Source organism: Streptomyces sp. NBC_00490, assembly GCF_036013645.1.
Classification (GTDB): Bacteria; Actinomycetota; Actinomycetes; order Streptomycetales; family Streptomycetaceae; genus Streptomyces; species Streptomyces canus_F.
The window spans coordinates 6026822-6478607 of sequence record NZ_CP107869.1; the positions used below are offsets into that span (position 1 = coordinate 6026822).

Annotated in this window: 420 protein-coding genes, 4 tRNA genes, 6 pseudogenes and 2 riboswitches (2 of these 432 cut by a window edge); of the genes and pseudogenes, 267 read left to right on the forward strand and 163 right to left on the reverse strand. The window is 70.4% G+C overall.

Annotated elements, in window-relative coordinates:
• On the reverse strand, window positions 1-202 hold the 5' end (the start) of the coding sequence (locus OG381_RS27495; protein WP_327718755.1) for a winged helix-turn-helix transcriptional regulator. It extends 242 nt beyond the left edge of the window; only the first 202 of its 444 coding nucleotides appear in the window; its start codon is at window positions 200-202; the stop codon falls past the left edge of the window.
• A 165-nt stretch (window positions 203-367) separates the two neighbouring features.
• Between OG381_RS27495 and OG381_RS27500 the strand changes: the two are divergent.
• Window positions 368-1447 (forward strand): annotated as a pseudogene (locus OG381_RS27500) (MFS transporter); the annotation flags it as partial.
• A gap of 80 nt (window positions 1448-1527) precedes the next feature.
• On the opposite strand, the gene rarD reads toward OG381_RS27500, so the two are convergent.
• Together rarD and OG381_RS27510 are read right to left on the reverse strand one after the other, a co-directional pair.
• Window positions 1528-2529 (reverse strand): EamA family transporter RarD, encoded by a 1002-nt coding sequence (gene rarD / locus OG381_RS27505; RefSeq protein WP_327718756.1) that lies wholly within the window; start codon window positions 2527-2529, stop codon window positions 1528-1530.
• Window positions 2530-2657: 128 nt separating this feature from the next.
• Complete coding sequence (locus OG381_RS27510) at window positions 2658-3512, reverse strand: NAD(P)H-binding protein (protein WP_327718757.1); 855 nt, start codon at window positions 3510-3512, stop codon at window positions 2658-2660.
• A gap of 91 nt (window positions 3513-3603) precedes the next feature.
• Between OG381_RS27510 and OG381_RS27515 the strand changes: the two genes are divergently transcribed.
• The 5 genes from OG381_RS27515 (at window position 3604) to OG381_RS27535 (ending at window position 6070) form a co-directional block, all read left to right on the forward strand.
• Window positions 3604-4002 (forward strand): winged helix-turn-helix transcriptional regulator, encoded by a 399-nt coding sequence (locus tag OG381_RS27515; protein WP_327718758.1) that lies wholly within the window; start codon window positions 3604-3606, stop codon window positions 4000-4002.
• A 276-nt stretch (window positions 4003-4278) separates the two neighbouring features.
• Window positions 4279-4800, forward strand: a complete 522-nt coding sequence (locus OG381_RS27520; RefSeq protein ID WP_327718759.1) for a DUF6082 family protein — start codon at window positions 4279-4281, stop codon at window positions 4798-4800.
• A gap of 112 nt (window positions 4801-4912) precedes the next feature.
• Window positions 4913-5143 (forward strand): hypothetical protein, encoded by a 231-nt coding sequence (locus OG381_RS27525; protein ID WP_443062047.1) that lies wholly within the window; start codon window positions 4913-4915, stop codon window positions 5141-5143.
• A 155-nt stretch (window positions 5144-5298) separates the two neighbouring features.
• A complete protein-coding gene (locus OG381_RS27530) occupies window positions 5299-5805 on the forward strand; it encodes a DUF6082 family protein (RefSeq protein ID WP_327718761.1) in 507 nt (168 codons plus the stop codon).
• 13 nt (window positions 5806-5818) lie between these two features.
• Window positions 5819-6070 carry a hypothetical protein gene (locus OG381_RS27535; RefSeq protein ID WP_327718762.1) on the forward strand — a complete coding sequence of 84 codons (252 nt, stop codon included), beginning with the start codon at window positions 5819-5821 and terminating at the stop codon, window positions 6068-6070.
• Window positions 6071-6130: 60 nt separating this feature from the next.
• On the opposite strand, the gene OG381_RS27540 is transcribed toward OG381_RS27535, so the two are convergent.
• The 5 genes from OG381_RS27540 to OG381_RS27560 form a co-directional block, all read right to left on the reverse strand.
• Complete coding sequence (locus OG381_RS27540; RefSeq protein WP_327718763.1) at window positions 6131-7210, reverse strand: 2-oxoacid:ferredoxin oxidoreductase subunit beta; 1080 nt, start codon at window positions 7208-7210, stop codon at window positions 6131-6133.
• Window positions 7203-9131: a 2-oxoacid:acceptor oxidoreductase subunit alpha gene (locus OG381_RS27545; RefSeq protein WP_327718764.1), complete on the reverse strand. Its 1929-nt coding sequence runs from the start codon at window positions 9129-9131 to the stop codon at window positions 7203-7205. Before OG381_RS27545 ends, OG381_RS27540 begins: the two co-directional genes overlap by 8 nt.
• A gap of 255 nt (window positions 9132-9386) precedes the next feature.
• The gene (locus tag OG381_RS27550) at window positions 9387-10046 is read right to left on the reverse strand and encodes a response regulator transcription factor (RefSeq protein ID WP_307037267.1); all 660 of its coding nucleotides are present in this window, start codon (window positions 10044-10046) and stop codon (window positions 9387-9389) included.
• Between the two features lie 331 nt (window positions 10047-10377).
• Entirely contained in the window at window positions 10378-11724 is a 1347-nt protein-coding gene (locus OG381_RS27555) for a sensor histidine kinase (RefSeq protein WP_327718766.1), read from the reverse strand.
• A 127-nt stretch (window positions 11725-11851) separates the two neighbouring features.
• A complete protein-coding gene (locus OG381_RS27560; protein ID WP_327718767.1) occupies window positions 11852-13057 on the reverse strand; it encodes a sensor histidine kinase in 1206 nt (401 codons plus the stop codon).
• Between the two features lie 203 nt (window positions 13058-13260).
• Here OG381_RS27560 and OG381_RS27565 point away from each other — a divergent pair, with 203 nt between their 5' ends.
• The 12 genes from OG381_RS27565 to OG381_RS27620 all read left to right on the forward strand — a co-directional run bounded on the left by OG381_RS27565 (window position 13261) and on the right by OG381_RS27620 (window position 25565).
• On the forward strand, window positions 13261-13668 hold the full coding sequence (locus tag OG381_RS27565) for an NADH-quinone oxidoreductase subunit A (protein ID WP_327718768.1): 408 nt from the start codon (window positions 13261-13263) through the stop codon (window positions 13666-13668).
• Window positions 13659-14417: an NADH-quinone oxidoreductase subunit B gene (locus OG381_RS27570; RefSeq protein ID WP_327718769.1), complete on the forward strand. Its 759-nt coding sequence runs from the start codon at window positions 13659-13661 to the stop codon at window positions 14415-14417. The genes OG381_RS27565 and OG381_RS27570 overlap by 10 nt, the downstream gene beginning before the upstream one ends.
• Entirely contained in the window at window positions 14414-16252 is a 1839-nt protein-coding gene (locus OG381_RS27575; RefSeq protein ID WP_327718770.1) for an NADH-quinone oxidoreductase subunit C, read from the forward strand. The genes OG381_RS27570 and OG381_RS27575 overlap by 4 nt, the downstream gene beginning before the upstream one ends.
• Window positions 16249-17217, forward strand: a complete 969-nt coding sequence (locus OG381_RS27580; RefSeq protein ID WP_327718771.1) for a complex I subunit 1/NuoH family protein — start codon at window positions 16249-16251, stop codon at window positions 17215-17217. The genes OG381_RS27575 and OG381_RS27580 overlap by 4 nt, the downstream gene beginning before the upstream one ends.
• Window positions 17217-17846, forward strand: coding sequence for a NuoI/complex I 23 kDa subunit family protein (locus OG381_RS27585; RefSeq protein WP_327718772.1), 630 nt, complete (start codon window positions 17217-17219; stop codon window positions 17844-17846). Before OG381_RS27580 ends, OG381_RS27585 begins: the two co-directional genes overlap by 1 nt.
• Window positions 17843-18640 (forward strand): NADH-quinone oxidoreductase subunit J family protein, encoded by a 798-nt coding sequence (locus OG381_RS27590; RefSeq protein WP_327718773.1) that lies wholly within the window; start codon window positions 17843-17845, stop codon window positions 18638-18640. The genes OG381_RS27585 and OG381_RS27590 overlap by 4 nt, the downstream gene beginning before the upstream one ends.
• Window positions 18640-19023, forward strand: a complete 384-nt coding sequence (gene nuoK, locus OG381_RS27595) for an NADH-quinone oxidoreductase subunit NuoK (protein ID WP_327718774.1) — start codon at window positions 18640-18642, stop codon at window positions 19021-19023. Before OG381_RS27590 ends, nuoK begins: the two co-directional genes overlap by 1 nt.
• A complete protein-coding gene (locus OG381_RS27600) occupies window positions 19020-21014 on the forward strand; it encodes an NADH-quinone oxidoreductase subunit 5 family protein (protein WP_327718775.1) in 1995 nt (664 codons plus the stop codon). Before nuoK ends, OG381_RS27600 begins: the two co-directional genes overlap by 4 nt.
• Window positions 21015-21020: 6 nt before the next feature.
• Window positions 21021-22595, forward strand: a complete 1575-nt coding sequence (locus tag OG381_RS27605) for a complex I subunit 4 family protein (RefSeq protein ID WP_327718776.1) — start codon at window positions 21021-21023, stop codon at window positions 22593-22595.
• Window positions 22592-24124 carry an NADH-quinone oxidoreductase subunit N gene (locus OG381_RS27610; protein WP_327718777.1) on the forward strand — a complete coding sequence of 511 codons (1533 nt, stop codon included), beginning with the start codon at window positions 22592-22594 and terminating at the stop codon, window positions 24122-24124. The genes OG381_RS27605 and OG381_RS27610 overlap by 4 nt, the downstream gene beginning before the upstream one ends.
• A 185-nt stretch (window positions 24125-24309) precedes the next feature.
• A complete protein-coding gene (htpX, locus tag OG381_RS27615; RefSeq protein ID WP_327718778.1) occupies window positions 24310-25173 on the forward strand; it encodes a zinc metalloprotease HtpX in 864 nt (287 codons plus the stop codon).
• Window positions 25170-25565, forward strand: a complete 396-nt coding sequence (locus tag OG381_RS27620; protein WP_266823342.1) for a YccF domain-containing protein — start codon at window positions 25170-25172, stop codon at window positions 25563-25565. Before htpX ends, OG381_RS27620 begins: the two co-directional genes overlap by 4 nt.
• Window positions 25566-25896: 331 nt before the next feature.
• Here OG381_RS27620 and OG381_RS27625 read toward each other — a convergent pair whose 3' ends face one another.
• Window positions 25897-27147, reverse strand: a complete 1251-nt coding sequence (locus OG381_RS27625; protein ID WP_327718779.1) for an APC family permease — start codon at window positions 27145-27147, stop codon at window positions 25897-25899.
• Window positions 27148-27337: 190 nt separating this feature from the next.
• On the opposite strand from OG381_RS27625, the gene OG381_RS27630 reads away from it, so the two are divergent.
• Entirely contained in the window at window positions 27338-27604 is a 267-nt protein-coding gene (locus OG381_RS27630; RefSeq protein ID WP_046262857.1) for a GlsB/YeaQ/YmgE family stress response membrane protein, read from the forward strand.
• A 113-nt stretch (window positions 27605-27717) separates the two neighbouring features.
• Here OG381_RS27630 and OG381_RS27635 read toward each other — a convergent pair whose 3' ends face one another.
• Entirely contained in the window at window positions 27718-28206 is a 489-nt protein-coding gene (locus OG381_RS27635) for a YajQ family cyclic di-GMP-binding protein (RefSeq protein ID WP_266888997.1), read from the reverse strand.
• 235 nt (window positions 28207-28441) lie between these two features.
• Between OG381_RS27635 and OG381_RS27640 the strand changes: the two genes are divergently transcribed.
• Window positions 28442-28523: transfer RNA gene (locus tag OG381_RS27640), tRNA-Tyr, on the forward strand.
• Between the two features lie 370 nt (window positions 28524-28893).
• On the opposite strand, the gene OG381_RS27645 is transcribed toward OG381_RS27640, so the two are convergent.
• Window positions 28894-29211: a hypothetical protein gene (locus OG381_RS27645; RefSeq protein WP_327722775.1), complete on the reverse strand. Its 318-nt coding sequence runs from the start codon at window positions 29209-29211 to the stop codon at window positions 28894-28896.
• Here OG381_RS27645 and OG381_RS27650 point away from each other — a divergent pair.
• From OG381_RS27650 to OG381_RS27660, 3 genes are all read left to right on the forward strand, one after another.
• Window positions 29210-29443, forward strand: coding sequence for a hypothetical protein (locus tag OG381_RS27650; RefSeq protein WP_327718781.1), 234 nt, complete (start codon window positions 29210-29212; stop codon window positions 29441-29443). The genes OG381_RS27645 and OG381_RS27650 overlap by 2 nt on opposite strands.
• A gap of 44 nt (window positions 29444-29487) precedes the next feature.
• On the forward strand, window positions 29488-29712 hold the full coding sequence (locus OG381_RS27655) for a hypothetical protein (protein ID WP_327718782.1): 225 nt from the start codon (window positions 29488-29490) through the stop codon (window positions 29710-29712).
• 470 nt (window positions 29713-30182) lie between these two features.
• Entirely contained in the window at window positions 30183-30512 is a 330-nt protein-coding gene (locus OG381_RS27660; RefSeq protein WP_327718783.1) for a hypothetical protein, read from the forward strand.
• A gap of 408 nt (window positions 30513-30920) precedes the next feature.
• On the opposite strand, the gene OG381_RS27665 is transcribed toward OG381_RS27660, so the two are convergent.
• Window positions 30921-31298 carry a class I SAM-dependent methyltransferase gene (locus OG381_RS27665; RefSeq protein ID WP_327718784.1) on the reverse strand — a complete coding sequence of 126 codons (378 nt, stop codon included), beginning with the start codon at window positions 31296-31298 and terminating at the stop codon, window positions 30921-30923.
• A 182-nt stretch (window positions 31299-31480) separates the two neighbouring features.
• On the opposite strand from OG381_RS27665, the gene OG381_RS27670 reads away from it, so the two are divergent.
• A complete protein-coding gene (locus OG381_RS27670; RefSeq protein WP_327718785.1) occupies window positions 31481-31693 on the forward strand; it encodes a hypothetical protein in 213 nt (70 codons plus the stop codon).
• A gap of 37 nt (window positions 31694-31730) precedes the next feature.
• Here OG381_RS27670 and OG381_RS27675 read toward each other — a convergent pair whose 3' ends face one another.
• The 3 genes from OG381_RS27675 to OG381_RS27685 all read right to left on the reverse strand — a co-directional run bounded on the left by OG381_RS27675 (window position 31731) and on the right by OG381_RS27685 (window position 34228).
• Window positions 31731-32111 carry a nuclear transport factor 2 family protein gene (locus OG381_RS27675; protein WP_327718786.1) on the reverse strand — a complete coding sequence of 127 codons (381 nt, stop codon included), beginning with the start codon at window positions 32109-32111 and terminating at the stop codon, window positions 31731-31733.
• 2 nt (window positions 32112-32113) lie between these two features.
• Window positions 32114-32770 carry an NAD(P)H-binding protein gene (locus OG381_RS27680; RefSeq protein ID WP_327718787.1) on the reverse strand — a complete coding sequence of 219 codons (657 nt, stop codon included), beginning with the start codon at window positions 32768-32770 and terminating at the stop codon, window positions 32114-32116.
• A 201-nt stretch (window positions 32771-32971) separates the two neighbouring features.
• The gene (locus tag OG381_RS27685) at window positions 32972-34228 is read right to left on the reverse strand and encodes an amidohydrolase family protein (RefSeq protein ID WP_327718788.1); all 1257 of its coding nucleotides are present in this window, start codon (window positions 34226-34228) and stop codon (window positions 32972-32974) included.
• Window positions 34229-34521: 293 nt separating this feature from the next.
• On the opposite strand from OG381_RS27685, the gene OG381_RS27690 reads away from it, so the two are divergent.
• The 9 genes from OG381_RS27690 to OG381_RS27730 all read left to right on the forward strand — a co-directional run bounded on the left by OG381_RS27690 (window position 34522) and on the right by OG381_RS27730 (window position 40868).
• Window positions 34522-34594, forward strand: a tRNA-Thr gene (locus OG381_RS27690).
• Window positions 34595-34640: 46 nt separating this feature from the next.
• Window positions 34641-34713 (forward strand) — tRNA-Met (locus tag OG381_RS27695).
• A gap of 88 nt (window positions 34714-34801) precedes the next feature.
• Window positions 34802-34966, forward strand: coding sequence for a 50S ribosomal protein L33 (rpmG, locus tag OG381_RS27700; RefSeq protein ID WP_003948671.1), 165 nt, complete (start codon window positions 34802-34804; stop codon window positions 34964-34966).
• A gap of 106 nt (window positions 34967-35072) precedes the next feature.
• A complete protein-coding gene (locus OG381_RS27705; RefSeq protein ID WP_046262533.1) occupies window positions 35073-35525 on the forward strand; it encodes a MaoC family dehydratase N-terminal domain-containing protein in 453 nt (150 codons plus the stop codon).
• A 5-nt stretch (window positions 35526-35530) separates the two neighbouring features.
• Window positions 35531-35959, forward strand: a complete 429-nt coding sequence (locus OG381_RS27710; protein WP_171147951.1) for a MaoC family dehydratase — start codon at window positions 35531-35533, stop codon at window positions 35957-35959.
• Between the two features lie 104 nt (window positions 35960-36063).
• Window positions 36064-36633 (forward strand): TetR/AcrR family transcriptional regulator, encoded by a 570-nt coding sequence (locus tag OG381_RS27715; RefSeq protein WP_327718789.1) that lies wholly within the window; start codon window positions 36064-36066, stop codon window positions 36631-36633.
• Window positions 36634-36715: 82 nt separating this feature from the next.
• Window positions 36716-38167, forward strand: coding sequence for a DHA2 family efflux MFS transporter permease subunit (locus tag OG381_RS27720; protein WP_327718790.1), 1452 nt, complete (start codon window positions 36716-36718; stop codon window positions 38165-38167).
• 742 nt (window positions 38168-38909) lie between these two features.
• Window positions 38910-40055, forward strand: coding sequence for a UDP-N-acetylmuramate dehydrogenase (locus OG381_RS27725; RefSeq protein ID WP_327718791.1), 1146 nt, complete (start codon window positions 38910-38912; stop codon window positions 40053-40055).
• A gap of 105 nt (window positions 40056-40160) precedes the next feature.
• The gene (locus OG381_RS27730; RefSeq protein ID WP_327718792.1) at window positions 40161-40868 is read left to right on the forward strand and encodes a hypothetical protein; all 708 of its coding nucleotides are present in this window, start codon (window positions 40161-40163) and stop codon (window positions 40866-40868) included.
• Here the strand turns inward: OG381_RS27730 and OG381_RS27735 are convergent.
• Both OG381_RS27735 and OG381_RS27740 read right to left on the reverse strand, forming a co-directional pair.
• Window positions 40813-41853 (reverse strand): adenosine deaminase, encoded by a 1041-nt coding sequence (locus OG381_RS27735; RefSeq protein ID WP_327718793.1) that lies wholly within the window; start codon window positions 41851-41853, stop codon window positions 40813-40815. The two genes, OG381_RS27730 and OG381_RS27735, sit on opposite strands and share 56 nt — an antisense overlap.
• A gap of 118 nt (window positions 41854-41971) precedes the next feature.
• Window positions 41972-43198 (reverse strand): pyridoxal phosphate-dependent aminotransferase, encoded by a 1227-nt coding sequence (locus OG381_RS27740; protein WP_327718794.1) that lies wholly within the window; start codon window positions 43196-43198, stop codon window positions 41972-41974.
• A gap of 272 nt (window positions 43199-43470) precedes the next feature.
• Between OG381_RS27740 and OG381_RS27745 the strand changes: the two genes are divergently transcribed.
• The 12 genes from OG381_RS27745 (at window position 43471) to OG381_RS27800 (ending at window position 58484) form a co-directional block, all read left to right on the forward strand.
• Window positions 43471-43543 (forward strand) — tRNA-Trp (locus OG381_RS27745).
• A gap of 106 nt (window positions 43544-43649) precedes the next feature.
• Window positions 43650-43934: a preprotein translocase subunit SecE gene (gene secE / locus OG381_RS27750; RefSeq protein ID WP_046262539.1), complete on the forward strand. Its 285-nt coding sequence runs from the start codon at window positions 43650-43652 to the stop codon at window positions 43932-43934.
• A gap of 81 nt (window positions 43935-44015) precedes the next feature.
• On the forward strand, window positions 44016-44885 hold the full coding sequence (nusG, locus tag OG381_RS27755) for a transcription termination/antitermination protein NusG (protein WP_327718795.1): 870 nt from the start codon (window positions 44016-44018) through the stop codon (window positions 44883-44885).
• A 169-nt stretch (window positions 44886-45054) separates the two neighbouring features.
• Entirely contained in the window at window positions 45055-45489 is a 435-nt protein-coding gene (gene rplK / locus OG381_RS27760) for a 50S ribosomal protein L11 (protein ID WP_020132675.1), read from the forward strand.
• A gap of 83 nt (window positions 45490-45572) precedes the next feature.
• Entirely contained in the window at window positions 45573-46298 is a 726-nt protein-coding gene (gene rplA, locus OG381_RS27765) for a 50S ribosomal protein L1 (RefSeq protein WP_046262541.1), read from the forward strand.
• Between the two features lie 143 nt (window positions 46299-46441).
• Window positions 46442-47356 (forward strand): hypothetical protein, encoded by a 915-nt coding sequence (locus OG381_RS27770; RefSeq protein ID WP_327718796.1) that lies wholly within the window; start codon window positions 46442-46444, stop codon window positions 47354-47356.
• Between the two features lie 99 nt (window positions 47357-47455).
• Entirely contained in the window at window positions 47456-48391 is a 936-nt protein-coding gene (locus OG381_RS27775) for a hypothetical protein (RefSeq protein ID WP_443062048.1), read from the forward strand.
• Window positions 48392-48677: 286 nt separating this feature from the next.
• On the forward strand, window positions 48678-49208 hold the full coding sequence (gene rplJ / locus OG381_RS27780; RefSeq protein WP_266888980.1) for a 50S ribosomal protein L10: 531 nt from the start codon (window positions 48678-48680) through the stop codon (window positions 49206-49208).
• Window positions 49209-49318: 110 nt separating this feature from the next.
• Window positions 49319-49702, forward strand: coding sequence for a 50S ribosomal protein L7/L12 (gene rplL, locus OG381_RS27785; RefSeq protein ID WP_266888979.1), 384 nt, complete (start codon window positions 49319-49321; stop codon window positions 49700-49702).
• 624 nt (window positions 49703-50326) lie between these two features.
• A complete protein-coding gene (gene rpoB / locus OG381_RS27790) occupies window positions 50327-53812 on the forward strand; it encodes a DNA-directed RNA polymerase subunit beta (protein WP_327718799.1) in 3486 nt (1161 codons plus the stop codon).
• A 94-nt stretch (window positions 53813-53906) separates the two neighbouring features.
• Complete coding sequence (locus tag OG381_RS27795) at window positions 53907-57806, forward strand: DNA-directed RNA polymerase subunit beta' (RefSeq protein WP_327718800.1); 3900 nt, start codon at window positions 53907-53909, stop codon at window positions 57804-57806.
• Between the two features lie 132 nt (window positions 57807-57938).
• Window positions 57939-58484, forward strand: coding sequence for a DUF1707 and DUF4190 domain-containing protein (locus tag OG381_RS27800; RefSeq protein ID WP_443061940.1), 546 nt, complete (start codon window positions 57939-57941; stop codon window positions 58482-58484).
• Window positions 58485-58518: 34 nt separating this feature from the next.
• Here OG381_RS27800 and OG381_RS27805 read toward each other — a convergent pair whose 3' ends face one another.
• The 6 genes from OG381_RS27805 to OG381_RS27830 all read right to left on the reverse strand — a co-directional run bounded on the left by OG381_RS27805 (window position 58519) and on the right by OG381_RS27830 (window position 66111).
• Window positions 58519-59718 carry a M48 family metalloprotease gene (locus OG381_RS27805; RefSeq protein WP_327718802.1) on the reverse strand — a complete coding sequence of 400 codons (1200 nt, stop codon included), beginning with the start codon at window positions 59716-59718 and terminating at the stop codon, window positions 58519-58521.
• Between the two features lie 40 nt (window positions 59719-59758).
• Window positions 59759-60283 carry a Pycsar system effector family protein gene (locus tag OG381_RS27810; protein ID WP_327718803.1) on the reverse strand — a complete coding sequence of 175 codons (525 nt, stop codon included), beginning with the start codon at window positions 60281-60283 and terminating at the stop codon, window positions 59759-59761.
• Window positions 60280-61962: a hypothetical protein gene (locus tag OG381_RS27815; protein WP_327718804.1), complete on the reverse strand. Its 1683-nt coding sequence runs from the start codon at window positions 61960-61962 to the stop codon at window positions 60280-60282. The genes OG381_RS27810 and OG381_RS27815 overlap by 4 nt, the downstream gene beginning before the upstream one ends.
• 37 nt (window positions 61963-61999) lie before the next feature.
• Window positions 62000-64246: a hypothetical protein gene (locus OG381_RS27820; protein ID WP_327718805.1), complete on the reverse strand. Its 2247-nt coding sequence runs from the start codon at window positions 64244-64246 to the stop codon at window positions 62000-62002.
• Window positions 64243-65091, reverse strand: coding sequence for a hypothetical protein (locus tag OG381_RS27825; protein WP_327718806.1), 849 nt, complete (start codon window positions 65089-65091; stop codon window positions 64243-64245). The genes OG381_RS27820 and OG381_RS27825 overlap by 4 nt, the downstream gene beginning before the upstream one ends.
• Window positions 65092-65355: 264 nt before the next feature.
• Window positions 65356-66111: a Crp/Fnr family transcriptional regulator gene (locus OG381_RS27830; RefSeq protein ID WP_327718807.1), complete on the reverse strand. Its 756-nt coding sequence runs from the start codon at window positions 66109-66111 to the stop codon at window positions 65356-65358.
• 413 nt (window positions 66112-66524) lie between these two features.
• On the opposite strand from OG381_RS27830, the gene rpsL reads away from it, so the two are divergent.
• The 4 genes from rpsL to tuf all read left to right on the forward strand — a co-directional run bounded on the left by rpsL (window position 66525) and on the right by tuf (window position 70878).
• Entirely contained in the window at window positions 66525-66896 is a 372-nt protein-coding gene (gene rpsL, locus OG381_RS27835) for a 30S ribosomal protein S12 (protein WP_003948652.1), read from the forward strand.
• Window positions 66897-66899: 3 nt separating this feature from the next.
• Window positions 66900-67370 (forward strand): 30S ribosomal protein S7, encoded by a 471-nt coding sequence (gene rpsG / locus OG381_RS27840; protein ID WP_003992340.1) that lies wholly within the window; start codon window positions 66900-66902, stop codon window positions 67368-67370.
• 39 nt (window positions 67371-67409) lie between these two features.
• Window positions 67410-69539, forward strand: a complete 2130-nt coding sequence (fusA, locus tag OG381_RS27845; RefSeq protein ID WP_327718809.1) for an elongation factor G — start codon at window positions 67410-67412, stop codon at window positions 69537-69539.
• A gap of 145 nt (window positions 69540-69684) precedes the next feature.
• On the forward strand, window positions 69685-70878 hold the full coding sequence (gene tuf / locus OG381_RS27850) for an elongation factor Tu (protein WP_307027081.1): 1194 nt from the start codon (window positions 69685-69687) through the stop codon (window positions 70876-70878).
• Between the two features lie 86 nt (window positions 70879-70964).
• Here the strand turns inward: tuf and OG381_RS27855 are convergent, their stop codons facing one another.
• Together OG381_RS27855 and OG381_RS27860 are read right to left on the reverse strand one after the other, a co-directional pair.
• The gene (locus OG381_RS27855; protein WP_327718810.1) at window positions 70965-71237 is read right to left on the reverse strand and encodes a hypothetical protein; all 273 of its coding nucleotides are present in this window, start codon (window positions 71235-71237) and stop codon (window positions 70965-70967) included.
• 150 nt (window positions 71238-71387) lie between these two features.
• The gene (locus OG381_RS27860; RefSeq protein ID WP_327718811.1) at window positions 71388-72359 is read right to left on the reverse strand and encodes a hypothetical protein; all 972 of its coding nucleotides are present in this window, start codon (window positions 72357-72359) and stop codon (window positions 71388-71390) included.
• 156 nt (window positions 72360-72515) lie between these two features.
• Between OG381_RS27860 and OG381_RS27865 the strand changes: the two genes are divergently transcribed.
• From OG381_RS27865 to OG381_RS28065, 41 genes are all read left to right on the forward strand, one after another.
• Window positions 72516-72731, forward strand: coding sequence for a hypothetical protein (locus tag OG381_RS27865; RefSeq protein WP_307027075.1), 216 nt, complete (start codon window positions 72516-72518; stop codon window positions 72729-72731).
• Between the two features lie 23 nt (window positions 72732-72754).
• Entirely contained in the window at window positions 72755-73387 is a 633-nt protein-coding gene (locus tag OG381_RS27870; protein WP_327718813.1) for a hypothetical protein, read from the forward strand.
• An 829-nt stretch (window positions 73388-74216) separates the two neighbouring features.
• Window positions 74217-78779, forward strand: a complete 4563-nt coding sequence (locus tag OG381_RS27875; protein WP_327718814.1) for a DUF6531 domain-containing protein — start codon at window positions 74217-74219, stop codon at window positions 78777-78779.
• A gap of 12 nt (window positions 78780-78791) precedes the next feature.
• Entirely contained in the window at window positions 78792-79544 is a 753-nt protein-coding gene (locus OG381_RS27880) for a hypothetical protein (protein ID WP_327718815.1), read from the forward strand.
• Window positions 79537-79920 (forward strand): hypothetical protein, encoded by a 384-nt coding sequence (locus OG381_RS27885; protein WP_327718816.1) that lies wholly within the window; start codon window positions 79537-79539, stop codon window positions 79918-79920. The genes OG381_RS27880 and OG381_RS27885 overlap by 8 nt, the downstream gene beginning before the upstream one ends.
• Before the next feature lie 1040 nt (window positions 79921-80960).
• A complete protein-coding gene (gene rpsJ / locus OG381_RS27890) occupies window positions 80961-81269 on the forward strand; it encodes a 30S ribosomal protein S10 (RefSeq protein ID WP_003948644.1) in 309 nt (102 codons plus the stop codon).
• Between the two features lie 17 nt (window positions 81270-81286).
• A complete protein-coding gene (rplC, locus tag OG381_RS27895; RefSeq protein ID WP_020135811.1) occupies window positions 81287-81931 on the forward strand; it encodes a 50S ribosomal protein L3 in 645 nt (214 codons plus the stop codon).
• Window positions 81932-81938: 7 nt separating this feature from the next.
• The gene (gene rplD / locus OG381_RS27900) at window positions 81939-82595 is read left to right on the forward strand and encodes a 50S ribosomal protein L4 (RefSeq protein ID WP_307027064.1); all 657 of its coding nucleotides are present in this window, start codon (window positions 81939-81941) and stop codon (window positions 82593-82595) included.
• On the forward strand, window positions 82595-83014 hold the full coding sequence (rplW, locus tag OG381_RS27905) for a 50S ribosomal protein L23 (RefSeq protein WP_266823222.1): 420 nt from the start codon (window positions 82595-82597) through the stop codon (window positions 83012-83014). The genes rplD and rplW overlap by 1 nt, the downstream gene beginning before the upstream one ends.
• Before the next feature lie 40 nt (window positions 83015-83054).
• Window positions 83055-83891, forward strand: a complete 837-nt coding sequence (rplB, locus tag OG381_RS27910) for a 50S ribosomal protein L2 (RefSeq protein WP_030046376.1) — start codon at window positions 83055-83057, stop codon at window positions 83889-83891.
• A 12-nt stretch (window positions 83892-83903) separates the two neighbouring features.
• Complete coding sequence (gene rpsS, locus OG381_RS27915; RefSeq protein ID WP_003992359.1) at window positions 83904-84185, forward strand: 30S ribosomal protein S19; 282 nt, start codon at window positions 83904-83906, stop codon at window positions 84183-84185.
• 44 nt (window positions 84186-84229) lie between these two features.
• Window positions 84230-84577 carry a 50S ribosomal protein L22 gene (gene rplV / locus OG381_RS27920; RefSeq protein WP_030619142.1) on the forward strand — a complete coding sequence of 116 codons (348 nt, stop codon included), beginning with the start codon at window positions 84230-84232 and terminating at the stop codon, window positions 84575-84577.
• Complete coding sequence (gene rpsC / locus OG381_RS27925) at window positions 84577-85413, forward strand: 30S ribosomal protein S3 (RefSeq protein WP_171143557.1); 837 nt, start codon at window positions 84577-84579, stop codon at window positions 85411-85413. Before rplV ends, rpsC begins: the two co-directional genes overlap by 1 nt.
• 5 nt (window positions 85414-85418) lie before the next feature.
• Complete coding sequence (gene rplP / locus OG381_RS27930; protein ID WP_006140905.1) at window positions 85419-85838, forward strand: 50S ribosomal protein L16; 420 nt, start codon at window positions 85419-85421, stop codon at window positions 85836-85838.
• Window positions 85838-86062 (forward strand): 50S ribosomal protein L29, encoded by a 225-nt coding sequence (gene rpmC, locus OG381_RS27935; protein WP_005481220.1) that lies wholly within the window; start codon window positions 85838-85840, stop codon window positions 86060-86062. The genes rplP and rpmC overlap by 1 nt, the downstream gene beginning before the upstream one ends.
• Window positions 86062-86349 carry a 30S ribosomal protein S17 gene (rpsQ, locus tag OG381_RS27940; protein ID WP_046263523.1) on the forward strand — a complete coding sequence of 96 codons (288 nt, stop codon included), beginning with the start codon at window positions 86062-86064 and terminating at the stop codon, window positions 86347-86349. Before rpmC ends, rpsQ begins: the two co-directional genes overlap by 1 nt.
• 100 nt (window positions 86350-86449) lie before the next feature.
• On the forward strand, window positions 86450-86818 hold the full coding sequence (gene rplN / locus OG381_RS27945) for a 50S ribosomal protein L14 (RefSeq protein WP_003992364.1): 369 nt from the start codon (window positions 86450-86452) through the stop codon (window positions 86816-86818).
• Window positions 86819-86820: 2 nt separating this feature from the next.
• Window positions 86821-87144 (forward strand): 50S ribosomal protein L24, encoded by a 324-nt coding sequence (rplX, locus tag OG381_RS27950; protein ID WP_046263522.1) that lies wholly within the window; start codon window positions 86821-86823, stop codon window positions 87142-87144.
• Window positions 87144-87701, forward strand: a complete 558-nt coding sequence (gene rplE, locus OG381_RS27955; RefSeq protein ID WP_003974255.1) for a 50S ribosomal protein L5 — start codon at window positions 87144-87146, stop codon at window positions 87699-87701. Before rplX ends, rplE begins: the two co-directional genes overlap by 1 nt.
• 5 nt (window positions 87702-87706) lie before the next feature.
• Window positions 87707-87892 (forward strand): type Z 30S ribosomal protein S14, encoded by a 186-nt coding sequence (locus tag OG381_RS27960; protein WP_003948630.1) that lies wholly within the window; start codon window positions 87707-87709, stop codon window positions 87890-87892.
• Window positions 87893-88105: 213 nt separating this feature from the next.
• A complete protein-coding gene (gene rpsH, locus OG381_RS27965; RefSeq protein WP_013001411.1) occupies window positions 88106-88504 on the forward strand; it encodes a 30S ribosomal protein S8 in 399 nt (132 codons plus the stop codon).
• 21 nt (window positions 88505-88525) lie between these two features.
• Window positions 88526-89065, forward strand: coding sequence for a 50S ribosomal protein L6 (rplF, locus tag OG381_RS27970; RefSeq protein WP_307027057.1), 540 nt, complete (start codon window positions 88526-88528; stop codon window positions 89063-89065).
• A 3-nt stretch (window positions 89066-89068) separates the two neighbouring features.
• Entirely contained in the window at window positions 89069-89452 is a 384-nt protein-coding gene (gene rplR, locus OG381_RS27975; RefSeq protein WP_046263520.1) for a 50S ribosomal protein L18, read from the forward strand.
• Between the two features lie 41 nt (window positions 89453-89493).
• On the forward strand, window positions 89494-90102 hold the full coding sequence (rpsE, locus tag OG381_RS27980; RefSeq protein ID WP_013001409.1) for a 30S ribosomal protein S5: 609 nt from the start codon (window positions 89494-89496) through the stop codon (window positions 90100-90102).
• A complete protein-coding gene (gene rpmD / locus OG381_RS27985; RefSeq protein WP_005481207.1) occupies window positions 90102-90284 on the forward strand; it encodes a 50S ribosomal protein L30 in 183 nt (60 codons plus the stop codon). Before rpsE ends, rpmD begins: the two co-directional genes overlap by 1 nt.
• A 2-nt stretch (window positions 90285-90286) precedes the next feature.
• Window positions 90287-90742, forward strand: a complete 456-nt coding sequence (rplO, locus tag OG381_RS27990) for a 50S ribosomal protein L15 (protein ID WP_020941680.1) — start codon at window positions 90287-90289, stop codon at window positions 90740-90742.
• 244 nt (window positions 90743-90986) lie between these two features.
• Window positions 90987-92300 (forward strand): preprotein translocase subunit SecY, encoded by a 1314-nt coding sequence (secY, locus tag OG381_RS27995; protein ID WP_327718819.1) that lies wholly within the window; start codon window positions 90987-90989, stop codon window positions 92298-92300.
• The gene (locus tag OG381_RS28000) at window positions 92300-92962 is read left to right on the forward strand and encodes an adenylate kinase (RefSeq protein WP_046263517.1); all 663 of its coding nucleotides are present in this window, start codon (window positions 92300-92302) and stop codon (window positions 92960-92962) included. Before secY ends, OG381_RS28000 begins: the two co-directional genes overlap by 1 nt.
• Before the next feature lie 98 nt (window positions 92963-93060).
• The gene (gene map / locus OG381_RS28005; RefSeq protein WP_266888952.1) at window positions 93061-93897 is read left to right on the forward strand and encodes a type I methionyl aminopeptidase; all 837 of its coding nucleotides are present in this window, start codon (window positions 93061-93063) and stop codon (window positions 93895-93897) included.
• A 250-nt stretch (window positions 93898-94147) separates the two neighbouring features.
• Entirely contained in the window at window positions 94148-94369 is a 222-nt protein-coding gene (gene infA, locus OG381_RS28010; RefSeq protein WP_003948620.1) for a translation initiation factor IF-1, read from the forward strand.
• Between the two features lie 57 nt (window positions 94370-94426).
• Window positions 94427-94540 (forward strand): 50S ribosomal protein L36, encoded by a 114-nt coding sequence (gene rpmJ, locus OG381_RS28015; protein ID WP_003998809.1) that lies wholly within the window; start codon window positions 94427-94429, stop codon window positions 94538-94540.
• Between the two features lie 192 nt (window positions 94541-94732).
• Window positions 94733-95113, forward strand: a complete 381-nt coding sequence (rpsM, locus tag OG381_RS28020; RefSeq protein ID WP_046263515.1) for a 30S ribosomal protein S13 — start codon at window positions 94733-94735, stop codon at window positions 95111-95113.
• Between the two features lie 70 nt (window positions 95114-95183).
• Window positions 95184-95588 carry a 30S ribosomal protein S11 gene (rpsK, locus tag OG381_RS28025; RefSeq protein ID WP_003956432.1) on the forward strand — a complete coding sequence of 135 codons (405 nt, stop codon included), beginning with the start codon at window positions 95184-95186 and terminating at the stop codon, window positions 95586-95588.
• 119 nt (window positions 95589-95707) lie between these two features.
• Window positions 95708-96730, forward strand: a complete 1023-nt coding sequence (locus OG381_RS28030) for a DNA-directed RNA polymerase subunit alpha (RefSeq protein ID WP_003966937.1) — start codon at window positions 95708-95710, stop codon at window positions 96728-96730.
• Between the two features lie 82 nt (window positions 96731-96812).
• Complete coding sequence (gene rplQ, locus OG381_RS28035) at window positions 96813-97322, forward strand: 50S ribosomal protein L17 (protein WP_327718820.1); 510 nt, start codon at window positions 96813-96815, stop codon at window positions 97320-97322.
• Window positions 97323-97402: 80 nt separating this feature from the next.
• Window positions 97403-98266 (forward strand): tRNA pseudouridine(38-40) synthase TruA, encoded by an 864-nt coding sequence (gene truA / locus OG381_RS28040; RefSeq protein ID WP_327718821.1) that lies wholly within the window; start codon window positions 97403-97405, stop codon window positions 98264-98266.
• 385 nt (window positions 98267-98651) lie between these two features.
• Complete coding sequence (locus tag OG381_RS28045; RefSeq protein ID WP_327722569.1) at window positions 98652-100067, forward strand: glycosyltransferase family 2 protein; 1416 nt, start codon at window positions 98652-98654, stop codon at window positions 100065-100067.
• Window positions 100067-101080: a glycoside hydrolase family 26 protein gene (locus tag OG381_RS28050; protein WP_327718822.1), complete on the forward strand. Its 1014-nt coding sequence runs from the start codon at window positions 100067-100069 to the stop codon at window positions 101078-101080. Before OG381_RS28045 ends, OG381_RS28050 begins: the two co-directional genes overlap by 1 nt.
• The gene (locus tag OG381_RS28055; RefSeq protein ID WP_327718823.1) at window positions 101080-102897 is read left to right on the forward strand and encodes an ArnT family glycosyltransferase; all 1818 of its coding nucleotides are present in this window, start codon (window positions 101080-101082) and stop codon (window positions 102895-102897) included. The genes OG381_RS28050 and OG381_RS28055 overlap by 1 nt, the downstream gene beginning before the upstream one ends.
• Window positions 102898-102930: 33 nt before the next feature.
• Window positions 102931-104247 (forward strand): UDP-glucose dehydrogenase family protein, encoded by a 1317-nt coding sequence (locus OG381_RS28060; RefSeq protein ID WP_327718824.1) that lies wholly within the window; start codon window positions 102931-102933, stop codon window positions 104245-104247.
• Between the two features lie 18 nt (window positions 104248-104265).
• Entirely contained in the window at window positions 104266-105036 is a 771-nt protein-coding gene (locus OG381_RS28065) for a polyprenol monophosphomannose synthase (RefSeq protein ID WP_327718825.1), read from the forward strand.
• A gap of 54 nt (window positions 105037-105090) precedes the next feature.
• On the opposite strand, the gene OG381_RS28070 is transcribed toward OG381_RS28065, so the two are convergent.
• Window positions 105091-105969: a hypothetical protein gene (locus tag OG381_RS28070; protein WP_327718826.1), complete on the reverse strand. Its 879-nt coding sequence runs from the start codon at window positions 105967-105969 to the stop codon at window positions 105091-105093.
• 261 nt (window positions 105970-106230) lie between these two features.
• On the opposite strand from OG381_RS28070, the gene rplM reads away from it, so the two are divergent.
• The 3 genes from rplM to glmM all read left to right on the forward strand — a co-directional run bounded on the left by rplM (window position 106231) and on the right by glmM (window position 108782).
• Complete coding sequence (gene rplM / locus OG381_RS28075) at window positions 106231-106674, forward strand: 50S ribosomal protein L13 (RefSeq protein ID WP_045559465.1); 444 nt, start codon at window positions 106231-106233, stop codon at window positions 106672-106674.
• 42 nt (window positions 106675-106716) lie between these two features.
• The gene (gene rpsI, locus OG381_RS28080; protein ID WP_327718830.1) at window positions 106717-107244 is read left to right on the forward strand and encodes a 30S ribosomal protein S9; all 528 of its coding nucleotides are present in this window, start codon (window positions 106717-106719) and stop codon (window positions 107242-107244) included.
• A gap of 179 nt (window positions 107245-107423) precedes the next feature.
• The gene (glmM, locus tag OG381_RS28085) at window positions 107424-108782 is read left to right on the forward strand and encodes a phosphoglucosamine mutase (protein WP_327718831.1); all 1359 of its coding nucleotides are present in this window, start codon (window positions 107424-107426) and stop codon (window positions 108780-108782) included.
• Window positions 108783-108863: 81 nt separating this feature from the next.
• On the opposite strand, the gene OG381_RS28090 is transcribed toward glmM, so the two are convergent.
• Together OG381_RS28090 and coaA are read right to left on the reverse strand one after the other, a co-directional pair.
• Window positions 108864-109784 (reverse strand): DUF389 domain-containing protein, encoded by a 921-nt coding sequence (locus OG381_RS28090; RefSeq protein WP_327718832.1) that lies wholly within the window; start codon window positions 109782-109784, stop codon window positions 108864-108866.
• A gap of 37 nt (window positions 109785-109821) precedes the next feature.
• The gene (coaA, locus tag OG381_RS28095) at window positions 109822-110811 is read right to left on the reverse strand and encodes a type I pantothenate kinase (RefSeq protein ID WP_307027030.1); all 990 of its coding nucleotides are present in this window, start codon (window positions 110809-110811) and stop codon (window positions 109822-109824) included.
• A 167-nt stretch (window positions 110812-110978) separates the two neighbouring features.
• On the opposite strand from coaA, the gene glmS reads away from it, so the two are divergent.
• Window positions 110979-112826, forward strand: coding sequence for a glutamine--fructose-6-phosphate transaminase (isomerizing) (gene glmS / locus OG381_RS28100; RefSeq protein ID WP_327718833.1), 1848 nt, complete (start codon window positions 110979-110981; stop codon window positions 112824-112826).
• Between the two features lie 33 nt (window positions 112827-112859).
• A complete protein-coding gene (locus OG381_RS28105) occupies window positions 112860-113231 on the forward strand; it encodes a holo-ACP synthase (protein ID WP_046263375.1) in 372 nt (123 codons plus the stop codon).
• A 30-nt stretch (window positions 113232-113261) separates the two neighbouring features.
• On the opposite strand, the gene OG381_RS28110 is transcribed toward OG381_RS28105, so the two are convergent.
• On the reverse strand, window positions 113262-114407 hold the full coding sequence (locus OG381_RS28110) for a hypothetical protein (protein WP_327718834.1): 1146 nt from the start codon (window positions 114405-114407) through the stop codon (window positions 113262-113264).
• Window positions 114408-114540: 133 nt separating this feature from the next.
• Between OG381_RS28110 and OG381_RS28115 the strand changes: the two genes are divergently transcribed.
• From OG381_RS28115 to tsaE, 5 genes are all read left to right on the forward strand, one after another.
• Window positions 114541-115974, forward strand: a complete 1434-nt coding sequence (locus OG381_RS28115; RefSeq protein WP_327718835.1) for an NAD(P)H-hydrate dehydratase — start codon at window positions 114541-114543, stop codon at window positions 115972-115974.
• A gap of 81 nt (window positions 115975-116055) precedes the next feature.
• Window positions 116056-116937 (forward strand): L,D-transpeptidase family protein, encoded by an 882-nt coding sequence (locus tag OG381_RS28120; protein ID WP_327718836.1) that lies wholly within the window; start codon window positions 116056-116058, stop codon window positions 116935-116937.
• Between the two features lie 45 nt (window positions 116938-116982).
• Window positions 116983-118155 (forward strand): alanine racemase, encoded by a 1173-nt coding sequence (gene alr, locus OG381_RS28125; protein WP_327718837.1) that lies wholly within the window; start codon window positions 116983-116985, stop codon window positions 118153-118155.
• A 51-nt stretch (window positions 118156-118206) separates the two neighbouring features.
• Window positions 118207-119442, forward strand: a complete 1236-nt coding sequence (locus OG381_RS28130; protein WP_327718838.1) for an alpha/beta fold hydrolase — start codon at window positions 118207-118209, stop codon at window positions 119440-119442.
• The gene (tsaE, locus tag OG381_RS28135) at window positions 119408-119920 is read left to right on the forward strand and encodes a tRNA (adenosine(37)-N6)-threonylcarbamoyltransferase complex ATPase subunit type 1 TsaE (RefSeq protein ID WP_327718839.1); all 513 of its coding nucleotides are present in this window, start codon (window positions 119408-119410) and stop codon (window positions 119918-119920) included. The genes OG381_RS28130 and tsaE overlap by 35 nt, the downstream gene beginning before the upstream one ends.
• 403 nt (window positions 119921-120323) lie before the next feature.
• Here tsaE and OG381_RS28140 read toward each other — a convergent pair whose 3' ends face one another.
• Window positions 120324-120878 (reverse strand): hypothetical protein, encoded by a 555-nt coding sequence (locus OG381_RS28140; protein ID WP_327718840.1) that lies wholly within the window; start codon window positions 120876-120878, stop codon window positions 120324-120326.
• A 108-nt stretch (window positions 120879-120986) separates the two neighbouring features.
• Here OG381_RS28140 and tsaB point away from each other — a divergent pair, with 108 nt between their 5' ends.
• The 4 genes from tsaB to OG381_RS28160 are packed head-to-tail and all read left to right on the forward strand — an operon-like array spanning window position 120987 to window position 123490.
• Window positions 120987-121643, forward strand: coding sequence for a tRNA (adenosine(37)-N6)-threonylcarbamoyltransferase complex dimerization subunit type 1 TsaB (gene tsaB, locus OG381_RS28145; RefSeq protein WP_327718841.1), 657 nt, complete (start codon window positions 120987-120989; stop codon window positions 121641-121643).
• Between the two features lie 17 nt (window positions 121644-121660).
• Window positions 121661-122158 carry a ribosomal protein S18-alanine N-acetyltransferase gene (gene rimI, locus OG381_RS28150; RefSeq protein WP_327722570.1) on the forward strand — a complete coding sequence of 166 codons (498 nt, stop codon included), beginning with the start codon at window positions 121661-121663 and terminating at the stop codon, window positions 122156-122158.
• Window positions 122151-123236 (forward strand): tRNA (adenosine(37)-N6)-threonylcarbamoyltransferase complex transferase subunit TsaD, encoded by a 1086-nt coding sequence (gene tsaD, locus OG381_RS28155; protein ID WP_327718842.1) that lies wholly within the window; start codon window positions 122151-122153, stop codon window positions 123234-123236. The genes rimI and tsaD overlap by 8 nt, the downstream gene beginning before the upstream one ends.
• Window positions 123233-123490, forward strand: a complete 258-nt coding sequence (locus OG381_RS28160; protein WP_327718843.1) for a hypothetical protein — start codon at window positions 123233-123235, stop codon at window positions 123488-123490. The genes tsaD and OG381_RS28160 overlap by 4 nt, the downstream gene beginning before the upstream one ends.
• 25 nt (window positions 123491-123515) lie before the next feature.
• On the opposite strand, the gene OG381_RS28165 is transcribed toward OG381_RS28160, so the two are convergent.
• Window positions 123516-124037, reverse strand: a complete 522-nt coding sequence (locus tag OG381_RS28165) for a hypothetical protein (protein ID WP_327718844.1) — start codon at window positions 124035-124037, stop codon at window positions 123516-123518.
• A gap of 26 nt (window positions 124038-124063) precedes the next feature.
• A complete protein-coding gene (locus tag OG381_RS28170; protein WP_327718845.1) occupies window positions 124064-126367 on the reverse strand; it encodes a glycoside hydrolase family 3 N-terminal domain-containing protein in 2304 nt (767 codons plus the stop codon).
• 146 nt (window positions 126368-126513) lie between these two features.
• Here OG381_RS28170 and OG381_RS28175 point away from each other — a divergent pair, with 146 nt between their 5' ends.
• The 6 genes from OG381_RS28175 (at window position 126514) to OG381_RS28200 (ending at window position 133463) form a co-directional block, all read left to right on the forward strand.
• Complete coding sequence (locus OG381_RS28175; RefSeq protein ID WP_327718846.1) at window positions 126514-127584, forward strand: LacI family DNA-binding transcriptional regulator; 1071 nt, start codon at window positions 126514-126516, stop codon at window positions 127582-127584.
• Window positions 127585-127666: 82 nt separating this feature from the next.
• Entirely contained in the window at window positions 127667-129028 is a 1362-nt protein-coding gene (locus OG381_RS28180; RefSeq protein WP_327718847.1) for an endo-1,4-beta-xylanase, read from the forward strand.
• Window positions 129029-129101: 73 nt separating this feature from the next.
• A complete protein-coding gene (locus OG381_RS28185; protein WP_327718848.1) occupies window positions 129102-130145 on the forward strand; it encodes an LCP family protein in 1044 nt (347 codons plus the stop codon).
• 73 nt (window positions 130146-130218) lie between these two features.
• Complete coding sequence (locus OG381_RS28190) at window positions 130219-131613, forward strand: FG-GAP-like repeat-containing protein (RefSeq protein WP_327718849.1); 1395 nt, start codon at window positions 130219-130221, stop codon at window positions 131611-131613.
• A gap of 156 nt (window positions 131614-131769) precedes the next feature.
• On the forward strand, window positions 131770-132126 hold the full coding sequence (locus tag OG381_RS28195) for a YciI family protein (RefSeq protein ID WP_327718850.1): 357 nt from the start codon (window positions 131770-131772) through the stop codon (window positions 132124-132126).
• Between the two features lie 125 nt (window positions 132127-132251).
• Window positions 132252-133463 (forward strand): RNA polymerase sigma factor, encoded by a 1212-nt coding sequence (locus OG381_RS28200; protein WP_327722572.1) that lies wholly within the window; start codon window positions 132252-132254, stop codon window positions 133461-133463.
• Between the two features lie 28 nt (window positions 133464-133491).
• On the opposite strand, the gene OG381_RS28205 is transcribed toward OG381_RS28200, so the two are convergent.
• Window positions 133492-134661, reverse strand: a complete 1170-nt coding sequence (locus OG381_RS28205; protein ID WP_327718852.1) for a class I SAM-dependent methyltransferase — start codon at window positions 134659-134661, stop codon at window positions 133492-133494.
• Window positions 134662-134751: 90 nt separating this feature from the next.
• On the opposite strand from OG381_RS28205, the gene OG381_RS28210 reads away from it, so the two are divergent.
• Entirely contained in the window at window positions 134752-135678 is a 927-nt protein-coding gene (locus OG381_RS28210; RefSeq protein WP_327718853.1) for a polysaccharide deacetylase family protein, read from the forward strand.
• Window positions 135675-136397 (forward strand): polysaccharide deacetylase family protein, encoded by a 723-nt coding sequence (locus OG381_RS28215; protein WP_327718855.1) that lies wholly within the window; start codon window positions 135675-135677, stop codon window positions 136395-136397. Before OG381_RS28210 ends, OG381_RS28215 begins: the two co-directional genes overlap by 4 nt.
• 13 nt (window positions 136398-136410) lie before the next feature.
• Here the strand turns inward: OG381_RS28215 and OG381_RS28220 are convergent, their stop codons facing one another.
• Window positions 136411-136536 carry a hypothetical protein gene (locus OG381_RS28220; RefSeq protein ID WP_327718856.1) on the reverse strand — a complete coding sequence of 42 codons (126 nt, stop codon included), beginning with the start codon at window positions 136534-136536 and terminating at the stop codon, window positions 136411-136413.
• A 345-nt stretch (window positions 136537-136881) separates the two neighbouring features.
• On the opposite strand from OG381_RS28220, the gene groES reads away from it, so the two are divergent.
• Together groES and groL are read left to right on the forward strand one after the other, a co-directional pair.
• A complete protein-coding gene (gene groES, locus OG381_RS28225; protein WP_003998759.1) occupies window positions 136882-137190 on the forward strand; it encodes a co-chaperone GroES in 309 nt (102 codons plus the stop codon).
• Between the two features lie 129 nt (window positions 137191-137319).
• On the forward strand, window positions 137320-138945 hold the full coding sequence (groL, locus tag OG381_RS28230; protein WP_327718857.1) for a chaperonin GroEL: 1626 nt from the start codon (window positions 137320-137322) through the stop codon (window positions 138943-138945).
• Between the two features lie 65 nt (window positions 138946-139010).
• On the opposite strand, the gene OG381_RS28235 is transcribed toward groL, so the two are convergent.
• Window positions 139011-139718 carry an ester cyclase gene (locus OG381_RS28235; protein ID WP_327718859.1) on the reverse strand — a complete coding sequence of 236 codons (708 nt, stop codon included), beginning with the start codon at window positions 139716-139718 and terminating at the stop codon, window positions 139011-139013.
• 65 nt (window positions 139719-139783) lie between these two features.
• On the opposite strand from OG381_RS28235, the gene OG381_RS28240 reads away from it, so the two are divergent.
• Window positions 139784-143155, forward strand: a complete 3372-nt coding sequence (locus OG381_RS28240) for a tetratricopeptide repeat protein (protein WP_327718860.1) — start codon at window positions 139784-139786, stop codon at window positions 143153-143155.
• 6 nt (window positions 143156-143161) lie between these two features.
• Here the strand turns inward: OG381_RS28240 and OG381_RS28245 are convergent, their stop codons facing one another.
• Together OG381_RS28245 and OG381_RS28250 are read right to left on the reverse strand one after the other, a co-directional pair.
• Window positions 143162-143935: an SDR family NAD(P)-dependent oxidoreductase gene (locus OG381_RS28245; RefSeq protein WP_327718861.1), complete on the reverse strand. Its 774-nt coding sequence runs from the start codon at window positions 143933-143935 to the stop codon at window positions 143162-143164.
• Window positions 143936-143985: 50 nt separating this feature from the next.
• The gene (locus OG381_RS28250) at window positions 143986-144654 is read right to left on the reverse strand and encodes an MOSC domain-containing protein (protein WP_327718863.1); all 669 of its coding nucleotides are present in this window, start codon (window positions 144652-144654) and stop codon (window positions 143986-143988) included.
• Window positions 144655-144734: 80 nt separating this feature from the next.
• On the opposite strand from OG381_RS28250, the gene OG381_RS28255 reads away from it, so the two are divergent.
• Window positions 144735-145634: a LysR family transcriptional regulator gene (locus OG381_RS28255; RefSeq protein ID WP_327718865.1), complete on the forward strand. Its 900-nt coding sequence runs from the start codon at window positions 144735-144737 to the stop codon at window positions 145632-145634.
• Between the two features lie 43 nt (window positions 145635-145677).
• On the opposite strand, the gene OG381_RS28260 is transcribed toward OG381_RS28255, so the two are convergent.
• A complete protein-coding gene (locus OG381_RS28260) occupies window positions 145678-146007 on the reverse strand; it encodes a WhiB family transcriptional regulator (protein ID WP_046261616.1) in 330 nt (109 codons plus the stop codon).
• Between the two features lie 382 nt (window positions 146008-146389).
• Here OG381_RS28260 and OG381_RS28265 point away from each other — a divergent pair, with 382 nt between their 5' ends.
• From OG381_RS28265 to OG381_RS28280, 4 genes are all read left to right on the forward strand, one after another.
• Window positions 146390-147001: a response regulator transcription factor gene (locus OG381_RS28265; protein WP_003948568.1), complete on the forward strand. Its 612-nt coding sequence runs from the start codon at window positions 146390-146392 to the stop codon at window positions 146999-147001.
• Between the two features lie 216 nt (window positions 147002-147217).
• Complete coding sequence (locus tag OG381_RS28270) at window positions 147218-147883, forward strand: sigma-70 family RNA polymerase sigma factor (RefSeq protein WP_373463753.1); 666 nt, start codon at window positions 147218-147220, stop codon at window positions 147881-147883.
• A 180-nt stretch (window positions 147884-148063) separates the two neighbouring features.
• Complete coding sequence (guaB, locus tag OG381_RS28275) at window positions 148064-149569, forward strand: IMP dehydrogenase (protein WP_327718867.1); 1506 nt, start codon at window positions 148064-148066, stop codon at window positions 149567-149569.
• Between the two features lie 116 nt (window positions 149570-149685).
• Window positions 149686-150810, forward strand: a complete 1125-nt coding sequence (locus OG381_RS28280; protein ID WP_327718868.1) for a GuaB3 family IMP dehydrogenase-related protein — start codon at window positions 149686-149688, stop codon at window positions 150808-150810.
• A gap of 67 nt (window positions 150811-150877) precedes the next feature.
• Here OG381_RS28280 and OG381_RS28285 read toward each other — a convergent pair whose 3' ends face one another.
• The 3 genes from OG381_RS28285 to OG381_RS28295 all read right to left on the reverse strand — a co-directional run bounded on the left by OG381_RS28285 (window position 150878) and on the right by OG381_RS28295 (window position 152979).
• The gene (locus OG381_RS28285) at window positions 150878-151126 is read right to left on the reverse strand and encodes a hypothetical protein (RefSeq protein WP_327718869.1); all 249 of its coding nucleotides are present in this window, start codon (window positions 151124-151126) and stop codon (window positions 150878-150880) included.
• Between the two features lie 17 nt (window positions 151127-151143).
• A complete protein-coding gene (locus OG381_RS28290) occupies window positions 151144-151632 on the reverse strand; it encodes a hypothetical protein (RefSeq protein ID WP_327718870.1) in 489 nt (162 codons plus the stop codon).
• 135 nt (window positions 151633-151767) lie between these two features.
• Complete coding sequence (locus OG381_RS28295; protein ID WP_327718872.1) at window positions 151768-152979, reverse strand: nucleotide sugar dehydrogenase; 1212 nt, start codon at window positions 152977-152979, stop codon at window positions 151768-151770.
• A 297-nt stretch (window positions 152980-153276) separates the two neighbouring features.
• Here OG381_RS28295 and OG381_RS28300 point away from each other — a divergent pair, with 297 nt between their 5' ends.
• Entirely contained in the window at window positions 153277-154983 is a 1707-nt protein-coding gene (locus OG381_RS28300; protein WP_307026966.1) for a glycerol-3-phosphate dehydrogenase/oxidase, read from the forward strand.
• 84 nt (window positions 154984-155067) lie between these two features.
• Here the strand turns inward: OG381_RS28300 and OG381_RS28305 are convergent, their stop codons facing one another.
• Window positions 155068-156111, reverse strand: coding sequence for a serine hydrolase domain-containing protein (locus OG381_RS28305; protein WP_327718873.1), 1044 nt, complete (start codon window positions 156109-156111; stop codon window positions 155068-155070).
• Window positions 156112-156423: 312 nt separating this feature from the next.
• On the opposite strand from OG381_RS28305, the gene OG381_RS28310 reads away from it, so the two are divergent.
• From OG381_RS28310 to OG381_RS28345, 8 genes are all read left to right on the forward strand, one after another.
• Entirely contained in the window at window positions 156424-158538 is a 2115-nt protein-coding gene (locus OG381_RS28310; protein ID WP_327718875.1) for a serine/threonine-protein kinase, read from the forward strand.
• 163 nt (window positions 158539-158701) lie between these two features.
• The gene (locus OG381_RS28315; RefSeq protein WP_327718876.1) at window positions 158702-161398 is read left to right on the forward strand and encodes a protein kinase; all 2697 of its coding nucleotides are present in this window, start codon (window positions 158702-158704) and stop codon (window positions 161396-161398) included.
• Window positions 161399-161551: 153 nt separating this feature from the next.
• Window positions 161552-163186 carry a serine/threonine-protein kinase gene (locus tag OG381_RS28320; protein ID WP_327718877.1) on the forward strand — a complete coding sequence of 545 codons (1635 nt, stop codon included), beginning with the start codon at window positions 161552-161554 and terminating at the stop codon, window positions 163184-163186.
• Window positions 163187-163243: 57 nt separating this feature from the next.
• On the forward strand, window positions 163244-164335 hold the full coding sequence (locus tag OG381_RS28325; protein WP_327718878.1) for a serine/threonine-protein kinase: 1092 nt from the start codon (window positions 163244-163246) through the stop codon (window positions 164333-164335).
• Window positions 164336-164416: 81 nt separating this feature from the next.
• A complete protein-coding gene (locus OG381_RS28330) occupies window positions 164417-166069 on the forward strand; it encodes a serine/threonine-protein kinase (protein ID WP_327718879.1) in 1653 nt (550 codons plus the stop codon).
• A 42-nt stretch (window positions 166070-166111) separates the two neighbouring features.
• Entirely contained in the window at window positions 166112-167746 is a 1635-nt protein-coding gene (locus tag OG381_RS28335) for a serine/threonine-protein kinase (protein WP_327718880.1), read from the forward strand.
• A gap of 137 nt (window positions 167747-167883) precedes the next feature.
• On the forward strand, window positions 167884-169494 hold the full coding sequence (locus tag OG381_RS28340; protein ID WP_327718882.1) for a succinic semialdehyde dehydrogenase: 1611 nt from the start codon (window positions 167884-167886) through the stop codon (window positions 169492-169494).
• A gap of 54 nt (window positions 169495-169548) precedes the next feature.
• Entirely contained in the window at window positions 169549-171327 is a 1779-nt protein-coding gene (locus OG381_RS28345) for a GMC family oxidoreductase (protein ID WP_327718884.1), read from the forward strand.
• Between the two features lie 94 nt (window positions 171328-171421).
• On the opposite strand, the gene OG381_RS28350 is transcribed toward OG381_RS28345, so the two are convergent.
• Window positions 171422-172456: an LPXTG cell wall anchor domain-containing protein gene (locus tag OG381_RS28350; protein ID WP_327718885.1), complete on the reverse strand. Its 1035-nt coding sequence runs from the start codon at window positions 172454-172456 to the stop codon at window positions 171422-171424.
• Between the two features lie 217 nt (window positions 172457-172673).
• Between OG381_RS28350 and OG381_RS28355 the strand changes: the two genes are divergently transcribed.
• The gene (locus tag OG381_RS28355; RefSeq protein WP_327718886.1) at window positions 172674-173780 is read left to right on the forward strand and encodes a hypothetical protein; all 1107 of its coding nucleotides are present in this window, start codon (window positions 172674-172676) and stop codon (window positions 173778-173780) included.
• A 592-nt stretch (window positions 173781-174372) separates the two neighbouring features.
• On the opposite strand, the gene OG381_RS28360 is transcribed toward OG381_RS28355, so the two are convergent.
• Window positions 174373-174654 (reverse strand): chorismate mutase, encoded by a 282-nt coding sequence (locus tag OG381_RS28360; RefSeq protein ID WP_327718887.1) that lies wholly within the window; start codon window positions 174652-174654, stop codon window positions 174373-174375.
• Between the two features lie 324 nt (window positions 174655-174978).
• Between OG381_RS28360 and guaA the strand changes: the two genes are divergently transcribed.
• Window positions 174979-176556 (forward strand): glutamine-hydrolyzing GMP synthase, encoded by a 1578-nt coding sequence (gene guaA, locus OG381_RS28365; protein WP_307026943.1) that lies wholly within the window; start codon window positions 174979-174981, stop codon window positions 176554-176556.
• A 3-nt stretch (window positions 176557-176559) separates the two neighbouring features.
• Here the strand turns inward: guaA and OG381_RS28370 are convergent, their stop codons facing one another.
• Window positions 176560-177033 carry a pyridoxamine 5'-phosphate oxidase family protein gene (locus OG381_RS28370; protein ID WP_327718888.1) on the reverse strand — a complete coding sequence of 158 codons (474 nt, stop codon included), beginning with the start codon at window positions 177031-177033 and terminating at the stop codon, window positions 176560-176562.
• A gap of 161 nt (window positions 177034-177194) precedes the next feature.
• Between OG381_RS28370 and OG381_RS28375 the strand changes: the two genes are divergently transcribed.
• Window positions 177195-177998: a class II aldolase/adducin family protein gene (locus tag OG381_RS28375; RefSeq protein WP_327718889.1), complete on the forward strand. Its 804-nt coding sequence runs from the start codon at window positions 177195-177197 to the stop codon at window positions 177996-177998.
• A gap of 20 nt (window positions 177999-178018) precedes the next feature.
• Here OG381_RS28375 and OG381_RS28380 read toward each other — a convergent pair whose 3' ends face one another.
• On the reverse strand, window positions 178019-178909 hold the full coding sequence (locus tag OG381_RS28380; RefSeq protein WP_327718891.1) for a DUF4429 domain-containing protein: 891 nt from the start codon (window positions 178907-178909) through the stop codon (window positions 178019-178021).
• A gap of 188 nt (window positions 178910-179097) precedes the next feature.
• Here OG381_RS28380 and OG381_RS28385 point away from each other — a divergent pair, with 188 nt between their 5' ends.
• Window positions 179098-180375 (forward strand): hypothetical protein, encoded by a 1278-nt coding sequence (locus tag OG381_RS28385; protein WP_327718893.1) that lies wholly within the window; start codon window positions 179098-179100, stop codon window positions 180373-180375.
• 175 nt (window positions 180376-180550) lie between these two features.
• Window positions 180551-181081 carry a DoxX family membrane protein gene (locus OG381_RS28390; protein WP_327718895.1) on the forward strand — a complete coding sequence of 177 codons (531 nt, stop codon included), beginning with the start codon at window positions 180551-180553 and terminating at the stop codon, window positions 181079-181081.
• Between the two features lie 48 nt (window positions 181082-181129).
• On the opposite strand, the gene OG381_RS28395 is transcribed toward OG381_RS28390, so the two are convergent.
• The gene (locus tag OG381_RS28395; protein ID WP_327718896.1) at window positions 181130-181375 is read right to left on the reverse strand and encodes a hypothetical protein; all 246 of its coding nucleotides are present in this window, start codon (window positions 181373-181375) and stop codon (window positions 181130-181132) included.
• Entirely contained in the window at window positions 181362-182876 is a 1515-nt protein-coding gene (locus OG381_RS28400) for a PspC domain-containing protein (RefSeq protein WP_327718897.1), read from the reverse strand. Before OG381_RS28400 ends, OG381_RS28395 begins: the two co-directional genes overlap by 14 nt.
• A gap of 189 nt (window positions 182877-183065) precedes the next feature.
• On the opposite strand from OG381_RS28400, the gene OG381_RS28405 reads away from it, so the two are divergent.
• Together OG381_RS28405 and OG381_RS28410 are read left to right on the forward strand one after the other, a co-directional pair.
• The gene (locus OG381_RS28405; protein WP_307026931.1) at window positions 183066-184358 is read left to right on the forward strand and encodes an ATP-binding protein; all 1293 of its coding nucleotides are present in this window, start codon (window positions 183066-183068) and stop codon (window positions 184356-184358) included.
• Window positions 184355-185065, forward strand: a complete 711-nt coding sequence (locus tag OG381_RS28410) for a response regulator transcription factor (protein ID WP_327718898.1) — start codon at window positions 184355-184357, stop codon at window positions 185063-185065. The genes OG381_RS28405 and OG381_RS28410 overlap by 4 nt, the downstream gene beginning before the upstream one ends.
• A gap of 55 nt (window positions 185066-185120) precedes the next feature.
• Here the strand turns inward: OG381_RS28410 and OG381_RS28415 are convergent, their stop codons facing one another.
• Window positions 185121-186170, reverse strand: a complete 1050-nt coding sequence (locus tag OG381_RS28415) for a C40 family peptidase (protein ID WP_327718899.1) — start codon at window positions 186168-186170, stop codon at window positions 185121-185123.
• A 444-nt stretch (window positions 186171-186614) separates the two neighbouring features.
• Between OG381_RS28415 and OG381_RS28420 the strand changes: the two genes are divergently transcribed.
• Window positions 186615-186968, forward strand: coding sequence for a hypothetical protein (locus OG381_RS28420; RefSeq protein WP_307026923.1), 354 nt, complete (start codon window positions 186615-186617; stop codon window positions 186966-186968).
• Here the strand turns inward: OG381_RS28420 and OG381_RS28425 are convergent.
• Window positions 186946-187947, reverse strand: a complete 1002-nt coding sequence (locus OG381_RS28425; protein WP_327718901.1) for a tellurite resistance/C4-dicarboxylate transporter family protein — start codon at window positions 187945-187947, stop codon at window positions 186946-186948. The genes OG381_RS28420 and OG381_RS28425 overlap by 23 nt on opposite strands.
• Window positions 187948-188206: 259 nt before the next feature.
• Between OG381_RS28425 and OG381_RS28430 the strand changes: the two genes are divergently transcribed.
• On the forward strand, window positions 188207-188803 hold the full coding sequence (locus OG381_RS28430) for a hypothetical protein (RefSeq protein ID WP_327718902.1): 597 nt from the start codon (window positions 188207-188209) through the stop codon (window positions 188801-188803).
• Between the two features lie 20 nt (window positions 188804-188823).
• Here the strand turns inward: OG381_RS28430 and OG381_RS28435 are convergent, their stop codons facing one another.
• Window positions 188824-189987: a C40 family peptidase gene (locus OG381_RS28435; RefSeq protein ID WP_327718903.1), complete on the reverse strand. Its 1164-nt coding sequence runs from the start codon at window positions 189985-189987 to the stop codon at window positions 188824-188826.
• An 8-nt stretch (window positions 189988-189995) separates the two neighbouring features.
• A riboswitch (cyclic di-AMP (ydaO/yuaA leader) is annotated at window positions 189996-190163 on the reverse strand.
• 305 nt (window positions 190164-190468) lie between these two features.
• Here OG381_RS28435 and pcrA point away from each other — a divergent pair.
• On the forward strand, window positions 190469-192970 hold the full coding sequence (gene pcrA, locus OG381_RS28440) for a DNA helicase PcrA (protein WP_327718904.1): 2502 nt from the start codon (window positions 190469-190471) through the stop codon (window positions 192968-192970).
• An 81-nt stretch (window positions 192971-193051) separates the two neighbouring features.
• On the opposite strand, the gene OG381_RS28445 is transcribed toward pcrA, so the two are convergent.
• Both OG381_RS28445 and OG381_RS28450 read right to left on the reverse strand, forming a co-directional pair.
• Window positions 193052-194479, reverse strand: a complete 1428-nt coding sequence (locus OG381_RS28445; protein WP_327722573.1) for a M23 family metallopeptidase — start codon at window positions 194477-194479, stop codon at window positions 193052-193054.
• 225 nt (window positions 194480-194704) lie between these two features.
• Window positions 194705-195571, reverse strand: coding sequence for a lipase family alpha/beta hydrolase (locus OG381_RS28450; RefSeq protein ID WP_327718905.1), 867 nt, complete (start codon window positions 195569-195571; stop codon window positions 194705-194707).
• Window positions 195572-196152: 581 nt separating this feature from the next.
• On the opposite strand from OG381_RS28450, the gene OG381_RS28455 reads away from it, so the two are divergent.
• Window positions 196153-196569, forward strand: coding sequence for a cobalamin B12-binding domain-containing protein (locus tag OG381_RS28455; RefSeq protein ID WP_046261573.1), 417 nt, complete (start codon window positions 196153-196155; stop codon window positions 196567-196569).
• Window positions 196570-196616: 47 nt separating this feature from the next.
• On the opposite strand, the gene OG381_RS28460 is transcribed toward OG381_RS28455, so the two are convergent.
• Together OG381_RS28460 and OG381_RS28465 are read right to left on the reverse strand one after the other, a co-directional pair.
• Window positions 196617-198239, reverse strand: coding sequence for a DUF5691 domain-containing protein (locus OG381_RS28460; RefSeq protein WP_327718906.1), 1623 nt, complete (start codon window positions 198237-198239; stop codon window positions 196617-196619).
• A gap of 381 nt (window positions 198240-198620) precedes the next feature.
• Window positions 198621-199970 carry an SWIM zinc finger family protein gene (locus tag OG381_RS28465; RefSeq protein ID WP_327718907.1) on the reverse strand — a complete coding sequence of 450 codons (1350 nt, stop codon included), beginning with the start codon at window positions 199968-199970 and terminating at the stop codon, window positions 198621-198623.
• Window positions 199971-200116: 146 nt separating this feature from the next.
• On the opposite strand from OG381_RS28465, the gene OG381_RS28470 reads away from it, so the two are divergent.
• The 7 genes from OG381_RS28470 to sucD all read left to right on the forward strand — a co-directional run bounded on the left by OG381_RS28470 (window position 200117) and on the right by sucD (window position 211659).
• Window positions 200117-201256, forward strand: coding sequence for an ATP-binding protein (locus OG381_RS28470; RefSeq protein ID WP_327718908.1), 1140 nt, complete (start codon window positions 200117-200119; stop codon window positions 201254-201256).
• A gap of 303 nt (window positions 201257-201559) precedes the next feature.
• The gene (locus OG381_RS28475) at window positions 201560-204043 is read left to right on the forward strand and encodes a DUF5682 family protein (RefSeq protein ID WP_327722574.1); all 2484 of its coding nucleotides are present in this window, start codon (window positions 201560-201562) and stop codon (window positions 204041-204043) included.
• 487 nt (window positions 204044-204530) lie between these two features.
• A complete protein-coding gene (locus OG381_RS28480; RefSeq protein WP_327718909.1) occupies window positions 204531-205697 on the forward strand; it encodes a VWA domain-containing protein in 1167 nt (388 codons plus the stop codon).
• Between the two features lie 259 nt (window positions 205698-205956).
• A complete protein-coding gene (locus tag OG381_RS28485; protein ID WP_327718912.1) occupies window positions 205957-206934 on the forward strand; it encodes a hypothetical protein in 978 nt (325 codons plus the stop codon).
• 258 nt (window positions 206935-207192) lie between these two features.
• Complete coding sequence (locus OG381_RS28490) at window positions 207193-209106, forward strand: hypothetical protein (protein ID WP_327718913.1); 1914 nt, start codon at window positions 207193-207195, stop codon at window positions 209104-209106.
• Window positions 209107-209577: 471 nt separating this feature from the next.
• The gene (gene sucC / locus OG381_RS28495) at window positions 209578-210756 is read left to right on the forward strand and encodes an ADP-forming succinate--CoA ligase subunit beta (RefSeq protein WP_067438131.1); all 1179 of its coding nucleotides are present in this window, start codon (window positions 209578-209580) and stop codon (window positions 210754-210756) included.
• Window positions 210757-210774: 18 nt separating this feature from the next.
• A complete protein-coding gene (gene sucD, locus OG381_RS28500) occupies window positions 210775-211659 on the forward strand; it encodes a succinate--CoA ligase subunit alpha (RefSeq protein WP_067438133.1) in 885 nt (294 codons plus the stop codon).
• 162 nt (window positions 211660-211821) lie between these two features.
• Here the strand turns inward: sucD and OG381_RS28505 are convergent, their stop codons facing one another.
• Entirely contained in the window at window positions 211822-212877 is a 1056-nt protein-coding gene (locus tag OG381_RS28505) for a sigma factor-like helix-turn-helix DNA-binding protein (protein ID WP_327718916.1), read from the reverse strand.
• Between the two features lie 96 nt (window positions 212878-212973).
• On the opposite strand from OG381_RS28505, the gene OG381_RS28510 reads away from it, so the two are divergent.
• On the forward strand, window positions 212974-214923 hold the full coding sequence (locus OG381_RS28510) for a cell division protein PerM (RefSeq protein ID WP_327718917.1): 1950 nt from the start codon (window positions 212974-212976) through the stop codon (window positions 214921-214923).
• 31 nt (window positions 214924-214954) lie between these two features.
• Here OG381_RS28510 and OG381_RS28515 read toward each other — a convergent pair whose 3' ends face one another.
• Window positions 214955-215716: a hypothetical protein gene (locus tag OG381_RS28515; protein ID WP_327718918.1), complete on the reverse strand. Its 762-nt coding sequence runs from the start codon at window positions 215714-215716 to the stop codon at window positions 214955-214957.
• 283 nt (window positions 215717-215999) lie between these two features.
• On the opposite strand from OG381_RS28515, the gene purN reads away from it, so the two are divergent.
• The 3 genes from purN (at window position 216000) to OG381_RS28530 (ending at window position 219013) form a co-directional block, all read left to right on the forward strand.
• Window positions 216000-216629 carry a phosphoribosylglycinamide formyltransferase gene (gene purN / locus OG381_RS28520; RefSeq protein ID WP_327718919.1) on the forward strand — a complete coding sequence of 210 codons (630 nt, stop codon included), beginning with the start codon at window positions 216000-216002 and terminating at the stop codon, window positions 216627-216629.
• Entirely contained in the window at window positions 216626-218191 is a 1566-nt protein-coding gene (gene purH, locus OG381_RS28525) for a bifunctional phosphoribosylaminoimidazolecarboxamide formyltransferase/IMP cyclohydrolase (RefSeq protein WP_307026895.1), read from the forward strand. The genes purN and purH overlap by 4 nt, the downstream gene beginning before the upstream one ends.
• Window positions 218192-218269: 78 nt before the next feature.
• Window positions 218270-219013: an AAA family ATPase gene (locus OG381_RS28530; RefSeq protein ID WP_327718921.1), complete on the forward strand. Its 744-nt coding sequence runs from the start codon at window positions 218270-218272 to the stop codon at window positions 219011-219013.
• Window positions 219014-219053: 40 nt separating this feature from the next.
• Here the strand turns inward: OG381_RS28530 and OG381_RS28535 are convergent, their stop codons facing one another.
• The 5 genes from OG381_RS28535 to OG381_RS28555 form a co-directional block, all read right to left on the reverse strand.
• Window positions 219054-220832: a protein kinase domain-containing protein gene (locus tag OG381_RS28535; protein WP_327718922.1), complete on the reverse strand. Its 1779-nt coding sequence runs from the start codon at window positions 220830-220832 to the stop codon at window positions 219054-219056.
• Window positions 220833-221182: 350 nt separating this feature from the next.
• Entirely contained in the window at window positions 221183-221674 is a 492-nt protein-coding gene (locus tag OG381_RS28540) for a hypothetical protein (RefSeq protein ID WP_327718923.1), read from the reverse strand.
• Between the two features lie 89 nt (window positions 221675-221763).
• Window positions 221764-223263, reverse strand: a complete 1500-nt coding sequence (locus OG381_RS28545) for a protein kinase domain-containing protein (protein WP_327718924.1) — start codon at window positions 223261-223263, stop codon at window positions 221764-221766.
• A complete protein-coding gene (locus tag OG381_RS28550) occupies window positions 223260-224006 on the reverse strand; it encodes an FHA domain-containing protein (RefSeq protein WP_327718926.1) in 747 nt (248 codons plus the stop codon). The genes OG381_RS28545 and OG381_RS28550 overlap by 4 nt, the downstream gene beginning before the upstream one ends.
• Window positions 224007-224165: 159 nt before the next feature.
• Window positions 224166-224807 carry a hypothetical protein gene (locus tag OG381_RS28555; protein ID WP_327718927.1) on the reverse strand — a complete coding sequence of 214 codons (642 nt, stop codon included), beginning with the start codon at window positions 224805-224807 and terminating at the stop codon, window positions 224166-224168.
• A gap of 262 nt (window positions 224808-225069) precedes the next feature.
• On the opposite strand from OG381_RS28555, the gene OG381_RS28560 reads away from it, so the two are divergent.
• The 6 genes from OG381_RS28560 (at window position 225070) to OG381_RS28585 (ending at window position 231028) form a co-directional block, all read left to right on the forward strand.
• Window positions 225070-225924, forward strand: coding sequence for a bifunctional methylenetetrahydrofolate dehydrogenase/methenyltetrahydrofolate cyclohydrolase (locus OG381_RS28560; RefSeq protein WP_327718929.1), 855 nt, complete (start codon window positions 225070-225072; stop codon window positions 225922-225924).
• Window positions 225914-226408 carry a DUF3017 domain-containing protein gene (locus tag OG381_RS28565; RefSeq protein WP_443061941.1) on the forward strand — a complete coding sequence of 165 codons (495 nt, stop codon included), beginning with the start codon at window positions 225914-225916 and terminating at the stop codon, window positions 226406-226408. Before OG381_RS28560 ends, OG381_RS28565 begins: the two co-directional genes overlap by 11 nt.
• A 214-nt stretch (window positions 226409-226622) precedes the next feature.
• Window positions 226623-227096: a helix-turn-helix domain-containing protein gene (locus OG381_RS28570; RefSeq protein WP_327718930.1), complete on the forward strand. Its 474-nt coding sequence runs from the start codon at window positions 226623-226625 to the stop codon at window positions 227094-227096.
• 339 nt (window positions 227097-227435) lie between these two features.
• On the forward strand, window positions 227436-228584 hold the full coding sequence (locus OG381_RS28575; protein WP_327718932.1) for a helix-turn-helix domain-containing protein: 1149 nt from the start codon (window positions 227436-227438) through the stop codon (window positions 228582-228584).
• A gap of 336 nt (window positions 228585-228920) precedes the next feature.
• The gene (locus OG381_RS28580) at window positions 228921-229910 is read left to right on the forward strand and encodes a malate dehydrogenase (RefSeq protein ID WP_327718934.1); all 990 of its coding nucleotides are present in this window, start codon (window positions 228921-228923) and stop codon (window positions 229908-229910) included.
• A gap of 143 nt (window positions 229911-230053) precedes the next feature.
• Window positions 230054-231028, forward strand: a complete 975-nt coding sequence (locus OG381_RS28585) for a hypothetical protein (protein WP_327718936.1) — start codon at window positions 230054-230056, stop codon at window positions 231026-231028.
• Window positions 231029-231033: 5 nt separating this feature from the next.
• Here OG381_RS28585 and OG381_RS28590 read toward each other — a convergent pair whose 3' ends face one another.
• Together OG381_RS28590 and OG381_RS28595 are read right to left on the reverse strand one after the other, a co-directional pair.
• Entirely contained in the window at window positions 231034-231942 is a 909-nt protein-coding gene (locus OG381_RS28590; RefSeq protein ID WP_327718938.1) for a bifunctional helix-turn-helix transcriptional regulator/GNAT family N-acetyltransferase, read from the reverse strand.
• 44 nt (window positions 231943-231986) lie between these two features.
• A complete protein-coding gene (locus OG381_RS28595; RefSeq protein WP_327718939.1) occupies window positions 231987-232736 on the reverse strand; it encodes a hypothetical protein in 750 nt (249 codons plus the stop codon).
• 187 nt (window positions 232737-232923) lie between these two features.
• Here OG381_RS28595 and OG381_RS28600 point away from each other — a divergent pair, with 187 nt between their 5' ends.
• The 6 genes from OG381_RS28600 to OG381_RS28625 all read left to right on the forward strand — a co-directional run bounded on the left by OG381_RS28600 (window position 232924) and on the right by OG381_RS28625 (window position 240425).
• The gene (locus OG381_RS28600; protein ID WP_327718940.1) at window positions 232924-234432 is read left to right on the forward strand and encodes an aldehyde dehydrogenase family protein; all 1509 of its coding nucleotides are present in this window, start codon (window positions 232924-232926) and stop codon (window positions 234430-234432) included.
• A 35-nt stretch (window positions 234433-234467) separates the two neighbouring features.
• Window positions 234468-235991 carry a GMC family oxidoreductase gene (locus OG381_RS28605; protein WP_327718942.1) on the forward strand — a complete coding sequence of 508 codons (1524 nt, stop codon included), beginning with the start codon at window positions 234468-234470 and terminating at the stop codon, window positions 235989-235991.
• Window positions 235991-237070: a quaternary amine ABC transporter ATP-binding protein gene (locus tag OG381_RS28610; protein WP_327718944.1), complete on the forward strand. Its 1080-nt coding sequence runs from the start codon at window positions 235991-235993 to the stop codon at window positions 237068-237070. The genes OG381_RS28605 and OG381_RS28610 overlap by 1 nt, the downstream gene beginning before the upstream one ends.
• Complete coding sequence (locus OG381_RS28615) at window positions 237070-239004, forward strand: ABC transporter permease (RefSeq protein WP_327718946.1); 1935 nt, start codon at window positions 237070-237072, stop codon at window positions 239002-239004. Before OG381_RS28610 ends, OG381_RS28615 begins: the two co-directional genes overlap by 1 nt.
• Window position 239005: 1 nt before the next feature.
• The gene (locus OG381_RS28620; RefSeq protein ID WP_327718947.1) at window positions 239006-239962 is read left to right on the forward strand and encodes an ABC transporter substrate-binding protein; all 957 of its coding nucleotides are present in this window, start codon (window positions 239006-239008) and stop codon (window positions 239960-239962) included.
• A gap of 88 nt (window positions 239963-240050) precedes the next feature.
• Window positions 240051-240425: a hypothetical protein gene (locus OG381_RS28625; RefSeq protein WP_327718948.1), complete on the forward strand. Its 375-nt coding sequence runs from the start codon at window positions 240051-240053 to the stop codon at window positions 240423-240425.
• A 47-nt stretch (window positions 240426-240472) separates the two neighbouring features.
• On the opposite strand, the gene OG381_RS28630 is transcribed toward OG381_RS28625, so the two are convergent.
• From OG381_RS28630 to OG381_RS28640, 3 genes are read right to left on the reverse strand one after another with little or no spacing between them, the layout of a single operon-like run.
• The gene (locus tag OG381_RS28630) at window positions 240473-241189 is read right to left on the reverse strand and encodes an isocitrate lyase/PEP mutase family protein (RefSeq protein ID WP_327718949.1); all 717 of its coding nucleotides are present in this window, start codon (window positions 241187-241189) and stop codon (window positions 240473-240475) included.
• Entirely contained in the window at window positions 241186-241632 is a 447-nt protein-coding gene (locus OG381_RS28635; protein ID WP_327718951.1) for a carboxymuconolactone decarboxylase family protein, read from the reverse strand. The genes OG381_RS28630 and OG381_RS28635 overlap by 4 nt, the downstream gene beginning before the upstream one ends.
• Window positions 241629-242138: a carboxymuconolactone decarboxylase family protein gene (locus OG381_RS28640; RefSeq protein WP_327718953.1), complete on the reverse strand. Its 510-nt coding sequence runs from the start codon at window positions 242136-242138 to the stop codon at window positions 241629-241631. Before OG381_RS28640 ends, OG381_RS28635 begins: the two co-directional genes overlap by 4 nt.
• 47 nt (window positions 242139-242185) lie before the next feature.
• Between OG381_RS28640 and pdxR the strand changes: the two genes are divergently transcribed.
• Window positions 242186-243571 (forward strand): MocR-like pyridoxine biosynthesis transcription factor PdxR, encoded by a 1386-nt coding sequence (gene pdxR, locus OG381_RS28645; protein WP_327718955.1) that lies wholly within the window; start codon window positions 242186-242188, stop codon window positions 243569-243571.
• 126 nt (window positions 243572-243697) lie between these two features.
• Here pdxR and OG381_RS28650 read toward each other — a convergent pair whose 3' ends face one another.
• Window positions 243698-244531: a DMT family transporter gene (locus OG381_RS28650; RefSeq protein WP_327722576.1), complete on the reverse strand. Its 834-nt coding sequence runs from the start codon at window positions 244529-244531 to the stop codon at window positions 243698-243700.
• A 139-nt stretch (window positions 244532-244670) separates the two neighbouring features.
• On the opposite strand from OG381_RS28650, the gene OG381_RS28655 reads away from it, so the two are divergent.
• The 4 genes from OG381_RS28655 (at window position 244671) to OG381_RS28670 (ending at window position 248783) form a co-directional block, all read left to right on the forward strand.
• Complete coding sequence (locus OG381_RS28655; protein WP_327718956.1) at window positions 244671-245033, forward strand: hypothetical protein; 363 nt, start codon at window positions 244671-244673, stop codon at window positions 245031-245033.
• A 31-nt stretch (window positions 245034-245064) separates the two neighbouring features.
• The gene (locus OG381_RS28660; protein WP_327718957.1) at window positions 245065-246249 is read left to right on the forward strand and encodes a glutathionylspermidine synthase family protein; all 1185 of its coding nucleotides are present in this window, start codon (window positions 245065-245067) and stop codon (window positions 246247-246249) included.
• 44 nt (window positions 246250-246293) lie between these two features.
• Window positions 246294-247109, forward strand: coding sequence for a methyltransferase domain-containing protein (locus tag OG381_RS28665; protein ID WP_327718958.1), 816 nt, complete (start codon window positions 246294-246296; stop codon window positions 247107-247109).
• A gap of 91 nt (window positions 247110-247200) precedes the next feature.
• Window positions 247201-247290, forward strand: a riboswitch (ZMP/ZTP riboswitch).
• Window positions 247291-247331: 41 nt separating this feature from the next.
• On the forward strand, window positions 247332-248783 hold the full coding sequence (locus OG381_RS28670) for a glycine hydroxymethyltransferase (RefSeq protein WP_327718959.1): 1452 nt from the start codon (window positions 247332-247334) through the stop codon (window positions 248781-248783).
• Between the two features lie 209 nt (window positions 248784-248992).
• Here OG381_RS28670 and OG381_RS28675 read toward each other — a convergent pair whose 3' ends face one another.
• The 3 genes from OG381_RS28675 to OG381_RS28685 all read right to left on the reverse strand — a co-directional run bounded on the left by OG381_RS28675 (window position 248993) and on the right by OG381_RS28685 (window position 251361).
• Window positions 248993-249739: a hypothetical protein gene (locus tag OG381_RS28675; RefSeq protein ID WP_327718961.1), complete on the reverse strand. Its 747-nt coding sequence runs from the start codon at window positions 249737-249739 to the stop codon at window positions 248993-248995.
• 106 nt (window positions 249740-249845) lie between these two features.
• Window positions 249846-250814, reverse strand: a complete 969-nt coding sequence (locus OG381_RS28680) for a hypothetical protein (protein ID WP_327718962.1) — start codon at window positions 250812-250814, stop codon at window positions 249846-249848.
• On the reverse strand, window positions 250801-251361 hold the full coding sequence (locus OG381_RS28685; RefSeq protein WP_327718963.1) for an RNA polymerase sigma factor: 561 nt from the start codon (window positions 251359-251361) through the stop codon (window positions 250801-250803). Before OG381_RS28685 ends, OG381_RS28680 begins: the two co-directional genes overlap by 14 nt.
• Before the next feature lie 131 nt (window positions 251362-251492).
• On the opposite strand from OG381_RS28685, the gene trpS reads away from it, so the two are divergent.
• Complete coding sequence (gene trpS / locus OG381_RS28690) at window positions 251493-252506, forward strand: tryptophan--tRNA ligase (protein WP_307026832.1); 1014 nt, start codon at window positions 251493-251495, stop codon at window positions 252504-252506.
• A 138-nt stretch (window positions 252507-252644) separates the two neighbouring features.
• The gene (locus tag OG381_RS28695; protein WP_327718964.1) at window positions 252645-253226 is read left to right on the forward strand and encodes a 2'-5' RNA ligase family protein; all 582 of its coding nucleotides are present in this window, start codon (window positions 252645-252647) and stop codon (window positions 253224-253226) included.
• Window positions 253227-253251: 25 nt separating this feature from the next.
• On the opposite strand, the gene OG381_RS28700 is transcribed toward OG381_RS28695, so the two are convergent.
• Window positions 253252-254007 carry a decaprenylphospho-beta-D-erythro-pentofuranosid-2-ulose 2-reductase gene (locus OG381_RS28700; protein WP_327718965.1) on the reverse strand — a complete coding sequence of 252 codons (756 nt, stop codon included), beginning with the start codon at window positions 254005-254007 and terminating at the stop codon, window positions 253252-253254.
• A gap of 50 nt (window positions 254008-254057) precedes the next feature.
• Window positions 254058-255407, reverse strand: a complete 1350-nt coding sequence (locus OG381_RS28705; protein ID WP_327718966.1) for an FAD-binding oxidoreductase — start codon at window positions 255405-255407, stop codon at window positions 254058-254060.
• Between the two features lie 143 nt (window positions 255408-255550).
• Here OG381_RS28705 and OG381_RS28710 point away from each other — a divergent pair, with 143 nt between their 5' ends.
• The 4 genes and pseudogenes from OG381_RS28710 (at window position 255551) to OG381_RS28720 (ending at window position 258066) form a co-directional block, all read left to right on the forward strand.
• The gene (locus tag OG381_RS28710) at window positions 255551-256087 is read left to right on the forward strand and encodes a phosphatase PAP2 family protein (RefSeq protein WP_327718967.1); all 537 of its coding nucleotides are present in this window, start codon (window positions 255551-255553) and stop codon (window positions 256085-256087) included.
• Entirely contained in the window at window positions 256080-257057 is a 978-nt protein-coding gene (locus tag OG381_RS28715) for a decaprenyl-phosphate phosphoribosyltransferase (RefSeq protein ID WP_327718968.1), read from the forward strand. The genes OG381_RS28710 and OG381_RS28715 overlap by 8 nt, the downstream gene beginning before the upstream one ends.
• A 23-nt stretch (window positions 257058-257080) precedes the next feature.
• Window positions 257081-257173 (forward strand): annotated as a pseudogene (locus OG381_RS49675) (GtrA family protein); the annotation flags it as partial.
• Complete coding sequence (locus OG381_RS28720; protein ID WP_327718970.1) at window positions 257161-258066, forward strand: YihY/virulence factor BrkB family protein; 906 nt, start codon at window positions 257161-257163, stop codon at window positions 258064-258066. The pseudogene OG381_RS49675 and the gene OG381_RS28720, both read left to right, overlap by 13 nt.
• On the opposite strand, the gene OG381_RS28725 is transcribed toward OG381_RS28720, so the two are convergent.
• Complete coding sequence (locus OG381_RS28725; protein WP_327718971.1) at window positions 258020-259321, reverse strand: D-alanyl-D-alanine carboxypeptidase family protein; 1302 nt, start codon at window positions 259319-259321, stop codon at window positions 258020-258022. The two genes, OG381_RS28720 and OG381_RS28725, sit on opposite strands and share 47 nt — an antisense overlap.
• Window positions 259322-259412: 91 nt before the next feature.
• Here OG381_RS28725 and OG381_RS28730 point away from each other — a divergent pair, with 91 nt between their 5' ends.
• The 4 genes from OG381_RS28730 (at window position 259413) to OG381_RS28745 (ending at window position 263277) form a co-directional block, all read left to right on the forward strand.
• On the forward strand, window positions 259413-259655 hold the full coding sequence (locus OG381_RS28730) for an SCO4848 family membrane protein (protein WP_266888822.1): 243 nt from the start codon (window positions 259413-259415) through the stop codon (window positions 259653-259655).
• 23 nt (window positions 259656-259678) lie between these two features.
• Window positions 259679-261025 carry a metallophosphoesterase gene (locus OG381_RS28735; RefSeq protein ID WP_327718972.1) on the forward strand — a complete coding sequence of 449 codons (1347 nt, stop codon included), beginning with the start codon at window positions 259679-259681 and terminating at the stop codon, window positions 261023-261025.
• Window positions 261026-261222: 197 nt separating this feature from the next.
• Window positions 261223-262779 carry an ABC transporter substrate-binding protein gene (locus OG381_RS28740; protein WP_327718973.1) on the forward strand — a complete coding sequence of 519 codons (1557 nt, stop codon included), beginning with the start codon at window positions 261223-261225 and terminating at the stop codon, window positions 262777-262779.
• A 96-nt stretch (window positions 262780-262875) separates the two neighbouring features.
• Window positions 262876-263277, forward strand: coding sequence for an ATP-binding protein (locus OG381_RS28745; protein WP_327718974.1), 402 nt, complete (start codon window positions 262876-262878; stop codon window positions 263275-263277).
• On the opposite strand, the gene OG381_RS28750 is transcribed toward OG381_RS28745, so the two are convergent.
• Both OG381_RS28750 and OG381_RS28755 read right to left on the reverse strand, forming a co-directional pair.
• Window positions 263278-264708 (reverse strand): sensor histidine kinase, encoded by a 1431-nt coding sequence (locus OG381_RS28750; RefSeq protein WP_327718975.1) that lies wholly within the window; start codon window positions 264706-264708, stop codon window positions 263278-263280. It abuts the gene before it with no gap.
• Entirely contained in the window at window positions 264705-265394 is a 690-nt protein-coding gene (locus OG381_RS28755; protein ID WP_307026807.1) for a response regulator transcription factor, read from the reverse strand. The genes OG381_RS28750 and OG381_RS28755 overlap by 4 nt, the downstream gene beginning before the upstream one ends.
• 168 nt (window positions 265395-265562) lie before the next feature.
• Here OG381_RS28755 and OG381_RS28760 point away from each other — a divergent pair, with 168 nt between their 5' ends.
• Window positions 265563-267971, forward strand: coding sequence for an MMPL family transporter (locus OG381_RS28760; RefSeq protein WP_327722577.1), 2409 nt, complete (start codon window positions 265563-265565; stop codon window positions 267969-267971).
• Here the strand turns inward: OG381_RS28760 and OG381_RS28765 are convergent.
• Together OG381_RS28765 and OG381_RS28770 are read right to left on the reverse strand one after the other, a co-directional pair.
• A complete protein-coding gene (locus tag OG381_RS28765) occupies window positions 267964-268722 on the reverse strand; it encodes a TetR/AcrR family transcriptional regulator (RefSeq protein WP_443062049.1) in 759 nt (252 codons plus the stop codon). The genes OG381_RS28760 and OG381_RS28765 overlap by 8 nt on opposite strands.
• A 14-nt stretch (window positions 268723-268736) precedes the next feature.
• Window positions 268737-269147, reverse strand: a complete 411-nt coding sequence (locus OG381_RS28770; protein ID WP_327718977.1) for a VOC family protein — start codon at window positions 269145-269147, stop codon at window positions 268737-268739.
• 134 nt (window positions 269148-269281) lie between these two features.
• Here OG381_RS28770 and OG381_RS28775 point away from each other — a divergent pair, with 134 nt between their 5' ends.
• Genes OG381_RS28775 through OG381_RS28785 form a run of 3 tightly spaced genes read left to right on the forward strand, consistent with a single transcriptional unit; the run spans window position 269282 to window position 272624 of the window.
• On the forward strand, window positions 269282-269716 hold the full coding sequence (locus OG381_RS28775) for a hypothetical protein (protein ID WP_327718978.1): 435 nt from the start codon (window positions 269282-269284) through the stop codon (window positions 269714-269716).
• 41 nt (window positions 269717-269757) lie between these two features.
• The gene (locus tag OG381_RS28780; protein WP_327718979.1) at window positions 269758-270150 is read left to right on the forward strand and encodes a hypothetical protein; all 393 of its coding nucleotides are present in this window, start codon (window positions 269758-269760) and stop codon (window positions 270148-270150) included.
• The gene (locus OG381_RS28785; RefSeq protein ID WP_327718980.1) at window positions 270150-272624 is read left to right on the forward strand and encodes a DUF4132 domain-containing protein; all 2475 of its coding nucleotides are present in this window, start codon (window positions 270150-270152) and stop codon (window positions 272622-272624) included. Before OG381_RS28780 ends, OG381_RS28785 begins: the two co-directional genes overlap by 1 nt.
• Window positions 272625-272633: 9 nt before the next feature.
• On the opposite strand, the gene OG381_RS28790 is transcribed toward OG381_RS28785, so the two are convergent.
• Entirely contained in the window at window positions 272634-273005 is a 372-nt protein-coding gene (locus OG381_RS28790; protein ID WP_327718981.1) for a hypothetical protein, read from the reverse strand.
• A gap of 179 nt (window positions 273006-273184) precedes the next feature.
• On the opposite strand from OG381_RS28790, the gene OG381_RS28795 reads away from it, so the two are divergent.
• Complete coding sequence (locus OG381_RS28795; RefSeq protein ID WP_327718982.1) at window positions 273185-274429, forward strand: IS256 family transposase; 1245 nt, start codon at window positions 273185-273187, stop codon at window positions 274427-274429.
• On the opposite strand, the gene OG381_RS28800 is transcribed toward OG381_RS28795, so the two are convergent.
• From OG381_RS28800 to OG381_RS28835, 8 genes are all read right to left on the reverse strand, one after another.
• Window positions 274395-275348, reverse strand: a complete 954-nt coding sequence (locus OG381_RS28800) for a M48 family metallopeptidase (RefSeq protein ID WP_327718983.1) — start codon at window positions 275346-275348, stop codon at window positions 274395-274397. The two genes, OG381_RS28795 and OG381_RS28800, sit on opposite strands and share 35 nt — an antisense overlap.
• 119 nt (window positions 275349-275467) lie before the next feature.
• Window positions 275468-276241 (reverse strand): hypothetical protein, encoded by a 774-nt coding sequence (locus OG381_RS28805; protein WP_327718984.1) that lies wholly within the window; start codon window positions 276239-276241, stop codon window positions 275468-275470.
• A 61-nt stretch (window positions 276242-276302) separates the two neighbouring features.
• Window positions 276303-276902: a Uma2 family endonuclease gene (locus tag OG381_RS28810; protein ID WP_327718985.1), complete on the reverse strand. Its 600-nt coding sequence runs from the start codon at window positions 276900-276902 to the stop codon at window positions 276303-276305.
• 156 nt (window positions 276903-277058) lie between these two features.
• The gene (locus OG381_RS28815; RefSeq protein ID WP_307026789.1) at window positions 277059-277838 is read right to left on the reverse strand and encodes a succinate dehydrogenase iron-sulfur subunit; all 780 of its coding nucleotides are present in this window, start codon (window positions 277836-277838) and stop codon (window positions 277059-277061) included.
• Window positions 277838-279592 (reverse strand): succinate dehydrogenase flavoprotein subunit, encoded by a 1755-nt coding sequence (sdhA, locus tag OG381_RS28820; RefSeq protein WP_307026787.1) that lies wholly within the window; start codon window positions 279590-279592, stop codon window positions 277838-277840. Before sdhA ends, OG381_RS28815 begins: the two co-directional genes overlap by 1 nt.
• A 22-nt stretch (window positions 279593-279614) precedes the next feature.
• On the reverse strand, window positions 279615-280097 hold the full coding sequence (locus tag OG381_RS28825) for a succinate dehydrogenase hydrophobic membrane anchor subunit (RefSeq protein WP_307026785.1): 483 nt from the start codon (window positions 280095-280097) through the stop codon (window positions 279615-279617).
• A 5-nt stretch (window positions 280098-280102) separates the two neighbouring features.
• Window positions 280103-280483 carry a succinate dehydrogenase, cytochrome b556 subunit gene (gene sdhC, locus OG381_RS28830; protein WP_327718986.1) on the reverse strand — a complete coding sequence of 127 codons (381 nt, stop codon included), beginning with the start codon at window positions 280481-280483 and terminating at the stop codon, window positions 280103-280105.
• Between the two features lie 248 nt (window positions 280484-280731).
• A complete protein-coding gene (locus OG381_RS28835; protein WP_327718987.1) occupies window positions 280732-281271 on the reverse strand; it encodes a 2-oxo-4-hydroxy-4-carboxy-5-ureidoimidazoline decarboxylase in 540 nt (179 codons plus the stop codon).
• Window positions 281272-281480: 209 nt separating this feature from the next.
• On the opposite strand from OG381_RS28835, the gene OG381_RS28840 reads away from it, so the two are divergent.
• The 4 genes from OG381_RS28840 (at window position 281481) to OG381_RS28855 (ending at window position 285884) form a co-directional block, all read left to right on the forward strand.
• Window positions 281481-283103, forward strand: coding sequence for a beta-N-acetylhexosaminidase (locus OG381_RS28840; RefSeq protein WP_327718988.1), 1623 nt, complete (start codon window positions 281481-281483; stop codon window positions 283101-283103).
• A 119-nt stretch (window positions 283104-283222) separates the two neighbouring features.
• The gene (locus tag OG381_RS28845) at window positions 283223-283909 is read left to right on the forward strand and encodes a DUF4328 domain-containing protein (RefSeq protein WP_327718989.1); all 687 of its coding nucleotides are present in this window, start codon (window positions 283223-283225) and stop codon (window positions 283907-283909) included.
• An 848-nt stretch (window positions 283910-284757) separates the two neighbouring features.
• A complete protein-coding gene (locus OG381_RS28850; RefSeq protein ID WP_327718990.1) occupies window positions 284758-285261 on the forward strand; it encodes a hypothetical protein in 504 nt (167 codons plus the stop codon).
• Window positions 285262-285335: 74 nt separating this feature from the next.
• The gene (locus tag OG381_RS28855; protein ID WP_327718991.1) at window positions 285336-285884 is read left to right on the forward strand and encodes a hypothetical protein; all 549 of its coding nucleotides are present in this window, start codon (window positions 285336-285338) and stop codon (window positions 285882-285884) included.
• Between the two features lie 76 nt (window positions 285885-285960).
• Here the strand turns inward: OG381_RS28855 and OG381_RS28860 are convergent, their stop codons facing one another.
• Window positions 285961-286446, reverse strand: a complete 486-nt coding sequence (locus OG381_RS28860) for a DUF1877 family protein (protein ID WP_327718992.1) — start codon at window positions 286444-286446, stop codon at window positions 285961-285963.
• Window positions 286447-286640: 194 nt separating this feature from the next.
• Between OG381_RS28860 and OG381_RS28865 the strand changes: the two genes are divergently transcribed.
• On the forward strand, window positions 286641-287018 hold the full coding sequence (locus tag OG381_RS28865; RefSeq protein ID WP_327718993.1) for a hypothetical protein: 378 nt from the start codon (window positions 286641-286643) through the stop codon (window positions 287016-287018).
• Window positions 287019-287096: 78 nt separating this feature from the next.
• Here OG381_RS28865 and OG381_RS28870 read toward each other — a convergent pair whose 3' ends face one another.
• The gene (locus OG381_RS28870; protein ID WP_443062050.1) at window positions 287097-289664 is read right to left on the reverse strand and encodes an N-acetylmuramoyl-L-alanine amidase; all 2568 of its coding nucleotides are present in this window, start codon (window positions 289662-289664) and stop codon (window positions 287097-287099) included.
• Window positions 289665-290015: 351 nt separating this feature from the next.
• Between OG381_RS28870 and OG381_RS28875 the strand changes: the two genes are divergently transcribed.
• The 6 genes from OG381_RS28875 (at window position 290016) to OG381_RS28900 (ending at window position 295237) form a co-directional block, all read left to right on the forward strand.
• Window positions 290016-290450: a hypothetical protein gene (locus tag OG381_RS28875; protein ID WP_307026764.1), complete on the forward strand. Its 435-nt coding sequence runs from the start codon at window positions 290016-290018 to the stop codon at window positions 290448-290450.
• A complete protein-coding gene (locus OG381_RS28880; protein WP_327718995.1) occupies window positions 290447-291667 on the forward strand; it encodes a DUF4241 domain-containing protein in 1221 nt (406 codons plus the stop codon). The genes OG381_RS28875 and OG381_RS28880 overlap by 4 nt, the downstream gene beginning before the upstream one ends.
• A gap of 182 nt (window positions 291668-291849) precedes the next feature.
• Entirely contained in the window at window positions 291850-292470 is a 621-nt protein-coding gene (locus tag OG381_RS28885) for an RNA polymerase sigma factor (protein WP_266822883.1), read from the forward strand.
• 48 nt (window positions 292471-292518) lie between these two features.
• Window positions 292519-293235 (forward strand): hypothetical protein, encoded by a 717-nt coding sequence (locus OG381_RS28890; RefSeq protein WP_327718996.1) that lies wholly within the window; start codon window positions 292519-292521, stop codon window positions 293233-293235.
• A 296-nt stretch (window positions 293236-293531) separates the two neighbouring features.
• Window positions 293532-294194 carry an RNA polymerase sigma factor gene (locus tag OG381_RS28895; RefSeq protein ID WP_327718997.1) on the forward strand — a complete coding sequence of 221 codons (663 nt, stop codon included), beginning with the start codon at window positions 293532-293534 and terminating at the stop codon, window positions 294192-294194.
• Complete coding sequence (locus OG381_RS28900) at window positions 294194-295237, forward strand: hypothetical protein (RefSeq protein ID WP_327718998.1); 1044 nt, start codon at window positions 294194-294196, stop codon at window positions 295235-295237. The genes OG381_RS28895 and OG381_RS28900 overlap by 1 nt, the downstream gene beginning before the upstream one ends.
• Window positions 295238-295426: 189 nt before the next feature.
• Here OG381_RS28900 and OG381_RS28905 read toward each other — a convergent pair whose 3' ends face one another.
• The gene (locus OG381_RS28905) at window positions 295427-296233 is read right to left on the reverse strand and encodes a L,D-transpeptidase family protein (protein ID WP_327718999.1); all 807 of its coding nucleotides are present in this window, start codon (window positions 296231-296233) and stop codon (window positions 295427-295429) included.
• A gap of 139 nt (window positions 296234-296372) precedes the next feature.
• On the opposite strand from OG381_RS28905, the gene OG381_RS28910 reads away from it, so the two are divergent.
• Window positions 296373-297953, forward strand: a complete 1581-nt coding sequence (locus OG381_RS28910) for an acyl-CoA mutase large subunit family protein (protein WP_327719000.1) — start codon at window positions 296373-296375, stop codon at window positions 297951-297953.
• An 18-nt stretch (window positions 297954-297971) separates the two neighbouring features.
• The gene (leuE, locus tag OG381_RS28915; protein ID WP_327719001.1) at window positions 297972-298619 is read left to right on the forward strand and encodes a leucine efflux protein LeuE; all 648 of its coding nucleotides are present in this window, start codon (window positions 297972-297974) and stop codon (window positions 298617-298619) included.
• Here the strand turns inward: leuE and OG381_RS28920 are convergent, their stop codons facing one another.
• Window positions 298620-300029, reverse strand: a complete 1410-nt coding sequence (locus tag OG381_RS28920) for an FAD-dependent oxidoreductase (RefSeq protein WP_327719002.1) — start codon at window positions 300027-300029, stop codon at window positions 298620-298622.
• A 73-nt stretch (window positions 300030-300102) separates the two neighbouring features.
• On the opposite strand from OG381_RS28920, the gene OG381_RS28925 reads away from it, so the two are divergent.
• On the forward strand, window positions 300103-300759 hold the full coding sequence (locus tag OG381_RS28925; RefSeq protein ID WP_327719003.1) for a TetR/AcrR family transcriptional regulator C-terminal domain-containing protein: 657 nt from the start codon (window positions 300103-300105) through the stop codon (window positions 300757-300759).
• 49 nt (window positions 300760-300808) lie between these two features.
• Here OG381_RS28925 and OG381_RS28930 read toward each other — a convergent pair whose 3' ends face one another.
• Window positions 300809-301696, reverse strand: coding sequence for a class I SAM-dependent methyltransferase (locus OG381_RS28930; protein ID WP_327719004.1), 888 nt, complete (start codon window positions 301694-301696; stop codon window positions 300809-300811).
• 64 nt (window positions 301697-301760) lie between these two features.
• The gene (locus OG381_RS28935; protein ID WP_443061942.1) at window positions 301761-302879 is read right to left on the reverse strand and encodes an acyltransferase family protein; all 1119 of its coding nucleotides are present in this window, start codon (window positions 302877-302879) and stop codon (window positions 301761-301763) included.
• Window positions 302880-303098: 219 nt separating this feature from the next.
• On the opposite strand from OG381_RS28935, the gene OG381_RS28940 reads away from it, so the two are divergent.
• On the forward strand, window positions 303099-304562 hold the full coding sequence (locus OG381_RS28940; RefSeq protein WP_327719005.1) for a tetratricopeptide repeat protein: 1464 nt from the start codon (window positions 303099-303101) through the stop codon (window positions 304560-304562).
• The gene (locus OG381_RS28945; RefSeq protein ID WP_327719006.1) at window positions 304559-306880 is read left to right on the forward strand and encodes a glycosyltransferase; all 2322 of its coding nucleotides are present in this window, start codon (window positions 304559-304561) and stop codon (window positions 306878-306880) included. The genes OG381_RS28940 and OG381_RS28945 overlap by 4 nt, the downstream gene beginning before the upstream one ends.
• 37 nt (window positions 306881-306917) lie before the next feature.
• Here the strand turns inward: OG381_RS28945 and OG381_RS28950 are convergent, their stop codons facing one another.
• The 4 genes from OG381_RS28950 to OG381_RS28965 form a co-directional block, all read right to left on the reverse strand.
• Window positions 306918-307232 carry a DUF6193 family natural product biosynthesis protein gene (locus OG381_RS28950; protein ID WP_327719007.1) on the reverse strand — a complete coding sequence of 105 codons (315 nt, stop codon included), beginning with the start codon at window positions 307230-307232 and terminating at the stop codon, window positions 306918-306920.
• 19 nt (window positions 307233-307251) lie between these two features.
• Window positions 307252-308229: a hypothetical protein gene (locus OG381_RS28955; RefSeq protein WP_327719008.1), complete on the reverse strand. Its 978-nt coding sequence runs from the start codon at window positions 308227-308229 to the stop codon at window positions 307252-307254.
• 138 nt (window positions 308230-308367) lie between these two features.
• On the reverse strand, window positions 308368-309711 hold the full coding sequence (locus tag OG381_RS28960) for an alpha-2,8-polysialyltransferase family protein (RefSeq protein ID WP_327719009.1): 1344 nt from the start codon (window positions 309709-309711) through the stop codon (window positions 308368-308370).
• A complete protein-coding gene (locus tag OG381_RS28965; protein WP_327719010.1) occupies window positions 309711-310697 on the reverse strand; it encodes a glycosyltransferase family 2 protein in 987 nt (328 codons plus the stop codon). The genes OG381_RS28960 and OG381_RS28965 overlap by 1 nt, the downstream gene beginning before the upstream one ends.
• Before the next feature lie 198 nt (window positions 310698-310895).
• On the opposite strand from OG381_RS28965, the gene OG381_RS28970 reads away from it, so the two are divergent.
• The 4 genes from OG381_RS28970 to OG381_RS28985 all read left to right on the forward strand — a co-directional run bounded on the left by OG381_RS28970 (window position 310896) and on the right by OG381_RS28985 (window position 315689).
• Window positions 310896-312218: a DUF6716 putative glycosyltransferase gene (locus OG381_RS28970; RefSeq protein WP_327719011.1), complete on the forward strand. Its 1323-nt coding sequence runs from the start codon at window positions 310896-310898 to the stop codon at window positions 312216-312218.
• 140 nt (window positions 312219-312358) lie between these two features.
• Window positions 312359-313603: an acylneuraminate cytidylyltransferase gene (locus OG381_RS28975; RefSeq protein WP_327719012.1), complete on the forward strand. Its 1245-nt coding sequence runs from the start codon at window positions 312359-312361 to the stop codon at window positions 313601-313603.
• Between the two features lie 14 nt (window positions 313604-313617).
• Window positions 313618-314559 carry an N-acetylneuraminate synthase family protein gene (locus OG381_RS28980; protein ID WP_307026730.1) on the forward strand — a complete coding sequence of 314 codons (942 nt, stop codon included), beginning with the start codon at window positions 313618-313620 and terminating at the stop codon, window positions 314557-314559.
• Window positions 314560-314618: 59 nt separating this feature from the next.
• Window positions 314619-315689, forward strand: coding sequence for a hypothetical protein (locus OG381_RS28985; protein ID WP_327719013.1), 1071 nt, complete (start codon window positions 314619-314621; stop codon window positions 315687-315689).
• A gap of 22 nt (window positions 315690-315711) precedes the next feature.
• Here the strand turns inward: OG381_RS28985 and OG381_RS28990 are convergent, their stop codons facing one another.
• Together OG381_RS28990 and OG381_RS28995 are read right to left on the reverse strand one after the other, a co-directional pair.
• Window positions 315712-316389 (reverse strand): class I SAM-dependent methyltransferase, encoded by a 678-nt coding sequence (locus tag OG381_RS28990; protein ID WP_327719014.1) that lies wholly within the window; start codon window positions 316387-316389, stop codon window positions 315712-315714.
• A 10-nt stretch (window positions 316390-316399) separates the two neighbouring features.
• Entirely contained in the window at window positions 316400-316672 is a 273-nt protein-coding gene (locus OG381_RS28995; RefSeq protein ID WP_327719015.1) for a hypothetical protein, read from the reverse strand.
• 403 nt (window positions 316673-317075) lie between these two features.
• Between OG381_RS28995 and OG381_RS29000 the strand changes: the two genes are divergently transcribed.
• From OG381_RS29000 to OG381_RS29035, 8 genes are all read left to right on the forward strand, one after another.
• Window positions 317076-318296, forward strand: a complete 1221-nt coding sequence (locus OG381_RS29000; protein ID WP_327719016.1) for an amidohydrolase — start codon at window positions 317076-317078, stop codon at window positions 318294-318296.
• Between the two features lie 285 nt (window positions 318297-318581).
• Window positions 318582-319622 carry a BMP family lipoprotein gene (locus OG381_RS29005; protein WP_327719017.1) on the forward strand — a complete coding sequence of 347 codons (1041 nt, stop codon included), beginning with the start codon at window positions 318582-318584 and terminating at the stop codon, window positions 319620-319622.
• A 231-nt stretch (window positions 319623-319853) separates the two neighbouring features.
• Entirely contained in the window at window positions 319854-320900 is a 1047-nt protein-coding gene (locus tag OG381_RS29010) for a BMP family lipoprotein (RefSeq protein ID WP_327719018.1), read from the forward strand.
• A gap of 392 nt (window positions 320901-321292) precedes the next feature.
• On the forward strand, window positions 321293-322939 hold the full coding sequence (locus OG381_RS29015) for an ABC transporter ATP-binding protein (protein ID WP_443062051.1): 1647 nt from the start codon (window positions 321293-321295) through the stop codon (window positions 322937-322939).
• Window positions 322936-324054 (forward strand): ABC transporter permease, encoded by a 1119-nt coding sequence (locus OG381_RS29020; protein WP_327719019.1) that lies wholly within the window; start codon window positions 322936-322938, stop codon window positions 324052-324054. The genes OG381_RS29015 and OG381_RS29020 overlap by 4 nt, the downstream gene beginning before the upstream one ends.
• Entirely contained in the window at window positions 324054-325313 is a 1260-nt protein-coding gene (locus OG381_RS29025; RefSeq protein WP_327719020.1) for an ABC transporter permease, read from the forward strand. The genes OG381_RS29020 and OG381_RS29025 overlap by 1 nt, the downstream gene beginning before the upstream one ends.
• The gene (locus OG381_RS29030) at window positions 325310-325708 is read left to right on the forward strand and encodes a cytidine deaminase (RefSeq protein WP_327719021.1); all 399 of its coding nucleotides are present in this window, start codon (window positions 325310-325312) and stop codon (window positions 325706-325708) included. Before OG381_RS29025 ends, OG381_RS29030 begins: the two co-directional genes overlap by 4 nt.
• Window positions 325709-325790: 82 nt before the next feature.
• A complete protein-coding gene (locus OG381_RS29035; protein ID WP_327719022.1) occupies window positions 325791-327074 on the forward strand; it encodes a thymidine phosphorylase in 1284 nt (427 codons plus the stop codon).
• A gap of 61 nt (window positions 327075-327135) precedes the next feature.
• Here the strand turns inward: OG381_RS29035 and OG381_RS29040 are convergent, their stop codons facing one another.
• Window positions 327136-328056, reverse strand: a complete 921-nt coding sequence (locus OG381_RS29040) for an AEC family transporter (protein WP_327719023.1) — start codon at window positions 328054-328056, stop codon at window positions 327136-327138.
• A gap of 185 nt (window positions 328057-328241) precedes the next feature.
• Here OG381_RS29040 and OG381_RS29045 point away from each other — a divergent pair.
• Window positions 328242-328439, forward strand: a pseudogene (locus tag OG381_RS29045) (STAS domain-containing protein); the annotation flags it as partial.
• Window positions 328440-328469: 30 nt separating this feature from the next.
• Here the strand turns inward: OG381_RS29045 and OG381_RS29050 are convergent.
• Both OG381_RS29050 and OG381_RS29055 read right to left on the reverse strand, forming a co-directional pair.
• Complete coding sequence (locus OG381_RS29050; RefSeq protein WP_327719024.1) at window positions 328470-329492, reverse strand: sigma-70 family RNA polymerase sigma factor; 1023 nt, start codon at window positions 329490-329492, stop codon at window positions 328470-328472.
• Between the two features lie 389 nt (window positions 329493-329881).
• Entirely contained in the window at window positions 329882-331147 is a 1266-nt protein-coding gene (locus OG381_RS29055) for an MFS transporter (RefSeq protein ID WP_327719025.1), read from the reverse strand.
• 63 nt (window positions 331148-331210) lie between these two features.
• On the opposite strand from OG381_RS29055, the gene OG381_RS29060 reads away from it, so the two are divergent.
• Window positions 331211-332173: a LysR family transcriptional regulator gene (locus OG381_RS29060; RefSeq protein ID WP_307026703.1), complete on the forward strand. Its 963-nt coding sequence runs from the start codon at window positions 331211-331213 to the stop codon at window positions 332171-332173.
• On the opposite strand, the pseudogene OG381_RS29065 reads toward OG381_RS29060, so the two are convergent.
• Window positions 332127-332427, reverse strand: a pseudogene (locus tag OG381_RS29065) (metal ABC transporter permease). The gene OG381_RS29060 and the pseudogene OG381_RS29065 sit on opposite strands and share 47 nt — an antisense overlap.
• Window positions 332428-332572: 145 nt before the next feature.
• Window positions 332573-333334 (reverse strand): alpha/beta hydrolase, encoded by a 762-nt coding sequence (locus OG381_RS29070; protein WP_327719026.1) that lies wholly within the window; start codon window positions 333332-333334, stop codon window positions 332573-332575.
• A 114-nt stretch (window positions 333335-333448) separates the two neighbouring features.
• On the opposite strand from OG381_RS29070, the gene OG381_RS29075 reads away from it, so the two are divergent.
• Together OG381_RS29075 and OG381_RS29080 are read left to right on the forward strand one after the other, a co-directional pair.
• On the forward strand, window positions 333449-334612 hold the full coding sequence (locus OG381_RS29075; RefSeq protein WP_327719027.1) for an adenosine deaminase: 1164 nt from the start codon (window positions 333449-333451) through the stop codon (window positions 334610-334612).
• 138 nt (window positions 334613-334750) lie between these two features.
• On the forward strand, window positions 334751-335110 hold the full coding sequence (locus tag OG381_RS29080) for an ATP-binding protein (protein ID WP_327719028.1): 360 nt from the start codon (window positions 334751-334753) through the stop codon (window positions 335108-335110).
• Between the two features lie 73 nt (window positions 335111-335183).
• Here OG381_RS29080 and OG381_RS29085 read toward each other — a convergent pair whose 3' ends face one another.
• From OG381_RS29085 to afsQ1, 5 genes are all read right to left on the reverse strand, one after another.
• Complete coding sequence (locus OG381_RS29085; RefSeq protein ID WP_171141918.1) at window positions 335184-335393, reverse strand: PspC domain-containing protein; 210 nt, start codon at window positions 335391-335393, stop codon at window positions 335184-335186.
• A gap of 90 nt (window positions 335394-335483) precedes the next feature.
• On the reverse strand, window positions 335484-336035 hold the full coding sequence (locus tag OG381_RS29090) for a VanZ family protein (protein ID WP_327719029.1): 552 nt from the start codon (window positions 336033-336035) through the stop codon (window positions 335484-335486).
• 71 nt (window positions 336036-336106) lie between these two features.
• On the reverse strand, window positions 336107-336718 hold the full coding sequence (locus OG381_RS29095; protein WP_327719030.1) for a hypothetical protein: 612 nt from the start codon (window positions 336716-336718) through the stop codon (window positions 336107-336109).
• 29 nt (window positions 336719-336747) lie between these two features.
• On the reverse strand, window positions 336748-338298 hold the full coding sequence (locus tag OG381_RS29100) for a HAMP domain-containing sensor histidine kinase (protein WP_327719031.1): 1551 nt from the start codon (window positions 338296-338298) through the stop codon (window positions 336748-336750).
• Complete coding sequence (gene afsQ1, locus OG381_RS29105; RefSeq protein ID WP_046261189.1) at window positions 338295-338972, reverse strand: two-component system response regulator AfsQ1; 678 nt, start codon at window positions 338970-338972, stop codon at window positions 338295-338297. The genes OG381_RS29100 and afsQ1 overlap by 4 nt, the downstream gene beginning before the upstream one ends.
• Before the next feature lie 231 nt (window positions 338973-339203).
• Here afsQ1 and OG381_RS29110 point away from each other — a divergent pair, with 231 nt between their 5' ends.
• Window positions 339204-339947, forward strand: coding sequence for a SigE family RNA polymerase sigma factor (locus OG381_RS29110; protein ID WP_266888751.1), 744 nt, complete (start codon window positions 339204-339206; stop codon window positions 339945-339947).
• 174 nt (window positions 339948-340121) lie between these two features.
• On the opposite strand, the gene OG381_RS29115 is transcribed toward OG381_RS29110, so the two are convergent.
• Both OG381_RS29115 and OG381_RS29120 read right to left on the reverse strand, forming a co-directional pair.
• Complete coding sequence (locus OG381_RS29115) at window positions 340122-340448, reverse strand: DUF6281 family protein (protein WP_327719032.1); 327 nt, start codon at window positions 340446-340448, stop codon at window positions 340122-340124.
• A 31-nt stretch (window positions 340449-340479) separates the two neighbouring features.
• A complete protein-coding gene (locus OG381_RS29120; protein WP_327719033.1) occupies window positions 340480-341118 on the reverse strand; it encodes a uridine kinase family protein in 639 nt (212 codons plus the stop codon).
• Between the two features lie 220 nt (window positions 341119-341338).
• Between OG381_RS29120 and OG381_RS29125 the strand changes: the two genes are divergently transcribed.
• Complete coding sequence (locus tag OG381_RS29125) at window positions 341339-341746, forward strand: hypothetical protein (RefSeq protein ID WP_327719034.1); 408 nt, start codon at window positions 341339-341341, stop codon at window positions 341744-341746.
• Window positions 341747-341812: 66 nt separating this feature from the next.
• Here the strand turns inward: OG381_RS29125 and OG381_RS29130 are convergent, their stop codons facing one another.
• Genes OG381_RS29130 through deoC form a run of 3 tightly spaced genes read right to left on the reverse strand, consistent with a single transcriptional unit; the run spans window position 341813 to window position 345118 of the window.
• Window positions 341813-342724: an aldehyde dehydrogenase family protein gene (locus OG381_RS29130; protein WP_327719035.1), complete on the reverse strand. Its 912-nt coding sequence runs from the start codon at window positions 342722-342724 to the stop codon at window positions 341813-341815.
• Window positions 342717-344153: an aldehyde dehydrogenase family protein gene (locus tag OG381_RS29135; protein WP_327719036.1), complete on the reverse strand. Its 1437-nt coding sequence runs from the start codon at window positions 344151-344153 to the stop codon at window positions 342717-342719. The genes OG381_RS29130 and OG381_RS29135 overlap by 8 nt, the downstream gene beginning before the upstream one ends.
• A gap of 5 nt (window positions 344154-344158) precedes the next feature.
• Entirely contained in the window at window positions 344159-345118 is a 960-nt protein-coding gene (gene deoC, locus OG381_RS29140) for a deoxyribose-phosphate aldolase (protein ID WP_327722580.1), read from the reverse strand.
• A gap of 190 nt (window positions 345119-345308) precedes the next feature.
• Here deoC and OG381_RS29145 point away from each other — a divergent pair, with 190 nt between their 5' ends.
• Window positions 345309-345932, forward strand: coding sequence for a PH domain-containing protein (locus tag OG381_RS29145; RefSeq protein WP_327719037.1), 624 nt, complete (start codon window positions 345309-345311; stop codon window positions 345930-345932).
• A gap of 115 nt (window positions 345933-346047) precedes the next feature.
• Window positions 346048-347709: a hypothetical protein gene (locus OG381_RS29150; protein WP_327719038.1), complete on the forward strand. Its 1662-nt coding sequence runs from the start codon at window positions 346048-346050 to the stop codon at window positions 347707-347709.
• Between the two features lie 28 nt (window positions 347710-347737).
• Here the strand turns inward: OG381_RS29150 and OG381_RS29155 are convergent, their stop codons facing one another.
• The 4 genes from OG381_RS29155 to OG381_RS29170 form a co-directional block, all read right to left on the reverse strand.
• Window positions 347738-348919: a glycosyltransferase family 39 protein gene (locus OG381_RS29155; protein ID WP_327719039.1), complete on the reverse strand. Its 1182-nt coding sequence runs from the start codon at window positions 348917-348919 to the stop codon at window positions 347738-347740.
• A gap of 141 nt (window positions 348920-349060) precedes the next feature.
• Window positions 349061-350692 carry a phospho-sugar mutase gene (locus tag OG381_RS29160; protein WP_327719040.1) on the reverse strand — a complete coding sequence of 544 codons (1632 nt, stop codon included), beginning with the start codon at window positions 350690-350692 and terminating at the stop codon, window positions 349061-349063.
• 263 nt (window positions 350693-350955) lie between these two features.
• A complete protein-coding gene (locus tag OG381_RS29165; RefSeq protein WP_327719041.1) occupies window positions 350956-351780 on the reverse strand; it encodes a purine-nucleoside phosphorylase in 825 nt (274 codons plus the stop codon).
• A 111-nt stretch (window positions 351781-351891) separates the two neighbouring features.
• Window positions 351892-352329 carry a gamma-glutamylcyclotransferase gene (locus OG381_RS29170; protein ID WP_327719042.1) on the reverse strand — a complete coding sequence of 146 codons (438 nt, stop codon included), beginning with the start codon at window positions 352327-352329 and terminating at the stop codon, window positions 351892-351894.
• A gap of 106 nt (window positions 352330-352435) precedes the next feature.
• On the opposite strand from OG381_RS29170, the gene OG381_RS29175 reads away from it, so the two are divergent.
• Window positions 352436-353884, forward strand: a complete 1449-nt coding sequence (locus tag OG381_RS29175) for an NAD(P)H-quinone dehydrogenase (protein ID WP_327719043.1) — start codon at window positions 352436-352438, stop codon at window positions 353882-353884.
• 213 nt (window positions 353885-354097) lie between these two features.
• Window positions 354098-355015 carry a DeoR/GlpR family DNA-binding transcription regulator gene (locus tag OG381_RS29180; RefSeq protein ID WP_443062052.1) on the forward strand — a complete coding sequence of 306 codons (918 nt, stop codon included), beginning with the start codon at window positions 354098-354100 and terminating at the stop codon, window positions 355013-355015.
• 2 nt (window positions 355016-355017) lie between these two features.
• On the opposite strand, the gene OG381_RS29185 is transcribed toward OG381_RS29180, so the two are convergent.
• Window positions 355018-355650: a TetR/AcrR family transcriptional regulator gene (locus OG381_RS29185; RefSeq protein WP_443062053.1), complete on the reverse strand. Its 633-nt coding sequence runs from the start codon at window positions 355648-355650 to the stop codon at window positions 355018-355020.
• A gap of 160 nt (window positions 355651-355810) precedes the next feature.
• Complete coding sequence (locus OG381_RS29190; RefSeq protein ID WP_327719046.1) at window positions 355811-357583, reverse strand: acetyl/propionyl/methylcrotonyl-CoA carboxylase subunit alpha; 1773 nt, start codon at window positions 357581-357583, stop codon at window positions 355811-355813.
• Window positions 357584-357946: 363 nt separating this feature from the next.
• On the opposite strand from OG381_RS29190, the gene OG381_RS29195 reads away from it, so the two are divergent.
• Window positions 357947-358465: a hypothetical protein gene (locus OG381_RS29195; RefSeq protein WP_327719047.1), complete on the forward strand. Its 519-nt coding sequence runs from the start codon at window positions 357947-357949 to the stop codon at window positions 358463-358465.
• Here the strand turns inward: OG381_RS29195 and OG381_RS29200 are convergent.
• A complete protein-coding gene (locus OG381_RS29200; protein WP_327719048.1) occupies window positions 358434-359054 on the reverse strand; it encodes a Maf family protein in 621 nt (206 codons plus the stop codon). The two genes, OG381_RS29195 and OG381_RS29200, sit on opposite strands and share 32 nt — an antisense overlap.
• A gap of 22 nt (window positions 359055-359076) precedes the next feature.
• Window positions 359077-359205 carry a morphogenic membrane protein MmpB gene (gene mmpB, locus OG381_RS29205; RefSeq protein WP_327719049.1) on the reverse strand — a complete coding sequence of 43 codons (129 nt, stop codon included), beginning with the start codon at window positions 359203-359205 and terminating at the stop codon, window positions 359077-359079.
• A gap of 128 nt (window positions 359206-359333) precedes the next feature.
• Here mmpB and OG381_RS29210 point away from each other — a divergent pair, with 128 nt between their 5' ends.
• Window positions 359334-360440: an SGNH/GDSL hydrolase family protein gene (locus OG381_RS29210; RefSeq protein ID WP_327719050.1), complete on the forward strand. Its 1107-nt coding sequence runs from the start codon at window positions 359334-359336 to the stop codon at window positions 360438-360440.
• Here the strand turns inward: OG381_RS29210 and OG381_RS29215 are convergent.
• Together OG381_RS29215 and OG381_RS29220 are read right to left on the reverse strand one after the other, a co-directional pair.
• Window positions 360437-360646 (reverse strand): acyl-CoA carboxylase epsilon subunit, encoded by a 210-nt coding sequence (locus tag OG381_RS29215; protein WP_327719051.1) that lies wholly within the window; start codon window positions 360644-360646, stop codon window positions 360437-360439. The two genes, OG381_RS29210 and OG381_RS29215, sit on opposite strands and share 4 nt — an antisense overlap.
• A 9-nt stretch (window positions 360647-360655) precedes the next feature.
• The gene (locus OG381_RS29220) at window positions 360656-362251 is read right to left on the reverse strand and encodes an acyl-CoA carboxylase subunit beta (RefSeq protein WP_327719052.1); all 1596 of its coding nucleotides are present in this window, start codon (window positions 362249-362251) and stop codon (window positions 360656-360658) included.
• 110 nt (window positions 362252-362361) lie between these two features.
• Between OG381_RS29220 and OG381_RS29225 the strand changes: the two genes are divergently transcribed.
• Both OG381_RS29225 and OG381_RS29230 read left to right on the forward strand, forming a co-directional pair.
• Entirely contained in the window at window positions 362362-363231 is an 870-nt protein-coding gene (locus tag OG381_RS29225) for a biotin--[acetyl-CoA-carboxylase] ligase (RefSeq protein WP_327719053.1), read from the forward strand.
• A gap of 106 nt (window positions 363232-363337) precedes the next feature.
• Complete coding sequence (locus OG381_RS29230; protein WP_327719054.1) at window positions 363338-364453, forward strand: adenylate/guanylate cyclase domain-containing protein; 1116 nt, start codon at window positions 363338-363340, stop codon at window positions 364451-364453.
• Between the two features lie 7 nt (window positions 364454-364460).
• Here the strand turns inward: OG381_RS29230 and OG381_RS29235 are convergent, their stop codons facing one another.
• Window positions 364461-365090, reverse strand: a complete 630-nt coding sequence (locus OG381_RS29235) for a hypothetical protein (protein ID WP_327719055.1) — start codon at window positions 365088-365090, stop codon at window positions 364461-364463.
• A gap of 219 nt (window positions 365091-365309) precedes the next feature.
• Between OG381_RS29235 and OG381_RS29240 the strand changes: the two genes are divergently transcribed.
• The 3 genes from OG381_RS29240 to hutH all read left to right on the forward strand — a co-directional run bounded on the left by OG381_RS29240 (window position 365310) and on the right by hutH (window position 369370).
• Complete coding sequence (locus OG381_RS29240; protein WP_327719056.1) at window positions 365310-366104, forward strand: enoyl-CoA hydratase/isomerase family protein; 795 nt, start codon at window positions 365310-365312, stop codon at window positions 366102-366104.
• 499 nt (window positions 366105-366603) lie between these two features.
• Complete coding sequence (locus OG381_RS29245; RefSeq protein WP_327719057.1) at window positions 366604-367752, forward strand: GGDEF domain-containing protein; 1149 nt, start codon at window positions 366604-366606, stop codon at window positions 367750-367752.
• Window positions 367753-367831: 79 nt separating this feature from the next.
• Window positions 367832-369370 carry a histidine ammonia-lyase gene (gene hutH / locus OG381_RS29250; protein ID WP_327722582.1) on the forward strand — a complete coding sequence of 513 codons (1539 nt, stop codon included), beginning with the start codon at window positions 367832-367834 and terminating at the stop codon, window positions 369368-369370.
• Window positions 369371-369418: 48 nt separating this feature from the next.
• Here hutH and OG381_RS29255 read toward each other — a convergent pair whose 3' ends face one another.
• Together OG381_RS29255 and OG381_RS29260 are read right to left on the reverse strand one after the other, a co-directional pair.
• Window positions 369419-370219, reverse strand: a complete 801-nt coding sequence (locus OG381_RS29255; protein ID WP_327719058.1) for a hypothetical protein — start codon at window positions 370217-370219, stop codon at window positions 369419-369421.
• A gap of 42 nt (window positions 370220-370261) precedes the next feature.
• Complete coding sequence (locus OG381_RS29260) at window positions 370262-370540, reverse strand: LPXTG cell wall anchor domain-containing protein (protein ID WP_307037232.1); 279 nt, start codon at window positions 370538-370540, stop codon at window positions 370262-370264.
• 131 nt (window positions 370541-370671) lie between these two features.
• Between OG381_RS29260 and OG381_RS29265 the strand changes: the two genes are divergently transcribed.
• The 7 genes from OG381_RS29265 to OG381_RS29295 all read left to right on the forward strand — a co-directional run bounded on the left by OG381_RS29265 (window position 370672) and on the right by OG381_RS29295 (window position 379760).
• Entirely contained in the window at window positions 370672-371025 is a 354-nt protein-coding gene (locus tag OG381_RS29265) for a hypothetical protein (RefSeq protein ID WP_327719059.1), read from the forward strand.
• A 206-nt stretch (window positions 371026-371231) separates the two neighbouring features.
• A complete protein-coding gene (locus OG381_RS29270) occupies window positions 371232-372494 on the forward strand; it encodes a L,D-transpeptidase (protein ID WP_327719060.1) in 1263 nt (420 codons plus the stop codon).
• 136 nt (window positions 372495-372630) lie between these two features.
• Entirely contained in the window at window positions 372631-374106 is a 1476-nt protein-coding gene (locus tag OG381_RS29275; protein WP_327719061.1) for an ABC transporter permease, read from the forward strand.
• Between the two features lie 109 nt (window positions 374107-374215).
• Window positions 374216-374899 carry an ABC transporter ATP-binding protein gene (locus OG381_RS29280; RefSeq protein ID WP_327719062.1) on the forward strand — a complete coding sequence of 228 codons (684 nt, stop codon included), beginning with the start codon at window positions 374216-374218 and terminating at the stop codon, window positions 374897-374899.
• 236 nt (window positions 374900-375135) lie between these two features.
• The gene (locus OG381_RS29285; protein WP_327722583.1) at window positions 375136-378384 is read left to right on the forward strand and encodes a S8 family serine peptidase; all 3249 of its coding nucleotides are present in this window, start codon (window positions 375136-375138) and stop codon (window positions 378382-378384) included.
• Window positions 378385-378462: 78 nt separating this feature from the next.
• Window positions 378463-379233: a group II truncated hemoglobin gene (locus tag OG381_RS29290; RefSeq protein WP_327719063.1), complete on the forward strand. Its 771-nt coding sequence runs from the start codon at window positions 378463-378465 to the stop codon at window positions 379231-379233.
• A gap of 14 nt (window positions 379234-379247) precedes the next feature.
• Entirely contained in the window at window positions 379248-379760 is a 513-nt protein-coding gene (locus OG381_RS29295) for a hypothetical protein (protein WP_327719064.1), read from the forward strand.
• Between the two features lie 9 nt (window positions 379761-379769).
• Here OG381_RS29295 and OG381_RS29300 read toward each other — a convergent pair whose 3' ends face one another.
• Entirely contained in the window at window positions 379770-380690 is a 921-nt protein-coding gene (locus OG381_RS29300; protein WP_327719065.1) for a helix-turn-helix domain-containing protein, read from the reverse strand.
• A 169-nt stretch (window positions 380691-380859) separates the two neighbouring features.
• Here OG381_RS29300 and OG381_RS29305 point away from each other — a divergent pair, with 169 nt between their 5' ends.
• Window positions 380860-381903 (forward strand): NAD(P)-dependent alcohol dehydrogenase, encoded by a 1044-nt coding sequence (locus tag OG381_RS29305; protein ID WP_327719066.1) that lies wholly within the window; start codon window positions 380860-380862, stop codon window positions 381901-381903.
• 66 nt (window positions 381904-381969) lie between these two features.
• Here the strand turns inward: OG381_RS29305 and OG381_RS29310 are convergent, their stop codons facing one another.
• From OG381_RS29310 to OG381_RS29320, 3 genes are read right to left on the reverse strand one after another with little or no spacing between them, the layout of a single operon-like run.
• Entirely contained in the window at window positions 381970-382989 is a 1020-nt protein-coding gene (locus OG381_RS29310) for a FecCD family ABC transporter permease (protein WP_327719067.1), read from the reverse strand.
• Window positions 382986-383972, reverse strand: coding sequence for a FecCD family ABC transporter permease (locus OG381_RS29315; RefSeq protein ID WP_327719068.1), 987 nt, complete (start codon window positions 383970-383972; stop codon window positions 382986-382988). Before OG381_RS29315 ends, OG381_RS29310 begins: the two co-directional genes overlap by 4 nt.
• Window positions 383969-385033, reverse strand: coding sequence for an iron-siderophore ABC transporter substrate-binding protein (locus OG381_RS29320; protein ID WP_327719069.1), 1065 nt, complete (start codon window positions 385031-385033; stop codon window positions 383969-383971). Before OG381_RS29320 ends, OG381_RS29315 begins: the two co-directional genes overlap by 4 nt.
• A 186-nt stretch (window positions 385034-385219) precedes the next feature.
• Here OG381_RS29320 and OG381_RS29325 point away from each other — a divergent pair, with 186 nt between their 5' ends.
• Window positions 385220-385990, forward strand: coding sequence for an SDR family oxidoreductase (locus OG381_RS29325; protein ID WP_327719070.1), 771 nt, complete (start codon window positions 385220-385222; stop codon window positions 385988-385990).
• A 1-nt stretch (window position 385991) separates the two neighbouring features.
• Here OG381_RS29325 and OG381_RS29330 read toward each other — a convergent pair whose 3' ends face one another.
• Window positions 385992-386609, reverse strand: coding sequence for a hypothetical protein (locus OG381_RS29330; RefSeq protein WP_327719071.1), 618 nt, complete (start codon window positions 386607-386609; stop codon window positions 385992-385994).
• Between the two features lie 137 nt (window positions 386610-386746).
• Here OG381_RS29330 and OG381_RS29335 point away from each other — a divergent pair, with 137 nt between their 5' ends.
• Complete coding sequence (locus tag OG381_RS29335) at window positions 386747-387436, forward strand: hypothetical protein (RefSeq protein WP_327719072.1); 690 nt, start codon at window positions 386747-386749, stop codon at window positions 387434-387436.
• Window positions 387437-387455: 19 nt separating this feature from the next.
• On the opposite strand, the gene OG381_RS29340 is transcribed toward OG381_RS29335, so the two are convergent.
• On the reverse strand, window positions 387456-388337 hold the full coding sequence (locus OG381_RS29340) for a DUF3152 domain-containing protein (protein ID WP_327719073.1): 882 nt from the start codon (window positions 388335-388337) through the stop codon (window positions 387456-387458).
• Between the two features lie 139 nt (window positions 388338-388476).
• On the opposite strand from OG381_RS29340, the gene OG381_RS29345 reads away from it, so the two are divergent.
• The 3 genes from OG381_RS29345 to OG381_RS29355 all read left to right on the forward strand — a co-directional run bounded on the left by OG381_RS29345 (window position 388477) and on the right by OG381_RS29355 (window position 391285).
• A complete protein-coding gene (locus OG381_RS29345) occupies window positions 388477-389172 on the forward strand; it encodes a response regulator transcription factor (RefSeq protein WP_327719074.1) in 696 nt (231 codons plus the stop codon).
• Window positions 389173-389258: 86 nt separating this feature from the next.
• Window positions 389259-390728 carry a sensor histidine kinase gene (locus tag OG381_RS29350; RefSeq protein WP_327722584.1) on the forward strand — a complete coding sequence of 490 codons (1470 nt, stop codon included), beginning with the start codon at window positions 389259-389261 and terminating at the stop codon, window positions 390726-390728.
• Window positions 390725-391285 (forward strand): hypothetical protein, encoded by a 561-nt coding sequence (locus OG381_RS29355; RefSeq protein WP_327719075.1) that lies wholly within the window; start codon window positions 390725-390727, stop codon window positions 391283-391285. Before OG381_RS29350 ends, OG381_RS29355 begins: the two co-directional genes overlap by 4 nt.
• A gap of 17 nt (window positions 391286-391302) precedes the next feature.
• Here the strand turns inward: OG381_RS29355 and OG381_RS29360 are convergent, their stop codons facing one another.
• Window positions 391303-391896: a DUF4291 domain-containing protein gene (locus OG381_RS29360; protein ID WP_327719076.1), complete on the reverse strand. Its 594-nt coding sequence runs from the start codon at window positions 391894-391896 to the stop codon at window positions 391303-391305.
• A 213-nt stretch (window positions 391897-392109) separates the two neighbouring features.
• On the opposite strand from OG381_RS29360, the gene msrA (OG381_RS29365) reads away from it, so the two are divergent.
• Window positions 392110-392622, forward strand: a complete 513-nt coding sequence (msrA, locus tag OG381_RS29365; protein WP_327719077.1) for a peptide-methionine (S)-S-oxide reductase MsrA — start codon at window positions 392110-392112, stop codon at window positions 392620-392622.
• A 64-nt stretch (window positions 392623-392686) separates the two neighbouring features.
• Here the strand turns inward: msrA (OG381_RS29365) and OG381_RS29370 are convergent, their stop codons facing one another.
• From OG381_RS29370 to OG381_RS29415, 10 genes and pseudogenes are all read right to left on the reverse strand, one after another.
• Window positions 392687-393685, reverse strand: coding sequence for a HEAT repeat domain-containing protein (locus OG381_RS29370; RefSeq protein WP_327719078.1), 999 nt, complete (start codon window positions 393683-393685; stop codon window positions 392687-392689).
• Between the two features lie 3 nt (window positions 393686-393688).
• On the reverse strand, window positions 393689-394360 hold the full coding sequence (locus tag OG381_RS29375) for a HEAT repeat domain-containing protein (RefSeq protein WP_327719079.1): 672 nt from the start codon (window positions 394358-394360) through the stop codon (window positions 393689-393691).
• Between the two features lie 69 nt (window positions 394361-394429).
• Window positions 394430-395551, reverse strand: coding sequence for an AI-2E family transporter (locus OG381_RS29380; RefSeq protein ID WP_327719080.1), 1122 nt, complete (start codon window positions 395549-395551; stop codon window positions 394430-394432).
• Between the two features lie 222 nt (window positions 395552-395773).
• A pseudogene (locus tag OG381_RS29385) lies at window positions 395774-396017 on the reverse strand (DUF4291 family protein); the annotation flags it as partial.
• A 689-nt stretch (window positions 396018-396706) separates the two neighbouring features.
• Window positions 396707-397345 carry a hypothetical protein gene (locus tag OG381_RS29390; RefSeq protein ID WP_327719081.1) on the reverse strand — a complete coding sequence of 213 codons (639 nt, stop codon included), beginning with the start codon at window positions 397343-397345 and terminating at the stop codon, window positions 396707-396709.
• A 443-nt stretch (window positions 397346-397788) separates the two neighbouring features.
• A complete protein-coding gene (locus tag OG381_RS29395) occupies window positions 397789-398235 on the reverse strand; it encodes a hypothetical protein (RefSeq protein WP_327719082.1) in 447 nt (148 codons plus the stop codon).
• A gap of 40 nt (window positions 398236-398275) precedes the next feature.
• Window positions 398276-398953 carry a Crp/Fnr family transcriptional regulator gene (locus OG381_RS29400; protein ID WP_327719083.1) on the reverse strand — a complete coding sequence of 226 codons (678 nt, stop codon included), beginning with the start codon at window positions 398951-398953 and terminating at the stop codon, window positions 398276-398278.
• A 642-nt stretch (window positions 398954-399595) separates the two neighbouring features.
• A complete protein-coding gene (locus OG381_RS29405; protein ID WP_327719084.1) occupies window positions 399596-400111 on the reverse strand; it encodes a hypothetical protein in 516 nt (171 codons plus the stop codon).
• A gap of 50 nt (window positions 400112-400161) precedes the next feature.
• Window positions 400162-400863 carry a peptide-methionine (S)-S-oxide reductase MsrA gene (msrA, locus tag OG381_RS29410; protein ID WP_327719085.1) on the reverse strand — a complete coding sequence of 234 codons (702 nt, stop codon included), beginning with the start codon at window positions 400861-400863 and terminating at the stop codon, window positions 400162-400164.
• A gap of 125 nt (window positions 400864-400988) precedes the next feature.
• Window positions 400989-402107 carry a hypothetical protein gene (locus OG381_RS29415; RefSeq protein ID WP_327719086.1) on the reverse strand — a complete coding sequence of 373 codons (1119 nt, stop codon included), beginning with the start codon at window positions 402105-402107 and terminating at the stop codon, window positions 400989-400991.
• A 182-nt stretch (window positions 402108-402289) separates the two neighbouring features.
• Between OG381_RS29415 and OG381_RS29420 the strand changes: the two genes are divergently transcribed.
• Window positions 402290-403444, forward strand: coding sequence for a cystathionine gamma-synthase (locus OG381_RS29420; RefSeq protein ID WP_327719087.1), 1155 nt, complete (start codon window positions 402290-402292; stop codon window positions 403442-403444).
• A gap of 37 nt (window positions 403445-403481) precedes the next feature.
• Here OG381_RS29420 and OG381_RS29425 read toward each other — a convergent pair whose 3' ends face one another.
• From OG381_RS29425 to OG381_RS29435, 3 genes are all read right to left on the reverse strand, one after another.
• Entirely contained in the window at window positions 403482-403730 is a 249-nt protein-coding gene (locus OG381_RS29425; RefSeq protein ID WP_307026556.1) for a hypothetical protein, read from the reverse strand.
• Window positions 403731-403761: 31 nt separating this feature from the next.
• Entirely contained in the window at window positions 403762-404265 is a 504-nt protein-coding gene (locus OG381_RS29430; protein WP_327719088.1) for a sigma factor-like helix-turn-helix DNA-binding protein, read from the reverse strand.
• A 191-nt stretch (window positions 404266-404456) separates the two neighbouring features.
• Window positions 404457-404963: a MarR family winged helix-turn-helix transcriptional regulator gene (locus OG381_RS29435; RefSeq protein WP_327722585.1), complete on the reverse strand. Its 507-nt coding sequence runs from the start codon at window positions 404961-404963 to the stop codon at window positions 404457-404459.
• A 163-nt stretch (window positions 404964-405126) separates the two neighbouring features.
• Here OG381_RS29435 and ilvA point away from each other — a divergent pair, with 163 nt between their 5' ends.
• The 5 genes and pseudogenes from ilvA to OG381_RS29465 form a co-directional block, all read left to right on the forward strand.
• Window positions 405127-406365: a threonine ammonia-lyase gene (gene ilvA / locus OG381_RS29440; RefSeq protein ID WP_327719089.1), complete on the forward strand. Its 1239-nt coding sequence runs from the start codon at window positions 405127-405129 to the stop codon at window positions 406363-406365.
• 194 nt (window positions 406366-406559) lie between these two features.
• Complete coding sequence (locus OG381_RS29445) at window positions 406560-407588, forward strand: ATP-binding cassette domain-containing protein (protein ID WP_327719090.1); 1029 nt, start codon at window positions 406560-406562, stop codon at window positions 407586-407588.
• Between the two features lie 46 nt (window positions 407589-407634).
• Window positions 407635-408441: an ABC transporter permease gene (locus tag OG381_RS29450; protein ID WP_327719091.1), complete on the forward strand. Its 807-nt coding sequence runs from the start codon at window positions 407635-407637 to the stop codon at window positions 408439-408441.
• Window positions 408442-409769: 1328 nt separating this feature from the next.
• Entirely contained in the window at window positions 409770-411713 is a 1944-nt protein-coding gene (locus tag OG381_RS29460; RefSeq protein ID WP_327722586.1) for a recombinase family protein, read from the forward strand.
• Window positions 411689-412321 (forward strand): annotated as a pseudogene (locus OG381_RS29465) (ABC transporter permease); the annotation flags it as partial. The gene OG381_RS29460 and the pseudogene OG381_RS29465, both read left to right, overlap by 25 nt.
• Before the next feature lie 80 nt (window positions 412322-412401).
• Here OG381_RS29465 and greA read toward each other — a convergent pair.
• Window positions 412402-412902, reverse strand: coding sequence for a transcription elongation factor GreA (gene greA, locus OG381_RS29470; RefSeq protein WP_046260823.1), 501 nt, complete (start codon window positions 412900-412902; stop codon window positions 412402-412404).
• 168 nt (window positions 412903-413070) lie between these two features.
• Window positions 413071-413469, reverse strand: a complete 399-nt coding sequence (locus tag OG381_RS29475; protein WP_046260824.1) for a DUF4307 domain-containing protein — start codon at window positions 413467-413469, stop codon at window positions 413071-413073.
• Window positions 413470-413596: 127 nt separating this feature from the next.
• On the opposite strand from OG381_RS29475, the gene mca reads away from it, so the two are divergent.
• Together mca and OG381_RS29485 are read left to right on the forward strand one after the other, a co-directional pair.
• Window positions 413597-414457 (forward strand): mycothiol conjugate amidase Mca, encoded by an 861-nt coding sequence (gene mca / locus OG381_RS29480; RefSeq protein WP_327722587.1) that lies wholly within the window; start codon window positions 413597-413599, stop codon window positions 414455-414457.
• Window positions 414450-414698 carry a hypothetical protein gene (locus OG381_RS29485; protein ID WP_327719092.1) on the forward strand — a complete coding sequence of 83 codons (249 nt, stop codon included), beginning with the start codon at window positions 414450-414452 and terminating at the stop codon, window positions 414696-414698. The genes mca and OG381_RS29485 overlap by 8 nt, the downstream gene beginning before the upstream one ends.
• A gap of 28 nt (window positions 414699-414726) precedes the next feature.
• On the opposite strand, the gene OG381_RS29490 is transcribed toward OG381_RS29485, so the two are convergent.
• Window positions 414727-417927, reverse strand: a complete 3201-nt coding sequence (locus OG381_RS29490) for a tetratricopeptide repeat protein (protein WP_327719093.1) — start codon at window positions 417925-417927, stop codon at window positions 414727-414729.
• A 32-nt stretch (window positions 417928-417959) separates the two neighbouring features.
• Window positions 417960-418541, reverse strand: a complete 582-nt coding sequence (locus tag OG381_RS29495; protein WP_327719094.1) for a hypothetical protein — start codon at window positions 418539-418541, stop codon at window positions 417960-417962.
• Window positions 418542-418562: 21 nt separating this feature from the next.
• On the opposite strand from OG381_RS29495, the gene OG381_RS29500 reads away from it, so the two are divergent.
• The 6 genes from OG381_RS29500 (at window position 418563) to OG381_RS29525 (ending at window position 427504) form a co-directional block, all read left to right on the forward strand.
• Window positions 418563-418868 (forward strand): hypothetical protein, encoded by a 306-nt coding sequence (locus tag OG381_RS29500; RefSeq protein WP_327719095.1) that lies wholly within the window; start codon window positions 418563-418565, stop codon window positions 418866-418868.
• Entirely contained in the window at window positions 418849-420879 is a 2031-nt protein-coding gene (locus OG381_RS29505) for a thioredoxin domain-containing protein (RefSeq protein WP_327719096.1), read from the forward strand. The genes OG381_RS29500 and OG381_RS29505 overlap by 20 nt, the downstream gene beginning before the upstream one ends.
• A 184-nt stretch (window positions 420880-421063) precedes the next feature.
• Window positions 421064-422332 carry a glycosyltransferase gene (locus OG381_RS29510; protein ID WP_327719097.1) on the forward strand — a complete coding sequence of 423 codons (1269 nt, stop codon included), beginning with the start codon at window positions 421064-421066 and terminating at the stop codon, window positions 422330-422332.
• Complete coding sequence (locus tag OG381_RS29515; protein WP_327719098.1) at window positions 422329-423948, forward strand: phospholipid carrier-dependent glycosyltransferase; 1620 nt, start codon at window positions 422329-422331, stop codon at window positions 423946-423948. Before OG381_RS29510 ends, OG381_RS29515 begins: the two co-directional genes overlap by 4 nt.
• Window positions 423945-425108, forward strand: coding sequence for a glycosyltransferase family 2 protein (locus tag OG381_RS29520; protein WP_327719099.1), 1164 nt, complete (start codon window positions 423945-423947; stop codon window positions 425106-425108). The genes OG381_RS29515 and OG381_RS29520 overlap by 4 nt, the downstream gene beginning before the upstream one ends.
• Window positions 425105-427504 (forward strand): galactose oxidase-like domain-containing protein, encoded by a 2400-nt coding sequence (locus OG381_RS29525; RefSeq protein ID WP_327719100.1) that lies wholly within the window; start codon window positions 425105-425107, stop codon window positions 427502-427504. Before OG381_RS29520 ends, OG381_RS29525 begins: the two co-directional genes overlap by 4 nt.
• Here the strand turns inward: OG381_RS29525 and OG381_RS29530 are convergent.
• The 4 genes from OG381_RS29530 to trhA form a co-directional block, all read right to left on the reverse strand.
• Complete coding sequence (locus OG381_RS29530; RefSeq protein ID WP_327719101.1) at window positions 427491-428222, reverse strand: Mut7-C RNAse domain-containing protein; 732 nt, start codon at window positions 428220-428222, stop codon at window positions 427491-427493. The genes OG381_RS29525 and OG381_RS29530 overlap by 14 nt on opposite strands.
• 55 nt (window positions 428223-428277) lie before the next feature.
• The gene (locus OG381_RS29535; RefSeq protein WP_443061943.1) at window positions 428278-428907 is read right to left on the reverse strand and encodes a TetR/AcrR family transcriptional regulator; all 630 of its coding nucleotides are present in this window, start codon (window positions 428905-428907) and stop codon (window positions 428278-428280) included.
• Between the two features lie 5 nt (window positions 428908-428912).
• Window positions 428913-430457, reverse strand: a complete 1545-nt coding sequence (locus tag OG381_RS29540; protein WP_327719103.1) for a DHA2 family efflux MFS transporter permease subunit — start codon at window positions 430455-430457, stop codon at window positions 428913-428915.
• Window positions 430458-430572: 115 nt separating this feature from the next.
• Complete coding sequence (gene trhA / locus OG381_RS29545; RefSeq protein ID WP_327719104.1) at window positions 430573-431286, reverse strand: PAQR family membrane homeostasis protein TrhA; 714 nt, start codon at window positions 431284-431286, stop codon at window positions 430573-430575.
• A gap of 330 nt (window positions 431287-431616) precedes the next feature.
• Between trhA and OG381_RS29550 the strand changes: the two genes are divergently transcribed.
• The 7 genes from OG381_RS29550 to OG381_RS29580 all read left to right on the forward strand — a co-directional run bounded on the left by OG381_RS29550 (window position 431617) and on the right by OG381_RS29580 (window position 438941).
• A complete protein-coding gene (locus OG381_RS29550; RefSeq protein ID WP_327719105.1) occupies window positions 431617-433458 on the forward strand; it encodes a phosphoenolpyruvate carboxykinase (GTP) in 1842 nt (613 codons plus the stop codon).
• A gap of 253 nt (window positions 433459-433711) precedes the next feature.
• Entirely contained in the window at window positions 433712-434698 is a 987-nt protein-coding gene (locus tag OG381_RS29555) for a serine/threonine-protein kinase (protein WP_327719106.1), read from the forward strand.
• Window positions 434699-434783: 85 nt separating this feature from the next.
• Window positions 434784-435140 (forward strand): hypothetical protein, encoded by a 357-nt coding sequence (locus OG381_RS29560; protein WP_307026517.1) that lies wholly within the window; start codon window positions 434784-434786, stop codon window positions 435138-435140.
• Window positions 435141-435232: 92 nt separating this feature from the next.
• A complete protein-coding gene (locus OG381_RS29565; protein ID WP_327719107.1) occupies window positions 435233-436183 on the forward strand; it encodes a hypothetical protein in 951 nt (316 codons plus the stop codon).
• Between the two features lie 26 nt (window positions 436184-436209).
• Window positions 436210-436971, forward strand: a complete 762-nt coding sequence (locus OG381_RS29570; protein ID WP_307026513.1) for a vWA domain-containing protein — start codon at window positions 436210-436212, stop codon at window positions 436969-436971.
• A 3-nt stretch (window positions 436972-436974) separates the two neighbouring features.
• Window positions 436975-437766, forward strand: coding sequence for a PP2C family serine/threonine-protein phosphatase (locus OG381_RS29575; RefSeq protein ID WP_327719108.1), 792 nt, complete (start codon window positions 436975-436977; stop codon window positions 437764-437766).
• A complete protein-coding gene (locus tag OG381_RS29580; RefSeq protein WP_327719109.1) occupies window positions 437763-438941 on the forward strand; it encodes a hypothetical protein in 1179 nt (392 codons plus the stop codon). The genes OG381_RS29575 and OG381_RS29580 overlap by 4 nt, the downstream gene beginning before the upstream one ends.
• Here OG381_RS29580 and OG381_RS29585 read toward each other — a convergent pair.
• The 6 genes from OG381_RS29585 to OG381_RS29610 all read right to left on the reverse strand — a co-directional run bounded on the left by OG381_RS29585 (window position 438938) and on the right by OG381_RS29610 (window position 445270).
• Entirely contained in the window at window positions 438938-439531 is a 594-nt protein-coding gene (locus OG381_RS29585) for a hypothetical protein (protein ID WP_327719110.1), read from the reverse strand. The genes OG381_RS29580 and OG381_RS29585 overlap by 4 nt on opposite strands.
• A complete protein-coding gene (locus OG381_RS29590) occupies window positions 439518-441041 on the reverse strand; it encodes a substrate-binding and vWA domain-containing protein (RefSeq protein WP_327719111.1) in 1524 nt (507 codons plus the stop codon). The genes OG381_RS29585 and OG381_RS29590 overlap by 14 nt, the downstream gene beginning before the upstream one ends.
• Window positions 441038-442252 carry a toxic anion resistance protein gene (locus OG381_RS29595; RefSeq protein ID WP_327719112.1) on the reverse strand — a complete coding sequence of 405 codons (1215 nt, stop codon included), beginning with the start codon at window positions 442250-442252 and terminating at the stop codon, window positions 441038-441040. Before OG381_RS29595 ends, OG381_RS29590 begins: the two co-directional genes overlap by 4 nt.
• 13 nt (window positions 442253-442265) lie before the next feature.
• Window positions 442266-443330: a hypothetical protein gene (locus OG381_RS29600; protein WP_327719113.1), complete on the reverse strand. Its 1065-nt coding sequence runs from the start codon at window positions 443328-443330 to the stop codon at window positions 442266-442268.
• 232 nt (window positions 443331-443562) lie between these two features.
• On the reverse strand, window positions 443563-443982 hold the full coding sequence (locus tag OG381_RS29605; protein ID WP_327719114.1) for an SCO4983 family protein: 420 nt from the start codon (window positions 443980-443982) through the stop codon (window positions 443563-443565).
• 76 nt (window positions 443983-444058) lie between these two features.
• Window positions 444059-445270 carry a pyridoxal phosphate-dependent aminotransferase gene (locus tag OG381_RS29610; protein WP_327719115.1) on the reverse strand — a complete coding sequence of 404 codons (1212 nt, stop codon included), beginning with the start codon at window positions 445268-445270 and terminating at the stop codon, window positions 444059-444061.
• Between the two features lie 126 nt (window positions 445271-445396).
• Here OG381_RS29610 and OG381_RS29615 point away from each other — a divergent pair, with 126 nt between their 5' ends.
• On the forward strand, window positions 445397-446062 hold the full coding sequence (locus OG381_RS29615; protein WP_327719116.1) for a hypothetical protein: 666 nt from the start codon (window positions 445397-445399) through the stop codon (window positions 446060-446062).
• 178 nt (window positions 446063-446240) lie between these two features.
• The gene (locus OG381_RS29620; protein ID WP_327719117.1) at window positions 446241-447173 is read left to right on the forward strand and encodes a S1 family peptidase; all 933 of its coding nucleotides are present in this window, start codon (window positions 446241-446243) and stop codon (window positions 447171-447173) included.
• A 29-nt stretch (window positions 447174-447202) separates the two neighbouring features.
• Here OG381_RS29620 and OG381_RS29625 read toward each other — a convergent pair whose 3' ends face one another.
• Both OG381_RS29625 and OG381_RS29630 read right to left on the reverse strand, forming a co-directional pair.
• Window positions 447203-448828: an N-acyl-D-amino-acid deacylase family protein gene (locus tag OG381_RS29625; protein WP_327719118.1), complete on the reverse strand. Its 1626-nt coding sequence runs from the start codon at window positions 448826-448828 to the stop codon at window positions 447203-447205.
• A 38-nt stretch (window positions 448829-448866) separates the two neighbouring features.
• Window positions 448867-450144, reverse strand: a complete 1278-nt coding sequence (locus tag OG381_RS29630; protein ID WP_327719119.1) for an amino acid deaminase — start codon at window positions 450142-450144, stop codon at window positions 448867-448869.
• 102 nt (window positions 450145-450246) lie between these two features.
• Between OG381_RS29630 and OG381_RS29635 the strand changes: the two genes are divergently transcribed.
• Together OG381_RS29635 and OG381_RS29640 are read left to right on the forward strand one after the other, a co-directional pair.
• Window positions 450247-451605, forward strand: coding sequence for a PfkB family carbohydrate kinase (locus OG381_RS29635; protein ID WP_327719120.1), 1359 nt, complete (start codon window positions 450247-450249; stop codon window positions 451603-451605).
• Window positions 451602-451786: the 5' end (the start) of an IclR family transcriptional regulator gene (locus OG381_RS29640; protein WP_327719121.1), read on the forward strand. Its footprint extends 580 nt past the window's final position; the window shows 185 of its 765 coding nt (coding positions 1-185); the start codon lies at window positions 451602-451604; its stop codon lies beyond the right edge, outside the window. Before OG381_RS29635 ends, OG381_RS29640 begins: the two co-directional genes overlap by 4 nt.

Consider the following 451786-nt stretch of genomic DNA (forward strand, 5'->3'; position numbering starts at 1 on the left):
CGATCTCCCGGCTCAGTTCGGTGAAGCGGAGCCGGCGGTTCTCCAGCAGGGCGATGACAAGAAGCGACCACTTGTCGGCGACCCGATCGAGGATCTGCCTTACCTGACAGTCCTCCCGGGTGTCCCATTGGAAGGGGTCGGCGTCGCCGTAGTCCACGGTGCTCTCGCAGTAACCAGGTGACTTCGAAGTGCCTTCTTCCATGTCTGTCGATGCTGCCGGAGGCTGGGGGTGGTTACAAGAGGGAACCGACCCTCATTCGGGTAACCGTCCCCCTATCTACGGAGCATTGCCATGGGCACGCGCGCGTGGGCGCTGTTACTCGTTCTCTGCGGAACGGTCTTCCTGGAGGGCGCCGACATCGCGATGATGGCGATCGCGATCCCGTCGATCAGGTCCGACCTCGGGCTCGCGACGGACACCGCGGCGTGGGTGATGAGCGCCTATGTCCTCGGCTACGCCGGCTTCACCCTGCTCGGCGGCCGCGCCGCCGACCTGCTCGGCCGCCGCCGGATGTTCCTGCTCTGGCTGGCGGTCTTCCTCGCCTTCTCCGGCCTCGGCGGGTTCGCGACCGAGGGCTGGATGCTGATCGTCGCCCGTTTCGTCACCGGGGTGGCCTCCGCGTTCATGACGCCGGCCGCACTGTCCCTGATCACCACCTCGTACCCGGCGGGCCCCCAGCGCGACAAGGCCCTCCTCGTCTACGCCGGTACCGGCGCCGGCGGCTTCTCGCTGGGCCTGGTGATCGGCGGCCTGCTCACCTCGCTCGACTGGCGCTGGGTGTTCTTCGCCCCGGTGCTGATGGCGGCCGCGCTGCTGGTGGCGGCGGTGCGGGTGATTCCGCACCAGGAGGCCCCGCGGGCCGGGCGCGGGAGCTTCGACCTGCCCGGCACGATCATCGTCGCCGGCGCCATGCTGCTGGCCGCCTACACCGTCGTACGACTGGAACACGGCCTGCACGGCTGGCCGCTGACGGCGGCGTCGGCCCTCGCGGCGCTCCTGCTCGCCGTGCTCTTCGTGGCCGTCGAACGCCGTTGCGCCAACCCCCTGGTGCGGCTCGGCCTGCTGCGCGAGGGGCCGGTGGCCCGCGCCAACGTCGGCATGATGCTCTTCGTCGGGGCCTTCTTCGGCTTCCAGTTCGTCGTGACGCTGTACCTGCAGGAACTGCGCGGCTGGTCGGCGCTCCAGACCGCGATCGCCCTGGTGATCATGGGATGCGACGCCGTGCTGGCACCCACGCTCACCCCGCGGCTGGTCGCACGGTTCGGGCACGCGCGCGTGATCGTCGTCGGCTTCGTGCTGGCGGTGGTGGCGTACGGGCTGTTCCTGCCGGTCGGCATGGACTGGCCGTACTTGGCGATGCTGCCGACGCTGTTCGTCGCGGGCACCGCTTTCGCGCTGGCGTACGGGCCGCTGACGATCGCGGCGACCGAAGGGGTGAACGACGCCGAGCAGGGGCTGGCCGGCGGGCTGCTGACCACCGCCGGCCAGTTCGGCTCGGCGGTCGGGATCTCGGCGGTGACGGCCGTCTACGGCTTGGCTTCCACCGGGTCGGGGGCCGAGGCGACGCTCTCCGCGTTCCGTACGGCGCTCGTGGTGCCCGTCGCGATGGTGGTGCTCGGCCTGCTGGTCTCCGCCCTGAGCCTGCGCGCCGTGCGCAGCGCGTCCCAGGTGAGCAGCGACAGCGCCAGCCAGACCAGCGAGAAGCCGGCCCAGCGCTCCGGCGGCATGGCCTCGTGGAAGTAGGTGATGCCGAGCAGGAACTGGAAGACCGGCGCCAGGTACTGGAGGAGACCGAGGGTGGAGAGGGGCACGCGGATGGCCGCCGCGCCGAAGCAGATCAGGGGGAGCGCGGTGACCAGGCCGGTCCCGGCGAGCAGGGCGGCGTGCCCCGGGCCCTCGGTGAGGATCGTGGCGTCGCCGTGGGCGGTCAGCCACACCAGATAGCCCAGCGCGGGCAGGAACTGGATCGCGGTCTCGGCGGCCAGCGATTCGAGCCCGCTGAGGTTGACCTTCTTCTTCACCAGGCCGTACGTGGCGAAGGAGAAGGCGAGCACGAGTGAGATCCACGGCGGACGCCCGTACCCGACGGTGAGCACGACCACGGCACCCGCACCGACGGCGACCGCCGCCCACTGCACGGGCCGCAGCCGCTCCTTCAGGAGCAGCACGCCCATCGCGATGGTGACCAGGGGGTTGATGAAGTAGCCGAGGGAGGCCTCGACGACCCGCTCGTTGTTCACGGCCCAGATGTAGACGCCCCAGTTCACGGCGATCGTGGCCGCGGCGACGGAGATGAGCGCGAGCTTGCGCGGCTGCCGCAGCAGCTCACCGGCCCACTTCCAGCGTCGTAGGACGACCAGCGTCAGGGTGACGAAGAGGAAGGACCAGGCCATCCGGTGGGCGAGCACCTCGGCCGAGCCGGCGGGCTTCAGCAGGGGGAAGTAGAGCGGGAACAGCCCCCACATCCCGTACGCGGCGAAGCCGTTCAGCAGTCCTATGTGCCGCTCGCCCCTTGGCTTCCCGCTCACGGGCCCTCCCTCTCACGTCGACCTCGCCTGCACGAAGGTAACGCCGAGCACCCCCGCCTGTCATGCCCGTATCGCTATACGGTCATGACAGGCGGGGGTCGGAGGCTCAAGGACCTTGAGGGGAGTGATCAGCCCTTGAGCGCGACGGCGACCGCCTCGGACAGCGGGGTGGTCGGACGGCCGGCGAGCCGGGAGAGGTCGCCGGAGGAGACGACGAGCTCGCCCTTGGCTATGGAGGCGTCCACGCCGGCGAGGGTGGCGGCCAGCGGCGCGGGCAGCCCGGCGCCGGCCAGGATGCCGGTGTACTCCTCGACCGAGACGGCGTTGTAGGCGATCTCCTTGCCGGTCTGGCTGCTGAGCTCGGCCGCGTACTCGGCGAAGCTCCAGGCCTCGTCGCCGCCCAGCTCGTACGTCTGGTTCTCGTGGCCCTCGCCGGTCAGTACGGCGACCGCGGCGGCCGCGTAGTCGGCGCGCGAGGCGGAGGAGACCCGGCCCTCGCCGGCGGCCTGGGTGACGGCGCCGTACTGGAGGACGGGGGCGAGGTTCTCGGTGTAGTTCTCGTGGTACCAGCCGTTGCGCAGCAGCGTGTACGGCAGGCCGGAGGCGAGGAGCGCCTCCTCGGTGCCGCGGTGGTCGTCGGCGAGCGCGGCGGTGAGGGAGCCCGGGGCGCTGGTGTACGCGAGCAGGGCCACGCCGGCGGCCTTGGCGGCGGCGATGACGACCTTGTGCTGGTTGACCCGGCCCTTGTCGAACTCGTTGCCGGAGATCAGCAGCACCTTGTCGCCGGAGGCGAAGAGGCTGCCGAAGGTCTCGGGAGCGTTGTAGTCCGCGATCGCGATCCTCACACCCTTCGCGGCGAGGTCGGCGCCCTTCTCGGCGCTGCGGACGACGGCGGTGACCTGGTCGGCGGGCACCTTCTCCAGCAGCTGCTCGATGACGAGGCGGCCCAGGTGTCCGGTGGCTCCGGTGACGACGATGCTCATGATGTGCGATCTCCTTGTGGGGTGCGGTGACGCTAACCCTAGGTGGTGCGCTAACTCTTGGAAAGTACCCACTTTGAAGTAAGGTACTGGCATGGCAGTAAGTAGCGTGGAGACGAACGCCGAGGCGATGTGCCCGCACCGTCTGGTCCTGGAGCACGTCACCAGCCGCTGGGGCGTCCTGGTCCTGATCGCCCTCCTGGACCGCTCGTACCGCTTCAGCGAGCTCCGCCGCGAGATCGGGGGCTTCGGCCGCGGCGTCAGCGAGAAGATGCTCACGCAGACCCTCCAGACACTGGAGCGGGACGGCTTCGTGCACCGGGACGCCAAGCCGGTGATCCCGCCCCGCGTCGACTACTCCCTCACCGACCTGGGCCGCGAGGCGGCGGAACAGGTACGGGGGCTCGCCGCGTGGACGGAGACGCGGATGGGGGCGGTGCAGGAGGCGCGGGAGGGGTACGACGCGCGGAAACGGGCCTCTGAGCAGGAATGACGCATTCGCTCGGGCCTACCGAACGTATGCCGACGGCGCTCGCCGGGCACATACATGACAGGGCGTTGGTCGACACGAGCGGTACGTCCTTCCATGCGCCCCCTTTCCGCCTCCCACGCGGGCTTGAGCCGCCCGGCATGCTGGGGGCGGGCGTTGTGCCCACCCGCACGCCGGTCCTCGTGCCGCCCACGAGATCACCGACCGGCAGCCGGACGCCTGACTCGGGGGTTCGCATTGGCCACACAGAATCCGGATGAGCGCAGGATCGATTCTGCAATGAGGGCGCGGGCCGGCCGGGTGCGCACCCCCTTTCCACGCCGGGCCTGGCGTCGCCGCCGAGAGGAGTTGGCTCTGGACCTCCTTCGCGAGGTCACCCGACTCACCGAGGAGATCCGCAACTCCAACTTGATCCAGCATCACCGCATCGTCGCGGCCCAGGTGGACCACGCCATGGCGGACCCCACGCTGGCATCAGCGATGAGCACGCTGGACAGCCTCTCGGACGCCAAGCGGCGGCAGTTGCTGTTCGTCAACCGGGAGTACGTCGCGGTGCTGCTGGGACACCGCATCGGCGCCTACGGCTGGAACGAACTGATCGGCCACTTACGCATTCTGGCCCGCAATCAGGTGTTCAAGGAGTACTGGGAGATGACGGTCGAACACCGTCGGAGTCTTCCGGAGGAGTCCCTGGAGGGAAAGGCGGGAAAAGCGGTCGACGTGATCGTTGAGGAACTCGGCGAGGATCCGGACGAATGGTGGGTTGTCGGGCCGGGAGACGAGGGTGACCCGTCCGGTTGAGTGGGTTGGCGTGCCTTGGGGTACCGTAATTCGTTTTGGCGCTGAGAGGCCCAGAGTTGGGGCCTGCCAGGAAGAGGTCACAGTGCCAAGCAAAGAGTTCCGGTCTGTCCACATCACTCGCCGACTCGGGGCCACGCCTCGCCAACGAGGATCCGTGACGGGCGAGTCGTGCCCGGATCTCTTCGAGTTGAGCGACGGTGACTTCGCGGTGATCGGAACCGACCGGACCGAAGAGCTGGACGCGTTGCTACCGGCGGACGCCGCCCGGGCCGACTACGAACGCATCGTGGTCATCACCCGCGACACCTTGCTGCGTGCCAAGAGAGACATCCCTGACGCGTGACGAAGGGGGGTCTGGGTGCCGAGCGTGAGGCGCACGGTGCCCAGGCCCCCGCCCCGCGGCGGGTGCGTCGGTCGATGCGCCCCTTTCCGCTTCCCGCTCCGGCTTGCACGCTGGAGGCGGGATGCGTTGTCCGCTCAACGGATCGGGGGTGGGGCATGACCGTGCCGAATCAGGAAGAGCCGGTGCAGGAGCTGCTTGGGCAGCTTGTCCAGCAGCTCGGCCGCATGGCCGACGGGTACGACCGGATCGCGAGGGAGCTGCATCGGGCGAACCTGATCCAACTACAGGGCTTCTTCCTGGGACGCCTCGACCGGGCGACCGACGATCCGGTGCTCGCCGACGCGCTGAACACCTTCACGGATCTGTCCGGTGACAAGCGCCGCCAGATGTTCACCGCCAACGCGCAGTACGCGCTCATCCTGCTGTCACACCGGATCGGCGCCATCGACCGCACCGAACTCCTCGGGTATCTGAAGGTGCTGCGCCGCAGTCCCGTCTTCACCGAGTACTGGGAGCGGTCGGCCCACGGGCGAGCAGGGCTGCCGCCGGAGTCCTTCGAGGCTCGGGTGGGCAGGGCTGTCGACGCCATCATGGAGGAACGGTTGGACGACCTCGAAGAGTGGTGGGTCGTCGGCCCGGACTCCGAGCCCCCGTCCCCTTGAGGAGTCGGTTCCCATGGAGAGCTCGCCCCACCGCATCGTTCGTCGTCTGGGAGACTCCCCGCGCCTGCGGGGAAGTAGCTCGGGTGCCAACTGTCCCGACATCTTCGAACTCAGCGACGGCGATTTCGCCGTGATCGGCACCGAGGCGACCGCTGCGCTGGCGTCGCTCCTCCCAGCGGACGCGGCCCTGGCCGATGACGAGCGCATCGTCGTGATCACGCGCGAGACGCTTCTCCGGGCCAAGCGGGACATCCCCGAGACCTGACAAAGGCAGGGCCTGGACGCCGTACGACATCCAGGCCCTCCGTGATCGTCGAAGTGTCCGTCAGCCGACGACCGTCCAGGTGTCCCCACCCGCCAGCAGCGCCGCCAGGTCGCCCTTCCCGTTCTGTTCGATCGCCGCGTCCAGCTGGTCGGCCATCTGCGTGTCGTAGACGGGGCGTTGGACGGAGCGGAGGACGCCGATCGGGGTGTGGTGGAGGGTGTCCGGGTCGGCGAGGCGGGAGAGGGCGAAGGCGGTGGTCGGGGATGCGGAGTGGGCGTCGTGGACCAGGACCTGGGACTCGTTCTCCGGCGTGACCGTGACGACCTTCAGGTCACCCGTCGCCACGTCCCGGACCACGCCGCGCGAGCCGTCGGCGCCGAAGCGGATGGGCTGCCCGTGTTCGAGGCGGATGACCGCTTCCTCGGCCTGCTGCCTGTCCTTGAGGACTTCGAAGGCGCCGTCGTTGAAGATGTTGCAGTTCTGGTAGATCTCGACGAGGGCGGTGCCGGGGTGGGCGGCGGCCTGGCGCAGAACCTCGGTGAGGTGTTTGCGGTCGGAGTCGACCGTGCGTGCCACGAACGACGCCTCCGCGCCGATGGCCAGCGACACCGGATTGAAGGGGGCGTCGAGGGAACCCATCGGCGTTGACTTCGTGATCTTCCCGACCTCCGACGTCGGGCTGTACTGGCCCTTCGTCAGGCCGTAGATCCGGTTGTTGAACAGCAGGATCTTGAGGTTGACGTTGCGGCGCAGGGCGTGGATGAGGTGGTTGCCGCCGATGGACAGGGCGTCGCCGTCGCCGGTCACCACCCACACGCTCAGGTCCCGCCTGGAGGTGGCGAGTCCGGTCGCGATCGCGGGTGCGCGGCCGTGGATGGAGTGCATGCCGTACGTGTCCATGTAGTACGGGAAGCGGGAGGAGCAGCCGATGCCGGAGACGAAGACGATATTCTCTTTGGCCAGGCCCAGTTCCGGCATGAAGCCCTGGACCGCGGCGAGGATCGCGTAGTCACCGCAGCCGGGGCACCAGCGCACTTCCTGATCGGACTTGAAGTCCTTCATGGACTGCTTGGCCTCGGCCTTGGGGACGAGGGAGAGTGCCTCGATCGTGCCCGTGCCTTCCGTGGACGTCTCAGCCATCGATGGCCTCCTTGAGAGCCGTGGCGAGCTGCTCGGCCTTGAACGGCATGCCGTTCACCTGGTTGTACGAGTGGGCGTCGACCAGGTACTTCGCCCGGATCAGCGTGGCGAGCTGCCCGAGGTTCATCTCGGGGATCACCACCTTGTCGTAACGCTTCACCACCGTGCCGAGGTTCCGCGGGAAGGGGTTGAGGTGGCGTAGGTGCGCCTGCGCGATGGACTCCCCGGCCGCTCGTAGCCGTCGTACGGCTGCGGTGATGGGGCCGTAGGTGGAGCCCCAGCCCAGGACGAGGGTGCGTGCCTCGTGCGGGTCGTCGACCTCGACATCGGGGACGTCGATGCCGTCGATCTTGGCCTGGCGGGTGCGGACCATGAAGTCGTGGTTGGCGGGGTCGTAGGAGATGTTGCCGGTGCCGTCCTGCTTCTCGATGCCGCCGATGCGGTGTTCCAGGCCGGGTGTGCCGGGGATCGCCCAGGGGCGGGCCAGGGTCTGCGGGTCGCGTTTGTAGGGCCAGAAGACCTCGGTGCCGTCGTCCAGGGTGTGGTTCGGCCCCTGGGTGAACTGCACGGTCAGGTCGGGGAGTTCGTCGACGTCCGGGATCCGCCAGGGCTCGCTGCCGTTGGCCAGGTAGCCGTCCGACAGCAGCATCACCGGCGTGCGGTACGTCAGTGCGATGCGGGCCGCCTCCAGGGCGGCGTCGAAGCAGTCCGCTGGCGTCTTCGGCGCGATGACCGGGACGGGGGCTTCGCCGTTGCGGCCGAACATGGCCTGGAGCAGGTCTGCTTGTTCGGTCTTGGTGGGCAGGCCGGTGGAGGGCCCGCCGCGCTGGATGTCGATCACCAGCAGCGGCAGCTCCAGCGACACCGCCAGACCGATCGTCTCCGACTTCAGGGCGACACCCGGGCCGGAGGTGGTGGTCACGGCCAGGCTGCCGCCGAAGGCTGCGCCCAGGGCGGCGCCGATGCCGGCGATCTCGTCCTCGGCCTGGAAGGTGCGGACACCGAAGTTCTTGTGGCGGCTCAGCTCGTGCAGGATGTCGGAGGCGGGGGTGATCGGGTAGGAGCCCAGGAACAGGGGCAGGTCCGCCTGGCGGGATGCGGTGATCAGTCCGTAGGACAGGGCCAGGTTGCCGGAGATGTTGCGGTAGGTGCCGGTGGGGAACGCGGTGGCGGCGGGGGCGACTTCGTAGGAGACGGCGAAGTCCTCGGTGGTCTCGCCGAAGTTCCAGCCGGCGGTGAAGGCGGCCAGGTTCGCCTTCATGATCTCGGGTTTCTTGGCGAACTTGGTCTTCAGGAAGCGTTCGGTGCCGGCGGTGGGCCGGTGGTACATCCAGGACAGCAGGCCGAGCGCGAACATGTTCTTGCTGCGTTCGGCTTCTTTGCGGCTGAGGTCGAATTCCTTGAGGGCTTCGACGGTCAGCGTGGTCAGGGGGACGGGGTGGAGGCTGTAGCCGTCCAGGGAGCCGTCTTCCAGCGGTGAGGTGGCGTAGCCGACCTTCTGCAGGGCTCGTTTGGTGAACTCGTCGGTGTTGACGATGATCTCGGCGCCGCGTGGCAGGTCGGCGATGTTGGCTTTGAGGGCGGCCGGGTTCATCGCGACCAGGACGTTCGGTGCGTCGCCGGGGGTCAGGATGTCGTGGTCGGCGAAGTGCAGCTGGAAGCTGGAGACACCGGGCAGGGTTCCGGCGGGTGCCCGGATCTCGGCGGGAAAGTTCGGCAGGGTGGACAGATCGTTGCCGAAGGTCGCTGTCTCGGAGGTGAAACGGTCACCCGTGAGCTGCATACCGTCACCCGAATCGCCCGCGAAGCGGATGATCACCCGGTCCAGCCGGCGGACGTCCTTGGTCCCTGCCGGTTTGCGCTGCTCTCCCACGACGGCTTCGTCGGCCTGCTCCGCTGGGCTACTGACCTGGCTGGTCACTGAACTGGACCTCCTTCGAGGCAGCTGTCCGGGACAGGCGCTCCCGCAGGCCCGCCCTGGATCAACCCTACGTCCGTAAGGGTCGCCTTCCTGTGGCCAATCGCATGATGGACACGATTTTGAGACGGTTCGCCGCCCCGACTTGTCATGATTTACTCGCCCCCCGGCGCTTCCCTACAAGACGCTCCCCGTTGACGTTCGGTTCTGGACCCGCTGATCGGGTGTCACCCATATGGCTGACACGGTGTCAGAGCGTCAGGAGTTCAGATAGGTGAGGACCGCAAGAACCCGACGGTGATCCCCGTCACTCGGGGAGAGGCCCAGCTTCAGAAAGATGTTGCTGACGTGCTTCTCGACGGCGCCGTCGCTCACCACGAGCTGGCGTGCGATCGCCGAGTTCGTCCGGCCCTCGGCCATCAGCCCCAGCACCTCCCGCTCCCGCGGGGTGAGTCCCGCGAGCACGTCCTGCTTGCGGCTGCGGCCCAGCAGCTGCGCGACGACCTCGGGGTCCAGCGCCGTACCACCCCCGGCGACCCGTACCACCGCATCCACGAACTCACGAACCTCGGCTACCCGGTCCTTGAGGAGATAGCCGACGCCGGTACTGGAACCGGCGAGCAGTTCCGTCGCGTACCGCTCCTCCACGTACTGCGACAGCACCAGGACCCCGAGTCCGGGATGAGCCTTCCGCAGCTGTACGGCGGCCCGCACCCCTTCGTCGGTGTGCGTCGGCGGCATCCGCACATCGGCGACGACGACGTCGGGCAGCTCCCCCTGTGCGTCCAGCTCGGTAATGGTCTTGACCAGTGCTTCACCGTCGCCGACGCCGGCGACGACGTCGTGCCCACGGTCGGTCAACAGCCGGGTCAGCCCTTCCCTGAGCAGAACCGAATCCTCGGCGATGACCACCCGCACCCTGTCCTCCACGATCCCTCGTCCCCCCACAGCCCGCCTCCGTGCCCGACTCCCCGACGGACGAAGTCCAGCATTCCAGCATTCGCACCCTGGTGCGCCGGGGCGGCGGGAATCCATGGGAATACGTGCACGGCACGGCGGGTTTCGGCCTCCGGTCAGGCCTGTTGTCGATCATCCGGTGCCGATCATCCGGTGCCGATGTCGACGGGGTCCGTGTCTTTCAGTCCGTCTGGGGCTGCCCTCTCTGGGGGAGTGGCGGCAGCTCCTGGGGACGGGAACGGGTGAGGGCGGCGGGGGCGAAAACCCCCACCGCCCTCACCCGGGCGCCCGCTCAGCCCAACGCCCGCTCCCCCCGCCAAGGCAGCTCAGCCGTGACCCGGGTAGGCCCGCCCACCGGCGAATCCACCACCAGGATCCCGTCCACCGCACCCAGCCGCTCCGCCAGCCCACCGAGCCCGGAACCGGCGGCCGTGTCGGCGCCCCCCACCCCGTTGTCCACGACCTGGAGCATCAACCGGTTCTCCACCCGCCACACATCCACGGCCGCCCACGTCGCCCGCGAATGCTTGCTGATGTTCTGCAGCAGCTCCGAGACCGTGAAGTACGCGATCCCCTCGATCGCCGGCGCCGGCCGCGCCGGAAGATCCACCTCCACCTGCACCGGCACCGTGCACCGGGAAGCCACCGAGGACAACGCCGCGTCCAGCCCGCGATCCGTCAGTACCGCCGGATGAATCCCGCGCGCCAGATCCCGCAGCTCCTGCAGGGCCGTCTTCACCTCACCGTGCGCCTCGTCCACCATCCGCGCCGCGGCCTGCGGATCCTCCGTGAGCTTCTCCTTCGCCAGCCCCAGATCCATCGCCAGCGCGACCAGCCGCGCCTGCGCCCCGTCGTGCAGATCGCGCTCGATCCGCCGCAGATCCGCCGCCGCCGTATCCACCACGACCCCCCGGTCGGACTCCAGCTCCACCACCCGCGTGGCCAGCCGGGACGGCCCGAGCAGCCCGTGCACCATCACCCGGTCCACCATCGTCAGCGCCCGCACGATCCACGGCGTGGCCAGCGTGAACAACAGCCCCACCAGCGCGGTCACCGCGATCTCGAACGGGTTGTCGAGATAGATGTGGTGGGTCTGGTCGCCGTACAGCTGAAGCCCGTCCTGGCCGCCGTACACCGGAAAGAGCCAGAACCACAGCGGATACGTCAGCAACGCCCACCCGTACGCCCAGAAGTTCACGGCGACGACGAACGAGAACACCGCCCACGGCAGATGGATCACCGAGTACAGCAGCGTCCGCCAGGACGTGCCGCTCTTCAGCACGGCCCCCATCCACGCTAGAAACCCGTTCCCCCGCATCCTGAGCGGCTCCGGATCGGCGACATCGAGCTCCAGCAGCCCCCGCGCCCGGACCCGCTCCAGCGCCCCGAACCCCCGGCACCCGGCCAGCCCCGCCGCCAGGACCGGAATCCCGAGGAACGTCACCAGCAGCCCGGCGCCGATGGCGACCATCGTGACGGCGTACGTGAACAGCACGATGCTGATCGGCAGGCCCAGCAGCACATATCCGAACTCCCGCCAGGTCCGCCCCTCGAACGGCGCCCGCAGCCCCGTCGGCAGCCGGCGCCGCCGCGTCTGCTCGTCGAGGAACCCGTAGCTCTGTCCGTAGTCCGTGGCCATCGGCGTCGTCCTTCTCTCGTCCCCCGCCCGGGGTGTCTGGAGTGGTCTCGCTGTCCTACCTCCACCCTGCTTGGCCGCAGGTCGGCGGACCATGGAGTCCGTCGGCGTCTTGGAAGGGGGGTTTTCCCTACCTACGGCCCGTGTCGAACGACCGGTCCCGCCACGGCAGCTCCGCCGTCACCGTCGTAGGACCGCCCGGCGGGGAGTCGATGACGAACAGGCCGTCGACGGCGTCGAGACGTTCCGCGAGGCCCTGCATGCCGGTGCCGCCGTCGAGGCGGGCGCCGCCGCGGCCGTCGTCCCACACCTGGATGAGCAGCCGGTCCTTCGTGCGCCACACGTCCACGGACGCGGTCCGCGCCCCGCTGTGCTTGCTGACGTTCTGCAGCAGCTCGGACACCGTGAAGTAGGCGATGCCCTCGATGGCCGCGGCCGGTCTGGCGTTCAGATCGGCCGTCACCTTCACCGGCACCGTGCAGCGCGAGGCCACGGAGGACAGGGCGGCATCGAGCCCGCGGTCGGTGAGTACGGCGGGATGGATGCCCCGCGCCAGATCCCGCAGCTCCTGCAGCGCGAGCTTCACCTCACCGTGCGCCTCCGAGACCATCGCCGCCGCGTACTCGGGGTCCTCCAGCAGCTTCTCCTTCGCCAGACCGAGCCCCATCGCCAGATTGACCAGCCGGGCCTGCGCCCCGTCGTGCAGATCGCGCTCGATGCGCCGCAGATCGGACGCGGCCGCATCCACCACGACCCCCCGGCCCGACTCCAGTTCGGCGATCCGCCGCTCCAACTCGTCGGAGGGCGACAGCAGTCCGCGCACCATCGCCCGGTCGGCGTTGGTGAGGCCACGCGCGATGAACGGCAGCACCGGCCACAGCACGAACAGCGAGGTCAGCGTGATGGTGAAGGTGAGGATGCCCCAGGGCAGCCGGATGAAGTCGTACAGGATCGTGCGCCAGCCCACCGGGTCCTTCAGCATCATCCACAGCCGCTGGAAGAACCCCGAGTCGCTGCTCCTCAACGGCAGCGGACTCGGCTCGTCGATCCGCACCCCGAGCAGCTTCCGGGCCCGGGCCCGTTCCATCGCGCCCAGCTTCCGCGCGCCCATCAGCCCCAACGCGAGCACAGGGAACCCGATCACGGTCACCGTCAGCATGAAGCCGGTGAACAGCACTGTCGTCACATAGACGAACCCGATCAACGCCACCGGAAAGTTGACGAGGAGATGCGTGATCTCCTTCCAGGTGTGCGCGTCGTAGGCGAACCGGACCGGCGGAAGAGGCGCGGTGGCCTCGGCTTTCCGTTCGGGTGAGTATCTGGGGCGTTCGGTCATATGGGCTAGCGTGCCGCGCGACGCGCCGCGGCGCCATGAGGCGAGCCGCCGCGATCCCCTGGGGAAAACCCCACCCCGGCGGGTTCAGCCGTGACGGGCTGCTTACGGTCTCTTTAGCAGGCCCTAGACTCCCGTGCGTACAGATCGTCGAACAGCGGGTGTCCAGCATCTTCGGTGTGTTCACAGGGAGCGAGGGGTCGGACGTGCCGGCACAGACCGTCGGGTCGACCGTCGTCGTTGCGGCGGACTACTTCCAGTCGTACTCGGTCGTCGGACTGCTCGCCGTCGTCGGCGTGCTGTTCGTCGCCGTGGCCTTCGGCGCGGCCCGCCTGCTGCGCCCCGTCGTCCCGACCCCCGAGAAGCTCCTGACGTACGAGTGCGGCGTCGACCCCGTCGGCGAGGGCTGGGCACACACCCAGGTCCGCTACTACGTCTACGCCTTCCTCTACGTCATCTTCGCCGTCGACTCGATCTTCCTGTTCCCGTGGGCCACGGTCTTCGCCGCCCCCGGCTATGGCGCGGCCACACTCGTAGAGATGTTCATCTTCCTCGGCTTCCTGGCCGTGGGTCTGCTGTACGCATACAAGAAGGGCGTCCTGACATGGACGTGACCCCCTCGGAACCGGTGCTGCTCCCCGAGCCGAAACGGCTGGGCGCCCTGGCCCGCCTCGCTCCCGAGCCGATGAAGGTGGTCCTCAACTGGGGCCGCCGCTACTCGCTCTGGGTCTTCAACTTCGGCCTCGCCTGCTGCGCGATCGAGTTCATCGCCGCGTCGATGGCCCGCCACGACTTCATCCGCCTCGGCGTGATCCCCTTCGCACCGGGCCCCCGCCAGGCCGACCTCATGGTCGTCTCCGGCACGGTCACCGACAAGATGGCCCCCGCCGTCAAGCGCCTCTACGAGCAGATGCCCGAGCCCAAGTACGTCATCTCCTTCGGCGCCTGCTCCAACTGCGGCGGTCCCTACTGGGACTCGTACTCCGTGACGAAGGGCGTCGACCAGATCATCCCGGTCGACGTCTACGTCCCCGGCTGCCCACCCCGCCCCGAAGCCCTCCTCCAGGGCATCCTCAAACTCCAGGAGAAGATCGCCCGAGAGTCGCTGGGCGAGCGGTACGGGGTGACCGGCGGGCGGGCGTCGACGGCCGCGCTGCAGAGCGGGTTGGTACGGGGTCCGGGGGCGGTTTCGGAAGAGGCTTCGGGCTCGGCGGCCGGGTCGCCTCCGAGCGGGGGTTCGGAGTCGGCTCCAGGCCCTGCATCCGGTACGGCTTCTGACTCCGCCTCGGGCCCGACGTCCGGCCCCGCCTCGGGCCCGGCTACCGGTTCGTCCGACGGCCCGGCGTCCCGGGAGGAACGATGACCGCGGTCGGCTGGCTGCCTGCCCCCGCCGAGGAACTCTTCGGCGCGGAGGCCACGGCCGAGGAGTCGTACGAGGTCCTGACGGTGGACGTGCCGCCGGCGTCCTGGATCACGGCGCTGGAGACGGCACGCGACGAACTGGGCTGCACCTACTTCGACTGGCTGAGCGCGGTCGATGAACCGGGCACGGGCTTCCGCGTCGCCGTACACCTCGCGGCCCTCTCACCGGTACGCCGACTGCTGCTGCGCACCACCGTCCCGCACGAGTCCCCGACCCTGCCCAGCGCCGTGGACGTGTTCGCGGGCGCGGCCTGGCACGAACGCGAGACGCACGAAATGTTCGGTGTCGTCTTCGAGGGCCACCCCGCCCTGGACCACCTCCTCCTCCCCGAGAACTTCGAGGGCCACCCCCTGCGCAAGGACTTCGTCCTGGCAGCCCGGGTCGCCAAGGCCTGGCCCGGCGCCAAGGAACCGGGCGAGTCCGACCACGGCGGCCCCAAACGCCGCCAGATGCTCCCCCCAGGCGTCCCCGACCCGAACGAATGGGGCCCCCTCAAAGGCCAGCTCCCCCCAGCCCCGACCCGCCCCGCCCGAGCCGCCGGAGCCCGAGCGACAGCAACCGGGGCAGCGGGAGAACGCCCGGCCCGAGCTGCCGGCGAACGCCCGGTACGTCGCGCTCGCACCGCGGCTGCGGGTTCGGCGAGTCAGGCGGAGGAGGCCGCGACTCCGGCTGCCGCGCCGCGCCGTGCCCGCACCGCGGCGGAGGGCTCAGCCAGCCAGACGGAGACGCCCTCGTCCCCGGGCACGCCGACGACTGGGCCACGTGGCGCCGGTACGCCGGCCGAGGACTCGGCGGATCGGGCCGGGGCAACGGCGGCTGAAGGCTCGGCAAGGCAGTCGGAGACGCCCGCCCCTTCGGGTACGGCGGCCGGCCCGCGTCGCGCCCGTACTGCCGCGGAGGGACCCGCCGACCGAACCGCCGCGGCCCCCGAGCCTCCGACCCCGGGCACCGACGACGCTCCGTCGGGCACCGGCACGCCGACCGGACCGCGTCGTGCGCGAAGCGCGGGCGAGGGCTCGGCATCCCAGCGCCCCGGACCGGACACCACCCCCTCCGGCCCACGCCGATCCCGCAGCGCCTCGGACGGCTCCGCGACCCAACGGACCACACCCGACGCCCCGTCGTCGCCCGCCCCGACCGAGGACACCCCGAGCGCCGAGGCCACACCCCCGAAGCCCGCCACGGCCCCCCGCAGCCCCGACGCCCCGTGGCACCACGCCCGCCCGGCCTTCGACGAGCCGGCAACCGACCAAAAGCCCGAGGCCAAACCCCTCCCGGAGCCCGACACCCGACCCGAGCCCGGAACCCAGCCCCAGCGGGAGACCGAACCGCGCACGGGGCCCGAACCGTCCACTGGGCCCGAACCCTCCACTGGGCCGGAACCGCGCACGGAGCCGCAGCCTCGACCAGAGGCCGAACCGCGCCCACAGGTCGGGCTGCACCAGGAGTCCGAGCCAGTGACCCAGCAGCGGCCGACGCCCGAGTCGGAGCCGGAGCCGGAGGCCGAGGCGGATTCTGAGCCGGGGCCGGAGCCCTCTGAACCGGGGCCGGTGGCCAAGCCGCACCCGGAGTCGAAGGCTGAGCCGGAGACCCCGCCCACCGTGGCCTCCACCCCCGCGCCTGCCCCGACCCCGATCCCCGAGGCGGACTCCACCCCCACCCCCGAAGAACCCCCGGGAACCTCCGTAGAGCCCGAAGTCCCTGAAGCGCCCGAAGACCCCGCAACTCGCGAAAACCCCGCAACTCCCGAGAACCCCGCAGGAGGCCCGCAGTGAACGACGCTCTCGACGTCGCCCTGCGACTCCTGATCGTCTTCGTCGTCTTCCTCACCTTCCCCCTGATCGTCGGCCAGACCGAACACAAGGTCATGGCTCACATGCAGGGTCGCCTCGGCCCCATGTACGCCGGCGGCTTCCACGGCTGGGCCCAACTCGTCGCGGACGGCGTCAAGTTCGTGCAGAAGGAAGACGTCGTACCCGCGGGCGCGGACCGCCGTGTCTTCCAACTCGCCCCCGCGGTCGCCCTCCTGCCCTACCTCCTGATCCTCCTCGCCATCCCCATCGGCCCCGGCGAGGGCGCGGTCGGCGAGGTCGTCGACGCCGGCGTCTTCTTCGTCCTGGCCGTCATGGGCGTAGGTGTCCTCGGCTCACTCATGGCCGGCTGGGCCAGCGCCAACAAGTTCTCCCTCCTCGGCGGTCTCCGCACCGCCGCCCAACTCCTCGCCTACGAACTCCCGATGCTCCTGACCGCCGCCTCCGTCGCCATGGCGGCCGGCACGGTCTCCCTCCCCGGCATCCTCGACGCCTTCGAGTGGTGGTGGCTGCCCTGGCAGATCGTCGGCGCGATCGTCTTCTTCGTCGCCGGCCTCGCCGAACTCCAGCGCCCGCCCTTCGACATGCCGGTCGCCGACTCGGAGATCATCTTCGGTGCCTACACCGAGTACACCGGCCTCCGCTTCGCTCTGTTCCTCCTCGCCGAGTACGCCGGGATCGTCGTCCTCTGCGGCCTGACCACCGTCCTCTTCCTGGGCGGCTGGCACGGCCCGTGGGGCGCCGACGGCCTGGGCTGGGTCTGGACCCTGCTGAAGGCCGCGATCCTCGCCTTCCTCGTCATCTGGCTGCGTGTGACCTATCCCCGCCTGCGCGAGGACCAGCTCCAGAAGCTCGCCTGGACCCTCCTCGTCCCCCTTTCCCTCGCTCAGATCGCCCTCACCGGCATCGTCAAGGTGGTGATCTCCTGATGGCCGAGTCGCTTCCGCCCACCCGGTCCCGGTTTCCCGGCGCCGGTCTCGCCAAGGGCCTGGCCGTCACCCTCCGGACGATGACGAAGAAGACCGTCACCGAGCAGTACCCCGACGTCCAGCCCGACCTCCCGCCCCGCACCCGCGGTGTCATCGGCCTGTTCGAGGAGAACTGCACGGTCTGCATGCTCTGCGCCCGGGAGTGCCCGGACTGGTGCATCTACATCGACTCCCACAAGGAGACGGTCCCGGCTGCCGCCCCCGGCGGCCGGGAGCGCAGCCGCAACGTCCTCGACCGCTTCGCCATCGACTTCTCCCTGTGCATGTACTGCGGTATCTGCATCGAGGTCTGTCCTTTCGACGCCCTGTTCTGGTCACCGGAGTTCGAGTACGCCGAGACCGACATCCGCGAACTCACCCATGAACGCGACAAGCTCCGTGAGTGGATGTGGACCGTCCCGGCCCCGCCGGCCCTCGACCCCGCGGCCGAGGAGCCGAAGGAGATCGCGGCCGCCCGCAAGACCGCCGAGAAACTGGCAGCGGCCCAGGCCGAACCGACCGAGCCCCGGTCCGGGCCGTCGACCGGACCGTCGACCGGGCCGACCGCACCCGAGGGGGGTGCGTCATGACCCTCGCCGCAGCCATCGCCACGGCCACCACGGCGCACGGCACGCCGGGCAAGGCTCACGCCGGTGTCATCGCCGCCGCCGAAACCCACGGGTTCCTCTCGCCGACCGGCGTCGAGATCGCCTTCCTCCTCGTCGGCCTGGTCACCTTCGGGGCCGCCCTCGTCACCGTCACCACCCGGCAGCTGGTGCACGCCGCCCTGTGGCTGGTGGTGACCCTCGGCGGTCTCGCCGTCGAATACCTCCTGCTCACCGCGGAGTTCATCGCCTGGGTGCAGGTCCTCATCTATGTGGGTTCCGTCGTCGTACTCCTCCTCTTCGGTCTGATGCTCACCAAGGCGCCCATCGGCCGCTCCCCGGACGCCGACTCCGGCAACCGCTGGGCGGCCCTCACGGTCGCCGTCGCCTCGGCCGCCGCCCTGGTGTGGGTCGTCGTCGATGCGTTCCGCGCGACCTGGATCGACCTGGACGGCCCCGCCGCCGGCTCCACCGAGGCCACCGGAGCGAGCCTCTTCCAGAACTGGGTCCTCCCCTTCGAGGCCCTCTCCGTCCTCCTCCTCGCCGCACTGGTCGGCGCGATCGTCCTGTCCCGCAAGGCGAAGGCGGAGTCGAGCTCTCCCCCTGTGAACTCCCGGCCCGCGACCGGTAGTTCCCCATCCGCACCGAATTCCCGTAATCACCCGATCGGGCGAAACAGGCCGGTCGAGCGAACCGAACCGCCCGAGCCCAGCGCCCACGCCGAGCGCACCACTCCGGCCGAGCCCGGCACCCCGGCCGAGCAGGAAGGCGCCCGCTGATGCACCTCGCCTATCCCGCCGTACTCTCCGCCCTCCTGTTCTGCACCGGCCTGTACGGCGTCCTCGCGCGCCGCAACGCGATCCTGGTCCTGATGTCGGTCGAGCTGATGCTCAACGCCGTCAACCTCAACCTGGTCGCCTTCGACGTCTGGCTCAGCAGGACCGCCGAGGAGACCCTCCACTCCGGCCAGGCCCTGACCCTGTTCACCATCGCCATCGCCGCCGCCGAGATCGGCATCGGCCTGGCGATCGTCCTCGCCGTGTACCGCAACCGCGGCACCTCGGACATCGACAGACTCCGCGACACCGCCGAGGGCCACGAGCCCGACCACGCCGACGACTCCGACGCCCCCGCGGCCGAGAAGGCTGAGGCCACCGCGTGACCACCACCACCCTCGCCGTCCTCGTCCCCCTCCTTCCCTTCCTGGGCGCGGCCGCCGGCCTGCTCCTGGGCCGCACGGCACCCGGCTTCGTCCGTCCGCTCGCCGTCCTGCCGGCGCTCGCCTCCCTCGTGCTGGCCGCCGTGGTCGCCGTACGCCAGGGCGGCGACGAGGCCGTGAACGCCGCCACCGAGCTCACGCCCACCGGCTCGATCCCCATCGAACTCGCCCTGCACATCGACGGCTTCGCCGCCCTGGTCGCCGTACTCGTCGGCCTCGTCGCCACCTGCGTGCAGATCTACTCGACGGGCTACCTGCGCGACGACCCGCGCTACCCCTCCTACGCCGCCCTCGTCTCCCTCTTCACCGCCGCGATGCTCCTCGTCGTCTACTCGGGCGAGCTGATGGTGCTGCTGGTGGGCTGGGAGATCATGGGCATCTGCTCGTACTTCCTGGTCGGTCACTACTGGGAGACCCCGGAGGCCCGCGCCGCCTCCATCAAGGCCTTCCTGGTCACCAAGCTGGGCGATGTCCCGTTCCTGATCGGCCTGTTCGCGCTCGCCACCGACGCCGGCTCCTTCCGCATCACGAAGGTCCTCGGCGCCGTCGCGCACGGCGGGCTCGACAACCCGACCCTGATCGCCCTGCTGCTCCTGGCGGGCGTGGCCGGAAAGTCGGCGCAGTTCCCGCTGCACACCTGGCTCCCGGACGCGATGGCGGGCCCGACGCCCGTCTCCGCGCTCATCCACGCCGCGACCATGGTCGCCGCCGGTGTCTACTTCATCGCCCGTCTCCTCCCGGTCTTCGAGGCCTCGCGGGCCGCGATGACGGTCCTCGCCGTGATGGCCGCCGTCACGATGGTCGGCTCGGCGCTCGCCGCACTCGCCCAGGACGACATCAAGCGCGTCCTCGCCTACTCGACGATCGGCCAGCTCGGCTACATGACCGGCGCCCTCGCCGTCGGCGACCGCGGTGCCGCCGTCTTCCACCTCCTGTCGCACGGCGCCTTCAAGGCGCTGCTGTTCCTCGCGGCCGGCGTGATCATCCACGCCGCCGGCACCAACTCGCTGGCCGCCATGTCCCGCATGGGCCACCTCCGCGACCGCGTGCCGGACGCCTTCTGGACGATGACCGTGGCCCTCCTCGCGCTCGCCGCGATCCCGCCCTTCAGCGGCTTCTTCTCCAAGGAGTCCGTCCTCGGAGCCGCCGAGCACGTCGTCACCGGCCACACCGAGTACGTCCCCGGCGCCGCGGGCTGGCTCGTCCTCGTCGCCGGTCTGCTCACGGCCCTGCTCACCGCGGCGTACGCGACGCGTCTGTGGCTGCTGGCCTTCCACGGCCGGGGTGCGGAGGCCCCCGACCACGGCCGCCAGCCGCTCACCATGACCACGGTCCTGTGGGTTCTCGCGATCCCGTCCCTCGCCGTCGGCGCGTTCGCCTACCGCGTGCTCCCGGACTGGTTCGACGGCAACGACCTCGCCCCGACCCTCACCACGTCCGTCGTCGGCACCGGCATCGCCCTGGTCGGCGGCATCGTGACCTACGCCGCCTGGCGGCACACCACCGTGCTCGCCGACCGCGTCCCGCTGGGTGCGGTCGCCGCCCACCCGGACGGTGACGCCGGACTCGTCGAGGCCGAGGCCATCGCCAGCCACGAGCCCGCGTACGGAGACGTGGCCTACGCACCCGACCCCTCGGACCCGGGCCGCCTCCTGCTCGGCCCGCTGCACCGGCACGCGGCGGTCGGCTTCCACCTCGACGCCGTGTACTCGGCCCTCTTCGTCCGCCCGGTGCAGGCCGGCGCCACCCTCGTCCGGTTCCTCGACCGCGAGGTCGTCGAGACCTACGTACGAGGCGCGGGCGCTCTACCCCGACTGCTGGGCACGGCCGTACGGCGTGCCCAGACCGGAAATGTGCAGACCTATGTGAGCGCGCTGCTCGCCGGCACCGTCGTCCTGGTGGTCGCCGCCGTCCTCGTCGCCACGGGAGCGTGAGCAGGCGTGATCGATATCAACGAGTCCGTGATGCAGTTCCTTCTGGCGTTCCTCGTCGTCGGCCCGCTCCTCGGCGCGGTCGCCGCTCTCCTGCCGGCCCCGCCGGGACTGAAGGGGAAGTCGCCCGAGCAGGCGGTACTGCGGCACGGCGTGACCGCGACCGGCGTGGTTCTCATCGCAGCGATCGTCCTCGCGCTCGGCTTCGACCACGACCACCCGTCGAAGATGCAGGCCACGACCGACATCAGCTGGATCCCCGCACTCGACGTGCGCATCCACCTCGGCATCGACGGCATCTCCCTCCCCCTTCTGGTCCTGACCGCGCTGCTGACCTTCCTCTGCGCGCTCTACTCGTACTTCAAGATGCCCGCGGGCCCGACCCCGAAGGCATTCGTCGCGCTGCTGCTCGTCCTCGAGTCCGGCACGCTCGCGACCTTCGCCGTCCTCGATCTGCTGCTGTTCTTCCTCGCGTTCGAGATGGTGCTCATCCCGATGTACTTCCTCATCGCCCGCTGGGGCGGAGCGGGCCGGACCCAGGCCGCCTGGCGGTTCATCCTCTACACGCTGCTCGGTTCGGTCGTCATGCTGCTCGGCCTGCTCCTGATCGGGATCAAGGCGGGCACATTCGACATGGTGGCACTCGCCACTGACAACGGCCGGTCCCTCACCTCATCCGTGCAGGTCATCGCGGTTCTGGCGATCGGGATCGGGCTCGCGGTGAAGACCCCGATGTGGCCGCTGCACAGCTGGCTGCCGGACGCCCACACCGCCGCGCCGACCGTCGGCTCGGTCCTGCTGGCAGGCGTCATGCTGAAGATGGGTACATACGGGTTCGTCCGGATTCTCCTCCCCATCGCGCCGGACGGTTTCCGTGACTTCGCGCCCTACCTCGCGGCCTTCGCCGTCGTCGGCATCATCTACGGATCCCTGGCCTGCCTCGCCCTCGCCAAGCAGGGCGCGAAGGGTGACCTCAAGCGCCTCATCGCCTACTCGTCCGTCGGCCACATGGGCTTCGTCCTGCTCGGCATCGCCACGATGACCCCGACCGGCGTGAACGGCGCCCTGTTCGCCAACATCGCCCACGGCCTCATCACCGGCCTCCTGTTCTTCCTGGTCGGCGCGCTGAAGGACCGTACGGGCAGCACCGACCTCGACGCCCTCGCCGAGCAGACCGGCGCCGCGCTGTACGGGAAGGCCCCGCGCCTCGGCGGCCTGCTCGCGTTCGCCGCGGTCGCCTCCCTCGGACTGCCGGGCCTCGCCGGGTTCTGGGGCGAGATGCTGGCGCTGTTCGGCGCGTTCGATCCCGCAGAGGGCCTCAGCCGCCCGGCGTTCCTCACGTTCATGGCGATCGCGGCCTTCGGCACCCTCCTCACGGCCGCGTACCTCCTCGTCGTGGTCCGCCGCGTCTGCATGGGCGCCGTACCGCAGGACGCCCCGAAACTCGCCGACGTCCACACGTACGAGTTCGCGGCCTGGACGCCGCTCGTCGCCCTCACCGTCGTGGCAGGCCTGTGGCCGAAGGCCCTCCTCGGTCTGACCGACCCGGCCGTACAGCAGCTGCTCGCAGGAGGCACCCGATGAGCTCCCTGGCCTCCATGGCCCAGCCGATGGCCGCCAACCTCGTCCAGTCCGTCGACTGGCTCGCCATCGCACCGCCCACCATCGCGGCGGTCGTCGGCCTCGTCGCCCTCGTCGCGGACCTCTTCATCGGCGACCACAAGAAGGCGCTGCTCGGCTGGCTGTCCGTCGCGGGTCTCGCCGCCTCCACGGCGATGCTGCTGCCCCTCCTGGACGGCGACCGCGCCACCTTCTGCCTGACCGGCGCTCCCGACGTCTGCAGTTACACCGCGGACCGCTTCACCCTCGTCCTGCAGCTCCTGGTGCTCGGGGGAGCGTTGCTGACAGCGCTCCTGTCCGTCACCGCCCTCAAGGACGCCGACAAGGGACTCCCCGAAGGGGAGTACTGGTTCCTGCTGCTCTCCTCCGCCGCCGGCGCCGCCCTCCTGCCCGCCTCGCGCGACCTGGCGACCCTGATCGTCGCCTTGGAGGTCGCCTCCCTGCCGGCCTTCGCCCTCGTCGGCCTGCGCCACGGCGACCGCAAGTCCTCCGAAGCGGCCCTGAAGTTCTTCCTGTCCTCGGTCACCGCGACCGCGGTCAGCCTCATGGGCATCAGCTTCGTGTACGCCTCCACCGGCACCCTCTACCTGACCCAGATCGCCGACCGCATCCAGAACGTCGACGGCCAGCTCCACACCCTTGCCCAGACCGGCGTCGTCCTCACCCTCGTCGGCTTCGCCTTCAAGACGGCCGCCGTCCCCTTCCACTTCTGGGTCCCGGACACCTACGTAGGGGCGCCGCTCCCCATCGCCGCCTACTTGTCGGTCGTCGGCAAGGCGGTCGGCTTCTCAGGCCTGATCCTCGTCACGGTCGTCGCCCTCCCGTCGTACGCCGACGTCTGGGGCCCGGCGCTCGCGGCCCTGGCCGCCCTCACCATGACCGTCGGCAACGTCGGCGCCCTCCGACAGCAGACCACGCGCGCGTACAGCGCCGTACGGCTGCTCGCCTGGTCCTCCGTCGGCCAGGCCGGCTACCTCCTCGTGCCGATCGCCGCCGCCGCGTACTCCGACGACGCCGAGCGCTCCGTCGGCTCCACCGTCGCCTACGCCCTCATGTACGCCGCCGTGAACCTCGGTGCCTTCGCGGTGGCCGCCCTGGTCGGCCGTACGAGAGCCCTCAACCGCCTCACCGACTACCGCGGCCTGTACGCCTCGAACCCCCTGGCCGCCCTCCTCCTGGCCTTCTTCCTGCTCTGCCTCGCCGGACTGCCGCCGGGTATCATCGGCCTCTTCGCGAAGGTCACCGTCTTCTCGGCGGCCGTCGACGCGGGCCTCGGCTGGCTCGCCGTGGTCATGGCCGCCAACGTCGTGATCGCGCTGTTCTACTACCTCCAGTGGACGGCCCTGCTGTTCCGCGCCCCGGAAGGCGAACCCGCACGGCACCGGATCCCGGCCCCGCTCACCGCGGCCATCGCCCTCACCGGCGTCCTCGGAATCGCCCTGTCGGGCGCGCCCCAGCTGATCCTGCGCTTCACCGACACCGGCCTCTTCTGAGCCCACGGCCGGACAACTCCCGAGCCCTCACCCGGATGGCTCACGTCCGCCTCCGTACGCACAAGGGAACTAGCTGCTCTCGCCTGGCGTTGACAAGAACAGGAGGGTCCACTGGTGGTGACACCAGAAGGACCGCAGATCAGCACGCAAAGGGTTCCCCTGCTGCACGATTTGGAGGGCGTACCGTGCACCGCCGGCACAACGGGCTCAGGACCGCAGTACTCCTCGGGGGACTGTCCGCACTCATCATCGTCATCGGCAGTTTCTTCGGCCGTATGGGGCTCGTGGTCGCTGTCCTGATCGCCCTGGGGACCAACGCGTACGCGTACTGGAACAGCGACAAGCTGGCGCTACGCGCGATGCGCGCCCGCCCGGTCAGCGAGTTCGAGGCCCCCGCGCTCTACCGCATGGTCCGCGAACTCTCCACCCAGGCCCGCCAACCCATGCCGCGCCTGTACATCTCCCCGACGGAAGCCCCGAACGCGTTCGCGACGGGCCGCAACCCGCGCAATGCCGCCGTCTGTTGCACGGACGGCATCCTGCGCATCCTCGACGAGCGCGAACTGCGCGGTGTCATCGGCCACGAGCTCAGCCATGTCTACAACCGCGACATCCTGATCTCTTCCGTGGCCGGAGCCCTCGCCTCCGTGATCATGTTCCTGGTCAACTTCGCCTGGCTGATCCCCATCGGCCGCTCCAGCGACGACGACGGCCCCGGCATCCTCGGCATGCTGCTCATCATGATCCTGGGCCCGCTCGCCGCGAGCGTCATCCAACTGGCCATCAGCCGCTCGCGGGAGTACGAGGCCGACGCGTCCGGCGCCCAGCTGACCGGCGACCCCCTGGCCCTGGCCAGCGCGCTGCGCAAGCTCGAGATGGGCACCAAGCAGCTTCCGTTGCCCCCGGAGCCGCGAATCGAGACCGCGAGCCACATGATGATCGCGAACCCCTTCCGTCCGGGCCAGGGATTCTCGAAGATGTTCTCCACGCACCCGCCGATGGCGGACCGCATTGCCCGCCTTGAGAAGATGGCAGGTCGCCACCAGTGAAAACCATCCTGAACGTCATTTGGCTCGTGCTGAGCGGCTTCTGGCTGTTCCTCGGCTATCTGCTCGCCGGTGTGCTGCTGTGCATCACGATCATCGGCATCCCCTTCGGCATCGCCGCTTTCCGCATCGGCGTCTACGCCCTGTGGCCCTTCGGGTACACGACGGTCGAACGCCGTGACGCCGGCGCCCCCTCCTGCGTCGGAAACGTCCTGTGGCTGGTCCTCGCGGGCTGGTGGCTGGCTCTGGCCCACATCGTCACGGGCATCGCCCTGTGCGTCACGATCATCGGTATCCCGTTCGGCATCGCCAACTTCAAGCTGATCCCGGTCTCGCTGCTTCCGCTGGGCCGCGAGATCGTGTCGACCGACCAGCCGTTCTCCTCACGCTGGTAGGCGGGTACGGGCACGGCACAGGGTTTTCCACAGCCCGACGGTTGTCCACAGGGCCGCCCGAATGTCAGTGGCGGCCCGCATCATGAACCCATGACCGCGAACGAGCAGTTGCGGGCAGGGGAATGCCGGGATGCGTAACGCCCGCCCGTGGGCCCGCACTTCCCCCGAGTCTCATGACCACACCGGCCCTCGCCGTGCGTACATAGCCGTCCAGCAGCACGCTGAGCTGCCCGCCATCCATATACACGCGGCCTGACGGGCACTTGGCGTACGCGGGCGCCAAGTACGGTGCCGGCACGGCCGGTCGCCCCATCCGTCGGCGTACGTCACTTCACCGCGCCGCCAGCCACCGCCGTACGCCGTACGCCACCACACCCACCACCAGCACACCCGCGCCCACGGCCACCGACACCCCCGGCAGCGCGAACGCCAGCACCACGCACCCGAGGAGCCCCACCGCCGGCACCACCCGTGCCGTCGGAGCGGAACCGAGCGTCCAGGCCGAGGCGTTGGCCACCGCGTAGTACGCCAGCACACCGAAGGAGGAGAACCCGATCGCGCCCCGCACATCCACCGTGGCGGCAAGAACCGCGACCACCGCGCCCACGGCCAGCTCCGCCCGGTGCGGCACCTGGAACCGCGGATGCACCTCCGCCAGCGCGCCGGGCAGATGACGGTCACGAGCCATGGCCAACGTCGTCCGAGAGACACCCAGGATCAGCGCGAGCAACGAGCCCAGCGCAGCCACGGCGGCACCCACCCGCACAACCGGCACCAGCCCCGGCACGCCTGCGGCACGGACCGCGTCGGCCAGCGGTGCGCCCGCCTGCCCCAGTTCCTCCGCTCCCAGCACAGAAAGGACAGCCACCGCCACACACGCGTACACGCCCAACGCGATGCCCAGAGCCAGCGGGATCGCACGCGGGATGGTGCGCGCGGGATCCCGTACCTCTTCCCCCAGAGTCGCGATCCGGGCGTACCCGGCGAACGCGAAGAACAACAGACCAGCGGCCTGCAGCACCCCGCCCAGGCCACCCGATGCCCCGCTGTCCAGCCGCCCGGCCTCGGACGCCCCGGAGCCCAGACACACGACCACCACGGAAGCGAGGACAGCCAGCACGACTGCCACGATTCCCCGCGTCAGCCACGCGGACTTCTGTACCCCGCCGTAGTTCACCGCGGTCAGCGCCACCACGGCCGCGACCGCCACGGCGTGCGCCTGCTCCGGCCAGACGTACGCGCCCACGGTGAGCGCCATCGCCGCACAGGAGGCCGTCTTCCCGACCACGAACGACCAGCCCGCGAGATAACCCCAGAACGGACCGAGCCGCTCGCGCCCGTAGACATACGTGCCGCCGGAGGCGGGATAGAGGGCGGCCAGCCGTGCCGACGACGTGGCGTTGCAGTAGGCGACCACGGCGGCGACCGCGAGCCCGAGCAGCAGCCCGGACCCGGCCGCGCCGGCCGCGGGTGCCAGAGCGGCGAAGATGCCGGCCCCGACCATGGAGCCGAGCCCGATGACCACGGCGTCCCCCACACCCAGGGTGCGTCGCAGCTCGGAAGGGGAACTGGAGGGTGTCATGGGCCGCACCCTACTGATCAGCGCAACCGCCCGGTGCATCCATGACGTCCTGTTCGGTAACACGGTACGAACAAGTGCCGTCGCCAGGCGACGAACGCACCACGCACACCCTGTGAGCGCACAGCCGGACGGGACCAGAATCACAGCGCCGGGACAGTGCGGGCACAGCACGGAAGGGCAGGTTCAGGGCATGAGCATCATCGGTTGGATCATCCTGGGACTTCTGGCCGGGGCCATCGCCAAGTTCCTGCTGCCGGGCCGCGACCCGGGCGGCTTCATCGGAACGACCCTCATCGGCATCACGGGCGCGTTCATCGGCGGCTGGATATCGGCCCGCTGGCTGGACCACCCGGTCACCAAGAACTTCTACGACGGCACCACCTGGGCGGCCGCGATCGGAGGCTCACTCGTCCTCCTGATCGGCTACCGCATCCTGTTCGGCAACTCGCGCAACTGAGCACCCCTGAACCGCAGCCAGCAGGCGAGAAGGGTGGGCACCGGCCAGGTGCCCACCCTTTCTCGTGGTTCCACGCGCTTCCTTGCTCGACGCGCGACCGAATCAGGCGTCGCTCACCGGTAGTTCACGAACTGGACGGCGAAGTCGAGGTCCTTGCCCTTCAGCAGGGAGATGATGGTCTGCAGGTCGTCACGGCTCTTCGAGCTGACACGCAGCTCGTCGCCCTGGACCTGGGCCTTCACACCCTTCGGACCCTCGTCACGGATGATCTTCGCCACCTTCTTCGCGTTCTCCTGGGAGATGCCCTCCTCGATCGACGCGAAGATCTTGTACTCCTTGCCGGACAGCTGCGGCTCACCGGCGTCCAGCGCCTTCAGCGAGATCCCGCGCTTGATCAGCTTGGACTGGAAGACGTCGAGGACAGCGTTCACCCGGTCCTCGGAGTTCGCCTCCATGAGGATCTTTTCGCCGGACCACGAGATCGAGGCGCCCACGCCCTTGAAGTCGTAGCGCTGGGAGATCTCCTTGGCGGTCTGGTTGAGGGCGTTGTCGACCTCCTGCCGCTCGACCTTCGAGACGATGTCGAAACTGGAGTCGGCCATGTCCTGTGGCTCCTTGTATCAGGGGGCGTATCGGGGTGCGTGTCGGGTGCGCATCGGCGTAGTAGGGCAGCCGCCGAGCCCGGTACAGTCCCGGGCCGCACCCGGACAAGCCTAGCCACCCCACGCCCCCGGAGCGCTGATCAATCGGGTGGCGAAGCACCCCTCCACATCGGGTATTGTTTACGTCGTTGCCACGGAGCACCGCCGAAAGACGGTTCGAAGGGCAGCAAACCCCGGCGGTGTGCCCGAGCGGCCAAAGGGAGCAGACTGTAAATCTGCCGGCTCAGCCTTCCCAGGTTCGAATCCTGGCGCCGCCACATGAAGGTAGACCCCCTCCGAACTGCGGAAACGCGGTTCGGAGGGGGTCTCTTCGTGTTCCGGGGTGATCGTTTGAGTCGAATCGAAACAGGGTGACTTGTCTCACGCTGTGACGCGTGGATCTCGGGGTTGATCAGAGGTTCCGGGCCGCATATGGGTCACGCCGGACTGCGTCAACGTCGTCGTGCTCGATGCGGGGATGGTCGCTGAGCTATGAGCGGTTCAAAGGTGCCGCCGCCGGAGCGCCACCTCTTCCAGGTCGCCTTGTAGCCCCACGAACCGTACTGCTGATGGCCGTACTTGCTTCTGTTGATGTCGTGAGAGTGCGTGTGTCCGGTGGCGACGGTTGCGCTCCCCGCGACCTTGACGCTAATGGTGGTCTTTGCCTTCGCGAGGATTGCCCCGGCCTACCACTCGCCCGCTGCCCGAGACTTCGAGGGAACTGGTGCCGCTCTTGGCCACGGACACGTCCACCTTGGCTTCACCGCGGTAGGCCCCAGTCATCCGGTTGACCGTCCGGCCGGGAACGCAGGCGCCCTGTTGGCCGTGGCCGGCGAGCAGGGCCAGCGGCAGTGCCGGCGATCCTCGGCACCGCACGCTCAGGCGCATCGCCGAGCCGCCGCCGAGCCACCGAATGCGATCCTCTTGCTGGCCCAATAAATCGAACACATGATTGAATTCGGTCATGCGACCGTTCCCAGACGACCTCGTCCAGGCCCAGCAGGAGTGGAGTGCCACCTATCGACAGCTCGCCGAGCGGCCCGGCCGCACCGAGCTCCGCCGCAGCCTGTACCGGTTGTCGACTCAGCTGTTCTTCCATCGCTACTGGCAGCATCGACGTCAAGGCCCCGCGGGTTGGTGCGAGTTGCGTGAACTGGGACGGTTGGACGGGGACGTGAAGGGGCGGCCTCATCAATGACGTCCTGGAATGCGGGCCCGCGGGGCTCGGATGATCCTGAAGGTATGTCCGGACCGATTCGCGTGATTGTGCATCCGCCCTCACTCACCGGCGGCCGGCGCGTGCGCGTGGACGGCGAGATCCTCGGGTTGGCCCACAACGTGGTCGACATCGCGGAGTTCCTCCGCCGAGCGGGGTTGGAGATCGACCCGGCAGAGGTGGCCGAGTCACCATGGATCGACTGGCGGGGAGCAGGGCCCGAGCGCTGGGGCCCGGAGTCGGGCAGCTGACACGCCGAAGGCAACACACCTCAAAGAGAAGGGCGATTCAAGGGGAGAGGAGCCGAACCTCCGCCGAGTGGGAGTCACCTACCGCTTCTGCGTCCGGTACCGCTTCATCAGCGCGGTGATCCGCGCGTGGTCCGACTGGCCGTTGAGCTCGGCCACGAGATCGTCAGAGCACAACTCGTAGACGCCTCCTGCTCACGGTCCCTCAGTCTCCGGCACAACCCCGTGCCGTCTTCAGCGAGTCCCTCCCGACGCGCGACCATACGCGGGCCGCGGCCAGCAGGCGAGGCAGTATGCAGCGACTGACCCACACGCATTCCCAGCGTGTTCACCTGGGTTCATGGGTGGCCACCCCTGAGGCGAAATCGGCGCGCGGCCCTCGATGAGCGACCGTGAACGGGGCTGCATGAGACGGAAACTGAGACGCCCGGGCGGGCAAGGCTGGCTAGCATTCTCGGAGTCGAGGAGGAGCCATGGCGCTGGGCCGCAAGGGATCGCGACGCATCGTCGTCGACGGTACGGCTTACCGCTGGCGGTTGCGACGCAGGCCGACCTACTTCCAGGCACTTGCCTGGACACCCTGCACCTTCGCAGTCGAGCACGCAGACATTCCCGGGGCAACGCTCGTGGTCACCACCGACCAGCCGCACCCGAGCAACTGGTTCGGGCGCGAAGCCAAGCCCGTACTGCCGTCCGACGTTGCCCAGACCATCCAGCGTGCTCTTCGCGAGGGCTGGACCCCCACGGCTCCGGGCTCCCCGTTCCACCTGAACCTCTCCACCGGCTTCACGCCCTCACCCTGAGCTCGGCAGCTCGGCAGCTCGGCAGCTCGGCAGCTCGGCAGCTCGGCAGCTCGGCAGCTCGGCAGCTCGGCAGCTCGGCAGCCGCTTCAGCCGGGTGCTGATTGCCTCCATCGCCTCGACGACACTGTGCACGTCACCGTCGAGGTAGGCGGTCGTCACCCCGACTCCCGGGCGGAGAAGTCCCATTGCCCGATCAACGAGGTCTTGCCGACCCCCGCCTGCCCATCACATGAAAGAGGTAGCGGAAGGCAGCGCGGCGCGTGGGCTCCGTCGCCCCCACTCGACTGTGCCTCGTAGCCCGGATTGCAGGCCAAGTTCGCGCAGGGCGGCTCCAGTTCACCGCGCCGCCCGACTGCCCCGGCCGCCCCGCCTCACACCGCACACTCGACGTACAACGCATGAAGAATCTCAAGGTAGTTGGCCCAGTGCTGCCCCTCGCCGTGCACCGCGACCCCTCGGCCGAGTCCCGCGACCACACTCAGCCGACGCTGCCGAATCGAAGCGGCCGTCCAGCTCGGGATCGCCCACGGCGGGCGGGACCGTGGCCGCACGCGCCAGGTACGTGATGTCGAGTCCCGCGGCTGCCGCGCGGCGCCGGGCGAAGTCGAGCACGCCCTCGGCGCTGTCGATCCCGGCCACGGCCGAGGCGCCGAGCTCGCGCAGCCGGCGCGTGTAGAGGCCACTGCCACTGCCCAGGTCCAGGACGGCCCTGCCCTCGACATCGTCCAGCAGCCCGAACAAGGTGTGGGCCTCGACGTACTCGCGCAGCGGCAAAGTCGTGGCCATACGTTCGTACGCCTCGGCGAGTCCGTCGAATCCGTGCCGTCGTCCTCGTCCATGGAGTCTCCGTGAGTCGTGTCAGGTGGCCCGAGGGCGGCCGGATCGACGTCCTCGCCCTCGCGGCGCCGCCCCCGGCTGCCACCCGTCCGGCATGCACGACACCGCCTCGCGCGGGGCACACTGATCACATGTCCAGCCGCCGTAGGAACTGCCCCGAATGCCGCCGCGAGATCGCCGTCGTCGCCGGTCGCTTCGCGCGACACGACCCGCCCGGCGCCCGCGAGAACGGCGCGCTCACGTCCTGCCCGGGCTCCCGCCGCCAGGCCCAACTGGGCGCGGCCCAACCGTCGTTGGACGGTTACCTGGTCCCCGACATGCCGGGGCAGATGCCCCTGTTCTGATGGCTGGCTGGTTCCTACGACTGTCGGCGGACGATTCTCACGACCCGGCTCGCACATCCGTACGAGCCACCAGCCCGTCCCCGTCGAACCGGTACACGTGCTCGACCGTCCCGTCCGCCCAGTGATCCCCGGCCGCGTCCCGCATCCCCTGGCGGACGCTCGCCACCACCGACGCACCGTCCCCGTCGAGCCGTAGCCCTTCCAGCCGTACGAGGGGATGCCCGGTCGCGAACTGCCGCGCCCAGTACGCCTGTACCGCCGCTCGCCCGTGCAACCGGACCCCGTCCAGGACGTTCGGCCAGTCCACGTCCGGGGCCAGGCAGTGCGGTACGAAGGCGTCCCGCTCGTCGGTCGAGAAGACCTCGTACATCCGCCGCAGCAGTTCCTCCTGCGCGGTCGGCACCCCCTCCGCGGCCACCCTCAGTTCCCGGCCACGGCCTTCACCGCCACCGACACCGGCGTCGACCCGGCGACCAGCTCCAGGGTCAGACCGGCCGTCGCCGGGGTTTCCAGCAACTCCGCCACCACGGCGGCCACATCGTCCCGCGTGACGGGACCGCGACCCGTGCGTGCCTCGAGCCGTACGAGGCCCGTACCGGCGTCGTTCGTCAGCGCGCCGGGGCGCAGGATCGTCCAGTCCAGGGCGTCGAGCCCGCGGACGTGGTCGTCGGCCTCGCCCTTGGCGCGCTGGTAGACGTCGAAGACGTCGTCGCCCTGGTGGTTCGCATCGGCGCCCATCGACGACACGACCACATGACGCCGTACGCCGGCCAGGACCGCCGCGTCCGCGAACAGCACCGCCGCACCCTTGTCCACCGTGTCCTTGCGGGTCGCGCCGCTGCCAGGGCCCGCGCCCGCCGCGAAGACCGCCGCGTCCGCGCCCCGCAGCTGGGCCGCGACCTCCTCGACCGAGGCCGACTCCAGATCCAGGAGCACCGGTTCGGCACCGGCCTCCCGCAGGTCGTCGCCCTGCTCGGCCTTGCGGATGATTCCCGCGACCTCGTTCCCGCGCGCGGCGAGCAGCCGCTCCAGCCGCAGCGCGATCTGACCATGACCACCAGCGATGACAATGCGCATGCGTCGACCGTACGCCGGAACGGATGTGATTGCCGAGTTCGGTTGTCGGGTGAGTGCGCCGCAGTCATGGCTGGTCGCGCGGGTCGTCGCCGGCATCGGGGGCGCGGGGAACCGCGCGGGACGCCCACCCCCACCCGATCCGCACTCAACCCGCACCCAACCCGCACTCGCCCAAGCCGCACTCGCCCGACCTGTACCCGCCTACGGCGACTCCCCCCGCCCCTGCCGCGGCAGCCCCAACTCCACCGCCACCGCCGAGTCGCAGAACTCCCGCACCGCGCTCGTCCGCGCCACCACGCGCCCCCGGTGCACGACGATCCGGCTGTACGCCAGCGACAGCGCCCCCGCGAGCCGATCGCCGCGCACCGCCAGCAACTCGGCCGGAAATCCCGCCTCCACGCGCACCTCGGGCAGCCCTAGGACGGCCCGGGCGGAGGTGCTCACCGCGTCGTAGGCGTCCTCGGGGCGCAGGCCGTACCGCGAGGCCAGCAGATAGGCCGCCTCCAGCGGATCCCCGCGGCCCACCGGGTTCGACACGTCCCGCAGTGCGCCGCTGCCGGCCGCCACCCGTACCCCGGCCGCACGCAGCAGCCGTACCGGAGCCGTACCGCGCCGCTCCACGCCCCCGCAGCCGCCCTGCGGCAGGCACACCACGGTCACCCCGGCCGCGGCGAGTTGGTCGGCGGTGCGGGAGGCGATCTCGGAGGGCAGCCGGCCCAGGAAGCCGCACGGGCCGATGGTCACCCCGGGACGCAGTCCGCCGGCCATCGCCGCGAGGCGGGAGAGGCGGGCCGGGTCGGTGCCGTCGGTGTGCAGATCGACGGGGCAGCCCTGCTCGGCGGCGACATCCAGCACCGCCTGCACATACCCCGTCGGATCGGGGTCGAGGTCCGGGCAGCCGCCCACCACCGAGGCGCCCATCTTCACCGCGTCCCGCAGTACCGCGAGCCCCTCCGCCCCGGCCACCCCGGTCAGCACCCGCGGCATCGCCACCGTGGTCAGCTCGGTGAGCCCGCGCAGCGAACGCCGCGCCCGCAGTACGGCGGCCAGCGCGCCCAGCCCCTGGACGTCGCCCACACGCACGTGTGCCCGCAGCGCGGTCGCCCCGTGCCCGAGTTGCAGCAGGGCCGCCTCGGTGGCCCTGCGCTGGACGTCCTGGGGGTCGTAGGAGACCGGGCCGCCCTCGTCGGCCGACAGGGCCGTGTCGCCGTGGATGTGCGGCTCGACCGGCGCCGGGAGCAGCAGATAGCCACTGAGGTCCACCCGCGAGCCGCACGCGCGCGTGCCGTCCGCCGCCAGGCTGCCCGCCGTGCCGACCGCCTCGATGCGTCCGTCGCCCAGCCGTACGTCCACGGTCCGGCCGTCGGTCAGCCGCGCCCCGCACAGCAGGAGTGACGTGGCGTCGGCCGGGCCCGGCGAGGACGAGGAGGGGGGCGGCTGCGGCTGGCTGTCGGGCATCGCGCTCCAGGGGCTCAAGGCTCGTGGCTCGGGGCTGCGGACGGGGACGCAAGATCACGCAGAGTGAGTCGAGCCTAGGGCGGTGATCCGCTCGCGGCGGGGAGGAGCGCAATAGTCGTACCGGCTGTGGTTCGTCGTACGGGAGGGGCCTCAGAGGCTGGTGGGAGGTCCCTGGAGGAGCCGCCCGACAAGCGTCCGGACGGCCCTTCGGACGGGCCGCGGACGGGCCATGGACGAGGGCTCGAAACGGATTTGGGTGAACGGCGGCCGAGCGTGTAATGTCTTCATCGCTCGCCCCAATAGCTCAGTCGGTAGAGCGTCTCCATGGTAAGGAGAAGGTCTACGGTTCGATTCCGTATTGGGGCTCTGGTGTGAAAGGTTCCCGCCGCAAGGTGGGAACCGATCGCATCACAGCGGTGTAGCTCAGTCGGTAGAGCAAGCGGCTCATAATCGCTGTGTCACCGGTTCAAGTCCGGTCACCGCTACTGACAGTAGCCGATTGCGGGGTCGGTCCTTCGATCGGCTACTCTTTCATGCGTTAATCGTCCCATCCGTTCGTCAAGGAGCACTCCTGTGGCTGCCACCGACGTCCGCCCGAAGATCACGCTGGCCTGCGTGGAGTGCAAGGAGCGGAACTACATCACCAAGAAGAACCGGCGTAACAACCCGGACCGACTGGAGATGAAGAAGCACTGCCCGCGTTGCAACGCGCACACCGCGCACCGCGAAACGCGATAAATCAGGCTCGTACACGAGGCCGTCCCCTGTACTCCAGGGGGCGGCCTCGCGTCGTTTCTCTCACTTCAGCGAACGTTCGTTATCGACACCAGGAGGTGCCGAGCCCATGGCGCTCGACCAGTCCTTCGTGGGGCGGAGCTACCCGCCCACCGACCCCTATGAGGTGGGCCGGGAGAAGATCCGCGAGTTCGCGGAGGCCGTGGGGGACGCCAACCCGGCGTACACCGACCCGGATGCCGCCAAGGCGCTCGGTCACCCCGATGTGATCGCCCCGCCGACCTTTGTGTTCGCTATCACGTTCAAGGCCGCCGGACAGGTCGTGGCGGACCCGCAGCTGGGTCTGGACTACAGCCGTGTCGTGCACGGCGACCAGAAGTTCGCCTACACCCGCCCGGTCCGCGCCGGTGACCGTCTCTCGGTCACCTCGACCATCGAGGCGATCAAGTCCATGGCGGGCAACGACATCGTGGACATCCGTGGTGAGGTTCACGACGAGGCCGGCGAGCACGTCGTGACGGCCTGGACCAAGCTGGTCGCGCGCGCGGCAGAGGGGGCGTGACGAAGATGACGGCGAAGATCGCCTACGACGACGTCGAGGTCGGCACCGAACTGCCCGCTCAGACCTTTCCCGTGAGCCGCGCCACTCTCGTCCAGTACGCGGGCGCCTCCGGTGACTTCAATCCGATCCACTGGAACGAGAAGTTCGCCAAGGAGGTCGGGCTGCCGGACGTCATCGCGCACGGCATGTTCACCATGGCCGAGGCGATCCGCGTGGTGACGGACTGGGTCGGCGACCCGGCCGCCGTCGCAGAGTACGGCGTCCGCTTCACCAAGCCCGTCGTCGTCCCCAACGACGACCAGGGCGCCGTCATCGAGGTCAGCGCCAAGGTCGCGGCCAAGCTCGACGACAACACGGTCCGCGTGGACCTCACGGCGACCAGCGCCGGACAGAAGGTGCTGGGGATGTCCCGGGCGGTCGTACGACTGGCCTGACCTGCGGGTGAAGTAAGGGGCGCCCTCCATGGCGGGGCGCCCCTTACTTGTTCTCCGACGCAGCCTCTTGACGTGGTTAGTGATTGAGTACTAACTTACTGGACATGGTCAGGATGAGCGCAGAGGAAAGGCGCGAGAGCGTGATCCGCGCGGCGACGATCGAGTTCGCCCGCGGTGGTTACCACGGCACGTCGACCGAGGTGATCGCCAAGCGGGTCGGGGTCTCGCAGCCGTATCTCTTCCGGCTCTTCCCCGGCAAGAAGGCGATCTTCCTGGCGGCCGCCCAGCGGTGCATGGAGGACACGATCCAGACGTTCGCGGAGGCCGCCGAGGGACTGGAGGGCGAAGAGGCCCTGCATTCCATGGCGAACGCGTACACCAAGGTCATCGCGGAGCGGCCGGAGCGGCTGATGATGCAGATGCAGACGTACGTCGCGGTGGCGGCCGCCGAGCAGGAGGGTGACCACGAGTTCGGCACGGTGGTGCGCGACGGCTGGATGCGGCTGTGGGACACGGTCCACCCGCCGCTGGGTGCCGACATCGACGACACGACGACCTTCCTGGCGTACGGCATGCTCGTCAACTGCCTGGTCGCCATGGGCTTTCCGCCCGGGCACCGGGTGTGGGAAGGGCTGTATCCGTCGGCGCGGATCAAGGGCCGGCTGGAGCACTGAGCGTTAAAGGCGTCATCGGCGCCTTTTTTCTTGAGCGCGAAAGTTAGTAATCAATAACTATCCAGAAAGCTCTGGGGGAGCGATGTCACAGTCAGCCGCACGGAAGTCACCACGTGGGGGAGCCGTCTGGGCTCTCGTCATCACCAGCGTCGCCGGATTCATGGCGGCCCTCGACAACCTCGTCGTCACCACCGCCCTGCCCTCCATCCGCGAGGACCTCGGCGGCGGACTGCACGACCTGGAGTGGACGGTGAGTGCCTACACCCTCACCTTCGCCGTCCTGCTGATGTTCGGCGCGGCCCTGGGCGACCGCTTCGGCCGCCGCCGGCTCTTCCTCGCCGGACTGGCCGTCTTCACCGGGGCGTCCGCCGCGGCGGCGCTGGCCCCCGGCATCGACAGCCTCATCGTGGCCCGCGCGGTCCAGGGCGTGGGCGCGGCCGTCATGATGCCGCTGACCCTCACCCTCCTGACGGCGGCCGTGCCGGCGGCCAAGCGCGGGATGGCGTACGGCATCTGGGGCGCCGTCAACGGACTGGCGGTGGCCTCCGGGCCCCTCATCGGCGGCAGCCTGACCGAACACATCTCCTGGCAGTGGATCTTCTGGCTGAACGTCCCGCTGGGCATCGCCCTCCTCCCCCTGGCCCGTCTGCGCCTCGCGGAGTCCTACGGCACCGGCGCGCCCCTCGACATCCCCGGCACCCTCCTCGCCAGCGGCGGCCTCTTCGGCATCGTCTACGGCCTCGTGCGCGGCCCCGCCGACGGCTGGACGGACAACCTCGTCCTGGCCTCCCTCTTCGCCGGTACGGCGCTCCTCGCCGGCTTCGTCCTCTACAGCGCCCGTGCCAAGAACCCCATGCTGCCCATGCGGCTGTTCCGCTCCCGGGCCTTCGCCGGCATCAACGCGGCCAGCCTTCTGATGTTCCTCGGCATGTTCGGGTCGATCTTCCTGCTCAGCCAGTACATGCAGGGTGTTCTCGGGTACTCGCCCACCGAGGCGGGGCTGCGGATGCTGCCGTGGACCGGTATGCCGATGCTGGTCGCGCCGATCGCGGGCATCCTCTCCGACCGCATCGGCGGCCGGCCGGTCGTCGCCACCGGCCTCTTCCTCCAGGCGGCAGGCCTCGGCTACCTGGCCTACGTCATCACGGCGGACGCCTCCTACTCGATCCAGCTGCCCGGCCTGATCATCAGCGGCATCGGCATGGCCCTCTTCTTCGCTCCCGCCTCCAACCTGGTCATGTCCAGCGTGCGGGGGTCCGAGCAGGGTGTGGCGTCCGGTGCGAACAACGCTCTGCGGGAGGTCGGTGGTGCCCTCGGTATCGCGATCATGGGGTCGATCTTCTCCGCCCAGGGTGGTTACGAGACGGGTCAGACCTTCGTGGACGGTCTGCGGCCCGCGCTGGTGACGGGGGCGGCGGTGGTGGGGCTCGCGGGTGTCGCGGCTCTGCTGATCCCGTCGAGGCGGTCCGTGCGGGTTGCGGTGGGCACGGTGACGGAGGAGCGGGCGCCGGTCCTGGAGAGCGTCGCCGGCTGACCTCACACCACGAGACGGCTCTGCCCTGCGGGGCGGGGCCGTCTCGCGCGGCGTGCCTCGGACGTTTTTCGCCCCCGCCGCCCTTACCCGTTCCCATCCCCAGGGGCTGCCGCCCCTTCGACCCCGCCCCTTCGACCCCGCCCCTTCGACCCCGCCCCAGGGGGCTCCGCCCCCTGGACCCCCATCGGCCCTGAAGGGGCCTCGTCCTCAAACGCCGGACGGGCTGAAATACCTGGACCGGCGTCGAGGGGCGCAGCTGCCTACGGGTGGGTGGGGACCGGGACGGCAGACCCTCGTCCTCAGGCGCCGGACGGGCTGAAAGACACGGGTGGGCGGGGGATTGGGATGGCGGGCCCTGGTCCTCGAACGCCGGGCTGGTTGAAATGCCTGGACCGGCGTCGAGAGGTGCAGCCGCCTGCGGGTGGGTGGGGGACCGGGATGGCGAGCCCCCGTCCCGGGGAAGCCGGGCCGGTCGGCCCGCGCCGCGCGGACCACCGTAGAGCCGTCTCCTGCGCCCCGGCGGGGCACCACCCGCACTTGCGCGCCGTCCTCAGGCGGAAACGCGCCCCACCGCCCCCAGGCGGGACGGGCCCGCGCCTGCGCAACGGCGAGCAGGGGACGTACCGGGGGGTGTCCGCCCGCAGCGTCGGGCGACCAACCAAGAGCACATCCCCAACCCACAGCACCGCCCGACCGAGGACGGACACCCCCCGGTGCGGCACCGACCCCCAACCGGACCGGCATGCGCGACGCACGCCCCCACCGAAGCCGCCACAGGCCGCCGCAGGCATCCACCCACTCGCCGTCAGACGCGTCTCGTACTCTTGAGCCCGTGCAGGAACGACACCACGCCCCCCTCGCCCCGCTGACCACCTTCCGCCTGGGCGGTCCCGCCGCTCGGCTGATCACGGCGACCACCGACGCCGAGGTGATCGCGGCCGTGCGCGAGGCCGACGACAGCGGGACCCCGCTCCTGCTCATCGGCGGCGGATCGAACCTCGTCATCGGCGACCAGGGCTTCGACGGCACCGCCCTGGTCATCGCGACCAAGGGCTTCGAGCTCACCGGCACCCGTCTCGAGCTCGCCGCGGGCGAGGTCTGGACCGACGCCGTCGCCCGCACCGTGGAGGCGGGACTCGCCGGCATCGAGTGTCTCGCCGGCATCCCCGGCTCCGCGGGCGCGACCCCGATCCAGAACGTCGGTGCGTACGGCCAGGAGGTCTCCGCCACGATCACCGAGGTGGTCGCCTACGACCGCCGGACCCGCGAGGCGGTCACCGTCAGCAACGCCGACTGCGGGTTCTCCTACCGTCACAGCCGCTTCAAGGCCGACCCCGAGCGCTACGTCGTCCTGCGCGTCGCCTTCGAGCTCGAGGACGCCGACGGCCTCTCGGCGCCGATCAAGTACGCCGAGACCGCCCGCGCCCTCGGCGTGGAACCCGGCGACCGCGTCCCCCTCGCCGCCGCCCGCGAGACCGTACTGAAGCTGCGTGCGGGCAAGGGCATGGTGCTGGACCCGGAGGACCACGACACCTGGTCGGCGGGCTCCTTCTTCACCAACCCGATCCTCACCGACGAACAGTTCACCGCGTTCCACGCGCGCGTGAAGGCCCACCTCGGCGACACCGCCGAACCGCCCGCCTACCCGGCGGGGGAGGGCCACACCAAGACCTCCGCGGCCTGGCTCATCGACAAGGCGGGCTTCACCAAGGGCTACGGCACCGGCCCCGCCCGCATCTCCACGAAGCACACCCTCGCCCTCACCAACCGCGGCGAGGCCACCACGGAGGACCTCCTCGCCCTGGCCCGCGAGGTCGTCGCCGGTGTCCACGAGACGTTCGGCATCACGCTGGTCAACGAGCCGGTGACGGTCGGCGTCAGCCTGTAGTCGACCAGACCAGACCAGACCAGACCAGACCCGACCCGCCCGCCGGGAATCTCCGTTGCGAAGCGCCCCGCTCACCCCCGACCCTGGCCCCATGAGGCACCCCGTATGCAGCTGAGGCTGCGCCAGTTCCGGCCCCGGACCGGGCCGCACGAGTACCGAGTCGTCCAGCCCCGCCACCCCCTGCGCCACACCTCTCTCACCGCCCCCGACCCCATCGGCCTGCTGCTCGGCGACCACGACGGGCTCAACCGGCTGGCCGGACTGTTCTCCTTCGCCGCCTACTCCCGCCACACCATCGTTCACGTCCCGCTGCGCGACGGAGTCCCGCCCGACGAGGGCTGGGGCGAGCGAGTCGACCTCGTCCTGGTCCACCACAGTCTCGGCCTGCGTGCCGGCCAGTGGCCCGAGCTGCGCCGGAAGCTCACCCACGCCACCCCGCTGACCGTAGGCACGGACGAGGCCCGCACCGCGCGGGACGCGGAGTCCTGGCGTGCCCGCCACTCACGCGCGGACGCCCGGGACGAGCTGCGGCACGCCACTCACGCCCGGACGTTCTTCCTCTTCGGCAGCAGAGACGTCTTCGCCCAGACGGCCACCGAGTTCGCCTACGCGGCCGGCTGGGGGCCGCGTCAGAAGCATGTCGCCGAGGGGCACATGGCGTTCATGACGGCCCTCACCCTGGCCGAGCCGCCGAACACCGGCGGGCATCCCCTGGAGGTGGACATCTGCTACAAGCCGTATCCGCCCTACGCGCACTTCAAGCAGCCGGGCGAGCGAGCCACTCGTCCACCCCGGCCAGCATGCTCGCCTTGACGCCCTCGGGCGCCGCGGAGGCCCGGATGGACTGCCGGGCCAGCTCCGCCAACTCCTGGTCCGTGAAGCCGTGGTGCTGCCGCGCGATCTCGTACTGGGCGGCCAGCCGCGATCCGAAGAGCAGCGGGTCGTCGGCGCCGAGCGCCATCGGGACGCCCGCCTCGAACATCGTCCGCAGCGGCACGTCCTCGGGCTTCTCGTAGACGCCCAGCGCCACGTTGGAGGCGGGGCAGACCTCGCACGTCACGCCCCGGTCGGCGAGCCGCTTCAGCAGCCGCGGGTCGTCCGCCGCGCGCACCCCGTGCCCGATCCGGTTCGCCTCCAGGTCGTCGAGACAGTCCCGTACCGACGACGGTCCGGCCAGCTCGCCACCGTGCGGCGCCGACAGCAGCCCGCCCTCGCGCGCGATGTTGAAGGCCCGGTCGAAGTCCCGTGCCATGCCCCGGCGTTCGTCGTTCGAGAGGCCGAAGCCGACCACGCCCTTGTCCGCGTAGCGCACCGCCAGCCGGGCCAGCGTGCGGGCGTCCAGCGGATGCTTCATCCGGTTCGCGGCGACCAGCACCCGCATCCCGAGCCCGGTCTCGCGCGAGGTCGTCTCCACCGCGTCCAGGATGATCTCCAGCGCAGGGATCAGCCCGCCGAGCCGTGGCGCGTACGACGTCGGGTCGACCTGGATCTCCAGCCACCTCGAGCCGTCGCGCACATCCTCCTCCGCGGCCTCCCGCACCAGCCGCCGGATGTCGTCGGGCTCGCGCAGACACGAGCGGGCCGCGTCGTACAGCCGCTGGAAACGGAACCAGCCCCGCTCGTCCGTCGCCCGCAGTTGCGGCGGTTCGCCGCTGGTCAGTGCTTCGGTCAGCGTCTCGGGCAGCCGTACTCCGTACTTGTCGGCCAGTTCCAGAACCGTCGCCGGGCGCATCGACCCGGTGAAGTGCAGGTGCAGATGGGCTTTCGGCAGCTCAGAGACATCACGTACACGCTCCATTCGAGGATCCTGCCGTACGTCACGGGTGTCCCGGTACCGCTTTCCCCTTTAGTGGTCTTGCTCGCACAAAAAAGCCACCCCCTCACGTGAGGGGGTGGCTTTGGTTTTCACGGCGGGCTCAGTCCTGCGCCTCCGCCAGCAGCTTCTGGATCCGCGAGACACCCTCGACGAGATCCTCGTCGCCCAGGGCGTACGACAGCCGCAGATAGCCCGGCGTACCGAAGGCCTCACCCGGGACGACCGCGACCTCGGACTCCTCGAGGATCAGCGCGGCCAGTTCGACCGTGTCCTGCGGGCGCTTGCCGCGGATCTCCTTGCCGAGCAGACCCTTGACCGACGGGTAGGCGTAGAAGGCGCCCTCGGGCTCCGGGCAGAGCACACCGTCGATCTCGTTGAGCATCCGCACGATCGTCTTGCGACGGCGGTCGAAGGCCTCCTTCATCTGCTCGACGGCCGACAGGTCGCCGGAGACCGCGGCCAGGGCAGCCACCTGGGCGACGTTGGAGACGTTCGACGTGGCGTGCGACTGGAGGTTCGTCGCGGCCTTGACCACGTCCTTCGGGCCGATGACCCAGCCCACGCGCCAGCCGGTCATCGCGTACGTCTTCGCGACGCCGTTGACCACGATCGTCCGGTCGGCCAGCTCCGGCACGACCACCGGCAGGGAGTGGAACTCCGCGTCGCCGTAGACGAGGTGCTCGTAGATCTCGTCGGTCAGGACCCACAGACCCTTGTCGGCGGCCCAGCGGCCGATCTCCTCGATCTGCGCGCGGGTGTAGACGGCGCCGGTCGGGTTGGAGGGGGAGACGAAGAGCAGGACCTTCGTGTTCTCCGTACGGGCCGCCTCCAGCTGTTCCACGGAGACCCGGTAGCCGGTCGTCTCGTCCGCGACGACCTCGACCGGGACACCGCCCGCGAGGCGGATCGACTCCGGATACGTCGTCCAGTACGGGGCCGGGACGATGACCTCGTCGCCCGGGTCGAGGATCGCGGCGAAGGCTTCGTAGATGGCCTGCTTGCCGCCGTTGGTCACCAGGACCTGGGAGGCGTCGACCTCGTAGCCGGAGTCGCGCAGCGTCTTCGCGGCGATCGCGGCCTTCAGCTCGGGCAGGCCGCCGGCCGGTGTGTAGCGGTGGTACTTCGGGTTCGAGCAGGCCTCGATGGCGGCCTGGACGATGTAGTCCGGGGTCGGGAAGTCGGGCTCACCGGCGCCGAAGCCGATCACCGGACGCCCGGCGGCCTTGAGGGCCTTGGCCTTGGCGTCCACGGCGAGGGTGGCGGACTCGGAGATCGCGCCGACTCGGGCGGAGACCCGGCGCGCGGTGGGAGGGGTTGCAGCGCTCATGGGCCCATCGTTCCAGACCGGAAACGCCAGCGGCACACGGGTTTCACAGACTGAACACGCACTGAACAACCGTCCGGATTCGCGCGATGGCCTGGGTGATCTTCGGCAGCCGTGCTGACGATCTTCCGTCGGCAAAGCCCGTACGGGCGCTTTCTGTTCGACGGGGGACTCCGGAACACGTACACTCTCACCTCGTTGGCCTCACAACGGCCGTACTCATCCGGTGCACACCGAGCACCCGGGCGGATGCGGTACGTTTGGGAGAACCACAAAGGGTCGTAGCTCAATTGGTAGAGCACCGGTCTCCAAAACCGGCGGTTGGGGGTTCAAGTCCCTCCGGCCCTGCTACACACACCGCCAGGATGTGTACGCATGTACGTACAGGTAATGCACCGCCGTGCGGCTCAGACCGGGCGCGGCACGGCCACGACCCGGGAACAGGTGAGGACGAATGGCGGATGCCGTGGGCTCCATCGACACGCCTGATGCCCAGGATGAGGCGTCAGAGTCGAAGAAGACCCGCAAGGGCGGTAAGCGTGCCAAGAAGGGCCCGCTGAAGCGTCTTGCCCTCTTCTACCGGCAGATCGTCGCGGAGCTTCGCAAGGTCGTCTGGCCTTCGCGGAGCCAGCTGACCACCTACACGACCGTGGTGATCGTCTTCGTGATCGTCATGATCGGCCTGGTCACCGTGATTGACTATGGACTCGACCACGCCGCCAAGTACGTTTTCGGCTGAGCAACGTTGCGAAGGGCGCCGCGGTTACCGGCGCCCCTTTCGCATGTTCCACCCCTATGTATCCAGGAAGAAGCAGCCACCGTGTCTGACCAGAACCTGAACGACGCCATCGAGCCGGACGAGTCCGTGGAAGACGAGCTCGACATCATCGAGGGCGCGGACGAGGACCTGGACGAGGTCGAGGCTGCCGACACCGAGGCGGGCGAGCCCGCCGAGGAAGCCGCTCTCCACGTCGAGGACGAGTCCGACGAAGACGCCGAGGCCGAGTCCGGCGGCGACATCGAAGCCGTCGAGGACGAGGAAGAGGACGCCGAGGAGGAGCCGGCCGAGCCGGTGGACCCCGTCGTCGCCCTGCGCGAGGAACTGCGCACCCTCCCCGGCGAGTGGTACGTCATCCACACCTACGCCGGTTACGAGAACCGCGTGAAGACCAACCTGGAACAGCGCGCCGTCTCGCTGAACGTCGAGGACTACATCTTCGCCGCCGAGGTGCCCCAGGAAGAGGTCGTCCAGATCAAGAACGGCGACCGCAAGACGATCCGTCAGAACAAGCTCCCCGGCTACGTGCTGGTGCGCATGGACCTGACGAACGAGTCCTGGGGCGTCGTCCGCAACACCCCCGGCGTCACCGGCTTCGTGGGCAACGCCTACGACCCGTACCCGCTGACCCTGGACGAGATCGTCAAGATGCTCGCCCCGGAGGCCGAGGAGAAGGCCGCCCGCGAGGCCGCCGAGGCCGAGGGCAAGCCCGCTCCGCAGCGCAAGGTCGAGGTCCAGGTGCTGGACTTCGAGGTCGGCGACTCGGTCACCGTCACCGACGGCCCGTTCGCCACGCTGCAGGCCACGATCAACGAGATCAACGCCGACTCGAAGAAGGTCAAGGGCCTCGTCGAGATCTTCGGCCGCGAGACGCCGGTCGAGCTCTCCTTCGACCAGATCCAGAAGAACTAGCTTCGTCTGGAGCACAAGCCTCCGAGCAGGTCAGACAGGCTTTCGCAGCCGGTCTGACCTGCTCGGTTTTTGGCCGCGCACAGATACCCGTTATCGTTGTGCGGTATGCCTCCATCCGGATCATCCGGACCGGACGGCTGAAAACTCTCACTAGGACCCGGAGAGAGCAATGCCTCCCAAGAAGAAGAAGGTCACGGGGCTCATCAAGCTCCAGATCAACGCCGGTGCGGCCAACCCCGCGCCGCCGGTCGGCCCCGCGCTCGGCCAGCACGGCGTCAACATCATGGAGTTCTGCAAGGCCTACAACGCCGCGACCGAGTCGCAGCGTGGCTGGGTGATCCCGGTGGAGATCACGGTCTACGAGGACCGCTCCTTCACCTTCATCACCAAGACGCCGCCGGCCGCGAAGATGATCCTCAAGGCCGCGGGTGTCGAGAAGGGCTCTGGCGAGCCGCACAAGACCAAGGTCGCCAAGATCACCGAGGCGCAGGTCCGCGAGATCGCCACGACCAAGCTTCCCGACCTGAACGCCAACGACCTGGACGCCGCGTCGAAGATCATCGCCGGCACCGCCCGCTCCATGGGCATCACGGTCGAGGGCTGAACCCCAGCCTCGTAGCACCTTCGTAGCACCGTGGCAGGGCCTGCTCGGCCCGTACCACGACTCCTCAAGACACTGGAGCAGTAGTGAGCAAGCGCAGCAAGTCCCTCCGCGCTGCGGACGCCAAGATCGACCGGGAAAAGCTCTACGCCCCGCTCGAGGCCGTCCGTCTCGCCAAGGAGACCTCCACGACCAAGTTCGACGGCACCGTCGAGGTCGCCTTCCGTCTGGGTGTCGACCCGCGTAAGGCCGACCAGATGGTCCGTGGCACCGTGAACCTTCCGCACGGCACCGGTAAGACCGCCCGGGTCCTGGTCTTCGCGACCGGCGACCGTGCCGAGGCCGCGCGTGCCGCGGGCGCCGACATCGTCGGCGCCGACGAGCTCATCGACGAGGTTTCGAAGGGCCGCCTGGACTTCGACGCCGTCGTCGCCACCCCGGACCTCATGGGCAAGGTCGGCCGCCTCGGCCGCGTGCTCGGTCCGCGTGGTCTGATGCCGAACCCGAAGACCGGCACCGTGACCCCGGACGTGACCAAAGCCGTCACCGAGATCAAGGGCGGCAAGATCGAGTTCCGCGTCGACAAGCACTCGAACCTGCACTTCATCATCGGCAAGACGTCGTTCGACGACGAGAAGCTGGTGGAGAACTACGGCGCCGCGCTGGAGGAGATCCTCCGTCTGAAGCCGTCCGCCGCCAAGGGCCGTTACATCAAGAAGGCCGCCGTCTCCACCACCATCGGTCCCGGCATCCCGGTCGACCCGAACCGCACCCGCAACCTCCTCGTCGAGGAGGACCCGGCCGCCGTCTGATCCGACGGCAGTCGCGTCGCGATACGCGTTCTTGAGGCGGGCCCCGCAACCTTTCGAGGTGCGGGGCCCGTCTCATTTCCCGGTACGTGTGTCAGTGCTCCGCGCTAACGTGCGGACACAGCAACCGCATTGGGGTGGGACGAATGAAGAGCACGACCATGCGCCGGACGGCTCTGGCGATCGCGACAGCGACCGCGCTGACCGGCCTGGCTGCCTGTACGTCCTCGGGTGACTCGGGAGGCTCCGGCGACGACAAGGCGTCCGGCAAGGACACGAGCGACCTCAGCCCCGTGGCGGCCCTGCGCTCCGCCGAGAAGTCCACCGAGGCCGCCGACTCCGCCAAGGTCGAGTCCACGACCACGGTGGGCACGATGATGTCCATGACCGCCGACGGGGCCCTCGGCTGGGGCGACGGCATCACCGGCACCATGACCATCGAGTACACCGGCGGCACCATGGCCGACACCATGCGCCAGCTGGGCAGCACGTCGATGGAGGCCCGCTATCTGCCCGACGCCTACTACGCGAAGATGGGCGACCAGTTCGCCGAGCAGGCCGGCGGCAAGCACTGGATCCGCTACGACTACGACGACCTCGCGGACCTCGGCGGCGGCTCCGGCGCCTACCTCCGCGACCAGATGCAGAACACCACGCCCAACCAGTCGGTGAAGCTGCTGCTGGCCTCCGGGGACGTGAAGAAGGTCGGCGCGGAGAAGGTCCGCGGCCAGGAGACCACGCACTACTCGGGCACCGTCGACGTCGCCGATCTCGCCGGCAAGAACTCCAGCCTCAGCGCGAGCCAGCTCGCCGACCTCAAGAAGCAGCTCGAACAGGCGGGCGTGACCACACAGCAGGTCGACATCTGGGTCGACGACCAGGATCTGCTGGTCAAGAAGGTCGAGAAGGGCAAGATGGCCACCGGAGACCTGACCCAGACCGCCTACTACAGCGACTACGGCGTGAAGATCTCCGCCGAGGAGCCCGCGGCCGGCGACACCCAGGACTTCAAGGAGCTGCTGGAGAAGCAGGGCGGCACCGTCGCCGGCACCACGTCCTGACAGGGGCCGGAAACCAGGGGGACGGGGGAGTCCCACGGGGGCTATGGTCCTGGTCGAACTTTCAACAGACATCACTCGGTCCAGGGGGGACTCATGAGCATGTCCATACGCGGCCCGGTACGCCGTAGTGGTGCGGGGGCCGTCGCGGCGGCCATGCTGCTGGCGGGAGCCGTGGCCTGCAGCGGCGGGGGAGAGAAGAACGACGCCACGGGTACGGGCGCGAAGACGGGCAAGAAACGTTCCGTCACGCAGGTCATCACCGCGGCGTACAAGAAGACGGCCGAGGCCAAGTCCGCCCGGGTCAACATGACCATGTCGGTGCCGGGCGCGGACGGCGGCGAGATGACCATGAGCGGGATCATGGGCTGGGACCCGACCCTCATGGACATGACGATGAAGGGCTCCGCTCTCGCCGCGGACGCGGACATGCCCAGGAACGCCCGCATCATCTGGCAGAACGACGTCGTGTACGTCGACGCCGGCGCGGCCGCCGCCAAGGAGATGGACGGCAAGCGCTGGATGAAGCTCGACCTCGGGGCCATGGCCGAGGAGGCCGCGAAGTCCGGGGACGACGAGCTCACCAAGGGGCTGACCGGCGGCCTGGAGGACATGAACCAGGACCCCGCCCAGCAGCTGGCGATGCTCCTGGACTCCCCCTACCTCAAGCACGTGGGCAGCGAGAAGATCGACGGGGCCGACACCGAGCACTACAAGGGCACCCTCACCGTCGAGGAGATGATGGCGACCAACAAGTCGCTGGACGTCCTGGAGCCCAAGGAGCGCAAGGAGCTCCTGGCCGGCATGAAGAAGGCCGGCATCAAGGGCTACGACACCGAGGTCTGGGTCAACGAGGACGACCTCCCGGTCCGCATGGACGTCGGCATCAGCAGCCCGGAGGGCACCGTCGAGATGAGCATGAAGCTCTCCGACTACGGTGCGAAGGCCGAGGTCCAGGTGCCGCCGGCCGCCCAGACCTTCGACCTGATGGAGATGCTCAAGGAGCTCGGAGCGAGCGGCGATCTCAGCGGGAGCTGAGCACCGTAGGTCCCGATTTGCTTGACGGTGACCGGGTCACGTACTCTCCTGAAGAAGCCAAAGACCGCTGGTCGTTGCCGTGCTCTCGCAAGAGGGTTCGGTGGCCGAAGGATCCGCTGAAAATCGCGGACGACCCGCGCAGGTGACTGTGGATGTGCTCCCGGAGTTCGCTGCTCGACAGCGTGCGAGTACCGGTCGAGCTACGCCCCGTGCGCCTGCGCCGGGGCGTTTCGTTTTCTGTAGCCCCTTCTGAGCGGTCCTCATCACCCGGAAGGAGGCCACGCTTATGGCAAGGCCCGACAAGGCTGCCGCGGTAGCCGAGCTCGCGGACCAGTTCCGCAGCTCGAACGCCGCTGTGCTGACCGAGTACCGGGGTCTCACCGTGGCGCAGCTCAAGACGCTGCGCCGTTCGCTCGGTGACGACGCCCAGTACGCCGTGGTGAAGAACACGCTGACCAAGATCGCGGCCAACGAGGCCGGGATCTCCACGCTCGACGACCTGTTCAACGGTCCGACGGCGGTTGCCTTCATCTCCGGTGACCCGGTGACGTCGGCGAAGGGTCTTCGTGACTTCGCCAAGGACAACCCGAACCTCGTCATCAAGGGCGGTGTCCTTGACGGTAAGGCGCTGTCCGCCGACGAGATCAAGAAGCTCGCGGACCTCGAGTCCCGCGAGGTTCTGCTCAGCAAGCTGGCTGGTGCGTTCAAGGGCAAGCAGTCCCAGGCTGCCTCGCTCTTCCAGGCGCTCCCCTCGAAGTTCGTCCGCACCGCGGAGGCGCTTCGTGCCAAGAAGGCCGAGCAGGGCGGTGCCGAGTAATTCGGCTCGCGCATTGACCGCCGCCTGAGGCGACGGTCGCAGCGGGCCGAACGTACGCCCGCCTCACATGTACATCCGGCACCAGCCGAATTAGTGGAAGGATCGCCCACATGGCGACGAAGCTGTCCCAGGAAGAGCTGCTCGAGCAGTTCGAGTCCCTCACCCTCATCGAGCTCTCCGAGTTCGTGAAGGCGTTCGAGGAGAAGTTCGACGTCACCGCCGCCGCCGCGGTTGCCGCCGCCCCCGCCGGCCCGGCCGCTGCCGCCGAGGTCGCTGAGGAGCAGGACGAGTTCGACGTCATCCTCACCGGCGCCGGTGACAAGAAGATCCAGGTCATCAAGGTCGTGCGTGAGCTGACCTCCCTGGGTCTGAAGGAGGCCAAGGACCTCGTGGACGGCGCCCCGAAGCCCGTCGTCGAGAAGGTCGCCAAGGAGGCCGCTGAGAAGGCCGCCGAGGCGCTCAAGGGCGCCGGCGCGTCCGTCGAGGTCAAGTAACACCTCACGGGTCCGCACGGACTCGCGCGAGCTACGGGCCTCGTAAGAGGGCTGTAACGCTGACGCACCGAAGAGCGATCATCCATCCGGGTGGTCGCTCTTCGGCGTTCCCGGGGGCGTCGTGGCGGCTGCCTTGCGACCGTGGTCGTGGGGAGTATGGTGATCTTCGTCGTGCCCCTTGAGCGCCCCTGGTGGCAGGCCAGAGGCAGACCGCAAGTGACGAGCGCAGCACCCGGTTTGGGCAAGACAGGCCTTGACGAACCGCACGCGGCGCGCAATTCTCAGGACGCGTCGCCAGAACGGTCCGAATCCGAGGCATGGATCGGCGACGAAGAGGGCAGTATCAACGTGCGTTGAGGGCGAGCGTGCCGAAGGCGTTGAGGACAACGAGGGTCACAGAAAATCGGGGCTGGACATCAGTGCGCCATGTGGCTACACTGACCCTTTGCGCTGCCTGTTAGCTGCCCCCTGCCCGTCACCAGGGGTCTGCCCTCGCCTCAGCATCGATGATCAGAACTTCTCTGACCTGGCCGAAAAGCCGGATCAAGGGGTCCCTGTCTCTTCGGGTGCAGGAGTGGGACCGGTACGCGCGTAGTGAGTCCGAGCCCTCGGAAGGACCCCCTCTTGGCCGCCTCGCGCACTGCCTCGAACGCGAATACGAACAATGGCGCCAGCACTGCCCCGCTGCGCATCTCTTTTGCAAAGATCAAGGAGCCTCTCGAGGTTCCCAACCTGCTCGCGCTGCAGACCGAGAGCTTTGACTGGCTGCTCGGGAACACCGCCTGGCAGAGTCGGGTCGAGGAGGCTCTGGAGTCAGGTCAGGACGTCCCCACCAAGTCCGGTCTGGAGGAGATCTTCGAGGAGATCTCTCCGATCGAGGACTTCTCCGGGTCGATGTCGCTGACATTCCGCGACCACCGCTTCGAGCCGCCGAAGAACAGCATCGACGAGTGCAAGGACCGCGACTTCACGTACGCGGCCCCGCTCTTCGTGACGGCAGAGTTCACGAACAACGAGACCGGCGAGATCAAGTCCCAGACGGTCTTCATGGGCGATTTCCCGCTCATGACCCACAAGGGCACCTTCGTCATCAACGGCACCGAGCGTGTCGTGGTGTCGCAGCTGGTCCGTTCGCCGGGTGTCTACTTCGACTCCTCCATCGACAAGACGTCCGACAAGGACATCTTCTCGGCCAAGATCATCCCGTCCCGGGGTGCCTGGCTGGAGATGGAGATCGACAAGCGCGACATGGTCGGTGTGCGCATCGACCGCAAGCGCAAGCAGTCCGTGACCGTCCTCCTCAAGGCTCTCGGTTGGACCACCGAGCAGATCCTCGAGGAGTTCGGCGAGTACGAGTCCATGCGCGCCACCCTGGAGAAGGACCACACCCAGGGCCAGGACGACGCGCTGCTCGACATCTACCGCAAGCTGCGTCCGGGCGAGCCGCCCACGCGCGAGGCCGCGCAGACGCTTCTGGAGAACCTCTACTTCAACCCGAAGCGCTACGACCTCGCCAAGGTCGGCCGTTACAAGGTCAACAAGAAGCTGGGCGCGGACGCTCCGCTGGACGCCGGCATCCTGACCGTCGAGGACATCATCTCGACGATCAAGTACCTGGTGAAGCTGCACGCGGGCGAGACCGAGACGGTCGGCGACCGGGGTACGAGCATCGTCGTCGAGACCGACGACATCGACCACTTCGGCAACCGCCGTCTGCGCAGCGTCGGCGAGCTCATCCAGAACCAGGTCCGTACGGGTCTGGCTCGTATGGAGCGCGTCGTGCGTGAGCGCATGACGACCCAGGACGTCGAGGCGATCACGCCGCAGACCCTGATCAACATCCGGCCGGTCGTCGCCTCCATCAAGGAGTTCTTCGGCACCAGCCAGCTGTCGCAGTTCATGGACCAGAACAACCCGCTGTCGGGTCTCACCCACAAGCGCCGTCTGTCGGCTCTTGGCCCGGGTGGTCTCTCCCGTGAGCGGGCCGGCTTCGAGGTCCGTGACGTGCACCCGTCCCACTACGGCCGTATGTGCCCGATCGAGACGCCCGAAGGCCCGAACATCGGTCTGATCGGTTCGCTCGCCTCCTACGGCCGCGTCAACGCGTTCGGTTTCGTGGAGACGCCGTACCGCAGGGTCGACGGCGACGTCGTCACCGACGAGGTCGACTACCTCACGGCCGACGAAGAGGACCGGTTCGTCATCGCGCAGGCCAACGCCTTGCTCGACGACAACATGCGTTTCACCGAGAACCGCGTCCTGGTCCGCCGTCGTGGCGGCGAGGTCGACTACGTCCCCGGTGACGACGTGGACTACATGGACGTCTCGCCGCGCCAGATGGTGTCGGTCGCGACCGCCATGATCCCGTTCCTCGAGCACGACGACGCCAACCGTGCCCTCATGGGCGCGAACATGATGCGTCAGGCCGTTCCGCTCATCAAGAGCGAGGCCCCGCTCGTCGGCACCGGCATGGAGTACCGCTCCGCGGTCGACGCCGGCGACGTGGTCAAGGCCGAGAAGGACGGTGTGGTCCAGGAGGTCTCCGCGGACTACATCACCACCGCCAACGACGACGGCACGTACATCACGTACCGCCTGGCCAAGTTCGCCCGCTCCAACCAGGGCACCTCGGTCAACCAGAAGGTCATCGTCAACGAGGGCGACCGCATCATCACGGGCCAGGTGCTCGCCGATGGTCCGGCCACCGAGAACGGCGAGATGGCCCTGGGCAAGAACCTGCTCGTGGCGTTCATGCCGTGGGAGGGTCACAACTACGAGGACGCGATCATCCTGTCGCAGCGCCTCGTGCAGGACGACGTCCTCTCCTCGATCCACATCGAGGAGCACGAGGTCGACGCCCGTGACACCAAGCTCGGCCCCGAGGAGATCACCCGGGACATCCCGAACGTCTCCGAGGAGGTCCTCGCCGACCTCGACGAGCGCGGCATCATCCGTATCGGTGCCGAGGTCGTCGCCGGCGACATCCTCGTCGGCAAGGTCACGCCCAAGGGTGAGACCGAGCTGACGCCGGAGGAGCGCCTGCTCCGTGCGATCTTCGGTGAGAAGGCCCGTGAGGTCCGTGACACCTCGCTGAAGGTCCCGCACGGCGAGATCGGCAAGGTCATCGGCGTCCGCGTCTTCGACCGCGAGGAGGGCGACGAGCTTCCCCCCGGTGTGAACCAGCTGGTGCGCGTGTACGTGGCGCAGAAGCGCAAGATCACCGACGGTGACAAGCTCGCCGGCCGTCACGGCAACAAGGGTGTTATCTCCAAGATCCTTCCCATCGAGGACATGCCGTTCCTCGAGGACGGAACTCCGGTCGACATCATCCTCAACCCGCTGGGTGTGCCGTCCCGAATGAACCCGGGACAGGTTCTGGAGATCCACCTCGGCTGGCTCGCCAGCCGCGGCTGGGACGTCTCCGGGCTCGGTGAGGACTGGGCGAAGCGCCTGCAGGTCATCGGCGCCGACCGGGTCGACCCGGGCACGAACGTCGCCACCCCCGTCTTCGACGGTGCGCGTGAGGACGAGCTCGCGGGTCTGCTGAACCACACCATCCCGAACCGCGACGGCGAGCGCATGGTGCAGCCGACCGGTAAGGCGAGGATGTTCGACGGCCGCTCCGGCGAGCCGTTCCCGGACCCGATCTCCATCGGGTACATGTACATCCTCAAGCTCCACCACCTGGTCGACGACAAGCTGCACGCCCGGTCGACCGGTCCGTACTCGATGATCACCCAGCAGCCGCTGGGTGGTAAGGCCCAGTTCGGTGGCCAGCGCTTCGGTGAGATGGAGGTGTGGGCGCTGGAGGCTTATGGCGCCGCGTACGCCCTCCAGGAGCTGCTGACCATCAAGTCCGACGACGTCACCGGCCGCGTGAAGGTCTACGAGGCCATCGTCAAGGGCGAGAACATCCCCGAGCCCGGCATCCCCGAGTCCTTCAAGGTGCTCATCAAGGAGATGCAGTCCCTGTGCCTCAACGTGGAGGTGCTGTCCTCGGACGGCATGTCCATCGAGATGCGCGACACCGACGAGGATGTCTTCCGCGCTGCGGAGGAGCTTGGCATCGACCTGTCCCGGCGCGAGCCGAGCAGCGTCGAAGAGGTCTGACGGGAGTTCGGAGGCCTTCACCATGAAGGCCTCCGGCCCCAGGACCCCCGTATCAGACCCCATGACTTACAACCCTGAGAGGGATTGACGCATAGTGCTCGACGTCAACTTCTTCGACGAGCTCCGGATCGGTCTGGCCACCGCTGACGACATCCGTCAGTGGAGCCACGGCGAGGTCAAGAAGCCCGAGACGATCAACTACCGCACGCTCAAGCCCGAAAAGGACGGACTCTTCTGCGAGAAGATCTTCGGTCCGACCCGGGACTGGGAGTGCTACTGCGGCAAGTACAAGCGTGTCCGGTTCAAGGGCATCATCTGTGAGCGCTGCGGCGTCGAGGTGACTCGCGCCAAGGTGCGTCGTGAGCGGATGGGCCACATCGAGCTCGCCGCGCCCGTCACGCACATCTGGTACTTCAAGGGTGTCCCGTCGCGTCTGGGCTACCTGCTCGACCTGGCCCCGAAGGACCTCGAGAAGGTCATCTACTTCGCGGCGTACATGATCACGTACGTCGACGAGGAGCGCCGCACCCGCGACCTGCCCTCCCTGGAGGCGCACGTCTCCGTGGAGCGCCAGCAGGTCGAGAACCGTCGCGACGCCGACCTCGAGGCCCGCGCCAAGAAGCTCGAGACCGACCTGGCCGAGCTCGAGGCCGAGGGTGCCAAGGCCGATGTGCGCCGCAAGGTGCGCGAGGGTGCCGAGCGCGAGATGAAGCAGCTGCGCGACCGTTCGCAGCGCGAGATCGACCGTCTCGACGAGGTGTGGACCCGGTTCAAGAACCTCAAGGTCCAGGACCTCGAGGGCGACGAGCTGCTCTACCGCGAGCTGCGCGACCGCTTCGGCACGTACTTCGACGGTTCGATGGGTGCCGCGGCGCTGCAGAAGCGCCTGGAGACCTTCGACCTCGACGAGGAGGCCGAGCGCCTCCGCGAGATCATCCGTACCGGCAAGGGCCAGAAGAAGACCCGTGCGCTGAAGCGGCTGAAGGTCGTGTCTGCCTTCCTGCAGACCTCCAACAGCCCCAAGGGCATGGTCCTCGACTGCGTCCCGGTCATCCCGCCGGACCTTCGCCCGATGGTGCAGCTGGACGGTGGCCGCTTCGCGACCTCCGACCTGAACGACCTGTACCGCCGTGTGATCAACCGGAACAACCGTCTGAAGCGGCTTCTCGACCTCGGCGCCCCCGAGATCATCGTCAACAACGAGAAGCGCATGCTTCAGGAGGCCGTTGACGCGCTGTTCGACAACGGTCGTCGTGGCCGTCCGGTCACCGGTCCCGGTAACCGCCCGCTGAAGTCCCTCAGCGACATGCTGAAGGGCAAGCAGGGTCGATTCCGTCAGAACCTGCTCGGCAAGCGTGTGGACTACTCCGCGCGTTCCGTGATCGTCGTCGGTCCGCAGCTGAAGCTGCACCAGTGCGGTCTGCCGAAGGCGATGGCGCTGGAGCTCTTCAAGCCGTTCGTGATGAAGCGCCTGGTCGACCTGAACCACGCGCAGAACATCAAGAGCGCCAAGCGCATGGTGGAGCGCGGCCGCACGGTCGTGTACGACGTCCTCGAAGAGGTCATCGCCGAGCACCCGGTTCTGCTGAACCGTGCTCCCACCCTGCACCGCCTCGGCATCCAGGCCTTCGAGCCGCAGCTGGTCGAAGGCAAGGCCATCCAGATCCACCCGCTCGTCTGCACCGCGTTCAACGCGGACTTCGACGGTGACCAGATGGCCGTCCACCTGCCGCTCTCCGCGGAGGCGCAGGCCGAGGCCCGCATCCTGATGCTGTCCTCGAACAACATCCTCAAGCCCGCCGACGGCCGTCCGGTGACGATGCCGACCCAGGACATGGTCCTCGGTCTGTTCTTCCTCACCACCGACGGCGAGCTGCGTGACACCAAGGGCGAGGGCCGGTCCTTCGGCTCCACGGCCGAGGCGATCATGGCGTTCGACGCCGGCGAGCTCGCGCTCCAGTCGCAGGTCGACATCCGCTTCCCGGTGGGCACCATCCCGCCGCGCGGCTGGACCCCGCCGGTGCGCGAGGAGGGTGAGCCGGAGTGGCAGAACGGTGACTCGTTCCGTCTGAACACCACGCTGGGCCGCGCGCTCTTCAACGAGCTGCTGCCCGAGGACTACCCGTTCGTCGACTACTCGGTGGGCAAGAAGCAGCTCTCCGAGATCGTCAACGACCTGGCCGAGCGCTACCCCAAGGTCATCGTGGCGGCGACGCTCGACAACCTGAAGGCGGCCGGCTTCTACTGGGCGACCCGTTCCGGTGTCACCGTGGCCATCTCCGACGTCGTCGTTCCCGAGGCGAAGAAGGAGATCGTCAAGGGTTACGAGGCGCAGGACGAGAAGGTCCAGAAGCAGTACGAGCGCGGTCTGATCACCAAGGAAGAGCGCACGCAGGAGCTCATCGCGATCTGGACCAAGGCGACCAACGAGGTCGCCGAGGCGATGAACGCGAACTTCCCCAAGACGAACCCCATCTTCATGATGGTTGACTCGGGTGCCCGAGGAAACATGATGCAGATGCGGCAGATCGCCGGTATGCGTGGTCTGGTGTCGAACGCCAAGAACGAGACGATTCCCCGTCCCATCAAGGCGTCCTTCCGTGAGGGCCTGTCCGTGCTGGAGTACTTCATCTCCACGCACGGTGCCCGTAAGGGTCTGGCGGACACCGCCCTGCGTACCGCCGACTCGGGTTACCTGACCCGTCGTCTGGTGGACGTCTCGCAGGACGTCATCATCCGCGAGGAGGACTGTGGCACCGAGCGCGGTCTGAAGCTGCGGATCGCCTCGAAGAACGCCGCCGGCGTGCTGATCAAGGCGGACGACGTCGAGACCAGCGTCTACGCCCGCATGCTCGCCGAGGACGTCGTCATCGACGGCAAGGTGATCGCGCCGGCCAACGTGGACCTCGGCGACGTGCTGATCGACCAGCTCGTGCACCACGGTGTCGAGGAGGTCAAGACCCGCTCGATCCTGACGTGCGAGTCCCAGGTCGGCACCTGCGCGATGTGCTACGGCCGCTCGCTGGCCACCGGCAAGCTGGTCGACATCGGTGAGGCGGTCGGCATCATCGCCGCCCAGTCCATCGGTGAGCCCGGTACCCAGCTGACGATGCGTACCTTCCACACCGGTGGTGTGGCCGGTGACGACATCACCCAGGGTCTGCCCCGTGTCGTCGAGCTCTTCGAGGCTCGTACGCCGAAGGGTGTCGCCCCGATCTCCGAGGCCCAGGGCCGCGTGCGGATCGAGGAGACCGAGAAGACCAAGAAGATCGTCGTCACCCCGGACGACGGCAGCGACGAGACGGCGTTCCCGATCTCGAAGCGTGCCCGTCTTCTGGTCAGCGAGGGCGAGCACGTCGAGGTGGGCCAGAAGCTCACCGTGGGTGCCACCAACCCGCACGACGTGCTGCGCATTCTGGGTCAGCGTGCCGTCCAGGTCCACCTGGTCGGCGAGGTCCAGAAGGTCTACAACTCGCAGGGTGTGTCGATCCACGACAAGCACATCGAGATCATCATCCGGCAGATGCTGCGCCGTGTGACGATCATCGAGTCCGGCGACGCCGAGCTGCTGCCCGGCGAGCTGGTCGAGCGCTCGAAGTTCGAGACCGAGAACCGTCGTGTGGTCCAGGAGGGCGGTCACCCGGCCTCCGGTCGTCCGCAGCTGATGGGTATCACCAAGGCCTCGCTGGCGACGGAATCCTGGCTGTCGGCCGCCTCCTTCCAGGAGACGACCCGAGTGCTGACGGACGCGGCGATCAACGCCAAGTCCGACAGCCTCATCGGCCTCAAGGAGAACGTCATCATCGGTAAGCTCATCCCGGCCGGTACGGGTCTGTCCCGCTACCGCAACATCCGGGTGGAGCCGACCGAGGAGGCCAAGGCCGCGATGTACTCGGCCGTCGGTTACGACGACATCGACTACTCGCCGTTCGGCACCGGCTCCGGCCAGGCCGTTCCGCTGGAGGACTACGACTACGGTCCGTACAACCAGTAGGCATCGGTTCTGAAGCACTGAAGGGCGGTCACCCCGTTGCGTACGGGGTGGCCGCCCTTCGGCATGCCCACAATGGTGACGCCGTCTGTCCCGGAATGCCGGTTCGGCGCATCATGGAGTGAGCTCGGGGGGATGGGGAGGTACTCGGTGTCGAATCCTTCGTGGCAGCCCGGGCAGGGCGGCGTCCCACAGCCCTGGCAGCCCTATTCCGTTCCGTCGCCCATGCTCGCCTCCCACGCCGACCGGGAGCGGGCCGTGGACGTGCTCAGAGCGGGGTACGGCGAGGGGCGGCTGGAGAAGGCGGAGTTCGACAAGCGGGTCGCCCGGGCGTACGCGGCCCGGACCGTCGGGGAGCTGGCCATGCTCGTCGGGGATCTGCCGCAGGGGCCCCTGACGCAGCCCATGGCCGTGCCGCGGACGTTCGTGGCCCTGCCCCGGCCCCGGACCAACGGGAAGGCCGTGGGGGCCGCCGTGTGCGGCGTGCTGTGTCTGCCGACCTTCGGGTTCACCGGGGTTCCGGCGGTCGTGCTCGGACAGGCGGCGCGCTCGGAGATCCAGCGGACGGGGGAGGGCGGCGACGGGCTGGCGCTGGTCGGGCTGGTCCTGGGGTGGATGTCGGTCGCGGCCTGGACCGTGATCCTGACGCTGATGCTCGCGGTGGTCATCGGGAGCGGGTGAGCGGTGCGCGGAGGCGTTCCGCGCGCGTCCGGGCTCAGTACGGCTGCTGCGGCTGGAGGTACCGCTGCAGATGGTGCAGCCGGGTGTGGTGGTCCGGGTGCGAGGACAGGAGCCGGCTCAGGGCGCTCTCCTCGACGGGGACACCGCCGTTGCGGGCGGTGACCTCGGCCTGCTCGGACTGCTCCTGCCGGTGCAGTTTGTCGAGGACGGCGGCCAGCATCGGGGCGAAGCCGAGGGCGGCCGCGTGCTCGTCCGCGCGGAGTTCGGAACGGCGGCCGACGGCGGCCAGGGCGTACGGCACACCGAGGATCAGCAGCGGGAGCCCGTACAGGGTACTGATCGTCGCGAAGGCCAGACCGCCGACGAGCAGGACGACGAAGGCCACGCCGAAGCAGCCGAAGGCCTTCGAGACGTGGAAGGCGACCGCGGAGACCACTTTGAGCACACGCCAGGCGACCCGGCCCGGCAGTGCGTACCAGTAGCCGAGGAGACCCGACCACGCGTGGCCGCCGACATGGTGGCCCAGCTCATGGGCCATGACGGCGGCGAGTTCGCCGTTGGGGAGCTGGTTCATGGCGAAGCGGGTGACGCCGACGATGTGGCCGGCGGCGGCGACCGCGTTCAGGCTGTCGCTGTCCTCGACCCACAGTTCGTAGGTACGGCCCTCGACGCCGGCGCGGGCCGTCACCTCGCGCCAGACCGGTTCGAGTTTGGCTCGTTCTTGCGGCGTGGGGTAGCGCAGACGGAGCAGATGGCGCGCGAGGGCGCTCTCGGTGGGGCGGTGGAAGACGAGTGCGCCGCTCGCGATCCAGAGCAGGACCACCACGAGGGCGAAGTCTCCGAAGAACGCGGCGACCAGACCGACGACGAAGAGGCTGCACAGGAAGTTCGGCAGGTGGAGAAGGAGATTGCCGACGGCCGTGGCATCGGTGCGGCGCTGCTGGCTGGAGAGATGGATCCGGCGCGGGTCCGTGCTGATGTGGTGAGGGTGGGCCTGGTCGGCGGGTGCGGGTGCGGGTGGGGTGGGGGGCGGTGTCGCGGCCTGGGTGTACTGCGGGGGTATGGGGGCGTAGGGCTGGGCGTACTGCGGCGGGGCTTGGGGAGGGGTCTGGTGGGGGTACTGCGGTGGGACCTGTTGTCCGGGATACGACGGTGATGGCTGGGGGTACAGGGGCGCCGACTGCGGCTGGGGGTACTGGGGCTGCTGTTCCGGATATTGGGGTGGCTGGGTCATGTCGGGTCCTTCACGGGAGCGGTGGCCGGTCGGCGGGGAGTTAGCCGAGCAGCAGTGAGGCGGGAAGCAGGACCGTGCCGACGCAGAAGGCGATCAGGCCGGTTCGGATCCACTGGTGTTTGCGTACGGCGATGCGGCTCATCTCGGTGAGCGCGAGGGTCAGCGCGGCGACGGGGGCGCGCCGGGTCTCCGTCAGCGCCGACTCCAACTGCCCCTGCCGGACGGCCTCTTGGATGTCGCCGAAGTAGGACAGCGGGCGGCCGGGGGCCCAGTGCGGGGAGCGGTAGCGGGGCAGTACCGCCAGCAGCAGGGCGAAGAGCGACAGGGCCAGCGCGGCCGCTCCCGTCCACCACAGCGCGGTGCCCACGGCGGACAGCGCGGCCGGGGTCCAGTCCCGGCCGACCAGCAGTCCGCTGAGGACACCGGCGGTCATCCCTAGGGCGGCGACCAGCACGGACGCCTTCGTGTCGGCCCGGGCGACCTCCGTGCGCAGGTCGGCGAGGAGGCGCTCGCAGAGGGGGACGAGGGCGTCGGGGGGTGCGGGTGTCGGGTCGAGCGTTGTCATGCGCCGCCTGCCTCCGGGTCGGCGTCGGCTTCGGTGGAGGGGGCGCTGTCCGGTACGGCCGTGGCGGGGTGGGTGGGTGTACGGCCGTAGCCGGGCGGGGGTTGCCAGGGCGGGGTGGCGCCCGGTGCCGGTGCTTGCGGGGGCTGCCAGGGCGGGGGGCCCGGGGTTGCCGGTGGTGAGGGCTGGGGGCTCGGGTAGGGGGTGGGTGCGCCGGGATACGGGGTGTGTGCGCCCGGGGGCGGCCCGTGGGGCGTCGGGGGCTGCCAGGCCGGAGTGCCCTGGGTGCCGTACGGGCTGGGCGGGCTGTAGGGGGCGCCGGGCGGGGGAGTGGGGGCGGGCATGGGTGATCCGGGGTACGGGGATGGCGGTCCGGGCGGGAAGGGGACGGTCGGTGTCATCGGCCCGGGGGCGGGCGCGGGGACCGGCCCTGTCGTGGCCGAGGGTGTACCGGGCTCCGCCGCGGTCCCGGCGTACGGCTGACCCTGCACGCTGCCGGGCCCGGGGTACGGCTGTCCCGGTACCACCTGACCCTCGACAGTTCCCGGCATCCCCGGCCCGGTCTCCGGCGTCCCCGGATAGCCGTCGCCCTCCGGCAGTTCCTGTTGTGCCACGCCCGGCATGCGTTGGTTGAGGATGTCGTGGACCGTGCGCAGGGCGAGTTGTTTGGGGCCCTCCAGTTCCCAGTTCTCCGCGGCCTCGCTGCTGAGGAGTTGTTTCACCAGGTCCATCTGGGCCTGGATCATGCGGAGTTGGTCGTCGCGCATGCTCTGCATGACCAGACGGGAGTCCTCGGGGTGCTGGGCGAGGTGGAGGGCCCAGGCGTGGACGCCGCCCTGCTGGAGGTGCCACTGGTAGAAGGCGATCTTCTCGGCCTCGATCTGCTGGAGTTCCAGCATCTGGCGGCCCTGGAGCAGCGCCTGTTCGTGCTGCCAGCGCTGCTGCTGGAGCAGGAGTTCCTGCTGCCGGCCGCCGTAGGCCATGGCCCGGTCGAGCTGGAGCGCGTCGTGTCGGCGTCCCCGGCGGTCCGCCTCGACGTCGATGTCGATGCCGCGCTGCGCCACCCGGATCTGTTCCTCGGCGGAGTGGTCGATGGCCTGGAGCCGGCGCTGGTGGTCGATGTTCTCCTGGTCGCGGCGGAGCCGGACGGTCCAGGTGACCTGGAGGCCGGCCGGGGCGCCCAGCGGGCCCAGCAGGCTCATCGCGTCCAGCATCTCCCGCTCGGCGGCCGCGCTGTCGGCGATCGCGAAGCGGCGGGTCACCGGACGGGCCGCCTGCTGGAGTTCACCGAGGAGCAGCCCCGGTACGTCCCGGTGGCCGCTGGCCACGAAGCGGGCCGGGTCCAGCACCTGCCAGGACAGATCGACCTGGGCCGTGAACTCGAACGCGTCGTTGTCGCTGGGCAACGGCAGTTCGGCGGTGTGCGGATGCACGCCCATGTCCACCTCGTACACGGCCGTGTACCGGTTGGTGGCTATCTCGCCGCGGGTCGGCCGGCGCGGCGGCAGGTACGCCTCATAGCCGCCCTTCGCCGTGGCGAAGACCAGGGCGTGGTCGATACGGACGTACGACTTGAGGTTGAACTCGAAGCGCGAAAGCTGACGCACGGTCAGGACCGGGTCGATCAGCTCGGTGTGCCGGTCGGCGTTCTGCTGCCACTCGGGCTGGCGGAAGGTGGGCATGCGGTGTGTCTCCTCGGAGGTACCGGTCCGGTGCGGGTCAGCGGTGGGGCAGCGTGGTCAGCAGGCGGGCCGCGACCGGGGGTGGCGGGTCGCCGTCCTCGCCGGACATGGTGCGGAGCAGATGGCTCAGGCGCTGGTGTTCGGTGGGTGTGGTGACGAGGGCGGGGAGGAGGGCGGCGAGCGCCCACTCCGCGGCCGTGGACCGGTCGGCGGTCAGCACCCACTCGCGGAGTACGTCGAGGGCGTCCCGGGTGGTGCGCGGGTCGGCGAGCGCGGTCCGCCACAGGTACGGCACGCCCTGGGCCGCCGCACCGCCCTCGGTGGCGGCGCGGGCGAACCAGCCGAGGACCAGGGGAGTGCCGTGGGGCTCGTCGTCCTCGGTGCGGGCGCAGGCCGACACGAAGCCGCCGAGGGTGAGGTCGCGGACCGCCCGGTCGTCGTCGATGTGGGCGCGCAGTTCGGCGAGGACCTGGTCGCTCGCCGAGGAGAGCAGCAACAGACCGACGGACTGGGCGAGTTCGACGACCAGTTCGTCGTCGGTGCTGTCGGGGGCGTCGGCGTAGAGCCGTCGTACGGCGCCGCGCAGCGCGGCGAGGGCCTGCTCCGGGCGTTCCGGTCCGAGCAGCCCGTACGCGCGGACGGCCACCCAGCGCAGCCGCGGGTCGTCGCCCGAGCACCAGGCGTCGAGGATGCGGGGGATGTTGGGGGTGGCGATGAAGTGGGCGAGGGTGAGCGCGTTGACGGCCACGAGCCGGTGCTTGAACCGCTTGGACATGCCCCAGGGCTGGATGACCAGTGCCATCGCCGAGGGCAGGTCGGTCCGGGCCAGGACGGCGGCGGTGGACGCGGCGCGGGTGCGTACGAGGGGGCGGCCGTCGTCGGCGAGGCGGCGCAGCCAGCGGATCAGTGCGGGGCGGGCGGAGGGGTGGCCCGTCCAGACCTCGCGGAGCAGTACTCCGGAGGCCCGTTCGTCCAGGAACTCGGCCTTCTTCTGTGTCACCGGCCCCCATTCGGTGTGTTCCTCCGCCAAGTAGGCCTTTGCGCGGGCGACTTGGAGACGTTTGCGGATGTGGGTGCCGAAGACGGGGACCTCGGGGGCGCGGGCCGGGTTCTCGGTCTCCTGGAGGAACCGGTAGAGGAGGTCGCTCAGTTCGGCGGTGAGCGGGTAGGGGCCGCCGTCGAACGCGGCGAGGGCGACGAGGAAGGCCTTGTCGCGCAGGTGCAGGGAGGTCTCGTCCTCCGCGAACCACTCCTGCACCTGGTTCTCCAGCGCCACCCCCGAGAAGTCGGCCACCGTCCGCTCGTCCGCCTCTCCGGCCGCGTACCGGGCGAGCAGTTCGGCGAAACGGGCCACCTCGCGGGGCTGGTGGCTGCGGCTCAGGAAGTCGGTGACCTGCGTGCGGGCGAGCAGGCCGGCGGCGGTCTCCGGGTCGGTGCGGGTGCGCAGATGGGCGGCGAGGACGTCGGCCGCCGCCGGGGGCGGCCACTCCTCGGGGGTGACGTCCTCGACGGGCGTGGTGGGTCCGACGGTGACGACGAGATAGGCGTCCTGCGCGGCGAGCCGGTCGCGGACGGCGAGCAGATGGTGCTCGCGCAGCGGGTTGTCGCGGCGGGCGGTGAGGTCGTGGAGGACGTAACCGCAGGCGCGGGGCGGCCCCTCGGCCTTGCCCCCGGCTTCGTCCGCCGCCTTGTCGCCGGGGAACCTGTCGGCCAGTTCGCCCGGTCGCGTGTCGCGGTCCAGTACGCGTACGGGGGAGGCGCCGAGCCGGTGCAGCAGCATCAGGGCCGCCGTGCGCCGGCCGGTGAAGCGGCCGCCGGACAGCACCAGGACCCGGTCCTGCCGTAACCGCTCCGCCAGGCGGGCCATGAGCTCCTCGTCGGCGGCGAAGTGTGTGGCGAGCTCCGCCAGCGTGGCGCCCGGGACCTCTCCCGACGCGGCGGACGCGGGTGAGGCGAAGGACGGGAAGCTGAGCTGGTAGACCTCGGTCCTGCTGCCCAGGTAGACGTCGCCGGAGAAGTTCCCGCCGCTGATGCCGCCGTGCTGGGTACCGCCGTGCAGCCCGCCGCTGAAGGCGGCCCGCGCGCCCACGTTCATGATCCGCGGGCTGTGGTCGACCAGGTCGCGCCGGGCCGACCAGGCGTTCTGCGGCTGGTCCCGCTCCTCCGGCTCGCCCTCCGCCTCGGGCCGTGCGTCGTCCGCGCTCTCGGTGTCGCCGCCGGGTTGCTGCGGTACGGCGTTCGCGGCGCCCGGGCGTTCGGGGGCCGGGGCCTCCGGGGTGCTCACGCGCCCTCACCCCGCTCGGCGCCGCCGAAGGTGACGTTGCCGTGGAAGTTTCCGCCGCTGATGCCGCCGTGCTGGGTGCCGCCGAAGACGCCGCCGTTGAACGTGCCCCCGTGCACGTGCACGGCGGAGCCCGGCGCCGGGGCTCCCCTGTTTCCGTCCGGCGCCGGGCCGTTCTCGTGAGGGCCGCCCTGTTCGGGCACCCGCGGCGCCGGGCGGTCCCCCGATCCGCCCGGCGCCTCCCCCGTCTCACGGTGGTCCTGGCCGGTCGCCGCCGCGGGCACCGGTCCGTGCAGCCACGCCGTCAGCGGGCCGTTCTTGCTGTCCACGGTGACCTCGTGGAAGCCGTCTGCCGGGATTCCCGGGTGGTCGTGCCGTACGACTCCGCCGTACAGCGGGTCCGAGACGCACAGGGCGAAGTCGTCGGCGCGCTCGCGCAGGGCGGTGCGCAGGATGTCGGCGTCCAGCAGGCGGCAGGCGTGGTTCAGGTCGGAGCCGACCCAGCCGTCGTGCTCGTCGACGGCGACGTAGCCGGTGGCGAGGACGGCTCGCAGCCGGATCTGGGCCGAGCGGGAGGCCATCCGGTTGACCGCCCTCAGCTGGGCCGGGACCTCGCTGAGGAGCGCGCGCAGCAGGGCTGTGACCGGGGCGTTCGCGTCGATGAGCTCCATGACCGAGTCCCCGCGGTCGGCTCGTAGCCGGAGGGTCTCGTCGATGCCGGCCCGCTGCAGGGTGCGGTCGGTGATGTCGTAGAGCATGCGCCGCAGATAGGCCTGCTCGACGTCGTCCCGGTCGCTGTACCTCTCGATGTCCACCAGCAGGATCGTCCGGGCCACGGGGTCGCTCATGGTCGCCTCTCGAGGGGGGTGGGGCGGGCAGACGAGAAGCGTGCGGGAGGGAAGGGTGGGACGTGGAGGGCGGATGACGCAGTTGAAATGTGACCGTGTGCACAGTTCGGGAGGGGCCGTGGGGTGCCGCTCGGCGTCTCGCTGCCAGGTGCGGGCGCGTTGTGGCTGGTCGCGCCCCGCGGCGAAGCCGCTATCGACACAGCCCCGCGCCCCTGACAGCGGCTGCGCCGCATCAGGGGCGCGAGTGCGCCCGTGGCCGGGGGGTCAGGCCTCGTGGGGTTGTTGTGGGGACGGGATGCCTGTTGCCGGGCCTGTCGCGGCTATGCGGCGGAGTACGTCCGGGCGCATGATCAGCATGGCGCGTCTGCCCGTGGCGACCACGTTCTTGTCGCGGAGTTCCTTCAGGAGGCGCTGGACCATTTCGCGGGAGGCGCCCACCGAGCCCGCCAGTTCCTGTTTGCTCAGGGGGACGGCGAGTTCGATGCCCTCCGGGGTGCGGCGGCCGTGGGTGCGGGCCAGGTCCAGGAGGAGGACGGCGAAGCGCTCCCGCACGCTCATCGACGCGAACTCCAGCCGGCGTCGGTCGGCCGCGCGGGTGCGGTCCACGGTGAGGCCGAGCAGGGCGAAGGAGGCCTCGGGGGAGCGGTGCAGGAAGCCCCGGAAGCGCTCCCGGTCGACGGCCACCGCCCTGACCTGCTCCAACGCGGTCACCGTCGCTCCGCGCGGCCGGCCCGTCAGTGCCGCCGACTCGCCGACGACGTCACCGGGGCCGCGCAGGGCGAGCAGTGCCTCGTAGCCGCTGGCGGCGGACGCGGTGACCTTGGTCCAGCCGTGGACGAGGAACAGGACGTGCGCGGACGGCTCCTCCTGGCGGAGCAGGACCGTGCGCGGCGGGAAGTCCAGGCTGCGACCGAGCCCCAGCAGCGCCGAGCGGTCCTCGCTCTCCAGCCGCGCCAGGAACGGCACCCGGTCGTCCAGGCCCCCGTCGTCCGGCGAGTACGCCGGCGTCCACGTCGTCATGCCTCATCCCCCGAATCCCCCGGCGAATCCCGTACCGAGTCGGAACCCGCCACGGACCCCGTGCAGCGGACGGGTCAACGTACTGAACGCCCAAGATCGGGTGGGGCGGAAGAGCGCGAATCGGCCACCGACGAGGGACACACCCCTTGACAGTCGAAAGCCCGGCGTGTCGAGGCCCACTCCATTTGTTTTGACCGAAGTCCTTGAGGTAGGTACGCTCAGACCTTGTGCCTGGGGTGTGCCCTGGCTCTCGTGCGTGCCATCAACCGCATCGCGAGCCTCCATCGGCCACCGTGAATCCGCGCCCTTCTCGCCTTCGGGTGGAAGTCTGCGGGATCCGACACACCCGACCGCGTGGGTCGGAGTTGTTCCAGGTTAGCTTCACCATTCGGCACACAGAAACCGGAGAAGTAGTGCCTACGATCCAGCAGCTGGTCCGGAAGGGCCGGCAGGACAAGGTCGAGAAGAACAAGACGCCCGCACTCGAGGGTTCGCCCCAGCGTCGCGGCGTCTGCACGCGTGTGTTCACGACCACCCCGAAGAAGCCGAACTCGGCCCTGCGTAAGGTCGCGCGTGTGCGTCTGACCAGCGGGATCGAGGTCACCGCTTACATTCCGGGTGAGGGACACAACCTGCAGGAGCACTCCATCGTGCTCGTGCGTGGTGGCCGTGTGAAGGACCTGCCGGGTGTTCGCTACAAGATCATCCGCGGTTCCCTTGACACCCAGGGTGTGAAGAACCGCAAGCAGGCCCGCAGCCGCTACGGCGCCAAGAAGGAGAAGTAGAAAATGCCTCGTAAGGGCCCCGCCCCGAAGCGCCCGGTCATCATCGACCCGGTCTACGGTTCTCCTCTTGTCACGTCGCTCATCAACAAGGTGCTGCTGAACGGCAAGCGCTCCACCGCCGAGCGCATCGTCTACGGCGCCATGGAGGGTCTGCGTGAGAAGACGGGCAACGACCCGATCATCACGCTGAAGCGCGCGCTGGAGAACATCAAGCCGACCCTCGAGGTCAAGTCCCGCCGTGTCGGTGGTGCGACGTACCAGGTTCCGATCGAGGTCAAGCCCGGTCGTGCCAACACGCTCGCGCTGCGCTGGCTGGTCGGTTACTCCCGCGCCCGTCGCGAGAAGACCATGACCGAGCGTCTGCTCAACGAGCTTCTCGACGCCTCCAACGGCCTTGGTGCCGCTGTGAAGAAGCGCGAGGACACCCACAAGATGGCCGAGTCCAACAAGGCCTTCGCGCACTACCGCTGGTAGTCGCTACCCACATCGAGACCGAGAGAAGACGAAAGCCTTATGGCTACCACTTCACTTGACCTGGCCAGGGTCCGAAACATCGGGATCATGGCCCACATCGACGCGGGCAAGACGACCACCACCGAGCGGATCCTCTTCTACACCGGCGTCAGCTACAAGATCGGTGAGGTCCACGACGGCGCTGCCACCATGGACTGGATGGAGCAGGAGCAGGAGCGTGGCATCACGATCACCTCTGCTGCCACCACCTGCCACTGGCCGCTCGAGGACAACGACTACACGATCAACATCATCGACACCCCGGGGCACGTCGACTTCACGGTCGAGGTGGAGCGTTCGCTCCGCGTCCTCGACGGTGCCGTCACGGTGTTCGACGGTGTCGCCGGTGTCGAGCCGCAGTCCGAGACGGTGTGGCGTCAGGCCGACCGTTACGGCGTGCCGCGCATCTGCTTCGTGAACAAGCTGGACCGTACCGGCGCCGAGTTCCACCGCTGCGTGGACATGATCAAGGACCGGCTCGGTGCCGTTCCGATCATCATGCAGCTGCCGATCGGTGCCGAGATGGACTTCAAGGGCGTTGTGGACCTGGTCCGCATGAAGGCGCTCGTGTGGTCCGCCGAGGCGGCGAAGGGCGAGATGTACGACGTCGTCGACATCCCCGCCACGCACGCCGAGGCTGCCGAGGAGTACCGCGGCAAGCTGGTCGAGACCGTCGCGGAGAACGACGACGAGATCATGGAGCTGTTCCTGGAGGGCCAGGAGCCCACCGAGGAGCAGCTGTACGCCGCGATCCGTCGTATCACCATCGCCTCCGGCAAGGGTGACGGCGTCACGGTCACCCCGGTGTTCTGTGGCACCGCGTTCAAGAACAAGGGCGTCCAGCCCCTGCTCGACGCGGTCGTGCGCTACCTGCCGACCCCGCTTGACGTCGAGGCCATCGAGGGCCACGACGTAAAGGACCCCGAGGTCGTCGTCAAGCGCAAGCCGTCCGACGACGAGCCGCTGTCCGCCCTCGCGTTCAAGATCATGAGCGACCCGCACCTGGGCAAGCTCACCTTCGTCCGGGTTTACTCGGGCCGCCTGGAGTCCGGCACCGCCGTGCTGAACTCCGTCAAGGGCAAGAAGGAGCGCATCGGCAAGATCTACCGCATGCACGCGAACAAGCGTGAGGAGATCGAGTCGGTGGGCGCCGGCGACATCGTCGCCGTGATGGGCCTGAAGCAGACCACCACCGGTGAGACGCTTTCGGACGACAAGAACCCGGTCATCCTGGAGTCCATGGACTTCCCGGCGCCGGTCATTCAGGTCGCCATCGAGCCCAAGTCCAAGGGTGACCAGGAGAAGCTGGGTGTCGCCATCCAGCGTCTCGCGGAGGAGGACCCCTCCTTCCAGGTTCACTCGGACGAGGAGACCGGCCAGACCATCATCGGTGGTATGGGCGAGCTGCACCTCGAGGTGCTGGTCGACCGTATGCGCCGTGAGTTCAAGGTCGAGGCCAACGTCGGTAAGCCGCAGGTCGCGTACCGTGAGACGATCCGCAAGGTCGTCGAGCGCGTGGACTACACCCACAAGAAGCAGACCGGTGGTACCGGTCAGTTCGCCAAGGTGCAGATCGCGATCGAGCCCATCACCGAGACCGACGGTCCGGCGTACGAGTTCGTGAACAAGGTCACCGGTGGCCGTATCCCGCGGGAGTACATCCCGTCGGTGGACGCCGGTGCGCAGGAGGCCATGCAGTTCGGCATCCTGGCGGGCTACGAGATGACGGGCGTCCGCGTCACGCTTCTCGACGGTGCCTACCACGAGGTCGACTCCTCCGAGCTCGCGTTCAAGATCGCCGGTTCGCAGGCCTTCAAGGAGGCCGCGCGCAAGGCCAGCCCCGTGCTGCTCGAGCCGATGATGGCCGTCGAGGTCACCACGCCCGAGGAGTCGATGGGTGATGTCATCGGCGACCTCAACTCCCGCCGTGGCCAGATCCAGGCCATGGAGGAGCGCAGCGGCGCCCGCGTCGTGAAGGGCCTCGTGCCCCTTTCGGAGATGTTCGGCTACGTCGGAGACCTCCGCAGCAAGACGTCGGGTCGCGCAAGCTACTCGATGCAGTTCGACTCCTACGCCGAGGTTCCGCGGAACGTCGCCGAGGAGATCATCGCGAAGGCCAAGGGCGAGTAACGCACACCGTTTACACGCTTTAGGCTTGACACCGACCGGCGGGGCTCACCCGGCTCAGGGGAAATCCCGACGGGCGGCATCCCAGCAAAGATCACCCTGGCGCCGATGAGTAAGGCGTACCAGAACCACTCCACAGGAGGACCCAGTGGCGAAGGCGAAGTTCGAGCGGACTAAGCCCCACGTCAACATCGGCACCATCGGTCACATCGACCACGGTAAGACGACCCTCACGGCCGCCATTACCAAGGTGCTGCACGACGCGTACCCCGACCTGAACGAGGCCTCGGCCTTCGACCAGATCGACAAGGCTCCTGAGGAGCGCCAGCGCGGTATCACGATCTCCATCGCGCACGTCGAGTACCAGACGGAGACGCGTCACTACGCCCACGTCGACTGCCCCGGTCACGCGGACTACATCAAGAACATGATCACGGGTGCGGCGCAGATGGACGGCGCCATCCTCGTTGTCGCCGCGACGGACGGCCCGATGCCGCAGACCAAGGAGCACGTGCTCCTGGCCCGCCAGGTCGGCGTTCCGTACATCGTCGTCGCCCTGAACAAGGCCGACATGGTGGACGACGAGGAGATCCTGGAGCTCGTCGAGCTCGAGGTCCGTGAGCTCCTCTCCGAGTACGAGTTCCCGGGCGACGACCTGCCGGTCGTCAAGGTCTCGGCGCTCAAGGCGCTCGAGGGCGACAAGGAGTGGGGCCAGACGGTCCTGGACCTGATGGCCGCCGTCGACGAGTCGATCCCGACCCCCGAGCGTGACGTCGACAAGCCGTTCCTCATGCCCGTCGAGGACGTCTTCACGATCACCGGTCGCGGTACGGTCGTCACCGGCCGTATCGAGCGTGGTGTCCTGAAGGTCAACGAGACCGTTGACATCATCGGCATCAAGCAGGAGAAGACCACCACCACGGTCACCGGCATCGAGATGTTCCGCAAGCTGCTCGACGAGGGCCAGGCCGGTGAGAACGTCGGTCTGCTGCTTCGTGGCATCAAGCGCGAGGACGTCGAGCGCGGCCAGGTCATCATCAAGCCCGGTTCGGTCACGCCGCACACCGAGTTCGAGGCCCAGGCCTACATCCTGTCCAAGGACGAGGGTGGCCGCCACACGCCGTTCTTCAACAACTACCGTCCGCAGTTCTACTTCCGTACGACTGACGTGACCGGTGTTGTGACCCTCCCCGAGGGCACGGAGATGGTCATGCCGGGTGACAACACCGAGATGAAGGTGGAGCTCATCCAGCCCGTCGCCATGGAAGAGGGCCTGAAGTTCGCCATCCGTGAGGGTGGCCGGACCGTGGGCGCCGGCCAGGTCACCAAGATCAACAAGTAAGTCTTGTTGGCTTGAACGCCTGGTAGCTCACAGAGCACCTTGAAGGGGCCCGTACGACTTCGGTCGTACGGGCCCTTTCGCGTTTCCTACGCGGGCTCGGGCTGCGGGCCGAGGGCCATGACGGCCAGGGTGACGGCGCGGGTGAGGACCCCGCCGAGCAGGGCGGTCAGGAAACTGTCGACATGCAGGCCGGAGTCCATCAGCCCGCTGAGCCAGGAGACGAGCAGCCATACGAGGGTGTCCTGGACGACGCCGATCGCGGTGAGGATCAGCAGCATGACCGCGGGCGCGCTGCGGATGGCGCTGGGATATGTGTGGATCAGCTGGTTGACGACGAGGAAGACGACGCCGGCCAGCATCGTCTGCCAGAACGGGCCGTCGGCGACCGCGGAGATCCCGGGGTGCAGGGCCGCGGCGAGGCCTACGCCGAGCTAGGTGCCGAGGACGCGTCTTCGCATGTACATGGGCGTGATCTTCGAGGTGCCCCGCGGTCTGAGACAAGGGCCGCGTCACTGGATGTTGCGCAGCGGGGGATGGTCGTACGACATCTCGCAGACGTAGAGCTGCAGGGCGTGGTCCCGGCCGATGTTCAGGTGGGTGGGACGGGCCGAGCCGGTGTCGTCGAGCGGGAACCAGCTGCGGCTGCCGCCGTCGCACTCCCAGCCGTCGATGGTGAGCAGGGGCCGCACCGCCGAGCCGCACTCCTCGCAGGCCATCGGGAAGGGGTCCGTATAGCTCCACGGGGCGTGCCCGCCGACCTTGCAGCCCGGGGCGACGGCGAGGTCGTACTGGTAGACCGTGCCGTGCTCCTCCGCCCACTCCTCGACCCGGTCCGCCAGCTCCTCGGGCAGCTCGTGCGGGGCGGGGTATTCGGTGACGGGCTCCGGGTGCAGGACGCAGGGCTCGGGGAGGAAGCGGTCCTCGCCGATCACCGACGGCCGCGGGGCCGCCCCGTCGTCCAGGGCGTCGACGACGTCGACGGCCGTCCGCCAACGCAGTTCCGGGCGGGGCATCCAGCCCTCGTGGTCGAAGGGGCACCACAGGAGTTGCAGGACGTCGGTGCCGGGCGGGCGGGGGAGTCCGGGGACGTCACGGGCGTAGAGCTGGGCGACGGGGATCAGGGGGACGGGGCCGTCCTGAGATATCCGGCGAGTGGTTGAGGCCCGGTCGACGACGGTGCGTTCCTCCGGGGTGAGGAAGTCTGCGCCCTCGGCACGCGGCCGGCTGTGGGCCTCGGCGAGGATGCGGCGGCGTAGACGGATGTCGTCGGGGGTGTGGCCGAGGTGGGCGGGGCCGTGGTGCTCGGGGCAGGTGGGCCAGGGCTCGTCCGCCGGCCAGAGCAGGGGGCCGCCGATGGAGCTGTCGGTGGTGGCGGGGGCGCCGGCGCGGGGGTGCAGGCGGACGGTCGTACGGGCCAGCGGGATCAGCTCCGGGAAGGCGGCCGTCACGTCGAGGGGGCGGGGCGGGGTGGTGCGGGTCATGGGGCCGAGGTTATGGCCGAACGGCGCCCGGGAGCAGGGGAGTTGTCGGTGGCCGCCGGTCGAGTCGGACCCGAGGCGGGGTGCGTACCGTACAAGTCGCTCATGGCTGTGGATCCGGGCCGGGATGCCCGGAGGGGAGAGGGAAGGACTCGCTCGATGATCCTGACGATCAACGTGGCGGTTCTGCTGGCCGTCGTCATCGTCCTGCGTCTGCGTCGGCGCACCGAGGCCCGGAGCCGGGCCGACGAGAGACTGACCGTGGCCCTTGTGCTGGTGTTCGGGGTGCTCATCGCTCCGACAGCGTTCGGCCGGGGGATCCTGGACGTCGTGGGGCAGGTCGTGGAGGGGGCCTCGGGGGTGGGGGAACCGTGAGCCCGCCTGTCTAGGGTGGCCGCATGAGGCGTGCGCGCTGGATCTTCGGGCCGCTCGGCGGGGTCGTGGTGGCCGGGGCCGTGAACGCCACCGGCACGGGGGAGCTCGCCGACGTCTCGGTGGGGGAGTTCCTGGCGCGGCGGCGAGACGACTTCGAGCGGCTCATGGACGGGATCCGGTTGGTCTGCCGGTTCGACGACGCGGCCATGGGGATCGCCGACGGGATGGGCTGGTTCGGGGAGTACGAGGTCGACGCGGCGCATCTGGCGCTGCACTCCGGGTACCTCGCGGCCACCCCGGAGTTCCTGGACCGGCTCGACCAGCCGGCCGCCGTCCGGCGGATGTGCCGTATGGCGGCGGATCTCCAGCTGACCGAGTTCCTGGGGGCCCTGATCGGCGTCGCCGTCCAGGCGGAGGCGGAGACGGACACGGAGGCCGGGCAGGGCGACGCGGCACGGATCGTCGACGTCCTCGCGATCGCGTGCGACCTCGCGGACCCGACGGGCGGCACCGCCCCGGCGCAGGTCTTCCGGATGTGGCGGGTCGCGCAACTGCCGGGAATCCTCGACCCGCGGTCACACACGCCGCCGTACCTGAAGGCCGGGTTCCGGGCGCACGACGAGGCCCTGGAGACGCTGCTCCTCGGAGGCGCGTGACCGATGGGGGTTCCGTGACGGCCGGACCGACGCCGTGGGGCGCGCCGGCGAGGGTTCGGGCAACTCCGTGTCCGGGTGGGGAGGAATGTTCTTGTCTGTGCGCTGTGGGGCGGTTGTGGCGCCGTAGCGTGAGCCGTCCTTCGGCCGCCCCCGAGGCGGGTTCCCCGACGACGATGAGCAGAGTGCGGATGCGCGGCGCGGACAGCCGACCGACGATTCCGATGCGTACGGCGGTGCGCGGGGTACAGCAGCCGCTCCCGCCGCTCGTCGTGACCGAGGCGCCGCCAGAGACCTGCCCCCCGGGGCCCGGAAACGTCCCGACCGCCGCCTCCACGCCATGGACGGTCTCCGCCTCGTCGCCGCCCTGATGGTGGTCGTGCTTCTTCACCGTGTTCCTGCTGGTGATGGTCGCGATCGCGCTCGCGGCGGCTGATCCGGTGCGGGGGAAGCTGGTGACGGCGGGGGCGGTGACGTATCCGCTCTATCTCATGCACTGAGTCGCCGGACGACGGTGATCAATCGGCTCCAGGATGCCGTGGACGCCCGGGTGCTGGTCGTGGTGGTGATCGGCGGGTTTGTGCTGCTCAGTTGGGTGGTCCATCGGTTGGTGGAGCGGCTGGTGGCGAGGGTGTCGAAGCGGGGGTTGGACACGTCGTTCACGCGGTTGTCGGAATGCGTGGCAGGCGGGCTGAGTCCGTTCACAGGCTGGGTTTTTTCTCGAACGGCCGTACCAGGTAAGTTCACGTGTGCATACGGTTGTTGACGGTGCGCGTGCGACGGGGGTTGCGGTATGGCGGGGCATCGGCCGGCGGATTGGCACGTCCTCGACTTGGACAAGGATCCGACGCCGGGGGATCCGGACCGGGTCCGGAGTCTGGCCAGGACGCTGCATGACTTCGCCGACGACGTCTCCGACGCGCTCCGCCTCGTGAAGGGCATGTCGGACGAGGACACCCTGCTGCAGTGGGCCGGCAAGTCGGCGGAGGTCTTCAAGGACGAGTTCGGCGGGGTTCCGAAGAACCTGAAGAAGCTGAAGAAGTCCTACGAGTTGTGCGGGAACGCGCTCGCGGATTTCTGGCCGAAGCTGGAGCGTGCCCAGGCCCTTGCTGACAAGGCGCTCGCCAAGGCGCGTGAGGCGCAGGCGAATCTGTCCTCGGCCAAATCCCGTCTTTCCTCGGCCGATTCGTGGGTGACCCGGGCGAGCAAGGAAGCCGACAAGTACAAGGACGATCCCACCGGCAGCAAGTCCGATGCGGACAAGCCCGACGAGTCCAAGGTCAGGGCCGCCACCCGGGATGCCCAGCACGCCAAGTCCGCGCAGAGCAGCGCCCAGTCGGACGTCGACAGTGCGCAGGATGCCCTGGACGCGGCGAAGAAGATGGCCGCCGACGCCCGCAAGATGCGTGAGGACGCCGCCCGCGAGGCCAAGACGAAGATCGACGAGGCTTCCGACGCCGGGATCCAGAACCGGTCCTGGTGGGAAGAGGTCGGGGACTGGTTCACCGACAACTGGGACAACATCGTCACCGTCTGCAAGGTCGTCGTCGCGGTCGTCGGTATCGTCGCGATGATCATCGGTGGTCCGATCCTCGGCGCGATCCTGCTGATCGCGGCGCTCGTGGTGCTCGCGGACACGCTCTACAAATACTCCAAGGGCCAAGCCGGCTTGATGGACGTCGCCTTCGCCGCGCTGGACTGCATACCCGGCGGCAAGGGCATCACCACACTCGGTGGGCTCGCCAAGGGCGCGAAGTCGCTGGGCAAAGCCGGGCTCAAGGGTATGGCCAAGGGGCTCAGGAACGGACTGCGTCGGGAGGCCGACGACGCTCTGTCCAAGAGCAAGCCCATGGAGGGCCGTTGCAAGAACGGCGATCCCATCGACATGGTCTCCGGCGAGATGCTCATGGAGCACACCGATGTCGAGCTGCCCGGCCTGCTTCCGTTGATTCTGCGGCGTACCCATGTGTCGACCTATGCCTCGGGACAATGGTTCGGCCCCTCTTGGGCGTCGACGTTGGACGAACGCCTGGAACTCGACGGTGAGGGGGTTCTCTTCGCCGCGGAGGACGGGATGGTGCTCGTCTACTCCGTCCCGGCACCGGGTACCTCGGTCCTGCCTCTCGAGGGGCCGCGCCGCCCCCTCGACTGGGACGGCGGGCCGGGCGCTCCGCTGCGGATCACGGATCCCCTCACGGGGTGGACGCGACACTTCGCGGCACCGCAGGAGCAGCCCGTCGGCGCGGAGGCCTTCACGCTGCCTCTCGTTGCTCTGTCCGACCGCAACGGCCATCACATCGTGATCGACCGGGATGCGCACGGCACCCCCACCGGCGTACGTCACTCCGGCGGATATCACCTACACGTCGACACCGAAGGCGAGCGCATCACGCGACTGCGCCTGCGTGATCCCGATGCCGGCCCCGAGGGCGTCACTCTCGTCCGCTTCGGCTACAGCCCCGACGGCAATCTCTCGGAGATCTACAACTCGAGCGGTCTGCCGTACCGGCTGACCTACGACGACCGGGAACGCATCACCTCGTGGACGGACCGCAACGGGTCCTGGTACCGCTACGCCTACGACGAGCACGACCGTTGCGTACGAGGCGAAGGAGCCGACGGCTTCCTCAGCTGCACCATCAGGTACGACACGGACGCTCGCGAGACGCGGTACACCAACTCGCTCGGTCACAGCACGCTCCACCGTTACAACGACCTGCTCCAGCGAACGGAATTCATCGACGCGCTGGGCCGCACGATCCGGACCGAATGGAATCGGTACAACCAACTGGTCTGCCGCACCGACGCGTTGGGCCGCACCACCACGTTCGAGTACGACGCACGTGGCAACCTCGTCACCATCGTCCGTCCCGACGGACACCGGACCACCGCGGAGTACGACGAACTTGATCTGCCGACCCGGGTGGTCGAGGCCGATGGAGCCGTCTGGCAGCAGACGTTCGACGAACGGGGCAACCGCCTGAGGATCGTCGACCCGGCGGGTAACCCACGCCACTACAGCTACGACGAGCAGGGGCGCCCCACAGCGGTGACCGACGCACTCGGCCACGTGATCCGTACCGAGTGCAACGCGGCGGGGCTCTCGGTCGGGGAGACCGACGCCCTCGGTCACACGACCACAGCCGAACGCGATGCGTTCGGCCGCATCATCAGGGTCGTCAACGCGGCGGGCGGCGTGGAGCACATGGGCTGGACCGTCGAGGGAGCGCCGGCGTGGCGTATCGCCGCCGACGGCAGCCGGGAGAGCTGGGAGTGGGACGGGGAGGGCAACCCCGTCGCGCACGTCGACAGGACCGGCAGCCGATCCGCCGTCACGACGGGACACTTCCACCAGCCCAGCAGCCGCGTCGACCGCTCCGGCATCGAGTACCGCTTCACCTACGACACCGAGGTGAACCTCACCCGAGTGACAAACCCGCAGGGCCGGAGCTGGGAGTACGTCTACGACGCGACCAACCGCCTGTGCTCCGAAACGGACTTCGAGGGACGCACGCTCACCTACAGCTATGACGAGGCGGGCCGCCTGATCGCCCGCACCAATGGCTCGGGCGAGGAGATCGTCTTCGTCCGGGACGTGCTGGGCCGAGCGGTCGAACAGCGCACAGGCGATCACGAGACGCGCTTCACCTACGACCCCGCGGGACGTCTGCTGCGGGCCGTGAGCCCCGAGAGCACGCTGGAGAGCTCCTACAACGCCGCCGGGCGCCTGGTGCGGGAGGTCCTCGACGGCGCCGAGACGACCTACGCCTACGACGTCCTCGGGCGCCGTACCGAGCGCCGCACCCCCAGCGGGACGGTCTCGACCTGGACGTACGACGCCGCAGGGCGCCCGGCGTCGCTGGATGCGGCAGGGCACACGGTGACCTTCGCCTACGACGCCCTGGGGAGGGAGCTGTCCCGGGCGTTCGGAGCCTTCGCGACGCTCACCCAGGCATGGGACGCCATGGGCCGCCTGACCGGACAGCAGGTACGCGGCACCCACGGGTCCGACGAGACCCTTCTCCAGGAGCGGTCGTACGCCTACCGTCCGGACGGCCTGCTGTCGGAGATCACCGAACTCACCACAGGTCGGCGCACGTTCGACCTCGACCCGGCTGGACGTGTCACGGCGGTCCGCGCCCATAGCTGGACCGAGAGTTATGCGTACGACGTCCTCGGCAACGTCCGTGAGTCGACCGGGCCCTCCGTCGGCGATGGGCCGACGGTGCGTGAATACACAGGTACGAGGCTTGTGCGGTCCGGCCGGACGACGTACGAGTACGACGGGCAGGGGCGCCCCGTCCGGACGGTGAAGCGGCTGCTCAACGGGCAGAAGCGGGTCGCCTCCTTCGCCTGGGACGCACAGGACCGGCTCACGGCGACCGTCACGCCGGAGGGCGACCGGTGGCGGTACCGGTACGACCCCACCGGCCGCCGCTCGGCCAAGGCGCGGCTGGGCCCCGGCGGCGAGGTGATCGAGGAGACCCGGTTCACCTGGGACGGCACCCGGGTCGCCGAACAGGTCACCAAGGATGGTGGGGCGACGGCCTGGGACTACTTCTCCGGCACTCATCGCCCGCTGACACAGATCCACCGGGATGCCGACGGGGTCCGGTTCCACGGGGTCGTGACGGACACGGTGGGAACACCGACCGAACTCGTCGACACCTCGGGAGAGCTGGCCTGGCACCGGCGGACGGAGCTGTGGGGGAGGGAACGGGCGCAGGACTCATCCGCAGGGATGTCGGACACGACGGTGGATTGCCCGCTGCGGTTCCCGGGACAGTACGCCGACGCCGAGACCGGCCTGCACTACAACTACGCGCGCTACTACGACCCGGACAACGCCCGCTACTTCACCCCCGACCCGCTGGGCATCGCTCCGCAGCCGAATCACTACGGGTACGTTCCTCACCCCTTCTCGTTCATCGACCCGCTCGGTCTGGAGCGGATGCGCGGTGCGGGGGGCCGGTGGGTGCGGGATCCGGACGCTCCGGAAACGCGGCACAACCGTTCCTCGGAATACCCGCACGGCTACGACATCGAGACGCACGAGGACATGGTCACGCGCTTCACGGACGAGGGGCGGGCCGCGGGCGGATGGCCGCTCGACGCGAGCGGCAACCGGATTCCCAGGGACCAGCTCACCTGGCGCAACAACGCGGGCGAAATCATTCCCGGGGATTCCGACATCCTCACCTACGACCACAAACCGCGTGTGGTCGAGCACTGGAATGAAACGGGATATAACACCGATTATGCGGAGCGCTCGACTTGGTACAATGACACGACTGATATGGAGCCGATGACCAGGGCCGACAACGGCCGTGATGGCCAGCGTGCTCCGAATTACCGCCAGGACACCGGCCCGAACTATTCGTGCAGAGGCGCTTAAAGGGAGGAAGACATGGATCCGGCTGCCGTCGTGGCGGGTTTTCCGGGGGTTGAGGAGTTTCCAGGAATCTCCGATGCCTGGCACTGGTCGCCCGTCCAGGGGCTGGACTTCGCTGCGGCCCTGAGTGCGGACGGTCGACACCTCTTCCAGGTGAACGCCCGTGACACGTACGACGAAGACCTCGTGCGTGCGCTGCTCGTGACCGCACGTGAGAACAGCTCCCGGCTGCTGGCCGACGGCACGCTGCTCGGCGTGCTGCCCGGATTCAGTCACCCCGGCCGGGATTTTGACGTCGTCGCGGCGGCACGTCCCGGCGTGCATCGGTATCACGAGGTGCAGCAGCCCGAACTTCAGCAGGTCACATGGGCCGTGTTTCCCGGATATGCGTGTGAATTCGCGAGCTCGGACCGTTATTCCCTCGAAGATGCCCGGGAGAGTTTCATCAGGTTCCTCTCCCCGGCCGACCTCGGCCGAAAGTCTGTGCCCTTCCTCAGGCTTTGGTACGACAACACGGTGACCAAGGGCGGGACGAACGGACCGGACGGAATTCTCGCACTACCGAAGACACTGCAGCGGGAGATCAAGCTGCTCGAGGGCGCTCCGGGAAGTTTCGTCCGGTTCGAGAACTTCCGCGGGCAGATCTTCCGGGCCGAATGGGACGCGGAACGAACGTGGACCCTGCTGGAGGAGTCCGAGAGCGCCGCACCGCGTCCGGTCGAACTCGCCGACCTGCTGGCCTTCGCGGAGAAGTCCCTGCATGACTGAGCCACGACTACGTGTCTCGGACGAGGACGGCGAAACCTGGGACGACCCGTCCGAGGACCAGATCCAACGGCTCTACGCAGGGCTCAACCTGCGCCGCCGGTTCCTGGTCCTGGACCGGCTCGACGTACCGGAGGCCGAAGTCGGCCGGCACTACCTGCAGCTCGCGCTCAACGACGACCTCACCATGGTGATCGAGTACCGGCAGGGGAGCGCCGCAACGCACTATCGTGCCGACGTGCCCTTGCCGTCGGACCAGGGAGGCGAGGAGATCGCCCTCCCGGTTCTGCTCGGTTGGGCGTCCGGTCGCCCGGGGTGGAGCGAGGGGCTGTCCTGGGTGCGGTGGGACACGGCACGGGAGTGCCCGTGGGGTGCGTAGGACACCGCCGGGGTCTCCTCGCCGTGTATCGACCGCTGCCGAGCATGACCGAGTTCCGGACCCTCTCCCTGGACGAGTACGCCCCGCCGCGGGCTGATCCGCCGGCTGCGCACCGGGGCGCCGGAAGACCTGCCGGAGCCGTTCGGAGCCGAGTGGGTCCAGGAGCTCCGGTCTTCAGCAGTCGCGTCGCCGGGCTGCTGGCGGATGACCTGTCGGCGTTCGAGGACCGGCGCAGGTCCACGCAGTCGACGACCTTCTCCACGAGGTGGAGGACATACTCGGGCTCGTCTGTCCGAGATGGACACCCGGGACGCCTGCGGTGAGGACCTGACCCGCGCGGTGCTCTCCTTCGCGCGCGAGGATGAGCGGGGAGCTGCTCCAGGAAGGTCGGCCTCTCGTCTCCGTCGAGGGATTCAGCGCACCGGGCCACGCCTTCGACACCGCCGCCGCAACCTGAAGATGCGCTACGACAATCCCCGCATCGGGTGTGGGAGCGCGAACGCGAACCTCCACGCCGCCACGTGAGACCTCCCGGCGTACGGGCCCTGATCAAGACCGCAAAGAGCTGGTCCTGCGGCGAGGGAAGTGCGAAACCGCAGGGAATCGCCCGACCGGGAAGCCGCCCGCGTTTGACCTGCGTCACTCTCGGGGTATTGTCTCCGGCTCGATTGGCCAGTCGCCTGCCCCATATGGCAGACTGTCCGAGTTGCTCGGTCGAGTGTTGATGCTGCGCGCCTCCCGCCGGGAGGACCGGAAGCGAGTCCCACAGTACTCGTCGCCCTAACTGCCTTGTGGCAGCGCTGGGGCGGACGTACGGGAATCTTTCGGGAAGCAAGGTACGGCACAGGCCAGGCACCCGGTGGACCTTTCGTCCTCGGCTTGCGGTTCCGGAAGGGCCGTGCTCCCAGACAAGGAGTGCTCGAACAAGGGGCCTCTGTGTCAGTACGAGCGCGACACACCCGACCGCGTGGGTCGGAGAGCGGAAGACAGGAACACCGGGTTCCAGAGCGTTAAACGAGACAAAGGACTACTGAGTAGCCATGGCGGGACAGAAGATCCGCATCCGGCTCAAGGCCTACGACCACGAGGTCATCGACAGCTCGGCGAAGAAGATCGTCGAGACGGTGACGCGTACTGGTGCGTCGGTCGCGGGCCCGGTGCCGCTGCCCACTGAGAAGAACGTGTACTGCGTCATCAAGTCGCCGCACAAGTACAAGGACTCGCGCGAGCACTTCGAGATGCGCACGCACAAGCGCCTGATCGACATTCTCGACCCGACGCCCAAGACCGTTGACTCTTTGATGCGACTCGACCTCCCGGCCGGTGTCGACATCGAGATCAAGCTCTAGGGATCGGTGATCTGAGAATGGCTAAGCAGATCAAGGGCATCCTGGGCGAGAAGCTCGGCATGACGCAGGTGTGGGACGAGAACAACCGCGTTGTTCCCGTCACCGTCGTCAAGGCCGGCCCCAATGTCGTCACCCAGGTCCGCACGAACGACGTCGACGGCTACGAGTCCGTCCAGATCGCGTTCGGCGAGATCGACCCGCGCAAGGTGAACAAGCCCCTCAAGGGCCACTTCGCCAAGGCCGACGTCACTCCCCGCCGCCACCTCGTCGAGATCCGTACCGCTGACGCCAGCGAGTACACCCTCGGCCAGGAGATCACCGCTGAGGTGTTCGAGGCCGGCATCAAGGTCGACGTGACCGGCAAGAGCAAGGGCAAGGGCTTCGCCGGTGTCATGAAGCGTCACAACTTCAAGGGCCTCGGCGCCGGACACGGCACCCAGCGCAAGCACCGCTCGCCCGGTTCCATCGGTGGCTGCGCCACCCCGGGCCGCGTGTTCAAGGGCCTCCGCATGGCGGGTCGCATGGGCAACGAGCGGGTCACCACCCAGAACCTGACCGTCCACGCCGTTGACGCGGAGAAGGGTCTGCTGCTCATCAAGGGCGCTGTCCCCGGTCCGAACGGCGGCCTCGTCCTGGTCCGCACCGCGGCCAAGGGGGCCTGAGGTACCGATGAGCACTGTTGACATCCTTTCGCCTGCCGGCGAGAAGACCGGAAGCGTCGAACTCCCCGCGGAGATCTTCGGCGTGGAGAAGATCAGCATCCCGCTGATCCACCAGGTCGTCGTTGCGCAGAACGCGGCTGCCCGCCAGGGCACGCACAAGACCAAGCGTCGCGGTGAAGTCCGTGGTGGCGGCAAGAAGCCGTACCGCCAGAAGGGCACCGGCCGCGCCCGTCAGGGCTCGACCCGCGCCCCGCAGTTCGCCGGCGGTGGCGTCGTCCACGGCCCGCAGCCGCGTGACTACTCGCAGCGGACCCCGAAGAAGATGAAGGCCGCGGCCCTGCGCCACGCCCTCACCGACCGGGCCCGCAACAACCGCATCCACGTCGTCACCGGCGTGATCGAGGGCGACTCCCCGTCCACGAAGGCCGCTCGCACGCTGTTCGGCAAGATCTCGGAGCGCAAGAACCTGCTCCTGGTCGTCGACCGCGCCGACGAGGCCGCGTGGCTGTCCGCCCGCAACCTGCCCCAGGTGCACATCCTGGAGCCGGGCCAGCTGAACACGTACGACGTGATCGTCTCGGACGACGTGGTCTTCACCCAGGCCGCTTTCGAGTCCTTCGTCGCCGGCCCGCAGGCCAACGACACCGAAGGGAGCGAGGCCTGATGGCTACGCGTCACCCGAGCATTGCCTCCAAGGCTGCGAAGGCCGCCAAGGCCGCGCGCGTCGCCAAGGCGCGTCGCCACGAGGCCGAGGGCAAGAACACCGTCGTCACCGCGCCCAGCAAGGCGTACACGGACCCCCGTGACGTGCTGCTGAAGCCGGTCGTGTCGGAGAAGAGCTACGCGCTCCTCGACGAGAACAAGTACACGTTCATCGTCGACCCCAACGCCAACAAGACCCAGATCAAGCAGGCCGTCCAGGCGGTCTTCTCGGTCAAGGTCACCGGGGTCAACACGATCAACCGCCAGGGCAAGCGCAAGCGGACCCGCACCGGTTTCGGCCAGCGTGCCGGCACCAAGCGCGCGATCGTGACCCTTGCTGAGGGCGACCGTATCGACATCTTCGGCGGTCCGACCGCCTAAGGGCGGTCTGGATCGTCCGATATCGGACGAGGACTGAGAAATGGGAATCCGCAAGTACAAGCCGACTACGCCGGGCCGTCGCGGCTCCAGCGTCGCCGACTTCGTCGAGGTCACGCGGTCCACGCCGGAGAAGTCGCTGGTTCGCCCCCTGCACAGCAAGGGCGGCCGTAACAATTCCGGTCGTGTGACCGTCCGCCACCAGGGCGGTGGCCACAAGCGCGCCTACCGAGTGATCGACTTCCGTCGTCACGACAAGGACGGCGTGCCGGCGAAGGTCGCGCACATCGAGTACGACCCCAACCGCACCGCGCGCATCGCGCTGCTGCACTACGCGGACGGCGAGAAGCGCTACATCCTCGCCCCCCGCAACCTGCAGCAGGGTGACCGCGTCGAGAACGGTCCCGGGGCCGACATCAAGCCGGGCAACAACCTGGCGCTCCGCAACATCCCAGTCGGTACCACGATCCACGCGATCGAGCTCCGTCCCGGTGGCGGCGCCAAGTTCGCCCGCTCCGCCGGTGCCTCGGTGCAGCTGCTCGCGAAGGAGGGCCAGATGGCCCACCTCCGCATGCCTTCCGGTGAGATCCGCCTGGTCGACGTGCGCTGCCGCGCCACCGTCGGCGAGGTCGGCAACGCCGAGCAGAGCAACATCAACTGGGGCAAGGCCGGCCGTAAGCGCTGGCTGGGCGTTCGCCCGACCGTTCGCGGTGTGGCGATGAACCCGGTTGACCACCCGCACGGTGGTGGTGAGGGCAAGACCTCCGGTGGTCGCCACCCGGTCTCCCCGTGGGGTCAGAAGGAGGGTCGTACTCGTTCGCCGAAGAAGGCTTCGAACAAGTACATCGTCCGCCGCCGCAAGACGAACAAGAAGCGCTAGGAGCGGGTTTAGATGCCGCGGAGTCTCAAGAAGGGGCCCTTCGTCGACGACCACCTGATCAAGAAGGTGGACGCCCAGAACGAAGCTGGCACCAAGAACGTCATCAAGACCTGGTCCCGTCGCTCCATGATCGTGCCGGCCATGCTCGGCCACACGCTCGCGGTGCACAACGGCAAGACCCACATCCCGGTGTTCGTCACCGAGTCGATGGTCGGTCACAAGCTCGGCGAGTTCTCGCCGACTCGTACCTTCCGGGGTCACGTCAAGGACGACCGGAAGTCGAAGCGCCGCTAGTAGCGGATCGCATTCAGACACGTAAGTAACTGAGAGGGACAACCATGGAAGCCAGGGCCCAGGCGCGGTACATCCGCGTTACGCCCATGAAGGCCCGCCGCGTGGTGGACCTTATCCGTGGCATGGATGCCACGGAGGCTCAGGCTGTTCTGCGATTCGCTCCGCAGGCAGCCTCAGTGCCGGTCGGCAAGGTGCTCGACAGCGCCATCGCCAACGCCGCGCACAACTACGACCACACCGACGCCGACAGCCTCGTCATCTCCGAGGCGTACGTCGACGAGGGTCCGACCCTGAAGCGGTTCCGTCCGCGCGCCCAGGGCCGTGCCTACCGGATCCGCAAGCGGACCAGCCACATCACCGTGGTCGTCAGCAGCAAGGAAGGAACCCGGTAATGGGCCAGAAGGTAAACCCGCACGGGTTCCGGCTCGGTGTCACCACGGACTTCAAGTCCCGGTGGTACGCCGACAAGCTGTACAAGGACTACGTCAAGGAAGACGTCGCCATCCGTCGGATGATGACGTCCGGCATGGAGCGCGCCGGCATCTCGAAGGTGGAGATCGAGCGCACCCGTGACCGTGTGCGTGTGGACATCCACACCGCGCGTCCGGGCATCGTCATCGGCCGCCGTGGCGCCGAGGCCGACCGCATCCGCGGTGACCTCGAGAAGCTCACGGGCAAGCAGGTCCAGCTGAACATCCTCGAGGTCAAGAACCCCGAGACGGACGCTCAGCTGGTTGCTCAGGCCGTTGCCGAGCAGCTCTCCTCCCGCGTCTCCTTCCGTCGGGCCATGCGTAAGAGCATGCAGTCCGCCATGAAGGCCGGCGCCAAGGGCATCAAGATCCAGTGCGGCGGCCGCCTCGGTGGCGCCGAGATGTCCCGCTCGGAGTTCTACCGCGAGGGCCGTGTGCCCCTGCACACGCTCCGCGCGAACGTGGACTATGGCTTCTTCGAGGCCAAGACGACCTTCGGCCGCATCGGTGTGAAGGTCTGGATCTACAAGGGCGATGTCAAGAACATCGCCGAGGTCCGCGCCGAGAACGCCGCAGCCCGCGCCGGCAACCGCCCGGCCCGTGGTGGCGGCGGCGCCGACCGCCCGGCCCGTGGTGGCCGTGGTGGCGAGCGTGGCGGTCGCGGTCGTAAGCCGCAGCAGGCTCCCGCTGCCGAGGCCCCCAAGGCCGAGGCTCCGGCGGCTGCCGCTCCGGCTGAGAGCACCGGAACGGAGGCCTGACCGACATGCTGATCCCCCGTAGGGTCAAGCACCGCAAGCAGCACCACCCGAAGCGCCGTGGTCAGGCCAAGGGCGGTACGACGGTCTCGTTCGGCGAGTACGGCATTCAGGCCCTCACGCCGGCGTACGTGACCAACCGCCAGATCGAGGCGGCCCGTATCGCGATGACCCGCCACATCAAGCGTGGTGGCAAGGTCTGGATCAACATCTACCCGGACCGCCCGCTCACGAAGAAGCCTGCCGAGACCCGCATGGGTTCCGGTAAGGGTTCTCCCGAGTGGTGGATCGCGAACGTGCACCCGGGCCGGGTCATGTTCGAACTGTCCTACCCCAACGAGAAGATCGCCCGTGAGGCCCTGACTCGCGCAGCCCACAAGCTGCCGATGAAGTGCCGGATCGTCAAGCGCGAGGCAGGTGAAGCGTGATGTCGGCCGGTACCAAGGCGTCCGAGCTGCGCGAACTGGGTGACGAGGAGCTTCTCAACAAGCTCCGCGAAGCCAAGGAAGAGCTGTTCAACCTCCGCTTCCAGGCGGCGACGGGTCAGCTCGAGAACCACGGTCGGCTGAAGGCCGTCCGTAAGGACATCGCGCGGATCTACACCCTGATGCGTGAGCGCGAGCTGGGCATCGAGACGGTGGAGAGCGCCTGATGAGTGAGAGCAACGTGACTGAGCAGACTGCAGAGGCCCGCGGCTTCCGCAAGACCCGTGAGGGTCTCGTCGTCAGCGACAAGATGGACAAGACCGTCGTCGTCGCCGTCGAGGACCGCGTCAAGCACGCGCTGTACGGCAAGGTCATCCGCCGTACCAACAAGCTCAAGGCGCACGACGAGCAGAACGCTGCCGGCGTCGGCGACCGGGTCCTCCTCGCGGAGACCCGCCCGCTGTCGGCGACCAAGCGCTGGCGCATCGTCGAGATCCTCGAGAAGGCCAAGTAATTTCCTGCGGGGGTAATCCCGCAGGTCAGTTCCGCCAGGCTCGGCAGGGGTTCCGTCACGGAACCCCTGCCGGGAACCGGCAGACAAACAGGAGATAGACGTGATCCAGCAGGAGTCGCGACTGCGTGTCGCCGACAACACTGGTGCGAAGGAAATCCTTTGCATCCGTGTGCTCGGTGGCTCCGGTCGCCGCTACGCGGGCATCGGTGACGTCATCGTCGCCACCGTCAAGGACGCGATCCCCGGCGGCAACGTGAAGAAGGGTGACGTCATCAAGGCGGTCATCGTTCGCACCGTCAAGGAGCGCCGCCGTCCCGACGGCTCGTACATCCGCTTCGACGAGAACGCCGCTGTCATTCTCAAGAACGACGGCGACCCTCGTGGCACCCGTATCTTCGGCCCGGTCGGCCGGGAGCTGCGCGAGAAGAAGTTCATGAAGATCATCTCGCTCGCGCCGGAGGTGCTGTAAGCATGAAGATCAAGAAGGGCGACCTGGTTCAGGTCATCACCGGTAAGGACAAGGGCAAGCAGGGCAAGGTCATTGCCGCTTACCCGAGCGACGAGCGCGTCCTGGTCGAGGGTGTCAACCGGGTCAAGAAGCACACCAAGGCCGGCCCGACCGCCAAGGGTTCGCAGGCCGGTGGCATCGTCACGACCGAGGCGCCGATCCACGTCTCCAACGTCCAGCTGGTCGTTGAGAAGGACGGCAACAAGGTCGTCACGCGTGTCGGTTACCGCTTCGACGACGAGGGCAACAAGGTTCGCGTTGCCAAGCGGACTGGTGAGGACATCTGATGGCTACCACCACGACTCCGCGTCTCAAGACGAAGTACCGCGAGGAGATCGCGGGCAAGCTGCGTGAGGAGTTCTCCTACGAGAACGTCATGCAGATCCCCGGCCTCGTCAAGATCGTGGTCAACATGGGTGTGGGCGACGCCGCCCGCGACTCCAAGCTGATCGAGGGCGCCATCCGCGACCTCACCACGATCACCGGTCAGAAGCCGGCCGTCACCAAGGCCCGCAAGTCCATCGCGCAGTTCAAGCTGCGCGAGGGTCAGCCGATCGGTGCCCACGTCACGCTCCGTGGCGACCGCATGTGGGAGTTCCTGGACCGCACCCTGTCGCTCGCGCTTCCGCGCATCCGCGACTTCCGTGGTCTGTCCCCCAAGCAGTTCGACGGCCGTGGCAACTACACCTTCGGTCTCACGGAGCAGGTCATGTTCCACGAGATCGACCAGGACAAGATCGACCGTACCCGGGGTATGGACATCACCGTGGTGACCACGGCGACCAACGACGCTGAGGGCCGCGCTCTCCTTCGTCACCTCGGCTTCCCCTTCAAGGAGGCGTGAGCGAGATGGCGAAGAAGGCTCTGATTGCCAAGGCTGCTCGCAAGCCCAAGTTCGGTGTTCGTGGCTACACGCGCTGCCAGCGCTGCGGCCGTCCGCACTCCGTGTACCGCAAGTTCGGCCTGTGCCGCGTGTGCCTTCGTGAGATGGCTCACCGTGGCGAGCTGCCGGGCGTGACCAAGAGCTCCTGGTAGTCCCCCCTTTAGGGACTCCAAGGGCTCTCGGTAAGCACTGGGCGTGTCAGGCGCCCTGCTCTCCATGGCTTAGGCTAGGAGGGTTGGGCGCCTGACGGTAGCCCGTACGACTTACTACGCCGTAGGTCCACCGCACCGCACCCGCCTCGTCTCGGATCGAGGAGAGGGATGGCGCACCAGGAAACCCCGGCGAGAGAGGCCGAAGGCCAATTCATGACCATGACTGATCCGATCGCAGACATGCTTACGCGTCTGCGGAACGCGAACTCGGCGTACCACGACTCTGTGACGATGCCGGCGTCCAAGATCAAGTCTCACATCGCGGAGATCCTCCAGCAGGAGGGCTTCATCACGGGCTGGAAGGTCGAGGACGCCGAGGTCGGCAAGAACCTCGTCCTCGAGCTGAAGTTCGGCCCGAACCGTGAGCGCTCCATCGCGGGCATCAAGCGGATCTCCAAGCCCGGTCTCCGGGTTTACGCGAAGTCCACCTCCCTGCCCAAGGTGCTGGGTGGCCTCGGCGTGGCGATCATCTCCACGTCCCACGGGCTCCTCACCGACAAGCAGGCCGGCAAGAAGGGCGTAGGCGGAGAAGTTCTCGCCTACGTCTGGTAGCGGAAGGGAACGGAAGAAGCTATGTCGCGTATTGGCAAGCTCCCCATCACGGTTCCCGCCGGCGTGGACGTCACCATCGACGGCCAGACGGTCTCGGTGAAGGGCCCCAAGGGATCCCTGAGCCACACCGTCGTTTCGCCGATCGAGATCGCCAAGGGTGAGGACGGCGTCCTGAACGTCACCCGCCCCAACGACGAGCGTCAGAGCAAGGCCCTGCACGGCCTGTCCCGCACGCTGGTGGCGAACATGATCACCGGCGTGACCCAGGGTTACGTGAAGAAGCTCGAGATCAGCGGTGTCGGTTACCGCGTTACGGCCAAGGGATCGAACCTCGAGTTCGCTCTGGGCTACAGCCACCCGATCACCGTCGAAGCCCCCGAGGGCATCACCTTCAAGGTTGAGAACCCGACCCGTTTCTCGGTCGAGGGCATCGACAAGCAGAAGGTCGGCGAGGTTGCGGCCAACATCCGCAAGCTGCGCAAGCCCGACCCGTACAAGGCCAAGGGCGTCAAGTACGAGGGCGAAGTCATCCGCCGCAAGGTCGGAAAGGCGGGTAAGTAAGCCATGGCATACGGACAGAAGATCCTTAAGGGCGACGCCTACAAGCGCGCCGCGATCAAGCGCCGTCACATTCGTATCCGCAAGCACATCTCGGGTACGGCTGAGCGGCCGCGTCTCGTTGTGACGCGCTCGAACCGCCACATCGTGGCCCAGGTCATCGACGACATCAAGGGTCACACCCTGGCGTCGGCGTCGACCCTGGACACCTCGATCCGCGGTGCCGAGGGCGACAAGTCCGCGCAGGCGAAGTCGGTCGGCGCCCTGGTCGCCGAGCGCGCCAAGGCTGCGGGCGTCGAGGCTGTCGTATTCGACCGTGGTGGCAACCAGTACGCCGGGCGCATTGCCGCCCTGGCGGACGCCGCCCGCGAAGCCGGGCTCAAGTTCTGAGCCGCTTCCGTAGCTAGCGGAAACAGAGAGAGGTAATTCCAATGGCTGGACCCCAGCGCCGCGGTGGCGGTGCCGGTGGCGGCGAGCGGCGGGACCGGAAGGGCCGTGACGGCGGCGCAGCTGCCGCCGAGAAGACCGCTTACGTTGAGCGCGTTGTCGCGATCAACCGTGTCGCCAAGGTTGTGAAGGGTGGTCGTCGCTTCAGCTTCACTGCGCTCGTCGTAGTGGGCGATGGCGATGGCACCGTCGGTGTCGGTTACGGCAAGGCCAAGGAGGTGCCGGCCGCGATCGCCAAGGGTGTTGAAGAGGCCAAGAAGCACTTCTTCAAGGTCCCCCGTATCCAGGGCACCATCCCGCACCCGATCACGGGCGAGAAGGCCGCGGGCGTCGTCCTGCTCAAGCCTGCTTCCCCCGGTACCGGCGTTATCGCCGGTGGCCCGGTGCGTGCCGTGCTCGAGTGCGCCGGCGTTCACGACATCCTGTCGAAGTCGCTCGGCTCGTCGAACGCGATCAACATCGTGCACGCGACCGTGGAGGCCCTCAAGGGTCTGCAGCGTCCCGAGGAGATCGCGGCTCGCCGTGGTCTGCCCCTCGAGGACGTCGCTCCCGCGGCTCTGCTGCGTGCGCGTGCCGGGGCTGGTGCTGCGTAATGGCACAGCTCAAGATCACGCAGACGAAGTCGTACATCGGCAGCAAGCAGAACCACCGTGACACCCTGCGTTCCCTTGGTCTCAAGGGCATCAACACGCAGGTCGTCAAGGAGGATCGTCCCGAGTTCCGCGGCATGGTGCACACCGTCCGCCACCTCGTGACGGTCGAGGAGGTCGACTGATCATGGCGGAGAACAACCCGCTCAAGATCCACAACCTCCGTCCCGCCCCGGGCGCCAAGACCGCCAAGACCCGTGTGGGTCGTGGTGAGGCGTCGAAGGGTAAGACGGCCGGTCGTGGTACCAAGGGCACGAAGGCCCGTTACCAGGTTCCGGAGCGCTTCGAGGGTGGGCAGATGCCCCTCCACATGCGTCTTCCGAAGCTCAAGGGCTTCAAGAACCCGTTCAAGGTCGAGTTCCAGGTCGTGAACCTCGACAAGCTGGCCGCCCTCTACCCCGAGGGTGGCGAGGTCACCGTCGAGGGTCTGGTGGCCAAGGGGGCCGTTCGCAAGAACAGCCTCGTCAAGGTCCTCGGTCAGGGAGAGATCACCGTGGCGCTGCAGGTGACGGTCGACGCCGTCTCCGGCTCCGCCAAGGAGAAGATCACCGCGGCCGGCGGCACCGTCACCGAGCTCGTCTGAACACCTCAGGCGTCTCGATGACTTGAGCGATCCCGACCGGGGATACCCCACAAATGGGGTATCCCCGGTTGGTCGTTCCTAGGGTGGCAGTCTCGCCGGTAAGGTGGCCTGCACTGCCAACTTTCACAGGGTGCTTCACCTGGGGCACCTTGAGCGGCAGTTGGCCGTTACGTATTCGTCTGTATCCGTCGAACCTCAAGACCGTCACCCTTGACGCAGTAGCGCGGGGGTCGCAGGAGGCACCGTGCTCACCGCGTTCGCCCGGGCGTTCAAGACGCCCGACCTGCGCAAGAAGCTGCTCTTCACGCTGGGCATCATCGTGGTGTACCGAGTGGGTACCCACGTTCCGATCCCCGGCGTCGACTACAAGTCCGTTCAGCAGTGCGTCGACGAGGCGTCCGCGAACCAGGGCCTCTTCGGTCTGGTCAACATGTTCAGCGGCGGAGCGCTGCTGCAGATCACCATCTTCGCGCTCGGGATCATGCCGTACATCACGGCGAGCATCATCCTTCAGCTGCTGACCGTGGTCATCCCGCGCCTGGAAGCCCTCAAGAAGGAGGGTCAGGCAGGTACCGCGAAGATCACGCAGTACACCCGCTACCTGACCGTGGCGCTCGCCATCCTTCAGGGCACGGGCCTCGTCGCCACCGCCCGCAGCGGTGCGCTGTTCTCCGGCTGCACCGCCGCGTCGTCCATCGTCCCGGACCGCTCGATCTTCTCCACGATCGTCATGGTCATCACCATGACCGCCGGTACGGCCGTCGTGATGTGGCTCGGTGAGCTCATCACCGACCGCGGTATCGGCAACGGCATGTCGATCCTGATGTTCATCTCGATCGCCGCCACCTTCCCGTCGGCGCTGTGGGCCATCAAGAAGCAGGGCACCCTGGCCGACGGCTGGATCGAGTTCGGCACCGTCGTCGCGGTCGGCCTGGTCATGGTCGGTCTGGTGGTCTTCGTCGAGCAGGCTCAGCGCCGTATCCCGGTTCAGTACGCGAAGCGGATGATCGGCCGCCGCGCCTACGGCGGGACGTCCACCTACATCCCGCTGAAGGTGAACCAGGCGGGTGTGATTCCCGTCATCTTCGCGTCGTCACTGCTGTACATCCCGGCTCTCATCGCGCAGTTCTCGAGCAGCGACTCCGGCTGGAAGACCTGGGTCACGCAGAATCTGACCAAGGGCGACCACCCGATTTACATCACCATGTACTTCTTGCTGATCGTTTTCTTCGCCTTCTTCTACGTCGCGATCTCCTTCAACCCCGAGGAAGTCGCCGACAACATGAAGAAGTATGGTGGCTTCATCCCGGGCATCCGGGCTGGCCGACCGACCGCTGAGTACCTCTCCTACGTACTCAACCGGATCACCTGGCCGGGTTCGCTGTACTTGGGTCTGATTGCTCTCGTCCCGACGATGGCGTTGGTTGGTTTCGGGGCAAACCAGAACTTCCCGTTCGGCGGGACCAGCATCCTGATCATCGTGGGTGTGGGTCTTGAGACGGTGAAGCAGATCGAGAGCCAGCTCCAGCAGCGCAATTACGAAGGGTTCCTCCGCTGATGCGAATCGTCCTCGTCGGGCCGCCTGGCGCCGGAAAGGGAACGCAGGCCACGCGCCTCGCCGAGAAACTGCGTGTCCCGCACATCTCCACGGGCGACCTGTTCCGCGCCAACATCAGCCAGCAGACGGACCTTGGCAAACTCGCGAAGTCCTACATGGACGCCGGCAATCTCGTCCCCGACGAGGTCACCATCGCGATGGCGAAGGACCGTATGGAACAGCCGGACGCCGTGAACGGCTTCCTGCTGGACGGCTTCCCGCGGAACGTCTCACAGGCCGAGGCGTTGGACGAGCTGCTCACCACCGAGGGCATCAAGCTGGACGCGGTGCTGGATCTGGAGGCCCCCGAGGAGGAGGTCGTCAAGCGGATCGCCGGTCGGCGCATCTGCCGTAACGACTCCTCGCACGTCTTCCACGTGACGTACAAGAAGCCGGCCAAGGAAGGCGTCTGCGACGTCTGCGGCGGCGAGCTGTACCAGCGGGACGACGACTCCGAGGCCACCGTCCGCACGCGGCTCGAGGTCTACCACACGCAGACCGAGCCGATCATCGACTACTACAAGTCGCAGGGCCTGGTCGTGACGATCGAGGCCATGGGTCCGGTGGACGAGGTCACCACTCGTGCGCTGGCCGGACTGAAGCGTGAGGGCGACGACCAGTAGTCGTCGTCCTGGTACGGCCGTGGAGTCCCGAGGGACTGCACGGCCGTACTGTTGTGTAGGTAACCGAACCAGCGAGTGACGGAGAGCGCAGGCCCCCCATGGTGCAGATCAAGACCCCCGAGCAGATCGCCAAGATGCGTGAGGCGGGACTGGTCGTCGCCGCCATCCACGCGGCCACGCGGGAGGCCGCTGTGCCAGGGGCGTCCACGAAGGACCTGGACGAGGTCGCGCGCAAGGTGCTCGCCGAGCACGGGGCGAAGTCGAACTTCCTGGGGTACGGCGGTTTCCCGGCGACGATCTGCACCTCCGTGAACGAGGTCGTGGTCCATGGCATCCCGTCCGAGGACGTGGTCCTGGCGGACGGCGACATCATCTCCATCGACTGCGGCGCGATCGTCGACGGCTGGCACGGAGACGCGGCCTACACGGCCTTCGTGGGGTCCGGTCACGCTCCGGAGCTCCTCGAACTGTCCCGGGTGACGGAAGAGTCCATGTGGGCCGGTATCGCCGCGATGAAGCAGGGCAACCGGCTGGTGGACGTATCGAAGGCCATCGAGACGTACATCCGCCGGCAGCCGAAGGCCGGCGGCGGGCGCTACGGGATCATCGAGGACTACGGCGGCCATGGCATCGGTACCGAGATGCACATGGACCCGCATCTGCTGAACTACGTCGACCGGCGGCGGGGGAAGGGGCCGAAGCTGGTTCCCGGGTTCTGCCTCGCGATCGAGCCGATGGTGTCGCTGGGGACGCCCAGGACCGAGGTCCTCTCCGACGACTGGACCGTCATCACGACCGACGGCACGTGGTCCTCGCACTGGGAGCACTCTGTCGCGTTGACCGTGGACGGTCCGCTGGTGCTCACGGCTCCCGACGGGGGTAAGGCGAAGTTGGCCGAGTACGGGGTTGTCGCCGCTCCGGATCCGCTGGCCTGAGCGCCTAGCGGGGAGGGCGGTTCTGTCGTCGCGCGACTGCGGGTGAGTCGTGGCTGATCGCGCAGTTCCTCGCGCCCCTGACGGGGCGCTCTTGCCCCCGCGTGCTTAAAGATCTCCCCTCCCGGGCATTCTTCCTCGATTCGTCTTTCCGGGTGTGCTGACGTAGACTGACTCGTCGGCTCTCGTGCACCCGCATGTCTGCATGCGCTCGCGCAGAGTCGATCAAGGTAGTCGATTCGAAGGGCGAAGCGTGGCCAAGAAGCAAGGTGCCATCGAGATCGAGGGCACTGTCGTCGAGTCTCTTCCGAACGCCATGTTCAAGGTCGAGCTCCAGAACGGCCACCAGGTCCTGGCTCACATCAGCGGCAAGATGCGTATGCACTACATCCGTATCCTCCCTGACGACCGGGTCGTGGTGGAGTTGTCTCCGTACGACCTGACGCGTGGCCGGATCGTCTACCGCTACAAGTAGATCTTGCCCGCATCCCGTTTCGGCGGGGTGGTGGCACTGACCCGGAGAACCTCACTAATGAAGGTCAAGCCGAGCGTCAAGAAGATCTGCGACAAGTGCAGGGTGATCCGCCGTCACGGTCGGGTCATGGTCATCTGCGAGAACCCGCGCCACAAGCAGCGCCAGGGCTGACGCACGACCTTTCCCTCTGCATCGATATCGCAGAGATTCGCGCGACGCGAGCTGAATTTGTTCATACGCAGAACCCAGGCACTCCGGTGTCTGACACCCCCGGTTCGGAGGCCGGGGACCCAGTTCGTACCTGGTACGGCGGCTGGGAACCGGTTCTGTGGAAGACCTCCGAAGATCACCAGGAGCCATTGAATGGCACGCGTTTCCGGTGTTGACATCCCGCGCGAAAAGCGCGTGGAGGTCGCCCTGACCTACGTGTTCGGTATTGGCCGTACTCTCTCCCAGCTGACGCTGGCCGAGACCGGCGTCGACCCGAACACCCGCGTTCGCGACCTCTCCGAGGAGCAGCTCGTCGCGATTCGTGAGTACGTCGACAACAACATCAAGACCGAGGGTGACCTCCGTCGCGAGGTCCAGGCCGACATTCGCCGCAAGGTGGAGATCGGCTGCTACCAGGGTCTCCGTCACCGTCGTGGTCTGCCCGTTCGCGGTCAGCGCACCAGCACGAACGCTCGTACCCGCAAGGGCCCGCGTCGCGCCATCGCCGGCAAGAAGAAGCCGGGCAAGAAGTAGTCCTCAGCGGACAACGCTTCATCAGCGGTCTTCGCTGTAGGACCGACCACCTCCCCGTAGGAGTTACTAGATGCCCCCCAAGGGTCGTCAGGGCGCTGCCAAGAAGGTGCGCCGCAAGGAAAAGAAGAACGTCGCTCATGGGCACGCCCACATCAAGAGCACGTTCAACAACACGATCGTCTCGATCACGGACCCCTCGGGCAACGTGATCTCCTGGGCCTCCGCCGGCCACGTCGGCTTCAAGGGCTCGCGCAAGTCCACCCCCTTCGCCGCGCAGATGGCCGCCGAGTCGGCCGCCCGCCGCGCGCAGGAGCACGGCATGCGCAAGGTTGACGTGTTCGTCAAGGGTCCCGGCTCCGGCCGTGAGACCGCGATCCGCTCCCTCCAGGCCACCGGCCTCGAGGTCGGCTCGATCCAGGACGTCACGCCGACCCCGCACAACGGCTGCCGTCCGCCCAAGCGCCGCCGCGTCTGACGCACGGCTGCTTGGTCTGAGGTTTTCGGGCGGTATGACTCTTCGGAGTCGTATCGCCCGTACCCTTGTAACAAATCAGGGCGTCAAATAGCGGGCGCCCCTGACAGAAGGAACGCACCATGCTGATCGCTCAGCGTCCCTCGTTGACCGAAGAGGTCGTCGACGAGTTCCGCTCCCGGTTCGTGATCGAGCCGCTGGAGCCGGGCTTCGGCTACACCCTCGGCAACTCCCTCCGCCGTACCCTCCTGTCGTCGATTCCCGGCGCTGCTGTCACCAGCATCCGCATCGACGGTGTCCTGCACGAGTTCACCACCGTGCCGGGCGTCAAGGAGGACGTCACCGACCTGATCCTCAACATCAAGCAGCTGGTCGTCTCCTCGGAGCACGACGAGCCGGTCGTGATGTACCTGCGCAAGCAGGGTCCGGGTCTGGTCACCGCCGCCGACATCGCGCCTCCGGCCGGTGTCGAGGTGCACAACCCCGACCTGGTCCTGGCCACGCTGAACGGCAAGGGCAAGCTGGAGATGGAGCTCACGGTCGAGCGTGGCCGTGGTTATGTCTCCGCCGTGCAGAACAAGCAGGTGGGCCAGGAGATCGGCCGTATTCCGGTCGACTCCATCTACTCGCCGGTTCTGAAGGTGACGTACAAGGTCGAGGCGACTCGTGTCGAGCAGCGGACCGACTTCGACAAGCTGATCGTCGATGTCGAGACCAAGCAGGCGATGCGTCCGCGTGACGCCATGGCCTCTGCCGGTAAGACGCTGGTCGAGCTGTTCGGTCTCGCCCGTGAGCTGAACATCGACGCCGAGGGCATCGACATGGGCCCGTCGCCCACGGACGCCGCCCTGGCCGCTGATCTGGCGCTGCCGATCGAGGAGCTGGAGCTCACCGTTCGGTCGTACAACTGCCTCAAGCGTGAGGGCATCCACTCCGTGGGTGAGCTCGTCGCCCGCTCCGAGGCCGACCTCCTGGACATCCGTAACTTCGGTGCGAAGTCCATCGACGAGGTCAAGGCGAAGCTGGCCGGCATGGGCCTGGCCCTCAAGGACAGCCCGCCCGGATTCGACCCGACCGCCGCCGCCGACGCCTTCGGTGCCGACGACGACGCGGACGCGGGTTTTGTGGAGACCGAGCAGTACTGATCGGTCATTGCCGGTGAGCATCCGCTCACCGGGTTCCTGACCCCGGTACCTGATACGGCCGGGGCAGACCAAGGAGAAAGAAATGCCGAAGCCCACCAAGGGTGCCCGTCTGGGCGGCAGTGCCGCGCACGAGAAGCTGCTTGTCGCGAACCTCGCGAAGGCGCTCTTCGAGCACGGCCGGATCACCACGACCGAGGCGAAGGCGCGCAAGCTGCGTCCCTACGCCGAGCGTCTGATCACCAAGGCGAAGAAGGGTGACCTTCACAACCGCCGCCAGGTGCTCCAGGTGATCACGGACAAGAGCGTCGTCCACACGCTCTTCACCGAGATCGGCCCGCGCTACGAGAACCGTCCGGGTGGCTACACCCGTATCACCAAGATCGGTAACCGCCGTGGCGACAACGCGCCCATGGCTGTCATCGAGCTGGTCGAGGCGCTGACGGTCGCGCAGGCTGCGACGGGTGAGGCCGAGGCTGCCACCAAGCGTGCCGCGAAGGACGCCGAGGCTGCTCCGGCTGCCGAGGAGACCAAGGTCGACACGGCCAAGGCCGACGAGTCCGAGGACGCCGCCGAGGAGTCCAAGGACGCCTGAGGCTCTGCCTCGCGTTGACAAAGCGGGCCCGTTCCTTTTCTGGAGCGGGCCCGCTTTCGTGTTCCTGAGAGGATCTCTGTGTGAGTGACGAAGTAGAGCCCGGGTTCGTGCGGGTGCGGATGGATCTGTCGTACGACGGGAGCGAGTTCTCCGGGTGGGCCAAGCAGGCCGGGGGGCGGCGGACCGTGCAGGGGGAGGTCGAGGACGCGCTGCGTACGGTGACCCGGTCCCAGGAGACGTACGAGCTGACCGTGGCCGGGCGGACCGATGCCGGGGTGCATGCGCGGGGGCAGGTCGTGCACGTCGATCTGCCTAGGGAGGTCTGGGGCGAGCATCACGACAAGTTGCTCAAGCGGCTCGCCGGGCGGCTGTCGAAGGATGTGCGGGTGTGGGCGCTGCGTGAGGCGCCCAGCGGTTTCAACGCCCGGTTCTCCGCTGTCTGGCGGCGGTACGCCTATCGCGTCACCGACAACCCGGGGGGCGTGGACCCGCTGCTGCGGAGTCATGTCCTGTGGCACGACTGGCCGCTCGACGTCGATGCGATGAACGAGGCCGCCGGGCGGCTCCTCGGGGAGCACGACTTCGCCGCCTACTGCAAGAAGCGGGAGGGTGCGACCACCATTCGTACGCTCCAGGAGCTGAGCCTGGTGCGAGGCGAGGACGGGATCATCACCGCCACGGTCCGGGCCGATGCCTTCTGCCACAACATGGTGCGCTCGCTGATCGGGGCGCTGCTGTTCGTGGGGGACGGGCACCGGGGGCCGGAGTGGCCGGGGAAGGTGCTGGCCGCGGGGGTCAGGGACTCCGCCGTGCATGTCGTACGGCCGCACGGGCTGACGCTCGAGGAAGTCGGCTATCCGGCCGACGGGTTGCTGGCCGCGCGGAACAAGGAGGCGCGGAATCGGCGGTCGTTGCCCGGGTCGTCCGGTTGTGAAACCTGTTAGTTACCGCTCATTTGGTCGCAGATAGCGGACATGTCGCATCTTACCCGGCGTAAGCCCCCTTCCGACTCTTACGTCATCTACATAACTTCGGTTAATCTTTCGCAGCTCGGCCATTGGTTCGATTGGGGAGGCCGAGCACGGGTGGGGGTCGACGGGCCGGTGGGGCCCATGGGTGGTTTCTTTTTTCATGAGTTCAGTGGGTCCTGTACGGACCGGGGGGCGTCGTAGCGCGCGCCAGAACAGTGGACGGCGCAGGGCAGGGCGAAGTGGGAGCGCTCCACTGGGGCTGCTGCCGCTGCCGCCGACGGACAAGGAGAAGTACTCCTACGCCCGGCGGAACCTGTGGATTCTGACGATCACTTCGCTGATCAGCTTCTGCTGCCTGGTGGTGAGCCAGTTCGAGCTGGCGAAGTCCACGCCGGTGCTGTGGATCTACACACCGCTGCTGGTCTTCACGGTCATCTACTACCTGATATCGCTCCGGGTGAATGGTTTCACCAGGGACTTCGACATCGCGTACCACAAGCGGCTGGTCCACAACTGGCGGCCCGAGGTCTATCCCACGGTCGATGTGTTCCTGCCGGTGTGCGGTGAGCCCATCGAGGTGCTGCACAACACCTGGCGGCACGTCCGGGACATGGCCGACCACTATCCGGGTGTCTGCGTCCCGTTCGTCCTCGACGACGGCGCCGACCCCCAGCTGGAGGCGATGGCCCGGGACTTCGGGTTCCGCTATGGCACCCGCGAGAACCGCGGCTGGTTCAAGAAGGCCGGCAATCTGCACTTCGGGTTCGGGCAGTCCGACGGCAAGTACATCCTCATCCTGGACGCCGACTTCACCCCGCGTGCCGACCTGCTCCAGGAGCTGCTGCCGTACATGGAGTCCGATCCGGGCATCGGCATCGTCCAGTCCCCGCAGTACTTCCGGGTGCTGGACTCGCAGAACTGGATCGAGCGCGGCGCGGGCGCCGTGCAGGAGCTGTTCTACCGGTCCGTGCAAGTCTCCCGGCAGGGCAGTGACGGCGCGATCTGCGTCGGCTCCTGTGCCGTGTACCGGCGGGCCGCGCTGGAGACCAACGGCGGTACGACGCTGATCGAGCACTCCGAGGACGTGCACACCGGCTTCGACCTGCGGGGCCTGGGCTGGGACCTGCGGTATGTGCCGGTCGCCGTCTCCACCGGGGTGTGCCCGGACACCGCCGGCGCCTTCTTCAACCAGCAGTACCGCTGGTGCTCCGGGTCGATGAGCCTGCTCGGCAGCAGGAAGTTCTGGGAGCGCAAGATCAAGCTCTCCAGCCGGCTGTGCTACATGTCCGGGTTCTTCTACTACATCCACACGGCGCTGTTCACCTTCGCGGCGCCGGTCATCCCCATCGTGCTGCTGGTGATGATGCCGGACAAGCTCCAGGTCGAGCATCTGCTCATGGTGGCGCCCAGCATCATCTACACCACCATCGTCTTCCCGATGTGGCACAAGGCGCCCTACCGGCTGGAGGCCTGGGCCGCCCGCATGATGTACGGCTGGGCGCACGTCTTCGCCATCTGGGACATCCTGCGCAAGAACCGCATGGGCTGGCAGCCCACCGGATCCTCCGGGGCCAAGAAGAACAAGACCCGCCGCTTCTGGATCGGCATGTGGGTCTGGAGCGGCGGCACCGCCCTGATCTGGGTGGTCGGCGCCGTGTACCGGACGTTCACCATGGACGCCCCGAACTTCGCCCTGATCCTGTCCTCCGGACTCTTCTACGCCCTCGTGGTGGCCCGTGTGCTGGTCCAGCCCCGCGAGAAGGAGGCCGTCTGATGCAGCTTCGCACCCGCACGCGCACCGCACTGACCGCCGTCCTGCTCACCGCGCTGGCCCTCAGCGGCTGCTCTGTGCTCGGCGACTCGAACAACGGCTCACCGGCCGGACAGAGCGAGGGGGACGCCGATCGGTCGCAGAGCGCGGAGTCGGACCTTCCCTACGACGTCACCCCGCTGCTGAAGCCGGAGAAGAAGTACTACGGCGCCGCCCTCGACGGCGCTCCCAACTCCATGAAGGCCGTCGACGCCTACACCACGATGACCGGCAAGCAGCCGAACCTCATCGAGTACTACGCCGCCTTCGGGGACGGCTTCGACGCCAGCGGTGTCCGCAAGGCCTGGAAGGAGGGCGCCCTGACACTGATGTCCTGGGAGCCCTTCGACACCGGCATCGCGGACATCGCGGCCGGAAAGTCGGACGCGTACATCAAGAAGTACGCCACGGCCGTGCGCAAGCTGAATCTCCCCGTCGTGATCGACTTCGCCGACGAGTTCAACGGCCACTGGGAGAAGTGGGGCACGAAGAACGCGACCCCCGAGGAGTACGTGGCCGCCTGGCGGCACATCCACGACACGTTCATCGACGCCGGCGCCTCGAACGTGATCTGGGCCTGGTCGCCGAACATCGTCAATCCGGTCAAGAGCGTCAAGCTGAAGCCGTACTACCCGGGAGACGCCTACGTCGACTGGGTCGGGCTGATCGGCTACTGGACGATCGACGACGACAACGCCTTCGACAGCGTCTTCGGTCCCACCATCGACCAGATCCGCACCTTCACCAAGAAGCCGATGCTCCTCCTGGAGACCGCGGCCATGGCGGGTGAGCGGCGACGGGCCGACATCCGCAACCTGTTCGCGGGTGTGGAGGCCGACGACGACATGCTCGGCTTCATCTGGTTCAACCACAAGAAGCGTGCCGACTGGCGGTTGGAGGCGAGCCCGCTGGCCCTCCAGGAGTTCAAGAGGCTGGCCGCGGACGACCGTTTCGGCTTCGACGTACGGAAGCCGTGATGACCTCCCGACACGATCACTACACGCCACAGCCCTACGATCCGTACGCCGACGACGACGGCAGCTGGTTCAACTCCGACGGCCGGCCGCCACAGCAGCAGCCCCCGCAGCAGAACTACGGGTACGACGCCCGGCAGTACCCCCAGCAGCAGCCACAGGAGCAGCAGCCGTACTCGGCCGCCATCCCGGAACAGCCGCGGAGCGGTTACGACGACCAGCCGACGTACGCCCTGCGCACCGTGCAGTACCAGCAGGTGCCGGACGCGGACGAGGAGCCCGACTACCACATCCCCGAAACGCCGGAAGCCGGCTGGGACATGGCCACGAGCCGGCGGCGGGCCTGGGTCAGCCGGGCCGTGCTGCTGTGCATCATGCTCGTCCAGGCGGCGCTGTCGCTGCGGCTGGCCAACACGGCGTTCCAGGACGAGGCGCTGTACCTGGCGGCCGGCCACGCCGAGCTGGACCACCTCCTCAACGGCACCGACCTGCCGCGCGACTACGCCGCGTACTTCTCCGGCTCCCCGCAGCTGTACCCGGTGCTCGCCGCGATGGTCGACGCCAAGTTCGGGCTGGCCGGGGCGCGTTGTCTGAGCCTGTTCTTCATGCTCTGCACCACCGGGTTGCTGTACTCGTTCAGCCGGCGGCTGTTCAACGAACGGGCCGCGTTGGCCGGTACCGCGCTCTACGCGGTGCTCCAGTCGACCGTCGTCATGGGCTACTTCGCCACGTACGACGCGGCCGCGGTGTTCCTGCTGGCCCTGACGACCTGGATCGTCGTGCGCACCGACCGGGCGCCCGTCCTCGCCGTGCTGCTGGCCGCGCCCGTCGCGGTCCTGGCGGTCGGGGTGAAGTACGCGTCCGCGCTGTATCTGCCGACGATCATCGTGCTCGCGCTGCTCACGGCGTGGCCGCACAAGGGCCGCAAGGCGTTCGCGCGGATGGTGCTGCTCGCGGTCGGCATCGGCGGCCTGGTCGCCGTCGGGATGTACACCACCGACCTGATGGACGGTGTGCGGCAGACCACCACCAACCGTGCCCATGGCACCGACACCACCGAGTTCCTGCTGGAGCAGTCCGCCAAGTGGGGCGGGCTGATGTTCCTGGCCGCCGTCGGCGGCGCGATCTCGTATGTGCGGCGCAGCCGGATGAACGAGTCGCCGCTGGCCCTGCGACTGGGCAACCCCGGCTGGCGCTGGCGGGCCCTGCTCGGTCTGCTGCTGTGCGGCACGGCCGTGCTGGCACCGGCGTACCAGGTCCATCTGGGGACCGTGGTCTCGCTGTTCAAGCACGTCGGCTTCGGTCTGCTCTTCGCCGCGCCGATGGCGGGTGTGGGGGTGACCCGGCTGGTGGGTGCGCACTTCCGCTATCCCCAGCTCGGCATCATGCTCTGGACGGCCATGCTGTGCCTGGGCATCCAGCAGGCCGACTGGCGCTTCGACGTCTGGCCCGACTCCTCGAAGATGATCAGTGCGATCGAGTCCCATGTGGACCGCAAGGGCAACTACCTCGCCTCGACGCCCGAGGTGCCCGTCTACTACCTGTACGACAAGTCCGGCCACAACCAGTGGCACAGCCTTTTCGGCATGGAGTACAAGGACGCGAAGGGCAAGTACCACAGCGGCGACGGCGCCTACAAGGCGGCGGTCAAGGACGGCGACTTCGACCTGATCGTCCTGGACGGGCTCACCAATCCGCGGGTGGACGACATCGTCGCCGCCGCGGTCAAGGGCAACTCGCACTACCGGCTGCTGGCCGAGATCCCGTTCCGCAACGCGAACGGCACGAGCGAGTACCGCATCTGGATCAAGACCTCCTGAGCACCTCCGCTCCGAGGTAGAAAGGCCGTACCCATGCGGCTCACTGTCATCGGCACCGGCTACCTCGGTGCCACCCACGCCGCCTGCATGGCGGAGCTCGGTCACGAGGTGCTCGGCGTCGACGTCGATCCGGACAAGATCGCCGCGCTGCGGGCCGGCCAGGTGCCCTTCCACGAGCCCGGGCTGCCCGAGCTGATCCGGAAGCACACGGCGACCGGACGACTGAGGTTCACCACCGACCATGCGGAGGCCGGGGCCTTCGGCGAGGTGCACTTCGTGTGTGTCGGCACCCCGCAGCGCAAGGACTCCGAGGGCGCCGACCTCACCTACGTCGACGCGGCTTTCGCGGCGATCGCCGGGCACGCGGCCGAGGGTTCGCTGCTGGTCGGCAAGTCGACCGTGCCGGTGGGCACGGCGCAGCGGCTCGCCGGGACGCTGGGCGTCGAGGTCGCCTGGAACCCGGAGTTCCTGCGGGAGGGCTTCGCCGTCGAGGACACGCTGCGGCCCGACCGGCTGGTCATCGGTGTCCGATCCGCACATGCGGAAACGATCCTCCGCAAGGTGTACGAGCCCGTCCTGGCGGTCGGCACCCCGCTGGTCACCGCCGACTTCCCGACCGCCGAACTCGTCAAGACGGCCGCCAACGCCTTCCTCGCCACCAAGATCTCCTTCATCAACGCGATGGCCGAGCTCTGCGAGGCGACGGGCGGCGACGTCGGCGTCCTGGCCGAGGCCATCGGCCACGACGACCGGATCGGGAAGAAGTTCCTGCGGGCCGGCGTCGGCTTCGGCGGGGGCTGTCTGCCCAAGGACATCCGCGCCTTCGCGCACCGCGCCGACGAGCTGGGGGTCTCGCTGGCGTTCCTGCGCGAGGTGGACGCGATCAACATGCGCCGCCGCGACAAGGCTGTCGAGCTGGCGCGGGAGCTGTGCGGGGGTTCGGTGCTGGGGGCCCGTATCGCCGTACTGGGCGCGGCGTTCAAACCGGACTCGGACGACATCCGGGACTCGCCCGCGCTCAACGTGGCCGCCCGTCTGCGCCTGGACGGCGCCGACGTCACGGTCTACGACCCCGAGGCGCTGGACAACGCCCGCAAGGCGTTCCCGCTCCTCGGATACGCGCTGTCGGCCGAGGAGGCGCTCAGGGGAGCCGACCTCGTGCTGCATCTGACCGAGTGGCCGCAGTTCCGGGAGATCGACCCGGCACGGGCCGCGTCGCTGGTGGCCCGTCCGCTGATCGTGGACGGCCGGGGGGCGCTCGACGGGGACCGCTGGTCCGCGGCGGGCTGGCACTTCCGCGCGCTGGGCAGGCCCGCGCCGGTTGAGGAGAGGCCCCTTCAGGGCCTCTAGGGGAGGGAACGGAAAGACATGACGGCCAACGACAGACACGTCGGCGTACCGGTCACCATCGTGATGCCGACGTACAACGAGGCGGCGAACCTGCCCAGGATGGCCGAGCTGGTCCTTGGTCTGCCGATCGACGGGCTGCATCTGAAGGTCGTCGACGACTCCAGCCCGGACGGGACGGGGCGGATCGCCGAGGAGCTCGCGGAGAAGTACAACGCGGACCGGGCTCACGGGCGGCGCCGGATGAGCGTGCTGCACCGCACCGAGAAGGACGGCCTCGGGCGCGCGTACGTCGCGGGCATGAGCGCCGCGCTCGCCGAGGGCGCCGAGTACGTCATCCAGATGGACGCCGACGGCAGCCACCCCGTCGAGGCGGTGCCGCGGATGCTCGGCACGGCCGTGGCCTCCGGCGTCGGCCTGGTCGTCGGCAGCCGGTACGTCGAGGGCGGCTCGCTGGACGAGGAGTGGGGCCGACACCGCGTCCTGCTGTCCCGCTTCGCCAACCGCTACGCCCGGACCGTGCTCGGCACGAAGATCCGGGACATCACGGCCGGCTTCAACCTGTGGTCGGCCGCCACGCTGCGTGACGTGGATCTGGCGACCCTGGACAGCGCCGGCTACAGCTTCCAGGTCGAGCTGAAGTTCAAGGCCGTCCGGGCCGGGCACAGCGCCGTGGAGATCCCGATCCGCTTCGAGGAGCGCACCGAGGGGGTCTCCAAGATGAACCTCTCGACGCAGATCGAGTCGGCGCTGGTGCCGCTGCGGCTGCGGCTGCGCAACCGGCGCAGCTGAGCGGGCGGGACCGGGATCCGCCGGCCTGCGGGGGCCGGCGGATCGACGCGCCCGCTACTCGTTCGCCGCCGCCGACGCCTGGGCCTCGCCGCGGCGGCGGATCTGGCGGAAGGTGAACTCGGCCAGGTCGTCGCCGGTGGAGAAGACCCGCGTGCTCTTCTCCGTGACGTTCTTGCCGTTGGTGAACCCGGCGGTCGTGAAGTAGGCGTAGCGGCCGTAGGAGTTGGTCGTCGTACGGCAGATCGCGGAGTCGCAGAAGGACTTCACGCCCTTGCCGGACAGGGACCGCACGACGCTCTTGTCGTCGGACTGGGTCTTGACCTTGGTCGCCTGTGCCTCGGTGTCGAAGACGGCCACGCCGACCGTCACCGCGACGCCGTCCTTGACGTACGTCACCCGCATCAGGCGGGTGCAGTCGTTGGCGTCGAGGATCTTCGGCAGAGTGCCCTGGGCGACCGAGGCGCAGTTCTTGGTGTCGGTCGTCGGGCCCTTCTTGTAGACCGTCTCGCCCATGGTCAGCTGCGTGCCCGGGAAGAGGATGTCCGCGCCGATCGGGGCGGTGTCCTTGGTCTTGCTGGAGACGAACTCCTTCGGGTCCAGCGGCGGCGGGGCGCTGGTCGGCGCGAAGGACGGGGCCGTGGCGGACTGGCTCGGGATGTCCGCGGTCGCGGGCAGCGAGGACGCGGTGGACGCCTCACTGTCCCCGTTCGCCGACACCACGGCCACGGCCACGACGGTGCCTATCGCCACGGTGGCGAGGGCGCCACCGCCGATGAACAGCAGCCTGCGGCGTTTGTTGCGGGTCTCCGACGCCTCGGCGAGCGCGGCCCAGTCCGGGGTCGGGCCGTCACCGCTGCCGGTCCACGGCTGCTGGGAATTCGGTTTCCAGGGATCCCACTGGGACGGGGGTCCCCCCTGCTGCCCAAAGCTCATGGGGCGCATCTTAGACGGGGGGCGGGAGGGGCCGGTGCGCGTACTCGTTTTGACCCGTCCGGGGCAGCGCGAGTACTCTTGCCGATTGTTATGCGTATCGGCTTGGTCGCTCTCAGGCGAGAGGCCCATACGTAGGTTCCCTGGAGCAGTTACCAGTGGGCGGCATACGGGCATCGGACCCGGCACTGTCGTCCCCAGCTGCACGATCGCTTCAGTGATGCCATGTGTCAGCACCCATCCACTGAAGAAGAAGGCTGCGAAGTGCGTACGTACAGCCCCAAGCCCGGCGATGTGACTCGCCAGTGGCACGTCATTGACGCTCAGGACATCGTCCTGGGCCGTCTGGCTACCACTGCCGCGAACCTCCTCCGTGGCAAGCACAAGCCGACCTATGCCCCGCACATGGACATGGGCGACTTCGTCATCATCATCAACGCCGACAAGGTTCACCTGTCCGGCAACAAGAAGACCCAGAAGCTGGCGTACCGCCACTCCGGGTACCCGGGTGGTCTGCGCTCCGTCCGTTACGACGAGCTGCTGGCGAAGAACCCCGAGAAGGCCGTCGAGAAGGCCATCAAGGGCATGATCCCCAAGAACACCCTGGGCCGTCAGATGCTCTCGAAGCTGAAGGTCTACTCGGGCGACCAGCACCCCCACGCTGCCCAGCAGCCGGTGCCGTTCGAGATCACCCAGGTCGCGCAGTAGTTCCGGCCACACCCCTAAACAGAAAAGAATCTGAGGAGAACCGTGGCCGAGACCACCGTTGAGCAGCCGGTCGAAGAGACCGAGACCGAGCTCGTCGACATGGAGAGCTACACCACCGAGTCCGAGGTCCCCGTCGAGGGTGAGTACACCTCGGAGTCGCTCGCCGGCCGCTTCGGCGACCCGCAGCCGGCCGCCGGCCTGGGCCGTCGCAAGAACGCCATCGCGCGCGTTCGCATCGTGCCCGGCACCGGCAAGTGGAAGGTCAACGGGCGCACGCTCGAGGACTACTTCCCGAACAAGGTCCACCAGCAGGAAGTCAACGAGCCCTTCAAGGTGCTCGAGCTCGACGGCCGCTACGACGTCATCGCCCGCATCTCGGGTGGCGGCGTCTCCGGCCAGGCCGGCGCCCTGCGCCTCGGCGTGGCCCGCGCGCTGAACGAGGCCGACGTGGACAACAACCGCGCCGCCCTCAAGAAGGCCGGCTACCTCCGCCGCGACGACCGTGCGGTCGAGCGCAAGAAGGCCGGTCTCAAGAAGGCCCGCAAGGCCCCGCAGTACAGCAAGCGTTAAGCTTCGCTGCCTGCAGCTCGTACTCGCACGTCAGCAGTACGTCCGAACGCCCCGGCGGCACGCCACAGTGCCGCCGGGGCGTTCGTTTATCACAGCCTTAGGCGTATAACGGCACAAGACGTTCTCAGACTTGTGCGATCGGATGATCTCCGAGTGGCAGCGCTCTTTCAGGAGGACAAGTGGGACGACTCTTCGGCACGGACGGCGTGCGCGGCGTCGCCAACGCGGACCTGACGGCCGAGATGGCCCTGGGTCTGTCGGTAGCGGCGGCCCACGTACTGGCCGAGGCGGGTACCTTCGCGGGCCACCGGGCGACGGCGGTGGTCGGACGGGATCCGCGCGCGTCCGGGGAGTTCCTGGAGGCCGCCGTGGTCGCGGGCCTCGCGAGCGCCGGTATCGACGTCCTGCGGGTCGGCGTCCTGCCGACCCCGGCCGTGGCCTACCTCACGGGCGCCCTCGGTGCCGACCTCGGCGTCATGCTGTCCGCCAGCCACAACGCCATGCCCGACAACGGCATCAAGTTCCTCGCCCGCGGCGGGCACAAGCTCGACGACGAGCTGGAGGAGCGGATCGAGGCGGTCTACGAGTCCCACCGGCACGGCGAGCCCTGGGACCGTCCGACGGGTTCCGGCGTGGGGCGCGTCCGTGACTACCTGGAGGGCTTCGACCAGTACGTCGCCCACCTCATCGGCGTCCTCCCGAACCGGCTCGAAGGCCTGAAGATCGTCCTCGACGAGGCGCACGGTGCCGCCGCGCGGGTCTCGCCGGAGGCGTTCACGCGGGCCGGGGCCGAAGTGATCACCATCGGTGCGTCGCCGGACGGACTCAACATCAACGACGGGTGCGGCTCGACCCACCTCGGCCTGCTGAAGGCCGCCGTCGTGGAGCACGGGGCCGACTTCGGCATCGCGCACGACGGGGACGCCGACCGCTGCCTCGCCGTGGACCACACCGGCGAAGAGGTGGACGGCGACCAGATCATGGCCGTCATCGCGCTGGCGATGCGGGAACGCTCCGCGCTGCGGGCCGACACCGTCGTCGCGACCGTCATGTCGAACCTCGGGTTCAAGCTGGCGATGGAGCGGGAGGGGATCCACCTCATCCAGACGGCCGTGGGTGACCGGTATGTGCTGGAGGCGATGAAGGAGCACGGGTACGCGCTCGGTGGCGAGCAGTCCGGGCACGTCATCATCCTGGATCACGCCACGACCGGTGACGGGACGCTGACGGGGCTCATGCTCGCGGCCCGGGTCGCGGCCACCGGGCGGTCGTTGCGGGAGCTCGCGTCGGTGATGCAGCGGCTGCCGCAGGTGCTCATCAACGTGCCGGACGTGGACCGTGCGCGGGTGGGGACCTCGGGTGAGCTGGCGGCGGCGGTTGCCGAGGCCGAGCGGGAACTCGGGTCCACCGGGCGGGTGTTGTTGCGGCCGTCGGGTACGGAGCCGTTGGTCCGGGTGATGGTCGAGGCGGCGGATATCGATCAGGCTCGGTCTGTGGCCGGGCGGTTGGCCGATGCGGTGAAGTCGGCGCTGGGTTAGGACGCCGGGTTCGGGGTGGGGGGTTCTGTGCGTGGCGGGCTTTCGGGTCCGTTGTGGCTGGTCGCGCAGTTCCCCGCGCCCCTAGGCGGGTTTGCGCCAGAGCCACTTCTGGAAGAGCAGGGTGACTGTGCCTGCCAGGACGATGCCCAAGAGGTTCAGCAGCAACTGGTTCGTTGAGCCCACCGTCTGTTTCATGTCTCCGTAGGCCAAGGCCACCGCTGCGTTCGCCGCCGCCGGGACTGTTGTCACCGAGATGGCGACTCCCACCAGGGCGCCCGATTTTGCCGACGTCAGGGAGAGGGTGCCGGCGATGCCGGCCAGGACCGCCACCACGAACGAGAAGGCGTCGGGGGCGTAGACGAAGGCCGTGTTGGGCCGGTCGCCCTCCAGGTCGGACTTGTGGAACAGGCCCGCGGCGTCCATGAGCCAACTGAAGCCCACCGTCAGGGCCATGGCCACCGCGAAGCCCACCAGCAGCGCGATCAGGGAGCGCAGCGCCAGTCTGGGGTGGCGTTGGACGATCGCCGTGCTGAACGCGGCCAGGGGGCCGAACTCCGGGCCCACCGCCATCGCGCCCACGATCAGGATCGCGTTGTCGAGGACCACACCGCAGGCGGCGATCATCGTGGCCAGCGTGATGAAGGCGACGTAGGTGATGGAGAGCGTCGACTCCTCGTGGGTCGCGTCCGTCAGGTGCTCCCACAGGACCGCGTCCGCGCCCTCGCCCGGTGCCTCGTGCTCGGCCTTGTCGGCGCGCTTGGACAGGGACAGGTCGATGTTCTCGACGGCGATGGAGCCGGTCTCGTCGAGGCCCGACTGACGTAGCGCGCCGATGAGTTCGTCGCCGGCCTCGCGGGCGACGTCGCACATCACGACGTCCCCGGCGGGGTTGCGGGCGGCGCCCGGCAGCACGACCAGGTGCGTGGTGCCGACCGTCTTCTCGATCAGCCGGACCACGTCGTCGGTCTTGTCGGCCGGGGTGATCAGGCGCAGATGCAGCATGACGCCTTTTTACAGGCAACAGGCCCGGTACGGGAGTTCACAGCTTGCGCAGGCGCAGGCGTTGGACCTTGTGGTCGGGGCCCTTGCGGACGACGAGGGTGGCGCGGCCGCGGGTGGGGGCGATGTTCTCGATCAGGTTGGGCTTGTTGATGGTGCGCCACTGGGTGCGGGCGTAGTCGAGGGCCTCCTCCTCCGACACCTGCGTCCACTTGCGGAAGTAGGAGTCGGGGTTCTGGAAGGCCGTCTCGCGCAGCTTCTTGAAGCGGTTGAGGTACCAGCGCTCGACGTCCTCGGGGCCGGCGTCGATGTAGACACTGAAGTCGAAGTAGTCGGCGAGGCCGACGCGGGTGCGGCCGTCCTTGCCGGGGAGAGCGGGCTGCAGGACGTTGAGGCCCTCGACGATGAGGATGTCCGGGCGGCGCACGACGAGCTTCTCGCCGGGGACGATGTCGTAGATGAGGTGGGAGTAGACGGGGGCCGTCACCTCGTCCTTGCCCGCCTTGATGTCGGCGACGAAACGGGTCAGGGCCCGCCGGTCGTACGACTCGGGGAAACCCTTCCTCGACATCAGACCGCGGGCCTGCAACTCCTTGGTCGGCAGCAGGAAGCCGTCCGTCGTCACCCGCTCGACGCGGGGGTGCTCGGGCCAGCGGGAGAGCAGGGCCTGGAGGAGTCGGGCGACCGTGGACTTGCCGCCGGCCACCGAGCCCGCGACCCCTATGACGAAGGGGGTGCCGGACTGGGCGCCCTGTTCGCCGAGGAAGGTGTTCAGTGCCCCTCTGAGGCCGTCCGTGGCGCCGATGTAGAGATTGAGGAGCCGTGACAGCGGCAGATAGATGTCGCGCACCTCGTCGAGGTCGATGACATCGCCCAGACCGCGCAGCTTCTCGACCTCCTCGGCGGTGAGCGGCAGCGGCGTCTTGTGGCGCAGCGCGCTCCACTCGGCGCGGGTGAGGTCGACGTAGGGAGTCGCCTCCGGCTTGTGCCGGTGGGCGCTCCGGGGGATCGAGGAGACCGGAGAGATCACAGTCCATTGTTAACGGAGTTTGAACGCGATGGCGGGTGGGGTCCGTCACGCGGTGGCCCCCCGGAGCGCGCCAGAGGGCTCGTACGGCCGTGGGATTTCCGATTTCGGGCAGGCTGCGGCCGGTTCGGGCACTGTTCCGGCGGGGTTTCGCCTTTAGGCTGCGGCGCATGTGCGGAATCGTGGGTTACGTGGGGTCGCAGCCGGCGCTGGAAGTCGTGATGGCCGGACTGAAGCGGCTGGAGTACCGGGGGTACGACTCGGCGGGCGTCGCCGTGCTGGCGGACGGGGGGCTGGCGGCCGCCAAGAAGGCGGGCAAGCTCGTCAACCTGGAGAAGGAACTGGTGGACCGGCCCCTGCCCACCGGCGGGACGGGCATCGGCCACACCCGGTGGGCCACGCACGGCGCCCCGACGGACGCGAACGCGCATCCCCATCTGGACAACGCGGGCCGGGTCTCGGTCGTCCACAACGGGATCATCGAGAACTTCGCCGCGCTGCGGGCCGAGCTGACGGAGCGCGGGCATGTGCTGTCCTCCGAGACGGACACGGAGGTCGTCGCGCATCTGCTGGCGGAGGAGTTCTCCGTGACGGGCGGTCTCGCGGAGGCGATGCGGCTGGTGTGCCGGCGGCTGGACGGAGCGTTCACGCTGGTCGCGGTGCACGCGGACGAGCCGGACGTGGTGGTGGGGGCGCGGCGGAACTCGCCGTTGGTGGTGGGCGTGGGGGAGGGGGAGGCGTTCCTGGCCTCCGATGTCGCCGCGTTCATCGCCCACACCCGGTCGGCGGTCGAGCTGGGCCAGGACCAGGTGGTGGAGCTGCGCCGGGACGGGGTGACGGTGACGGGCTTCGACGGCCGTCCGGCGGAGGTCAGGTCGTACCACGTGGACTGGGACGCGTCCGCCGCGGAGAAGGGCGGCTACGACTACTTCATGCTCAAGGAGATCGCCGAGCAGCCGAAGGCGGTCGCGGACACCCTGCTGGGCCGCATCGACGCGGCCGGTTCCCTCACGCTGGACGAGGTGCGGATCAGCGCGTCCGAGCTGCGCGAGGTGGACAAGGTGGTGATCGTGGCGTGCGGTACGGCCTTCCACGCGGGGCTGATCGCCAAGTACGCCATCGAGCACTGGACCCGGATCCCCTGCGAGGTGGAGCTGGCGAGCGAGTTCCGGTACCGGGACCCGATCCTGGGGGCGCGCTCCCTGGTGATCGCCATCTCCCAGTCCGGGGAGACCATGGACACGCTGATGGCGCTGCGGCACGCGCGGGAGCAGGGCTCGAAGGTGCTGGCGATCTGCAACACCAACGGTTCCACGATCCCTCGTGAGTCGGACGCGGTGCTGTACACGCACGCGGGGCCGGAGGTGGCGGTCGCGTCGACGAAGGCGTTCCTGACGCAGTTGGTGGCCTGCTATCTGGTGGCCCTGTACCTGGGCCAGGTGCGGGGCACCAAGTGGGGCGACGAGATCTGCGCCGTCATCCGGGACCTGTCGCAGATCTCCGGCGAGGTGGAGCGGGTGCTGGAGACCATGGAGCCGGTACGTGCCCTGGCCAGGTCGCTGGCCTCGAAGGACACGGTCCTCTTCCTCGGGCGGCACGTGGGGTATCCGGTGGCGCTGGAGGGGGCGCTGAAGCTGAAGGAGCTCGCCTACATGCACGCCGAGGGCTTCGCGGCGGGCGAGCTGAAGCACGGGCCGATCGCGCTGATCGAGGAGGACCTGCCCGTGGTGGTGGTCGTGCCGTCGCCGCGGGGCCGGTCCGTGCTGCACGACAAGATCGTGTCCAACATCCAGGAGATCAGGGCCCGGGGCGCGCGGACGATCGTGATCGCCGAGGAGGGGGACGAGGCGGTGGTCCCGTACGCGGACCATCTGATCCGCGTCCCGGCCACGCCCACGTTGCTGCAGCCGCTGGTGGCGACCGTGCCCTTGCAGGTCTTCGCGTGCGAGCTGGCCACGGCTCGGGGCAACGAGGTGGACCAGCCCCGGAACCTGGCCAAGTCGGTGACGGTGGAGTAGGGGGCGAGGGGAGCCCCCCTTAAGGTGCTGCGCATGAGCATCATCGGTGTCGGGATCGACGTGGCGGAGATCGAGCGGTTCGCGGCGTCGTTGGAGCGCACACCCGGGATGGCGCGGCGGCTGTTTCTCGACAGTGAGCTGTGGTTGCCCAGCGGGGAGCGGCGGGGGGTCGCCTCGCTCGCCGCCCGGTTCGCGGCCAAGGAGGCTCTGGCGAAGGCGCTCGGGGCGCCTGCCGGGCTGCAGTGGACCGACGCCGAGGTGTACGTCGAGGACAGCGGGCAGCCGAGGCTGCGGGTCACCGGGACGGTGGCGGCGCGGGCCGCGCAGCTCGGGGTGCGGTCCTGGCATGTGTCGCTCAGCCATGACGCGGGGGTGGCCTCCGCGGTGGTGGTGGCGGAGGGATAGGCGGAGCCCACCCCTGGCGGCGGACCGCGGCTAGCAGATGGTCTGCGTGGTGTTGACGCGTGTGATGTTGCGGAACGTCGTGTTCGTGCCGCAGGGGCTCTCGCGGATCGACGAGTTCGTCACCGTGAGGTTCTGGACGGTGATGTTGTCGTTGTTGGGGAACTCCGAGCGGGCCGCGAGGCGCAGTTCGCCGCCGCCGGTGATGGTGCCGCTCTGGGCGGCGAGGCTGACGTTGTAGCAGTTCTCGATCAGGACCGAGTTGTTGCCGGTGTTCGTGAGTGTGACCTTGTCGATGACCGCCCCGCCGCTCTCCGAGACGCAGAAGACGCCCCTGCCGCCGCCCCGCGCGATCACCTCGCCGACGCGGATGTTGGTGGGGTACGAGCTGCCCACCCGGCCGTTGCGGTTGGCCATGCGGAAGGCGGCGTACCCCGTGCCGGTGCCGGCGTTCTCCGCGTCGACCTTGGTGACCGTCGCGTTGATGGTCTGGTTGAGGAGGAGGCCGGACTCACCGACGTTGCGCGCGGTCACGGTGCCGACGGTCAGGCCGTCCACGCCGTAGGTCTCCACCGCGTGGCTCGACGCGCCGGACACGTACACGGTGTCGATGCGGACGTTCCGCGTCCATTGCGAGGTGTCGCCGCGGTTGTCGACGCGGACGCCGAGCCCCGCCGACAGGCGCATGTCGAGCTGGCCGAGGGTCGCGTTCTGGACGTTGCGCAGGAAGACACCGTAGAGCGGGCTGCCGGTGAGGTTGAGGTGCTGGACCTCGATGTCGCGGGTGCCGCGGGAGTAGACGGGGGCCTGGTCGCCGCTGCCCGTGCCGGTGACGTCGATGGTGCCGCAGACGTCGAGGACCGTGTAACTGGGCAGGGAGATGCGGGAACCGGCCGACATCGAGCCCGAGCCGCGTACGACGACCCGTTCCTTCGTCGTGCGGCCCGACGTCAGGCTGTTGATTGCCGCCTGGGCCGCGGCGCGCAGGTCCGTGCCGGTGTAGACGGTCGCGCTGCCGCGCCGGGCCGTCCAGGTGCCGCCGTTCAGGACGGCCTCGGCCTGGTAGGAGCCCTCGCCGCAGGCCGCGGCGGCGGCCTGGGGAGCGGTGGTGGCGGTGATGCCCGCCGTCATGAGGGCGGCGGCTGCGGTGCCGGCGATCAGTGCGGCTCTGCTTCGCATGGGGTCCGTCCTGTGTGTCGAACCAATTCGACTGAATCGATTCATGCCGTGGGGAGGAGGGAGTTTGGCAAAGGCGTGGTAAAGCGTCAACGGCTGCGGCGAGGTTCGTCACGCTCGGGGGAGACTCGGACCCATGCGTACTGCGTACAGCGTGGAAACGGTCAGGGCGGCCGAGCGGGAGCTCATGGCACGGCTGCCGGAGGGAGCGTTGATGCAGCGGGCGGCCGCCGGACTCGCCGCCGCCTGCGCCGACCTGCTGGGGCGGGTCTACGGCAGCCGGATCGTGCTGCTGGTCGGCAGCGGGGACAACGGCGGGGACGCCCTGTACGCCGGGGCCCGGCTCGCACGGCGGGGCGCCGGCGTCACCGCGGTGCTGCTCGCGCCGGAGCGCGCCCATGCCGAAGGGCTCGCGGCGCTGCGGCGGGCGGGAGGCGCGGTGGCGGGCGTCGAGGCGGCCGAGGACCTGATCCCGCGGGCCGACCTCGTCCTCGACGGCATCGTCGGGATCGGCGGGAAGGGCGGGCTGCGGCCCGACGCGGCCCGGCTCGCCCTGCTGGTCGGGGCGTCGCGCGCCGCCGTCGTCGCCGTCGACCTGCCCAGCGGCGTCGACGCCGACTCCGGGGAGGTGCGCGGGACCGCGATCCGCGCCGACCTCACCGTCACCTTCGGTACCCACAAGCCGGGGCTGCTGGTGGACCCGGCCCGGGAGTACGCCGGGTCCGTGCGGCTCGTGGACATCGGGCTGGCGCTGCCCGTCGAGGCGGAGCTGGAGGCGTTGCAGCACGCGGACGTGGCCCGGCTGCTGCCGGTGCCGACGGGGGAGAGCGACAAGTACCGGCGAGGGGTCGTGGGGATCGCCGCCGGTTCCGCCCGCTATCCGGGCGCGGCCGTGCTCGCCGTGGCGGGCGCGTTGCGGGGCGGCGCGGGGGCGGTGCGCTACGTCGGGCCCGCCGGGGACGCCGTCCTCGCCCGCTTTCCCGAGACGCTCGTGTCGGACCAGGGGCCGAAGCGGGCGGGGCGGGTGCAGGCGTGGGTCGTCGGGCCCGGGGCGGGGGACGACGCGGCGAGTGTGGCGGAGGTGCTGGCCGCCGATGTGCCGGTGCTGATCGACGCGGACGGGCTGCGGCTGGCGGACGCCGGTGCCGTGCGGGGGCGCCGCGCGCCGACGCTGATGACGCCGCACGCCGGGGAGGCGGCGGCGCTGCTGGGGGTGGCGCGGGAGTCGGTCGAGGAGGCCCGGCTGGAGTCCGTACGGGAGTTGGCGGGGCGGTACGGGGCGACGGTGCTGCTCAAGGGGTCGACCACGCTGGTCGCGGACTCCGGGGGCGGGGCGGTGCGGGTGAACCCGACGGGGACCGCGTGGCTGGCCACGGCGGGGAGCGGGGACGTGCTGTCGGGCCTGGCGGGCTCGCTGCTCGCGGCCGGGCTCTCCGCGGTGGACGCGGGAAGCGTGGCGGCGTATCTGCACGGGCTCGCGGGACGGTTCGCGGCCGACGGGGCGCCGGTGGGAGCCCATGACGTGGCGGACGGGATCCGGGGGGCCTGGAGGGACGTGCGGGCCGGATGACCGGGGCTGCATGGCGTACGTACGAGTGACCTCCCCGCGTGGTACCCCCTGTCCTCGCGGGGCCCACGTTTCTCTGATCGCATGATCAGCAGACATATCGCCCGCCGGGGCGTCACGGCGCTCCTCGTGGCCGCCATCGTGCTGCCCGCCGGAACCGCCTCCGCCGCGCCCCCGCCCCCAGCCCCCGGCTCCGGCGCCGAGGCCGAACTCGTCCCCGGCGAGTACCAGCCCTGGCAGATCGACAGCCCCGACCAGGCCCTCGCGCCGCAGGTGTACGAGCCCAGCGCCCAGGAGGACGCCGTCGAACCGGCGCAGGCCGCTCCGGGGGCGTACGACCTGGTCGAGTACGTGCCGCTCGCCGACGCCGTCGCCCGGGTCTCGTGCACCACCTCACGCGGGCCCTATCAGCGGCAGGTCGAGCGGTGGCTGAAGCTGAAGGTGGACGGGAAACAGTCCAAGGCCGACTGCAAGGCCATCCGGGCCTTCCAGATCAAGCAGAAGATCAAGCCCGCCATCGGGTTCGCGGGGCCGGTCACCTGGTCCCGGATGCAGTACCTGTCCGCGAAGAAGAACCCCAACGCCGCCAAGAAGTGCCCGGTCCGCACGTACCGCGTCGCCTGTGTCGATCTCGACCGGCAGATCACCTGGGTGCAGAAGGGCGAGAAGGTCGTCTTCGGGCCGGTGCCCATGCGGAGCGGACGGGCCGGGTACAAGACCCGTACGGGCTGGTTCAAGGTCTACTGGAAGCACAAGAACCACGTGTCCACGCTCTACCACCAGCCCATGCCCTACGCGCAGTTCTTCAGCGGCGGCCAGGCCTTCCACGCCGTCTACGGCAGCATCTTCACCACCGTCGGCTCCATGGGCTGCGTCAATCTGCGGCTCGGGGACGCGCGCAAGCTGTGGGGTGTGCTGAAGAAGGGCGACCGGGTCTTTGTCTGGGGGCGGCGACCGGGAGCATAGGCGTCCGCGGGGACTGTCGGACCCCTCTGAGAGACTGGGGGCGCCATGAGTGAGACACCTGCCCCGCGGAGTGCGCCCCTGCGCGCCCGCGCCGAGATCGACCTGGCCGCCCTGCGGGCCAATGTGCGGGTCCTGCGCGCCCTCGCGCCGGGCGCGGCCCTGATGGCCGTGGTCAAGTCCGACGCGTACGGCCACGGGGCGGTGCCGTGTGCCCGCGCGGCCGTCGAGGCGGGGGCGACCTGGCTGGGCACGGCGACGCCCGAGGAAGCCCTCGAGCTGCGGCGCGCGGGCCTGCGTGACGTCCGGATCATGTGCTGGCTCTGGACCCCGGGCGGACCCTGGAGGGAGGCCGTAGAGGCCGACCTCGACGTCTCCGTCAGCGGGATGTGGGCCCTGGAGGAGGTCGTCGCGGCCGCCCGGGAGGCCGGCATCCCCGCGCGCGTGCAGCTCAAGGCCGACACCGGCCTGGGGCGGAACGGGTGCCAGCCGGGGGACGACTGGGCCGAGCTGGTCGCCCACGCCCTGCGGGCCGAGGAAGCGGGCCTCCTGCGCGTCACCGGACTCTGGTCGCACTTCGCCTGCGCCGACGAACCCGGGCACCCCTCCATCGCCGCCCAGCTCACCCTGTTCCGCGAGATGGTGGCGTACGCCGAACAGGCCGGCGTCCGGCCCGAGGTGCGGCACATCGCCAACTCACCGGCCACGCTCACGCTTCCCGAGACCCACTTCGACCTCGTGCGCACCGGCGTCGCCGTCTACGGCATCTCGCCGAGCCCCGAGCTCGGCAGCCCGGCCGACTTCGGACTGCGCCCGGTGATGACGCTGAGCGCGTCGGTGGCGCTGGTCAAGCGGGTCCCGGGCGGCCACGGCGTCAGCTACGGACACCACTACGTCACCCCCGGCGCGACCACCCTCGGCCTGGTGCCCGTCGGCTACGCGGACGGCGTCCCGCGCCACGCCTCCGGCACCGGGCCCGTCCTGGTCGCCGGCAAGTGGCGGACCGTCGCGGGACGGATCGCCATGGACCAGTTCGTCGTCGACCTCGGCGGCGACGAGCCCGAGACCGGCTCCGAGGCGATCCTCTTCGGGCCCGGCGACCGCGGTGAGCCCACCGCCGAGGACTGGGCCCAGGCGGCCGGGACCATCGCGTACGAAATCGTCACCCGGATCGGAAGCCGCGTTCCCCGCGTCTATGTGAATGAGGGACAACCGGGGTAACCGACCCAGCAGCAAGTGGTGGTCCAGCAGTCCGGCGAAGAGGAGCGGTACGTGAGCGAGAGCAGCGCGGAGGCTGTCGTAGCCGTGGTCTCCGCCACGGGGGCGGCCGGGAGCTGGCGCAGGGCGACCGGGATCGCGGGTGCCGCGATAGGCGTGGTCGCGGCGGGAGCGGCGGCCGGTGTCGCCCTCGAGCGGATGACCGTCGGGCGCGGCATGCGGAAGAAGGCGCGGCTCGCGCTCGACTCCGCCGGGCCCTACGGCTCGCTGCGCGGCATGCCCGGCAAGGCGTACGCCGACGACGGCACCGAGCTGTACTACGAGGTCGACGACGTGGAGCCGGAGGGCGGGTCCGCCCCGCGCCGGCGCCGGCTCTTCGGACGCAAGGCCCCGCTGCCCGTCACCGTCGTCTTCAGCCACGGCTACTGCCTCAGCCAGGACTCCTGGCACTTCCAGCGGGCCGCACTGCGCGGGGTCGTGCGGACCGTCCACTGGGACCAGCGCAGCCACGGCCGGTCCGGGCGCGGGGTGCAGCAGGTGCAGGACGACGTGCCGGTCAGCATCGACGAGCTGGGGCGCGATCTGAAGGCCGTCATCGACGCCGCCGCGCCCGAGGGGCCGATCGTGCTCGTGGGGCACTCCATGGGCGGGATGACCGTCATGGCGCTCGCCGACGCGTTTCCCGAACTCATCCGTGAGCGGGTGGTCGCCGTCGCCCTCGTCGGCACGTCGTCGGGGCGGCTCGGCGAGGTCAACTTCGGGCTGCCCGTCGCGGGAGTGAATGCCGTACGACGGGTCCTGCCCGGGGTGCTGAAGGCGCTGGGGCAGCGGGCCGACCTGGTGGAGAAGGGGCGGCAGGCCACCGCCGACCTGTTCGCGGGGATCATCAAGCGGTACTCGTTCGCGAGCCGGGACGTGGACCCGGCCGTCGCCCGGTTCGCCGAGCGGATGATCGAGGGGACGCCGATCGACGTGGTCGCCGAGTTCTATCCGGCGTTCACCGACCACGACAAGACCGAGGCGCTCGCCCACTTCATGGACCTCCCGGTGCTCGTGCTGGCCGGGATCGGGGACCTCGTCACGCCCAGCGAGCACAGCGAGGCCATCGCCGGGCTGCTGCCGGACGCCGAACTGGTGCTCGTGCCGGACGCCGGGCACCTGGTGATGCTGGAACACCCGGAAGTGGTCACCGACCGCATCGCGGACCTCCTCACCCGCGCGGGTGCCGTGCCGGCAGGAGCTACCGTGGGTGGCTATGGAAGCACCAGCAGCACCGCACAACCCGGTTGAGACCGAACTGACCGTCACCTCCCCCGAGCAGATGCGTGAGCTGGGCCTGAAGCTGGCCAAGCTGCTGCGCGCCGGGGATCTCGTGATGCTCAGCGGCGAGCTCGGGGCGGGCAAGACGACGCTGACCCGGGGGCTTGGGGAGGGGCTGGGCGTGCGGGGAGCCGTCACGTCCCCGACCTTCGTGATCGCCCGGGTGCACCCCTCTCTCGGTGGCGGTCCGCCGCTCGTCCACGTCGACGCGTACCGCCTGGGCGGCGGGCTCGACGAGATGGAGGACCTCGATCTCGATGTCTCGCTGTCCGACTCGGTGATCGTCGTGGAGTGGGGCGAGGGCAAGGTCGAGGAGCTCACCGACGACCGGCTCCAGGTGTGGATCCACCGTGCCGTCGGGGACACCACCGACGAGGTGCGGCACGTGACGCTGACCGGGCTCGGGGAGCGCTGGGCGGCCGTCGACCTCGGTGCGCTGACCGCCTGATCCTGCGCGCGCTGCCCCGCTCGAGCATCGGTGGATGAATATTCCGACAAGACGTCGGCAAGTTATTGCATTTGCGGTCGTGTGCGTGGTGACATGGTACCCAGTTCGTAGTTAGGTCTACCTAACTACGTCCGCCCCCGCTGCTCAGGAGGCGTCCATGGCGGCCACGGAACGAGACGAGGCGGCGCCGCGTGTGGTGTCCGCGGTGCGGGTTCCCATGCGGGACTTGCTGGCGGCCTGTGCTGCGGCGCAGGTGATCTCGACGCCGCCGCGGGTGCCTGACCGGGAAGCGGTACGGCCGCGGGCGGCGGAGCAGCGTAAGGCGGCTTGAGGTTCTTCGTTTGTCTGCGGGCCGGTGGGGCTTCTCGCGCCGTTCCCCGCGCCCCTAGAGGGGCGCCGTCGCTCAGCGGATTACTACGACCCGTTGGCCGATCGTTGCGAAGTCCCACATTGCGTTGCCGTCCTTGCGGGACTCGCGGATGCCGCCCGTTTTCGCGGTGGGGTCGTTGTCCGGTGTCGAGCCGTCCACTGCCGCGCTGAAGCCGATCGTGACGTTGTCGACGCTGGTGAAGCGGACCACGTGCTCGATGGGGATGCCGTCGGTGCCGGTGACCGAGTTCGAGCGGGACGTGACGGAGTAGGAGCCCGGGACCGGGTCGACCGTGCCCGGGGTGACCTTGAAGGTGCGCTGGACCCTGTCGTCCTTGCGGACCAGCCAGACCCGGTCGTCGTCCACCGAGTACACGACCCGTTCACCCTTGCCGGAGTCGGCGGGCAGGGCGGTGGGGTGTCCGGTGTCGCGGGGCGCCTTCGAGGCGGCGGCCGCGGGCTCACCGCCGCGGTGCGAGGCGCCGAGTGCGACCGGGACGCTCGCCGAGGCCTGGTAGGCCAGGACACCCACCGTGACCAGGGCCGCCGTGGTGAGCCCGGTCACAATCCCGGCGCTGGTGCTTGACACGGTCGTCCACCTCGTTGTCGTACGGCGTGATCCTCGGCGACGTTAGCAGTCGGGGCGCCCGTGAACGGGGCGGCGATACGCGCGGCGCGGGAGCCGTAGGCTGTTTGCGTGCTCTTGCTCGCTCTGGATACCGCCACCCCCGCCGTGACCGTCGCGCTGCATGACGGTACGGACGTCGTCACCTCTTCGAGTCAGGTGGACGCGCGCCGGCACGGCGAGCTGCTGCTGCCGGCCGTCGACCGTGTCCTCGCCGAGGCCGGGCTGAAACTCGACGCCGTCACCGGCATCGTCGTAGGCATCGGGCCCGGCCCCTACACCGGACTGCGCGTCGGACTGATGACCGCCGACACCTTCGGACTCGCGCTCGGCGTCCCCGTGCACGGTGTGTGCACGCTCGACGGGCTCGCCTACGCCGCCGACATCGACGAGGGCCCCTTCGTCGTGGCGACCGACGCGCGGCGCAAGGAGGTCTACTGGGCGCGCTACGCCGACTCCCGTACGCGGCTGACCGACCCGGCCGTCGACCGGCCCGCCGAGATCGCCGAGCAGGTCGCGGGGTTGCCCGCGGTCGGGGCGGGGGCGCTGCTCTACCCGGACACCTTCCCGATCGCGCGTGAGCCGGAGCACGTCTCCGCCGCCGCGCTCGCCGCGCTCGCGGCCGAGAGACTCGCCGCCGGTGCGGAACTCCCCGCCCCGCGGCCGCTGTATCTGCGCCGGCCCGACGCCCAGGTGCCGAAGAACTACAAGGTGGTCACCCCCAAGTGACCGCCGTGCTGCGCGAGATGCGCTGGTGGGACATCGATCCCGTCCTGGTGCTGGAGAAGGACCTCTTTCCCGAGGACGCCTGGTCGCGGGGCATGTTCTGGTCCGAGCTGGCCCATGCGCGCGGGGCTTCGGCGACCCGGCGCTTCGTCGTCGCCGAGGACGGTGGACGGCTCGTCGGGTACGCCGGGATCGCCGCGTCCGGTGACCTCGCCGACGTGCAGACCATCGCCGTCGCCCGCGACCACTGGGGCACCGGACTCGGCGGGCGGCTGCTGACCGAACTCCTGCGCGCGGCCACCGCCTTCGAGTGCGCCGAAGTGATGCTGGAGTGCCGGATCGACAACGTGCGCGCGCAGAAGCTCTACGAGCGGTACGGCTTCGAGGCGATCGGCTTCCGGCGCGGCTACTACCAGCCCGGCAACGTCGACGCCCTGGTCATGCGACTGACCACGGAATCCAAGGGCGGCTCCGCCGCGGGTTCCACCTCCGAACAAGGAACCGAGAACAATGACTGACGAACCTCTCGTCCTCGGCATCGAGACCTCCTGCGACGAGACCGGCGTCGGCATCGTCCGCGGCACCACCCTGCTCGCGGACGCGATCGCCTCCAGCGTCGACGAGCACGCCCGTTTCGGCGGGGTCGTGCCCGAGGTCGCCTCGCGCGCTCACCTGGAGGCGATGGTGCCGACCATCGAGCGCGCGCTGAAGGAAGCCGGCGTCACGGCGAAGGACCTGGACGGCATCGCGGTGACCGCCGGTCCCGGGCTGGCGGGCGCGCTGCTGGTCGGCGTGTCGGCGGCGAAGGCGTACGCCTACGCGCTCGGCAAGCCGCTGTACGGCGTCAACCACCTCGCCTCCCACATCTGCGTGGACCAGCTGGAGCACGGGGCGCTGCCCGAGCCGACGATGGCGCTGCTGGTGTCCGGGGGCCATTCCTCCCTGCTGCTGTCGAGCGACATCACCTCCGATGTGCGGCCCATGGGCGCGACCATCGACGACGCGGCGGGCGAGGCCTTCGACAAGATCGCGCGCGTGCTGAACCTCGGCTTCCCCGGCGGTCCGGTCATCGACCGGTACGCGAAGGAGGGCGACCCGAGCGCGATCGCCTTCCCGCGCGGGCTGACCGGGCCGCGTGACCCGGCGTACGACTTCTCCTTCTCCGGTCTGAAGACCGCCGTGGCCCGCTGGATCGAGGCCAGGCGGGCCGCCGGTGAGGAGGTGCCGGTGCGGGACGTGGCGGCGTCCTTCCAGGAGGCGGTCGTGGACGTGCTGACCCGCAAGGCCGTCCGTGCCTGCAAGGACGAGGGCGTCGACCATCTGATGATCGGCGGCGGTGTCGCCGCCAACTCCCGGCTGCGGGTGCTGGCCCAGGAGCGGTGCGAGGCGGCCGGGATCCGGCTGCGGGTGCCGCGCCCGAAGCTGTGCACGGACAACGGGGCGATGGTGGCCGCGCTGGGTGCGGAGATGGTCGCCCGGAACCGGCCCGCCTCCAGCTGGGACCTGTCGGCGGACTCCTCGCTGCCGGTGACGGACCCGCATGTCCCCGGCCACGACCATGTGCACGAGGTCAGCAAGGAGAACCTCTACTCGTGACGGTCGCGCTGATGTGGGAGGCCCGGGCGGTCGACGGGCGGGGCGGGGAACTGCTCGCCTGGGCGCGGGCGCAGGAGCTGCCCCGCGCGCCGCTGCGGCGGGAGACCTTCCGGGCACCGCAGGACCGGGTGCTCGTCATCACGTGGTGGGACGCGGGACTCGACGCCGAACTGCCGGAACTTCCCGAGCCGGGCCCGGAGTTGGCGGGCCGGGCCGTGCACCGGTGGCGGTTCGAGTCGGTGGACTCGGACTGACGGACGCCGGTACGGGCAGCGGGTCCTAGGCCGACGCGGTCCCCGCGGGGGCCTCGCGGCGGGATCCGCCGGGGGAGTACGACAGCTTCCACGGTGCGTCGGTGTCGTATCCCCGCCACAGCACCCTGCCGTTCCTGCGCTCCCAGTCGGCGGCCAGCCAGGCCTGGCCCAGCCAGGAGAGGGCCGGCCACAGGGGGAGCAGGGCGATCCACGGTTCCCAGGCGACGGCGAAGACGGGCGTGGAGACCGCCATCACCGTGAAGAGCCACCAGTTGAGGGGGTGGCGGCGCAGGGAGACGACCTCCGCCGGGGCCCCTTCCAGGGGGACCGCGGCCTCGAAGTCCCGTATCTCGCCGAGCCACTTGAGCCGGGTCGCGCCGAGCAGCGTGAACACCACCGTGAACGCGATCATGCCGAGGGCGAACCTTCCCGCCCCGTAGGCCGTCATCGGCGCACCGCGCACGCCGCCCGTCACCGCCAGACTGACGGCGAGAGCGGCCAACGCGGTGTACACGGACCGCAGTTCATGGTGGACGTACCTGTCCATGGCGAGCCTCCCCCAGGCGCGGAGGGTCAGGCCGGTCCCGACACCTCCGTCTCGCAGCGCAGCACACGGTCCGGGCCCAGCACCCGTACCGGCCCCGTGAGGTTCAGCCGGGCCGTGTGCCGTACGTCCGTACTGGATGCCGCCAACCGCAGCTCCAGGATGCCCGGTTCGACGACCCTGCGGAGTGAACGATCTGTGAAGGAGGACAGGTCGGTGTGGAAGCGGAAGGAGACCCGGGCCGCCGCTCCCGGGGCCAGCCGCACGCGCTGGTAGCCGATCAGCCGGACGTCGGGCCGGGTCACCGAGGCCACCGGGTCGTGCAGATACAGCTGGACGACCTCGGAGCCCTCGCGGTCGCCGGTGTTGCGGACGGTCACGGTCATGTCGTAGGTGCCGTCCGTGCCGATCTCCGTGTCGGCGGCATCGGATTCCCAGGCGAACGACGTGTACGACCTGCCGTGCCCGAACGCGTACAGCGGGGTCGGGTCCAGATTGCTGACCTCGCCCGCGAGCCCCAGCGGCGGCTGGAGGTAGGTCCAGGGCTGGCCGCCCGGCACCTGCGGGACGCTCACCGGGAGGCGGCCCGAGGGGTTGACGCGGCCCGACAGCACTCCCGCGACCGCCGGACCGCCCTCCTCGCCGGGGAAGAACGCCTGCACCGCGGCGGCCAGTTGCCCGTTCCAGCGGCCGAGCGCGTACGGCCGGCCGGTCAGCAGCACCAGGACGACGGGCACGCCGGTGGCGACCAGGGTGTCCAGCAGTTCGCTCTGTACGCCGGGCAGCCGGAGGTCCGTCACATCGCAGCCCTCGCCCGATGTGCCCCGGCCGAACAGGCCCGCCCGGTCGCCCAGGACCGCCACGCACACGTCCGCCTCGGACGTCCGCGCCACCGCCTCCGTGAAGCCGGACCGGTCGGGGTCCGAGGTGTCGCAGCCCTCCGCGAACGTCACCTTGGCGTCGGGGAGTTCGGCGCGCAGGGCCTCCAGGACGGTCGGGATCTCGATGCCCATCGGGATGTCCGGGTGCTGGGTCAGGACATGGGACGGGAAGGAGTAGCAGCCGAGCATCGCCAGGGCGTCGGCCGCCCTCGGGCCCACCACCGCGATCCTCGTGTCCGGGGACAGCGGGAGGACACCGTCCGGGTTGTCCAGCAGGACCACCGACTCCTCGGCGAGGCGGCGGGCCAGGGCGCGGTTCGCCGCCGAGTCGAGATTGATCCGGCCGGTCGGCTCGGGGCTCCAGTCCTCGTCCAGGAGGCCCAGCTCGCACTTCTGGAGCAGGACCCGGCGGACCGCCCGGTCGATGAGCTCCTCGGGGACCTCGCCCGCCTGTACGGCGTCCAGGAGCGGTTTTCCGTAGCACTTCAGGGTGGGCAGTTCGACGTCGAGGCCGGCCGCGAGCGCCGCGTGGGCGGCCTCCGCCTCCGAGCCGGCGACCCGGTGCTGGCTCTGGAGAAAGCCGATGCCGAAGTAGTCGGCGACGACCGTGCCGGTGAAGCCCCATTCCTCGCGCAGGAGTCCGGTCAGCAGGCCCGGGTCCGCCGAGGCCGGGACGCCGTCCGTCTCGTTGTACGCCGCCATCACCGAGCGCGCCCCGCCCTCGCGCAGCGCCATCTGGAACGGCGGCAGGGTCACGTCCGCGAGCTCGCGGACGCCGGCCCGTACCGGTGCCTGGTTGCGGGCGCCCGCCGAGGACGCGTACCCGGCGAAGTGCTTGAGGGTGGCGACGATCCCGGCCGACTCCAGACCCCGGACGTAGGCGGCGCCGATCGTGCCGACGAGGTACGGGTCCTCGCCGACGGTCTCCTCGACCCGTCCCCAGCGCGGGTCGCGGACGACGTCCAGGACCGGGGCGAGGCCCTGGTGGACGCCGACCGCGCGCAGGTCCCGGCCGATGCCCCGGGCCATCTCCTCGACGAGCGGCGGGTCGAAGCTCGCACCCCAGGCGAGCGGGACCGGATACGCGGTGGCCTGCCAGGCCGTGAAACCGGCCAGGCACTCCTCGTGGGCGAGTGCCGGGATGCCGAAGCGGCCCGCCGCCGCGATACGGCGCTGGGCGCGGGCCAGTGCCTGCGCGCCCAGCGCCGGGTCCACGGGGGCGGTGCCGAAGGGGCGGGTCAGCTGGCCGAGACCATGGGTGATCAGCTCGTCCCAGTCGTAGTCGGCCGTCATCTCTCGCTGCAGCGGCGCGACTCCCTCGCCGTCCGCGCTGGCGCCCACCCAGACGCCGTACAGCTGGGCGGTCTTCTCCTGAAGGGTCATCCGGGAGAGGAGGTCGTCGACGCGAGCTGCGGCGGGCAGGGCGCGGTCACGCCAGGGGGCGGTGGTCATGAAACTCCTGTCAGGGTGAAGGCCCTCACGAATGTCCCTAATCGAATGCGCCTAACGAATGTTTCGATATGCGTGCCGAATGTTTTGGGAACCTAGGCGGGTCGGAAGGGTTCGTCAAGAGGTCGTGCAGGGATACGATCGCCGCCATGACACCCCCGGAGCCCGCTGAATCCCGGGCGACAGCCCCAGCAACCGGCCGCTCGTCGCAGACCGCGACGCTCGCCGAGATCGCCCGCGAGGCCGGCGTCTCGGCGCCGACTGTTTCGAAGGTGCTGAACGGCCGCGCCGACGTCGCCCCGGCGACCCGCACCCGCGTGGAGGAACTGCTGCGCGCCCACGGCTACCGGCGCCGCCGGGCCGAGGCGAGCCGTTCGCCCCTGATCGACCTGGTCTTCCACGAACTGGAGAGCGCGTGGGCGATGGAGGTCATCCGGGGCGTGGAGAACGTCGCCCGGGACGCCGGGCTGAGCGTGGTGCTCAGCGAGAGCGCGGGGCGGCTCACGCCCGGGCGGACCTGGGCCGACCAGGTCGCCGCCCGGCGCCCGCACGGCGTGATCCTCGTGCTGTCCGGGCTCGACGAGTCCCAGCGCGCCCTGCTCACCAGCCGGGCGATCCCGTTCGTCGTCATGGACCCGGCCGGCGACCCCGGTGCCGACGTGCCCTCCATCGGCGCCACCAACTGGCAGGGCGGGCTCGCCGCCACCCGGCATCTCGTCGACCTCGGGCACACCCGGATCGGCGCGATCAGCGGACCCTCCCGGATGATGTGCAGCCGCGCCCGCATCGACGGCTACCGGGCCGCCCTGGAGACCGCCGGACTGCCGGTCGACCCCGAGCTCATCAAGAACGGTGACTTCCATCACGAGGCCGGCTACCGGCTGGGTCTGGAGCTGCTGCGCCGTCCGGACCGGCCGACCGCCGTCTTCGCCGGGAACGACCTCCAGGCGCTCGGGCTGTACGAGGCCGCGCGCGAGCTGGGACTGAGGATCCCGGAGGACCTGAGCGTGGTCGGCTTCGACGATCTGCCCGTCGCGCCCTGGGTGGGGCCGCCGCTGACGACCGTACGGCAGCCGCTCACCGAGATGGCCGAGGCGGCGGCCAAGCTGGTGCTCGATCTGGCACGTGAGGAGGGGACTCCGGCGGCCACGCGGGTGGAGCTGGCGACGAGTCTGGTGGTGCGCAGCAGCACCGCCGGGCCGCCGTTGGCCGGAAGTTGACGTATTGACGGGTGGGGCCGTCACCCCCACACTCCTCCGAAGTCAATCGGCTGCACGACCGAAACTTTCGGAGGCACCCGCAGTGAGATCCTCCAGAACTTCGCTCCGTGTACGACTCGCCGCTCTGCTGGCCGGAGCGGCCGCCGTCGGCACCCTGGTGACCGCCGGCACGACCACCGCGCACGCCGCCGACACCCCGCTGCGCGACCTCGCGGCCGCCAAGGGAAAGGCCATGGGTACGGCGGTCACCGGCTCCAAGCTGACCGGGACCTACGGCGACCTCGCCGGGGCTCAGTTCAACTGGCTGACCCCCGGCAACGCCATGAAGTGGGGCTCGGTCGAGCCGACCCGGGGGACCTTCAACTGGACCGAGGCGGACCAGATCGTCGCCTTCGCCGAGGCCCACGACCAGGAGGTGCGCGGCCACACCCTGGTCTGGCACAGCCAGAACCCGGACTGGCTGACCAACGGCACCTGGACCCCGGCCCAGCTGAGCACGCTGCTGAACGACCACATCGCCACCGAGGTCGGCCGGTACAAGGGGCGGCTCGCGGCCTGGGACGTCGTCAACGAGCCCTTCAACGAGGACGGCACCTACCGCCAGACCCTCTGGTACAACGGCCTCGGCACCGGCTACATCGCCCAGGCCCTCACCGCCGCCCGCGCCGCCGACCCGGCCGCCAAGCTCTACATCAACGACTACAACGTCGAGGGCGTCAACGCGAAGAGCACCGCCCTCTACAACCTGGTCAAGTCGCTGAAGGAGCAGGGCGTCCCGATCGACGGGGTCGGCCTTCAGGCCCACCTCATCCTCGGCCAGGTGCCGTCCACGCTCCAGCAGAACATCCAGCGCTTCGCCGACCTCGGCGTCGACGTGGCCATCACCGAGCTGGACATCCGGATGACGCTGCCCTCCGACAGCGCCAAGCTCACCCAGCAGGCCGCCGACTACAAGGCCGTCATGAACGCCTGCGTGGCCGTGGCCCGCTGCACCGGCGTCACCGTCTGGGGCTTCACCGACTCCGACTCCTGGATCCCGAGCACCTTCCCGGGACAGGGCGCGGCCACGCCGTACGACGAGAACTACGCGCCGAAACCGGCGTACCACGCCATCGCGGAGGCGCTCGGCGGCACGACCACGCCCCCGACGGGGGCCTGCACCGCGGCCTACAGCGTGGCCAGCCAGTGGAACACCGGGTTCACCGGCCAGGTGCGGATCGCCTGCTCGGGTGCCGCGCTGTCGTCCTGGAAGGTGACGTGGACCTACGGGGCGGGCCAGCAGATCACGCAGGCCTGGAACGCGACCTGCACGCAGTCCGGCGCGGCGGTCAGCTGCGCCAACGCCTCCTACAACGGGACCGTGCCGGACGGCGGCTCGGTGACCTTCGGGTTCAACGGGTCATGGAGCGGGAGCAACCCGGTGCCGACCGTGACGCTGGGCTGAGAAAGGTGAGATTTTCCGAAGAAAGGCGGCCCGGACGCGCTCCTCGTAATAATTCGGACTTACGTTCCTCCCCGTGAGCGGAGACGACGAAGACGGACGAGTGGGCCGGCGGTCGCGTGTGCTGAAGGCCGCCGGCCTCACTCTCGCGGGTGTGCTGGTGCTGGGCGCCGCGACCGGTGGCTGGCTGTACTGGCACCTCAACGGCAACATCAAGAGCGTCGACATCGACAACGCGCTCGGCGACGACCGTCCGGCGAAGGCGGTGACGACCCCTTCGCCGTCGGCGTCCGCTTCCGCCGCCCCGCTGCCCTCCGAGGCCCTGAACATCCTCGTCCTCGGCTCCGACTCGCGCAGCGGCAAGGAGAACCAGGAACTCGGCGGCGGTGACAGCTCAGGGGCCCGGTCCGACACGGCGATGGTCGTGCACATCGACGCCGGCCGCACCGGGGCGACGGTGGTCAGCATCCCGCGCGACACGCTCGTCACCCGCCCGTCGTGCCCCCTGGACGACGGGGGCTCCACGGCGGCGGCCTACAGCGCGATGTTCAACAGCGCGTACTCCGTCGGCGGTCCCGTCTGCGCGGTCAAGACCGTCGAGTCGATCACGGACGTCCGCATGGACCACTACATCGAGATCGACTTCTCGGGCTTCGCGAAGCTGGTGAACGCCCTCGGAGGCGTGACCGTGACGACGGACGAGGACATCGACGACTCCAGCAGCCATCTGACGCTGAAGGCGGGCACCCACCACCTCGACGGCAAGCAGGCCCTCGCGCTCGCCCGCACCCGGCACGGCATAGGCGACGGCAGCGACCTCGGCCGGATAGGCCTCCAGCAGAAGCTGGTGAAGGCGCTCCTGGAGCAGATCTCCTCGACCGACCTGCTCACCAGCCCCACCCAGCTCTACGAGGTCGCCGACGCGGTCACCGGCAGCCTCACCACCGACACCGGGCTCGACTCCCTGAGTGAGCTGATGAGCCTGGGGCAGAGCCTCAAGGGTCTGTCGGCGGACCGGGTGAAGACGGTGACAATGCCGGTCGTGCGGGCCCCGTCGGACGCCAACCGGGTGGTGGCGGACGAGCCCGAGGCGAGCGAGCTGTGGAAGTCGCTGCGCTGAGCGGCGTACAACTTCCCCGCCTGCCGGGGGGTCTTGTGCGGTGACGGTGTCGCCGTGACGAGAGGCTCTCCCTGTGTTCTCCCTGCGTACGTTGCTCCCTCGGGCCGTTCCGGTCGTGGCCGGTGTGCTCGCGCTCGGTGTGCTGCCGTCCGGTCTGACGGACCGCGCCGAGGCCGCCGTTCCCGCCCCCGTCCAGGACGACTTCGACGGCGACGGCTACCAGGACCTCGCCGTCGGCGCTCCGAGAGCCACGGTGGGCGGGCAGGAGCGGGCGGGGTACGTCGTCGTCCTGTACGGCGGCCCGCACGGGCTGACCAAGGACCGGCGGACCGTCATCAGCCGCGCCACGAGCGGGATCCCGGGCGGCCCGGCCAAGGGCGAGCAGTTCGGTGTCCAGCTGTCCAGGGGCGACCTCGACGGCGACGGGCGCACGGACCTGGTCGTCGGACACGCGTCCACGACGAAGGACGCGGTGGTCGTCTGGGGCGGGAAGAGCGGCCTGTCCGGCGGTACGTCCGTCCCCGCGACCAGCGCGCAGGCAGGGGACTTCGACGGCGACGGGCGCACGGACCTGACCCTGTTCAAGGGTGGCCGCGCGCAGGGCGACGACCCCTACGGCACCACCCCCACGGTCTGGACCGGCCCGCTCTCCCGCGCCGGGAAGCCGGCCGCCACGAGGGCCTTCGGCCCCGACGACCTGCGCTACCACGACGTGTGGGACGGCGCGGTCGGGGACGTGAACGGCGACGGCCGCGACGACCTCGCGCTGACCGTCTACACCGGCGACGGCGGCTTCGGTTCGGTCTTCTACCTTGCGAACGCCTCCGGGGCCGCCTTCATCTCCGCCACCGCGCCCGCCGGAAGCGGCGGAACCGGCGGCGTCGCCTTCGGTGACGTCAACGGCGACGGCTACGACGACCTCGTCCGGGGTCTCGCGGAGGAGTCGAGGATCGTCGTGGGCCTCGGCTCGGCCGACGGGGTGGGTAGCGGCACGACGTACAGCCAGGACACGCCCGGAGTACCCGGTGCGTGGGAGGACGTGGACTACTTCGGCGGCGCGGTGTCCGTCGGCGACGTCAACGGCGACGGCTTCGACGACGTGGCCGTCGGCGCGCCCGGCGAGGAACTGGGGTACGACGACGGCGCGGGCACCGTGGACGTCCTGTACGGCAGCGACACCGGCCTGACCGGCAAGGGCGCCCAGGGCTTCACCCAGGACACGGCCGGTGTCCCCGGCGCCGTGGAGGCGGGCGACGGCTTCGGCGGTGCCGTACGCCTGCTCGACACCAACGGCAACGGCTGTGCCGACCTCGCGGCCGCCGCGCCCCACGAGAACTCCGGGGCGGGCTCGGTGTGGTCCCTGCGGGGGCGGCCGACCGGTGTCGTGACCGACGCCGCGTTCGTGTTCGGCGGGCGGACGGTGGGGGCGCCGTACGCGAAGGCGGCCTTCGGGGCGGAGCTCGGCTAGGGCGAACGTCCCGGGAAGTACGCCCGTGACCTGCACAGACGTAGGACGCGAAAAATTCTTCGAAGAAATCTCGCGAGCCTGTCGATCCGGGTGTCTCCCGATCGACGCATGGTTGAGAGGCCGGAAAGATCCGGCCCCCCGAACCGAGGAGCCAACATGCCGCGATACCTGTCGCTCGTGCAGATCGACGAGTCCACCGCCCCCGCAGAGGGCCCCAGCGACGAGCTGATGCAGCGCATGGGGGAGCTGATCGAGGAGATGACCAAGGCCGGGGTGCTGCTGGACACCGCCGGGCTCACGCCCTCGGCGCAGGGCACCCGGGTGCACTGGAGCGGTGGTCAGGCGTCCGTCACCGACGGGCCGTTCACCGAGTCCAAGGAGGTCGTCGGGGGGTACGCCATCGTGCAGTGCAAGGACAAGGCCGAGGCCGTCGAGTGGACCAAGCGGTTCCTCCAGGTGCACGAGCCGCACTGGACGGTGACCTGCGAGGTGCGGGAGATCGCCGAGGGCTGAGGGCAGGGCTGAACCGCGGGCCGAGCGGGTGTCCTTGGCCGTACGCGAGGAGGGGTGTTGCATGGGGGACTGTGAGCCCACAGTCCTCCAGCGACCCCCGCGGCACCGTCGAGACGGTGTTCCGCATGGAGTCCCCCCGCATCATCGCCGGTGTCACCCGTATCGTCCGGGACGTCGGCATCGCCGAGGAACTGGCCCAGGACGCCCTCGTCGCGGCCCTTGAGCAGTGGCCGCGCGACGGTGTCCCCGGCAATCCGGGCGCCTGGCTCATGACCGCCGCCCGGCGCCGCGCCGTCGACCTGGTCCGGCGCCGCGAGAACTACGCCCGCAAGCTCCAGGAGATCGGCCGCTCGCTGGAGACGACGCTCCCGCCCGAGGAGCCGGCCGACCCCGAGGACATCGACGACGACCTGCTCCGCCTGGTCTTCACCACCTGCCACCCGGTGCTCTCCGCCGAGGCCCGTGTCGCCCTGACCCTGCGGCTGCTCGGCGGCCTCACCACGGCCGAGATCGCCCGCGCGTTCCTCGTCCCGGAGCCGACGATCGCCCAGCGCATCGTCCGGGCCAAACGCACCCTCGCGACGAAGAACGTCGCCTTCGAGGTGCCCTACGGCGCCGAGCGCGAGGCCCGCCTGGGAGACGTCCTCGACGTCATCTACCTCGTCTTCAACGAGGGTTACGCCGCCACCGCGGGCGACGACTGGGTACGCCCCGGACTGTGCGAGGACGCCCTGCGCCTGGCCCGCGTCCTGGCCGGGCTGATGCCGAAGGAAGCGGAGGTCCACGCGCTGGTCTCGCTCCTGGAGTTCCAGGCGTCCCGCACCGCCGCCCGCACCGGCCCCTCCGGCGAGCCGGTCCTCCTGGAGGACCAGAACCGCCGCCGCTGGAACCGCATGCTCATCGCCCGCGGCATCAACGCCCTCGCCCGCGCCGACGCCACCCGCACGGGCGCCCCCGGCCCCTACGCCCTCCAGGCCGCGATCGCCGCCTGTCACGCCCACGCCTACACCTACGAGGAGACCGACTGGGCGAGCATCGCGACCCTGTACGGGCTGCTCGCCGTCCGCGCCCCGTCCCCGGTCGTCGAGCTCAACCGCGCGGTCGCCGTGTCGAGGGCCCAGGGCCCGGCACCGGCCCTGGAGATCGTCGACGCCCTCATCGGCGAACCCGCCCTGCGCGACTACCACTTGCTCCCGAGCGTCCGCGGCGACCTGCTGGCCCGCCTCGGGCGTACGGCGGAGGCGAGGACGGAGTTCGAGCGGGCGACGGGCCTGGCGCGCAACGCACGGGAGCGGGAACTGCTGACGGCGCGGCTGAGGGCACTGCCCACACCGTGACCGGGGACAACGGCCTCCCGCCGGCCGGTCACGCCGGGGCGCCGACCAGTATCGTCGGCGCGCCCGCGACCCGGGTCAGGAACACCGTCGCCGACCTGGCCCCGTACGGCTTCGGAAGCACCTTCCTGCGCAGCTCCTCCGGCTCCACGGCCGACCCGCGCTTCTTCACGGTCAGGATCCCGACCTCGCGCTCCCGCAGTAGCGCCTTCAACTTCTTCACGCCGAAGGGGAGTTGGTCGGTGATCTCGTACGCGGTCGCGTACGGGGTCGCACGCAGCTCGTCGGCGGTGATGTAGGCGATGGTCTCGTCGATCAGCCCGCCCTCCAGGTCCTCGGCGACCTCGGCGACCAGGTGGGCGCGGATGACGGCGCCGTCGGGCTCGTACAGATACCGTCCGAGCGGCCGCACCTCGGGGTTCGGGAGCCCCCGCCCGAGGAGGGTGCGCGGACCCGGCAGCAGGGTCGCCCGTACGGCCCCCGGCGCGGTACCGAACCACAACACCGCCTCCTTGACGTCCCCGCCGTCGGAGATCCACTCGGCCTCGGCCTCGGCGGGGACGGTCTCGTGCGGGATGCCGGGAGCGATCTTCAGCGCGCCGTGGGGCGCCTTGAGCGCGGTGTCGATCGCCCAGGACAGGGGCGGAGAGTAGGCCTCGGGGTCGAAGATCCGGCCGCGCCCGGAGGAACGCCGGGCCGGGTCGACGAACACGGCGTCGTACGGGGCGGTGTCGATGTCGGTGACATCCGCCTCCCGCACCTCGATCAGGTGGGCGAGCCCCAGCGCGTCGGCGTTGGCCCGCGCCGCGGCGGCGGTGAGCGGGTCGTGGTCCACGGCGAGCACCCGGATCCCGGCCCGGGCGAGCGCGATCGCGTCACCGCCGATCCCGCTGCACAGGTCGGCGACGGAGGTGACGCCCAACTCCTTCAGCCGCTGGGCGCGATACGTCGCCACGCTCGCCCGCGTCGACTGCTCGACCCCGTTCGGCGTGAAGAACATCCGCCCCGCGTCCTCGGCCCCGAACTTCACCGCCGCCCGCTGCCGCAGCCGGGCCTGGCCGAGCGCGGCCGACACCAGTTCCGCGGGGTGCTCGCGGCGCAGCCGGGTGGCGACGGCGAGTTCGTCGGCGGGGGCGGTGTCGCGCACCGAGTCGAGGAGGGCGCGGCCCTCGGGGGTCAGAAGGGGGGCGAGGTCGTTCACCGGGACATTGTGGGCCAGTCGGTGGACGGTCCGCCTCCGGCGGCGGTGTCGGCCCGGGAGCAGGGCGGTGACCTGCGAGGATCCCGCGCCATGGGATCAGTAGTACAAAATGATAAAAGTCGGTCTCTTCGGGCTTTCCGGGCCCGTACCGGGATCGCCCTGCTCGCCGTCGCCGTCATCGCCTCGGGCTGCGCACAGGCCGAGCGCGCCGAGGTGCGTCCGGTGCGCCCGGCGCCCGGCCAGCAGCCCCTGAAGGGGGCTCCGGCCCGGGCCCTGGACTCGTACGCCACGAAGCTCCGCGCCGCGGCGAGGGTCGCGAAGCGCTGGGGCCTGGCCGGAGTCCCGCTGGCGCCCCCGGCGCCGCCGGTGAACAAGCCGAGGATCACGACCCGCAAGGGTTTCGAGGTGAACGGCCACGAGGAGAAGGGTCTCCCGCCGGTCTTCACCACGATCCCGACCACGGAGAAGATCGTCTTCCTCACGATCGACGACGGCGCCGAGAAGGACCCGGCCTTCCTGCGGATGATGAGCGAACTGAAGATCCCGTACACCGCCTTCCTCAGCAACTACCTGGTCAAGGGCGACTACGGCTACTTCAAGGACATGCAGGACAGGGGGGTCGGGCTGAACAACCACACGCTGCACCACCCCTACCTGCCCGGACTGTCCTACGCCCGCCAGAAGCACGAGATCTGCGGCATGCAGGACATCATCGAGAAGCGCTTCGGCAAGCGTCCCACCCTCTTCCGCCCGCCCTTCGGCAACTACAACGAGGCCACGCTGCGCGCCGCGAAGTCCTGCGGGGTGAAGTACGCGCCGATCTGGAACGAGGAGGTCTTCGTCGACCGCTGGGACTACCGCGAGTGGGACCGGAAGATCCGCCCGGGCGACATCGTGCTGAGTCACTTCCGCGGCCGGGGCGAGTGGAAGGGCACGATGCCCGACATGATCCGGCGGTTCCTGAACAAGGTCACGGCCGAGGGGTACGCGGTGGCCCGCCTCGAGGACTACCTGTGAGTTCGCGTGGCCCGGCCGCGGCGGCCCTGGTGGCGCTCGTCCTGCTCGCCGCCGGTTGCGCCCGGTCGGTCGACCCCGTCGAGCGGTGGGGCAAGGCGGGTTCGTACGGCGCGCGGGCGACCGAGTCCGGGACGGGCCCGCCGGCCGTCGTGAGACGGGTCCCCACCTCCGACAGGACCGTCTTCCTGACCTACGACGACGGCGCCGAGAAGGACCCGCGCTTCGTCGAACTGGTCCGTGAACGGCGGCTGCCCGTCAGCATGTTCCTCACCGACAGCGTCGTCGGCCCCGGGTACGGGCACTTCGCCCGCCTCCAGTCGGTGGGCGCCTCCATCCAGAACCACACCCTCGACCACACCGCCCTGCGCGGTCTGCCGTACGCCGGGCAGCGCGCCGAGATCTGCGGCCAGCAGGACAAACTCAAGTCCCGCTTCGGCATCCGCCCCCGCCTCTTCCGCCCGCCCTACGGCACGTACGACACGACCACCCTGCGCGCCGCCGCCGACTGCGGTGTCGCGGCGGTCGTGCTGTGGCGCGCGTCCATGGGGGACGAGCGGCTGAGCTACCCGACGGGGGAGCGCCGCCTGCTCCCCGGCGACATCGTCTCCGTGGCCTCGATCGGGACGACGGGACTGACCCTGGTGGAGCGCACGCAGCGGCTGCTGGGGGAGATCCGCAGGGCCGGGTTGAGGGTGGGGCGGCTGGAGGACTACCTGTAGGTCCGGTGCGGGGTCAGAGCGTCCAAAGGCTGACCGTGAGGATCAGGAAGAAGACCGCGGCCAGTGCCTGTGCCACGCCCGTGAGCCGGTATCCGTCCCGGAAGAAGAAGACAGCCGCCCCGGAAGTCGCCGACGCCATCCCGGCCGACCACGCCGTCGCGCCCCCCCGGGTGGCCGTTCAGCAGCAGGACCGCGACGAACACGAGGCCGAAGGCGACTTCCACCGGTACGAGGATCGCGAGTACGCAGCCGTCGGCCACGAGAGAGTCGGGGTATCCCGGCGCCCCGGAACCGGCTCGGCACGCGCGGTGAATTAGCAGTCCGCTTGACCGAGTGCTAATCACAGTCATAGTCTCGGGTCTGGCACTCCCCACTGGAGAGTGCCAATAGCGACGGGCAGGTCCGGCACCCGCGACGACGGATCCACCTGGTCGCCACCTCAGACAGTTAACCCCGTGAGATCTCCGAAGGGGGAGGTCGGATCGTGACGACCACCAGCTCCAAGGTTGCCATCAAGCCGCTCGAGGACCGCATTGTGGTCCAGCCGCTCGACGCCGAGCAGACCACCGCCTCTGGCCTGGTCATTCCGGACACTGCCAAGGAGAAGCCCCAGGAGGGCGTCGTCCTGGCCGTGGGCCCGGGCCGCTTCGAGAACGGCGAGCGCCTGCCGCTCGACGTCAAGACCGGCGACATCGTGCTGTACAGCAAGTACGGCGGCACCGAGGTGAAGTACAACGGCGAGGAGTACCTCGTCCTCTCGGCTCGCGACGTGCTCGCGATCATCGAGAAGTAATTCACCCGCTTCCTCACCGAAGCACATTGCATGTGAGCTGCGCCCCTGGCCCCCGCGACCATTAATCAGCCGGGCGTCGGGGGCGCGGTTCGTTTCACCCACGTTTTCCGAGAGGGCTGAACCGCTCCCATGGCGAAGATCCTGAAGTTCGACGAGGACGCCCGTCGCGCCCTCGAGCGCGGCGTCAACAAGCTTGCCGACACGGTCAAGGTGACGATCGGCCCCAAGGGCCGCAACGTCGTCATCGACAAGAAGTTCGGCGCCCCCACCATCACCAACGACGGTGTCACGATCGCCCGCGAGGTCGAGCTCGACGACCCGTACGAGAACCTCGGCGCCCAGCTGGTGAAGGAGGTGGCGACCAAGACCAACGACATCGCGGGTGACGGTACGACCACCGCCACCGTGCTGGCCCAGGCGCTCGTCCGCGAGGGCCTGAAGAACGTCGCCGCGGGTGCCTCCCCGGCGCTGCTCAAGAAGGGCATCGACGCGGCCGTCGCCGCGGTCTCCGAGGAGCTCCTCGCGACCGCCCGCCCGATCGACGACAAGGCGGACATCGCCGCCGTCGCCGCGCTGTCCGCCCAGGACACGCAGGTCGGCGAGCTCATCGCCGAGGCGATGGACAAGGTCGGCAAGGACGGTGTCATCACCGTCGAGGAGTCCAACACCTTCGGTCTGGAGCTGGACTTCACCGAGGGCATGGCCTTCGACAAGGGCTACCTGTCCCCGTACTTCGTGACGGACCAGGAGCGTATGGAGGCCGTCCTCGACGACCCGTACATCCTGATCAACCAGGGCAAGATCTCCTCGATCCAGGACCTGCTGCCGCTCCTCGAGAAGGTCATCCAGGGCGGTTCCTCCAAGCCGCTGCTGATCATCGCCGAGGACGTCGAGGGCGAGGCCCTGTCGACCCTGGTCGTCAACAAGATCCGCGGCACCTTCAACGCGGTCGCGGTCAAGGCCCCCGGCTTCGGCGACCGCCGCAAGGCGATGCTGCAGGACCTCGCGGTCCTCACCGGCGCCACGGTCATCTCCGAGGAGGTCGGCCTCAAGCTCGACCAGGCCGGTCTGGACGTGCTGGGCTCCGCCCGCCGCGTGACGATCACCAAGGACGACACCACGGTCGTCGACGGTGCCGGTGACTCCGCGGACGTCACGGGCCGCGTCGCCCAGATCAAGGCCGAGATCGAGAACACGGACTCCGACTGGGACCGCGAGAAGCTCCAGGAGCGCCTCGCGAAGCTGGCCGGCGGCGTGTGCGTGATCAAGGTCGGCGCCGCCACCGAGGTGGAGCTGAAGGAGAAGAAGCACCGTCTGGAGGACGCCATCTCCGCGACCCGCGCCGCGGTCGAGGAGGGCATCGTCTCCGGTGGTGGCTCCGCTCTGGTCCACGCCGCGAAGGTCCTCGAGGGCGGTCTGGGCAAGACCGGCGACGAGGCCACCGGTGTCGCCGTCGTGCGCCGCGCGGTCGTCGAGCCGCTGCGCTGGATCGCCGAGAACGCCGGCCTGGAGGGTTACGTCATCACCTCCAAGGTCGCCGAGCTCGACAAGGGCCAGGGGTTCAACGCCGCCACCGGCGAGTACGGCGACCTGGTCAAGGCCGGCGTCATCGACCCGGTCAAGGTCACCCGCTCCGCCCTGGAGAACGCCGCCTCCATCGCCTCCCTCCTGCTCACGACCGAGACCCTGGTCGTCGAGAAGAAGGAAGAGGAGGAGCCGGCCGCCGCTGGTCACAGCCACGGCCACTCCCACTGAGCTCAGTAGCTCGTAGCTCTTAGAAGGCCCGGCACCTGGGGTGCCGGGCCTTCGTCTTCGCCGCCCTACTGCTCCAGCGCTTCCAGCGCCCCCAACTGCCCCATCAGCCCGAGCCGGTCGTACTGCCACCACCCCTCGACGATCCGCCCGTCCGGGGCGCACCGGTGAATGGTGGTCCCGGTCATGGTGACCCGCTTCCCGCTGGCCGCGATCCCGAAGAAGTCCCCGACATGCGTCCCGTTCCAGGTCCACCGGGTACACACCCGGTCGCCCTGGGCGATCTGCTCATGGACCGTGAACCCGAAGTCGAAGGCCCCCCGCCACGTCTCGACCTCCTGGCGCATGGCATCGAACCCGACGGCGTCCTGGTCATTGGCGGGATCGTGATCGTGATACTCCTCGGCGACCAGCTCCCCGAGCGCCGACAGCTCCCCGCTCCCGGCCAGCGTCTCGAAGAACCGTCGAGCGGTGTGCGCGTACAGCTGCTCGTCCCGCACCACGTCCAGATCGGTGAAGGTCGGCGTCTCGTCGCACAGAGCGACCATCTCCCGGAAAATCGTGTCGGTCTCCGGCAGCCCGGAGTTCCGCATCGCCTCCTCGTACGACGGGAACTCCACGATCTCGACGAAGTGCGACGCATCCCCCCGGTCCTTCGCGATGGTGGTGTGCGTCGCCGTCCGTCTCCCCTGGGTCTGCTCGACCCACGTGTCCATCAGCCGGTTCATCTCGTCGAACCGGCTGGTCCTGCAGTCGATGAGCTGTACGAAGGTCATGACACCATCGCCTCCGGCCCCCCTGGGTCCGGTTGTACGGCACCATTCTCCTCCTCTTTGGCATCATGAGCGTCATGGAGGCGCGGGGGGAGCGGTCCGTCTCGGCGGGCGGCGACATCGGGGTGGTGGTGACGGGCGACTACAACGTCGTCACACTGGGTCCCTCGGTGCGCTCGGCCTACTGGGAACAGGTGCGCCGCATCGCCCCACCCGAACTGATGGGCCGCGCGGCCGAGTTGGCCGACCTCGCAGCCTTCTGTACGACCGACTCCGGCCCGGCGTATGCCTGGTGGCGCGCGGACGCGTGGGCGGGCAAGACGGCCTTGATGTCGTGGTTCGCGCTGCATCCGCCAGCGGGTGTGCGGATCGTGCCGTTCTTCGTGACGGCTCGGCTGGGGGCACAGAACGATGCGACGGCGTACGTCGATGTCGTACTGGAACAACTCACCGAACTGGCCGGTGAGGGACTGCCCGCCCACCTCACCGAGTCCACCCGCGAGGCCCACCTGCTTCACCTGTACGGCGCGGCCGCCGCCGCGTGCGAGCGCCGCGGGGAACGTCTGGTGCTGCTGGTCGACGGCCTGGACGAGGACCGGGGTGTCACGACCCGCTCCGACGCGCACAGCATTGCGGGTCTGCTTCCGCCCGCCCCGCGCTGCGGGATGCGTGTCTTGGTCGCGGGGCGCCTGAACCCCCCACTGCCGGGTGACGTGGCGGAGGGCCACCCGCTGCGCGAGCCCGGAATCGTGCGCGGTCTGGCGTCATCTCCGTACGCCGAGGCGATCCGCACCGAGGCGGAGCGTGAACTGAAGCAGCTGATCGAAGCCGGCGGCCTGGAGTACGACCTGCTGGCCCTGGTGACCGCGGCGGGCGGCGGCCTCACCGCGCAGGACCTGGCCGAACTGACCGGGGCCGTCCCCTATCGGGTGGCCGACGTGTTGCGGACGCGGGCGGGGCGAACGTTCGGGGTGCGGGGAAACGTCTGTCTGCTAGGACACGAGGAACTGCAGACGCAGGCACAGGAGATGCTGGGCCGCGCCGAACTCGCTCGGTACCAGGAGCAGTTGCATGCCTGGGCCGACGGATGGCAGGCACGGGGCTGGCCCGACGGCACGCCCGAGTACCTGCTTCGCGGCTACTTCCGCCTGCTCACCACGCTCGACGACCACCGACGGATGCTCCCTCTGGCCCTGGACCCGCGGCGGCACGAGCGACTGGCAGAGCTGACCGGCGCGGACGCGGCGGCGCTGGCGGAGACCCGGGTGGCCGCCGAGCACCTGGTGTGGGCGGGCGACCCCGATCTGTGTGGTCTGCTGCGACTCGCCATGTGCCGGACGGAACTGGAAGCCCGCAACCTCGGTATCAGCGCCCAGATGTGCCGGTCTCGCGCGGAGCTGGGACAGGGCGGACGCGCGGAGGCGATGGCCCGCGCCATGCCGACCGGCCTGGACCGGGCGGACGCCCTGGCCGAGGTCGCGGAGGTGCTCTGTGCGCAGGGTGAGCATGAGCGGGCCTTGGACCTCGCGCAGGACGCCCTGGAGCTGCTGGCCGGCAGAACGGTGGACGGCCGCACGGGCTCCTGCGCGGTGCGGATCGTCGGTGTCCTCGCGGCGCTCGGCCTGGACGAGGAGGCGGAGCGTCTCGACCGACTCGTCACTCGTATCCCTTTCGAGCCGGAGAGGGATCCGCTCGTCGGTGAACTCGTCGGCGCGTGGGCGAACGCCGGGCGGTACGAACGAGCCGAGGCGCTGGCGCGGTCACTGGGACCGTGGCACGCACCGGAGGCCTTGGTCCGACTCGCTGAAGCCCTGGCGCGGGCCTGCGAGTCGGACAGGGCCGACGCCCTGTTCGACGAGGCCGAGCGACTGGCCCGGTCGCACGGCCTGGTGCGGACCTTGCACATGCTGCTTGCGGCGGGCGAGCCCGAACGCGCCGGCTCCTTGCTGCGGGCGGCCCTGGCGGACACGTCGACCGTCGGCCGTCCGCGCGCGCATCTGGTTGGACTCCTGGCGCGGACGGGCGAGTTCGAGCGTGCCGCCGACTGGCTGGTCAGCATCGAGGACGGGTGGGATCGTTCCTCGGCGGCAGCGGATCTGACCGAAGCGTTGGCCGCAGCCGGGCGGATCGCCGAGGCCGAGCTCCTCCTGGAGGAGATCGACGAGGATCAGGACGACTACGACTGTGCGCTGGCCGTGATCGTCGAGGCGCTGGTCGCGGCGGGTCTGTTCGACCGATCCTGGACGTCGGCGGCGCGGCTGGGGATCCCCGGGGTCGGGGCCGATGCTCTCGCCCGTGGTGCCGTCTCCCGGGCGGCGGCCGGTTATCCCGTGGAGGCTGCCGCCTTCCTGGCGCGGGTCGAGGCGGCTGTGCGGGCCCGGGTGCCCGACGGCCGGACGGCCGGTGTGCGCGCCACGGTGGCGAAGGACCTGCGGGCCGCGGGACATACGGAGGCCGCTCTGGCAGTGCTGGAAGACGTCGAGTCCCTCATCCCGGGACGCCCGGGGGCGGACGCCGACTTCAGCGATGCCTTTCCTCATGACTCCGCCGTCGCCTGGGCGGCTGAGGAACTCGCCTGCTCAGGGCAGCTGAACAGAGCCGAGGAACTGGCCGCCACGGCAGTCGTGCCGTTTCACGTGCGCGGAGCGTGGAGCGCGATCGTTCGTGCCCTGATCGAGAAAGGGGAATACGCACGGGCCGTGACGCTGGCACACGGCCAGGATCAGGACCTTCGCGAGTTCCTGTACGGCGAGATGGCGCCGGACCTCGCGGCGACCGGCGAGGTGCGACGAGCGGTGGCTCTGGTCGACCGGGTCGAGAAGCCGGAGGTCCTCTCCCTGGCCCTCGCCGCCATGGCCGAAGCCCTGGCGGTGTCGGGGCGGGACGACCGTGCCCGCGCCGTGCTGGACGACTGGGCGCGGCGCGGTGAGGCGGCTCCCGGGACAGCCGGTTGGTGGGGCGGCATGATGACCGCCGCCCACCTCCTTGGTGCATGGCATGCCCTGGGCGAGGACGCCGCGACCCGCCGGGAGATCAACCACGCGATGGAATTCGGGAGCCGGCGCGACATGGTGTGCGAGCCGGTTCTCCGGGCGCTGGTCGCGTCAGGGCACAACGACCATGCCGAGCGGTTCGCGGGTGAGGTCGATGGACCCGGGCGGTGGGGAGAGGCCCACGACGTCCTGGTGGAGGAACTCGTCGCGGCTGGCGAGTACGACCGGGCGGCGCGGCTCGCCGGTCTCGACGACGATCCCTCCCGGCTGAGCCTGCGCTCGGCCGTGGCCCTGGCCCCGCACACGGACACCGGACGCGACCTGGTCGTGCGGGCACTGGACCTGGGCGACTGGGTCGACGTGCTGCCCGCCCTCGTACGGCTGGACCCACGCACCGTGCCGGTGGTCGTCGAGACTCTGCGCGGTGCGGCGGCCCCGGCCCTGTGACCGCCGCTACTGCGGCCCGTACTTCCGCCCCGTCCTGGAGCTGATCCCTCCGAGCATCCCCCGAGGCACCACCTTCACCACGCCCATCAACGCCTTGTACCGGGGATCCGGGATCGACAGCGTCTTGCCCCGCGCGAGGTCGTGCAGCGCGGCCGCCACGAGCTTGTCGGCGTCGAGCCACATCCAGCCGGGGATGTTGTCCGTGCCCATGCCCGCCCGCTCATGGAACTCGGTGCGTACGAAGCCGGGGCACAGGGCCATCAGGCGCACCCCGCTCCCCGCCAGGTCCTTGGCCGCCCCTTGGGTGAACTGCACGACCCACGCCTTGGACGCCCCGTACGTGCCGCGGGGGACGAAGGCCGCCACCGAGGCGACGTTGACCACGCCGCCGCGGCCCCGCTCGCGCATCCCCTCCGTCGCCGCCGACGTCAGACGGAGCACCGCCTCGCAGTGGACCTTGAGCATCTTCAGCTCGTCGGCCATGGAGACGTCGAGGTAGCGGCCCTTGTTGCCGAAGCCCGCGTTGTTCACCAGCAGGTCGACCGGGTTCCGGCGGTCGGAGAGGCGGGCGGCCACGGTCTCGATGCCGGAGTCCTCCGCGAGGTCCGCCGTGAGGACCTCCGCCTCGATGCCGTGGCGGTCGTGGAGTTCGGTGGCCTGTTCGCGCAGCCGCTTGGTGTCGCGGGCCACCAGGACGAGGTTGTGGCCGTCGGCGGCGAGGCGCCGTGCGAACGCGGCACCGATGCCCGCGGTCGATCCCGTAATCAATGCCGTTGTCATGCCGCAAGGTTAGTGACCGGGACGGACAGCGTCCGCTTGCGAGGACGCCGTCAGGCGCCGTGCTTCTCCACATAGTCGAGCGCCCACTGCCGCACTTCCGGATGGAGCGCCTCGCCCGCCGCCAACAGCCGCGGCTGGAGGGGCCGTTCGGTGGTCATCGCCCGGAACGCCAGGGCGACCGTCACCTCGTGGTCCGGCCGGTGCACGATCTCGACCGGGTCCCCGGAACGGATCTCACCGGGCCGGATCACCCGCAGGTACGCCCCGGGCGCGCCCTTCTGCGTGAACCGCTTCACCCACCGCTTCTCCTCCATATGGCCCTGGAAGGTGCCGCACGGGATGCGCGCGCTGGTGACCTCCAGCACCACTTCGGGCCCGATGCGCCAGCGTTCGCCGATCAGCGCGCCGGAGACGTCGATGCCCTGGGTCGTGAGGTTCTCGCCGAACGCGCCGAGGGCCAGGGAACGGCCGAGCTCGCGCTCCCAGTCGTCCAGGTCCTCACGCGCCATCGCGTACACGGCCTGGTCGTCGCCGCCGCGGTGCTGTCTCTTGCACACCGCGTCCCCGGCGAGCCCGCTCCCGCCGATGCCCTTGGGGCCGGGCGCGGCCACCCGTACCGGTGTGTCGACCGGCCGCTTGTCGATACCGGTGACGCCCTCCGGGTTGTCCGTGTACGAAACGGCTTTCTCGCGGCCCAGATTCACCGACAGCAGCTTCATAGCGGCACGGTAGGGCACCCGAACCCAAAGGTGCCACGCAATATTCGCCATTGCGTCAAAGTCTGGCTTATCCTCGGAGGGTGATCGAGGCCCGTCATCTCCGTGTCCTGCGCGCCGTCGCCGCCACCGGCTCCTTCTCCGCCGCCGGGCGCGAACTGGGCTGCACCCAGCCCGCCGTGAGCCAGCAGATGAAGGCCCTGGAGACGTCCGTCGGCACCCCGCTGCTCATCCGCAGCGGCCGCGAGATGCGGCTGACCCAGGCGGGGGAGGCACTCGTGCGGCACGCCGCCGGGATCCTCGCCGGACTGACGGCGGCGGAGGAAGAGGTCGCCGCCATCGCCGGACTGCGGGCCGGGCGCGTGCGGCTCGTCTCCTTTCCCAGCGGCAGCTCCACCCTCGTACCGACCGCGCTCGCGGCGCTGCGTGCCGCGCACCCGGGCACGCGGGTCTCCCTGGAGGAGGCCGAACCCCCGCAGTCCGTCGCGATGCTGAGGGAGGGCGACTGCGATGTCGCCCTCGCCTTCCGGTACGAGGGGGCCGCCCAGGAGGGCGAGTGGGACGACCTCGTCGTACGACCCCTGCTGCGGGACCGTCTCGTCGCCCTCGTACCGGAGCGGCACCGGCTCGCGTCCGCCGGGTCCGTGGCCATCGGGGAGCTGGCGCGGGAGCCCTGGATCGCCGGATGTCCGCGCTGCCGTGGGCAGTTGGTCCAGGTGTGCGAGGGCGCCGGGTTCACACCCCGCATCGACTTCGCGACCGACGATTATCCGGCGGTGGTGGGACTGGTGGGCGCCGGCCTCGGCGTGGCCGTGCTGCCGCAGCTGGCCATCGAGTCCGTACGGCCGCGGGGCGCGCGCACCGTCACGCTGGAACCGGCGGTGCGGCGGGAGATCGTCGCGCTGACCCTGCCCGATCTGGCCCAGGTGCCCGCGGTGGCGGCGACCCTGGACCGGCTCGCTGTCGCGGCGGGCCGGAAGTAGGGAAGGGCACGCGTACGCGTGCCCTTCCGGAAGAAACGTTCCTTCAGTTGTTCGAGACGGCATGTCCACCGACCGACGACGCCGTCACCAGCCGGTTCCGCGCCCGCCCCATGAGCTCCTCGCGCTCGTCCTCGGTCAATCCGCCCCACACGCCGTACGGCTCCCTCACCGCCAACGCGTGCGCCGCGCACTGGGCGCGGACCGGGCATCTCATGCAGACCTCCTTGGCCGAGTTCTCACGAGCGCTCCGGGCCGCTCCTCGCTCGCCCTCCGGATGAAAGAAGAGCGAGCTGTCCACCCCGCGACAGGCGGCCAGGAGCTGCCAGTCCCACAGGTCCGCGTTCGGTCCGGGAAGGCGGGAGAAATCTGCCATTGCGTGACCCCTTGTAGCCGTTCTGTGGCGGATTCGGTGTCTACGACCGTACATCTGCGATCTAAGGAGATGAAAATATGACTCATTGCGAATCTAGCCTCAGACACCAGGAAATGGGAAGAAATGGAGCTAAATGGGGCACTGGTTGTGATGAAACGTTGTGGGTCCGTCGTGCATGTCTGCACCGTGTCCGGCCCCTCACGTAGAGTGCCGAAGATGGCACACGGCCCCGTAACTCTTTCGAGTGACCGTCGTTGAGAGTGCGGAGGCGGTTGAAACACAAAGCGCTCGGGCAAGCGTCCGAGACGGTCGACCGCACAGGTGACGATTTCGTACCAGCCTGGAGGCTCAAGGTGACGTGCATCAGCTGCGGAGGGCGGCCATGACATCCGTCCTCGTCTGCGACGACTCCCCGCTTGCCCGAGAGGCGCTCCGCCGCGCGGTCGCGACCGTGCCCGGCGTCGAGCGCGTGACGACCGCGGCCAACGGCGAGGAAGTCCTCCGCCGCTGGGGCGCCGACCGTTCGGACCTGATTCTGATGGACGTACGCATGCCCGGTCTGGGCGGCGTCGAGACCGTCCGTCGGCTGCTGTCCGCCGACCCGGGTGCGCGCATCATCATGCTCACCGTCGCGGAGGACCTGGACGGGGTCGCGCTCGCGGTCGCCGCGGGCGCGCGGGGCTATCTGCACAAGGACGCCTCGCGCGCGGAGCTGCGGGCGACGGTGACGCAGGCCCTCGCCGACCCGACGTGGCGGCTCGCTCCCCGTCGGCTGCGGTCCGCCGAGATGGGGGCGGCGCCGACGCTCACCGCGCGTGAGATCCAGGTGCTCGAGGGAATGAGCCACGGTCGGTCCAACGCGGAGATCGGGCGGGAGCTGTTCCTGTCCGAGGACACCGTGAAGACGCACGCGCGTCGGCTGTTCAAGAAGCTCGGTGCGTCCGACCGGGCGCATGCGGTCGCGCTCGGGTTCCGCTGGGGTCTGGTTCGCTAGGTAGTCGTACGGGCTGCGGGTCGTTCGTGGCTGGTCGTACCCGCGCGGCGGTAACCGCGTGTTGATGCAGGCCCGCGCCCCTGCGGGGCGCGGAAGCCGGCGTCGGTCAAGTTGCCCTGACGGTGTCCGCTGCTTGTTTCGGCGCCGATGCCGCATCCTTGAGGTGTGGAGTCTCTCGGGGACGAGTCGGTCGAGCGGAAGGGGAGGGCGCAGGGTATGAGTTCCGGCGCACCTGCTCATAACGCTTCGGTGCACAACATCGGACGTGGTGCCGCGGATGAATCGGCCGCAAGGCACCATGGACCGATGCGCGAGGACGAGACGACGGTGATCGGTGGGCTCGTTCACCGCGCCGTCGACGGGGATGAGCAGGCGACACACGACCTGCTCGCCCATGTCCACCCACTGGCGCTGCGCTACTGCCGCACCCGGCTGTCACGGCTGCCCGGCGACGCACGTCACTTCGTGGAGGACCTGGCGCAGGAGGTCTGCGTCGCGGTTCTCCTCGCCCTGCCGCGCTACCGGGACACCGGTCGCCCCTTCGAGGCCTTCGTCTTCGCCATCGCCGCGCACAAGGTGGCCGACCTGCAGCGTGCGGCGATGCGTGGCCCCGGCTCGACGGCGGTCCCGTCCGACGAGATGCCCGAGCGGCCGGACGACTCGCTCGGCCCCGAGGAGCGCGCGCTGCTCAGCAGTGACGCCGAATGGGCCAAGAAGCTGCTGGCCAACCTCCCCGAGAACCAGCGGGAGCTGCTGCTGCTGCGGATCGCGGTGGGGCTGACGGCGGAGGAGACGGGACAGATGTTGGGAATGTCACCCGGGGCGGTGCGGGTGGCTCAGCACCGGGCGTTGAGCCGGCTGCGAGCCCTCGCCGAGCAGTAGTTCCCCGAGGTTGTTGTTCCCCGCGGTCGTCCCTTGTCTTTGTTCCTTCGGTGAACAGGCCGTACCTCAGTTCCGTACGAACATACGAAGCCGGTAGCCGGACGGAACCGTGGAATTCGGGACCCTTCCTTCCCGTTAGCATGGACATCCGCACCGATCAAGGCCATTGGGGAAGGTGTCATGACTGCAAACGTCGACGGAGTGCCTGACAAATTCGCGACACTCGGGCTGACCTACGACGACGTGCTGCTGCTGCCGGGCGCGTCGGACATGGCGCCCGACCAGATCGACACCGCCTCGTACGTCTCCAGGAACGTGCGGGTGAACATCCCGCTGCTCTCCGCCGCCATGGACAAGGTCACCGAGTCGCGCATGGCGATCGCGATGGCCCGTCAGGGCGGCGTCGGTGTTCTGCACCGCAATCTCTCCATCGAGGACCAGGCCAACCAGGTCGACCTGGTGAAGCGCTCCGAGTCCGGCATGGTGGCCGACCCGATCACCGTGCACCCGGACGCCACGCTCGCCGAGGCCGACGCGCTGTGCGCCAAGTTCCGCATCAGCGGCGTCCCGGTCACCGACCCCGGCAAGAAGCTCCTCGGCATCGTCACCAACCGCGACATGGCCTTCGAGAGCGACCGCTCCCGCCGGGTCCGCGAGGTCATGACGCCGATGCCGCTGGTCACCGGCAAGGTCGGCATCTCCGGCGTCGAGGCCATGGAGCTGCTGCGCAAGCACAAGATCGAGAAGCTTCCGCTGGTCGACGACGCGGGCGTCCTCAAGGGCCTCATCACCGTCAAGGACTTCGTCAAGGCGGAGAAGTACCCGAACGCCGCCAAGGACGCCGAGGGCCGGCTGCTCGTCGGTGCCGCGGTCGGTGTCGCCGGTGACGCCTTCGAGCGCGCCCAGGCCCTGATCGAGGTCGGTGTCGACTTCATCGTCGTGGACACCGCGCACGGCCACTCCCGGCTCGTCGGCGACATGGTCGCCAAGATCAAGTCGAACTCCGCGGGCGTCGACGTCATCGGCGGCAACATCGCCACCCGTGAGGGCGCCCAGTCGCTCATCGACGCCGGCGTGGACGGCATCAAGGTCGGCGTCGGTCCCGGCTCCATCTGTACGACCCGTGTCGTCGCCGGCATCGGTGTCCCGCAGGTCACCGCGATCTACGAGGCCGCGCTGGCCGCCAAGGAGGCCGGTATCCCGGTCATCGGCGACGGCGGCCTCCAGTACTCCGGCGACATCGCCAAGGCCCTGGTCGCGGGCGCCGACACCGTGATGCTGGGTTCGCTGCTCGCGGGCTGCGAGGAGTCCCCGGGCGAGCTGATGTTCATCAACGGCAAGCAGTTCAAGTCGTACCGCGGCATGGGCTCGCTCGGCGCCATGCAGACGCGCGGCGAGCGCAAGTCGTTCTCCAAGGACCGCTACTTCCAGGAGGGCGTCGCCTCCGACGAGCAGCTGGTCCCCGAGGGCATCGAGGGCCAGGTGCCCTACCGCGGCCCGCTGCACTCGGTCGTCCACCAGCTGGTCGGCGGACTGCGCCAGTCGATGTTCTACGTCGGCGGCCGCACGGTGCCGGATCTGCAGGCCAACGGCCGCTTCGTACGGATCACCTCGGCGGGTCTGAAGGAGTCGCACCCGCACGACATCCAGATGACGGTCGAGGCGCCGAACTACAGCCGTAAGTGACCTCCACGCGCGCGTGAGTGCCGATCGAGGGCGGCCCCGGGACTCCGGGGCCGCCCTCGGCGTATCCGTCGGGGATACTGGAAGGCGCTGCAACGCATCAGGGAAAGGCCACACACGTGACTGAGATCGAGATCGGGCGCGGCAAGCGCGGCCGCCGGGCGTACGCCTTCGACGACATCGCCGTCGTCCCGAGCCGTCGTACGCGCGACCCGAAGGAGGTCTCGATCGCCTGGCAGATCGACGCCTACCGCTTCGAGCTGCCGTTCCTGGCCGCCCCCATGGACTCGGTCGTCTCCCCGGCCACCGCGATCCGCATCGGCGAGCTCGGCGGCCTCGGCGTGCTGAACCTCGAGGGCCTGTGGACGCGGTACGAGGACCCGCAGCCCTTGCTCGACGAAATCGTCGGCATGGACTCGGAGACGGCGACCCGGCGCCTCCAGGAGATCTACTCCGCCCCCATCAAGGAGGAGCTGATCGGCCAGCGCATCAAGGAGGTGCGCGACTCGGGCGTGGTCACCGCGGCCGCGCTGTCCCCGCAGCGCACGGCGCAGTTCTCCAAGGCCGTCGTCGACGCGGGCGTGGACATCTTCGTCATTCGCGGTACGACGGTGTCGGCCGAGCACGTGTCGGGTTCGCACGAGCCGCTGAACCTGAAGCAGTTCATCTACGAGCTCGACGTCCCGGTGATCGTGGGCGGCTGCGCCACCTACACCGCCGCCCTGCACCTGATGCGCACCGGCGCCGCGGGCGTCCTGGTCGGTTTCGGCGGCGGCGCGGCGCACACCACGCGCAACGTGCTGGGCATCCAGGTCCCGATGGCGACCGCGGTGGCCGATGTCGCCGCCGCCCGCCGGGACTACATGGACGAGTCCGGCGGCCGGTACGCGCACGTGATCGCGGACGGCGGCGTGGGCTGGTCCGGCGACCTCTCCAAGGCGATCGCCTGCGGCGCGGACGCCGTGATGATGGGCTCCCCGCTGGCCCGCGCGACGGACGCGCCGGGCCAGGGCAACCACTGGGGCATGGAGGCCGTCAACGAGGAGCTGCCGCGCGGCAAGAAGGTCGACCTGGGCACGGTCGGCACGATCGAGGAGGTCCTGACGGGCCCGTCGCACATCCCGGACGGCTCGATGAACTTCTTCGGCGCGCTCCGGCGGGCGATGGCCACGACCGGATACAGCGAGCTGAAGGAATTCCAGCGCGTCGAGGTCACGGTCGCGGACTCGCAGCACAAGCGGTAGGTCGTACGACATCGAAGGGCCCGTCCACCGGGGAGGTGGGCGGGCCCTTCGATGTGCCGTCGCGGCTTCAGAGCCAGGCCTTCAGGAAGGCGGCCATCAGCAGGACGAGGCCGCCGGCGAAGATACGGGCGCCTTGTATGCGGAATCGGCGGGCCGTCCACACCGTGTCGAGCGGGCTGAAGTCGCCCGTGGCGGCGGCTCTCAGCTCGGTGTTGATCCTGGCGCGCTCCGCCCAGACATCGGCCGCCCCGAGCACGTTGAACGCCAAGCGGCCGCCCCATCCGGTGGCCGCGAGACCGACCAGCAGAAGAACCACGGGTACGGGCACCACGCTCAGGCCACGGCCTTCTTGGCGCCCGAGAACGCGGCGAAGGCGCCGATGGCGAGGAACAGGAAGCTCATCGCGTCGAACGACTCCTTCCAGATCGTGACGACCAGGTCGGAGTACTCGGTGAGCACGTCGGTGAGGGTGACACTGGCCTCTGTGGCGTCCATGATCAACGCGACCCCGAACAGCTGACCAAGGCAGACCGCGACGAGCGACAGCGCGCCGCTCACGATCGGCAGTACCGGGTTCGCGCCGCCGACCTTGCCCGCGGCGAAGCCGATGGCGAGGCCGACGCCGATCGCGGCGTAGCCGATCTCGCGCTCGGTGGCCTTGAGGACGAAGCCGTAGACGCCCGCGGTGACCAAGGCCACGACGACGGCGGTGACCACGCCGAGAGCGATGTTGTCGCGGGCCGGGGCGGCCGGTGGCAGCGAGGCCGGCTGCTGGGCGAACGGGTTGCCGTCGGTGGGCGGCGGCGGGGTTGGCTGGGTCATGACAGAGATCCCCCCATGGGACTGTCGGACGAGCGGCGTGGGGTGTGCGCACGAGTGTGCGACGGGACTCGTCTGTCAGGCGAGTCGCCGAAGGGTAGCAGGCACTCCGACCCTCGCCACCAGGCAATTTCGTCCTCAGATCCGATGTGCCGCCCCAGTCGGCGTGGCCCCCCGCGTGTCCAGCAGCAGCTGTGCCTTCACCGACAGGCCCTGGAGGTCGTACGTCCGGTGCTGTTGGAGCAGGATTGTCAGGTCCGCGTCAGCGGCGGCCTCGTAGAGCGAGTCCGCGCGGGGGACCGGGCGGTCGAGGACGTTCCAGGAGGGGACGTGGGGGTCGTGGTAGCTCACCGAGGCGCCCAGTTCCATCAGGCGGATCGCGATCTCGCGGGCCGGGGTGCCCTGTTGGTCGGCGAGGTCGGGCTTGTAGGTCACGCCGAGGAGCAGGATGCGGGCGCCCCGGGCCGACTTGCCGTGCTCGTTGAGGAGGGCGGCGGCGCGCTGGACGACGTAACGCGGCATCTGGCTGTTGACCTGCTGGGCCAGTTCGACCATGCGCAGGGCGCGGCCGGTGGGGGCGCCGGTCAGGTCCTGGGGGACCCCGTGGCCGCCGACGCCGGGGCCGGGGCGGAAGGACTGGAAGCCGAAGGGCTTGGTCTCCGCGCACCGGACGACGTCCCACAGGTCGACGCCCAGGTCGTGGCAGAGGACGGCCATCTCGTTGACGAGGGCGATGTTGACATGGCGGTAGTTGGTCTCCAGGAGCTGGACCGTCTCCGCCTCTCGCGGGCCACGCGCGCGTACCACCTTGTCGGTGAGGCGTGAGTAGAAGGCGGCCGCCGACTCGGTGCAGGCGGGGGTCAGGCCGCCGATCACCTTGGGGGTGTTGGCGGGCGTGAAGTCGCGGTTGCCGGGGTCGACGCGGCTGGGGGAGTAGGCGAGGTGGAAGTCGCGGCCCGCGCGGAGGCCGGAGCCCTCTTCCAGGAGGGGGCGCAGGCGGTCCTCGGTGGTGCCCGGGGGGACCGGGGACTCCAGGATGACCGTGGTGTGCGGGCGCAGGTGGGCGGCCAGGGTGCGGGCCGCGGACTCCACCTGCGTGAGGTCGAGCCCGCCGTCCGCCCCGCGCGGGGTGGGCGCGCAGATGACCGCGGTGCGCACCCGGCCGAGCTCGGCGGGGGAGGTGGTCGGCCGGAAGCCCCCCGAGAGCATCCGGCGCAGTTCGGCGGGGCTGAGGGAGCCGGGCTCGGGTCCGGTGCGGTAACCGAGCGTGGGGATGCCGGCGGCGACGGCGGCCTGGGCCAGGGGCAGTCCGTAGGGGCCGAGTCCGATGACGGCGAGATCTGCGGGCATGGCGTTGGACCGTCCTTCCCAGTAGCCGAAGCGGGACAGGTGCGCAAGCCCTGTGGACTGGACGAGCGAGCGCAATGTCAGACTAAGAGTAAATCTGACCGAAATACGAGATTGATTCCTTGTGTCTTCCCGCAGGAGTCCCTGGAGCTTCGGCCCACGTCCTGTGGAAGTTGTCCACAGGCTGGGGGCGACTGGTGGCTGAAGTCGGGCAAGGCGGTCAGAATTTGGGCATGAGGGATACGGACCGGGTCACTCCTCACGGGTGAGACCGGCGTGACCGAACAGCGGGAGGCAGCGGTGAGGACAGCGACACTGGGGCCGGCGCAGCGAGCCGAGGCGCTCGCGGCCATGGCCGAGCGCGAGCTGGACCTACTGGTGGTGGGCGCCGGTGTGGTCGGTGCCGGGACCGCCCTCGACGCGGTGACGCGCGGGCTGTCCGTCGGACTGGTCGAGGCACGTGACTGGGCGTCGGGCACCTCGAGCCGGTCGAGCAAGCTCATCCACGGCGGCCTGCGCTACCTGGAGATGCTCGACTTCGCCCTCGTCCGGGAGGCGTTGAAGGAGCGCGGGCTGTTGCTGGAACGGCTCGCTCCGCACCTCGTGAAGCCGGTGCCGTTCCTGTACCCGCTCCAGCACAAGGGCTGGGAGCGGCTGTACGCCGGCTCCGGCGTCGCGCTCTACGACACCATGTCGATGGCCCGCGGGCACGGGCGAGGCCTGCCGATGCACCGGCATCTGAGCCGTCGTCACGCCCTGCGCATCGCACCCGCCTTGAAGAAGGACGCCCTGGTCGGCGCCCTCCAGTACTACGACGCCCAGATGGACGACGCCCGCTTCGTGGCCACCCTGGTGCGTACGGCGGCGGCGTACGGCGCGCAGGTCGCCAACCGCGCCCGGGTGACCGGCTTCCTCCGCGAGGGCGAACGTGTCGTCGGCGCCCGGGTGCAGGACGTCGAGGCGGGCGGGGAGTACGAGGTCCGCGCCAAGCAGGTCGTCAACGCCACGGGCGTGTGGACCGACGACACGCAGGCCATGGTGGGCGAGCGGGGGCAGTTCCACGTGCGGGCCTCCAAGGGCATCCACCTCGTCGTGCCCAAGGACCGCATCCACGCCACGACCGGGCTGATCCTGCGCACCGAGAAGTCGGTGCTGTTCGTCATTCCGTGGGGCCGGCACTGGATCATCGGCACGACCGACACCGACTGGGACCTCGACAAGGCACATCCCGCCGCCTCCAGCGCGGACATCGACTACCTGCTGGAACACGTGAACTCGGTGCTCGCCGTGCCGCTCACACGGGACGACGTCGAGGGCGTGTACGCGGGTCTGCGGCCGTTGCTGGCCGGGGAGTCGGACGCCACCAGCAAGCTGTCCCGCGAGCACACCGTGGCGCATCCCGTGCCGGGGCTCGTGGTCGTGGCGGGCGGCAAGTACACGACGTACCGGGTCATGGCCAAGGACGCCGTGGACGAGGCCGTGCACGCCCTCGATCTGCGGGTCGCCGAGTGCGTCACCGAGGACGTGCCGCTGCTGGGCGCCGAGGGGTACCGGGCGCTGTGGAACGCGCGAGCGCGGATCGCCGCCCGGACGGGGCTGCACGTGGTGCGGGTGGAGCATCTGCTGAACCGGTTCGGTTCGCTGGCGGAGGAGGTCCTGGACCTCATCGCGGCGGACGCCTCACTCGGGGAGCCGCTGCCGGCGGCCGAGGACTATCTGCGCGCCGAGATCGTGTACGCCGCCTCGCACGAGGGGGCGCGGCACCTGGACGACGTGCTGACCCGGCGGACACGGATCTCCATCGAGACCTTCGACCGGGGCACGCGGAGCGCGCGGGAGGCCGCCGAGCTGATGGCGCCGGTGCTGGGCTGGGACAAGGACCACATCGAGCGGGAGATCCAGCACTACGAGAAGCGGGTGGAGGCGGAGCGGGAGTCGCAGCGGCAGCCCGACGACCTGACGGCCGACGCGGCCCGGCTGGGGGCGCCGGACATCGCGCCGCTGTAGGGCTTCCGCACGGCCCTGGATCCCGGTTCGACATCACTCGAACGAGTGTCGCGAGCCGGGATCTTCGTTCGGAACCCGCTCGTTCTACGAGGTGCGGGGGCAGAACTCGGCGGCGAGCAGGGCCGGTTCGAGGCGGGGGTCTGCGATCGCGGTCGTGTTCACGCGGAAGGTGAGCACGCGACGGCCGTCGACGGTGGCCGCGGTGCGCACATAACTGCCGGAGATCCGGCCGTTGTGCCCCCACACCGTCGTGCCGCACGGCAGCTTCGCCGGGAACAGCCCCATGCCGTACAGGCCGTGTGCGGCGCGGGTGTCGCGCATCTCGCGCAGCCGGTGCGGGGGCAGCAGTTCACCGCCGAGCAGCGCCGCGTAGAAGCGGTCCAGGTCGGCGAGGGTGGTCACCAACTCACCGGCGGCTCCGGCGACCCGCGGATCCAGATCGGTGACGTCCGATCCGTCGGTGTCGTAGGCGCGGCCGTGTGGGGTGGGGAGCGAGGTGCGGGATCCAGGGAAGGAGGTGTCCGCCAGACCCAGCGGAGCGATGATGCGGCGCTCGGCCTCGGTCGCGTAGGGGTGGCCGGTGACCTGGGCGATGACCATGCCGAGCAGGACGTAGTTGGTGTTCGAGTAGGAGTAGCGGCCCGGGTCGGCAGGAGGGTGGGTGAGTGCGATCCGTACGGCTTGAAGAGGAGTGAGGGGGACCAGGCCCTCGGTGTCCGTGGTGAAGTCGTTCAGGCCGCTGGTGTGGGTGAGCAGGGCGCGCAGGGTGATCGTGCGGCCGTCGTTGCCGGCTCCGCGGACCAGGCCGGGCAGATGCCGCTCCACGGTGTCGGACAGGGACAGCCGGTGTTCTTCGGCCAGTTGCAGGACGACCGTCGCGAGGAAGGTCTTCGTGATGCTGCCGGCGCGGAAGTGGTCGGCGCGGGTGATGCCCTGGCCGGCCTCGGCGTAGCGGGTGCCGCTCTCCCCGCGGGCCAGCAGGGCGGCGGCGGGGGCTTTGCCCTCGCTGACCAGCAGCGGGAGGATCGCGTCCGTCGGGGGCGGCGCGGGTGCGGAGGAGGCGGCCGGGGCCAGGGCGAGGAGCGCGAGGGACACAGCTACGGCCAGTACTGTCCGGAGCGGCGGCATCGTGGTCCCTCCTGGTTCCTCGTGCGGCGATCGGGGTCCCGCGGCGGTTGCGGCCGGTTCCTTGTGAGGCGCCCATCATGCAGGGTGGCGGAATTCGGTCTTCCGGCGGTCTTCGGGTGGGGCGGGCTACGTGGTGCGGGGCGTGTGTTCGTCACCCTGGTGTGAGGGTCGGTGGCGCGCCGTGTTCATGGGGGTGCGGGTGTTCGGTCCACATGGCGGGCGGCTGGTCCGCAGAGGCACCCTGGGGCGTCGGGCACTTGTCGGGTGAGGGACAATGGAGGCTCTGTCAGGGCGGGTTGTATGAGGGGACGCATGTCGGAGGCGGAGCGGGCGGGGGCATCCCGTCAGGGCAAGAGCGAACGTCTCCTCGCCGGGCGGTACCGGTTGGGAGCAGTGCTCGGCCGCGGCGGCATGGGCACGGTGTGGCGTGCCGAGGACGAGACCCTGGGTCGGATCGTCGCGGTGAAGGAGCTGAGGTTCCCCTCCAATATCGACGAGGAGGAGAAGCGGCGGCTGATCACGCGGACGTTGCGTGAGGCCAAGGCGATCGCGCGGATCCGGAACAACAGCGCGGTGACCGTCTTCGACGTGGTCGAGGAGGACGACCGGCCGTGGATCGTGATGGAACTCGTCGAGGGCAAGTCGCTCGCCGAGGTCATCCGGGAGGACGGCCTGCTGGAGCCGAAGCGCGCGGCGGAGGTCGGGCTCGCGGTGCTCGACGTCCTGCGTTCGGCGCACCGTCAGGGCATCCTGCACCGGGACGTGAAGCCGTCCAACGTGCTGATCTCCGAGGACGGCCGGGTCGTGCTCACCGACTTCGGCATCGCCCAGGTGGAGGGCGACCCGTCGATCACCTCGACCGGCATGCTGGTCGGCGCCCCCTCCTACATCTCCCCGGAGCGCGCCCGTGGGCACAAGCCGGGTCCGGCCGCTGACCTGTGGTCGCTGGGCGGGCTGTTGTACGCGTCGGTCGAGGGGGTGCCGCCGTACGACAAGGGCTCGGCGATCGCCACTCTGACCGCGGTGATGACCGAGCCGCTGGAGGAGCCGAAGAACGCGGGTCCGCTGAAGGACGTCATCTACGGGCTGCTCACCAAGGATCCCGAGAAGCGGCTCGACGACACCGGTGCGCGCGTGATGCTCAACGCGGTGATCCACGCGCCCGAGCCCAAGGCGGAGCCGGAGCCGGCACCGGACGCGACGAAGGTCGTGCCGTTGCCTCCGCAGCCCGACCGGGGTGAGGGCGGGGAGCGGTTGCGCGGGGCGTTCCGTTCCGTGCGCAAGGCGGCCGTGGCCGCGGGAGCGGCCGGTACGGCGGCTGCGGCTCGGGCCAAGTCCGGGAATGGGACGGGCACTGCGGGATCGTCCGGTACCTCGGGCTCGTCGGGTACGCCCGCTTCGTCGGGCACCTCCGGTTCGTCGGGTGGTGCCGCGGCTTCGGGGCCGGGTGCTGCTGGGGCGGGTGCGCAGGCGAAGCCGACTTCTTCGTCCGGGACGGCTGTCTCGGGGTCCGGCAGCGTGGGTGTCAGCGGTGCCAGTGCCAGTGCCGGTGCCGCTGGTGCTGGTGCTGGTGCCGGCTCGGGAGCCGGGGGCAACGCGACCGGTGGTGGGCGGAGTTCGGGGTGGCCCGTGATGACGCCGCCGGATCTGCCGCCGCGGCCCGTGCCGAGGGCGCCGCTCACCGATGTGGTGCCGAAGCGGACGCTGGTGATCATCGCGGTGGTCCTGGTGCTCGCGGTGGTCGCGGTCGTGCTGGCCGTCGTGCTCAACGGTGACGGCGACTCCTCCAAGAGTTCGGCGGGCGGTGGCGGTGCCAAGACCTCCGCCAGTGCGAGCCCGAGTCCCTCCACCAAGGAGGACGAGAGCGGCGGCGCCCAGACGGACGGCAAGGCGACCGAGTCCGCGGGGTCCGGCGCGGCGGCGGAGAAGACGCCGAGCAGCAGCGCGACCGCGACCGGCGGTAGCGAGGCCGGGGGTTCCGCCGACGGCGACAGCACGGCGAAGACGACGTACAAGGGCGGTCAGGGGTACTCGATCGGGCTGCCCAAGGGGTGGAAGTTCCAGACGTCGGCCTCGGCGGGGGATCGTTTCACCGGGCCTGACGGGCAGAAGCTGTTGGTGGCCTGGACGTCCACGCCGAAGGGTGACCCGGTGGCGGACTGGAAGAGCCAGGAGCGGTACATGGCGCGTTCCCAGTACGACCGGGTCCGCATAGCGAAGGTGAACTACCGGGGCTGGCTCGCGGCCGACTGGGAGTTCACCTATGTCGAGGGCGGAACGAAGTACCGGACGATCGACCGGGGGTTCGTCGTCAACGACCATCTCGGATATGCGCTGATGTACACGGCGAAAGCGGCCAATTGGGGCAGTGAGCTGCGCAAGGACACCTGGCAGACCCTCGCGCAGACATTCGAACCGAAATCGTGAAGTGACCCGACCCGCGTTTGAGGCGTGAGATCTGGCATCCCCTCTTTGCGGGTTGCCTCCGGCACGTATCGTGAAGGCTTGCGGACCGTACGCATCCAACTATGGGCGGAACGGCACGCGGGGCGAACGGAATTGACCGATCCGGAGTGCCGGGGGAGGCAACGTGGACGACTATGCGGGACGGGTACTCGCCGACCGCTACCGCCTGCCGCTGCCGCCCTCCGACGAGTACGAACTGACCGAGACCCGGGCCTTCGACACCTACAGCGGTCAGGAAGTCCTCGTCCGGCAGGTGCCGTTGCCCGAGGTCGTCGAGGCGGAGGTGCTCGACGCGGAGGGGCTGCCCGACGGCTTCACCGCAAGGGACCCCCGGGACAGGGGAGTCCGGCGGTCGCCCTCGGCACGTGCGAGCACCCGGCGCCCCGCCGAACCGGCCGTGCGGCGGGCCGTGGAGGCGGCGCAGGCCGCCGCCTCGATACCCGACCATCCCCGGCTCGACCAGGTCTTCGACGTGTTCGCCGAGGGCGGGTCGCTGTGGATCGTGAGCGAGTTGGTGGCCGCGCGGTCACTGGCGGCGCTGCTGGTGGAGAAGCCGCTGACGCCGTACCGGGCGGCCGAGGTCGCCTCCGACGTCCTCATGGCCCTGCGGGTGCTGCACGCGCACGGCTGGGTGCACCGGAACATCACCGCCCGCACGGTCCTGGTCTGCGACGACGGCCGTGTGATGCTGACCGGCCTCGCGGTCGGGGCGGCCGAGGAGGCACTGTGCGGGTACGACCCGGTGCCGGCCGCTGAGGGCGACCAGGAGTTCGGTGACCGGAGCGGGGCGGGTGCCCCGGGGACTTTCGGTGGACCGGGTGGTGCCGGCGGTCCCGTGAGCGCTGGGGCGACCGGTCTCGGCGGTGCCGCCGCCGAGGCGGGTGCCGTCGACCCGGAGGCCGCGCGCCGGGCCGCCATCGAGGCGCGGGAGGCCGGTGGGCTGCCGGGGCTCGGCGCGGACGCGGTGAACGGAACGGGTGCGCCGTCGGCCGCGATCGAGCGCAGGGCCGTGGAGACCGGCGGGGACGTCCGGGCCGCGCGCGCCGGGGCGATCGCCGCGTATCGCGCGGGTGCCCGGGCCGCCGCCCGGGTCCAGGAGGCCCAGCAGAACGGCCGCACGGCCCTGCCCGGAGCCCGGCCGGCGCCCGAGGGCGACCCCGCGACGACGGCCGGGGGATCGACATCGCCGTACGACACGGGCAGCGGTGGGCTTCAGCCGCCGTACCCCATGGGCAACGGCGTCGAGCTTCCGCCGGGCGCCGAGGGGCAGTCGGCGTACGGGCCTGGCCACGGGGTTTCCTATCCGCCGGGTTCCACTCCCCCCAGCGGTGTGGTGCAGCCCGGCCGGGGCGATCACCTCCGTTCCGGCGGCACGTCCCAGGGGCAGATAGCCGATCCGTACGGTGTGCGTGCCGACTGGCAGGGAGCCGTGCCGCGTGGTGGAGCCGCGGGCACGGCGGTGCCGGCGGCAGGGCATGGGCGTAGCGCCGCCCTTCCGCCCGGCGGGCCCGATCCCGCGCCCAGCCCCAGCCGTTGGGACGAGCTCGCCGCCGCGGCCCCCGCTCCCCGCGGCCCCGCCACCGCGCTCGCCGCCGAGCGGGCACGGCAGGCCAGGATGGCCGTGGTCGGACCGGTGACCGAGCGATGGGCGCCGGAGCAGGCCGGGCCGGTGCACGAGAACTGGCAGTTGGCCGCGCCGATCGGGCCCGCCACCGACCTGTGGGCGCTCGGCGCGCTGCTTTTCAGGGCCGTGCAGGGGCACGCGCCCTACCCGGAGGAGTCGACGGCCGAGCTGGTGCAGATGGTGTGCGCCGAGCCGCCCGCCTTCGCCGAGGAGTGCGGGCCGCTGCGCCCGGTCGTGGAGTCGCTGCTGCGCCAGGACCCCACCGAGCGGCTCGACTTCGAGGAGCTGCGGGGCTGGCTGCGGTCGCTGGTGCGGTCCGCGCCCGAGCCCGAGGCGGGCGCGCATGTCGTCGCCGCGCCGCCCCTGGACGCCACCCGGCTGCCCGTCGTACGACGGCGGGGCGAGCTGGTGCGCCGACGGCGCGCCGGGCTGCCCGCGACCAGTGCGCACGGACGGCACAAGCGGGCCAAGCAGGGCAGACAGGAGGTGGAGCGTTCACCGCGCCGCCTCGGGCGCACGTTGCTTCTGCTGGTGCTGCTGCTGATGGCCGCGGCGATCGCGTACGCCGTGCTGTTCATGCCCAAGGCCGCCGACTCGGCGGGCGGCGCGGGCGACACCGACCGGACCGGTTCGGCGGGCGAGGTCAGCGAGGCGCCCGCCAGCAGTGAGCCGCGGCCCGACCAGAACTCCCCGAAGGCCAGCCCCTCCGAGTCCGTGGAGCCGCAGACCACCAGCCCGGACGTCGCCGACGGCTTCACCCTGCGTACGGACTCCGCCGGCTTCCGTGTCGCGGTGGCGAGCGGCTGGGACCACACGCCCAAGAACGGCCGCGGTCAGGTCGTGTACGCGCACGGCGACTTCGACCTGATCGTCGTACCCGGAAGGGACAGCGCCGACGAGTACGGCGAGGACCCCATGGCGTACCAGCGGGAGGACGAGCGCGAGCTCCAGCCGTACCGCGACTCCAGCTGGGCCAGCGCCAGCGGGCTGAGAACGATCCAGGTGGGCGGGCGGACCATGGCCGAGGGGCAGTTCACCTGGACCGACGACGCGGGGCGCGAGCTGTTCGTGCGCAATCTCGCGATGCTCGTCGACGGGAAGTACCACGTGCTGCAGGTGCGCGGGCCGGAGGCCGAACGGGACGAGGTGACGCGGCTGTTCGAGCAGGCGTCGGCGACATACGAGGTCACCGGCTGAGCGGCGCCCGGTCACGTCGGGTGACGGTTGCTTCCGGTCGTCGAAAGCGACAACTGTCACAACCGCGAAACCTTGGCACCCCCGTGGTTCCGCGCACCCCGCCCGGTCTCTAATCTGACCCTGTCAAGAGCATTGCGGGGCAACGTGAATCAGATGCAGGGCCTGCTTCTCGCGGGTCGTTACCGGCTTGCCGACACCATCGGCAGCGGCGGTATGGGCCGTGTGTGGCGTGCGCACGATGAGGTGCTGCACCGGGCCGTCGCCATCAAAGAGCTGACCGCCGCCCTGTACGTGTCCGAGAGCGACCAGGAGCGGCTGCTGCACCGCACCCGCGCCGAGGCCCGCGCGGCCGCCCGGATCAACCACTCCGCCGTCGTCACCGTGCACGACGTGCTCGATCATGACGCCCGCCCGTGGATCGTGATGGAGCTGATCGAGGGGCGCTCGCTGGCCGACGCGGTCAAGGCGCAGGGGCGTATCGAGCCGGCCGAGACCGCGCGGATCGGACTGTGGGTGCTGCGTGCGCTGCGCGCCGCGCACTCCGCCGGGGTGCTGCACCGCGATGTGAAGCCCGGCAATGTCCTGCTCTCCCATGACGGGCGCGTCCTGCTGACCGACTTCGGTATCGCGCAGATCGAGGGCGACACGACGATCACCCGCACCGGAGAGGTCGTCGGCTCCGTCGACTATCTAGCCCCCGAGCGGGTCCGCGGCCATGATCCGGGCCCGGCCTCCGACCTGTGGGCGCTCGGCGCGACGCTGTACACGGCGGTGGAGGGCCGGTCACCGTTCCGCCGCACCTCGCCGATCGGCACGATGCAGGCCGTCGTCGAGGAGCAGCCCGCCGAGCCGGTCAACGCCGGTGTGCTGGAGCCCGTCCTCGCCGCGCTGCTGCGCAAGGATCCGGCCGAGCGGCCCAGCGCCGAGGAGGCCGAGCGGATGCTCGCCGAGGCGGCGGAGGGGCGGGTGCCGGGTGCGGCGCGGTCCTATGCGCCGACGGGGCAGCCGGGGTACGACACCTCCGGGACGGGGAGCGGCACCGGTACCCGCCCGCAGACGGTCGCCGCCACGCCGTATCCGCCGGTGACGATCGGTCCCGCGTCCGTGCCCGCCCCGCCGAAGCGGCACCGCCTGCGGACGTTCTCCCTGGTCGTCGCGCTCGCGGCGGTCGTCGGCGGGGGTGTGGCGGTCGCGTTGCAGCAGTTCGGCGGGGGGAGCGCCGGCGCCTCTTCCTCGTCGACGCCGAGCGCCGGTGCGAGTGCCAGTCCCAGTCCCACGCCGAGCGGGGAGGGCGGTCAGGGGGAGGTGCCCGCGGGATGGGAGCGGCGCAACGACCCGGTGGGGTTCAGCATCTCCCTGCCCAAGGGGTGGCAGCGGTCCGTCTCCATCGACCAGGACGGCCTCCAGCAGGTCGACTACTCGCCCGACGGCGGCAAGCACCTGATGCGGGTCGCCGTCGACATCGGGCCGGACTACAGCAGCTCGTACGAGCACATGAGCAACCTGAGTGATCGGCTCGCCGAGCGGTTCGCGGACTACCAGCAGTTGAGCCTCAAGCAGGAGCTCTTCCGCGACCAGCCGGGCGCCCGCTGGGAGTACACGTGGACCGCGCAGGCCAAGGACGCGCCGCACTACTTCGCAGGGCCGTATCGCGCGATCGACGTCGGGTACATGGACCGTGACGGAACCGAGTACGCGATCTACGCTTCCTCGCCGGCCGCCGACTGGGCCGCCACGAGTCGTCAGTTCACGTGGATGCTGCGGAGCTTCCAGCCGAAAACCTCCTGACAACTTGGCCGGTCAGCACCCCGGAGGGGATCCGTCCGGCGCGGCATCATGGGGCGCATGGGGACCCCGGGAGACAACTTCCGTGTCATAGCGGGCCGTTATCGCCTGGAGGTCAGGCTCGGGCGGGGCGGCATGGGTGTCGTGTGGCGGGCGACCGATCTGCTGCTCGGGCGGCGGGTGGCGGTCAAGGAGATCTCCCTCGACGAGACGCTGTCCGAGGCCGAGGCCCGATGGCAGCGCGAGCGGACCCTGCGCGAGGCGCGGGCCGTGGCACAGCTGAGGCATCCGCACATCATCGTCGTCCACGACATCGTCGAGCAGGACGAACGGCCCTATCTCGTCATGGAGTTCATCGACGGCGGCTCCCTCGCCGACCGGATCGCCGGGCACGGGCCCGTGGTGCCCGCCGAGGCCGCCCGGATCGGCGTCGATCTGCTCGGCGCGTTGCGTGCGGCGCACGCGGCCGGGGTCCTGCACCGGGACATCAAGCCCGCGAACGTCCTGATGGAGGCGGGCACCGGCCGGGTCGTCCTCACCGACTTCGGCGTCGCGCAGGTCGCGGGCGCCACCACGCTCACCGAGTCCGGGTCCTTCGTCGGCTCGCCCGAGTACACCGCGCCGGAGCGGATGACGGGGATGGGGACCGGGCCCGCGTCGGACCTGTGGTCGGTGGGGGCGCTGCTGTGCACGGCGGTGAGCGGTGAATCGCCGTTCCGGCGCGACTCGTTGAGCGGCGTCCTGCACGCGGTCCTCGCCGCCGACATACGGCCGCCCGCGCAGGCCGCGCCGATCCTGCCCGTCGTACGAGGGCTGCTGGAGCGCGATCCGGCGCGGCGGCTGGACGCGGAGTCGGCCGAGCGGATGCTGCGGGCCTTCCTGGAGACGGGGCGCCTGCCCGTCGCCGAGCGGCGTTCCCTGCGGGGTGTGCTGACGGCCGTGGTGCTGGTCGCCGCGATGGCGGGGGCGGGGGTGTCCGGGGCGGCGCTGATCATGCATCAGGAGGGCGGCGGGGGCGGGCCTTCACCGTCACCCTCGCCCCCGTCCGTCAGCGTCTCCGCCAGCGAGAGTCCCTCGGTGCCGAAACCTTCCTTCTCCCGGACCGGCACCGCGTCCGCGAGCCCAGAGCGAGCTCACATAAAAGGGAGATAAGCGACCTCCTGAGTCACGGGTCTGTGACCGCGGTGCCCTCTGAGTGGATTCGGACGCTGCTGGCGCGATATGAACGGACCCATGAGCAGCAACGGGGGAGCCCCTTACGGGTCCGACGAGCCAACGAGTTTTGGTCTGCAACCGCCGAACCCGCCCGCGGCCGTGCCGCACCCGGACAACCCGTACGCGGCGCCCACCCAGGTCGTACCGCACCAGACGACACCCTCCGCGCCCGAACCGGAACCGGGTACCGGCCGGTTGATCGGTGGTCGTTACCGTCTGCTCGCCAAGCTCGGGCACGGCGGCATGGGCACGGTCTGGCGCGCCAAGGACGAGACGGTGGACCGCGAGGTCGCCGTCAAGGAGCCCCGCGTACCCGACCATCTTCCCGACCGCGAACGCGCCAACGCGTTCGAGCGCATGCGCCGAGAGGCGCGTGCCGCGGCCCGGCTCGACCATCCCGCCGTCGTGAACGTGCACGACGTCGCCGTCGTCGACGGCCAGCCGTGGATCGTCATGGAGCTGGTGCACGGCCGTTCGCTGGGCGACGCGTTGCAGGAGGGCACCCTCGGGGCGAGGGAAGCGGCGAGAATCGGCCTGGAGGTGCTCGGCGCGCTGGAGGCCGCGCACGCGGCGGGCATCCTGCACCGGGACGTCAAGCCGGACAACGTGCTGCTCGGCCGCCACGACCGCGTCGTCCTCACCGACTTCGGCATCGCCCAGATCGAGGGCGAGACCAATCTGACCGACACCGGCGGCTTCGTCGGCTCGCCCGAGTACATCGCGCCGGAGCGGGTGCTGGGGCAGCGGCCGGGACCGGCGTCGGACCTGTGGTCGCTCGGTGTCGTCCTGTACGCGGCCACCGAGGGCGTCTCGCCGTTCCGCCGCAGCAACACGCCGGCCACGCTCCAGTCGGTCCTCAACGCCACGCCCGCCGCTCCGGCCTCCGCCTCCGGTCCGCTGGCCGACGTCATCACCGGCCTCCTCCAGAAGGACCCCGCGCGCCGCCCGAACGCGGCCCAGGTGCGGGCGTTGCTGGAGACGGCCGCCCATCCGCCCGCTCCGGCGCCGACGCAGGTCGTGCAGCTCGCGCAGGGGGCGCCGAAGGGCGGTGTGCGGCTGGGCCGCAAGTCGCTGACGGGGCTCGGTGCCGCGGTCGTCGCGGCCGCGGTGGCGGCGTATCTGGTGATCGCGGACCCGTTCGCCGGGCCGCTGCCGGACGGCTGGACGACGAAGCAGGTGAAGGACGTCGCCGCGACGCTGGCGGTGCCCGCGGAATATCAGAAGGGCCTGCCCGACCGGAAGTCGGACAAGGACCACTGGGTGACGTACACCGACTGGAGCGGCAGCATCTCGATCGGGCTGAGGCTCGACAAGAAGGCCGAGGACTCGGGCAACACCATCGCGGGCTCGGCGGCCGCCGAGATGTACGAGGACGACAAGAAGTTCAAGGAGTACGGCGAGTACGAGATCAGCATGCCGGAGAACCCGAAGACGGACACCGACGACGAGGTCACGTACCAGGGGAAACAGGCCGCCAAGACCACGATCACCTACGACACCGACGACAGCCAGAACTCCCGCCCCCGTGAGATGCAGATCTTCTACTACAAGACCTCCAAGGGCGACATGTACAAGCTCACCGTCAGCTACCCGGGCAAGGGCGACTTCACGAAGCGGGGGCAAGAGGTGGCGAGGACGACGATCGCGAACCTCGACGTGGACGTGCTCTGACCCGCGTCGACAAGCAACCGCCCCACAAGGTACTGATGGGGCATGAGCAACGACCGGGGCGGCACCAGCCCGAAGGGCCGACTGATAGGCGGCCGTTACCGTCTGGCCGAGCGCATCGGGTCGGGCGGCATGGGCACCGTCTGGCGGGCGCACGACGAGCTGGTGGACCGCGAAGTCGCCGTGAAGCAGCCGAGGTTGCCCGGTGACCCGGAGGACGAGGCCCACCAGCGGGCCTCTCACCGGCTCTACCGGGAGGCTCGTGCCGCCGCCCGGGTCGACCATCCCGCCGCCGTGTCCATCCATGACGTGGTCGTCGAGGACGGACTGCCCTGGATCGTCATGGAGTGGGTGCGCGGGGAGTCCCTGCACGAGGTGCTCCGGCGTGGCCCGGTCGCCCCTGCCGAGACCGCCCGGATCGGCCTGGCCGTCCTCGGCGCCCTGCGCGCCGCGCACGCCGTCGGGATCGTGCACCGCGATGTGAAGCCCGCCAACGTCCTGCTCGGCACGCACGGCCGGGTCGTCCTCACCGACTTCGGCATCGCGCATGTCCAGGGCGAGGAATCCCTCACCGTCAGCGGCGAGTTCGTCGGCTCCATCGACTTCATCGCCCCCGAGCGGATGTCCGGTCGGGGCGCCGGTCCGCCCTCCGATCTGTGGTCCCTGGGCGTCCTGCTGTACGCCGCCGTGGAGGGCGAACCACCTTTCCGGCGTACGACGTTGGAGTCCACCCTCGCCGCGATCCTCTCCTTCGACCCGCCCGAGCCCAAGCGGGCCGGTCCGCTGAGCCCCCTGATCAGCGGGCTGCTGGGGAAGGACCCCGAACTGCGGCCGGACGCCGAGGAAGCCGCCAAGATCCTGGAGGCGGCGGCGGAGGGGTGGCCGGTGCCGCCGCTGCACGCCACGTCGTCGCCCCAAGTGCCGGATCGAATAACGGAGTTGGGCGAGGACTCCGGAACCGTACGCCTGCGGGAAGCGCAACCCGAGCCCGTACCGGAGCCGGAGCAGCCGGAGCAGCCGGACACCACCGTCGTACCGACGACGGCGCCACGCAAGCCCCACCTCCTGCGCCGTCCCCTCCCGGCCGCCCTGTTCGGGGTCGCTCTGGCCGGCGGCGCCTGGCTCGGCACGTCCTACTTCCTCGCCGAGCCCGAGCCCGCCGCCGTGACCGAGCCGACGTACACCTCGGCCCCCCTCGCGCCCGCCGCCACCGACATCGCCGACGAGCCCTGGGACAAGCACCCCGAGAAGGCCCTGAAGGCCACGCTCGCCGTCCCGAGCCGGTACGGGGAGAACCACCGGCAGGGCAGCGCCACCGACCAGCCGCGGATGGTGATCTACGGCAAGGGCGGCATCGACCTCCGCCTCAGCATGTGGGACCGGCCCGGCACCTCACCCATGGGCCGGGCGTACCAGCAGAAGCAGGCCTGGGCGACGCACGGGGAGGCCGAGACCCGCCTCACGCAGACCAGCCTCGAGGGCGACGACGCCATCCAGGCCGACACCACCTACGACGACAAGGGCGCCGACCCGGCCCGCGTCATGCAGGTGTTCGTCATGACCGACGACGGCCGTCTCTACGAGCTCCGGGTCGACATGCCGAAGGGGACGGCGGCCGAGAAGGAGGGCATGGCGCTGTTCAAGGCGGCCCGTGACCGGCTCGTGATCGAAAAAGAGTGAGCGGCTGGTGATCGACACCGAACAACGCGCTGATCAGCGGCTTTTGCGCCAGTGATCACTGGCGTCGTGTGAGTACTCCGTGAATCCCGATTACCGACGGGTACCCAAAGCCTCCGCTCCGGCATACCCTGCGCGTCATGACGGACTCGAAGGCTTCGGCTCAGGCCACCAACCCCCTCGCCCCCGCCCCTGAGGGCGCCCGGACCGCCGCCGACGTGGTCACCCCGGAGCTGATCGCCCAGCTCACCAAGGGTGTGGTCGGCTCCGGTCGGACCGCCAACCACACGCCGTTCACCGGCGAGAAGCTGGCCGACCTGCCCGAGTCGACGCCGCAGGACGTCGAGAAGGCCTACGCGGCGGCCCGCAAGGCGCAGGCCGTGTGGGAGCGGACGCCCGTACGACAGCGCGCCGCCGTGCTGCTCCGCTTCCACGACCTGGTGCTCGCCCGCCAGGCCGAGGTCCTCGACCTCATCCAGCTGGAGACCGGCAAGGCCCGGCTGCACGCCCACGAGGAGGTGCAGGCCGTCGCGGTCGCCGCCCGCCACTACGGCCGCAGGGCGCCCTCCTACCTGCGGCCCAAGCGGCACGCGGGCGCCATGCCGACCCTCACCAAGGTCACCGAGCTGCGCCACCCGCGGGGCGTGGTCGGCCAGATCGCCCCCTGGAACTACCCCCTGGAGCTGTCCGTCGGCGACGCGCTCCCCGCCTTCGTCGCGGGCAACGCGGTCGTGATGAAGCCGGACACCGAGACCTGCCTGACCGCCCTGTGGGCGCGTGACCTGCTGATCGAGGCCGGGCTGCCCGCCGACGTCTTCCAGGTCGTCCTCGGCGAGGGCCCCGTCGTCGGCCCCGAGGTCGTCCGGCACGCCGACTACGTCTCCTTCACCGGCTCCACCCGCACCGGCCGCGAGGTCGCCCAGGGCGCCGCCGCCCGCCTCATCGGCGTCTCGCTCGAACTCGGCGGCAAGAACGCGATGTTGGTGCTGGAGGACGCCGACATCGAGAAGGCGGCGGCGGGCGCGGTCCGTGCCTGCTTCTCCTCCGCCGGTCAACTCTGCATCTCCATCGAGCGGTTGTACGTCCACGAGTCGATCGCCGACGCCTTCCTGGAGCGCTTCGCCGCCCGCACCAAGGCCATGCGGCTCGGCACGTCCCTCGCCTACGGCGCCGACATGGGCTCCCTCGTCGGCGAGCGCCAGCTGGAGACCGTCACCCGGCACGTCGAGGAGGCCGTCTCCAAGGGCGCCACGGTCGTCGCCGGCGGTGTCGCCCGCCCGGACATCGGCCCGTACTTCTTCGAGCCCACGATCCTGGACGGCGTGACCGAGCCCATGGCGATCTGCGCGGAGGAGACCTTCGGCCCGGTCGTCTCCATCTACCGCTTCAAGACCGACGACGAGGCCGTCGCACAGGCCAACTCCACGTCGTACGGCCTCAATTCCTCGGTCTGGACGAAGGACGGCAAGCGCGGCCGCGAGGTCGCCGCCCGGCTGCGCACCGGCACGGTCAACGTCAACGAGGGCTACGCGCCCGCCTACGGCAGCGTCCAGTCCCCGATGGGCGGCATGAAGGACTCCGGGCTCGGCCGCCGCCACGGCTCCGAGGGCATCCTCAAGTACACGGAGGCCCAGACGGTGGCCCAGCAGCGGCTGCTCCCGATGGCGCCGTCGCTGGGCATGAGCGACGAGGCGTACGCCCAGTTCATGAGCCGCAGCCTGCGCCTGATGAAGGCGTTCCGCTTCCGCTAGGACCGACCCGCACCACACGCTCGAAGCACTGCACGCTCAAAGGAGAGAACGCACGTGCCCCAGGACGCTTACGACTACGACGTGATCGTCGTCGGATCCGGTTTCGGCGGATCCGTCACCGCCCTCCGCCTCACCGAAAAGGGCTACCGCGTAGGCGTCCTGGAGGCCGGCCGCCGCTTCACCCCGGGCACCCTCCCCAAGAACTCCTGGGACCTCAAGAACTACCTCTGGGCACCCCGGCTCGGCATGTACGGGCTCCAGCGCATCCATCTGCTGGGCAACGTGATGGTGCTCGCGGGCGCGGGCGTCGGCGGTGGTTCCCTGAACTACGCCAACACCCTCTACGTGCCGCCGAAGCCGTTCTTCGAGGACCCGCAGTGGCGTGACATCACGGACTGGGAAGAGGAGTTGAAGCCGTACTACGACCAGGCGCAGCGCATGCTCGGCGTACGGCTCAACCCGACGATGACCCCGTCCGACGTCCATCTGAAGGCGGCGGCCCAGCGGATGGGCGTCGGGGACACCTTCCACATGGCGCCCGTCGGGGTGTTCTTCGGCGACGGCCAGGACGCCGACGGCGCGGTGAAGGCGAAACCCGGCGAGCGGGTCGCGGACCCGTACTTCGGTGGCGCGGGGCCGGACCGCAGGGCGTGCGCCGAGTGCGGTGAGTGCATGACCGGCTGCCGTCACGGTGCGAAGAACACCCTCAACGAGAACTACCTGTACCTCGCCGAGAAGGCGGGCGCGGTGGTGTTCCCCATGACGACGGTCGTCTCGGTCACGGACGACTCCCAGGGCGGGTACGCGATCGCCACCCTGCCGACGGACCAGCAGCGCAAGGCCAAGGGCCGCACCTTCAAGGCCCGCCGTGTCGTCCTCGCCGCCGGCACCTACGGGACCCAGACCCTGCTGCACCGCATGAAGGCGGGCGGCCAGCTGCCGCACCTGTCCGAAAAGCTGGGCGAGCTGACCCGCACCAACTCCGAGGCACTGGTCGGCGCGCAGACCAGCGACCGGCGCTACCGCAAGGCGACCGGCGACAAGCGGGCCGACTTCACCCGGGGCGTGGCCATCACCTCGTCCATCCACCCGGACGCGAACACCCATATCGAGCCGGTCCGCTACGGCAAGGGCTCCAACTCGATGGGCGGCCTGTCCATCCTCCAGGTCCCGTACACCGAGGGCTCCTCGCGGGTCCTGGCCTGGATGACGAACGCGGCCCGGCATCCCCTGCTGGTGCTGCGCTCCCTCTCCAACCGCCGCTGGTCGGAGCGGACCATCATCGGCCTGGTGATGCAGTCGCTGGACAACTCCCTGACGACGTACCTGAAGCCGGACGGCGTGGGCAAGGGCCTGCTCACCGCCCGCCAGGGCCACGGAGCCCCCAACCCCAAGCAGATCAGGGCCGCTTCGGAGGGCGCGTCGGCGATCGCGGCCGAGATCAACGGCTTCGCGGGCTCCAACGTCGGCGAGCTGATGGGCACCCCGCTCACCGCCCACTTCCTCGGCGGCTGCCCCATCGGCGCCACCGCCGAGGACGGGGTGATCGACCCGTACCACCGCCTCTACGGCCACCCCGGCATCTCGGTCGTCGACGGCGCCGCGGTCTCGGCGAACCTCGGAGTGAACCCGTCCCTGACGATCACCGCCCAGGCGGAGCGGGCGATGTCGTTCTGGCCCAACAAGGGCGAGGCGGACCCGCGTCCGGCGCAGGGAGCGGCGTACGAACGTCTGAAGCCGATCGAGCCGCGGACGGCGACGGTACCGGCGGAGGCGTTCGGCGCGCTGCGGCTGCCGTTCCTGGGGATACCGGCGGTGCCGCCGAAGAAGTAGCCCCGCCCTAGCCGCTGCGCACATGAAGAGAAGGACCTGCACCCCCCTCCGAGCGCAGGTCCTTCTCTTTGTCTTGCAGCCTTACGGCCGGGCTCTAGCCCTCCGCGCCGGCCTTGCGGCGACGCATCGCGAAGACGGCGCCGGCACCGGCGACGATCGCGGCACCGCCGACGAGACCGATGGTCGGCAGCGCCGAGCTGGAGCCGGTGTCGGCGAGGTTGCCCGTCGGCAGCTCGGAGACGTCACCCTGCGGCTTCTTCACCGAGTCCTTGCCGTTGTCGCTCGGGTCGGCCGTGCCCGGGTCCGGGTTGGGCGAGCCGGCCTTCAGGACCTCGAAGTCGTACTGGGCCCAGCCCTCGGCGATGCAGTCCTGGCCGTCGACGTTGTCCAGGTAGGCGCCGGAGCCGAAGGAGTAGGCGTCGCCGGCCGGGGCCTTGGAGCCGATGCTGACGCGCAGGTCGACGGACTTGCTCTTGCCGGCCTTCAGCGCGTCGACGTAGAAGAAGTAGTCACCGGCGAAGGTCTCGTCGCCGATGCGGTCCCAGGTGCCGGTCTCGGTGTTCTTGAACTCCAGGTCGACGTACGGGCTGAGCCACTTCGAATCGTCGAGCTCGTAGTTCTCGACCTCGGCGTAGAACGCGACGCCGTCGACCGTGGTGCCGGAGTCGTTGGTGACGACCAGCTTGAAGTTGTGGAAGCCGTCACCGGCGACGATCTTGCCCGGCAGGCCCTTGATGTCCGCGGACACCTTGGCGTCCGCGTAGTCCTTGTCGACGTCCTCGCAGTAGGGGACGTCCGGGTCGGTCGGCTCCTCGCTCGGCTCGGCCGACTCGGAGGGCTCGGGCTCGTCCGACTCGGTCGCCGTGGCCGTGGCCGTCGCGGTGTCGGTCGCCGTGGCGGTGGCGGTCGTCGTCGCCGTGTCGGTCGGGAGCGCGGTGTCGGTGGGCAGCGCGGTGTCCGTCGGGGTCGGCTCGGCCGTGTCGGTCGGCTCGTCCGTCGGCGTGCTGGTGACCGTCTCGGTAGGAGTCGGAGTCGTCTCGTCCGCGAACGCGACAGGCGCGGACAGCAGCGCGAGCGGGGCTATGACAGCCGTCGCGGCCGCTGCGGCCATGGCACGGCGAAGCTTCATCAATGACCTCAGGAAGTCCGGTGTGCTGCGTGTCGCAGCACGTGAGTGGGGCTTGATGGGCCCCGCCTGTGGGGTGCGGGTGTGGCCCGTGGTTCGCCTGGTTTGATTCGCGAAGCCTGTGAATGGTTGCCCCCGCATTCACAGAAACCTTATGTGGCCTGAGTCACATTCGGATTGCGCTTGTGAAAGTGCTTTCTCAGCCCATAGAACTGCCGTCGTGTCTGACAAGCCGTCCGAGGACTCCTCCTCGACCCCCGAAGTCCCCGACGACGTCTGGGAACAGTTCGCGCGCGCCAACGAGCGGGAGGCTCCGAAGGAGCCGTCCGCGCGCGCCCGCATGGTGACCGAGCGCCTGCGGCAGCAGGAGGCCCGCGGCGAGACGCCCGAGAGCTGGCGTCCGGGTCCGCCGCTCCAGGACAAGAGGCGCGGCCGGCGGGTGTGGACGGTCCTCGGTCTGCTCCTCGCCCTCGTCGTGGCCGTCGTGGCGCTGAAGCCGTCGCTGCTGCCGGGCGACCCCTTCGGCAGCGGGACCTCCGACTCCGGGGCACCGCTCCCCGAGGAGACCGCGGCCCCCACCGCCCCACCTTCCGCCGCGGCCCCCGCGACACCCACCCTGGACGATCCGTTCGCCGGCTCCCCGGCCAAGCGCTGGGCCGACGGCAAGGCCGGCATCCTCGCACCGAAGGCGGAAGCGGTCGGCGGACGGTCGAAGGCGGAGGTCGCCCAGGCCCTTCGGCTGACCAGGGAACTGCTGATCTCCTCGAACCTCGACCCGGCGACACTGCGCGGCGAACGCCCCGAGGCGGCGCTGAACATATTGGACCCGAAGCAGAAGGACGTCCTCTCGGGGCTGAGGACCGCCCTGAGCGAGCCGGACGAGAAGCACGACCCGCTGTCGATGTTCACCCGCTTCGACCCGGACGAGGTCCGGCCGGTCGGCGACATCGTGAAGGTGCGCGGCCGGATGACGTTCGAGGCGGGCGAGGGCGCCGCCGTCGCCGTCCACGCCGACTACACCTTCGTCTACCCGGTGGTCCGCGCCGACGGCTCGACCGAGGTGACCCGCATCATCGTCCGCCGCGTCCTCGACCTCGAACTCTCCGACCCGGCCAGGTACGACATCACCCCCGGCAAGCTCACCGTCCTGCGGCACGACCGGGACGCCGGCAACTCGGCCTGCGGCGCCCACGACGGCTGGTTCCACCCGCAGTTCCCCTCGGACGCCCCGACGAGCGCGCCCCCCTCGGGCCCGACGTCGGACCCGTACGACCGCAGCGAGGACATCCGTGAGGGGCAGGACTGCGGGACCGTCTCCCGCGTCTGACGCACGGCGCTCCGAGATGGGCAGGGCCGGGGCGCGGCGAAGGGCCCCGCGGGACGGAGCCGCGGGGCCCTTCTTTCGTCAGCACCGGCGTCAGGGCAGCACCGGTGCCTGGGAGCGGCGCCGGGGGGTTGCGCCGCTTGCCTCGCGTGCCCGGGTCGGCGCCCCGGCGCAGTCGGGGCGCACGGTTGGTCTCGACCTCTGGCAGTGCGGGAGGACAAAGGCGATGTGGTTGTCTGCGAGGGGACTTGGGCTTTGTAGGCATCGTGCTGGAAGGACCCGGACACCGCAACCGTTCGGCCCGGGCTTGTACGTGTTCCCGTACTTTGCCTGTACTCGTCTGTGCACTTTTCCGTCGGCCGGCCCCGGGCGTCCCCGGAGCCGGCCGTTCTTGGGTGACCGGGCTGCTGTCCCCTGCCGTCCGGTCACTTACCTGGGACGAGGTCCCACGACGTACGGCACGATCCGTACGTCTCATCGCCCCAGCGAGCCACGCGTGGTTTTTTCGGGCCCGCCCCTGGCTGGCGCGGACACCCCACCAACGAAGCGGTCCGCGTCCCGGTCACGCGCCGTACGGGTGAGGCGGGGCCCGAACTCAGATGCGACCGCGGCACAGTTCGAGAAGGGTCATCGCGAGGGAGGTGCCCGGCCTGCCCAGCGCCTCGCTGTAGTGGGTGAGGACCTCCATCTCGCGGGAGAGGTTCACGCGCCGGCCGCCGGAGGTGATCCGCGCCTCCTGGATGACGGCGGACACGGCCATCCGTTCCTGGATCAGACCGATGATCCGGTCGTCGAGCGCGTCGATGCGCTCACGGGCGCCGGTGATCACGTCCGCGGCCTCGGAGGTACGGGCGCCGGTCACGTCGATGGCGGTCATAGGGGGCTCCTCGTCTGGAAGGGGTCGAGGTGCCCCGGAGCGGCAGGGTCCGCGGGAAACGACAGGCGCCCCGGACCTTGTCGGCCCGGGGCGCCTGGGAAGTCGCTTGTCAGTAGCTCAAGCAGCACGACCATGGCAGCCGGCGGGCCGGGTGCCATAGGTAAAGAGGAAGGTCGGGTGCGTGAGCATGGGAGCAGTATGCCGCGCCCCGCGGGGGCGTCCAACCCGGTTCGCATCGTGAGACAGGGCTTGCCCCGGGACCGGCCCCGCCGCGCCCGGTAGACTCGGCCCCACACACACCTCGCTCACGCCGGAAGGCAACCCGTGTCATCAGCGACCCCCGCCGCCGCCCCCGACACCGTCCTGGTCGTCGACTTCGGCGCGCAGTACGCCCAGCTCATCGCCCGCCGTGTCCGCGAGGCCCGGGTCTACAGCGAGATCGTGCCGAGCACCATGCCGGTCGCGGAGATGCTCGCCAAGAACCCGGCGGCGATCATCCTCTCCGGCGGCCCCTCCTCGGTCTACGCGGAGGGCGCCCCGCGCCTGGACCGCGAGCTCTTCGAGGCCGGCGTCCCCGTCTTCGGCATGTGCTACGGCTTCCAGCTGATGGCCACCACCCTCGGCGGCACCGTCGACAACACCGGCGCCCGTGAGTACGGCCGTACGCCGCTCCACGTGTCGCGGTCCGGCTCGACGCTCTTCGAGGGCACCCCCGACGAGCAGTCCGTCTGGATGTCCCACGGCGACGCCTGCTCCGCCGCCCCCGAGGGCTTCTCCGTCACGGCCGCCACGGACGTCGTCCCGGTCGCCGCCTTCGAGAACGACGAGAAGAAGCTCTACGGCGTCCAGTACCACCCCGAGGTCATGCACTCCACGCACGGCCAGCAGGTGCTGGAGCACTTCCTGTACCGGGGCGCGGGCCTGACCCCGTCCTGGACCACGGGCAATGTGATCGAGGAGCAGGTCACGGCGATCCGTGAGCAGGTCGGCGACAAGCGCGCCATCTGCGGTCTGTCCGGCGGTGTCGACTCCGCGGTGGCCGCGGCCCTCGTCGCACGCGCCATCGGCGACCAGCTGACCTGCGTGTACGTGGACCACGGTCTGATGCGCAAGGGCGAGACCGAGCAGGTCGAGAAGGACTTCGTGGCCGCGACCGGCGTCAAGCTGGTCGTCGTCGACGCGGAGGAGCGCTTCCTGACCGCGCTCAAGGGCGTCTCGGACCCCGAGGAGAAGCGGAAGATCATCGGCCGGGAGTTCATCCGGGTCTTCGAGCAGGCGCAGGCCGAGATCATCGCGGACGAGGGCCCGGCGGTGGAGTTCCTCGTCCAGGGCACCCTCTACCCCGACGTGGTCGAGTCCGGTGGCGGTACCGGCACCGCCAACATCAAGTCCCACCACAACGTCGGCGGCCTGCCCGAGGACCTCGAGTTCCAGCTGATCGAGCCGCTGCGCAAGCTGTTCAAGGACGAGGTCCGGATGGTCGGCCAGGAGCTGGGCCTGCCGGAGGAGATCGTCCAGCGCCAGCCGTTCCCCGGCCCGGGCCTCGGCATCCGGATCGTCGGTGAGGTCACCAAGGAGCGGCTCGACCTGCTCCGCGACGCGGACGCCATCGCCCGCGAGGAGCTGACCGCGGCCGGCCTCGACCGGGACATCTGGCAGTGCCCGGTGGTGCTGCTCGCGGACGTCCGCAGCGTCGGCGTCCAGGGCGACGGCCGCACCTACGGCCACCCGATCGTGCTGCGCCCGGTGTCCTCCGAGGACGCCATGACCGCCGACTGGTCGCGGCTGCCGTACGAGGTGCTGGCGAAGATCTCGACGCGGATCACGAACGAGGTGGCCGACGTCAACCGCGTGGTTCTCGACGTGACGTCGAAGCCGCCGGGCACCATCGAGTGGGAGTAGGCCCTAGGTGCGCCTGATCGTGCGCACCGGCTCACCGGGCTTCCAGACCTGGACGACCAGGTACTTGTCGTCCTCGACGTAGGTCCGCACGACCTCCGTCAGCTCGGTGCGGAAGAGGTGGAACGGCTCCGGCGGTTCCACCTCTTCGCCGTATCCGGCCTTCGTCCCGGCGTCGACCACCTCGATCGCCCGCCCGCCGATCCGGACGTCCCCGCCGCCCAGGCTCTGTCCCTCACCGGGGTTCGCCTGGAGCGCGAAACGGGCGTCGCGGAGCAGGTCGAGCGCCTTGAGCGAGTCCGGCATCATGCCGAGCCAGAGCTCGCCGTTCAGGAAACGGACCTCCAGGCCGCTGGTGCGCGGGGAGCCGTCCTTGCGGAGCGTCGCGAGGGTGTGGTGGGTGAAGGCGCCGAAGCGTTCCTCGACGCGCTGGGCGAAGTCGGGTTCGGCGGTGGTGAAAGCCGCCCAGTTTGCTGTCATACGGCGAGTCTGGCGCTCATACCCGACATCTGCTGTCCGTATTGCGCGAAGTGGCGTCACCGGATCGATCGCGCACGTCATCTTTTCATAACGGCTCTGTTCTCCTGCACTGACCGGCGGTAACTTCCGCCCCGTAAAGCAACCCCAGTGCTGGAGGACAGATGCACGGGACGTATGGGCCCAACCCGCCACCACCCCTGCCCACGGACAGCCTCCAGTTCGCGATGCCGCCGATGCACGACGCGGTCGAGGACGAGCGCCTCCACCGCAAGGAACGGCTCGCGGGGGCGCTGCGGATCTTCGGGAGGATGGGCTTCGAGGACGGGGTGTCCGGGCACATCACCGCGCGCGACCCGGAGTTCACCGACTGCTTCTGGGTCAACCCCTTCGGGATGCCCTTCCGGCATGTGACGGTGAGCGATCTGGTCCTCGCCAACTCCGAGGGGCAGGTCATCGAGGGCCGCTACCACGTCAACCAGGCCGCGTTCACCGTCCACGCCCAGGTCCACGCCGCCCGACCCGACGTCGTCGCGGTCGCCCACTGCCACTCCGTGCACGGCCGCGCGCTGGCCGCCCTGGGGGAGCTCCTGGACCCGATCACCCAGGAGAGCTGCGCGTTCTACGAGGACCACGCCGTCTACGACGCCTACTCGGGTGTCGCCGTCGACGCCGCCGAGGGCCGGCGGATCGCCGCCGCGCTCGACTGCCGCAAGGGCCTGGTGCTGCGCAACCACGGCCTGCTGACCGTGGGGGACTCGGTGGACGCGGCGGCCTGGTGGTTCCTGTCCATGGAGCGGTCCTCGCAGGTCCAGCTGACGGCCAGGGCGGCCGGCCGCCCGGTCCTCATCGAGCACAAGGCGGCGGTGGCGACGCGGGAGCAACTGGGCGGGGACCTGGTGGCGTGGATCAACTACCAGCCGTTGTGGCAGGACATCAGCCGCAGCGAGCCGGATCTGCTGAGCTGAGCCCCCATGCCGACGGGGGCTCAGAAGCCCCGGAGCACGGCCGCCTTGGTCATCGCGAACTCCTCGTCCGTGAGGACCCCGTCGCGGTGCAGCTCGCCCAGCTCCCGGAGCCTGCGCAGGAGGACGTCGTGATGGTCGGCCTGGGGCGGGACGGCCGCCGGGAGCCGGGCGGGGCGGCCCTCCGCCAGGTCGTTGCCGGTGCGGGTGGAGGGGTGCGGGAGACGGGCGGTGACCGCGGTGGCGACCAGGGCCGTGAGCAGGTCGCGGCGGGCGCTGCCCCACAGGTCGAGGGCGTACGGGTCCTTCTCCGGCGGCAGCTTCGAGAACGCCGTCTCACGGGTCACGAATCGCAGGAAGCCGTCCTCGTACCCGGAGTTGGGCAGCCACTCGACCCCCACGACGTCGTCGATGGCGATGATCCGCGGCCCGGTCGCGCGTTTGACCCGGTCGGAGGTGTCCGACCAGTCGATACGGACCTGGAGACCGTCGAAGGAGACCGTGCCGTCGGAGGAGCGCACCGAGACCGGGACCGGCGGACCGGCCAGCAGATACGTCTTCGTCGGCTCCTTGGGGACCTGGTCGAGCAGCAGCGCCCGGCGGATCTCCTCCGCCATGTACTCGGCGACCCCCGAGCGGTCGATGTCCACCAACAGCCGGTAGGGGTCCGCCGGGTCCGGCAGCCGTCCGCCCGTCGCGTGGAGCAGCGGATCCGCCCCCTCGCGCAGCCGCATCCGCAGCCGCCCGCGCTTGCGTTCGGGTTCGTAGACCACGCCCGAGACAGCCTCCAGGGGTACGGCGATCTCGCCGTACGTCTGCCGGAACAGCGGCACGGAGCGGTGGAGTCCCGGCGTGATCCTGACCGTTGTGCCGTCGAAGGCCCAGGTCCCGTCGCGCTGGATGATCTCGGCCATAGGGAAATTCTCGCAGCCGGGTCAACACGGCGATGCGGTCTTCACCCCGCCCTGACCAGACCTGCCGGACGGGCACCCAGTGGCGTAGGGCACAATTCGCTGTCATCGCACGGGAGTTGCAGAGCGGTCCGCCGAGGCTTCGGCGGGGCCGCAGCGCGTGGGAATCGCGGGGAAGGCAGGCGTCGGACGTGGCGGTGCAGGAGGCGAGACAGAGCGTGGAGGCTGGCGCTCACGGGGGCGGCTGCACCTGCGGGGACTGTCCGCACGGGGCGCGGGCGGGGCATCGGCGGGCGGTCGCCGAATTCGTGCTGAAACGGGACGAGTTCGCCGCCGGGCAGGGGTTGCCGGCCGCGGTGGCCCACTCGGCCTCCGCCTCCCGCCAGTGGGTGTCGGAGGAGCTGACCCAGTCCGCGGAAGTCGTCGCCGAACGCGGCCGCGCCGAGGGCGAGGCCTGGCTGGCCCGGATGTGGAGCCGGACCGCGTGCACGGTGTGGGCCGGTGTGGTCGTCCTGCTGCTGGTCCAGGCGCTGACGGCGATCGGCGCGGGCTGGACCTCGGCCCGGACCGCCGGTCTGCTGGCCGCGCTGCTGACGGCCGGCGCGCTGACCGCCGCGTCCTGGTTCCACCGGGCCCGGGGCGGCGCGCTCGCGCCCGTGATCGGCGAGGACAACCGCCTGTCCACCTCACGCGCGGTGGCCGTGGCCTGGGTGCTGTTCGTGGCGTACGCCGTGCTGGTCCTGGTCGGCCGGCTCGCCGCCGCCTCCGACCCCGCCGAGCGCGACACCCTGATCTCCGGCTTCGACCTCGACCGCGGCGCGGGCGTGGTGACGGTCCTCGCCGTGGTGTGCGCCATCGCGGTCCTGGTGCGGCGCGTGGTCGGCCTGCGCGTCCTGGGACAGCGGCTGCAGAAGGTACGCGCCGACCGCCCGCGCGCCGCCGACCTCCTGACGGACGACGCGGGCCGGGGCACCTTCGCCGACATCCAGTACGTCGTCATCAGCACCGTCGCCCTGCTGTTCGCGGCGGTCCGCCTCGCCCGCCGCCCCGACCAACTCCCCGACCTCCCCTGGGGGCTGGCGGTGGTCGTCCTCATCTCGGCGGCGACCTACGTGGCCGGCAAATACGCCGAGGGCGGCCGCCCGGTCATCCTCTCCGTCGTCCGCGCCCGCGAGGCCGGCGACCTCGACGCGCCGATCCGCACCGGCGACGACATCGAGATCCGCGGCGCCGGTTTCGTCCCCCCGGGCGCGCAGGGCGCCGAGCGCTTGTCCCGTATGACCGTCCGCGTCGGCACCGTCCACGTCCATGTCCCCCTCGTCCCGGTGAACGGAGGCTTCAGCAACCCGACGGACGCGGTCCTGACGGTGCCGGTACCGGCGGATGTGGAACCGGGACGGGTGGAGGTGCAGGTGGTCACCGCGGCCGGGGTGGAGACGAACCGGTACGGGATCGATGTGACGGACTGAGAGATGAGGGCCGGGCGGTGGGCAGCGGCGTGGGTGGTTGTCCCCTGTTGCGACGTCATCACCTCCCGGGCCGAGCCCCGGAAAACGGTCGCGTCAGCATTGAGCGGCTTTTCCCGTTCGTGCGTATCGTCTTCTGAGGGGTCACGGCACGCTGGGTGAGAGGCGGCTCGGAGCGATGACGCACAGCTTCCGTACGGACACGCACACCCCCTACTACGACGGCGGACGGAGCTGGCGGGACACCGCCACCCGTTACGCCCTGCTCCCGCTGCGCCTCTTCCTCGGGGTGACCTTCATCTACGCCGGCCTGGACAAACTCACCGACAGCGCCTTCATGAAGGCCTCCGGGCCCGGCTCCATCGGTGACCAGATGCGCAACGTCCGGGGCTCCGCGGCGATCCCCGACATGATCGACATGGCCTTGAAGAGCCCCGTCGGCTTCGGCTACGCCATCGCCCTCGGCGAACTGGCCGTCGGCATCGGCACCCTCCTCGGCCTCCTCACCCGCCTGGCCGCCCTCGGCGGAGCCCTGATCTCCCTGAGCCTCTGGCTGACGATGAGCTGGGCCTCGGACCCGTACTACTACGGCAACGACCTCGCCTATCTGATGGCCTGGATCCCCCTGGTCCTCGCGGGCGCCCCGAACTTCTCACTCGACGCGGCCTGGCGATCCCGACGACGGGGACGGTCGGCTGCGGCCTACTAGCCGGACGACGGCGCGGGGGGCCGGGGTCCGGCCGCCCCGCACCCTCGGTCAGCCCGCGCCCTCCGACTCGCCCACCGCACCCGCGCTCGCCCCACCCCCCACACGCCGGCGACGGAACGCGCGCGTCGCGAGGCCCGTCGCGGCGGCCAGGCAGAGGCCGCCCGTGACGACGGGGATGACCGCGAACCACGGGGTCTCCCAGGCGCCGCCCGCGTCGCCGGCGTAGAGGATGCCGGCCAGGGTCAGGAAGAGGCCGGCGAGCAGTTTGCCGGGGCGGAACTCATGACGTAGCACGGCTCACCTCCGCTTGGCCGGCCCCGACCTGGAGGTCGAGGTCGAGGGTGCCGGCGGATCTGGTGCCCTTGGGGGGTGTCAGGGTGATCTCCTTGTGCTTGCCCGGTTCCACGTCCACGTCCTGCTGGTCGTCGCCCGGGAGCTGGATGTCGCCCACGCCCACGTCGATGCTGACCTTCACGGTCACGTCCTTCGGTACGACCACCTTCAGCTTGCCCACGCCCACCTCGGCCTGCGCGGTCACCGTCTGTCCCCCGGCGAGGTCCAGTCCCGTCAGGTCCAGCGTGCCGACGCCGGTGCCGAGGTCGTACGCGGGCTGGACGTCCGCGACCGTGGCGGGGCGCCAGGTCCTCTCGATCCAGTGGGTGCCGATGTCCTTGGGCAGCGCGGCCGAACAGGCGAGGAGTCCCGCCGTGATCACCGCCAGGAAGATCGAGCCCGCCCCGGTACGCCCGAGGAAGGAGCTGATCGCGATGCCGAGGCCGATGACGATGAGGGCGCAGGACAGGCCGGTCTGGAGGCTGGTGCCGAGCGGGTGCCCGTCCCATGTCAAGGTGGTGCCGAGACCGCCCGCGAGCAGGGCGAACAGGAAGACCCAGCCGCCGATCCAGCGAGGGCCACGCGGTTTTGGTGGCTGTGAACGGGCGGTGCGGGCGGCGGCGCGCGCCCCGTCGTATCTGCCGAGGCCGATGTTGACGGCCGCCGCGATGTCCCGGTCGCGGGAGTCGCGGGGGCCCCACAGATAGCCGGTGCCGCCTTCGTGCGTGCCGTCCTTGACGATGGGTTCGCGCCACCAGGACGGGTATCCGGGGCCGACCGGCGGTGCCTGGGCCTCCGGCGGGGCGTCGGCGACGGCCTGCGCGGCCAGCGGGTCGGTGTCGGGGGCGCCGCGGTGGCGGGCCCAGTACCCGGCGCCGGCGAGGAGGAGGGAGAGGATGACGGCGAAGGTGAGCACCCCGCCGTTGTTCAGCATCGTCAGGAAGACCCCGCAGCCGACCAGCGCGAACAGCACGGCCGTCAGGGCCTGGCCGTCGACACGGCCGGTCAGCAGCTTGCGGACCTCGTTCTCCTCCTCGTCCTCGTACGGGACGAGGAGCCAGGCGAAGCCGTAGAAGATGAGGCCGATGCCGCCGGTCGCGGAGAGCACGGCGAGCGTGATGCGGAAGATCACCGGGTCCATGTCGCACTGCCGCCCGAGCCCCGCGCACACGCCGGCCAGCACCTTGAACCGCCGGTCGCGCCGGAACCTCGAGGGCGGCGCGGCGGCCTCGGCCTCGCCGGGTGCCTCGGAACCTCCGCCGACCCCTCCTCCGGTGCCTCCGCGGGCCGGGCCGCCGGGCGTGCCGTCGGTCCGGCCCGGCCGGTCGGCGGTGCCCGCTTCCGTCCGCGCACCCGCCCGCACCTGCGCGCGCGAATCCTCACCCGCGGCGGCCGCGGGAGGCGCGGCGGACGAGGCACCCTCGTCGGGCGCCGGGTCCGCGGCGTGCTGGTGATCTGTCATGTGTCCATGGTGACGGGCGAGCCGCCCCGGCGGGAGTCGGAACGACCCTGGCCGGACCCTGATATCGCCCCTGAGCCGGCGCCGGGGAAGCGTTCGACGGCCCGACGTTTCCGCACGTTTCGAAGATCAGGGGCGTCTAGGGGGCCGACCCTGATGCCCCCGCCCGCCCGCCGTGTGAACATCGATGGCATGCCGGAAGCCGCAGCAGCGCCACTCGTCGAACCGCGGCCGCCGCGCAAGCTCTACCGCAGCAGTGACGGACGCTGGCTCGGTGGTGTGGCGCGGGGGCTCGCCGGGCATCTCGGGCTGCCCGTCATCTGGGTGCGGCTCGTCTTCGTGGGCCTGTTCATGGCGGACGGGCTCGGCGCCCTGTTGTACGCGGCGTTCTGGTTCTTCGTGCCGCTCGGCGTGGGTGGGGTCGGCGGGCAGCGGACGCCGTCCCTCGTCTCCACCGAGACCTCGCCGGACGGCCGCCGCAGACTCGTCGCCCGCAGGCCCGACAAGGGCCAGATCGTCGCCCTGCTCCTCATGGTCGTCGTGGCCATGGTCTTCGTGGGCAACGTCAATCTCGGCACCGGCGCCAAGGCCTACCTGTGGCCCGCCGTGCTGGTCGGCGCCGGCGTGGCCCTGGTCTGGCGTCAGGCCGACAACGCCCGCCGGGCCCGCTGGGTCGAGGTCGGCCGCCGCAAGCGTACGCTCAGCCTGCTGCGCGCCGCGGGCGGCGTCCTGCTGGTCACCGCCGGCGTCTCCGGCATCTTCGTCCTCCAGGGCTCCGCGGCCCACCTCGGCTCGGTCCTGCAGGCGGCGCTCGCGGTCCTCGTCGGCATAACGCTCCTCGCCGGCCCCTACCTCGTGCGCATGACGCAGGACCTCTCCGAGGAGCGCCTGATGCGCATCCGCGCCCAGGAGCGCGCCGAGGTCGCCGCCCATGTCCACGACTCCGTGCTGCACACCCTCACCCTGATCCAGCGCAACGCGGAGAACGCGAGCGAGGTGCGGCGCCTCGCCCGCGCCCAGGAGCGCGACCTGCGCACCTGGCTGTACAAACCCGAGGGCACCGGCAAGGACGAGGCCGACGAACCCACGACCCTCGCCGACGCGGTGCGGCGCAATGCCGCCGAGGTCGAGGACAAGCACGGCGTCCCCATAGAGGTCGTCATAGTCGGCGACTGCCCCCTCGACGAGAGGATCGGCCCGCAGATGCAGGCCGCGCGCGAAGCGATGGTGAACGCCGCCAAGTACGGTGGCGAGGGCGGCGCGGTTCAGGTCTTCGCCGAAGTCGAGGGACGGACGGTCTTCGTGTCGGTCCGGGACCGCGGTCCGGGCTTCGACCTCGACTCGATACCCGCCGACCGGATGGGTGTCAGAGAATCGATCATCGGCCGCATGGAGCGCAACGGCGGCACGGCGCGGCTGCGCGCGGTGCCGGACGGCGGCACGGAGGTCGAGCTGGAGATGGAGAGGGCGGAGAAGACGTCATGAGCGACGAGGCGAACGGTACGGCGGAGGCCACCGACAGCGCGGAGGGGCGCAGGGTGCGCGTGGTCCTCGTCGACGACCACCGCATGTTCCGGACGGGCGTACAGGCCGAGATCGGGCGGACCGAGGAGACCGGTGTCGAGGTCGTCGGCGAGGCCGCGGACGTCGACCAGGCGGTCACCGTCATCACCGCGACCCGGCCCGAGGTGGTCCTTCTCGACGTCCACCTCCCGGGCGGCGGCGGTGTCGAAGTCCTGCGCCGTTGCGCCCCGTTGATGGGCGACGCGGAGCAGCCGGTGCGTTTCCTCGCCCTGTCCGTCTCGGACGCGGCGGAGGACGTGATCGGTGTGATCCGGGGCGGCGCGCGCGGGTATGTCACCAAGACGATCACCGGTACGGATCTGGTCGACTCGGTGTTCCGTGTCCAGGACGGCGACGCGGTGTTCTCGCCGAGGCTCGCCGGGTTCGTACTGGACGCCTTCGCGTCCACGGACGCGCCGCCGGTGGACGAGGACCTCGACCGTCTGACGCAGCGGGAGCGGGAGGTGCTGCGGCTGATCGCGCGGGGGTACGCGTACAAGGAGATCGCCAAGCAGCTCTTCATCTCGGTGAAGACGGTCGAGTCCCATGTGTCGGCGGTACTGCGCAAGTTGCAGCTGTCGAACCGGCATGAGCTGACCCGCTGGGCCACGGCACGACGGCTGGTGTGATGCCGGGCGCGTCGCAGGGTCGCGGCCGGCGGGACCGTAGGCGATGGGCAGCCGCTCACACCACCCGCGTGGCCCCCGCGAAGGGCATCTCGTCGATCGGCGCGACGCGCACCGGCGCCGAGGGGTTCGGGGCGTGGATCATCTGGCCGTTGCCGATGTAGATGCCGACGTGGCTGATGGCGGAGTAGAAGAACACCAGGTCGCCCGGGAGGAGTTCGGAGCGGGCGACGCGGCGGCCGGTGTCGATCTGGGCGTACGTCGTGCGCGGGAGGGAGATGCCGGCGGAGCGGTAGGCCGCCTGCATCAGCCCCGAGCAGTCGAAGGCGTCGGGGCCGGTGGCGCCCCAGACGTAGGGGCTGCCGAGCTTCGAGGAGGCGTACGAAACGGCGGCCGCGGCGCGGGAGTTGGGGGCCTGTACGGCGCCCGCCGCGGTCAGGCCGTCGCGGGCACCGGAGCCGGTGGAGCGCGAGGCGCGCTCCACCTCGCCGGTGCGTTCCTCGGTCGGCAGCTGCGCCAGCAGCCGGCGCGCCGCGTCCAGCTTTCCGGTGATCGTCTTCTTGTGCCGCTTCAGCTCCGCCTGCCGCGACCTGAGCGAGGCCAGCTCGACATGGGCGGCACCACGCAACTGCTCGATCTCCCGCAGCTGTCCGCGCACGCTCGCGACGGAGGCCGCCTGCCGGGTGCCCGCGCGCTCGACGAACTCGGCGCCCTCGAGATAGCGGTCGGGGTCGCCGGAGAGCGCCAGTTGCAGCGAGGGGTCCATGCCGCCGTCGCGGTACTGTGCCGCCGCCATCGAACCCAGCGCGTCCCGAGCCGAGTTGAGCTTGTCCGTCTTGCGCGCCGCCTCGTCCCGCAGCGCCCTCAGCCGCTCCTCGGCCCCGTCCGCCTTCTCCTTCGCGCCGTTGTACTTCTCGGTGGCGACCTCCGCCTCCTGGTACAGCTTGTCCACCTTCGCCTTGACCTGCGCCGGTGTCAGATTCGGCTCGGCGTACCCGGTCCCGTCGAAGGCGGTCGCGGTCGCCGCGCCCGCCAGGGCGATCGTCGCCGCCGTACGGACCGTATTGCCGCCGGCCGAGCGCTGCCTGGGCTTGCGGTGCGCTGCCACGTGGACTGCACGTCCTTTCGTACGACCGCCTGGTCCACGGTACGACCGACCGGGACGGGTCACGCGTCCGGCGGCGGCCCGCACAGGGGGAGCGGGCCGCCGCCGGACCTTCTCGGCGGTGGTGTCCGACTGCCGCCCCTGGCCCGGGCGGCGGTGGGGAGCCGGTCACCTGGTGGAGGACGCTAAACCTCGCGGTGTCGTGGGGGTAACGGGTTGCGCGGAACTGGTCTCAGGGGACCGCCAGGTGACCGCATGTGACCGTGATTGCGTTTTCCCGCCGTCGGCTTCACGCAGGGTGATGACCGAACTGCGGATTCCGGAACGGGGGGAGGTGACAGGGTGCTATGGGCCGCATATATGCAAGATCATGTATGTGCGGGATCGTGTCGGAAGGGGCAGGGCGGTGTAGGGCGGCTCAAGTGCCCCTGATTAGGCTCCGGCCTCATGGACGTACTCATCCACCTCTTCGTGGGCCTGCACATCATCGGCATCGCCTCGTTGCTCGGCGGATTCCTCACCCAGATGAAGGCCATGGGTCAGGGCACCGCCCGCTTCGTCCCGGCGATGCTGCACGGCGCGCTCACCATGCTGGTCACCGGCGTGATCCTGGTCGGCCTCAACCAGGCGGACGACCAGTCCGTCAACAACGTCAAGATCGGCATCAAGCTGGCCCTGCTGGTGGTGATCCTCGGCCTCGTCTACGTGAAGCGCGACGACGAGAAGGTGGAGAAGGGGCTGTTCGGACTGGTGGGCGCGCTGACCGTCGCGGACATCTTCATCGCGGTGCTGTGGACCTGAGGGACCTGAAGCCGGCGCGCGCCGACGCGACGGCACCCGCGGCGACGGCGAGCCAGGCCGCCACCGCGACCCACAGCAGCACCTGACCGGGTGTCCTGAGCCAGGACACGTCGAGGGCGGCGGCGACGGACAGCGTCGCCGCCGCTGACATGCCCATCGGGAACACGGTCGACCAGCGGCGCACTTCGTAGCGCGGCCGGGGCTTCAGCGCCTCCGCGACGAGCAGGACGGCGTACCAGGCCAGGTCGAGCACGAGCAGCGCGACCGTCACGGCCCGCAGGACGCCGCTGTCGTCGTCGTTCCACAGGTACAGCGGGCCGTTGTCGGCCGCGACGAGTGTCGACCCGGCGAGTGCCGAGATGGCGAGCGCCCCGCCGGCCACCCAGTGGTCCCCGGCGCCCGCGGTCACCTGCCGCAGGTCGAAGCGGGTCAGGGCGAGGCCGTAGAGCACGAGGCCGAGCCAGAACAGCACGAGCGCCGCGTGGGCGAGCCACGCCGTCGACCCGGCCGCGGCGAGTGTGGCGCCGAGCACCGCGAGACCCTGCGTGGCGACGCAGGCCAGGAACACCGTCCCCGGCATCCGCCGCGTCCAGTGCGTCACGACCAGCGCGATCAGCACCGGCCACAACAGCGCCGCGAGCGCGAGCAGCGCCTCGGCGAGCTGCTGCCGGCCGAGCGCGGAGACACGGGTGCCGAGCACGGCCGTAGCCGCTACGGCGGTGAGCGCGCCCGGCGTCTCGGCCTGCGCCACCCACCCCGCCCGGTCCCGCAGCAGCCGTACGGCGAAGTCGGCGGCCAAGGCGGCCCACGCGACGGCGGCCGGCGCGAGGGCGATCCGCGACAGGGTCTCGTACCCCGCCAGATGCAGTCCCACGGACACGATGCCGGTCGCCATCACGGCAGCCCCGGCGGCGGGCGGCCGTCGGTCCCACCAGGCGCGGAGGGCGGAGCGAGGGGAGCGGGGGGAGGCGCCGGACATGGGGCGATGCTAAGGAGCGCGGCCCGGCTCGGGGGCGGGGCGCGCGAGCGGGCGCGGGCAAATACGCGCGGGCGCAGGCACGGGAGGGGGCGCGGCTCGGTGGGGAGGTGTCGGGAGTGAATGGCAGATGCGTCCCACCCCGGATCGCACCGAAACCCTCCCACCTGGGCGTTTACCGCCCGACGCCGGGACAGATCTGCCGGTCGTCTGAGTAGCTCCGCTCATGACAACCCCCGGCGTCGGGCGGCAGACTCTGGGCATGGCTCTCAGACGATCAGTTGCCCTCGCCCTTGTGGCGGTCGCCCTCACCGCATGCGGGAGTCAAAGAGGTGGGGCGGCCGATGGAGCCGGTGCCGCGGGGGCGGCCACTCCGACCCCCTCCTATCCGCCCCCGCCGAAGTGCGCGCAGTCCACGGCGACGCCCACCGCCCTGCCTTCCTCCCCCTCACCCTCCGCCCCGGACGGAGGGCGGCAGGACGGGCCCGGGGACGCTCCTCCCAACTACGCCGACAACCACGCGTACCGCATGCGGGCGTCCTTGAGCGCCGAGCAGCAGGCCGGCGGGCAGGCGTCGGCCGAGCTGATCCTGGCGGAGCTGGCGAAGGTCCGGAAGGAGGGCGGATCGGGGGAGTTCGGTGTCTTCGACGACGAGCGGGTCGAGGCGGCGCTGCGGCGGGTCGGGTGCGGTGAGAAGCACGGCGTCTCCGTCGGGAACGGGTACTACGCCGTCTACACGGGCGTGGTGTGCGTCTCCGGACGGGTGACGAAGGACGAGCTGACCGGCGAGGTGCACGGCGTCTACGCCGAGCCCCAGCCCGGCGAGGGGCCCTGCGTCGAGAACCGGGGCGGTCACTGACGCCAGGGCCCTGCCGCGGATCAGGCCGGACGTACGACGCTGTGGATCGCCGACTCGCCGTCGTAGTAGATGGACTCCTCGCGCACGTACGCCCCCGGCTTCGGCGCGTGGATCATCTTGCCGTTGCCGATGTAGAGGCCGACGTGGGTGACGTCGTCGTAGAAGAAGACGAGGTCGCCGGGCCGGGCGCCCGCGAGGGTGACCGTGGTGCCGGCGTTCACCTGGTCGTAGGTGGTGCGGGGGAGGGAGATGCCGGCGGCGTTCCAGGCGGCCTGCGTGAGGCCGGAGCAGTCGTAGGAGTCGGGGCCGGTGGCGCCCCAGACGTACGGCTTGCCGACCTGCGAGCGGGCGAAGGCGAGGGCCTTCTCGGCCTTCGTGGCGTACGAGGAGTCCGAGACCTCCGAGGCTTCCGAGGTGGACGACGAGCTGCCCGCCGACTCCTCGGCCGCGGCCGCCTCCTGCGCCGCCTTCTGCTCGGCCGCCTGCTGCTTCGCCAGCTCGGCGGCCTTGCGGGCGGCCTCCTCCTGCTTCTGCTTCTCGATCGCCGCGAGGCGCGCCTTCTCCTCGGCGGTCAGCTGCGACAGCAGCTCGCGCGCGGCGGACAGCTTCCGCTGGACGGTCGCCTTGGCGGTCTTCAGATCGCCCTGCGACTCGGAGAGCGTCTCGAGGCTGTCGGTGGCCTCCTGGCGCTTCTTCAACGTCGCGGACTGCTCGGTGACGTAGTCGTCGACCGCGTCCTTCTGACGGGACGTCATACGGCCCATCAGCTGCGTCTGGTCGAAGTAGTCCTGCGGGGAGTCCGCGAGCAGGAAGGTCGCGGTGTCGGGCGCGGAGGCGCCGGTGCGGTACTGGGCCGCGGCGAAGGTGCCGAGCTCCTCGCGGGCCTCGTTGAGCTTCTGGGTGCGCTGGGCGACGTCGTCGAGGAGGGTGTCGACCTCCTTGCGCTGCTTGGAGGTCTTCTCCTTGGCCGAGTTGTACTTCTCGGTCGCCGACTCCGCCTGGCGGTAGAGGTCGTCGACCTTCTTCTCGACTTCCTCGATGCTCGGCTTGTCATCGGTCGAGGGCGCGGCGGTGGCCGTCTGGGAGAGCAGGGCCACGGAGGTGAGGGCGGCCGTGGCGAGAGCGGGGGTGCGTATGCCGGCTACGCGCGTACCCGGGGGAGGCGGCTTGCGGTGCGACGCCAAGGTCGGCGACTCCTTCCATGCTCCGCCTACCGAGTTAGCTGTCGGGTTCGGGCGGGTGGTTCGGAAGGGTTGCCCTACGGCCCTTCCCGGGAAGGGAGTCGGCCGATTCACCCCAAGTTCGGTGGGTCCCCGGTTCCGGGTGCGCGGCGGCGGTCCGGATTCGGCGGAGGCCGCGCGGCCCGGCGACGTTCGCCGGTGGGGGTCGTACGGCCTTCCGGAACGGTAGCCAACGGGTGTGGCCCCTGTGAAGGTTGATGTCCGATAGGCCCGATACATTTTCGTGACCTTGGATCAGGGCGTTGCTCGCGTTGGTGCATACGGAGTGATCTGCGCCGACTTGTGCGCATTGTGGGCGCAAGGTAAACATCTCCGCCCGTTCCGTCGCGAAGCGTGGCGGGACGGTGATGGAGGGTGACGGGACCGGCCCATGTTCTCGGGGCGGCGGCGGGGTGTCAGTGGGGAGCCCTAGACTCGGAGAGCGATGAGCAGCCTCTTTGACGACAGCTTCCTGGCGGACCTCCAGGCCCCTAAGGGCCGCGAGGAAGAGCCCCCGCCACCGCCCGAGGACGAGCACGTACCGGAACCCGTTCCGGACGACCTGTTCGGCGGCAGGTTCGACGTGCCGCCGGACCGGGACGCGTACTACCGCGACGGTGCCCCGCGCCCCGTCCTGGACGCGGCCGCGCTCATCGAGGGTCTCAACGAGAACCAGCGCGCGGCCGTCGTCCACTCCGACACCCCGCTGCTCATCGTGGCCGGCGCCGGCTCCGGCAAGACGCGGGTGCTCACCCACCGCATCGCCTACCTGCTGGCCGAGCGGAATGTCCACCCGGGCCAGATCCTCGCGATCACCTTCACCAACAAGGCCGCGGGCGAGATGAAGGAGCGCGTCGAGCAGCTCGTCGGCCCGCGCGCGAACGCGATGTGGGTGATGACGTTCCACAGCGCGTGCGTGCGGATCCTGCGGAGGGAATCCAAGAGGCTCGGCTTCACGTCGTCGTTCTCGATCTACGACGCGGCCGACTCCAAGCGTCTGATGGCCCTGGTCTGCCGAGACCTCGACCTCGACCCCAAGCGCTTCCCGCCCAAGTCCTTCAGCGCCAAGATCAGCAACCTCAAGAACGAGCTGATCGACGAGGAGGACTTCGCCGCCCAGGCCACCGACGGCTTCGAGAAGACCCTCGCCCAGGCCTACACCATGTACCAGGCGCGGCTGCGGGAGGCCAACGCGCTCGACTTCGACGACCTGATCATGACCACGGTCAATCTGCTGCGCGCCTTCCCGGACGTCGCCGAGCACTACCACCGCCGCTTCCGGCATGTCCTCGTCGACGAGTACCAGGACACCAACCACGCCCAGTACACGCTGGTCCGCGAGCTCGTGGGGACGAGCGAGCACCCCGTCGACGTCCCCCCGGCCGAGTTCGACATCCCGCCCGCCGAACTGTGTGTCGTGGGCGACGCCGACCAGTCGATCTACGCCTTCCGCGGCGCGACGATCCGCAACATCCTCCAGTTCGAGGAGGACTACCCGAACGCGACGACGATCCTGCTGGAGCAGAACTACCGCTCCACACAGACGATCCTGTCCGCAGCCAACGCGGTCATCGAGCGCAACGAGTCCCGCCGCCCCAAGAACCTGTGGACCAACGCGGGCGCGGGCGCGCGCATCACCGGCTATGTCGCCGACACCGAGCACGACGAGGCGCAGTTCGTCGCCGAGGAGATAGACCGACTGACGGACTCGGGCGACGCGAAGGCCGGCGATGTCGCCGTCTTCTACCGGACCAACGCCCAGTCCCGTGTCTTCGAAGAGATCTTCATCCGCGTCGGCCTGCCCTACAAGGTCGTCGGCGGTGTCCGCTTCTACGAGCGCAAGGAGGTCCGGGACGTCCTGGCCTACCTGCGTGTCCTCGCCAACCCCGAGGACTCGGTGCCGCTGCGCCGCATCCTCAACGTCCCCAAGCGCGGCATCGGTGAGCGCGCCGAGGCGATGATCGACGCCCTGTCCCAGCGCGAGAAGATCAGCTTCCCCCAGGCGCTGAAGCGGGTCGACGAGGCCTACGGCATGGCCGCGCGGTCGACGAACGCCGTGAAGCGGTTCAACGTGCTGATGGAGGAGCTCCGTACGATCGTCGAGTCCGGCGCGGGCCCGGCGACCGTCCTGGAGGCGGTGCTCGAACGCACCGGCTATCTGGCCGAGTTGCAGGCCTCCACCGACCCGCAGGACGAGACCCGGATCGAGAACCTCCAGGAACTCGCCGCCGTGGCCCTGGAGTTCGAGCAGGAGTCCGGGGAAGCCGCGGAAGGCGAGGCGGCGGCCCCGGTCGGTCTCGCCGCGTTCCTCGAGCGGGTCGCGCTCGTCGCCGACTCCGACCAGATCCCCGACGAGGACGAGGACGGCTCCGGCGTCATCACCCTGATGACCCTGCACACCGCCAAGGGACTGGAGTTCCCGGTCGTCTTCCTGACCGGCATGGAGGACGGCGTCTTCCCGCACATGCGCTCCCTCGGCCAGACCAAGGAGCTGGAGGAGGAGCGGCGCCTGGCGTACGTCGGCATCACGCGCGCGCGTGAACGGCTGTATCTGACGCGGTCGGCGCTGCGCAGCGCGTGGGGCCAGCCGTCCTACAACCCGCCCTCGCGCTTCCTGTCGGAGATCCCGGAGCAGCACGTGGACTGGAAGCGGACGGGTGCCACCGCGCCGGTCTCCTCCGGCCCCGCGTCGGGAGTGGCCGCCTCCCTGTCCTCGTCCCGCTCCCGCTCCTCGGCGAGGGGCGCGTCAGGCTTCGCCACGAGCCGCGCCTCCGACAAGCCGGTCGTCTCGCTGGCCGTCGGGGACCGTGTCACGCACGACCAGTTCGGGCTCGGCACGGTGACATCCGTGAAGGGCACCGGCGCGAACACCGAGGCGACGATCGACTTCGGTGACACCAAGCCGAAGCGGCTGCTGCTGCGGTACGCGCCGGTGGAGAAGCTGTAAGGGCGGATCCAGTCGGTTCCATGAGTGAGCCCCCGCTGCTGTGAAGTGCGGGGGCTCTCAGGGAAGTTGTCGCCTTGCGTCCTACGTCGGGTCCAGCCCGTGGCTGCGCAGCCACGGAAGCGGGTCGATCGCCGAGCCGCCGGCCGGGCGGACCTCGAAGTGCAGGTGCGGTCCCGTGGAGTTGCCGGAGTTGCCGGAGTAGGCGATCGGGTCGCCGGCCTTGACGGTCGTACCGGAGGCGACGCGGTAGCTGGAGAGGTGGCAGTACCACGTCTCCGTGCCGTCCATCGCGGTCACGATCATCATGTTGCCGTAGGCGCTGTTCCACTGCGTCCGCACGGTGCCGTCGGTCGCGGCCATCACCGTCGTGCCGTAGGAGACCGGGAAGTCGATGCCGGTGTGCACGGACATCCAGTTGACGCCGGCCTGGCCGTAGTAGGCGCTGAGGCCGTGCCGGGCCACCGGGAGCGCGAACTTGGGGCGCAGCCGCTCCTTGCGGGCCGCCTCCTCCGCCGCCTTCTTCTTCTCGGCCACCTGCTGGGCCTTGAGGTCGATGCGCTCCTGCGTACGGCTGGCCCGGTCGGCGAAGTCGTCGGCACCCGCGGAGAGGCTCGCGAGCTGGGTGTCCAGCTTGTTGTTCGCGGCGGACGGCTTGACGGACTTGGTCGTCACGTCGGACGCGGTCGTCGAGGTGTTCTTGTCGTCGCTCAGTCCACCGACGGAGGCGGCGGCGATCCCGGTGACGCCCATGACGCATGCGGAGGGCACGGCGATCTTCATCAGCGCGGAGCGCTTCTGGGGCGGACGGCGCCGGGAACGGCCCGCGTTACGGGCGGCCATGCGGGAGCCCGGGGCCGGGGCGGCGTCCTCCTGATCGTCCAGGAGGGGGGCGGCGTCGTCCTCGGAGAGGACGGGCAGCTCGCCGGTGGCGCTCAACTCGGCGTCGTGCGCGGCCGGTTCCTCGTACGCGACCTGCTCGAACATCGCGGTCGACCGGTGGTCGACGGACTCCTCGTGGGCCGGCGTGGTGCCGTCGGAGTTCCACTGCGTGGCGTCGTAGGTGCCGGTGTCGAAGGCCTGCGTGCCCCATTCCCAGTGCTGGGTCTGGTCGGCGGTGCCCCCGGACTGGTCGGGCTGGAGCCAGGCGTTCGCGTCCCACTGACCGCTGGCGTCGGGCGCGCCGGCCTGCGGGGGGATCATGGAGAGCTGCTGGTGCTCGCCGGTCCAGGCCGTCGCGTCGTACGCGCCGGTGTCGTAGGCGGCGTGGTGCTGGGCCGCGTACGCGTCGTAGTTCAGGGTCTGATGACTGTCCGTGGCCCACTGACCGGCGTCGTACGACCCGGTGTTCTCACCGGGGAGACTGCCGAACAGGGGGTCGGTGTCGAAGTGTGCGGTGGTGTGGGCGCCCGTGTCGTGACCGTACGTGGCGTGGTCACCGTACTGGGCTTCCTGCGTGCCGTACGACGCGTAGTGCGCCGAGGCGTCGGAAGCGGGGGCCGGGGTGGTCATGGTCCCCGACGGGTACGGATCGTTCACCAACTTCTCTTTCGCCTCGACAACAGGGGCTGCCAGAGCAGTGCGGTGACTGTACCCGCCGGTATGCGGGCGCGACAATCTTCAACTGGTTTCGCGCCTTCAGGAAACGGGCATTCGGCGGTGTTTCGGGGGACTGCGGGCGCGAGTTTGGCCTTGTGTTCGAAGATTGTTCGATGTCGGACGGCTGTCCTGCGGCTGTCACGCCACTGTCAGACCGCCGGCCTCGGCTGCGGACGCGGTTTCTGCCGGTCGGGTGTCGAGGGCCTGCCGTATCCCGGTCGCGACGGCCGGGTGCACCGGAAGGGCGAGATGCCCGACCCCGCTCACCTGGACGTTCTGCGCCAACAGGTCGGGATGGTCGATGCAGGCGGTCTCCAGCGGGTCCATCAGATGGTCGAGGTCGCTCCAGAAGCTCACGAAGTGCGTACGGCAGCCGGGCGCCGGCTGGGTCAGCTCCTCGAGGACGTCCGAGCCGGGGCGCATCTGCCGCACGATCGGGTGCGCGTCCGCCAGCGGCACCACCCGGGTACCGGAATGCGGGGTACCGAGGGTGACCAGGGTGCGTACCCGCAGGTCACCGCCGAGACACTGTACGTAGTACCGCGCTATCAGCCCGCCCAGGCTGTGCCCCACGACATCGACCTGCCCGCTGCCCGTGCGCTCGCAGATCTCCGCTATGTGCCGGCCGAGCAGCTCGGCCGCGGTGCGGATGTCGCATGTCAACGGTGAGTAGTTGAGCGACTCGACCTGGCGGTGGCCGTGCTGGAGGAGGCTGCGGCGCAGCAGCACGAAGACCGAGCGGTTGTCGATGAACCCGTGCAGCAGGACGACCGGCGGTTTGGCCTCCGTCGGCAGCTGGGCGGGGCCGTCCGGGGAAGGGAGCGGGACGGCCGGCGCCCGGCGCTCCTGCAGGACACCGGAGGGGTAGAGCAGGAGGTGTCCGGCGAGGATCGCGATCTCCAGGGCGGTCGCCTTCAGGAGAGCCGCGGACAGGCCCGCGATTCTGCTCGGGAGCAGCCGCTGGCAGAGCGGAAGAAAGGGCGCCACTGCCTTGGTGACCTTCATGGCCGACCTCCTGTCGGCACACGTGAAGACGGCTCTGTCCCCCGTGTGCCCTCGTGGGAGGCCGCGGCGGAGGCGACCGAGGAGGCATGAAAAGCGCGCATGGGGTGAGCTCGGCGAGCGGCGCGCGTGGAGCGTGCTGCGCCGATGACCTGGCGAGGCTCCCTGCCGGTGTGGCGACGAGGCTCCCCGCTGTCGTGCCTTACCTGCCCTGCGTGCCCTTCGTGCCACCGTCGGTACACCGCACCGCCCCGGCGCGCGGCTCGCGGCGCGGTGGCACGGCGACCTCGTTGCGGCTCCCGTTGCGCTTGCTCCCGCTGCGGTACGGGGGCCGCGTACCGCTGCGGCCCGTGTGCCGCAAAGACTCGGAACGGTGCGCGGCGAACGTGTCCCACCGTGTGATTTCCCCCTCGGTCCACACCGCGAAACTGCCGGTTACGGGATGGTGGGGATAACGTTCGTTCACTTCCTCGCACAAGGTGGTGTGAGGACGTCCGTGTCGTACCGGCGCCGTCGCGGTGGCATACATGGCATGTTCGGTACTTGTCGGTACGGATGGATGCAGTCGCTTCATGGAGGCAGTGATGGGTGTGGCAGCCGGTCCGATCCGCGTCGTGGTGGCCAAGCCGGGGCTCGACGGACACGATCGCGGGGCCAAGGTGATCGCGCGGGCGCTGCGCGACGCCGGTATGGAGGTCATCTACACCGGGCTCCACCAGACGCCCGAGCAGATCGTCGACACCGCGATCCAGGAGGACGCCGACGCGATCGGCCTCTCCATTCTCTCCGGCGCCCACAACACGCTGTTCGCCGCCGTCATCGACCTGCTCAAGGAGCGGGACGCGGCGGACATCCTCGTCTTCGGCGGCGGGATCATTCCCGAGGCGGACATCGCCCCGCTGAAGGAGAAGGGGGTCGCCGAGATCTTCACCCCGGGGGCGACCACCCAGGCGATCGTGGACTGGGTCCGGGCCAACGTGCAGCAGCCGGCAGGGGCTTAGGCCGCTCCGGGACGGCGGGCCGGCGTGACCGACGCCGGCCGGCTCCGTCAGGCCGCCCCCAACTCCCGCGCCATCGCCGCCCGCAGCCGCAACGTCGTCACCAGCCGCTGGAACGCCTCCGCCCAGTACCCGCCGGCCCCGGGGCTCGCGTCCTCCGACTCGTCCGGCACCGCCAGCAGCCCGTCGAGCCGCCCCGCCTCGGACGGATCGAGACACCGCTCCGCCAGCCCCATCACTCCACTGAAACTCCATGGGTAACTCCCCGCGTCCCGCGCGATGTTGAGCGCGTCCACCACAGCCCGACCGAGCGGCTCCGCCCACGGCACCGCACACCCCCCGAGCAGCTGAAACGCCTCCGACAGCCCGTGCGCCGCGATGAACCCGGCCACCCAGTCGGCCCGCTCGGCGGAGCCCAGCGTGCCGAGCAGCTTGGCGCGCTCGGCCAGGGACACCGCCCCGGGACCCCCGGCCTCGGGCGCCCCGGGCGCTCCCAGCAGCGCACGCGCCCAGGCCGCGTCCCGCTGCCGTACGGCCGCGCGACACCACGCCGCGTGCAACTCGGACCGCCAGTCGTCCGTCACCGGCAGCGCCACGATCTCCTGCGGCGAACGCCCACCGAGCCGTGCCGCCCACGTCCCCAGCGGCGCCGCTTCCACCAACTGGCCGAACCACCACGACCGTTCACCCCGTCCCGCCGGAGCCTTGAGCACTACACCGTCCCGCTCCATGCTCGCGTCGCACTCGAACGGCGCCTCCACGGTGATCGTCGGCCTCTCCTGGGTACGGTCCAGGGCCACGCACGCCGTCGCCCTGACCGCCATCCGCGCGGCGAGCGCCGAGCCCGGCAGCGCGGAGAGCAACTCGGCGGCGGTCGCCCGGACGTTACGGCTCCGGTCGGCAAGCGCCTGCTCCAGGAACGGCTCGTCGTCGGCACCGAGACCCGTCCGCAGCGAGTCCAGGAACATCAGACGGTCCTCGGCCCGCTCCGTCGCCCACGTCGTCGCCAGCAGCTCGCGCGCGGCGGCGGGCTCGCGGGCCCGTATCGCGGCGAGCAGCGCGACCCGCTCCGCGAACAGGCCCTCCTGCCACAGCTGCCGGACCTGGTCCGTGTCCCGCGGGTGCGGCAGCGCCGGGTCCCCGCCCGGTGCCGCGCGCAGGGCGAACCGCCAGTCCGGGTTCAGCCGGGCCAGCCACACGGCACGCGGCCCCGCGAACGCCAGCGCCGCCGGTCGCAGGTCCGTACGTCCCCGGGCCGCGTCCAGCAGCGCCGGCAGCACCTCGGGGGGTGCCGCGAAGCCGCGGGCGTTCGCCGTCGCCAGCCACTGCGGCAGCAGTTCCATCAGGTCCGGCGCCGTGCCGCGACGGCCACCGCCGCCCGTGCCCGGACGGTCGGCCAGCAGCATCGAGAGCCTGCGGGCCGCGGCGGCGGGCAGGGCGGGGCGGGCATCGTCGGGTGCCGGTTCCGGCCGCGCCGCCGCCGGGGCGGGCCGCAGCCCGGCCCGCCGCCGTACGGTCTGCGTCGCCGCCGCGTCCAGCAGGGCGACCGGTGCCGCCTTGCCGGGCGCCGCGCCCGGCGGGGTGCGTCGGTCCGTCCCGAGCAGGGCGGTGGTGACGAGTTCCTCCCAGACGTCCTGCGCGGGTGAATCCACAGGTGTGGACGTGCTGTTCATGCGGGTCCTTTCCGTGGGACGCCGTGGCGTGTGGGGGAGGTGGGGCGGTGGGTGCGCGTGGTGGTGCGGGAGTGGGATCGGGAGGGGACGCGGGTCCCGGTGACGGTGCCGGTGTGGGCCGTGCGATGGCAGCGGGTGACGTGGGTGTTGTCGTCCGAGTCCGTTTGTGCCGCGCGGCCGGTGCGCGTGGCGTGGACGTTGGTGTCCGTATGTCCTCCGAGGTCGGTGCGGATGGAATCGGCGTCGGCGTGCGCGGGTGTCGCAGTGCCGGTGCCGTTGGTGCTGTGGTGCCGGTGCTCGCGTATATCTGTGGCCTCGCGTCGGCACGGACGCGAGGGACGTAGGCGGCTGTGCGGCAGGACGGCCCGTGCTTCGGCCGGCTCAGTACAGCGCCACTCCTTCGCCCGCCCCCTCGGGCCAGGCCGTCAGCGGGGTGAAGCCGCGGTGGCCGCACTCGCCGAAGACCTTCACCGGGGCGCCGCCCGAGAGGGCGACCAGGCGCCACAGGCCCGGGCGGGAGTGGGCGGTAGGGGTGAGCGGCAGGGCCGTGTCCCCGTCGGCGTCCGCCAGTTGCCACGTGTCGCCGTCCGGGGTCGGGACGACCCGGTCCAGCGTCACCGGGACCGAGTCCAGCCACGGGTCCTCGCGCAGCGCCTCGCCGTAACGGGCCGCCGCCTGGGCCGTGGTCGTCCCCGGCGGGCGTATCTCCGCCGGCGCCGGTGGCGCGAACTGTTCGCCCAGAGCCGCCCGCACCTGCCCGGCACCCGGGTACGCGGACACCTCCGCCTCCAGGACCAGGCCCACCGGCAGGGCCAGTTCGGGGGCGCGGCCGGCGGCGCCGAAGGAGAGGAGCAGGGCCATGCGCCCGGACTCCGCGCCGTGCAGCCAGATCCGGCGCGTCGTCAGCCGGGCGTCCGCCGTGTCGTACTGGGCGAGCACCAGCCAGCGGTCCCGCACCGCGGGTCCGTCCGCCGAGGCGGGCAGCCCGATACGGGAACGGACCGTCGCCGCCAGATCCTCGGGCAGCCGCTCGCGCCGCAGCCAGCCCTGGTCCAGGAGGTGGAGGAGCGCGCACTCCTCCAGCAGCCGCACCGGCCAGCCCGGACCGGACGACGGAATCGCCCCCAACTCCCGTACCCGGGCCGCGAGTCCGGGTGCCTGGGCGTCGACCATGCGGGCCGCGGTCTCCTCCCACATGCCGTACCCCGCCTGCTCCGCGCCGGCGAGCCCGCCGCGCAGCAGATCCGCGAGACGCTGCTCCAGCTCCGTCGCCCCCGCGGTGACCAGCGTGGCCCGGCGCTCCGCCCTGCGCCTGGCCGCCTCCGGATCACCCCCGCCGTCGGCGGACGCCGTCGCGTCCTTCTTCTCCTCCGCCCGCTTCCTTCTCCCCTCCAGCCACTGCTCCGCCCAGTCCGGCGCCGGACCTCGCGGCACCGCGCCGTCCTCGCCCGCCCAGAGCAGCAGCAGCCCGAGGGCGTGTTTGCACGGGAACTTGCGGCTCGGACAACTGCACTTGTACGCGGGCCCGGACACGTCCGCGATGTCGACGACCGTCTGATACGGCTTGCTGCCACTGCCCTTGCACTGCCCCCACACCGTCCCCTCGTCGGAACTCCCCGCCTCGGACCACGGCCCCGCCGCCCCGAGTTTGCTTCCCGCTTTGCGTGATGCGGCGTCAGGCGCCAGTGCCAGCACCTGGTCCGCGCTCCAGCGCACCCCCTGCTGAGTCATGTCATCGAAGGTAGATCCCCCCACTGACAATCGGTCCGGCGAGCGCCCTCGCCAGCAGGTTTCCGCAGGTCAGATCGCGTTGTCAGTGGCGTGGTGCAACGTGGGTGCCAGATCCGAACCGGCCGAGCTGGAGGGGGCTCTCAGCCATGTCTGTGTCCGTGGACGCGATGTCTGTCGAAGCATCCGCATCACCCGAGAACGAGCCGACGCAGGAGTTGCGTCCGCACGCCGAGGACGCCTTCGCCGCCGAACTCACCGCGCTGGCGGCCCAGGACGACCGCCCGCGCCCGGCCCGCTGGAAGTTGTCCCCGTGGGCGGTGGCGACGTACCTGCTCGGCGGCACGCTTCCCGACGGCACCGTCATCACACCGAAGTACGTGGGGCCGCGCCGTCTCGTCGAGGTCGCCGTCACCACACTCGCCACTGACCGCGCCCTGCTGCTGCTCGGTGTGCCCGGCACCGCGAAGACCTGGGTGTCCGAGCACCTGGCCGCGGCGGTCAGCGGCGACTCGACCCTGCTGGTGCAGGGCACCGCCGGCACACCGGAGGAGGCGATCCGGTACGGCTGGAACTACGCGCAGCTGCTCGCCAACGGCCCCAGCCGTGACGCGCTGGTGCCCAGCCCGGTGATGCGGGCCATGGCGCAGGGGATGACGGCACGGGTGGAGGAGCTGACACGCATCCCCGCCGACGTGCAGGACACGCTCATCACGATCCTCTCCGAGAAGACCCTGCCGATACCGGAGTTGGGGCAGGAGGTGCAGGCCGTCCGCGGCTTCAACCTCATCGCCACGGCCAACGATCGCGACCGCGGGGTCAACGACCTCTCCAGCGCCCTGCGCCGCCGTTTCAACACGGTCGTGCTGCCGCTGCCGGACAGTGTCGAGGCCGAGGTCGACATCGTCTCGCGGCGCGTCGACCAGATCGGCCGCTCCCTCGACCTGCCGGCCGTGCCCGAGGGGGTCGAGGAGATCCGCCGGGTGGTGACCGTCTTCCGCGAACTGCGCGACGGGATCACGTCGGACGGCCGTACGAAGGTCAAGTCGCCCAGCGGCACGCTGTCGACGGCGGAGGCGATCTCCGTCGTCACCAACGGGCTTGCCCTCGCCGCCCACTTCGGCGACGGCGTCCTTCGGGCCGGCGACGTCGCCGCGGGCATCCTCGGCGCCGTGGTCCGTGATCCGGCGGCCGACCGTGTCATCTGGCAGGAGTACCTGGAGGCGGTCGTCCGGGAACGCGACGACTGGAAGGACTTCTACCGCGCCTGCCGGGAGGTGAGCGCGTGAACCGGGACGACCTGGGGTGGGGCCGCCCCGGCGGAGGCCAGGGCCCGGGCGGCTCGGGGGGATCGGGAGGCGCGGGCGGGAGCCGGGGGCGCGTGGCTCGGTGTTCGTGAAGTGCGGGGCGTCGGGGGTGTGGTGCGACGGTCAGGGCCTGGTGGTCGGTGATCGGTGGTCGCTGGTTCTGGAGGGGAGGGGGACGGTGTGACAGGAAGTGAGAGGGACGGGAGTGGGGCGGCCGTGAGCGACGGGAGCGAGCCGACAGCGGGCGGTGGGAGCGGGGCGGTCGCGGTTGATGGGGGAGGGACGATCGGCGGCAGGGAGCCGCTGCTGCTCGGCGTGCGGCATCACGGGCCCGGTTCCGCGCGGGCCGTGCGGGCGGCGCTGGAGGCGGCCCGGCCGCGGGTCGTCCTGATCGAGGGGCCGCCCGAGGCCGACGCCCTGATTCCGCTGGCCGCCGAGGAGGACATGCGGCCACCGGTCGCTCTCCTCGCCCACGCCGTCGACGAGCCGGGCCGCTCGGCGTTCTGGCCGCTCGCCGAGTTCTCCCCGGAGTGGGTGGCGATCCGCTGGGCCCTGGAGCACGACGTCCCGGCGAGGTTCATCGACCTGCCGGCGACGCACTCGTTGGCGTGGGAGGAGGGGCGGTTCGACGAGGCAGTGGGGGAGACACCCGACTCTCCCGACTCCGGAACGGCTCCCGGCTCCCGTGCGGAAGCGGGTGTCGGTGCCCCCGATCCGGAGGCCACCCGCACCGGCCTCCGGATCGACCCCCTCGCCGTGCTGGCTGAAACCGCCGGTTACGACGACCCCGAGCGGTGGTGGGAGGACGTCGTCGAGCACCGGGGGACCGGTGCCGGAGATGTGTTCGCGCCGTTCGTCGTGGTCGAGGAGGCCATGGGGGCGCTGCGGGAGGTGTACGGGAGCGGGGGGCATGAGCGGGATCTCGTGCGGGAGGCGTATATGCGGCTCCAAATACGGGCGGCTCAGCGGGAGTTCGGGGGCGGGGTGGCCGTGGTGTGCGGGGCGTGGCATGTGCCCGCGCTGCGGGAGAGGACGGCCGTCGCCGCCGACCGGGCACTGCTCAAGGGGCTGCCCAAGGTCAAGGCGGACATGACGTGGGTGCCGTGGACGTATCGGCGGCTGGCCCGGGTCAGCGGATACGGGGCCGGTATCGACTCGCCGGGTTGGTACGGGCATCTGTTCGGCGCGGCGGACCGTCCGGTGGAGCGGTGGATGACCAAGGTGGCGGGACTGCTGCGGGAGGAGGACCGGATCGTCTCGTCGGCCCATGTCATCGAGGCGGTGCGGCTCGCGCAGACTCTCGCGGCGATGCGAGGCCGTCCGCTGGCGGGGCTGAGCGAGACGACCGACGCGGTGCGGGCGGTGATGTGCGAGGGCTCGGACTTGCCGCTGTCGCTGGTGCACGACCGGCTCGTCGTGGGGGACGTGCTGGGGGAGGTGCCGCGGGGGGCGCCCGCGGTGCCGTTGCAGCGGGATCTCGACCGGACGCAGCGTCGGCTGCGGCTCAAGCCGGAGGCGCTGGAGCGGGAGCTGGAGCTCGACCTGCGCAAGGAGACCGACGCGGGACGCAGCAGGCTGCTGCACCGGCTGCGGCTGCTGGGCATCGGGTGGGGTGAGCCGGTGGCGTCGCGGGGGAGTACGGGGACGTTCCGGGAGACGTGGCGGCTGCGGTGGGAGCCCGAACTGTCCGTGCGGGTCGCGGAGGCCGGCGTGTGGGGGACCACCGTGCTCGCCGCGGCGACCGCCAAGGCGCAGGCGGACGCCGTCACCGCGCAGAGCCTCGCCGATGTCACCGCACTCGCCGAGCGTTGCCTTCTGGCCGAACTGCCCGAAGCGCTCCCGGTGGTGATGCGGGTTCTCGCCGACCGCGCCGCGCTCGACGCCGACGTCGGTCATCTCGCCCAGGCCCTGCCCGCCCTGGTCCGCTCCCTGCGCTACGGCGACGTGCGCGGCACGGACACCCACGCCCTCACGGAGGTCGCCGCGGGTCTCGCCGAACGGGTCTTCGTCGGTCTTCCCCCGGCGTGCGCCGCGCTCGACGCGGACGCGGCCGAGGAGATGCGGGGGCATGTGGACTCGGTGCACGGGGCGGTGGGGTTGCTGGCGGACGTGCTGGCGGCGGATGAAACAGCCGACGGCGACAGCGAGCCCGCACACGCCGCCGGGCCGCCCGTCGAGAACCCCCTGCGCGGCACCCCCGGCTCACCCCACCGTGACCTCCGCCTCCGCTGGCGATCCGTGCTCCGGGTGCTGTCGGGCCGGGACACCGTGCCCGGGGTCGTCCGGGGACGGGCGGTGCGGTTGCTGCTGGACGACGGGGAGTTGGGGCAGGACGAGGCGGCACGGCTCATGGGGCTCGTGCTGTCGCCGGGGACGCCGCCCGCGGACGCGGCCGCGTGGATCGAGGGGTTCGTCGGCGGTGGTGCCGGGGGCGGGCTGCTGCTCGTGCACGACGAGCGGTTGCTCGGGCTGGTCGACGCCTGGCTGACCGGGGTGCCGGCGGAGGCGTTCACGGATGTGCTGCCGTTGCTGCGGCGGACCTTCTCGGCGTACGAGCCGGGGGTGCGGCGGACGCTCGGCGAGCTGGTCCGGCGGGGGCCGGGGGAGCGGGGGAGTGCGGCGGGCGGCGGCGCCGGCATACCCGGTTTCGGGGCCGATCTCGACACCGCGCGTGCGGATGCGGTGCTGCCGGTGGTGCGACTGCTGCTGGGACTGGACGGCGACCCCGTGGGCGCCGACGACAACGACCTTGTGGGGGTGGGGCGATGACGACCGACGGACCGGGCGAGCCGAGGAGGCCCGCGGAGGCGGCGGCCGTCCTCAGCGACGGGCAAGCGGCCCTGGCGACAGATGCCTCGACGGCGACCGTGAGCGTGATGCCGCTCTGGGCACGGCCCGGCACGACGGTGCCCGCGCCGGGCCGGCCTGCGGCTGCGGTGCCGGTGACGGAGAGGGCTGTGGCTGGGCGACCGCCGACTGAGCCGCTTCCAACAGCGCCTCCTTCGGCGGCACGGTCCGCGGCAGGAAAGCCGACGGCGGCGGTTCCTGCCACGGCGCGACCCGCGACCGGGCGACTCGCCGCGACGCCTTGCCCGGCAGCGCGACCCGTGACCGGGCGCGTCGGCACGGCCCCTGCTCCGGCGGCGCAGCCCGCAGCGGCCTCTCCTTCGGCGACGCGGCCCGCGACGGGGCTGCCTTCCGCGACGCGGTCGGCGGCGACGCGTTCGCTGGCCAAGTCTCTCGTGGGGGTGTCCGGATGACGGTCGACGTGGTGGACCCGGCGCAGGAGCGGCTGCGGCGTTGGCGGCTGGTGCTCGGGGGTGATGCCGCCGACGGGACCGGGCGTGCGCTCGGGGGGCGGGACGCGGCGATGGACGGGGCGCTCGCCGCGCTGTACGGGAAGGGGGACAGGCAGGGGCAGTCGGGGCGGGAGCGTGCCGCGGGGCTGGGGGCCTCGGCGCCCTCCGTGGCGCGGTGGCTCGGGGACATCCGGACGTACTTCCCGTCCTCCGTCGTGCAGGTGATGCAGCGTGACGCGATCGAGCGGCTCGGTCTCGCCAGCCTGCTGCTCGAGCCGGAGATGCTGGAGGCGGTGGAGGCCGATGTGCATCTCGTCGGCACGTTGCTCTCGCTCAACAAGGCGATGCCGGAGACGACGAAGGAGACGGCACGGGCCGTGGTCCGCAAGGTCGTCGAGGATCTGGAGAAGAGGCTCGCCACACGCACCCGGGCCACTCTCACCGGCGCCCTCGACCGCAGCGCCCGTATCAGCCGGCCCCGCCACCACGACATCGACTGGAACCGCACGATCGCGGCCAACCTCAAGCACTACCTGCCCGAGTACCGGACGATCGTGCCGGAGCGGCTCATCGGGTACGGGCGGGCGTCGCAGTCGGTGAAGAAGGAGGTCATCCTCTGTATCGACCAGTCGGGGTCGATGGCGGCGTCGGTCGTCTACGCGTCCGTGTTCGGGGCGGTCCTCGCCTCCATGCGGTCCATCAACACCCGGCTCGTCGTCTTCGACACCGCGGTGGTCGACCTCACCGACCAGCTCGACGATCCGGTCGACGTCCTGTTCGGCACCCAGCTCGGCGGCGGTACGGACATCAACCGGGCACTCGCGTACTGCCAGTCGCAGATCACCCGGCCCGCCGACACGGTGGTCGTGCTGATCAGCGACCTGTACGAGGGCGGCATACGGAACGAGATGCTGAAGCGGGTGGCGGCGATGAAGGCGTCGGGGGTGCAGTTCGTGACGCTGCTCGCGCTGTCCGACGAAGGGGCTCCCGCATACGACAGGGAGCACGCGGCCGCGCTCGCCGCGTTGGGCGCACCGGCCTTCGCCTGTACCCCCGACCTGTTCCCGGAGGTGATGGCGGCGGCGATCGAGAAGCGGCCCATCCCCATCCCGGACACGGCATGAGAGGAACAACGGTGAATCGGTGGTGATTTGTCGACCCAGCGACACCCGAATTGAGATAGCAAAACGGACATGAGGCGCATCGGTAACGGGGGGCTTGCGTAACCTCCGCACTCCCGTGCGAGTATCGGTGCCTTGTTCAGCGGTGCGTCGCGCACCGCTCGTCCGTACCGCTCATCCACACCGCTCGTCCGTACCGCGTCGCACCGACTTCGTCGCTCGTCACGCGTGATTCGTTCCGCCGCACGGGAGGACCACCCTCTTGACCTGGCCGGCCGCACTGTCCGGTGCCGCTCTGCGCAGTCTGCGCACGGCGGCCGGGCGGCGTGCGCTGCAAGTGGCGCTGCTGGCGGGCGGATTGTTCGCACTCGGGTTCCTCTGCGGAGGACAGGCGAGCGCGGCGGAGGGCATACCGACGACGACGGTGACATCCGGGACCGCTCCGGCGGACCCGGCGGACGGCGTCCGGTCGTTGACGAGCGGCGCGGTGGAGCGGTTGGCGAAGCCGCCGGCCGAACCCGAGGTCCCTCACACGGCACCCCGGACGGACACCCTCCCGACGTCGGTCGACCCGGCATCGGTCGACGACAAGGTTTTCCGACCGGTGACCGAGCAGGTCGTCGGTGTCGTGGACGGTGTCGTGGACGGCAAGGTCCTCCAGCCGGTCGGCGATCTGGTGAACACGGTGACCGAGCAACTGGGTCAGGCGCAGGCGCAGATGCCGCCGCTGCCGAGCCTGCCTTCTCCGCCCGTGACCGAGCCGCCCGGCCTGCCCACGTTTCCGGAGCTGCCGACCCTGCCGGGCCTGCCCGCGCTCCCGGGTCAGACGCTCCCGGGACAGGCACCGCCGGCGACGACGCCCCAGCCGGCGTCCCCGGTGACCGACTCGCCCCAGGGTGACGTCGTCGGACGGCGCTCCGGCAAGGCAGCGGCCACGGCCGCCTTCTACGGTCCGCTGTCCGTGGCCGGTTCGCCTACGACGGGTGCGGCGGCGAAGACCGGCGGGCAGCGTGTCGTCCAGGGCGCCCATGCCTCCGTGGCGCAGACGCCCGGCGATGACCAGAGCGGTGCGCTGGGCAACCGGCCGACGGCGGACAGCGGTTCGTCGCGGCACGGGGACGCGCACGCCGTGTCCCTGAACCACCGGACTGCGGTGCGGCTCGTGGCCGGAGCCGCTGTGCGTGCCGACGCGTTCGAGACCCGGGACCGGCACCGGGACATTCCGGTTTCTCCGGCATAGGGCAGGACCCGCCGTCCGGACCCCTTTGGGGCCACCGGACAGAAACCGCCGAAGCCGAAGCCGAATCCGACCCCGCAGGACCCCGCCCCCGGGGCATCGCGGCCGGAACCGGCACCGGAAGTGTCCCCAGCCATCCGAAGCACCGGAGCTCCGCCACGGACCTCCTCCTGAAAGGCCGCCCGAGGCGTTCAGGAGCCCGTCCGTCCCAGGCCTCCGGGGAGCTTCGGACCTCCCAGGATCTAAGGATCTGACGCACGTATGAACAAGAACATCCGCCGCTCCATCGTCATAGCCGCCGGCGTCACCGGCGCGTGGGCGCTCGGCTCCTCCGTGGCCAGCGCTGATGAACTGCCCGCTTCCTCGCTGTCCATGTCCGACACGACGACCGATGTCACTGACGCCCTGACCGACACGGTCGACGGCGCCGTCACCGAGGTGCGGGACACCGTCTCCGGCGTGACCTCGACAGCCGAGAACACCGCGGCGACGGCCACGCCCAAGGCGACCGACACGGTCTCCGAGACGGCAGGCACCGCCACCCACCAGGCCCGCCGCTCCGTGGACGCGAAGGTCACCGTCCCGCAGACCACCGCGACCTCGAACAAGGCCTCGAAGATCAAGGGCGCCGCGGCCATCCAGGGCGCGAAGGCCGCCCGTGCCGCGCAGGCGAAGGCCAAGGACACAGCGGACGAGACCGTCACCACCGTCCGGGCCACCGTCTCCGACGCGACGTCCCCGCAGGACGACGTCGACTACCTCTTCGGCCCCCTCGCCGCCTTCGCCCCGGAGCTCGAGCAGGCCCTCGCCGGCGCCCAGACCAAGCTCCAGGGTGTCCAGTCGGCGGCCCGTACCCACGCGCAGGGCGTCGACGGCGTCGTACGGACCAAGGCGCGGCAGACCGTCGCGGGCGCGGGCCGCACCGCCACCGGCGTGACCGGCGCCGCGCAGGCCACGGTCACCGGGGCCGAGGGCCGTGCCGGCGACGCGCTCACCGTCGCCCGGGGCGAGGCCGGAACCGTCACGACGGCCGCCGGGGCGAGCGTCTCCTCCGTCCCGAGCCACATCACGGGCACCGTGGCCGCCGTTCCCGGCACCGTCGCCCCGATCGTCGACGAGACGGTCGCGGTGGCCGTGCCCCCGCTGGCCACCGCCGCCGTGGACGGTGTCGTCCCGGTCGCCGGCCGGACGGTCGCCGGTGTCGTCCCGACCGCCGAGCACGCCGTCGCCGGGGCCGTCCCGGTCGCCACCGGCACGGTGGAAGGCGTGAGTCCGGTCGCCCACGGCGTGGTCGACGGCGTCACCCCGGTCGTCGGCCACACGGTCGGCGAGGTCACCCCGGTCGTCGGCGGCACGGTCGCCGGTGTCGGGTACACCGCCCACCACACCGTCGGCGCCGCGACCGCGCTCGCCCACGGTGTCGTGGCCGACGTCCAGCCGGTCGCCGCCGGTGCCGTCCAGGGCGTGGGGCAGACCGCCGGGACCGCCGTCCACGGCGTCCGGCCCGTCGCGACCGCCACGGTCGGCGACGTCGACCACCTCGCCGGTGCGGCCGTCCACGGCGTCGCCCCCGTCGCCACCGGCGCGGTCGCCGACCTCCACCCAGTCGTGGACGGCGTCGCCACCGACGTACCCGCCTACGCCACCGGCCTCGTCGGTCAGGTCGCCGCCGACGCCACAGCTGCCGTGCTGCCGCCGGTCGCGCATGCCGCCGTGCACGGCGTGGTCCCGGTCGCGGGGCAGGCCGTCGCGGACGCGGACGGGCTGGCGTACGGCGTGGTCGGCGACGTCCGGCCCGTCGTGGGCGGCGTCGCGCCGCTCGCGTACGGCGTGGCCGGGCACACCGCCGATCTGTCGTACGGCGTGACGGCGGAGGTCCACTCCTTCGCGCAGGGCGTCGCGCAGCCCGTCGTCGGTCTGGTCCAGCCCGTCGTGCAGGGCGTCACGGGCGGCGCCGGGAACCTCGCGTACGGCGTCACGGGTGACGTCGCCCCCTTCGCGTACGGCGTCGTCGGGGACGTGGCGCCCGTCGTCGGCGATGTGGCACCTGTCGTCGGTCACACGGTCGACGGGGTGACCCCGCTCGCCGGGAACGCCGTCGCCGGTGTCCAGGGCGTCGCCGAGTCGCTCACGCCGGGATACGCGCAGCAGTACGGCGGCGCGTACAACGCCTGACCGTCCCCCACCTCCGCCGCCCTCGAAGCGGCGGACCGACCGACTCCGTGAGGACACAGGACCCGGACGGCCGAAAGCCGTCGGTCCGTCCGGCCGACACCTCACGGACGGGGCGGAGCGGTCCCCATTGGGGTGGGGATCGACTGCCCCGTGCCCCCTCAAGGGGCTGCTCAAGGGGCCTCACCGGGTCAACCCCAGCCCGGTGAGGCCCTTCCCCATGACCCCCTCGGCCCCTCACATCTGGCACAGCGTGCCAGTGAGGGCGGCATCATGTGACAGGTATCACCGCTCAGGTGTGACCCTCGATTTAGGGGCCCCCTGCAAGCAGCGATAACCTGCGAGACGGACATGCCGCGCGCTCGGACACCGTGTGCGCCTCCCTTGTGACAGACACGGTCGGACGTCACGTTGCCCTCGCGGCACGCCCACGCAGACAACGAACCGCGAGATCACTGATAGGGACGGAAGCGCGTGGACCTGTTCGAGTACCAGGCGAGGGACCTCTTCGCCAAGCACGATGTACCGGTGCTGGCCGGTGAAGTCATCGACACGCCTGAGGCGGCCCGCGCAGCCACCGAGCGCCTCGGTGGCAAGTCCGTCGTCAAGGCTCAGGTGAAGGTCGGTGGCCGCGGCAAGGCCGGCGGCGTGAAGCTGGCGGCGACCGCCGACGAGGCGGTCGAGCACGCGACCAACATCCTCGGCATGGACATCAAGGGCCACACGGTCCACAAGGTGATGATCGCCGAGACGGCCCCGGAGATCCTGGAGGAGTACTACGTCTCCTTCCTCCTGGACCGCGCCAACCGCACCTTCCTCTCCATCGCGTCCGTCGAGGGCGGCATGGAGATCGAGGAGGTGGCGGAGACTCGCCCCGAGGCCGTCGCCAAGACGCCGATCGACGCCAACGTGGGTGTGACCCCCGAGGTCGCCCGCCAGATCGTCGAGGCCGCGAACTTCCCGGCCGAGGTCGCCGACAAGGTCGAGAACGTCCTTGTCACCCTGTGGAAGACCTTCATCGAGGAGGACGCCCTCCTCGTCGAGGTCAACCCGCTGGCCAAGGTTGCCTCCGGTGACGTCATCGCCCTGGACGGCAAGGTCTCCCTCGACGAGAACGCCGAGTTCCGTCAGCCGGGACACGAGGCCCTCCAGGACAAGGACGCGGCCAACCCGCTCGAGGCCGCCGCCAAGGAGAAGAACCTCAACTACGTCAAGCTCGACGGCGAGGTCGGCATCATCGGCAACGGCGCGGGTCTCGTCATGAGCACCCTGGACGTCGTCGCGTACGCCGGTGAGAACCACGGCGGCGTGAAGCCGGCCAACTTCCTCGACATCGGCGGTGGCGCCTCCGCCGCCGTCATGGCGAACGGCCTGGAGATCATCCTCGGCGACCCGGACGTCAAGTCCGTGTTCGTCAACGTCTTCGGTGGCATCACCGCCTGTGACGAGGTCGCCAACGGCATCGTCCAGGCGCTGCAGCTGCTCGCCGACAAGGGCGAGGAAGTCACCAAGCCGCTGGTCGTCCGTCTGGACGGCAACAACGCCGAGCTGGGTCGCAAGATCCTCTCCGACGCCAACCACCCGCTGGTCCAGCGCGTGGACACCATGGACGGCGCGGCCGACAAGGCCGCCGAGCTCGCGGCTGCGAAGTAAGGACGAGGGAAAACAGCCATGGCTATCTTCCTCAACAAGGACAGCAAGGTCATCGTCCAGGGCATGACCGGTGCCACGGGCATGAAGCACACCAAGCTCATGCTGGCCGACGGCACGAACATCGTCGGTGGCGTGAACCCGCGCAAGGCGGGCACGTCCGTCGACATCGACGGCAACGAGATCCCGGTCTTCGGCACGGTCGCCGAGGCGATCGAGAAGACGGGCGCCAACGTGTCCGTCCTCTTCGTACCGCCGGCCTTCGCCAAGGCCGCCGTGGTCGAGGCGATCGACGCCGAGATCCCGCTCGCGGTCGTCATCACCGAGGGCATCGCGGTCCACGACTCGGCCGCGTTCTACGCGTACGCCGTGTCGCAGGGCAACAAGACCCGGATCATCGGCCCGAACTGCCCCGGTCTCATCACCCCGGGCCAGTCGAACGCCGGCATCATCCCGGGCGACATCACCAAGCCGGGCCGCATCGGCCTGGTCTCGAAGTCCGGCACGCTGACGTACCAGATGATGTACGAGCTGCGTGACATCGGCTTCTCGTCCGCCGTCGGCATCGGTGGCGACCCGGTCATCGGCACCACGCACATCGACGCGCTCGCCGCGTTCGAGGCCGACCCCGACACCGACCTGATCGTCATGATCGGTGAGATCGGTGGCGACGCCGAGGAGCGTGCGGCCGCGTTCATCGCGGAGAACGTGAAGAAGCCGGTCGTCGGCTACGTCGCGGGCTTCACCGCGCCCGAGGGCAAGACCATGGGCCACGCCGGCGCCATCGTCTCCGGCTCCTCCGGCACGGCCGCCGCGAAGAAGGAGGCCCTCGAGGCCGCCGGCGTCAAGGTCGGCAAGACGCCGACCGAGACGGCGAAGCTGGCGCGGGAGATCCTCGCCGGCTGAGCGTCTGCCTGGCTGAACGTCCGATGGGCTCGCTCCGAAGGTTGGGGCGGGCCCGTCGACGCGTTACGGGGTGCCGGGTCGGGTGGTGCGGCGGGCGCGGGTGCGTCGTGGCTGTTCGCGCAGTTCCCCGCGCCCCTAAAAGCACCTCCGCCGGCCCGCCGGCTAACGACTCAGCGGCAGTACCCTCTCCGGTCCGCTCGTCATCCCGCCCCGCAGCTTCTCCCGCAGCTCCGCCTCCGCCTCCGACAACGCGCCCTGCGCGACCCGTGGCGGCACGCCCTGGATCTCCGCGCCCGGCGCGATCGGCGGCTCGTAGTGGGTCGGGGCCGTCCGTACGGTCATTGCCGTCGTCCCGATCAGTGCCACCGTGAACGCAATGGCCGCCCGCGTCCAGAACCGCGCCCTGCGCTCACTCCCCGTCCGCACCGTCGGCGGCTTCGCGGCCCGCAGGCGTTCCGTGGAGGCGAGTTCGGCAAGCCGCCGGTGCAGCTCGGTGGGGTCGGCCAGCGCGGGCAACCTCGTGGCGACCGCCTCGCGCGCGTGCAGCAGGCGGTTCGCCGCCGCCGGCGTGCTCGCCTCCGTCTCCGCCGCGGTCTCGGGCAGGTCGAGGCCCACCCCGTCGTACAACAGCAACGTGCGGCGGTAGGGCGGGGGGAGCTTGAGGAGTACGTCCATGAGGGCGCGGTCCGACGCGTCGGCGGGCGGTGGCTCCGGGTGCCGGAATCGCGGGCGGAAGCGGTGCCAGGGGGAGAGGGCGTACTCGTACGCCGTGGCGCGTACCCAGCCCGCGGGGTCGCGGTCGACGGCCACCTCGGGCCAGCGCTGCCAGGCGAGTTGGAAGGCCCGCTCGACCGATTCGCGGGCGAGTTCGCGGCGCCCGGTGAGCAGATAGGACTGCCGTACGAGGGCCGGGGCGCAGAACGCGTACAGCGCGTCGAAGGCCTGAGCGGGGGTCAGGGGGACGGCTGCTTCCTCGGCTTCGGGAGCCGGCTCCTCTTGAGGGGCCGTCACCTCGACCTCCGCCAAGGAGTCCAGCAGCTTCGCGTACGCCTCCCGCTTCCGGCCCCGCGGGTTCGTACGGCCGGACTCCCACGCGCGGACCGTCTCGCGGGTGGCGCCCACCCGTTCGGCGACCTGAGCCTGCGTCAAGGACCCGGCCTCGCGCAGGCGTCGGCGTTCCTCGGGCTCGGGGAGCGGGGTCGCAGGGCTCCGGGTCACAGGGCGCCCCTTCGTACGAAAAAGTACATAGTCGTATATTGAGCGACACTTCGGAGGTTCGCCTGTTACGACGAGAAAGCGCGTGTCGTTGGGAGCATGGCGGGCGTGATCCAGATGACCGTTCGCCGAGCACCCAAGTCGTCCCCGCTCACCCGGTTGCGGGACCGATCGCCCGGACTGGCCGCGAGCCTTCTGGCCGGCCTGCTCGCGGCGGGGCTCGGGCTCGGTTCGCTCGCCGTGCTGGTGATGGTGCTGTGGATCAGTTCGCCGTATCCGGACAGCGGGCCGGGCGGTGCGCTGCATGTCACGGCGGCGCTGTGGCTGCTGGCGCACGGGGCGGAACTGGTGCGTACCGACACGCTGTCCGGGGTCCCGGCACCGGTGGGGGTGACGCCGCTGCTGCTGGTCGTGCTGCCGGTGTGGCTGGTGCACCGCGCGGCGCGGGACGCGGTGGACGACTCCACGGAGGCTTCGGGATGGACGGCGTTCGCGGGGGTGGTCCTCGGCTATCTCGCCGTCGGGACGTGCGTCGCGCTGTACGCGGCGGGCGGTGAGCTGCGGCCTGCGTGGGTGTGGACGGCGGTGTGCGTGCCGGTGGTCGTGACGCTGGCGGCGGGTGCGGGGGTCTGGACGGCGTACGGCCGCCCGCGCGAACCGGTGGACGCCGCGCTGCTGTCGCTTCCCGCGGGGCTACGGCGTCTGCTCCTCGGCCCCGACGCCCGCCGCCGTCTCGGCACGGCGGCGCGGGCCGCGGGCGCGGGGGTGACGGTCCTGGTGGGCGGTGGTGCGTTGCTCCTGGGAACGTCCTTGGTGTGGCACGGCGACGCGACGCGGCTCTCCTTCCTCCAGCTGACGGAGGGCTGGTCGGGCCGGTTCGCGGTGCTGCTGCTGTGCGTGGCGCTGGTGCCGAACGCGGCGGTCTGGTCGGCGTCGTACGCGCTGGGGCCGGGCTTCGTCCTGGGGACGGGGCATGTGGTGGGGCCCCTGTCCTCCGCCCCCGCCCCTCTCCTGCCACCGTTCCCGCTGCTGGCGGCGGTGCCGGGGACGGGGACGTGGGTGAACTGGGCGGCCGCGGGGGTGCCGGTGGTCGCCGGGGTGACGGTGGGGTGGTTCGTGGGGCGGGCGGGGAGCCGGAGAGCGGATGAGGGGAGCGGGGTGTTCCCCACAGGGCGGGGCGCCGCTGGAGCGAGGGCCGGGGCGTCTGTCGTGGCGCCGGGCAAGGGTGTCGGCGCACAGACGAGGGGCGCTGGGCAGACGGGCGAGCGGTCGGGGCAGCGGCCCGCCGCACCCTGGTCACGCGGCCGGACCGCCGGTACCGCCGGGCTCGCGGCCCTGCTGTGCGCGGCGGCCGTCGCGACGCTCGCCGCACTCGCGGGCGGACCGCTCGGGGTCGCCGCGCTCGCCTGGTTCGGTCCGGTGTGGTGGCTGACGGGAGCGGCGGCGCTGGCATGGGCCTCGGTGATGGCGATCCCCACGGCTCTGGGGCTGCGGGCATGGCGGTGCCGGGAGCGGCGGGTGCGGAAGCCGAAGAGCGGGAAGGCGCAGGCGCGCGGGACGGGCACGGGCGTACCCGAGCCGGGGCACGGCGCGGTGCGTCCGGAGGCGGCGGCGCGCTCATCGGAGATCGGTGGGGGGCCCGAATCCGGGGCCGGTGCGCCCCAGGCGTCCGGCGCCCGCGCGCGCGGCTGGTTCCGGCGGAAGAGGGACGCCGGTCAGGTAGTCCCGAAGGTCTCGGCGGCGGACGCGACCCTGGAGCCCCCTGCGGACGACCGGCTCTCCCCGGGTCACGGGACCGGCCCGTCCGCCCCGAAGCCCTCGCCCCGCCGCTGGTTCTCCCGCGGAAAGCCCGCCGGACGACCGACCCCGACCGACGCCACGTCCTACGACACCGGCGACGACGACCCCGCCTTCGAGCCGTACGACTTCCTGCCAGCCGACCCCTACCCGGCGACCCACTCGCCTTGGCACGGCGACGCCTCCCGCGAGAGCCGCTGGGCGGCACTCAAGGAGGCGTCGACACCGCTGGACCCGCCGGAGACCCCGTGATCGCGAGGTGCGCCGGGCGCCGCTCCCCGCGTCAGCCGGGGGCCAGGATGTCCCGGAGCTTCTCCGGTACGAGTTGGCTGCAGGACTGCTTGGCCTCGTTGGTGAGGGCGTCGCTCGTGCAGGTGTAGTAGTCGCTGTAGACCAGGTGCAGGACGAACGTCGCCGTCACCACCGCGATCGCCAGGGACGAGGTGACCAGGCCGCTGATGGCGGCCGTCCGCTGGGGGCGGCCGCCCGCTTCGGACGCCGGGGTGTCCGGGTCGGGGGTGCGCGGCTTGGCGCGCAGCGCGCTGATGCCCCAGTACAGGGCGAGCGCGCCGAGCAGCAGCGCGACGTACGGCCAGCTGAAGAGGGCGAAGAAGAACGCCCACATACCGCTCAGGAGCGAGTAACGCGCACGGCGCTGGCCCGGGTCGGTCGGGTCCCACCGCATGCCCGTGCCGGGACCGGGACCGCCCTGGCCCTCGGGCCCGGGGCCCCCGCCGGGGCGCTCGCCGAAGCCGCCGGAGGAGCGGCCCGGCTGACGGTCGCTCCACTGTCCGCCCCAGGGGGAGCGGGCGCCGTCGTCGTCGGAGGAGGAGTCGTCCGCCGGGCGACGCGGCTCCCACGGCCGGTCCGGGGTGCCCTCCGGCGGCGGGGCGAAGGGGTTGTCCTCCTCCGCCTTCCGGTCCGGCTTGTCGGAGGGCGCGTCGGGCGGAGAGGCGGGGCGCTCCCGCAGCAGCACGCCGCGGTGCTCCCCTCCCTGCACCGACTGCGGGAGGAGCGTGAGCAGTCGCAGGCTGCGGTCCGGCATCAAGTGAGCGTCTTCCCCTAGGTGATACGACGTCTTACGGCGGTGTGGCGTGAGCCTTCACTTCGGAAACGCACCGCACGACGACCACGTTCCCGACTCGGGCCCTCCCAGACGCTACCTTCCGGCCACGCCCCCGTCCCGTGGGGGCCGCCCGGAGTGCCGGTATCGTTGCTGCCGTCCGGCCGCTTCGTAGACTTCCCCGTATCCCGGGGCGCGAAGCATTCGTACGAACGTACATACGGTCGACCGTACGGAAAACGCTCCCCCGAGAAAGGGCCCCACCGTGGCCGCCAAGCCCGTGGCCAAGCGCCTCGTCGTGCTGGTCTCCGGATCCGGCACCAACCTCCAGGCGCTCCTCGACACCATCGGCCAGGCAGGCTCGCAGGCCTACGGCGCCGAGATCGTGGCCGTAGGAGCCGACCGCGACGGCATCGAGGGGCTCGCCCGTGCCGAGCGCGCCGGGATCCCCACCTTCGTGTGCAAGGTCAGGGACCACGGGACCCGCGAGGAGTGGGACGCCGCGCTCGCCGAGGCGACCGCCGCGTACGAGCCCGACCTGGTGGTGTCCGCCGGGTTCATGAAGATCGTGGGCAAGGAGTTCCTCGCGCGCTACGGCGGGCGGTTCGTGAACACCCATCCCGCGCTGCTGCCCAGTTTTCCCGGCGCCCACGGCGTCCGTGACGCGCTCGCGTACGGCGCCCGGGTCACCGGCTGCACCGTCCACTTCGTCGACGACGGCGTCGACACCGGACCGATCATCGCGCAGGGCGTGGTGGAGATCCGGGACGAGGACGACGAGAGCGCTCTGCACGAGCGCATCAAGGAAGTCGAGCGAAGGCTGCTCGTCGATGTCGTGGGGCGGCTAGCCCGCAACGGCTATCGCATTGAGGGACGAAAGGTAGTTATCCAGTGACCGCCGAGAGCAACAAGCGGGCCATCCGACGGGCGCTCGTCAGCGTCTACGACAAGACGGGTCTGGAAGACCTCGCGCGCGGCCTGCACGAGGCGGGCGTGGAGCTCGTCTCCACCGGGTCCACCGCGGGCCGGATCGCCGCCGCCGGCGTCCCCGTCACCAAGGTCGAGGAGCTCACCGGCTTCCCCGAGTGCCTGGACGGCCGCGTCAAGACGCTGCACCCGCGCGTGCACGCCGGCATCCTCGCCGACCTGCGCCTGGAGGACCACCAGCGGCAGCTGGCCGAGCTGGGCGTCGAGCCGTTCGACCTGGTCGTCGTCAACCTCTACCCGTTCCGCGAGACCGTCGCCTCGGGCGCCTCGCCGGACGAGTGCGTGGAGCAGATCGACATCGGCGGTCCGTCGATGGTCCGCGCCGCCGCCAAGAACCACCCCTCGGTGGCCGTGGTCACCAGCCCCGCGCGGTACGCCGACGTCCTGAGCGCCGTCCAGGACGGCGGCTTCGACCTCGCCACCCGCAAGCGGCTCGCGGCCGAGGCGTTCCAGCACACCGCGTCCTACGACGTGGCGGTCGCCTCCTGGTTCGCGTCCTCCTACGCGCCTGTGGACGAGTCGCAGTTCCCCGACTTCCTGGGCGCCACCTGGGAGCGCAACAACACCCTCCGCTACGGCGAGAACCCGCACCAGCCCGCCGCGCTCTACGTCGACGGCAGTGGTGGCGGCCTGGCCGAGGCCGAGCAGCTGCACGGCAAGGAGATGTCGTACAACAACTACACGGACACGGACGCCGCCCGCCGTGCCGCGTACGACCACGACGAGCCCGCCGTCGCGATCATCAAGCACGCCAACCCCTGCGGTATCGCGGTCGGCGCGGACGTCGCCGAGGCGCACCGCAAGGCACACGCGTGTGACCCGCTGTCGGCGTTCGGCGGCGTGATCGCGGTCAACCGGCCGGTGTCCAAGGAGATGGCCGAGCAGGTCGCCGAGATCTTCACCGAGGTCATCGTCGCGCCGGACTACGAGGAGGGGGCCCTGGAGGCCCTCGCCAAGAAGAAGAACATCCGTGTCCTGAAGGCCCCGGCCGCCCCCGCCAACCCGGTCGAGCTCAAGCTCGTCGACGGCGGCGCGCTGCTCCAGGTCACCGACCGTCTCCAGGCGGACGGCGACGACCCGGCGAACTGGACGCTGGCCACGGGCGAGGCGCTGAGCGCGTCCGAGCTCGCCGAGCTGTCCTTCGCCTGGAAGGCCTGCCGCGCGGTGAAGTCCAACGCGATCCTGCTCGCCAAGGACGGCGCCTCGGTCGGCGTCGGCATGGGCCAGGTCAACCGCGTCGACTCCGCGAAGCTGGCCGTGGAGCGGGCGGGCGCCGAGCGCGCGCAGGGCTCCTACGCCGCCTCCGACGCCTTCTTCCCCTTCCCCGACGGTCTGGAGATCCTCGTCGAGGCCGGCGTGAAGGCGGTCGTCCAGCCCGGCGGTTCGGTCCGCGACGAGCTGGTCGTCGAGGCCGCGAAGAAGGCGGGCGTGACGATGTACTTCACGGGGACGCGGCACTTCTTCCACTGAGTCGCGGCTGAGGGCGGCGGCGGGGTCTCGTCCCGTCGCCGCCCTGCCGTTGTCAGTGCCGGGTGAGAGCCTGACGGCATGATCGTGGAACGCGCGTACGCCCATGTCGCCGAGGACGAGCTGGGTCCCGGCGGCGGCCCGGTGTGGCCGTGGTCGGTGCCGTGCGTGCGGCAGTTGCTCGACGACGGACTGCGGTTCACCGCGCCGGTCACCTTCCTGGTCGGGGAGAACGGCTCGGGCAAGTCGACCCTCGTCGAGGCGCTGGCGGAGGCCTTCGGCCTCGACCCCTGGGGCGGGTCGGCGGGCCATCGCTACGCCGGTCCGCGGGAGCCGTCGGTGCTCGGCGGCCGGATGCGGTTCGAAGCGACCGTGGCCGGACGCCGGATGCTGCGGGGCCCCCACACCCGCCGCCGGGGCTTCTTCCTGCGGGCCGAGACCGCGCTCGACGCCCTCGGCCGCGAACGGAACACGGGCCGGCTGTCCGGCACCCCGGAGGAGATGAGCCACGGCGAGGGCTTTCTGATGGCGTTCCGCGAGCGCTTCCTCGACCCCGGCCTGTACGTCCTGGACGAGCCGGAGTCCGCCCTGTCCTTCGCCTCCTGCCTCGAACTGGTGGGCGTGCTCGACGACCTCTCCCGGACGGGCGCCCAGATCATCTGCGCCACCCACTCACCCCTGCTCACCGCACTGCCCGGCGCCGAGATCATCGAGGTCGGCGAGCACGGGATGCGCCCCGTGGAGTGGCACGAACTGGAGCTGGTCGAGCACTGGCGGCGCTATCTCAACGACCCGAAGGCGTATCTGCGCCACATAGTCGGCTAGCCGGCCGCCGGCCCCGGCCGGACGGCGGCCCGGGTGGCCCCTAGCTGGAACTCCGCAGGGCCGCCCACGTCTGGGGACCCACCCTTCCGTCGACCTCCAGCCCCTTCGCGCCCTGGAACTGCTGGACCGCGGCCAGGGTGGCGTTGCCGAACCGGCCGTCCACGCCCGCGTCTCCGATGCCGTAGCCGCGTTTGGTGAGCATGCACTGGACCTGGACGACGCGCTGGCCCTTGTCGCCGTGTTTGGTGAGCTCGGTGCCGGAGTAGTAGGTGCAGTCGGAGATCCAGGCCGGGTCGGTGGGGGCGGTCGCGGTCTCGGTGACGGTGGCGGTCGGGGTGGGGTCGGCGCCGCCCGAGGTGCCGCCGGTACCGCCCTGGGTGGCCGTCGCGGAGGGCGTACCGGCGATGCCGTCACCGGATCCGGAGGAGCCGCCGTCCGGCTCCGTGAGATTCTCGTCCTCCTCCTTCGCCTGCTCCTTCCTCTCCTGCGCTGTGCTAGGGGAAGGGGAGGCGGAGGCGCCGGGCAGGGCCGAGACCCCCTCGGCGTCCGAGGCGGTGCCGGTGCTGGTGCTCGTGGTCGGCGCGTCCGAGGCCGCCTCGTCGTGGGACGGGCGGGTGAGGAAGAACGCGCTCGCGGCCACGGCGACCACGGCGAGGCACGCCACGAGGGCGAGGGCGGGCTTCTTCCGGCTGCGGCGGGCCTCGTTCTCACCGGGGGCGTACTGGCCGGGCGGCGTGGCGGGTCCGAACGCCCCGGGCGGCGTCGCGGGGCCGAGACCGGGCCCGGGGACGGGAGCTGCCGCCGGAGTCACCGGAGTCGCCGGTGCGCGGAGGTGGACGGTCTGCTCGGCCGAGGCCTCTTCCAGTAAGTCGCAGCCTTCCTGGCGGTCGACCAGACGGCCGGCCAGGGGCTCCTGCCAGTCGGGTGCCTCACCCTTCAACGCGGTCGCGGCCGCCGCGATCAGTTGCCGCGGAGTAGGGCGGCCGGCCGGGTCCTTGGCGAGGCAGGCGGTCAGCAGGGTCGCCAACGGGCCGTCCACGGGCCCGAGTTCGGACATCACCTCCGCCTTCGGCTCCTCGAAGGCCACCCGGTGCATGACATCGACCCCGGTCCCGTCGCCGAACGGGGCGTGCCCGGTGGCGGCGTAGATCAGCGTGCCCGCGAGGGAGAAGACGTCGGAGGCACCGTCGCAGCGGCCCTCCCGCAGATACTCGGGGGACATGAACGCGGGCGTGCCGACCCGGCTGCCGGTGCCGGTGATCGCGCTGCTGTCGACGGCCTGCGAGATGCCGAAGTCGATGACGTGCACGCCGCGCGTGGACAGCAGGACGTTGGACGGCTTGAGATCCCGGTGTACGACCCCGGCGTCGGCCAGCGCCGAGAGGGCCTGTCCGAGCTCCGCCACCAGTCGCCACACACCGGTCGGCTCCAGCCTGCCGCCATGGCGCACGGCGTCGGCGAGGTTGATGCCGGGGACGTACTGGGTGGCCATCCAGAGCAGTTCGTGCTCGAACCCGGTGCCGAGCAGCCGCGGCGCGTGCGGGGTGTCGACCCGCCGGTGCACGGTGGCCTCCCGCTCGAACCGCCGCCGGAACTCCGGGTCCTCGGCGTACTCGGGCCGGATCACCTTCACCGCGGCGAGCCCCGCGGTGTCGTCGGCGGGCCGTGCCAGATAGACCCGGCCCATCCCACCGCTGCCGAGCCGCCCGAGCGGCACGTACGGTCCGATCCGGGCGGGGTCGGCGGGCTGCAGTGGATCGGCGCCCGCCTGTATGAGCGCGGCGCGGTACGGCGGCGTGGGGTGCCGCTGGTCCGTCATGTGTCCCCCGAGTGCTGTTCTGCCTCAACGTGCCCAGGCGTCACGCCAGTTGAAGTGAGGCTAGCGTGCCCGGGTCGGGGGGATCGGGCGTATGTGCGAGAAGGCTGCGGCGCGCCAGAGCGGGAGCGCCGCAGCCCGTTCCCGAAGGCTACGTGCAGGTGCGCTTCCCGAGCCGTGGCGGCACGGCGGAAGACGTGCCGTGGCGCCCGGACGTCGAAGGGTGGGCAGGTCGCCCGATTCCATGAGGGCCACCCTCCCCCGGTCCAACGAGGGGGAGGGTGGAGGACGTTCCACGAAGGGTCCGAAGCCTCTCCGTGATACGGCCTGTCAGGCGGAGAGGTCGGGGCGAATCAGCAGGGGCGCAGCGAGTAGATCGGGTCCCAGGTCGCCGTGCCGGCCTGGTACGCCGTCGACGACCAGCGCTCGCTGCCGTCCTTGTTGTAGAACCTGGCGACCGTGCCGGGCGTCTGGTTGTTGGTGAACGGGCCGTCGCCGGTCCAGTTGGAGACGGTCCACGTCTGGCACTTGTAGAAGTCGAACTTGGTGCCCTTGACAACCATGCACAGGTGGCCGTAGCCGCAGGCCAGGTCCTGGGTGCTGAAGACGCCCTTCGGGGCCTTGGTGACGTCGAGGCCGTCGTAGGCGATCTTGTCGGCGGAGGCGGACAGCACCTTCTGTTCCTTGCCGAGCACTTCGTCGGCGGTCTGCTGGAGGCTGGTCACCCGGGTGCCGTCGGGGTGATAGCCGCCGGTCGGTCCGGTCGCGGCGGTGGCCGCGACCGTGGAGCCGGCGAGCAGGGCGGTGGCCGCGACGAGCAGTGCGGCGGGCTTGACGATGTTCATGATGGTTCCCCCATGAATGAACGCGGTCGGTGTTTCCGGGACCACCGTCGCAGGGGGCGTCGCGGGCAGGTACCTCAGAACTCTCAGGGTCACTGCCCGCCGGACGGGGTGTACTCCTTGAGCCAGTGAGCGACGCGGGCGGCGTAGGCACGCTGGTTCGGGGGAACGCCGCCCGCGGCGTTCACCTTTTTGTACGAGGTCCGGTAGGAGGCCGCGAGCAGCACCCGGCGGTCACCGGGCAGCGAGGTCTTCAGACGCGGTTCGATGAAGCAGAGGTAGCGGCTCATCGCCGGGATCGACTGCGCGGGGGTCAGGGGCGGTGCGGGAGTCTCCTTCGCCGGTATGCCATCCGCCCGGATCCACCAGCGCAGGACGCTCGGGGTCCAGCGGGCGATGCCGTACTCGTTGTTGGCGGGATCCGACAGCTCCGGATCGAAGTCGCTCTCCGTCTTGAGCATCGCGGCGAGCAACGCCGGGGTGACCTCCGCCTGTTGGCAGTCATGGGCGGAGTCGACGATGAGACGACGGTAGGCCACGGGAACACCTTTGCCGGTACGCAGCTCGGCGGCGCCGTAGGACGCTGCGTCAGCGGTGTTCTTGGCGTCGGAACCGTCGTCCTGGCCCGCCCAGACGCCGAACCCCAGCGCGACGACAGCGACGGCAGCCAGCACGGCGGCGGTCGTACGACGGGAGCGGCGCCACCGCAGTCGGGGCGAGCGGTCCGCGCCCGCCGCGGCCTCCACCCGCCGTAACAGCGCCTGCGTGCCGATGCGTTCGGCGTGCGTCCGCGCCAGACACTCCCGCACGATCTCCCGCCAGGCGTCCGGCAGTTCGGGCGACAGACGCAGCTCGTCGGTGCCCCGGGCGTACGCGGCTGCCGCGTCCCGGCGGGCCGACGGGGTGCCGCCGGGCAGCGGGAAGGAACCGGTGAGCAGCAGATGGGCCAGGACGCCGAACGCCCAGACGTCGGCGGAGGGCCGGATACGGCGGCCGCGTTCACCGATCTCCGACCACAGCAGCTCCGGCGGTGTGTAGTCCGGCGTGGAGAAGGCGGGCGTGTACGCGTGCGTGCCCTCCAGCTCCGCCGCCATGTTGAAGTCGGCCAGTCGCGCCGAACCGTCCGCCATGAGCAGCACATTGGCCGGTTTCAGGTCCCCGTGCACCCACCCGGCACGGTGCAGCTGGGCCAGGCCCTCGCAGATCTGCGCGAGAAGAGGACCGGGCGCCGGGAGCCGTAGGGCGTTCAGGGAGCCTTCCGCCTTCTCCAGTACTAGGACGGTGGCGCCGTCGAGTTCGGGGCGCTCCGGGTCGTCGACGACGAGCGTCTCGTACATCCGGATCAGCCGCGGCTGCTTCAGCCGGCGGTGCAACTCGACCTCGCGGTCGACGAGTTCGCGCAGATGGGCCAGTTGGCGGGGTGTTCCGGTGCCGGTCGGCAGGAACTTCAGGGCGGCGATGCGCGGGTCGCCGTCGCCGGTGCGGCGGCCCTCGTACACGCTGCCGAAGGCGCCCGTGGCGAGGGGCTCGCGCACCTCCCAGCCACCCACCCGGTACCCCTTCGGCACCGGGACGGCGTAGGGCTCGGTCACCGGGCCACCCGGTCGGACGGCTCCGTCAGGACGACCAGGTCGTCCTCCCGTACGAGATCGAAGCGGAGCGCCAGCGAGACCAGCGACTCCTTCTTGCCGTTGAGGCGCGGGCCGCTGTCGGCCTCGTCCGGGCCGGGCTTGAGGCGCAGCTTCACGGCGAGGTAGTCGATGTTCCACTGCACCGAAGTGCGCGACGCGGCGGGCCAGTTGGGGCGCAGCCGGTCCACGACCTGGTCGACGGTGGGCAGCGGGGCGTGCGGTGCGCCGCGCAGCCGGGGTTCGCACAGGGCGGCGAGGACCGCGAAGTAGCGTTTGGAGGGGTCCAGCGAGAACGCGGCGGCCGTGGTGTCACCGTCCCGCTCGCTCTCGCCGTCCCGGTAGTCGTGGCGAGGCGCCCACACCTCGACGGGCAGCAGATCACCGGCCGCGGGCAGCACGATCCGCGAGAACTCGAAGGGGACGGGGGCGTCCAGACGCCCCGGGCCGACCTTGATGTGCTCGCCGGCGCCCTCCGGGTTCTCGACGACGTACGTCTGTTCCCGGCTGAGGTTGCTGAGGATCCAGAAGGCGCCCTGCGCGGTGATCTCACCGGCTCTGCGGGACACCCCGTCATGGGCGATCCGCAGGTCGTTCTCCCGGGCGGACCGGCCGAAGGTGAGGCGCTCGCCGGGGGCGAGCCTGATCTGGGTGCGGTTTCGCTCGTCCTCCGTGGTCGGCGGAGGTACCACGATGATGCTGTACAAGGTGCGTCTCCCCGTGCCTGACAGCTACCGCATCAGCCTAGGGCGACGCACCAGGGCCGTGTCTCCCCTCGTACGGGTGAGACACGGCCCTTGGACAGGATTGGCGCGAACTGTTCAGTCGCGAACGGGGTGTTCGCCGACGGTTCGGTCACGCACCGTTCAGTAGCGCGGGCGCGCGAACCAGGCGGTGCCGCTCGGCGTGACCGGGGCGGCCGCGATGATGCCGCCGAAGATGAGCCACAGCAGCGGGCCGATGACCGCCGAGGCGAACCCGGAGTCGAGGCCGACGAACAGGCTGACGAGACCGACGATGGCACCGAGCGCGCCGTAGATCACCGTGGTGATCCGGATGCCCTGGCCGCCCCGGCCGAACTTGACGCCCAGGGTGATGGACAGGGTCGCCAGCGCGGCGGCGAGCAGGGCGAAGACGCCGAAGACACCGGCCGCCATGTCGGCGCCGTCACTGCCCGTGCTGAACCCGAGCTCGTCGGCGCCGTCCGACACATCGCTCGCGAACGCGGCGAAGTAGAGGAAGGCCAGCGCGCCGATGATCTGCACCGCCGAGATGATGAACAGGAAGACACGGGCCGTCACCAGGAGGCCCGGCATCGACTGCGGCACCATGTTGTTGCCGCCCGGGTAGCCGGGGTACGCCGGCTGCTGCGGGTAACCGGGGTACGCCTGGTGCTGCGGCGGGATGCCGGGCGGCGGCGGGGCCTGCTGCGGGTAGCCGTAACCGGGAGCGGGCGGCGGCTGCTGGGGCGGGGGCCCGTAAGGGTTGTTCGGATCGCCGAAACTCATGGCGGTGTTCCTCCGTTTTACCGAATGTGCGGGGACGACGAGCGGCACGGTTCGGAGGAATGTTCAACAGATGCGGTTCGTCCCCCCGGTACAGCCCGCGGCACTGTGGCCACAATCGTTCTTCAGTGGCCGGTTCGTTGTCCAGCCGCAATCCACATGTGTTGTGCAAGTGCAACATCGCTGATCATGAGCGGATACGGCGGGACAGTCGCCCGGGGACCCGGATTGGAACCGGGACCCGGTCATCCGCGAGGATGGGGTCATGACCGCCCAGATTCTCGATGGCAAGGCCACCGCAGCCGCGATCAAGTCCGATCTGACCGCCCGCGTGGCGGTGCTGAAGGAGAAGGGCATCACGCCCGGCCTCGGCACGATCCTCGTCGGGACCGATCCCGGCAGCCAGAAGTACGTCGCCGGCAAGCACCGCGACTGCGCCCAGGTCGGTATCGCCTCCATCCAGCGCGAACTGCCGGAGACGGCGACGCAGGAGGAGATCGAGGCGGCGGTGCGGGAGTTGAACGAGGACCCCGCCTGCACCGGCTACATCGTCCAGCTGCCCCTCCCCAAGGGCATCGACGAGAACCGCATCCTGGAGCTGATGGACCCGGACAAGGACGCCGACGGCCTCCACCCGATGAACCTCGGCCGCCTGGTGCTCAACGAGCCGGCCCCGCTGCCCTGCACCCCCAACGGCGTCCTCACCCTGCTCCGTCAGTACGGCGTGGAGATCAAGGGCGCCGAGGTCGTGGTCGTCGGCCGCGGTGTCACCATCGGCCGCCCGATGCCGCTGCTGCTCACCCGCCGCAGCGAGAACGCGACCGTGACCCAGTGCCACACCGGCACCCGCGACCTGTCCTCGCACCTCAAGCGCGCGGACATCATCGTCGCCGCCGCCGGCTCCGCCCATCTGATCCGGCCCGAGGACGTGAAGCCGGGCGCCGCCGTTCTCGACGTCGGCGTCTCGCGCAGCGCCGAGGGCAAGATCGTGGGCGATGTCCACCCCGGCGTCGCCGAGGTGGCCGGCTGGATCTCCCCGAACCCCGGCGGTGTCGGCCCGATGACCCGGGCCCAGCTGCTCGTCAACGTGGTCGAGGCGGCGGAGCGCAGTGCAGGCTGACACGACGCCCCCGGAGGGCCAGGACGCGGCGGAAGGCGCGGACATCGAGGTGCGGGACGCGATCAGCGCCCCCGACGCCGAGGGCCGGCCGCGCCGCACCACCCGCCGTTTCCCGCTGTTCACCAAGGACACCGCACGCCCCGAGGGCGGCGGCCGGGCCGCGCCGAGTGATGCCCCCGCGCCCGCACGGCAGTGGCCGATCCTCCTCGTGCTCGGCGCGGTCGCGGTCGGTCTGCTGATGACCGCGCTCGACGTCTTCCGCTACGGCACGATGCTGATCGGCGCCGCGCTGGTGGCCGGAGCCGTGCTGCGCTGGCTGGTGCGGGACGTCGGCATGCTCGCGGTGCGCTCCCGCTTCACGGACATCGTCACCTACGGCCTGCTGGGCGCGGTGATCGTCCTGCTGTCGATGATGGCCCAGCCGAACCCCTGGCTGGAGATCCCGTTCCTGAAGGACACCCTGCACTTCACGGTCGACAGCTAGGTGCTCCCCGCGAACGACGACGGCGGCCCGTCCTCTCCCCCGAGTAAGGACGGGCCGCTGTCTGCGTCCACCTTCTTGTACGGCGAACACCCCGTTCAACGGCTGTCAGTGCGCTGTGGCACGGAAGTGACCGTTCCGCTACGGTGTCCGGTCCCTGCCACAAGGGGAACCGTTCGCCTCCCTGACGTCGTCCGACACCGTGGAGGTGAGCTGGATGGGTGCCTGGCAGTCACTGCCGGACGATCTGCCGCCGGAGGTGCGGCACTTCGTGGAGCAGCTGCGGCGGCTCAAGGACCGTACGGGCCTCAGCCTGGCCTCGCTCGGTGCGCGCACCGCGTACAGCAAGTCCTCCTGGCACCGCTATCTCAACGCCACGCAGCCGCCGCCCCGGCAGGCGGTGACCGCCCTGTGCCGGATCGTCGGTCTCGCCGACGCCGACGTGGAGCGCGTCAAGGTCCGCTGGGAACTCGCCGTCCAGGCCTGGCCCCGCACGGCGGCCGTCCCGGACCGGCCGGGGGGTGCGGAGCGGGCGCAGGAGTACGAGGACGACCCCACGCTGCCGTGGTGGGACACCCCGCCGGAAGAGAAGGCGGAGAAGCGGGACGACGGCCGGCTGCTGCGGTACGCGGGACTGCTGCTGCTCCTGCTGCTCGTCGTCGCGGTCGGCGGCATCGTGGCTTTTGGGTAAGTTTCGCGCTGAAGCGGCAAGTGTGAAAAAATGTGTGCCCTCTATGTGTCGATGTATTGACAAGTTCGCGGATGTGCGACGAAGTCGTTCAACGCCCGCGTTAGCGTGGCCAATCGGGACGGTCCGGGACGTCCCGCCGCTGGAGGACTGGACCGCGGCGTGGTGGGCGTGCAACGGTGCATGCCCACAGCCCCGACGCACCCGTGCGCCCCCACCCCGGGAACTGAGATCCTTGGCGGGCGCATCCCTGTGGGTAGCCAGAGGGGGACTCGGCAGAGGGCACCACACGCGGGGAAGCGCAGCAACAGCCAGCACGACCGGGGGGAAGAGGGGGAAGCAATGCCTCGTTGGAGGGCCTTGCCCGATGAACTGGATCCGCAGGTCAGGGAGTTCGCCAGCCAGTTGCGGCGGCTCGTGGACCGCAGCGGTCTGAGCGTCGCGGCGCTGGCCGACCGCACGGGCTACAGCAAGACGTCCTGGGAGCGTTATCTCAACGGCCGGCTGCTCGCGCCCAAGGGCGCGATCGTCGCCCTGGCCGAGGTCACCGGCACCAATCCGATCCATCTGACCACGATGTGGGAGCTCGCCGAGCGCGCCTGGAGCCGCTCCGAGATGCGCCACGACATGACCATGGAGGCCATCCGTATCTCCCAGGCGCGTGCCGCGCTCGGCGAGTTCGGGGCGCCCCCGGCGAACGCCAAGGGCAGCAAGACCGCCCGCAAGAGCACCAGCGCCACGGCGACCCCGGGGGTGGCCGGGCCCGCGGGCGTGGTCCCGTCGGTGCCGCAGCAGCCGACGTCGCCCGAGGTCCGGGACTCGACGCCGGACGTCCGGGAAGGCCCGAACTCCTGGGGGATGGCCGGATACAACGGCCCCTCGCCGTCGGGCGGACGCGCCCCGGAGAGCCCGGCCCGCCCGGTGTCGACGCCGTCCCCGAGCCCGTCGTACGGCGAGCCCCCGCAGGGCCCCCGTCCCGCCGCGCACGCCGGTGGCGGTGGCAGGCGGCGGCTGACGATGTTCCTCGCGGGCGTCGTCGGGGTGCTCGTGGTGATCGGCGCCGCGTACTTCGTCACGAACGGCGACGACAAGAAGAAGAACGAGGGCTCGGGCGCCTCGCCCTCCCCGAGTGTCACCGCCTCCGTCGACCTCCCGCCCGGCGTCGAGTGCAGCGGTGACTCCTGCACCGGCAAGGACGCGGAGAGCATGGGGTGCAGCGGGGACCTGGTGACCACCGCCCAGACCGCCACCGTCGGCACGACGGTCGTGGAGGTCCGCTACAGCAAGACCTGCGGTGCCGCGTGGGGCCGTATCACGCAGGCCGCGCAGGGCGACAAGGTCGCGGTGACGGCCGGCAAGGCCGCGCAGAGCGGCTCGATCACTACGGCCGGGGACACCATCGCGTACACGCCGATGGTCGCGGTGAAGGACGCCGGCGACGCCACCGCCTGCGTGACGCTGGCGGCGGGGAAGAAGGGGTGCACCCAGTAGGCGCCGGGTAGCCGGCGAGACCGGGAACAATTTCGGGGCCGCAGGCATGGCCGGACGAATCGTGGGCACGCGAACGGTACCCCCACGGGAGTCCGGCCACGTCGGTACCCCCATACGGCGGCCGCCTTCGTCCCCCCTCTCCCGGACGGGCGGCCGCCTCTTCTTGTCTCCGAAGCCGTTCTGTGGGGTGGGCCACAGGGACCCGGCGGTCCGGGGTCCCGGATGCGCGATAGCCTGACCGGTGGATCTCTTGATACCAAGAGATCGATCATTTGTACGTCCCATCCGGGCCCGGGGCAGTGCCGCCCCACCGCCAGCTGTCATACGGAGAACGCCATGACCCGCACTCCCGTGAACGTCACCGTCACCGGCGCGGCCGGCCAGATCGGTTACGCCCTGCTCTTCCGCATCGCCTCCGGCCAGCTGCTCGGCGCGGACGTGCCGGTCAAGCTGCGCCTCCTGGAGATCACCCCGGCGCTCAAGGCCGCCGAGGGCACGGCCATGGAGCTGGACGACTGCGCGTTCCCGCTGCTCCAGGGCATCGACATCTCGGACGACCCCAACGTCGCGTTCGACGGCGCCAACGTAGCCCTCCTGGTAGGCGCCCGCCCGCGCACCAAGGGCATGGAGCGCGGTGACCTCCTCGAGGCCAACGGCGGCATCTTCAAGCCGCAGGGCAAGGCCATCAACGACAACGCCGCGGACGACATCAAGGTCCTCGTCGTCGGCAACCCGGCCAACACCAACGCCCTGATCGCCCAGGCCGCCGCCCCGGACGTGCCGGCCGAGCGCTTCACCGCGATGACCCGCCTCGACCACAACCGCGCGCTGACCCAGCTCGCGAAGAAGACGGGCACCACGGTCGCCGACATCAAGCGCCTGACCATCTGGGGCAACCACTCCGCCACCCAGTACCCCGACATCTTCCACGCGGAGATCGCCGGCAAGAACGCCGCCGAGGTCGTCAACGACGAGCAGTGGCTGGCCGACACCTTCATCCCGACCGTCGCCAAGCGCGGCGCCGCGATCATCGAGGCCCGTGGCGCGTCCTCCGCCGCGTCGGCCGCCAACGCCGCCATCGACCACGTCCACACCTGGGTCAACGGCACCGCGGACGGCGACTGGACCTCCATGGGCATCCCGTCGGACGGCTCCTACGGCGTCCCGGAGGGTCTGATCTCCTCCTTCCCGGTCACCGCCAAGGACGGCAAGTACGAGATCGTCCAGGGCCTGGACATCAACGAGTTCTCCCGCGCCCGGATCGACGCCTCCGTCGCCGAGCTCGCGGAGGAGCGCGAGGCGGTCCGCGCCCTCGGCCTCATCTGAGCCGAACGTTGCGCGGAGGCCACCCGGCTTCTGTCACGAGCCTGCACGGGCCCTGTTCCGGTTTCTCACGGAGCGGGGCCCGCGCCCGTTTTCACCGCTACTGTCAAGAACGTTACCCGCCAAGGTGATTCGGGGGGTTCGCGATGAGCGGATGGAACGGCTACAGCTCAGGCTCGGACGAGCACGAGCCGAGCGAGGACAGCGGCCAGGCGGCCTGGGGCCCGCGGGAGCAGGGCTCCCCGCCGCCCTGGGCGTCGGCGGAGACACAGACGTCACACACACCACCGCCCTGGGCCTCGGCGGAGACACGGTCGCCGACGACCCCACCGACGTGGGCCCCGCCCCCGCCGCAGACCGGTGGAACGCGGTACCCGCCGCCCCCGGCGTATGTGCCGCCGCCGCAGCCTCCTCCTCTTTCGCCCGGTCCCAGCCGACTGCTGGTGATCCTCACCGCGATGGCCGTGCTGGGCGCGGGCATCGGCGCGGGCGCCTGGTTCCTGACCCGTGACGGCTCGACGAGCCCCGGGGCCACCCCGGGCACGAGCATCGCCGTCACTACCTCGCTCCCCGCGACCTCGCCCCCCGCGGCCACACCCGCGCAGACGATCGCCCCGCAGACCACGCCTCCGGTCTCGCCCCTGGCCTCCCCGGCGCCGACGCCCGCTCCCGGCTACCGCAACGTCGAGGACCCCGTCGGCTACACCCTCTTCGTCCCGCAGGACTGGATCCGCAGACAGAAGGAGGGCGAGAAGGCCACGGTGGTCTACTACGACGCCCCCGCCGACGGCCGTCAGCTCCAGATCTTCCGGCTCTCGGAGGACAGCCCCGCCGACTCCCTGCGCCTGGCCGAGAACGACCCCGGCTACGGCTTCGCCCGCCAGCCCGGCTACCAGGCCCTCGAACGCGACGAGGGCGCGACCTGGTCCGAGCTGACCTACCGCTACGACGACGAGGACAAGGGCGCGCGCCAGGTCGTCGACCACCGCTTCGAGGCGGCCGACGGGGAGTTCTACGCGATCCGGGCGAGCGGCCCCGAGACCACCTCCGTGGCACAGATCCGCGAACCGCTGACGGCGGCCCTGAGCTCGTTCTGCCCGACGACGGGCACGTGCCTGTAAGCGCGTCAGGGGGCGGCGGGCAGGCGTTTCTCGAACCAGTGGCTGGCATAGACGTGATCGACGTACGCCGGGATCTCCGCGTATCCGCACGCCCGGTACATTGCCTGCGCCTCGGTGAGCGTGGCATGCGTGTCGAGGCGTACGACGGTCAACCCCCGTTCCGACGCGGCCTGTTCGAGCGCCGCGAGGATACGTCGGGCGAGTCCGAGCCGCCGGGCCTCCGGGTGCACCCAGACATGGCGGACCTCCCCGACACCGGGCTCCAGGCGGCGCAGCGCCCCGCAGCCGACCGGCCGCCCCTCCTCGTGGGCGACGAAGAACGCCCCGGTGTCCCCGGAGACCTCCTCCGGTCGTACGAGGTCGGACGGGTCGAAGCCCTCCGGGAAGCGTGCGTCGATCTCGGCGGCGTAGGCGTCGAGGCAGGCGCGGGCGTCCGGGGCGTGGCCGTCGACGAGGTCGACCGTGATGGCGGCGAGGCGCAGCAGGCGGCGGGTGGTGGCCAGGGCGTCGGTCAGGTCGGCGCGCTGGTCGGTGGTGAGGCCGGACAGCAGGCCCGCCGCGAGGGCGTCGGCCCGGCGGTTCTGCTCCTTGACCTCGGTGCGGCCGGCGGGGGTCGGTTCGATCCTGCGCAGCCGGTTGTCCTCGGGGTGCACGCTGATCCGGACCATGCCCTGGGTCTCCAGGGTCTTCGCCATCCGGCTCAGATACCCGGCGTCCAGCCCGAGGCGGCTCCTGAGCTCGCGCAGGGACGCGCCCTCGCCGATCTCGAACAGCAGCCGTGCCGCGCCGAGCGGGCGGTCCTGGCCGAGGTAGTGGTCGTCGAGTGCTCCGATGCGGCGCGTGAAGTAGCGGTTGAACCGGCGGAGGGCGGCCACGTCGTCCGTCGACACGGGCTCGGGGTGTCCTGGGTCCATGGTCTTTGACTGTAGTCAAAGGTTCCGGTCGGGTCCATGGGTTCTCAGGTCTTCTGGAGTTCCTCCTGCAACTTGCCCACGTCGACCGACTCGTCCGCCGAGGGGGTCGCGGTCGGCACCGGCTTGTCGTAGTCCGTGAAGGTCAGCGTCGTGTTGGTGCCGTCACCGCGCTGGACCGCCCTGACCAGCTGGTGCGGGGAGTCCGAGGTGACGTAGAGGATCGCCTTCTTGCCGTCCTCCGTGCCCGTCAGCGGGATCACCTTCGTACTGTCGACGGTGGTCTCCTCGCCCTTCTTCAACGGCGTCCTCTCGGAACCGTCGTCGCCCTCGACGTCCTGCTGGAAGGAGGTCAGGTCGCAGGTGTCGGCCAGGCCCTTGAGCATGGCGTCCTTCGTGGAGCCGTGGATGTAGCGGTCCTCGAAGAGCTCGGCCACCGCCTCGCCCTGGCCGCCGGGCACCTGGGCCTTCCAGAAGGTCCGGTCCGGTTTCATCCACACCTCGTCGCCCTGTTTGACGAGCTCGACACTGCCGCCGCCCGAGCCCATCCGCATCGACCCCACGCAGTTGCCGTCCTGGTCGAGGCTGAGCTCCATCGACGTCGGCTGCGTTTTGCTGGTCGTCGCGCTCGCACCGCGGTCCGTCAGCCTCAGGCGGACGGACTCGGCGTCGAGGAGATTGTCCTTCGCCTGGTCGGCCAGTTGCCGGGCGGTCAGATCGTCGCCGTCGTCCGCGGCGATCAGGACCGGTGAGAGCAGCAGCGCCGCCGTCGCGCAGATCAACGCTTTCCCTGCCATGCGTCACCTCCGTGGACCATTACTCAGCGTACGATTCACCCCTATTTGTCCGCATGTTCAGTGATGCGGCGCACTTTCAGGCATCGATTGCGCATGCAATGCGAGGGCGAGGGCAGGCGGTGACGGTCCCCGTGAGTGACACCCGTGTGACTCAGGGGAACTGAACAGGAACGGAGCGACAGCGATCATGGCCGGACAGCACGCGCGACAGGCGCGGCAGACGATCCACGCGGGCGGCGAGTGGCGCGAAGCCGCCTCCGGGGCGACCCGCGACATCCTCGACCCCGCGGACGCGCAGCCGTTCACCGTCGTCGCCGAGGGTGACGAGAAGGACACCGACGTGGCCGTCGCCGCCGCACGGCAGGCCTTCGACCACGGCGACTGGCCGCGTACCCCCGTCTCCGAGCGTGCCGCGCTGCTGTACCGCGTCGCCGATCTGCTGGTTCGCGATCGCGAGCGGCTGGGTCTGCTGGAGAGCCGGGACGCGGGCAAGACGCTCGAAGAGGGCCGCGTCGACATCGACTGTGTCGCCGACGCCTTCCGCTACTTCGCCGGCCTCGTCGCCGCCGAGTCCTCCGGCCGGGTCGTCGACGCGGGCTCGCCCGACATCCACAGTGTCGTGGTGCACGAGCCGGTCGGCGTCTGCGCGCTGATCACGCCCTGGAACTACCCCCTGCTCCAGGCCAGTTGGAAGATCGCCCCCGCGCTCGCGGCCGGCAACACCTTCGTCGTCAAGCCGAGCGAGATCACCCCGCTGACGACGATCGCGCTGATCGAGCTGCTCGTCGAGGCGGGTCTCCCGGCCGGCGTCGCCAACATCGTCACCGGGCCCGGCCACTCGGTCGGCGCCCGGCTCGCCGAGCACCCCGACGTCGACCTCGTCTCCTTCACCGGCGGCCTGGCCAGCGGCGCCAAGGTGGCACAGGCCGCGGCCCCTTCGGTCAAGAAGGTCGCCCTCGAACTCGGCGGCAAGAACCCCAACGTGGTCTTCGCCGACGCCTGCGCCACCGAGGAGGGCTTCGACACCGCCGTCGACCAGGCCCTGAACGCCGCGTTCATCCACAGCGGCCAGGTCTGCTCGGCGGGCGGCCGGCTCATCATCGAGGAGTCCGTCCGCGAGCGCTTCGTCGCCGAACTCGCCCAGCGGGCCGGGCGGATCCGGCTCGGGCGCGGCACGGACGACGGGGTCGAGTGCGGGCCGCTCGTCTCCGAGCAGCAGCGCGCCAAGGTCGACGGGTATGTGGCCTCGGCGCTGGCGGAGGGCGCCGTCCTGCGGACCGGCGGAAAGCGGCCGGAGGGCCTGGGCGACGGCTACTTCTACGAGCCGACCGTCCTGGACGCCTGCCACCGCGAGATGACGGTCGTCCGCGAAGAGGTCTTCGGTCCGGTCCTCACCGTCGAGACCTTCCGCACCGAGGACGAGGCGGTCGCGCTCGCCAACGACACCGAGTACGGCCTCGCGGGCGCCGTGTGGACCAGCGACGCCGGACGCGCCCGCAGGGTCGCGGGCCGTCTGCGCCACGGCACCGTCTGGATCAACGACTTCCACCCCTACCTTCCCCAGGCGGAGTGGGGCGGCTTCGGCAAGAGCGGCACCGGCCGCGAGCTGGGCCCGGCCGGACTCGCCGAGTACCGCGAGACCAAGCACATCTACCAGAACCTCGCGCCGCGGCCCGTCCGCTGGTTCGCCGGCTGAAGCAACCGCTCACCGCACGTCCCTGGAGTACCCCCATGCACCAACATGAATACGACTATGTGATCGTCGGCGGTGGTACCGCCGGTTCCGTCATAGCCTCCCGCCTCACCGAGAACCCCGATGTCACCGTCGCCGTCATCGAGGGCGGCCCCAGCGACGTGGGCCGCGACGACGTCCTCACCCTGCGCCGCTGGATGGGCCTGCTCGGCGGTGACCTGGACTACGACTACCCGACAGTGGAGCAGCCACGCGGCAATTCCCACATCCGGCACAGCCGGGCCCGCGTCCTCGGCGGCTGCTCCTCCCACAACACGCTGATCGCCTTCAAGCCGCTGCCGTCCGACTTCGACGAGTGGGAGGCGAACGGCGCCAAGGGCTGGGGCGCGGTACCCATGGAGGCGTACTACGCGCGCCTCCTCAACAACATCGTCCCGGTCGACGAGAAGGACCGGAACGCCATCGCCCGCGACTTCGTCGACGCGGCCCAGGCCGCGACCGGTGTCCCGCGCGTCGAGGGCTTCAACCGCAAGCCCTTCGACGACGGCGTCGGCTTCTTCGACCTCGCCTACCACCCCGAGAACAACAAGCGGTCCTCGGCGTCCGTGGCGTATCTGCACCCGGTGATGGACGAGCGCCCCAACCTGACGATCCTTCTGGAGACCTGGGCGTACAAGCTCGACCTGGACGGCACACGCGCACAGGGCGTCCACGTGCGGGCCGCGGACGGCGAGGAGTTCGTCGTCCGGGCCCGTCGCGAGGTCGTGCTGTGCGCGGGCGCCGTCGACTCGCCGCGCCTGCTGCTGCACTCCGGCATCGGCCCCCGCGAGGACCTCGAGGCGCTCGGCATCCCCGTCGTCCAGGACCTGCCCGGCGTCGGCGAGAACCTCCTCGACCACCCCGAGTCGGTGATCGTCTGGGAGACCCACGGGCCCATCCCGGAGAACTCCGCGATGGACTCCGACGCGGGCCTGTTCGTCCGCCGCGACCCCGACCACGCGGGCCCGGACCTGATGTTCCACTTCTACCAGGTCCCCTTCACCGACAACCCGGAACGTCTGGGCTACGAACGGCCCGCGTACGGCGTCTCGATGACCCCGAACATCCCCAAGCCCAAGAGCCGCGGACGCCTGTACCTGACCAGCGCCGACCCGTCCGAGAAGCCCGCCCTCGACTTCCGGTACTTCACCGACGAGGACGACTACGACGGCCGCACGCTGGTCGACGGCATCCGCATCGCCCGTGAGATCGCGAAGACCGAGCCGCTGGCGGGCTGGCTCAAGCGTGAGGTGTGCCCCGGGCCGGCCGTCGTCGGCGACGAGGAGCTCAGCGAGTACGCCCGCAAGGTCGCCCACACCGTGTACCACCCGGCGGGAACGTGCCGTATGGGCGCCGCCGACGACGAACTGGCCGTAGTGGACCCGGAGTTGCGGATCCGCGGCCTGGACGGCATCCGCATCGCGGATGCCTCGGTCTTCCCGACGATGACCGCAGTGAACCCGATGATCGGAGTGCTGATGGTCGGCGAGAGGGCCGTGGACCTGATCGGAGGCGGTGCGTGATGAGTACGGCTACGAGTACGACGCAGACTTCGAGCACGACGGCCGAGAACCCGGTGTTCTCCGTCGACGGCCTGTGGAAGGTCTTCGGCCCGAAGGCGGACCGGATCCCCGAGGACCCGGAGCTCAGGGGGCTGGCCCCCGCCGAGCTCCGCGCCCGCACCGGCTGCACGGCCGCCGTCCAGGACGTCTCCTTCGACGTCCGCAAGGGCGAGGTCTTCGTGGTGATGGGGCTCTCGGGTTCTGGCAAGTCCACGCTGGTCCGCTGTCTGACCCGCCTCATCGAACCGACGGCCGGCACCATCGCCATCGACGGCGAGGACGTCCGCGCCATGGACAAGTCCCGCCTGCGCGAACTGCGCCGCCACCGCGCCGCGATGGTCTTCCAGCACTTCGGCCTGCTCCCGCACCGCACGGTCCTCGACAACGTGGCGTACGGCCTGGAGATCCAGGGCGTCGGCAAGGCGGAGCGCCGGGCGCGAGCGGCGGACGTCGTGGCCAAGGTCGGCCTGGAGGGAATGGAACAGCGCCGGCCGAGCCAGCTCTCGGGCGGTCAACAGCAGCGCGTCGGGCTGGCCCGCGCGCTCGCCGCCGACCCCCAGGTCCTGCTGTTCGACGAGCCGTTCAGCGCCCTCGACCCCCTGATCCGCCGGGACATGCAGGAGGAGGTCGTCCGCCTCCACCGTGAGGAGGGCCGCACGATGGTCTTCATCACGCACGACCTGAACGAGGCGCTGAAACTGGGCGACCGCATCGCGCTGATGCGCGACGGCCGCGTCGTCCAGCTCGGCACCCCGGAGGAGATCGTGGGGTCACCGGCCGACGACTACGTCCGCGAGTTCGTCCGGGACGTGCCGCGCGAGCAGGTGATGACGGTCCGTACGGCGATGCGGACCGCGTCGGCCGCGGAGCAGGGCAACGGCCCGGCCGTCGCGCCGGACGCCACGGTCTCGGAGGCCATCGAGGCGGTCGCGCGGGCAGGGGCTCCGGCCCGGGTCGTCGACAAGGGCCGGTGTGTCGGGGTGGTGGACTCGGACGCACTGCTCGGGGTGGTGGCCGGGACCGCCAAGGAGGCGGTCTGATGGCTACGATCACCGCTGCCGTCCCCCGTACGGTCCCCGCCGTCCTGCGGCACCGCGCGGTCCACAAACTCGTGCTGCTCGCCGCGGTCGCCGCGATCCTCGTCCCGCTGGCGAACGCCCGCTGGGCGAGCGGCACCTGGCCCGACGCCCTCACCGTCGACTTCACCGGCCCGCTGACCACGGCCAGCGACTGGATCGTCGACAACCGGGACAGCCACCCGCTGTTCCTCTACTTCTTCGGCCACGTCAGCAACGCGGTCGTCCTCGGCGTCCGTGCCGTCTACCTGGTGCTGCTGGGAGTGGGCTGGGCCGGCGTCACGGCGATCGGCGCCCTCGTCGCCTGGCGGGTCGCCGGCATCAGGCTCGCCCTCGGCACCGCCGCCGCGTTCCTCGCCTGCGGTCTGCTCGGCATGTGGGTGCCGACGATGCAGACCCTCGCCCTGATGGTCGTGGCCGTCCTCGCCTCGGTCGTCGTGGGCGCCTTCCTCGGACTCGCCGCGGGCCTCTCCGACCGCATGGACCGCGCCCTGCGCCCGGTCCTGGACACCATGCAGGTGCTCCCGGCGTACGCCTACCTCCTCCCCGTCGTCATGATCTTCGGCATGGGCGTCCCCGCGGCCGTCCTCGCCACCGTCGTCTACGCCGCCCCGCCCATGGCCCGGCTCACCGCCCTCGGCCTGCGCGGCGCCGACAAGGAGGTCCTGGAAGCGGTCGACTCGCTCGGCGCCACCGCACGGCAGCGCCTGCTGACAGCCCGTATCCCGCTGGCCCGCAAGGAGCTCCTCCTCGGCCTCAACCAGACGATCATGATGGCCCTGTCGATGGCGGTCATCGCGTCGGTCATCGGCGCCGGCGGCCTCGGTGACCGCGTCTACCAGGCGCTCGCGTCGGTCGACGTCGGTGCGGCGCTCGCGGCGGGCATCCCGATCGTGCTGCTCGCCGTCGTACTGGACCGGGTGACGGCGGCCGCCGGAGACGGCACCGAGGGCTCCGGCCGCAGGGGCTGGGCATACGCCTTCGCCGCCGCGCTCGCCGTGGCCGTGGCCGGACGTCTCATGGGCCGCCTCGACTGGCCCGACGCGTGGGTCGTCCAGATCGCCCAGCCCGTCAACCGTGCCGTCGACTGGATGACCGCCCACCTCTACTCCGGTGTCCCCGTCGTCGGCGGCACCGCCGACTGGGCCGCCCACTTCACCACCTGGGTCCTGAACCCGCTCCGGGAGGGCCTGCAGTGGCTGCCCTGGTGGTCGGTGCTGCTCGTGGTCGCCACCCTGGCCTGGCTGATCGGCACCTGGCGCACCGCGCTCACCGCGGTCCTCGCCATGGCCGCGATCGGCGTGCTCGGCGTGTGGGAGCCGTCCCTGGACACGCTCTCCCAGGTCCTCGCCGCCGTCGCCGTCACGCTCGTCATCGGCTTCGCGACCGGCATCGCGGCCGCCCGCAGCGACCGTGTCGAACGGCTGCTCCGGCCCGTCCTGGACGTCTTCCAGACGATGCCGCAGTTCGTGTACCTGATCCCGGTGGTGGCCCTCTTCGGCGTGGGCCGCGCACCCGCGGTCGCCGCGGCCGTCGTCTACGCGCTGCCCGCCGTCGTCCGCATCACCACCCAGGGGCTGCGGCAGGTCGACCCGGCCGCGCTGGAGTCCTCGAGCTCGCTCGGCGCCACCCCCTGGCAGCAACTCCGTCAGGTCCAGCTCCCGCTCGCCCGCCCGGCGTTGCTGCTCGCCGTCAACCAGGGCGTGGTCCTGGTCCTCGCCGTCGTCATCATCGGCGGCCTGGTCGGTGGCGGTGCGCTCGGCTACGACGCCGTCTTCGGCCTCGCCCAGGGCGATCTGGCGACCGGCCTGGTGGCCGGCGCGGCCATCGTCTGCCTCGGCCTGATGCTCGACCGGGTGACCCAGCCGACGGAACGCCGCGCGAAGAAGGGAGCGTGACATGCGCGTACGTACGACTGCCGTAGTGGCCGGTGCCGCTTCCCTGCTGTTGCTGACCGGCTGCGGTGCCGCCGACATGACCCAGCAGGCCTCGCCCTTCGCCAACGCGCAGGGTGCCAAGACCGTGACCCTGTCCGTGCAGTCCTGGGTGGGCGCGCAGGCCAACGTGGCCGTCGCGCAGTACCTGCTGGAGCACGAACTCGGCTACCGCGTGGACACCGTGCAGGTCGACGAGGTCCCCGCCTGGGACGCGCTCAGTCAGGGCCGCGTCGACGCGATCATGGAGGACTGGGGCCACCCCGAGCAGGAACAGCGCTACGTCAAGGACAAGAAGACGATCGTCAACGGCGGCGGTCTCGGGGTCACCGGGCACATCGGCTGGTACGTCCCGACGTACTTCGCCAAGGCGCACCCGGACGTCACCGACTGGAAGAACCTGAACAAGTACGCCGCACAGATGCGCACCGCGGAGAGCGGCGGCAAGGGCCAGCTGATGGACGGCTCGCCCTCCTACGTCACCAACGACAAGGCGCTGGTGACCAACCTGAAGCTGGACTACCAGGTCGTGTTCGCCGGTTCCGAGGCCGCGCAGATCACCCAGATCAAGCAGTTCGCCAAGGAGAAGAAGCCCTTCCTCACCTACTGGTACTCACCGCAGTGGCTCTTCAAGAAGGTCCCCATGACCGAGGTGAAGCTGCCCGCCTACAAGGAGGGCTGTGACGCCGACCCGGAGAAGGTCGCCTGCGCCTATCCGCACACCCCGCTGCAGAAGTACCTCAACGCCGACTTCGCCCGGAGCAGCGGCAAGGCGGCGGCCTTCCTGAAGAAGTTCAAGTGGACGACCGAGGACCAGAACGAGGTCTCCCTGATGATCGCCGAACAGAAGCTGACACCCGAGGAGGCGGCGAAGAAGTGGGTGGCCGGCCATGAGTCCACCTGGCAGGCATGGATCGCGTAAGAAGATCCACTGGGAATGGTGGTGAACCGCCACCTTACGGGCGAAAGCGATTTTGTCGCTTCCCGTGCCGTCTGGTGGGCTGAGGCGCATGAAGAAGATCACGCATCTCACCCTGGCGGCGCTCACCACCCTCTCCCTCGTCGGACTGGCCGCGCCGTCCGCGGATGCCGCCACCAAGTGGACGTGCAGCGGCAGGCTGACGGCGCGGTGCATCACCAAGTCGGGCACCAAGGCCAAGGTCAAGTTCTCGAACACGACCTCCAGGTCTGCCAAGGGCACGTTCGGCATCACCTGCTACGGCCCCGACGGCCAGAGCGCCAAGGTCTACAAGGACGGCACGATCCCCGGCTACGACACCTTCACCACGGCGTGGCGCCAGTGCCCGAGGGGGCTGCGCACCGGCGCCTTCGGCTGGCAGATGAGCAACGGCAAGGTCTACTACACGGCGTCGCTCACCTTCTAGCCGCCGGGCGCGCCGGGGCATGCCCCTGCCCGGTCACCTCTGCCCGGTCACCTCATCTCCGCGGCCAGCTCCGCGAGGATCTCGGACGAGCGCCGCTGCAGGCCCGGCCCGAACGTGACCCGGGTGGCGCCCCGTTCGCCGAGTTCGGCGGGGGAGGGGCCGTTGCCGACCCGCGCGATCACGTTGATCGGCCCGTGGATCCCGGCTCGCAGCAACGGCAGCACCTTCGGCGGGGCGCCGATCGGATACACGCAGTCGGCCCCCGCCGCGGTGTACAACGCCGCCCGCTCGATGGTCGGTTCGGGATCCTCGACCCCGCGCACGAACGTATCGATGCGGGCGTTGACGAACAGCGCGTCCCCGGCCGCGTACCGCACCTCGGCGAGCCACTCGGCGTGCTGGTGCGGGTCCTTGAGGACACCCCCGTTGGAGTCCTCAAGGTTGCAGCCCACGGCACCCGCCTCCAGCAGCCGCTCCACCAGCTCCTTCGGAGCCATCCCGTACCCGCCCTCGACGTCCGCGGACACCGGAACGTCCACGGCCCGGGCGATCCGCGCCACCGCCGCGAACATCTCGTCGGCCGGCGTCGCCCCGTCCTCGTATCCGAGGGCGGCGGCGACCCCCGCGCTGGGTGTCGCGAGCGCCGGATGACCGGCTTCGGCGAAGACGCGGGCGCTGGCCGCGTCCCAGGGACCCGGCAGGACGAGCGGATCGTCCTGGGCCGGGCGGCGGTGCAGCCTGCGGAAGATCTCGACCTTGCTCATGCTGTGTGGCCCCCCGGCGGGATACGGCGGCTCACCATCACCCGGTTCCAGTTGTTGATGGCGACGATCAGACCCATGAGATGGGCGAGCCCGCTGTCGTCGAAGTGCTTGGCGGCCCGCTCGTACACCTCGTCCGGAACGAACCCGTCCGTCAGGACGGTCACCGCCTCCGTCAGCGCCAGCGCGGCCCGCTCCCGCTCGTCGTAGACGTCCTCCGCCTCCTCCCACGCCGCCAGCAGGTCCAACTTGCGCTCGCTCACCCCGTGTTCACGGGCGATCCGCAGATGCATGTCGAGACAGAACGCGCAGTGGTTGAGCTGCGAGGCCCGGATCACCACCAGTTCGGCCAGCGCGGGGTCCCCGAGCCCCTTCTTCGCGGCGGCGCTGAGCGCGGACATGGCCTGCCCCACGCCCGGGTCCAACAGCCGCGTACGCCCCGTCACTTGTTCCCCGGCTGGTAGTGCCCCGGCACCAGCCGGCAGGTCACCCCGAAACGGTTCCACGCGTTGATGACGGCGATCGCCGCGATCAACTGCGCCAGCTCGGCCTCCGTGAAATGTTCGGCGGCCCGCTCGTACACCTCGTCCGGAACGAACCCGTCCGTCAGGACGGTCACCGCCTCCGTCAGCGCCAGCGCGGCGAGCTCCTGCCCGGTGTAGAAGTGCTCCGACTCCTCCCACGCGCTCAGCTGGACGATCCGCTCGACGCTCTCGCCCGCCGCGAACGCCTCCTTGCTGTGCATGTCGACACAGAGCGCGCAGTGGTTGATCTGGGAGGCGCGGACCTTCACCAGCTCCAGCAGCTTCGGGTCCAGACCCTTCCGGGCGGCGGCGTCGAGGCGGACCATCGCCTTGAAGACCTCGGGAGCCTGCTCGGCCCAGTTCAGCCGGGGAGCGTGTTCAGGGGCGTACTCCACGGTCGTCGGACGGTCATCGGTGTGCGTCGTCATAACGGCGACACTATGCGTGAGGCTGCCCACGGGTATGGTCCATTTCCATGCCGAAAACCTGGGCCACTCTGGGCGTCGACCTCCACCTGGAACCCACCGGCCCCGGCCTGCGCCGAGGCCTGACCGACGCCCTGCGCGAGGCCGTCCGCACCGGCCGTCTCGCCCCGGGCACCCGGCTGCCCTCCTCCCGCTCCCTCGCCGCCGACCTCGGCATCGCCCGCAACACGGTCGCCGACGCCTACACCGACCTGGTCGCCGAAGGCTGGCTCACCTCGAAACAGGGCTCCGGCACCCGGGTGGCGGACCGCGCGGTGATCCCGCCGTCGGGCACCGGACCCGGCCGCCGCGCATCGCACCGCCCCGCCCACGACTTCCGCCCCGGCACCCCCGACCTCACCGCCTTCCCCCGCGGCGAGTGGCTCAAGGCCGCCCGCCGCGCCCTCCTCGCCGCCCCCCACTACACCCTCGGCTACGGCGACCCGCGCGGCAGCGTCGAACTGCGCACCGCCCTCGCCGGCTACCTCGCCCGCGTGCGAGGCGTCCGCACGGACCCTGACCGCATCATCGTCACCGCCGGCTGCGCCCACGGCCTCCGCATCCTCGGCACGGTCCTGCGGGCACGCGGCGTCCGGTCGGTCGCGGTGGAGTCCTACGGCCTGGACGTGCACTGGAACCAGCTGACGGCCGCGGACCTGCGCGCCGAGGCGCTGCCCTACGACGAACTGGGCACGGACCCGGGCGGGTCGGCCGGGGCCGGGGCCGTCCTCCTCACCCCCGCCCACCAGTTCCCGATGGGCCTGCCCCTGCACCGGGACCGGCGGACCGCGGTCGTCGACTGGGCGCGACGCACCGGAGGCCTGGTCCTGGAGGACGACTACGACGGGGAGTTCCGCTACGACCGCCAGCCGGTCGGCGCGCTCCAGGGCCTCGACCCGGACCACGTCGTCTACCTCGGCACGGCCAGCAAGTCCCTGGCCCCCGGCCTCCGACTGGCCTGGATGGTCCTCCCACCGGCACTGGCGGAGGCGGCCGCGGAGGCGAAGGGCAAGGTCGACACCTGCGGAGTGCTGGACCAGCTGACCCTGGCCGAGTTCATCGTCTCCGGCTCCTACGACCGCCACGTCCGCGCCTCCCGCCTGCGCTACCGGCGCCGCCGGGACGCCCTGGTCGCGGCCCTGGCCCTGCACGCCCCCGACGTCCACGTCACCGGCATCGCGGCCGGCCTCCACGCCGTCCTCCGCCTCCCGCCCGGCACCGAACAGTCCGTCGTCCAGTCCGCCGCCTGGCAGGGCGTCGCCCTCCACGGCCTGTCCTACTTCCGCCACCCGAAGGCGGTGACAGAGCCACTGGACGCCCTGGTGGTGGGGTACGGGGCACCGTCGGACCGAGCGTGGCCGGGTGCGCTGGAGGCGCTGTGCAGGGTGATGCCATAGCCGTGAGCTCCACCCCTCGGTCTTCGGCCCCTCGTTCTTCGGCTCCGTCGGCAGCAGCTCCTGGGGACGGGAACGGGTAAGGGCGGCGGGGGCGGAAATCCGGGCCACCGCAACCACAACGACCCGTCACACGCCGACCGACTCCCCCTCCACCGGCGCCTCCCCGAACCGCGCCAGCCCCAACGCCCCCACCACCGCGACCAGGAACCCCAGCACCGCCAGCCACCCCAGCCCTTCCCGCGTACGGTCCCCCAGCCACACCACCCCCACCAGCGCGGGCCACACCGTCTCCCCGATCACCATCGCGGCGGTCGCCGCCGTCACCGACCCCCGCTGCAGCGCCGACGTCAGACACAGGAACGCCGCGCCCCCACCCAGCAGCAGGGCGTACGTCGCCGGATTCACGAGCAGCTCCGACGGCGCGAGCGAGTCGATCAACCGCACCGCCACCTCGACCACCCCGAACCCGAACCCGGCCCCCAGCCCGAGCAGCGACCCCCGCCCCCGCTCCGGCAGCCGCCCGCCAACGAGCCCGAGCAGCAGCACACCCACGGCGACAGCGAGCATCACGTACTTCAACGCCTCCGGCCCCTCCAGATCCCCCTCCGTCCCCGACGCGACCCCCAGCATCGCGAGCCCGGCACACACCACCCCCACCGCACCCCACTCCGCCCGGCTCAACCGCACCCGCAGCAACCGCGCCGCGACCACCGCGGTCACGGCGAGACTCGACGCCAACGCCGCCCCGACCGCATAGATCGGCACCGACCGCAGCGCCGCGATCTGCAACAGGAACCCCACCCCGTCCAGCCCCAGCCCCGCCAGATACCGCCACTGCCGCACCGCCCGCAGCAGCAGCGCCGCCTCCCCACCGCCCCCGCTGCCCGCCGCCCGCGCGGCAACCGCCTGCAACACCGTCGCGGTACCGAAACAGACCGCCGCACCAAGCGCACACACCATCCCAAAGAGCACAAAGCGACTGTAGGGGAGGGGGTGCGACAGGCGGGGTGCCTGCGTGACGCTTATTACCGATCTCTAGGCTGACCGCCGGACAACCCAGAGCCGAACCACCGGCGACGAACAACGGGGAGACGCGAAAATGGCGGAGACACGGCGGCGGCTGCGCTCGAGCACGGTCGTGCTCGGCGGCATGGGAGTCGTCGCGGCGGCACTCACGTCCTGCGGCTCGGAACCCGACCGCCGCTGCGTCGACCGCGACAGCTACACCTACGAGGGCTACAAGGTCGTCGCCGACAAGAACTGCGACTCCGGCAGCTCCAGTTCCTCCTCGTACGGCAAGAACGGCAAGAAGAAGACCGGCAGGACCGGCACCGTCGACGCCGCCTGGTACTACGACGCCGACGTCAGCTCCGGCCACGCCGACTACGGCACCTTCAGCAAGAGCGAGGCCGTGGACCGCGGCGGCTTCGGCTGCTCCAGCGGCGGCAGCGGCGGCGGCTGAGCGGCCGCCGGACGACGAGCGGACGCAGACCATGGAACGCCGCACCACCGAACCCCGCCCCGGCTGGCAGCGGACCGTCGAGGAACAGGGGCTCATCTATCCCCTCACCCGCTACCCCGACGACTCGCTGCGCCCCTACTGGGACGAGAGCGCGTACTACGTCTTCTCCCTCGACGAGGTCGAGGCGCTGGAGGAGGTCGTCGAGGAACTCCACCTCATGTGCCTGCGGGCGGCGGACCACATCGTCACGACCGGCCGCTTCGCCGATCTCGGTATCACCGACCCGCGCGTCGCGGGCGCGGTCGCCGAGGCCTGGCGCCGCCGCGCCGAACTCCCTTCCGTCTACGGCCGCTTCGACCTCCGCTACGACGGCACCGGCCCGGCCAAGCTCCTGGAGTACAACGCCGACACCCCCACCTCCCTCGTCGAGGCCGCCTCCCCCCAGTGGTTCTGGATGGAGGAGCGCTTCCCCGGCGCCGACCAGTGGAACTCCCTCCACGAGCGCCTCATCGCCGCGTGGAAGAAACAGGCCACGCTGCTCCCGCCCGGCAGCCCCCTGTACTTCGCGTACTCCTCGGCCGACGAACTCGGCGAGGACCTCATGACGGTCGCCTATCTCCAGGAGACCGCCGAGCAGGCCGGCCTGGACACCGCCTGGATCTCCATGGAGGAGATCGGCTGGGACCCCCTGTCCAGCCGCTTCGTCGACAAGCAACTCCGGTTCATCCGCAGCTGCTTCAAGCTCTACCCCTGGGAGTGGCTGACCACCGACCGCTTCGCCGACCACGTCCTCGACACCCTCGACAACGGCGGCGGCACGGGCAGCACCCTGTGGATCGAGCCCGCCTGGAAGATGCTGCTGAGCAACAAGGCGCTCCTGGCGATCCTCTGGGAGCTGTACCCGGGCCACCCCAACCTCCTCCCCGCATACCTGGACGGGCCACGGGAGTTGGCCGATTCCCAGGGGTACGTCGCCAAGCCCCTGCTGGGCCGCGAGGGCGCCGGCGTGACGATCCACGAACCCGGCGCCGTGCCCGTTGAGCGCGAAGAACCCTGCTGCTACCAGGAGTTGTCCCTCCTGCCGGACTTCGACGGCAACCGTGTCGTCCTCGGCGCCTGGGTCGTCGAGAACGAGTCCGCGGGCCTCGGCATCCGCGAGTCGTCCGGACCGGTGACTGACGCATACGCGCGCTTCCTGCCCCACGTGATCCTCTGACGCGACAGAATGATCGACCCGTGACGAACGGAGAGGGGCGATCGGTGAGCGACACGGCCACGGTGGAGAACGGATACGTCTTCGACCCGTCCTGGGAGCGCGAGCACAGCCGGCTCAGCGCGCTGGAGGAGATCTACGACAGCCAGAGCCGGCACCGGCTCACCGAGCTGGGAGTCGCCGAGGGCTGGCGATGTCTGGAGGTGGGCTGCGGCGCCGGCAGCATCGCCCGCTGGCTGGCCCGGCAGGTCGGCGCCGCGGGGCGGGTGCTCGCCGTCGACCTCGACACACGCTTCGCCGCGGCCCACACCTTGTCCAACCTGGAGGTGCGCCGGCACGACATCCTCGCGGACCGGCTCCCCGACGCCCCCTTCGACCTCGTGCACGCACGGGCCGTGGTGGAACACCTCTCCGACCGTGACGAGGCGCTGCGGCGCATGGTCGCCGCGACCCGGCCCGGAGGCTGGGTGGTCGTGGAGGACTTCGACATCGACGGGCCGATGTACCCGGCCGCCGCCCGCTACTACCCGCCTCAGTACATGGAGGTGGCCGAACGCCTCGGACGCGCGCTGCGGGCCGCCTTCGGCGCCGCGGGGGTGGACCCCGGCACCGGCCGACGCCTGCCGCAGGCCCTGACGGACGCCGGGCTGACCGAGGTCGGGGCGGAGGTCTACGCGCCCGTCCTGACCGGCGGCTCCGCGGCCTTCTTCCCTCTCACCCTGCGATCCCTGCGGCCACGGCTCCTGGAGACGGGCGAGGTGAGCGACGCGGACATCGAGGAGGTGATCACCCTGACGAAGCTCCAGGGAAGCACCTACATCCCCAACTTCATGGTCCTCGCCTGGGGCCGCAAGCCGTCCTGACCCGGCCTGCCGCAGGGGCCCGGAGCAGGGTGATTCCTCGCTCGCATGGTGGACGCGGGCCCTCCCGCGTCCGGGCCGGCCGGTAGGGTGGCCGACGGGCCGTGACTGGCGCGCTGGGATGGGACGGACCATCGGGGAGCGGCCCGTGTGTGACCGAGTGCCGTGCGCCTGGGCCGAACCGTGAATCGTGACCGCAACCGCCACGCCATCCGGAGGCCGCACATGTCGGACCAGCAGCCCCTCTCCACCGAGTCCACCGCCTTCCGCGCCGCCCTCGACGTGATCCGTGCCGTCGAGCCGCGCGTCGCCGACGCCATCGGCCAGGAGGTCCACGATCAGCGCGAGATGCTCAAGCTGATCGCCTCCGAGAACTACGCCTCCCCGGCCACCCTCCTCGCGATGGGCAACTGGTTCAGCGACAAGTACGCCGAGGGCACCATCGGCCGCCGCTTCTACGCCGGCTGCCGCAACGTCGACACCGTGGAGTCGCTCGCCGCCGAGCACGCCAGGGAGCTCTTCGGCGCCCGCCACGCCTACGTCCAGCCGCACTCCGGCATCGACGCCAACCTCGTCGCCTTCTGGTCCGTCCTCGCCGACCGCGTCGAGGTCCCCTTCCTGGCGAAGGCGGGCGCCCGCCAGGTCAACGACCTCACCGACGCCGACTGGGCCGAACTCCGTCAGGCCTTCGGCAACCAGCGCATGCTCGGCATGTCCCTGGACGCCGGCGGCCACCTCACCCACGGCTTCCGCCCCAACATCTCCGGCAAGATGTTCGACCAGCGCTCCTACGGCACGGACCCGGCCACCGGGCTGATCGACTACGAGGCGCTGCGGGTGTCCGCCCGTGAGTTCAAGCCGCTCATCATCGTCGCCGGCTACTCCGCCTACCCCCGGCTGGTGAACTTCCGCATCATGCGCGAGATCGCCGACGAGGTCGGGGCGACCCTGATGGTGGACATGGCGCACTTCGCCGGCCTGGTGGCGGGCAAGGTGCTGACCGGCGACTTCGACCCGGTCCCGCACGCCCAGATCGTCACCACCACCACCCACAAGTCGCTGCGCGGCCCGCGCGGCGGCATGGTCCTGTGCGACGACTCCCTCAAGGACCAGGTCGACCGCGGCTGCCCGATGGTCCTCGGCGGCCCGCTCCCGCACGTCATGGCCGCGAAGGCGGTGGCGCTGGCCGAGGCCCGCCAGCCCTCCTTCCAGGACTACGCCCAGCGCATCGTCGACAACTCCCGCGCCCTCGCCGAGGGTCTGATGCGACGCGGCGCCACCCTCGTCACCGGCGGCACCGACAACCACCTCAACCTGATCGACGTCGCCTCCTCCTACGGCCTCACCGGCCGCCAGGCCGAGGCCGCCCTCCTCGACTCCGGCATCGTCACCAATCGCAACGCGATCCCGGCCGACCCCAACGGCGCCTGGTACACCTCCGGCATCCGCATCGGCACCCCCGCCCTCACCACCCGTGGTCTGGGCACCGCCGAGATGGACGAGGTCGCCGGCCTCATCGACCGTGTCCTGACCACCACCGAGCCGGGCACCACCAAGTCGGGCGCCCCCTCCAAGGCGGCCCACATCCTCGACGCCAAGGTCGCGGAGGAGATCTCCCACCGCGCCACCGACCTCGTGGCCGGCTTCCCGCTCTACCCCGAGATCGACCTGGGCTGACCAACGCTCTTTTGAGTTGTCAAAGACCGGCGACTCTCACGGATCGGTCGGATCAGTCAGATCGATCAGCTCGACGAGTTCCTGACGTGGCTCCTCCCGCGGCGGTCCGGCTCCCTGCCGGCCCGCCGCGCGGCGTTTCAGCGGCCCCCGTCGACCCCGGTCGCGACCCCGACGACCGGCCCCACCCCCGGGACCCCGGAAGCAAGCCCTCACACATCCCGCAGTTCCTGCCGAGGCCCCGGCTCCCGCACCCTCCGCCGTCGCAGCGCCGGCACCTCCGGCAGCCGCGTGGCGAAAGGCCGCAGCACCAGCGCCAGCACCGCCCCGGCCGCGAGGCCCGGCAGCGCCCACCACCAGTCGGCGCCGTCTCCCGATCCGGGCCGCTGGGCCGGGGCCGCCGCGGGCGCCGACTCGGTGGCCTTGGTCGGCTCCGTGCCGTACATGTCCCAGGGCGGTGGGTAATCCACCGAGTAGTCACCGTCGGCGGCCTCGCCCATCACGCCCAGCTTCTCGAGGAGCCCGCGGAGGACGGCCGGCTGTTCGGCGCGGTGCCAGGTGCCGTTCGTCGACGCGTCCAGATTCGCCGCCGTGTGTATCCAGACCGCCGCGGAGTCCACCGCCGGATGGACCCGGTCGACCCGCCACGGCGTCACGTCGTGCAGCATCCAGGTGACATTGATCTGTGGGCTGGCGGCCAGGTCGGCCTCGGGCGGCTTGTCCGCCGTGCCCGCGCCCGGTTCGCCGAGAAGCCGCTGCAACTCGCCGTACTTCGTGTCGGAGTGGTAGAGCGAGGCCGTCTCCGTACTCTCCGGCGAGACGATCAGCACGCTCGTCGGCCCACCGGCCGAAGCGGGCCCGGCGCCCCACAGGGCCAGTCCGAGCGCGGCCGCCACCGCCCCTGCCAGCGCCCCGAGTCGACGCCGCCCACCCCTCCAACCGCTCGTCCGCCTGTGCATCAGAACCCCCTACCAGCCGCTGCGGTACGGCCCGCCCCCGTCTCTGCGAGCCGTGTGTCACTTCTGGTACACCGCCCGGCCCGCCGGGGTTCCCACCCCGACCGCACTATTTCGGGGACTTCTCCAGCGACTTCGCGATCTCCACCGCCCGCGTCCGTGACGCCACGCCCTCCAGCCGCAGCGTCACGTCCTCGGTGCCCGTCCCATGGCTCCACAACAGGGTCGGCCCGGCGGTCCGCTCGGTGCGGGTGTATCGCTCCCCGCCCGCGTCCACCAGCCAGAAGCTCAGCAGGTGGGGGCGCGGAAACCACAGAGCCGTGTCGTTCGCCCCGCCGAAATCCTCGGGGTCGGCGCCCAGGGAGATCCACTCCGGCTGCTCGCGCACGGTCTTGGTGAAGGCGATGTCCAGTCCGGCCGCGAACTGGTCCAGCCGGATCGTCCTCCCCCGCTCACGCCAGCACAGGGCGACCACGGTCCGCCCCCGCGGCTCCGCGGTCACCGTCACCGCGTCCGGGCTGCCGAGCGTGTCCGGAACCAGCGGCGCGAACCCGGCCCGCCGCTCGGCCTGCGCGAGGGACACCGAGCGGCCGCAGCCGGGCACCTCGGCGCCGGGCGAGGGCGTCGCCGACGGGTCGTACCGCACCTCGACCCCGGCGAAGCCGAACCAGTCGTAGACCGCGGCCCGCACCGGCGGGGTGAGCACGAGCACCGTCAGCAGGCCGCACAGCGCCGCGCTCAGGGAGCGCCACCGCATCCGCGTCCAGCGCCGGACCGCGGTGAGCCGCTCACGGACGGGTGGCGGCTCGGCCACCGGGACCGGCACCTGCTCGGCGAGTATCTGCCCGAGCACCCGCTCGACCATGGTCTCGGAGCCGACGGGTCCGCCGCCCTCGTCGCCCCCGGGCGCGTCCAGTGACCTGCCCAGCGCCCGCAGCTCCTCCGGCAGCCGGGAATCACCGCCCCGCGACGCCCGCCCACGGCCACGTCCCCACGGACCCGGACCCCGGCCACCGGCGCCCTCGGGCCCGCGGCCGCCCTCACCGCCGTACGGCTCTCGCCTCTCACTCACGCTCATCACCCCCTTCCCGAGGCTTGAAATCCGGCAGCAGCCGACTCAGTTTCCGCAGCGCGCGGTTCAGCCGGGACTTCACCGTGCCCCGGGGCCAGCCCAGCGCCTGGGCGGTCTCGGACTCGTCCATCTCCAGCAGATAGCGGTAGGTGACGACCAGGCGATGCTCCTCGCTCAGCTTCTCCAGGGCGGACAGCAGGGCCGCGCGGCGCTCCGTCTCCAGGGTCGCCACCGCCGGGTCCGCCGCTTCCGGTATCAGCGGCTCGGCCTCCACGAACGCCGCCTCGCGGCCGGCGAGCGTGCGCTGGCGGGCCGCCGTACGCACTGTGTTCCTCGTCTCATTGGTCACGATCGACAGCAGCCACGGCCTGAACGACGCGCCGTCCTTGAACCGGCCCAGCGCGCAGTACGCCTTGACGAAGGCCTGCTGCACCACGTCCTCCGCGTCCGCACCCGCCCCCAGTGCCGCGGCCGCCCGCAGCGCGATGCCCGTGTGGGCGCGCACCAGCTCCGCGTACGCCTCCGGCTCCCCGGCGCGTACCCGTGCGATCACCGCGGCCTCATCGACGATGCGGCCCCCCTCCCGCGTTCTCACACCCTTGTTACACCGCAGGAGACGGATCGGTTCCCATCTGTTTCCGACCGGTCCCGGATCGGGGGCCGACACCTGAGAGAATGGTGAGCATGGCCTCTGATCGTCCCCGCGTGCTCTCCGGAATCCAGCCCACCGCAGGCTCGTTCCACCTCGGCAACTACCTCGGCGCCGTCCGCCAGTGGGTGGCCCTGCAGGAGTCCCACGACGCGTTCTACATGGTCGTCGACCTGCACGCGATCACGATTCCGCAGGACCCGGCGGAGCTGCGGGCGAACACCCGCCTGGCCGCCGCCCAGCTGCTGGCCGCCGGCCTCGACCCCGAGCGCTGCACGCTGTTCGTCCAGAGCCATGTCCCCGAGCACGCCCAGCTCGCCTGGGTCATGAACTGCTTCACCGGCTTCGGTGAGGCCTCCCGTATGACCCAGTTCAAGGACAAGTCCGCCAAGCAGGGCGCGGAGCGGGCCTCCGTCGGCCTCTTCACCTACCCGATCCTCCAGGTCGCGGACATCCTGCTCTACCAGGCCAACGAGGTCCCGGTCGGCGAGGACCAGCGCCAGCACATCGAGCTCACCCGCGACCTCGCCACGCGCTTCAACGGCCGTTTCGGCGAGACCTTCACGCTTCCGAAGCCGTACATCCTCAAGGAGACGGCGAAGATCTACGACCTTCAGGACCCGTCGATCAAGATGAGCAAGTCGGCGTCCACGCCGAAGGGCCTGATCAACCTCCTCGACGAGCCGAAGACCACCGCCAAGAAGGTCAAGAGCGCGGTCACCGACACCGACACCGTCATCCGCTTCGACGCCGAGAACAAGCCCGGTGTCAGCAACCTGCTCGGCATCTACTCGACCCTGACGGGTACGGGAATCGCGGAACTGGAGCAGAAGTACGAGGGCAAGGGCTACGGTGCGCTCAAGACGGACCTCGCCGAGGTCATGGTCGAGTTCGTGACGCCGTTCCGGGAGCGCACCCAGCAGTATCTGGACGACCCGGAGACGCTGGACTCGATCCTGGCCAAGGGTGCCGAGAAGGCGCGCGCGGTGGCCGCGGAGACGCTGGCACAGGCCTATGACCGGGTCGGCTTTCTGCCCGCCAAGCACTGAGGCGTAGGCCCGCACACACGTACCACTGGACAGAGCGCTGCACATCACTACGGTTGCGCCTGCCCACAACACAGCCGTGGCCGTACAGTCGATAGCCGTACGGCCGGGACGAACCCGACAGGAAGACAGGGAGACGACGTGGGGACCGTAACGATCGGCGTGTCGATCGCGGTCCCGGAGCCTCACGGCAGCCTGCTCCAACAGCTGCGCGCGGGCTTCGGTGACGCCGCGGCTCACGGTATCCCCACGCATGTCACGCTGGTGCCGCCGACCGAGGTCGAGGACACCGCGCTCCCGGCCATCGAGGCGCATCTGACCGAGGTCGCCGCGGCGGGCCGGCCGTTCCCGATGAAGCTGTCCGGCACGGGTACCTTCCGGCCCGTGTCGCCGGTGGTGTTCGTCCAGGTCGCGGAGGGCGCCGAGGCCTGCACCTGGCTGCAGAAGCAGGTGCGTGACGCGTCCGGGCCGGTGGCGCGTGAGCTGCAGTTCCCGTACCACCCGCATGTGACCGTCGCCCACGGCATCGACGACGAGGCGATGGACCGGGCCTACGAAGAGCTCGGTGACTTCACCGCCGAGTGGCCCTGCACGGGCTTCGCTCTGTATGAGCAGGGCGCCGACGGAGTGTGGCGCAAGCTGCGCACGTACGCCTTCGGGGGAGCCGTCGTGCCGCCGCAGGGCTCGGCGCCCGCGGAGTCGCGCAGTTTCCCGCGCCCCTGAAGGGGCGCGTCCACCGCGCCGGGGCTCAGATCGGCAGCCTTCGGAACAGCTCTCGCGGTACGTGCCGCAGGGCCGACATCACCACGCGCAGCACCCCCGGCACCCACACCGTCTCCGAGCGGCGCCGCAGACCCAGTTCGATCGCCGTCGCCACCGCCTCCGGTGTCGTCGCCAGTGGTGCCTCCGGCAGGCCCGCCGTCATCTTCGACCGCACGAACCCGGGGCGTACGACCATGACGTGCACGCCGGTGCCGTGCAGCGCGTCGCCCAGGCCCTGGGTGAAGGCGTCGAGGCCGGCCTTGCTGGAGCCGTAGATGAAGTTCGAGCGACGGGCGCGTTCGCCGGCGACCGAGGAGAGGACCACCAGGGAGCCGTGGCCCTGGGCCTGCAACGCGCGCGCGGAGACCAGCGCGGCCGACACCCCGCCCGTGTAGTTGGTCTGCGCGACCCGCACCGCGCTCGACGGCTCGCGCTCGTCGTGCGCCTGGTCGCCGAGGATCCCGAAGGCGAGCAGCACCATGTCGATGTCGCCCTCCGCGAAGACCTTGCCGAGGACCGTCTCGTGGGACTCGGGGGCGAGCGCGTCGAAGGCGACGGTGTGTACGTCGGCCCCCAGTGCGCGCAGCTCGGCCGCGGACCGTTCCAGCGCGGGGGAGGGGCGGCCCGCCAGCCACACCGTGCGGCAGCGGCGGGCGACGAGGCGGCGCGCGGTGGCCAGCGCGATCTCGGACGTGCCGCCGAGGACGAGCAGGGACTGGGGGATGCCGAAGGCGTCCTTCACGACAGCAGCTCCTAGAGGTTGCCTGGGGTGAGCGGAAGTTGCCGGGATGGCTAGAGGGAGAGACGGCGCGACAGGTCCGAGACGAACACCGCGCGCGGGTCCAGCTCGGCGCGCAGCGCCCGGAAGTCGTCGAGGCGCGGGTACATCGCCGCGAGCAGCTCGGGCCGCAGCCGGGAGTCTTTGGCGAGGTAGACGCGGCCCCCGGCGGCGGCCACCTCCTCGTCCAGTTCGTCCAGGAGGGTGCCGAGGCCCGGCAGGCCCGCCGGGATGTCGAGGGCGAGCGTCCAGCCGGGCACCGGGAAGGAGAGCCAGCCCGGGTCGGCGTCGCCGAAGCGCTTGAGGACGGCCAGGAAGGAGGGGCAGCGGCGCTCCGAGACGCGGCGCACGATCCGGCGCAGGGTCTCCTCCTGGCCGTACCCGACGACGAACTGGTACTGCACGAGGCCGCCGCGGCCGTAGACGCGGTTCCAGTGGGGCACGCCGTCCAGGGGGTGGAAGAAGGCGGAGATGCTCTGGAGCTGCCCGGTACGCGCGCGTGGCGCCTTGCGGTACCAGAGCTCGTTGAACAGGCCCACGGTCGTCCGGGTGAGCAGGCCCTCCGGGAGGTGGGCGGGCATCGCCGGGAGCCGGGAGGTGCGGAGGGCCAACGGCTCTCTGCGCGCGCGGGTGCCGAGCGCCTCCAAGGGCGCGTGGTTGCCGCGGGTCAGCACCGCGCGCCCCGTCGCCGCACCGCGCGCGAGCAGGTCGATCCAGGCGACCGAGTAGCGGTACCGGTCGTCGGAGGCCGACAGACGGGCCATCAGGTCGTCCAGATCCCGGGCCCGTTCGGTGTCCACCGACATCAGCGCCGTCTCGACCGGCTGGAGCTGGACCGTCGCGGTCAGGACCACGCCCGTCAGACCCATGCCGCCCGTGGTCGCGTCGAACAGGGGCGTGCCGCGGCTCACCGTGCGGACCTCGCCGTCGGCGGTGAGGAGCTCGAAGGACAGGACGTGCCGGGAGAAGGCACCGCAGACGTGGTGGTTCTTGCCGTGGATGTCGGCGCCGATCGCTCCGCCGACCGTGACCTGGCGGGTGCCGGGCGTCACCGGTACGAACCAGCCCAGCGGCAGCAGCACCCGCATCAGCCGGTGCAGGGAGACGCCCGCGTCGCACAGCACGATGCCGTCGGCGGCGTCGATCACGTGGACGCGGTCCAGGCCCGTCATGTCGAGGACCGCTCCGCCGGCGTTCTGCGCGGCGTCCCCGTACGCCCGACCCAGGCCTCTGGCGATGCCTCCACGGGGTCCGCAGCCCCGGACGGCGGCCGCGGCCTCCTCGTAGGTCCGTGGGCGGATCAGGCGGGCCGTGGTGGGTGCCGTGCGGCCCCATCCCGTGACGGAAACGGTCTCGGCAGACATATAGATGACCGTATCGCCCTTAAGTGGGCGATTGATTCCTAAACCTCCCGGGACATTCGTCCTCTCCCCGAAATGGGTGATTAATGGGATGTCGCTCAATATTGCCGGAGTTATCGCGGTGCTGACGTGAACAGTGACTCCCCATGGACCGATTCGACGACCGCGACCGTCCCGACGCCCTCGACGGCATGGATCACCGCATCCTCGCGGCGTTCCGGGCGTGCGGTGCCGACCCGCGCGTCGGCGGTGCCGCGCGTGGCCTGTCCTGGGCCGGCGAGCACGGGGCGCTGTGGCTCGCGGTGGGTCTCGCGGGGGCCGCGGTGGACGGTGCGCGGCGCGGCGCCTGGCTGCGCGGAACAGCGCTCGTCGCCGGCGCGCACGTCCTCAGCATGGGCGTGAAAAGGGTGGTGCGGCGCCCGCGCCCCGCGCACGTCGAACCCCTCGTGGGCACCGCCGGCCGACACTCCTTCCCGAGCTCGCACGCGACCTCCGCGACCGCCGCCGCGGTCGCCTTCGGCGTCCTGGGGGCACGCGCCCTCCCGCCGCTCGCCGCCGCGATGTGCCTCTCACGTCTGGTCGTCGGAGTCCACCACCCCTCGGACGTCGCGGCGGGCGCGGCACTGGGAGCGCTCACGGCACGCGCCGGAGCGCGCTGGATGCGAGGCGGCGCGTGTGACTGAGACAGCGCCCCTCACCGACAGCGCGCCCTCCAAGAGCCCGGCGCTTCTGGAACAGCGCACGCCTCCACGCCACACCCCACCACCCCGCGACGGCTCCCTCCTGGGCGGCCTCGTCAGGACCGCGCGCCCCAAGCAGTGGGTCAAGAACATCCTTGTCATCGCCGCCCCGGCCGCGGCGGGGCAGCTCTTCACCGCACACGCCCTCACCCGACTCGCCCTCGTCTTCGCGCTGTTCACGGCCTGCGCCGCCGCCGTCTACCTGATCAACGACGCCCGCGACGCCGAGGCCGACCGCGCCCACCCCACCAAACGCCACCGCCCGGTCGCCGCCGGACGGGTCCCCGTGCCCCTCGCGTACGCCGTCGGAGGCGTCCTCGCCGCCCTCGCGCTCGCCGGAGCCGTCTGGCTCACCCCGCCCCTCGTCCCGGCCCTGCTGGCCGCCTACCTGGGTATGCAACTGGCCTACTGCGTCAGCCTTAAGCACGTCCTCGTCGTCGACCTCGTCCTGGTCGCGACCGGGTTCCTGATGCGGGCCATGGTCGGCGGGCTCGCGCTGGGCATCCCGCTGTCACGCTGGTTCCTGATCACGACCGGCTTCGGGGCCCTGTTCATGGTGGCGGCCAAGCGCTACTCGGAAGCGGTGCAGATGGCCGGGGAAGCGGGCGCCACGCGCGCGTTGCTGACCGAGTACACCACCGGATACCTGCGGTTCGTCTGGCAGTTGGCGGCGGGGGTCGCCGTCCTCGGGTACTGCCTGTGGGCGCTGGAGGAAGGCGGCACACACAGCAGTGTGCTGCCCTGGCGTCAGCTGTCCGTGGTCGCCTTCATCCTCGCCGTCCTGCGCTACGCCGTCTTCGCCGACCGCGGCACGGCGGGCGAACCCGAGGAGGTCGTCCTGGGCGACCGTGCCCTCGCCCTCATCGGCCTGGTGTGGCTCGCGATGTACGGGCTGGCGGTGACCCCTTGGTAGACGTCCGCGGAGAACTCCTCGGCATCGGCACCGCATCCGCCACTGTCCTGCGCTTTCGGGGTACTCGCACATGGGTGTTCCGCACCGAGGGGAGAGTCGGATCATGGACTGGCTGAAGAAACTCCCTGTGGTCGGGCCGGCGGTGGCCCGGCTGATGGCCACGCACGCGTGGCGGTCGTACGAGCGCCTGGACCGGGTCAAGTGGGCCCGGCTGGCCGCCGCGATGACGTTCATCAGCTTCATCGCTCTGTTCCCCCTGCTGACGGTGGCCGCCGCGGTCGCCGCCGCGACCCTCAGCACGGCGCAGCAGAAGGAACTGCAGGACAAGCTCGCCGACCAGGTGCCCGGCATCTCCGACCAGCTGGACATCGAGAGCCTGGTCGCGAACGCCGGCACCATCGGCCTCATCGCCGGCGCCGTCCTGCTGTTCACCGGCATCGGCTGGGTCGGCAACGTGCGCGAGTGTCTGCGCGCGGTGTGGGAGCTGCCGGACGAGGAGGGGAACCCGCTCCTGCGCAAGGGAAAGGACACGGGCGTGCTGTTCGGTCTCGGCGGCGCCCTGCTCGTCACGATCGCCGCGTCCGCCGTGGGCTCCGCCATGGTCGGCTGGATCAGCGACGAGATCGGCATCGACCGGGAGGGCTGGGGCGCGGTCCTGCTGCGGACCGCCGCGTTCCTGATCGCCGTACTCGCCGACTTCCTGCTGCTGCTCTACGTCCTCACCCTGCTGCCCGGCGTCCAGCCGACGCGCCGTCGGCTGCTGGTGGCGGCGCTGATCGGCGCGGTCGGGTTCGAACTGCTGAAGCTGCTGCTCAGCGGCTATATGCAGGGCGTGGCGTCGAAGAGCATGTACGGCGCCTTCGGCGTTCCCATCGCGCTGCTGCTGTGGATCAACTTCACGTCGAAGCTGGTGCTGTTCTGCGCCGCCTGGACGGCGACGCAGAGCAAGGAGGACGCGGACGTCAGTGCCGCCGACGTACCAGATCCGGCAGTGGCCACCGGCGGTTGACGAGGAACGCGCCCGCCGCCAGCAGCACCAGCACCCCACCGGCGATCGCCAGCGCGATACCGATGCCGCCCGAGCCGTGCTCGACGGCGGCTGCCATCGGCTTGCCGGAAGCCGGACCCGAAGGCGAGGCGGACGCCCCGCCCGCCTGGCCGCTGTCGTTCGCCCCGGCCGGGGCACTCGCCTCCGCGCCCTTCGGCGGCACCAGCTCACCCACCGGCTCGACCTTGCCCGCGGCCTTGAAGCCCCAGTCGAAGAGCTTGGCGGTCTCCTTGTAGACCTCGTTGTGCTCGTTCTTCTCCGGGTTCATGACCGTGACCAGCAGCACCTTGCCGCCCTGCTCGACGACGCCGGTGAAGGTGGCGCCGGCGTTGGTGGTGTTGCCGTTCTTCACGCCCGCGATGCCCGGGTAGACATCGACGTCGGAGTCGCCGGACAGCAGCCGGTTGGTGTTCTGGATCTCGAAGGACCCGCGGACCTTCTTGCCCTTCTTGTTCTTCTTGGTCTCGCCGGGGAACTTCGCGCTGACGGTCGAGGAGTACTCGCGGAAGTCCTTCTTCTGCAGCCCGGAGCGGGCGAACAGCGTCAGGTCGTACGCGCTCGACACCTGCCTCGGGGCGTCGTAGCCGTCCGGGCTGACCACGTTCGTGTCGAGGGCCTGGAGCTCCTCGGCGTGCTCGTTCATCTCCGCGACGGTGTTCTTCACGCCGCCGTTCATCGCGGACAGCACATGCACCGCGTCGTTGCCCGAGCGCAGGAAGACACCGAGCCACAGATCGTGGACCGTGTACGTCTCGTCCTCCTTTATCCCGACCATGCTGGAGCCGGCGCCGACGTCCGCCAGGTCCGCGGGGACGACCTTGTGCTCGGTGGTGCTGGGGAACTTCGGCAGGAGGGTGTCGGCGAACAGCATCTTCAGGGTGCTCGCCGGGGCCAGCCGCCAGTGCGCGTTGTGCGCGGCCAGCACGTCGCCGGACTCCGCGTCGGCCACGATCCACGACCGCGCGCTGATGTCCTTCGGCAGCACCGGCACCCCGCTCGCCAGATTGACCTGCGTTCCGGCCTGCCCGAGCCGGGCGCCGCCGACGGTCGACATCTTCGCGGGGGGAGTGGCCGACGGACTGGCCGAGGAAGAGGCCGAGGCGGACGGCTTCGGACCGGGGGCCGCGAAGGCGGGCGCGGTGGCCAGTGCGAAGGACGTCAGGGCGGCGGAAGTGACCAGCAGGGCGCGCCTGGCGGTCTTCTGAGGTGCGGACACGGTCGGAAACGTACATGCCGGGGGCTGGGAAGTCCCGCCGCCCGCCCCACCCCGGACGCGGAACCGGACACCCGGCGGAGATACTGGGCGTATGAAGCTCAGCCGCCCCGTCTCCTGGTTCCTGCTCGCCTTCGGGGTGTGGAGCTGGATCATCTGGATCACTTTCGTCAAGAATCTCGTCAAGGACGGCAGCGGGCTGGCGTTCGACGACGCGGGCGACCCGACCGCGTACTTCTGGGTGCACCTGCTGCTCGCCGTCGTTTCCTTCGTATTGGGGACGGTCGTCGGGGCCATCGGGTTGCGTGGAGTGCGCGCACTGCGCCAGACGTCATAAAGAGAACTGAGGGATACGACTCCGTGGTCATCGTCTTCGCGCTGCTCGCCCTGGGCGTCCTGGTGACGGGCAACTGGTACCTGTGGCGCCGGTTGTTCCGCGACACCACCGAGCGCCCCGGCTGGGTGCGCCGCGCGGGTGCCGCGCTGATCGCCGGCGGCTGGCTGATGGCGGTCGGCGCCCTCGTGGGCGAGCGCACCGGCGCGCCCTTCTGGCTGCAACGCGTGCTGGCGTGGCCCGGTTTCCTGTGGCTCGCGCTGTCGATCTACCTGCTGCTCGGTGCGGTGGCGGGTGAGGTCGTACGGCCGCTGCTGCGACGTTTCCTCGAACGGCGGGACCGGCGACGGGCGCCGGCCGAGGCCCTCCTGCCGCGGCCGGAAGCCGTACCGCAGCCGGAATCCGTCCCGGCGGGCGCGCCGCCCGAGGAGTCACGCAAGGCCGGGCCGCAGCCGCCCGCCGCGGAAGCGGCCCCGGACGCAGGCGCGGAAAAAGCCCCGGAAACCGAGCCGGAATCCGCCCCTGACGCCGCCGCGGGAACGCCGCTTCCCTCCCGCCGTCTCTTCGTCTCCCGTGTCGCCGCCGGTGCCGCGGCCGCCGCGGCGATCGGGACCGTCGGGTACGGCACGTACGGCGTCCTGCGCGGCCCGAAGGTCAAGCGGGTCACCGTGCCGCTGGCCAAGCTGCCGCGCGCGGCGCACGGTTACCGCATCGCCGTCGTCAGCGACATCCACCTCGGTCCGGTCCTCGGCCGCGGTTTCGCGCAGACGGTCGTCGACACGATCAACTCCACGCAGCCCGACCTGATCGCGGTCGTCGGCGACCTGGTGGACGGCAGCGTGAAGGACCTCGGCCCCGCGGCGGCGCCCCTGGCCCGACTCCGGGCGAAGCACGGCACGTTCTTCGTCACCGGCAACCACGAGTACTTCTCCGGCGCCGAGCAGTGGGTGCGGGAGGTACGGCGGCTCGGTATGCGCCCGCTGGAGAACGACCGTACGGAACTGCCGTACTTCGACCTCGCCGGCGTCAACGACATCGCGGGCGAGAGCGAGGGCCAGGGCCCCGACTTCACCAAGGCGCTCGGCGACCGCGACAGGGCACGCGCGTGCGTGCTCCTCGCCCACCAGCCCATCCAGATCCACGACGCCGTCGACCACGGCGTGGACCTCCAGCTCTCCGGCCACACCCACGGTGGCCAGCTCTGGCCCGGCAACCTCGTCGCCGAGCTCGCGAACCCGACCGTCGCCGGGCTGGAACGGTACGGCGACACCCAGCTCTACGTCAGCCGGGGTGCCGGCGCCTGGGGGCCGCCGACCCGGGTGGGCGCCCCGTCGGACATCACGGTGATCGAACTGGCGTCGCGGCAAGCCTGAGAAGCAGGCCCGGTGACCCCTCCCGGCGGATGCTGTGAGGGCCCTGTGAAACCCGGCGGTAACACCTTGCGGCAATGACTTTCTCAACTCTCAAGATCCCTCTTCCGCGAGCTGAAACGCGTGTGGTTAGGTGAGCCGCGCCGCCAGGGGAGGCGGCGCTTGCGCTGGGGGCCGAGAGGGCCCCGGGGAGGGCACCGATGCGATCGGTTCGCATACGGATTCTCGCGACGCTGCTGGTGTTGGCGGCCGTCGGAGTGGGCGGCTGGCAGCTGATGCCGTCGCAGGAGGATTCGGGCAAGACCATCAAGGTGGGCACGTCGGACGTCGTCACGTCACTCGACCCGGCCGGCGCCTACGACGCCGGGTCCTGGGCCCTGTTCAGCAACGTCTTCCAGTCCCTGCTGACCTTCGACGCGGGCGGCGCGAAGCCCGTGCCCGACGCGGCGAAGAGCTGTGCGTTCGCCGGCGGCGACCTGCGCACCTACCGGTGCACACTGCGGGAGGGGCTCGCCTTCCCGAGCGGGCGCGCGATGACCGGCGAGGACGTGAAGTACTCCTTCGACCGCGTCAAGAAGATCAAGTCGGACGTCGGCCCCTCCGCGCTGTTGGACACCCTCAAGTCGGTGTCCGCGAGCGGCCTGACCGTCACCTTCCAGCTGTCCACCCCGGACGCCACCTTCCCGTTCAAGGTGGCCACCGGAGCCGGCTCGATCGTCGACCGCACCAAGTACCCGGCCGACGGCCTGCGCACCGACAACGGCGTGGACGGCACCGGCCCGTACGAGCTGACGGCGTATACGAAGGACAAGAAGGCGGACCTCTCGCCCAACGAGCGCTACGAGGGCGCGGTCAAGGACGCCGGACGCCCCGTCGAACTGCGCTACTACAAGGACGCCGACGCCCTCGACAGCGCCTGGGAGAAGAAGCAGGTCGACGCCGCCACCCGGCAGCTGCCGCCCAAGACGCTCGCCGAGCTGAACCCGAGCGACCCGACCATGCGGGTCTCCGAGGCCGACAGCTCCGAGGTCCGCAACCTCTACCTCAACACCCGCGCCTCCTCGCCGCTGCGCGACACCAAGGTCCGCCAGGCGATGGCCTGGCTGATCGACCGTGAGCGGCTGGCGGCCACGGTGTACGAGGGGACCGTGGACCCGCTGTACTCGCTGATCCCGACGGGCATCACCGGCCACACCACGGCGTTCTTCGACGCCTACCCGAAACAGAGCGCCCAGAAGGCCCGCGCCCTGCTCGCCGAGGCCGGGGTGAGCCTGCCGGTCCGCTTCACCTACGGCTACGGCATCGGCCGCGCCTCCGCCGCCCAGGAGGCGAAGGAGATCAAGCGGCAGCTGGAGGCGAGCGGTCTGTTCAAGGTGACCGTCAAGGGTTACGAGTGGACCGACTTCCAGAAGCGCTGGGTCGGCGGCAAGCTCGACGCGTACGCGGTCGGCTGGGTCGCGGACTACCCCGACCCGGACACCTACGGCGGCCCGCTCGTCGGCACCGACGCAACCATGAGCACCGGCTACAGCAGCGGCCGGGTCGACGATCTGATTCAGGCCAGTCAGCGGTTCGAGGACCGCGGTGACGCCACGGACGACTTCCGGTCGCTGCAGGACGCCGTCGCCCGGGATGTTCCGGTCATTCCGCTCTGGCAGGCCAAGGAGTACGTGGTGACCAGCGAGGACGTCGGCGGTGGCCAGTATCTTTCGGACGGCACCGGTGTCTTCCGGCTCTGGCGGCTCAACTGGATCTGACGCGATCTCGCGGCTTTGACATTCGCCGGTGTGACGCGGGGTAACACCCCTACGCAGCACCATGTGACGGAGGTGTGGGCGGGGTGAGGAGCAAACGTGTCGAGACGCAACTCCTTCCGGCTGCCCCGGCACCCGGCTTCCGTCGGTCTCGCCCGGCGCCGGGTGCGGGACCATCTCACCGACTGGGGGCACGGGACCGACGACGCGGCGCTGGCGGACGCCGTACTGCTGGTGTCCGAGCTGGCGACGAACGTCGTACGCCACGGGCCTTTGCTGGAACGCGAGTTCGAGGTGGCGGTGACCGCGCTCGCCGACGGCTCCTGCCTCATAGAGGTCTCCGACGAAGGCCAGATGGAGCCCCGGCTCAGGGTGGTCGGGGAGTGGGAGGAGACCGGCCGCGGGCTGCATCTCGTGGAGACCGTCGCCGCCGCGTGGGGGGTGTGGAGCCGAGGGCGGCACGGCAAGACCGTGTGGGCCCTCGTGCCGGCGAACACCTGACTACGTGCGGGCCGGCAGGATGACCGTCACCGTCAGCCCCTCGCCGGGAGCCGTCCGCACCGCCACCCGCCCGCCGTGCGCCTGGACGACCCCCTGCACGATCGCCATGCCGAGCCCGCTCCCCGCGCCCCCGCCGGCCCGGAAGAACCGGTCGAAGATACGCGCCGCGTCCTCGTCGCGGAGCCCGGGACCCTCGTCCTCGACACACAGCCGTACGACCCCGTCGGACCGCTCCACCCCCAGCCGCACCGGCACGTCGGCGGGCGTGTGGGTGCGCACATTGCCCACCAGGTTGCCCAGCACCTGCCGCAGCCCCGACTCGTCGGCGCGCACCAGCAGCGCGCCCTCGGCGCCGACGCTGACCGGCCGGTCCGGCTGCTGCACCCGCAGGTCCTCGGCGGCGTCCCGCACCAGACGGCTCAGATCGACATTGCGGAACCGCAGTTCGGGCTGCTGGTCCAGGCGGGCGAGCGTGAGCAGCTCGTCCACCAGCCGCCCCATCCGGTCCGCCTCCGCCATCACCCGCGCCCAGGCCCGCTTGCGCTCGGCCTCCTCCCGCAGCATGCCCTTGTCGTACAGCTGGAGATAGCCGCGTATCGCCGACAGCGGGGTGCGCAGCTCGTGCGAGGCGTCGGCGACGAACCGGCGCAGCTGGGTCGCGCTGCGCTCGCGCGTGCGGTACGCCGACTCCACCTGCTGGAGCATGGAGTTGAGGGCGACACGCAGCTGCTCGACCTCCAGCGTGGCCTCCCGGCTGGACGGCACCCGCCGGGTCAGATCCCCCTCGGCGATCGCCGACGACGTCTCCACCATGTCCTCCAGCGGCCGCATCCGGCGCCGCACGCTGAACATCGTCAGACAGGCCAGCAGCGCCAGCAGCAGGGTGCCTATGGCGAGATCGAGCTTGACGGCCTTGGCGACACCTCTGTGGACGGCCTCGGTGGAGGTGGCGAGCAGGACGTACGTGCCGTCGGCGAGGCGGGTCGCGGTCGCCCGGTAGGCGTCGCCGCCCACCCGGATGTCGTGCGGTTCGGTGTCGTTGGCCAGCACGCGCGGATCGCCCACGGCGGCCGCGAAGTCCCGCTGGACCTCGCTCGGCGAGTATCCGGCCAGGGAGAGCGTGCCGCCCCGCTCGTCGACGAGCGCGAGGAGCTCGTCCGGCCGGGTCTCCTCCACGTTCTGCCGCATGAACTGCTCGCGCACGATCGCCAGGTCGGTGAGGCCCTCGATCATCTCCAGCGTGAGCTGGGAACCGCCCAGCGACTTCCGCGTCTGGTCGAGTTCGCCGTCGATCTGGTCGAGCAGGTAGTACCGCATGCCCATCACGCTCACCGCGGTCGCCGCGACGATGCCGAGCGCCAGCAGCGCCACGTTCGCCAGCGTCAGCCGGGCGCGCAGCGAGTGCCGGGACAGGGTGCGGGGAAACCTCATGCGAGCCCGTATCCGACACCGCGCCGGGTCGTGATGACCGGCGGCCCCAGCGCGTCCAGCTTGCGCCGCAGATAGCTGATGTAGGTCTCCACGATCGTCGACTCGGGCGGGGTGTGCTCGTACTGCCAGACGTGGCGCAGGAGTTGCTCCTTCGGCACGATCCGCCCTCCGTTGCGCACCAGGAAGCGCAGCAGCGCGTACTCGGTGGGGGTCAGCTCGACGGACCGTCCCGCGCGGTGCACGCTGTACGTCGTCTCGTCCAGCTCCAGATCGCCGTACGTCAGCGGCGGCCGCTGCGGCAGCACGTCGGCGTGGCGCGTCCGCCGCAGCACCGCGGTGACACGGGCGATGACCTCGTCGATGTTGAACGGCTTGGTGATGTAGTCGTCGCCGAAGCCGAGGGCGCCGACGATGTCACCGGGCGAGTCGCGCGCGGTGAGGAACACCAGCGCCATGTCGGGGCGCTCGGCGCGCAGCCGGCGTCCCAGGGCGCGTCCGTCGCCGTCGGGCAGCATGACGTCGAGCAGCGCCACGTCGGGCCGGGTGCGCTCGGTGAGCGCCAGGGCCTCGCGGACGGTGCCCGCGATCATCACCTCGAACCGGTGGTAGCGCAGGGCGATGGCGAGGACGTCCGCGATGCTCTCCTCGTCCTCCACCACCAGCACGGTGCCTGGGGCCGTCGTCATGCCCCCAGTATCGGTGCGGCCACTGACAGCCGGGCCGGTTCGGTGCTTTGGAGTTCCTTGAGAGTCCCTCGTATCCGGTGTCCACGCGCACGTGCCGGCACCAGTCTTGTTGCCCAGGACCTGGGGGACCAACCGACCGACACATAGGGAGAGTTGATCGTGGCGGCATTGGCACGGTGGTGCTATCGGCACCGGCTGGTGGTCCTGTTGCTGTGGGTGGGGACGGTGTTCGGTGTGGGCTTCGCGGGTTCCGCCGCGGGCACGGACTACGCGAACACGTTCTCCCTCCCGAACACGGACTCCACGCGCGCGTACGACCTGATGGAGAAGGCCTTCCCGCAGAGCGCGGGCGACACCGACACGGTGGTGTGGAAGGTCGACGAGGGCTCCGTACGGGACGAGTCCGTACGGTCGCGGATCGAGCCCGCGCTGAAGGAGATCGGCGCGATGAAGGGGGTCGGCGAGGTCACCGACCCCTACGCGGCCGGCGGCGCGGCGCAGATCAGTGAGAACGGGCGGATCGCCTACGCCCAGGTCACCTTCGTCGAGCAGGCCAACGCCGTGCCCAAGGAGCTCGTCGAGGACGTCGTCGACACCGCGCAGGCGGCCGAACGCGACGGACTCCAGGTCGAGTTGGGCGGCCAGGCGATCACCCGGACCCAGGAGCCGCCGACCGGCATCGCCGAGATGGTCGGCATCGTCGCCGCGGCGGTCGTGCTCTTCCTGGCCTTCGGTTCGCTCTTCGCGATGCTGCTGCCCCTGGTGGTCGCCATCGCGGCCCTCGGCACCGGCCTGATGGCGACCTCGCTGCTCAGCCATGTCACCGACGTGCCCGAGGTCGCCCCGCTGCTCGGCTCGCTGATCGGTCTCGGCGTCGGCATCGACTACGCCCTGTTCATCGTGACCCGGCACCGCCGCGGCATCCTGCGCGGCATGAAGCCCGAGGAGTCGGCGGTCGTCGCGCTCAACACCTCCGGGCGCGCGGTGCTGTTCGCGGGCGGCACGGTGTGCATCGCGCTCGCCGGCATGCTCGTGATGAACATGCGGTTCCTGGACGGCGTGGTCATCGCGACCTCGCTGACGGTGGTGCTGAGCGTGCTGGCCGCGGTCACCCTGCTGCCCGCGCTCCTCGGCCTCCTCGGCATGCGCGTCCTCAGCCGCCGCCAGCGGCGCAAGCTGGCCGCGACGGGACCCGAGCCGGAGCTCACGAGCGGACTCGCGGCGCGCTGGTCGGCGTACGTCCAGAAGCGCCCGCGCGCGGTCGCCGGGCTCGCCCTCGTGGTCATGGTGATCCTGGCGCTGCCCGTGCTCTCCATCCGGCTCGGCGCCACCGACCAGGGCAACCATCAGGAGTCGACGACGACCCGGCAGGCCTACGACCTGCTCGCCGAGGGCTTCGGGCCCGGCTTCAACGGCCCGCTCCAGGTGGTCGTCTCCGAAGGCGACGCACAGGGACTGGTCACCCGTATCGAGTCCACCGAGGGCGTGGCCCAGGTGGCCGCCGTACCGCCCGCGAACGGTGTCACGCTGATCCAGGTCGTCCCGACGACCTCACCGCAGTCGGAGAAGACCGACCAGCTCATCGACCGGCTGCGCGACGACGTGATCCCCGCCTCCGGCGCCGAGGCCCATGTCGGCGGTGTCACGGCCGTCTTCAAGGACTTCGCGTCCGTGACCGGCGAGCGGCTGCCGTACTTCGTCGCGGCGATCATCTCGCTGGGCTTCCTGCTGCTGCTCGTGGCGTTCCGCTCGCTGGTGGTCCCGCTGACCGCCGCCCTGATGAACCTGATCGCGGCGGCCGCGTCCTTCGGCGTCCTGGTGGCGATCTTCCAGTGGGGCTGGGGGACGGAGCTCATCGGCATCGGCAAGGAGGGCCCGATCACGGCGTTCCTGCCGGTCATCATGCTCTCCCTGCTCTTCGGCCTCTCGATGGACTACCAGGTGTTCCTGGTGAGCCGGATGCACGAGGAGTGGGTGCACACGAAGGACAACGCGCGCGCGGTCCGGGTGGGCCTGGCGGAGACCAGCCGGGTCATCAACTGCGCCGCCCTGATCATGATCTGCGTCTTCTCCGCGTTCGTCCTCAGCGGCGACATGGAGGGTGCCATGGCGGGCATCGGCCTCGCGGCCGCGGTCGCCCTGGACGCGTTCATCCTGCGTACGGCGCTGGTGCCGGCCGCGATGCACCTGCTCGGCAAGTCCAACTGGTGGCTGCCGGAGGGGCTGGAGAGGCGGCTGCCGCATCTGGCGGTGGAGCCCAGGGAAGAGGCCGTCACGCAGGCTCCCGCCGAGGACGGCGGTCCGGCGTCCGTCGTCCACGGCATCGTGCGGGACACCGACGGCGAGCCGGTCGCGGGGGCGGCGGTGACACTGCTGTCGAGGGGCGGCCGCCAACTGGACCGGGTGGTTTCCCTGGCGGACGGCTCCTACATCGTGTCGGTGCCCGCCCCGGGCACGTATCTGCTGTCGGCCTCGGCGCCCTCGTACGGCTCGCGCGCGAGTCAGGTGGTGGTGAGCGAGGGGCCGCTGGTGTACGACGTGGAGCTGGTCGAGGGCGAGCTGGACTCGGTCAACTGACGCGGGGTTCCTGGGGCTTCCTGCCGGGGTCGGGCATCATCTTCGTCATCCCCGGCAGGAAGTCCGTGAACAGCTCGTGCACCTCGCGCACGAGCGGCCGCAGCACCCGGAACCGGGCGAGCGCGACCCCGCGCGCGGTGAGCCGGGCGCCGCGCTCGGCGAGCCGGTAGCTCCGCTCGCGCCCCTCGGTCCGGTCGAAGATCCAATAGAGCACGAGCCCCATCTGCGAGAGCCACATCAGCTCGGGCAGCACATCCCGCAGCTCCTCCGGCACCTTGGTCCTCGTACCGGCCAGCACGTCGCGGTGGACGCTGATGGCCTCCACGCGCGCGTGCTCCGACTCGGGGGAGAACGGGCTGAGCGGGCTGTCCGGGTCGGCGGCGTTCTTGAAGAACTGCACCGCGAACTCGTGGTACGGCGTGGCGATGTCCAGCCATGCCCGCAGCACACCGGCGAGCCGCGCCTCCAGGTCGCTCTCCCGCTCCAGGACCTCCCGGACCGCCACCTGGTGCTCGGCGGCGATCCGGTCGTAGAAGCCCTGGATCAGGTGCTCCTTGCCCTCGAAGTAGTAGTAGGCGTTCCCGACGGAGACTCCGGCCTCCTTGGCGATGGCCCGCATCGTCGTCTTGTCGTAGCCGCGTTCCTGGAACAGCCGCATGGCCGTCTCCAGGATCAGGGCGCGGGTCTGCTCGGACTTGCTGGGCGTACCGCCCTCTTCGCTGTTCGCGGGCACGACGCAGAGCCTAACCAGTGGGGCGGGTGCGCTCAGGGGCGGCGTCCCAGCTCCGGCCGCTTGGTGTAGTCCGTGAACCCGAGGACGTTGCCCCACGGATCGGCGATCTCGACGGTCCAGCCGGTGGCCGTGGAGAAGGGCCCGTCGAGCAGCTCGAGGTCCGCTTTGCGCAGCTCCCGTGCCGCCACGCGCGCGTCCGGCACCTCCAGCCACAGGCGCGGGCCGGGCCACGGCGGCGGACGGTGCCCGATCCCCTCCTCCTGCCGGAGCAGGATCCCCGGAATCTCGCCGCCGGCCTTCAGTACCGCGATCCCGGCCTCGTCGTGCCGGACCGCCACCGTGAACCCGGCGCGCTCGTAGAAGCCGACGGCCTCGCCGAGGTCACCCACGGGCAGCAGGACGTTGTCGAAACCGAGCAGCTCGTACGACTCTTCATCTGACATGCCATCAGATTAGGTGCGGGGCCGGCGATTGCCCCGCGGGCTGTCCGCGAGGTCACTCATTGGGCCGAGACGAGAGCCCTCGCGTCGGTACGCTGAGCCGTCTTCAGTGCCGTTGTGTGGCGAAGGGGGCGGGAATGGTTCCGGGAACAGAGGCCTTCCTCGACGAAGTCCGAGTGGCTTTCACGGACGTCGCCGGGAGACTGGGACTGAGCGGGCCCGGCGAGGGGGAGCGGGACCGGCACCTCGCCGTCGCGACGTACACGGGCTCCGGCGTGCGGTACCGGATCGTCCTCGGCCTGTGGGACGGCGACGTCGAGACACACGCCTGCCGCGAGACGGGGCTGACCGAGTGCAAGGTCGGCATCGGCAGGCTGGCGCTCGCCGCGGGAGTGGCCGACAGCCGGGTCTCCTTCGGCGCCCGCAGTCTGCGGCAGCTGAGGAAGTCGCTGGCCGGACAGGTCCGTTACGTCGAGCTGGTGCATCCGCTGGTCTCCGGGGAACCGGAGGCGGCCGTCGCGCTGATGCGGGCCGCGGGGGCGCGGGAGTGGAGCAGGCCTGCCCTGCGGTGACGCCGGGTCCGTTGTCAGTGGCGGGTCGTACTGTCGGCGGCATGGGAATCGTGATGTTCGTCGACGAGACGACAAGCGGGAGCCGTAGCGACGGCTGGGGCCTGGAGATCGCCGAGGAGCGGCTCAGTGTGCGGGAGTTGATCCGGCGCCGGGTCTTCCAGGAGGTCGCCGAGTACAACGCCCGTACGCCGGAGGTCTTCCAGGGCCTGGTCCAGCCCGAGGACACGGAGCGCGTGCTGAACGGCTACGCCCTGCGCACGCCCCGCCGGATAGACCCCGAGAAGCAGACCGACCTGGCGCTGAAGGCGTTCGCCGGGAACGGGTTCCTGGTGCTGGTCGGCGACCGCCAGGTCACCGAACTCGACGAGGAGATCGAGCTGGTGCTCGGCACGGAGGTCACGTTCCTGAAGCTCGTGGCGCTGGTGGGTGGCTGATGACGGGGAACGTCCAGACGTACAAGGACCTGATCCGCAAGCGCTCCGCCGACGGGGAGCCCGAGGCGCTCGCCCACGACCTGCTCAAGGCCGCCGCCGTCAACAACGGCAACTGGACCGGGCTGTGGAGCGGGGTCCTGGACCGGCTGTGCGAACTGCCGCCCGAGACACGGGCACGGGTCGCCGACGGCCTGGTGACGCAGTACCACTCGCAGGAGGCCGGCCCGGTCGCCCGGGGCAACGCCCTGACGCTGCTCGGAATCGTCTCCCACGGACTGGAGCCCGACGATCGGCTCACCGCCCAGCGCCTGAAGCAGCTCGACGACCTCTCCCGGCAGCACTCCTTCTGGTACGGATCGCGCTACGAGGGCCTGGTCGAGGCCGAGCTGGCCGCGGGCCGCCCGCTCGCGCCCGCCGTGGTGGCCGTCTTCCGGCGTACGGCCGCCAGCCCCACATACCAGGACGCCACCCTGAACCGCGTGGTCAGGCAGCTCACCCACCCCGCCCTCAACGTCGGCGAGGAATGGGCCGAACAGGCACTGAGGGACGCCGGGGACGACGCCGACTGGCAGGCCCTGCTCGCCCACATCGCCACCGCCACCAGCGCCAGGCCCACCGCGAAGTGGGACGCACCGGCCCGCGCGCTCGTCGACACCCTCGGCGCCGACCGCGTCCGCGAGACGGCCCTGACCTGGCTCGCCCTCGTCGGCCGCCCCCGTACCTTCCCCCTGACGGGCTCGGACTACGGACCGGACGTCAACGCCGCCTACGACCCCTACAACGCAGACGCCCTCCGAGGGGTGGCCTGGCTGCTCTCCCTGCTCCCGCCCCACCCGGACACGGCCCGCGCCCTCGGCGCCCTCGTCGAGACCTCCCTCAAGAAGGTCGCGGGCCTCGGGCCACGCAACCCCAAGGTCGCCAACGCCGGCGTCACCGCCCTCGCCCGCATCGACAGCGAGGCCGCCCTCGCCGAACTGGCCCGGCTCGCCACCCGCGTCACCTTCAAGGGCACGCTCAAGCTGCTCGACGGGGCCCTGGACGCACGGGCCGAGGCGATGGGCCTCAGCCGCGAGGAGATCGAGGAACTCGCGGTCCCCGCCTACGGACTGACGGAGGTGGGACGGGCCGAGCACCGGCTCGGGGACGTCACGGGCCTGGTCGAGGTCCACGGCACCAAGGCGGTGCTGAGCTGGCGCAACGCGACCGGCAAGGCCGTCAGGAGCGTGCCCGCCGCCGTCCGCCGGGACCACGCCGACGACCTCAAGGACCTCAAGGCGGCCGTCAAGGACATCGACAAGATGCTCTCGGCCCAGAGCGAGCGCCTGGACCGTCAGTTCCTGGCCCGCCGCACCTGGCCCTACACCGCCTGGCGCGAGCGCTGCCTCGACCACCCGCTGGTGGGCACCCTCGCCCGCCGCCTCCTGTGGAAGGTGGACGGCAGGACCGTCGGGTACGCCGAGGGCGCCCTGCGCACCCTCACGGACGACCCGGTGGACAGCGGCACCGAGGTCTCCCTCTGGCACCCGGTGGACCACGAACCCGCCGAGATCGTCGCCTGGCGCGACTGGCTGGAACGGCACGGCATCACCCAGCCGTTCAAGCAGGCCCACCGCGAGGTGTACCTGCTGACGGACGCCGAACGCGCGACGGGCACCTACTCCAACCGCTTCGCCGCGCACTTCCTGCGCCAGCACCAGTTCCACTCGCTGGCGGCGATCCGCGGCTGGCGCAACAAACTCCGCCTCAGCGTCGACGACGAGGTGCCGCCGGCCGTCCGCGAGCTGCCCCAGTGGGGTCTGCGCGCCGAGTACTGGATCGAGGGCGACGGCGGCGAGCACTACGAGGACATCACCGAGTCCGGCAGCTTCCTGCGCCTGCGTACCGACCAGGTTCGCTTCTACCCGATCGACGCCCCGGAGAACTCGGCGCACTGCTGCGGCGGCGAGTACCGCATGTGGCTGCGCGACGGCCAGGACCCGGTCGAGGCCCTGCCCCTGGACTCGATCCCCCCTCTCGTCCTGTCCGAAGTCCTGCGCGACGTCGACCTGTTCGTCGGCGTGGCGAGCGTCGGCAACGACCCCACCTGGCAGGACGGCGGCCCCGACGGCCGCTTCCAGGAGTACTGGACGTCGTACGGCTTCGGCGAGCTGGGCCAGAGCGCGGAGACACGACGCGTGCTGCTGGACCGCCTGATACCCCGCCTGGCCATCGCCGACCGCTGCACCCTGGAGGGCCGCTTCCTGCACGTGAAGGGCGACCGCCACACGTACAAGATCCACCTCGGCTCGGGCAACATCCTCCGCACTCCGAACGACCAGTACCTCTGCATCGTCCCGAAGTCCAACGCGGCGGCCCCGCAGGCGGGTTACCTCCCCTACGAGGGAGATCGCATGCTGGCGGTCATCCTGAGCAAGGCGATGATGCTGGCGGCCGACACGAAGATCACGGACCCGACGATCCTGAGCCAGCTGTAGTGCGGGCCGTCACGCGTGGATACCGTCCCTGACGAGTTCCCGCGCCACCTCCGCCCGCGGACCCGAGAGTTCGGCGGCGATGCGGCGGGCCCGTTCGGCGTCGGCCTTCACCGAGGCGGGCAGGGGCGGGCCGGCGAGCAGCAGGCGGCGTCGCAGATGCGTCGGCGGGTGCGTCGCGTCGACGCTGTGGCCGCGGCGGGCGCCCGCGCGGCGCTGGCGTTCGACCTCCGACTCGGGGACCGAGTCCATGTGACGGGTCAACGCCTCCCACAATCCCTCGGCGTCCGCCGAGGTGGTCCGGCCCGACCCGCGCATACGCCTGCCGTTGGCCTCGCGGTACAGCGTCGTCTCCACCGACTCGGTGACATGGAGGCGGTCCATCAGCCCGACCGCGGCCTCGGTGGGATGGCGTCCCTTGAAGTGGTGTAGCCGGGCTTGGCCGCGGAACGCGCGGGTGTCTGCCCGGGGCGTGCATCCGCTGGCGGTGCATGCTCCCTGAACAAGGGCAGGCCATCGCGTAAGTCTCCCTGGTGAACGGGCAGTTCAACCGGAGGAGCGCGATGGCCTTGTCCCAGTCTGAGCTGATGCGGCTGCTGGAGTCACTACGTCGGGCAGATGGAGTTGAAGCAATCAGGGTGGTGTGCGAGCGCATCCTGCAGGAGCTCATCGAGGCCGAGGCCACCGAGGTGATCGGTGCCGCCCCGCGTGAGCACTCCGAGTTGCGCACGACCTGGCGCAACGGACACCGCGACCGTCTGCTGACCACCCAGGCCGGCGACCTGGACCTGAAGATCCCGAAGGTGCGGACCGGGTCGTTCTTCCCCTCGCTGCTGGAACGTCGGCGGCGCATCGACCGGGCGTTGTTCGCCGTGGTGATGGAGGCATACGTGCACGGCGTCTCCACCCGCAGCGTGGATGACCTGGTCAAAGCACTCGGTGCGGACTCCGGGATCTCCAAGTCCGAGGTCTCGCGGATCTGCGGCGAACTCGACGAGGAGCTGACCGCGTTCAAGGAACGGCCGCTGGATCACACCGTCTTCCCCTACGTTTTCCTGGACGCCACCTACTGCAAGGCCCGGGTGAATCACCGGATCGCCTCGCAGGCCGTGGTCATCGCCACCGGCATCTCGGCCACCGGACACCGCGAGATCCTCGGCGTGATGGTCGGCGACAGCGAATCGAAGCCGTTCTGGACGAAGTTCCTGCGCTCGCTTCGGGCCCGCGGCCTGGAGAACGTCCAGCTGGTGATCTCCGACAGCCACAGCGGGCTGGTGGCCGCGATCCGCACCGTCTTCCTCGGTGCGGCCTGGCAAAGGTGCCGCGTTCACTTCGTCCGGGACGTCTTCAGCGTGATCGAAAAGGGCTCAGGCGAGATGGTGGCAGCGACCATACGCACCATCTTCGCGCAGACCACCGCCGAGCAGGTCCGCATCCAGCTGGACGTGGTCGCCGACATGCTCGGACGACAGTTCCCGCAGGTCAAGAAGATGCTGCTGGACGCCGCATCGGACATCACGGCGTTCGCGGACTTCCCTCCGACGCACTGGAAGAAGATCTGGTCGACCAACCCGCTGGAACGGCTGAACCGGGAGATCAAACGACGGGCCGACGTCGTCCAGGTCTTCCCCAACCCCGCCGCCCTGGACCGACTCGCCGCCGCGGTCCTGGCCGAACTCCACGACGAATGGCAGGTCTTCGACCGCCGCTACCTCTCCGAAGCCTCCATGGCCGAACTCCTCACCACCCAGCCCACTCCACCCGAGCCGCAGATCACCCCGCAACCGGAATCGAAACAGCTGCCGTGACTACACCACCCCGCGGGACATGACCCTCGGTGGACCCGGCGCGGGCGGCCGCGGCGTCGGCGAGGTACTCACTGCGGCGGGCGGAGCTGGAGGTCAGCAGGTCGAGGAGCAGCACGAGGCCCCCGATCAGCGTGCGGGGCACGACGTACAGCAGGTTGACGAGCGCTTCCACCAACGTCGGCTCCTGGATGGGCGACAGGTAGTAGTGCCATGTCGTCAGCGACCTGTACGCCGTTCCCACGACCATGCCGTGCCGGGTGTCCCCGTGGGTGAAGTGGCCGAGTTCATGGCCCAGGAGAGCGATCCGCTGCTGTGGGGTCAGGACCTCCCACAGCGGCAGCCCCAGCGTCAGCATCCGACGACGCAGACCGAGGTGCGTCACGTTCGCGTTGGCCTGTGCGTCGACGACGACGATGTCCACGCTCCGGGTGCCCGACAGGGCGGCGACTTCGTCGATCAGCGCATACAGTTCGGGCGCGTCGTCCCGGGCCAGGACGCGGGCGTGACCGGGCAGTCGGTTCAGACGCGGCCGGAGCGTCCAGGCCAGCGCCAGCAGGAGCAGACCGGGCACCATGCCGATGCCGCCCCAGCCACCGACCAGGAACCAGATACCGCCCCCGGCCAGCGCGGCGGTCACCGCGTGCACCGCGAGCGCGATCGCATAGGCCAGCACACCTGCCGCCGTACGTCCGTTCCAGTGCCGCTCGTCCCCGGTGCTCAGGTCGGTGACCAGCCGCTCACCGTGGCGCTGCGCCAGCCGGCGGCGCAGCCGCCCCAGCCCGCCCTTCTCCTCGTCCGCCCCCTGCGGATCCACGTTCCAGTCACACGCCGCGCACCACACGGTGAACCGGCGGTCGGCACGGATCTCCACCCCGCACTGAGGGCACGGCTGGACTGTCTGTTCCCCGGCGGCACGCATCGGCGCACCCTCCCCCTCCCGGCAGCCCCTCCCCAGAGGCTGCTGTGTACATGGCGAGGGCAGTGGATCACAGTCGCGCAGACCTGGCCAACTCCCCTGGCGAAGGCGCCGCCGCAGGTTCAGCAGCCGCCCGTCCGACGCGTGGTCACGGCGACGTCGTCGAGACGGATGTCGTACGAGGACGGGGTCGGGTCGGCCTGGTACAGCTGCCAGCCGAGCTTCAGCTTGTCGAAGGCCGGGAACGCGAAGTCGTCGGCCGTGCCGCCGTGTTCCTTCGTGGACACGGTCAGGGCGGACTGCTCGACGCCGTCGAAGTAGACCGTGACCCGGTTGTCCGTCGCGTCCAGATGGAACTCGACGCACTGCCACGCGCCGCCCACCGCCGGTGCGGAGGTCTTCCACGACGTCCAGTCGCCGGTGGGGCCGAGGTCGGAGCCGACGCCCCAGAAGTTGCCCCGGTCGGTGGGGGCGTACTGCCCGCCCAGGGGCCGGACGAGCGTGGGGGAGCCGGACCCGGACGCCTCGGCGATCGTCCAGTGCGCCCAGTCCGGGGCGGTCGGGAAGGCGTCCACCCGCACGCGCAGCCGGGCCCAGTAGCTGTTGCCGGGGGCGGTCAGGTCGGGGAAGACGAGGAAGGCGCGGCCGTTGCCCTCGGTGTGGATCCGCAGTTCACGGCCGTGGCCCGTGCTGCTGGGGGCGACCGTCAGGGTGCCGTCGGCGGTGTCGGCGGTCCAGCCGTGGCCCTTCGTCACGGGGCCCAGGGGGAGACGGTCGAAGCTCTCCCGGGCGAGGGTGCCGTGCGGGATGGGGGCCGCCGAGGAGGAGGCGGGGAGCGCGATCAGTACGGCCGCCGCGGCGGAGAGGGAGGCGGCGGCTCTCTTCAGGAAGGACATGGGGCCAGTGTGCAACTGGAGTCACACAAGTCCCAGGTGTCACAGGGGAGTTGGCTGGATTTCAGCTCGTCTTCTCCGACTGGCCGGCTTCGAGTAGCCGCCCCACGTCCAGGACTACCTTCCCGCCGATCGACTCGGGGAGAGTGACCAGTTCGCCCGCAGTGTGGATGTGATGAGTCGTGTAGCCGTCCCGTACCGGCTCGGTGAGGACGTGGAGGCGTTGGTGCTGGCGGTCGATGATGACATAGACAGGGATCTTGGCCTTGGCATAGGAGACCAGTTTGGACCTCAGGTCGGTCTTCCAGTTACTGGACGTGACCTCCATGACGAGCCGGAAGCAGGCCGGGTCGTAGCAGCTGTTCTCCACCCCGTGCTCGCGATAGTCGTCGTCTACAACCGACAGGTCGGGGATCACGTAGTCCTCCGGCCCTGTCGGGAGCCAGAGTCCGATGCCCGGAAGCGCACGTACCAAGCCGAACTGCAGGAAGGGGGCGGCGAACAGCATCAGGGCTTCGGAGTGCGGGCCGTCCGGTGCTGGGCTCACGAGGATCTGGCCTCCGATGATCTCGACGCGGTAGCCCGGGTTGCGCTCCATGAGCCGGTTGGCCTCCGCGATGAGCGGACGGTCGCCGTAAGGCCGCTCGACGGCTGCTGCGGACATCGCGTGCCTCCTGAGGGCTGGTGTCGAGAGCATCATCGTAGGCCGGACAGCGTTGGTATGTCCTTAACGATCACGTTCACCCAAACGGGTGTCCGCACGCCAGAGGACCCCGCTCCCAACGGAAACGGGGCCCTCACAGCCGTACCGAAAACGATCTCAGAACCGGCGCGTGATCAGCGCCTTCTTCACCTCGGCGATCGCCTTCGTGACCTCGATGCCACGCGGGCAGGCATCCGTGCAGTTGAAGGTGGTGCGGCAGCGCCACACACCGTCACGGTCGTTGAGGATCTCCAGCCGCTGCTCCCCGGCCTCGTCGCGCGAGTCGAAGATGAAGCGGTGGGCGTTGACGATGGCCGCCGGGCCGAAGTACTGGCCGTCGTTCCAGAAGACCGGGCACGACGACGTGCACGCCGCGCACAGGATGCACTTGGTCGTGTCGTCGAAGCGCTCGCGGTCCTCGGCGGTCTGGAGACGCTCACGCGTCGGCTCGTTCGTGTCCTTCGTGATGAGGAAGGGCATGACGTCGCGGTACGCCTGGAAGAACGGCTCCATGTCGACCACGAGGTCCTTGAGCACCGTCAGGCCCTTGATGGGCTCGACCGTGATCGGCTTCGCGGGGTTGATGTCCTTGATGAGGGTCTTGCAGGCAAGACGGTTCTTGCCGTTGATCCTCATCGCGTCCGAGCCGCAGATGCCGTGGGCACAGGAGCGACGGAACGTCAGCGAGCCGTCCTGGTCCCACTTGATCTTGTGCAGGGCGTCGAGGACACGTTCCTTCGGGTCGATCTCCAGCTGGAAGTCTTCCCAGACCGCTTCCGCCGAGACCTCGGAGTTGAAGCGGCGGATGCGGAAGGTGACCGTGATGTACGGAGAGTCGGCGAAGCCGGGCTCGGGTGCGCCGGCCGCGTCCGCCTTGTCCAGGGTCGGGGTTGCCATCAGTACTTACGCTCCATCGGCTGGTAGCGGGTCTGGACGACCGGCTTGTAGTCGAGACGGATGGACTCGACGCCGTCGTCGCCCACCTCGCGGTACGCCATGGTGTGGCGCATGAAGTTGACGTCGTCGCGGTTCGGGTAGTCCTCGCGGTAGTGACCGCCGCGGGACTCCTTGCGGGCCAGGGCCGAGACCGCCATGACCTCGGCGAGGTCGAGCAGGTTGCCCAGCTCGATGGCCTCCAGCAGGTCCGTGTTGAACCGCTTGCCCTTGTCCTGGATCGAGACGTTCAGGTAGCGCTCGCGCAGCTCCGCGATCTTCTCGACCGCCGTCTTGATCGTCTGCTCGGTGCGGAACACCATGACGTTGGCGTCCATGGTCTCCTGCAGCTCACGCCGGAGCACGGACACCCGCTCGGTGCCCGTCGACGCGCGCAGCCGCTCGACCTGCCCGACGACGAGCGACGCCGGGTCCTCCGGCAGCTCGACGAAGTCCGCCGTCTGGCTGTACTCCGCCGCCGCGATACCGGCCCGACGGCCGAACACGTTGATGTCCAGCAGGGAGTTCGTGCCCAGCCGGTTGGCGCCGTGGACCGACACACAGGCCACCTCGCCGGCCGCGTACAGGCCCGGGACCACCGTGGTGTTGTCCGACAGAACCTCACCCTCGACATTCGTCGGGATGCCGCCCATGGCGTAGTGCGCGGTGGGCTGGATCGGGATCGGGTCCGTGTACGGCTCGATGCCCAGGTAGGTGCGCGCGAACTCGGTGATGTCCGGGAGCTTCGCGTCCAGCTGCTCCGGCGGGAGGTGGGTGAGGTCGAGGTAGACGTGGTCGCCCTCGGGACCGCAGCCGCGGCCCTCACGGATCTCCGTGTAGATGGAGCGGGACACGACGTCACGGGACGCGAGGTCCTTCATGACCGGCGCGTACTTCTCCATGAAGCGCTCGCCGTCCTTGTTGCGGAGGATGCCGCCCTCACCACGGGCGCCCTCCGTCAGCAGGATGCCCATGCGCCAGATGCCGGTCGGGTGGAACTGGAAGAACTCCATGTCCTCCAGCGGCAGACCGCGACGGTAGACCGCCGCCTGGCCGTCGCCCGTCAGCGTGTGCGCGTTCGACGTCACCTTGAAGAACTTGCCGGTGCCGCCGGACGCGTAGATCACGGCCTTCGCCTGGAAGACGTGGATCTCACCGGTCGCGAGCTCGTACGCCACGACGCCCGCCGACCGCTTGACGCCGTCGACCTCGGTGATCAGCTGGTCCAGGACGTAGAACTCGTTGAAGAACTCCACGCCCTCCTTGACGCAGTTCTGGTACAGCGTCTGGAGGATCATGTGGCCGGTGCGGTCCGCGGCGTAGCAGGACCGGCGGACCGGGGCCTCGCCGTGGTTGCGGGAGTGACCGCCGAAACGGCGCTGGTCGATCGTCCCGTCGGGCGTCCGGTTGAACGGCAGGCCCATCTTCTCCAGGTCGAGGACGGCGTCGATGGCCTCCTTCGCCAGGATCTCGGCGGCGTCCTGGTCGACCAGGTAGTCACCGCCCTTGACCGTGTCGAAGGTGTGCCACTCCCAGTTGTCCTCCTCCACGTTGGCCAGCGCGGCGGCCATGCCGCCCTGCGCGGCGCCCGTGTGGGAGCGGGTGGGGTAGAGCTTGGTGAGCACGGCGGTACGGCTGCGCTTCGTCGACTCGATCGCGGCGCGCATGCCGGCGCCGCCCGCGCCGACGATGACGGTGTCGTACTTGTGGATCTTCATCAGGAATTCCTCAGCCCCGCGCCTAGCGGATGTTCGGGTCGAAGGTGAAGATCACCAGCGTGCCCAGCAGGATGGTGAACACCGTGGCGGTGTAGAGCAGGCCCTTGAGCCAGAGCCGGGTGTTCGCGCGCTCCGCGTAGTCGTTGATGACCGTGCGCAGGCCGTTGGCGCCGTGCAGCATCGCGAGCCACAGCATCAGCAGGTCCCAGACCTGCCAGAACGGGGACGCCCAGCGGCCGGCCACGAAGGCGAAGCCGATCTTGGAGACGCCGCCGTCGAGCACCAGCTGGATCAGCAGGTGGCCGAGGACCAGGACGACCAGCACGATGCCGGACAGGCGCATGAACAGCCAGGCGGCCATCTCGAAGTTGCCCCGCGTGGACTTGGGGGTCTTCTTGGTGCGCTTGCGCGGGGCCTCGATGAGGGGGGCCGGGTTGTCGACGTCGTAGAGGGAATCGCCCTCGACGGGGCCGATACCGGACGCGGTCTTCTCGGTGATGGACATGCGCGTCAGCTCCCGAACAGTTCACGAGCGGCGTGACCGAGGACGGGGTAGATCGCCCCGATCATCAGCACGACCCACAGGCCTACGACCGTCCAGAGCATCTGCTTCTGGTAGCGCGGGCCCTTCGACCAGAAGTCGACGGCGATGACGCGCAGGCCGTTGAGCGCGTGGAAGAGGACGGCGGCGACGAGGCCGTACTCCAGACACGCGACGAGCGGGGTCTTGTAAGTGGCTACGACCCTGTCGTAGTCCTCGGGGGAGACACGGACGAGAGCGGTGTCCAGCACGTGAACGAACAGGAAGAAGAAGATGAGGACGCCGGTGACTCGATGAGCCACCCAGGACCACATTCCTTCCCGGCCGCGGTACAGCGTTCCAGCCGGCACGGAAGTCCCTCCGGGAGCGGGGATTGGGGCCGCCGGCTTGTGCTGTCGGTCTGGCCCGGCCGGGTACGGTCCACCGGCCCCCAGCATCGTAGCCATCCGTCGCCGCCGGGCTGAGCCGGGGTATCGCGGTGTGATCAAAGTGGCACGCGTTTGGGTGAGCGTTGGCGGGGTCTGGGGTGGTGTGTGTGGTTATTCGCGGGGTGCGGTGCGGCTGTGGCGGGACGCTCCCCGCGGCGCAACCGCCGATGTCACAGCCCCGCGCCCCCGAGGGCGTCCACCAGGCGTCCTTTGGCCAGGCGCCGCAGTTCCTCCGCCGCCACCACCCGTTCGTCCTCCGGATCGTTCGTCAAACGTGACCGGATTCCCGCCAGTACGTGGTTCAGGGCCTCGCCCGGAGGCAACCCGTCCAGGCAGATGACGAACGAATGGCCGAACTTCGCCTCGTATGCCGCGTGTGCCGCGCTCAGGGCCATATGGGCGGCTTCGTACATTCCGTCCGGCAGTGCCGGCAGCGTCTCTCCCGCCAGGGCCTCCGACAGGTCGCCCGGCGACAGGTCGTACGCCGCCTCGTCGGACGCGGCCTGCAAGGAGTCCAGGTCCGGGTACGGGCGGTGGTCCGCCACCCGGCGTGCCCAGCGGAGGCTGCGGAGGCAGGTGAGAAGGAGGTGGTGGGCCTCTTCGGGGGACGCGGAGTTGAAGGCGTCCAGCAGCGTCGGCGACCGTGGGGTGCGGGTCTGCTCGGGCAGGGCCGGTATGGCGACTCGGCCGGGAAGGTGTGTGGGCGTCACGTGTGTTTCGGCAGGGGAAGCTGTGTGAGGTGTGGCGTTACGTTATCGAGAGTGGGCATCACGTGTCCGACGGACAACCGAATTTCACCCGAACGGCAGAGTTTCGGAACGCCGGGTGGACACTTCCGGCCACCCTTCCTGTCTAGGTTGGCGTAGTGAGCCAGCACAGGCGCCGGCCGTCGGCGGAGAAGGCACGGCAGACACGGCAGATGAGGACACGGGCAATCGTCGTCGCGGCGGTGGCCGCGACCGTCGGCGCGGGGGTGGGGCTCGGACTGTGGGCCTCCGGGGACGACGGTGACGGCGGGCCCGCGGGATCGGCGCGGCCGACGTCCTCCGTCGGGGCCTCGGCAGCCTCGCCCAGCGCTTCCCGGGAGACGCCGAGTCCGTCTCCCACCCGCTCCTACCCCCTCTCGCGGACCCCGCGCACGATTCCCGCCGTCCAGGCGCACACCCCGGCGCGGGGCCCCGGCTGGCGGCCGCAGCGCGGGGCACGGGTCGTGGTGAGCGACGCGGAACTGGCCGGGGAAGGTCGGCTGGTCGCGGGTGAGCTGGGCCTGACGTACGCGGGGGAGCGGAGCGACAACAGGGACGGGGACCTGCGGCTGGCCCTCGACGACGGAGCGGGGGACGGCCCGGAGTCGTACACCATGACCGTGCGCGGCGGGCGGGTCAGCATCAGCGGGCCCGCCGACTCCGGGGTCTTCTACGGGACCCGCACCCTCAAGCAGGAGGTGCACGGCGGCGGTACGGCGCCGGAGGGCGTCGTACGGGACGCGCCGGCCAAGGCGGTGCGCGGGTTCTCCCTCGACATCGCGCGCAAGCACTTCACCGCGGGCTGGATCGAGGACCGGGTCCGGGAGCTGGGCGATCTGAAGTTCAACCAGCTCCAGCTGCACTTCTCCGACGACCAGGGGTTCCGGATCGAGTCCGAATCGCACCCCGAGATCGTGTCCGCCCAGCACCTCACCAAGGCCCAGGTCCGGAAGATCGTCGCGCTCGCCGCCCAGCGGCACATCACCGTCGTGCCCGAGATCGACTCACCCGGACACCTGGGTGCCGTGCTCGCCGCGCATCCCGAACTGCAACTGCGCAACGCCTCCGGCGTCGCCACCCGCGGCGCGATCGACATCTCCAAGGACGGGTCCGCCAAGATCGTCGACGATCTGCTCGACGAGTACGCCGACCTGTTCCCCGGCGTGCCGTGGCACCTCGGCGGCGACGAGTACCAGGCGCTGGTGGTGAGCGACCCGGAGGCGTCGTTCCCGCAGCTGGCCGCCGCCGCGAAGGAGGCGTACGGGTCCGGCGCGACCGTCGCCGACCTCACCACCGGATGGCTCAACGACCGCGCCGACACCGTGCGCGCCCACGACAGGACCCCGCTGGCCTGGAACGACGGCTTCTTCCGGGGTACGTCCGTGCGGCCCGACGCCGGCATCCAGGTCGCCTACTGGACCGGCAAGGAGATCGGGGCGCGGGAGCCCGTGGAGTATCTGAGCGCGGGGCGCGAACTGATCAACTACAACGACGAGTTCCTGTACTACGTCCTCGGACAGCCCAACAACTTCGCGTACCCGACGGGGCAGCGGATCTACGAGCTGTGGACGCCCCGGGTGGTGCGCGGCACGCTCGCGGTCCCGGCGAAGTACGACGACCGGATCCGCGGCGGGTACTTCGCGGTCTGGTGCGACCTCGCGAACTCCCAGACCCAGGACCAGGTCGCGGCCGGCGTCCGGATGCCGCTGAGGGCCCTGGTCCAGAAGCTGTGGGACGCGGAGAAACCGGCTCTGTCCTGGGCGGACTTCAAGGCGCTGGCCGATCGACTGGACTGAGGGCGACGAGTGGACGTACGGCGCCGGCGAACCGTATCTTCCGCTTGCCGTGCGTGAGGCTCTGGGGAGGGCCGGGTGCGGCGTTCCGTTTTCTCAGTACTCGGGGGGACAGCCTCACCATGACCGAAAATCCGCAGGCTCAGCTCAACGCCGTACCGACCACCTGGCTGCGGTCGCCGATCGGGCTCGGGTGGGCCGCCGTCGCGGGGCTCGGTGTCGTGATCGCCACCGATCTGTTCGCGGTCTGGGCGGACGTCGTCATGCGCGACGTGACCGGCGACCTCGCGAGCGGCGTGGCGGTCGGCGACCGCGCCGACCGTGCGGACCGGCTCTACTCCGTCGCCGGCACCGTCCAGACGGCCGCGCTGCTCACGACCGCCGTCCTGTTCGTGTGCTGGTTCCACCGGGTGCGGGTCAACGCCGAGGTGTTCCGGCCGGACGGCCACAGAAAGACGCGGACCTGGGCGATCTGGGGCTGGATCGTACCGATCGTCAACCTCTGGTTCCCGCGCCGCATCACGCTGGACATCTGGGACGCCAGCAGCCCCTGGGGTGCGCCCCGGCCGCACGGGCTCGTCAACACCTGGTGGACGTTCTGGGTCATCTCGCTGCTCTCCGGACGGGCCGCGTCCCGCGCGTACACCAAGGCCGACAGCGCCGAGGAGATCCAGGACGCGGCGGGCCAGATGCTGTTCGCGGACGTCGTCGACATCGCGGCCGCCGCGCTCGCCATCGCCGTCGTGCTGCGGCTGACCCGCATGCAGAACGAGAAGGTCCAGCAGGGCCCCGCCCCTGTCTTCGCCTGAGCGACCGGCGGCCGCATGGGCGGCCCCCGTCCCTGGCCGAGGGACCGGTTCGGTTCCCGCGCTGCCGGGGCGGGTTCACGTCTCCGCCCGAGGGGCTTGCCTTGTGCCGGCGTGGAGATCGGCCGCTGTCCCGGCTCGGGGCCCGGCCCTCGTCGTTGCCGGGGTCGTGGGGCCGCGCCTCCGTCCGGGGGGCTTGCCTTGTGCTGGCGTGGAGATCGGCCCGCTGTCTCTGCCTGATGCGTGGGCCTTGGTCGCTGCCGAGGGGCCGGTTTCCGTGCTGCTGGGTCGGGTTCGCGCCTCCGTCCCAGGGGCTCGCCTGGTGTCGGCTGGAGATCGGCCGTTGCCTCTGCCTGATGCGTGGGCCTTGGTCGCTGCCGAGGGGCCGGTTCCCGTGCTGCTGGAGCGGGTTCGCGTCTTTGTCCGAGGGGCTCGCCTGGTGTCGGCTGGAGATCGGCCGCTGCCTCCGTCTGATGCGTGGGCCTTGGTCGCTGCCTGGGGGTGCGGGCCCGAGTCGTCGTCTGAGGGGCTCGCTTCGTCTCCGAATGAAGGGCACGCCCCCGTCTCCGCCTGGGGATTCGGCCCCTGCCTCCACCCGAGGCTTGCTCCCGTTCTCGCCTGAGTCATCGGCCTTTGTCCCGGCCAGAGGGACATACTTCCGTTCCTGCCTGGGGGGCCTGCGTCCCCGCGTGAGGGACCTGATCCCGTTCCCGCCTGGCGGGCCTGTCCCCCGAAGGGGACGGTCCTCGTGCGCACCCAAGGGGCGGATTGTCCGATACGGCTGCGAACTGCCGTGCGACTGTGGTGTATTCGGGCCCGAGCCGCAGCCGAGACGCCGGGGGGAGCCGGGAATGGGCTACTGGGGGTATTTCGTCGTGGGCCGCAGTGAGCGGCCGCTCGGGGAGTTGGACGCGCTGGCGGGGGCCGAGGGGCTGAGCCTGCGGGTGGAGGCGTCCGGGGGGTGGCAGGTGTGGGAGTACCCGAGCGGGGAGGGGGACGTCGGGTCCATGAACTCCCTGGCCCGGGAGACCGGGGCGCCCGCGCTCTTCGGGTACGTGATGGACAGCGACTGTGTGGTCGTGGAGGCGGCCGGGCCGGAGAGCGGGGCGTGGACGACGTGTCTGGCGCGGACCGCGATGGCCGAGTACATCGGCGCCGACAAGGAGGGCCTCACGCTGGAGGACTACTTCCTGGAGCCACGGGACGCCGCCGAGCGAGCCGTCTCCTGGGCCGAGGAGGCCGGGCGTGCCGTCGAGGCCGAGGCGGTGGTGGAGGTGCTGACCGCGGACCCCGACCCGTTGGCCGAAAACCTGTTCTTCCGGCTGCTCGACCGACTCGCCGTGGTGCCCCTGTGACACTCCGGCGCCGTCGCACGCAGTAAGGGGAAGTGCGGGCTCCGTCAGGGAAACCGCAGGCGAGGGAGGCGTGGATGAGTCTGGTTGAGCTGATCGCTCAGGCCGACGAACGCGGACTGGCCGCCAGCGGGTTGGCTTGTTTGGACCGGTGCGTACCCCTGCTGGGCGGTGACGACGAGCTCCTGAGACCGCTGTGGGCGAGCCTCGCCGACACCGGCGACTGGGGTGCGGGCCTGGAGGTCGCGCGCGGCAAGCTCGGGGTCGGGGAGGACGCCGCCGAGGACGCGGCCGCCCTGCTCGCCCGCCGGATGCTCGACGCCGCGCCCGCCACGCCGGACGCCGCCGAGGTGCGGGTGTGGGCCGACGCCTGCTCCGTCGCCTCGCTCCAGATCCACCGGCTGCTCGACCCCGCCGACGACGACGCCCCGCTCGACGCACGCCGCGAAGGCCGCACGGAGGGCATGCCCCCGCTCGTCGCCGCCGAACTGCGCCGCCAGGTCATCGTCCTGGAGGTACTCGCCGGGCACGGCACGGCGGGGTTGCGGCGGGCGCTGGAGGTGTCGGTGGAGGGGCGACGGGTGTTGCGGGCGGTGGTGTCGCGGCGGGCCCGGGGGCGGAGTTGATGGCCTGAAGGGTGAGTGGGTCGGCCACTCGGCCACCCAACCGCCCGGCCACCCAACCGCCCGACCGCAACGAGGCTCAGAGGACCAGCCACTTCACCACCGCATCGCCGTACTGCGCCGTCTGCCCGTAGAACGCCGTGAGATCCCGGTGGGCCGCCGCGAACGCGCCGCGCAGTTCCGGCTCCGCGTCCTGGCCGTTGTAGGGCTTCAGCAGGTCGGCTCGCGCGTTGCGCCACAGGTCCTCGAAGTCGGCGGTGGCGAGATAGTCGGCGACGCGGTTCGTCTGAGCCGCGGTGAGCAGCAGGAACGGCGGTGACGACGGGTCGGGGTGCGCTATCGGCCGGCCCCCCGTGACCACCTGAGTGTGCGGGCCCTCGCCGGTCAGGTCGTCGGCGTACAGGTGCTCCTGGTCGAGGTAGCCGCCGTCCAACACCTCCTCCCGGTGGCGGCCGATCCGCCCCCGTACGACGTCCCAGTCGTCCTCGAAGAGCTTCTCCAGCCAGGCCGGGCTGTTGCGCAGTGCGGCGGGCGGAATGGCGCGGAAGTGGAAGTACATGCTCATCAGTGACAGGAGCGCACGGGGACGGCGAACCGTCACTCCCGGGCAAAACGCGCACTTGAGAGCGGACTGTGCCCGTCGTGGGGCGGAGGTGGGGCGGTCCTGCGCCGGTATCGCGAATCGGGCCGGAAACGGGTGACGAACCGGCCGCGCCGCACGCTCTTGGGGATGTGACGACACATGTGACGACACACCAGATGACCAGGCCCCCGGCGGCGGCGAAGCCGATGCGGTGGGCGGCGGACGCGGTCGCGACGATGCGCGAGGGCGCGCGGGTGCGGCTCGACTACTCGGCGCAGAGTCTGTGGCGCGTCGACCGGATGGTCGAGGACCTGCGGCGCGAGGGCACGCCGTACGACGCCGTCGAAGCGGTGCTGCGCGGTTTCGGCGCGTACGCGGGTGAGGTGATCGCCCGTCAGTCCGGTGCCGAGTGGTGGACGAGCGGGGGTGACCACTGGATCCGTACGCCCGACGGGCTGCTGTGGGATCCGATGGACGAGGCCAAGCGGTGTTTCGCCGGGCACGGGTCGCTGCGGCTGCTGTGCCGGGACGCCACGGGTGCCGCCCGGCCGTAGGGGCCGCTCCTCGGACCGCTCACTGAGACTGCTGGGGCCCCGCCCACTGCACGGGGCCCCAGCAACCGTTCCGGTGCCTTACGGCGCCAGCACCTGGCCCAGCCGCGCGTCCGTCGGTGTCGCCAGCGTGGTCCTGCTGTAGATCACCGCGTCCGCGTACCCGAGGCCCGTGCCGCTGCTCGGCAGGTGCAGGAGGATGCCGTCGCCGGCGTCCTCGTTGTCGGCGCCGAAGGTGAGGTCGGCGCGGCCGTAGCCGGAGAGGTCGGTCAGGGAGACCGAGGAGCCGAAGCGGTCGTCGGTCTCGGTGGACCCGGGGATGCCCGAGGTGTCCTGCGAGACCGCCACCGAGCCGGCGCCCGTGAGCCCCGACGCCGTGCCCTTGACCAGGATCGCGTTGCCCGCGTTGGTGCGGTTCACCCCGTCGCGGACCAGGTCCTCGCCCGGGGCGCCCGCGAGGACGTCCGCGTAGCCGTCGGCGTCGTAGTCGCTGACGGAGACCGAGCTGCCGAGCGCGTCGCCGGACTCGTCGCCGCCGGGGACGGACGCCGTGTCCTGGTGGATGACCGTCATGCCCGTGGTCGTGAAGCCGGTCGACGTGCCCGGCACCATCGTGATCTGGCCGCCCGACTTCCCGCCGGACTCGGCGGCGACCGGCTGGCCGATGACGATGTCGTCGTAGCCGTTGCCGTTGACGTCACCGGCGGCGATGGACCGGCCGCCCTTGACGGAGATCACGCCGGCCTTGGTCAGTCCGGTCGCCGAGCCCGCGAAGCGGACCACGCGGCCGATGGAGCCGGTGTCGCGGTAGTTGAGGGCGACGTCCGCGTAGCCGTCCCGGTTGAAGTCGCCCGTCGCGGCGTCCAGGTAGGCGACCGCGCCGGAGGCGGAGGTGAGGGTGCCGTACGTGTACTTTCCGGCGCCCAGCCGTGCGTTCCAGTTGCCGCCCTTGCCGGTGCCCGCCGAGAAGACGTCGGCCTTGCCGTCGCCGTCGAAGTCACCGACGGCGACCGTCGAACCGAGCTTGGCACCGGCCGCCGTGACGCCCGAAGTGGTGTACGAGAAGCCGGTGTCCAGCGCCGGTCCGTACATCACCGTGACGTTGCCCCGGTCGGCGTTGCCGCTGGTGTCGTCCTCGCCGGGGGAGCCGACGGCGAGGTCGGCGTAGCCGTCGCCGTTGACGTCGCCCCAGGCGGCCGAGGTGCCGAAGGCGTCACCGGTCTCGGAGGAACCGGGGACGCCCGCGCTGTTCTGGGTGAGGGTCACCTTCGACGCCGTGACGGGTCCGTCGGCGCTGCCCGGGATCACCTTCACCGCGTTCGCCTTCGGTACGCCCGTGACCAGGTCGGTCACGCCGTCGCGCTGGTAGTCGGAGGTGGGGAGGGCGTGCGAGATGCCCGGCGTCTTCGCGAGCGTGGCGATCCTCGACAGCTTCGCGTAGAGGTTGGCGCCGGGGCAGGCCGTGGCGTTGGTGTCCCGGTGCCCGAAGACCCGGGGCAGCGTGATCGAGGAGCCCTTGGCGACCTTGTTGCCGTCGACGCCCGCGTCGCTGCCGGAGACCAGGGTGACCTTGCCGGTCGGGTCGATGCCGTACATCCCGAACTTCCACGCCACGATCCGCGCGATGGCGTCGAGCGCGGCCTTGCTCGGCTTGGCGCTCTCGTAGTTGCCGATGTACGAGATGCCGACCGTGTTCGTGTTGAACCCGATGTCGTGCGCGCCGGTCACCGGCAGGTCCGTGCCGCCGCTGCGGCCCTCGAAGATCTGGCCGCACTTGTCGACGACGAAGTTGTAGCCGATGTCGTAGTAGCCGCGCGCGAAGTGCTCCTGCTGGATGGAGCGCAGCCGGGCCCGGGAGTCGGCGCAGGACAGGGTGTTGTCGCTGTCCATGCCGGTGTGGTGGATGACGGCGGCCTTGATCTCGGTGCCGTAGCCGGGTGTGCCGTCGTAGTCCGTGGAGGCGCCCCACTCGGCCTGGGTGATGATCGGTGGCTTCACGACCGTGGAGGCGCGCGGGGCGGGGACGGTGGAGGTGGGGGAGGGGGACGCGGTGGGGGAGGCCGACTCCGAGGCCGACTCCGAGGGAGTGCCGCTCGGCGTCTGTGTGACCGTCTCCGTCGGGTCGGCCGTGGGGCTCTCGGTCGCCGTCGCCGTCGGCGTGCTCGTCGTCACCGCCGCGGGCGTCTGGGTCTCCGCGACGAACACCGCCGGTTCCACCCCGCTGCCCTCGGGATCCGTACCGGGGTCGAGGAGTTTGACGTCCATCCCGGCCGGCTGCCCGCCCGCCTCCGTGCCGTCCGCGTTCACGATGCGCACCTCGACGCCGTCGGAGTCACCGGTCCACAACGACTCCGTACCGCCCCGCAGCGCGGCCCGCTCGCCCTCGGCGCCGTCGGCCTGGCTCGGGTCGTCCCGGAGCTTCTGCCAGCCCGACCACGTGCCCGACTCGGCGTCCCGGGTGCGCACTTCGGCCGTGCCCGGGGACTTCGCGTCGGGGTTGTCCCAGGTGACGAGGACCGCGCTGAACCGGTCCGTCTCCCGCCGGTCGAGCCCCTTGCGGCCCGCGCCCTCGCTCTGCAGCCTGAGCGAGTGGACGGCCGCCTCACGTCCCCCGGCCTTGCTGTCGGACTGCGCTCCCGGATCGGCCATGGCGTACGTGGCGATGCCCGCACCGCTCAGCAGAACGGCCCCGGCGGTCAGCCAGGCCCGTCTTCTGAGACTGAGCGGTCTGTACGCACGGCTGTTGCGAGGATTCAAGAATCCCACCCCTGAAAGATGAACACGGTCGTATCGGCCGCCACTTGGGCAGCACCTACAGACAGCGCGCAGCTTTGGCCAAACATCACGCGTTCCGTGACCGGGACGTACGAGAAAACAAAAGGTTGCACGGAGTCTGTGAGACATCTGTGTGGGAAGGGCCACGCCCGTGACGCGTGATGTTCCCGGGGCGGCATCCGCTGGGACAGCGGGGAGTGCAAGCCGAACGAAGGGGTGGGGCCCATGGAGAAGCAGGCCGAGCGGGTGCCGTGTGCGAGCGGGATGCGGGCACGGGCGGCGGAGTTCGTCGCCCGGGTCACCGCCCGCAACCGGCTGCCGCTGGACTACTCCGTGGCCAGCCTGCGGGTCGTCGACTTCCTGGTCGACGGGTTGCGCAAGGGGGGCGCCGACCGGGAGCGGGTGAGCGGGCCGCTGCTCGCGCTGGGTGCCTACGTCGGGGAGGTGCTGGTGCGCCGGGCGGGCGCGGTGTGGGTGGATCTGGACGAGGCGCAGCGCGGGTACTTCGGTCAGCCGGTCGGCGTCCGGATGCCCGACGGCCGGGTCTGGAACCCCCTCGGCAAGGTCCTCAACCGCTTCGAGGCGGGCGGCCCCGAGGAGTCCCTGCAGACCTTCTATCTGACGTTGCACGGGCGGGCCCGGCGAAGGAGCGCGGCGTGAGGCGGACCATCGACATCGCGTACGGCACGGGCTGGGACGCCGGGTCCGTCCTCGGGCCGATGGGTCCCGAGGAGGCGGCGGCGCGGGACGCGGCGGGGCAGCCGTACGCCGTCGTACTGCGGCAGACCGGCGGGGCCGAGGCCGTCGTGGCGCAGGTGGCGCGGGCGCGGAACTTCCTCGGCGTAGCCGTGTACGACGCCCAGGGGCGGCGCTTCCTGGAGGTCGACCTGCGGCAGCTGGACGCCGACCGGCTCTTCCTGCGGCGCCGGAGCGCGTGGGCCTACCCGGACGACCTGGCGCCCGAGTTCGCGCCGGACGCGGGGCGGGTCACGGTGACGCTGTGGCCGGACGGGCGGGGCTCCGAGGTCGTCGAGCCACAGGGCGACAAGGGCGGCGCGCGGCACACGACCGCCAAGGTGCCGGACGAGCAGCGGTGGTTCGAGGTACCCCGGTTCGGGTGCTGGGAGCGGCTGTTCGCGCCGCTGGGCATCGAGGGCGCGGACCGCGTCGAGCTGCGGGAGATCACGGACGTACCGCGGGGCGAGACCGTCGAGCCCAACTGGCGGGCGCCCGAAGGGATGCGGCCCGCGTATCTGGCCGAACTGTTCGTCGCGGGCACCCGGTTCTCCTCACCCGACGGCGAGTACACCGTGCGCGAGCCGATCGAGGCGGGGACGCTGCTGCTGCCCAGCGGGCGGCTGGTGGCGAAGGACCCCACGTACGGGGCGAGCGACGAGGACGCCGGGTTCACCGCGACCGTGGCGCCCGGGAGGTACCCGGTGCAGATCGCCCGCGCCGCCGCGAGGTTCGAGGAGTACGTCGCCGCGCGCGTCCTGGTCTCCGGCCGGCCGGCCGTGCGCTGGGAGGCCGCGCTGCTCGACGGGCAGGACGAACGGCTGCTGGGCGAGGGCGAGTTCTACGGCTTCGGGGTCGACGCCGGTACCGCCGCCTTCACCGACGCCACCGCCGCCCCCGACCTCGGACGCCGGTACTGGGACGGCCTCGTCGCCGGTACGCAGGAGGAGGACGCCCACGGTGTCGCGGTCGTCGACGACCCGGCGAACGGCACCAACCTCGTCGCCTACCCGAGCGGCCGGGGCGACGGCTCCTACCCGGTGTGGGTGGGCCGGGACCGGGAGGGCGAGGTCACGTGCTTCGTGGCGGACATGCTGATCCTGCACCGGGCGGAGCCGAGCACGGCACAGGCCCTCACCTGACCAGGTCGTGGACGCGGCGGACCGGGGAAGCCCGTAGCGTCCACGGCCGCCCCCGCGACACGCGGGGCGCAGTGACACATTTGTGGCGTCCGGCGCTGTTGACCGTGGGGGGACTCCCCGCAGGGGGCGGTCGCGTAGAACAGTTCCGGACCGCCACGAACCGGTACGAACGAGGACAGTTCTTGGGTCGAGGAGGGGAACCCCGCCGCGTGCAGGCGTACGACGGGGAGCTTGGCGCGGCCGTCGCGCGGGCCCAGGAAGGTGACGAGGCCGCCTTCGCGGTCGCGTACCGGCTCGTGCAGCCCGGTCTGCTCGGCTACCTCCGCGGGATCGTCGGCGACGACGCCGAGGACGTGGCCTCCGACGCCTGGCTGGAGATCGCCCGCGACCTCGGCCGGTTCAAGGGCGACGGGGCGGGCTTCCGCGGCTGGACCGCCACCATCGGCCGGCACCGGGCGCTGGACCATCTGCGCCGGCTGAAGGTGCGGCCCCGGTCGGCGGCGCTGGAGCAGGACGTACTGGATCTGCCGGGCCCGCACAGCACCCACGACCAGGCGCTGGAGTCCATCTCCACGGACCACGCCCTGGAGCTGGTCCGGGGCCTGCCCCGCGATCAGGCGGAGGCCGTGCTGCTGCGGGTGGTCGTCGGCCTCGACGGACCCGCCGCCGCCCGCGTCCTCGGCAAGCGGCCGGGCGCGGTGCGGACCGCCGCCTACCGGGGGCTGAAGCGGCTGGCCCAGCAGCTGGGCGTCGAGAGTGTGACGGATGACGATCCCCGGACGCTGGGGGAGTCGAAGCAGTGAAGGACGACGACGGCGACAGGCCGGACAGGGACAGGGACGGGAACGGGCATGGGTGAAGGGCGGAGCGGCGGCGGGGTCCCCGGCCGTCGGCATGTGCACCCTGGCGGTACCGGTTCCCCGGACACCGGCGGGGCCGACGGCCTGGAGACGCTGCTCGCCGCCGCCATGCGCGAGAACACCGGCCCGCGCGCGAACCCCGCCGGTGCCGAGGGCGAGCGGCAGGCCGTCGCCGCGTTCCGGGCCGCCCGCGACGCCGGGGCGCACCGGGCCCGCACCCGCCGCCGGGACGACTGGCGGCCCCGGGAGCAGCGCCGGCTGTCCCGTTCGCTGCGCACCACGCTCTCCGTGTTCCTGGCCAGCCTCACCCTCGGCGGCGTCGCGTTCGCCACGATCGGCACGGGAGACACGGGCGGCTCGTCGCCCGAGGCAGAGAAGAAGGACCCGCCCCGGCCACAGACATCTGCCCCGGTCCGGCGGCCGTCCACCACGGCACCCGTCCCCGCAAGCCCCTCCGCGCGGCCCGACCGCCCGGTCACCGCCCAGGACACCGAGGCCCACTGCCGCGCCTACGACAAGGTGCGGGGCCGCGGCAACGCGCTGAACTCCACGGCCTGGCAGCGGCTCGTGGACGCGGCGGGCGGCGAGGGGAACGTCGCGCGGTACTGCGCGGACCGGCTGGCACAGGGCGAGAAGACGGACAAGCCCGACAAGCCCGACAAGAGCGAGAAGAACGCCGACGACACGGCCGGCAAGAAGAAGCAGTAGCCCGGCAGGACCCCGCGGCCAAAGCAACGGCCGGGGCCGCCACCCCCCACAGGAGAGGCCCCGGCCGTCGCGCGGCACGGGCCGCGCGGCGACCCGTACTTCCTACAGCGCCATGGATGCGTTTTCTGTCACACCCGGGGAGTACCCGCCCCATCACGAGGTAGTTGCATCCTGTACGGACATGGACGAGCAGCGGTTTCAGGTCGTAACGTGCCTTTCGCGCCGAGCGCGGAAGCGAGAGATCACCGCAATCGCAGGCGGCACCGGGGCCGCGACCATCTACTGAGGAACCATGCGTGCTGGGGGATGACGCGGAGCTGACCGCCGCGGTGCTTGCGGCACAGGACGGGAACGAGACCGCGTTCCGGACTGTGTACCGCGCCGTGCACCCACGGCTGCTCGGATACGTCCGGACGCTGGTCGGCGACCCGGACGCCGAGGACGTCGCCTCCGAGGCATGGCTGCAGATCGCCCGGGACCTCGAGCGGTTCAGCGGGGACGCGGACCGGTTCCGCGGCTGGGCCGCCCGTATCGCGCGCAACCGCGCCCTGGACCACATACGGATGCGCGGCCGCCGCCCCGCCATCGGCGGTGACGAGACCGAGCTGACCGGGAAGGCCGGCGAGTCCGACACCGCGGGCGAGGCCATGGAGTCCCTGGCCACCGACAGCACCCTCTCCCTCATCGCCCGTCTTCCGCAGGACCAGGCCGAGGCCGTGGTGCTGCGGGTGGTGGTGGGCCTCGACGCCAAGACCGCCGCGGAGACGCTGGGCAAACGGCCGGGTGCCGTACGGACCGCCGCGCACCGGGGTCTGAAGAGGCTCGCCGAACTGCTCGGCGGCGATCCGGAAGCGGACGGCGTACTCGACGCGCTCCCGCCCCAGCGAGAACCGCACACTCGTGCGGTGACGTCCGCGAGTGTGACGCATACGCGTCCGCGGACGCAGAAGGACATGTGATGGCCGACAAGCAGTACGGGTGGCTGGACCGCGAAACGGCGGAGCGTTTGCTGCGCGGCGAGTCACTGGACAACGCTGTCGACCCCGCCGACCGCGACGACGCCGAGCGCCTCGCCAAGACCCTCGGCGCACTCTCCGTCGAACCCCCGATGAACAGCGCCGAACTCCCCGGCGAGGCCGCCGCCCTGGCCGCCTTCCGCAAGGCCCACGCGGACCGCGCGACAACTGCCGCCACCCCAGGCCACGCCACCCCCGGCCACGCCTCCTCCGCCGACGCCGGGCTCATCCGCATCGGCGCCCCCGGCCACCGCGCCCCGCGCCCCCGTCACCGGCGGACCGTGCGGGTCGGGCTGGCCGCCGTGGTGGCGTTCGGGATGGTCGGTGGAGTGGTCGCCGCGGCGGCAACCGGAATGCTGCCGACACCGTTCGGGGACGACGAACCGCGGCCCGGAGCCTCGGTGTCGGCCGCCGTCACGCCGGACCGTCCGCTGGTGTCGCCGACGCCCGACGGCGCCGCGAAGGACGAGCCGACACCCGACGGCTCCGTCGGCGCCTCCCCCGATCGAGCCGCCCCGCGTAACGACGCGGGCGGCGCTCCGAGCGCCGACCCCGACGGCCACGGCCCGACGGAAGGCTTCGGCTCCTCATGGGACGGGGCCCGGTCCGCCTGCCGCGACATCCGCGACGGCCGGCGGCTCTCCACCGACCGCAGACGAGCCCTGGAAGGGCTGGCCGGCGGCTCCACGCGCGTGTGGAAGTACTGCAACGACGTCCTGAACACCTCCGACGGCCAGGCCCGCCGGGAAGACGACCGCAAGGACTCGGACAAGGACCCGGACGGTCCGGGCGGCGACGACGACAGCCACCACGGGGTCTCCGGCGGCGATGGACACGGCGACGGCCACGGTCACGGCAACGACCACCACCAGAACGGGGGCCTCGCCACCCCCTCGCCGTCCCCGTCGGACGACGCCACGTTGCGGCCGAAACGCGCCGCCGCCGTCCCCGAACCGTCGCCCAACCCGTCGTACTCCGCCCTGTGACCTGCGTTTCCCCAGGCTGTCGAACTTTTTTCGCGACCGGTGTGACATTTTCGGCCGCGGTGGCGCTGAGATGAGTGAGCCGACTGGTCATCGGCCGTCGCACAGAGCCGGGGTTCCCCCCGTACTCACGGCTCGTGCACCTCGGCGCGGGCGGGACACGTTCCCCCGGTCCCGCCCGCGCCCCACAGGTCACCAGTGCACGACGACCTTGTCGCCGTCGCGGACCTCGTCGAACAGCTCCGCGATCACCGCCTCGTCCCGCACGTTGACGCAGCCGTGCGAGGCGCCCGCGTAGCCCCGGGCCGCGAAGTCGGACGAGTAGTGCACCGCCTGGCCGCCGCTGAAGAACATCGCGTACGGCATCGGTGAGTCGTAGAGCGTCGAGACGTGGTGGCGCGACTTCCAGTAGACGCTGAACACGCCTTCCCTGGTCGGTGTGTACTCCGAGCCGAACCGCACCGGCACGGTGGTGACGGTCCGCCCGTCCACCATCCAGCGCAAGGTGCGGCTCGACTTGCTGATGCACAGCACCCGGCCGGTCAGACAGCGCGCGTCCGGCTTGTCGGCCGGCTGTCCGCCCATCAGATACAGCTCCCACTTGCCGGGCTCGTGCGTCATCCTCAGCAGCCGCTGCCAGGTGACGGTGTCGGTCTCGCCGGTCTTCGGCAGCCCGCGCTTGCCCTGGAACCCCTTGACGGCCTCCTCGGTCGTCCCGTCGTACGTCCCGGTCGGTCCCTCGAAGATCCAGGCCACCTGTCGCAGCCGGGCCTGCAGCTCACGGACGTCACGGCCCGTGTCGCCGGGGGAGAGCAGCACCTTCGGCGGGGCCTTCGTCGGCTCGGCACCGGGCTGGTCGTCCTTCGCGCCGGCCGAGGACGAGGGGGAGCTCTTGGGCAGCTCGACCCGCACCGGGCCCTTCCCGTCGCCGTCGGACGCCTGCACGGTGCAGCCGCCCACGGCCGCCACCGCCACCAGCGCGGCGATCGCTCTCCTCATGCCCTCTGTACGCATGTCCGCCCCCGCCTATTCACCACTTGTGTCACCAGAGATGGCTTCCCGCGGATGACTGGTTGCGAACGGCACGGCATGGTGGTGAACGACCGGCGAGTGATTTCCCAGCGGGAGGCGGCACACCATGGCGCGCGAGTCGGAGTCCGGACTGCCCATCGAACCGGTCTACGGTCCCGGGGACCTGGACGGCTGGGACCCCGTGGAGAAGCTGGGCGAGCCGGGCGCGTACCCCTTCACCCGCGGCGTCTACCCGTCGATGTACACGGGCCGCCCCTGGACCATGCGCCAGTACGCCGGCTTCGGTACGGCGACGGAGTCCAACGCCCGCTACCGGCAGCTGATCGCCCACGGCACGACGGGTCTGTCGGTCGCCTTCGACCTGCCGACCCAGATGGGCCACGACTCGGACGCCCCGATCGCGCACGGCGAGGTCGGCAAGGTGGGGGTGGCGATCGACTCGGTCGAGGACATGCGGGTGCTGTTCGACGGGATCCCGCTGGACCAGGTCTCGACGTCGATGACGATCAACGCGCCCGCGGCCCTGTTGCTGCTGATGTACCAGCTGGTGGCGGAGGAACAGGGCGTACCGGCGCGGCAGCTGACGGGCACGATCCAGAACGACGTGCTGAAGGAGTACATCGCGCGGGGGACGTACATCTTCCCGCCCAAGCCCTCGCTCCGGCTCATCGCCGACATCTTCAAGTACTGCCGGACCGAGATCCCGAGGTGGAACACCATCTCGATCTCCGGCTACCACATGGCGGAGGCCGGGGCCTCGCCCGCGCAGGAGATCGCCTTCACGCTGGCCGACGGCATCGAGTACGTCCGCACCGCGGTGGCGGCCGGAATGGACGTCGACGACTTCGCCCCGCGTCTCTCCTTCTTCTTCGTGGCCCGTACGACGCTCCTGGAGGAGGTCGCCAAGTTCCGTGCGGCCAGGCGTATCTGGGCGCGTGTGATGCGGGACGAGTTCGGCGCGAAGAACCCCAAGTCCCTCATGCTGCGTTTCCACACCCAGACCGCCGGGGTCCAGCTGACGGCCCAGCAGCCGGAGGTGAACCTCGTCCGGGTCGCCGTCCAGGGCCTGGCGGCGGTGCTGGGCGGCACGCAGTCCCTGCACACGAACTCCTTCGACGAGGCGATCGCGCTGCCGACCGACAAGTCGGCGAGGCTGGCCCTGCGCACCCAGCAGGTCCTGGCGTACGAGACGGACGTGACGGCGACGGTCGACCCGTTCGCCGGGTCGTACGTCGTCGAGAGGATGACGGACGACGTGGAGGCGGCCGCCCTCGGCCTCATGCGCAGGGTCGAGGATCTCGGGGGTGCGGTGGCGGCCATCGAGCACGGTTTCCAGAAGGACGAGATCGAGCGCAGCGCGTACCGCATCGCGCAGGAGACGGACTCGGGCGAGCGGGTCGTCGTGGGCGTCAACCGTTTCCGGCTCGACGAGGAGGAGCCGTACGAGCCGCTGCGCGTCGACCCGGCCATCGAGGCCCAGCAGGCCGAGCGGCTGGCCCGGCTGCGCGCCGAGCGCGACCAGCGGGCGGTGGACACGGCCCTGACGGCCCTGAAGAAGGCCGCCGAGGGCGAGGACAACGTCCTGTACCCCATGAAGGAGGCGCTACGGGCCCGGGCCACGGTCGGCGAGGTGTGCAACGCGCTGCGGGAGATCTGGGGGACCTACGTTCCGGCGGACGCGTTCTAGCGTGCGACACTCGCTTTCATGTTCGGTGTCATCGACCTCCCCACCTATCTCGCGGGCCTTGTCCTGATCGTTCTCCTCCCCGGGCCCAACTCCCTGTACGTGCTCTCCGTCGCCGCCCGGCGCGGGGTGCGGGCGGGGTACACGGCGGCGGCCGGGGTGTGGTGCGGGGACGCCGTGCTGATGACGCTGTCGGCCGCGGGGGTCGCCTCGCTGCTCCAGGCCAACGCCGTGCTGTTCGGGATCGTGAAGTACGCGGGCGCCGGGTACCTGACCTGGCTGGCGGTCGGGATGCTGCGGGCCGCGTGGGGGATGTGGCGGGCGCGAGGGGAGGCGGCCGCGGTCGCGGAACCCGGTGCCGCCGATGAGCGGCCCTACCGCCGTGCCCTGGTCATCAGCCTGTTCAACCCCAAGGCGATCCTGTTCTTCGTCGCCTTTTTCGTGCAGTTCGTCGACCCCGGGTACGCGTACCCGGCCCTGTCCTTCGTCGTGCTCGGTGTGCTCGCGCAGTTCGCGAGCTTCCTGTATCTCACCGCGCTGATATTCAGCGGGACGAGGCTGGCGGACGCGTTCCGTCGCCGGAGGCGGCTGTCGGCGGGGGCGACATCGGCGGCGGGGGCGCTGTTCCTGGGGTTCGCGGTGAAGCTGTCGCTCGCCGGCGGCGTGTGACTAGAGGCCCAGGCGCGCCACGTACTCCCCGAGCCCGTCGGCCGTCTCGCCCGCCCAGCCCACGTAGCCGTCCGGGCGTACCAGGAACAGGCCCGTCCCGTACGAAGCCTGTGTGTCTCCCTGTACGACCTTGACCGCCTCCGGCACATCCGGCGCCTCGCCGCCCACCGCCACCAGCGTCCAGTGCGGTCCCCGGAACGCGTCGAAGAGCCGTGTCCCGCCCAGCGGCCCGTCCGGTGCGCGGTCGCCCGCCCGTACCCCGGTCGCCGCGGCCCTCGTCTCCCGGGTGAGGGAGGAGTCCCGGTACCCCAGCCCCAGCTGACGGGTCGCGTCACCGCGCCGGGTCTCCCCGCGGTGGACGCTCGCCGACAGGCCGAGCATGTCCGCGGCGACGGGGCGCCGCTCCTCCTCGTAGGTGTCCAGCAGCGTCGGCGAGGCGCCGCCCCGCAGGACCGCGCCCAGCTTCCAGCCCAGGTTGTAGGCGTCCTGCACGCTGGTGTTGAGTCCCTGCCCGCCGGCCGGTGAGTGCACGTGCGCGGCATCGCCCGCGAGGAACACCCGCCCCTCGCGGAACCGGTCCGCGAGGGCCATGCGGGGCCGGAAGTCCGAGGCCCAGCGGACCTCCGTCACATCCGAGGGGGCGAGGTGGGAGCGGGCGGCGACCACCTTGCGGATGCCGTCAGGTGACACGTCCACCGCGGTGTCCGCGGGGAACTGGGCCGTCACCTGGAAGTCCTCCGTGCCCGCGAGCGGGCAGATCGCCAGGAAGCCGTCGCCCTCCGCGCTCGGCGGGAAGACGTGCCAGTAGTCGCGGTCCAGGCCGGTCAGGCGTACGTCCGCCACCAGCATCGGCTGCGGGTCCACCGTCTCGCCCGTCATCCCGATGCCGAGCGCCCGCCGCACCGCCGAGCGGCCGCCGTCCGCCGCCACCAGATAGCGGGCCCGGACGTCCTCGCCGTCCGTGAAGCGGGCCGTCACTCCTTCCCCGTCCTGGCTGAGACCGGTCAGCTCGCGTCCGAAGGCGACCTCGCCGCCCAGCTCCGCCAGCCGCGCCGCCAGGATCTGCTGGCTCCGCCACTGCGGCACCATCCACGGCGCGTTGTACGGGGAGTCCTCCGTCGCCTCGGCCGGTTCGAACATCTGGTGCTCGCCGACCTGCTTGCCGTCCTGCCAGACCATCCCGACCGGGTAGCTGCCGCCGACGGCGTGGATCGCGTCCAGGACGCCGAGGTCGTCGAAGACCTCCATGGTGCGCGGCTGGATGCCCTTGCCGCGCGAGCCGGGGAAGAGCTTCTCGGCCTTCTCCACCACCAGCGCGTCCACCCCGTGCCGGGCCAGGTCGATACCGAGGGCGAGACCGGTCGGGCCCGCGCCCACGATCAGTACGTCGGTCTGCGTGTCGGTACGCATGCGACCACTCTCCTTAACGCTGTTAAGTTCCGTCGGGTACGAGCGTGCCCTTAACGGCGTTAAGCTGTCAAGCGTGACTACGGAACGACGCGTGCCCCTCGACCGCACCCGGGTCGCGGCCACGGCCCTCACGCTCCTGAACGAGGTGGGCCTGGACGGGCTGACCCTGCGTGCCATCGCCAAGGAACTCGACGTCAAGGCGCCCGCCCTGTACTGGCACTTCAAGGACAAGCAGGCGCTGCTCGACGAAATGGCGACGGAGATGTACCGGCGCATGATCGCCGGCATTCCGCTCGACGCCGACGACACCTGGCAGGAGCGGCTGCTGAAGGCCAACCGCGGGCTGCGTGCCGCCCTGCTCGGCTACCGCGACGGCGCGAAGGTCTTCAGCGGCTCACGCTTCACGAGCCTCGTGCATGTGGAGGCGATGGAGGACAACCTGCGCCTGTTCCTGTCCGCGGGCTTCACCCTCCCCCAAGCGGTCAGGGCCTATTCGACGACGTACCTCTACACCCTCGGCTACGTCATCGAGGAACAGGGCGTCGAGCCCCTCCCCGGCGAACGCCGCGAGGGCTACGACATCGACGAACGCGCCCGCCTGATGTCCGACTTCCCCTTGTCGGCCGCGGCGGGCGCGGAGATCTTCGCGGACTACGAACGCCACTTCGAGGAGGGCCTGGGTCTGGTGGTAGCGGGTATTGAGACGCGGTACGGCAAGCGCGCCCCATAGGGGCGCGGGGAACTGCGCGACCAGCCACAACGTCCCCGCAGCAGACCACTCAGGCGCGGCTTGCCATAACCTTCCGCACGGCCCGCGTGATGACCGGCGGCAACAGATCCACGGCGATACGGCGGGCAGGGGAACGGCGCCGCCCAGGCACCGGCGCCGGCACCGGCTCCGGAGCGACGAAGTGCCGCGACTTGGGAAACTCCGGCCCCCGCACCCCCGTGGACCTAGCCCGGACCAACCGATGCCCCGCCGCTCGCTGCACACTCACCCCGCAGTCCGCCCGCCCCCGAAGCATCTCCAGCAATTCCTCCTGCACCGACGAGGGATCACCCCACGTCCCGTACAGCTTCTGCGTGCTGAGACAGATCGGCCGCAGCCCGCGATTGAGCACCGCCTCCCACGCCGCGACCGACACCCCCGGCGTGTGCTCGGACCGGAAGTCGTCGAGGACCACCACCCCCTCCGGCAGCAGGATCTCCCGAGCCGCACCGATGTCGTCGCGGACATGCTCGTACAGATGCGAGGCGTCGATGTGGACGAACCGGCAGCTCCCCGCCGCGACCTCGGAGGAGATCACCGAGCTCGGCGCCTCGATCACCCTCGGGAGGGTGTCGTGGAAGGAGAGGTAGTTCCGCTCGAAGGCCTGCCGGGTGAGGGAGGCGTACGACTTCGCGGTCTCGGCCTTGTTCGCCCCGTCCGGGGCGTCGCCGCCGAAGAGGTCGCAGACCGTGAACCGCTCGCCCTCCTCCAGGTGCCGGCCGAGCAGGATCGCGCTCTTGCCCATGTAGGCGCCGAGCTCCAGGAGGTCGCCGGCGAAGCCCCGCGTCCGCTGCCGGTCGAGGAGCCAGGTGAACAGGACCTGGTCGAGGGGAGGGAACCAGCCCGGTACGTCGCCCAGTTCGCCGGGGTACGTGTATGTCTGCTGTGCGTTGGCCATGGAGCATGTCTGCTCGCTGGAGCCCGCCCCAGTTTTCCCCGCGCTGAACGTCCGGTGAACAACCTCAGCGGGCCTTGGCCAAGGCCGAACGCAGTTTGGGGGTCAGTGGCTTCTCGACGTAGCGGTTCATCAGCCAGGCCAGCAGCAGCATCGAGGTGACCGTCAGCGCGAACGTCTCCGCGGAGGGCAGCCCGAGCCCGGTGTGCAGAGCGTGGATCACCACCCAGCCGAGGTGCTCGTGGACCAGGTAGAAGGGGTACGTCAGCGCCCCGGCCACCGTCAGCCAGCGCCAGTTCACCTGGTTCAGCCAGCCCAGCGCGATCGCGGTGACGGCGAGGAAGCCGAAGGCGACGACGAGGACGATGCCGAGGGTGGTGCGGTGTGCGAAGGCGTTCGGGTCGGCCGCGTTCCACAGGCCGCGGACCGCGTAGTGCTGCCCGATCAGGAAGCTGACGGCGACGATGCCCCACGCGTAGACGTCCCGCCGGTCGCGGTGGACGAGGTAGAGACCGACACCGCCGATGAAGAAGGGGGCGTACTCGGGCATCAGCACGATGTCGAGCAGCGGCTCCCTTGAGGCCTGCGCGATCGCCGCGGCCAGCGTCCAGCCCGCGCAGAACATGATCACCCGGCGCCGGGAGGCCCCGGGCAGGACCACGCACAGGGCGAACAGGGCGTAGAAGCGGACCTCCGCCCACAGCGTCCAGCACACGCCCAGCACCCGGTCGACGCCCAGCGGCTGCTGAAGCATCGTCAGGTTGACCAGGGCGTCGCTCGGTGCCACCGCCTTGAAGGCGACCGTCGGCAGCGCGAACACCGCCGTGACGAGCACGACCGCCACCCAGTACGCGGGCAGCAGCCGGGACGCGCGGGACGCGAAGAACGACTTCAGCGGTCTGCCCCAGCCGCTCATGCAGATCACGAATCCGCTGATCACGAAAAAGACCTGCACGCCGAGACAGCCGTATGCGAAATACCCGCTCAGCGTCGGGAACTGGTCTTTCGGGGAACTTCCCCAGGCCGTAGTGACCTCGCCGCCCCGGCCGCCGTAGTGGTAGGCCGCCACCATCAGCGCGGCCACCAGACGCAGTCCGTCCAGGGCCCGCAGACGGGTCTCACGGGGAGCTGTCCGGTCCGGCGGCCGGGGTGTGTCGATCACCTGGCGGACCGTCGTCGTGGTCACGGATATCCCCTCGATACAGCTGTTCCTACGGGTGCACACAGGGACATTAGTCCGAATCACAGGGATGTCTTGGCGGGCGATCCAACGATTGGCCGCACGGTCCCGGTGAGTTCACCTGGATGTCGTTTTGGCTTCCTAAATTCCCTCAGAATCCCCCCACACAAGCGGTAAAGCCCAAGAACTCGCCTGAACTTTGGTAAGAAGACAAACAGGAGTGCCATGACGACGGTCCAGAAGAGACGTGCACGGGCGCGTGGAGGGGAGCTGGACGACTGCCTGCGCGCCTGCGCGGTGCACAGCGGAAAGGTCGTCGGCAGCATCGACCGGCGCCGCGTCGAACTCGCGGAGCAGCTGCGCAAGCTGCTCGTGGTGTGGGGCACGACGGCCACGTCCGCCCCCGTGCCCGCCCCGGCCGGCGGCGCCACCGCGCTGCTCAAGCGGGCCGTCAAGGGCGCCGCCACCCCGGCCTCCGCGATCCCGGGCGAGCTCCTCGACGCGCTGCTCGCCGTCGCCAACAAGGCGCTCGAGTGCGGCTACGACGACGAGCTGGACCTCGCCCTGGTCATCAGCGACACCGTCCTCGCCCAGCGCAAGAACTCCCGTGCGGGATGGCGGCTGCGCGCCCGGCTTCTGGAGGCCCTCGGCGAGGAGTCCGAGGCCGTCGAGGCGTACGAGAAGTACCTCGCCCTCACCGACGACGACGGCTTCGGCGTCCGCGCCAAGATCGCCGGTCTGCGTGTCGCGGCCGACAAGGAGCGGGAGCTGCTCGCGCTGCTGAAGCGGCAGAGCCCGCGCGCCGCGGAGTTCACCCGCCGTGCCGCCACCGACGTCTGGGCCGAGGGCCTGGCCGCCCACGCGGTGGGGGACTGGACCGAGGCCGAGCCGCGTCTCGTGGGAGCGCTCCTGACGCTGGCCGCCGAGGGCGCCCCGGTCGCCGACCGGCAGGAACTCCTCAGCCAGTACCTGGACCTGCGCACCACCGAGTCGACGGACCTCGCCTCCCTCACCGAGGCCCTCGCCCTCTACGCCGAGCAGCGCCGCAACCGGATGCGCGGCCCGGTCACCGACCCCACCGTCGGCGGAGTGCAGTGGATCAGCCTCGGCGAGTTCCGCAACCGGATCGCCGGCAAGTCGATCTGTCTGATCGCCAACTCCGGGCGGGTCGGCGCCAGTTCGATGGGCGCCGAGATCGACGCGTACGACCTCGTCGTCCGCTTCAACTCGTACCGGATCGACCCGAAGCACACCGGCAGCCGCACCGACATCCACGCCACCATCCACAAGCACGGCTTCAACTGGGACCAACAGGTCGACACCCGGCTCGTGTTCGGCGGCATCTCCGGCGACTGGAAGTACTCGCTGCGCAACCGGCTCGTCCCCGGCGCCCAGACCCACCTCGGCGACGAGTCGCTGCGCTGGCCCGTGCGCAACATCGGCAGGCTCGGCACCGACGTCTGGTCCGGCATCCCGACCACCGGCTTCAACATGCTGTACCTGCTGGACTTCCTGGACGTCAGCCCGACCCTGGACCTGATCGGCTTCGACTTCTACGAGAGCGGCGCCTACCGCGTCCAGGAGGCGATGAAGCTCGCGATCACGTCCGTGCACGAGTACACCAGCGAGAAGGCATGGGTCATGCAGCGGGCCCAGAGCGTGACCGACATGAGGATCTCCCTGCGATGACCACTGCCCTGCCTGCGACTCAGGCCCCCGCCACCGACGCGCACGCGCTCACCGGCAAGCGCCGCATCGCCTTCGCGTCCTACGTCGACGAGAACTACCTGCCCGGGTTCCTGACCCTCCTGCGCAGCCTCGCGCTCTCCAACCCCGGCGTGTGCGAGGACTTCGTCGTCCTCTACGACGATCTGCGCCCCGGCTCGATCGCGCGGATCCGCGCCCTGCACCCGCGGATCGTCCTCAAGCGCGTGGGCGACACGCACTACGACTCGTACAAGAAGGGCGACCAGGACAACTACCTGGTCCGCAAGGCGTACTTCATCCTCGACGTGTTCAGGATCCGCGAGTACGACACGATCATCACCCTCGACACCGACATGGTGGTCCTGAGCGACCTGAGCGAACTCCTGAAGCTGCGCGAGGGGCTGGCGGCCGTCCCGCAGTTCTTCTACGGGCAGCACAAGCTCAACTCGGGGCTTCTGGTCATCCAGCGCGAGTACCTGAGCGACGAGTTCTGCGCCCGGCTCGACCGGTGCGGCCGCAGCGGCGACTACGAGCTCGACAAGCACGACCAGGGCATCCTCAACGCCGTCCTCGACGGCGACTTCGTGCGCCTGGACCCGCGCTACAACTTCGTCAAGCGGCGGCTGTCCGGAGACCTGCCGGTCCCCGAGGACACCGCGATCCTGCACTTCACCGGCCGCCACAAGCCCTGGCAGGGCGGCGAGGCCGGATACAGCCAGGCGGAGGAGCGCTGGCGCGAGTTCGAGCTGTCGGACGCCGACTTCCAGAGCGCCTACCTCGCCTCCAGCGGCGGCCTCCACCACGACCTGGTCGTCCACTTCGGCACCCCGCACGTCCGGCGCACCGGCGACGTCGAGGTGGCCCGCAAGGTCGCCGCCGCGCACATCGCGAACGGCGACTACCAGGACGCCGTCGACGTCCTGTCCGGCGTCCGGATCCCGCTCGACGAGGCGTGGCCGCACGAGGTCCTCGGCCACGCCCTGATGAGCGTCTCCCGCTACGAGGAGGCGAAGGCCCAGCTGCTGCTGGCCACCGCCGCCCCCAACCGGGCCGCCACGGCGTACGCCCGGCTGGCCCAGATGGCGTGGGTGCACGGCGACAACACGGAGTCCCTGCGGTACGCCACCGCCGGTATCACCGTCGACCCGACCCACCGCTCCAGCCGGCTGTGGGCGCAGCGCGCGGGCGCCGTCCCCTCGCAGGAGCGGGGCAGTGCCGAGGACCAGCTCGCCCACGTCGCCTTCTACATGGACCGGCAGGGCAACGCGGGCGACAAGCTCCTCCCGGAGACCGTCCGGCTCGCCTTCGACCCCGACGTCACCTCACGGCGCTGGCACTCGGTCCACGCCCACCGCCTCTTCGACGAGGCCGCGCTGGAGCGGGTCAACGCGCGGCGGGGCCTGGTCATCGGCGGTGGCGGCCTCTTCATCCCGGACACCATGCCCAACGGCAACAGCGCCTGGCAGTGGAACGTCCCGGACGAACTCCTGAACCGCATCGACGTGCCGATCGCGGTCTTCGCCGTGGGCTTCAACGCCTTCGACGGTCAGTCCTACCGGGCGAACCGCTTCCGCGACTCGCTCCTCCAACTGGTCGAGCGCTCCGCCTTCTTCGGCCTGCGCAACCACGGCTCGATCGAGAAGGTCCGCGCGATGCTGCCGTCGCGCCTGCACGACAAGGTGCGCTTCCAGCCCTGCCCCACCACGGTCATGCGCCAGCTGGTCGCGGGCTGGCAGGACCCGGTCCAGCGCGAGAACACGATCCTCGTCAACGCGGCCTACGACCGCGCGGGTCTGCGCTTCGGCCACGACTACGGCTACTTCCTCGCCCAAATGGCCCAGGCTGTCCGGGACTTGGGGAAGCTCGCCGAGGTGCAGTGCGTGGCGCACTCGCTCGACGACGAGAAGATCGCCTTCGATCTGCGCCGCGAACACGGCATCTCGCTGCCGGTCATCCCGATGTACGACTTCGAGAACGACCAGATCCGCGAGCTGTACGCCCGCACCAAGCTGGTGATCGGCATGCGCGGCCACGCCGGGATGATCCCGTTCGGCGTCGGCACGCCCGTCATCAGCCTGATCTCGCACCCGAAGATGGCGTACTTCCTGCGGGACATCGAGCGCCCGGAGTGGGGCGTCTCGGTCCACGACCGCCACCTCGCGGCCCGGCTGGTCGAGCGCGCGAGCGACCTGCTCGCCGACCACGCCAAGACGGTCGCCGACGTCCACGGCCGCCAGCAGGAGCTGTGGAAGGTCACCGAGGCCAACGCGGCCGACCTCCGGGTGATCCTGGGGAGCTGAGAGACGGCGGGCCCCCACGGCACGGGGGGCCCGCACCTCACTCGTCCGGCAGGTGCTCCAGCACCAGGTCGATGGCCTCCCGTGCCGTCGTCACCCGGCCGAACGACTCCTGCCGGGACGGGCCCATGACGAAGTACGTGCCCCCGTACTCGGACAGGACGAAGGGGATGTCCCACGTCCACGGCTGCTCCGCGGTGCGGCTGAAGTGCAGCTCCCCCATACCGACCCAGGGGAACCGGCGCCGCAGCCGGGGTTCCGCGTAGGCCAGGTCCAGCAGCTCCGGCCGTACGCGCCCGTCGTCCCGCGCCTTCTGCCAGCCCGCCTCTGTCGCCGCGTCCGCGTCCGTGTCCATGGGGCCATCATGCGACAGCTCAGCGGCCGACGGCCCTGTGCAGCAGCCGGGTCAGCTTCGAACCGCCCGGCGACTCCTTCTCGTACGCCTTGCGCAGCTGCTCGAAGTGGTCGGCGCGGGTGCGGCTCAGGTACTCGTCGGAGGTCAGCGGTTTGGCGATCGACCAGGCCCGCCGGTGCTGGCCGTCGTAGTGGGCGACATACGCCTTGGACAGCTCCAGGACGGATTTGAAGGGGATGCCGCCGGTGTGGTCGCGGTCGATCCTCTCCTGGACGGCGGAGATCAGGGCGAGCTTCTCGTCGACGGTGTAGTCGTCCTCGGTGATCCGCGCGAGGACGTCCGAGGGGATCGGCTTCGTCACCTCGAAGGCGAGGGTGGAGCGGATCGGCGGACCGGCGATCTCGATGTACGGCAGCAGCGCGCCGGTGCTGTGGTGCAGCCACGGCAGCCGGGGCCCGGCGAAGTCCTGGTGCAGGACGACCGTCCCGGGCCGCATCCGGGTCAGGAACCGCTCCGACACACACCGGAACACCCGGGCCGTCTTGGCGATGTCGATGTGCAGGAACTCCACGGGGCTGGTGTCCTCGGGGTCCGAGGTCTGCCACAGGTCACCGGCGTGGATCTCCAGGAACGGCAGGAACGGCTCCAGGCGTCCCTTGAAGTCGTCCAGGAAGGAGTTGTCGTCCGCGGGCCGGTGACCGGAGTCGAAGAACTTCTCCGAGGCGAACGTGCCCTTGCCGACCCGGAAGAAGTCGTACGCGTGCAGCCGCCCGCTCTTCTGGTCGAACACGGGGCTCTCGCTCAGGCCGAGCGCGAGCGCGTACGTCGATCCGCCGCCCCCCGAGCCCAGTTCGACGATCCGGTCCCGGCCCGTGAGATGGTGCCGGCCCACCAGGTACAGGAACTGCAGCTCCCAGGCGCTGCACTGGGTGTAGGGCAGGTTCTCCGGCAGGGTGACGGTGTCGAAGAGGGAGTAGAGCCGACCGAGCTTCGTCATGAGTGCCTCACGGGATACGGATAGGCGGTGCCCGTGATCCTAGGGACCTGGACACCGCTTCACCATTGAATCAACGGATTAGCTCGATGGTTGGGCTGTATTTCCATGGCCTTTCCGGGGAGTTCACCCCTCATTCGCTCAGCGCTTCACGGCCTTCCGCAACGCCTTGGCCCGCCGGACCACCCGGCGTGCGGTGGCGTTGCGCGGCAGGAACGACAGCCGCTCCGGGATGCCCCCGGGCAGGCCCAGCGAGGTCAGCCGCTTGCGCTTGAAGTAGCGCTGGGTACGCGGGCCGAAGTGCTGCGAGAGGTAGCGCTCGGCGGCCGGACGCAGCCGCGGGTGCATCTGCGGCTGCATGGTGAAGCCGACCGCGGTGACCAGGGCGTTCAGATCCTCGTCGGGCACCGCGTCCTCGCCCTTGCGGGACTCCAGGTCCGCCAGCACGGCGTCGGCCAGCACCGCCGGGACCCGGTTGCTGTTCTGGTACGGCGTGAGCCGGTCCAGGAGCGGCTCGGTGCCGATGCGGGCGACGGGGAGGCCGTAGAAGACGGACGCCGTGAACAGCGCCGTCGAGAAGCAGCCCACGACCAGCCCCGGCCGGGCCCTCTCGAACAGCACCTCGGCGAGGACGGGGGTGTCCAGGACGGTCAGGTCGACGCCCAGCTTCCCGGCCTCGGTCTCCAGGACGCGGCTGTAGCGGGCCGGCGCGGTGGGGTGCGGCTTGAAGACGACGCTGCGATGCCCGCGCTCGACCGCCCCGCGCAGCATCCGTACGTGCAGGTCCTCCTCCTCCTTGACGGAGAGGATGTTCAGCGCGGACAGATACTGGCCGAGGAGCAGCGCCGAGTTCTCCGGCAGCGCGGGCAACTCCGGTACTGCCTCGCCGAGTTCGCTCAGCACCTTCAGGAACGCGCCCGTCGGCACGACCTGCCCGGGCACGTCGAACTCGGTCAGCAGCATCGGCGTGAGGCCCGGCACCAGGTCCAGGTGGAGCAGCCGGCGCACGCGCGTGCCGACCAGCGGGTCGAGCTTGTTGCGGGTGGGGCCGTAGCTCATCAGGCCGTCCGCGTAGACATGCACGGGGGCGCCGGTGAACAGCTGTGCCACGGTGAGCGCGGGGGTGACCTGGATGGACTCCAGGACCAGCTCGACGCGGTCGTCACCGAGGCCCCAGAGCAGCCGCAGATAGCGCTCGAAGAGCGGGATGTCGTCGGCGCGCGGTGTCCAGGAGCCGGGGTGGAAGGGGCGGATGGCCTCGTTCCAGGACAGCACGTCGTCGAAGTGGTCGCGCAGCGGCTCGAAGCCCGGCATGGCGTCGACCGCCCAAGTGGTCTCCGGGTTCGCCGAGTTGTTGAACACCAGCAGCACCCGCCGCTCCGCCTCCTCGAAGAGGTCGGAGTCGAGCGCGGCGGCCAGGGTGGCGGCCCCGTACAGCGTGGAGGCGCAGAAGATCTGGGTCGTACGACGGGGGTGGGGGGACATCAGGCAGCCGCCTTCGCTGTGGTGACCCGGCGCCGCAGCCGCCGCAGCCTGGACGAGCGGCGCAGGTCCATCGTGTCGAGTACGTCGCCGAGGGCGTCCTGCGGCATCCGCCTTATGGCCGCCGCGCTCATCGCCTGGAGCTGCCGGGCCACACCCGGCTCCCACTTGGCCTCGTCGGAGAGGTGGTGGGCGATGATCGCGCAGTAGGTGCGGACCGCCTTCGGGAGCAGCCGGGCGGCGTCCCGGTCCGTCGCCGTCTCCTCGATGACCTGGTCGAAGGCGCGGATGAAGTCCAGCTGGCGGGCGTCGCCGATCTGGGTGAGCGAGGAGGCGACCCCACGCCGGTAGAACACACCGAGCAGGCTCACCACGGCGAACGACTCCGCCTCGCGGTGCAGCTTCCAGATCCACGGCCGGTCCTCGGCCGTGCGCAGCCCGTCGGTGAAGTGCAGCAGGCCCTTGTCCAGGAGGCGGCGGTGGTAGGCGCCGGCCCACGCGTACGCGTAGTCGACGGACGTCGTCCGGTCGGCGGGCAGGATCGCCTCGCGCGGGTTCAGCACCTCCCCGCGCAGCCCGACCGGCGCCCGGTGGACGGACCGGGCGCGGGCGGTCGCCTGGACATGGTCGGTGCGGATGAAGTCGCAGCCCAGGTCCTCGATGGCCGCCACCAGCTCGGCGAGATAGCCCGGCGCGAGCCAGTCGTCGCCGTCGAGGAAGGTGAGGTACTCGCCCGTCGCCGCGTCCAGTCCGGTGTTGCGGGCGGTGGCGAGACCTCCGTTCTCCTCATGGCGGATATATCTCACCTGCGCGACATCCGAAAGCGACTCGGCGGCCCGTTCGAGAATGGCCGGTGTCTCATCCCTGGATTTGTCGTCGACCAGGATGAACTCGAAGTCGCTCCGGGCGTTCATCCGAAGAGTTCTGAGGGTGTCCGGGGCGTATTGCTGCACGTTGTAGAACGGCACGATCACGGAAAGCTTTGGCACCCGAGAAACGGTAGAAGGCCGCCCGGCAGGGGAACTGGACGGTGATCGTACGGGGGGTGAACTGAATGTGTCGGAACGGTGCATCCCCTGTACTTCCCGGTCTTCGGCGGGCCAGTTCGGCTCTCGGTGGGCTGTTGTTAACTTTTCGTTGATTCGCGGTTGGGCCATTCCTGGGAATTGCTTTCTAGCGTCTTGGACGTGCCAGCAAGTACAACGAAGCCGACGCGAATCGCGGTCCTAGCGGACTCGGACACCCGCTGGAAATGGGGTGCCCTCACCTCCCATCGCATCGCCCCGCGCGAGGACGCGCAAGAGCCCCTCGCCCTGAGCGGATTCCTGCTGCGCGGACGCGCCACCCCCACCCCGCGCCAGCTGGCGGAGGTCGGCGTGCACGCCGACTCGCTGCGGGAGGTCACGGCCGTCGAGTTCCTGCGCGCCATGGCCGAGGAGGAGTACGACGTGGTCGTCGTCGCCCTCGTCGGCGGCGGCGTCCAGGCCGTGCTGCACGGCCTCAAGCGGGTGTGGGAGGGCCGCGAGAAGCGTCCCGTCGTCGTCACCGGCTACGTCGGTGTCGTCTACGAGAAGCTCGCCGACGGCCTCCTGCTGCGCCACGGCGCCGACCTGGTCCTCGCCAACTCCCGCCAGGACGCGGACCGCTTCCGGGCCGTGTACGAAGGAGTGGGCGCCGACGCCTCGTCGGTCACGGAGGTGGCGCTGCCGTTCCTCGGCGGGGCCGCCTACGAGGGCGAGCACGACCCGTACACCGTGGTGTTCGCCGTGCAGCCCTCGGTCCCGGACAGCCGCAAGGACCGCACGTACCTGCTGAACCGGCTGATCCGGCACGCCCGGCTGCACCCCGAGCGCGAGGTGCTGCTGAAGCTGCGCTCCAAGCCGGGCGAACACACCACGCACATCGAGGAGCAGCCCTACCAGAAGCTGGTCCAGCGGCTCGATCCGCCGGCCAACTTCCGCCTGGTGTACGGGAACATGGGCGAGGTCCTCGACCGCACCGACCTGCTGGTCACCATCAGCTCCACGGCCGCGCTCGAGTCCCTGCACCGCCGGATCCCGACGGTCGTCCTGACCGACCTCGGCGTCCGCGAGGTCCTCGGCAACCACCACTTCGTCGGCTCCGGCTGCCTCGCCTCCTGGGACCAACTGGACGCGGGGTACCGGCCGGTGGCCGACGCGGAGTGGGTGGCCCGGCAGGGCGTCGTGGCGGACGGCTCGTACGAGACCGCCTTCGACGCGGCGCGGGAGCGGATCGCCAAGCTGCTGGCCCGTCCCGGGGGGTTGGCGCCGCTGACGCCCTACTACACACCCGCCACTGCTCCCGGATACCTGCCCGGCATCCTCGCCCGCCATCACCTCGGTCCCGACGGCAGTCCGCTGCCGGGTGCGCCCGCGCATGACAGGGAGCCCGGACCGGTTCGGCAGATCGTGCGGCGGGCCGCTCGGGGGGCGTACCGGCACGGGGTGCAGCGGGTGGCGCCTGTCATTCGGCGGATGGGGGAGCTGTGAGCGCCTTCCAGAGTGCCTCCTCGGGTCGTATCGCGGCTGCTGCGCCGTTTGGGCTGGTCGCGCAGTTCCCCGCGCCCCTGGGGGCGGCTTCGCCGGCCCCCCTCCCTACCTCCGTGAACTCTGCGCAAGGAGTGCAACCCATGTCTGACTCACTGGCCGACGCCGGCGTTTCCGTGCGTCGCGTGCTCGCCGTGATTCCCGCGCGCGGTGGCTCCAAGGGGGTGCCCGCGAAGAACCTCGCCTCCGTCGGTGGCGTGCCGCTGGTGTCCCGGGCCGTGCGTGAGTGCCGCGCGTCCCGGCTGGTGACGGACGTGGTCGTCTCCACCGATGACCAGGCCATCGCGGCCGCGGCCCGTCAGGCCGGCGCGGAGGTCGTGCTGCGGCCCGCCGCCATCGCCGGTGACCTGGCGACCTCGGAGGCCGCGGTCCTGCACGCCATGGACGCGCACGAGGCGCTGCACGGGGCGGTCGTCGACGTCGTCCTGCTCGTGCAGTGCACCAGCCCGTTCATCCTGCGCGAGGACATCGACGGGGTGGCCGGCGCGGTCGTCGACAACGGCGCCGACACCGCGGTGACCGTCGCCCCGTTCCACGGCTTCGTCTGGCGTGACGCCGACGACGCGGCCGACTCCGGTGAGACGACCGGCGGTTACGGCGTCAACCACGACAAGTCCTACCGCCCCCGCCGCCAGGACCGCCCCCAGGACCTCCTGGAGACCGGCGCCGCCTACGCGATGGAGGCGGCCGGCTTCCGCAAGCACCAGCACCGCTTCTTCGGCCACACCGAGCTCGTCCGCACGGACCCGGCCCGCGTGCTGGAGATCGACGACCCGCACGACCTCGCCAGGGCGCGGGCGCTCGCCCCCCTGTTCGACGCGGACCGCCCCGGTTCGCTGCCGACCGCCGACGACGTCGACGCGGTCGTCCTGGACTTCGACGGCACCCAGACCGATGACCGGGTGCTGATCGACGCCGATGGAAAGGAGTTCGTCTCCGTGCACCGCGGAGACGGCCTCGGCATCGCCGCCCTGCGCGACAGCGGCCTGAACATGCTGATCCTCTCCACGGAGCAGAACCCGGTCGTCGCCGCCCGGGCCCGGAAGCTCAGGCTCCCGGTCCTGCACGGCATCGACCGGAAGGACCTCGCACTCAAGCAGTGGTGCGAGGAGCAGGGCATCGCGCCCGAGCGCGTGCTCTACGTCGGCAACGACGTCAACGACCTCCCGTGCTTCGCCCTCGTGGGCTGGCCCGTGGCGGTCGCGAGCGCCCACGACGTGGTACGCGGCGCCGCCCGTGCGGTCACCACCGTCCCCGGTGGCGACGGCGCGATCCGAGAGATCGCCAGCTGGATCCTCGGCCCCTCTCTCGACTCCCTCACCAGTTAAGGAAATCGCCTGCCATGAGCACCAACTCCCGTCTGCGTTCCTTCGGTTCCGAGCGTCTCGCCGGTCCCGGCCAGCCCGTCTACATCTGCGGCGAGATCGGCATCAACCACAACGGTGACCTGGAGAACGCCTTCAAGCTCATCGACGTGGCCGCCGAAGCCGGCTGCGACGCCGTGAAGTTCCAGAAGCGCACCCCCGAGATCTGCACCCCGCGCGACCAGTGGGACATCGAGCGCGACACCCCCTGGGGCCGGATGACCTACATCGACTACCGCCACCGCGTGGAGTTCGGCGAGGACGAGTACCGCCAGATCGACGAGTACTGCAAGAGCAGGAACATCGCCTGGTTCGCCTCCCCGTGGGACAACGAGGCCGTCGCCTTCCTGGAGAAGTTCGACGTGCCGGCCCACAAGGTGGCCTCGGCCTCCCTGACGGACGACGAGCTCCTGCGCGAGCTGCGCGCCACCGGCCGCACGGTCATCCTCTCCTCGGGCATGTCCACCCCGAAGCAGATCCGCCACGCGGTCGAGGTCCTCGGCTCGGACAACATCCTGCTCTGCCACGCCACGTCGACGTACCCGGCGAAGGCCGAGGAGCTCAACCTGCGCGTCATCAACACCCTCCAGGAGGAGTACCCGAACGTCCCGATCGGCTACTCCGGCCACGAGACGGGCCTGCAGACCACCCTCGCGGCGGTCGCCCTCGGCGCCACCTTCATCGAGCGGCACATCACCCTCGACCGCGCGATGTGGGGCTCCGACCAGGCCGCCTCCGTCGAGCCCCAGGGCCTGACCCGCCTGGTCCGCGACATCCGCACCATCGAGGCCTCCCTCGGCGACGGCGTCAAGAAGGTCTACGACTCCGAGCTCGGCCCGATGAAGAAGCTCCGCCGCGTCTCGGGCGTCGTCGCCGAGGCGGAGATCGCCGCCGCCGCGGGCGAGCCGGTCTCGGTCTGAGGCCGAAGGTCCGAGGCTGAAGTTCTGAGTTGAATCACTTAGGGGACGGTCGTACGTCGATGAGCCGCCGCGCCGGATCAGCCGGCAGCAACTCCACTCTCGCGTTCGTGGAGAGCCCGGTACAGCTCCTGAACGTGCTGGAGTGGGCGCACGCCCACGCACCCGGCGCGGGGCTCACCCTCGTCGTGCTGTCCCCGACCGACCCCATGACCCGCGGCCAGCTCCGCCGGATGGCCGAGCTGGCCCGCGAAGAGGGTCACACGGTCCGCTGGGAGGAGGCCCGGGGCGGCCCCGCGGCCCCCTTCCAGACCATCGGGGGCCTGGCGGGCACGCTCCGCAGGGCGGACCGGGTCGTCCTCGGCGACCCGTTCTCCCGCTACGTACAACTGCTGCTGACCATCACGCGCGCGGCCGAGCTGGTCGTCGTCGACGACGGCACGGCCACGATGGAGTTCGTGGCCCAACTCGCCCGTGGGGAACGGCTGGTCCGCTGGCACCGCAAGGGCGGTCGGCCGGGCCCCCGGGACCTGATCTTCGCTCCGGTGTCGGCCTCGGCCCGCAGGCGGCTGACGCCCAGCGAGCGCCGGCGGGTGCAGATCTTCTCGTCGATGCCGATGGAGGAGACCCCGGCGGGCGTGACGGTCTCGGCCAACACCTTCGCCTGGACCCGTGCCCGCTTCGGCCCGCCCCGCATCACCAAGGGCGCCGACATGGTGGGCACCTCGCTGGTGGAGACGGGAGTGGTGGACGGCGAGCGGTACCTGGAGGCGGTCCGCACCCTCGCCAAGGCCCACGGAACCACCCGCTACTTCGCCCACCGCCGCGAGAGCACGGAGAAGCTCCACCGTCTGGCGGTCGAGACCGGTCTGGAGATCGTCCGCCCGGACCTCCCCCTGGAACTGATCGCCCGCCGGGGCCCGATCGGCCGCACCATCCTGAGCTTCCCCTCGACGGTCGTCCACACCCTGCCCCTGGCCCTGGTCGGCACCGACGTGCGGGTCTCGGTCTGCGACATCGACCCGAGCTGGCTGACGGAGAACGCCTCACCCCGGGCACAGGGGTTCCTGTCGGGGGTGACGGGGACGGCGCGGGACGTGCACCGGCTGTCGTCGGTGGTCGCGGCGGTGTGAGGGCGGGGCGTATCCGGCGGCCCTAGCCGTCCTTGCGCGCCAGAAGGAAGGCGCGCGGGCGCACCTCGCCCTCCTGTGGCTCGCGCAGCACCCGGGTGTGCGGGCGCAGGCCCGCCTTGCCGAGCTGCTCGGCCATGGCGTCCGGGTCACGCCAGTAGTAGTCGAGCGAGATCTCGTGTCCGAAGCGCTCGGCGAGGTGCAGGTGCTCGGTGTCCGCATCCGCAGTCGCCCCGGCCTGGAAGGCGAGGAGCACGTATCCGCCGGGCACCAGGACCCGGCGGAACTCGGCGAGCGTCGCGGGCAGGTGCTCGTCCGGGACGTGGATGAGCGAGTACAGGGCGGTGATCCCGCCCAGCGTCGCGTCCGGCAGATCCAGGGACGTCATCGAACCCACGTGGAACCGGAGTTCCGGATACCCCCGGCGGGCCAGCGCCACCATCCGGGGCGAGACATCGACCCCGAAGACCGGCAGGCCCAGACCCTTCAGATGCGCGGTGATGTGCCCGGGGCCACTGCCGAGGTCGGCGACGGGGGCGGTCGCTCCGTTCGCTCTCACCAGCTCGGCGAAGACGCCGAAGAGGGCGCGCTCCACATGCAGGCCCGCCAGCCCGGCGGCGGGGAACCGCTCGGCGTACGCGTCGGCGATCGTGTCGTACGAGGTTCGGGTGTCCGGTATGAAGTCCGGGTGCTCGGCGCTCACGGGGGCGACCCTAGCGAGGCTCGTCCGGCCCCGGGCCAGGATCTCGAAGGAGGCCGGGGTCCTCGGTCGTCCAGGTGAATCCGTCCAGGGTGCCCGGCGCGTGCTCGTCGACCGTCAGCGGTGGGTGCCGCCACCGCTGGAACAGCAACACCGCCGAGATCAGCAGCCAGCCCGCCAGCGTCATGATCACCAGGATCGCCAGGACCAGGCCCGCCACCCCCAGAACGCCGAATTCCGCCAGCATCCGTGGGATCTGGTCCTCGCCGCAGCCGCATGCCTCCATAGGGGAAGGGTGCTCCCCTGCGGACCGGCCGTCACGTCGCGTGGCGGAAACGTCGCGCGGCGGTGATGATTCCGGGACCGGAACAAGCGTCTCCATGGAGGCAGGGTGGATTTACGGGGCGGCACGGTCCCGACAGGTGAACAGAGCCGACGGGGCGGCACCCGGCGTGGTATCCGTGGAGGGAGGAGTGGATGAGTGACGGGTGTGGCCGGATGTCCTGTACCGGGCCGCTCTCCGGGGATTACATGATCCACTCGGCCGGAAAGTCGGCCGAGTTTACCCATCCCAGTCGATACGTATGCGTCGAGCGGCCGGATTTTCTTCCCCTAACGGGTTGAACTTTTGTTGATCGAGGGGCAGTTGGTCGGCCCGGCGTCCTACCCTTCAGAGGGTGAAGCAATTGATGTCCCTAGAGTCCGAGGCCGGTCTTCCCGCGGAAGCTCCGCTTCCCGGCACGCTGCCTGAGTCGCTGCGTGCCGAACTTGTCGCGTTCCGGCGTGACTTGCACATGCACCCGGAGCTCGGCAACCAGGAGTTCCGTACGACCGCCGCCATCAAGGCGCGGCTGGAGAAGGCCGGACTGCGGCCGCGTGTGCTCGCGGTAGGCACCGGACTCGTCTGTGACATCGGGGACTGGAGCGGCGGGCGTCCCGCGCTCGCGCTGCGGGCCGACATCGACGCGCTGCCGATTCCGGACACGAAGAGTGACTGCCCGTACCGCTCGACCGTGCCGGACCGGGCCCACGCCTGCGGGCATGACGTGCATACGACGGTCGTGCTCGGGGCCGGCCTCGTCCTGGCCGATCTGCATCGGCAGGGACTGCTGCCGCGGCCCGTGCGGCTGGTCTTCCAGCCCGCCGAGGAAGTGCTGCCCGGTGGCGCCGCCGATGCCATCGAGTGCGGGGTGCTGGAAGGCGTCGGGCAGATCATCGCCGTGCACTGCGACCCGCGGGTGGACGCCGGGCGGATCGGACTGCGGGCCGGGGCCATCACCTCCGCCTGCGACCGGCTGGAGATCTCCCTCGGCGGACCCGGCGGCCACACCGCGCGGCCTCATCTGACGACGGACCTGGTGACCGCGGCCGCGCGGGTCGTCGTCGACGTGCCCGCGATCGTCGCCCGGCGGATCGACACCCGTGCCGGGCTCGCCGTGACCTGGGGACGGATCGAGTCCGGGCACGCGCCCAACGTCATTCCGCAGCACGCCGAGCTCTCCGGCACCGTGCGCTGCCTGGACATCGAGGCCTGGCGCCAGGCACCCGACGTCGTGGTCGCCGCGATCGACGAAGTCGCCAACCTGCATCGCGCCAAGTCGGAGATCAACTACGTGCGCGGCGTGCCGCCCGTGGTCAACGACCCGGCCGTCACCGACCTGTTGCGGGACGCCATGACCGCCCGGCGCGGTGCCGCCTCGGTCGAGGGCACCGAGCAGAGCCTGGGCGGCGAGGACTTCTCCTGGTACCTGGAGCATGTGCCGGGAGCCATGGCCCGGCTCGGGGTCCGCACCCCGGGGGAGCGGACCGTACGGGACCTCCACCAGGGCGACTTCGATGCCGACGAGTCGGCGATCACGGCGGGCGTGGAGCTGTTCACCGCCGCCGCGCTGCTCGATGGGGTTTCCTGAGAGGTCCGTAGAAGATCTTGTGAAGGGGTGGCCGATTTGGCACCCCTTCGTCCCCTTGTGTCACCCGGGCGTAACCGGCGGGCGGCGAACGTAACCCGATGGCGGCACGGTTCGATAACGGCCACGAGGAACCCCGTTCCCCTCCTCGTCTACGCGCGTTACTGTGCGCCGAAATGGCCACCATCGGCGGCGCATTGGGGAAGCGGGCCGTTCGACGGGCCGTGGGATGAAGGGGTGCTTGCTGTGCGTTCCATATCTCGGAGGACCAGGTTCTCCCAAGCAGTGGTGGCCGTTTCGGTCATCGCGCTCGCGGCCGTCGGCTGTGGCGAGTCCAGCACGAAGTCCGGCAGCGACGACGCGTCCGAGTCGTCCTCGTCCGGCACGTACTCGGGCAAGGGCATCGGCCTGGCGTACGACATCGGCGGCCGTGGCGACCAGTCGTTCAACGACGCCGCCTACGCCGGCTTCCAGCAGGCCGACAAGGAATTCAAGATGGGCGGCCGGGACGTCCAGCCGAGCGACGGCGAGTCGGAGGCGGACAAGGTCCAGCGTCTGACCGAGCTCGCCAAGGCCGGCTACAACCCGGTGATCGGCGTCGGCTACATCTACGCGCCGGCCGTCAAGGAGGTCGCCGAGAAGTTCCCGAAGACCACCTTCGGGATCATCGACGACGAGCAGACCAAGGCCGCCAACGTGGCCGACATGGTCTTCTCCGAGGAGCAGGCCTCCTACCTCGCGGGCGTCGCCGCCGCCAAGACCTCCAAGGCCAAGCACGTCGGCTTCATCGGCGGCGTGGACATCCCGCTGATCCACAAGTTCGGCGCGGGCTTCGTCCAGGGCGTCAAGTCCGTCGACCCGAGCATCAAGATCGAGTCGCAGTACCTGACCGAGACGCCCGCGGAAGGCGGCTTCTCCAGCCCTGACAAGGGCAAGGAGGCTGCCAGCGGTCAGATCGAGAAGGGCGCCGACGTCATCTACCACGCCGCCGGTCTCTCCGGTCAGGGCGTGATCTCCGAGGCCGCCGCCAAGAAGGTCTGGGCGATCGGTGTCGACTCCGACCAGTACAACCAGGACGCGCTGAAGGCCTACAAGGACTACATCCTCGGCTCGGCGCTGAAGAACGTCGGCGGCGCGGTCTACGAGCTCGCCAAGTCGGTCCACGAGGGCAAGCCGCTCACCGGTGTCGTCCGCGGCGACCTGAAGTCCGGCGGCGTGGGCTTCGCCGACTCCAACCCGAAGTACAAGGCCATGACGGACGTCGTCGCGGCCGTCGACAAGGCCAAGCAGGACATCGTCGACGGCAAGGTGACGGTGAAGACTTCGTAAGGCCCGGCACGGGGCCGAAAGGCCCCTTCGTACGCCCGCCCGGGCAGCGTTGCAGCTCGTACGCCCCTTGCCTCCCGCAAGGGGCGTACTGCTGTCCGTAGTCTGTCCACCAACTGTGGCCACAGCTCGGTAACGGACCGGACAGAAGGGGTTTTCCGTCTGGTCTACGCGCGTTACGCTGCGGCGGAACCAGCGCCTGGTTTGGGCGCTTGCACAAAGGAGTCTCGTTCCATGCGCCGGGTGTCCCGTATCACGATTGCAGGCGTTGCAACCGCAGCCCTCGCCCTCACCGCGTCCGCGTGCGGCAGCTCGTCCAGCGAGTCGTCGGGCAGCGACAGCAAGAACCTCGGCCTGGCCCTGGCGTACGACGTCGGCGGCAAGGGCGACCAGTCCTTCAACGACGCCGCCACCGCCGGCCTGGACAAGGCCGACAAGGAGTTCGGCTACAAGTCCACCGCCGTCGAGCCGCAGGACGGCGAGTCGGAGGCGGACAAGGTCCAGCGCCTGGAGACCCTCGCCAAGCAGGGCTACAACCCGGTCATCGGCGTCGGCTTCGCCTACGCGCCGGCCGTCAAGGAAGCCGCCCAGAAGTTCCCGAAGACCACCTTCGGCATCGTCGACGACGAGCAGACCAAGGCCGACAACGTCGCCGACCTCGTCTTCTCCGAGGAGCAGGCCTCCTACCTGGCCGGTGTCGCGGCCGCCCTGGCCACCAAGTCGAACACCGTCGGCTTCATCGGTGGCGTGGACGTCCCGCTGATCCACAAGTTCGCGGCCGGCTACAAGCAGGGCGTCGAGGACACCAAGAAGGGCGTCACGGTCAAGGTGCAGTACCTGACCGAGACCGCCGCCGAGGGTGGCTTCTCCAGCCCCGACAAGGGTGAGAGCGCCGCCGAGGGCCAGATCGACGACGGCGCCGACGTCGTCTACGCCGCCGCGGGCCTGTCCGGCCAGGGTGTCATCAAGGCCGCCAACGCCAACAAGATCTGGGCGATCGGCGTCGACTCCGACCAGTACAAGCAGGACGCGCTGAAGGCGTACAAGTCCTCGATCCTGACGTCCGCCATGAAGAACGTCGAGGGTGCGGTCTACGAGCTCGCCAAGTCCGTCCACGACGGCAAGCCGGAGACCGGCGTCGTCCGCGGCAGCCTCTCCAACGGCGGCGTGAGCGTCTCCAACTCCAACCCGGAGTTCGCGAACAACGCCAAGATCCAGGACGCGATCAAGAAGGCGTCCGAGGGCATCAAGAACGGCACCATCACGGTGAAGACCTCCTGACCCCTCCGGGTAGAGGCCTTGGCCAAAGAAACGCTGTAATGACAGCGTTACGGCCGCGGAACGGGGTGCGGAGAGGATGGCTCCTCGCGCCCCTGCCGTCGACCTCCCGTCTGCCGCGCGACGCCTGGCACGCACGGTCGCCGCGTTGCCGAACCGCCCACGTGGCTCCGCCACGAGGACGCTCCGGCGCCTTGCGACCGCACGCACCAGACGCCGCGCGGCCCGCCCTGCGGGCGGACGACGGGAGATCGACGGCAGGGACGCGCACCCCGTTCGCGCGGCAGAATGCTCGGAACGGATCGTCCGTCAGAAAAGAACGATCAGGTCCGGGCACTATTTAAAGCAGGGGCGCTACGCGCGTAGAGCGGCCCCTTTCCCAAGGAGAGTGCGCCATCGACGCGTCCAGCAGCCCTCCGCTCACCGCACCGTCGACGATCGCGGTAGAGCTGGCGGGGATCACCAAGCGCTTCCCCGGTGTCGTCGCCAACCACGACATCCACCTGACGGTCCGCAAAGGCACCGTGCACGCCCTCGTCGGTGAGAACGGCGCCGGCAAGTCGACCCTGATGAAGATCCTCTACGGCATGCAGAAGCCGGACGAGGGCACCATCGCGGTCGGCGGCACCCAGGTGAGCTTCGGCAGCCCCGCCGACGCCATCGCCCGCGGCATCGGCATGGTCCACCAGCACTTCATGCTCGCCGACAACCTCACGGTCCTGGAGAACGTGGTGCTGGGCAGCGAGAAGCTGTACGGCATCGGCGGCGCCGCGCGGAAGAAGATCAAGGAGATCTCCGACCGCTACGGCCTCGGCGTCCGCCCCGACGCCCTGGTCGAGGACCTCGGTGTCGCCGAGCGTCAGCGCGTGGAGATCCTCAAGGTCCTCTTCCGCGGCGCCGACACCCTGATCCTCGACGAGCCGACCGCGGTCCTCGTGCCGCAGGAGGTCGACGCGCTCTTCGCCAACCTGCGCGAGCTCAAGTCCGAGGGCCTGTCGGTCATCTTCATCTCCCACAAGCTGGGCGAGGTCCTCTCCGTCGCGGACGAGATCACCGTCATCCGCCGCGGCACGACGGTCGGCACCGCCGTACCGTCCGAGACCACCCCGCGCCAGCTCGCCGAGATGATGGTCGGCAGCGAGCTCCCCACCCCGGAGACCGCCGAGTCGACCGTCACCGACCGGGCCGTCGTCGAGGTCAAGAACCTCACCGTGTACTCCTCGGGCGCGCTGACGCTCGGCGAGTCGTCCGCCTCCCTGCTCATGGACGAGGCCGGCGGCGCCGAGGTCAAGAAGGTCCTCGACGACGTCTCCTTCACCATCCACGCCGGCGAGGTCATGGGCATCGCCGGTGTCGAGGGCAACGGCCAGACCGAGCTCATCGACGCCCTGATCGGCACCAAGAACGCCGACTCCGGAGCCATCTTCTTCGAGGGCGAGGACGTCACCTCCTGGGCCACCCGCAAGCGCCGCGAGTCCGGCGTCGGCTACATCCCCGAGGACCGCCACCGCCAGGGCCTGCTCCTGGAGGCCCCCCTCTGGGAGAACCGCATCCTCGGCCACGTCACCGAGACGCCCAACGCCAAGGGCTTCTGGCTGACCCCGAAGGCCGCCCAGGCCGACACCCGCCGCATCGTCGAGGAGTACGACGTCCGTACTCCCGGCATCGACGTCACCGCGGCCTCCCTCTCCGGCGGCAACCAGCAGAAGCTGATCGTCGGCCGCGAGATGAGCCACAACCCCAAGTTCCTGATCGCCGCCCACCCCACCCGCGGAGTGGACGTCGGCGCACAGGCCCAGATCTGGGACCGCATCCGCGACGCCCGTCGCGAGGGCCTGGCCGTGCTGCTGATCTCCGCCGACCTGGACGAGCTCATCGGCCTGTCGGACACCCTGCGCGTCATCTACAACGGCAGGCTGGTCGCCGACGCCGACCCGGCCACCGTCACCCCGGAGGAGCTCGGCTCCGCCATGACGGGTGCCGCCACCGGACACCTTGAGCACGTCGAGGACGAGAGCGCCCCGGAGGACGAGGCCCGATGAAGAAGTTCGACAAGGAGCGACTGCTCCTCGCCGTGGCCGGACCGGCCCTGGCGCTCGTCGCGGCGATCCTGCTGACCTCGGTCGTGCTGATCGCCTCGGGCAAGAGCCCGATCGAGCCGTACACGCTCATGCTGGAGCAGGCCGGCTTCTCCGACGTACAGGTTCTGATCATCAACCAGGCGTCGATGTACTACATCGCCGCCCTCGCGGTCGCCCTCGGCTTCCGGATGAACCTGTTCAACATCGGCGTCGACGGCCAGTACCGCCTCGGCGCCATGATGACCGCGGTGGTCGGTGCCCACGTGGCGCTGCCGTCCGCCCTCCAGATCCCGCTGCTGATCCTGGTCGGCGCGCTCACCGGCGCCATGTGGGCCGGTATCGCGGGCGTGCTGAAGGTGACCCGGGGCGTCAGCGAGGTCGTCTCGACGATCATGCTGAACTCGATCGCCACCAGCCTCATCGGCTACCTCACCCTCACCGACAACTTCGGTGTGCTGGTCGGGGACAACGTCACCACCGGCGTGATGAAGGACTCCGGCTGGGTGCCCGGCATCAACCTCGGCTCGGACGTCGGCGAGATCTACGGCCTGGTCTTCCTCGCGGTCGCCATGGGCATCGGCTACTGGGCCGTCCTCAACCGCACCCGCTTCGGCTTCGACCTCAGGGCCACCGGTGAGTCCGAGTCCGCCGCCGCGGCCTCCGGCGTCAACGCCAAGCGCATGGTCCTCACCGCGATGCTGATCTCCGGCGCGGTCGCCGGCATCTCGGGCCTGCCGCTGCTGCTCGGCGACGCCCACACCTACAGCCTCAGCTTCCCGGCCGGCCTCGGCTTCACCGCCATCGGCATCGCCCTGCTCGGCCGCAACAACCCCGGCGGCATCGCGCTCGCCGCCCTGCTGTGGGCCTTCCTCGACAAGGCGTCCCCCGCTCTCGACTACGCGACTCCCGAGCCGTACGAGAAGGAGATCGCCACGATCATGCAGGGCCTGATCGTCTTCGCGGTCGTCATCTCCTACGAGGTCGTGCGCACCTGGGGTCTGCGCCGCCAGCAGAAGCGCGTCGGTGAGGAGCTCGCCGCGGCCGCCGCCAACACGAAGAAGGAGGTGGCGGTCTGATGAGCACCGCGACCATCGCCAAGGCGCCGGCGAAGCCCGGAAAGGGCGGCCGCCGCATCTCGCTGCCTGTCGTCCTCCTGATCATCTCGGGCGTCCTCATCCTGACGTCCGTCGTCCGCCTGATCACCGGCGCGGACGGCATCACCTCGACCGGCCAGATGTCCACCGCGCTGCGCTCCGCCGTGCCGATCGGGCTCGCGGGCCTCGGCGGTCTGTGGGCCGAGCGCGCGGGCGTCGTCAACATCGGCCTCGAGGGCATGATGATCCTCGGCACCTGGTTCGGCGCCTGGGCCGGCTACCAGTGGGGCCCCTGGACCGGCGTGCTCGTCGGCATCATCGGCGGCGCGCTCGGCGCCGTGCTGCACGCCATCGCCACGGTGACCTTCAACGTCAACCACATCGTCTCCGGTGTGGCCCTGAACATCCTGGCCCTGGGCACCACCCGCTATCTGTCGAAGTACACCTTCGAGGAGGCCCCGCAGGGCTCCTCCAAGCAGTCCCCGCCGATCGAGTCGCTGGGCACCTTCGACGTCCCGGGCCTGTCCAGCTGGCTGGAGACCCTCAACCAGAAGCACTGGTTCCTGGTCTCCGACATCGCCGGCCTGGTCGGCGGCCTGATCACCGACCTGTCGCCGCTCACCGTGGTGGCGGTCGCCCTCGTACCCGCCACCTGGTACGTGCTGTGGCGCACGTCCTTCGGTCTGCGGCTGCGGTCCTGCGGCGAGAACCCGATCGCCGCCGAGTCGCTCGGCGTCAACGTCTACAAGTACAAGTACATCGCCGTGATCATCTCCGGCGGCTTCGCCGGCCTCGGCGGTGCCTTCCTGTCGATCGTGTCGTCCAACGTCTACCTCGACGGCCAGACGGCCGGGCGCGGTTACATCGGTCTCGCCGCGATGATCTTCGGCAACTGGATGCCGGGCGGACTCGCCCTCGGCGCGGGCCTGTTCGGCTACACCGACAGCCTCAAGCTGCGCGGCGGCACGACCAACGTCCACGCGCTGATCCTGCTCCTGGCGATCCTGCTGGTGTTCGGCGTCGCGTACCTCATCTGGAAGAAGAAGTACGTCCCCGCCGCCGTCACCGCCGCGATCTCGGCCCTGATGTTCATCTGGTACACCAGCACGAACGAGGTCCCGAACCAGGTCGTGACGGCCAGCCCCTACGTCATCACCCTGCTGGTGCTCTCGCTGTCCGCACAGCGCCTGAGGATGCCGAAGGCGGACGGACTGCCCTACCGGAAGGGGCAGGGGAAGTGACCACCGCCGACTTCGACTGGGACGCCCTGCGGGAGGTGGCGCGCGAGGCGATGACCCACGCGTACGCCCCCTACTCGGGCTACCCGGTCGGTGTCTCGGCCCTCGTCGACGACGGCCGTACGGTCTCCGGCTGCAATGTCGAGAACGCCTCCTACGGACTCGGCCTGTGCGCCGAGTGCGGGCTGGTCTCGGAGCTGCAGCGCACCGGCGGCGGCCGGCTGACGCACTTCACGTGCGTCGACGGCCGGGGCGAGGTCCTCGTTCCCTGCGGGCGCTGCCGTCAGCTGCTGTACGAGTTCGGCGGCCCGGATCTCCTCCTGGAGACCCCGGCGGGGATCCTGCCGCTGTCCGAGATGCTGCCGCAGGCCTTCGGACCGGGCCATCTCACCAAGTAACTCCCGTGCGGCCCCTTCGAGTTGCTCCTTCAGACAGCTCGCAGGGGCCGCGCACTTTCTGATTGTCCGGAAGGAATGCTTCATGGCCATGGACGCCATCTCCGTCATCCGCACCAAGCGGGACCGCGGTGAGCTCAGCGACGAGCAGATCGACTGGGTCATCGACGCGTACACCCGCGGAGAGGTCGCCGACTACCAGATGGCCGCGCTGAACATGGCCATCCTCCTCAACGGCATGAACCGCGGCGAGATCTCCCGCTGGACCGCCGCGATGATCGCGAGCGGCGAGCGCATGGACTTCTCGGCGCTGTCCCTCCCGACCGCAGACAAGCACTCCACCGGCGGTGTCGGCGACAAGATCACGCTGCCCCTCGCCCCGCTGGTCGCGGCGTGCGGCGCCGCCGTACCGCAGCTGTCCGGCCGCGGCCTCGGCCACACCGGCGGCACGCTGGACAAGCTGGAGTCGATCCCGGGCTGGCGCGCGCTGCTGTCGAACGAGGAGATGCTGCACGTCCTCGACACCACGGGCGCGGTGATCTGCGCGGCCGGCGACGGTCTCGCCCCGGCCGACAAGAAGCTGTACGCCCTGCGCGATGTCACCGGCACCGTGGAGGCGATCCCCCTCATCGCCTCGTCGATCATGTCGAAGAAGATCGCGGAGGGCACGGGCTCCCTGGTCCTGGACGTGAAGGTCGGCACCGGCGCCTTCATGAAGACCATCGAGGACGCCCGCGAACTGGCCTCCACGATGGTCGGCCTGGGCACGGACCACGGTGTGAAGACGGTGGCGCTGCTGACGGACATGTCGACGCCGCTGGGCCTGACGGCGGGCAACGCCCTCGAGGTCCGCGAGTCGGTCGAGGTCCTGGCGGGCGGCGGCCCCTCGGACGTCGTGGAACTGACCATCGCCCTGGCCCGCGAAATGCTCGCCGCGGCGGGCGTGAAGGACGCCGACCCGGCGAAGGCGCTGGCCGACGGCTCGGCCATGGACGTCTGGCGCCGCATGATCGCGGCCCAGGGCGGCGACCCGGACGCGGAGCTGCCGGTCGCCAAGGAGCAGCACGTGGTCAAGGCCACCGCCTCCGGCGTCCTGACCCGCCTCGACGCCTACGACATCGGCATCGCCGCCTGGCGCCTCGGCGCGGGCCGCGCCCGCAAGGAGGACCCGGTCCAGGCGGGCGCGGGCGTCGAGATGCACGCCAAGCCCGGCGACACGGTCACCGAGGGCCAGCCCCTGCTGACCCTCCACACGGACACCCCGGAGCGCTTCGCGTACGCGCTGGAGGCGATCGAGGGTTCCTACGACGTCGCCGCCGCGGGCACGGACTTCACGGCGTCCCCGGTGGTGCTGGAGCGCATCGCCTGATGTGAGGTGACAAAAAAGGGGCCGGTGCCTTCGGGCGCCGGCCCCTTCTCGGTGCCCGCGGTCAGCCCAGCAGCGCCGCGACCACCACCAGGACCGGCACCGACAGCACGGTCGACACCAGGATCGCGTCCCGCGCGAGGCGCTCGCCCACCCGGTAACTCGACGCATACGTATAGAGGTTCTGCGCCGCGGGCAGCGCCGACGTCACCACCACGTCCAGGAGTTGGTGGCCGCGCAGCCCGAACACCCCCACCGCCAGCGCCCAGGCGGCCGCCGGCTGGCCCACCGACTTCAGCGCGACCGAGAGCAGGACCAGGTGGCGGTCCGGGCCCCGGCCCGGCATGGTGCTGCCGCACAGGGAGATGCCGAACGCCAACAGCACCGCCGGGACGGACATGTTGCCGATCAGCGTCACCGGGTCCATGACCGCCGACGGGATGCGCAGGCCGGTCGCCGAGACCGCGACCCCCGCCAGTGACCCCACCGCGATCGGGTTGCGCAGCGGAGTCAGCAGCCGTAGCCACAGGGGGTCCTTGCCGTCCCGGGCCGACAGGTCCAGGACGGTCAGCGCGATCGGGGTCAGCAGGAGCAGCTGGAACAGCAGCACCGGGGCCACCAGCGAGGCGTCGCCCAGGACGTACACGGCGATCGGGATGCCGAGGTTGCCGGAGTTGACGTAGCTGGAGCAGAGCGCGCCGATCGTCGTACGGCCCACGCCCCAGCCGCGTACGACACCCGCCGCCACGAAGACGCCCGCCACCGCCGCCGTGCTCAGCGCGGTCACGACCAGGCGGCTGGAGAAGACCATCGACAGGTCGGCCCGCGCGAGTGTGGTGAAGAGCAGGGCCGGGGAGGCGACGTGGAAGGCGAGCTTGGTCAGGACCTCGCGGCCGTTGTCACCGAGGTAGCCGCGGCGTCCGATCAGATACCCGACCGCGATGACGACGGCGATGACGGCGAAGCCGGTCAGCACCCCCTGCACGGAACCTCCTCGTCGGTGAGGAGGGCGTGGGATATCCAGGGCGGTGCTGATCCGTGGGGCATACAGCCAACCCTCTGGGGAAGAGGATGCCCAGGTCAATGTGATCCCGGTCGGTGGACTCCCGCACGACCCTCGCAGCGACGATGAGTTCTGCCCGCCCGCCCGGTCTACAGATCGTGGACGCCATGACACCCGCCGTGCTCGTACTGGCCGGCCCCGTCACCCGGGACGAGGTGGCGGGGCTGTGCGACGACGTGCGGGCACTGCTGGACACGACCGGGGCCGGGGTCGTCGTCTGTGATGTGGCCGGGCTCGGACCGCCGGGGCTCGGGACCGTCGATCTGCTGGCGCGGCTCCAGCTCGCCGCCCGCCGGGCCGGCGGACGGATCCGGCTCAGAGACCCCGACCCGGCCCTACACGCCCTCCTCGACCTGGTCGGACTCCGCTTCGAGAGCGTCGAGATGGAGGGGGAGCCCGAACAGCGGGAACCACCTCTTGGTGTCGAGGAAGAAGTGGAACCCGGTGAGCCGGCCCTCTGAGATCTCCAGGACCTGCACCGCCCACGGGGTGTAGCCGCCCGCCTCCGGGTCCGGCTTGTACTGCGCGAACCCCGGCAGACCGTTGACCTGCACCGGCACCAGGCGGGAGCCCTCGCAGGCCGAGCCCAGGGTCGTCATGAAGCCCGTGATGTCGTCGTGGCCCGTCAGCCACAGGTCGAACGGCGGCATCGTCATGATGGCGTCCTCGTGCAGCAGGGCCGTCAGCGCCGTCATGTCGTACCCCTCGAACGCCGCCATGTAGCGGTCCAGGAGCTTCTGCTGCTCCTCGTCCAGCGGGTCGGACACCTTCGCGTCCGCGCCGTGCCCCTCCCGCTCGGCGAGGGTCGCGCGGGCCCGCTGGAGGGCGCTGTTGACCGAGGCGACCGTGGTGTCGAGCAGCTCGGCGACCTCGCTCGCCTTCCAGGCCAGCACCTCGCGCAGGATCAGCACCGCGCGCTGCTTGGGCGGGAGTTGCTGCAGGGCGGCCATGAAGGCGAGCCGCACGGACTCCTTGGCCACGGCCGCCTCCGCCGGGTCCTCGACGGTGGGCAGGATGCGGGCGTCCGGCATCGGCTCCAGCCAGGTGTGGTCCGGGCGGGGGGAGAGGGCGGCCTGGGCGAGCGGCGTGGAGTCGGTGAGGTCCATGGGCCTGGCGCGTTTGTTGCCGGCCGTCAGCATGTCCAGGCAGACGTTGGTCGCGATGCGGTAGAGCCAGGAGCGGAGGCTGGAACGGCCCTCGAACTTCTCGTAGTTGCGCCAGGCGCGGACCATCGTGTCCTGCACCGCGTCCTCCGCCTCGAAGGACGAGCCGAGCATGCGGTAGCAGTACCCGGTCAGCTCGACCCGGTGCTTCTCCAGCCTGACGTCGAGGTCCGCTGTCATCGTGCTGTCCGTCATCGTCCACCCACCCCTGTGGCCGTTCTGTGTCGCGCCTTTGCGCCCACCACGTTCGAAGCTATCGCAGGGGTCTGACAATGGCGTGCCGAGTGCGGAAACACGCAGGCCAGCCGTCTTTCGCCCCCGCCGCCCTTACCCGTTCCCATCCCCAGGGGGCTCCGCCCCCTGGACCCCCGCTCCTCAAACGCCGGAGGGACTGGATCTACTGGCGCCGGTCCGTGCAACTCAGCCCGTCCGGCGTTTGAGGACGAGGCCCTTTCGGGGCCGAAGCGGGGGTCTGGGGGCGCAGCCCCCAGGGATGGGACGGGTAGGGGCGGCGGGGGCGAGAAAAAGCGGTCCCCCTGGCCGACCGACCTCGACCAGGGGGAAGAACAAAGGGGACGTGCCGCTCAGGCCACCAGGAGCCGCTGCTGGGCCCTAGCCGCGCGCGTGCCCAGGACGGTGATCGTGACGACGCCGAGCACCGCCAGCAGACCGACCCCGACCGTCCCGGCCCAGCCACCCGCGTGGAACGCGAGCGCACCGACCGTACTGCCCACACTGGAGCCGATGTAGTACGCCGACTGGTACAGCGCCGAGGCCTGCGCACGCCCCTCGGTCGCCGTCTTGCTGACCGCCGAGGAAGCACACGCGTGACCCGCGAAGAAGCCACCGGTGATCAGCACCAGACCCAGCAGAACCAGCACCAGCGAGTCCGCCAGCGACAGCACCAGACCCGCCGCCGTCGTCGCGCCCGCCGCGTACAGCGCACCCCGCCGCCCGAGCCGCCCCACCAGCCGCCCGGCCGTGGACGCCGACACCGTACCCACCAGGTACACCAGGAAGATCGAGCCGACGACACCCTGCGGCAGACCGAACGGCGCCTCCGTCAGCCGGTACCCGATCACCGTGTACACACCGCCGAACACCGTCATGAACAGTGCGCCGATCGCGTACAGCCGGCACATCAGCGGGTCGGACAGGTGCGCACGCACCGTCCGCGCCAGCACCCGCGGCTTCAGCGACCCGGCGACGAAGTGCTTCGGCGCCGGCAGCAGCAGCCGGAACGCCACCGCGCACCCGACCGCGATCGCCCCGATCACGCCCAGGGCCACCCGCCAGCCCCACTCCTGCGCCACCCAGCCGGTGATGACCCGGCCGCTCATCCCGCCGACACTGTTGCCCGCGACGAACAGTCCGATCGCCGTGACCAGCGCCTTCGGCCGGACCTCCTCCGCCAGATAGGCCGTCGCGGAAGCCGGAAGACCGGCCAGCGCCGCGCCCTGCAAGGCACGCAGCGCCACCAGCACCGGCAGCGAGGGAGCCAGCGGGACCAGGAGACCGACGACCACCGCGACCGCCAGCGAGCCCGTCATGACCGTGCGCCGCCCGTACCGCTCCGACACCGCGCTCATCGGGAGGACGAACAGGGCCAGTCCGCCCGTCGCCGCCGCCACCGTCCAGCTCGCGTCGCTCGCCGCCACCCCGAAGTCGCCGGAGATCAGCGGCAGAAGGGCCTGCGTGGAGTACAGAAGGGCGAAGGTCGCCACCCCGGCGAGGAAGAGGGCGAGGCTCATCCGGCGGTAGCCGGGGCCGCCCGGGGCCATACGGGAGTCGACGACAGGAACAGCGGATACGGCGCCCACGGTCATGGACGCCTCGGTACTGGCAGGCATGCCTCGAAGTTACGTACACCTCGGTTCATGCGTCCAATGCACGGACTCGCCATAATCGTTCCCATGGTGCATCAACACAGCTCACAGCCTCGGCTGTCACCGTCCAGTGACACACAAGACATGTCGGAGATGTCGATGGTGCTGGCCCCGCGCCTGGCGTACTTCGCCGGCGTCGCCCGCACCGAGCACGTCACCCGGGCCGCCCAGGAGATGAACGTCCCGCAGTCCACGCTCTCCCGCGCGATGGTCCGCCTCGAACAGGACCTGGGCGTCGACCTGTTCGCCCGCATCGGCCGCACCGTCTCCCTCACCCCGGCCGGCCGCGCCTTCCTCGGCCACGTCGAACGCGCCCTCGCCGAGATCGACCGCGCCGCCGAGGAGGTCCGCGCCGACGCCGACCCGGCAACCGGCAAGGTCGCCTTCGGTTTTCTGCACACCATGGGCTCGGAGACGGTCCCCGGCCTGATCCGCGCCTTCCGCGCCGACCACCCCCGGGTCCGCTTCAGCCTCGTCCAGAACTACGGCGAGGCGATGATCGAGCGGCTGCGCGCGGGGGAGCTGGACCTGTGTCTGACCTCCCCGGTCCCGGACGCCCCGGACCTGGTCGGCCGCCGCCTCGACGAGCAGAAGCTGCGCCTGGTCGTCCCCGCCGACCACCGCCTCGCCGCCCGCAAGCGCGTGCGCCTCGCCGAGGCCGCCGACGAGACCTTCGTGACCCTGGAACCCAACTACGGCATGCGCCGCATCACCGACGACCTGTGCCAGGAGGCCGGGTTCAAGCCGCGGATCGCCTTCGAGGGGGAGGAGGCCGAGACGCTACGGGGCCTGGTCGCCGCCGGTCTCGGGGTCGCCCTCCTCCCGCCGCCCGCCGTGGCCCGCCCCGGTGTCGTCGAGCTGACGGTCACCGCCCCGCGCGCGGTGCGCGAGATCGGTGTCGCCTGGCTCGACGGCCACCCGGACACGCCCCCGGTGGCGGCCTTCAAGAAGTTCCTGCTCGCACAGCGCGGCCGCCTCCTCCCGGACTGACCGGTCCGACCGGACCGGCCACCGTCTTCTTGGCAGTACGCTCGAGCAGCCCGTGCCTGGGCGCCAGGCACCACGTCACCACGAACACCCCGGTCAGGACGACGACGACGGAGCCGCCGGCCGCCAGGTCGTACGCGTACGACACATACAGCCCGGCCAGGCTCCCCGCGCAGCCGATCACCGACGCGAGCAGCGGCGGCGGGCGTGATGAGCAGGGCGAGGACGAGGACGTTGCCGACGGCCTCCAGCGACATCACGATCGTGGAGGTCACGACCACGTACAGCGTCAGGTCGAGCTGAACGCCCAGTTGACGTGCGTGTGCGCCTGGGTCATGGGAGGGACGTAAGCGTGCTGTGAACCGCGCGAGGGTGCCGGCCACCGCCGGGCGATGCCGTCGGCTACCGCCGTAGCGACCGCCCGAAGCCCGCCGCCAGCGGCATCCGCAGCCCCAGCGGCGGCGGGGCGGCCAGGGCGTCCTCGACGGGACGGGAGAACGCGCGGCCGAACAGTGAGCCCATGACGAAGTCCTCCGCCAGCGCGTGGACTTCGTCCCGGTGCTGGCGCAACGCATGGCCGTCCGAGTGGACTTCGAACCGGCAGACGTCCCGGTTCGCCTTCTTCGCCCGTGCCGCGAGCCGGAACGACAGCTCCGGGTCCGTGCGCGCGTCGTTCGTGCCGTGCACCATCAGCACCCGTCGGCCCGCGAGCTGCTTCACCGGTTCGGGGGGCGCCGCCACGTCCTCCTCGGGCAGCCAAGGGGCGATGGCCAGAACGGAGTTGACGGCCTCGTGGCCGCCCGCGTGCAGCGCGGCCCGGGCGCCCATGTCGACACCGGCCAGGCACACGGCGACATCGCCGTAGCGCCGTACGACCTCTTCCGTCGCCCAGTCGGCGTCCCGGGCGAGATGTGCCTCCGCGCCGTTCCAGCCGCGGTAGCGGTAGTGGACGACATGGGTGGCCAGGCCGTCCTCCCGGCCCGCGCGCGCCAGCCGGCGGCCGAGGGCGCGGACGGACGCGTTCGCCATCATGGGGGACGGTCTGCGGCTGGAGCTCTCCTCGCCGCCGGGGAGCAGCAGCACCACCCCGCTCACCGCCGTCGGTTCCGGACCGAGCGCCCGTCCCAGCCGGGCCGTGCGAACCGGCGTCGCTTGCTGTGCCATGACAGAACAGTGTCAGAAGCGTTGGTGTACTCCACCCGTCGGGGCGGTCACCGTTACGTATCGACGGGTGGAGTACAGCGAGCGATCTACGCGCGTAGGAGTTAGAGTGCGTGAATGACGAGCCAGACTGACCGGACGGGAACCACCCCGAGCTCGGACCAGATCCGCCGGGCACCCAAGGTTCTGCTGCACGATCACCTCGACGGCGGGCTGCGCCCCGGTACCGTCGTCGACCTCGCCCGGGCCACCGGGTACGCCCAACTCCCCGAGAACGACGCCGACAAGCTCGGCATCTGGTTCCGCGAGGCCGCCGACTCCGGTTCGCTGGAACGGTACTTGGAGACCTTCTCCCACACCGTCGGTGTGATGCAGACCCGCGAGGCCCTGGTCCGGGTCGCCGCCGAGTGCGCCGAGGACCTCGCCGCCGACGGGGTCGTCTACGCCGAGGTGCGGTACGCCCCCGAGCAGCACCTCGAAGGCGGGCTCAGCCTCGAAGAGGTCGTCGAGGCCGTCAACGAGGGCTTCCGGGAAGGGGAGCGGCTCGCCCGCGAGAACGGCCGGCGCATCCGAGTCGGCGCCCTGCTCACCGCGATGCGACACGCTGCCCGCGCCCTGGAGATCGCCGAACTCGCCAACCGCTACCGCGATCTCGGTGTGGTGGGCTTCGACATCGCGGGCGCCGAGGCCGGCTACCCGCCCACCCGGCACCTCGACGCGTTCGAGTACCTCAAGCGCGAGAACAACCACTTCACCATCCACGCCGGCGAAGCCTTCGGGCTCCCCTCGATCTGGCAGGCCCTGCAGTGGTGCGGCGCCGACCGGCTCGGCCACGGTGTGCGCATCATCGACGACATCCAGGTCCAGCAGGACGGCTCGGTCAAGCTCGGCCGGCTCGCCTCCTACGTCCGGGACAAGCGCATCCCGCTGGAGCTGTGCCCGAGCTCCAACCTCCAGACCGGGGCCGCCGACTCCTATGCCGAGCACCCGATCGGGCTGCTGCGCCGGCTGCACTTCCGGGCCACCGTGAACACCGACAACCGGCTGATGTCCGGCACGAGCATGAGCCGGGAATTCGAGCACCTGGTCGGGGCATTCGGCTACACGCTCGACGACATGCAGTGGTTCTCCGTCAATGCGATGAAATCAGCGTTCATTCCTTTCGATGAACGACTGGCCATGATCAATGACGTCATCAAGCCCGGTTATGCCGAGCTGAAGTCCGAATGGTTGTTCCAGCAGACCGCCTCCACCAGCGGTTCTGTGGCCGAAGAGGGCTGACCGGGAATCTCGCGGGAATCGAAATGCGGACGGGTATTCACCATCCGTCCGCATTTTGATGTTTGCGGTGGATGCCGATGCGTGTTTACGGTCGTGGACCGCTCACATCACCGTCATCCCATTCGAGGACGCACTTTCATGAAGCAGTCTGCTGCCAAGACCCTCGGTGTCGCCGCCCTCGGTGCCGCCTTCGCCGCCGTCGGCGCGGGTGCCGCGAACGCCGCGCCGGCCGTTCCGGACGCCTCCCAGGCGCTGGACACCGTCACCAAGACGCTCCCGGCGGAGAACGTCGCCAAGGCGCTGCCGGGAGCCGGTGACGCGCTGTCGCAGGCGCAGCCGGCGCTCGCCGCGGGTCTGGCCGCCGTGACGCCCGCCGCTCAGGGCGCGCTCGCCGACGGCCCGACCAAGCCGGTCGCCGGTCTGCTCGGCGGTCTGCCGATCGGCCAGACCGGGCTGCCCACCCAGGGTCTGCCGCTGAACGGGATCCCGCTCGGCTGAACCCGCCGAACGCCCCGATGGGGCGCACCCCGTACCGGGGGTGCGCCCCATCGGCGTATGTGCGTGAGGCCGGTTACCAGGCCGCCTGCGTCTTGTTCGCCTTGCCCTCGGAGGGGAACAGGATCCACAGGGCGATGTAGAGCAGGAACTGCGGGCCGGGCAGCAGGCACGAGAGCACGAAGATCACCCGCATCGTGGTGGCGGAGGTGCCGAAGCGCCGTGCCAGCGCGGCACACACTCCGCCGATCATGCGGCCGTTGGTGGGGCGGGCAAGGCGGGACATTGCGGCTCCTTCACGAGCGTCGGCGGGCGGCCTTTCCGGCTGCCTCATCTGACGTCAACGCTACGGAGCCCGGAGGGACAAAGCGTCGCTCTACGGTGCGATGCCGACCCTGGGAATTGTCGGGGTGCGACCCTGAGAGGGGTCGTCCGCGAGGACGGTCACCCGCCTGGGGGAGTGGGACCGGCGGCGGAACCAGGCGCGGCCCGCGGGGATGAAGGCGGCGTGTGCGAGGGCCACGCCCACGGTGTTCAGGAGGACCGAGTCGATGTCGACGACCTGACCGGGGACGCCGGTCTGCAGCAGTTCGATGCCCAGCGAGATCAGGGCGCCCGCGGCGACCGTACGGATCAGGGACGCCAGCGGGGAGACGTACAGCCTGCCGTGCGCCAGCGGGAACAGCACCCCCAGCGGGGCCAGCAGCGCGACCGCCTCACCGATCCGCCGGGCGGCCTCCGGCCAGCCGAGGGCCAGGTCGGCCCGGATGCCGGCGAACGGGGTGAGATTCGGTGGCGTCATCCACGGGACATCCAGCGGTCGCAGGGTGAGCCAGGCCACGAACGCGAGATGCGCGACGAGGAGGAAACCCCCCGCCGCCCGCATCCGGATCACGGCGCTGCTGCCGATGGAGCCTTGACGCTGCACGATCCCCTAGACGCGAGGTGCGGCGGGATCGGTTCCGGGCGTACGGGTGAGGCGTCCGACACACCCGCACATCAGCCGTCCGTGACCTCCGTCGACGGCGGCTTCGCGCTGGTCGGTTCGGCGCGGACCTCGTCGGTGCACTCGTAGCGGCGCGGGGCGGCGCCGTCCGGTCCGCCGAGGATGACCGACCCGTCGCCCTCGGCGGCGGCCGAGTCGGAGAACGTGCAGACGATCTGGGCGAGGGAGGACTTGGCGAGGGCACCCGGCGGGAAGCTCAGCCGGAGGGTGTCCTCGGGGTCCTCGGGGCGCGGCCCGGTCACCGTCATGCCGTCGCGCACGGTCGTCCGGTACCCGGCGTCCGCCTCGCCGGCCGACGGCGTCGCGGCGAGCTGGTTGAGCAGCTCCTGCGCCACCAGCACCCGCCGCCGGGAGTCCGCCGTACCGTCCTCGACGCTCACCGTCCGGTCGACGGCCACCAGCGACGAACCGCACAGCAGGAACACCTGCACCGCCAGCCCGCGCGAGGACTGCGCGGAGATGTCCGGCTCCGAGACGGAGCAGTGCACCCGTGAGGGCGCGGGCCCGAAGTCCGTCGGGACCTCGGTGGCCCGGATACCGCACCCGGTGGCCAGCGCCGCCAGCACGGGCAGCGCCAGCAGCCGTCGTACGGTCACGGTGCTCATGGCCCGCCGTCCCCGCCCTCGCGTCACGCTCATGAGCTCTTCTCCGCCTCGCACTCCTGCGCCAGCTCCGACCCGTCCCTGGGCAGGCGCAGCGTGAAGACCGCGCCGCCCTCGGGGGAGTTCGCGGCGGTGATCTCGCCGCCGTGGATGTGGGCGTTCTCCAGGGCGATGGAGAGGCCGAGTCCGCTGCCCTCGGAGCGGGGGCGCGACGCGCTCGCCTTGTAGAACCGGTCGAAGACGTGCGGCAGGACGTCCTCGGGGATGCCGGGCCCGTGGTCCCGCACCTCGATGACGACCGAGTCGTCCGCCGCACGCACCGCCACCCGCACCGGTGAACCGCCGTGCTTGAGCGCGTTGCCGACCAGGTTCGCCATGATCACGTCCAGGCGGCGCGGGTCGAGCCGGGCGTGGATGCCGCGTTCGGCGTTCAGGTCCACCGCGTCCAGCCAGGCCCGCGCGTCGAGGCAGGCGGTGAGCTGGTCGGCGACGTCGACATCGTCCAGGACGAGACGGGCGGTGCCCGCGTCGAAGCGGGTGACCTCCATCAGGTTCTCCACGAGGTCGTTGAGGCGCCGTGTCTCGCTGACCACCAGCCGTACCGCCGGCTCGATCATCGGGTCCATCGAACCCGACTCCGCCTCCAGCTCCTCCTCCAGGATCTCCGTCACGGCGGTGATCGCGGTGAGGGGCGTCCGCAGTTCATGGCTCATGTCGGCGACGAACCGCCGGGACGCCTCGTCCCGCGCGGCCATGTCGTCGACCCGTTTCTCCAGGGCCGCGGCCGCGTCGTTGAACGTCCGTGAGAGATCGGCGAGTTCATCGGTGCCGGACACCCGCAGCCGGGTGTCCAGCTTGCCCTCGCCGAGCCGGCGGGCGGCGACCCCGAGCCGGTGCACCGGCTTCAGCACGGTCGTGGCGGCGGCCTGCGCGAGCAGCGCCGAGCCGATCAGCGCGAGACCGGTGGCGATACCGAGCGACCAGGCAAGGGAGTTGAGGTCCTTCGCCTCCGGCTCCAGCGACTTGAGCATGTAGCCGGTGGTGCCGCCGTTGATGACCTTGGTGCCGGCCACGAGATACGGGGTGCCGTCGTCGACGATCCGCTGCCAGTACAGGTGGTACGCGTACTTGTTGGAGGAGTCGACCTCCTGCGTCTCGTTCACCGCGGCCCGCAGCGACTCGGGGACGTCCTGGACCGAGAAGCCGTTCAGCGCACCGGAGTTGGCGTACAGCGCCTCGCCGTCGGAGTCCTTCGCGACGAGCAGCACGCTGAAGCGCTGGCTGCTGTTGGCCATGTTCTGCGCGGTGCGCTGGAGTTCGTACCGCTCGGGGAGCTCCGGCAGCAGACCCGCGTGGTTCTGCATCTCCTGCTGGAAGTCGCGCAGCACCGCGTCCTGGGTGCGGGTGAGCACCGCCTCGCGGTTGAGCCAGTAGGCGATCCCGGACGCGGACACGGCGGCGGTGAGAGCCACGAGTCCGAAGACCACGACGAGCCGCAGCCGCAGACTGGTGAAGCGCAGTCGTGTCAGATGTCCCTTGCGAGCCGCGGCCCAGCCGCGGATCCCCCCTTGCGCTTGGGTCACTGAGGCGTGTCCAGCCGGTAGCCGACACCACGGACCGTGCGGATCAGTGTCGGGGACGACGGCACGTCCTCGACCTTGGCGCGCAGCCGCTGGACACAGGCGTCCACCAGGCGCGAGTCACCGAGGTAGTCGTGCTCCCAGACCAGCCGCAGCAACTGCTGCCGCGACAGGGCCTGGCCGGGCCGCCGGCTCAGCTCCAGGAGCAGCCTGAGCTCGGTGGGCGTGAGCTGGAGGTCCTCGCCGTTCTTCGTGACGGTCATCGCCGCGCGGTCGATGACCAGGGAGCCGAAGCTCGCCGCGTCGGTCGACTCGCGTTCCCCGCGCCGCAGCACGGCCCGGATCCGGGCGTCCAGCACCCGCCCCTGGATCGGTTTGACGACGTAGTCGTCGGCGCCGGACTCCAGTCCGACCACGATGTCGATGTCGTCGCTGCGCGCGGTCAGCAGAATGATCGGCAGCTGGTCCGTGCGCCGGATGCGCCGGCACACCTCGAAACCATCGATGCCGGGCAGCATCACATCCAGCACGATCAGGTCCGGCCGCTGCTCACGCAGCAGCTTCAGGCCGTCCTCGCCGGTGGCAGCCGTGGCAACCCGGTGACCCTGGCGCGTCAGAGACAGCTCCAGGGCCGTACGGATGGCGTCGTCGTCCTCGATCAGCAACAGGGAAGGCACGGGGCTCATTCTGGCCCATGGCGGGGTGCGGTATCGACACCTGTACAGGTACGTACGTGTAGCGCCGCTCTCTGTGACCAAGCTGTGTCTTCCCTGAGGCCGACCCCTGTGACAGGTCTGTGACAGTCGGCGGACACGGTCATGAAGGTGCGAGGGCAAGCTTCTCGGCACAGGCAAGGAAGCACAGCCTGGGCAAGCAGAACACCGGAAGTCCACGACGGGGGGCGCGAGATGAACACGCTGCACAGCAACAGCACCAGCGCAGTGATCACGCGTCTGCACGACGTGAACGGGGGCCGGGGTTCCGAGAAGTCCGGCGCCGTGAGCGGGCGGGGGTGCGCTCGCGGCGCTGGGCGTCAGCACACCGCGTACATGACGGTGGTTGACGGCTTCACGGGGGAAGCACACGGGGGAAGCGCGTACAGGGAGGACACGGGGGAGCGTCGTTCGCTGTCGGAGGCGGAGTTCACCGCCTACGTCCAGGAGCGCCGCGCCTCCCTGTACGCAACCGCCTACCACCTGACCGGTGACCGCTTCGAGGCCGAGGACCTGCTCCAGAGCGCGCTGTTCTCGACGTACCGGGCATGGGACCGGATCAGCGACAAGGCGGCCGTCGGGGGATACCTCCGCCGGACGATGACGAATCTGCACATCAGCGCGTGGCGCCGCCGCAAGCTGAACGAGTACCCGACCGAGGAACTGCCGGAGACGCCCGGCGACACGGACGCGATGCGCGGCACCGAGCTGCGTGCGGTCCTGTGGCAGGCGCTGGCCCGGCTGCCCGAACTCCAGCGGACGATGCTGGTCCTTCGTTACTACGAGGGCCGCACCGACCCGGAGATCGCGGACATCCTCGACATCAGTGTCGGCACGGTGAAGTCCAGCATCTGGCGGTCGCTCCGCCGGCTGCGCGAGGACGAGGTCCTCAGCTTCGGCCGTGACGAGGAAGACGCCTTCGGGGAGCTTGTCGCCTGAGGGTTGGGGGGGAGCACCACCACGGGGGAGCGCCGCGGGGGAGCGGTAGCGCGGTGGTGCGGGTAACACGGGGGAGCAATACGGGGGGAAACGGGGGAAGCACCACCACGGGGAAGCACCAAAAAGCGGGACTGGAGGGCCGGGGGGCCCGTCCGGTTCCGCTTTGGTGTGTGGTCAGCCCGCCGTCATGGGAGCCGCCTCGGCGGCACTGTCACCGACGGCGATGCCCACGGCGGGATCGACCCCCTCGATGCGGTACGCGCCGGTCCTGCTCTCGGGGATGCCGTCCCCGGAGTCGTTCGGGGTGTCGTCGCACTCCCCGACCGTGGCGGTGCCCAGCCGCTCGCCGACGGTGAAGACGGACTTCTCGGTGGGCAGATAGTCGCGGCTGTCGAAGGTCACCACGCCCGAGCAGGAGGCCGCGGCCTCGCCCTCCGCGCATCCGGTGGCGGCCAACAGCACCGCGGCCGCCACGAGCAGGGTTTTACGTGTGATCGTCATGGTCCTACGACGCGGAAGGCGCCGCGGACGTTCAGCCAGCCGGCGTCGAAGCCGCCGGACGGCGTCCCGCCGCGGCCGCGGCAAGTCGGCCCAGCGCCTCGTCCTTGTCGCAGGCGTGGGCGCCGAGCGCGGTCTGCCGGGAGACGATCGTGCGTTCCTGTCGCATCAGCCGCCAGCCGCGGCGCAGCAGGAACGGCACCGACTTGCGGCCCTCCTTGAGGTCCCGCAGGAACCGGCGCCGGAACGTCTGCACGGGACCGCGGCTCAGACACAGGGCGTCGGCCAGCACGCCCAGCTCCTGGCAGCGCGTGACGATCTCCGCGGCGAAGATGCCCTCCGCGATGAACAACGGGGTCCGGCCGATGTCGACGGTCTCCGCGCCGGTGCGGGCGCTCAGCGAGATGTCGTACTGGGGGACGTCGGTGCGACCCGTGCCGCACAGCTCGACGATCGCCGCGACGGCCACGTCCGCGTCCCAGGACTCGGGGTGGTCCCAGTCGATGTCGGAGCTCCCCGCCACCAGCGGCAGAGTCGGGTCGTCGCCCTCCTTGTAGAAGTCGTCGAGCCTCAGGACCGGAAGACCGGAACGGGCCGCGAGAAGGGACTTGCCGGAGCCGGAGGGGCCGCAGAGCAGCACGACTCGCGTCGGTATGGACGAAGGGGAACTCACGGGTCACCAGTCTGCGGCATTCACCGGCTGTTCATCGACCCCGCGGACCGGCTTTGCAGTGCGCGTCACATGCCGACCACCGTGGGTGCGGACCCGGTCACCCTGGGCGAGTCGCCGGTTCGATGCGGAGTCCGCGGGTCGGCGGTGGAGTGTGCGCCGAACCTCAACTACCCTTCGTGTCGACCCGATTACCTTGCGCAAGATGAAGGTGGCAGCAGCAATGGCCCGACACGCGTCCTCCTCCACCCTGACCGCCCAGCGCGCGCTGGCCGCCCTCGCGACCGCGGGCGCGGCCCTGGGCGCAGGTGCGGCGACGGCTGCCGCGGACACCGACCCGGTCGTCGACGTGGTGCGCACCCGCCCCACCTCGCTGGGCAACATCGACCCGCAGGCCGGCCTCCAGGGACTGACGAGCACGGTCGGCTATGTCACCGGCCCGGTCAGCGGCCTCAAGCCCAACCCCCTCGCCGGCACCGGCGTCGACCCCCTCGACAACGGCCTGGGCACCCAGCTCGCCGACTTCCAGCCCCTGGCCACCCAGGCGCTGACCGGCCCGGTGGCGCAGGCCCAGTCCATCGGCAGCATCCCGGTGGTCGGCCAGGCGGCGGGGCTGCTCGGCAACGGCTGACGGTACGCAGAGAGCCGCGTCTCCCCAGGACGGTGGGAAGGCGCGGCTCTCCGGTCTGTGCGGCCGTCAGTAGGACGAGCCGGACGCGCCCAGCGAGCCCGTCGGGTGCCAGACCGTCTTCGTCTCCAGGAACGCCGTCATGCGGTCGATCCCCGGAGTCGCCGAATAATCCACAGCCTGTGGACGGAGAACCCGCTTCAGGTTGTCCGCCGCCGCGATCTCCAGCTCCTTCGCCAGTACGTCATCGGCGCCCGCCAGATCGATCGCGTTGACGTCCTGGTGCGAGGCCAGCGGCGCCGCGATCTCCGCCGTACGGCCGGACAGGACGTTGACGACACCGCCGGGCAGGTCGGAGGTGGCCAGCACCTCGCCCAGGGACAGGGCAGGCAGCGGGGACCTCTCGGACGCGATCACGATCGCCGTGTTGCCGGTCGCGATCACCGGGGCGACGACCGAGACCAGGCCCAGGAAGGACGACTCCTGCGGGGCCAGGACCGCGACCACGCCGGTCGGCTCCGGGGTGGAGAGGTTGAAGAACGGACCCGCCACCGGGTTGCCGCCACCGACCACCTGGGCGATCTTGTCGGTCCAGCCCGCGTACCAGACCCAGCGGTCGATCGTCGCGTCGACGACAGCGGCCGCCTTCGACTTCGACAGCCCCTCGGCGTCGGCCACTTCGCGCACGAACTGCTCGCGGCGGCCCTCCAGCATCTCCGCGACGCGGTAGAGGATCTGACCCCGGTTGTACGCCGTCGCGCCGGACCAGCCGCCGAACGCCTTGCGCGCGGCGACCACCGCGTCACGGGCGTCCTTGCGGGACGAAAGCGGCGCGTTCGCCAGCCAGTTGCCCTTCGTGTCGCTCACCTCGTACACCCGGCCGCTCTCGGAACGCGGGAACTTCCCGCCGACGTACAGCTTGTAGGTCTTGAAGACCGACAGCCGGTCAAAACGGTCCGTCTTCTCGTTCTTCTCAGACATCGAGGTACGCCTCCAGGCCGTGGCGACCGCCCTCGCGGCCGAAGCCCGACTCCTTGTAACCGCCGAACGGCGAGGTCGGGTCGAACTTGTTGAACGTGTTGGACCAGATCACGCCCGCGCGCAGCTTGCCCGCGACGGCGAGGATCCGCGACCCCTTCTCCGTCCAGATGCCCGCCGACAGGCCGTACTGGCTGTTGTTGGCCTTGGCGACGGCCTCGTCCGGCGTACGGAAGCTCAGGACCGACAGGACCGGGCCGAAGATCTCGTCGCGGGCGATGGTGTGCGCCTGGGTGACGTTGGTGAAGAGCGTCGGGGCGAACCAGTAGCCGGAGGAGGGGAGTTCACAGGCCGGGGACCAGCGCTCGGCGCCCTCCGCCTCGCCCGCCTCGACGAGCGTGGTGATCCGGGAGAGCTGCTCCGCGGAGTTGATCGCGCCGATGTCGGTGTTCTTGTCCAGCGGGTCGCCGAGCCGGAGGGTGGAGAGCCGGCGCTTCAGCGAGTCCAGCAGCTCGTCCTGGATCGACTCCTGGACCAGCAGCCGGGAGCCCGCGCAGCAGACCTGGCCCTGGTTGAAGAAGATGCCGGTGACGATGCCCTCGACGGCCTGGTCGATCGGGGCGTCGTCGAAGACGATGTTGGCGCCCTTGCCGCCCAGTTCGAGGGTGACCTTCTTGTCCGTGCCCGCAACCTGGCGCGCGATCGCCTTGCCGACCGCGGTGGAGCCGGTGAAGGCCACCTTGTCCACGTCGGGGTGCTCGACGAGGGCCGCGCCCGCGTCGCCGTACCCCGGAAGGATGTTGACGACGCCCTTGGGCAGACCGGCCTGGCGGCAGATGTCCGCGAAGAACAGGGCCGACAGGGGAGTGGTCTCCGCCGGCTTCAGCACGACCGTGTTGCCGGTCGCCAGCGCCGGGGCGATCTTCCACGCCAGCATCAGCAGCGGGAAGTTCCACGGGATGACCTGGCCCGCGACACCGAGCGGCCTCGGGTTCGCGCCGAAGCCGGCGTGGTCGAGCTTGTCGGCCCAGCCCGCGTAGTAGAAGAAGTGCGCGGCGACCAGGGGGAGGTCGGCGTCGCGGGTCTCCTTGATGGGCTTGCCGTTGTCCAGGGTCTCCAGGACGGCCAGCTCGCGGCTGCGCTCCTGGATGATCCGGGCGATGCGGAACAGGTACTTGGCGCGCTCGGCGCCGGGCAGCGCCGACCACTTCTCGAAGGCCTTGCGGGCGGCCCGCACCGCACGGTCGACGTCCGCCTCGCCCGCCTGGGCGATCTCGGAGAGGACCTCCTCGGTGGCGGGGGAGACGGTCTTGAAGACCTTGCCGTCCGCCGCCTCCACGAACTCGCCGTCGATGAACAGCCCGTAGGAGGGCGCGATGTCGACGACCGAGCGGGACTCGGGTGCCGGTGCGTACTCGAATGCAGATGCCATGTGGATCAGTCCACCGTCACGTAGTCGGGGCCGGAGTAACGGCCGGTGGCCAGCTTCTGACGCTGCATCAGTAGGTCGTTCAGGAGCGAGGAGGCGCCGAAGCGGAACCAGTGGTTGTCCAGCCAGTCCTCGCCGACGGTCTCGTTGACCAGAACCAGGAACTTGATGGCGTCCTTGGTGGTGCGGATGCCGCCGGCCGGCTTCACGCCGACCTGGACGCCGGTCTGGGCGCGGAAGTCGCGGACGGCCTCCAGCATGAGGAGGGTGTTCGCGGGCGTCGCGTTCACCGCCACCTTGCCGGTCGACGTCTTGATGAAGTCGGCCCCGGCCAGCATGCCGAGCCAGCTCGCGCGGCGGATGTTGTCGTACGTCGAGAGCTCGCCGGTCTCGAAGATGACCTTCAGACGGGCGCTGGTCCCGCAGGCCTCCTTCACGGCGGTGATCTCGTCGTACACCTTCAGGTAGTGACCCGCGAGGAACGCCCCGCGGTCGATGACCATGTCGATCTCGTCCGCGCCCGCGGCGACGGCGTCGCGCACGTCGGCGAGCTTCACCGCGAGGGCGGCGCGGCCCGCCGGGAAGGCGGTGGCGACCGAGGCGACCTTCACGGAGGAGCCGGCGACGGCCTCCTTCGCGGGAGCCACCATGTCGGGATAGACACAGACGGCCGCGGTCGCGGGGGTCGTACGGTCGGTCGGGTCGGGGCGGACCGCCTTGGCGCCGAGCGCCCGGACCTTGCCCGGGGTGTCCGCGCCTTCCAGCGTCGTCAGGTCGACCATCGAGATGGCGAGGTCGATGGCGTACGCCTTGGCGGTCGTCTTGACGGAACGGGTGCCGAGAGAGGCGGCGCGCGCCTCCAGGCCGACCGCGTCGACGCCGGGCAGCCCGTGGAGGAAGCCACGCAGCGTGCTGTCGGACGCGGCGACATCCGTAGGCGGGTGTGCGGGAGATGCAGTGGTGGGCATGGTCACCAGACGAGCATATCTACGCGCGTAGCGGCTGTACACCCCGAAAGAACGGTTTGCTCTGGACGCAGGGGAGCGCACCCACCCAGGGGCGCGGGGAACCGCGCGAGCAACCACGGCCGGACCTGCGCCCGCGCACTCGGCGGCCCCCCACGGCGAGAAGGCGAACAACTGAGGCACAATCGCCCGCATGACGACCAAGGACCGCATCTACCGCTCACCCGCAGGCATCGCCGGAGGCGCCCTGCTGCTCGCCATCGTCCTCTGGCTCGGCATCGACGCCCTGGTCCAGGGCGAGGACCGCGCCCCCTGGCTGGCGCTCGCCTCGATGATCCTCGCGCTCCCGCTGATCGTCGCCTTCACCGTCCGCCCGGCCGTCTACGCCAACGAGGACCGCCTGCGCATCCGCAACCCTTTCCGCGTGATCGTGCTCCCCTGGGGGCAGGCCGCGGCACTGCGGTCCGGTTACTCCAATGAGGTCGTCACCGAGTCCGGCGACAAGTTCCAGCTGTGGGCCGTCCCGGTGTCGCTGCGCGCCCGCAAGAGGGCGGCCCGCAAGGACGCGCGCGCCGAGCGCGGCGGCGGCACCGGCCTGCGGCTCGGCTTCGGCGGCGGTGGCGCCGCCCCGGCCCCCGACGCCGGGCCCGCCCGGGCCGAGACCGACAAGATCATGGACGACCTGCGCGAGCTCATGGAGACCCGCGGGACGGCGGAGAGCGCCCAGGGCGAGGTGACCGTGCGCTGGGCGTACGAGATCTTCGCGCCGGTGATCGCGGGAGCGGTACTGCTGGTGATCTTGATCGCAACGGGCTGAGACGCCTGGCCTTTCACGGTTGTCCGGGGCGATGATGCGGCCCACCTCGGCGTGCCGCCCCGAACAAGGACCCGAGGACCGCAACCACACCTGTGGTCCGAGTGTCTGGAAGACAATGAGCACGAACCTCCAGCGGCCGCTGCCGCTGCCCGCCTCCGCGATACCCGACGGCTGCCTCCCCTGGGACGCGGAGCAGACCCGGCGGTGGACACAGGCCCTGCCCGCCCGGTGGGTGCCGGTACGGCTCGACACGGGCGTGCTCATCGGGGTGGCGCTGGCCGGTCTGCTCGGCTCCGGCGCCCTGGCGCTGTCCACCGACCTGAGCCCGTGGGCCGCGGCCGTCCTCGCGCTCCACGCGATCTGGCTGGCGGTACGGCCCGAGGTCGTACGGGTCTCGGTGCCGGTTCTGCTTTTCCTGGGTCCCGCCCAGCAGCCGCTGCCGTGGCCGGTGACGTTGCCCGTGCTCGCGTTCCTGCTGCTGGCCTGGACGCTCGCCATGCTCCGGCTCGTCGCGCGCGGACGGCAGCGGGCGGCGGCCCTGGCGGCGGCCGGCGGGGCCACGGCCGTACCGCCGGACAAGGGCAAGACGTTCCGGCGGGGCAGGCTCCTGGTCTGGTTCGGGCTGGCCGTGACGGCGGCCGGTGCCGCCGGGGTCGCGACGTTCGGGCCCGGAGACGACCACGTGCTCGCGGCGACGGGCCTCTACGTGAGCGGGCTCGGCCTCACCGCCGTCCTCTCCGGTCTCCTCGGCCGCCGCCGCGCCGCCGCCCTGCGCGGCGCCCCCGTCCCCGTCCTCCGCGTGCTTGTACGCGAGAACGCCGACGTGGACACCGAGGTCTACGCGGCCGACGACCTGGGCGCGCTGCGCCCCCTGTTCACCGTCTCGGTGTCGGAGCCCTACGACGAGGGCGAACCCTTCTTCGAGGAGGCGGACGACGACTTCGACGAGGAGGCGGCCGAGGCGGAGATGCGGGAGGCCCTGGACCGGATCGACGACGAGGAGCCCGGCCCCCTGCGCGAGGCCGTCCTGTACGGCACGCCGTACGACGGCGCCGAGATCCTCCTCGTCAGCGCCGACGAGGAACCCGGCGAGCCGCCGCTGTTCGAACGCTCGCAAGGGCCCGTACGGCCCCTGTCGGACCGGTTCGGACGCGGCCGCATCGTGGGCGAGAAGCGGGCGGGGACCCGTAAGGCGGCGTACCAGGAGCTGGGCCGGCTGGCCGCCGGGGCGGCCGTCGCCCCGCTCGGCTCGGGGGCTGTGCGACGGTGGCGCGCGGGGTGGACGGACCGGATCATCGCCGTGGTGGTGATCCTGTGGTTCGTCCCGATCGCCCTGGACGAGTCCGGCTGGTTCTGGCGCTACGTCCTCGTCGGCAGCGTGGCCCTGGGCGGTGCCCTGCTGCTGTCCGAGCGGCTCGGCTGGACCGTCACCGCCGACCGCGAGGGCCTCTGGTTCAACGGGCTGCGCCGTGTCCGCCACATCGCCTGGGACGACATCCGCGTCGTCCGCTGCAAGGGCGCCGAGCTGAAGATCGACAGCCGCAACGCCGGCTTCCCCACCTGGACGATGCAGAGCGTCCGCTGGCCGAAGCTGGAGCTGCGGCGGGGCTGGATCCACCCCTACGAGCGCACCGCCGCCGAGATCACCGCGATGTGGGAGGACCCCGCGCTGCGGCCGACCGTCTCGGCGACCGAGCGGGAGCGGGGCCGCCCGCTGTGGCCGCTCGCCCTCGCCCAGGCGGCGGTCTTCACGGCGTTCCTGGTGCTGCTGCCGTAACGGCCGGGCCGACCGCCGCGGCGGGGCGTCACGGCGCCCCCGGCCACACCAGGACCATGTGCGCGCCCCAGTACACCGAGCCCGCCACCACCGCCGTCAGGACGAGCACGCGGTGGCGACGGGCGGCACAGGACAGCCGCAGGGCCAGGGGGAACAGCAGCGGGAAGGCCGGCAGGAGGTAGCGGGCGCGCGGGAAGTAGACGCCCCCGCTGGTCAGGACGATGAGCAGCGTCACGCCCGTGAAGACCAGCAGGGACAGGGGCTGACGGTCGCGCACCGACAGCGCGAACAGCGCCACCGAGACGACCAGCACCAGCGTCACCAGCACCAGGAACAGATGCGGCGTCGCGTCCCGCACCAGCAGCTGACGGATCTCCCGCAGGGTCCGCCGGCCGCCGTCCATCTCGTTGCTCCACACCCGCTGTTCGGCGAAGTAGCCGTCCCAGCGGCCCACCCGCAGGCCCACCCAGGCGATGAACCCGCACCAGCCGAGCGGGGCCAGGACAGCGGCCGTGAGCGCGCGCACGGAGAAGCCGCGGCGCAGGGACAGCAGGGCTGTGATGGTGACCGCGGCCGCCAGCGCGATACCGGTCGGGCGGGTCAGACCCGCGAGCACGGCCAGCGTGCCCGCCCACAGCCAGCGGCGGGAGAGCAGCGCGTACAGCGACCAGGCCGCGCACGCGGTGAACAGGGACTCGGTGTAGCCCATCCACTGCACCAGGCCGACCGGGAACGCCGCCCACAGAACCGTGGCCAGAATCCCGACCCGGCGGCCGTACAGCCGGTCGCCCACCGCGAAGACCCCCCACGCCGCGACGAAGGACGCGGCGACGGCGAGGAACAGACCGGTGGTGGCCCGGGTGCCGGGGGTGACGGCCGCGACCGCCTTGAGCAGGACCGGGTAGAGCGGGAAGAACGCCAGATTGCTTCCCTCGGTGCCGACCTCCCGGGCGTAGCCGTGGTCGGCGATGCCGAGATACCACTTCGCGTCCCACTGCCGCGCCAGGATCGGCCAGACGCCGTGATCCTGGTGATGGGCCCACAGCGCGAGGAACAGCAGACCCGCGAGCCGTACGGCGACGAAGGCGCCCAGCGCCGGGGCCGCGCGGCGAAGGGCGCGGACGGCGGGGTGCGGGCGGGACGTGGTCTCGGGTCGCCGGCTGCCCGGGATGCTGCCGCCCGGGGCGGTTTCGGGGGCGGTCGAGGACACGGGGCGGCTCCGGGGCTCGGCGGACGCGATACCCGTCACCGTTTCCCGGGGTGGGCGCCGAGGCGCGCAGCGCGCTTCGACCGGCGCGGTGAAATCACCCGTTGGGGTGCCCTGGTCGGTCAGGGCACCCCGACGGGCGGGTCAGATGCCGGCCGCCGCCGACAGGTCCCGCTTGATCGTCGCCAGCAGGTCCGTCGCCTTCGCGTGGGCCGCGGGCAGATCGGCGTGGGCGGCGACCGGGACGACGACCTCCAGGTAGCACTTGAGCTTGGGCTCGGTGCCGCTGGGCCGGACGATGACACGGGCGCCGTCGAGGGTGTACCGCAGCCCGTCGGTGGGCGGCAGCCGGTCGGTGCCCCGCGTGAGGTCCTCGGCCTTGGTGATCGCCAGGCCGGCCAGCTCGGTCGGCGGCCGCTCCCGCAGACGCCCCATGGCATCCGCGATGACCGACAGGTCCTCGACCCGGACCGACAGCTGGTCGGTGGCGTGCAGACCGTGCTCCACGGCGAGGTCGTCGAGGAGATCGAGCAGCGTGCGCCCCTGCTCCTTGAGCTCCGACGCCAGCTCGGTGATCAGGAGGGCGGCGGTGATGCCGTCCTTGTCCCGTACGCCGTCGGGGTCGACGCAGTAGCCGAGGGCCTCCTCGTAGCCGTAGCGCAGGCCCTCGACCCGGGCGATCCACTTGAAGCCGGTGAGGGTCTCCTCGTACGGCAGACCCGCCTTCTCGGCGATCCGGCCGAGGAGGGAGGAGGAGACGATGGACTCGGCGAAGGTCCCCTGCGCCCCGCGTCGGACGAGATGCGCGGCGAGGAGCGCGCCGACCTCGTCACCGCGCAGCATCCGCCAGTCGGCGCCTGCCTTGACGGCCACGGCGCAGCGGTCGGCGTCCGGGTCGTTGGCGATGACCAGGTCGGGGTCCGTCTCGCGGGCCCTGGCGAAGGCGAGGTCCATCGCGCCGGGCTCTTCCGGGTTGGGGAAGGCCACGGTCGGGAAGTCGGGGTCGGGCTCGGCCTGCTCGGCGACGAGCACCGGCTCCGGGAAGCCGGCCCGGGCGAAGGCGGCGAGGAGGACGTCCTTGCCGACGCCGTGCATCGCCGTGTAGACGGTGCGGGCGGTGCGGGGGGACCCGTCCGACAGGACGGCGTCCGTGCGGGCCAGGTAGGCGTCCAGGACGGCGCCGTCGAGGGTCTCCCAGCCGGCGTCCGGGCGGGGGACCTCGTCCAGGGACCGTACGGCGTCGATCTCGGCGGCGATCTCCGCGTCGGCGGGGGGCACGATCTGCGATCCGTCGCCGAGGTAGACCTTGTAGCCGTTGTCGCGGGGCGGGTTGTGGCTGGCGGTGACCTCCACGCCGGCGACCGCGCCGAGGTGCCTTATGGCGTACGCCAGGACGGGGGTCGGGAGGGGGTGGGGGAGGACCGCTGCCCTGAGGCCGGCGCCGGTCATCACGGCCGCGGTGTCGCGGGCGAAGTCGGCGGACTTGTGGCGGGCGTCGTAGCCGATGACGACGAGGCCGTCCGACCGGCCCTTGCCCTTGAGGTACGCGGCGAGACCGGCGGCGGCGCGGATGACCACGCTGCGGTTCATACGCATCGGGCCGGCGCCGAGCTCGCCCCTGAGACCCGCGGTGCCGAACTGGAGCGTGCCGCTGAAGCGCGCGGTGAGTTCGGTGACGTCTCCGGCCTCGATGAGCTTGGCGAGCTCGTCACGGGTCTCCGTGTCGGGGTCCTCGGCCAGCCATGCGGTGGCTCGTGCGATGAGATCGTCGTGCACGTCGGGTCAACCTCTCGTGTTGGTGTTGCGGGTGAGTGAGGGGTGCGGGGCGGTTTTTTCGCCCCCGCCGCCCTTACCCGTTCCCGTCCCCAGGGGCGTGCCGCCCCTTCGACCCCGCTCCCAGGGGGCGCTGCCCCCTGGACCCCCGCTCCTCAAACGCCGGAGGGGCTGGATCTGCTGACGCCGGTCGTGGGGGTCTGGGGGCGCAGCCCCCAGGGACGGGACGGGTAGGGGCGGCGGGGGCGAGGAAAAAGCCCCGTCGGCTACAGCCGGCTCAGGACCTGCCCGAGCAGCGCGCCCATCTGCGTCGCCGAGTCGCGGCCCGCCTGGAGGACCTCCTCGTGGTTCAGCGGCTCGCCCGTCATGCCCGCGGCGAGGTTGGTCACCAGGGAGATACCCAGAACCTCCGCACCCGCCTCGCGCGCGGCGATCGCCTCGAGGACCGTCGACATACCCACGAGGTCCGCACCGATGACCCGGGCCATACGGATCTCGGCCGGCGTCTCGTAGTGCGGGCCGGGGAACTGGGCGTAGACGCCCTCCTCCAGCGTGGGGTCGATCTCCTTGCACAGGGCGCGCAGCCGGGGCGAGTACAGGTCCGTCAGGTCCACGAAGTTCGCGCCGACGATGGGAGACGTCGCCGTGAGGTTGATGTGGTCGCTGATCAGCACCGGCTGCCCGGGACGCATGCCCGCGCGCAGCCCACCGCAGCCGTTGGTCAGCACGATCGTCTTGCAGCCGGCCGCCACGGCCGTACGGACGCCGTGCGCGACGGCGGCCACACCACGGCCCTCGTAGTAGTGCGTGCGGCCCAGGAAGACCAGGGCCCGCTTCTCGCCGATCTTGTACGAGCGGATCTTGCCGCCGTGACCCTCGACCGCCGGCGGCGGGAACCCGGGCAGCTCGGTGACCTGGAACTCGGCGTCGGGAACGCCGAGCGCGTCCACGGCCGGAGCCCAGCCGGAGCCCATCACGAGGGCGACGTCGTGGGTCTCGGCGCCGGTCAGTTCGCGCAGGCGCGCGGCGGCGGCGTCGGCGGCGCCATGCGGGTCGCCCTGGATGTCGTCCGGAAGAAGAGATGCGTTCACGCGGATGAGCGTAGCCTCTTCCGGCCTACGCGCGTAGATGACAGAGCGAACGGGTTGCCGATCGTTGTCTTGTCGTTTCCAACGAATCCGGCGACAGGTGGGGCGTGAGGGCTAGCAGGGGCGCTTGCGGAGTTCCATCACGTAGTCGTGGGGCGCCCCCGCCGATTCCGCCGCGTCCGCGATCTCGCCGAGGTAGCGCGCCGACGGCAGGCCCCCCTCGTACGCGTCGAGGACGTACAGCCAGGCCGACTCCTCGGTCTCCATGGTGTGCACCCGCACCCGCATCCGGCGGTAGATGCCGAGGCCGACACCCTCCCAGCGGTCCATCGAGTCCTCGTCCGGCGGCGCGATGTCGTACAGCGCGACGAAGACCTGGGACTCGGGGTCCTCGACGAGTGTCGCGAGCGCGCCCTCCCAGCCCATCTGCTCGCCGCCGAAGGTCAGCCGCCATCCGTTCAGCCAGCCGGTCGCGCGCATCGGCGAGTGCGGTGCGCGGCGCGTCATCAGCCGCGCGTCGAGGTTGCCGGCGTACGCGGCGTAGAGCGACATGGGGAGAGGGTACGGCAGTCGAAACGCCCGGCCCGCCCGTCCCGTAGGTAACAACATGGACCGTCCCGCCGCCCCCGGGCAGTAGCACCTTGAAGCGTGCGGGACAATGGAGTACGTGACTCGGATCGTGATCATCGGTGGCGGACCCGGCGGATACGAAGCGGCGCTGGTAGCAGCGCAGCTCGGCGCGGAGGTGACCGTCGTCGACTGCGACGGTCTGGGCGGAGCGTCGGTGCTGACCGACTGCGTGCCGTCGAAGACTCTTATCGCTACGGCCGAGGTGATGACCACCTTCGACTCGTCGTACGAAGAGCTCGGCATCATCGTCGCCGACGACACCCCACCCCTGGAGCAGGCCGCCCGGGTGGTCGGCGTGGACCTCGGGAAGGTCAACCGTCGGGTGAAGCGGCTCGCGCTCGCGCAGTCCCACGACATCACCGCCTCCGTCACCCGCGCCGGCGCCCGGGTGCTGCGTGGCCGTGGCCGCCTCGAGGGCATGCAGTCCCTCGACGGCTCCCGCAAGGTCATCGTGCAGGCCGCCGACGGCACCGAGGAGACCCTCGTCGCCGACGCCGTCCTCATCGCGACCGGCGGCCACCCCCGCGAGCTGCCCGACGCCCAGCCCGACGGCGAGCGCATCTTCAACTGGACGCAGGTCTACGACCTCACCGAGCTGCCGGAAGAGCTCATCGTGGTCGGTTCCGGTGTGACCGGTGCGGAGTTCGCCGGTGCCTACCAGGCGCTCGGCTCGAAGGTCACCCTCGTCTCGTCCCGTGACCGGGTCCTGCCCGGCGAGGACCCGGACGCCGCCGCCGTGCTGGAGGACGTCTTCCGGCGCCGCGGCATGAACGTCATGGCCCGCTCCCGCGCCGCCGCCGCCAAACGGGTGGGCGACCGGGTCGAGGTCGCCCTCTCGGACGGCCGCGTCATCACCGGCAGCCACTGCCTCATGGCGGTCGGCGCCATCCCCAACAGCGCGGGCCTCGGTCTGGAGGAGGCCGGCGTCAAGGTGCGCGAGTCCGGGCACATCTGGACCGACAAGGTGTCCAGGACGACGGCTCCCGGTGTGTACGCCGCCGGTGACGTGACCGGTGTCTTCGCCCTCGCGTCCGTGGCCGCCATGCAGGGCCGTATCGCCATGTACCACTTCCTCGGCGACGCGGTGGCCCCGCTCAACCTCAAGACGGTCTCCTCCAACGTCTTCACCGACCCCGAGATCGCCACCGTCGGCTACACGCAGGCGGACGTGGACGGGGGCAAGATCGACGCCCGGGTCGTGAAGCTCCCGCTGCTGCGCAACCCGCGCGCCAAGATGCAGGGCATCCGCGACGGCTTCGTCAAGATCTTCTGTCGCCCCGGCACGGGCATCGTCGTCGGCGGTGTGGTCGTGGCGCCGCGCGCCTCGGAGCTGATCCATCCGATCTCGATCGCCGTCGACAACAACCTGACCGTCGAGCAGATCGCGAACGCCTTCACCGTGTACCCGTCTCTTTCGGGCTCGATCGCCGAGGTCGCACGCCAGCTCCACACCCGCAAGGAGACGGGCGAGAGCTAGGGCACGCCTGGCGGCCGAAACCGACTCCCCGCTGGTCACAGGGAGTTGTCGCCCATTCGTACGGCATAGTCGGGAGGCGTAGGCCCTATACCACTCCCGACCCTCCTGTGCGAACAACTTCTGTTATTCGGCGCATACTGCTGAAAGCAGACGGTCGTTGGGGTTACTGTCAGTTTCGTGTTCGCTGCAGAACGTCGCCAATTGATCCTCGAAATGGTGCGAGCGAACGGGGCCGTATCGCTCCGTGAGCTCGCCCGCGTCGTCCAGACCTCCGAAGTGACCGTACGGCGGGACGTGCGCGCACTGGAGGCAGAAGGACTCCTCGACCGCCGACATGGCGGTGCGGTATTGCCGGGCGGGTTCACGCGGGAGTCCGGCTTTCCGCAGAAATCACATCTCGCGACCGCCGAGAAGACGGCCATCGCCGACCTCGCCGCGAGCTTCGTCGAAGAGGGCGAAGCGATCGTGGTCGGGGCGGGTACGACGACACAGGAGCTGGCCCGCCGGCTCGCTCGCGTACCCGGGCTGACCGTCGTCACCAACTCCCTGCTGGTGGCTCAGGCGTTGGCCCATGCCAACCGGGTGGAAGTCGTGATGACCGGCGGCACTCTGCGCGGTTCCAACTACGCCCTGGTGGGCTCCGGTGCCGAGCAGTCCCTCCAGGGGCTGCGGGTCTCGCGGGCCTTCCTGTCCGGGAGCGGACTCACCGCCGAGCGCGGGCTGTCCACGTCCAACATGCTGTCGGCGTCCGTCGACCGGGCGCTGGTGCAGGCCGCCGCGGAGGTCGTCGTCCTGGCCGATCACACCAAGCTCGGTTCGGACACGATGTTCCAGACCGTGCCCACGGATGTGATCACCCGGCTGGTGACCGACGAGCCTCCGGCGCACGACGACCGTGCGGCCACGGAGTTGCAGGCGCTGGCCGACCAGGGTGTTCAGATCGCTGTCGCCGGGGGCTCGGGGAGTGATGCGGTCCCCCCGCGCCAACCTCGCCGGGACGTGTCCCTCCCGGGGCCGCGCCGAGTGCAGGCCGGCTCCGCCGGGGCGGGGCTCCGGGCGACGTCGGTCCTCAGTGAGCCGGCGGGGGCGGAGCAGCGGGCGGCCCGGGTCGCGGACATGCGGCGGCGTTAGGTTCAAGTTCGCCTATGCGCCGTAGCGGTTGGGTGTGCTGCGCGAGTGCCCGTCGTGTGTGGCTGGTCGCGCAGTTCCCCGCGCCCCTGGGTCGGTTTGAGTCCCGTCAGTGTCAACATCAGCAATCTGTCCGCCAGGTCTGGATCGCTTGACATCTCCTCCGCTGCCAGCGCGATGGCGTGGGTCAGCTGGAGCAGATCACCGATCACCACGTCCTCGCGGACCGTGCCCGCCTCCTGCGCGCGGGTCAGCAGGGCGCTGCCGGCTTCCCGGATGGGGTCGCTGCACCGCGCCAGGGCCGAGGTGTCGTCGTGGGAGACGGACATCAACGCCCTTGCCAGGCCCCGGTACTCGCTCGCCTGGGTGATCATCTCGCGGAGCCAGGTCACCAGGGCCGCGCAGGGTTCCGGTGACCGGCGCAGTTCGCTCGCGCGAGCCAGCAGGTCGTTCACCGCGTCCTCGAAGACCGCGCTCAGCAGGGCGTTGCGGTTGGGGAAGTGGCGGTAGAGGGTGCCGATACCCACGCCCGCGCGGCGGGCCACGTCCTCCAGGGACGCTTCGGAGCCGTGGGCGGCGAAGGCGGTGCGGGCCTCGGCGAGGAGACGCTCGTAGTTGCGGCGGGCGTCCGCGCGCATGGCACGCGTCGCCGTGGCCTCCTGGCTCCCCATGGCCCCCACCTGCCCTCTCTCCGGCCCGCGTGTGCCTCCAGGATGCCGGAAAAAGAAGCGCCCGGCGGACTGACCTTCAGTCCGCTGGGCGCTCCGGGATGTCCTACGACCTTCCGGGGAAGGTGTGTCAGTCCTTGATCTCGCAGATCGCCGCACCCGAGGTGAGCGAGGCACCGACCTCCGCGGACAGGCCCTTGATGGTGCCGGACTTGTGCGCGTTGAGCGGCTGCTCCATCTTCATGGCCTCCAGGACGACGACCAGGTCGCCCTCCTTGACCTCCTGGCCCTCCTCGACGGCGATCTTGACGATCGTGCCCTGCATCGGGGAGGCGAGGGTGTCGCCGGAGGCGACGGGGCCGGACTTCTTGGCCGCGCGGCGCTTGGGCTTGGCGCCCGCCGCGAGACCGGTGCGGGCCAGGGACATGCCGAGCGAGGACGGCAGGGAGACCTCGAGGCGCTTGCCGCCGACCTCGACGACGACCGTCTCGCGGTCCGGCTCCTCGTCCGTCTCCGTGTCGGCGGGGGCGGCGAAGGGCTTGATCTCGTTGACGAACTCGGTCTCGATCCAGCGGGTGTGGACCGTGAAGGGGTCCTCGCTGCCGGTCAGCTCCGGAGCGAACGCCGGGTCCTTGACGACCGCGCGGTGGAACGGGATGGCCGTCGCCATGCCCTCCACCTGGAACTCCTCCAGGGCACGCGCGGCACGCTGCAGGGCCTGCTCACGGGTGGCGCCGGTGACGATCAGCTTGGCCAGCAGGGAGTCCCAGGCCGGGCCGATGACCGAGCCGGACTCGACGCCGGCGTCCAGCCGGACGCCCGGGCCGGACGGACCGTTGAACACGGTGACCGTGCCGGGGGCCGGGAGGAAGTTGCGGCCCGGGTCCTCGCCGTTGATACGGAACTCGAAGGAGTGACCGCGCAGCTCCGGGTCGCCGTAGCCGAGCTCCTCGCCGTCGGCGATGCGGAACATCTCGCGGACCAGGTCGATGCCGGCGACCTCCTCGGTGACCGGGTGCTCCACCTGGAGGCGGGTGTTGACCTCGAGGAAGGAGATCGTGCCGTCGACGCCGACGAGGAACTCCACGGTGCCGGCGCCGACGTAGCCGGCCTCCTTGAGGATGGCCTTCGAGGAGGCGTACAGCTCGGCGACCTGGGCGTCGGAGAGGAAGGGCGCGGGGGCCTCCTCGACCAGCTTCTGGTGGCGGCGCTGCAGCGAGCAGTCACGGGTGGAGACGACGACCACGTTGCCGTGCTGGTCGGCCAGGCACTGTGTCTCCACGTGCCGCGGCTTGTCCAGGTAGCGCTCGACGAAGCACTCGCCGCGGCCGAACGCGGCGACGGCCTCACGGACCGCCGAGTCGTAGAGCTCCGGCACCTCTTCGAGGGTGCGGGCGACCTTCAGACCGCGACCGCCACCACCGAAGGCGGCCTTGATGGCGATCGGCAGACCGTGCTCCTCGGCGAAGGCGACGACCTCCTCCGCACCGGAGACCGGGTCCGGCGTACCGGCGACCAGCGGGGCGCCCGCGCGCTGCGCGATGTGCCGGGCGGCCACCTTGTCGCCCAGGTCGCGGATGGCCTGCGGGGGCGGGCCGATCCAGATCAGGTCCGCGTCCAGGACCGCCTGAGCGAACTCGGCGTTCTCGGACAGGAATCCGTAGCCCGGATGGATGGCGTCCGCGCCCGACTCGCGCGCCGCGTTCAGGACCTTCTCGATGTCCAGGTAGCTCGTTGCCGGGGTGTCACCACCCAGGGCGAACGCCTCATCCGCGGCGCGGACATGCAGAGCGTCCCGATCCGGGTCGGCGTACACGGCCACGCTCGCGATGCCGGCATCCCGGCAGGCCCGGGCAACGCGGACAGCGATTTCGCCACGGTTGGCGATGAGCACCTTGCGCACGATTGAGGCTCCCTCCTTGAAACAAGCCGAGTTTAGGGACTGCCGACACGGCACTTCGACCCGTCCCCAATGGTGAGCTTGCCCACACGGAGCGTGATTCGAGGCTCGCTCGACCCGCGAAATCCCATGTCGCACCTCGGTACGCAGGACTCCTCCGGGAAACCCTAGCCCTCCTCTGTGGCCAAGGTCTCTGTGAGAGCGTGCTGCGGACCACTCGCTTTCTTTGTGGAGTCCCTACGAATGGCCCAATGATTCTTTGCCCTCCGTAGAACCCTTGTCCCGCGGTTTACCCGTTAGTAGCGTTCGCGTGTATCGAACGTACTTGAGGTAACAAGAGCTCGGCTTGAGAGTGGGTGGGGGCCGGTGGTGCGTAGACCGGTGGCGTGGGTCGTGGCGGTCGTGCTCTTCGTCGAGGCGGTCGGTATCGCGGCGGTGCAGTGGTTCATGGGCGTAGTCGTGGACCGGCAGGACATGTCCCTGGCGGGACTGGACCCGGACGTGATGTCGCTGTCGTCGAAGATCGGCGGCATCGTCTTCGGTCTCTACTTCGCGCTGTGCGGCGTGGTCGCGCTGCTCGTGGCCTTGCGGAACCGTCCGCCGGCCGGTCTCGGGCGTGTCCTGCTGGTCAGCGCGGCCGTGGTGCACGCGCTGCTGGGCGCGTTCGCGTGGGGGCTGCTGGGCTGGCCCGAGTTCGTGTTCATGGTGGCCGTGCTCGGCCTCATCGTGCTGCTCCTGATGACGTACGACCGTCCCCAGGAGCCCGCCGACGCGAAGCCGGACGTCCCCCAGGGGGACCCGGAGGGGCCCAGGGCGGGCCCGGAGACCCCCGAGGGGGACGACGTGAGCCCGGTCAGGCCTGCGCCGGCGCCCACAACTCCGTGATGCCGACGCCCAGTCGGGCCAGCAGCTTGCGGACGAGGGGCAGGCTGATGCCGATCACGTTGCCGTGGTCGCCCTCGATGCCGTCGATGAACGGCGCGGAGCGGCCGTCCAGGGTGAACGCCCCGGCGACGTAGAGGGGTTCGCCGGAGGCGACGTACGCGGCGATCTCGTCGTCGGTCGGCTCGCCGAAGCGGACGAGGGTCGAGGCGACGCCGGAGACATAGCGTCCGGTGACGGTGTCGTAGATGCAGTGCCCGGTCTGCAGCGTGCCCGCGCGGCCGCGCATGGCCTTCCAGCGGGCGGTGGCCTCCTCCTGGTCGGCGGGCTTGCCGAGCGCCTCGCCGTCCAGGTCGAGCACCGAGTCGCAGCCGATCACCAGCGCGCCCTTGACCTCGGGCTTCGCCGAGACGACGGAGGCCTTCGCCTCGGCCAGGGCGAGCGCCAGATCGGCGGGGGTGGGGGCGGTCACGGCGTCCTCGTCGACCCCGCTCACCAGCACCTCGGGGGTCAGTCCGGCCTGCCTCAGCAGGTTGAGCCGGGCGGGGGACTGCGAGGCGAGAACGAGTCGGCGGCGCGGCTGATCAGTCATGCGGTCAGGGTATCGGCGTCCGTCAGCCGATGCCGAGCACGATCATCGCGAGCACCATGGCCAACGCCAGGAAGAGTCCCAGTCTCCGCAACATGTCCTGCATGTCGCGCAGTTCCTTGGGCGGCTCGTTCTCGGGGTCGGACCACAGCATGCCTCCAGGGTGCGCGGAGGCAGGGGGCGGCGCCTGAGTACGCGTACTCAAATTCACCAAAAGGGTCTGGAGTTCCGTTAGTCTGTCTGTGGTTAAAGGAACTCTGGTCCCGTTTGGAAGGGCGTGCCATGTTCACCACCGTCTGGACCGCGTCACCTCAACTGCCGAGTGAGGGCCTCACGCCCAACTGGTCCCGGGAGGGCTTCTGGCGGCAGTCGCTGCGTCAGGTCGTCCGGCTGAGCGCGGGCGGGGAGCGGGTGCGGGTGCGGCTGTCCCACGCGTACGGCACCTCGCCGGTACGGATCGCGGGCGCGAGCGCCGGGTCCGCGGGAACGTCGACGCGGCTCACCTTCGCCGGCGCGCCGGACACCGAGATCCCGGCACGCGGGGAGGTCGTCAGCGACGCCGTGCCCCTCGCCGTCGCGGCGGGGGAGTCGATGACGGTCACGCTGTACTTCGACACGGCGACCGGGCCCGCGACCTTCCACGCGCAGGCCTTCACGACCAGCATGCGGGGAGAGGGGAACCTGCTGGACGACGTGGACGGGGAGGGGTTCGACGCGGCGAGCGAGTCCTGGTACTTCCTGAGCGCGGTGGAGGCGGACGCCGGCCGGACGGACGGGGTCGCCCTGTTCGGGGACTCCCTCACGGACGGCTTCGGATCCACCCCGGGTGCGGACCGACGCTGGTCGGACACGCTGGCCCGGCTCACCGGGCGGCCCGTCCTGAACGCGGGGATCGGCGGCAACCTGCTGCTCAACGACTCCTCGTGGTACGGGGAGAAGGGGGTGCACCGGCTGCGGCGGGACGTCCTGGACCGGCCCGGCACGGACACGCTGGTCGTGCTGCTCGGGCTCAACGACATCGGGTTCAGCGAGACGGACGAGCAGCCGACGTACAAGCCGGCGCCGGTGGTGGAGGCGGACGAGATGATCGCCGGGTACCGGGATTTGATACGGCAGGCCCGTCAGGGCGGCCTGCGCGTCGTCGGCTGCACCCTGCTCCCCTTCGCGGGCTCCGACCACTGGGGCGAGCGCGCGGCGAAGGTGAGTCACGAGGTCAACGAGTGGATCCGTTGCTCAGGGGAGTACGACGCCGTGGTGGACCTGCAACGCCTGATGGCCGATCCGCGGGACCCGGACCGGCTCCACCCCGCCTACGACTTCGGCGATCACCTGCACCCGAACGACGAGGGATACGAGGTGATGGCCGAAGCCGTCGCGGCGGTCCTCTAACCGGGCCAGTAGGTACGTGCCCAGGTCGCCGGCCCCGGCCGGGGCAGACGGTGTGCCGCGATGCGGGACGGGTCCGACCACCCGTCCCGCTGCTCGGGTGCGCCGGACGGAGCGGCCGCTGCCGCCGCGGCGCGGGCTCGGACCACCGCCAGAGCGGCGGCCAGCTCCTCGGGGGTGGGGTTGCCCCGTACGACTCTGATCGTCACAGCGGCTCCTTAGAGGGGGATGTTGCCGTGCTTCTTCGGGGGCAGGGACTCCCGCTTGCTGCGCAGCTGGCGCAGGCCGCGGACGATGTGGCGGCGGGTCTCGGACGGCATGATGACCGAGTCGACGTAGCCGCGCTCGGCCGCGACGTAGGGGTTCAGGAGGGCGTCCTCGTACTCCCGGATCAGCCGGGCGCGGACCACCTCCAGATCCTCCCCGTTCGCCTCCGCCTCGGCGATCGTGCGCCGGTGCAGGATGTTGACCGCGCCCTGCGCGCCCATGACGGCGATCTGGGCGGTCGGCCAGGCGAGGTTGAGGTCGGCACCCAGGTGCTTGGAGCCCATGACGTCGTAGGCGCCGCCGAAGGCCTTGCGGGTGATCACCGTGATCAGCGGGACCGTGGCCTCCGCGTACGCGTAGATCAGCTTGGCGCCGCGGCGGATGATGCCGTCGTGCTCCTGGTCGACGCCCGGGAGGAAGCCGGGCACGTCCACGAAGGTGATGACCGGGATGTTGAAGGCGTCGCAGGTACGCACGAAGCGCGCCGCCTTCTCGCTCGCCGTGATGTCGAGGCAACCGGCGAACTGCATCGGCTGGTTGGCGACGATGCCGACCGGGGCGCCCTCGACCCGGCCGAAGCCGGTGAGGATGTTCGGTGCGAACAGGGCCTGCGTCTCGAAGAACTCGGCATCGTCCAGGACGTGCTCGATCACCGCGTGCATGTCGTACGGCTGGTTCGCGCTGTCCGGCACGATCGTGTCCAGCTCGCGGTCCTCGTCGGTGAGGGCGAGGTCCGCCTCCTCCGGGAAGACCGGCGCCTCGGAGAGGTTGTTGGACGGCAGGTACGACAGCAACTGCTTGACGTACTCGATGGCGTCCTTCTCGTCCCCGGCCATGTGATGCGCCACGCCGGACACCGAGTTGTGGGTGCGCGCGCCGCCCAGCTCCTCGAAGCCGACGTCCTCACCGGTGACCGTCTTGATGACGTCCGGGCCGGTGATGAACATGTGCGAGGTCTGGTCGACCATCACCGTGAAGTCGGTGATGGCGGGGGAGTACACGGCGCCGCCCGCGCACGGCCCGACGACCAGGCTGATCTGCGGGATGACCCCTGACGCATGGGTGTTGCGACGGAAGATCTCGCCGTACGCGCCGAGCGAGGCGACACCCTCCTGGATCCGCGCGCCCCCCGAGTCGTTGATGCCGATGACCGGACATCCGGTCTTCAGTGCGAAGTCCATGACCTTGACGATCTTCTGGCCGTAGACCTCGCCCAGGGCGCCGCCGAAGACGGTGAAGTCCTGCGAGAACACGGCGACGGGACGCCCGTCGACGGTCCCGTACCCGGTGACGACTCCGTCGCCGTACGGGCGGTTGCTCTCCAGGCCGAAGTTGGTGGAGCGGTGCCGCGCGAACTCGTCCAACTCCACGAAGGAGTCCTCGTCGAGGAGCAGCTCGATACGCTCACGGGCCGTCAACTTGCCCTTGGCGTGCTGCTTCTCGACGGCGCGTGCGGAGCCGGCGTGCGTCGCCTCATCGATACGGCGCTGGAGATCCGCGAGCTTGCCCGCGGTGGTGTGGATGTCGATCTCTTCCGGCTCGGACATCGGGGGTCGGCTCCCTGCCTGCTCAAAAGGGGGGACGGTTACTCATCCGTAGAGTAGTGGTGGCACTACCAATCAGCAGTGCGGCGTTTCACACACCTAGGGTGGCTTGCATGACGCCGCGAGATGCTTCAGACGACAGCCGTTGGTCCGACCTCGACCGTCCGCCCCTCAATGGGGCCGCGCTGCGGCGCGGGCTGGTGCGGGACGGGGGGCACGGCGGCCTGTACTGCGATGTGGAGGTCGTGCAGAGCACCGGGTCCACCAACAACGACCTCGTGGGCCTCGCCGTGAAGGGGGGCGCCGAGGAGGGTGCCGTTCTCGTCGCCGAGGAGCAGACGGCGGGGCGGGGGCGGCTGGACCGGCAGTGGACGGCACCGGCCCGCTCGGGCCTCTTCTTCTCCGTCCTGCTGAAGCCGGCCGAGGTGCCGGTGGCGCGCTGGGGCTGGCTGCCGCTGCTCACCGGCGTGGCCGTCGCGACCGGGCTGTCCCGGGCGGCGGGCATCGACACGGCACTCAAGTGGCCCAACGACCTGCTGGTTTCCATCGGCGGCGAGGAACGCAAGGCCGGCGGGATCCTCGCGGAGCGGGCCGGGGAGGACGGGGTCGTCGTCGGCGTAGGCATCAATGTCACGTTGCGTGAGCAGGAGCTTCCGGTCCCCCAGGCGGGTTCGCTGCTGCTGGCCGGGGCGATCACCACGGACCGTGACCCTCTGCTGCGGGCCGTGCTGCGGTCGCTGGAGGAGTGGTACGGCCGCTGGCGCGAGGCGGGCGGAGACCCGGCGGTGAGCGGTTTGCAGGAGACGTACGCGGCGGGCTGCGCGACGCTGGGACGGACGGTACGCGCGGAGCTGCCGGGCGATCGTTCGATCACCGGGGAGGCCGTGGCGGTGGACGGCGACGGGCGCCTGGTGATCGCGACGGAGGAGGGGGTACAGGAGCCGGTGGGAGCGGGAGACATCGTCCACCTGCGACCTGCGTGAACGGCAAAACCCTTCTCTCGGCTCCACGGGAGTGAGCTACGGCACACCTGACGTAAAGTAAAGGCCGGTCGATACCTGACCGCGGCAGATCGGAAGGGCAGCAGGCGTGACCGTCGACGACACGGGGTCCGGCGCGGACACGAACGGCGCCACCCCCGGAGGGGACCCGCACCCGCTCGCCGTGCGTCTGGAGGCACTGATCCTCGGCGCCGAGCGGCGCTACACGCCCTTTCAGGCGGCCCGTACCGCCGGTGTCTCGATGGAGCTGGCCACCCGTTTCTGGCGGGCGATGGGCTTCGCCGACGTCGGACAGGCCAAGGCGTTCACGGAAGCCGACGTCCTCGCGCTGCGCCGGCTGGCCGGTCTGGTCGAGGCGGGGCTGCTGAGCGAGGCGATGGCCGTGCAGGTGGCCAGGTCCACCGGGCAGACCACCGCCCGGCTCGCGGAGTGGCAGATCGACTCCTTCCTGGAGGGCCTGACCGAGCCGCCCGAGCCCGGGATGACCCGTACCGAGGTGACGTACCCGATCATCGAGCTGCTCCTGCCCGAGCTGGAGGAGTTCCTCGTCTACGTCTGGCGGCGCCAGCTCGCCGCCTCGGCGGGCCGGGTCGTGCAGGCCGCCGACGACGAGGAGATGGTGGACCGGCGGCTCGCGGTCGGGTTCGCCGACCTCGTCGGGTTCACACGGCTGACCCGTCGTATGGAGGAGGAGGAACTCGGCGAGCTCGTCGAGGCCTTCGAGACCACCGCCGCCGACCTGGTCGCCGCACACGGCGGCCGGCTCATCAAGACCCTCGGCGACGAGGTGCTGTACGCCGCCGACGACGCGGGCGTCGCCGCCGAGATCGCGCTGCGGCTCATCGAGACGATGGCGAACGACGAGACCATGCCGGAGCTGCGGGTCGGCATCGCCTTCGGCACGGTGACCACCCGTATGGGCGATGTGTTCGGTACGACGGTGAACCTCGCCTCCCGGCTGACCTCGATAGCTCCCCGGGACGCCGTGCTCGTCGACGCCGCGTTCGCCGAGGAGCTGATCCGCACCACCGAGGCCCCCGCCTCCGAGGCGGAGGCCGCCGAGGCCGCGGCCACCGCCGAGAAGGAGGGCGAGGAGCCGCCGACGTACCGCTTCGCGCTCCAGCCGATGTGGCAGCGGCCGGTGCGTGGCCTGGGCGTGGTGGAGCCCTGGCTGCTGACGCGGCGCGCGGGCGGGCCCGCGTAACCGCCGCTCAGCGGCCCAGCGGACCCACGCACAGCCCGATGACGGGCACACACACTCCGCCGGGCTGCTGCGGTCCGGGGGCCGGCGTGGTCTGACTCGGTGCCGGAGTGGGCGCGGGCTGCGGGGCCGCGCTGCTCGGGGCCGCCGCCGGGGGTGTGGTCGCGGGTGCCGGGGTGTTCGGGGCGTCGGGGATGGTCGTGGAGACGGCCGCGGGGACCGCGGAGCCCGCCGGTACGACGGTCGTCGCGGACGGGAGCGGTACCGAAGGCGAGCCTGTCGGTGTCGCGCCGGCCCCGCCCATCGTGGCGGTCGCCGACGGGCTCACCTTCGGTACCGAACCGACGGTCGCGGCGGCGTTGGTCGCCCGGCCCGCCCCGGTGCCCGGGTCGTCGAAGCGGGGTTCGGCCTCTGTGCTGCCGGTGCCCGGGCCGCCGCCGAGGCCCGGCTCGGACGCCAGCCGTACGAGGCCCAGTGCTCCGGCGGCCAGGGCGAGGCCGCCGGCGGCGAGGAGGATCTTGCGGGGGCGGGGACGGCGGTGCCGGCCACGGGGAGCCGCGAAGAGCCGGGGTGGCGCGATCTCCGGAGCCTGGGCGAAGACCGCGTCCAGCTTCGGTGCGGTGTCCGTCATCGTCGTCATCGCGATCCCTCCCCATGCGCTCGCGCCCCCGGTGCGCCGCGGCGGAGCGCACGCTATGCGCTCCTGTGGGCGGTGGGACCCGAGTTGGGCGGGATGTCACTCGAACGGGGAGTCGGACGGGGATGCGGGAACCGTCCGTGCCTGCTGCCCTTTCGCGCCGGGGGCCGGGCTGCGATGATCGGGGCGGATGTTGTTAACCCGCGTTAACCGGAGGGTGTCATGAGCGAGGAACGGTTCGGGGAGTTCGTGCTGGTGCGGCGGCACGGGCACGTCGCGGAACTGGCCCTCGACCGGCCGAAGGCCATGAACGCCGTGTCGACCGGGATGGCCCGGTCGCTGGCGGCGGCCTGTGCGGCGCTGGGGGACGACAAGGACGTCCGGGCGGTCGTGCTGACGTCGACGCACGAGCGGGCGTTCTGCGTCGGGGCGGACCTGAAGGAACGGAACTCCTTCAGCGACGCCGACCTGGTGCGCCAGCGGCCGGTGGCCCGCGGTGCGTACACCGGGGTCCTGGAACTGCCGGTGCCGACGATCGCCGCGGTGCACGGCTTCGCGCTCGGCGGCGGTTTCGAGCTGGCCCTGTCGTGCGACGTGATCGTGGCGGACCGTACCGCCGTGGTGGGGCTGCCGGAGGTCTCGGTCGGGGTGATTCCGGGCGGCGGGGGCACGCAGCTGCTGCCGCGTCGGGTGGGGGCCGCCCGGGCCGCGGAGCTGATCTTCACGGCGCGACGGGTCGAGGCCGGGGAGGCCCGGGAGCTGGGGCTCGTGGATCTGCTCGTGGAGGAGGGGCGGGACCGGGAGGAGGCGCTGGAACTGGGGGCGCGGATGGCCGCGAACTCCCCGGTGGGGTTGAGAGCCGCGAAGAAGGCGTTGCGACTCGGCCACGGGCTGGACCTGAGAGCGGGCCTCGAGGTCGAGGACGCGGCATGGAGGTCGGTGGCGTTCTCGGGCGACCGGGCGGAGGGGGTACGGGCCTTCAACGAGAAGCGGCCACCTGAGTGGCCGGGGGAGTAGTGGCTGAGGGCGTGGGGGCCGGGCTGGGCTTGGCGGGGCGGGGAGCGCCCCAGGCGGCACGCATGCCCGCAGGCTAGGTGGGTTCACGGCCATCCGCCGGCTGCGCCGGGCAACCCAGGGGCGCGGGGAACTGCGCGACCAGCCCCCACGCGCCCGCGCTCCGCCGACCCGCTCAGCCGCCCCTGCCTTTCCGGCGCACCAAGCCCCACGCGCCCGCGCTCCGCCGACCCGCTCAGCCGCCCCTGCCTTTCCGGCGCACCAAGCCCCACGCGCCCGCGCTCCGCCGACCCGCTCAGCCGCCCCTGCCTTTCCGGCGCACCAAGCCCCACGCGCCCGCGCTCCGCCGACCCGCTCAGCCGCCCCTGCCTTCCCGGCGCACCAAGCCCCACGCGCCCGCGCTCCGCCGACCCGCTCAGCCACCCCCCACCTTTGCGGCTCCCCCACACCTGTTCGGCGCATCAATGTCCCTGTTCGTCCCAAACCTCCCTAGCCTGGAGTGATGGGTGAGGACAAGCGGCTCGCGGCCGTCGTCGCGTTGGCTCAGGGCATGGCGGCAGCCCATGGTTCACGCGAGGCGTGGCGCGCCGCGGCGGCCGGTGCCTGCCGTGCCCTCGGCGGGAGCTTCGCCGCGCTGTCCGTATGGGAGCGGGAGCTCGGACGGCTCAGGGTCCTCGTCAACGTCGGGGAGCGGGCGCCGGACGAGGAGGAGTTCCCCGACGGCGAGGCGTACCCCGTCCATCAGTTCCCCGAGATCACCGAGTTCCTGCACGAGCGGTGGGCCGGGGGCGGCGAGCCCAACGCCTGGGTGGAGACGGCCGAGGGACCCGCCGCCGGGCGCCGGCCCGGATACGTCCACCAGCGCGTCGCCGCCCTGCGCAGAAGGGGCCGCGGCTGCTGCGTCGTCGCCCCCATCGTGCTCAACGGCCGCGCCTGGGGCGAGCTCTACGTCGCCCGCCCCGCCGGACACCCCGTCTTCGACCGCGCCGACGCCGACTTCGCCACCGTCCTCGCCTCCGTCGTCGCCGCCGGGATCGCCCAGACCGAGCGGCTGGAGGAGGCGAGACGGCTGGCGTTCACCGACGCGCTCACCGGACTCGCCAACCGTCGCGCCGTCGACGTACGCCTTGACGAGGCGGTGGAGCGGCACAAGCGGGAGGGCGTCGTCGTCAGCCTCGTCGTCTGCGATCTGAACGGGCTCAAGCGCGTCAACGACACCCAGGGGCATGCCGTGGGTGACCGGCTTCTGGAGCGGTTCGGGTCCGTGCTCTCCCTCTGTGGAGCCATGCTGCCGGGGGCGCTCGCCGCGCGGCTCGGCGGGGACGAGTTCTGTCTGCTCGTCGTCGGGCCCGGTGCCGACGAGGTGGTCAAGGCCGCCGACGAGCTGTGCCGCCGGGCCTCCGAGCTGGAGCTGGGGGACGGTGTGGCCTGCGGTGTCGCGTCGACCGAGGATCCCATCGGGCCCGTCCGTTCGGCCCGCCGGCTGTTCCGGCTCGCGGACGCCGCGCAGTACCGGGCGAAGGCCGAGCACGCCGCCAAGCCGGTCGTCGCGGGGCGGGAGGGGCCAGACGACCCCGTCGTACGGCTGGCGGACGAGCCCTCCGGGGAGGGGCGGGCGGAGCGCCGGCGGTTCCGGGGGCGGCGGCTGTGACGTACGCACGGGTAAGGGGCAAACCCCTACCCCACTCGTGACATCCTCGTCTTCAGTGCGTACGCTCCTGAATATGGATATGCACACTGTGGTGGTGGGGACGTCCGGGGTGACCGCGTCCGACGTTCTCGCCGTGGCGCGCGACGGCGCCCGGATCGAGCTCTCCGCCGAGGCGGTCACGGCACTCGCCGCCGCCCGCGAGATCGTGGAGGCGCTGGCCGCCAAGCCCGACCCCGTCTACGGCGTGAGCACCGGCTTCGGCGCACTGGCCACCCGGCACATCAGCACCGAGCTCCGCGCCCAGCTGCAGCGCAACATCGTCCGCTCGCACGCCGCCGGCATGGGCCCGCGCGTCGAGCGGGAGGTCGTACGGGCCCTGATGTTCCTGCGGCTGAAGACCGTCTGCTCGGGGCACACCGGTGTCCGTCCCGAGGTCGCGCAGACCATGGTCGACGTGCTCAACGCCGGGATCACCCCGGTCGTCCACGAGTACGGCTCCCTCGGCTGCTCCGGAGACCTCGCGCCCCTGTCCCACTGCGCCCTCACGCTCATGGGCGAGGGGGACGCCGAGGGACCCGACGGGGTCCTGCGGCCCGCCGGTGAACTGCTCGCCGCGCACGGCATCGCCCCCGTCGAGCTGCGGGAGAAGGAGGGCCTCGCCCTTCTCAACGGCACCGACGGCATGCTCGGCATGCTGGTCATGGCACTCGCCGACCTCGACATGCTCTACAAGTCGGCCGACATCACGGCCGCCCTGTCGATGGAGGGCCTCCTCGGCACCGACAAGGTCCTCGCCCCCGAACTGCACGCCATCCGCCCCCACCCGGGGCAGGGCGCCAGCGCCGCCAACATGCTGGCCGTGCTGGAGGGTTCGCAGCTCACCGGGCACCACCAGGACGACGCGCCGCGCGTCCAGGACGCCTACTCGGTGCGCTGCGCCCCGCAGGTCGCGGGCGCCGGGCGGGACACCATGGCCCATGCGCGGCTGGTCGCCGAGCGCGAGCTGGCGTCCGCCGTCGACAACCCCGTCGTGCTGCCCGACGGACGGGTCGAGTCCAACGGCAACTTCCATGGCGCGCCCGTCGCCTACGTCCTGGACTTCCTGGCCATCGCCGCCGCCGACCTCGCGTCCATCACCGAGCGGCGTACCGACCGGCTGCTCGACAAGAACCGCAGCCACGGCCTGCCGCCGTTCCTCGCGGACGACGCGGGCGTCGACTCGGGGCTGATGATCGCCCAGTACACCCAGGCCGCGCTGGTGAGCGAGATGAAGCGGCTGGCCGTGCCGGCGTCGGCGGACTCGATCCCGTCCTCCGCGATGCAGGAGGACCACGTCTCCATGGGCTGGTCGGCGGCGCGCAAGCTGCGGACGGCCGTCGACAACCTCACCCGGGTCGTCGCCATCGAGCTGTACGCCGCCACGCGCGCGGTGGAGCTGCGCGAGGGACTGTCCCCGGCGCCGGCCTCGCGGGCGGTCATCGAGGCCGTACGGAAGGCGGGCGTCCAGGGTCCGGGCCCGGACCGGTTCCTCGCGCCCGACCTGGCCGCGGCGGACGCGTTCGTGCGCAGCGGGCAGCTGGTGGCGGCGGCCGAGACGGTCACCGGACCGCTTCGCTAGAGAGCGTGAAGGGGCCCTGTCGTGCGACAGGGCCCCTTGCGGCGGTGCTTACTTGAGCTTCTTGGCCTGCGCGTCGACGACGGTGCCGTCGATCGGGTACGGCTTGCCGGTCATCAGCGAGCCGAGGTTGATCGTGTAGTACGTGGCGATGGTGTTGCCGTGCCGGACGACCTCGGCGTGGACGGTACCGGTGTCGGCCGAGCCCTCCATCTCGCCCTCGGAGGCGAAGGCGATCGACTCGTCGCCGACGCCCGAGCCCTTCTCCGTGGTGATCTTGGTGAGCTTCTGCTTCTCACCGTCCGCGTTGACCGTGAAGCCGCCGGAGCAGCTCGCGACGGCGTCCGAGACGGACTTGAAGGTCTTCGTCGCCCCGTCGCCCTCGTAGGAGGAGAGGCCGACGATCGTCACGTTGACGCTCATCGCGTCCGTGAGGGTGTCCTCCACCTCGCCCTCCGACAGGTCCTCCACGGACTTGGAGGCGGTGTCGGTGGGGTTCTTCTCCTGAGTGGCCTGGACGCTGGCCTCCGCGGTCGCGTCGCCGGGCGCCTGGGCCGACATGGCGAAGGCGAGCGGCCGGCACTTCTCGTCGGAGGTCGTGACCTCGTCCTTGGTCTCCGGAGCCCCGAGGGTCTTGGCGACCTTGTAGCCGTCCAGGTCCCCCTGGGCGAGGATCAGCTTCTTCAGTTCGGCCGCGGTGTACGTCTTCCCGGCCGGGGCCGACGAGGAGGAATCCGACCCCGTCTCCTTGGCGTCGTCCGAACCCTCGTCCGAACAGCCCGTGATGAGGGCGAGTGACAGCGCGCTCACGGCGAGCGTGGCGCCTATGCGCGCCCCCGGTGATCTCTTCATGAGCGGACTATGAGGTTTTGGTCAAACGCGCGTCAAGTCGATTCAAAAACCGAGACGTTCCCGGCGCACCGAATAGACGACGAACCCGGCACCGAGCCCGAGGAAGGCCGTGCCGCCGACGACGTACGGCGTGGTGTCGAAGCTGCCGGTGTCGGCGAGCCGGGCGCCGTCCTGTGTGTCCTGGTCCTGGGCCGCCTCGGCGGTCGTGGCCCTGGCCTGCTGCGTGACCTGCGTTCTCGCCGGTTCGTCCTGGGACGCGTTGGCGGAAGGGACGAACCACAGGGCGCCCAGGAGGGTGCCCGCGGCGGTGGCGGTCAGCAACGAACGGCGAGCGGGTGACACGGAATATCGATCCCCTTGTGGCGCTGGCGAATTGGCCGTGTGGGGCGATGTTAATGAAAGGGGCGGGTCACAGGAAAGTCACGGGGACGAAGGGCCGTACTCTCCGGGACATGAGCACTTCAGAGACATCACGTTTTGTCCGCCTTCGCGTGGAACTCGTCGTCGAGATCGGCGACGAGGAGGCCGTGACGAGGGCCGCGCTGGAGCGGATCGCCGACGATTCCGAGATCCCGGCCGACGAGCAGGCACACGCCGAGAGCGCTGTGACGGAAGACACCGCGGAGGCCCTCGCGTATCTCGTCGATCCGTTCGACCTGGTCAGCGAGGTGCCAGGGGTCGAACTCGTCCAGGCCTCCTGGTCGAGCGAGCAGACCGACTACGACCCGGATTCGCCGGAGTGGGACCTCGACGAGGATGATGTGACCGAGGACGAGGAAGAAGAAGCGACATCGGCGGCCGGCTGAGCAGTCTTGGGGAAATCGTGACCCCGGACGGCAACCGCCGTCCGGGGTTTGCTCGTCTCAGGGGGCGCACGGACCGAGATCCACACCACCCGCCACGGCGGACGTGGTGTGCCCCACACCTTCGAAGAATGTGGAACGGGACGAACCGGTCGTAGCGTTGAAGATTCATTAACGGGGACTCTCGGGGTTTTGGGGATTCGGCAACGATGGAGAAGCGTGTGATGACGGTCAGTAAGCGGCGCAGGGGCCTGACGGTCGCGTCCGCACTGCTCGGCGGTGTACTCGTACTGTCGGCCTGCTCCAGCGGCGACGACGATGCCGCCGGCAGCAGCAACGACACCTCGCAGGCCAAGGCCGACGAGGCGGCGGCCAAGAAGACGTCCGAGGCCGACATCAAGATCACGCCCAAGGACGGTTCGGACAACGCCTCCATCAACAACTCGGCCGCCGTCACCGTGAGCAAGGGCACGCTCACGGACGTCTCCATGACGACCGCCGACGGCACCGAGGTGGCGGGCGCGCTGTCCGCCGACAAGACCAGCTGGAAGCCGAGCGCCCAGCTGGAGCGCTCGACCACCTACAAGCTGGCCGCCGAGGCCAAGGACTCCAACGGGCGCGTGGCCCACGAGAACGCCTCGTTCACCACGGTCTCACCGACCAACAGCTTCATAGGCAACTTCACGCCGGAGGACGGTTCCACCGTCGGCGTGGGCATGCCGGTGTCGATCAACTTCGACAAGGCCATCACGAACAAGTCGGCCGTCCAGAAGGGCATCACCGTCTCCTCGTCCAGCGGCCAGGAGGTCGTCGGGCACTGGTTCAACGCCAACCGCATCGACTTCCGCCCGGACGACTACTGGACCGAGAACTCCACCGTCACGCTGAAGCTCGCGCTCGACGGTGTCGAGGGCGCGGACGGTGTCTACGGCGTCCAGCAGAAGACGGTCACCTTCAAGATCGGCCGCAACCAGATCACGTACGTCGACGCGAAGACCAAGCAGATGAAGGTCACGCAGGACGGCAAGACGGTCAAGACGATCCCGATCTCGGCCGGCTCCCCGGAGAACAAGACGTACGAAGGCATCATGGTGATGTCCGAGAAGTTCAAGGAGACGCGCATGAACGGCGCGACCGTGGGCTTCACCGACGACGACGGCAAGGGCGAGTACGACATCAAGGACGTGCCGCACGCCATCCGCCTCACCAACTCCGGCACCTTCGTGCACGGCAACTACTGGGGCGCGAAGTCCATCTTCGGCAGCGTGAACACCAGCCACGGCTGCGTCGGCCTCTCGGACACCAAGGGCGCCAACGACAAGGGCACCGCGGGCTACTGGTTCTACAACAACTCGATCGTCGGCGACGTCGTGATCGTCCAGAACACCGGCGACAAGACGGTCTCCCCGGACAACGGTCTCAACGGCTGGAACCTCAGCTGGGCCGACTGGAAGGCCGGCTCGGCCGTCTGATCCAGGGTCAGTTCACAGTTTCCCGATGCCGCCCCCAGGGGCGGCATCGGTGTTTCCGGGCCTCACCACAGCCTTCTCATGCATCTCTTATTTGGGCCTTATCCAGTCATCACGCGCCGTACCTAGCTTGCGGCGCATGTTCTTCACCTACCTGAGGCGCGAACTGCGCCGCCGCAGAAAGGCGGCCCTCGTCGTCGCCTCCGGGCTCGCGCTCGGTATCGCGCTGGTCATCGTGGTCAACTCCGTGTCCTCGGGCATGGGCAAGGCCCAGGACAAGGTCCTGGAGTCGCTCTACGGTCTCGGCACCGACATGACGGTCACCAAGGCCGCCCCGGCACAGTCGGGCGACAACGCCCAGCAGCGCCCGCGTTTCCAGTTCGACGCGCAGGACGGCGACTCCGACGCGGAGCAGAGCAGCGACATCGTCATGCCCCAGGGCTTCCAGACGCTGGCCGCCACCACCGTCACCAAGGTCGGTTCGCAGAACGGTGTCGCGGACGCGGTCGGCGGTCTGAGCCTCCAGGTCATCAAGGTCGACGGCCAGTTCACCCGCGGCCAGTTCCAGCAGAACGACAGCGGCGGGCAGCAGCAGGGCCGCCCCGGTGGGAACGGCGGCGGCACCGGCCAGCCGCAGGGCGAAGTGCGGGGCGGCGGCGCCGACTTCGACGTCAACAACTACTCCGTCTACGGCACCGACGTCACGCAGTCCGGCGCCGGCCCGCTGACCTCCTCCAAGATCACCAGCGGCCGTACCTTCAAGACGACGGAGACCGACGCCAAGGTCGCCGTCGTCGACTCGGCCTACGCCAAGGAGAAGGAACTCAAAGTCGGCTCCACGGTCACCATCAAGAAGGTCAAGTTCAAGGTGATCGGCGTCGCGACCGCGGACAGCGGCGACGCGGCGGCCAACGTGTACATCCCGCTCAAGCAGGCGCAGACGATCAGCGACCAGAAGAACAAGGTCACCACGATCTACGTCAAGGCGACGGACTCCCAGCGGATCGACGCCGTCAAGTCGACCATCCAGAAGAACATCTCGGGTACGACCGTGACGACCTCCGCCGACCTCGCGGACACCGTCTCCGGCTCCCTGTCCACCGCCTCCGACCTCGCCACCAGCGTCGGCAAGTGGCTCTCCATCGCGGTCCTCATCGCCGCGTTCCTGGTCGCCGGTCTGCTGACCTCCTCGGCGGTCTCCCGCCGGGTCCGTGAGTTCGGCACGCTCAAGGCCCTGGGCTGGCGCTCGGGCCGGGTGACCCGGCAGGTCGTCGGCGAGGCGATGGTCAACGGGCTGCTCGGCGGCGCGCTGGGGATCGCGCTCGGCCTGGCGGGCGCGTACGTCGTCACGGCCATCAGCCCCACCCTGGAAGCCCAGTTGGGCGGGGGCACAAACGCCGGTGGCGGTCCCGGCGGAGGCGGCGGCTTCGGCGGCGGCCCCGGCCGCCAGGCCGCGTCCCGGACCCTGGACGTCGCCCTGACGGCCCCGGTGAGCGTGACGACCGTGGCCATAGCGGTGGGCCTCGCGGTGGCCGGCGGCCTGATCGCGGGCGCGTTCGGCGGCTGGCGCGCGTCACGGCTGCGCCCGGCGGACGCGCTGCGGCGAGTCGAGTAGCGCGGGGTTCCGCTGGGACTGGCGGGACTTGACCCACCCAGGGGCGCGGGGAACTGCGCGACCAGCCACGACGCACCCGCAGTCGAACAACACTCAGGAGCCACCCACCATGTACGAACTCAGAAGCGTCACCAAGCGCTACACCCGCGGCAAGGAATCCGTGGACGCCCTCGCCGGCATCGACCTCACCATCGCCGACGGCGACCGCCTCGTCATCCAGGGCCCCACCGGCGGCGGCAAGTCCACCCTCCTCCAGATGCTCGGCGGCCTGGACCGCCCCACGGCGGGCGAGGTCGTCCTCGACGGCACCGACCTGGCCAAGCTCTCCGAGGCCAAACTCACCAGGGTCCGCAGCGAGAACATCGGATTCGTCTTCCAGTCCTTCAACCTGATCCCCACGCTCACCGCACAGGAGAACGTGGAAACCGCCCTCGTCCCCCTCGGCACGAAGGTGAAGGAGCGCCGCGAACGGGCCGCCGAGGCACTGAAGTCCGTAGGTCTCGGGGAACGCCTCGGACACCTGCCCGGCGAGATGTCCGGAGGACAGCAGCAGCGCGTCGCAATCGCCCGCGCCCTCGTCAAGAACCCCAAGGTGCTGCTCGCCGACGAACCCACCGGCAACCTCGACGAGTCGATGCGCGACGAGATCATGGACGTACTCGAACGCATGTGGAAGGAGCTCGGGCTCACTTTCATCATGGTCACGCATGACTCGGCCCTCGCGAAGAAGGCCCCGCGGATCGCGACCATTCGCAAGGGCAAGATCACGGTGAAGGAGAACGCGGGCGCCTGAATATGAGCAACACGTAACAGTGCCTCCTGTGGGGTTCCTGTCTATTGAGGTGCCTGATCACCCCCCGGCATACTGCGTATTCCGGGGGGCGACGCGCATGCGTACGGGACCACCCCCGGCTGGGTGAACGGGGAATTCACCCGGTTCTTCTGCAAGGGGGAAACTTGCGCAGACAAGTGAAAAGAGTGTGTGCTGCCACCGTGGCCACGGGAGCAGCGGTCGCCCTCGCGGCGGGCATGACCAGCCCCGCGGCGGCGCAGCCGGAACAGGCGGCGCCCTCACCGGCCGCCTCCTCTTCGCTCAAGGCACACCACCGCATCACCCTCATCACGGGTGACCGGGTCTCCGTGACCGCCAAGGGGCAGGTCGTCAGCGTCGAGCGGGCGGAGGGGCGCGAGCACATACCCTTCCAGATCCGCAAGGCCGACGGGCACACCCTGGTCATCCCCGGCGACGCGGCCCGTCTGGTCACCGCCGGCAAGCTCGACCAGCGACTGTTCGACATCACCGAGCTCAACAAGTCCGCGACCCGCAAGTCGCAGGCCAAGGGCCTGAAGGTGATCGTCGGCTACAAGGGCGCCGCCACCGCCGCCAAGGACGACGTCCGCGACGCCGGTACCCTGCGCCAGACCCTCAAGGCGCTGAACGCGGACGCGGTGCAGACCCCGGCCGCCGACGCGCCCGAGCTCTGGGACGCGGTCACCAACGGCGACAAGACGGCCTCCGGCATCGCGCACGTCTGGCTCGACGGCGTCCGCAAGGCCAGCCTCGACAAGTCCGTCCCGCAGATCGGCGCTCCCAAGGCGTGGGCCTCGGGTTACGACGGCAAGGGCATCAAGATCGCCGTCCTGGACACCGGCGTCGATGCCACTCACCCGGACCTCAAGGACCAGGTGATCGACGCCAAGAACTTCTCCGCGGCCGCCGACGCCACCGACCACTTCGGCCACGGCACGCACGTCGCGTCCATCGCGGCGGGCACCGGCGCCAAGTCGGGCGGCAAGCTCAAGGGCGTGGCGCCCGGCGCCAAGATCCTCAGCGGCAAGGTCCTCGACGACTTCGGCGGGGGCGACGACTCCGGCATCCTCGCCGGCATGGAGTGGGCGGTCGCGCAGGGCGCCGACGTCGTCAACCTCAGCCTCGGCGGCATGGACACCCCGGAGATCGACCCGCTGGAGGCGGCGGTCAACAAGTTCTCCGCCGAGAAGGGCACGCTCTTCGCCATCTCGGCGGGCAACTCCGGTCCGCAGTCGGTCGGTTCGCCGGGCAGCGCGGATGCCGCGCTCACCGTCGGCGCCGTCGACGACAAGGACAAGCTGGCCTCGTTCTCCTCCACCGGCCCGCGGATCGGCGACAGTGCCATCAAGCCGGACGTGACCGCGCCGGGCGTGGACATCACGGCCGCCTCGGCCAAGGGCAGCGTCATCGAGCAGGAGGTCGGCGAGAAGCCGGCCGGCTACCTGACCCTCTCCGGTACGTCGATGGCTGCCCCGCATGCCGCGGGTGCCGCGGCGATCCTCAAGCAGGAGCACCCGGACTGGACGTACGCCGAACTGAAGGGCGCGCTCGTCGCCTCCACCAAGGGCGGCAAGTACACCCCGTTCGAGCAGGGTTCGGGCCGGATCCAGGTCGACAAGGCCATCAAGCAGACCGTGATCGCCGAACCGGTGTCGGTGAGCTTCGGTACGCAGCAGTGGCCGCACACCGACGACAAGCCGGTCCCCAAGAAGCTGACGTACCGCAACCTCGGTGACAAGGACGTCACGCTGACGCTCTCGTCGAAGGCCACCAACCCCAAGGGCGCGGCGGCTCCGGCGGGCTTCTTCAAGCTCTCCAAGACGAAGGTGACCGTCCCGGCGGGCGGCACGGCCTCCGTCGACTTCACCGTCAACACCAAGCTGGGCGGCACGGTCGACGGCGCGTACTCCGCGTACGTGACCGCGACGGGCGGCGGCCAGACGGTCCGTACGGGCGCGGCCGTGGAGCGTGAGGTGCAGTCGTACGACCTCACCATCAAGCACATCGGCAAGGACGGCCGGCCCACCAAGGACTACGACTCCGTCCTCGTCGGCTACACCGGCCTGGCCAAGGACCGCGGCTACCGGGTGACGGTCGACGAGTCCGGCACCACGAAGATGCGGCTGCCCAAGGGCGACTACCTGCTGGACGCGTGGATCGCCAAGGACTGGGTGAACTTCGAGGGCGGTCTCGACTGGGTGGTCCAGCCGAAGCTGAGCATGACCAAGAACCGCTCGGTGACGATCGACGCCCGTAAGACCAAGGCGTCCGACATCACGGTCCCGGACGCCTCGGCCAAGCCGGTGTCCGCGATGATCAGTTACTTCTACGAGCCAGCGATGCTGCCCATCGGGGTCGGCATGGACTCCTTCGAGAACATCCGGATCGCGGCGCTCGGTGCCGATGTCCCCAGCGGTCTGACCCAGACCTGGTTCGGGCAGTGGGCCAAGGGCGCGAACACCGAGTACGACGTGGCGACCAGTGCCAACGTCAAGCACCTCGTCGGCGACAAGGTCCGGCACTACAAGCAGAGCGAGCTCGCCACGGTCAAGGCCGCCATGGGTGCCGCGGCGAGTGGCAAGACCGGCGCGATCAGCCCGTGGGGCCTGCTGCCGAACGACTACGTCTTCGGTGCGCCCGTCGAGCAGCCGCTGCCCGGCACCCGCACCGTCCACCTGTCCACGGGTGACCACATCAAGTGGGGCCTGGACTTCCTGCAGTACGGGGGAGCCAAGGACCCGGAGGGCCTCTCCATCCCGGAGGCCGGCTACACCCTGGGTGACCCGCAGACGTTCAAGCCGGGCACCACCTCCACGAAGACCTTCAACACCGCGGTCTTCGGCCCGCACATCAACAAGGCCAACGGCGTCTTCCGCGAGGGCAACTACCTCTACGGAGCCATGTCGCTGTTCGCCGACGGTGCCCAGCACTCGGGCTCGTCCGACTTCACCGCGGTGAAGACCGAGCTGTACCGCAACGGCACGAAGGTCGGTTCCAACCAGGACCCGCTCTTCGGGGAGACGTTCACGGTTCCCGCCGCCGACGCCGAGTACAAGCTGACGTCCTCCGTGAAGCGGAGCGTCAAGCTGGCGGCGGCCTCGACGCGGATCGACGTGAGCTTCACGTTCCGCTCGAAGAAGGCCGCGGGCGACGACGCCGTCACGCTGCCCGCCTCCACGGTCCGCTTCAACGCCAAGACCGGGCTGGACAGCCGCGTCAAGGCCGGCGAGACGGTGAAGATCCCGGTCACCGTCGAGGGCGCGGCCAAGGGTTCCAACCTGAAGTCGCTGTCGGTGTACGTGTCGTACGACTACGGCAAGACCTGGAAGAAGGTCACCGTCACGGGCGGCAAGATCACCGTGAAGAACCCGGAGAAGGGGAAGGGCATCTCCTTCCACGCCAAGATCGCCGACAAGAAGAACAACAAGTCGACGATCTCGATCTACAACGCGTACTACGGAAAGTAGTCCGCGGCAGTAGGCCATGAGCGAAAGCCCCACCGGAGGTGCAGCCTCCGGTGGGGCTTCCGTGTTTGTGTGGGGCCCATGACCGCCCACACCGTGGAATACGTCCGGTACCACATCCCGGAAGACCGTTCGGCGGAGTTCCTGGCCGCCTACACCCGCGCCGCGGCCCAGCTGGCGGCGGCGCCGCAGTGCGTGGACTACGAACTGGCGCGCTGCGAGGAGGACTTCGCGCACTTCGTCCTGCGCATCACATGGACCTCGACCGAGGACCACCTCGAGGGATTCCGGAAGTCGGAACTCTTCCCCGCCTTCCTCGCCGAGATCCGCCCGTACACCGCCGACATCGAGGAGATGCGGCACTACAAACCGACGACGGTACGCGGCGCCGGCTCGGCCGTGCCCACGCTGTACGAGTGGGCGGGCGGCGCCGAGGCCTTCGCCCGGCTGACGTCGGTCTTCTACGGCAAGGTCCTCAAGGACGACCTGCTGGCCCCGGTGTTCGACGGACTGGCCCCCGAGCACGCCGAGCACGTGTCCCTCTGGCTGGCGGAGGTCTTCGGCGGCCCGCCCGGGTACTCCGAGACCCAGGGCGGCCACGGCCACATGGTCGCCAAGCACCTGGGCCGGGGCATCACCGAGCCCCAGCGCCGCCGCTGGGTCGGCCTCATCCAGGACGCCGCCGACGAGGCCGGCCTGCCGACCGACGCCGAGTTCCGCTCGGCCTTCCTCGCCTACGTCGAGTGGGGCACCCGGCTCGCGGTGTACTTCTCCGGACCGGACGCCAAGCCGCCGGCGGAGCAGCCGGTGCCCAAGTGGGGGTGGGGGATGATGCCGCCGTACCAGGGGTGACGTAGGGTCCGCGCATGACCGCTGCCGTGACCGCCATGATCACCGCCGTGGTCGGTGTCCTCGGCACTCTCTTCGCCCCTGTCCTCAGCCAGCGGCTGACCTCGCGACAGCGGGCGCAGGAGGCCGAAGTCGCCGAGCACAGGCGGCTGTTCGAGGACCGCCGGACCGCCTACACGGCGATGAACCGGGCCTCGCGGCACTTCCACACCCTCCTCAAGGACGCCCTGCACCGGCTGCGCGACGACGTCTACACCGACCACGACCGCGAGCAGCTGGAGGAGGTGCGGCGGGAGTACCGGGACCGGTACGCCGAGGCGCAGATGGTCGTGCCCGAGCGGATCCTCGATGCCTCGCGGGCCGTGAACGAGGTGCTCGCGGGCATCGACGCCTTGGTGAAGCGGCTCGACCGGGGGCGGGCCCGGGACGGGGAGAGCGCCGTGCAAGCGTTGCTCGACCTGAAGGAGGCCGAGCCGCGGCTGTCCGAGATGCGGCGGCTGATGCGCGAGGACCTCGGCGTCGCGGACTGAGGCGCCCGGTCAGGCCCGCGGGGCCGTCGAGCCCTTGCCCGCCCGGGTCGCGTCCGTGCCCCAACTGGCCAGCAGGCGCAGGGCCTCCGCCGAGGGCGAGCCGGGTTCGGCGTGGTAGGTGATCAGCATCTGTTCGCTGTCGTCGGAGAGCCGGAACGACTCGAAGGAGAGGGACAGTTCGCCCACCAGGGGGTGGCGGAAGTGCTTGACGCCGTAGCCCTTCTCCTTGACGTCATGGGTGGCCCACAGACGTCTGAACACCTCGCTCTTGACCGAGAGTTCGCCGACCAGGGCGGACAGGCGCGGGTCGTCGGGGTGGCAGCCGGCGTCCATGCGCAGATAGCTGACGATGTCGGTCGCCTTCGATTCCCATTCCACGAACAGGTCGCGGTACTCGGGCCGCAGGAACACCATCCGGGCCCAGTTGCGGTCCTGCGGCGGCAGTTCGGACCAGTCGCCGAAGACCGCCGCGGCCATCCGGTTCCAGGCGAGGATGTCGGAGCGCCGGCCCGAGATGTAGGCCGGGACCCCCTCGATCGAGTCGAGCAGCTGGAGCAGCGCTCCGCGCACCTGCTGGGTCCGCCCGGTCTGCTTCTTCTTGTGCTGCTTTGGCTTCGCGAGATGCGTGAGATGGGCGTGCTCGGCGTCGGTCAGCCGCAGGGCACGGGAGATCGCGTCCAGGACCTCCGCCGACACGTTCCGTCCGTTGCCCTGCTCCAGGCGCGTGTAGTACGCCACCGACACCCCGGCCAGCTGCGCCAGCTCCTCGCGCCGCAGCCCCGGCACCCGCCGGTGCCGTCCGAAGTCCGGCAGGCCCACGTCCTCCGGCTTCAGCCGGGCCCGCCGGGTGCGCAGGAACTCGCTCAGCTCGGCACGCCGGTCCAGCGCGCCGCCGGAGGGCTCCTGTACGGGTTCGGGGCGTTCGTCCATGCCTCAAGTATTCACGGTCGTACGCTCATCATCCTGACCCCGCCAGTAGTAGGAACAGCGAACGTAGGCAGAGCGGTGACCTGGGTGAACGTCCTCCGGTCGGGCAGGGTGGTGTCGTACCCGGTCAGAAGGCGGCCGGGTGCGACACCACTGCTAGGAGAACCCCGGCATGACCACCGTTGCTGCGTACGCCGCCCCCGCCGCGAAGGCTCCGCTGGAGCGCACCACCATCGAACGGCGCGCGGTTGGCGAGTTCGACGTCCTGATCGACATCAAGTTCGCCGGCATCTGCCACTCCGACATCCACCAGGCCCGCGAGGGCTGGGGCGAGGCCATCTTCCCGATGGTCCCCGGCCACGAGATCGCCGGCATCGTCTCCGAGGTCGGTCCCGGCGTCACCAAGTACGCCGTCGGCGACCGGGTGGGCGTCGGCTGCATGGTCGACTCCTGCCGCGAGTGCGACAACTGCAAGGCCGGCCTGGAGCAGTACTGCACCGGCGGCGGCATGGTCGGCACGTACAACGCCGTCGGCAAGGACGGCGAGCCCACCTACGGCGGCTACTCGGAGAAGATCGTCGTCGACGAGAACTACGTCGTCGGTATCCCCGAGGGCATCGCCCTCGACGAGGCCGCGCCGCTGCTCTGCGCAGGCATCACCCTGTACTCCCCGCTCAAGCACTGGAACGCCGGCCCCGGCAAGAAGGTCGCCATCGTCGGTCTGGGCGGCCTCGGCCACATGGGCGTCAAGATCGCCCATGCGCTCGGCGCCGAGGTCACGGTCCTCTCCCAGTCGCTGCGCAAGAAGGACGACGGCCTGAAGCTGGGCGCCGACCACTACTACGCCACCAGCGACCCGAAGACCTTCGAGGAGCTGGCCGGCACCTTCGACCTGATCGTCTCCACGGTCTCGGCGCCGATGGACTTCGGCGCCCTGCTGTCCCTGCTCAAGCGGGACGGCGCCCTGGTGAACGTCGGCGCCCCCGAGGAGCCGATCCCGCTCAACCTCTTCTCGGTGATCGGTGGCCGCAAGACCCTCGCCGGTTCCATGATCGGAGGTATCGCCGAGACCCAGGAGATGCTGGACTTCTGCGCGGAGCACGGCTTCGGCGCGGAGATCGAGCTGATCCGCGCCGACGAGATCAACGAGGCGTACGAGCGGGTGCTGGCGAGCGACGTCCGGTACCGCTTCGTCATCGACACGGCGACGATCTGAGACACGGCGGCGATCTGACGCCTCCCGCATGACCGAGGGCCCCGGAGCCGCACTGCTCCGGGGCCCTCACCGCTTCCCCAGCAGCCACAGCAGATACGGCCCGCCGACCAGCGCGGTGAGCGCGCCGACCGGGATCTCCAGCGGAGGCAGGAGGGTGCGGGCCGCGAGATCGGCGGCGACCAGGACCACGGCACCCGTCAACGCGGCGTTGACCAGCGGCAGTTGGGGTGTGCGGGTGAGGCGGCGGGCCAGCTGGGGTGCGGTGAGGGCGACGAAGCCGATGGGCCCGGCCGCGCCGGTCGCCGTCGCGGCGAGCACGACCCCGAGGACGGTGAGCCCGAGCCGCACCCGGTCCACCCGCACCCCGAGCGCGGCCGCCGTGTCGGGGTCCAGCCCGAGCGGCAGGGACGCCCGGCTCGCCCATCCGAGCGCGGGCAGCGAGAGCAGCAGGACGACGGCCAGGGGCCCCGCCTGCTCGTAGCCCCGCCCGTTGAGGCTCCCCGTCAGCCACAGCTTGATCTGCTCGGCCGCCTCCAGCTCGCTGTCCGTGAGATACAGCTGCACGACGGCGGAGAGCGCGACCCCGATCCCGACGCCCGTGAGCACGAACCGGCTCGGCTGCATCCCGTGCCGCCAGGCGAGGACGTAGACCAGCGCGGCGGCCGCGAGCCCGCCGGTGACCGCGACGACGGGCATCGCCCCGGGTGCGGTGACGGTCCCGGTGGCCAGCGCGAGGACGGTCGCGGCGGCGGCTCCGTGTCCGACGCCGATGACGTCGGGGCTGGCGAGGGGATTGCGGGTGACGGTCTGCACGAGCGCCCCGGCCAGCCCCAGGGCGGCGCCGACGAGCGCGCCGAGCACGATGCGGGGTACGCGGAACTCGGCCACGACGAGTGCGTGCGGGCCGTCCCCGGTACGCAGCGTGTGCCAGACCTCGGCGGGGGAGACGTACGTCTGTCCGAGGCAGGCCGAGGCCAGCATGACGCCGGCCAGGAGACCGAGGAGGACGACGGCCACCGCGGCGGAACGCCGATGCACCAGGAGCGAGGTGGTCGGCGTGGGTCGCAGGACGGTCCGCGTCTTCACGAGGCCATGCCTCTGCGTCGTACGAGAACCACCAGCACGGGCACTCCGACCAGCGCGGTCATGACCCCGGCCGGCACCTCCGCGGGAGCCCGCACCACCCGGCCCGCCACATCGGCGCCGAGCAGCAGCGCGGCTCCCAGCAGCGCCGACAGCGGCAGCACCGCCCGGTGCCCGCCACGGACCAGCCGCCGGGCCAGATGCGGCACCGCGAGCCCCACGAAGGCGATGGGTCCCGCCGCGGCCACCGCGGCGGCGGTCAGCAGCGTCGCGCCGAGCGCCGCGGAACCCCGTACGAGACGCACCCGGTGCCCCAGCGCCCGAGCCGTCTCGTCGCCGAGCGCCAGCGCGTCCAGTCCTCGCGCACAGGCCAGCACCAGCACCGCCCCGGCACACAGGAACGGCAGCATCCGTACGACCGTCCCGGCGTCCCGGCCGCTCAACGCGCCCACCTGCCAGAACCGGAACTGATCCAGCGTCGCCGAACTCGACGTCAGGACCACCGTCGTCCCGCCGGCCGTCATCGCCGAGAACGCCGTCCCCGCCAGCGCCAGCTTCACCGGCGAGGCCCCGCCCCGGCCACGCGCGGCGAGGGCGTACACCAGGCACGCGGCGACGACGGCACCGGCGAAGGCGTACCGGACGTAACCGGCGAAGCCGTTCGCGAGGCCGAGGGCGATGGCCAGCACGACCCCGGCCGCGGCGCCCTGGCTCAGCCCGAGGATGCCGGGGTCGGCGAGGGGGTTGCGGGTGACGCCCTGGAGCGCGGCGCCCGCGAGCCCGAGCGCGGCCCCGGCGGTGAGCCCGACCTCGGTGCGGGGCAGCCGCAGGGACCGTACGACGAGCGCGTCCGGTGAGCCCCCGCCGTGCAGCAGCGCGTCGAGGACGGCCGAGGGCGGGACGGGTCGGGTGCCGACGGCGAGGCTGAGCAGTGCCGCGGCGGCCACCGCGAGGACGGCCGCCGGCCAGGCGAGACGTGCGGTCACTCGCCGATGTGCTCGGTGAGCTGTCGTACGACCAGACGCGCGGCGGTGGGACCGGCGTTGAGATACCAGGGGTCGTCGTCGACCTTCACCGTGTGTCCGGCCCGGACCGCCTTCATGGACTTCCACAGCGGGCCGGCGAGGACGCTCGAGGCGTCGGTCTTCTTCGCGTCGCCCTGCACGGAGTAGAAGATCCAGTCCCCGTCGGCGGTGTCGACGCTCTCCGGCCCGATGTCCTCCGAAATGGCGTGGAACCGCTGGGACTCGGGGCGGTCGAGGCCCATGTCCACGGCGAGGGAGCCGGTGAAGGAGGAGACGCCGAACATGCGGGTGCGGTCGGGGGTGAAGCGGACCATGGAGACGGTGGGGCCGGTGCCGAGTGCCGCGCCCTGCTTCTTGGCGTCGGCCACGATGTCGTCGAGCAGTTCCTGGGCCCGCTGCCCCTTGCCGACGGCCGCGCCGACGAGCAGGAGGTCGCGCTTCCAGTTGATGCCGTTGCCCGCGGTGATCACGGTGGGCGCGATCTTCGACAGCTTGGGGTAGAGGTCGCCGAGGGAGTCGTTGGCGAGGATCAGGTCCGGCTTCGCGGCGGCGAGCGATTCGAGGTTGGGGGCCTGGCGGGTGCCCGCGTCGGTCATGCCGGCGAGCTCGGCCCTGTCCTCGGGGAAGGCGTCGGCGAGGTAGCCGGGGACGAGTCCGGCGTTGTCGGCGCGGGTGGTCGCGGTGGGGACGAGGCCCAGGGACAGCAGGTCGTCGAGCTGGCCGGTGCTGAGCACGGCTATCTTCTTCGGCTCGGTCTTGAGGGTCGTTTCGCCCTTGAAATGGGTGACCGTGCGGGGGAAGGTGCCGTCGGTGTCCTGGTCGGAGCCCATGCCGGCGGCGAGGGCGGTGGGGGCTGCGGAGGGGCCTTCCGAAGCGCCTTCCGAAGCGCCTGCGGAGGCGCCGATGACGTTGCTGCGGGAGCCTTCGTCCTTCTTCGCGCCCGCGTCCGTCGACGAACAGCCGACGAGGAGCCCTCCGATGGCGACCGCGGCCAGGACGGCCTTCGTTCTCACTGCGCGCACGACGTGCTCCGGCAATCTTGTGGGGGGATTTGCTTAGGCAAGGCTTACCTTAAGCGGTGTCGCTGTGTGCTCCTCGCTCGGGACGAGAAAGCAATACGAGAAAAAATCCGCCGCGCCTGTCACATCGTCCCGACGGCCGGGGTCAGTCCGGTGAAGGCAGTCGAACCTCGCGGAACTGGAGCAGACATGACGAAGACGGCACCCCTTCTGGTCACCGGCGGCACGGGCACCCTGGGCGGTCACGTGGTTCCGCTGCTGCGGGCGGCCGGTCACGAGGTGCGGGTCCTGAGCCGCGGTGCCCGCGAGGGCGGGGACGGCGTCGAGTACGTCACCGGCGATCTCCTGACGGGGGAGGGCGTGGCGGCGGCGGTGGCCGGTGTGGAGACGGTCCTGCATCTGGCGGGCGGGCCGAAGGGGGACGACGAGGCGACCCGGAATCTGGTGCGGGCCTGCGTCGGCACCGACGTGCGCCACCTCGTCCAGATCTCGGTCATCGGCGCCGACCGCGTGCCGCTGGCCTGGCTGCGGAGCAAGCTCGACGCGGAGCGGGCCGTCGCCGGCTCGGGCATCCCCTGGACGACCCTGCGGGCGGCCCAGTTCCACGACCTGACCCTCACGATGATCGAGAAGATGACGAAGCTGCCGGTGCTCCCGGTGCCCGGAGGCCTGCGTCTTCAGCCGGTGGACTCGGCCGAAGTGGCGGCGCGACTCGTCGAGTTGACGCTGGGGGAGCCCCAAGGGCTGGTACCCGACATCGCGGGTCCGAAGACGTACGACATCGCCGAGCTGGCCCGTCCATACCTCGAACTCCGCGGAAAGCGGACCCGGTTGAGGATGCCGGTGCGGATACCGGGCAAGGCGGGGAAGGCGTACCGGGCGGGGGCGAACCTCACGCTGCGGGGGGCGGAGACGGGGAAGCGCACGTGGGAGGAGTTCCTGGCGGGGCGCGTGGAGTGACTCAGTCGGCGGGGGCGCGGGTCCACAGGGTCACGTCGCTGCTGGTCGCCACGGCGAGAGTACGGCCGGAGGGGGAGAAGCCGACGGCTCGCAACTCGGACCAGGTCGAGTGGAAGATGTGCCACCACCCCTCTCCGTGCGGCGCGCGGTGCGACATGCTGCTGCCGCGGGACAACAGGACCCGGTCGTGCGGCCAGTCGGGACTCACGACCTCCAGGACCCAGCCGTCCCCGCTGCTCGTGTGCAGAGCACCGCCGAGAAGCCCGGCGACGTGCACCCGGCGACCGGCGATCGGCCCGAGCCCCCTGCACAACAGCCCGGGAGGCGCGTCGCGCCCGCACTCCTCGGCATCGGGATCCGGGTCGCGGTCCCGGGCGATCCTCTCTCCCGTCACAGCGTCGAACAGCCCGTGCCCGTCCCCGGAGACGACCATCACCAGGTCACGCCCATTCCCCGGATGCGTGGCGAAACCGATACCGAGCAACCCCCCGACGGGGACACCCCCCTCGAAAACCGACCGCCAGGGCTCGGGCGCGGGCACGACCGGGGCGGCGAGCATACGGTCCCGCAACTCCGCCTGATAGGCAGTCAGTCGACCGCGGCCACCGACCTGCTCCATGTTTGTCACCCCACCATGATCCCGGATCTTGGTTCGGGCCTTCGGGAGTGGGGCTGACGTTCTACTCTGCTGGTCGATGCTCCGGTGGGGAGCTGGGGGGGGAACGGGTGGGGGCGGCGATGGTTCGGCAGTCACGGGTGGGCGTTTCTCTGGCGGTGCTCACGTTGTGCGTGACGGTCGCCGGATGCGGTTCCGGCGCGGAGGCCTCGGCGGACGTGGGCGTCGTGGAGGGGGAGCCGTTGAGCGCGGTGGAGCTCGAAGAGGCGGTGCTCGCGGGGGCGGATCTCGGGGGTTATGAGGTCGAGAAGGTGGTGACGGGTACGTCCGCGTCGCGGCGTACGGCTGATCCCGACGAATGCGACCCCGTCGTCCGGGCGTTGGGGGGAAGCAGCGGCTTCGGCGCTGTCGCGCGTGCCGGCCGGATGGTCTTCTCGAAGAAGGACAGCGCGACCGGCGCGACCGTGATCCTGTCGTCGCACAGCGGTCAGGACGCCGCGCTGGTGATCGCCGAACTCCGTACCGCCGCCGAGGAATGCGAGACCTTCGAGGACGTCACGGCGGACTTCCCCTACGAGGACACCGAACTGCGGCCCGACCCGGGTTACGGCGACGAGTCCGTGTCCCTGCGACTCACTCAGGTCGCGGCCGGAGCCGGGGACGAGGAGCCTGTCCGGGTGCCCTTCGCGGTGGTGGCCGTCCGGCAGGGAGCCACGGTCGCCATGTTCTACGAGTTCGACCGGCCCCGTGCGTCGGGAGACTCGCCCCCGGCCGCCGTGCCGGAAGAGATCGTCGAGGCGCAGCTGAAGAAGCTGACGGCTTCCGGCTGAGCGTGACCCCGGTGCGGCGTCAGGGCACGGCCGGTCCGGTGATGAGCCGTCCCTGGGCGTCGTAGGGCCAGACGTTGGGGACACAGCCCTTCAGGCCCTTGATCTGCTGCATCATCGCCGGGGCGGGTTCGCCGGGGCCGGGGCAGGTGACGTGGCCGTGGTGCAGGAAGTGGCCGACCTCGTGGTTGACGATCAGGGCCCGGTAGGACCGTACGTCGTCGGCGTAGTACTGGGTGGCCAGTTCCCAGCGCTTGAGGTTGACCATGACGTCGTCGTTCACGCTGCAGTTGTACTCACCCCCGGTGTCCAGGCCCTGCGTCGCGCAGATCTTGTCGACGGTGCCCGGAGTCGCGACCTTGACCACGAAGTCGGCGGCCCCCGAGGAGATCCGCTGGAAGGCGGAGGTGCCGTCCGCAGTCCAGCCCCGGGGGTCCGCCAGGATGCGGTCCACCTGCTCGGCCACGTCCGCCGTGGACAGGTCGAGCCCCGTCTCGACCTCGACGCGGTAGCGCAGGGCCCTTCCGTTGCCGGCCTTGGGGCTGCCGCCGGACGCGGTGACGAAGGTTCCGGGGCCGGTCGCGGGGATCGTGCGGGGCGAGGTCTTGCGGGACGGGGCGGGGGCCGGTTTGGCCCGCTGGGTGGAGCGCGCGTCGGTCGTCGGCGCCGGGGTCGATGTCGGTGTTGCAGTTTGGTCGGGGGCCGTCTTCCGCCCGGCATCCGTCCTGGCCTCCCCGTCCCCGGGCGGCGCCCACTGGGCGGCTGCGAACCCGGCGGCACCGAGGACGGTCAGGGCGACCAGGCCCGCCCACACGCGACCCGTTCCGCGCCGCCGCCCGGAGGCGTGTGTGGCGCCGCGTCGGCGGCGTCGGGAACGGGCGGGTGTGCTGGTGTGGGCGGTCATGGTTGGTCAGATTGTGGCCGCCATGTGATCGGATCTGGCCCGAATGGTCACGAAACGATAACGAACGATCCGTCGCGAGCTGTGTGATCATCCGGTAACAGAGTCCGGGCGCGCGCCCGACGGTCCCGATACTGAGCCCATGCCACGAGTTCTGCTGATCGAAGACGACCGCGCCGTCCGCGAAGGGGTCGCCCTGGCACTGCGTCGCCAGGGACACGACGTCGCCGCCGCCGCGACCGGCGAGGACGGCATGGCGCACCTGACGTCCTTCCGCCCCGACGTCGTGGTCCTCGATCTGATGCTGCCCGGCATGACCGGCCTGGACGTGTGCCGGGGCATCCGCTCCGTCGACCAGACCCTGCCGATCGTCATGGCGACCGCGCGGGGCGACGACGTGGACATCGTCGTGGGCCTGGAGGCGGGCGCCGACGACTACGTCGTCAAGCCGGTGCAGGCCGGTGTGCTGAACGCCCGTATCCGCGCGGTACTTCGCCGGGCCGGCGGCACCGCGCCCGACGGCGGCGGCCTGCCGAGGATCGACACCCACGGCGACCTCGCCATCGACCGGGCCGGTCTCACCGTCACCGTCGCGGGGACCCCGGTCGCCCTCGCCCCCTCCGAACTCCGCCTCCTGCTCACCCTCTCCGCCTCGCCCGGACAGGTCTTCAGCAGACAGCAACTGCTGGAGGCGGTCTGGGAGCACAGCTACCACGGCGACGCCCGCCTGGTGGACGCCTGCGTGAAACGCCTGCGCGCCAAGATGGGCGAACCGCCGCGGGACCCGCGCTACATACAGACGGTGCGTGGCTTCGGCTATCGGTTCGCGGCCAAGTGAGACGTCGCACGGGAGTGGGTCGTACGGCGGTGAGCGGGCGTACGAAGGTGGGGTTCCCGGCGTGGATCGCGCGCGGCGGTCTGCGGATGCGGCTGGTCGTGGCGTTCGGGCTCGTCGCCGCCCTGGCCACCATGACGACCGGCGCCCTGGCCTTCCGGGAGGCCCGCAACGGGGTCCTCAAGCAGAGCCAGGACACGGTGATCGCGCAACTGCGCGCCCAAGTCGGGCGCCTCGCACCGGACGTGCCGTATCCCCCGTCCCGGCAGGCGCTGAGGCAGTTCGCCGTGGACGTGGCCCGCGCCGAACCTGCGGCCACCTGGCGGGTGTTGGTCCGCTACAAAGGGATCTCCGAGACCTCGGCCCCGGGCGACCCCTTCGACGCGCTGACGCCGGCCGTGCGCGAGGCCGTCGACGCGAGCCAGGCCACGGTGTTCCAGCGGGTGCGCGACGGCGGACGTACCTCGCTGCTCGTCGGTATGTCGGTCGTCTTCGCCGGCCCCACCGGGGGCGTTCCGGTGCTGTCCGGCGTCCAGGTCTTCCTGACCGTGCCCCAGACCGGCGAACAGGCGTCCGTCGACGCCCTGGTCACCGCGGTGGAGCGGGCGATGGTCCCGGCCCTCGGCGCCGCCGTACTCCTCGCCCTGTTCGCCGCGCGCGGCGTACTGCGTCCGGTCCGTGCCCTGCGCCGCGCCACCCGCAGCATCGCCGAGGGCCACCTCGACACGCGCCTCGACGTCAACGGCTCCGACGAACTCGCCGATCTGTCCCACACGTTCAACGAGACCGCGACGGCCCTGGAGCAGTCCGTCGCCGAACTGCGCGCCATGGAGGCGCGGGCCCGCCGTTTCGTGGCGGACGTCTCCCACGAACTGCGCACCCCGCTGGCCGCGATGTCGGCGGTCACCGACGTCCTCGACGAGGAGGCCGGGCACCTCGATCCCGACACGGCCACCGCGGTACGGCTGATCAGCGAGGAGACGGTCAAACTCGCCCGTCTGGTCGAGGACTTGATGGAGGTCTCCCGTTTCGACGCGGGCGCGGCGGTCCTCCACCTGGACGAGATCGACCTCGCCGAGTCGATCCGCCGCACCCTCGCCTCCCGCGGCTGGTCGGACGAGGTGGAGACGGCCCTGCCGGGCCCCGACGAACTGCGCGGAAGGGTCGACCCGCGGCGGCTGGACGTGGTCGTGGCCAACCTGGTCGGCAACGCGCTGCGGCACGGGGCGCGGCCGGTGCGGATCCGGTTGTCGGCGGGCGTACCGGCGGAGGGGGTACCGGCGTCCGTACCGGCTGCCGCCTCGGTGATCGTCGAGGTGACGGACAGCGGCCCCGGCATCCCGGCCGACGTACTGCCGTACGTCTTCGAGCGCTTCTACAAGTCGGACAGCGCGCGCACCCGTACGGAGGGCAGCGGGCTGGGCCTCGCGATCACGGAGGAGAACGTACGGATGCACGGCGGGACGATCCGCGCGGCGAACCGCCCCGAGGGCGGCGCGGTCTTCACCGTAGAACTGCCGCTGCGACGGGACGAGTCGGAGAGCGGGGGGTCTTCATGAAGACGGGGACACTCATGAAGCCGGCCCGCGGCGCCGCGCTGCTCGTCGCGGCGTCGGTCCTCCTGCTCTCCGGCTGCGACATCCCCACGACCGGCGTGGTGGAGGCGGGCGGACCCGCGAGCGGAATCCCCCCGACCGTACCGATCTACCTGATCCGGGACGGCGCCCTGGTCGCGGTGGACCGCACGGTCTCCGACGCCGGCGAACCCGTGGCAGCCGTCGAGTCACTCCTCAAGGGCCCGACCCCACAGGAACAACGCGAACGCCTGACCACCGAACTGGCCCGCCCACTCCCCGCCGCCACCCTCCCGACCCCCGCACCCGCCGAGCCGGCCCCCGAGGAGTCGCTACGGCTGATGACGGAGACCGACCGGCTCCGCCTCGAACTGCCGCGATACGCAGGCAAGTTGACTCCCCTCGCGGCGAACCAGGTCATCTGCACCGCCGCCCGCGCGTATCTGCTCACCCGCCCGGATCTGGACTCGACGACGGTGACGGTGACGGACGCGGCGGGCAGGACCTTCGAAGGGGGCGTGGAGCGCTGTCCTGAGCTGTAGTGCGAGGCGTCCTCGCTTCATCCCCGCAGGTGGGTGAGGAGTCCGTCGGCCTCGGGGAAGGGGAGTTCCTCGGGCAGCAGCCGGGCGGCGGAGTCCAGATCGCCGCCGCAGACCCGTGCGTGTATCTCGCGGGCGAGCGGGGTCACGTCACGGATGGCGACCGTCCACTCGTCCGCGTATCGCCGTACGGCCTCGCCGGAGAGGCCGAGTTGCAGGGCGCGGTGGGGCAGGGGCCGCAGGTGCAGGTCCCGCTCGGGATCCCACTGCACACGGGCGGGTGCGCTTTTCAACTGGCGCTGCCAGGCGGCCCGGTCGGGGTGCAGACCGCGGACGTAGCCGGACAGGCACGCGTGGCGCAGCGCCCACTCGAAGCCGTCACGGGTGATCTCGACGGCGAGCACGGTCTCCTGCCCCTCCTTCGTGGCCCAGCCGCAGCGGTACATCATCCAGAGAAAGCTGGGCTTGATCCACGTCATCCGGTCGCGCTTCCACGCCGCCGGGAAGCGGCCCTCGCGGGCGGCCGGCAGGCCGAGGGCGGGGGAGTACGCCTGGTAGACGGTGATCGTGGATGCCGTGTGGGCCGCACGGATCTGGTGGCGGGGCTGTTCCATGGCGTACAGGGTGGGGCCGGTCCGGGTGGTGGGACCAGTGGTTTTCGACCCGCCCGGACCTGCCCGGACCTGTCCTGGAGCGTCGTGGCGGGCCGTGTGCCCGGTACGGAATCGTCGGAAGCCCTCGTGCGTTGAGGGGGGTGGGTCCGGGATGCCCGTCGTGCGAGCCGAGCAGCCCGAGTGACCGAGAAGGCAGATATGGGAGGAGCGGGAATGGCTGCGCAGACGCAGAGGGCCGTGCTGGCGGGCGGATGCTTCTGGGGGATGGAGGAGCTGATCCGCCGACTTCCGGGCGTGACGGCGACCCGGGTGGGATACACCGGGGGTGACGTGCCGAACGCGACGTACCGCAACCACGGCACGCACGCGGAGGCCATCGAGATCCTCTTCGACCCCGAGAAGACCGACTTCCGCGCGATCCTGGAATTCTTCTTCCAGATCCACGACCCGAGCACCAAGAACCGGCAGGGCAACGACATCGGTCTGAGCTACCGCTCGGCGATCTACTACGTGGACGACGAGCAGAAGCGGATCGCCGAGGACACGATCGCGGACGTGGACGCCTCGGGCCTGTGGCCCGGCAAGGTCGTCACCGAGGTGGAGCCGGTGGGCCCGTTCTGGGAGGCCGAGCCGGAGCACCAGGACTACCTGCAGCGTTACCCGGACGGCTACACCTGCCACTTCCCGCGCCCGGGATGGCGGCTGCCCGCCCGCGCCGAGGGCTGACCGAGGGGCGGCCCGGCAGCGGGGCCCGGGCCGGGCGGTTCTACGCGGTACCCCGGCAGAACCGTCACCCCGCGTCCCGTAGCCGAAGAAGGTAGGCCGCCGTGAGCGCGACGGCACGGTCCCCGTCGCCGGACAGCTCCATGAGGGCGCCCGAAGCCGTGGGCCCCGGGATGTCCGCCAGCGCCTGCGTCAGCCGTACGCGTGCGGGCGCCTCGGTGGTGTCGTGGGCGAGGTGGTCGACGAGCCTGGTGGCGATCCGGTCCGCCGTCGCGGTGTCGCCCGCCAGCGTGCTCAGGGCGTCGGCCGCCTCGGTGTCGTTCCGGCCCTCCACGATCAGGTCGACGAGAGCCGGGACCGCTTCGGCCACTCCCCGCGTCCCGAGCGCCAGAGCCGCATGGCCGCGGACCACGGCATCCGGGTCCGTGAGGGCGTCCCGCAGCCGGGCGGTGGCCTCGTCGCCGGGCAGCTCGGCGAGGGACCGGACGGCACGTTCCCGCACGGCGGCCACCGGTGAGCCGAGGCCCTTGGCCAGCAGTGCCGTGGCGCCGTCGCCGGATCGCGCCAGGGCCCAGCGGAGGGCTCCGGCGACGTTCGGCTCCGACTCCCTGAGCACCGCCTCGACCAGGGCCTCCACCGGAATCTCGGCGTCTGGGGAAAGGGCCGCGCGCTGGCGGGCGGCAGGGCTCTTCGACCCCAGCGCCTGGAGGAACACGACGATCTGGAGGACGTCCTCCCAGCCGGCGGGCTCGGCGGCGTCGATCCTGCGAAGGCGTGTGAGCAGCTCGGTCTCGGCCGCGATGCGTTCGCGGGTCTGCCGGATGAGGTCGTCGACCAGCGCCGAGGGCGTGAAACCGGGATCGTCCAGCGCCCGCCCGATCTCCCGCAGCGACAGCCCCAGCGACCGCAGGCTCTCGATGTGGAAGATCCGCCGGATGTCGTCGCCGGAGTACTCCCGGTAGCCGGAGCCCGTACGGGCGGAGGGCCGCAGCAGTCCGAGCGACTCGTAATGCCTGAGCATGCGGGCACTGACCCCGGACCGTCGCGCCACCTCACCGATCAGCACGCCCTATTGTCCCGCCTGGCCCGATCCGCCGAGGGCCACCACGCGTTTCGCCTCCTCGATGGCGAACTCGAAACCGGCGTCCGGGTCGCGCAGCAGCCGCTCCGTCGCGAGAGCGTGCGTGCGAACCCGAGGTTCAGTGGCCGTCGCCGCGGCCCGCAGAGCCGGCAGTACGACCTCACCCAGCCCGACCAGCGCCCGGCTGAGGCTCAGCTGCGTCTCGCGCTCACCGCGCCCGAACTGTGTCGTCAGTACCGCGGCCAACTCCGGCTCCTCGCCCTCCGGCACGAGCACGACCGCGGCCCGCCAGGCACTCCGCGCCACCTCGTCGTCGGCGTCGCACAGCAGCGCCCGGGTGATCGCCGGCCACGCCTGCCGGTCCCCGATCTTGGACAGCGTGTGCAACGCCTGGCTCCGTGCCTGCGCCCGCTCCGAACGGACTTCGCGGAGCAGCACGGGGAGCGTCACGGACACCGGGTGGCGGGCGAGCGCCCACGTCAGCATGTCGCGGACGAAGAACTCGGGCTCGATCGCGCAGCGCTCGACGAGCTTGTCGACGAAGCGCGGCTCGGGCGTCGTGCCGACCGCCATGGCCGCCCGCAGCCGCACGGACGAACGGTCGTCCTCCAGCTGCCGCAGCACTGCCGGCTCGTCCGTGTCCTGTCGCGTCATGGTCACCGTGACCACCTCCTCGGCAAGCAGTGAAGGCCTTGTCACCGTGTCAAGGTCAAACGCTCGTCGATCTCCCTAGGACGGGACGGGGGCGTCCGTGTCCAGCCCGTCGGTCCCCGGCCCCGGGCCTTCGGACGGTTCGCTGAGCTGCTCGCGCACATAGTCCCAGCACACCGCGATCAGCGCCGTGACCGGCACCGCGAGCAGGCTCCCCACGATGCCGAACAGACTGCCGCCCAAGGTCACCGCCAGCAGGATCACGGCCGCGTGGAGGCCGAGCCCACGACTTTGGATGATGGGCTGGAGCACGTTGCCCTCGAGCTGCTGCACCACCACGATGATCGCCAGCACGATCAGCGCGTCCGTCAGGCCGTTGGAGACCAGCGCGATGAGCACCGCGACGAAACCGGCGAACAGGGCACCGACGATCGGCACGAACGCGGAGACGAAGGTCAGCACCGCCAGCGGAAGCACGAGGGGTACGCCCAGGATCCACAGCCCCAGCCCGATCAGAACGGCGTCGATCAGACCGACAGCCGCCTGCGAACGCACGAACGCGCCCAGGGTGTTCCAGGCGCGGTCGGCCACGGTCGGGACGTCGGTGGCGAGTCGGCCGGGCAGCTGCCGGGCCAGCCACGGCAGGAACCGTGGACCGTCCTTGAGGAAGAAGAACATCAGGAAGAGGGCCACCACTGCGGTGACCAGACCGTTCAGCACGGTGCTCACTCCCGTGACGACAGCGCCCGCCACGTTGCCCAGACTGCCCTGCGCGCGGGAGACAGCGGTGTCGAAGGCCTTGTTGATCTGCGCGTCATCGATGTTCAACGGCGGCCCGGCGGCCCACTCGCGCAGCTCCTGAATGCCCTTGAACACCCCGTCGCTCAGTTCCCCGGACTGCGATGCCACCGGCACCGCGATCAGCGCCACGACCCCCATGGCGACCAGAAGGAACAGCACCGTCACGACCGACGCGGCCAGAGCGGGCTTCCACCCGCGACGCCGCAGGAACCGAGTCGGCGGCCAGGTCAGCGTGGTCAGCAGCAGGCCGATCAGCAGCGGCCAGACGATCGACCACATCCGGCCCAGGATCCACAGAGTCACCGCGAGCATCAGCAGGACGAGCAGCAACTCCCCGGAGGTCCGCGCGGATGTACGCAGCGCGGCCCGGGCTCGCGTGGAACTCAACGTCGCAGTCACGGAGGCACCCTATGGCGACTCCCGCCACTTGGGCATCACTCCTGGCAGCTTGTATGCCTGGTTGTGCGGGTCCGTGCACCCGGCTCAGCCATCCGCCCGGGCCACACCGATCGGGCAGGAGACACCGGTCCCGCCGTGCCTGTGGTGCCATGTGACCCGTGGGCCTGGAGTCGTCTTGATCAGCTCGCCATCCGCGGAGCAGGGCAAGGACTTCGTCCTCAACGGGTTGGGGTCCTCCTGCGGCAGCAGCCGGGTGGCGGCGTCCAGGTCGCCGCCGCTGACGAGAACATGGATCTCGTGGGCGAGTGGGGCCACGTCGCGTATGGAGATGGTCCACTCGTCGGCGAAGCGTCGTGCGGCCTCGCCGGAGAGGCCGAGTTGCAGGGACCGGTACGGCGTGGGTCGCAGGTGCAGGTTCCGCTCCGAGTCCCATCTGCACGCGGGCGGGAGAGCGTTTCAGCTGTCGCTACCAGGTGGCACGGTTGGAGGTGCCGCAGCGGGCGGAGGGCACGGCCGAGTACCTGGACCTCCTGTGTATCGGCCCCTCGACCCGCACCGCGATCGAATTCAAGTACTTCACCCGGAGATAGACGGGCACGGTCGGTACTCCTGCCCAGGACTACGCTCTAAAAGGGCACGCCGCCGCGGACCTCGCTAGTCTGCACCTCGTGCGGGACATAGTCAGGCCGGAGCGCTTCTGCCAACGGTCCGAGCAGAACGGTCTCGCCATCATGCTGACCAACGACGCTTCCCTGCGGGCTCTCTGACAGGCGCCGGTCGCGGGCGGACTCGGGATCGGGAGTTCAGAATCCATCAGGGGTGGGAGTTTGCCGGCACGCTGCTGTGGGCCGAGGGCGCCTACACGGCCAACACCTGCACGCTGAGGGGTACATACCTCCTCGATTGGGTGCCGTACTCCGAACTGGAGGGACCAGGCGGAGAGTTCCGGTATCTCGCCGTGTCCGTCGGCCCGCTGTCGGACGTGGCCGACGACAGCCCGTCGCATGCGTAGCGAGGACAACCCGAACTGCTGCGCAGGGCGTAGCCCGCACCAACAACACAAACGGCTTGGCCGGACAGCCTTTCAGCCTCTGCTGTCGGTTCCTTGGGTTCCATGAACCCTGCTCGCCGGTAGCCGGACACGACGGGGAGAGCTCACTGCCCCTCAGGGGTAGGACGTGGTTTGTCATTAGCTTCCTGGAGAGTTACGACGGGAGTGCTGCCAGGTTGTATCAAGAGCCAGGCCCATGCGGCATACTCCTTTTCTTGGACTGCGATCTCCCGAAAGCTGCCGAACGAAAGGCCCGGCAGACCACTCATGACGACATCCTGATAGAGGCTATCGGACACGGCTAGGGCGACTCCAGTACCGGATGATTCACTCAGAGCAGTTCGCAGCGCACCGGAACCGACGATCCTTGCTGCGGAGATGATTGCGCGACCCACATATCCGTTCGGTGCTTGACGCACAACGCCAGCATCCAATGCGGCCCGCAACCTGATTCGGGATTCTTCCCGTAGCGGCTCATTGATCCATTCAACAGCCTCCATGAGTGCGGACACCAAGCGGGGAAGAACTCGCGGTAGAGGAATGTGCGGGTGGACTAACAGCAGGGCTCCATCGCCCTGTTCCTGCTTGACGACCTCCTCGTCGGTGAGGCCGGCGCCGTCGCGGGCTCTCTCGATGATCTCGACGAGCCATCCTTGGATGCGAGACTGGTCTGCAATTGGGCGCTGGCTGTAGCCTTGCACATCTATGAACAAGCACAACCTGGTCAGACCGTCAAATTCCACGCGTTCTCCACCTCACTTTGATGTTATCTGCGGGTGCCCGTCTCGGGATGGGCCCTCAACTCCTACGTGCCTCTTTTCGAACTCTCACTCGATGCCGCCCCCATGCGGCGCCACCATAGAGTAGCGTCGCCAGGGCGGCCCCGCCGCCAGCCATTGGACCGCTCTGCCTTACGACAAATTGGTAGACGGCTATCGCGAATAGCGAAGAGGCCGAGATCCAGCAAAGAGCGGTCAGCGCGACGAGGAGGTAATCGATCGCGCGTTCAATCCTTTCTAGCCGTCGCTCCATGTCGACATGATCGCGACGCAGGCAGAGGGGGGTTTCTTGAGCTCCAGATCCGACGGTTGTGTGGTGGGACATCGACGCTCCCGCGTTTGACGATGTTCTGGTTTTAGCTGTCGGTGAATGCCGCTTTCCACCTGGCGTGATGTTCAAAGATCTGTCAGCCGGCCGCACTTTCTGAGTGGCTGACGGCATTTCCCTCTATGATCCGAAGATCATCTACGTCTTTAGGGCGCATTAGCTTCTTCTTGTATGCGGCGACATCGGATAGGGATGCGAATGGCAGTCCGCCGATCCAGTCCGCACGCTCCATCAATTCTTCAAACGCGAAGCCCGGAGAAATCCATTCGTTGTACACCTCAATGCGCCCACCCCAGAAATGCATGGCGCCGCTGTTGGTTGAAGTTCCCGTAGCTGGAATCCCTAGTCGGCATGCCTCGCTCCATGCGGCCCCTCGGGCCAATACATCCACATCGCTGATACTCCTTCGGATGCCGTGGGCCAACAGGGGAGCACTTCCGAAGATGAGAAAGTCGCCTATTGTAAAGTTCAAGGAAATTAGGCGCCGGACGAGAGGGTGTCTTGTGATGTTCTTATTGACTTCCATGGTGGGCGGATCTCTCTCGGTTTTGGTTTTGAAATGTCGACTAGGATGAGGCGGTAAAATTCCCCTCGGCGATACGGGACAATGACGGGAGATCTCGAATTGTGATTACCTGACGTCCAGTGGTTACAATACCTCTCTCTTTGAACTTTCTGATCACTTGCGTCACCGATTCGCGTGATGCGCCGACCAGATCCGCGAGATCCTGTTGGCTAAACCGCAAAGCGAGTCCGTTCTCAGTCTGGATTCCCAGCTCCTTCGAGGTCAGTTCGACTAGCCCCTTAGCGAGTCTCTGCTCTACGCCCAGGAAAGACTCGACGCTCTTGCGGGTCGCTTCCTCGAGGCGTTCATCGGCGGCGATCAGTTGAGCGTGCATTGCGCGCGGGTGCTCGTACAAGAAGTGAAGCCATGTCGTGGCAGGCAAGTACAACGCCTCTACGTCATCGAGGGCGAAGACGCTGGCCGAGCGTGGTTTCTGTCTGACTGCGGCCATTTCGCCGATGATCTCGCCTGGGCCGCGGAGGGCCACGATGTGTGGAGGATTCCCGATCTGCACCTTGACGTGTCCACTGCGAATGAGTAGGGCGAAGTCCGTCTCCTCGCCCTCTCCGAAGAGGACGCTGCCGGAGGGGTATCGCAGTACATGGCCCAGATCTTCCAGTGCGGCTACCTCGTCTTCCACGAGGAGGGGAAGACCGCTTTCCGGGGAATGATTACTCACACTGTTGAGTGTAGTACTTCACATAGCTCTGCGGAAGGGTACGCTGAGAGTAGCTCGGTGATCAGTACTGATCTAGGACGGGCGCCTGCTGGGGGCGACCCGCTGGGGCCGTCGCCTCGCCACACAGGCTCAGGTCTCCTAGCTGGCCACCGCTGCTGGCCAGCATGCTCAGCCACCCAACCGGACGGCCAACCTGCTCTGGTCCTCGTCCAGGTCCTATAGCGCGGCCGAGATGCCTGCGGCAGCGCGAGTCCCGTCGCCACACGCGACCAGACGAAGCCGCCGCGGCGCCGCAGCTTGAGAAGCGGCCACATCCTGAAGCTGAGCGGCATGCGGTCGTGGGTGCGCGCGTCTGGGCCGTAGAGGGGAGGTGACGTGGTCACGAAAGGAGCCCATCCAGACCCGTATTTGCGCAGGCGTGTTTGGACCAGAGGCAGGTGCTCGGTGCTTCCTGAAACTGATTTCGGCGATGCGACGATCATCGAACCCGGGCACCGGCGCCCGGGGTGGGGACGCCGACGTACGGACAGTCATGCGTGGCGGCAGGCGTGAGGCTGGTTGAGCAAGACGCACCCCAGTTCGTCTCGGACAGGATACTTAGCCTGATTCCATCCAGACGAGCCTGTGCTGCCATGTGCCCCGTCACGCAGCGGGCTGGACCTCGTATTGCTGTGGTGGCCTGCCCATTTCCCGGAGCCACCCGTGCCCGTCCGCGTCCTGGAAGTTGAAGATGACGACAAGACCGATGCCTGGGGCTTGGCTGACAGGCTCCCCGGAGTCATCGATCAACTGCACTTTTGCCACCAGTGATTCCCCTGGCTGAAGGAGGCACGCGGTCCGGGCGTTCGGTCCGGAGGTGGGGTCGAGTAGCCAACTGTCACCAGGGCACTCAGGGCGGCGCCGAACCTCTGTGACTTCGACGCCTGTGATGGCGGTGGAGCCTCCGTTGGTGATCCGCACTTCGATCGTCGCGTTGCTCGTCCACGGAGCTAACGCGATCACCAGAGCCGCCCGGCCTTGGGCCGCTCTGGAGTCACGCGCGATGGCCTCCCGGTCGACCTTGAGCGTTCGTCGCCATTGGGTCCACCAGGCTGCAACGGTGACAGCCGAGGCACCGGCCCCGCTGACGGCGCCAATCGCGGTCCACAGTTCGCCCATGTCAGTCCGCCCCCTACAGCCCTGACCCGAGAATCGACCGAGTGTCTCGGCTACTCCCCAACAGGAGCAATGCCCGTTGGGCAAGATGCTCCCCAGTTCGTCTCGAACGGGTCACCTAGCTTGACCCCCGTCCCGCCGATCCCGCAGTAACCGGCCGGGTTCTTGTCCAGGTACTGCTGGTGGTATCCCTCGGCCGGATAGAAGGCGCGCCCCGTCGCCGGCAGGATCTCCGTGGTGATCGTGCCGTGGCCCGTGCCGGTGAGGCGCTGCTGGTAGGTCTCGCGGGAGGCTTCGGCGGTGGTGGCCTGGGCGGGGGTGTGGGTGTGGATCGCGGAGCGGTACTGGGTGCCGACGTCGTTGCCCTGGCGGAAGCCCTGGGTGGGGTCGTGGGACTCCCAGAAGGTCTTCAGGAGGCGCTCGTAGGAGATGAGCGAGGGGTCGTACACGACGCGGACGACCTCGGTGTGACCGGTCAGGCCGGAGCAGACCTCTTCGTAGGTGGGGTTCTCGGTGTGGCCGCCCTGGTAGCCGACCAGGGTGGTCCAGACGCCGACCGGGAGCTGCCAGAACGTGCGCTCGGCGCCCCAGAAGCAGCCCAGGGCGAAGTCGGCGATCCCGTAGCCCTCGGGGTAGGGGCCGAGCAGCGGGGTGCCGAGGACGGTGTGGCGGTCGGGCGCCGTGAACACCGGGGTGGGGCGGCCCTTCAGCGCCTGCTCGGCGGTGGGCAGGACGGGCGTACGGCCGAACAGCATGGGCGCGGGCTCCTTCTCGTCTCCTCGCCGGTCCCTGCGGGGGTGGCCGGCAGCGGCATCCCGCACAACGGCCCGGCGCCGCCCCGCATTCCGTCCAGGCGGGGCGACGCCGGTTCCGGTGCCCCTCAGTGCGGCAGCGTCGCCGGGCTGCCGCCGTTCGCCTCGTAGCCCGCCACCGCCAGCGCCCGGTAGACCGCGAACTCGGCCGCCGGATCGGGGGACAGGGTCCACGGTAGGGCGCCCACGTGGCCGTCGATGTGTATGAGCTGGTTCATGGCCTCCTGCCACCGCTCGCCGCGGACCAGGAAGAAGACCAGCATGTGCCGCACATGCGCCAGCATCGGGTCGTCCGCGCGGGCCGAGTGCACGGCGTGCAGCGCCCCGTGCATGGCCTTGGTGACGGTCTCGCTCTGGTAGAAGCCGCTGACCAGGTTCACCTCGGGCAGGTGCTCGAAGACCGCGAACAGGGGCATGGCGGCGAGGAGGGAGCCCTGCGGGGCGCGGGCCGCGGCCGCCTCCGCGAAGGACATCGCCAGCTCACGCGAGCCGTGCCACTTCTCGCACCAGTAGTGGAGCGCCGCCAGATGCGCGCCCATGTGCGCCGGGGCGCGGTCCAGGATCTTCAGCCACAGCTGCTCGAACTCCGCCCGCGGATAGGCGAGGCCACGGGCCACCGACAGCTCGACGATGTACGGGATCGGGTCGCCCGGCGCCAGCAGCGCGGCCTCTCCGCACGCCGCCTTCGCCTCCTCCATGATGATCCGGAACGAGTCGGTGCCGGGCGTCGCCGTGCGCCACGCCTGCTGCACCAGGAACTCCGCGTGGATGGCCGCACCACCCGCGTCCTTGGGCTGCTCGGACCGCCACACCCGCAGCCACTGGCCGCCCGGCGACTCGCTCACCCCGCCCGGCCGCTGCGACAGCTCCAGGGAGGCCGCGCCGGCGAAGGCCTGCACTCGCTGCCAGCGCAGCTCGCCCGTCGCCTCGGTGCCCGCCAGCAGTTGGGTGGCCGCCCGGTAGTCCTGGGTGCGCTGCACCAGGTCCAGGACGTCCAGCAGGTCCTGGTCGGGGCCGGGCATGCGGACGTCCAGCTCCTCCTGCCGTACGAAGCCGTAGTCCGCGGGGTCCGCCGCGTCCGGGTGGCCCGGCGGGACCTGCTCGATCATGCCCCGGCGGCGGCGCAGGACCGGCAGCAGCACGAAGCCGAGCATGACCACCGCCATCAGGACCCAGAGAATTTCCATGCCTCAAGCGTTCCAGACGCCGACGACAATTGGCCAACCCGGTCCCGGGCCTGTGGATAACCCCTGTCCCGGCTCCGGGTGCCTGGGGAAAACCTCCCGTCCAGGCCCCGCGGCCTGGGGAAAACCCTTCTCCAGCCTCGCTGTGCCACGCCTGCCCCGCGAGCGGACTACGCTCGGTGCCCATGAGCGACAGGCACATCAGTCAGCACTTCGAGACGCTCGCCATCCACGCGGGCAACACGGCGGACCCCCTCACCGGTGCGGTCGTCCCGCCGATCTACCAGGTCTCGACCTACAAGCAGGACGGCGTCGGCGGCCTGCGCGGCGGCTACGAGTACAGCCGCAGCGCCAACCCGACACGTACCGCCCTGGAGGAGAACCTCGCCGCCCTCGAGGGCGGCCGACGGGGCCTCGCGTTCGCGTCCGGACTGGCGGCCGAGGACTGCCTGCTGCGCACGCTGCTCAGCCCCGGCGACCACGTGGTCATCCCCAACGACGCGTACGGCGGCACGTTCCGGCTCTTCGCGAAGGTCGTCGCCCGCTGGGGCGTCGAATGGTCGGTCGCCGACACCAGCGACCCGGCCGCCGTCCGGGCCGCCATCACCCCGAAGACCAAGGCCGTGTGGGTGGAGACCCCCTCCAACCCGCTGCTCGGCATCACCGACATCGCCGCCGTCGCGCAGATCGCCCGGGACGCCGGCGCGAAGCTCGTCGTCGACAACACCTTCGCCACGCCGTATCTGCAGCAGCCGCTGTCACTCGGCGCCGACGTGGTCGTGCACTCCCTGACCAAGTACATGGGCGGCCACTCGGACGTCGTCGGCGGCGCGCTGATCACCGCCGACGAGGCGCTCGGCGAGGAACTGGCGTACCACCAGAACGCGATGGGCGCGGTCGCCGGGCCCTTCGACTCCTGGCTGGTGCTGCGCGGAGCCAAGACGCTGCCGGTGCGGATGGACCGGCACAGCGAGAACGCGGCCAAGGTCGCCGACATGCTGACCCGGCACGCGCGCGTGTCGAAGGTGCTCTACCCGGGTCTGGAGGACCACCCCGGTCACGAGGTCGCCGCCAAGCAGATGCGGTCCTTCGGCGGCATGGTCTCCTTCCGCGTCGCGGGCGGCGAGGAGGCGGCCGTCGAGGTCTGCAACCGCGCCAAGGTGTTCACGCTGGGCGAGTCCCTGGGCGGCGTGGAGTCCCTGATCGAGCACCCCGGCCGTATGACGCACGCGTCGGTCGCCGGCTCGGCCCTCGAGGTCCCCGGCGACCTCGTGCGCCTCTCGGTGGGCATCGAGAACGTCGACGACCTGCTGGAAGACCTTCAGCAGGCCCTGGGCTAGTCCCTTCGACGGTTCACGAGCGGGCCGGTCCGGCCGGTCACCAGCCGGTCAGCGGTGGAGTCGTCTCCGACGGCGGCTCCACCCAGGGCCGGGCCGTCACCGCCCACACCACGAACGCGACGCTCGCCGCGAACATCAGGAACCACATCAGCCGCAGGGCCGCCCGTCTGCGCCGCAGCATGCGGCCGCCCCGGCGCACCACCTCGGCATGAAGCTCCGGCGGCACCGGCGGATGCGCCTGCTCCATGATGCGGCGTACGGCGGCCTCGCGTTCGGGCCGGTTCATGGCCGCTCCCTTCCCGGGTGGCCGTTCGCCCTCATGACGCCGCCACCTTCGCGCCGCCCACCGCCGGAGCGGGCCCCCGCGGGGGATGCAGCAGTGTCGCCGTCGCCCGGTCGCAGATCGTGCGGACGCGTTCCGTGGCGAGTCCGAGCAGGGCGGCCGTCTGTTCCTCGGCGACGCCCTCGTAGAGCCGCAGGACGAGGACGAGGCGCTCCTGCGGGGCCAGCGCGGCCAACGGGCTCGCGGGGTGCGGCCGGTGACCGCCCAGGCCGCCGTACTGGTGCCAGGCGCCGTGGGCGAAGCGGCTGGCCAGGTACTGGCGGGTGCGGTCGTAGGGGTCCTCGCCGCGCAGCCCGTCCCAGCACGCGTACGTGTGGGCGAGCGCCAGCGTCAACAGGCGCCGCGCGCGGGGGTTGTCGTCCGGCGCCTCCGCCGTCAGAAGCGTCGCGGCATGCAGCAGCCGCCCGGCGGCGCCCGCGACGAACGCCTTGAACTCCCGGGCCCGGCGGGCGTCCTGGGACGCATGCCGTTGTCGCACCGCGCGCCTCCCGCCTCGAGGGGCGAACCATGAGGGAACGGGACCCGCGATACGTTCCGGATACGGAACCGTGTGCGAGTCGAGGACCCGGTCTCATATGAGGCCAGGGGTGGCCTTTCGGTCAAGGGCCGCGCACCCCTCGAGAGCCCCGCACCCGGGAAACGGGTGCGCCACGCGCGCGTGAAGGACGGTCAGGACGCCGACGGGGCGTCCGCGCCCGGCAGGCCCTGGGCCGCCATCCGGGAGGAGAGCGCGGTGTTGAAGCGCGTGAGGAGCGTGCAGAACGACTCGCGCTCCTCCGGTGACCAGTCGTGTGTCAGCTCGGCCATCAACTGACGCCGGGAGGAACGCACTTCCTCCAGCCGCGACAGCCCGCGCGGGGACAGCTGGAGCACCACCGCCCGGCCGTCCTCCGGGTGCGAGGTGCGCTTGACGAGCCCGGTGTCCACGAGCGGCGCCACCTGCCGGGTGACCGTCGACGAGTCGATGCCCATGCTCGCGGCGAGCGCCTTGACGCCCATCGGGCCTTCCTTGTCGAGCCGGTTGAGCAGCAGATACGCGGCGCGGTCCATGGAGTTGCGCACCTGCCCGACTCCGCCGAGCCGGGTCTGTTCGGCACGACGGGCGAAGACCGCCACCTCGTGCTGCAGCGTGTCGAGGAGACCGGTGTCACCGACGGTCGTCATGTCCATCGACATTTCAGGTGTTGTGGGCATGGCCGGGGGCTCACTTCAGATAAGGGGTGCTGGGTTGGGGGACAGGGTACGCGGCCGGAAGGCGGGCCGTACCGGCGCTGCGGAAACCGGTCTCGGAGGTTGGTCACAGCGGCCGCTTGCGCCTGTGAACTGCGATGCTTGTGTCATGAGCTATGGCACGGCTGACTCCTTGCACTCCCTGCGGCCCGTCACCCTGGACGATGTGCGCGGCGCCCGGAAGATGCTCATGGGGGTGGCACGGGTGACCGCGATGGAGGGCAGCCGGCACCTGACCCAGCTGGTGGGCTCCCCGGTGCACTTCAAGTGCGAGAACCTCCAGCGGACGGGCTCGTTCAAGCTGCGCGGAGCGTACGTCCGGATCGCCGGGCTGCTGCCCGAGGAGCGGGCCGCCGGGGTCGTCGCCGCGAGCGCCGGCAACCACGCGCAGGGCGTCGCGCTGGCGTCGGCCCTGCTCGGTGTGCGTTCCACGGTGTTCATGCCGAAGGGCGCCCCGCTGCCGAAGATCAGCGCGACCCGGGAGTACGGCGCCGAGGTCCGGCTGCACGGGCAGGTGGTCGACGAGACGCTGGCCGCCGCGCAGGAGTACGCGGAGCAGACCGGCGCGGTGTTCATCCACCCCTTCGACCATCCCGACATCATCGCCGGTCAGGGCACGGTCGGCCTGGAGATCCTGGAGCAGTGCCCGGAGGTGCGCACGATCGTCCTCGGCATCGGCGGCGGCGGTCTCGCGGCCGGTGTCGCGATCGCGGTGAAGTCGGTGAGGCCCGATGTGCGGATCGTCGGCGTCCAGGCCGCGGGCGCGGCCGCGTACCCGCCCTCGCTGGCGGCCGGGCGTCCGGTGTCGATCGAGAACCCGGTGACGATGGCCGACGGCATGAAGGTCGGGCGGCCCGGCGATGTGCCGTTCGAAATCATCGGCGAGCTCGTCGACGAAGTGCGTACGGTGTCGGAGGACGAGCTGTCCGCCGCGCTGCTGCTGAGTCTGGAGCGGGCCAAGCTGGTCGTCGAGCCGGCCGGGGCGAGCCCGATCGCGGCACTGCTGAGCGACCCCGGTGCCTTCGAGGGGCCGGTCGTGGCGGTGCTGTCCGGCGGCAACGTCGACCCGGTGCTCCTGCAACGCGTGCTGCGCCACGGTATGTCCGCGCAGGGTCGCTATCTGGCCGTACGGCTCAGGCTGACGGACCGGCCGGGCGCCCTCGCGACACTTCTCGGGGCGTTGTCAGTGGTGGACGCTAACGTCCTGGACGTGAGTCACGTACGGACCGATCCACGGCTCGGGCTCACGGAGGCGGAGGTGGAGCTGCACCTGGAGACGAAGGGTCCGGAGCACTGCGTCGAGGTCGGCCAGGCCCTGCGGGACGCGGGCTACACGGTCATCGACTGAGCCGCCGGAACACCGGACTCCCAGCTCAGGAGCTTCTTCATCACTCGTTCGAGTAAGTCCATTGAGGGACGCGATACATCGCGTTATGGTGTGTCTCGTGGCTGGATCGCCGCCACTGTGCCGCCACCCATCAGGCGGAGCAAAACGTACAATCCTAGGCTTTTCGAAGAATCCCCGACGACGTGGAGACTCATATGCCAGGCGCCATCTATGCCGAAGGCCTGGTGAAGACCTTCGGTGACGTAAGGGCTCTGGACGGCGTCGACCTCGACGTGCCGGAAGGCACCGTCCTGGGCCTGCTCGGGCCGAACGGCGCGGGCAAGACGACGACCGTCCGCTGTCTGACGACCCTGCTGCGACCCGACAGCGGCAAGGCGGTCGTCGCGGGCCTCGACGTGCTCAAGCATCCCAACGAGGTGCGGCGCTCGATCGGTCTGTCCGGCCAGTTCGCCGCCGTCGACGAGTATCTGACCGGCCGCGAGAACCTCCAGATGGTCGGCCAGCTCTACCAGATGAAGGCCAAGGACGCGAAGGTCCGGGCCGGTGAACTGCTCGACCAGTTCCACCTCGCGGACGCCGCCGACCGCCCCGCGAAGACCTACTCCGGAGGCATGCGCCGCCGCCTCGACCTCGCGGCCGCCCTGGTCGTCTCCCCGCCCGTGATGTTCATGGACGAACCGACGACCGGCCTCGACCCGCGCAACCGCCAGCAGCTGTGGGAGGTCATCAAGCAGCTCGTCTCCGGCGGTACGACCCTGCTGCTGACCACGCAGTACCTCGAGGAAGCCGACCACCTCGCGCACGACATCGCGGTCGTCGACCAGGGCCGCGTCATCGCCCGCGGCACCTCCGACCAGCTCAAGGCCCGCACCGGCGGCGAGCGCGTCGAGGTCGTGGTGCACGAGCGCGAGCACATCCCGACCGCCCGGGACGTGCTCGCCGGCTTCGGCAAGGGCGAGACCACCGTCGAGGACCACACCCGCAAGCTCACCGTGCCCGTCACCGGCGGCGCGAAGCTCCTCGCCGAGGTCATCCGCGAACTCGACGTGCGCGGCATCGAGATAGACGACATCGGCCTGCGCCGCCCCACCCTCGACGATGTCTTCCTCTCCCTGACCGGCCACCACGCGGAGGCCGAGACCGAGGAGAACGGTGCCGCCACTGCGAGCGGTGCCGCCAAGGATGCCAAGGACCGGGGCCACAAGAAGGAGGCCGGCCAGTGAGCGCCGTCACCGACCTGCACGTGAGCGCCCGGAAGGAGCAGGTCGCATGAGTGCCACGACTGACGCCCTGGTCATCGCCCGCAGGAACTTGATTCGCATGACCAGGATTCCCGAAATGATCCTGTTTGGCGTCATTCAGCCCGTGATGTTCGTGGTCCTCTTCACGTACGTCTTCGGTGGCTCGATGAGCGTCGGAGGGTCTACCGATCCGGACGTCTACACCAACTTCCTGATGGCCGGGATCTTCGCCCAGACGGTGACGTTCGCGACCGCGGGATCGGCGGCCGGCATCGCGGACGACATGCAGAAGGGGCTCGTCGATCGCTTCCGCTCCCTGCCGATGGCTCGCGGTGCGGTACTCACTGGCCGGACCGTCGCCGATCTCGCGCAGACGTGCATCACGTTGCTTGTCCTGGCGATCGTGGCGCTGCTCGTGGGCTGGCGTACCGGCTCGGCGGAGCCGACCAATGCGGGTCGGGTGCTGGCGGCCTTTGGCCTTCTGCTTCTTCTCGGCTATGCCTTCACGTGGATCGGTGCTCTGATCGGGCTCTCGGTCAGCACTCCGGAGGCGGCCACCTCGGGCGGGATCATCTGGCTGTTCCCGGTGACGTTCATCTCGAACGCCTTCGTCGACTCCTCGCAGATGACGCCCTGGCTTCGGCACATCGCCGACTGGAACCCGTTCAGCGCCACGGTCCAGGCCTCCCGCGTGCTCTTCGGCAACCCGGGGGTCTCGACCTCCGACGCCTGGCCCATGCAGCACCCGGTGTGGGCGTCGCTGATCTGGTCCGTGCTGATCGTCGCGATCTTCCGGACTCTGGCAGTACAGAAGTACCGCTCGGCGGACGGCTGACGACCTCCCAGAACGGCCCCCATCCAACGGATGGGGGCCTGCTTCATGTTCGAGCTGACTCAGGCGGACTGCCAGTAAGTGAAGCCGAGTGACGTAAGGCCCCCGGACGGGCATAGACGATCCGAGGCGCCTTCGACCTCGGTTTGCAGGAGCTGGTAGGCAGCCCCGGTGGCTGGCCTCCAGTGCATGGCGCGAGCCGCAGCACAAGTCCCAGCCCTTGGCCGCGCATCCGTGCGCGGCGTACGAACTACTGCGAGGAGGCAGCCCTGTCGGCTTGCCTCTGCGCCACGCACGCCTATTCCTGGCGGGGGTACGCAGACGCCCCCGACCGCGAATCGACCTGGGGCGCCCGCCTCTTGAGTCACAAGATTCACACAGTGCGGCGCCGGTTGTGCGGCGCCGCACTGTCACACTTCGACGCCGGTGAGCTCGACCAGCACCTGATGACACGTTTGGCGGTGCCTGCCTGGTAGCTGGCCTGAATGGCGAGGGATCGGGTCTGTTCCAGGGGCCTGTCCTGCGGCGGCGCCTCTACGGGGAGAAAGGCGTCGTTCTGGTCGATCCCACTGGTCACTGAGAATGATCGCCTCCTTCGCCCCCTCAGCGAGCTGGCCCAGCAAGGCCCGGGTCTGGAGGCCGGCGAGTTCGGCAGCGTAGTACGGGCGGGAACAGGCGAGGCCATCGTCCGGGTTCCGCCAGAAGTACATCAGGGTCTCGTCGTCGTAGTGCTCGCCCTTGTTGTTGGGTTTCTCGGGCGAGATGTTCTGCTCCGTCCGGCGCCGAATCGTGCTCTTGTGGGGCCGAGAAGGTTGCTGATCGCGCCGTACTTCCAGTCGAGGCCGAACCGAATGACGACTGCCCCGTTCATTCAGGTGGAGCTCGATATTTCGGCTCCGATCACACCTTGGGTGCTGTTCTGCTCGCCGCTGGAATTGCGGCACACCTTGCCGTAAATCTCGAATTCGTGCGCGAAGCGATGAACGGACAGAGGCGGGGTGAATAGGCTGCCGTATGAAGAAGCAACCGCATCCTGGCGAATTGGTTTCTCGATGGTGCACTGTTGAGTGTAGTGATCGCGAAGAATAGCGGCTGGCTGATCTCCTATTTGGCCGCCTGCTCCAGTATGCATAAGAACAGGGGCAGTTGCTGCGGACAGCCCGCCAAGTGGCACGTAAAGCGGCTATCCTGACGAGACATCACCACATGGAGGTCCCAGGGGGTTGCCGCCCCCTGGGACCAGGCCAGTCAAGGACTGGCCTGCCAGTCACGGAGGGACTGACATGGGGAAGAGTACCGTCATGCGTGGGCATCGGACCGCTCGCGGCGTGATGCGGGTAGCCATCTATCTTCGCGTATCGACTGCGAAACAGGTTGAAGGATACGGTCTCGATACGCAGGAAAAGCAATGCAAGAAATGGCTCGACTGCAAGGTCGGCCCTGGTAAGTACGAGATCCACAAGACTTACGTCGATGGTGGGGAGTCAGGGAAGAAGGACTCCAGGCCCGATCTCGACGATATGACAGAGGCCATCGAAAAGGGCTTCATCGATCTCGTTGTGTTTGGCAAGTTGGATCGCATCGGACGAACTATGGAGGACATCCACCTCTGGGTGTTCAACGCCACCAAGCATCACAAGATCAGGGTCGCTACGGCAGATGGTCGCCTGGACAGTGACGACGAACTGTTTGGCGCCATGGTCAGCCTGCTGTCGTACATGGCGGAGCTGGAACACACCCTCATCCTTGAGCGAACCATGGGTGGCCGTGATCAGAAGGTGGCTGCCGGCGGCTGGCCTCTTGGTCAACCCCCATACGGCGTGAGTCTCAACGGCAAGGGCAGCAAAGCGATTCCCGTCCTTTGCGAGGACGAAGTGCGTGTGATCAGCATCGCCGCGAATCTGATCGTGGACCTTGGCTACTCGCGCGACGAGGCTGCCGAGCACCTGAACACCCTTGGTATCCGGACCCGTAAGGGCCTGCCGTGGACCGGCACAAATCTGGCTAGGCGTCTCAACTCCACTGCGCTTGACGGGTACGTGGAGTTCCGTATTGAGCGCGCGGCTGAGGACGACGACGAGGAGACCTTCGAGATCTTCCGGATCGAGGTTCCCCGTCCGATCAGCGATCCGAAGCGAGTGGAAGCTCTCCGCGCGGCCCTCAACCGGCGCTCGTTCAAGAAGAGGAACCTCACTCACTACCTGTTCACCGGTCGACTGCACGCGGTGTGCGGCGGCTACTACACGGGAGCGAAGCCTGTCGACTCTCCCATTGGTTACTACCGGTGCATGGGCAAGCGGCTAGGGCTGAAGTGTGGGTGTGCGGAGCTCCCGGCACCCGACGTTGACAAGGCCATCTGGGCTGAGGTTGAGACCCTGCTGTCGGCCGTGAACAAGTTCAGGGCACTTGCCGCCAAGTGGTTGGGAGCGATCCCGGCGCGCGCCGAGACGTATCGGCGGCGTCTCGCTGAGCTGGACGCACAGATCGAGAAGAAGAGGGCCAGCCGCAAGGGCCGGCTCCTCGCCAAGCTCACTCAGCTCTTCGAAGACGAGATGGGCGACTCCGCGGGTGACAGCATCGATGAGGACACCATTCGGGAGGTGAAACAGGCCCTTCGAGCCAATGAAAACGAACTCGTCGAAGAGCGTGACCGTATGGCTCGCTGGCTAAGGGAGGCCGAAGAGCAGCAGCAGCGTGCGGACGAGATCGTTGCCCTAGTGGAGGAACGGGCAACCGAAATGGGTTCCTTCACGGCTGCGCAGCGTCGAGACCTGCTTGACCTGCTGGACGTTCGCGTACACGTGACCGGCAAGGGGCAGTCGCACCGGAAGGGAGTCGTCGAACCCCTCACAGAGTGGCACAGGGCGACGGGCACGCTGGTGCCTCTCAAGATCAGCGATGCGGAGTGGGAGACGGTTGGTGCCGTGCTTCCAGACTCTCGCCAGAACTGGACGCCCAAGCGGGAGATGTTCGAAGCGATCTTGTGGAAGCTGCGGACTGCTGCGCGGTGGAGCGATGTGGTGGTGTCCGGGAACTCCTGGAGCGCTGTCAGACGGCGCGCCGAAGTCTGGCGCACCACGGGCGCCTGGGCGTCGGCCATGGAAGCTCTGAAGGACGCGGACGGGGTTCTCGTGCCACCGCTCATGGTCCTGCCGCCCATGGAAGTCTGGGGCAGTATCGATCCGAGGTTCGCGGCACTGGGCCTGGAGACCTGCGAGGGTGATGGGGAGGCCTGCAACCAGAACCACGCCCACTCGTCTACCGCGAGTTCCTGATGGCCGGCATCTTCGCCCAGACCGTCACCTTCGCCACCGCGGGCGCGGGCGCCGGGATCGCCGACGACATGCACAAGGGGCTCATCGACCGCTTCCGCTCGCTGCCCATGGCGCGTGGCGCGGTGCTGACCGGGCGGACCCTCGCCGACCTGGTGCAGACGGCGCTCACGCTGTTCGTGCTGGCGATGGTCGCCCTGCTGGTCGGCTGGCGCACCCACACCAGCGTCGGCGAGGTGCTCGGCGCCTTCGGTCTGCTGCTTCTGCTCGGGTACGCCTTCACCTGGGTCGGCGCGCTGATCGGACTCTCCGTGCGGACCCCGGAGGCGGCCACCTCGGGCGGGCTGATCTGGCTCTTCCCGGTCACCTTCGTCTCGAACGCGTTCGTGGACTCCAGCCAGATGACGCCCTGGCTGCGCCATGTCGCCGACTGGAACCCGTTCAGCGCCACGGTCCAGGCCTCCCGCGTGCTCTTCGGCAACCCAGGGGTCTCCACCTCCGACGCCTGGCCCATGCAGCACCCGGTGTGGGCGTCGCTGATCTGGTCCGTCCTGATCGTCGTCCTGTTCAGGACGCTGGCGGTGCGGAAGTACCGGTCCGCGACCGCGTGAGAAGGCGCCGGGCGGCATGACGAAACCCCCGGCGTCGGTAGGACGCCGGGGGTCTGTCGGGGCAATGCGGGGTAAGGGAATCAGGCGCTGTAGGGCTCGGCCTTGAGAATCTTCACGGAGGCCTTTCTGCCGTTCGGCAGTTCGTACTCCGCGTCCTCGCCGACCTTGTGGCCGAGCACGCCGGAGCCCAGCGGGGACTGCGGCGAGTAGGTCTCGATGTCGGAGCTGGCGTATTCGCGGGAGGCGAGCAGGAAAGTCGTCGTGTCGTCCTCGTCACCGTCGAAGGCGATCGTCACGACCATGCCGGGCGCCACCGCGCCGTCAGCGGACGCCGGAGCCTCGCCGACCTTGGCCTTCTCCAGGAGCTGGGTCAGCTGGCGGATGCGGAGCTCCTGCTTGCCCTGCTCTTCCTTGGCCGCGTGGTACCCGCCGTTCTCGCGCAGGTCGCCCTCCTCGCGCGCTGCCGCGATCTTCGCGGTGACTTCCTCGCGCGCGGGACCAGACAGGTACGCCAGCTCTTCCTTGAGCTTGGTGTACGCCTCCTGCGTAAGCCAGGTGACGTCTTCGCTGGTCTGGGTCACAGGTGCTCCTCGTAGGTACTGGGAATACAAAGCATCGCCCTACCCAGAAGAATGTTCCTTCACGGATGGGCGAAACCACGAGCCTAACAATTCAGCGGCCCAAGGGGGAGGACATAAGCCGTCAGAATCACATCGAAGCAGGTCAGCAAGTACGTAATGCGGACCAGGTCAGTCGGCGTGACAGCCGAGCAGCTCCGCGGTCGTGCCCGGTGACGTCGTACGCAGTGTGACGACCCTGTCGATGCGGGTGGCGTCCCCGTCGAAGCGGAAGTCGGCCCGGCCGACCTCGGCACCGCTCTCGGCCTGGGAACGCAGCGTGCAGTAGCCGCTCGCACCGGAGTCCTTGCGGACCTCCAGATGCACCTTCACGGCGTCCTTCTCCTGCTCGAAGCTGATCACCTCGGCGCTGATCTTGTTCTGACCGACGTAGTGGTAGGCGAAATACCCCATCAGCGCGAGCAGCAGCGCCCCGAGAACGGCACCGGCGATCTTGAGCTTGTGGTCGGCGCGCTCGTCCGAGGAACGGCCGTAACGGCCCTCGGGCAGTCGCGTGCTCGCCGTGCTCATGATCGTCCTCCGGACACCGGAATTATTCGCCCCCCGATTCGGTCACTATAGAAGCGCCGATCGCCCCCGTTCACATCAGGGGCGCCGACTTACCAAGGATTGAGTCTTGACTGACCAGCTGCGACTGATGGCCGTCCACGCCCACCCCGACGACGAGTCGAGCAAGGGCGCGGCGACCATGGCGAAGTACGTGTCCGAGGGGGTGGACGTGCTGGTCGTGACCTGCACGGGCGGGGAGCGCGGCTCCATCCTCAATCCGAAGCTGCAGGGCGACAAGTACATCGAGGAGAACATCCACGAGGTACGCAAGAAGGAGATGGACGAGGCCCGCGAGATCCTCGGCGTCAAGCAGGAGTGGCTCGGCTTCGTCGACTCCGGCCTGCCCGAGGGCGACCCGCTGCCCCCGCTCCCCGAGGGCTGCTTCGCCCTGGAGGACGTCGACAAGGCGGCCGGCGAGCTGGTGCGCAGGATCCGCTCGTTCCGTCCGCAGGTGATCACGACGTACGACGAGAACGGCGGTTACCCGCACCCCGACCACATCATGACCCACAAGATCTCGATGGTGGCGTTCGAGGGCGCGGCGGACACCGAGAAGTACCCGGAGGGGGAGTTCGGCCCGGCGTACCAGCCGCGGAAGCTCTACTACAACCAGGGCTTCAACCGGCAGCGCACCGAGGCGCTGCACAACGCGATGCTGGAGCGCGGACTGGAGTCGCCGTACGGGGAGTGGCTCAAGCGCTGGAGCGAGATCGAGCGCACCGAGCGCACGCTGACCACGCACATCCCGTGCGCCGACTTCTACGAGATCCGTGACAAGGCGCTGATCGCGCACGCCACGCAGATCGACCCCGACGGCGGCTGGTTCCGCGTTCCGATGGAGGTCCAGAAGGAGGTCTGGCCGACCGAGGAGTACGAGCTCGCGAAGTCCCTCGTCGATACCTCCCTCCCCGAGGACGACCTCTTCGCGGGCATCCGGGACAATGCCTGACATGAGCGCAAGCGTGAGCCTGGCAATGACCCACTTCGCGACCTTCGCCAAGGAGGTCGACGAGGACAAGGTCACCCCCGGCGTCCTCGGTTTCGTCGTCTTCGCGGCGATGGCCCTGGCCGTGTGGGTGCTGATGAAGTCGATGAGCAAGCACATGGGCAAGGTCGACTTCAAGGAGACCCCGGACCCGGAGGCCGGGTCCGAGGAGCCCTCGGCCGAGCCCCGGGCCCGCCAGAGCTGACGCCCGCGGGCGTGGGGGTGTGCGGCGGTCAGTTCGCGGCCGGTACCGCCACCCCCATCACCTCGCGGGCATGCCGGTTCGGGACCATGCCCAGGCGCCACGCCTGCCAGCCGGCTTCCAGATTCACTCCGCGTTCCAGCAGGAGCTGGTACGCCTCGACGTAGTCGTCGAGCTTCTCGTCCCGCAGCGGGTGGCTGTTACGGCCCAGCTGGGACAGGTCCTCCTGGGCCACCGCCGTGCCGACCTCGACGCCGCCCGGTGCCGCGTACGGCAGCAGCGTGCAGCGCAGGAAGCGGGCCCAGTCCTCGCCGCGGCGGTCTCCGTAGGACGTGAACAGGCCGATCGCCTCGTCGCACAGCGTCAGGGCCTGCTGGGTGCGGGTGTTGCCGGCGTCGACCACGGCCAGTTCCAGGCACGTCCATGCCTCGCCGTGGGCGACGCCGATGCGCTGGAAGTCCGCACGCGCGTCGACCAGGAGCTGGCGCGCGAAGCCGGAGTTCCGCAGCGAGCCGGTCTGTGCCGCGCGCTGGTCGCGCGTCACCCGGGCCGAGTGGTGGCGGGCGCAGGCCAGCCCGTAGACGTCCCGCATCCGCGAGAACATGGTTCTCGACCTCTCCAGTTCCCGTACCGCCAGGTCCAGGTTGCCCGTCTCCTCCAGCGCCTGGCCCAGGTAGTACACCGTCCACGCCTCGCCACGGGCGTCCTCGTTGTCGCGATGCCGGGACGCCGCCTGACGCAGGCCGTCGACCGCGGGGGAGGGGTCGCCGGCGACCAGGCGGGCGCGGGCCAGCTGGGTCAGGGCCCAGGCCTCGCCACGCGCGTCGCGGGTGCGGCCGTACAGGTCCAGGGCGGTGCGCAGCTCGGTCTCCGCGCGGGGGACGTCGCCCATGCGCAGGCCCAGCTGGCCGAGCTGGAAGTGGGCCCAGGCCTCGCCGTGCACGGACTCGCCCTCGCGGTGCAGGACCAGCGATCGGGTGAGCAGCTCCATGGCCTCGCCCACCCGTGCCCGGTCGCGTTCCACCGCCGCCAGCGCGTGCATGGTCCAGGCGCGGTCGGTGGCCAGTGCGGGGGCCGCCTGGAGATCGAGGGCCTCGTGGAGCTTCGCGGCGGCCTCCGTCAGGTTGCCCTGGTGGTGCAGGGTGATGCCCAGGGAGCACAGGGCACGGGCCGCGCCCGCGTCGTGGTGGGCCTCCATGTAGAGGTCGACCACCGAGGTCAGGGTCGTGCGGGCCTTGTCCAGCTCGCCGAGCTGGCGGGCCGCGATGCCGGTGCGCCACTGGACCGACCTCAGCAGCAGACCCTGGTCCACGGCCTGCGCCAGTTCGCTGATCTCGCCCAGGCGGTAGAGGTCGCCGCGCAGGAGGCAGTAGTCGCACAGGGCGCCCAGGAGGTTGAGCACCGCGCCCTGGTTCACGCCCTCCGCATGGCGCAGCGTCGAGGTGATGAAGCTGGACTCGTCGTCCAGCCAGCGCAGCGCCTCGTCCAGGGAGGTGAAGCCGTGCGGGCTGAAGCGGTCCGAGCGGGTCGACATGTTGCCGTCGACCAGGCGCAGGACCGAGTCGGCCAGCTCGGCGTAGTTCACGATGAGACGTTCCTGCGCGGAGTTGCGCTCGGCCGGTTCCTCCTCGTCCAGGAGGCGGGCCTGGGCGAAGGCGCGGACCAGATCGTGCAGGCGGTAGCGGTCACCGCGGACGTGGTCGATCAGGCCCGCCCGGGACAGCGCGACCAACTGGCGGGTGGCCTCCGCCTGGTCGGTGGCCAGCAGCGCCGCGGCCGCCGCCGCGCCCAGGGACGCCCGGCCGGCGAGGGCCAGCCGCCGCAGCAGTCGCCGGGCGGTGTCCGACTGATCGGTGTAGCGCAGCCACAGCACCCGCTCGACCGGCTCCACCGGCCCGTACGCCCCGAGATCCGAGGCGAGCGCGCGCGGTGACCGCGGGCCGAGGGAGGAGCCCGCGACACGCAGCGCCAGCGGCAGGCCTCCGCACAACTCCCGCACCCGGTCGGTCGCATCGGCGTCGTAGGGACCCGACGCGTCCTGCGCCGCCGCGCCCAGCAGCTCCTCCGCGCCCGCCGCGTCCAGCGCCTCGACCGGCAACTGGTGCACCCAGGCCGGCAGTTCGGCGGGCAGGTCCAGGGCGGTGCGGGCGGTGACCAGGACCAGGCTGTCGGAGCGCTCGGGGACGAGGGTGCGGACCTGTTCGGGGTCCGAGGCGTCGTCCAGGACGATCGTCACCGGCAGCCCCGTCAGATGCTGGTGGTACAGCTCACCCAGCCGCTTGACCTGCTGGTCCGCTGAGGAGCGCTCACGGAAGAGGAGTTGCTCGCGGGGCGCGCCCAGCCGGTTCAGCAGATGCAGCAGGGCGTCCCGCGTCGACAGCGGCGGTTCCTCCGGGCTGTCGCCGCGCAGGTCCACGACGCACGCGCCGCGGAAGTAGTCCTTCAGCTCGTGGGCCGCCTGCAGCGCGAGCGCCGAACGGCCGCTGCCCGAGGACCCGTGCAGCACCACCACCGTCGGCCGGGTCTCCGTGCTCGCCCGGGCCGCCTGCACCCACTGCCGGATCCGCCCCAGCTCCTGGCGCCGGCCCGCGAACGCGGCCACTGGTTCCGGGAGTTGACCGAACGATTGCTGGAGCACGTTCCGGCCGCGCGCCGCCGCGCTCTTGTCGGCGCCCTTCAGCCGCGGTCCCGTCTTCTTCGGCCCCGTCGAGGCGCTCAGCACCCGCTGCTGGTCGAGGAAGGGCCGGATGCCCCGCACCTCCAGCGCCGTCAGCCACGCCAGCCGCAACTGCTCGGGCCCGCCCGGCTGTCCCACCGCGCCCGCCTGATGATGCGCGGCCGGCAGATGGGTACCGGCGACCTTCACCACGGTCGCCGCGGCCCCCACGACGCCGACGGCCGCCCCGGCACCGAGGGCCGTGCCCGCGCCGGTGCCGAGTGCCAGGTCCGTGACGACGGCCGCGAGTGCCGCGACGCCCGCCACCATCAGCGGAGTTCCGCCGCCCTCCTTCGCGTACCGCTGCCCGAACGTGAGCCGGCCGGCCGCCGCCTCGTCCAGCGCGCGCGTGTAGGCCTCGTACTCCTCCGCGGCGCTCTGCGCCATGGCGTCCAGCGCCCCACGCCCTCGCGCCATCAGCACCGGCCCGTCGGTACGCCCGCCGGAGCGCCGCACCTCCTCCTCCACGGCCCGTGCCAACAGCCGCTCGGCGTCCGCCCGATGGCTGTCCCGCATGTCACGTCCCCCTCCGGTGACAACTTCCTTGCCTATGAGTGTCCTTCGGGGGAGCCGTCAATGCGAGAGGGCCGACGATCACCGAGTGCGAGAAAGACACAGGCGCCGGCGAGCGCGGCCTCCGCCACCGCACACGCCAGTGCCTGCGCGAGGGCGGAGCCCGGCGGTGCGGTGGTGAGGTCGAACCAGGCGTCCAGCGCGGCCGTGGCGGCGGTCGCGGACGCCGTGAGATGTGCGCGCGGGTCACCGCGCAGGCCCAGTAACGCCGTTGCCGCACAGCCCGTGGCCATCAGGACGTCGAGGCCGATCCAGGCCGGCGACCAGTTCCTGACCTCCGTACGACTCGGCAGGGTCAGGGCGAGGACGACCATCCACGGCACGAGCAGGACGGCGGCGGAACCGAGCACCCGCCCGAGCTGACCAGCCTCGCACGCACCGCTCTCTACAAGTCCCTCGGCAACCCGCTGCGCCGCCGGATCCTTCAGTTCCTCGGCGAGAGCTCGGGCACGACCAGCTACCACCTGCGCAAACTCGCCGAGCAGCGGCTCGTCGAGGAGATCCCGGAGAAGTCCGGCGGCCGCGAACGCTGGTGGCGGACCCTGCCCTTTAGCCACACCACCCCCGACCCGGCGACGATGACGGCCGAGGAGTACGCCGCCGCCGAGCACCTCGCCCTGCTGAAGATCGACGTGGACACGGAACTCTTCCGCCGCGCCCACCAGGAGTACCGGGGCCCGGAGGGCTGGGCCCAGGTCCAGCGGCACGGCGGCTGGATGACCCAGGACGAACTCCACGCCTTCCTGCGCGACTACAACGCCCTCCTGGACAGCTACAGCCACGCGCGCGAGGACGCCCCCGAGGGGGCGCGCCCGGTCTCCCTGCGCTTCTACGCCGTACCGGACGGCGTGGGAGAGTGGAACGGTGAACCGACTGGCCCATGAGACGTCCCCGTATCTGCTCCAGCACGCCGACAACCCCGTCGACTGGTGGCCCTGGTCCGACGAGGCCTTCGAGGAGGCCCGCAAGAGCAACAAACCGGTCCTGCTCAGCGTCGGATACAGCAGCTGCCACTGGTGTCACGTCATGGCCGGCGAGTCCTTCGAGGACCAGGAGACCGCCGACTACCTCAACGCCCATTTCGTGAGCGTCAAGGTCGACCGGGAAGAGCGCCCCGACGTCGACGCCGTCTACATGGAGGCCGTCCAGGCCGCCACCGGGCAGGGCGGCTGGCCCATGACCGTGTTCCTCACCCCGGACGCCGAACCCTTCTACTTCGGCACGTACTTCCCGCCCGAGCCCCGCCACGGCATGCCGTCCTTCCGCCAGGTCCTGGAGGGCGTGCGGAGCGCCTGGAGCGACAAGCGGGACGAGGTCGCCGAGGTGGCCGGGAAGATCGTGCGGGATCTCGCCGGGCGGGAGATCAGCTACGGCGACACCCAGGCACCCGGTGAGGAGGAGCTCGCCAAGGCGCTGCTCGGGCTGACCCGGGAGTACGACCCGCAGCGCGGCGGATTCGGCGGGGCGCCGAAGTTCCCGCCGTCCATGGTCCTGGAGTTCCTGCTGCGGCATCACGCCCGGACCGGCTCCGAGGGCGCGCTCCAGATGGCGCGGGACACCTGTGAGCGGATGGCCCGCGGGGGCATCTACGACCAGCTCGGGGGCGGGTTCGCCCGCTACTCCGTCGACCGCGAGTGGGTCGTGCCGCACTTCGAGAAGATGCTCTACGACAACGCCCTGCTCTGCCGTGTCTACGCCCATCTCTGGCGCTCCACCGGCTCCGAGCTCGCCCGCCGGGTCGCCCTGGAGACCGCCGACTTCATGGTGCGCGAACTGCGCACCCCGGAAGGCGGGTTCGCCTCCGCGCTCGACGCCGACAGTGACGACGGCAGCGGCAAGCACGTCGAGGGGGCCTACTACGTCTGGACGCCCGAGCAGCTCACCGAGGTCCTCGGCGCCCAGGACGCCGAACTGGCCGCCCAGTACTTCGGTGTCACCGAGGAGGGGACCTTCGAAGAGGGTGCCTCCGTCCTCCAGCTTCCGCAGCATGAGGGCGTGTTCGACGCCGGGCACATCGAGTCCGTGAAGGGCCGGCTGCTGGAGGCGCGGGGCCGGCGCCCCGCTCCCGGCCGGGACGACAAGGTGGTGGCCGCCTGGAACGGGCTGGCGATCGCCGCGCTCGCCGAGACCGGCGCCTACTTCGACCGGCCCGACCTCGTCGACGCCGCGGTCGGGGCCGCCGACCTCCTCGTACGGCTGCATCTCGACGAGCAGGCGCGGCTCTCGCGTACCAGCAAGGACGGTCATGCCGGCGCCAACGCGGGGGTGCTGGAGGACTACGCCGATGTCGCCGAGGGGTTCCTCGCGCTGGCCTCCGTCACCGGTGAAGGGGTCTGGCTGGAGTTCGCCGGCTTCCTGCTCGACCACGTCCTGGCACGGTTCGTCGACGAGGAGTCCGGCGCGCTGTTCGACACCGCCTCCGACGCCGAGCGGTTGATCCGGCGCCCCCAGGACCCGACCGACAACGCGGCCCCCTCGGGATGGACCGCCGCCGCCGGCGCCCTGCTCGGCTATGCCGCCCAGACCGGTGCCGAGCCCCATCGCACCGCCGCCGGGAAGGCCCTCGGGGTCGTCAAGGCGCTCGGTCCGCGGGTGCCGCGGTTCATCGGGTGGGGGCTCGCCGTCGCCGAGGCGCTGCTCGACGGGCCGCGGGAGGTCGCGGTCGTCGGGCCCGCGCTCGACGACCCGGGCACAAAGGCCCTGCACCGTACGGCACTTCTCGGCACCGCCCCCGGCGCCGTGGTCGCCGTCGGGGTGACGGGGAGTGACGAACTGCCGCTGCTCGCCGACCGGCCTCTCGTGGGCGGTGAACCGACCGCGTACGTCTGCCGTAACTTCACCTGTGACGCTCCGACGACCGACCCGGACCGGCTGCGCGCGGCGCTGAACGGCTGAAACGCCGTTACCCGGCAGCCATCCGGTGTTCGGATTCGCCCCTAAGTCTCCACACTCCTCCGAAACACACTATTTATGGGAGCAGATCCCTCTGTTCACAGTTCACCCATAACCTCTCCACAGTGATCACGGCGGATATGACCCATCGTCGTGGCAGGGGGTTTCGGGGATCTGGGGGGATCTGTTGCTGACGTCTGTCTTCATCGCCGCCGTCTCGCTCGCCTTGTTCTGGATGGCGGCGTTCACCCTGTGGTGGCAGATGCACGCGTGGCGCACGCCCGAGGTGCTCGCCTCCACCCGGTTCAGCAGACCGGACGGGGGCGAGCATGTGTCGTTCTCGCTGCTGCTGCCCGCGCGCCACGAACAGGCCGTGCTGGACCACACCATCCAGCGGCTGCTGGAGTCCAGCCACACCGACTTCGAGATCATCGTCATCGTCGGGCACGACGACCCGGAGACCACGGCAGTGGCCGAGAAGGCGGCGGCGCGTGACCCGCGCGTCCGCGTCGTCGTCGACACCCACGAGAAGAAGAACAAGCCGAAGGCCATGAACACGGCGCTGCCGCACTGCCGCGGCGACGTCGTCGGGGTCTTCGACGCCGAGGACCAGGTCCACCCCGAGCTCCTCGCCCATGTCGACCACGCCTTCAGGACCACCGGGGCCGACGTCGTCCAGGGCGGTGTGCAGCTCATCAACTTCCACTCCAGCTGGTACAGCCTGCGCAACTGCCTGGAGTATTTCTTCTGGTTCCGCTCCCGGCTGCACCTGCACGCGCAGAAGGGGTTCATCCCGCTCGGCGGCAACACCGTCTTCGTGCGGACCGGCACCCTCAAGGAGGCCGGGGGCTGGGATCCCGACTGTCTCGCCGAGGACTGCGACCTGGGCGTACGGCTCTCCAGCGTCGGCAAGAAGGTCGTCGTCGCCTACGACTCCGACATGGTGACCCGGGAGGAGACCCCCGGCTCGCTCATGTCGCTGCTCAAGCAGCGCACCCGCTGGAACCAGGGCTTCCTCCAGGTCTACCGGAAGAAGGACTGGAAGCAACTCCCCGGTCTCGGACAGCGGTTGCTCGCCCGCTACACCCTCATGACGCCGTTCCTCCAGGCCTTCTCCGGCGTCGTCATCCCGCTCAACGTGGCGATCGCGCTCTTCCTCGACGTGCCGGTCGGCGTCGCCTTCATCACCTTCCTGCCGGCCGTCACCGCACTGGTCACGTTCGTCTTCGAGATCGTCGGACTGCACGACTTCGGCAAGCAGTACGGCCTGCGCGTGCGCTCCGTCCACTACCTCAAGCTCGTCGTGGGCGGCCCCTTCTACCAGGTGCTCCTCGCCGGGGCCGCCGTCCGCGCCGTATGGCGTGAGCAACGCGGCCGGAACGACTGGGAGTTGACCACCCATGTCGGTGCGCATCTGAACCAGGCACCGGCGCTCCGAGAGGACGTCCCCGCGTGACCTCCACCCTTCCCGCGGTGACCGTTCCCCAGGTCCCCGCGCAGCGGCAGCCTGTGCCCGACGTGCGTCCGGCCGGCCGAACGGCCCCGTCGAAACGCCCCGACCTCCTCCTGTGCGGTGCGCTCCTCGTCGCGATCCTCACCGTCCAGGGCTGGAACATCGCCGACTACCCGACCCTCAGCGACGACGAGGGCACCTACCTCGCCCAGGCCTGGGCCGTCCAGGAGGGCAAGGGCCTGGCCCACTACACCTACTGGTACGACCACCCGCCGCTCGGCTGGATCCAGATAGCCGTGCTCACCTGGATCCCGAAGATGCTGAGCCCCGAGTCGATGACCGTCGGCTCGATGCGGGTGACGATGCTGCTGGTCAGCGCGGTCAGCGCGGCCCTCGTGTACGTCCTCGGGCGCCGGCTCGCCCTGCCGCGCTGGGCCGCCGGGCTCGGCATGGCCCTCTTCGGGCTCTCCCCGCTCTCCGTGGTCCTCCAGCGGGAGATCTTCCTCGACAACCTCGCGGTGATGTGGACGCTCCTCGCGTTCACCCTCGCCGCGTCCCCGAGCCGCCACCTCTGGCACCACTTCGGTGCGGGCGTCGCCGCCGCGACGGCCGTCCTCACCAAGGAGACGATGCTCGTCGTCCTGCCGGCGCTGCTGCTCACCATGTGGCGCCACAGCCACCGGGACACCCGCAAGTTCGCCCTCACCGGCGCCATCACGGCATGCACGCTGCTCGGTCTCGCGTACCCCCTGTTCGCCCTGCTCAAGGGCGAGTTGCTGCCCGGCGGCGGACACGTGTCGCTGTGGGACGGGGTCAAGTACCAGATGACCAGGCCCGGTTCGGGCTTCATCCTCGACCAGGGGTCCGGTTCCCACGGGGTGCTGCGGTCGTGGCTCTACTACGACCGTGTCCTGCCGCTGGGCGGTCTCGTCGGCGCCCTCCTGCTGCTGGCCACCTGGCGCTGGTCGGTCACCGCCCGGGCACTGGCCGGACCCGCGCTGACGGTCGCGATCCTCGCCGGGCTCGCCCTGCGCCCCAACGGCTATCTGCCCGCGATGTACGTCATCCAGGCGCTGCCGTTCCTCGCGCTCGTGCTGGCCGGGGGCACCGCCTCCGTCGCCCATGCCGTCCTGCGCAGAAGCCACCGGCTGCCCCGCGGCGGCCGGTACGCCCTCGCCGCCGTCCTCGCGATCGCCGCGGGCGCCTATGTCGTCCCGCGCTGGTACGACGGCGACCGCACCGCCGTCACCGCCGACGCCAACGCCCCCTACCAGGCCGCCTCCAAGTGGCTGGCGACCGAGGTGGAGCAGCCGGAGAGGACGCGGGTACTCGTGGACGACGCGCTCTGGCTGGACCTGGTGCACGCCGGGTACCGGCCCGGGCTCGGCGCCATCTGGTTCTACAAGGCCGACCTCGACCCGGCGGTGACCAAGACGATGCCGCACGGCTGGAAGGACCTCGACTACGTCGTCGCCTCCCCGACCGTGCGGCGCGACGCGGCGGACCTGCCCAATGTCAGGGCCGCCATCCAGCACTCGACGCCGGTCGCCGTCTTCGGCACCGGTGCGGACCGGATCGAGATCCGGCAGATCCAGACCGTCTCCGGAGGCGTTCGATGACCCACGAGTACACGACTCCCGTCCCGGCCGTACGGGTCACCGAGATCCCCGAGCCCGGCGCCGTCACCATCGTCGTACCGACGTACAACGAGTCCGCGAACATCCGCCAACTGCTCCGCCAGATCACCGAGTCGGTGCCGGCCAGACTCCCCTGCGAGGTCGTCTTCGTGGACGACTCCACCGACGACACCCCCGAGGTGATCCACGAGGCCGCCAAGGACTGTCCGTTCCCGGTGACCGTACTGCACCGCGACGAGCCGGTCGGCGGGCTCGGCGGGGCGGTCGTGGAGGGGATGAAGGCGGCCGGGTCGGACTGGGTCGTCGTGATGGACGGCGACTGCCAGCATCCGCCGTCCCTGGTCCCGGAGCTGGTCGCGACGGGGGAGCGGGCGAACGCCGGGCTCGTCGTCGCCTCCCGGTACATCAAGGGCGGCAGCCGCGCCGGGCTCGCGGGCAACTACCGCGTGGCCGTGTCCAGAGCGGCGACCTGGCTGACCAAGTCCCTCTTCCCGCGCCGGCTGCACGGCATCAGCGACCCGATGAGCGGCTTCTTCGCGATCCGCCGCAGCGACATCACGGCCGACGTCCTGAAGCCCCTCGGCTACAAGATCCTCCTCGAACTCGCCGTCCGCAGCCGCCCCCGCGCGGTCACCGAGGTGCCCTTCGTCTTCCAGGACCGCTACGCGGGCGAGTCCAAGTCCAGCGCCCAGGAGGGCCTGCGCTTCCTGCGTCACCTGGTCGGTCTGCGCACCGCCTCGCCGGTCGCCCGCATGGTCGGCTTCGGCCTGATCGGCGCGACCGGCTTCGTGCCCAACCTGCTCGGGCTGTACGCCCTCACCGTCCTCGGCATGCACTACGTACCGGCGGAGATCCTCGCCAACCAGCTCGGCGTCGCCTGGAACTTCCTGCTCATCGAGCACCTGCTGTTCCGCGATCGCCGCCGGCACCGGCGCTGGTGGGACCGCGCCGGCCGGTTCGCCCTGATCGCCAACGCCGACCTGGTGCTGCGCATCCCGCTGATCGCCCTGTTCGTCCACCGGTTCGGAATGGGCGCGCTGTCCGCCACCGCGCTCGCGCTGGTGACGACGTTCGTCCTGCGCTTCGCCGGGACCGAGGCGCTGGTCTACCTCCCGCGCAGAAACAGGAGCCGCACCGCATGAACCGAAGACGGAGAACCGCCCTTCTCGCAGTGGGCGCTCTGACCGCCGGCCTGCTCCTGACCGCCCCGCAGCCCGCCTCGGCCGCCAACCTCATCAAGAACCCCGGCTTCGAGACCGTCGGCACCGGCGGCATGCCGTACTGCTGGGAGAAGTCCGGCTGGGGCGACAACGACTTCACCTTCACCACCACGTCCGACGCCCACTCCGGCTCCAAGGCCATGAAGGTCGAGCTGACCCGCCGGACCGAGGGCGACCGCAAGGCGCTGATCACCGAGTCGGCGGAGTGCGCCCCCGTCGTCAGCGTGGGCAAGCAGTACGACCTGAACCTCTGGTACAAGTCGACCACCCCGGACGCGTCGGTCACCCTGTTCCGGCACGACACGACGGCCGGCTGGCAGTACTGGACAGATCTGAAGACCCTGCCGATCGCCGGCAGCTGGACCCAGGCGAGCGTGCGGACGCCCGAGGTCCCCACCGGCACCGACCGCATCACCTGGGGTGTCTCCGTCTACGGCACCGGATCCGCCACCACCGACGACTACACCATGGAGCAGGTCGCCGACCCCGTCCCCGCACCGCAGTGCACGGGCACCGCCGAGCAGTGCGCCAACGGCCGCTGGGACGTGCTGCCCACCCAGAACCCGGTGCGCTCCATGCACTCCGTCGTCCTCAACAACGGCAAGGTGCTGCTGATCGCGGGCTCCGGCAACAGCGAGGAGCAGTTCGACGCGGGCACCTTCACCTCGGCCGTGTACGACCCGGTCAAGGGCACGTACAAGGTGATCCCCACGCCCAAGGACATGTTCTGCTCCGGGCACGTCCAGCTCCAGGACGGCCGGGTGCTGGTGATGAGCGGGAACAAGGCGTACCCGGTCGCGGGCGGGCACGGCTACGAGGGGTTCAAGGACTCGTACATCTTCGATCCGGTCACCGAGACGTACAGCAAGACCAACGACATGAACGACGGCCACTGGTACCCGTCGGCGACGATCCTCGGCAACGGTGACGTCATCTCCTTCGGCGGGCTGCGCGAGGACTCCACCGGTTCGGTGACCGCCGAGCTGTGGTCGGACGCCGAGCAGAAGTGGCTGGAGCTCTGGAAGGTCAACCAGACCTGGTCGTACTGGGGTCTGTACCCGTCGATGATCCTGATGCAGGACGGCCGCCTCTTCTACTCGGGCAGCCATGTCTTCGGCAACAACATCCCGGGCACCGGCAGCGCGATCTACGACTACGACGCCAACACCGTCACCCAGGTCCCCGGGCTCCAGAACAAGGACCAGCGCGACCAGTCGGCGAGCGTGCTGCTGCCTCCCGCGCAGGACCAGAAGGTCCTCACGATCGGCGGCGGCAACATCGACTCCAACCCCGACGCCAACCGGCTGACCGACGTCATCGACCTCAAGCAGGCCAACCCCGCCTACACCGCCGGTCCGCCGCTCCCGCAGGGCACGGTCGACCTCGGCAACGGCAAGCAGGCCGAGACCGGCAACCAGGGCAAGATGTACGTCTCCGCCGTCCTGCTGCCCGACGGCAAGGTGCTGGAGACGGGCGGCGCGCTGCACAACCGCGCCGACCCGGTGTACGAGTCGTCGCTCTACGACCCGGCCACCGGCACCTTCGACCCGGTGGCCGCCGACCCCCAGGCGCGCGGCTACCACTCCTCGGCGTTCCTGCTGCCCGACGGCCGGGTGATGACGACCGGCGACAACCCGGGCAACGGCACCTGGAACCACAACGTGTCGATCTACACGCCGCCCTATCTCCTCAAGGGCCCGCGTCCGGCGATCACTTCGGTCATCGACACCGAGTGGACCTACGGCGACACCCAGCGGATCACCGTCGACCGGCCCATCGCCAAGGCCGAGTTGATCCGCCCGGCCGCGGTGACGCACTCCTCCGACCCGAACCAGCGGTTCGTCGATCTGCCGCTGTCGGTGGACGGCAACAACGTCGACCTCAATGTGACGAGCAATCCCGACCTGGCCCCGCCCGGCTGGTACATGCTCTTCGCGGTCGACGCCAACGGGGTGCCGTCGGTGGCCAAGTGGGTCCATCTGCAAGGGCCTTCGGCGCTCGGCGCGACGGACGCCTCGGCGCATGTGCACTCCTTCGCGGACTCACTCGAAGGCAAGGTCACCGAGCCCGGCGAGAAGCGCGCCTCGCAGAAGGTGCCGGTCACCGTCTCCGGCTGCGACCGGCACTACGGCTCGATCAACGTCTGTGTGCCGACCGACTTCCCGCCGAGCGTGAAGGCCACCACCAAGGCCCGCTGCGACTGGCTGAAGAAGAACGACTACGGCCGGCTCGAGGTCAACGGCAAGGACGACCCGCTGCGGCTCGACCGCGACGGGGACGGGATCGCCTGCGGGAAGGCCGACCTCAGGAAGCGTTAGGGAAGTCCGCCAGGGCGCGCGCCACGATGGCCTCCAGCTGTTCGTGGTGCGCGCCCTTCCAGTAGGCGCGCCCGCACTGGGTGCACTGCGCGAACACGTCGTACGACCGGTGTGTGCCGCCGGCCAGCTGGTCCGCCACCTCCTCCTTGGTGGCCTCCCTGAGCAGGCCGTTGCAGGCGGTGCAGCGCGTCCAGGGCCGTAGCTCGGGGCGGAACCGGTCGAGGATGTCGCGGAGCTGCTCCTCGGGACGGGTGCTGTAGACGTAGGCGCCGGACCACAGTTCGCGGCGGCGCAGCAGGCCCCGGTCGCGGCTGAGCATGACCCGCTGCTGGACGGCGGAGCGGGTGGCGAGCGCCGGGTCGCCGATGTCCGTCGACTCGTACGCCGTGTCCACGCCGAGCAGGCGCATCCGGCGGGCGAGGGTGCCGAGGTGGACGTCGAGGAGGAAGCGCAGCGGGGCGCCGGGCACCTGCTGGGGGCGCTCGACGTCCCGTACGGCCACGGAGTCGCCGGCGCTGGGGACGTACGACCTGGGCACCTCGCGGCCGTCCACGAGGAGGGTGCCGACCTCGGTCAGCGGGACGCCGAGGGACTCGACGACATGGCCGAGGGTCGAGACGCCGTCGGTGGTGACCGAGGTGGAGCCGTGGCGGCGTTCGTGCGGGACGAACAGGGCCAGCCTGGGGGCGAATTCGACGTGGATCTCCGGTCCGTTCACCCGGTCAGGATGCCACGGCCGGGTGCGGTGGCCTCGGGTGTTTTCCCGTGGTGCCTCAGGTGTTCTTCTTGGTGAGCCCGTGTTCCAGGACGTCCATCGCGCGGTCGAGGAGGTCGGCGAGGTCGTCCCGGAAGTCGTTCTCGGCCCAGTACTGGGTGATCTCCGCGAGCCCGGCGACCACGGACATCGTGTAGACCCGCACCTCCAGGCTGTCCACGTCCCGGCCGGTGCGTTCGGCGATGCCCTCGGCGAGCATGTGGGAGGCGACCGACATGCTCTCCATCATCCGGGAGCGCACCGTCGGGACCTGGGCCATCAGGTGCGCGCGGAGCCGGGTGACCTCGGGTTCCCGTTCGTGGCCGAGGCGCAGGGCCTTGTGCATGATGTGCCGCACGGAGTCCGCCCACGGCTCGTCCTTCGGCCGGGCACGCAGCTCCTCCAGGATGAGGGCGTCGTGCTCGTCGGTGAGCACGATGTCCTCCTTGGTGGGGAAGTAGCGGAAGACCGTGGACGGCGACACCTCGGCGCGGTCGGCGATCTGCTCGATCGTGGTGGCGTCGTAGCCCTGCTCCTCGATGAGCGCGTACGTCGCGTCGCGGATCGCCGTCCGGGTCTTGATCTTCTTCCGCTCACGGAGTCCCAGCTGGGGGACGTCCGTGGGCGGAGAGGTGCGTGCGGGTGTCATGGACGTCATTGTCGGGCATCTGCCGGCTCGGGAGCCATGTCCGGGGTGGCCGCGGGCTCGCTCGGGCGGGGTGTGCCCGGCAGGAACGCCGCCGCCAGCAGGGCGGCGACGAGGGCCGCGGCCCCGCAGACCAGCAGGACGAGGCCCATGCCGTGGACGTAGGCGTGGTCGGCGGAGGCGATCAGGTCGGCGGAACCGGTCTGCTGGGCGACCACATGGGCGGCGACCACGGAGTTCTCGGCGGTGGCGGCGGCCTGCGCGGGCAGCCCGGTGACGTCGAGCCGGTCCTGGAAGGCGGCGGCGAGCAGACTGCCGAGCAGGGCGATACCGATGGCGCCGCCCACCTGACGCAGGGTCAGCAGCAGCCCGGAGCCGCTGCCGGCGCGGTCGCGGGGGAGGGTGCCCAGGGCGCTGTTCATGGCGGGGATGAGGGCGAGACCGAAGCCGAGACCGGTGACGGAGAGCCACAGCGCGGTGAAGCCGTAGCCGGAGTCGATCGTCGTACGGCTGCCGAGGAACGCGGCGAAGGCGAGCACCACCAGGCCGCCGCTCACCGTGGCGCGGGCGCCGAAGCGGGCGACGATCTGCGGGGCGAGCCGGGAGGAGACGAGCAGACCGCCCATCATCGGCAGCAGCCGTACGCCGGTGCCGAGGGCGTCGTTGCCGAGGACGGCCTGGAGGTAGGGCGGCAGCACGAACAGCAGGCCGGACAGGATGAACATCACCAGGGTCGCGGCGATGGTGTTGAAGAGGAAGCCGCGGTGGCTCAGGAGGCTCATGTCGAGCATGGGGCGCTCGACCCGCCGCTCCCGCACCACCAGCGCGGCGATCAGGACCGTGGCCGCGGCGAACACGGCCAGGACCAGCGGGTCGCCCCAGCCCCGGGCGGGTGCCTCGATGATCGCGTAGATCAGGGCGCCGAGGCCGGTCGCGGTGAGGGCGGTGGAGACGGCGTCGACCTTGGGGGAGGCGGGGTCGCGGGTCTCGGGGAGCAGGAAGAGGCACGCGGCGATGCCGATCGCGGCCATCGGGACGTTGACGAGGAAGACCGAGCCCCACCAGAAGTGGTTCAGCAGCCAGCCGCCGATGATCGGGCCGAGCGGCAGGCCGAGCGCGGAGGCGGCGGAGATGATGCCGACGGCCTTGGTGCGCTCGTCGGAGCCGAAGAGCGAGGGCAGTACGGAGAGCGCGAGCGGGGTGACGAGGGCGCCGCCGACGCCCATCAGGGCACGGGCCGCGACCACCGCGTTCACGTCGCCGGCCAGGGCGCCGAGGGCCGAGCCGGCCAGGAAGACGCCCAGTCCGACGATCAGCATCCGGCGGCGGCCGAACCGGTCGCCGAGGAGTCCGGCGGGGAGCATCAGCGCCGCGAAGACGACGACGTACGCGTCCGCCATCCACTGCTGCTGGCCCGTGCTCGCGCCGAGGTCGGCGGCCATCGTCGGGAGGGCCACGTTGAGGATCGTCATGTCGAAGCCGAGCGTGAGCATGCTCGCGACCAGGGCGCCGAGGGCCCACCAGCGTCGGGGATCAGGAGTGAAAGTTTCCATGAAATGAGAGTAGCTCTCAAAAGATGGGTTCTGTCAATTGGTTAGGACGGTCAATCGGTTCGGGCACGCAAAAAGGCCACGGCGTGAAGCCGTGGCCTTGGAGGGGTGGGGAGGGTTACGCGTGCTGGTACGCCACCAGTGAGATCCCGACGTAGTGGACGATGAACGCCGCCAGCGTGAGCGAGTGGAAGACCTCGTGGAAGCCGAAGAAGCGCGGGGAGGGGTCGGGGCGCTTGAGGCCGTAGATCACGCCGCCCGCGCTGTAGAGCAGGCCGCCGACGATCACCAGGACCAGGACCGCGATGCCGCCGGTGCGCATGAAGTCGGGCAGGAAGAAGACCGCGGCCCAGCCCATCGCGATGTAGCAGGGGGTGTAGAGCCAGCGCGGAGCGCCCACCCAGAAGACACGGAAGACGATTCCGGCCAGGGCGGCACCCCAGATGCCCCACAGCAGCCACTGCCCCTTCGCGCCGGGCAGGAGCAGCATGGTCAGCGGGGTGTAGGTGCCCGCGATGATCAGGAAGATGTTGGCGTGATCCAGTCTGCGCAGGACGCCGTCCATGCGCGGGCTCCAGTTGCCCCGGTGGTACAGGGCGCTGACGCCGAACAGCAGGCAGGCGGTCAGGGCGAAGATCCCGCAGGCGATACGGCCCCGCGTCGAGTCCGCGAGGGCGGTGAGCACCAGGCCCGAGATGAGCACGGCCGGGAACATGCCGAGATGCAGCCAGCCCCGGAGCTTGGGCTTGATCTCTTGCGGCAGGGAGAGCGCCACGGGGTGACGGCCGGCGGCCGGCGAGTCCAGAGGCGCGTCGGAGGCGGACGCAGTCATGCACCGCATCGTACCTACGGAACCGTAGGTTGCGGATGGGTGCGAGCCCCGGAAGGGCCGAGAGTGGCCATCATCTCACGGCAGTTGACGCCGTGAGGGTGTGGTCAAGGAAGCGTCAAGCGAACCCAAAGTGCACGGTTGGCAACACTCCGACACGTGGCAATCCTCACTCCGCTCAAGTGTGAGGCCTTCTGGACAGATGGGCACTCGCGACGGATGATCAGATGAGTGCGGTCGGCACCGGATGAGCGCCAGGTCACCACCGAGAAGCATCCGGGCCGCAGCCCCCACGGGGCCTCCAAACAAAAAATCCCTCATTTAGGAGCAATCGTGGCGCGCGACATCGCGGCTCCCCCCGTCATCCCCACCCAGCACAAGGAACTGGTCTCGTGGGTGAACGAGATCGCAGAACTGACGCAGCCGGACAGCGTGGTCTGGTGTGACGGATCAGAGGCCGAGTACGAGCGCCTGTGCGAGGAGCTCGTCGAGAAGGGCACCTTCAAGAAGCTCGACCCGATCAAGCGCCCGAACTCCTACTACGCGGCCTCCGACCCGACCGACGTCGCGCGCGTCGAGGACCGCACCTTCATCTGCTCCGAGAAGGAAGAGGACGCCGGCCCCACCAACCACTGGAAGGCCCCCGCCGAGATGCGGGAGATCTTCGCCGGCGAGCAGGGCGTCTTCCGCGGCTCCATGAGGGGCCGGACGATGTACGTCGTCCCGTTCTGCATGGGCCCCCTCGGCTCGGACCTCTCCGCCATCGGCGTCGAGATCACCGACTCGGCCTACGTCGCCGTCTCCATGCGCACCATGACCCGGATGGGGCAGCCGGTCCTGGACGAGCTCGGCTCCGACGGCTTCTTCGTGAAGGCCGTCCACACCCTCGGCGCCCCCCTCGCGGAGGGCGAGGCGGACGTCCCGTGGCCGTGCAACTCCACCAAGTACATCTCGCACTTCCCCGAGAGCCGCGAGATCTGGTCCTACGGCTCCGGCTACGGCGGCAACGCCCTGCTCGGCAAGAAGTGCTACGCCCTGCGCATCGCGTCGGTGATGGCCCGCGACGAGGGCTGGCTCGCCGAGCACATGCTGATCCTCAAGCTCACACCCCCGCAGGGTGAGTCGAAGTACGTCGCCGCCGCCTTCCCGAGCGCCTGCGGCAAGACCAACCTCGCCATGCTGGAGCCCACGATCTCCGGCTGGACCGTCGAGACGATCGGCGACGACATCGCCTGGATGCGGTTCGGCGCGGACGGCCGCCTCTACGCCATCAACCCCGAGGCCGGCTTCTTCGGCGTCGCGCCCGGCACCGGTGAGCACACCAACGCCAACGCGATGAAGACCCTGTGGGGCAACTCCGTCTTCACCAACGTCGCCCTCACCGACGACAACGACATCTGGTGGGAGGGCATGACGGAGGAGACCCCGGCCCACCTCACCGACTGGAAGGGCAACGACTGGACCCCGGAGTCCGCCCGCGAAGCAAATGGATACCGTCCGGCCGCCCACCCCAACGCCCGCTTCACCACCCCCGCCGCCCAGTGCCCGATCATCGCGCCCGAGTGGGAGGACCCCAAGGGCGTGCCGATCTCGGCGATCCTCTTCGGCGGACGGCGCGCCACCGCCGTACCGCTGGTGACGGAGTCCTTCGACTGGAACCACGGTGTGTTCCTGGGCGCCAACGTGGCCTCCGAGAAGACCGCGGCCGCCGAGGGCAAGGTCGGCGAGCTGCGCCGCGACCCCTTCGCCATGCTGCCGTTCTGCGGCTACAACATGGGCGACTACATGGGGCACTGGATCGACGTCGCCAAGGACAAGGACCAGTCGAAGCTCCCGAAGATCTACTACGTCAACTGGTTCCGCAAGAACGACGAGGGCAAGTTCGTCTGGCCCGGCTTCGGCGAGAACAGCCGTGTCCTGAAGTGGATCGTCGAGCGTCTCGACGGCAGGGCCGAGGGCGTCGAGACCCCCATCGGCGTGCTGCCGGCCAAGGGCGCGCTGGACACCAAGGGCCTCGAACTCTCCGAGTCCGACCTGGACTTCCTCCTCACCGTCGACAAGGAGGTCTGGCGCGAGGAGGCCGCCCTGGTCCCCGAGCACCTCAACACCTTCGGCGAGCACACCCCGAAGGAACTGTGGGACGAGTACCGGGCGCTGGTGCAGCGCCTGGGCTGAGGCCCGCACCGAAGACTCCGCGGCCGGCCCGGATGTTGCCCTGACCAGTGATCGTCACGGCCGGCCGCGGTGACAGCCGACGAGGTTCCGTACAACGGCGTGCGGGGCTTGAGGCCTGTCGCCGGTCTCCCGTCCGCCCCGACGGGAGACCGACGACAGGCCTTCGTCTTTTTCCTCATCACCTCTGTGCGGACGGGGATTTCGCGGGACACTCGGGACATCCTGCAACGAACCCCGAAATGAGGTGAGCGGGGTGCGCACACCGGTCAGCGATCCCTTGAAGGTGGGGCCCTACCGCATCGTCGGACGGCTCGGCTCCGGCGGCATGGGCTGGGTGTATCTCGGACGGTCGCCCGCCGGGCGCGAGGTGGCGGTGAAGGTGGTGCGCCCGGAGTTGGCGGCCGAGCCCGAGTTCCGGGAACGCTTCGCGCGCGAGGTCGCCGCCGCCCGGGTCGTCAGTGGTGCCTACACCGCGGCGGTGATCGACGCCGACACCGAGGCCGAACTGCCCTGGCTGGCCACGATGTACGTCCCCGGCCCCTCGCTCGCCGAGGCGGTCCGCACGGACGGGCCGCTGCCCGAGGACCAGGTACGCCGGCTCGGCGCGTTCCTCGTCGAGGCGCTCCAGGCCGTGCACGCGGCCGGAGTCGTGCACCGCGACCTCAAGCCGTCCAACGTGCTCCTCGCCTCCGACGGGCCGCGCGTCATCGACTTCGGGATCTCCCGCGTCGACGGGGCGCCCGGCCTCACCAAGGTCGGACTCATCGTCGGCACCCCGCCGTTCATGTCCCCCGAGCAGATGAAGGGGGCGCGGGTCGGGCCGGAGAGCGATGTGTTCTCCCTCGGCGGAGTGCTGGTGTACGCGCTGTCGGGCCGCCCGCCGCACGGGGCGGGGGAATCGGTGCGCTACCAGGTCGTCTTCGGCGACCCCGACCTCGACGGCGTACCCCCTGCCCTGCGTCCGCTGATAGCGCGCTGCCTCGCCAAGCGGCCCGAGGAGAGGCCCCGGCTCGACGACCTGCTGGCCGAACTGGTGGAGGAGGCCCAGCCGGCACCCTCGTGGCCGCCGCCCAAGGTGCGGCAGACGATCGAGGTCCGACTGGACGAGCTGGCCGCGCGCCGCGCCGCCGGTACGAGCGTGTCCGTGCCCTCCTGTCTGATGCTGCACGCCCAGGCACTGCTGGACGCGGGACTGACCGACGCGATGGTCGCCCGGGCGGTGGGCCGTGGCACCGTCTGAACCCTCGGCCGGCCCGGCTCATGAAATCGGCACGCACTGGCGGCAGTTGGTGCGGAACTGGGGAGCCGGCCGGAATTTCCACGCCGTGACCGACACCGATTCCGTGTCCCTGAAATTCGACCTCGAGGACACGGGACGCACGCTCACGGTCAGATTCATGACCACCAAGCGGCTGCTCGTCGCCTTTGTCACGGACGGGAATTTCCTGCGCCATGACCAACTGGCGGTCGCCGCGGCGGCGTCGAACGCGTGGAATACCGAACAGTTGAATCCCATGCTCTCCGTGTGGGACGTGCGGGGGCCACGGCCGTGTCTCGCAGGGGTGTGCGATCTGCCGCTGACCTGCCGGGTCACCCAAGCGGACTTCGATGCTTTGGCCAGTGATTGGGTGGAACGGGCGCGGCAGATGTTCACCCGTTGTCATGAGGTGTTCCAGTTGTAGAAGAGAAACGCGTGATTGCGTAAAACCCTTTCCGGGGCAGGTCTGTTGGCTCCACTATGGGCGAGGGTCTTTTTCGGGCCACGGGGGTGTCCATGGGGCGAGTGTTGCGGTTCACCATGCTTGTAGGGATTCTTGTCGCCCTGCTGCCGTCAATTCCCGCGGCGGCGATCGACGACGCGTGCAAGGGCGGCTTCTCGGCCGCGCTGGAGTGCTGGACGAAGCGGCTCGGCGACCGGCCCGTCACCCTCGTCCTCGACCGCGCGCTGCGGCTCGACGGCACTGACGACACCCGCGCGAAGATCATCGGCGAGATCGCCAAGCACCGCGACCGGCTGGCGGTCCAGGTGCCAGCCGGCGTCTCCACCGGCGAAGGCGGCACCGTGCTGCTCGTCCTGGCGGACCCGGAACGCCGGCTCGTCGACCCGGACGCCAGGATCGACCGGCTCTCGGCGAGCACGCGCAAAGAGCTGAACGACGTCGACGTCTGCACGGCGGCCCGGAAGAAGCTCTGCGACGACCTGGCCGCCTCGGGGAAGGCGACGGACCCCGTGGCCGGCGAGGAGCTGATCTTCAACAACCAGGTCACCGAGCACCGCGCCAACGTCGCAGGCTCCTCCGAGAACGGGCGCGACGGCCTCGACCGGTGGCTCCTCCCCGGTACCGCCACCGTCCTCGCCCTCCTCCTCGCCGCCTTCGTCCTCCTCGTACGCCGCACCCGCACGGACCCCGCCCCCGCCTCCGGCCCGGCGCCCGCCGCCCGCGGCGCCGACGAGCCCACCCGCGCCCTGCGCGTCGGCCCGGCCCGGCCCGGTCGGCACCGTGCTCCGAGCGGGCCCACCCGGCCCGCCGTCGTCCGCACCGACCTGCACCCGCAGGGCTACGTCGAACTCGACCGCGTCCTGTACCGGGCCGTGTGGGCGGATCCCGGGCAGGCGCCGCCCGCGCCCGGCTCGCGCGTCGACGTCACCGACGGACCGGAGCCGGACTCCGACGTTCTGCATGCCTTTCCGCCCGCCGCCGGGCGCCACGCCCACGCCCGTTAGTCGTACCGCTCCACCAGGAGAAGCCCATGTCCAGCGAATACCCGCCCACGCTGCCGGCGGAGTACGCCGACATCGAGTTCGAGAACAACGCTCAGCGGCTACCGCTGGTGCTGTGCCTCGACACGTCCAGCTCCATGGCGGGGGCGCCGATCCAGACGCTCAACAACGCGCTCGTGGAGTGGACACGTGAACTGCACGACGACGTGGCCCTCAGCTACAGCGTCGAGGTCGCCGTCGTCACCTTCGGCGGACAGGGCGTCGCCGCCTGGCGCGGTCCGCAACCCCTCGCCCCCGGCGCCCCCGTGAGCCCCTTCGTGCCCGCGCACATGTTCCGCCCGCCGCAGCTCGGCGCCGCGGGCGTGACGCTGATGACGGAGGCACTGGAGCTGTCGATGCACATCGTCGCCGCCCGCAAGGCCGAACTGCGCGCCTCCGGACTCCAGTACTACCGCCCGCAGATCTGCCTGGTCACCGACGGCATCCCGACCGACGCCACCGGCCGCCGCACCGACTCCTGGCACCGGCTGGTCCCCGTGCTCGCCGAGGAACAGCAGGCCCGCCGCTTCCGGCTGTACGCGATCGGCGTCGGCGGCATCACCGACACCGGCGAGCAGGTCCTGCGGGCGTTCGCCCCGAAGTTCAACGCCACCATCCACGGCTTCCCGTTCCGCGAACTGCTCCAGATGATGTCCGCCAGCGCCAACGCCGAACAGAAGGGCGCCGGCGACGAGGTCTTCGAGAAGATCTTCAGCCAGTTCAAGACCCAGCGCCCCGCCTGGGAGAGCTGAGCGATGGGCCGGGCCGACTGGCGGATCCACGGCATGAGCGTCGAGGGCTACCGGCACCGCCGGGACGGTCTGCCCTGCCAGGACGCCTGCGCCCACGTCACGGAGGGACCGGTCGCCGTGCTCGCCGTCGCGGACGGCGCCGGCAGCCGGCCGCGCTCCGACGAGGGCTCGCGGCTCGCCGTGAAGCTGGCCGCCGAACACTTGGTACGACGGGCCGGCGAGGCCGTCCACAGTCCGCCCGGCAAGGCCGTGCACGACCTGCTCGCGGACGCCTTCCACGAGATCACCATGGCGTTCCTGGACACCACGGGCGCGGCGGCCGCCGACTTCGCGACCACCCTCACCGTCGTCGTGCTGGCCCCGGACTGGCTCGGCCATCTCACCGTCGGCGACGGTTTCGTCGTCCTGCGCGCCGGAGCCGAGGACGGCGAACCGCAGTTCCATGTGCTGCCGCAGGCCGCGGACGCCAGCGAGTACAGCAACGAGACGGTCTTCCTCACCTCGCCCGACGCGGCCCGCTGGATGCGCACCGACTGCGTGTGCGACCCGGGCATCGACGGCGTCCTGCTCTCCACCGACGGGCTCGCCCAGGCCGCCCTCTCCCGCACCGGCGGCGGCACCCCGGCTCCCAACGCCTCCTTCGCCGACGCCGTCTTCCGCTCCCTCGACGGCCCCGGCCCGGTGTCCGACTCCGCGCACGACAACCTGGCCGCACTGCTCAGGTCGGACCGGCTGACCGCGCTCAACGCCGACGACAAGACACTGCTGCGAGCCGTGCGCAAGGCGCGGCCATGAGCGGCCGCGTCGTCCACCTGGACGGGAAACCGGTCGTCCTCGCCGAGCAGCCCCTCAAGGGCGGCGGACAGGCGGCCGTCTTCCCCGTCGAGGGCGACCACGGAACCGTCGTCAAGCTCTACCGCGACCCGCCGGGCCCCGACCAGGAGCGCCGACTGGCCCGCATGCTGACCATGTCCCCCCTCGCGGCCCGCCCCACCGACCGCTCCCAGCCGCCCGAACTGGCCTGGCCCACCGCGATGGCCCGCAGCCCCGAGGGCGCGTTCCTCGGCTACGCCATGCACCGGTTCGGCGAGCCCGAACACGTCCAGCTGGTCGGGCTGTTCACCCGCGCCCAGCGCCTGAGGCTCTTCCCCCAGGCGGACTGGCGCTTCCTGGTCGGTGTCTCCTGGAACCTCGCCTTCATGACCGCGCGCATGCACCACGACCACCTCGTCATCGGCGACTTCTCCAGCAGCAACGTCGTCGTCGACGCCAACGGCTTCGTGACCTTCCTCGACTGCGACTCCATCGCCTTCACCGACCCGGTGACGGGCGAGCCGTTCCCGTGCCTGATGCACACCACGGACTACTCCGCCCCGGAACGCCAGGCGGGCGGCCCCGCCACCCGCTCCAGCGACGACTTCGCCCTCGCCGTCCTCGTCTACCAGCTCCTCACCGCCGGCAACCACCCCTTCGGGGGCGTCCCGCACGAGAGCACCTCCGAATCGACCGTCAAGGACAACATCGCCGCCAGCTGCTCCTACGTCGTCCGCCCCGAGCAGGTCGTCATCCCGCGCGGCACCATCGACCCGTCCGTCCTCCCGCCCGACCTGCTCACCCTCTCCCGCGCCGCCTTCGGCCCCGGCGTCCACGCCCCCGCCGCCCGCCCGCCGGCCGAGGCATGGCTGCGCGCCCTCGACCGGCAGCGCGCACAGATACGGGTGTGCCAGGCGCGGCCGCTGCACGCGTACGGCGCCCATCTGCCGGACTGCCCGTGGTGCGTACGGGCGGTCCAGACCGGCCACGACGTGTTCAACGGCCCTCGGCCGCTGCCGCTGCCGCCCCCGCCACCGGTGCTGCCGCAGGAGGTGCCGGCGGGTACCGGGTCCGGTGCGCTGAAGGTGGTGTACCTGCTGATCGCCCTGGTGGTGTTCATCGTGATCGTGGCCATCGCCCTGGAGAGCGGAGGCTAGTTCGCCCGGTCCTCCAGATAGCGCGTGTGCGACTCCTGCCGCCGCGCCTCCGTCTCGCGCAGCGCCGCCGCCAGCCCCTCGGCCTCCTCCTGGAGGAGCGTGAGCTGCCGCTCCAGGTGCCGCTCCGGCGCCTCCTGGCCCGGGGCGAGACGCGTCCACCACCGGGTGCGTACGAAGGTGTCGACGGCCTCGGGAACGTCCTGCCGTACCGCCCGGGAGAGCGTGTGCACGCCCTCCGGATCGTGCGCGAGGAGCTCTGCCGACCAGCCGGGATCGAGCAACGCGCCCAGCAGCCCGGTGAGTTCGGTGAGCCGGCCGGCCGCGGCGGGCGGCAGCTCGGTCTCCGCCAGATACGCCTGGAGGGTCTCGAAGTCACCGCGCAGGGCGTCCAGCCGGGCGGAGGCGTCCGGGAAGTCCGGCAGCGGTGGCCGTTCCGGCGGGGCGATCAGCGCGCCCGCGCCGTACAGCCCCACGACGACCACGGGCCAGTACGGGCCCGCCACCCCCGCGAAGGTCAGCCCCAGTCCGGCGATCCCGCACACGCTGCCCGTGATGTTCTTCCGGGACTCGAGGTACTCACTGATAGCCACGGATCTCCTCGAAGGCGCCGTCCAGCGAGCCCTGCCGGGCGTCGAAGAGACGGCCGCCGGTCAGCTCGGCGATGTGCTCCAGCTCCCCCCGGTCGGAGTCGCCGAAGAGGATGGGGAAGACGGGGATCTCCCGCTGCGCGGGGTCGAGCAGCGCGTGGAACCCCTCGAACTGCGCCGCGGTGCTGCCCGCCGTGTTCTCGCCGTCCGTCATCAGCACGATCGACGTGAACATGTCCCGGTCGGCCCGGAGTTCGTCGTACGCCTTCTCCAGCGAGGTGTAGATCGCGGTGTCCCCCTCGGCGGTGAGCGTGCCGATGTCCGCACGGACGTCAGCTACGCCCGACCGGGGATCCGGACCCATCGCATGCCGCCGCACCTCCTTCACCTGCGACCCGAACGGCATCAGGGTGACCTCCTCGCGGCCCCGGAACCGGCCGCTGACGCCGGTGAGCGCCTTCTTCAGCTGCGCCAGCCGATCGCCCTTCATTGAGCCGGAGGTGTCGAGGACGTACACGGTCTGCGAGGGACGGCGCAGCTCGTTGTCGTAGGAGTCGAGCAGTCCGTCGGCGACCGACCGGCTGCCCGGGAAGGGCAGTTCGCGCCGCCGGCTCTCGTCGAGGCCGGACGCGGGCGCCACCGAGGCGACGACCGGGCGGCGATGGGTGCGCTCGGTGATCTCGCGCTGCACCTTCGGTGTGCGCAGGGCATCCGCCAGCCGGCGGACGTCGTCCCGCCGCGCGGCATCGGCCGAGGCGAGCGTGGAGAGCGGGTAGTCGGCGGTCACGACGCCGTCGCGGGGGCGGATCACGGTCAGGCCCGGGATGCCCTTCAGGACGGACTCGTAGTTGATGAGCGCGTCGACGTTCCCGCGCCTCTTGTACGCCGATGCCAGCCAGCCCGACGACCCGGAGGTCAGCTTCTGCCCCCGGAAGAACTCCTTCAGCCGGGGCGCCGCCTTCTCGACATCCGCGTCGGTGAGGGCGGACTGGGCCCCGGAGAGCGCCGACGCCACGGAGATCAGCGCGGAGAAACCGGAGTTGGAGGAGGCCGGGTCGGTCATGCCGTACGTCAGTCCGTCGTCCCGCACGGCCTGCGCGACCCGTGCCCACGTGACGTCGTCGGGCTTCCCGCCCAGCTTCCGCAGGGCGGCCGGCCGTACGCCGAGGGCGACCGGGCTGGACATGACCGGGGTCTCCGACACCACCCTGCGGGCGGCCTCCGGACGCAGCCGCAGAGAGTCGTTGGAGGACAGCCACACGGCCTGGTACCGCTGGTCGGCCTCGCCCTTGGCGAGCACGTCCGCGGCTTCCAGGGTGCCCATGTAGAACAGCCGGACGTCGACACCGATGTCCGCGCCAACCCGTTCGACGATCGGTTCCATGTCGCGCAGTTCACTGGAGGCGAGGATCCAGAGGTGGCCGTCCGCCCGCTTCGTCTCCTTCTCGGCCGTACAGCCCGCCCCCGCGAGCAGGGCGGCCACGGCGAGGACGAGGGCCAGTGCCCGTCTCATCCGAGCCCTCCTTCCTGCGCGCCCCGCGACCGGCTGCGCTCCAGGTACGCGGAGGCGTGCTGGAGTTCGGCGGTCAGGGACTCCACGGTCGACGCCATCACCTCGGTCGCCTGCACCTTGTAGGTGTCGATGGCGTCCAGGGTCCGGTAGATCTGCTGGAACGCCGACCGCAGCGTCTCCGCGCCGACGGCCGGGTCGGCGGCGATGCGCTGGATCTCCCCGCTCTGCGTGGCGAGCATCTCCGCGTTGCCCCGGATGAGGTCCTCGGTCGTGCCGCGCAACGCGTTGACCTGCTCGACGACCTTCTTCTGGTGGTCGAGCGCGGAGGCCAGCATCACGGAGATCCGCAGCGCCGACACCGTGGTCGTGGCCGCCCGGTCGACGCCCTTGATCAGCTCCTCGTTGTTGCGGCGTACGACGTCCATGGCGAGGTAGCCCTGGGCGCACACCGCGAGCTGGGTGAGCAGGTCCTGGTGCTTCTGCCGGACCGGGAAGAGCACGTCGGCGCGGAGCGAGTCGGCCGCCTCGGGGTCGCCGACCGCGGCGATGTGCCGCTCGACGGCCGTGTCCAGGGCCTCGGTGAGGACGACGTACTCCTGGAGCTTGCCCATGCTCTCCCACAGCCGGACCCGCTCGGTCTGCAACGCGGCGTTGTCCCGGCGCAGTTCGTCCTGCCCGCCGCGCAGCGAGCCCACGATCCTGTTGAGGGTCCCCTGCGCGGAGGAGTACTTGGCGATGTGGTCGCGCACCTTGTTGCCCCCGGGCAGCCGGGACAGGAACTTCCGCCCCTTGGCGGCCGGGAGGTCCCGCGGGTCCAGGTCCTCCACCACCCGTCGCAGTTCCACGAGCGAGCCCGCGACCTGCGACTGGGCATCCCCGCCGGTGTCGGGCAGGCTGCGGATGGTCCGCTCCAGCATCCGGTTGGACTGCGCGGCCGCGGTACGCATCTCGCCGGCGCCGAGCCCGGTGATCTCACCGACCTTGCCCGCGAACTCGGGCGAGCGGGCGTCGAGGGCGGCGAGCCCCGCGACATAGTCGGCCGCCTTCTGCGCCATGCCGGCGCGGACGCTCTCGTCGACGGGGACGAGCCCGCCGGCCTTCTCCCGCGGCACGGGTGCCACGGCCTCGGGCGGGGTGAGCGTGAAGACGTCGTCCCCGCTGAGGGTGTGCTGCCGACTGCTGTGCTGACTGGTGTTGCCGAAGCCGCTCATACGATCCCCCCGTTCATCCACGCGCCCGTCGCGCCAGCTCGTGCAGCACCGCGGAGGTGGGCACGGGCGCCTGGCGGACGCCGGTCAGTTGCTCCTTGAGATAGGTGCCGGCCGAGGTGAACCCGGCGGCCGCGCCCTGCGGACGGAACCCGTGCCGGACCTCCAGCTCGCGCAACCCCGGCTCCGAGGAGAGGAGTTCGGCGAGCGCCCGGCCGTTCTCGGTCAGCGGTACGACGGTGTGGTCGCTGTTGACCGTGGTGTCCGGGTAGAGGACGACCAGGTCGTCCGGCCGCTGCCCGTCCGTCAGGAGCGAGGCGACCTGCGACTCGTAGACGAGGACGAGCGGGTTGCCGGCCCCGCTGACGAAGTCCCGGAACGCCGCGTCCGTGCTGGTCTGCTGGGCGCCCTGCACACTGATCAGCTTGCGCAGCAGGGGAGTCGCCCTCCCGACCTCGGCGTCGCTCGCGACGACCTTGCCGCCGTTGCCGACATAGGAGGCGGCGGCCAGATAGAGGGCGCCGGAGTTGGAGGACTCCGGGTCGGTGCTGGCGAGGTAGAGCGTGCCGCTCAACTCGCCGTACTTCGCGGCCCCCTTGAGCTGCTGCCAGGTGCGGTCCTCGCGGGCCGCGTCGAGATAGGCGGCCATCCTGAGCGTGCCGCGGTGTTCGGCGTCCAGCGTGGCGAGCCCGTTGCCCGCGAGCACCTCGGCGGCGCTCTTGTGCGCCACGACGACGAGGGGCGAGTAGAAGGGGCGGGGGAGTGTCCCCGCCACCTTGTACTTCGCGGCGAGTTCGACGGCCGGCGCCTGACTGGAGGGTAGGGCGAAGTCGTACCCCTCGAGGTCGAGCCCTTCCATGGCCCAGGACCCGGAGGTCTCGGCCTTCACGGTGAACCCCTTGGCGGCCAGGGCCTTCACCACATCAGGATCGGCGAAGAACTCCGCCTTCTCCGATCCGATCACTCCTCGCACGGTCTTCGTTGCCGTGCTCTTGTCCCCGCTGTCCCGGCCCGCTGCGACGGCTGCCACCACTCCGCCGATCAGCAACACCGCGAGGACGATTCCGATGATTCGTCTCACACAGGCAGACTGCTCCCGGAACCCAACATTCCCCGGCGGAGGGCATGAACGGGAGGTGTCATACCCACCCCAGTACTGCAACGCGCCCCAAAGCGGCGCGGGGAACTGCGCGAGCAACCACGAACAACCCGCAGCCGCAAGACGACACGAACCCCTACGGCGAAACGCACTGTGTGTGGCACCCGGTCCGCGCGTCTCTGTAGGTGCACGCGGACCGGGGCCGTTCCGGGGATCAGCCGGCCGCGGTCAACTCACGCGGCTCAGCCAGCGCAGCGGCATGCGCATCCATGCGTTCCGCGGCCAGAATCGCCGCCGCCGTGTCCGCACGCGATGCCGCCACCACCAGCGCCCGCCCCGCCAGGGCGTGCGCCCGCCGGTGCAGAGACATGAGCCGACCGTCGCCCCCGCCGGAGGCGCGGGCCGGCGCGCTGCCGCTCCGCAGCCGCGTCACCTGCTCGGCCAGCCGCTCCGCGGCCACGTCGAGGTCGGCCGAGGGCGAAGCCGCACGCAGTTCGTCCGTCACCGCCAGCAGGGCCGCCAGATGCCCCGCGAGCTGGAACTCCAGCTCCTCCTCGCGGGTCCGGTGCGGAAAGTCGGACGGGGCGGCGGCCATCGTGCTGTGGACCGACTTGGCGCGGATCGGTTCGTACATGGGATGGCCTCCTGTGCTGTCAGGAAAACATCCTAGCTTAGATTCAGTCTAAAGTTGAGCGACGGCACGGATTCACCTACGGCTGGCTGTAGCCGTCCAGGAAGTTCCCGATCCGCGTCACCGCGTCCCGCAGATCACGGGCGGTCGGCAGCGTCACGACCCGGAAGTGATCGGGCTCGCTCCAGTTGAAGCCGGTGCCCTGGACGACCATGATCTTCTCGCGCCGCAGCAGGTCGAGGACCATCTGCCGGTCGTCCTTGATCTTGAAGACCTTGGGGTCGAGCCGCGGGAACAGATAGAGCGCGCCCTTCGGCTTCACACAGCTCACGCCCGGGATCTGGGTCAGCAGCTCGTACGCCACGTCCCGCTGCTCGCGCAGCCGCCCGCCCGGCAGCACCAGGTCGTTGATCGTCTGGCGCCCGCTGAGCGCGGCCACGACCCCGTGCTGACCCGGCATGTTCGCGCACAGGCGCATGTTCGCGAGGATGGTGAGGCCCTCGATGTAGGAGTCCGCGTGCGCGCGCGGGCCGGAGATCGCCATCCAGCCGACCCGGTAGCCCGCGACCCGGTACGCCTTCGACATGCCGTTGAAGGTGAGGGTGAGCAGGTCCGGGGCGACGGCCGAGGTCGGGGTGTGCGTGGCGCCGTCGTAGAGGATCTTGTCGTAGATCTCGTCCGAGCAGACCAGCAGGTTGTGGCGGCGGGCGATGTCGGTCAGGCCCCGGAGCATCGCCTCGTCGTAGACCGCGCCCGTGGGGTTGTTCGGGTTGATGATCACGATCGCCTTGGTGCGGTCGGTGACCTTCCGCTCGATGTCCGCGAGGTCCGGCATCCAGTCGGACTGCTCGTCGCAGCGGTAGTGCACGGCGGTGCCGCCGGAGAGGGAGACCGCGGCGGTCCACAGCGGGTAGTCCGGGGACGGGACGAGGACCTCGTCGCCGTCGTCCAGCAGGGCCTGCATCGCCATCACGATCAGCTCGGAGACGCCGTTGCCGACGAAGACGTGCTCGACGTCGGTCTCGATGCCGAGGGTCTGGTTGTGCATGACGACGGCGCGGCGCGCGGCGAGCAGGCCCTTCGCGTCGCCGTACCCATGGGCCGAGGACACGTTGCGGAGGATGTCCTCCAGGATCTCCGGCGGGCACTCGAAGCCGAAGGCGGCCGGGTTTCCGGTGTTCAGCTTGAGGATGCGGTGGCCCGCCGCCTCAAGCCGCATGGCCTCCTCGAGAACCGGGCCCCGGATCTCGTAACAGACGTTGGCGAGCTTGGTCGACTGGATCACCTGCATGTCTGGGAGCTTACGGCGGGGTAACGCTCCGCGGGTCGTGTTTTCCACCACGCGAGACGGTGCGGTTTGGTCGGTTATCGCCGGTAGCTGTCCCAGGGACCCCGCCCGTCCCTACAATGCGCGGCCATGTCCAGCCCAGACGAGTACGGAAACGGGAGACACCGCGCGAGCGACCCCCAGGTCCCGCCGAACGTGTACCACCCGCGGAGCGAGCCGCCTCCGCCGTACGAGGAGTACGCCGACCCGGCCGTCGCACACGGCTGGCAGAACGCGTACGACGAGACGGCCGAGCTGCCGCGGATCTCGCCCCGGCGCTCCCGTACCGGCTCCCGCCGCAAGCCGAGCCCCTGGCGCTCGCGGCGGGTCGCGCTCGCGGCCGGTGCGGTGGGTGCCGTGTCGGCGGCCGCGCTGATCGCCGGGTTCGCCTTCTCGGGAGGCGGGTCGGCGCCGGGTGACGCCGAGGGCAAGCACAGTCGTACGGGACCGTCGGCGGCCGACGGCTCCACGGAGCCCGGCGAGGCCGGCACCGCGACCGGCTCGGACGGGACCGGGGCGCCGGACGCGGGCGCGTCCTCGTCCTCGCCCTCCACCGAGGCTGCCGCCTCCGGCGCCTCCCCGTCGGCGTCGGCGGAGACGTCGAAGGGCGCGACGGAGGCGGAGGAGGCGGCGGAGCCGGGGCAGTCCTCGGGTGCCTCCACCACCCCCTCGCCGACCGCGACCGCGAGCCAGCCGGCCCCGGGCAACGCCAACGGCAAAGGGCGCGGACAGGGGAGCACGAAAGGGCCCAAGTAGCCGTCGTACTGGGTAGGTTGCCCTTGCCGGACGTGGGGTGTCCGTTTCGGCCAGGTCGCGTGATCAGGCTTGACACAACTTCTTGCCCGATTGCCCACCCCTCTTCACAATGCGCATGACAAACTCACGGACGGCCGGAAGATTTCCGGTCGTCCAAGTCGCAAGAGGGGACCCCCACATGAGAAAGCCTCTCGTCGCCGCACTCAGTGTCCTGGCGCTCGCCGGGATGGGTACGGCACCCGCGGTCGCCGCCGAACCCGCTGCCGCGGGCGTCGGCAAGAGCGTGGACACGGACACGGTCACGTCGGTCGTGCACGACCTGGTCACGTCCACCACGTCGGCCGTCAAGCAGGCCACGTCGCCGTCGCCCACGCTCCAGGCCGTCACGCTCGCCGGGACCGTCTCGCTCAGCAACTGTTCCGGTTCGGTCATCCGCTTCCCGAACTCCCTGGACACCGACCCGGCCCTGGTGCTCAGCAACGGCCACTGCCTGACCTCCGGTTTCCCGGCGCCCGGCCAGGTGATCACCAACCAGGCCTCCAGCCGGACCTTCGGTCTGCTCAACTCCTCCGGCTCCCGGGTCGCGACGCTGCGCGCGAGCAAGCTCGCCTACGCGACGATGACCGACACGGACGTCTCGATCTACCAGCTCACCAGCACGTACGCGACGATCAAGAGCTCGTACAACATCTCCCCGCTGACCGTCCAGGACACCCACCCGACCGCCGGCACCGCCATCACCGTGGCCTCCGGCTACTGGAAGACGCTCTACAACTGCAACATCGACGGGTTCGCCTACCGTCTGAAGGAGGGTGACTGGACCTGGAAGGACTCGGTCCGTTACACCTCCGCCTGCAACACCATCGGCGGCACCTCCGGTTCGCCGGTGATCGACCAGGCCACCGGCAAGGTCGTCGCCGTCAACAACACCGGCAACGAGGACGGCGAGTCCTGCACGGTCAACAACCCGTGCGAGGTCAGCGAGAGCGGCACCGTCACCGTCCGCCAGGGCATCAACTACGCCCAGGAGATCTACAACATCCCGGCCTGCTTCACGACCCGCAACCAGCTCAACCTGAGCGCGAGCACCTGCACGCTGCCCAAGCCGTAGCGCTCTGGGGAGTTGAGGTGGGCGTTCCGTCACACGGGACTGTGACGGACCGCCTTGCCCGCCAGCGCGTCCGTTCGTCGGCCGTCCTCGATCACGAACCGGCCGTCGATCAGGACGTGCGGGATGCCTGTCGGGAGTGTGCGCGGGTTTTCGTAGGTTGCGCCCGCCGCTACCGTCCGCGGGTCGAACAGGACCAGGTCGGCCCGGTACCCCTCGCGCACCAGCCCGCGGTCCGGCAGGCGCAGTCGTGCCGCCGGGCGGCCGGTCAGATGGGCCACGCACTCCTCCAGGGGCAGCACCCCCAACTCCCTGACGTAGCGGCCGAGATAGTGCGGGAAGGTGCCGTAGGCGCGGGGGTGCGGCTTCGTTCCTTGCAGGATGCCGTCCGAGCCGCCGGTGTGGGCCGGGTGGCGCATGATCTGCCGGACGTTCTCCTCGTGGCCCACGTGCTGGAGGATCGTCGTCCCGAGCCGGTCCCGCAGGAGCAGGCCGCGCGCGGTCGTCCAGGGGGTCTCGCCGCGCGACTCGGCGGACCGCTGGACCGTACGGCCGACGAAGTCGCCCAGTGCCGGGTCGCCGACCCCCGAGATCTCGATCGTGTCCCACTCGATGGGCACCCCGTGGCAGCCGTCCGCGCCGATGACCTCCAGGTGGTGCCGGATGCGCTCGGCCGTCCCGTCGTCCGCGAGCCGCTCCAGGATCCGCTCAGGCCCGCCCTCGCTCGCCCAACTCGGCAGCATCGCCACGAGGGTGGTGCAGCCGGGGGTGTAGGGGTACGTGTCGAGGCTGATGTCGGCGCCGTGGGCGAGCGCGTCGTCGAGAAGAGCCAGCAGTTCGGGCGCCCGGCCCTTGTTCACGCCGAAGTTCATGGTGGCGTGGGCGAGATGGAGCGGGCAGCCCGCCTCCCGGGTCAGGGCGACCATCTCCGCGTACGCCTCAAGGGCCCCGGCCCCGTACGAGCGGTGGTGCGGGCAGTAGTAGCCGCCGTACGACGCCACCACCCGGCACAGTTCGGTGAGTTCGGCGTCCTTGGCGTACATGCCGGGCGTGTAGGTGAGCCCCGACGACATGCCGACCGCGCCCTGCTCCATGCCCTCGGCGACCAACTGTCGCATCCGGTCCAGCTCTTCAGGGGTCGCCTCCCGGTCCTCCCAGCCGACGGCCAGCATGCGGACGGTGCCCTGGGGGATCAGATAGGCCGCGTTGACGGCGATGCCCCGGCCTTCGAAACCGGAGTCCAGGCGGTCGAGGTACTCGCCCACCGAACGCCAGTCGAAGTCGATGTCGTCGCCGTACCCGTTCCAGCCGGTGATGGCCCGGCGGACCTCCGCGAGGGTGCGGTCGTCGACGGGGGCGTACGACAGCCCGTCCTGGCCCAGGACTTCGAGCGTGACCCCCTGCGCGGCCTTGGCGCTGTGGTCGGGGTCGCGCAGGAGAGCGAGGTCGCTGTGGGCGTGCATGTCGATGAAGCCGGGGGAGAGGACGAGGCCCTCCGCGTCCAGCTCGCGCCGGGCCATGGGACGTTGACAGCCCGCGTCGGCCGCCTCCTTGACGATCGAGACGATCCGGCCGCCGTCGATCACGACGTCCGCGCGGTACGACGGCGCACCGCTGCCGTCCACGACGTCCGCGTCCCGGATGACGAGCTCTTCCATCGGCCACAGCCCCCTCAGAAACAGGTTCGCAAGCAGGTTCAGAAGTAGGTACGGATGTAGTCGACGACCGTGCCGTCCGCCTCGACGACCGGAATCAGCTGCCACTTGTCGAAGGACGTGCACGGATGGGACAGCCCCAGGCCGAGCCAGTCACCGACCTCCAGATCGGCCTCGGGCCCGGTGCGCAGCCAGGCGTGCTGGTCGGACAGGCCGGTCACCTCGATGCCGTCCGCGGGACGCTCGGCCCCGTCCCGCCGTACGACCTGGGCGAACGGCAGATGGAGGTCGTAGGCCGCGTCCCGCTTGCCCGCGTTGGCGAAGGCCTGCTCGGGGGAGGGCCGGGAGACGACCTGCGTCCACAGCCGGAACGCCGGTTCCAGGGCGCCCTCCTCCGGGACCCGGTTGAAGGGGGTGATCTTCCGGTAGTGGCCGTCGTCGTGCGAGACGTACGCGCCGGAGCGCAGCAACTTCAGGACGGGAAGGGAGAGTTCGGGGATCTCCGCGAACACGTCGGCGACGGCGTCGAACCAGGCGCTGCCGCCCGCGCTGACGACGACCTCGTCCGTCCCGTCGAACCGCCCGTCCTTGTCGAACGCGACCGCGAGGGAGACGAGCCGCCGCAGCCAGGCGCGCACCCGCTCGGGGTCGGCGCCCGGGACCTCGCCCTCGTATCCGGCGACACCGACGAGCCGCAGGGTCGGTACGGCGGCCACGGCGTCGGCGACGGCGGCGCACTCGGCCTCCGTGCGGACCCCGGTTCGGGCGCCGTCGCCGGCGGCGAGCTCGACGACCACGTCGAGGGGGCGGCCGGCTCCGCGCAGGGCGGCGTCCATGAGTTCGACGCCGCGTACGGAGTCGACGTAGCAGATGAGACGGAAGCCGGGGTCGGAGTCGAGCTCGGCGGAGATCCACCGGAGCGCGGCCGGGTCGACGAGTTCGTTGGCGAGGAAGACGCGTCGCGTGCCGAAGGCCCGGGCGACGCGGACCTGGTGCGGCACGGCGAGGGTGATACCCCACGCCCCGTGCTCGATCTGCCGCTGGAACAGCTGGGGTGCCATGGAGGTCTTGCCGTGCGGGGCGAACGCGAGTCCGTGCCGTTCGGAGTACGTCTCCATGAGCCGCAGGTTGTGCTCCAGGCGCTCGGCGGAGAGGGCCAGGACGGGGGTCGTGAAGCCGTCGGTGAAGAGGTTGCGGCGCTGGGCGGCGAGTTCGGCGACGGTCAGGCCGTCGGCGTCCGGGGGGAGGCCCTTGAAGCGGTGGTCGACGCGGTCCTCTGCGAGGCGGGCGAGCGCTTCGGAGGGGCTGTCGGCTGTCATGGAGCCTCCCTGATCTGGTGCGTTGCGCTTACTGCAACGTCCATTGCGTATATCGCTTACTGCTGTCTAACATCTCGGCCAACGCAGGGTCAATGGACCCTCATGACCGAGACCCGAGGAGCTACGACCATCGTGACCAACGCCCCCGGCATCGTGGATGTCGTCGCGCTCGGCGAGTCCATGGTCACGTTCCTGCCCAGCCGGCCCGGCCGTCTCGCCGATGTGCCGTCGTTCGAGCGGGGGATCGGCGGGGCGGAGTCGAACCTGGCCTGCGGGCTGGCCGCCGCGGGGCACTCCGTGCGGTGGGTGAGCCGGGTGGGCGCGGACGGCTTCGGCGACCATCTGGTGGCGACGGTCGGTTCGTACGGCGTGGACGTGTCCGCTGTACGCCGTGATCCGGTGCGACCGACGGGCGTGTACTTCCGTACGGCGGGGGAGCGGGGTACGGACGCGCACGAGGTCGCCTACTACCGGGCGGGGTCGGCGGCGTCGGCGATGTCCGCGGAGAACGTGGACCTGGAGGCGGTACGGGCGGGGCGGGTGCTGCATCTGACGGGGATCACCGCGGCGTTGTCCGAGGGCTGCCGGGGGTTGCTGCACGAGCTGACGGCTCCCGGCGCGGGGCGCCCCCTGATCTCCTTCGACGTGAACCACCGGCCCGATCTGTGGCGGGACGCCGAGGGGGCGGAGGTGGTGCGGGAACTGGCACGCCGGGCGGATGTGGTGTTCGTGGGGGAGGACGAGGCGTGGGGGGTGACGGGCGGTCCCTCGGCGGTCCGGGAGCTCCTGCCCGAGCCGGGCGTGCTGGTGGTGAAGCAAGGGGCCGAGGGGGCTACGGCATTCGTCTCGGCTGCGGGCCGGCGGGGGCTGGTCGCGCAGTTCCCCGCGCCCCTGGGGTCGGGTGGCGACCCGGTGTCTCAAGGTGAGGCTTCCTCGCCTGCGGAGCCTGCGGGCAGTCGTGACGCTGCGGGCCGGCGGGGGCTGGTCGCGCAGTTCCCCGCGCCCCTGAGGTCGGATACCGACCCGGAGTCACAAGGCGAGGCATCCTTGCCTGCGCCGGCTGCGGGCAGTCGTGACGCTGCGGGTGAGTGGAGGCTGGTCGCGCAGTTCCCCGCGCCCCTGGGGTCGGGGGGCGACCCGGTGTCTCAAGGTGAGGCTTCCTCGGCCACCTTTGTTCCTGCCCTCGACGTCGATGTCGTGGCCACCACCGGTGCTGGGGACGCCTTTGCTGCCGGGTTTCTTTCCGGGATGTTGCGAGGTCTCTCCGTGAAGGCATGTCTTCGGGCCGCGCATCTCCATGCTGCCGCCACGCTCACCACCCCCGGTGACCTCGCCGTGCCCCCCGCCCGCGACACCGTCGACCGGCTGGCGGCCGTGGACGACGGGACCTGGGGGACACTTCGACTCGGCCCCGGCTGGACGCAAGCCGTGCAGGCCCCGGAGGAGGTACGCATTCCATGAGCCAGACCGTCGACCGCGCGCTCAGCATCCTGCCGCTGCTCGCAGAGGGTCCCGCAGACCTGGGGCAGGTCGCCGACCGCCTCGGCGTCCACAAGTCCACGGCACTGCGGCTCCTGCGCACGCTCCACGAACACGGCATGGTCTACCGCCAGTCCGACCAGCGCTACCGCCTCGGCGCCCG

Excerpts from the sequence above, each read along its gene's own strand:
- OG381_RS27510 (WP_327718757.1), bottom strand. The coding sequence starts at position 3,512 with ATGAGCATCGTCGTCACCGGAGCCACCGGACACCTGGGCCGCCTCGTC.
- OG381_RS27515 (WP_327718758.1), top strand. The coding sequence starts at position 3,604 with ATGGCAGTAAGTAGCGTGGAGACGAACGCCGAGGCGATGTGCCCGCAC.
- OG381_RS27520 (WP_327718759.1), top strand. The coding sequence starts at position 4,279 with ATGAGGGCGCGGGCCGGCCGGGTGCGCACCCCCTTTCCACGCCGGGCC.
- OG381_RS27530 (WP_327718761.1), top strand. The coding sequence starts at position 5,299 with ATGACCGTGCCGAATCAGGAAGAGCCGGTGCAGGAGCTGCTTGGGCAG.
- OG381_RS27535 (WP_327718762.1), top strand. The coding sequence starts at position 5,819 with ATGGAGAGCTCGCCCCACCGCATCGTTCGTCGTCTGGGAGACTCCCCG.
- OG381_RS27540 (WP_327718763.1), bottom strand. The coding sequence starts at position 7,210 with ATGGCTGAGACGTCCACGGAAGGCACGGGCACGATCGAGGCACTCTCC.
- OG381_RS27555 (WP_327718766.1), bottom strand. The coding sequence starts at position 11,724 with ATGGCCACGGACTACGGACAGAGCTACGGGTTCCTCGACGAGCAGACG.
- OG381_RS27560 (WP_327718767.1), bottom strand. The coding sequence starts at position 13,057 with ATGACCGAACGCCCCAGATACTCACCCGAACGGAAAGCCGAGGCCACC.
- OG381_RS27570 (WP_327718769.1), top strand. The coding sequence starts at position 13,659 with ATGGACGTGACCCCCTCGGAACCGGTGCTGCTCCCCGAGCCGAAACGG.
- OG381_RS27575 (WP_327718770.1), top strand. The coding sequence starts at position 14,414 with ATGACCGCGGTCGGCTGGCTGCCTGCCCCCGCCGAGGAACTCTTCGGC.
- OG381_RS27585 (WP_327718772.1), top strand. The coding sequence starts at position 17,217 with ATGGCCGAGTCGCTTCCGCCCACCCGGTCCCGGTTTCCCGGCGCCGGT.
- OG381_RS27590 (WP_327718773.1), top strand. The coding sequence starts at position 17,843 with ATGACCCTCGCCGCAGCCATCGCCACGGCCACCACGGCGCACGGCACG.
- nuoK (WP_327718774.1), top strand. The coding sequence starts at position 18,640 with ATGCACCTCGCCTATCCCGCCGTACTCTCCGCCCTCCTGTTCTGCACC.
- OG381_RS27610 (WP_327718777.1), top strand. The coding sequence starts at position 22,592 with ATGAGCTCCCTGGCCTCCATGGCCCAGCCGATGGCCGCCAACCTCGTC.
- OG381_RS27625 (WP_327718779.1), bottom strand. The coding sequence starts at position 27,147 with ATGACACCCTCCAGTTCCCCTTCCGAGCTGCGACGCACCCTGGGTGTG.
- OG381_RS27630 (WP_046262857.1), top strand. The coding sequence starts at position 27,338 with ATGAGCATCATCGGTTGGATCATCCTGGGACTTCTGGCCGGGGCCATC.
- OG381_RS27635 (WP_266888997.1), bottom strand. The coding sequence starts at position 28,206 with ATGGCCGACTCCAGTTTCGACATCGTCTCGAAGGTCGAGCGGCAGGAG.
- OG381_RS27650 (WP_327718781.1), top strand. The coding sequence starts at position 29,210 with ATGCGACCGTTCCCAGACGACCTCGTCCAGGCCCAGCAGGAGTGGAGT.
- OG381_RS27645 (WP_327722775.1), bottom strand. The coding sequence starts at position 29,211 with ATGACCGAATTCAATCATGTGTTCGATTTATTGGGCCAGCAAGAGGAT.
- OG381_RS27655 (WP_327718782.1), top strand. The coding sequence starts at position 29,488 with ATGTCCGGACCGATTCGCGTGATTGTGCATCCGCCCTCACTCACCGGC.
- OG381_RS27660 (WP_327718783.1), top strand. The coding sequence starts at position 30,183 with ATGGCGCTGGGCCGCAAGGGATCGCGACGCATCGTCGTCGACGGTACG.
- OG381_RS27665 (WP_327718784.1), bottom strand. The coding sequence starts at position 31,298 with ATGGCCACGACTTTGCCGCTGCGCGAGTACGTCGAGGCCCACACCTTG.
- OG381_RS27670 (WP_327718785.1), top strand. The coding sequence starts at position 31,481 with ATGTCCAGCCGCCGTAGGAACTGCCCCGAATGCCGCCGCGAGATCGCC.
- OG381_RS27680 (WP_327718787.1), bottom strand. The coding sequence starts at position 32,770 with ATGCGCATTGTCATCGCTGGTGGTCATGGTCAGATCGCGCTGCGGCTG.
- OG381_RS27685 (WP_327718788.1), bottom strand. The coding sequence starts at position 34,228 with ATGCCCGACAGCCAGCCGCAGCCGCCCCCCTCCTCGTCCTCGCCGGGC.
- OG381_RS27705 (WP_046262533.1), top strand. The coding sequence starts at position 35,073 with ATGGCGCTCGACCAGTCCTTCGTGGGGCGGAGCTACCCGCCCACCGAC.
- OG381_RS27710 (WP_171147951.1), top strand. The coding sequence starts at position 35,531 with ATGACGGCGAAGATCGCCTACGACGACGTCGAGGTCGGCACCGAACTG.
- OG381_RS27715 (WP_327718789.1), top strand. The coding sequence starts at position 36,064 with ATGGTCAGGATGAGCGCAGAGGAAAGGCGCGAGAGCGTGATCCGCGCG.
- OG381_RS27720 (WP_327718790.1), top strand. The coding sequence starts at position 36,716 with ATGTCACAGTCAGCCGCACGGAAGTCACCACGTGGGGGAGCCGTCTGG.
- OG381_RS27725 (WP_327718791.1), top strand. The coding sequence starts at position 38,910 with ATGCGCGACGCACGCCCCCACCGAAGCCGCCACAGGCCGCCGCAGGCA.
- OG381_RS27730 (WP_327718792.1), top strand. The coding sequence starts at position 40,161 with ATGCAGCTGAGGCTGCGCCAGTTCCGGCCCCGGACCGGGCCGCACGAG.
- OG381_RS27735 (WP_327718793.1), bottom strand. The coding sequence starts at position 41,853 with ATGGAGCGTGTACGTGATGTCTCTGAGCTGCCGAAAGCCCATCTGCAC.
- OG381_RS27740 (WP_327718794.1), bottom strand. The coding sequence starts at position 43,198 with ATGAGCGCTGCAACCCCTCCCACCGCGCGCCGGGTCTCCGCCCGAGTC.
- secE (WP_046262539.1), top strand. The coding sequence starts at position 43,650 with ATGGCGGATGCCGTGGGCTCCATCGACACGCCTGATGCCCAGGATGAG.
- rplK (WP_020132675.1), top strand. The coding sequence starts at position 45,055 with ATGCCTCCCAAGAAGAAGAAGGTCACGGGGCTCATCAAGCTCCAGATC.
- OG381_RS27770 (WP_327718796.1), top strand. The coding sequence starts at position 46,442 with ATGAAGAGCACGACCATGCGCCGGACGGCTCTGGCGATCGCGACAGCG.
- OG381_RS27775 (WP_443062048.1), top strand. The coding sequence starts at position 47,456 with ATGTCCATACGCGGCCCGGTACGCCGTAGTGGTGCGGGGGCCGTCGCG.
- rplJ (WP_266888980.1), top strand. The coding sequence starts at position 48,678 with ATGGCAAGGCCCGACAAGGCTGCCGCGGTAGCCGAGCTCGCGGACCAG.
- rplL (WP_266888979.1), top strand. The coding sequence starts at position 49,319 with ATGGCGACGAAGCTGTCCCAGGAAGAGCTGCTCGAGCAGTTCGAGTCC.
- OG381_RS27800 (WP_443061940.1), top strand. The coding sequence starts at position 57,939 with ATGGGGAGGTACTCGGTGTCGAATCCTTCGTGGCAGCCCGGGCAGGGC.
- OG381_RS27805 (WP_327718802.1), bottom strand. The coding sequence starts at position 59,718 with ATGACCCAGCCACCCCAATATCCGGAACAGCAGCCCCAGTACCCCCAG.
- OG381_RS27810 (WP_327718803.1), bottom strand. The coding sequence starts at position 60,283 with ATGACAACGCTCGACCCGACACCCGCACCCCCCGACGCCCTCGTCCCC.
- OG381_RS27815 (WP_327718804.1), bottom strand. The coding sequence starts at position 61,962 with ATGCCCACCTTCCGCCAGCCCGAGTGGCAGCAGAACGCCGACCGGCAC.
- OG381_RS27825 (WP_327718806.1), bottom strand. The coding sequence starts at position 65,091 with ATGAGCGACCCCGTGGCCCGGACGATCCTGCTGGTGGACATCGAGAGG.
- OG381_RS27830 (WP_327718807.1), bottom strand. The coding sequence starts at position 66,111 with ATGACGACGTGGACGCCGGCGTACTCGCCGGACGACGGGGGCCTGGAC.
- rpsG (WP_003992340.1), top strand. The coding sequence starts at position 66,900 with ATGCCTCGTAAGGGCCCCGCCCCGAAGCGCCCGGTCATCATCGACCCG.
- fusA (WP_327718809.1), top strand. The coding sequence starts at position 67,410 with ATGGCTACCACTTCACTTGACCTGGCCAGGGTCCGAAACATCGGGATC.
- OG381_RS27855 (WP_327718810.1), bottom strand. The coding sequence starts at position 71,237 with ATGCTGGCCGGCGTCGTCTTCCTCGTCGTCAACCAGCTGATCCACACA.
- OG381_RS27860 (WP_327718811.1), bottom strand. The coding sequence starts at position 72,359 with ATGACCCGCACCACCCCGCCCCGCCCCCTCGACGTGACGGCCGCCTTC.
- OG381_RS27865 (WP_307027075.1), top strand. The coding sequence starts at position 72,516 with ATGATCCTGACGATCAACGTGGCGGTTCTGCTGGCCGTCGTCATCGTC.
- OG381_RS27870 (WP_327718813.1), top strand. The coding sequence starts at position 72,755 with ATGAGGCGTGCGCGCTGGATCTTCGGGCCGCTCGGCGGGGTCGTGGTG.
- OG381_RS27880 (WP_327718815.1), top strand. The coding sequence starts at position 78,792 with ATGGATCCGGCTGCCGTCGTGGCGGGTTTTCCGGGGGTTGAGGAGTTT.
- OG381_RS27885 (WP_327718816.1), top strand. The coding sequence starts at position 79,537 with ATGACTGAGCCACGACTACGTGTCTCGGACGAGGACGGCGAAACCTGG.
- rpsJ (WP_003948644.1), top strand. The coding sequence starts at position 80,961 with ATGGCGGGACAGAAGATCCGCATCCGGCTCAAGGCCTACGACCACGAG.
- rplC (WP_020135811.1), top strand. The coding sequence starts at position 81,287 with ATGGCTAAGCAGATCAAGGGCATCCTGGGCGAGAAGCTCGGCATGACG.
- rplD (WP_307027064.1), top strand. The coding sequence starts at position 81,939 with ATGAGCACTGTTGACATCCTTTCGCCTGCCGGCGAGAAGACCGGAAGC.
- rplW (WP_266823222.1), top strand. The coding sequence starts at position 82,595 with ATGGCTACGCGTCACCCGAGCATTGCCTCCAAGGCTGCGAAGGCCGCC.
- rplB (WP_030046376.1), top strand. The coding sequence starts at position 83,055 with ATGGGAATCCGCAAGTACAAGCCGACTACGCCGGGCCGTCGCGGCTCC.
- rpsS (WP_003992359.1), top strand. The coding sequence starts at position 83,904 with ATGCCGCGGAGTCTCAAGAAGGGGCCCTTCGTCGACGACCACCTGATC.
- rplV (WP_030619142.1), top strand. The coding sequence starts at position 84,230 with ATGGAAGCCAGGGCCCAGGCGCGGTACATCCGCGTTACGCCCATGAAG.
- rpsC (WP_171143557.1), top strand. The coding sequence starts at position 84,577 with ATGGGCCAGAAGGTAAACCCGCACGGGTTCCGGCTCGGTGTCACCACG.
- rplP (WP_006140905.1), top strand. The coding sequence starts at position 85,419 with ATGCTGATCCCCCGTAGGGTCAAGCACCGCAAGCAGCACCACCCGAAG.
- rpmC (WP_005481220.1), top strand. The coding sequence starts at position 85,838 with ATGTCGGCCGGTACCAAGGCGTCCGAGCTGCGCGAACTGGGTGACGAG.
- rpsQ (WP_046263523.1), top strand. The coding sequence starts at position 86,062 with ATGAGTGAGAGCAACGTGACTGAGCAGACTGCAGAGGCCCGCGGCTTC.
- rplX (WP_046263522.1), top strand. The coding sequence starts at position 86,821 with ATGAAGATCAAGAAGGGCGACCTGGTTCAGGTCATCACCGGTAAGGAC.
- rplE (WP_003974255.1), top strand. The coding sequence starts at position 87,144 with ATGGCTACCACCACGACTCCGCGTCTCAAGACGAAGTACCGCGAGGAG.
- OG381_RS27960 (WP_003948630.1), top strand. The coding sequence starts at position 87,707 with ATGGCGAAGAAGGCTCTGATTGCCAAGGCTGCTCGCAAGCCCAAGTTC.
- rpsH (WP_013001411.1), top strand. The coding sequence starts at position 88,106 with ATGACCATGACTGATCCGATCGCAGACATGCTTACGCGTCTGCGGAAC.
- rplF (WP_307027057.1), top strand. The coding sequence starts at position 88,526 with ATGTCGCGTATTGGCAAGCTCCCCATCACGGTTCCCGCCGGCGTGGAC.
- rplR (WP_046263520.1), top strand. The coding sequence starts at position 89,069 with ATGGCATACGGACAGAAGATCCTTAAGGGCGACGCCTACAAGCGCGCC.
- rpsE (WP_013001409.1), top strand. The coding sequence starts at position 89,494 with ATGGCTGGACCCCAGCGCCGCGGTGGCGGTGCCGGTGGCGGCGAGCGG.
- rpmD (WP_005481207.1), top strand. The coding sequence starts at position 90,102 with ATGGCACAGCTCAAGATCACGCAGACGAAGTCGTACATCGGCAGCAAG.
- rplO (WP_020941680.1), top strand. The coding sequence starts at position 90,287 with ATGGCGGAGAACAACCCGCTCAAGATCCACAACCTCCGTCCCGCCCCG.
- OG381_RS28000 (WP_046263517.1), top strand. The coding sequence starts at position 92,300 with ATGCGAATCGTCCTCGTCGGGCCGCCTGGCGCCGGAAAGGGAACGCAG.
- map (WP_266888952.1), top strand. The coding sequence starts at position 93,061 with ATGGTGCAGATCAAGACCCCCGAGCAGATCGCCAAGATGCGTGAGGCG.
- rpmJ (WP_003998809.1), top strand. The coding sequence starts at position 94,427 with ATGAAGGTCAAGCCGAGCGTCAAGAAGATCTGCGACAAGTGCAGGGTG.
- rpsM (WP_046263515.1), top strand. The coding sequence starts at position 94,733 with ATGGCACGCGTTTCCGGTGTTGACATCCCGCGCGAAAAGCGCGTGGAG.
- rpsK (WP_003956432.1), top strand. The coding sequence starts at position 95,184 with ATGCCCCCCAAGGGTCGTCAGGGCGCTGCCAAGAAGGTGCGCCGCAAG.
- OG381_RS28030 (WP_003966937.1), top strand. The coding sequence starts at position 95,708 with ATGCTGATCGCTCAGCGTCCCTCGTTGACCGAAGAGGTCGTCGACGAG.
- rplQ (WP_327718820.1), top strand. The coding sequence starts at position 96,813 with ATGCCGAAGCCCACCAAGGGTGCCCGTCTGGGCGGCAGTGCCGCGCAC.
- OG381_RS28050 (WP_327718822.1), top strand. The coding sequence starts at position 100,067 with ATGCAGCTTCGCACCCGCACGCGCACCGCACTGACCGCCGTCCTGCTC.
- OG381_RS28055 (WP_327718823.1), top strand. The coding sequence starts at position 101,080 with ATGACCTCCCGACACGATCACTACACGCCACAGCCCTACGATCCGTAC.
- OG381_RS28060 (WP_327718824.1), top strand. The coding sequence starts at position 102,931 with ATGCGGCTCACTGTCATCGGCACCGGCTACCTCGGTGCCACCCACGCC.
- OG381_RS28065 (WP_327718825.1), top strand. The coding sequence starts at position 104,266 with ATGACGGCCAACGACAGACACGTCGGCGTACCGGTCACCATCGTGATG.
- OG381_RS28070 (WP_327718826.1), bottom strand. The coding sequence starts at position 105,969 with ATGAGCTTTGGGCAGCAGGGGGGACCCCCGTCCCAGTGGGATCCCTGG.
- OG381_RS28090 (WP_327718832.1), bottom strand. The coding sequence starts at position 109,784 with ATGCTGCATCTGCGCCTGATCACCCCGGCCGACAAGACCGACGACGTG.
- glmS (WP_327718833.1), top strand. The coding sequence starts at position 110,979 with ATGTGCGGAATCGTGGGTTACGTGGGGTCGCAGCCGGCGCTGGAAGTC.
- OG381_RS28105 (WP_046263375.1), top strand. The coding sequence starts at position 112,860 with ATGAGCATCATCGGTGTCGGGATCGACGTGGCGGAGATCGAGCGGTTC.
- OG381_RS28110 (WP_327718834.1), bottom strand. The coding sequence starts at position 114,407 with ATGCGAAGCAGAGCCGCACTGATCGCCGGCACCGCAGCCGCCGCCCTC.
- OG381_RS28115 (WP_327718835.1), top strand. The coding sequence starts at position 114,541 with ATGCGTACTGCGTACAGCGTGGAAACGGTCAGGGCGGCCGAGCGGGAG.
- OG381_RS28120 (WP_327718836.1), top strand. The coding sequence starts at position 116,056 with ATGATCAGCAGACATATCGCCCGCCGGGGCGTCACGGCGCTCCTCGTG.
- alr (WP_327718837.1), top strand. The coding sequence starts at position 116,983 with ATGAGTGAGACACCTGCCCCGCGGAGTGCGCCCCTGCGCGCCCGCGCC.
- tsaE (WP_327718839.1), top strand. The coding sequence starts at position 119,408 with ATGGAAGCACCAGCAGCACCGCACAACCCGGTTGAGACCGAACTGACC.
- rimI (WP_327722570.1), top strand. The coding sequence starts at position 121,661 with ATGCGCTGGTGGGACATCGATCCCGTCCTGGTGCTGGAGAAGGACCTC.
- tsaD (WP_327718842.1), top strand. The coding sequence starts at position 122,151 with ATGACTGACGAACCTCTCGTCCTCGGCATCGAGACCTCCTGCGACGAG.
- OG381_RS28165 (WP_327718844.1), bottom strand. The coding sequence starts at position 124,037 with ATGGACAGGTACGTCCACCATGAACTGCGGTCCGTGTACACCGCGTTG.
- OG381_RS28170 (WP_327718845.1), bottom strand. The coding sequence starts at position 126,367 with ATGACCACCGCCCCCTGGCGTGACCGCGCCCTGCCCGCCGCAGCTCGC.
- OG381_RS28175 (WP_327718846.1), top strand. The coding sequence starts at position 126,514 with ATGACACCCCCGGAGCCCGCTGAATCCCGGGCGACAGCCCCAGCAACC.
- OG381_RS28195 (WP_327718850.1), top strand. The coding sequence starts at position 131,770 with ATGCCGCGATACCTGTCGCTCGTGCAGATCGACGAGTCCACCGCCCCC.
- OG381_RS28200 (WP_327722572.1), top strand. The coding sequence starts at position 132,252 with ATGGAGTCCCCCCGCATCATCGCCGGTGTCACCCGTATCGTCCGGGAC.
- OG381_RS28210 (WP_327718853.1), top strand. The coding sequence starts at position 134,752 with ATGGGATCAGTAGTACAAAATGATAAAAGTCGGTCTCTTCGGGCTTTC.
- OG381_RS28220 (WP_327718856.1), bottom strand. The coding sequence starts at position 136,536 with ATGGCGTCGGCGACTTCCGGGGCGGCTGTCTTCTTCTTCCGGGACGGA.
- groL (WP_327718857.1), top strand. The coding sequence starts at position 137,320 with ATGGCGAAGATCCTGAAGTTCGACGAGGACGCCCGTCGCGCCCTCGAG.
- OG381_RS28235 (WP_327718859.1), bottom strand. The coding sequence starts at position 139,718 with ATGACCTTCGTACAGCTCATCGACTGCAGGACCAGCCGGTTCGACGAG.
- OG381_RS28240 (WP_327718860.1), top strand. The coding sequence starts at position 139,784 with ATGAGCGTCATGGAGGCGCGGGGGGAGCGGTCCGTCTCGGCGGGCGGC.
- OG381_RS28245 (WP_327718861.1), bottom strand. The coding sequence starts at position 143,935 with ATGACAACGGCATTGATTACGGGATCGACCGCGGGCATCGGTGCCGCG.
- OG381_RS28250 (WP_327718863.1), bottom strand. The coding sequence starts at position 144,654 with ATGAAGCTGCTGTCGGTGAATCTGGGCCGCGAGAAAGCCGTTTCGTAC.
- OG381_RS28260 (WP_046261616.1), bottom strand. The coding sequence starts at position 146,007 with ATGGCAGATTTCTCCCGCCTTCCCGGACCGAACGCGGACCTGTGGGAC.
- OG381_RS28265 (WP_003948568.1), top strand. The coding sequence starts at position 146,390 with ATGACATCCGTCCTCGTCTGCGACGACTCCCCGCTTGCCCGAGAGGCG.
- OG381_RS28270 (WP_373463753.1), top strand. The coding sequence starts at position 147,218 with ATGAGTTCCGGCGCACCTGCTCATAACGCTTCGGTGCACAACATCGGA.
- guaB (WP_327718867.1), top strand. The coding sequence starts at position 148,064 with ATGACTGCAAACGTCGACGGAGTGCCTGACAAATTCGCGACACTCGGG.
- OG381_RS28290 (WP_327718870.1), bottom strand. The coding sequence starts at position 151,632 with ATGACCCAGCCAACCCCGCCGCCGCCCACCGACGGCAACCCGTTCGCC.
- OG381_RS28295 (WP_327718872.1), bottom strand. The coding sequence starts at position 152,979 with ATGCCCGCAGATCTCGCCGTCATCGGACTCGGCCCCTACGGACTGCCC.
- OG381_RS28305 (WP_327718873.1), bottom strand. The coding sequence starts at position 156,111 with ATGCCGCCGCTCCGGACAGTACTGGCCGTAGCTGTGTCCCTCGCGCTC.
- OG381_RS28310 (WP_327718875.1), top strand. The coding sequence starts at position 156,424 with ATGTCGGAGGCGGAGCGGGCGGGGGCATCCCGTCAGGGCAAGAGCGAA.
- OG381_RS28320 (WP_327718877.1), top strand. The coding sequence starts at position 161,552 with ATGCAGGGCCTGCTTCTCGCGGGTCGTTACCGGCTTGCCGACACCATC.
- OG381_RS28325 (WP_327718878.1), top strand. The coding sequence starts at position 163,244 with ATGGGGACCCCGGGAGACAACTTCCGTGTCATAGCGGGCCGTTATCGC.
- OG381_RS28330 (WP_327718879.1), top strand. The coding sequence starts at position 164,417 with ATGAGCAGCAACGGGGGAGCCCCTTACGGGTCCGACGAGCCAACGAGT.
- OG381_RS28335 (WP_327718880.1), top strand. The coding sequence starts at position 166,112 with ATGAGCAACGACCGGGGCGGCACCAGCCCGAAGGGCCGACTGATAGGC.
- OG381_RS28340 (WP_327718882.1), top strand. The coding sequence starts at position 167,884 with ATGACGGACTCGAAGGCTTCGGCTCAGGCCACCAACCCCCTCGCCCCC.
- OG381_RS28350 (WP_327718885.1), bottom strand. The coding sequence starts at position 172,456 with ATGAAGCTTCGCCGTGCCATGGCCGCAGCGGCCGCGACGGCTGTCATA.
- OG381_RS28360 (WP_327718887.1), bottom strand. The coding sequence starts at position 174,654 with ATGACCGCCATCGACGTGACCGGCGCCCGTACCTCCGAGGCCGCGGAC.
- OG381_RS28370 (WP_327718888.1), bottom strand. The coding sequence starts at position 177,033 with ATGACAGCAAACTGGGCGGCTTTCACCACCGCCGAACCCGACTTCGCC.
- OG381_RS28375 (WP_327718889.1), top strand. The coding sequence starts at position 177,195 with ATGCACGGGACGTATGGGCCCAACCCGCCACCACCCCTGCCCACGGAC.
- OG381_RS28380 (WP_327718891.1), bottom strand. The coding sequence starts at position 178,909 with ATGGCCGAGATCATCCAGCGCGACGGGACCTGGGCCTTCGACGGCACA.
- OG381_RS28390 (WP_327718895.1), top strand. The coding sequence starts at position 180,551 with ATGACGCACAGCTTCCGTACGGACACGCACACCCCCTACTACGACGGC.
- OG381_RS28400 (WP_327718897.1), bottom strand. The coding sequence starts at position 182,876 with ATGACAGATCACCAGCACGCCGCGGACCCGGCGCCCGACGAGGGTGCC.
- OG381_RS28405 (WP_307026931.1), top strand. The coding sequence starts at position 183,066 with ATGCCGGAAGCCGCAGCAGCGCCACTCGTCGAACCGCGGCCGCCGCGC.
- OG381_RS28410 (WP_327718898.1), top strand. The coding sequence starts at position 184,355 with ATGAGCGACGAGGCGAACGGTACGGCGGAGGCCACCGACAGCGCGGAG.
- OG381_RS28420 (WP_307026923.1), top strand. The coding sequence starts at position 186,615 with ATGGACGTACTCATCCACCTCTTCGTGGGCCTGCACATCATCGGCATC.
- OG381_RS28425 (WP_327718901.1), bottom strand. The coding sequence starts at position 187,947 with ATGTCCGGCGCCTCCCCCCGCTCCCCTCGCTCCGCCCTCCGCGCCTGG.
- OG381_RS28430 (WP_327718902.1), top strand. The coding sequence starts at position 188,207 with ATGGCTCTCAGACGATCAGTTGCCCTCGCCCTTGTGGCGGTCGCCCTC.
- pcrA (WP_327718904.1), top strand. The coding sequence starts at position 190,469 with ATGAGCAGCCTCTTTGACGACAGCTTCCTGGCGGACCTCCAGGCCCCT.
- OG381_RS28445 (WP_327722573.1), bottom strand. The coding sequence starts at position 194,479 with ATGACCACCCCGGCCCCCGCTTCCGACGCCTCGGCGCACTACGCGTCG.
- OG381_RS28450 (WP_327718905.1), bottom strand. The coding sequence starts at position 195,571 with ATGAAGGTCACCAAGGCAGTGGCGCCCTTTCTTCCGCTCTGCCAGCGG.
- OG381_RS28455 (WP_046261573.1), top strand. The coding sequence starts at position 196,153 with ATGGGTGTGGCAGCCGGTCCGATCCGCGTCGTGGTGGCCAAGCCGGGG.
- OG381_RS28460 (WP_327718906.1), bottom strand. The coding sequence starts at position 198,239 with ATGAACAGCACGTCCACACCTGTGGATTCACCCGCGCAGGACGTCTGG.
- OG381_RS28465 (WP_327718907.1), bottom strand. The coding sequence starts at position 199,970 with ATGACTCAGCAGGGGGTGCGCTGGAGCGCGGACCAGGTGCTGGCACTG.
- OG381_RS28470 (WP_327718908.1), top strand. The coding sequence starts at position 200,117 with ATGTCTGTGTCCGTGGACGCGATGTCTGTCGAAGCATCCGCATCACCC.
- OG381_RS28480 (WP_327718909.1), top strand. The coding sequence starts at position 204,531 with ATGACGGTCGACGTGGTGGACCCGGCGCAGGAGCGGCTGCGGCGTTGG.
- OG381_RS28490 (WP_327718913.1), top strand. The coding sequence starts at position 207,193 with ATGAACAAGAACATCCGCCGCTCCATCGTCATAGCCGCCGGCGTCACC.
- sucD (WP_067438133.1), top strand. The coding sequence starts at position 210,775 with ATGGCTATCTTCCTCAACAAGGACAGCAAGGTCATCGTCCAGGGCATG.
- OG381_RS28510 (WP_327718917.1), top strand. The coding sequence starts at position 212,974 with ATGGCGGGCGTGATCCAGATGACCGTTCGCCGAGCACCCAAGTCGTCC.
- OG381_RS28515 (WP_327718918.1), bottom strand. The coding sequence starts at position 215,716 with ATGCCGGACCGCAGCCTGCGACTGCTCACGCTCCTCCCGCAGTCGGTG.
- OG381_RS28530 (WP_327718921.1), top strand. The coding sequence starts at position 218,270 with ATGATCGTGGAACGCGCGTACGCCCATGTCGCCGAGGACGAGCTGGGT.
- OG381_RS28535 (WP_327718922.1), bottom strand. The coding sequence starts at position 220,832 with ATGACGGACCAGCGGCACCCCACGCCGCCGTACCGCGCCGCGCTCATA.
- OG381_RS28540 (WP_327718923.1), bottom strand. The coding sequence starts at position 221,674 with ATGAACATCGTCAAGCCCGCCGCACTGCTCGTCGCGGCCACCGCCCTG.
- OG381_RS28555 (WP_327718927.1), bottom strand. The coding sequence starts at position 224,807 with ATGAGTTTCGGCGATCCGAACAACCCTTACGGGCCCCCGCCCCAGCAG.
- OG381_RS28560 (WP_327718929.1), top strand. The coding sequence starts at position 225,070 with ATGACCGCCCAGATTCTCGATGGCAAGGCCACCGCAGCCGCGATCAAG.
- OG381_RS28570 (WP_327718930.1), top strand. The coding sequence starts at position 226,623 with ATGGGTGCCTGGCAGTCACTGCCGGACGATCTGCCGCCGGAGGTGCGG.
- OG381_RS28575 (WP_327718932.1), top strand. The coding sequence starts at position 227,436 with ATGCCTCGTTGGAGGGCCTTGCCCGATGAACTGGATCCGCAGGTCAGG.
- OG381_RS28580 (WP_327718934.1), top strand. The coding sequence starts at position 228,921 with ATGACCCGCACTCCCGTGAACGTCACCGTCACCGGCGCGGCCGGCCAG.
- OG381_RS28585 (WP_327718936.1), top strand. The coding sequence starts at position 230,054 with ATGAGCGGATGGAACGGCTACAGCTCAGGCTCGGACGAGCACGAGCCG.
- OG381_RS28590 (WP_327718938.1), bottom strand. The coding sequence starts at position 231,942 with ATGGACCCAGGACACCCCGAGCCCGTGTCGACGGACGACGTGGCCGCC.
- OG381_RS28595 (WP_327718939.1), bottom strand. The coding sequence starts at position 232,736 with ATGGCAGGGAAAGCGTTGATCTGCGCGACGGCGGCGCTGCTGCTCTCA.
- OG381_RS28600 (WP_327718940.1), top strand. The coding sequence starts at position 232,924 with ATGGCCGGACAGCACGCGCGACAGGCGCGGCAGACGATCCACGCGGGC.
- OG381_RS28605 (WP_327718942.1), top strand. The coding sequence starts at position 234,468 with ATGCACCAACATGAATACGACTATGTGATCGTCGGCGGTGGTACCGCC.
- OG381_RS28610 (WP_327718944.1), top strand. The coding sequence starts at position 235,991 with ATGAGTACGGCTACGAGTACGACGCAGACTTCGAGCACGACGGCCGAG.
- OG381_RS28615 (WP_327718946.1), top strand. The coding sequence starts at position 237,070 with ATGGCTACGATCACCGCTGCCGTCCCCCGTACGGTCCCCGCCGTCCTG.
- OG381_RS28620 (WP_327718947.1), top strand. The coding sequence starts at position 239,006 with ATGCGCGTACGTACGACTGCCGTAGTGGCCGGTGCCGCTTCCCTGCTG.
- OG381_RS28625 (WP_327718948.1), top strand. The coding sequence starts at position 240,051 with ATGAAGAAGATCACGCATCTCACCCTGGCGGCGCTCACCACCCTCTCC.
- OG381_RS28630 (WP_327718949.1), bottom strand. The coding sequence starts at position 241,189 with ATGAGCAAGGTCGAGATCTTCCGCAGGCTGCACCGCCGCCCGGCCCAG.
- OG381_RS28640 (WP_327718953.1), bottom strand. The coding sequence starts at position 242,138 with ATGACGACGCACACCGATGACCGTCCGACGACCGTGGAGTACGCCCCT.
- pdxR (WP_327718955.1), top strand. The coding sequence starts at position 242,186 with ATGCCGAAAACCTGGGCCACTCTGGGCGTCGACCTCCACCTGGAACCC.
- OG381_RS28650 (WP_327722576.1), bottom strand. The coding sequence starts at position 244,531 with ATGGTGTGTGCGCTTGGTGCGGCGGTCTGTTTCGGTACCGCGACGGTG.
- OG381_RS28655 (WP_327718956.1), top strand. The coding sequence starts at position 244,671 with ATGGCGGAGACACGGCGGCGGCTGCGCTCGAGCACGGTCGTGCTCGGC.
- OG381_RS28660 (WP_327718957.1), top strand. The coding sequence starts at position 245,065 with ATGGAACGCCGCACCACCGAACCCCGCCCCGGCTGGCAGCGGACCGTC.
- OG381_RS28670 (WP_327718959.1), top strand. The coding sequence starts at position 247,332 with ATGTCGGACCAGCAGCCCCTCTCCACCGAGTCCACCGCCTTCCGCGCC.
- OG381_RS28675 (WP_327718961.1), bottom strand. The coding sequence starts at position 249,739 with ATGCACAGGCGGACGAGCGGTTGGAGGGGTGGGCGGCGTCGACTCGGG.
- OG381_RS28680 (WP_327718962.1), bottom strand. The coding sequence starts at position 250,814 with ATGAGCGTGAGTGAGAGGCGAGAGCCGTACGGCGGTGAGGGCGGCCGC.
- trpS (WP_307026832.1), top strand. The coding sequence starts at position 251,493 with ATGGCCTCTGATCGTCCCCGCGTGCTCTCCGGAATCCAGCCCACCGCA.
- OG381_RS28705 (WP_327718966.1), bottom strand. The coding sequence starts at position 255,407 with ATGTCTGCCGAGACCGTTTCCGTCACGGGATGGGGCCGCACGGCACCC.
- OG381_RS28710 (WP_327718967.1), top strand. The coding sequence starts at position 255,551 with ATGGACCGATTCGACGACCGCGACCGTCCCGACGCCCTCGACGGCATG.
- OG381_RS28720 (WP_327718970.1), top strand. The coding sequence starts at position 257,161 with ATGGACTGGCTGAAGAAACTCCCTGTGGTCGGGCCGGCGGTGGCCCGG.
- OG381_RS28730 (WP_266888822.1), top strand. The coding sequence starts at position 259,413 with ATGAAGCTCAGCCGCCCCGTCTCCTGGTTCCTGCTCGCCTTCGGGGTG.
- OG381_RS28740 (WP_327718973.1), top strand. The coding sequence starts at position 261,223 with ATGCGATCGGTTCGCATACGGATTCTCGCGACGCTGCTGGTGTTGGCG.
- OG381_RS28750 (WP_327718975.1), bottom strand. The coding sequence starts at position 264,708 with ATGAGGTTTCCCCGCACCCTGTCCCGGCACTCGCTGCGCGCCCGGCTG.
- OG381_RS28755 (WP_307026807.1), bottom strand. The coding sequence starts at position 265,394 with ATGACGACGGCCCCAGGCACCGTGCTGGTGGTGGAGGACGAGGAGAGC.
- OG381_RS28770 (WP_327718977.1), bottom strand. The coding sequence starts at position 269,147 with ATGTCAGATGAAGAGTCGTACGAGCTGCTCGGTTTCGACAACGTCCTG.
- OG381_RS28775 (WP_327718978.1), top strand. The coding sequence starts at position 269,282 with ATGGTTCCGGGAACAGAGGCCTTCCTCGACGAAGTCCGAGTGGCTTTC.
- OG381_RS28780 (WP_327718979.1), top strand. The coding sequence starts at position 269,758 with ATGGGAATCGTGATGTTCGTCGACGAGACGACAAGCGGGAGCCGTAGC.
- OG381_RS28785 (WP_327718980.1), top strand. The coding sequence starts at position 270,150 with ATGACGGGGAACGTCCAGACGTACAAGGACCTGATCCGCAAGCGCTCC.
- OG381_RS28790 (WP_327718981.1), bottom strand. The coding sequence starts at position 273,005 with ATGGACCGCCTCCATGTCACCGAGTCGGTGGAGACGACGCTGTACCGC.
- OG381_RS28795 (WP_327718982.1), top strand. The coding sequence starts at position 273,185 with ATGGCCTTGTCCCAGTCTGAGCTGATGCGGCTGCTGGAGTCACTACGT.
- OG381_RS28800 (WP_327718983.1), bottom strand. The coding sequence starts at position 275,348 with ATGCGTGCCGCCGGGGAACAGACAGTCCAGCCGTGCCCTCAGTGCGGG.
- OG381_RS28805 (WP_327718984.1), bottom strand. The coding sequence starts at position 276,241 with ATGTCCTTCCTGAAGAGAGCCGCCGCCTCCCTCTCCGCCGCGGCGGCC.
- OG381_RS28810 (WP_327718985.1), bottom strand. The coding sequence starts at position 276,902 with ATGTCCGCAGCAGCCGTCGAGCGGCCTTACGGCGACCGTCCGCTCATC.
- OG381_RS28815 (WP_307026789.1), bottom strand. The coding sequence starts at position 277,838 with ATGGCAACCCCGACCCTGGACAAGGCGGACGCGGCCGGCGCACCCGAG.
- sdhA (WP_307026787.1), bottom strand. The coding sequence starts at position 279,592 with ATGAAGATCCACAAGTACGACACCGTCATCGTCGGCGCGGGCGGCGCC.
- OG381_RS28825 (WP_307026785.1), bottom strand. The coding sequence starts at position 280,097 with ATGTCCATCACCGAGAAGACCGCGTCCGGTATCGGCCCCGTCGAGGGC.
- OG381_RS28840 (WP_327718988.1), top strand. The coding sequence starts at position 281,481 with ATGAGGACACGGGCAATCGTCGTCGCGGCGGTGGCCGCGACCGTCGGC.
- OG381_RS28845 (WP_327718989.1), top strand. The coding sequence starts at position 283,223 with ATGACCGAAAATCCGCAGGCTCAGCTCAACGCCGTACCGACCACCTGG.
- OG381_RS28850 (WP_327718990.1), top strand. The coding sequence starts at position 284,758 with ATGGGCTACTGGGGGTATTTCGTCGTGGGCCGCAGTGAGCGGCCGCTC.
- OG381_RS28855 (WP_327718991.1), top strand. The coding sequence starts at position 285,336 with ATGAGTCTGGTTGAGCTGATCGCTCAGGCCGACGAACGCGGACTGGCC.
- OG381_RS28860 (WP_327718992.1), bottom strand. The coding sequence starts at position 286,446 with ATGAGCATGTACTTCCACTTCCGCGCCATTCCGCCCGCCGCACTGCGC.
- OG381_RS28865 (WP_327718993.1), top strand. The coding sequence starts at position 286,641 with ATGACCAGGCCCCCGGCGGCGGCGAAGCCGATGCGGTGGGCGGCGGAC.
- OG381_RS28870 (WP_443062050.1), bottom strand. The coding sequence starts at position 289,664 with ATGGCCGATCCGGGAGCGCAGTCCGACAGCAAGGCCGGGGGACGTGAG.
- OG381_RS28875 (WP_307026764.1), top strand. The coding sequence starts at position 290,016 with ATGGAGAAGCAGGCCGAGCGGGTGCCGTGTGCGAGCGGGATGCGGGCA.
- OG381_RS28890 (WP_327718996.1), top strand. The coding sequence starts at position 292,519 with ATGGGTGAAGGGCGGAGCGGCGGCGGGGTCCCCGGCCGTCGGCATGTG.
- OG381_RS28900 (WP_327718998.1), top strand. The coding sequence starts at position 294,194 with ATGGCCGACAAGCAGTACGGGTGGCTGGACCGCGAAACGGCGGAGCGT.
- OG381_RS28905 (WP_327718999.1), bottom strand. The coding sequence starts at position 296,233 with ATGAGGAGAGCGATCGCCGCGCTGGTGGCGGTGGCGGCCGTGGGCGGC.
- OG381_RS28910 (WP_327719000.1), top strand. The coding sequence starts at position 296,373 with ATGGCGCGCGAGTCGGAGTCCGGACTGCCCATCGAACCGGTCTACGGT.
- leuE (WP_327719001.1), top strand. The coding sequence starts at position 297,972 with ATGTTCGGTGTCATCGACCTCCCCACCTATCTCGCGGGCCTTGTCCTG.
- OG381_RS28920 (WP_327719002.1), bottom strand. The coding sequence starts at position 300,029 with ATGCGTACCGACACGCAGACCGACGTACTGATCGTGGGCGCGGGCCCG.
- OG381_RS28930 (WP_327719004.1), bottom strand. The coding sequence starts at position 301,696 with ATGGCCAACGCACAGCAGACATACACGTACCCCGGCGAACTGGGCGAC.
- OG381_RS28940 (WP_327719005.1), top strand. The coding sequence starts at position 303,099 with ATGACGACGGTCCAGAAGAGACGTGCACGGGCGCGTGGAGGGGAGCTG.
- OG381_RS28945 (WP_327719006.1), top strand. The coding sequence starts at position 304,559 with ATGACCACTGCCCTGCCTGCGACTCAGGCCCCCGCCACCGACGCGCAC.
- OG381_RS28950 (WP_327719007.1), bottom strand. The coding sequence starts at position 307,232 with ATGGACACGGACGCGGACGCGGCGACAGAGGCGGGCTGGCAGAAGGCG.
- OG381_RS28955 (WP_327719008.1), bottom strand. The coding sequence starts at position 308,229 with ATGACGAAGCTCGGTCGGCTCTACTCCCTCTTCGACACCGTCACCCTG.
- OG381_RS28960 (WP_327719009.1), bottom strand. The coding sequence starts at position 309,711 with ATGTCCCCCCACCCCCGTCGTACGACCCAGATCTTCTGCGCCTCCACG.
- OG381_RS28975 (WP_327719012.1), top strand. The coding sequence starts at position 312,359 with ATGTCTGACTCACTGGCCGACGCCGGCGTTTCCGTGCGTCGCGTGCTC.
- OG381_RS28980 (WP_307026730.1), top strand. The coding sequence starts at position 313,618 with ATGAGCACCAACTCCCGTCTGCGTTCCTTCGGTTCCGAGCGTCTCGCC.
- OG381_RS28985 (WP_327719013.1), top strand. The coding sequence starts at position 314,619 with ATGAGCCGCCGCGCCGGATCAGCCGGCAGCAACTCCACTCTCGCGTTC.
- OG381_RS28995 (WP_327719015.1), bottom strand. The coding sequence starts at position 316,672 with ATGGAGGCATGCGGCTGCGGCGAGGACCAGATCCCACGGATGCTGGCG.
- OG381_RS29000 (WP_327719016.1), top strand. The coding sequence starts at position 317,076 with ATGTCCCTAGAGTCCGAGGCCGGTCTTCCCGCGGAAGCTCCGCTTCCC.
- OG381_RS29010 (WP_327719018.1), top strand. The coding sequence starts at position 319,854 with ATGCGCCGGGTGTCCCGTATCACGATTGCAGGCGTTGCAACCGCAGCC.
- OG381_RS29020 (WP_327719019.1), top strand. The coding sequence starts at position 322,936 with ATGAAGAAGTTCGACAAGGAGCGACTGCTCCTCGCCGTGGCCGGACCG.
- OG381_RS29025 (WP_327719020.1), top strand. The coding sequence starts at position 324,054 with ATGAGCACCGCGACCATCGCCAAGGCGCCGGCGAAGCCCGGAAAGGGC.
- OG381_RS29035 (WP_327719022.1), top strand. The coding sequence starts at position 325,791 with ATGGCCATGGACGCCATCTCCGTCATCCGCACCAAGCGGGACCGCGGT.
- OG381_RS29050 (WP_327719024.1), bottom strand. The coding sequence starts at position 329,492 with ATGACGGACAGCACGATGACAGCGGACCTCGACGTCAGGCTGGAGAAG.
- OG381_RS29055 (WP_327719025.1), bottom strand. The coding sequence starts at position 331,147 with ATGCCTGCCAGTACCGAGGCGTCCATGACCGTGGGCGCCGTATCCGCT.
- OG381_RS29060 (WP_307026703.1), top strand. The coding sequence starts at position 331,211 with ATGGTGCATCAACACAGCTCACAGCCTCGGCTGTCACCGTCCAGTGAC.
- OG381_RS29070 (WP_327719026.1), bottom strand. The coding sequence starts at position 333,334 with ATGGCACAGCAAGCGACGCCGGTTCGCACGGCCCGGCTGGGACGGGCG.
- OG381_RS29075 (WP_327719027.1), top strand. The coding sequence starts at position 333,449 with ATGACGAGCCAGACTGACCGGACGGGAACCACCCCGAGCTCGGACCAG.
- OG381_RS29080 (WP_327719028.1), top strand. The coding sequence starts at position 334,751 with ATGAAGCAGTCTGCTGCCAAGACCCTCGGTGTCGCCGCCCTCGGTGCC.
- OG381_RS29085 (WP_171141918.1), bottom strand. The coding sequence starts at position 335,393 with ATGTCCCGCCTTGCCCGCCCCACCAACGGCCGCATGATCGGCGGAGTG.
- OG381_RS29095 (WP_327719030.1), bottom strand. The coding sequence starts at position 336,718 with ATGAGCACCGTGACCGTACGACGGCTGCTGGCGCTGCCCGTGCTGGCG.
- OG381_RS29110 (WP_266888751.1), top strand. The coding sequence starts at position 339,204 with ATGAACACGCTGCACAGCAACAGCACCAGCGCAGTGATCACGCGTCTG.
- OG381_RS29115 (WP_327719032.1), bottom strand. The coding sequence starts at position 340,448 with ATGACGATCACACGTAAAACCCTGCTCGTGGCGGCCGCGGTGCTGTTG.
- OG381_RS29125 (WP_327719034.1), top strand. The coding sequence starts at position 341,339 with ATGGCCCGACACGCGTCCTCCTCCACCCTGACCGCCCAGCGCGCGCTG.
- OG381_RS29130 (WP_327719035.1), bottom strand. The coding sequence starts at position 342,724 with ATGTCTGAGAAGAACGAGAAGACGGACCGTTTTGACCGGCTGTCGGTC.
- OG381_RS29135 (WP_327719036.1), bottom strand. The coding sequence starts at position 344,153 with ATGGCATCTGCATTCGAGTACGCACCGGCACCCGAGTCCCGCTCGGTC.
- deoC (WP_327722580.1), bottom strand. The coding sequence starts at position 345,118 with ATGCCCACCACTGCATCTCCCGCACACCCGCCTACGGATGTCGCCGCG.
- OG381_RS29145 (WP_327719037.1), top strand. The coding sequence starts at position 345,309 with ATGACGACCAAGGACCGCATCTACCGCTCACCCGCAGGCATCGCCGGA.
- OG381_RS29150 (WP_327719038.1), top strand. The coding sequence starts at position 346,048 with ATGAGCACGAACCTCCAGCGGCCGCTGCCGCTGCCCGCCTCCGCGATA.
- OG381_RS29170 (WP_327719042.1), bottom strand. The coding sequence starts at position 352,329 with ATGTCGCTCTACGCCGCGTACGCCGGCAACCTCGACGCGCGGCTGATG.
- OG381_RS29175 (WP_327719043.1), top strand. The coding sequence starts at position 352,436 with ATGGAGTACGTGACTCGGATCGTGATCATCGGTGGCGGACCCGGCGGA.
- OG381_RS29180 (WP_443062052.1), top strand. The coding sequence starts at position 354,098 with ATGGTGCGAGCGAACGGGGCCGTATCGCTCCGTGAGCTCGCCCGCGTC.
- OG381_RS29185 (WP_443062053.1), bottom strand. The coding sequence starts at position 355,650 with ATGCGCGCGGACGCCCGCCGCAACTACGAGCGTCTCCTCGCCGAGGCC.
- OG381_RS29200 (WP_327719048.1), bottom strand. The coding sequence starts at position 359,054 with ATGACTGATCAGCCGCGCCGCCGACTCGTTCTCGCCTCGCAGTCCCCC.
- mmpB (WP_327719049.1), bottom strand. The coding sequence starts at position 359,205 with ATGCTGTGGTCCGACCCCGAGAACGAGCCGCCCAAGGAACTGCGCGAC.
- OG381_RS29210 (WP_327719050.1), top strand. The coding sequence starts at position 359,334 with ATGTTCACCACCGTCTGGACCGCGTCACCTCAACTGCCGAGTGAGGGC.
- OG381_RS29220 (WP_327719052.1), bottom strand. The coding sequence starts at position 362,251 with ATGTCCGAGCCGGAAGAGATCGACATCCACACCACCGCGGGCAAGCTC.
- OG381_RS29225 (WP_327719053.1), top strand. The coding sequence starts at position 362,362 with ATGACGCCGCGAGATGCTTCAGACGACAGCCGTTGGTCCGACCTCGAC.
- OG381_RS29235 (WP_327719055.1), bottom strand. The coding sequence starts at position 365,090 with ATGACGACGATGACGGACACCGCACCGAAGCTGGACGCGGTCTTCGCC.
- OG381_RS29240 (WP_327719056.1), top strand. The coding sequence starts at position 365,310 with ATGAGCGAGGAACGGTTCGGGGAGTTCGTGCTGGTGCGGCGGCACGGG.
- OG381_RS29245 (WP_327719057.1), top strand. The coding sequence starts at position 366,604 with ATGGGTGAGGACAAGCGGCTCGCGGCCGTCGTCGCGTTGGCTCAGGGC.
- hutH (WP_327722582.1), top strand. The coding sequence starts at position 367,832 with ATGCACACTGTGGTGGTGGGGACGTCCGGGGTGACCGCGTCCGACGTT.
- OG381_RS29255 (WP_327719058.1), bottom strand. The coding sequence starts at position 370,219 with ATGAAGAGATCACCGGGGGCGCGCATAGGCGCCACGCTCGCCGTGAGC.
- OG381_RS29265 (WP_327719059.1), top strand. The coding sequence starts at position 370,672 with ATGAGCACTTCAGAGACATCACGTTTTGTCCGCCTTCGCGTGGAACTC.
- OG381_RS29270 (WP_327719060.1), top strand. The coding sequence starts at position 371,232 with ATGGAGAAGCGTGTGATGACGGTCAGTAAGCGGCGCAGGGGCCTGACG.
- OG381_RS29275 (WP_327719061.1), top strand. The coding sequence starts at position 372,631 with ATGTTCTTCACCTACCTGAGGCGCGAACTGCGCCGCCGCAGAAAGGCG.
- OG381_RS29280 (WP_327719062.1), top strand. The coding sequence starts at position 374,216 with ATGTACGAACTCAGAAGCGTCACCAAGCGCTACACCCGCGGCAAGGAA.
- OG381_RS29285 (WP_327722583.1), top strand. The coding sequence starts at position 375,136 with ATGACCAGCCCCGCGGCGGCGCAGCCGGAACAGGCGGCGCCCTCACCG.
- OG381_RS29290 (WP_327719063.1), top strand. The coding sequence starts at position 378,463 with ATGACCGCCCACACCGTGGAATACGTCCGGTACCACATCCCGGAAGAC.
- OG381_RS29295 (WP_327719064.1), top strand. The coding sequence starts at position 379,248 with ATGACCGCTGCCGTGACCGCCATGATCACCGCCGTGGTCGGTGTCCTC.
- OG381_RS29300 (WP_327719065.1), bottom strand. The coding sequence starts at position 380,690 with ATGGACGAACGCCCCGAACCCGTACAGGAGCCCTCCGGCGGCGCGCTG.
- OG381_RS29305 (WP_327719066.1), top strand. The coding sequence starts at position 380,860 with ATGACCACCGTTGCTGCGTACGCCGCCCCCGCCGCGAAGGCTCCGCTG.
- OG381_RS29325 (WP_327719070.1), top strand. The coding sequence starts at position 385,220 with ATGACGAAGACGGCACCCCTTCTGGTCACCGGCGGCACGGGCACCCTG.
- OG381_RS29330 (WP_327719071.1), bottom strand. The coding sequence starts at position 386,609 with ATGGAGCAGGTCGGTGGCCGCGGTCGACTGACTGCCTATCAGGCGGAG.
- OG381_RS29340 (WP_327719073.1), bottom strand. The coding sequence starts at position 388,337 with ATGACCGCCCACACCAGCACACCCGCCCGTTCCCGACGCCGCCGACGC.
- OG381_RS29345 (WP_327719074.1), top strand. The coding sequence starts at position 388,477 with ATGCCACGAGTTCTGCTGATCGAAGACGACCGCGCCGTCCGCGAAGGG.
- OG381_RS29350 (WP_327722584.1), top strand. The coding sequence starts at position 389,259 with ATGCGGCTGGTCGTGGCGTTCGGGCTCGTCGCCGCCCTGGCCACCATG.
- OG381_RS29355 (WP_327719075.1), top strand. The coding sequence starts at position 390,725 with ATGAAGACGGGGACACTCATGAAGCCGGCCCGCGGCGCCGCGCTGCTC.
- OG381_RS29360 (WP_327719076.1), bottom strand. The coding sequence starts at position 391,896 with ATGGAACAGCCCCGCCACCAGATCCGTGCGGCCCACACGGCATCCACG.
- msrA (WP_327719077.1), top strand. The coding sequence starts at position 392,110 with ATGGCTGCGCAGACGCAGAGGGCCGTGCTGGCGGGCGGATGCTTCTGG.
- OG381_RS29395 (WP_327719082.1), bottom strand. The coding sequence starts at position 398,235 with ATGGAAGTCAATAAGAACATCACAAGACACCCTCTCGTCCGGCGCCTA.
- OG381_RS29405 (WP_327719084.1), bottom strand. The coding sequence starts at position 400,111 with ATGGGCGAACTGTGGACCGCGATTGGCGCCGTCAGCGGGGCCGGTGCC.
- msrA (WP_327719085.1), bottom strand. The coding sequence starts at position 400,863 with ATGCTGTTCGGCCGTACGCCCGTCCTGCCCACCGCCGAGCAGGCGCTG.
- OG381_RS29415 (WP_327719086.1), bottom strand. The coding sequence starts at position 402,107 with ATGGAAATTCTCTGGGTCCTGATGGCGGTGGTCATGCTCGGCTTCGTG.
- OG381_RS29420 (WP_327719087.1), top strand. The coding sequence starts at position 402,290 with ATGAGCGACAGGCACATCAGTCAGCACTTCGAGACGCTCGCCATCCAC.
- OG381_RS29425 (WP_307026556.1), bottom strand. The coding sequence starts at position 403,730 with ATGAACCGGCCCGAACGCGAGGCCGCCGTACGCCGCATCATGGAGCAG.
- OG381_RS29435 (WP_327722585.1), bottom strand. The coding sequence starts at position 404,963 with ATGTCGATGGACATGACGACCGTCGGTGACACCGGTCTCCTCGACACG.
- ilvA (WP_327719089.1), top strand. The coding sequence starts at position 405,127 with ATGAGCTATGGCACGGCTGACTCCTTGCACTCCCTGCGGCCCGTCACC.
- OG381_RS29445 (WP_327719090.1), top strand. The coding sequence starts at position 406,560 with ATGCCAGGCGCCATCTATGCCGAAGGCCTGGTGAAGACCTTCGGTGAC.
- OG381_RS29450 (WP_327719091.1), top strand. The coding sequence starts at position 407,635 with ATGAGTGCCACGACTGACGCCCTGGTCATCGCCCGCAGGAACTTGATT.
- OG381_RS29460 (WP_327722586.1), top strand. The coding sequence starts at position 409,770 with ATGCGGGTAGCCATCTATCTTCGCGTATCGACTGCGAAACAGGTTGAA.
- OG381_RS29475 (WP_046260824.1), bottom strand. The coding sequence starts at position 413,469 with ATGAGCACGGCGAGCACGCGACTGCCCGAGGGCCGTTACGGCCGTTCC.
- mca (WP_327722587.1), top strand. The coding sequence starts at position 413,597 with ATGGCCGTCCACGCCCACCCCGACGACGAGTCGAGCAAGGGCGCGGCG.
- OG381_RS29485 (WP_327719092.1), top strand. The coding sequence starts at position 414,450 with ATGCCTGACATGAGCGCAAGCGTGAGCCTGGCAATGACCCACTTCGCG.
- OG381_RS29490 (WP_327719093.1), bottom strand. The coding sequence starts at position 417,927 with ATGCGGGACAGCCATCGGGCGGACGCCGAGCGGCTGTTGGCACGGGCC.
- OG381_RS29500 (WP_327719095.1), top strand. The coding sequence starts at position 418,563 with ATGACGGCCGAGGAGTACGCCGCCGCCGAGCACCTCGCCCTGCTGAAG.
- OG381_RS29520 (WP_327719099.1), top strand. The coding sequence starts at position 423,945 with ATGACCCACGAGTACACGACTCCCGTCCCGGCCGTACGGGTCACCGAG.
- OG381_RS29525 (WP_327719100.1), top strand. The coding sequence starts at position 425,105 with ATGAACCGAAGACGGAGAACCGCCCTTCTCGCAGTGGGCGCTCTGACC.
- OG381_RS29535 (WP_443061943.1), bottom strand. The coding sequence starts at position 428,907 with ATGACACCCGCACGCACCTCTCCGCCCACGGACGTCCCCCAGCTGGGA.
- OG381_RS29540 (WP_327719103.1), bottom strand. The coding sequence starts at position 430,457 with ATGGAAACTTTCACTCCTGATCCCCGACGCTGGTGGGCCCTCGGCGCC.
- trhA (WP_327719104.1), bottom strand. The coding sequence starts at position 431,286 with ATGACTGCGTCCGCCTCCGACGCGCCTCTGGACTCGCCGGCCGCCGGC.
- OG381_RS29565 (WP_327719107.1), top strand. The coding sequence starts at position 435,233 with ATGGGGCGAGTGTTGCGGTTCACCATGCTTGTAGGGATTCTTGTCGCC.
- OG381_RS29570 (WP_307026513.1), top strand. The coding sequence starts at position 436,210 with ATGTCCAGCGAATACCCGCCCACGCTGCCGGCGGAGTACGCCGACATC.
- OG381_RS29575 (WP_327719108.1), top strand. The coding sequence starts at position 436,975 with ATGGGCCGGGCCGACTGGCGGATCCACGGCATGAGCGTCGAGGGCTAC.
- OG381_RS29580 (WP_327719109.1), top strand. The coding sequence starts at position 437,763 with ATGAGCGGCCGCGTCGTCCACCTGGACGGGAAACCGGTCGTCCTCGCC.
- OG381_RS29590 (WP_327719111.1), bottom strand. The coding sequence starts at position 441,041 with ATGAGACGGGCACTGGCCCTCGTCCTCGCCGTGGCCGCCCTGCTCGCG.
- OG381_RS29595 (WP_327719112.1), bottom strand. The coding sequence starts at position 442,252 with ATGAGCGGCTTCGGCAACACCAGTCAGCACAGCAGTCGGCAGCACACC.
- OG381_RS29605 (WP_327719114.1), bottom strand. The coding sequence starts at position 443,982 with ATGTACGAACCGATCCGCGCCAAGTCGGTCCACAGCACGATGGCCGCC.
- OG381_RS29610 (WP_327719115.1), bottom strand. The coding sequence starts at position 445,270 with ATGCAGGTGATCCAGTCGACCAAGCTCGCCAACGTCTGTTACGAGATC.
- OG381_RS29615 (WP_327719116.1), top strand. The coding sequence starts at position 445,397 with ATGTCCAGCCCAGACGAGTACGGAAACGGGAGACACCGCGCGAGCGAC.
- OG381_RS29620 (WP_327719117.1), top strand. The coding sequence starts at position 446,241 with ATGAGAAAGCCTCTCGTCGCCGCACTCAGTGTCCTGGCGCTCGCCGGG.
- OG381_RS29625 (WP_327719118.1), bottom strand. The coding sequence starts at position 448,828 with ATGGAAGAGCTCGTCATCCGGGACGCGGACGTCGTGGACGGCAGCGGT.
- OG381_RS29630 (WP_327719119.1), bottom strand. The coding sequence starts at position 450,144 with ATGACAGCCGACAGCCCCTCCGAAGCGCTCGCCCGCCTCGCAGAGGAC.
- OG381_RS29635 (WP_327719120.1), top strand. The coding sequence starts at position 450,247 with ATGACCGAGACCCGAGGAGCTACGACCATCGTGACCAACGCCCCCGGC.